Origin of the sequence: Metabacillus rhizosphaerae (genome assembly GCF_037201795.1) — a bacterium.
Taxonomy (GTDB): domain Bacteria; phylum Bacillota; class Bacilli; order Bacillales; family Bacillaceae; genus Metabacillus; species Metabacillus rhizosphaerae.
This window is the reverse complement of sequence record NZ_CP147403.1, coordinates 3,928,160-4,389,532: the sequence shown is the minus strand read 5'-3', so window position 1 is coordinate 4,389,532 and position 461,373 is coordinate 3,928,160. Positions and strand designations below refer to the sequence as shown.

The 461,373-nt window shown below is 35.2% G+C and carries 434 protein-coding genes, 4 pseudogenes and 1 other annotated feature (2 of these 439 only partly in view); of the genes and pseudogenes, 374 read left to right on the top strand and 64 right to left on the bottom strand.

Annotated features, from left to right (window positions below; genetic code table 11):
- On the top strand, positions 1 to 527 hold the 3' portion of the coding sequence (locus WCV66_RS21315; RefSeq protein ID WP_338786770.1) for a thermonuclease family protein. 175 nt of this gene lie to the left of the window's left edge; the window shows 527 of its 702 coding nt (coding positions 176-702); its start codon lies off the left edge, out of view; it ends in the stop codon at positions 525 to 527.
- 58 nt (positions 528 to 585) lie between these two features.
- Here WCV66_RS21315 and WCV66_RS21310 read toward each other — a convergent pair whose 3' ends face one another.
- Positions 586 to 1,623, bottom strand: coding sequence for an EAL domain-containing protein (locus tag WCV66_RS21310; protein ID WP_338789514.1), 1,038 nt, complete (start codon positions 1,621 to 1,623; stop codon positions 586 to 588).
- 542 nt (positions 1,624 to 2,165) lie between these two features.
- On the opposite strand from WCV66_RS21310, the gene pfkA reads away from it, so the two are divergent.
- Positions 2,166 to 3,125, top strand: a complete 960-nt coding sequence (pfkA, locus tag WCV66_RS21305) for a 6-phosphofructokinase (protein ID WP_338786769.1) — start codon at positions 2,166 to 2,168, stop codon at positions 3,123 to 3,125.
- 578 nt (positions 3,126 to 3,703) lie between these two features.
- On the opposite strand, the gene WCV66_RS21300 is transcribed toward pfkA, so the two are convergent.
- Positions 3,704 to 3,919, bottom strand: a complete 216-nt coding sequence (locus WCV66_RS21300; RefSeq protein WP_157094367.1) for a hypothetical protein — start codon at positions 3,917 to 3,919, stop codon at positions 3,704 to 3,706.
- A 258-nt stretch (positions 3,920 to 4,177) separates the two neighbouring features.
- Between WCV66_RS21300 and WCV66_RS21295 the strand changes: the two genes are divergently transcribed.
- On the top strand, positions 4,178 to 4,453 hold the full coding sequence (locus WCV66_RS21295; protein ID WP_066330927.1) for a hypothetical protein: 276 nt from the start codon (positions 4,178 to 4,180) through the stop codon (positions 4,451 to 4,453).
- Between the two features lie 190 nt (positions 4,454 to 4,643).
- The gene (locus WCV66_RS26900; protein ID WP_413789682.1) at positions 4,644 to 4,700 is read left to right on the top strand and encodes a hypothetical protein; all 57 of its coding nucleotides are present in this window, start codon (positions 4,644 to 4,646) and stop codon (positions 4,698 to 4,700) included.
- Positions 4,701 to 5,055: 355 nt separating this feature from the next.
- Here WCV66_RS26900 and WCV66_RS21290 read toward each other — a convergent pair whose 3' ends face one another.
- Positions 5,056 to 5,484, bottom strand: a complete 429-nt coding sequence (locus WCV66_RS21290) for a hypothetical protein (protein WP_066330924.1) — start codon at positions 5,482 to 5,484, stop codon at positions 5,056 to 5,058.
- A 222-nt stretch (positions 5,485 to 5,706) separates the two neighbouring features.
- Here WCV66_RS21290 and glcT point away from each other — a divergent pair, with 222 nt between their 5' ends.
- The 6 genes from glcT (at position 5,707) to splB (ending at position 12,500) form a co-directional block, all read left to right on the top strand.
- Positions 5,707 to 6,546: a glucose PTS transporter transcription antiterminator GlcT gene (gene glcT / locus WCV66_RS21285; RefSeq protein ID WP_338786768.1), complete on the top strand. Its 840-nt coding sequence runs from the start codon at positions 5,707 to 5,709 to the stop codon at positions 6,544 to 6,546.
- A 248-nt stretch (positions 6,547 to 6,794) separates the two neighbouring features.
- Positions 6,795 to 8,903 carry a glucose-specific PTS transporter subunit IIBC gene (ptsG, locus tag WCV66_RS21280; RefSeq protein ID WP_338786767.1) on the top strand — a complete coding sequence of 703 codons (2,109 nt, stop codon included), beginning with the start codon at positions 6,795 to 6,797 and terminating at the stop codon, positions 8,901 to 8,903.
- Between the two features lie 91 nt (positions 8,904 to 8,994).
- Positions 8,995 to 9,261: a phosphocarrier protein HPr gene (locus WCV66_RS21275; protein ID WP_066330906.1), complete on the top strand. Its 267-nt coding sequence runs from the start codon at positions 8,995 to 8,997 to the stop codon at positions 9,259 to 9,261.
- Positions 9,261 to 10,982, top strand: coding sequence for a phosphoenolpyruvate--protein phosphotransferase (ptsP, locus tag WCV66_RS21270; RefSeq protein ID WP_066330904.1), 1,722 nt, complete (start codon positions 9,261 to 9,263; stop codon positions 10,980 to 10,982). Before WCV66_RS21275 ends, ptsP begins: the two co-directional genes overlap by 1 nt.
- Before the next feature lie 159 nt (positions 10,983 to 11,141).
- Complete coding sequence (locus WCV66_RS21265; RefSeq protein WP_066330901.1) at positions 11,142 to 11,384, top strand: transcriptional regulator SplA domain-containing protein; 243 nt, start codon at positions 11,142 to 11,144, stop codon at positions 11,382 to 11,384.
- Positions 11,385 to 11,471: 87 nt separating this feature from the next.
- Positions 11,472 to 12,500 (top strand): spore photoproduct lyase, encoded by a 1,029-nt coding sequence (gene splB, locus WCV66_RS21260; RefSeq protein ID WP_066330897.1) that lies wholly within the window; start codon positions 11,472 to 11,474, stop codon positions 12,498 to 12,500.
- A gap of 112 nt (positions 12,501 to 12,612) precedes the next feature.
- Here splB and WCV66_RS21255 read toward each other — a convergent pair whose 3' ends face one another.
- On the bottom strand, positions 12,613 to 13,278 hold the full coding sequence (locus WCV66_RS21255) for a GNAT family N-acetyltransferase (RefSeq protein ID WP_338786766.1): 666 nt from the start codon (positions 13,276 to 13,278) through the stop codon (positions 12,613 to 12,615).
- Between the two features lie 142 nt (positions 13,279 to 13,420).
- On the opposite strand from WCV66_RS21255, the gene WCV66_RS21250 reads away from it, so the two are divergent.
- The 6 genes from WCV66_RS21250 to WCV66_RS21225 all read left to right on the top strand — a co-directional run bounded on the left by WCV66_RS21250 (position 13,421) and on the right by WCV66_RS21225 (position 22,572).
- A complete protein-coding gene (locus WCV66_RS21250) occupies positions 13,421 to 14,206 on the top strand; it encodes an SDR family oxidoreductase (protein WP_066330891.1) in 786 nt (261 codons plus the stop codon).
- A 74-nt stretch (positions 14,207 to 14,280) separates the two neighbouring features.
- Positions 14,281 to 15,150, top strand: coding sequence for an NAD(P)-dependent oxidoreductase (locus WCV66_RS21245; RefSeq protein ID WP_338786765.1), 870 nt, complete (start codon positions 14,281 to 14,283; stop codon positions 15,148 to 15,150).
- A 243-nt stretch (positions 15,151 to 15,393) separates the two neighbouring features.
- Positions 15,394 to 17,487, top strand: coding sequence for a penicillin-binding protein 2 (locus WCV66_RS21240; protein WP_338786764.1), 2,094 nt, complete (start codon positions 15,394 to 15,396; stop codon positions 17,485 to 17,487).
- Between the two features lie 247 nt (positions 17,488 to 17,734).
- A complete protein-coding gene (locus WCV66_RS21235; protein ID WP_066330880.1) occupies positions 17,735 to 17,917 on the top strand; it encodes a hypothetical protein in 183 nt (60 codons plus the stop codon).
- A gap of 467 nt (positions 17,918 to 18,384) precedes the next feature.
- Positions 18,385 to 20,001, top strand: coding sequence for a long-chain fatty acid--CoA ligase (locus WCV66_RS21230; RefSeq protein ID WP_338786763.1), 1,617 nt, complete (start codon positions 18,385 to 18,387; stop codon positions 19,999 to 20,001).
- A 768-nt stretch (positions 20,002 to 20,769) separates the two neighbouring features.
- Entirely contained in the window at positions 20,770 to 22,572 is a 1,803-nt protein-coding gene (locus WCV66_RS21225; RefSeq protein ID WP_066330868.1) for a PAS domain S-box protein, read from the top strand.
- A gap of 190 nt (positions 22,573 to 22,762) precedes the next feature.
- On the opposite strand, the gene WCV66_RS21220 is transcribed toward WCV66_RS21225, so the two are convergent.
- Entirely contained in the window at positions 22,763 to 23,911 is a 1,149-nt protein-coding gene (locus tag WCV66_RS21220; protein ID WP_338786762.1) for an aminotransferase A, read from the bottom strand.
- Between the two features lie 221 nt (positions 23,912 to 24,132).
- Here WCV66_RS21220 and corA point away from each other — a divergent pair, with 221 nt between their 5' ends.
- Complete coding sequence (gene corA, locus WCV66_RS21215; protein WP_338786761.1) at positions 24,133 to 25,101, top strand: magnesium/cobalt transporter CorA; 969 nt, start codon at positions 24,133 to 24,135, stop codon at positions 25,099 to 25,101.
- 80 nt (positions 25,102 to 25,181) lie between these two features.
- Positions 25,182 to 25,370 carry a hypothetical protein gene (locus tag WCV66_RS21210; RefSeq protein WP_066330860.1) on the top strand — a complete coding sequence of 63 codons (189 nt, stop codon included), beginning with the start codon at positions 25,182 to 25,184 and terminating at the stop codon, positions 25,368 to 25,370.
- A 190-nt stretch (positions 25,371 to 25,560) separates the two neighbouring features.
- On the opposite strand, the gene WCV66_RS21205 is transcribed toward WCV66_RS21210, so the two are convergent.
- The 6 genes from WCV66_RS21205 to WCV66_RS21180 form a co-directional block, all read right to left on the bottom strand.
- On the bottom strand, positions 25,561 to 25,752 hold the full coding sequence (locus WCV66_RS21205) for an alpha/beta-type small acid-soluble spore protein (RefSeq protein WP_066330858.1): 192 nt from the start codon (positions 25,750 to 25,752) through the stop codon (positions 25,561 to 25,563).
- Between the two features lie 205 nt (positions 25,753 to 25,957).
- Positions 25,958 to 26,089, bottom strand: a complete 132-nt coding sequence (locus WCV66_RS21200) for a hypothetical protein (protein ID WP_269748955.1) — start codon at positions 26,087 to 26,089, stop codon at positions 25,958 to 25,960.
- 254 nt (positions 26,090 to 26,343) lie between these two features.
- The gene (locus tag WCV66_RS21195) at positions 26,344 to 26,778 is read right to left on the bottom strand and encodes a hypothetical protein (RefSeq protein ID WP_066330855.1); all 435 of its coding nucleotides are present in this window, start codon (positions 26,776 to 26,778) and stop codon (positions 26,344 to 26,346) included.
- A gap of 273 nt (positions 26,779 to 27,051) precedes the next feature.
- Positions 27,052 to 28,050, bottom strand: coding sequence for a GGDEF domain-containing protein (locus WCV66_RS21190; protein WP_338786760.1), 999 nt, complete (start codon positions 28,048 to 28,050; stop codon positions 27,052 to 27,054).
- Between the two features lie 398 nt (positions 28,051 to 28,448).
- Positions 28,449 to 28,844 carry a hypothetical protein gene (locus WCV66_RS21185; RefSeq protein ID WP_066330850.1) on the bottom strand — a complete coding sequence of 132 codons (396 nt, stop codon included), beginning with the start codon at positions 28,842 to 28,844 and terminating at the stop codon, positions 28,449 to 28,451.
- A 149-nt stretch (positions 28,845 to 28,993) separates the two neighbouring features.
- Positions 28,994 to 30,280 carry an NCS2 family permease gene (locus WCV66_RS21180; RefSeq protein ID WP_338786759.1) on the bottom strand — a complete coding sequence of 429 codons (1,287 nt, stop codon included), beginning with the start codon at positions 30,278 to 30,280 and terminating at the stop codon, positions 28,994 to 28,996.
- 452 nt (positions 30,281 to 30,732) lie between these two features.
- Here WCV66_RS21180 and WCV66_RS21175 point away from each other — a divergent pair, with 452 nt between their 5' ends.
- The 3 genes from WCV66_RS21175 to WCV66_RS21165 all read left to right on the top strand — a co-directional run bounded on the left by WCV66_RS21175 (position 30,733) and on the right by WCV66_RS21165 (position 33,113).
- Positions 30,733 to 31,383 carry a glycoside hydrolase domain-containing protein gene (locus tag WCV66_RS21175; RefSeq protein ID WP_338789512.1) on the top strand — a complete coding sequence of 217 codons (651 nt, stop codon included), beginning with the start codon at positions 30,733 to 30,735 and terminating at the stop codon, positions 31,381 to 31,383.
- Positions 31,384 to 31,583: 200 nt separating this feature from the next.
- On the top strand, positions 31,584 to 32,489 hold the full coding sequence (locus WCV66_RS21170; protein WP_066330842.1) for a chemotaxis protein: 906 nt from the start codon (positions 31,584 to 31,586) through the stop codon (positions 32,487 to 32,489).
- Positions 32,490 to 32,564: 75 nt separating this feature from the next.
- Positions 32,565 to 33,113 (top strand): HD domain-containing protein, encoded by a 549-nt coding sequence (locus WCV66_RS21165; protein WP_338786758.1) that lies wholly within the window; start codon positions 32,565 to 32,567, stop codon positions 33,111 to 33,113.
- A gap of 250 nt (positions 33,114 to 33,363) precedes the next feature.
- On the opposite strand, the gene WCV66_RS21160 is transcribed toward WCV66_RS21165, so the two are convergent.
- From WCV66_RS21160 to WCV66_RS21150, 3 genes are all read right to left on the bottom strand, one after another.
- Positions 33,364 to 33,843, bottom strand: a complete 480-nt coding sequence (locus tag WCV66_RS21160; RefSeq protein WP_338786757.1) for a YkyB family protein — start codon at positions 33,841 to 33,843, stop codon at positions 33,364 to 33,366.
- Positions 33,844 to 34,200: 357 nt separating this feature from the next.
- On the bottom strand, positions 34,201 to 35,499 hold the full coding sequence (locus WCV66_RS21155) for an MFS transporter (RefSeq protein WP_066330833.1): 1,299 nt from the start codon (positions 35,497 to 35,499) through the stop codon (positions 34,201 to 34,203).
- Positions 35,500 to 35,695: 196 nt separating this feature from the next.
- Positions 35,696 to 36,190 (bottom strand): L,D-transpeptidase family protein, encoded by a 495-nt coding sequence (locus tag WCV66_RS21150; protein WP_338786756.1) that lies wholly within the window; start codon positions 36,188 to 36,190, stop codon positions 35,696 to 35,698.
- Between the two features lie 121 nt (positions 36,191 to 36,311).
- Here WCV66_RS21150 and ppx point away from each other — a divergent pair, with 121 nt between their 5' ends.
- The 5 genes from ppx (at position 36,312) to WCV66_RS21125 (ending at position 43,365) form a co-directional block, all read left to right on the top strand.
- Positions 36,312 to 37,841, top strand: a complete 1,530-nt coding sequence (gene ppx, locus WCV66_RS21145) for an exopolyphosphatase (RefSeq protein ID WP_338789511.1) — start codon at positions 36,312 to 36,314, stop codon at positions 37,839 to 37,841.
- Between the two features lie 204 nt (positions 37,842 to 38,045).
- A complete protein-coding gene (locus WCV66_RS21140) occupies positions 38,046 to 40,154 on the top strand; it encodes an RNA degradosome polyphosphate kinase (RefSeq protein ID WP_338786755.1) in 2,109 nt (702 codons plus the stop codon).
- 246 nt (positions 40,155 to 40,400) lie between these two features.
- Positions 40,401 to 40,778, top strand: a complete 378-nt coding sequence (locus WCV66_RS21135) for a CrcB family protein (RefSeq protein WP_338786754.1) — start codon at positions 40,401 to 40,403, stop codon at positions 40,776 to 40,778.
- Positions 40,778 to 41,137 (top strand): fluoride efflux transporter CrcB, encoded by a 360-nt coding sequence (gene crcB / locus WCV66_RS21130; protein WP_338786753.1) that lies wholly within the window; start codon positions 40,778 to 40,780, stop codon positions 41,135 to 41,137. The genes WCV66_RS21135 and crcB overlap by 1 nt, the downstream gene beginning before the upstream one ends.
- A gap of 134 nt (positions 41,138 to 41,271) precedes the next feature.
- Positions 41,272 to 43,365, top strand: a complete 2,094-nt coding sequence (locus WCV66_RS21125; RefSeq protein WP_338786752.1) for an EAL domain-containing protein — start codon at positions 41,272 to 41,274, stop codon at positions 43,363 to 43,365.
- Positions 43,366 to 43,520: 155 nt separating this feature from the next.
- Here the strand turns inward: WCV66_RS21125 and WCV66_RS21120 are convergent, their stop codons facing one another.
- Complete coding sequence (locus tag WCV66_RS21120) at positions 43,521 to 44,381, bottom strand: metallophosphoesterase (protein ID WP_338786751.1); 861 nt, start codon at positions 44,379 to 44,381, stop codon at positions 43,521 to 43,523.
- 406 nt (positions 44,382 to 44,787) lie between these two features.
- Between WCV66_RS21120 and fadH the strand changes: the two genes are divergently transcribed.
- The 4 genes from fadH (at position 44,788) to WCV66_RS21100 (ending at position 48,307) form a co-directional block, all read left to right on the top strand.
- Positions 44,788 to 45,552, top strand: coding sequence for a 2,4-dienoyl-CoA reductase (gene fadH / locus WCV66_RS21115; protein WP_185654077.1), 765 nt, complete (start codon positions 44,788 to 44,790; stop codon positions 45,550 to 45,552).
- 178 nt (positions 45,553 to 45,730) lie between these two features.
- Positions 45,731 to 46,948: an EAL-associated domain-containing protein gene (locus WCV66_RS21110; RefSeq protein ID WP_338786750.1), complete on the top strand. Its 1,218-nt coding sequence runs from the start codon at positions 45,731 to 45,733 to the stop codon at positions 46,946 to 46,948.
- Positions 46,949 to 47,033: 85 nt separating this feature from the next.
- Positions 47,034 to 47,273, top strand: coding sequence for a hypothetical protein (locus WCV66_RS21105; RefSeq protein WP_338786749.1), 240 nt, complete (start codon positions 47,034 to 47,036; stop codon positions 47,271 to 47,273).
- Positions 47,274 to 47,545: 272 nt separating this feature from the next.
- The gene (locus tag WCV66_RS21100) at positions 47,546 to 48,307 is read left to right on the top strand and encodes a DUF3993 domain-containing protein (RefSeq protein ID WP_338786748.1); all 762 of its coding nucleotides are present in this window, start codon (positions 47,546 to 47,548) and stop codon (positions 48,305 to 48,307) included.
- Positions 48,308 to 48,538: 231 nt separating this feature from the next.
- On the opposite strand, the gene WCV66_RS21095 is transcribed toward WCV66_RS21100, so the two are convergent.
- Together WCV66_RS21095 and WCV66_RS21090 are read right to left on the bottom strand one after the other, a co-directional pair.
- A complete protein-coding gene (locus tag WCV66_RS21095) occupies positions 48,539 to 48,781 on the bottom strand; it encodes a glutaredoxin family protein (protein WP_338786747.1) in 243 nt (80 codons plus the stop codon).
- Positions 48,782 to 48,957: 176 nt separating this feature from the next.
- Positions 48,958 to 49,233, bottom strand: a complete 276-nt coding sequence (locus WCV66_RS21090; RefSeq protein WP_066330796.1) for an MBL fold metallo-hydrolase — start codon at positions 49,231 to 49,233, stop codon at positions 48,958 to 48,960.
- A 326-nt stretch (positions 49,234 to 49,559) separates the two neighbouring features.
- Here WCV66_RS21090 and WCV66_RS21085 point away from each other — a divergent pair, with 326 nt between their 5' ends.
- From WCV66_RS21085 to WCV66_RS21065, 5 genes are all read left to right on the top strand, one after another.
- Positions 49,560 to 49,796: a YkuJ family protein gene (locus WCV66_RS21085; protein ID WP_066330793.1), complete on the top strand. Its 237-nt coding sequence runs from the start codon at positions 49,560 to 49,562 to the stop codon at positions 49,794 to 49,796.
- 442 nt (positions 49,797 to 50,238) lie between these two features.
- A complete protein-coding gene (locus tag WCV66_RS21080) occupies positions 50,239 to 50,757 on the top strand; it encodes a ribonuclease H-like YkuK family protein (RefSeq protein WP_066330787.1) in 519 nt (172 codons plus the stop codon).
- Between the two features lie 73 nt (positions 50,758 to 50,830).
- Positions 50,831 to 51,019, top strand: coding sequence for an antirepressor AbbA (gene abbA, locus WCV66_RS21075; protein WP_338786746.1), 189 nt, complete (start codon positions 50,831 to 50,833; stop codon positions 51,017 to 51,019).
- Between the two features lie 351 nt (positions 51,020 to 51,370).
- Positions 51,371 to 51,817 carry a cyclic-di-AMP-binding protein CbpB gene (gene cbpB, locus WCV66_RS21070; RefSeq protein WP_066330783.1) on the top strand — a complete coding sequence of 149 codons (447 nt, stop codon included), beginning with the start codon at positions 51,371 to 51,373 and terminating at the stop codon, positions 51,815 to 51,817.
- 158 nt (positions 51,818 to 51,975) lie between these two features.
- On the top strand, positions 51,976 to 53,490 hold the full coding sequence (locus tag WCV66_RS21065) for an MDR family MFS transporter (RefSeq protein ID WP_338786745.1): 1,515 nt from the start codon (positions 51,976 to 51,978) through the stop codon (positions 53,488 to 53,490).
- Between the two features lie 62 nt (positions 53,491 to 53,552).
- On the opposite strand, the gene WCV66_RS21060 is transcribed toward WCV66_RS21065, so the two are convergent.
- Complete coding sequence (locus tag WCV66_RS21060) at positions 53,553 to 53,921, bottom strand: VOC family protein (RefSeq protein ID WP_338786744.1); 369 nt, start codon at positions 53,919 to 53,921, stop codon at positions 53,553 to 53,555.
- Positions 53,922 to 54,062: 141 nt separating this feature from the next.
- Between WCV66_RS21060 and WCV66_RS21055 the strand changes: the two genes are divergently transcribed.
- The 4 genes from WCV66_RS21055 (at position 54,063) to WCV66_RS21040 (ending at position 57,577) form a co-directional block, all read left to right on the top strand.
- On the top strand, positions 54,063 to 54,929 hold the full coding sequence (locus WCV66_RS21055; protein WP_338786743.1) for a LysR family transcriptional regulator: 867 nt from the start codon (positions 54,063 to 54,065) through the stop codon (positions 54,927 to 54,929).
- Positions 54,930 to 55,039: 110 nt separating this feature from the next.
- Positions 55,040 to 55,750 (top strand): 2,3,4,5-tetrahydropyridine-2,6-dicarboxylate N-acetyltransferase, encoded by a 711-nt coding sequence (dapD, locus tag WCV66_RS21050; RefSeq protein ID WP_066330773.1) that lies wholly within the window; start codon positions 55,040 to 55,042, stop codon positions 55,748 to 55,750.
- A 51-nt stretch (positions 55,751 to 55,801) separates the two neighbouring features.
- Positions 55,802 to 56,932, top strand: a complete 1,131-nt coding sequence (locus WCV66_RS21045; RefSeq protein ID WP_066330763.1) for an N-acetyldiaminopimelate deacetylase — start codon at positions 55,802 to 55,804, stop codon at positions 56,930 to 56,932.
- Positions 56,933 to 57,331: 399 nt separating this feature from the next.
- The gene (locus WCV66_RS21040; RefSeq protein ID WP_066330760.1) at positions 57,332 to 57,577 is read left to right on the top strand and encodes a YkuS family protein; all 246 of its coding nucleotides are present in this window, start codon (positions 57,332 to 57,334) and stop codon (positions 57,575 to 57,577) included.
- A 79-nt stretch (positions 57,578 to 57,656) separates the two neighbouring features.
- Here WCV66_RS21040 and WCV66_RS21035 read toward each other — a convergent pair whose 3' ends face one another.
- A complete protein-coding gene (locus WCV66_RS21035) occupies positions 57,657 to 58,493 on the bottom strand; it encodes a mechanosensitive ion channel family protein (RefSeq protein ID WP_185653103.1) in 837 nt (278 codons plus the stop codon).
- 382 nt (positions 58,494 to 58,875) lie between these two features.
- Here WCV66_RS21035 and WCV66_RS21030 point away from each other — a divergent pair, with 382 nt between their 5' ends.
- The 10 genes from WCV66_RS21030 (at position 58,876) to WCV66_RS20985 (ending at position 65,405) form a co-directional block, all read left to right on the top strand.
- The gene (locus tag WCV66_RS21030; RefSeq protein ID WP_066330753.1) at positions 58,876 to 59,418 is read left to right on the top strand and encodes a peroxiredoxin; all 543 of its coding nucleotides are present in this window, start codon (positions 58,876 to 58,878) and stop codon (positions 59,416 to 59,418) included.
- A gap of 156 nt (positions 59,419 to 59,574) precedes the next feature.
- Positions 59,575 to 60,030: a TlpA family protein disulfide reductase gene (locus WCV66_RS21025; RefSeq protein ID WP_066330750.1), complete on the top strand. Its 456-nt coding sequence runs from the start codon at positions 59,575 to 59,577 to the stop codon at positions 60,028 to 60,030.
- 164 nt (positions 60,031 to 60,194) lie between these two features.
- A complete protein-coding gene (locus tag WCV66_RS21020; protein ID WP_338786742.1) occupies positions 60,195 to 60,827 on the top strand; it encodes a molybdenum cofactor guanylyltransferase in 633 nt (210 codons plus the stop codon).
- Positions 60,828 to 60,845: 18 nt separating this feature from the next.
- Positions 60,846 to 62,126, top strand: coding sequence for a gephyrin-like molybdotransferase Glp (gene glp, locus WCV66_RS21015; protein ID WP_338786741.1), 1,281 nt, complete (start codon positions 60,846 to 60,848; stop codon positions 62,124 to 62,126).
- Complete coding sequence (gene mobB / locus WCV66_RS21010; RefSeq protein ID WP_338786740.1) at positions 62,105 to 62,617, top strand: molybdopterin-guanine dinucleotide biosynthesis protein B; 513 nt, start codon at positions 62,105 to 62,107, stop codon at positions 62,615 to 62,617. Before glp ends, mobB begins: the two co-directional genes overlap by 22 nt.
- A complete protein-coding gene (locus WCV66_RS21005) occupies positions 62,610 to 63,074 on the top strand; it encodes a molybdenum cofactor biosynthesis protein MoaE (protein ID WP_338786739.1) in 465 nt (154 codons plus the stop codon). The genes mobB and WCV66_RS21005 overlap by 8 nt, the downstream gene beginning before the upstream one ends.
- Positions 63,075 to 63,077: 3 nt before the next feature.
- Complete coding sequence (gene moaD, locus WCV66_RS21000) at positions 63,078 to 63,311, top strand: molybdopterin converting factor subunit 1 (RefSeq protein ID WP_066330730.1); 234 nt, start codon at positions 63,078 to 63,080, stop codon at positions 63,309 to 63,311.
- Between the two features lie 4 nt (positions 63,312 to 63,315).
- Positions 63,316 to 64,071, top strand: a complete 756-nt coding sequence (gene modA, locus WCV66_RS20995; protein WP_338786738.1) for a molybdate ABC transporter substrate-binding protein — start codon at positions 63,316 to 63,318, stop codon at positions 64,069 to 64,071.
- A 9-nt stretch (positions 64,072 to 64,080) separates the two neighbouring features.
- Positions 64,081 to 64,746, top strand: a complete 666-nt coding sequence (gene modB, locus WCV66_RS20990) for a molybdate ABC transporter permease subunit (protein WP_066330723.1) — start codon at positions 64,081 to 64,083, stop codon at positions 64,744 to 64,746.
- 455 nt (positions 64,747 to 65,201) lie between these two features.
- The gene (locus WCV66_RS20985; RefSeq protein ID WP_066330721.1) at positions 65,202 to 65,405 is read left to right on the top strand and encodes a cold-shock protein; all 204 of its coding nucleotides are present in this window, start codon (positions 65,202 to 65,204) and stop codon (positions 65,403 to 65,405) included.
- Positions 65,406 to 65,648: 243 nt separating this feature from the next.
- Here the strand turns inward: WCV66_RS20985 and WCV66_RS20980 are convergent, their stop codons facing one another.
- Positions 65,649 to 65,828: an H-type small acid-soluble spore protein gene (locus tag WCV66_RS20980; protein WP_066330719.1), complete on the bottom strand. Its 180-nt coding sequence runs from the start codon at positions 65,826 to 65,828 to the stop codon at positions 65,649 to 65,651.
- 170 nt (positions 65,829 to 65,998) lie between these two features.
- Here WCV66_RS20980 and WCV66_RS20975 point away from each other — a divergent pair, with 170 nt between their 5' ends.
- Positions 65,999 to 67,099 (top strand): phosphatidylglycerol lysyltransferase domain-containing protein, encoded by a 1,101-nt coding sequence (locus WCV66_RS20975; protein ID WP_338789510.1) that lies wholly within the window; start codon positions 65,999 to 66,001, stop codon positions 67,097 to 67,099.
- A gap of 68 nt (positions 67,100 to 67,167) precedes the next feature.
- On the opposite strand, the gene WCV66_RS20970 is transcribed toward WCV66_RS20975, so the two are convergent.
- On the bottom strand, positions 67,168 to 67,455 hold the full coding sequence (locus WCV66_RS20970) for a DUF6509 family protein (RefSeq protein ID WP_338786737.1): 288 nt from the start codon (positions 67,453 to 67,455) through the stop codon (positions 67,168 to 67,170).
- 279 nt (positions 67,456 to 67,734) lie between these two features.
- Between WCV66_RS20970 and WCV66_RS20965 the strand changes: the two genes are divergently transcribed.
- The 6 genes from WCV66_RS20965 to WCV66_RS20940 all read left to right on the top strand — a co-directional run bounded on the left by WCV66_RS20965 (position 67,735) and on the right by WCV66_RS20940 (position 77,490).
- Positions 67,735 to 69,237: a glycine betaine uptake BCCT transporter gene (locus WCV66_RS20965; RefSeq protein WP_338786736.1), complete on the top strand. Its 1,503-nt coding sequence runs from the start codon at positions 67,735 to 67,737 to the stop codon at positions 69,235 to 69,237.
- A gap of 248 nt (positions 69,238 to 69,485) precedes the next feature.
- A complete protein-coding gene (locus WCV66_RS20960; protein ID WP_338786735.1) occupies positions 69,486 to 70,751 on the top strand; it encodes an ammonium transporter in 1,266 nt (421 codons plus the stop codon).
- A gap of 55 nt (positions 70,752 to 70,806) precedes the next feature.
- Entirely contained in the window at positions 70,807 to 71,793 is a 987-nt protein-coding gene (locus WCV66_RS20955) for a DUF294 nucleotidyltransferase-like domain-containing protein (RefSeq protein ID WP_338786734.1), read from the top strand.
- Entirely contained in the window at positions 71,793 to 72,506 is a 714-nt protein-coding gene (locus WCV66_RS20950; RefSeq protein ID WP_066330706.1) for an exonuclease domain-containing protein, read from the top strand. Before WCV66_RS20955 ends, WCV66_RS20950 begins: the two co-directional genes overlap by 1 nt.
- 243 nt (positions 72,507 to 72,749) lie before the next feature.
- The gene (locus WCV66_RS20945; RefSeq protein ID WP_338786733.1) at positions 72,750 to 76,508 is read left to right on the top strand and encodes a bifunctional 2',3'-cyclic-nucleotide 2'-phosphodiesterase/3'-nucleotidase; all 3,759 of its coding nucleotides are present in this window, start codon (positions 72,750 to 72,752) and stop codon (positions 76,506 to 76,508) included.
- 430 nt (positions 76,509 to 76,938) lie between these two features.
- Entirely contained in the window at positions 76,939 to 77,490 is a 552-nt protein-coding gene (locus WCV66_RS20940; protein WP_338786732.1) for a hypothetical protein, read from the top strand.
- 115 nt (positions 77,491 to 77,605) lie between these two features.
- Here the strand turns inward: WCV66_RS20940 and WCV66_RS20935 are convergent, their stop codons facing one another.
- On the bottom strand, positions 77,606 to 78,118 hold the full coding sequence (locus tag WCV66_RS20935; protein ID WP_338786731.1) for a CBO0543 family protein: 513 nt from the start codon (positions 78,116 to 78,118) through the stop codon (positions 77,606 to 77,608).
- 165 nt (positions 78,119 to 78,283) lie between these two features.
- Here WCV66_RS20935 and WCV66_RS20930 point away from each other — a divergent pair, with 165 nt between their 5' ends.
- From WCV66_RS20930 to WCV66_RS20795, 28 genes are all read left to right on the top strand, one after another.
- Positions 78,284 to 78,859: a GrpB family protein gene (locus tag WCV66_RS20930; protein ID WP_338786730.1), complete on the top strand. Its 576-nt coding sequence runs from the start codon at positions 78,284 to 78,286 to the stop codon at positions 78,857 to 78,859.
- 363 nt (positions 78,860 to 79,222) lie between these two features.
- Positions 79,223 to 80,977 carry an ABC transporter ATP-binding protein gene (locus WCV66_RS20925; protein ID WP_338786729.1) on the top strand — a complete coding sequence of 585 codons (1,755 nt, stop codon included), beginning with the start codon at positions 79,223 to 79,225 and terminating at the stop codon, positions 80,975 to 80,977.
- Between the two features lie 8 nt (positions 80,978 to 80,985).
- Complete coding sequence (locus tag WCV66_RS20920; protein ID WP_338786728.1) at positions 80,986 to 82,806, top strand: ABC transporter ATP-binding protein; 1,821 nt, start codon at positions 80,986 to 80,988, stop codon at positions 82,804 to 82,806.
- Between the two features lie 127 nt (positions 82,807 to 82,933).
- Positions 82,934 to 83,986 (top strand): LacI family DNA-binding transcriptional regulator, encoded by a 1,053-nt coding sequence (locus tag WCV66_RS20915; RefSeq protein WP_338786727.1) that lies wholly within the window; start codon positions 82,934 to 82,936, stop codon positions 83,984 to 83,986.
- 206 nt (positions 83,987 to 84,192) lie between these two features.
- Positions 84,193 to 86,130, top strand: coding sequence for a glycoside hydrolase family 127 protein (locus WCV66_RS20910; protein ID WP_338786726.1), 1,938 nt, complete (start codon positions 84,193 to 84,195; stop codon positions 86,128 to 86,130).
- 297 nt (positions 86,131 to 86,427) lie between these two features.
- Positions 86,428 to 87,738 (top strand): CitMHS family transporter, encoded by a 1,311-nt coding sequence (locus WCV66_RS20905; protein WP_338786725.1) that lies wholly within the window; start codon positions 86,428 to 86,430, stop codon positions 87,736 to 87,738.
- A 135-nt stretch (positions 87,739 to 87,873) separates the two neighbouring features.
- On the top strand, positions 87,874 to 89,469 hold the full coding sequence (locus WCV66_RS20900) for a sensor histidine kinase (protein WP_338786724.1): 1,596 nt from the start codon (positions 87,874 to 87,876) through the stop codon (positions 89,467 to 89,469).
- A gap of 25 nt (positions 89,470 to 89,494) precedes the next feature.
- The gene (locus tag WCV66_RS20895) at positions 89,495 to 90,169 is read left to right on the top strand and encodes a response regulator transcription factor (protein WP_338786723.1); all 675 of its coding nucleotides are present in this window, start codon (positions 89,495 to 89,497) and stop codon (positions 90,167 to 90,169) included.
- A 39-nt stretch (positions 90,170 to 90,208) separates the two neighbouring features.
- Positions 90,209 to 91,177, top strand: coding sequence for a tripartite tricarboxylate transporter substrate binding protein (locus WCV66_RS20890; RefSeq protein ID WP_338786722.1), 969 nt, complete (start codon positions 90,209 to 90,211; stop codon positions 91,175 to 91,177).
- 201 nt (positions 91,178 to 91,378) lie between these two features.
- A complete protein-coding gene (locus WCV66_RS20885; protein WP_185653109.1) occupies positions 91,379 to 91,534 on the top strand; it encodes a hypothetical protein in 156 nt (51 codons plus the stop codon).
- 148 nt (positions 91,535 to 91,682) lie between these two features.
- A complete protein-coding gene (locus WCV66_RS20880) occupies positions 91,683 to 92,807 on the top strand; it encodes an AbrB family transcriptional regulator (protein ID WP_338786721.1) in 1,125 nt (374 codons plus the stop codon).
- A 275-nt stretch (positions 92,808 to 93,082) separates the two neighbouring features.
- On the top strand, positions 93,083 to 94,528 hold the full coding sequence (locus WCV66_RS20875) for an NAD-dependent malic enzyme (RefSeq protein WP_338786720.1): 1,446 nt from the start codon (positions 93,083 to 93,085) through the stop codon (positions 94,526 to 94,528).
- Positions 94,529 to 94,768: 240 nt separating this feature from the next.
- A complete protein-coding gene (locus tag WCV66_RS20870) occupies positions 94,769 to 96,385 on the top strand; it encodes a sensor histidine kinase (protein WP_338786719.1) in 1,617 nt (538 codons plus the stop codon).
- Positions 96,375 to 97,070 carry a response regulator gene (locus WCV66_RS20865; protein WP_338786718.1) on the top strand — a complete coding sequence of 232 codons (696 nt, stop codon included), beginning with the start codon at positions 96,375 to 96,377 and terminating at the stop codon, positions 97,068 to 97,070. The genes WCV66_RS20870 and WCV66_RS20865 overlap by 11 nt, the downstream gene beginning before the upstream one ends.
- Before the next feature lie 166 nt (positions 97,071 to 97,236).
- A complete protein-coding gene (locus WCV66_RS20860; RefSeq protein WP_338786717.1) occupies positions 97,237 to 98,253 on the top strand; it encodes a tripartite tricarboxylate transporter substrate binding protein in 1,017 nt (338 codons plus the stop codon).
- Positions 98,254 to 98,310: 57 nt separating this feature from the next.
- Entirely contained in the window at positions 98,311 to 98,763 is a 453-nt protein-coding gene (locus WCV66_RS20855; protein ID WP_338786716.1) for a tripartite tricarboxylate transporter TctB family protein, read from the top strand.
- 16 nt (positions 98,764 to 98,779) lie between these two features.
- A complete protein-coding gene (locus WCV66_RS20850) occupies positions 98,780 to 100,306 on the top strand; it encodes a tripartite tricarboxylate transporter permease (RefSeq protein ID WP_066330664.1) in 1,527 nt (508 codons plus the stop codon).
- A gap of 80 nt (positions 100,307 to 100,386) precedes the next feature.
- Entirely contained in the window at positions 100,387 to 101,310 is a 924-nt protein-coding gene (locus WCV66_RS20845; protein WP_066330663.1) for an AEC family transporter, read from the top strand.
- Between the two features lie 125 nt (positions 101,311 to 101,435).
- Entirely contained in the window at positions 101,436 to 102,104 is a 669-nt protein-coding gene (locus tag WCV66_RS20840; protein ID WP_066330662.1) for a Yip1 family protein, read from the top strand.
- Positions 102,104 to 103,222, top strand: coding sequence for an efflux RND transporter periplasmic adaptor subunit (locus WCV66_RS20835; RefSeq protein WP_338786714.1), 1,119 nt, complete (start codon positions 102,104 to 102,106; stop codon positions 103,220 to 103,222). The genes WCV66_RS20840 and WCV66_RS20835 overlap by 1 nt, the downstream gene beginning before the upstream one ends.
- Complete coding sequence (locus WCV66_RS20830) at positions 103,219 to 103,899, top strand: ABC transporter ATP-binding protein (protein ID WP_338786713.1); 681 nt, start codon at positions 103,219 to 103,221, stop codon at positions 103,897 to 103,899. The genes WCV66_RS20835 and WCV66_RS20830 overlap by 4 nt, the downstream gene beginning before the upstream one ends.
- Before the next feature lie 3 nt (positions 103,900 to 103,902).
- Positions 103,903 to 105,096, top strand: coding sequence for an ABC transporter permease (locus tag WCV66_RS20825; RefSeq protein WP_338786712.1), 1,194 nt, complete (start codon positions 103,903 to 103,905; stop codon positions 105,094 to 105,096).
- Positions 105,097 to 105,389: 293 nt separating this feature from the next.
- Positions 105,390 to 106,145, top strand: coding sequence for a DeoR/GlpR family DNA-binding transcription regulator (locus tag WCV66_RS20820; protein WP_066330658.1), 756 nt, complete (start codon positions 105,390 to 105,392; stop codon positions 106,143 to 106,145).
- Positions 106,142 to 107,068, top strand: coding sequence for a 1-phosphofructokinase (gene pfkB / locus WCV66_RS20815; RefSeq protein WP_338786711.1), 927 nt, complete (start codon positions 106,142 to 106,144; stop codon positions 107,066 to 107,068). The genes WCV66_RS20820 and pfkB overlap by 4 nt, the downstream gene beginning before the upstream one ends.
- Positions 107,065 to 108,924, top strand: coding sequence for a PTS fructose transporter subunit IIABC (locus WCV66_RS20810; RefSeq protein WP_066330651.1), 1,860 nt, complete (start codon positions 107,065 to 107,067; stop codon positions 108,922 to 108,924). The genes pfkB and WCV66_RS20810 overlap by 4 nt, the downstream gene beginning before the upstream one ends.
- A 194-nt stretch (positions 108,925 to 109,118) precedes the next feature.
- Positions 109,119 to 109,544 (top strand): organic hydroperoxide resistance protein, encoded by a 426-nt coding sequence (locus tag WCV66_RS20805; RefSeq protein ID WP_066330648.1) that lies wholly within the window; start codon positions 109,119 to 109,121, stop codon positions 109,542 to 109,544.
- Between the two features lie 500 nt (positions 109,545 to 110,044).
- Positions 110,045 to 110,605: a signal peptidase I gene (lepB, locus tag WCV66_RS20800; protein WP_066330643.1), complete on the top strand. Its 561-nt coding sequence runs from the start codon at positions 110,045 to 110,047 to the stop codon at positions 110,603 to 110,605.
- A gap of 225 nt (positions 110,606 to 110,830) precedes the next feature.
- Positions 110,831 to 111,781 carry a DUF4349 domain-containing protein gene (locus WCV66_RS20795; protein ID WP_338786709.1) on the top strand — a complete coding sequence of 317 codons (951 nt, stop codon included), beginning with the start codon at positions 110,831 to 110,833 and terminating at the stop codon, positions 111,779 to 111,781.
- An 8-nt stretch (positions 111,782 to 111,789) separates the two neighbouring features.
- Here WCV66_RS20795 and WCV66_RS20790 read toward each other — a convergent pair whose 3' ends face one another.
- Positions 111,790 to 112,050 (bottom strand): hypothetical protein, encoded by a 261-nt coding sequence (locus WCV66_RS20790; protein ID WP_338786708.1) that lies wholly within the window; start codon positions 112,048 to 112,050, stop codon positions 111,790 to 111,792.
- 272 nt (positions 112,051 to 112,322) lie between these two features.
- Here WCV66_RS20790 and WCV66_RS20785 point away from each other — a divergent pair, with 272 nt between their 5' ends.
- Positions 112,323 to 112,814 carry a DinB family protein gene (locus WCV66_RS20785; protein ID WP_066330635.1) on the top strand — a complete coding sequence of 164 codons (492 nt, stop codon included), beginning with the start codon at positions 112,323 to 112,325 and terminating at the stop codon, positions 112,812 to 112,814.
- Positions 112,815 to 112,860: 46 nt separating this feature from the next.
- A complete protein-coding gene (locus tag WCV66_RS20780; RefSeq protein ID WP_338786706.1) occupies positions 112,861 to 113,790 on the top strand; it encodes an aminoglycoside phosphotransferase family protein in 930 nt (309 codons plus the stop codon).
- Between the two features lie 154 nt (positions 113,791 to 113,944).
- Here the strand turns inward: WCV66_RS20780 and WCV66_RS20775 are convergent, their stop codons facing one another.
- The gene (locus tag WCV66_RS20775; RefSeq protein ID WP_338786705.1) at positions 113,945 to 115,387 is read right to left on the bottom strand and encodes a carbon starvation protein A; all 1,443 of its coding nucleotides are present in this window, start codon (positions 115,385 to 115,387) and stop codon (positions 113,945 to 113,947) included.
- A 512-nt stretch (positions 115,388 to 115,899) separates the two neighbouring features.
- On the opposite strand from WCV66_RS20775, the gene WCV66_RS20770 reads away from it, so the two are divergent.
- On the top strand, positions 115,900 to 116,664 hold the full coding sequence (locus tag WCV66_RS20770) for a CPBP family intramembrane glutamic endopeptidase (protein WP_338789509.1): 765 nt from the start codon (positions 115,900 to 115,902) through the stop codon (positions 116,662 to 116,664).
- A 25-nt stretch (positions 116,665 to 116,689) separates the two neighbouring features.
- Here WCV66_RS20770 and WCV66_RS20765 read toward each other — a convergent pair whose 3' ends face one another.
- A complete protein-coding gene (locus tag WCV66_RS20765; RefSeq protein WP_338786704.1) occupies positions 116,690 to 117,121 on the bottom strand; it encodes a hypothetical protein in 432 nt (143 codons plus the stop codon).
- Positions 117,122 to 117,310: 189 nt separating this feature from the next.
- Between WCV66_RS20765 and WCV66_RS20760 the strand changes: the two genes are divergently transcribed.
- Both WCV66_RS20760 and WCV66_RS20755 read left to right on the top strand, forming a co-directional pair.
- Positions 117,311 to 118,930, top strand: coding sequence for an ABC-F family ATP-binding cassette domain-containing protein (locus WCV66_RS20760; RefSeq protein ID WP_066330622.1), 1,620 nt, complete (start codon positions 117,311 to 117,313; stop codon positions 118,928 to 118,930).
- A 211-nt stretch (positions 118,931 to 119,141) separates the two neighbouring features.
- The gene (locus tag WCV66_RS20755; RefSeq protein WP_066330621.1) at positions 119,142 to 119,732 is read left to right on the top strand and encodes an OmpA family protein; all 591 of its coding nucleotides are present in this window, start codon (positions 119,142 to 119,144) and stop codon (positions 119,730 to 119,732) included.
- Between the two features lie 20 nt (positions 119,733 to 119,752).
- On the opposite strand, the gene WCV66_RS20750 is transcribed toward WCV66_RS20755, so the two are convergent.
- From WCV66_RS20750 to WCV66_RS20735, 4 genes are all read right to left on the bottom strand, one after another.
- The gene (locus tag WCV66_RS20750; RefSeq protein ID WP_066330620.1) at positions 119,753 to 120,481 is read right to left on the bottom strand and encodes a LytR/AlgR family response regulator transcription factor; all 729 of its coding nucleotides are present in this window, start codon (positions 120,479 to 120,481) and stop codon (positions 119,753 to 119,755) included.
- Positions 120,482 to 122,215: a sensor histidine kinase gene (locus tag WCV66_RS20745; protein WP_338786703.1), complete on the bottom strand. Its 1,734-nt coding sequence runs from the start codon at positions 122,213 to 122,215 to the stop codon at positions 120,482 to 120,484.
- A 147-nt stretch (positions 122,216 to 122,362) separates the two neighbouring features.
- Positions 122,363 to 123,289 carry a GTP-binding protein gene (locus WCV66_RS20740; RefSeq protein ID WP_338786702.1) on the bottom strand — a complete coding sequence of 309 codons (927 nt, stop codon included), beginning with the start codon at positions 123,287 to 123,289 and terminating at the stop codon, positions 122,363 to 122,365.
- A gap of 98 nt (positions 123,290 to 123,387) precedes the next feature.
- Positions 123,388 to 124,620, bottom strand: a complete 1,233-nt coding sequence (locus WCV66_RS20735) for an aminopeptidase (protein WP_338786701.1) — start codon at positions 124,618 to 124,620, stop codon at positions 123,388 to 123,390.
- Positions 124,621 to 124,789: 169 nt separating this feature from the next.
- On the opposite strand from WCV66_RS20735, the gene WCV66_RS20730 reads away from it, so the two are divergent.
- On the top strand, positions 124,790 to 125,953 hold the full coding sequence (locus WCV66_RS20730; RefSeq protein WP_338786700.1) for an acyl-CoA dehydrogenase family protein: 1,164 nt from the start codon (positions 124,790 to 124,792) through the stop codon (positions 125,951 to 125,953).
- Between the two features lie 136 nt (positions 125,954 to 126,089).
- Here the strand turns inward: WCV66_RS20730 and WCV66_RS20725 are convergent, their stop codons facing one another.
- The 3 genes from WCV66_RS20725 to mreBH all read right to left on the bottom strand — a co-directional run bounded on the left by WCV66_RS20725 (position 126,090) and on the right by mreBH (position 127,942).
- A complete protein-coding gene (locus WCV66_RS20725) occupies positions 126,090 to 126,359 on the bottom strand; it encodes a hypothetical protein (protein WP_066330610.1) in 270 nt (89 codons plus the stop codon).
- 21 nt (positions 126,360 to 126,380) lie between these two features.
- Positions 126,381 to 126,518 carry a protein YkpC gene (locus WCV66_RS20720; RefSeq protein WP_185653115.1) on the bottom strand — a complete coding sequence of 46 codons (138 nt, stop codon included), beginning with the start codon at positions 126,516 to 126,518 and terminating at the stop codon, positions 126,381 to 126,383.
- A 416-nt stretch (positions 126,519 to 126,934) separates the two neighbouring features.
- Entirely contained in the window at positions 126,935 to 127,942 is a 1,008-nt protein-coding gene (gene mreBH, locus WCV66_RS20715) for a rod-share determining protein MreBH (protein WP_066330609.1), read from the bottom strand.
- Between the two features lie 562 nt (positions 127,943 to 128,504).
- Between mreBH and WCV66_RS20710 the strand changes: the two genes are divergently transcribed.
- The gene (locus WCV66_RS20710; RefSeq protein WP_338789506.1) at positions 128,505 to 130,847 is read left to right on the top strand and encodes an immune inhibitor A domain-containing protein; all 2,343 of its coding nucleotides are present in this window, start codon (positions 128,505 to 128,507) and stop codon (positions 130,845 to 130,847) included.
- A 215-nt stretch (positions 130,848 to 131,062) separates the two neighbouring features.
- The gene (recQ, locus tag WCV66_RS20705; RefSeq protein WP_338786698.1) at positions 131,063 to 133,201 is read left to right on the top strand and encodes a DNA helicase RecQ; all 2,139 of its coding nucleotides are present in this window, start codon (positions 131,063 to 131,065) and stop codon (positions 133,199 to 133,201) included.
- 126 nt (positions 133,202 to 133,327) lie between these two features.
- Here recQ and WCV66_RS20700 read toward each other — a convergent pair whose 3' ends face one another.
- Positions 133,328 to 134,407, bottom strand: coding sequence for an AbrB family transcriptional regulator (locus WCV66_RS20700; RefSeq protein ID WP_338786697.1), 1,080 nt, complete (start codon positions 134,405 to 134,407; stop codon positions 133,328 to 133,330).
- Between the two features lie 291 nt (positions 134,408 to 134,698).
- Between WCV66_RS20700 and WCV66_RS20695 the strand changes: the two genes are divergently transcribed.
- On the top strand, positions 134,699 to 135,361 hold the full coding sequence (locus WCV66_RS20695) for a potassium channel family protein (protein ID WP_066330605.1): 663 nt from the start codon (positions 134,699 to 134,701) through the stop codon (positions 135,359 to 135,361).
- 148 nt (positions 135,362 to 135,509) lie between these two features.
- On the opposite strand, the gene rnjA is transcribed toward WCV66_RS20695, so the two are convergent.
- A complete protein-coding gene (rnjA, locus tag WCV66_RS20690; RefSeq protein WP_066330603.1) occupies positions 135,510 to 137,177 on the bottom strand; it encodes a ribonuclease J1 in 1,668 nt (555 codons plus the stop codon).
- Between the two features lie 5 nt (positions 137,178 to 137,182).
- Entirely contained in the window at positions 137,183 to 137,392 is a 210-nt protein-coding gene (locus WCV66_RS20685; protein ID WP_066330601.1) for a DNA-dependent RNA polymerase subunit epsilon, read from the bottom strand.
- A gap of 558 nt (positions 137,393 to 137,950) precedes the next feature.
- Here WCV66_RS20685 and WCV66_RS20680 point away from each other — a divergent pair.
- The gene (locus WCV66_RS20680) at positions 137,951 to 138,868 is read left to right on the top strand and encodes a DMT family transporter (protein ID WP_338786696.1); all 918 of its coding nucleotides are present in this window, start codon (positions 137,951 to 137,953) and stop codon (positions 138,866 to 138,868) included.
- A 12-nt stretch (positions 138,869 to 138,880) separates the two neighbouring features.
- Complete coding sequence (locus WCV66_RS20675) at positions 138,881 to 139,657, top strand: Cof-type HAD-IIB family hydrolase (RefSeq protein ID WP_066330596.1); 777 nt, start codon at positions 138,881 to 138,883, stop codon at positions 139,655 to 139,657.
- A gap of 37 nt (positions 139,658 to 139,694) precedes the next feature.
- Here WCV66_RS20675 and def (WCV66_RS20670) read toward each other — a convergent pair whose 3' ends face one another.
- On the bottom strand, positions 139,695 to 140,249 hold the full coding sequence (def, locus tag WCV66_RS20670) for a peptide deformylase (RefSeq protein ID WP_066330594.1): 555 nt from the start codon (positions 140,247 to 140,249) through the stop codon (positions 139,695 to 139,697).
- Positions 140,250 to 140,555: 306 nt separating this feature from the next.
- On the opposite strand from def (WCV66_RS20670), the gene WCV66_RS20665 reads away from it, so the two are divergent.
- The 5 genes from WCV66_RS20665 to lpdA all read left to right on the top strand — a co-directional run bounded on the left by WCV66_RS20665 (position 140,556) and on the right by lpdA (position 146,831).
- Positions 140,556 to 141,233 (top strand): YkyA family protein, encoded by a 678-nt coding sequence (locus tag WCV66_RS20665; protein WP_338786694.1) that lies wholly within the window; start codon positions 140,556 to 140,558, stop codon positions 141,231 to 141,233.
- 639 nt (positions 141,234 to 141,872) lie between these two features.
- Positions 141,873 to 142,988 (top strand): pyruvate dehydrogenase (acetyl-transferring) E1 component subunit alpha, encoded by a 1,116-nt coding sequence (gene pdhA / locus WCV66_RS20660; RefSeq protein ID WP_066330592.1) that lies wholly within the window; start codon positions 141,873 to 141,875, stop codon positions 142,986 to 142,988.
- Positions 142,989 to 142,991: 3 nt separating this feature from the next.
- Positions 142,992 to 143,969, top strand: coding sequence for an alpha-ketoacid dehydrogenase subunit beta (locus WCV66_RS20655; protein WP_066330589.1), 978 nt, complete (start codon positions 142,992 to 142,994; stop codon positions 143,967 to 143,969).
- A gap of 144 nt (positions 143,970 to 144,113) precedes the next feature.
- Positions 144,114 to 145,418, top strand: coding sequence for a dihydrolipoamide acetyltransferase family protein (locus WCV66_RS20650; protein ID WP_338786693.1), 1,305 nt, complete (start codon positions 144,114 to 144,116; stop codon positions 145,416 to 145,418).
- A gap of 3 nt (positions 145,419 to 145,421) precedes the next feature.
- Positions 145,422 to 146,831, top strand: a complete 1,410-nt coding sequence (lpdA, locus tag WCV66_RS20645) for a dihydrolipoyl dehydrogenase (protein WP_066330585.1) — start codon at positions 145,422 to 145,424, stop codon at positions 146,829 to 146,831.
- Between the two features lie 128 nt (positions 146,832 to 146,959).
- Here lpdA and WCV66_RS20640 read toward each other — a convergent pair whose 3' ends face one another.
- Complete coding sequence (locus WCV66_RS20640; protein WP_338786692.1) at positions 146,960 to 147,340, bottom strand: hypothetical protein; 381 nt, start codon at positions 147,338 to 147,340, stop codon at positions 146,960 to 146,962.
- Positions 147,341 to 147,674: 334 nt separating this feature from the next.
- Here WCV66_RS20640 and WCV66_RS20635 point away from each other — a divergent pair, with 334 nt between their 5' ends.
- The gene (locus WCV66_RS20635; RefSeq protein WP_066330580.1) at positions 147,675 to 147,917 is read left to right on the top strand and encodes a hypothetical protein; all 243 of its coding nucleotides are present in this window, start codon (positions 147,675 to 147,677) and stop codon (positions 147,915 to 147,917) included.
- 394 nt (positions 147,918 to 148,311) lie between these two features.
- Here the strand turns inward: WCV66_RS20635 and WCV66_RS20630 are convergent.
- Positions 148,312 to 149,340: pseudogene (locus WCV66_RS20630) on the bottom strand (BCCT family transporter); the annotation flags it as partial.
- A 184-nt stretch (positions 149,341 to 149,524) separates the two neighbouring features.
- On the opposite strand from WCV66_RS20630, the gene WCV66_RS20625 reads away from it, so the two are divergent.
- Together WCV66_RS20625 and WCV66_RS20620 are read left to right on the top strand one after the other, a co-directional pair.
- Positions 149,525 to 150,343, top strand: coding sequence for a polysaccharide deacetylase family protein (locus WCV66_RS20625; protein ID WP_338786691.1), 819 nt, complete (start codon positions 149,525 to 149,527; stop codon positions 150,341 to 150,343).
- 274 nt (positions 150,344 to 150,617) lie between these two features.
- On the top strand, positions 150,618 to 150,758 hold the full coding sequence (locus WCV66_RS20620; protein WP_207975194.1) for a GapA-binding peptide SR1P: 141 nt from the start codon (positions 150,618 to 150,620) through the stop codon (positions 150,756 to 150,758).
- 150 nt (positions 150,759 to 150,908) lie between these two features.
- Here the strand turns inward: WCV66_RS20620 and WCV66_RS20615 are convergent, their stop codons facing one another.
- Positions 150,909 to 152,384: an aminotransferase class I/II-fold pyridoxal phosphate-dependent enzyme gene (locus WCV66_RS20615; protein WP_338786690.1), complete on the bottom strand. Its 1,476-nt coding sequence runs from the start codon at positions 152,382 to 152,384 to the stop codon at positions 150,909 to 150,911.
- A gap of 378 nt (positions 152,385 to 152,762) precedes the next feature.
- Here WCV66_RS20615 and WCV66_RS20610 point away from each other — a divergent pair, with 378 nt between their 5' ends.
- Positions 152,763 to 153,719, top strand: coding sequence for a nitronate monooxygenase family protein (locus tag WCV66_RS20610; protein WP_338786689.1), 957 nt, complete (start codon positions 152,763 to 152,765; stop codon positions 153,717 to 153,719).
- A gap of 54 nt (positions 153,720 to 153,773) precedes the next feature.
- Positions 153,774 to 154,043 carry a UPF0223 family protein gene (locus WCV66_RS20605; protein WP_338786688.1) on the top strand — a complete coding sequence of 90 codons (270 nt, stop codon included), beginning with the start codon at positions 153,774 to 153,776 and terminating at the stop codon, positions 154,041 to 154,043.
- 29 nt (positions 154,044 to 154,072) lie between these two features.
- On the opposite strand, the gene WCV66_RS20600 is transcribed toward WCV66_RS20605, so the two are convergent.
- Entirely contained in the window at positions 154,073 to 154,711 is a 639-nt protein-coding gene (locus tag WCV66_RS20600) for a DUF1054 domain-containing protein (RefSeq protein WP_338786687.1), read from the bottom strand.
- Between the two features lie 353 nt (positions 154,712 to 155,064).
- On the opposite strand from WCV66_RS20600, the gene WCV66_RS20595 reads away from it, so the two are divergent.
- The 3 genes from WCV66_RS20595 (at position 155,065) to WCV66_RS20585 (ending at position 156,657) form a co-directional block, all read left to right on the top strand.
- Positions 155,065 to 155,253, top strand: coding sequence for a hypothetical protein (locus tag WCV66_RS20595; protein WP_066330558.1), 189 nt, complete (start codon positions 155,065 to 155,067; stop codon positions 155,251 to 155,253).
- Positions 155,254 to 155,404: 151 nt separating this feature from the next.
- Positions 155,405 to 156,193: an inositol monophosphatase family protein gene (locus tag WCV66_RS20590; protein ID WP_066330551.1), complete on the top strand. Its 789-nt coding sequence runs from the start codon at positions 155,405 to 155,407 to the stop codon at positions 156,191 to 156,193.
- The gene (locus tag WCV66_RS20585) at positions 156,193 to 156,657 is read left to right on the top strand and encodes a GNAT family N-acetyltransferase (protein WP_338786686.1); all 465 of its coding nucleotides are present in this window, start codon (positions 156,193 to 156,195) and stop codon (positions 156,655 to 156,657) included. Before WCV66_RS20590 ends, WCV66_RS20585 begins: the two co-directional genes overlap by 1 nt.
- A 108-nt stretch (positions 156,658 to 156,765) precedes the next feature.
- Here the strand turns inward: WCV66_RS20585 and WCV66_RS20580 are convergent, their stop codons facing one another.
- Complete coding sequence (locus WCV66_RS20580; protein WP_066330545.1) at positions 156,766 to 156,951, bottom strand: YlaF family protein; 186 nt, start codon at positions 156,949 to 156,951, stop codon at positions 156,766 to 156,768.
- Between the two features lie 230 nt (positions 156,952 to 157,181).
- Here WCV66_RS20580 and typA point away from each other — a divergent pair, with 230 nt between their 5' ends.
- Together typA and WCV66_RS20570 are read left to right on the top strand one after the other, a co-directional pair.
- Positions 157,182 to 159,023, top strand: coding sequence for a translational GTPase TypA (typA, locus tag WCV66_RS20575; RefSeq protein ID WP_066330540.1), 1,842 nt, complete (start codon positions 157,182 to 157,184; stop codon positions 159,021 to 159,023).
- A 117-nt stretch (positions 159,024 to 159,140) separates the two neighbouring features.
- Entirely contained in the window at positions 159,141 to 159,458 is a 318-nt protein-coding gene (locus tag WCV66_RS20570) for a YlaH-like family protein (protein WP_066330534.1), read from the top strand.
- Positions 159,459 to 159,908: 450 nt separating this feature from the next.
- Here the strand turns inward: WCV66_RS20570 and WCV66_RS20565 are convergent, their stop codons facing one another.
- On the bottom strand, positions 159,909 to 160,109 hold the full coding sequence (locus tag WCV66_RS20565) for a YlaI family protein (RefSeq protein ID WP_066330531.1): 201 nt from the start codon (positions 160,107 to 160,109) through the stop codon (positions 159,909 to 159,911).
- A 298-nt stretch (positions 160,110 to 160,407) separates the two neighbouring features.
- Here WCV66_RS20565 and WCV66_RS20560 point away from each other — a divergent pair, with 298 nt between their 5' ends.
- Positions 160,408 to 160,866 (top strand): pyridoxamine 5'-phosphate oxidase family protein, encoded by a 459-nt coding sequence (locus WCV66_RS20560; RefSeq protein WP_066330528.1) that lies wholly within the window; start codon positions 160,408 to 160,410, stop codon positions 160,864 to 160,866.
- Positions 160,867 to 160,996: 130 nt separating this feature from the next.
- On the opposite strand, the gene WCV66_RS20555 is transcribed toward WCV66_RS20560, so the two are convergent.
- Positions 160,997 to 161,602, bottom strand: a complete 606-nt coding sequence (locus WCV66_RS20555; protein WP_066330524.1) for a YhcN/YlaJ family sporulation lipoprotein — start codon at positions 161,600 to 161,602, stop codon at positions 160,997 to 160,999.
- 209 nt (positions 161,603 to 161,811) lie between these two features.
- On the opposite strand from WCV66_RS20555, the gene WCV66_RS20550 reads away from it, so the two are divergent.
- Complete coding sequence (locus tag WCV66_RS20550; protein WP_066330522.1) at positions 161,812 to 163,140, top strand: PhoH family protein; 1,329 nt, start codon at positions 161,812 to 161,814, stop codon at positions 163,138 to 163,140.
- Between the two features lie 67 nt (positions 163,141 to 163,207).
- On the opposite strand, the gene WCV66_RS20545 is transcribed toward WCV66_RS20550, so the two are convergent.
- The gene (locus tag WCV66_RS20545; RefSeq protein ID WP_338786685.1) at positions 163,208 to 163,705 is read right to left on the bottom strand and encodes a peptidyl-prolyl cis-trans isomerase; all 498 of its coding nucleotides are present in this window, start codon (positions 163,703 to 163,705) and stop codon (positions 163,208 to 163,210) included.
- A 235-nt stretch (positions 163,706 to 163,940) separates the two neighbouring features.
- Between WCV66_RS20545 and WCV66_RS20540 the strand changes: the two genes are divergently transcribed.
- From WCV66_RS20540 to pyc, 3 genes are all read left to right on the top strand, one after another.
- Positions 163,941 to 164,222: a YlaN family protein gene (locus tag WCV66_RS20540; protein ID WP_066330517.1), complete on the top strand. Its 282-nt coding sequence runs from the start codon at positions 163,941 to 163,943 to the stop codon at positions 164,220 to 164,222.
- Positions 164,223 to 164,370: 148 nt separating this feature from the next.
- Positions 164,371 to 165,594, top strand: coding sequence for an FtsW/RodA/SpoVE family cell cycle protein (locus WCV66_RS20535; protein ID WP_066330515.1), 1,224 nt, complete (start codon positions 164,371 to 164,373; stop codon positions 165,592 to 165,594).
- A 90-nt stretch (positions 165,595 to 165,684) separates the two neighbouring features.
- Complete coding sequence (gene pyc / locus WCV66_RS20530; RefSeq protein ID WP_338786684.1) at positions 165,685 to 169,134, top strand: pyruvate carboxylase; 3,450 nt, start codon at positions 165,685 to 165,687, stop codon at positions 169,132 to 169,134.
- A gap of 43 nt (positions 169,135 to 169,177) precedes the next feature.
- On the opposite strand, the gene WCV66_RS20525 is transcribed toward pyc, so the two are convergent.
- Positions 169,178 to 170,128, bottom strand: a complete 951-nt coding sequence (locus WCV66_RS20525) for a heme A synthase (protein WP_338786683.1) — start codon at positions 170,126 to 170,128, stop codon at positions 169,178 to 169,180.
- Between the two features lie 583 nt (positions 170,129 to 170,711).
- On the opposite strand from WCV66_RS20525, the gene cyoE reads away from it, so the two are divergent.
- From cyoE to eis, 9 genes are all read left to right on the top strand, one after another.
- Entirely contained in the window at positions 170,712 to 171,641 is a 930-nt protein-coding gene (gene cyoE / locus WCV66_RS20520; RefSeq protein WP_066330508.1) for a heme o synthase, read from the top strand.
- Positions 171,642 to 171,743: 102 nt separating this feature from the next.
- Positions 171,744 to 172,829: a cytochrome c oxidase subunit II gene (coxB, locus tag WCV66_RS20515; RefSeq protein ID WP_066330506.1), complete on the top strand. Its 1,086-nt coding sequence runs from the start codon at positions 171,744 to 171,746 to the stop codon at positions 172,827 to 172,829.
- 32 nt (positions 172,830 to 172,861) lie between these two features.
- A complete protein-coding gene (gene ctaD / locus WCV66_RS20510) occupies positions 172,862 to 174,727 on the top strand; it encodes a cytochrome c oxidase subunit I (RefSeq protein WP_338786682.1) in 1,866 nt (621 codons plus the stop codon).
- On the top strand, positions 174,727 to 175,353 hold the full coding sequence (gene ctaE, locus WCV66_RS20505; RefSeq protein WP_066330504.1) for a cytochrome c oxidase subunit III: 627 nt from the start codon (positions 174,727 to 174,729) through the stop codon (positions 175,351 to 175,353). The genes ctaD and ctaE overlap by 1 nt, the downstream gene beginning before the upstream one ends.
- Before the next feature lie 4 nt (positions 175,354 to 175,357).
- Positions 175,358 to 175,690, top strand: coding sequence for a cytochrome c oxidase subunit IVB (gene ctaF, locus WCV66_RS20500; RefSeq protein WP_338786681.1), 333 nt, complete (start codon positions 175,358 to 175,360; stop codon positions 175,688 to 175,690).
- Between the two features lie 325 nt (positions 175,691 to 176,015).
- A complete protein-coding gene (ctaG, locus tag WCV66_RS20495) occupies positions 176,016 to 176,918 on the top strand; it encodes a cytochrome c oxidase assembly factor CtaG (protein WP_066330497.1) in 903 nt (300 codons plus the stop codon).
- Positions 176,919 to 177,022: 104 nt separating this feature from the next.
- Entirely contained in the window at positions 177,023 to 177,490 is a 468-nt protein-coding gene (locus WCV66_RS20490; protein WP_066330496.1) for a DUF420 domain-containing protein, read from the top strand.
- 150 nt (positions 177,491 to 177,640) lie between these two features.
- Positions 177,641 to 178,156 carry a GNAT family N-acetyltransferase gene (locus tag WCV66_RS20485; protein WP_066330495.1) on the top strand — a complete coding sequence of 172 codons (516 nt, stop codon included), beginning with the start codon at positions 177,641 to 177,643 and terminating at the stop codon, positions 178,154 to 178,156.
- 89 nt (positions 178,157 to 178,245) lie between these two features.
- A complete protein-coding gene (gene eis / locus WCV66_RS20480) occupies positions 178,246 to 179,421 on the top strand; it encodes an enhanced intracellular survival protein Eis (RefSeq protein ID WP_338786680.1) in 1,176 nt (391 codons plus the stop codon).
- 156 nt (positions 179,422 to 179,577) lie between these two features.
- Here eis and WCV66_RS20475 read toward each other — a convergent pair whose 3' ends face one another.
- Positions 179,578 to 179,934: a YugN family protein gene (locus WCV66_RS20475; protein ID WP_066330491.1), complete on the bottom strand. Its 357-nt coding sequence runs from the start codon at positions 179,932 to 179,934 to the stop codon at positions 179,578 to 179,580.
- Between the two features lie 296 nt (positions 179,935 to 180,230).
- Here WCV66_RS20475 and safA point away from each other — a divergent pair, with 296 nt between their 5' ends.
- The 3 genes from safA (at position 180,231) to WCV66_RS20460 (ending at position 182,826) form a co-directional block, all read left to right on the top strand.
- Positions 180,231 to 180,854, top strand: a complete 624-nt coding sequence (safA, locus tag WCV66_RS20470) for a SafA/ExsA family spore coat assembly protein (protein ID WP_338786679.1) — start codon at positions 180,231 to 180,233, stop codon at positions 180,852 to 180,854.
- Positions 180,855 to 180,872: 18 nt separating this feature from the next.
- Positions 180,873 to 181,298, top strand: coding sequence for a CBS domain-containing protein (locus tag WCV66_RS20465; RefSeq protein WP_338786678.1), 426 nt, complete (start codon positions 180,873 to 180,875; stop codon positions 181,296 to 181,298).
- A 451-nt stretch (positions 181,299 to 181,749) separates the two neighbouring features.
- Positions 181,750 to 182,826: a CAP domain-containing protein gene (locus tag WCV66_RS20460; RefSeq protein ID WP_338789505.1), complete on the top strand. Its 1,077-nt coding sequence runs from the start codon at positions 181,750 to 181,752 to the stop codon at positions 182,824 to 182,826.
- Positions 182,827 to 183,243: 417 nt separating this feature from the next.
- Here the strand turns inward: WCV66_RS20460 and WCV66_RS20455 are convergent, their stop codons facing one another.
- Positions 183,244 to 183,732 carry a hotdog fold thioesterase gene (locus WCV66_RS20455; protein ID WP_338786677.1) on the bottom strand — a complete coding sequence of 163 codons (489 nt, stop codon included), beginning with the start codon at positions 183,730 to 183,732 and terminating at the stop codon, positions 183,244 to 183,246.
- 212 nt (positions 183,733 to 183,944) lie between these two features.
- On the opposite strand from WCV66_RS20455, the gene ylbD reads away from it, so the two are divergent.
- From ylbD to WCV66_RS20430, 5 genes are all read left to right on the top strand, one after another.
- On the top strand, positions 183,945 to 184,337 hold the full coding sequence (gene ylbD / locus WCV66_RS20450) for a YlbD family protein (RefSeq protein ID WP_338786676.1): 393 nt from the start codon (positions 183,945 to 183,947) through the stop codon (positions 184,335 to 184,337).
- A gap of 61 nt (positions 184,338 to 184,398) precedes the next feature.
- Entirely contained in the window at positions 184,399 to 184,638 is a 240-nt protein-coding gene (locus tag WCV66_RS20445) for a YlbE-like family protein (RefSeq protein WP_066330477.1), read from the top strand.
- 378 nt (positions 184,639 to 185,016) lie between these two features.
- Positions 185,017 to 185,445, top strand: coding sequence for a hypothetical protein (locus WCV66_RS20440; protein WP_083964569.1), 429 nt, complete (start codon positions 185,017 to 185,019; stop codon positions 185,443 to 185,445).
- Positions 185,446 to 185,519: 74 nt separating this feature from the next.
- Positions 185,520 to 185,969 (top strand): YlbF family regulator, encoded by a 450-nt coding sequence (locus WCV66_RS20435; RefSeq protein ID WP_066330472.1) that lies wholly within the window; start codon positions 185,520 to 185,522, stop codon positions 185,967 to 185,969.
- Between the two features lie 145 nt (positions 185,970 to 186,114).
- A complete protein-coding gene (locus WCV66_RS20430; RefSeq protein ID WP_066330470.1) occupies positions 186,115 to 186,387 on the top strand; it encodes a YlbG family protein in 273 nt (90 codons plus the stop codon).
- A 269-nt stretch (positions 186,388 to 186,656) separates the two neighbouring features.
- Here WCV66_RS20430 and WCV66_RS20425 read toward each other — a convergent pair whose 3' ends face one another.
- Positions 186,657 to 187,046, bottom strand: coding sequence for a methylthioribose kinase (locus WCV66_RS20425; protein WP_338786675.1), 390 nt, complete (start codon positions 187,044 to 187,046; stop codon positions 186,657 to 186,659).
- A gap of 470 nt (positions 187,047 to 187,516) precedes the next feature.
- Here WCV66_RS20425 and rsmD point away from each other — a divergent pair, with 470 nt between their 5' ends.
- Together rsmD and coaD are read left to right on the top strand one after the other, a co-directional pair.
- Positions 187,517 to 188,086: a 16S rRNA (guanine(966)-N(2))-methyltransferase RsmD gene (gene rsmD / locus WCV66_RS20420; protein ID WP_338786674.1), complete on the top strand. Its 570-nt coding sequence runs from the start codon at positions 187,517 to 187,519 to the stop codon at positions 188,084 to 188,086.
- A 2-nt stretch (positions 188,087 to 188,088) separates the two neighbouring features.
- Positions 188,089 to 188,574, top strand: coding sequence for a pantetheine-phosphate adenylyltransferase (gene coaD, locus WCV66_RS20415; protein WP_066330463.1), 486 nt, complete (start codon positions 188,089 to 188,091; stop codon positions 188,572 to 188,574).
- Positions 188,575 to 188,615: 41 nt separating this feature from the next.
- Here the strand turns inward: coaD and ylbJ are convergent, their stop codons facing one another.
- Positions 188,616 to 189,839, bottom strand: a complete 1,224-nt coding sequence (ylbJ, locus tag WCV66_RS20410; RefSeq protein ID WP_066330462.1) for a sporulation integral membrane protein YlbJ — start codon at positions 189,837 to 189,839, stop codon at positions 188,616 to 188,618.
- A gap of 321 nt (positions 189,840 to 190,160) precedes the next feature.
- Here ylbJ and WCV66_RS20405 point away from each other — a divergent pair, with 321 nt between their 5' ends.
- A complete protein-coding gene (locus WCV66_RS20405) occupies positions 190,161 to 190,961 on the top strand; it encodes a patatin-like phospholipase family protein (RefSeq protein ID WP_066330461.1) in 801 nt (266 codons plus the stop codon).
- On the top strand, positions 190,951 to 191,976 hold the full coding sequence (locus WCV66_RS20400) for a SepM family pheromone-processing serine protease (protein WP_338786673.1): 1,026 nt from the start codon (positions 190,951 to 190,953) through the stop codon (positions 191,974 to 191,976). Before WCV66_RS20405 ends, WCV66_RS20400 begins: the two co-directional genes overlap by 11 nt.
- Positions 191,977 to 192,018: 42 nt before the next feature.
- Here WCV66_RS20400 and WCV66_RS20395 read toward each other — a convergent pair whose 3' ends face one another.
- Complete coding sequence (locus WCV66_RS20395) at positions 192,019 to 193,236, bottom strand: nucleotidyltransferase (protein ID WP_338786672.1); 1,218 nt, start codon at positions 193,234 to 193,236, stop codon at positions 192,019 to 192,021.
- A 394-nt stretch (positions 193,237 to 193,630) separates the two neighbouring features.
- Between WCV66_RS20395 and WCV66_RS20390 the strand changes: the two genes are divergently transcribed.
- The 4 genes from WCV66_RS20390 (at position 193,631) to WCV66_RS20375 (ending at position 196,152) form a co-directional block, all read left to right on the top strand.
- The gene (locus WCV66_RS20390) at positions 193,631 to 194,149 is read left to right on the top strand and encodes a YceD family protein (protein WP_066335964.1); all 519 of its coding nucleotides are present in this window, start codon (positions 193,631 to 193,633) and stop codon (positions 194,147 to 194,149) included.
- 77 nt (positions 194,150 to 194,226) lie between these two features.
- On the top strand, positions 194,227 to 194,400 hold the full coding sequence (gene rpmF / locus WCV66_RS20385) for a 50S ribosomal protein L32 (protein WP_066335963.1): 174 nt from the start codon (positions 194,227 to 194,229) through the stop codon (positions 194,398 to 194,400).
- Positions 194,401 to 194,621: 221 nt separating this feature from the next.
- A complete protein-coding gene (locus WCV66_RS20380; RefSeq protein WP_338786671.1) occupies positions 194,622 to 195,389 on the top strand; it encodes an enoyl-CoA hydratase/isomerase family protein in 768 nt (255 codons plus the stop codon).
- Between the two features lie 148 nt (positions 195,390 to 195,537).
- The gene (locus WCV66_RS20375) at positions 195,538 to 196,152 is read left to right on the top strand and encodes an RsfA family transcriptional regulator (protein WP_338786670.1); all 615 of its coding nucleotides are present in this window, start codon (positions 195,538 to 195,540) and stop codon (positions 196,150 to 196,152) included.
- Positions 196,153 to 196,281: 129 nt separating this feature from the next.
- Here the strand turns inward: WCV66_RS20375 and WCV66_RS20370 are convergent, their stop codons facing one another.
- Positions 196,282 to 196,746, bottom strand: coding sequence for an N-acetyltransferase (locus WCV66_RS20370; protein WP_066335948.1), 465 nt, complete (start codon positions 196,744 to 196,746; stop codon positions 196,282 to 196,284).
- Between the two features lie 269 nt (positions 196,747 to 197,015).
- Between WCV66_RS20370 and WCV66_RS20365 the strand changes: the two genes are divergently transcribed.
- From WCV66_RS20365 to WCV66_RS20145, 45 genes are all read left to right on the top strand, one after another.
- Positions 197,016 to 197,906: a 2-dehydropantoate 2-reductase gene (locus WCV66_RS20365; protein ID WP_066335943.1), complete on the top strand. Its 891-nt coding sequence runs from the start codon at positions 197,016 to 197,018 to the stop codon at positions 197,904 to 197,906.
- Positions 197,899 to 198,291: a DUF3397 domain-containing protein gene (locus WCV66_RS20360; RefSeq protein WP_338786669.1), complete on the top strand. Its 393-nt coding sequence runs from the start codon at positions 197,899 to 197,901 to the stop codon at positions 198,289 to 198,291. The genes WCV66_RS20365 and WCV66_RS20360 overlap by 8 nt, the downstream gene beginning before the upstream one ends.
- Before the next feature lie 114 nt (positions 198,292 to 198,405).
- On the top strand, positions 198,406 to 200,034 hold the full coding sequence (bshC, locus tag WCV66_RS20355; RefSeq protein ID WP_338786668.1) for a bacillithiol biosynthesis cysteine-adding enzyme BshC: 1,629 nt from the start codon (positions 198,406 to 198,408) through the stop codon (positions 200,032 to 200,034).
- A 124-nt stretch (positions 200,035 to 200,158) separates the two neighbouring features.
- Positions 200,159 to 200,590, top strand: a complete 432-nt coding sequence (mraZ, locus tag WCV66_RS20350) for a division/cell wall cluster transcriptional repressor MraZ (protein WP_066335924.1) — start codon at positions 200,159 to 200,161, stop codon at positions 200,588 to 200,590.
- Positions 200,591 to 200,664: 74 nt separating this feature from the next.
- Positions 200,665 to 201,603, top strand: a complete 939-nt coding sequence (gene rsmH / locus WCV66_RS20345) for a 16S rRNA (cytosine(1402)-N(4))-methyltransferase RsmH (RefSeq protein WP_066335920.1) — start codon at positions 200,665 to 200,667, stop codon at positions 201,601 to 201,603.
- A 78-nt stretch (positions 201,604 to 201,681) separates the two neighbouring features.
- Positions 201,682 to 202,050 carry a cell division protein FtsL gene (gene ftsL / locus WCV66_RS20340; RefSeq protein WP_066335916.1) on the top strand — a complete coding sequence of 123 codons (369 nt, stop codon included), beginning with the start codon at positions 201,682 to 201,684 and terminating at the stop codon, positions 202,048 to 202,050.
- Between the two features lie 113 nt (positions 202,051 to 202,163).
- Positions 202,164 to 204,353 carry a penicillin-binding protein gene (locus tag WCV66_RS20335; RefSeq protein WP_338786667.1) on the top strand — a complete coding sequence of 730 codons (2,190 nt, stop codon included), beginning with the start codon at positions 202,164 to 202,166 and terminating at the stop codon, positions 204,351 to 204,353.
- A gap of 164 nt (positions 204,354 to 204,517) precedes the next feature.
- A complete protein-coding gene (locus WCV66_RS20330) occupies positions 204,518 to 206,461 on the top strand; it encodes a stage V sporulation protein D (protein WP_338786666.1) in 1,944 nt (647 codons plus the stop codon).
- A 327-nt stretch (positions 206,462 to 206,788) separates the two neighbouring features.
- Positions 206,789 to 208,258 carry a UDP-N-acetylmuramoyl-L-alanyl-D-glutamate--2,6-diaminopimelate ligase gene (locus WCV66_RS20325; RefSeq protein ID WP_066335899.1) on the top strand — a complete coding sequence of 490 codons (1,470 nt, stop codon included), beginning with the start codon at positions 206,789 to 206,791 and terminating at the stop codon, positions 208,256 to 208,258.
- A gap of 245 nt (positions 208,259 to 208,503) precedes the next feature.
- Positions 208,504 to 209,478 (top strand): phospho-N-acetylmuramoyl-pentapeptide-transferase, encoded by a 975-nt coding sequence (gene mraY, locus WCV66_RS20320; protein ID WP_066335890.1) that lies wholly within the window; start codon positions 208,504 to 208,506, stop codon positions 209,476 to 209,478.
- Positions 209,479 to 210,834, top strand: coding sequence for a UDP-N-acetylmuramoyl-L-alanine--D-glutamate ligase (gene murD, locus WCV66_RS20315; protein ID WP_066335886.1), 1,356 nt, complete (start codon positions 209,479 to 209,481; stop codon positions 210,832 to 210,834).
- Positions 210,835 to 210,921: 87 nt separating this feature from the next.
- Positions 210,922 to 212,022 carry a stage V sporulation protein E gene (spoVE, locus tag WCV66_RS20310; RefSeq protein WP_066335881.1) on the top strand — a complete coding sequence of 367 codons (1,101 nt, stop codon included), beginning with the start codon at positions 210,922 to 210,924 and terminating at the stop codon, positions 212,020 to 212,022.
- 231 nt (positions 212,023 to 212,253) lie between these two features.
- Complete coding sequence (murG, locus tag WCV66_RS20305) at positions 212,254 to 213,348, top strand: undecaprenyldiphospho-muramoylpentapeptide beta-N-acetylglucosaminyltransferase (protein WP_338786665.1); 1,095 nt, start codon at positions 212,254 to 212,256, stop codon at positions 213,346 to 213,348.
- Positions 213,349 to 213,367: 19 nt separating this feature from the next.
- Positions 213,368 to 214,276 (top strand): UDP-N-acetylmuramate dehydrogenase, encoded by a 909-nt coding sequence (murB, locus tag WCV66_RS20300; RefSeq protein ID WP_066335872.1) that lies wholly within the window; start codon positions 213,368 to 213,370, stop codon positions 214,274 to 214,276.
- Positions 214,277 to 214,584: 308 nt separating this feature from the next.
- Positions 214,585 to 215,373 (top strand): cell division protein FtsQ/DivIB, encoded by a 789-nt coding sequence (locus tag WCV66_RS20295; protein WP_338786664.1) that lies wholly within the window; start codon positions 214,585 to 214,587, stop codon positions 215,371 to 215,373.
- Positions 215,363 to 216,067: a DUF881 domain-containing protein gene (locus WCV66_RS20290; protein WP_066335969.1), complete on the top strand. Its 705-nt coding sequence runs from the start codon at positions 215,363 to 215,365 to the stop codon at positions 216,065 to 216,067. Before WCV66_RS20295 ends, WCV66_RS20290 begins: the two co-directional genes overlap by 11 nt.
- A gap of 62 nt (positions 216,068 to 216,129) precedes the next feature.
- Positions 216,130 to 216,858, top strand: a complete 729-nt coding sequence (locus tag WCV66_RS20285) for a DUF881 domain-containing protein (RefSeq protein ID WP_338786663.1) — start codon at positions 216,130 to 216,132, stop codon at positions 216,856 to 216,858.
- Position 216,859: 1 nt separating this feature from the next.
- The gene (locus tag WCV66_RS20280; protein ID WP_066335864.1) at positions 216,860 to 217,222 is read left to right on the top strand and encodes a small basic family protein; all 363 of its coding nucleotides are present in this window, start codon (positions 216,860 to 216,862) and stop codon (positions 217,220 to 217,222) included.
- A gap of 168 nt (positions 217,223 to 217,390) precedes the next feature.
- Complete coding sequence (ftsA, locus tag WCV66_RS20275) at positions 217,391 to 218,677, top strand: cell division protein FtsA (protein WP_338786662.1); 1,287 nt, start codon at positions 217,391 to 217,393, stop codon at positions 218,675 to 218,677.
- Between the two features lie 41 nt (positions 218,678 to 218,718).
- Positions 218,719 to 219,864 carry a cell division protein FtsZ gene (ftsZ, locus tag WCV66_RS20270; protein ID WP_338786661.1) on the top strand — a complete coding sequence of 382 codons (1,146 nt, stop codon included), beginning with the start codon at positions 218,719 to 218,721 and terminating at the stop codon, positions 219,862 to 219,864.
- A gap of 429 nt (positions 219,865 to 220,293) precedes the next feature.
- Positions 220,294 to 221,226, top strand: a complete 933-nt coding sequence (gene spoIIGA / locus WCV66_RS20265; RefSeq protein WP_338786660.1) for a sigma-E processing peptidase SpoIIGA — start codon at positions 220,294 to 220,296, stop codon at positions 221,224 to 221,226.
- Between the two features lie 261 nt (positions 221,227 to 221,487).
- Positions 221,488 to 222,207, top strand: a complete 720-nt coding sequence (gene sigE / locus WCV66_RS20260; RefSeq protein WP_066335840.1) for an RNA polymerase sporulation sigma factor SigE — start codon at positions 221,488 to 221,490, stop codon at positions 222,205 to 222,207.
- 101 nt (positions 222,208 to 222,308) lie between these two features.
- Positions 222,309 to 223,130 carry an RNA polymerase sporulation sigma factor SigG gene (gene sigG / locus WCV66_RS20255; RefSeq protein ID WP_185654080.1) on the top strand — a complete coding sequence of 274 codons (822 nt, stop codon included), beginning with the start codon at positions 222,309 to 222,311 and terminating at the stop codon, positions 223,128 to 223,130.
- A gap of 299 nt (positions 223,131 to 223,429) precedes the next feature.
- Positions 223,430 to 223,687 carry a YlmC/YmxH family sporulation protein gene (locus WCV66_RS20250; RefSeq protein WP_066337972.1) on the top strand — a complete coding sequence of 86 codons (258 nt, stop codon included), beginning with the start codon at positions 223,430 to 223,432 and terminating at the stop codon, positions 223,685 to 223,687.
- A 93-nt stretch (positions 223,688 to 223,780) separates the two neighbouring features.
- Positions 223,781 to 224,602 (top strand): peptidoglycan editing factor PgeF, encoded by an 822-nt coding sequence (gene pgeF, locus WCV66_RS20245; protein WP_066337968.1) that lies wholly within the window; start codon positions 223,781 to 223,783, stop codon positions 224,600 to 224,602.
- 18 nt (positions 224,603 to 224,620) lie between these two features.
- A complete protein-coding gene (locus tag WCV66_RS20240) occupies positions 224,621 to 225,307 on the top strand; it encodes a YggS family pyridoxal phosphate-dependent enzyme (RefSeq protein ID WP_338786659.1) in 687 nt (228 codons plus the stop codon).
- 1 nt (position 225,308) lies between these two features.
- The gene (locus tag WCV66_RS20235; RefSeq protein WP_066337961.1) at positions 225,309 to 225,755 is read left to right on the top strand and encodes a cell division protein SepF; all 447 of its coding nucleotides are present in this window, start codon (positions 225,309 to 225,311) and stop codon (positions 225,753 to 225,755) included.
- Positions 225,756 to 225,762: 7 nt separating this feature from the next.
- A complete protein-coding gene (locus WCV66_RS20230; RefSeq protein ID WP_066337959.1) occupies positions 225,763 to 226,026 on the top strand; it encodes a YggT family protein in 264 nt (87 codons plus the stop codon).
- A gap of 83 nt (positions 226,027 to 226,109) precedes the next feature.
- Positions 226,110 to 226,886 carry an RNA-binding protein gene (locus WCV66_RS20225; RefSeq protein WP_338786658.1) on the top strand — a complete coding sequence of 259 codons (777 nt, stop codon included), beginning with the start codon at positions 226,110 to 226,112 and terminating at the stop codon, positions 226,884 to 226,886.
- A gap of 136 nt (positions 226,887 to 227,022) precedes the next feature.
- Positions 227,023 to 227,529 (top strand): DivIVA domain-containing protein, encoded by a 507-nt coding sequence (locus WCV66_RS20220; protein ID WP_066337955.1) that lies wholly within the window; start codon positions 227,023 to 227,025, stop codon positions 227,527 to 227,529.
- 241 nt (positions 227,530 to 227,770) lie between these two features.
- Positions 227,771 to 228,000: a binding site (T-box leader), on the top strand.
- Positions 228,001 to 228,193: 193 nt separating this feature from the next.
- Positions 228,194 to 230,956 (top strand): isoleucine--tRNA ligase, encoded by a 2,763-nt coding sequence (gene ileS / locus WCV66_RS20215; protein WP_338786657.1) that lies wholly within the window; start codon positions 228,194 to 228,196, stop codon positions 230,954 to 230,956.
- A 282-nt stretch (positions 230,957 to 231,238) separates the two neighbouring features.
- The gene (locus WCV66_RS20210; RefSeq protein ID WP_396652550.1) at positions 231,239 to 231,601 is read left to right on the top strand and encodes a TraR/DksA family transcriptional regulator; all 363 of its coding nucleotides are present in this window, start codon (positions 231,239 to 231,241) and stop codon (positions 231,599 to 231,601) included.
- Between the two features lie 189 nt (positions 231,602 to 231,790).
- Positions 231,791 to 232,258, top strand: coding sequence for a signal peptidase II (lspA, locus tag WCV66_RS20205; RefSeq protein ID WP_066337949.1), 468 nt, complete (start codon positions 231,791 to 231,793; stop codon positions 232,256 to 232,258).
- Positions 232,259 to 233,173 (top strand): RluA family pseudouridine synthase, encoded by a 915-nt coding sequence (locus WCV66_RS20200; protein WP_066337946.1) that lies wholly within the window; start codon positions 232,259 to 232,261, stop codon positions 233,171 to 233,173.
- Between the two features lie 232 nt (positions 233,174 to 233,405).
- Positions 233,406 to 233,951, top strand: coding sequence for a bifunctional pyr operon transcriptional regulator/uracil phosphoribosyltransferase PyrR (pyrR, locus tag WCV66_RS20195; RefSeq protein ID WP_066337944.1), 546 nt, complete (start codon positions 233,406 to 233,408; stop codon positions 233,949 to 233,951).
- A 227-nt stretch (positions 233,952 to 234,178) separates the two neighbouring features.
- The gene (locus WCV66_RS20190; protein ID WP_066338035.1) at positions 234,179 to 235,414 is read left to right on the top strand and encodes a solute carrier family 23 protein; all 1,236 of its coding nucleotides are present in this window, start codon (positions 234,179 to 234,181) and stop codon (positions 235,412 to 235,414) included.
- Between the two features lie 157 nt (positions 235,415 to 235,571).
- A complete protein-coding gene (locus WCV66_RS20185; protein ID WP_338786656.1) occupies positions 235,572 to 236,489 on the top strand; it encodes an aspartate carbamoyltransferase catalytic subunit in 918 nt (305 codons plus the stop codon).
- A complete protein-coding gene (locus WCV66_RS20180) occupies positions 236,473 to 237,759 on the top strand; it encodes a dihydroorotase (protein WP_338786655.1) in 1,287 nt (428 codons plus the stop codon). Before WCV66_RS20185 ends, WCV66_RS20180 begins: the two co-directional genes overlap by 17 nt.
- Complete coding sequence (locus WCV66_RS20175; protein ID WP_338786654.1) at positions 237,756 to 238,841, top strand: carbamoyl phosphate synthase small subunit; 1,086 nt, start codon at positions 237,756 to 237,758, stop codon at positions 238,839 to 238,841. Before WCV66_RS20180 ends, WCV66_RS20175 begins: the two co-directional genes overlap by 4 nt.
- Positions 238,841 to 242,053: a carbamoyl-phosphate synthase large subunit gene (gene carB, locus WCV66_RS20170; RefSeq protein ID WP_338786653.1), complete on the top strand. Its 3,213-nt coding sequence runs from the start codon at positions 238,841 to 238,843 to the stop codon at positions 242,051 to 242,053. Before WCV66_RS20175 ends, carB begins: the two co-directional genes overlap by 1 nt.
- Positions 242,053 to 242,829, top strand: a complete 777-nt coding sequence (locus WCV66_RS20165) for a dihydroorotate dehydrogenase electron transfer subunit (RefSeq protein WP_338789504.1) — start codon at positions 242,053 to 242,055, stop codon at positions 242,827 to 242,829. The genes carB and WCV66_RS20165 overlap by 1 nt, the downstream gene beginning before the upstream one ends.
- 2 nt (positions 242,830 to 242,831) lie before the next feature.
- The gene (locus WCV66_RS20160) at positions 242,832 to 243,737 is read left to right on the top strand and encodes a dihydroorotate dehydrogenase (protein ID WP_338786652.1); all 906 of its coding nucleotides are present in this window, start codon (positions 242,832 to 242,834) and stop codon (positions 243,735 to 243,737) included.
- A gap of 2 nt (positions 243,738 to 243,739) precedes the next feature.
- Positions 243,740 to 244,456 (top strand): orotidine-5'-phosphate decarboxylase, encoded by a 717-nt coding sequence (gene pyrF, locus WCV66_RS20155; RefSeq protein WP_066338033.1) that lies wholly within the window; start codon positions 243,740 to 243,742, stop codon positions 244,454 to 244,456.
- Positions 244,453 to 245,085 carry an orotate phosphoribosyltransferase gene (gene pyrE, locus WCV66_RS20150; protein WP_338786651.1) on the top strand — a complete coding sequence of 211 codons (633 nt, stop codon included), beginning with the start codon at positions 244,453 to 244,455 and terminating at the stop codon, positions 245,083 to 245,085. The genes pyrF and pyrE overlap by 4 nt, the downstream gene beginning before the upstream one ends.
- A gap of 191 nt (positions 245,086 to 245,276) precedes the next feature.
- Entirely contained in the window at positions 245,277 to 245,849 is a 573-nt protein-coding gene (locus tag WCV66_RS20145; protein WP_338786650.1) for a thioredoxin family protein, read from the top strand.
- 323 nt (positions 245,850 to 246,172) lie between these two features.
- Here the strand turns inward: WCV66_RS20145 and WCV66_RS20140 are convergent, their stop codons facing one another.
- Positions 246,173 to 246,433 (bottom strand): hypothetical protein, encoded by a 261-nt coding sequence (locus WCV66_RS20140; protein WP_338786649.1) that lies wholly within the window; start codon positions 246,431 to 246,433, stop codon positions 246,173 to 246,175.
- A 486-nt stretch (positions 246,434 to 246,919) separates the two neighbouring features.
- Here WCV66_RS20140 and WCV66_RS20135 point away from each other — a divergent pair, with 486 nt between their 5' ends.
- The 7 genes from WCV66_RS20135 (at position 246,920) to WCV66_RS20105 (ending at position 254,943) form a co-directional block, all read left to right on the top strand.
- Positions 246,920 to 247,621, top strand: coding sequence for a phosphoadenylyl-sulfate reductase (locus tag WCV66_RS20135; protein WP_066337924.1), 702 nt, complete (start codon positions 246,920 to 246,922; stop codon positions 247,619 to 247,621).
- Between the two features lie 13 nt (positions 247,622 to 247,634).
- Positions 247,635 to 248,702, top strand: a complete 1,068-nt coding sequence (locus tag WCV66_RS20130) for an inorganic phosphate transporter (RefSeq protein WP_338786647.1) — start codon at positions 247,635 to 247,637, stop codon at positions 248,700 to 248,702.
- A 57-nt stretch (positions 248,703 to 248,759) separates the two neighbouring features.
- A complete protein-coding gene (gene sat, locus WCV66_RS20125) occupies positions 248,760 to 249,899 on the top strand; it encodes a sulfate adenylyltransferase (protein WP_338786646.1) in 1,140 nt (379 codons plus the stop codon).
- Between the two features lie 13 nt (positions 249,900 to 249,912).
- Positions 249,913 to 250,518, top strand: a complete 606-nt coding sequence (gene cysC, locus WCV66_RS20120) for an adenylyl-sulfate kinase (protein ID WP_338786645.1) — start codon at positions 249,913 to 249,915, stop codon at positions 250,516 to 250,518.
- Between the two features lie 192 nt (positions 250,519 to 250,710).
- Positions 250,711 to 251,499 (top strand): sirohydrochlorin chelatase, encoded by a 789-nt coding sequence (locus tag WCV66_RS20115; protein WP_338786644.1) that lies wholly within the window; start codon positions 250,711 to 250,713, stop codon positions 251,497 to 251,499.
- Positions 251,480 to 251,980: an NAD(P)-dependent oxidoreductase gene (locus WCV66_RS20110; protein ID WP_338786643.1), complete on the top strand. Its 501-nt coding sequence runs from the start codon at positions 251,480 to 251,482 to the stop codon at positions 251,978 to 251,980. Before WCV66_RS20115 ends, WCV66_RS20110 begins: the two co-directional genes overlap by 20 nt.
- Before the next feature lie 254 nt (positions 251,981 to 252,234).
- Positions 252,235 to 254,943 carry an SH3 domain-containing protein gene (locus WCV66_RS20105; RefSeq protein ID WP_338786642.1) on the top strand — a complete coding sequence of 903 codons (2,709 nt, stop codon included), beginning with the start codon at positions 252,235 to 252,237 and terminating at the stop codon, positions 254,941 to 254,943.
- An 81-nt stretch (positions 254,944 to 255,024) separates the two neighbouring features.
- Here the strand turns inward: WCV66_RS20105 and WCV66_RS20100 are convergent, their stop codons facing one another.
- Both WCV66_RS20100 and WCV66_RS20095 read right to left on the bottom strand, forming a co-directional pair.
- The gene (locus WCV66_RS20100; protein WP_066337907.1) at positions 255,025 to 255,936 is read right to left on the bottom strand and encodes a DMT family transporter; all 912 of its coding nucleotides are present in this window, start codon (positions 255,934 to 255,936) and stop codon (positions 255,025 to 255,027) included.
- 144 nt (positions 255,937 to 256,080) lie between these two features.
- On the bottom strand, positions 256,081 to 257,796 hold the full coding sequence (locus WCV66_RS20095) for an NFACT family protein (protein WP_066337906.1): 1,716 nt from the start codon (positions 257,794 to 257,796) through the stop codon (positions 256,081 to 256,083).
- A 320-nt stretch (positions 257,797 to 258,116) separates the two neighbouring features.
- Here WCV66_RS20095 and WCV66_RS20090 point away from each other — a divergent pair, with 320 nt between their 5' ends.
- From WCV66_RS20090 to spoVM, 17 genes are all read left to right on the top strand, one after another.
- Entirely contained in the window at positions 258,117 to 260,807 is a 2,691-nt protein-coding gene (locus WCV66_RS20090) for a calcium-translocating P-type ATPase, SERCA-type (protein ID WP_338786641.1), read from the top strand.
- 153 nt (positions 260,808 to 260,960) lie between these two features.
- Entirely contained in the window at positions 260,961 to 261,836 is an 876-nt protein-coding gene (locus tag WCV66_RS20085; RefSeq protein ID WP_066337902.1) for a YicC/YloC family endoribonuclease, read from the top strand.
- Between the two features lie 74 nt (positions 261,837 to 261,910).
- On the top strand, positions 261,911 to 262,174 hold the full coding sequence (gene remA / locus WCV66_RS20080) for an extracellular matrix/biofilm regulator RemA (RefSeq protein ID WP_066337900.1): 264 nt from the start codon (positions 261,911 to 261,913) through the stop codon (positions 262,172 to 262,174).
- Between the two features lie 15 nt (positions 262,175 to 262,189).
- Positions 262,190 to 262,804, top strand: a complete 615-nt coding sequence (gene gmk / locus WCV66_RS20075; RefSeq protein WP_066338026.1) for a guanylate kinase — start codon at positions 262,190 to 262,192, stop codon at positions 262,802 to 262,804.
- 1 nt (position 262,805) lies between these two features.
- Complete coding sequence (gene rpoZ, locus WCV66_RS20070) at positions 262,806 to 263,006, top strand: DNA-directed RNA polymerase subunit omega (RefSeq protein WP_066337896.1); 201 nt, start codon at positions 262,806 to 262,808, stop codon at positions 263,004 to 263,006.
- A 221-nt stretch (positions 263,007 to 263,227) separates the two neighbouring features.
- Positions 263,228 to 264,439, top strand: coding sequence for a bifunctional phosphopantothenoylcysteine decarboxylase/phosphopantothenate--cysteine ligase CoaBC (coaBC, locus tag WCV66_RS20065; RefSeq protein WP_066337894.1), 1,212 nt, complete (start codon positions 263,228 to 263,230; stop codon positions 264,437 to 264,439).
- Positions 264,439 to 266,853: a primosomal protein N' gene (priA, locus tag WCV66_RS20060; RefSeq protein WP_338786640.1), complete on the top strand. Its 2,415-nt coding sequence runs from the start codon at positions 264,439 to 264,441 to the stop codon at positions 266,851 to 266,853. The genes coaBC and priA overlap by 1 nt, the downstream gene beginning before the upstream one ends.
- A 188-nt stretch (positions 266,854 to 267,041) precedes the next feature.
- Positions 267,042 to 267,524 (top strand): peptide deformylase, encoded by a 483-nt coding sequence (gene def / locus WCV66_RS20055; protein WP_066337888.1) that lies wholly within the window; start codon positions 267,042 to 267,044, stop codon positions 267,522 to 267,524.
- Between the two features lie 5 nt (positions 267,525 to 267,529).
- Positions 267,530 to 268,483 carry a methionyl-tRNA formyltransferase gene (gene fmt / locus WCV66_RS20050; RefSeq protein WP_338786639.1) on the top strand — a complete coding sequence of 318 codons (954 nt, stop codon included), beginning with the start codon at positions 267,530 to 267,532 and terminating at the stop codon, positions 268,481 to 268,483.
- A complete protein-coding gene (rsmB, locus tag WCV66_RS20045; RefSeq protein ID WP_338786638.1) occupies positions 268,464 to 269,813 on the top strand; it encodes a 16S rRNA (cytosine(967)-C(5))-methyltransferase RsmB in 1,350 nt (449 codons plus the stop codon). Before fmt ends, rsmB begins: the two co-directional genes overlap by 20 nt.
- A gap of 11 nt (positions 269,814 to 269,824) precedes the next feature.
- Positions 269,825 to 270,913 carry a 23S rRNA (adenine(2503)-C(2))-methyltransferase RlmN gene (rlmN, locus tag WCV66_RS20040; protein WP_066338021.1) on the top strand — a complete coding sequence of 363 codons (1,089 nt, stop codon included), beginning with the start codon at positions 269,825 to 269,827 and terminating at the stop codon, positions 270,911 to 270,913.
- 5 nt (positions 270,914 to 270,918) lie between these two features.
- On the top strand, positions 270,919 to 271,677 hold the full coding sequence (locus tag WCV66_RS20035; RefSeq protein ID WP_338789502.1) for a Stp1/IreP family PP2C-type Ser/Thr phosphatase: 759 nt from the start codon (positions 270,919 to 270,921) through the stop codon (positions 271,675 to 271,677).
- Positions 271,671 to 273,665 (top strand): Stk1 family PASTA domain-containing Ser/Thr kinase, encoded by a 1,995-nt coding sequence (gene pknB / locus WCV66_RS20030; protein WP_185653127.1) that lies wholly within the window; start codon positions 271,671 to 271,673, stop codon positions 273,663 to 273,665. The genes WCV66_RS20035 and pknB overlap by 7 nt, the downstream gene beginning before the upstream one ends.
- Positions 273,666 to 273,801: 136 nt before the next feature.
- A complete protein-coding gene (rsgA, locus tag WCV66_RS20025) occupies positions 273,802 to 274,686 on the top strand; it encodes a ribosome small subunit-dependent GTPase A (protein WP_338786637.1) in 885 nt (294 codons plus the stop codon).
- 1 nt (position 274,687) lies between these two features.
- Positions 274,688 to 275,344 (top strand): ribulose-phosphate 3-epimerase, encoded by a 657-nt coding sequence (rpe, locus tag WCV66_RS20020; protein ID WP_066337876.1) that lies wholly within the window; start codon positions 274,688 to 274,690, stop codon positions 275,342 to 275,344.
- Between the two features lie 273 nt (positions 275,345 to 275,617).
- Positions 275,618 to 276,262, top strand: a complete 645-nt coding sequence (locus WCV66_RS20015; RefSeq protein WP_066337873.1) for a thiamine diphosphokinase — start codon at positions 275,618 to 275,620, stop codon at positions 276,260 to 276,262.
- A 150-nt stretch (positions 276,263 to 276,412) separates the two neighbouring features.
- Complete coding sequence (gene spoVM, locus WCV66_RS20010) at positions 276,413 to 276,493, top strand: stage V sporulation protein SpoVM (protein ID WP_066337870.1); 81 nt, start codon at positions 276,413 to 276,415, stop codon at positions 276,491 to 276,493.
- Positions 276,494 to 276,788: 295 nt separating this feature from the next.
- On the opposite strand, the gene rpmB is transcribed toward spoVM, so the two are convergent.
- Positions 276,789 to 276,977, bottom strand: coding sequence for a 50S ribosomal protein L28 (rpmB, locus tag WCV66_RS20005; protein ID WP_066337865.1), 189 nt, complete (start codon positions 276,975 to 276,977; stop codon positions 276,789 to 276,791).
- Between the two features lie 291 nt (positions 276,978 to 277,268).
- On the opposite strand from rpmB, the gene WCV66_RS20000 reads away from it, so the two are divergent.
- From WCV66_RS20000 to WCV66_RS19290, 144 genes and pseudogenes are all read left to right on the top strand, one after another.
- Entirely contained in the window at positions 277,269 to 277,631 is a 363-nt protein-coding gene (locus tag WCV66_RS20000; protein WP_066337858.1) for an Asp23/Gls24 family envelope stress response protein, read from the top strand.
- Positions 277,632 to 277,648: 17 nt separating this feature from the next.
- A complete protein-coding gene (locus WCV66_RS19995; RefSeq protein WP_066337856.1) occupies positions 277,649 to 279,316 on the top strand; it encodes a DAK2 domain-containing protein in 1,668 nt (555 codons plus the stop codon).
- Between the two features lie 299 nt (positions 279,317 to 279,615).
- Entirely contained in the window at positions 279,616 to 281,664 is a 2,049-nt protein-coding gene (gene recG / locus WCV66_RS19990; protein ID WP_413789601.1) for an ATP-dependent DNA helicase RecG, read from the top strand.
- A gap of 222 nt (positions 281,665 to 281,886) precedes the next feature.
- Positions 281,887 to 282,459 (top strand): transcription factor FapR, encoded by a 573-nt coding sequence (gene fapR / locus WCV66_RS19985; RefSeq protein WP_066337854.1) that lies wholly within the window; start codon positions 281,887 to 281,889, stop codon positions 282,457 to 282,459.
- Between the two features lie 11 nt (positions 282,460 to 282,470).
- Positions 282,471 to 283,445 carry a phosphate acyltransferase PlsX gene (gene plsX, locus WCV66_RS19980; RefSeq protein ID WP_066337853.1) on the top strand — a complete coding sequence of 325 codons (975 nt, stop codon included), beginning with the start codon at positions 282,471 to 282,473 and terminating at the stop codon, positions 283,443 to 283,445.
- A gap of 54 nt (positions 283,446 to 283,499) precedes the next feature.
- On the top strand, positions 283,500 to 284,444 hold the full coding sequence (gene fabD / locus WCV66_RS19975; protein ID WP_338786636.1) for an ACP S-malonyltransferase: 945 nt from the start codon (positions 283,500 to 283,502) through the stop codon (positions 284,442 to 284,444).
- A complete protein-coding gene (fabG, locus tag WCV66_RS19970) occupies positions 284,444 to 285,184 on the top strand; it encodes a 3-oxoacyl-[acyl-carrier-protein] reductase (protein ID WP_338786635.1) in 741 nt (246 codons plus the stop codon). The genes fabD and fabG overlap by 1 nt, the downstream gene beginning before the upstream one ends.
- Positions 285,185 to 285,391: 207 nt before the next feature.
- Positions 285,392 to 285,625 (top strand): acyl carrier protein, encoded by a 234-nt coding sequence (gene acpP, locus WCV66_RS19965; RefSeq protein WP_066337843.1) that lies wholly within the window; start codon positions 285,392 to 285,394, stop codon positions 285,623 to 285,625.
- 294 nt (positions 285,626 to 285,919) lie between these two features.
- Positions 285,920 to 286,663, top strand: coding sequence for a ribonuclease III (gene rnc / locus WCV66_RS19960; RefSeq protein WP_066337832.1), 744 nt, complete (start codon positions 285,920 to 285,922; stop codon positions 286,661 to 286,663).
- A gap of 299 nt (positions 286,664 to 286,962) precedes the next feature.
- The gene (gene smc / locus WCV66_RS19955) at positions 286,963 to 290,529 is read left to right on the top strand and encodes a chromosome segregation protein SMC (protein WP_338786634.1); all 3,567 of its coding nucleotides are present in this window, start codon (positions 286,963 to 286,965) and stop codon (positions 290,527 to 290,529) included.
- A gap of 14 nt (positions 290,530 to 290,543) precedes the next feature.
- Entirely contained in the window at positions 290,544 to 291,539 is a 996-nt protein-coding gene (gene ftsY, locus WCV66_RS19950; RefSeq protein ID WP_338786633.1) for a signal recognition particle-docking protein FtsY, read from the top strand.
- A 200-nt stretch (positions 291,540 to 291,739) separates the two neighbouring features.
- Positions 291,740 to 292,072: a putative DNA-binding protein gene (locus WCV66_RS19945; RefSeq protein WP_157094488.1), complete on the top strand. Its 333-nt coding sequence runs from the start codon at positions 291,740 to 291,742 to the stop codon at positions 292,070 to 292,072.
- Between the two features lie 11 nt (positions 292,073 to 292,083).
- Complete coding sequence (gene ffh, locus WCV66_RS19940; protein ID WP_066337823.1) at positions 292,084 to 293,424, top strand: signal recognition particle protein; 1,341 nt, start codon at positions 292,084 to 292,086, stop codon at positions 293,422 to 293,424.
- A gap of 253 nt (positions 293,425 to 293,677) precedes the next feature.
- Entirely contained in the window at positions 293,678 to 293,950 is a 273-nt protein-coding gene (gene rpsP, locus WCV66_RS19935; protein WP_066337822.1) for a 30S ribosomal protein S16, read from the top strand.
- Positions 293,951 to 293,964: 14 nt separating this feature from the next.
- On the top strand, positions 293,965 to 294,195 hold the full coding sequence (locus tag WCV66_RS19930) for a KH domain-containing protein (RefSeq protein ID WP_185653129.1): 231 nt from the start codon (positions 293,965 to 293,967) through the stop codon (positions 294,193 to 294,195).
- A gap of 144 nt (positions 294,196 to 294,339) precedes the next feature.
- The gene (locus WCV66_RS19925) at positions 294,340 to 294,720 is read left to right on the top strand and encodes a YlqD family protein (protein ID WP_066337820.1); all 381 of its coding nucleotides are present in this window, start codon (positions 294,340 to 294,342) and stop codon (positions 294,718 to 294,720) included.
- A 5-nt stretch (positions 294,721 to 294,725) separates the two neighbouring features.
- Entirely contained in the window at positions 294,726 to 295,247 is a 522-nt protein-coding gene (gene rimM, locus WCV66_RS19920) for a ribosome maturation factor RimM (protein ID WP_338786632.1), read from the top strand.
- A complete protein-coding gene (gene trmD, locus WCV66_RS19915; protein WP_066337812.1) occupies positions 295,247 to 295,981 on the top strand; it encodes a tRNA (guanosine(37)-N1)-methyltransferase TrmD in 735 nt (244 codons plus the stop codon). The genes rimM and trmD overlap by 1 nt, the downstream gene beginning before the upstream one ends.
- Positions 295,982 to 296,135: 154 nt before the next feature.
- Entirely contained in the window at positions 296,136 to 296,480 is a 345-nt protein-coding gene (rplS, locus tag WCV66_RS19910) for a 50S ribosomal protein L19 (protein WP_066337810.1), read from the top strand.
- Between the two features lie 260 nt (positions 296,481 to 296,740).
- The gene (gene lepB, locus WCV66_RS19905; protein ID WP_066337808.1) at positions 296,741 to 297,292 is read left to right on the top strand and encodes a signal peptidase I; all 552 of its coding nucleotides are present in this window, start codon (positions 296,741 to 296,743) and stop codon (positions 297,290 to 297,292) included.
- A 21-nt stretch (positions 297,293 to 297,313) separates the two neighbouring features.
- Complete coding sequence (ylqF, locus tag WCV66_RS19900; protein ID WP_066337806.1) at positions 297,314 to 298,174, top strand: ribosome biogenesis GTPase YlqF; 861 nt, start codon at positions 297,314 to 297,316, stop codon at positions 298,172 to 298,174.
- A 90-nt stretch (positions 298,175 to 298,264) separates the two neighbouring features.
- On the top strand, positions 298,265 to 299,032 hold the full coding sequence (locus tag WCV66_RS19895; RefSeq protein WP_338789500.1) for a ribonuclease HII: 768 nt from the start codon (positions 298,265 to 298,267) through the stop codon (positions 299,030 to 299,032).
- 27 nt (positions 299,033 to 299,059) lie between these two features.
- Positions 299,060 to 300,391 (top strand): hypothetical protein, encoded by a 1,332-nt coding sequence (locus WCV66_RS19890; RefSeq protein WP_338786630.1) that lies wholly within the window; start codon positions 299,060 to 299,062, stop codon positions 300,389 to 300,391.
- Entirely contained in the window at positions 300,388 to 300,657 is a 270-nt protein-coding gene (locus WCV66_RS19885) for an EscU/YscU/HrcU family type III secretion system export apparatus switch protein (protein ID WP_066337795.1), read from the top strand. The genes WCV66_RS19890 and WCV66_RS19885 overlap by 4 nt, the downstream gene beginning before the upstream one ends.
- Positions 300,658 to 300,913: 256 nt before the next feature.
- Positions 300,914 to 302,074 carry an ADP-forming succinate--CoA ligase subunit beta gene (sucC, locus tag WCV66_RS19880; RefSeq protein WP_066337792.1) on the top strand — a complete coding sequence of 387 codons (1,161 nt, stop codon included), beginning with the start codon at positions 300,914 to 300,916 and terminating at the stop codon, positions 302,072 to 302,074.
- A gap of 18 nt (positions 302,075 to 302,092) precedes the next feature.
- Positions 302,093 to 302,995 (top strand): succinate--CoA ligase subunit alpha, encoded by a 903-nt coding sequence (gene sucD / locus WCV66_RS19875; protein ID WP_066337789.1) that lies wholly within the window; start codon positions 302,093 to 302,095, stop codon positions 302,993 to 302,995.
- A 99-nt stretch (positions 302,996 to 303,094) separates the two neighbouring features.
- Complete coding sequence (gene dprA, locus WCV66_RS19870; RefSeq protein ID WP_338786629.1) at positions 303,095 to 303,976, top strand: DNA-processing protein DprA; 882 nt, start codon at positions 303,095 to 303,097, stop codon at positions 303,974 to 303,976.
- Positions 303,977 to 304,423: 447 nt separating this feature from the next.
- Entirely contained in the window at positions 304,424 to 306,499 is a 2,076-nt protein-coding gene (topA, locus tag WCV66_RS19865; RefSeq protein WP_066337786.1) for a type I DNA topoisomerase, read from the top strand.
- A 101-nt stretch (positions 306,500 to 306,600) separates the two neighbouring features.
- The gene (gene trmFO / locus WCV66_RS19860; protein ID WP_338786628.1) at positions 306,601 to 307,911 is read left to right on the top strand and encodes an FADH(2)-oxidizing methylenetetrahydrofolate--tRNA-(uracil(54)-C(5))-methyltransferase TrmFO; all 1,311 of its coding nucleotides are present in this window, start codon (positions 306,601 to 306,603) and stop codon (positions 307,909 to 307,911) included.
- A gap of 62 nt (positions 307,912 to 307,973) precedes the next feature.
- A complete protein-coding gene (xerC, locus tag WCV66_RS19855; protein ID WP_338786627.1) occupies positions 307,974 to 308,882 on the top strand; it encodes a tyrosine recombinase XerC in 909 nt (302 codons plus the stop codon).
- 25 nt (positions 308,883 to 308,907) lie between these two features.
- A complete protein-coding gene (gene hslV / locus WCV66_RS19850; RefSeq protein ID WP_066337780.1) occupies positions 308,908 to 309,450 on the top strand; it encodes an ATP-dependent protease subunit HslV in 543 nt (180 codons plus the stop codon).
- Between the two features lie 17 nt (positions 309,451 to 309,467).
- Entirely contained in the window at positions 309,468 to 310,868 is a 1,401-nt protein-coding gene (hslU, locus tag WCV66_RS19845; protein WP_338786626.1) for an HslU--HslV peptidase ATPase subunit, read from the top strand.
- A gap of 115 nt (positions 310,869 to 310,983) precedes the next feature.
- Entirely contained in the window at positions 310,984 to 311,763 is a 780-nt protein-coding gene (codY, locus tag WCV66_RS19840; RefSeq protein WP_066337778.1) for a GTP-sensing pleiotropic transcriptional regulator CodY, read from the top strand.
- Positions 311,764 to 312,102: 339 nt separating this feature from the next.
- Positions 312,103 to 312,492, top strand: coding sequence for a flagellar basal body rod protein FlgB (gene flgB, locus WCV66_RS19835; protein ID WP_338786624.1), 390 nt, complete (start codon positions 312,103 to 312,105; stop codon positions 312,490 to 312,492).
- A 3-nt stretch (positions 312,493 to 312,495) separates the two neighbouring features.
- Positions 312,496 to 312,945, top strand: coding sequence for a flagellar basal body rod protein FlgC (gene flgC / locus WCV66_RS19830; protein ID WP_338786623.1), 450 nt, complete (start codon positions 312,496 to 312,498; stop codon positions 312,943 to 312,945).
- A 10-nt stretch (positions 312,946 to 312,955) separates the two neighbouring features.
- Positions 312,956 to 313,270, top strand: coding sequence for a flagellar hook-basal body complex protein FliE (gene fliE, locus WCV66_RS19825; protein ID WP_338786622.1), 315 nt, complete (start codon positions 312,956 to 312,958; stop codon positions 313,268 to 313,270).
- A 76-nt stretch (positions 313,271 to 313,346) separates the two neighbouring features.
- A complete protein-coding gene (gene fliF, locus WCV66_RS19820) occupies positions 313,347 to 314,951 on the top strand; it encodes a flagellar basal-body MS-ring/collar protein FliF (RefSeq protein ID WP_338786621.1) in 1,605 nt (534 codons plus the stop codon).
- A 12-nt stretch (positions 314,952 to 314,963) separates the two neighbouring features.
- On the top strand, positions 314,964 to 315,983 hold the full coding sequence (gene fliG, locus WCV66_RS19815) for a flagellar motor switch protein FliG (protein ID WP_338786619.1): 1,020 nt from the start codon (positions 314,964 to 314,966) through the stop codon (positions 315,981 to 315,983).
- Positions 315,976 to 316,737 carry a flagellar assembly protein FliH gene (gene fliH, locus WCV66_RS19810; protein WP_338786618.1) on the top strand — a complete coding sequence of 254 codons (762 nt, stop codon included), beginning with the start codon at positions 315,976 to 315,978 and terminating at the stop codon, positions 316,735 to 316,737. Before fliG ends, fliH begins: the two co-directional genes overlap by 8 nt.
- A 7-nt stretch (positions 316,738 to 316,744) precedes the next feature.
- Entirely contained in the window at positions 316,745 to 318,064 is a 1,320-nt protein-coding gene (gene fliI, locus WCV66_RS19805; protein WP_338786617.1) for a flagellar protein export ATPase FliI, read from the top strand.
- Entirely contained in the window at positions 318,064 to 318,507 is a 444-nt protein-coding gene (fliJ, locus tag WCV66_RS19800; RefSeq protein WP_066337755.1) for a flagellar export protein FliJ, read from the top strand. Before fliI ends, fliJ begins: the two co-directional genes overlap by 1 nt.
- Positions 318,508 to 318,518: 11 nt before the next feature.
- Positions 318,519 to 319,121, top strand: coding sequence for a MotE family protein (locus WCV66_RS19795; RefSeq protein ID WP_338786616.1), 603 nt, complete (start codon positions 318,519 to 318,521; stop codon positions 319,119 to 319,121).
- Positions 319,122 to 319,136: 15 nt separating this feature from the next.
- Positions 319,137 to 321,575, top strand: coding sequence for a flagellar hook-length control protein FliK (locus WCV66_RS19790; RefSeq protein WP_338786615.1), 2,439 nt, complete (start codon positions 319,137 to 319,139; stop codon positions 321,573 to 321,575).
- A gap of 12 nt (positions 321,576 to 321,587) precedes the next feature.
- Positions 321,588 to 322,010, top strand: coding sequence for a flagellar hook assembly protein FlgD (gene flgD, locus WCV66_RS19785; RefSeq protein ID WP_413789600.1), 423 nt, complete (start codon positions 321,588 to 321,590; stop codon positions 322,008 to 322,010).
- 125 nt (positions 322,011 to 322,135) lie between these two features.
- A complete protein-coding gene (locus WCV66_RS19780) occupies positions 322,136 to 323,635 on the top strand; it encodes a flagellar hook-basal body complex protein (RefSeq protein WP_338786613.1) in 1,500 nt (499 codons plus the stop codon).
- 55 nt (positions 323,636 to 323,690) lie between these two features.
- A complete protein-coding gene (locus WCV66_RS19775) occupies positions 323,691 to 323,912 on the top strand; it encodes a flagellar FlbD family protein (protein ID WP_066337739.1) in 222 nt (73 codons plus the stop codon).
- A complete protein-coding gene (gene fliL / locus WCV66_RS19770) occupies positions 323,905 to 324,330 on the top strand; it encodes a flagellar basal body-associated protein FliL (RefSeq protein WP_066337737.1) in 426 nt (141 codons plus the stop codon). Before WCV66_RS19775 ends, fliL begins: the two co-directional genes overlap by 8 nt.
- Before the next feature lie 32 nt (positions 324,331 to 324,362).
- Positions 324,363 to 325,361: a flagellar motor switch protein FliM gene (fliM, locus tag WCV66_RS19765; protein ID WP_066337735.1), complete on the top strand. Its 999-nt coding sequence runs from the start codon at positions 324,363 to 324,365 to the stop codon at positions 325,359 to 325,361.
- Positions 325,351 to 326,586 (top strand): flagellar motor switch phosphatase FliY, encoded by a 1,236-nt coding sequence (gene fliY / locus WCV66_RS19760; RefSeq protein WP_338786612.1) that lies wholly within the window; start codon positions 325,351 to 325,353, stop codon positions 326,584 to 326,586. Before fliM ends, fliY begins: the two co-directional genes overlap by 11 nt.
- A 27-nt stretch (positions 326,587 to 326,613) precedes the next feature.
- A complete protein-coding gene (locus tag WCV66_RS19755) occupies positions 326,614 to 326,976 on the top strand; it encodes a response regulator (RefSeq protein ID WP_207975049.1) in 363 nt (120 codons plus the stop codon).
- Positions 326,977 to 326,989: 13 nt separating this feature from the next.
- A complete protein-coding gene (locus tag WCV66_RS19750) occupies positions 326,990 to 327,670 on the top strand; it encodes a flagellar biosynthetic protein FliO (RefSeq protein ID WP_338786611.1) in 681 nt (226 codons plus the stop codon).
- Positions 327,663 to 328,328 carry a flagellar type III secretion system pore protein FliP gene (gene fliP, locus WCV66_RS19745; protein ID WP_066337721.1) on the top strand — a complete coding sequence of 222 codons (666 nt, stop codon included), beginning with the start codon at positions 327,663 to 327,665 and terminating at the stop codon, positions 328,326 to 328,328. Before WCV66_RS19750 ends, fliP begins: the two co-directional genes overlap by 8 nt.
- A gap of 15 nt (positions 328,329 to 328,343) precedes the next feature.
- Positions 328,344 to 328,613, top strand: coding sequence for a flagellar biosynthesis protein FliQ (gene fliQ, locus WCV66_RS19740; protein ID WP_338786610.1), 270 nt, complete (start codon positions 328,344 to 328,346; stop codon positions 328,611 to 328,613).
- 2 nt (positions 328,614 to 328,615) lie between these two features.
- Positions 328,616 to 329,407 carry a flagellar biosynthetic protein FliR gene (fliR, locus tag WCV66_RS19735; RefSeq protein WP_338786609.1) on the top strand — a complete coding sequence of 264 codons (792 nt, stop codon included), beginning with the start codon at positions 328,616 to 328,618 and terminating at the stop codon, positions 329,405 to 329,407.
- The gene (gene flhB, locus WCV66_RS19730; protein WP_066337715.1) at positions 329,394 to 330,473 is read left to right on the top strand and encodes a flagellar biosynthesis protein FlhB; all 1,080 of its coding nucleotides are present in this window, start codon (positions 329,394 to 329,396) and stop codon (positions 330,471 to 330,473) included. The genes fliR and flhB overlap by 14 nt, the downstream gene beginning before the upstream one ends.
- Before the next feature lie 98 nt (positions 330,474 to 330,571).
- Positions 330,572 to 332,605 carry a flagellar biosynthesis protein FlhA gene (gene flhA, locus WCV66_RS19725; protein ID WP_338786608.1) on the top strand — a complete coding sequence of 678 codons (2,034 nt, stop codon included), beginning with the start codon at positions 330,572 to 330,574 and terminating at the stop codon, positions 332,603 to 332,605.
- Positions 332,605 to 333,765 carry a flagellar biosynthesis protein FlhF gene (flhF, locus tag WCV66_RS19720; protein ID WP_338786607.1) on the top strand — a complete coding sequence of 387 codons (1,161 nt, stop codon included), beginning with the start codon at positions 332,605 to 332,607 and terminating at the stop codon, positions 333,763 to 333,765. Before flhA ends, flhF begins: the two co-directional genes overlap by 1 nt.
- A gap of 6 nt (positions 333,766 to 333,771) precedes the next feature.
- Positions 333,772 to 334,638 (top strand): MinD/ParA family protein, encoded by an 867-nt coding sequence (locus tag WCV66_RS19715; RefSeq protein ID WP_338786606.1) that lies wholly within the window; start codon positions 333,772 to 333,774, stop codon positions 334,636 to 334,638.
- A 6-nt stretch (positions 334,639 to 334,644) separates the two neighbouring features.
- The gene (locus WCV66_RS19710; protein ID WP_338786605.1) at positions 334,645 to 335,739 is read left to right on the top strand and encodes a chemotaxis response regulator protein-glutamate methylesterase; all 1,095 of its coding nucleotides are present in this window, start codon (positions 334,645 to 334,647) and stop codon (positions 335,737 to 335,739) included.
- Between the two features lie 13 nt (positions 335,740 to 335,752).
- Positions 335,753 to 336,482: pseudogene (locus WCV66_RS26895) on the top strand (Hpt domain-containing protein); the annotation flags it as partial.
- A 167-nt stretch (positions 336,483 to 336,649) separates the two neighbouring features.
- A pseudogene (locus tag WCV66_RS26890) lies at positions 336,650 to 337,798 on the top strand (chemotaxis protein CheA); the annotation flags it as partial.
- A 270-nt stretch (positions 337,799 to 338,068) separates the two neighbouring features.
- A complete protein-coding gene (locus tag WCV66_RS19700; RefSeq protein ID WP_338789499.1) occupies positions 338,069 to 338,518 on the top strand; it encodes a chemotaxis protein CheW in 450 nt (149 codons plus the stop codon).
- Between the two features lie 10 nt (positions 338,519 to 338,528).
- Entirely contained in the window at positions 338,529 to 339,170 is a 642-nt protein-coding gene (locus tag WCV66_RS19695) for a chemotaxis protein CheC (RefSeq protein ID WP_338786603.1), read from the top strand.
- On the top strand, positions 339,163 to 339,660 hold the full coding sequence (locus tag WCV66_RS19690) for a chemotaxis protein CheD (protein ID WP_338786602.1): 498 nt from the start codon (positions 339,163 to 339,165) through the stop codon (positions 339,658 to 339,660). Before WCV66_RS19695 ends, WCV66_RS19690 begins: the two co-directional genes overlap by 8 nt.
- 44 nt (positions 339,661 to 339,704) lie before the next feature.
- Complete coding sequence (locus WCV66_RS19685) at positions 339,705 to 340,472, top strand: FliA/WhiG family RNA polymerase sigma factor (protein WP_185653144.1); 768 nt, start codon at positions 339,705 to 339,707, stop codon at positions 340,470 to 340,472.
- A 327-nt stretch (positions 340,473 to 340,799) separates the two neighbouring features.
- Positions 340,800 to 341,330 carry a hypothetical protein gene (locus WCV66_RS19680; RefSeq protein ID WP_338786601.1) on the top strand — a complete coding sequence of 177 codons (531 nt, stop codon included), beginning with the start codon at positions 340,800 to 340,802 and terminating at the stop codon, positions 341,328 to 341,330.
- A 155-nt stretch (positions 341,331 to 341,485) separates the two neighbouring features.
- Positions 341,486 to 342,187: a 30S ribosomal protein S2 gene (gene rpsB, locus WCV66_RS19675; RefSeq protein ID WP_066337690.1), complete on the top strand. Its 702-nt coding sequence runs from the start codon at positions 341,486 to 341,488 to the stop codon at positions 342,185 to 342,187.
- A gap of 259 nt (positions 342,188 to 342,446) precedes the next feature.
- A complete protein-coding gene (gene tsf / locus WCV66_RS19670; protein ID WP_066337689.1) occupies positions 342,447 to 343,328 on the top strand; it encodes a translation elongation factor Ts in 882 nt (293 codons plus the stop codon).
- Between the two features lie 321 nt (positions 343,329 to 343,649).
- A complete protein-coding gene (gene pyrH, locus WCV66_RS19665; protein ID WP_066337684.1) occupies positions 343,650 to 344,372 on the top strand; it encodes a UMP kinase in 723 nt (240 codons plus the stop codon).
- Positions 344,373 to 344,374: 2 nt separating this feature from the next.
- Positions 344,375 to 344,932 (top strand): ribosome recycling factor, encoded by a 558-nt coding sequence (gene frr / locus WCV66_RS19660; protein ID WP_066337683.1) that lies wholly within the window; start codon positions 344,375 to 344,377, stop codon positions 344,930 to 344,932.
- Positions 344,933 to 345,057: 125 nt separating this feature from the next.
- Entirely contained in the window at positions 345,058 to 345,837 is a 780-nt protein-coding gene (locus WCV66_RS19655; RefSeq protein WP_066337682.1) for an isoprenyl transferase, read from the top strand.
- Positions 345,838 to 345,853: 16 nt separating this feature from the next.
- A pseudogene (locus WCV66_RS19650) lies at positions 345,854 to 346,668 on the top strand (phosphatidate cytidylyltransferase).
- Between the two features lie 167 nt (positions 346,669 to 346,835).
- Positions 346,836 to 347,984, top strand: a complete 1,149-nt coding sequence (dxr, locus tag WCV66_RS19645) for a 1-deoxy-D-xylulose-5-phosphate reductoisomerase (RefSeq protein WP_066337679.1) — start codon at positions 346,836 to 346,838, stop codon at positions 347,982 to 347,984.
- A gap of 19 nt (positions 347,985 to 348,003) precedes the next feature.
- Positions 348,004 to 349,263: an RIP metalloprotease RseP gene (gene rseP / locus WCV66_RS19640; RefSeq protein WP_185653147.1), complete on the top strand. Its 1,260-nt coding sequence runs from the start codon at positions 348,004 to 348,006 to the stop codon at positions 349,261 to 349,263.
- Between the two features lie 139 nt (positions 349,264 to 349,402).
- Complete coding sequence (locus tag WCV66_RS19635) at positions 349,403 to 351,106, top strand: proline--tRNA ligase (protein ID WP_066337677.1); 1,704 nt, start codon at positions 349,403 to 349,405, stop codon at positions 351,104 to 351,106.
- Between the two features lie 245 nt (positions 351,107 to 351,351).
- On the top strand, positions 351,352 to 355,665 hold the full coding sequence (locus WCV66_RS19630; protein WP_066337676.1) for a PolC-type DNA polymerase III: 4,314 nt from the start codon (positions 351,352 to 351,354) through the stop codon (positions 355,663 to 355,665).
- A 500-nt stretch (positions 355,666 to 356,165) separates the two neighbouring features.
- Positions 356,166 to 356,636 (top strand): ribosome maturation factor RimP, encoded by a 471-nt coding sequence (gene rimP / locus WCV66_RS19625; RefSeq protein ID WP_066337675.1) that lies wholly within the window; start codon positions 356,166 to 356,168, stop codon positions 356,634 to 356,636.
- 171 nt (positions 356,637 to 356,807) lie between these two features.
- Positions 356,808 to 357,938: a transcription termination factor NusA gene (gene nusA, locus WCV66_RS19620; RefSeq protein WP_066337674.1), complete on the top strand. Its 1,131-nt coding sequence runs from the start codon at positions 356,808 to 356,810 to the stop codon at positions 357,936 to 357,938.
- A 13-nt stretch (positions 357,939 to 357,951) separates the two neighbouring features.
- Positions 357,952 to 358,224 (top strand): RNase P modulator RnpM, encoded by a 273-nt coding sequence (gene rnpM / locus WCV66_RS19615; RefSeq protein WP_066337673.1) that lies wholly within the window; start codon positions 357,952 to 357,954, stop codon positions 358,222 to 358,224.
- 4 nt (positions 358,225 to 358,228) lie between these two features.
- On the top strand, positions 358,229 to 358,534 hold the full coding sequence (locus WCV66_RS19610) for a YlxQ family RNA-binding protein (RefSeq protein WP_066337670.1): 306 nt from the start codon (positions 358,229 to 358,231) through the stop codon (positions 358,532 to 358,534).
- A gap of 19 nt (positions 358,535 to 358,553) precedes the next feature.
- Positions 358,554 to 360,752 (top strand): translation initiation factor IF-2, encoded by a 2,199-nt coding sequence (infB, locus tag WCV66_RS19605; RefSeq protein ID WP_066337668.1) that lies wholly within the window; start codon positions 358,554 to 358,556, stop codon positions 360,750 to 360,752.
- Positions 360,749 to 361,027: a DUF503 domain-containing protein gene (locus tag WCV66_RS19600; protein ID WP_066337666.1), complete on the top strand. Its 279-nt coding sequence runs from the start codon at positions 360,749 to 360,751 to the stop codon at positions 361,025 to 361,027. The genes infB and WCV66_RS19600 overlap by 4 nt, the downstream gene beginning before the upstream one ends.
- Positions 361,028 to 361,042: 15 nt before the next feature.
- Positions 361,043 to 361,399, top strand: coding sequence for a 30S ribosome-binding factor RbfA (rbfA, locus tag WCV66_RS19595; RefSeq protein ID WP_066337664.1), 357 nt, complete (start codon positions 361,043 to 361,045; stop codon positions 361,397 to 361,399).
- A gap of 161 nt (positions 361,400 to 361,560) precedes the next feature.
- Positions 361,561 to 362,481, top strand: a complete 921-nt coding sequence (truB, locus tag WCV66_RS19590) for a tRNA pseudouridine(55) synthase TruB (RefSeq protein ID WP_338786600.1) — start codon at positions 361,561 to 361,563, stop codon at positions 362,479 to 362,481.
- 31 nt (positions 362,482 to 362,512) lie between these two features.
- The gene (gene ribF, locus WCV66_RS19585; protein ID WP_185653150.1) at positions 362,513 to 363,460 is read left to right on the top strand and encodes a bifunctional riboflavin kinase/FAD synthetase; all 948 of its coding nucleotides are present in this window, start codon (positions 362,513 to 362,515) and stop codon (positions 363,458 to 363,460) included.
- A gap of 123 nt (positions 363,461 to 363,583) precedes the next feature.
- Positions 363,584 to 363,853 (top strand): 30S ribosomal protein S15, encoded by a 270-nt coding sequence (rpsO, locus tag WCV66_RS19580; protein WP_066337658.1) that lies wholly within the window; start codon positions 363,584 to 363,586, stop codon positions 363,851 to 363,853.
- Positions 363,854 to 364,069: 216 nt separating this feature from the next.
- On the top strand, positions 364,070 to 366,187 hold the full coding sequence (pnp, locus tag WCV66_RS19575; RefSeq protein WP_338786599.1) for a polyribonucleotide nucleotidyltransferase: 2,118 nt from the start codon (positions 364,070 to 364,072) through the stop codon (positions 366,185 to 366,187).
- A 275-nt stretch (positions 366,188 to 366,462) separates the two neighbouring features.
- Positions 366,463 to 367,452, top strand: a complete 990-nt coding sequence (locus WCV66_RS19570) for a polysaccharide deacetylase family protein (protein ID WP_066337650.1) — start codon at positions 366,463 to 366,465, stop codon at positions 367,450 to 367,452.
- A gap of 28 nt (positions 367,453 to 367,480) precedes the next feature.
- The gene (locus WCV66_RS19565; RefSeq protein ID WP_066337648.1) at positions 367,481 to 368,719 is read left to right on the top strand and encodes a M16 family metallopeptidase; all 1,239 of its coding nucleotides are present in this window, start codon (positions 367,481 to 367,483) and stop codon (positions 368,717 to 368,719) included.
- 82 nt (positions 368,720 to 368,801) lie between these two features.
- On the top strand, positions 368,802 to 369,062 hold the full coding sequence (locus WCV66_RS19560; protein WP_066337647.1) for a YlmC/YmxH family sporulation protein: 261 nt from the start codon (positions 368,802 to 368,804) through the stop codon (positions 369,060 to 369,062).
- Between the two features lie 299 nt (positions 369,063 to 369,361).
- Positions 369,362 to 370,261: a dipicolinic acid synthetase subunit A gene (dpaA, locus tag WCV66_RS19555; RefSeq protein ID WP_338786598.1), complete on the top strand. Its 900-nt coding sequence runs from the start codon at positions 369,362 to 369,364 to the stop codon at positions 370,259 to 370,261.
- On the top strand, positions 370,261 to 370,863 hold the full coding sequence (locus tag WCV66_RS19550; RefSeq protein ID WP_066337641.1) for a dipicolinate synthase subunit B: 603 nt from the start codon (positions 370,261 to 370,263) through the stop codon (positions 370,861 to 370,863). The genes dpaA and WCV66_RS19550 overlap by 1 nt, the downstream gene beginning before the upstream one ends.
- A gap of 129 nt (positions 370,864 to 370,992) precedes the next feature.
- Positions 370,993 to 372,036: an aspartate-semialdehyde dehydrogenase gene (gene asd, locus WCV66_RS19545; protein ID WP_066337638.1), complete on the top strand. Its 1,044-nt coding sequence runs from the start codon at positions 370,993 to 370,995 to the stop codon at positions 372,034 to 372,036.
- Between the two features lie 66 nt (positions 372,037 to 372,102).
- Entirely contained in the window at positions 372,103 to 373,320 is a 1,218-nt protein-coding gene (gene dapG / locus WCV66_RS19540) for an aspartate kinase (RefSeq protein WP_338786597.1), read from the top strand.
- Positions 373,321 to 373,420: 100 nt separating this feature from the next.
- The gene (gene dapA, locus WCV66_RS19535; RefSeq protein ID WP_066337632.1) at positions 373,421 to 374,302 is read left to right on the top strand and encodes a 4-hydroxy-tetrahydrodipicolinate synthase; all 882 of its coding nucleotides are present in this window, start codon (positions 373,421 to 373,423) and stop codon (positions 374,300 to 374,302) included.
- Positions 374,303 to 374,732: 430 nt separating this feature from the next.
- Positions 374,733 to 376,394 (top strand): ribonuclease J, encoded by a 1,662-nt coding sequence (locus tag WCV66_RS19530; protein WP_338786596.1) that lies wholly within the window; start codon positions 374,733 to 374,735, stop codon positions 376,392 to 376,394.
- Between the two features lie 272 nt (positions 376,395 to 376,666).
- A complete protein-coding gene (locus tag WCV66_RS19525; RefSeq protein ID WP_066337626.1) occupies positions 376,667 to 377,410 on the top strand; it encodes a ClpP family protease in 744 nt (247 codons plus the stop codon).
- The gene (locus WCV66_RS19520; RefSeq protein ID WP_066337624.1) at positions 377,407 to 377,664 is read left to right on the top strand and encodes a YlzJ-like family protein; all 258 of its coding nucleotides are present in this window, start codon (positions 377,407 to 377,409) and stop codon (positions 377,662 to 377,664) included. Before WCV66_RS19525 ends, WCV66_RS19520 begins: the two co-directional genes overlap by 4 nt.
- A 240-nt stretch (positions 377,665 to 377,904) precedes the next feature.
- Entirely contained in the window at positions 377,905 to 380,268 is a 2,364-nt protein-coding gene (locus WCV66_RS19515) for a DNA translocase FtsK (RefSeq protein ID WP_338786595.1), read from the top strand.
- Between the two features lie 351 nt (positions 380,269 to 380,619).
- Positions 380,620 to 381,345: a GntR family transcriptional regulator gene (locus WCV66_RS19510; RefSeq protein WP_066337620.1), complete on the top strand. Its 726-nt coding sequence runs from the start codon at positions 380,620 to 380,622 to the stop codon at positions 381,343 to 381,345.
- Between the two features lie 193 nt (positions 381,346 to 381,538).
- A complete protein-coding gene (locus WCV66_RS19505) occupies positions 381,539 to 382,621 on the top strand; it encodes a BMP family protein (RefSeq protein ID WP_338786594.1) in 1,083 nt (360 codons plus the stop codon).
- Between the two features lie 276 nt (positions 382,622 to 382,897).
- On the top strand, positions 382,898 to 384,427 hold the full coding sequence (locus tag WCV66_RS19500) for an ABC transporter ATP-binding protein (protein ID WP_338786593.1): 1,530 nt from the start codon (positions 382,898 to 382,900) through the stop codon (positions 384,425 to 384,427).
- A complete protein-coding gene (locus tag WCV66_RS19495) occupies positions 384,424 to 385,470 on the top strand; it encodes an ABC transporter permease (RefSeq protein ID WP_066337609.1) in 1,047 nt (348 codons plus the stop codon). The genes WCV66_RS19500 and WCV66_RS19495 overlap by 4 nt, the downstream gene beginning before the upstream one ends.
- Before the next feature lie 6 nt (positions 385,471 to 385,476).
- Positions 385,477 to 386,430, top strand: coding sequence for an ABC transporter permease (locus WCV66_RS19490; protein WP_396652650.1), 954 nt, complete (start codon positions 385,477 to 385,479; stop codon positions 386,428 to 386,430).
- A 200-nt stretch (positions 386,431 to 386,630) separates the two neighbouring features.
- A complete protein-coding gene (locus WCV66_RS19485) occupies positions 386,631 to 387,869 on the top strand; it encodes an MFS transporter (RefSeq protein WP_338786592.1) in 1,239 nt (412 codons plus the stop codon).
- 179 nt (positions 387,870 to 388,048) lie between these two features.
- Positions 388,049 to 389,326, top strand: coding sequence for an EF-P 5-aminopentanol modification-associated protein YfmF (gene yfmF, locus WCV66_RS19480; RefSeq protein WP_338786591.1), 1,278 nt, complete (start codon positions 388,049 to 388,051; stop codon positions 389,324 to 389,326).
- A complete protein-coding gene (gene yfmH / locus WCV66_RS19475) occupies positions 389,323 to 390,609 on the top strand; it encodes an EF-P 5-aminopentanol modification-associated protein YfmH (RefSeq protein WP_066337598.1) in 1,287 nt (428 codons plus the stop codon). Before yfmF ends, yfmH begins: the two co-directional genes overlap by 4 nt.
- Positions 390,610 to 390,738: 129 nt before the next feature.
- Complete coding sequence (gene ymfI / locus WCV66_RS19470) at positions 390,739 to 391,461, top strand: elongation factor P 5-aminopentanone reductase (protein ID WP_338786590.1); 723 nt, start codon at positions 390,739 to 390,741, stop codon at positions 391,459 to 391,461.
- 168 nt (positions 391,462 to 391,629) lie between these two features.
- Positions 391,630 to 391,887 carry a DUF3243 domain-containing protein gene (locus WCV66_RS19465; protein ID WP_066337593.1) on the top strand — a complete coding sequence of 86 codons (258 nt, stop codon included), beginning with the start codon at positions 391,630 to 391,632 and terminating at the stop codon, positions 391,885 to 391,887.
- A 196-nt stretch (positions 391,888 to 392,083) separates the two neighbouring features.
- On the top strand, positions 392,084 to 392,875 hold the full coding sequence (locus WCV66_RS19460; protein ID WP_066337586.1) for a DUF3388 domain-containing protein: 792 nt from the start codon (positions 392,084 to 392,086) through the stop codon (positions 392,873 to 392,875).
- A 16-nt stretch (positions 392,876 to 392,891) separates the two neighbouring features.
- Positions 392,892 to 393,764, top strand: a complete 873-nt coding sequence (locus WCV66_RS19455; RefSeq protein ID WP_338786589.1) for a helix-turn-helix domain-containing protein — start codon at positions 392,892 to 392,894, stop codon at positions 393,762 to 393,764.
- Positions 393,765 to 394,053: 289 nt separating this feature from the next.
- Positions 394,054 to 394,632 (top strand): CDP-diacylglycerol--glycerol-3-phosphate 3-phosphatidyltransferase, encoded by a 579-nt coding sequence (gene pgsA, locus WCV66_RS19450; protein ID WP_066337582.1) that lies wholly within the window; start codon positions 394,054 to 394,056, stop codon positions 394,630 to 394,632.
- A gap of 29 nt (positions 394,633 to 394,661) precedes the next feature.
- Complete coding sequence (locus WCV66_RS19445) at positions 394,662 to 395,912, top strand: competence/damage-inducible protein A (RefSeq protein ID WP_338786588.1); 1,251 nt, start codon at positions 394,662 to 394,664, stop codon at positions 395,910 to 395,912.
- Between the two features lie 286 nt (positions 395,913 to 396,198).
- The gene (gene recA / locus WCV66_RS19440; protein WP_066337578.1) at positions 396,199 to 397,239 is read left to right on the top strand and encodes a recombinase RecA; all 1,041 of its coding nucleotides are present in this window, start codon (positions 396,199 to 396,201) and stop codon (positions 397,237 to 397,239) included.
- A 613-nt stretch (positions 397,240 to 397,852) separates the two neighbouring features.
- Positions 397,853 to 399,415, top strand: a complete 1,563-nt coding sequence (gene rny, locus WCV66_RS19435; protein WP_066337576.1) for a ribonuclease Y — start codon at positions 397,853 to 397,855, stop codon at positions 399,413 to 399,415.
- A 121-nt stretch (positions 399,416 to 399,536) separates the two neighbouring features.
- Entirely contained in the window at positions 399,537 to 400,331 is a 795-nt protein-coding gene (locus tag WCV66_RS19430) for a TIGR00282 family metallophosphoesterase (protein WP_338786587.1), read from the top strand.
- 371 nt (positions 400,332 to 400,702) lie between these two features.
- The gene (gene spoVS / locus WCV66_RS19425; protein WP_066231967.1) at positions 400,703 to 400,963 is read left to right on the top strand and encodes a stage V sporulation protein SpoVS; all 261 of its coding nucleotides are present in this window, start codon (positions 400,703 to 400,705) and stop codon (positions 400,961 to 400,963) included.
- Positions 400,964 to 401,071: 108 nt separating this feature from the next.
- Positions 401,072 to 401,995 carry a dipeptidase gene (locus WCV66_RS19420; RefSeq protein ID WP_338786586.1) on the top strand — a complete coding sequence of 308 codons (924 nt, stop codon included), beginning with the start codon at positions 401,072 to 401,074 and terminating at the stop codon, positions 401,993 to 401,995.
- A gap of 270 nt (positions 401,996 to 402,265) precedes the next feature.
- Positions 402,266 to 404,002, top strand: coding sequence for a 2-oxoacid:acceptor oxidoreductase subunit alpha (locus WCV66_RS19415; RefSeq protein ID WP_338786585.1), 1,737 nt, complete (start codon positions 402,266 to 402,268; stop codon positions 404,000 to 404,002).
- Between the two features lie 2 nt (positions 404,003 to 404,004).
- Entirely contained in the window at positions 404,005 to 404,874 is an 870-nt protein-coding gene (locus WCV66_RS19410) for a 2-oxoacid:ferredoxin oxidoreductase subunit beta (protein WP_066337563.1), read from the top strand.
- 200 nt (positions 404,875 to 405,074) lie between these two features.
- Positions 405,075 to 406,115: an L-threonine 3-dehydrogenase gene (tdh, locus tag WCV66_RS19405; RefSeq protein ID WP_338786584.1), complete on the top strand. Its 1,041-nt coding sequence runs from the start codon at positions 405,075 to 405,077 to the stop codon at positions 406,113 to 406,115.
- A gap of 50 nt (positions 406,116 to 406,165) precedes the next feature.
- The gene (locus tag WCV66_RS19400) at positions 406,166 to 407,341 is read left to right on the top strand and encodes a glycine C-acetyltransferase (protein ID WP_338786583.1); all 1,176 of its coding nucleotides are present in this window, start codon (positions 406,166 to 406,168) and stop codon (positions 407,339 to 407,341) included.
- 177 nt (positions 407,342 to 407,518) lie between these two features.
- Positions 407,519 to 408,652, top strand: coding sequence for a zinc-dependent alcohol dehydrogenase (locus WCV66_RS19395; protein ID WP_338786582.1), 1,134 nt, complete (start codon positions 407,519 to 407,521; stop codon positions 408,650 to 408,652).
- Positions 408,653 to 408,718: 66 nt separating this feature from the next.
- The gene (locus tag WCV66_RS19390; protein ID WP_338786581.1) at positions 408,719 to 409,150 is read left to right on the top strand and encodes a cell wall hydrolase; all 432 of its coding nucleotides are present in this window, start codon (positions 408,719 to 408,721) and stop codon (positions 409,148 to 409,150) included.
- A 266-nt stretch (positions 409,151 to 409,416) separates the two neighbouring features.
- Positions 409,417 to 411,576, top strand: coding sequence for a DNA topoisomerase III (locus tag WCV66_RS19385; protein ID WP_338786580.1), 2,160 nt, complete (start codon positions 409,417 to 409,419; stop codon positions 411,574 to 411,576).
- A gap of 496 nt (positions 411,577 to 412,072) precedes the next feature.
- Positions 412,073 to 412,201: a hypothetical protein gene (locus WCV66_RS19380; RefSeq protein ID WP_338786579.1), complete on the top strand. Its 129-nt coding sequence runs from the start codon at positions 412,073 to 412,075 to the stop codon at positions 412,199 to 412,201.
- A gap of 61 nt (positions 412,202 to 412,262) precedes the next feature.
- Positions 412,263 to 413,198: a tyrosine-type recombinase/integrase gene (locus WCV66_RS19375; RefSeq protein WP_338786578.1), complete on the top strand. Its 936-nt coding sequence runs from the start codon at positions 412,263 to 412,265 to the stop codon at positions 413,196 to 413,198.
- 247 nt (positions 413,199 to 413,445) lie between these two features.
- Entirely contained in the window at positions 413,446 to 413,919 is a 474-nt protein-coding gene (locus tag WCV66_RS19370; protein ID WP_338786577.1) for a hypothetical protein, read from the top strand.
- A 1,699-nt stretch (positions 413,920 to 415,618) separates the two neighbouring features.
- Positions 415,619 to 416,074 carry a replication initiator protein A gene (locus tag WCV66_RS19365; protein WP_338786576.1) on the top strand — a complete coding sequence of 152 codons (456 nt, stop codon included), beginning with the start codon at positions 415,619 to 415,621 and terminating at the stop codon, positions 416,072 to 416,074.
- Between the two features lie 15 nt (positions 416,075 to 416,089).
- Positions 416,090 to 416,353 carry a helix-turn-helix domain-containing protein gene (locus WCV66_RS19360; RefSeq protein ID WP_338786575.1) on the top strand — a complete coding sequence of 88 codons (264 nt, stop codon included), beginning with the start codon at positions 416,090 to 416,092 and terminating at the stop codon, positions 416,351 to 416,353.
- Between the two features lie 628 nt (positions 416,354 to 416,981).
- Positions 416,982 to 417,188: a hypothetical protein gene (locus tag WCV66_RS19355; RefSeq protein ID WP_338786574.1), complete on the top strand. Its 207-nt coding sequence runs from the start codon at positions 416,982 to 416,984 to the stop codon at positions 417,186 to 417,188.
- 2 nt (positions 417,189 to 417,190) lie between these two features.
- The gene (locus WCV66_RS19350; protein ID WP_338786573.1) at positions 417,191 to 417,808 is read left to right on the top strand and encodes a hypothetical protein; all 618 of its coding nucleotides are present in this window, start codon (positions 417,191 to 417,193) and stop codon (positions 417,806 to 417,808) included.
- Between the two features lie 50 nt (positions 417,809 to 417,858).
- Positions 417,859 to 418,575: a terminase small subunit gene (locus tag WCV66_RS19345; RefSeq protein WP_338786572.1), complete on the top strand. Its 717-nt coding sequence runs from the start codon at positions 417,859 to 417,861 to the stop codon at positions 418,573 to 418,575.
- Complete coding sequence (locus WCV66_RS19340) at positions 418,565 to 419,014, top strand: hypothetical protein (protein ID WP_338786571.1); 450 nt, start codon at positions 418,565 to 418,567, stop codon at positions 419,012 to 419,014. The genes WCV66_RS19345 and WCV66_RS19340 overlap by 11 nt, the downstream gene beginning before the upstream one ends.
- A gap of 12 nt (positions 419,015 to 419,026) precedes the next feature.
- Positions 419,027 to 419,278, top strand: coding sequence for a hypothetical protein (locus WCV66_RS19335; protein WP_338786570.1), 252 nt, complete (start codon positions 419,027 to 419,029; stop codon positions 419,276 to 419,278).
- Positions 419,279 to 419,431: 153 nt separating this feature from the next.
- Positions 419,432 to 421,141 carry a P-loop NTPase fold protein gene (locus WCV66_RS19330; RefSeq protein WP_338786569.1) on the top strand — a complete coding sequence of 570 codons (1,710 nt, stop codon included), beginning with the start codon at positions 419,432 to 419,434 and terminating at the stop codon, positions 421,139 to 421,141.
- A gap of 26 nt (positions 421,142 to 421,167) precedes the next feature.
- On the top strand, positions 421,168 to 422,028 hold the full coding sequence (locus WCV66_RS19325; RefSeq protein ID WP_338786568.1) for a hypothetical protein: 861 nt from the start codon (positions 421,168 to 421,170) through the stop codon (positions 422,026 to 422,028).
- A 322-nt stretch (positions 422,029 to 422,350) separates the two neighbouring features.
- Positions 422,351 to 423,877, top strand: a complete 1,527-nt coding sequence (miaB, locus tag WCV66_RS19320) for a tRNA (N6-isopentenyl adenosine(37)-C2)-methylthiotransferase MiaB (protein ID WP_338786567.1) — start codon at positions 422,351 to 422,353, stop codon at positions 423,875 to 423,877.
- Position 423,878: 1 nt separating this feature from the next.
- Positions 423,879 to 424,310: a RicAFT regulatory complex protein RicA family protein gene (locus WCV66_RS19315; protein ID WP_066337542.1), complete on the top strand. Its 432-nt coding sequence runs from the start codon at positions 423,879 to 423,881 to the stop codon at positions 424,308 to 424,310.
- A 356-nt stretch (positions 424,311 to 424,666) separates the two neighbouring features.
- Entirely contained in the window at positions 424,667 to 425,209 is a 543-nt protein-coding gene (gene cotE, locus WCV66_RS19310) for an outer spore coat protein CotE (RefSeq protein ID WP_066337541.1), read from the top strand.
- 276 nt (positions 425,210 to 425,485) lie between these two features.
- Positions 425,486 to 428,077 carry a DNA mismatch repair protein MutS gene (gene mutS, locus WCV66_RS19305; RefSeq protein WP_338786566.1) on the top strand — a complete coding sequence of 864 codons (2,592 nt, stop codon included), beginning with the start codon at positions 425,486 to 425,488 and terminating at the stop codon, positions 428,075 to 428,077.
- Positions 428,078 to 428,173: 96 nt separating this feature from the next.
- Positions 428,174 to 430,087: a DNA mismatch repair endonuclease MutL gene (mutL, locus tag WCV66_RS19300; protein WP_338786565.1), complete on the top strand. Its 1,914-nt coding sequence runs from the start codon at positions 428,174 to 428,176 to the stop codon at positions 430,085 to 430,087.
- A gap of 325 nt (positions 430,088 to 430,412) precedes the next feature.
- Positions 430,413 to 430,796, top strand: coding sequence for a DUF1259 domain-containing protein (locus WCV66_RS19295; protein WP_338786564.1), 384 nt, complete (start codon positions 430,413 to 430,415; stop codon positions 430,794 to 430,796).
- A gap of 135 nt (positions 430,797 to 430,931) precedes the next feature.
- Complete coding sequence (locus WCV66_RS19290) at positions 430,932 to 432,041, top strand: endospore germination permease (protein WP_338786563.1); 1,110 nt, start codon at positions 430,932 to 430,934, stop codon at positions 432,039 to 432,041.
- A 531-nt stretch (positions 432,042 to 432,572) separates the two neighbouring features.
- Here the strand turns inward: WCV66_RS19290 and WCV66_RS19285 are convergent.
- Positions 432,573 to 433,388 (bottom strand): class I SAM-dependent methyltransferase, encoded by an 816-nt coding sequence (locus WCV66_RS19285; protein WP_338786562.1) that lies wholly within the window; start codon positions 433,386 to 433,388, stop codon positions 432,573 to 432,575.
- Positions 433,389 to 434,118: 730 nt separating this feature from the next.
- On the opposite strand from WCV66_RS19285, the gene miaA reads away from it, so the two are divergent.
- The 4 genes from miaA (at position 434,119) to WCV66_RS19265 (ending at position 437,076) form a co-directional block, all read left to right on the top strand.
- Positions 434,119 to 435,057, top strand: a complete 939-nt coding sequence (gene miaA / locus WCV66_RS19280; protein ID WP_338786561.1) for a tRNA (adenosine(37)-N6)-dimethylallyltransferase MiaA — start codon at positions 434,119 to 434,121, stop codon at positions 435,055 to 435,057.
- 38 nt (positions 435,058 to 435,095) lie between these two features.
- Positions 435,096 to 435,320 carry an RNA chaperone Hfq gene (gene hfq / locus WCV66_RS19275; RefSeq protein WP_066337522.1) on the top strand — a complete coding sequence of 75 codons (225 nt, stop codon included), beginning with the start codon at positions 435,096 to 435,098 and terminating at the stop codon, positions 435,318 to 435,320.
- Positions 435,321 to 435,605: 285 nt separating this feature from the next.
- On the top strand, positions 435,606 to 436,574 hold the full coding sequence (spoVK, locus tag WCV66_RS19270) for a stage V sporulation protein K (RefSeq protein ID WP_066337521.1): 969 nt from the start codon (positions 435,606 to 435,608) through the stop codon (positions 436,572 to 436,574).
- A gap of 166 nt (positions 436,575 to 436,740) precedes the next feature.
- Complete coding sequence (locus WCV66_RS19265; RefSeq protein ID WP_338786560.1) at positions 436,741 to 437,076, top strand: hypothetical protein; 336 nt, start codon at positions 436,741 to 436,743, stop codon at positions 437,074 to 437,076.
- 142 nt (positions 437,077 to 437,218) lie between these two features.
- On the opposite strand, the gene WCV66_RS19260 is transcribed toward WCV66_RS19265, so the two are convergent.
- Positions 437,219 to 437,605 carry a hypothetical protein gene (locus WCV66_RS19260; protein ID WP_066337516.1) on the bottom strand — a complete coding sequence of 129 codons (387 nt, stop codon included), beginning with the start codon at positions 437,603 to 437,605 and terminating at the stop codon, positions 437,219 to 437,221.
- 325 nt (positions 437,606 to 437,930) lie between these two features.
- Between WCV66_RS19260 and WCV66_RS19255 the strand changes: the two genes are divergently transcribed.
- The gene (locus WCV66_RS19255; protein ID WP_066337513.1) at positions 437,931 to 438,269 is read left to right on the top strand and encodes a hypothetical protein; all 339 of its coding nucleotides are present in this window, start codon (positions 437,931 to 437,933) and stop codon (positions 438,267 to 438,269) included.
- Between the two features lie 215 nt (positions 438,270 to 438,484).
- On the opposite strand, the gene WCV66_RS19250 is transcribed toward WCV66_RS19255, so the two are convergent.
- Positions 438,485 to 439,108 carry a trimeric intracellular cation channel family protein gene (locus tag WCV66_RS19250; RefSeq protein WP_066338000.1) on the bottom strand — a complete coding sequence of 208 codons (624 nt, stop codon included), beginning with the start codon at positions 439,106 to 439,108 and terminating at the stop codon, positions 438,485 to 438,487.
- 266 nt (positions 439,109 to 439,374) lie between these two features.
- On the opposite strand from WCV66_RS19250, the gene hflX reads away from it, so the two are divergent.
- From hflX to glnA, 4 genes are all read left to right on the top strand, one after another.
- Positions 439,375 to 440,595, top strand: a complete 1,221-nt coding sequence (gene hflX, locus WCV66_RS19245) for a GTPase HflX (protein WP_413789681.1) — start codon at positions 439,375 to 439,377, stop codon at positions 440,593 to 440,595.
- The gene (locus WCV66_RS19240; RefSeq protein WP_338786558.1) at positions 440,588 to 441,862 is read left to right on the top strand and encodes a methionine gamma-lyase family protein; all 1,275 of its coding nucleotides are present in this window, start codon (positions 440,588 to 440,590) and stop codon (positions 441,860 to 441,862) included. The genes hflX and WCV66_RS19240 overlap by 8 nt, the downstream gene beginning before the upstream one ends.
- Before the next feature lie 105 nt (positions 441,863 to 441,967).
- Positions 441,968 to 442,372: a MerR family transcriptional regulator gene (locus tag WCV66_RS19235; protein ID WP_207974968.1), complete on the top strand. Its 405-nt coding sequence runs from the start codon at positions 441,968 to 441,970 to the stop codon at positions 442,370 to 442,372.
- 57 nt (positions 442,373 to 442,429) lie between these two features.
- Positions 442,430 to 443,764 (top strand): type I glutamate--ammonia ligase, encoded by a 1,335-nt coding sequence (gene glnA, locus WCV66_RS19230; RefSeq protein WP_066337508.1) that lies wholly within the window; start codon positions 442,430 to 442,432, stop codon positions 443,762 to 443,764.
- Between the two features lie 160 nt (positions 443,765 to 443,924).
- Here glnA and lexA read toward each other — a convergent pair whose 3' ends face one another.
- Positions 443,925 to 444,548 (bottom strand): transcriptional repressor LexA, encoded by a 624-nt coding sequence (lexA, locus tag WCV66_RS19225; RefSeq protein ID WP_066337505.1) that lies wholly within the window; start codon positions 444,546 to 444,548, stop codon positions 443,925 to 443,927.
- Between the two features lie 156 nt (positions 444,549 to 444,704).
- On the opposite strand from lexA, the gene WCV66_RS19220 reads away from it, so the two are divergent.
- From WCV66_RS19220 to WCV66_RS19200, 5 genes are all read left to right on the top strand, one after another.
- Positions 444,705 to 445,016, top strand: a complete 312-nt coding sequence (locus WCV66_RS19220; protein WP_066337500.1) for a LysM peptidoglycan-binding domain-containing protein — start codon at positions 444,705 to 444,707, stop codon at positions 445,014 to 445,016.
- Between the two features lie 72 nt (positions 445,017 to 445,088).
- Positions 445,089 to 445,745 (top strand): recombinase family protein, encoded by a 657-nt coding sequence (locus WCV66_RS19215; protein ID WP_338786557.1) that lies wholly within the window; start codon positions 445,089 to 445,091, stop codon positions 445,743 to 445,745.
- Positions 445,746 to 445,977: 232 nt separating this feature from the next.
- Entirely contained in the window at positions 445,978 to 446,208 is a 231-nt protein-coding gene (locus WCV66_RS19210; RefSeq protein WP_338786556.1) for a DUF896 domain-containing protein, read from the top strand.
- Positions 446,209 to 446,392: 184 nt separating this feature from the next.
- Positions 446,393 to 446,842: a sporulation inhibitor of replication protein SirA gene (gene sirA / locus WCV66_RS19205; protein ID WP_066337493.1), complete on the top strand. Its 450-nt coding sequence runs from the start codon at positions 446,393 to 446,395 to the stop codon at positions 446,840 to 446,842.
- 85 nt (positions 446,843 to 446,927) lie between these two features.
- Positions 446,928 to 447,146, top strand: a complete 219-nt coding sequence (locus WCV66_RS19200; RefSeq protein ID WP_066337492.1) for a YneF family protein — start codon at positions 446,928 to 446,930, stop codon at positions 447,144 to 447,146.
- Positions 447,147 to 447,349: 203 nt separating this feature from the next.
- Here WCV66_RS19200 and WCV66_RS19195 read toward each other — a convergent pair whose 3' ends face one another.
- On the bottom strand, positions 447,350 to 447,529 hold the full coding sequence (locus tag WCV66_RS19195; protein ID WP_338786555.1) for an aspartyl-phosphate phosphatase Spo0E family protein: 180 nt from the start codon (positions 447,527 to 447,529) through the stop codon (positions 447,350 to 447,352).
- Positions 447,530 to 447,770: 241 nt separating this feature from the next.
- Between WCV66_RS19195 and WCV66_RS19190 the strand changes: the two genes are divergently transcribed.
- The 3 genes from WCV66_RS19190 to WCV66_RS19180 all read left to right on the top strand — a co-directional run bounded on the left by WCV66_RS19190 (position 447,771) and on the right by WCV66_RS19180 (position 449,771).
- Positions 447,771 to 448,478 carry a cytochrome c biogenesis protein CcdA gene (locus tag WCV66_RS19190; RefSeq protein WP_338786554.1) on the top strand — a complete coding sequence of 236 codons (708 nt, stop codon included), beginning with the start codon at positions 447,771 to 447,773 and terminating at the stop codon, positions 448,476 to 448,478.
- A gap of 212 nt (positions 448,479 to 448,690) precedes the next feature.
- Positions 448,691 to 449,050 (top strand): response regulator, encoded by a 360-nt coding sequence (locus tag WCV66_RS19185; RefSeq protein ID WP_066337485.1) that lies wholly within the window; start codon positions 448,691 to 448,693, stop codon positions 449,048 to 449,050.
- Positions 449,051 to 449,321: 271 nt separating this feature from the next.
- On the top strand, positions 449,322 to 449,771 hold the full coding sequence (locus WCV66_RS19180) for a CcdC family protein (protein ID WP_413789680.1): 450 nt from the start codon (positions 449,322 to 449,324) through the stop codon (positions 449,769 to 449,771).
- Positions 449,772 to 449,889: 118 nt separating this feature from the next.
- Here the strand turns inward: WCV66_RS19180 and WCV66_RS19175 are convergent, their stop codons facing one another.
- Positions 449,890 to 450,315: a DUF2621 domain-containing protein gene (locus WCV66_RS19175; protein WP_066337477.1), complete on the bottom strand. Its 426-nt coding sequence runs from the start codon at positions 450,313 to 450,315 to the stop codon at positions 449,890 to 449,892.
- A gap of 156 nt (positions 450,316 to 450,471) precedes the next feature.
- Entirely contained in the window at positions 450,472 to 450,678 is a 207-nt protein-coding gene (locus tag WCV66_RS19170) for a hypothetical protein (RefSeq protein WP_066337474.1), read from the bottom strand.
- A gap of 607 nt (positions 450,679 to 451,285) precedes the next feature.
- Here WCV66_RS19170 and WCV66_RS19165 point away from each other — a divergent pair.
- Both WCV66_RS19165 and WCV66_RS19160 read left to right on the top strand, forming a co-directional pair.
- Positions 451,286 to 452,053: a DUF3891 family protein gene (locus WCV66_RS19165; protein ID WP_338786553.1), complete on the top strand. Its 768-nt coding sequence runs from the start codon at positions 451,286 to 451,288 to the stop codon at positions 452,051 to 452,053.
- A gap of 107 nt (positions 452,054 to 452,160) precedes the next feature.
- On the top strand, positions 452,161 to 452,913 hold the full coding sequence (locus WCV66_RS19160; RefSeq protein WP_338786551.1) for a sugar phosphate isomerase/epimerase: 753 nt from the start codon (positions 452,161 to 452,163) through the stop codon (positions 452,911 to 452,913).
- Positions 452,914 to 453,176: 263 nt separating this feature from the next.
- On the opposite strand, the gene WCV66_RS19155 is transcribed toward WCV66_RS19160, so the two are convergent.
- Positions 453,177 to 454,055 (bottom strand): AraC family transcriptional regulator, encoded by an 879-nt coding sequence (locus WCV66_RS19155; RefSeq protein WP_338786550.1) that lies wholly within the window; start codon positions 454,053 to 454,055, stop codon positions 453,177 to 453,179.
- A 237-nt stretch (positions 454,056 to 454,292) separates the two neighbouring features.
- Between WCV66_RS19155 and WCV66_RS19150 the strand changes: the two genes are divergently transcribed.
- Together WCV66_RS19150 and WCV66_RS19145 are read left to right on the top strand one after the other, a co-directional pair.
- Positions 454,293 to 455,366: a Gfo/Idh/MocA family oxidoreductase gene (locus WCV66_RS19150; protein WP_338786549.1), complete on the top strand. Its 1,074-nt coding sequence runs from the start codon at positions 454,293 to 454,295 to the stop codon at positions 455,364 to 455,366.
- A gap of 100 nt (positions 455,367 to 455,466) precedes the next feature.
- Complete coding sequence (locus WCV66_RS19145) at positions 455,467 to 456,297, top strand: sugar phosphate isomerase/epimerase family protein (RefSeq protein ID WP_066337462.1); 831 nt, start codon at positions 455,467 to 455,469, stop codon at positions 456,295 to 456,297.
- 274 nt (positions 456,298 to 456,571) lie between these two features.
- On the opposite strand, the gene WCV66_RS19140 is transcribed toward WCV66_RS19145, so the two are convergent.
- A protein-coding gene (locus tag WCV66_RS19140; protein WP_338786548.1) for a LysM peptidoglycan-binding domain-containing protein crosses the window boundary here: on the bottom strand, positions 456,572 to 461,373 show its 3' portion. The gene runs 412 nt beyond the window's last position; 4,802 of the gene's 5,214 nt are visible here — the last part of the coding sequence; the start codon falls outside the window, past its right edge; its stop codon occupies positions 456,572 to 456,574.

Here is a 461,373-nt window from a genome sequence, read left to right as displayed (position 1 = left end):
CTGAAACAGTTCATCCTACTAAACCAGTACAACCATTTGGTCCCGAGGCTAGTAGCTTTGTAAAAGAGTTGTTGAATGGAGCAAACGTTCAATTAGAGATGGATATTGGTGAACGTGATAAATACGGGAGACTGCTAGCTTATGTATATATTGACGATAAGATGGTCAATGAAATGCTTCTTGAAAAAGGTTTAGCAAGGTTAGCGTATGTTTTTGAGCCAAATACAAAATATGTTGACGATTTTTCTACTATTCAAGAGCAGGCACAGCAACAGGGAATTGGAATTTGGAGTATTGAGAATTATGCAAAAGACCAAGGCTTTGCTGAAAATGAGATTCAAGTAAATAGAACTGATGAAACAGTAAAAGCCACTGAAGGCTGCACAATTAAAGGAAATATTAATTATAAAGGGGAAAAGATATATCATACAGAAGAATCCTCTTCATATAAAGTTACTAAGCCTGAAGAAATGTTTTGCTCTGAAGCAGAAGCAATTTCAGCAGGTTATCGAGCAGTAAAAAGATAAGATGAAACGTAAAAAAAGAGGAAGACCCATCAATGATGGTGCTTCCTCTTTTAGTTGACTACACATTCAATTTTGTATTTTTAAGACCAAGAGTACTCGGTGTTTCGCTTGGTCTACCAATATAATATCCTTGACCTAAATGAACGCCTAGCAATTTTAAATAATCATATTCACCCTTGTGTTCAATCCCCTTGGCTAGGACACAAATATTTAGCTTATTAGCAATTTGAAGAATACTATTTAAAAAAGCTTGTTTATCCTCGTTTAGATGACAATCTTGAATAAACTTCTTATTAATACTTAAATAATCTGGTTGAATTTTTGATAGCTTGTCTAAAATTGAGAAGTTTAAGCCTACATCATCGAGTGCAACCTTCATTCCATAATCTTTATACTTTTTTAGGATGTTTATTAAATGATCTAAATTTACAATGTTTTCAGTTTCTGCTACTTCAAAAACAAGATCGTCTGGAGATACCTTGTATTTCATGGCAATTTGATAGGTTTGTTTGATGCAAAGCTCTGGATTAGATATTGTAGATGGTATAAAATTAATAAAGCTTTTAATCCCTTTTTGAAGTTTATTGTAGCGTCCTTGAATGGCGACCTCTTGAGCTTTCTGATCTAAAAGAGATAGCATATTTGTTTTTTTAGCTACCTCGAATAATTGACTTGGGAAAATCGATTGATCCTTTACACGAAGTAAGGACTCAAACCCTAAAATTGATTCATTTTTCAAGTTTACAATCGGTTGAAGAAAACTGATAAATTCTCCGTGTTTAATGATATCTACCGTATTTTCATGGAATGTATGTTCATAAATTGTTTTCAATGAAAATATGTCAAATGAGTCTGGAAGTACCTCTTGATGAATAGATCCTTCGTATGTAGAAATATTATCCATTTCATAGTGGATAAATGAAAGGTATTCTTTAAGATCTGCTTTCGTTTTATAAGCAATACAATAGTGGGTGGATGTTATTTGAGAAAAATATAGCTTATTTAAAACCTTTATTAATTTCATGTCATTGTTTGGAAAAATGGAAAAATATCCTTCAGGATAGATTATAAGTGGTTGAAAATTTGAATGACACATTACGTCCAACTATATCCCCTCACTCCTCGAAAAATTTGATTTTTCTAATTTTATCAAATTTTATCCAAAAGTAAAACGATTACAGATTTTGAAGGTCTTTTAAATGCAGTTAGGTTCGTGAAATCTAATTTAAAAACCGCGTCGAATAACCGTTTATTCTACATTATTTCTAAAAGTTTACAATTTTGTAACAAACTTTAAACTAAGGTGTTGTATCCGATGCAGACGTTCGCTTTCTGCTGAAGATACAGGAGAATACAGGAGATCTCCTCTGTGTATTAATGAATTTAAAGGGTGTAATAATTAGCTAATTTAATGTAGGAAAAACTTTATCTAAATTGTTTAGAAAGCTATGAACAGGAAACGATATAGTGAGATGCCTATGAGTGTGCATTTTACAATACTTTAAATTTGGGTAAAACGGAAAAGTAATTGTAGAAAATTTGATAAACAATGTGATTTCAATATACATATTTTGAACCAAAACGGTAGTGAAGGCCTATAATATCGTAACTGTTTCTAATTATTAAGGGGGCAATTTCATGAAGAAAATTGCAGTTTTAACAAGCGGAGGAGATTCACCTGGTATGAATGCTGCCATCCGTGCAGTTGTTAGGAAAGGAATATATTCTGGATTAGAAATTTATGGTGTTTATTATGGATATGCTGGTCTTATGGAAGGCAATATAAAAAAGCTTGAATTAGGTTCTGTTGGTGACATTATTCATCGTGGTGGGACGATTTTGTATTCAGCAAGATCGGAAGAATTTAAAAGGGATGAATCACAGCATAAGGCAATTAAGCAACTTAGAGCACTTGGGATTGAAGGACTTGTTGTCATTGGTGGGGATGGTTCATATCGAGGTGCTGCAAAATTAACTGAAAAGGGCTTTCCTTGTGTTGGTTTACCAGGAACGATTGATAATGATATTCCTGGGACTGATTACACAATTGGGTTTGATACTGCCTTAAATACTGTTATAGGTAGTATTGATAAAATTCGTGATACAGCAACATCACATGATCGAACATTCATTATTGAGGTTATGGGAAGACATGCTGGTGATATTGCTCTTTTTTCAGGTCTTGCAGTTGGTGCTGAAACAATATTAATTCCCGAACGACCATATGAAATTGAGGATGTTGTTCAGAGGCTTCAAAAAGGGATTAAACGTGGGAAAAAGCATTCCATTATTGTCCTAGCAGAAGGTGTAGGTTCTGCTAATGATCTCTCAAATGAATTAAAGGAAAAATACCAATTAGAAACACGAATTTCCGTGTTAGGTCATATTCAACGTGGTGGTACGCCAACAGGCTTTGATCGTGTATTGGCTTCTCGAGTAGGTGCTCGAGCAGTTGAGTTATTGGTAGAAGGAAAAGGGGGACGTGCGATCGGAATGCAAAAGCAGGAAATTGTTGACCACGATATTATACAAATTCTTAAGCAAAAAGATGCTCTACCAGAGGGTGTTTATACGTTATCACAACAATTATCGATCTAGAATTGGAAAATGGAAAGAAGCTGACTTTGATTAGTCAGCTTCTTTTAGTCGGTTCATTTAAATTATAAAACCGTCAACTAGTGAACAGTCTTACAATTGATTAGTATAACTATGTAAACATATTTTGGCATCATTAAAGCTGCAGTTTAAATGAAACGAATATGATGAGTGAAGCATTCCAATTGTTTGACGCATTTAAGATATAAGCCCTTCCTCTCTTATATCGATACGGCTCCTAGGCCGCGCCACTAAACACTGGCGTCTGCTGGTATCTTCGTGAAGTCATCATTTCGTAGCGCGCTACTTATGTAATACCCTCAATTTTATTGAGAAAACCTATAATTTTATATTCATAACTTTTCTTTACAATATGTGTTTAACGCTGAAGTGTTACTAATTGAAAATCCAGAATAACTTGTTTAATAATGAGCTGGCTAACGTTGTCTAGTTAGTCAGCTTTCAATTTTGCTTTAAGTGATAAATGATAATAGAACTCTTGAAAGAAAAGATTGGTAGGTACATTGGGGGATGTAGTAAGTAAATTATCTTATACGAAGTAATCAGTGTATTTGTCTGTTTCATGAGACTTTAATTTTTTTGCTCCAGCTTGCTGATAAAATTTGATCTAATGAAAAGCTACGAATTTGATTACGTAAATAACAATATGCGACTACTTTTTCTTTACTTATTCTCCTCACCAGAACCTTCCTTTGAGAAAACTCCCCACATTTTGATAAATAAATAATTTCAATAGGTACCTGATTTTCTAAGCTAAGATTTAGATATTGTTTCAACAATTTCACCTCCCATACAAATCTAATTTTATTATACACGAACATACATTCCTTTATGCAAAAAAACCGAAAATACGTTCGTCATTTATCAATTTAGCTAAATTTGTATGAGACAATAGGGCGATTATTCTTTCTTATTAAGTTTTAAGTTTTACCATATTTTCCATTTTGAGAACGTATGATGATAATAGGAATATACCTGGAATTAGTTAGGTATTTCACTTTCTCATGGTAAAGAGTTGAAAGGGGAGAATGAAGATGACTGAACAGGAAAAAGTAAAGTTAATACAAGAAATCTCAGAGGATATCATTCGAATTTCTGTAAAAGATCTAAAAGGTAAGAATAATAGTGACCATGAAAAGGCGGTTGAATTATTAGCAAGGGCATTATATGATTTTTCAGCATTATATTTATCACCACAGTCGCTTCATGAAGAAGCGCTGAAGGGGACTGTTGCTAAGGTGAAAATTGCTTTTAATATATTAGATCGAATGAAAAAAACAAATGTTGTCGTAACAAGAATAAACAATTAAAAAAAGTGGTTATTTGGTTGTGCGAAAGCAGGATATTTAAGTTGTCCCTTAGGCTGAAATAACCAAATAAGAACATATGTTCCATAATTCATTAAGTTTATGATACAATTAATTTGCAGTCAGCTAGATCAAACAAGCCCCTTTTGAAAGGGGGTGATGCTTGTTGACAATATATGAAAGCTTAATTGTTATGTTTAGTTTTGCTTCATTAATTGTGACGATTTTAGCTTTTTCACAAAAAAAATAGACCTTGTATAGGTCTACAAATCTTATGTGTGATTTACGACTGCAGACTGTGGATGCGGCAACATCCACGGTCAATATTACATATATTATATCATAAAGCGAAATATGATTCAGTAAAGAACTGTAAAATGAAAAAGACGGAATAATCCGCCTTTTTACAAAGATTTATTTGTTTTTCTTTTTTTGCTTTTTAGATGTCATTTCATTTGAAAATTCAGTTTCAATAGCTTGATTCTGTTGTTGTTGAAATTGTTGTTCTTTACTATCATTGCTTTTCTTCAATTTGACTCACCTCCGAAAATAACTATTTTTAACCCGCTCATAAGTGTTAGTTAAAACGTAAAAAAATATACGTGCTACTTAACATTTAATTTTTCAAAAAGTGGCAAAAAGTCATATTCAATATCAAAAAACATTGGTGTATTCTCATCATTATATAAAATAACTTTACCTTGTCCTTTTGCTGCAGGGTTATATAATAGTAAGACTTCGCTCACAATATCTTCAAACCATTTATTTTTTATTTTAAGTGATTTTGTTAAAGGAATTTTTATTAAGTAACCCTGCTTTGGTACTGGGTTTGCTTGTACAGTTACCCCAGTTATTGATTTAATTGCATTCTCCACATCCTTATCTATTTCTTCTGTACTCTCGAGCTCCTTTATAATTGTACTAGTCTCAATATCTAAAACTTTAATCGTTCCATCTGATGCAGAGATTGTTTTAATATTTAAAAATAAGCTAATACAAAAAAGAAAAAGAATGATTTTTATGCTTTTTCTCAATCTAATCACCTCGTCTTTACCATTCCCTAAAAATTCCACTTTACATGTGTAAATATTGGCTAAAAAATATGTAAATAAAAATGACAAACCTCAAAAATAAACCATTTAAATGTCAAGGGTTTTTTTCACTAATTTTTTCTACAAAAAGTGACAAATTCATTGACGTTCCTTGTTAACTTATGTACGATAAAAAAGATTCAATGAAAAGGAGCTGTGGATTTCGTGAAGGAGTCCTTTGAAATAAAAAAATCACTAAATAACAATGTTTTAATTGCCAAGCATAATTCATTCGGTGAGGTTGTTTTAATAGGTAAAGGAATTGGCTTTGGGAAAAAACAAGGCGATGTCATTGAGGATTCTGGTTATGAAAAAATGTTTGTGTTAACCAATCAAAAGGAGCAGGAACAATATAAAATGCTATTATCAGATATTGATGAGGACATGCTTGATGTCGTTCAAGATGCAATCCAATATATATCTGAACGTGTTGAGCATCCATTAAACGAACATATTCACATATCATTAACTGATCACATAACCTTTGCTTTAAAGCGTTTACAGCAAGGGATGGATTTGAAAAATCCATTCTTAATAGAAACAAAATCGCTTTATCCCTTTGAATTTCAGCTTGCTAAAGAAGTTATCGAACGAATCAATCAAAGACTAAATGTACATTTACCTGATGGTGAAATTGGGTTTATCGCATTACACATTCATAGTTCAATTACAAATAAGCCCCTATCAGAAGTCAATCAGTACTCACAATTAATTAGTAAATTAACAGATGTCATTGAGGAATCTTTAAAAATTGTAGTTGATCGAGAAAGTGTTAACTATTTAAGGCTAATTCGACATCTTCGTTATACAATTGAAAGGGTTAACTCTGGTGAATCAGTAGCAGAACCAGAAAAATTAGCTTTTTTGTTGAAAAAGGAATATCCGCTGTGCTACAATACTTCTTGGAAAATGATTAAAGTAATGCAACAGTCATTGAAAAAACCTGTTTATGATGCAGAGGTTGTTTATTTAACAATGCACTTATATCGTCTAACTAATAAATAATAAAATAAATGTAACCGATATTATTCACGTGTTACTGATTCGATCAGGCATGAGTGAACAAGAGGTGTTTTTATTTGCTATTTTGGGGAAGTATACCTATTAGCAGATAAATCTCTGTTCACCATGCCTTTTTTATTTGTTTTTAGACTCCAGTCTAGGTTGTAAACGGTTAAAGCACAAAGTGATTTTACTATTTCATTGTTTTTTTGTTGCTCTTTGTCATCAAAATATATATGGAGGTTATTAACATGTTTAAAAATGCTTTCGGCGTCCTTCAAAAAATAGGACGTGCTCTAATGTTGCCGGTTGCATTATTACCAGCTGCTGGACTATTATTGGCATTGGGTAATGCTTTACAAAATGAAACATTAACTGATCTTGCTCCATTTTTAACAAGCGATTGGGTTGTTTTGATTGCGAGTGTAATGGAAAACGCAGGTAATATCGTATTCTCAAATCTACCTGTCTTATTCGCCGTTGGGGTTGCAATTGGTCTTGCTAACGGAGATGGAGTTGCTGGTATTGCTGCTTTAATCGGTTATTTAATTATGAATGTTACGATGAGCAGTATTTTAAAAGGCTTAGGTGTAATGCCTACAGATTCGGCAGCATTAGCAGAGTTTTTAGCAAGTCATAGTGCTGCTTATGGAAATGTACTTGGTATCCCAACATTGCAAACAGGTGTTTTCGGTGGGATTATTGTAGGTGTTTTAGCATCCTATATGTACAATAAATTCTTTACAATAGAATTGCCACAATACTTAGGGTTCTTTGCCGGAAAACGATTTGTTCCAATTGCAACAGCAGCCTCAGCTGTATTACTTGGAATTCTTATGTACTTTGTATGGCCGCCAATTCAATCTGGCTTAAATGCATTCTCAACAAACTTGTTAGATGCAAATAGAACATTAGCTGCTTTTATTTTCGGTGTGATTGAACGTTCATTAATACCATTCGGTTTACATCATATTTTCTATTCGCCATTCTGGTTTGAATTTGGTTCTTATGTGAATGCTGCTGGTGATACTGTACGTGGTGACCAGACGATATTCTTTAACCAAATTAAAGATGGTGTACAAGATTTAACTGCAGGAACATTTATGACTGGTAAATTCCCATTCATGATGTTTGGATTACCTGCTGCAGCATTAGCAATTTATCATGAAGCAAAACCTGAGAATAAAAAAGTTGTTGCTGGTTTAATGGGTTCTGCAGCATTAACATCATTCTTAACAGGTATTACAGAACCACTTGAATTTTCATTCTTATTTGTGGCTCCGGTTTTATTTGGAATACATGCAGTTTTTGCTGGTTTATCATTTATGACCATGCATCTTTTAGATGTTAAAATAGGGATGACATTCTCTGGTGGATTAATTGACTTCCTATTATTTGGTGTATTAAACTCACAAACAAATTGGTGGTTAGTAATCCCAGTAGGTTTAGTTCTCGCGGTTATTTACTACTTCGGATTTCGTTTTGCGATCCGTAAATGGAATCTTGCAACACCTGGTCGTGAAGATACTGAGGTCGAAACAACTGATGCAGGCGATTCAAAACCAACAACTGCTGGTGAATTACCAGTGCAAATTTTAGAATCACTTGGTGGACAAGAAAACATCAAACATCTTGATGCATGTATTACTCGTCTACGTGTAACTGTAAATGATGCAAAAGAGGTAGATAAAAACCGCTTGAAAAAGCTTGGTGCATCTGGAGTATTAGAAGTTGGTAATAATATCCAAGCTATCTTCGGACCAAAGTCAGATAACTTGAAAACGCAAATTCAAGATGTAATGGCTGGAAAAAAACCAAGAGTAAATAAAACACATTCGCAAACTCAAGAAGTACAAGAACAAGTTGAAGATGTTGTTGCAGACGGTTTGAAAAATAATGTAGTTGAAGAAACACTTGTTTCACCTCTAACAGGGGAAATAAAGGAAATTACTGAAGTCCCTGACCAAGTATTTTCAGGGAAAATGATGGGTGATGGATTTGCAATCTTACCAACAAATGGAACGGTTGTTTCACCTGTCAACGGTAAAATTTTAAATGTGTTTCCGACAAAGCATGCAATAGGAATTCAATCAGATGGTGGAAAAGAAATCTTAATTCACTTCGGTATTGATACAGTAAATCTAAAAGGTGAAGGCTTTGAAACATTTGTTCAAGAAGGTGACATTGTAGAGCAAGGTCAAAAGTTGCTTGAAGTAGATCTTGAATATGTGAAACAAAACGCACCAACAGTTATGACTCCAATAGTTTTCACTAACCTTAAAGAAGGACAAACAATAAAACTACAAGCAAATGGTAATGTAACTGCTAAAGACGAGAACATAATCTCGATTGAACAATAAGAAATAAATACGCCACACTTGTCTTTTGATTCGTGTGGCTGATAAAATAGTATTTTGTAGAATATTGTAACTTAAAGGAGAATGATGAAAAATGGCAGAAAAAACATTTACAGTAACAGCAGAAACAGGTATTCACGCTAGACCAGCAACAGTATTAGTACAAACAGCAAGCAAATTTGATGCAGATGTTAACTTAGAATACAATGGCAAAACAGTTAACTTAAAATCAATTATGGGTGTAATGTCTTTAGGTATTCCTCAAGGCTCTCAAATTAAAATTATTTCATCTGGTGGAGATGCGGACGAAGCAATCGCAGGTATCGAACAAACACTTAAAAATGAGGGGCTTGGCGAATAATGAGTGCGAACTTAAAAGGGATAGGAGCTTCAGCGGGTATTGCGATTGCAAAAGCGTACCGCTTGGAGGAACCTGAACTAAAGATTGAAAAAAAAGAGATAACAGACAAAGAAGCTGAAAAACAGCGTTTTGAACTGGCAATCAACCAATCAAAAGCTGAGCTTGAAAAAATTAAAGAGCATGCTAACCGTGAGTTAGGTGCGGATAAAGCTGAAATTTTCGCAGCTCATTTATTAGTATTAAGTGATCCTGAGCTGCTTAATCCTGTATTAGATAAGGTAAGCACTGAAGGTGTTAATGCTGAATTTGCAATGAAAGAAACGGCTGATATGTTTGTTTCTATGTTTGAATCAATGGACAACGAGTATATGAAAGAGCGCGCAGCAGATATCCGTGACGTTACAAAACGTGTAATCGCACATTTGTTAGGTGTTCAAATTCCAAATCCTAGCATAATATCCGAGGAAGTTGTGATTATTGCAGAAGATTTAACACCTTCTGATACAGCTCAGTTAAATCGTCAATTTGTAAAAGGATTTACAACAGATATTGGCGGACGTACTTCTCATTCAGCAATTATGGCCCGCTCAATGGAAATACCAGCAGTAGTTGGTACGAAACAAGCTACATCCAGTATTGAGAATGGTGTCATGGTAATTGTCGATGGACTTGATGGAGATGTAATTATTGATCCTTCATCAGAAGTTATTGCTCAATATGAAGAGAAAAAAGCAAAATACGAAGCTCAAAAAGCAGAGTGGGCGAAGCTAGTTAACGAGCCAACTGTTACAAAAGATGGCCAACATGTAGAGCTTGCAGCGAATATTGGTACACCTGATGATGTTAAAGGTGTATTAGAAAATGGGGGAGAAGCAGTAGGTCTATACCGTACTGAGTTTCTTTACATGGGTAGGGATCAGCTTCCAACAGAGGACGAGCAATTTGATGCTTATAAAGCTGTTCTAGAAAGAATGGAAGGAAAACCTGTTGTTGTTCGTACACTAGACATCGGTGGAGACAAAGAGCTTCCATACTTAAATCTTCCAAAAGAAATGAATCCGTTCTTAGGGTTTAGAGCGATTCGTTTATGTTTAGAAGAACAAGACATTTTCCGTACACAGCTACGTGCATTATTACGTGCAAGCAGCTATGGTAATTTGAAAATCATGTTTCCGATGATTGCAACAGTTTCTGAATTTAGAGAAGCTAAAGCAATTCTATTAGAAGAAAAAGAAAAGCTAGTTGCAAATGGTGTACAAGTATCAAATTCAATCGAAATTGGTATGATGGTGGAAATTCCATCTACAGCTGTAATGGCTGATCAATTTGCCAAAGAAGTTGACTTCTTTAGTATTGGAACGAATGATTTGATTCAATACACAATGGCTGCTGACCGTATGAACGAGCGTGTTTCATACTTGTATCAACCTTACAATCCAGCGATTTTACGCCTAATTTCAATGGTTATTGATGCAGCACATAAAGAAGGAAAATGGGCTGGTATGTGTGGAGAAATGGCAGGCGATCAAATTGCCATTCCATTATTACTTGGTCTAGGACTTGATGAGTTCTCAATGAGTGCTACATCGATCCTTCCTGCACGTACACAAATTAAAGAGCTTTCTAAAGAGCAGGCTCAAAGCGTTAAAGAAAAAGTTTTAGCAATGAGCACAACAGAAGAAGTTGTTGAATTTGTTAAAGAGACATTCCATATTTCATAAAATAAAAGGACAGGCTACTAGCTTGTCTTTTTATTTTGGTTAAATGTTATTGAGTACTAACAGAGGCTAGGTGCTTTCTGATGAACTTTCCATTTTATATTATGAGCTAAGTTGGGGAACCTACCTTTAAGAATGTACATTTTAGGAGGTTGTGTTTCAATGGAAGGAAACAATTTTCAGATTGGTGAAGAGGTATATGTAATATACCGAAATCCGCATGCTGCCAATGTAGCCAATATTGAAAAAGCAGAAATCGTAGAGCATCCAAATAATCCTAAAGAGTTAGCCCTGTTTCTACACGATGCTTATCATCCTCTAGCTGATGATGATGCTGTCTTTTCAAGCTTTGATGAGGCTGAAGAGCTATACAATCAATTATTTGATTATCAACAATACGATTAACAGGAAATATTTATTTCGATTAACAAATGGAGAATAAGCAAAGGTTATCCATATAGAAGTCTTTTCTATTTAGGAGATGAGATCAAATTGATTAAACCATTTGTACCGCAATTAGTATATATCGAGCCTAGAGCTTTAGAATATCCCCGTGGTGTTGAGTTGAAGGAGAAATTTGAAAAGATGGGGCTTGAGATCAGGGAAACAACATCTCATAATCAAGTTCGAAATATTCCTGGTAATAATCATCTGCAACAATATCGCACAGCAAAGTCTACGCTTGTAGTAGGTGTTAGAAAAACATTAGAATTCGATAGCTCCAAACCTTCAGCTGAATATGCAATTCCACTCGCAACTGGTTGTATGGGTCACTGTCATTATTGCTATTTACAAACAACAATGGGAAGTAAGCCATACATACGGACATATGTAAATGTTGATGAGATCCTTAATCAGGCTCAAAGCTATATGGAAGAGCGTGCACCACAGATTACACGATTTGAAGCATCATGTACATCAGATATTGTTGGAATAGATCATTTAACACATTCGTTAAAATCAGCCATTGAATTCTTTGGTCAAACAAATATGGGAAGGTTACGTTTTGTAACGAAATTTCATCATGTCGATCATTTATTAGATGCAAACCACAATGGGAAAACAAGGTTCCGATTTAGTATCAATGCTGATTATGTAATTAAGAATTTTGAACCAGGAACCTCATCTTTGGATTTACGTATTGAGGCTGCAGTAAAAGTGGCAAAGGCGGGTTACCCTTTAGGTTTTATTGTTGCACCAATTTATATCCATGAAAACTGGCAGGAGGGCTATAAAGTATTATTTGAAAAGCTTGATGCCCAACTTCCATCTGATGTAAGAGATGATATTACCTTTGAAATGATTCAGCATCGTTTCACCAAACCAGCAAAACGAGTCATCCAAAAAAACTACCCCAAAACAAAGCTTGAATTAAATGAAGAAGAAAGACGATACAAATGGGGAAGATATGGGATTGGAAAATACATTTACCCAAAAGATCAAGAACAAGAGCTTCGTGAAACACTTGAGGATTATGTCGATCACTACTTTCCAAATGCAAAGGTTGAATATTTTACGTAAAGGCAGGAGGTGAACCTGTCTTTCTTTTATGACTACCGTGTTATCCGACAATTGCTGGGGAAAGCCCCTGAGTAGGTGCCAATACACAATTGACTTTGCTGCTACATTTCTTCTATGTAAACGGATTTTTCCATTCCATCAACATACCATAATGACAAGAGTCCTCGTCCTCCAAATAATTTTCCACAGGACAAACCGGTGTTCTACCACAATGTAATAAGAAAGACATAACAGGATCTTTTAACTTCCCAGTTAATATTGCGTCCACATACTCATTAATCGAGTGATCTTTACTAACCTTATGATAGCCTGGTACCCTTCCACCTCCTAGCAATCGTTCCAAATTTAACGAGATAACAATTTCATACATCGATTGCATTAACCACTTACCCACACCTAATTTCCGGTAAGAAGGTGCAACACAAATATCAACAACATACAAAGAATTGCCTGAAGGAAGATGATTAGTTATATACCCATTATCTGTGGCATCTTCCCACGAATGATATTGATGAACATTATGATCAAATTGAACAATCAATCCTGTCATGGAACCAATAATCCTACCGTCAATTTCAGCGCAGATGGCCCCTTCAGGAAAAAAGTTCACATGATTTTGTAACTGGTCTGTATTCCACCATAACTCTGAAGGAAATGGAGGTGGAAAGCTTTCTTTTTGAATCAAAATCAACTGTTCAAAATCAGTTTGTGTATATTGACGAAAAACAGTCTTAACAGGTATTCCACCATTAAATAAATAAAGTTCTTTCCGAAACATTTGAGTTACCTCCTAAATAAAAAAATTAAAAATAAGCAGGCATTCATTTTCTAATAAGTATTAATTTTCAGGAGACTTTATTTCATACGTTATTTAGAAAGTGATAAAATAAACGTATCTATTATATATGGGGTGGCGAAAAATGAATCTAGGTTTTCAAGGAAAAAACGCACTTGTTATTGCATCAAGCCAAGGATTAGGAAAAGCAATTGCTCAAAAGCTTGCTGCACAAGGTGTTAATGTCATGATATCCAGTCGTGATCAGGAAAAATTAAAAGCTGTAAAAAAAGAACTAGAGCTTTCTAGTAAAGGGAAAATTGAATTTTATTCGTGTAATATAAAAAGTCCAAATGAAATTAAACTACTCATCGAAACAACGGTAGACGCATTCGGTTCAATTGATTTCCTTGTTAATAATGCAGGAGGACCACCAGCTGGAACATTTGAAGAAATGACAGATGATGATTGGCAACATGCTTTTGAATTAAATCTATTAAGCTATATTAGAATTATGAGAGAAATTTTACCACATATGAAGAACAACGGTGGGAAAATTGTCAATATAGCCTCATCCTCAGTAAAAGAACCGATTCCAGGATTGATCCTGTCCAATACTTTTCGAACAGGAATTGTTGGCTTAACAAAAACACTAGCAAGCGAGTTTGCACCATATAATATCTTAATTAACACGGTTGCACCAGGTAGGATTGCTACAGAACGAGTAGCGTTTTTAGATGCCGATGCAGCAGATAGGCAAGGAATGACAAAAGAAGAAATCGAAGAAAAGATGAAGAAGACGATACCGTTAGGACGATATGGAGAGCCAAACGAATTTGCGAATTATGTAAGCTTTCTATTATCTGATGCAAATAGTTATATGACAGGACAAACCTTATTAATTGATGGTGGTATGTTGAAGTCCATATAATAAATGGGGGATGACTCGAAAAATTCTTTATTTTATGTCATAAGCCAAATATTAATAATCAGGAGGAAACTTAAATGAAACCAACAGTTGGATTTATTGGCCTAGGGGTTATGGGGAATAGTATGGCAAATCATATCTTAAAAGCAGGTTACCCTTTAACTGTCTATACAAGGACGAAAGAAAAAGCGGAAGAACTTCTCAAAGTAGGAGCAAGATGGAAGGATTCGGTGAATGAACTTTCTAAAGCTAGTGATATCATTATTACAATGATTGGCTACCCAAAGGATGTAGAAGAAGTTTATTTAGGTCAAAATGGAATTTTACAAGCTGCAAAACCAAATACATATGTAATTGATATGACGACATCACAACCAACATTAGCTAAAAAAATTTATGAACAAGCTAGAGAAAGGAAAGTATATTCACTTGATGCTCCAGTTTCAGGAGGAGATATTGGTGCAAGAGAAGCAAGACTAGCAATTATGGTTGGTGGTGATAAAGCAGCTTTTGAAACATGTTTACCATTGTTTGAAGTAATGGGAAAAAATATTGTTTATCAAGGAGAAGCGGGTTCAGGTCAGCACACAAAAATGTGTAATCAAATTGCAATCGCCTCTGGTATGATAGGTGTTTGTGAAGCGATCGCTTATGCAAAAAAATCAGGCTTAGATGCAACCAATGTACTAAAGAGTATCTCAACTGGTGCTGCAGGAAGTTGGTCACTTAGTAATTTAGCGCCTAGGATGCTTGCAGATGATTTCGAACCAGGATTTTTTGTTAAGCATTTTATAAAGGATATGGGGATTGCTTTAGAAGAATCTAATAACATGAATGTAAACACACCAGGATTAGAGCTTGCACATACGCTTTATGAACAGCTTGCTAAGTCAGGTGAAGAGAACAGTGGAACACAAGCATTACTAAAGCTATGGAAGAACGAATAAAAAATTCTAGAGCAAGAGCCTTCCATTTGAAACTAATTTAAATGGAAAACGTCTATTAATTGTGTCTAAAAGACAATGTGACCTCACATTGTCTTTTTCAATTGTAACTACGTTGTATTCACATTATTTTAATAATCTTAGGCTATAACTACACCTATGTTAGTGGTAAAATAAAGGGTGGACTAAAATGATAATATGAGCCTATTTTATAGATTCTAAAAAATTAAAAGGGAGGAACCTACTATGACAGAACAAGGCGCAAATGCATCTGAGCATCGTAAACTAAAAAAATCAAGATATGTTAGGATTAATGTATTCTTTTTCCTTGTCTTCTTACTGTTCGTTGCACTTATCGTTCGTTTAGGTGTCGTTCAAATTGTACAAGGTGAAGAATTTTCAAAGGAAGTAGCAAGAACTGAATCAGATTATGCAAGTTTACCAGCTCCTCGAGGGAAAATGTATGATCGTTACAACAGAGTAGTTGTTGACAACGAGAGTGTACCAGCTATTACATATACTGTTGACAAAACAACAAAGGCTGAAGACAAAATCGAAACTGCAAAAAAGCTTGCGGAGTATATTAATTACGAAACTGAATTTTTAGATGAAGAGCTAAAAGATCGAGATATAAAAGACTATTGGTTGGCGTCACATCCAGAAGAGTCTAAAAATCTGCTTTCAAAGAAAGAATTAGAATTAAAGCCTTCAGAAACGTATAAATTACAGGTTGATCGTGTGCCTGAAGGTGAAGTAGCAGCTATTAAGGGGAATAACAAAGAAAAAGAACTTGCCTATATTTACACACGTTTTTCCTCGGGTTATCAATATGAACCACAGGTTGTAAAATCCTTAAATTTAACGGATAAAGAAGTATCTCTAGTTGCAGAGCATTTAGAAGTACTCCCAGGTGTTGATGTAATCACTGATTGGGGAAGATCTTACCCGTATGAATCATTGCAAACGATCTTTGGTGGAATTAGTTCACCTGAACAAGGAATTCTTCAATCGCGTGAAGATTATTATACCGCAAGAGGCTATGCCCGAAACGAACGTGTAGGAACTTCCTATCTGGAATATCAATATGAAGATTACTTAAATCCGCAAAAAGCAAAGGTTGAGTATGTTTCAGATAAAAGTGGCAGCATTGTTTCTGAAGAAGTCGTTGAAGAGGGACAAAGAGGGTATGACTTAAAGCTATCATTTGATATGGAGCTGCAAATGAAGGTCGAAGAGATCGTAGAGGATGAATTACGAAAAGCAAGCTCAAGTCACTTTTTAATGGATCGAGCATTTGTTGTTATGATGGATCCTTATCAAGGTGATGTTTTAGCAATGGTTGGTAAGCAGCTTAATGATAAAAATCGAAGTGGAGAAATGCTTGACTTTGCTTATGGAGCTTTTGCTACCCAGTATGAAGCAGGTTCTACTGTTAAGGGAGCAACTGTTCTTGCTGGATATCAGTTTGGAATGCCAATTGGTAAAACATATTATGATACTCCCCTTTATTTTAAAGGAAACCCAAAACCAATTGGCTCTTACAAGCCGTTAGGACTAATGTCTGATTTAAGTGCATTAAAACTTTCATCTAACGTATATATGTTTTATGTTGCGATGCTAATTGCAGATGTAACGTATGTAAAACATGGACCAATTGACGTATCAGCAGCGGATTTCCAAAGGCTTCGAAATTATTTTGCACAATTTGGCTTAGGAGTTCACACAGGCATCGATTTACCACAAGAGTCATCAGGTTTACAAAGTGTACCTGATACTGCAGGTAAGCTATTAAATATTGCGATCGGACAATTTGATACTTATACACCTCTTCAATTGGCACAATACGTTTCAGTTATTGCAAATGGAGGGTCTCGTGTTCAACCACGAATCGTTACAAGTATCCATGCACCTGTCGAAGAAGCTGAACTTGGACCAATTGTTGTTGATAAAGTTCCAAAAGTATTAAATAAAGTGAATAATACGAAAGAAGAAATTGAACGAGTTCAACAGGGATTTAAGCTTGTCGTTACATCAGGGACAGCTTCTAGATATATTGATTATGATGTAGCTGGTAAAACGGGTACATCACAAACTAATTATTATGGACCAAAACGTCAGTACTGGGGAAAAGAAACGAATAATTTAAACTTCGTTGGATATTATCCATCAGAAAATCCTCAGGTAGCATTTAGTGTAGTTGTTCCATGGGCAAGTAATGATAGTGATGCTGTAAACAAACATATTGCCAATCGGATCGTTAAAGCTTATATAGATCTTCAAAAGAAATACGTAACAACAACTGAAATAGACATGGAAGAAAGCACAAAAGAAGAGGATTAAATGCAACATTCTTATGGACTAATGCTTAACTCTATGTGAATTTTAAAACAAAAACGGAGTCTAAATCTCATGATTTAGACTCTGTTTTTTAATAAGGGATAGTGGAAAATAGAGTAAATTCACAAATAATAACTCAATTTTAAACTAATTAAATGCTATGCATGCATATATTTCCCTACTAACTCTAGTACATAAATTCCGCTATTTTTCACAAAATAATCGTGTAAACTAAAAGGAGTGAAATAACTTGGCAAAACGTACAAAGAAAAACGATCCACAACAAAAAAATAAAAAGGGCTTTGATTCAGCCGTCATTGATTCAGAATTTAGCCATGAGCTAGGTAGTGCTGCAACAAATAAAATTCATAAAGACAAAGCGAAAAAAGAAAAGGCATCCAAAAATAACGGCGAATATAAGGGAAGTCATTAAGAGAGACCAAGTGTCTCTTTTTTCTATTACATTTGAGAAAATGAAGAGTTTGTGAGATTTATAATAAGATAATAGAAGACGACTCTACATCTGAAAAGGAACAAAGTTATGTGAACTTTCCCTAAATTAGAAAAGGGAATTAACCATTTAGAGCGAATACATACTTCTATGGTCGAATATATTTACCCAAAAGAATCTTCTTTATCAGCATTTCAACATTCAAAGAACAATGGTGGTTAAATACCTACTTTATCAAAAAGTAAGGTAGATTAGATAACTACTGTACCGGTAAATTTGAGCAGAGACACATGCTCTTGAAAAGAATGTAAACGCTTACGGTGATTGGAGAGGTTGGGATATATAGGATTTTATGAGAAATTACTAGCTAAATTCATTCAGTTTAAAATATATAGCCAATTTATTATTATTTGATTTTATTAAAATATTTTTTTGAGGAGGATCAATTAATGGAAGATATAAAGCAATGGTATTCTACTTATCCGGATCATATACCAAACGAAGTGGTAATACCTCCAATTTCCGTTCCCGAAATGCTTCAGCAAACTGTTCAAATCTATGGAAATCATGAAGCTGTTTCATTTTATAGTATTCGTTTAACATATAACGAGATTGCAAAAATGGTGTTTGCGTTTGCATCCTCTTTACAGCAATCAGGTGTTCAAAAGGGAGATCGTGTAGCTATTATGCTCCCAAACTGTCCTCAATATATTGTTTCTTACTTTGGTGCACTAACAGCTGGTGCAATCGTTACACAAATTAACCCAATGCTAGTCGAAAGGGAACTAGAGTATATTGTAAATGACTCTGATTCTGAAACGATCGTTGTATTAGATGCCCTCTATCCAAGAATAAAGGCCATTCAATTAAGGACTAATTTAAAAAATATTATTACAGTTAGCCTTCAACCTTCAGAAAAAAATCAACCTGAGGATTATACATTTGATAGATTTTTAGCAAAACAAACTGGTCAAGTGTTTCCAGTTGAATGTGAACCAGAGCATGATATTGCTGTTCTCCAGTATACAGGCGGAACAACTGGTAGATCAAAGGGGGCAATGCTTTCACATAAAAATATTGTAGCAAATGCTGTTCAATCATATGAATTTTTTAAAGATGAAATCGTATTAGGGAAGGAAAAGTGTTTAACTGTCATTCCCTTATTCCATGTTTTTGGAATGTCTAGCTGTATGAATCTCTCAATTCTCTGTGGTAATTCTATGATTATGCTACCGAGGTTTGATTTGGAAGAAGTGCTTCAAACAATCAAACGTGAGCAGCCATCACTCTTTCCGGGTGTACCAACAATGTATGTAGCAATTACAAATCACCCTAATGCGGAAGATTATGGTATTGATTCAATTCGAATTTGTAATAGTGGAAGTGCACCAATGCCAGTTGAGCTTTTAAATGAATTTGAGCGGAAAACTGGAGCGAAAATCTTGGAAGGTTATGGTCTTTCAGAAGCATCACCGACAACACACTGCAACCCTGCATTCGAGATACGAAAACCAGGTACTGTTGGCTTGGGGATGCCAAGTACTGCCTATAAAATCGTTGATGTTGGAACAGGAACACAAGAAGTTCCTATAGGTAAGCTAGGTGAACTAATCATTAAAGGACCACAAGTGATGAAAGGCTATTGGAATATGCCCGAGGAAACTGCTGTAACTCTCCGTAATGGTTGGTTATTTACAGGTGATATCGCAAGAATGGATAAAGATGGCTACTTATCGATTGTAGACCGAAAAAAAGATCTGATTATTGCCAGTGGTTATAATATTTATCCTCGAGATATTGAAGAAGTTCTTTATGAGCATCCGAGCGTACAGGAAGCAGTTGTTATTGGGGTGCCAGATCAATATCGTGGTGAGACAGTCAAGGCATTTATCGTATTAAAAGCAGGAAAAACAGCAACAAGTGATGAAATTATTCTTTACTGTCGCCAGCATTTAGCGGCCTTTAAGGTTCCGAAATACATTGATTTTAAAGAAGCACTTCCGAAAACAAATGTTGGTAAGATTTTGCGTAGAGCGTTAAGAGATGAAACGGTTAAAAAGCATTAGCTAATATATTTATATGGCTCTAAAGATACGGCCAACTCCGAAGACTAGTTGATTGATGCAAGATGGAATAGGTAAGTAACACAATTTAGAATGTCAGACCTTTTTAGAGGTTTGGCATTATTTTTACATACGGATTGATAGTGAAATTATAGTGAAATTAATGTCTCTGTTGACTATTATAAGATAGTAAATCGAAATAGAATTAATTTGGTGATCCAAAGTGAAAATCATTGAACTCTTGACTAGTAGATATTTAGTAGGAGGTATAAAGGGTTTTTCGCGTTAAATGATGATCATTCAATTGGTAGAATGGTCGTTAATTATAAAGGGATAAAGGTTTCTATATTGACAAAAGTTTATAACAACGTACACTTAATATTAACGTTAAGACTTATAAATTTAAGTTATCCTATTAAAATCTATATATTAGATAATCTTATAAACTAACGCTTTCATCTCAAGGAATGTAAAATTTTAGTCAAGAATATCCTAAAAAAGGATTTTTAATAATTGAAATTGAATAATAATATAGTAACGCAATGTTTTACATTTTTGGTAAGGGCTAAGGCTAAGCTAGTCTGGTACAAGCTTTAATCCATTTGTTTAGTCAACTCGCTAATTTTAAAGGGTAGGTACTACGTAAGTGCAACAATGTTTCGATCTTCTATCAATGGTGGCGTAAGGCGTCAGCCATCTCGTTTCACAGTTAATATGTTCTTTATTTATACTTATTCCCTAGTGAAGAGGTAATGAAAAGGAGGGGAAGCTATGGATCGTAAAGCAACAAATGTAGATACAGTAATACAGGATGTAGAAGTATATGCTGTAGTTTCATCAAACGGACGCTTCCAATATATTTCTTCAAATTCGATTGAACAAATGGGTTATCCAAATGATGATTTAGTCGGAAAATATATGAAAGATTTTATACATAATGAAGATTTGTTTTTAATTGAGAGTTATTTTTTTAATGAGCATCATTTGAACTCCTGTACATTTCGCTTTTTACATGAAGACGGAAGGTATATATGGTTTGAGGCAACTGTGGATTTTATTCGAAGTAATGTCTCTAAGCATGGGCAAGAAATTGTTCTTAAAATGAGAGCATTGAAAACTAATTTGGTTATTACTCATTCAAATGATCGTATTGAAAGTAATAGTGATCATACAATTGGTAATGTGGATGGTGATCTTTTACTAGAGGATTTACCTAGTCCATTGTATTTGTCTATTTTTGGTGAAATTTGCTATGTAAATAAGGCGTTTAAGGATCTACTTGGTGCAAGTTCTAAGGATCAACTAATTGGTAAACATACAGCTGACTTTATTGATAAAAGTTACCATGATATTGTTAAAAATCGAATTCAAAGGTTACATAATGGCGAAAAAATAGGCATTATTGAACAAATGTGGAGAAGACTTGATGGTACGGAAATTAGTGTAGAAGTAACAGCTAATCTAACAACCTTCAAAAATCAAAAAGCAGAATTAATCGTATTAACTGATATTTCTTCAAGGAGAAACTTTCAAAAAATCCTCCAGAAAAGTAGGGAACGATACCAACGATTAATCGACAATTCGATCGATACAATTGCGGTAATTCATCAAGATAAATGGGTGTTTGTGAATGAATCAGGTGTAAAGCTCTTCGAAGCTGGAGATTATCCAGAAATGCTTGGGAAAAATATTTTTGAACATTTACATCCTAATGATCATAAGCAAATGAAGGAATCATTAGAAAGTATTTTAACGGGAAAATCAGAGGTTAATGTAACAAATCAATCTTGGACAATTCTTGAGGATAAAACAATTTATACAGAAATGGTGTGTATTCCAACAACCTATTTCGGTGAACAAGCTGTTCAAGTCATTTTACGAGATATTTCAGATCGTAAAAAAACTGAAGAATTAATGCTTCGCTCTGAGAAACTTTCCATTGCTGGGCAGCTAGCAGCTGGAATTGCTCACGAAATCAGGAATCCTTTAACTGCAATTAAAGGATTTTTACAAATTATGCATCCTGAGTTGAAAAATCATAATCAATATTTTCATATTATATTTTCAGAATTAAATCGAATTGAGATGATTTTGAGTGAGCTGCTTATGCTTGCAAAGCCACAGGAAACGAAATTTAAGCAAGCTAATCTAGTAACATTACTGCAGGATGTTTCGATGCTTTTGGAAACACAGGCTAATTTGAATAGTGTTTCAATTGAACAAAAACATGATAATTCAAATATAATGATAAATTGTGATCAAAATCAACTTAAGCAAGTATTTATCAATTTATTTAAAAATGCCATTGATGCGATGCCTAAGGGTGGAAAGGTTACAGTTCACACAAAACGATATGACAAAAATGTCAGTATTATTGTCAAAGATGAAGGAGAAGGAATACCTTCTGAACTAATTGAACGTATAGGTGAGCCTTTTTTGACAACAAAAGAAAAAGGAAATGGTTTAGGGTTAATGATCACATACAAAATCATTGAGGATCATAATGGGACCATTTTTGTCGAAAGTAAACTAGGGGAAGGTAGTACGTTTACGGTTGAAATTCCATGTGGATGAACTTGAATGGTGAATTTAGTCTTTGTTTAAAGCGGTATAATATTTTTCATTTTGGTATCAAAATGAAGGAGGAGTTTGAGTGTTTCATTCCCAACTAAACTACTATGGGCAAAATAAATAGTTTAAGCGGGCTCAAACCCTTTCCTTCATACTAAAACAACGGCTTCTTCGCCGCTGTTTTAGTAAAATCTTATAAACTTTTCACATAATTTTCAATCCGGTCCATAGCTTCAATTAGTTGTTCCATAGCATATGCATAAGAAAGCCGAACATAGCCTTCTCCATATTCAGAAAACGCACTACCAGGAACTAGTGCTACTCCAGCATTCTTAACTAGTGATAGTGCAAAATCGAAGGAAGATTGATTGAATTTCTTTATAGAAGGAAACAAATAAAAAGCTCCATCTGGTTTAACAACTTCAAAACCCATCTTAACCAAACGGGTATATACATATTCTAATCGTTCTTGATATGCATCCTTCATAACTGTTGCATCATCAATACCTGTAGTAAGTGCCTCATATGCGGCTTTTTGTGAGATAGAGGTTGCACATGACACATTATATTGATGGACCTTTAATAAGTGCTTGGCAACAGCTTCAGGGGCAAATAATAAACCTATACGCCATCCAGTCATACTATGTGATTTAGAAAGTCCATTTATCACTATTGTTTGTTCTCGTAAATAGCGAGCAATCGAATGATGGTGCTTTCCATATACAAGCTCACTATAAATTTCGTCTGATAAGATAAATATGTCCTTATCTCTGACTAATTCAGCAACTTCTTGTAACTCATCCTCCTCCAACGTGACTCCTGTAGGATTTGATGGATATGGGAGCACGATACATCTAGTTTTTTCAGTTATATATGGTGCAAGTAACTCAGCCGTTAGCTTAAACTGATTAGTTGTTGTGTCCACATAAACAGGTGTCCCTCCAGCAAGCTTAATCAGCGGTTCATAACCAGGATAAACTGGGCTAGGTAATATTACTTCACTGCCTTCTTCTAATAATGTACGAAACGTACAATCGATCCCTTGGCTTGCTCCTACTGTCACGATTACTTCATTTTCAGGAGAGTATGTAAGACCATACTTTTTAAATAAGAAATGACTCGCTGCCTCGCGAAGTTGGATAAAACCAGCATTGTGAGTGTATGTAGTGAAATTTTGTTGAATGGCTTCTATTCCAGCATTTTTAACATGCACTGGAGTTTCAAAGTCAGGTTGACCTATCGTGAGAGAAATAACATCTTCATAATCTGCTACCATATTAAAGAATTTTCTAATCCCTGAGAGTTCAATTTGTTTAACACGTGAATTTACTAAGTGTTCCATCATTACCTCCATTTTTCGATGGTGCTTCTATCACCACTCGAAATTTGTCGTTATTAAATGAATATATAGGTGTTATTTTACCATCTTCTGTACAGCTATGAACACAAAAAAACAATAATCATTTTCGAATATTGCTTATTTTTTTAATCCCACGATAAGTTTAGTAAAAGTAATATGGGGGAATAGTTTTAAAGATATGGTTAAAGAGGGTAGTGAAGGTATTGATCCGTACATTAGCAATTACAGCAGACAATAAAGTTGTTTATGATTTACCTCTAAAGTCGCTAAAAAATCAGCAGATTCAGTGGTTTTGGGTAGATTTTCACGAGCCATCAAATGAAGAGGTGAAGCTTCTATCAAATTATTTTCACTTTCATCCGCTAGCTATTGAAGATTGTATAGAATATGTCCAACGACCGAAAATGGATTTTTATGATCATTATCTTTTTATTGTTGTTCATTCCATTAATCAGAAAACACTTGAAGCGGATGAGGTAGATTTATTTGTTTCAGATAATTATGTTGTGACATTTCATAAAAAGCCAATCAGAGATATAAATAACATCTGGTTCCGTGTGAAAAAGGAGAAAACTTTACAAAATAATGCAATGCAAATTATGTATCATATTATCGATCATCTCGTTGATGATTATTTTCCACCTGTCTATAAATTAGAAGATTTAATTAATCAAATTGAAGATAATACAAGTGATCGAACAATTAGTGAATTAATGGAGCAGGTTTTCGACATTCGCTCTGAGCTAAATAAACTAAGAAGAACGATAATTCCTATGCGCGATCTCTTATATCGTATCATTTCATCCTCTAGATTGAATACATTAAAAGAGAAGCAGGTTTATTTTCATGATATTTATGATCATCTATTAAAGCTTGTTGAAATGATTGATGCTAATCGGGAATTATCTGCAGATATTAGAGATAGTTATTTGTCTATTAGTTCAGATCGAATGAATCGAGTTATGATGACATTGACAGTGATGTCGTCGATTTTTTTACCTTTAACATTTATTGCAGGTGTCTATGGAATGAATTTCGACTATATGCCCGAATTGGCGGGGAAATATAGTTATTTTATTGTATTGGGTATCATGTTAGCCATTAGTGTAGCAATGATTTGGTTCTTCTACAGAATGGGCTGGTTTCGTTTTCATAAAGGGACAAAATTATAATACCGACATAAACACTTCAAACAAACGAATACATATTAGTGTAAACACTTTTTGGCCAAATGATAAAAGAGGTGAAAAAGATGATTGTTGAAAAAGGGTTGTTAACAAAAGAAGAACAAGATATTGTTGCTAAATTAGAAACAGAAATGCTTTCAGCACTAACACTTGCACATTTGAACTTTTATAAAAACGAAATAAAAATGATTATTTCTCAAGCCAAACGAAGACATCAATTCTTTCTTAACTATTCAAAAGAAGTAAATGCATGATATTACTTACTTTATATAATTAAAGAAGTGCGCTTAAAAGCAGCAAAATCTCATTTGTTTGTTTGCTTATAAGTGCACTCTTTTTATAATGGCCTCTTAAAAATTTTCATAATCGAATAACTTTGGATTTGGCTAATATACATTAGTTTTTAAAAAGGAACCTCAATATAATGAGGTTCCCTTGGGAAAATTAATGTGTATGATTCTGAAGTTGGTTTTCGGCCATCGCGATTAATCGCTTTGTCATCTCTCCACCAACAGAACCATTTGCACGAGCTGTCGTATCGGCACCCAGTTCAACCCCTAATTCATTCGCAATTTCCTGTTTCATGGAATTCAGAGCATTTTCTGCACCAGGCACTAATAATTTGTTTCTAGCCATCGTCAAACACCCCTCCTGAATGGTTTAGGAACGTTGAGCACGATAAGATGCTCTATTTTATGATGTCCGTCCGAGTATATTTTAATGAGATAGAAAAACAAAAATGTTAAGGAAATTTTAGTCATTGATTTAGATTCCTGACGATTTTTTGCCTTTAACTTTATTTTTTTATTTCCCTAATCTTACCATCACATTGTTTATATTGTTACTGGTTTCTCGGATGTGTTTTTTCTGCTTTTTTATTCGTATTTGGGGAAATTTCCTTTGCAATTTCTGGATCTGTAATAGCTTTTGCTGTTTGCAGGCCAGATTTTGTTCGTCGATTTCGTTTTGTCATCATTTTCCCTCCTTGTACAAAGTAAAGACAAACTTTATTTTGTACAAAAGTTAGTGTTTTATTTTTACAATATCTACCTAACCTATGTGAAAAAACGAAAGATGAGAGAGGAATTGGGGAAAAGGAATCATAAAAAGGAACCTAATAATGATCGGTTCCTATTGAAAATGTTTTTGTATTTTGTTTTAATTCTAGCAATGGCGCGATCCCTTGTGCAAGTGCAGAAAATGAGAAAGGGCTCTTGCGATTATTTCTTACCTACAACTGAACGAACGAATACGATCTAAATCAATGCCGAAGTATTCCCAGCGAAATTGGTTTCTGCGCCAACGCCAGCCTGCTACAGAGTTTCTGCCTACAAATGTTGGGTAGTACCAAAACGCACGGCCATTATTTAAGCGAATGTACGTAAAGCGGTAGAGACATCCACGAATTCCACCTGGATCAACCGCAAAAACACCAAATTGTCCTTGACCCTGTTCTTGAGGAATTGTACTTGGTGGTGGACCTGATGGGGGACCGCTTTGACCAGGACCTCCGCCAAATCCTCCACCTTGACCAGGAGGACCAAATGGTGGCTGACCAGGACCAAAACCACCTGGAGGGCCAACAGGTGGAAATCCTCCTTGACCACCAAATTGTGGGAATCCAGGGATTTGAATTGTAAATTGACGATGATATGGATACATTCTAAATTTCTCTCCTCTCACATGAACCTTCAAGGTTACGATATGCAGGGGGGAAGCAATAGGTGAACGTCTATTCATGAAAGTTGATTGCTAATGTCTACCCATAGAACTAAATGTCGTTAATGTAAGATCAAATGGCAGCTAGTATGAAGCGGATAAGAAAATCACCGACAGTATGATTGAGAAATTAGAAACATAAAAAAGAAAGAAAAAAGCTATTAAAGCAACTTCTTAAAGATTTTTGTAATAACTGAGTTGTCTAAAAAGCAGAAATTATGTACAACTACAATTCGTTTGTTCGATTAAATTATTATTCTTATTTTCAAAATGAATGTAGCAACTGTCATCATATGATTTACATTGTTTTTTGACATCAGAAGCTATCTTACTAATTTCATCTATTGAATTATAGGTGTGATATTCGTTTGTCACAACCGCGATAGAAAGGGTCACAAGAGGGATGTTCCCAAAATGGCCATTACGGTCTTTGGTAAATACATATTTATTTTTCCAGTCATTGTCATCATAGTACTCTTTTATACGATTTCTAAATTCTTGCATGATTGCTTGACAAGTTGGCTCGAAGTTATGATTTGGTAGAATAGCGACAAAATCATCTCCTCCGATATGACCAACAAACGAGTCCTCATGATTATTTAACAGAACATATTTACTTAGTAGATTAGAAACTTCTTTAATTAGTAAATCGCCTTTTTTGAAACCATACGTGTCATTGTATTCCTTAAAATGATCAAGATCTAAATATAAGAGAGAAAATGGCTTTGTTCCATTTTGTAAGTAATCAAGCATTTTTTCCTCGATAAGAACATTACCTGGTAGTCCAGATAAAGGATTTGTGTACATAGCCTGGTTTACTTGGATTTCAGCTAGCTTAATTAGTAGGTTTTTAATGCTAACAATTCCATGTAAACGTTCATTTTGTAAAACAACAACATAATCATAAAGATTCTTTTGGCTTCGGGCCATTGCTTTAGAACTAACTAATGTGATTGGATCAAAGAATTCAACGATCAATGGATTTGTATCCATGACTAGATTTATCGGCCTACCCATAAAGAGATCAAAGCCATATTTTGTTGAAATTTTACGATAAAATTGAGATTTCATAACCAATCCAGCAGGTTTATCATCTTCAACAACAAGTATTCCTTCAAGATCGGGATTAACTTCAAAAAGTAAGTTTACTTCAGCACTTTTGGTAGTTAATGAAACAACGGGTACCTTTTCTGAAATATCCCCTATGGTTAACATATACTCACGACTCCTATTATTTTACAGGCTTTGATTTACTCCTATTTTACTATACTGCCTACATTTAATTTGTTAAGTTAGTGTAAATTTTTAAGAGGAATATACTGTAATGCTTATTAAATATGGCTTTTTTGAATAGTTCTATATACCTAGTTGTGTTTTTTTTTTTTTTGAAAAAAGGTTCTGTTAAACTCTGTTGTTGATTTCCGCTGCATGCGGATCCAGAAGACTCCTTGGTGCTTTGCAACTGCGGGGTCTCCCTTGGACTCGCAAACCCGCAGGAGTCTCACACATTACGATACGATCAATAAGGTGCCTAAACCAACAGATAGCTTTAACACAGATCTTAGTATAAAAAAGAAGATGACGCAAAGCTTTTCCTTTGCATCATCCTCTTTTTAACGCTTAAGTGGTTCTACATCCTCTGTTTCTAAGTCAACCATATACCAAGCTTCACTTTTTTCTTGTACGCCCACAACTGAATAAACATGGATAATATAATTACCTTTTTCTAAGTGATCATATTGAACAATCATATCCTCATTTTCATGCAAGTCGAGTTTCTCTCTTACAAGCTCTTCGGCTTTAGTTGGGTGCAATGGATCGCGATCATTATCTAGATTAAATTCTTCTCTTGATTCAACTAATAAGTCATCGCTCGTCCTTGTATTGTCATTCCCAGTTTGGAGCAAGCCTTTTTCTTCGTTATTGCGTTCATTTAATGCCTCACTTTTATCAACTGTATTACAGGCAGTACAGGCTAATAGGAACATAAATATCACTAAATATTTCATCATACACCTCACAATGTAAGTACCTTCTGTAGTAAACATCATCACACTATATATTCTGTAAATAGTCGAGGTTTTTTATACAAAACACTGTGTGCGAATAAATAATCCTAAAACAAAAGACAGACCATTTTTTGGTCTGCCTTAGTAAATTAATGAAGAGCATGTAAGATGAAGTTAAGTAAAAATAACCCTGCAATAAAATAAAGAGGAGGTTTTACTTCTTTCCTTCTATTTAATAAAACCTTCAAAAATGGATAGATAATAAATCCAAATGCCATTCCATCTACAATACTATATGTAAATGGAATTAAGGCGATAATTAAAAATGATGGGAAGCTTTCACTAAAGTCAGTTAAATCAATATGCTGTATATTTTGAATCATCAAGCTCCCAATTAAGATTAATATAGGTGCTATCGCGCTATCAGGTATTACTTTAATAAAGGGTAAAAATAATAATGAACTTAAAAACAAAACCCCAGTTGTAACAGAGGTTAAGCCAGTGCGACCTCCTGCAGTAATTCCTGCTGCTGTTTCAACAGTACTTACAGTTGGGCTTGAACCAAATAAACCAGATGTAATAGTTGATAATGCATTGGCTCGTAATGAACGTTTGTACGTGTTTGGTCGATCAATCATATGAACCTGTCCAAACACAAGTCCAATATTCTCAAAAACAATAACCATTGTTAGTGAGAATGTAGCTGTCCAGAAAGTTAAATCAGCAATTCGTTCGAAAGACATAGCGGCGATTACATCTTTATACGCATGTATGGCATTTTCTGGATGTGTTACAGATTCAAATGAAAGTTGACCACAAAATCCAGCTAAAAGTGTACCAAGTAGGATGCTAATTAAGAAATTACCAGGAATCTGCCTTGCAAATAACGCAATTGTTATTAATAATGTAACTAGTGTTAATATAACAGCTGGATCACTAAAGTCACCTAATGATACGTATGTCTCTTTATTTAAAATGATAATTCCACCCTTTTGCAAGCCTATAAAAGTAAGAAATAAACCAATACCAACTGTAATGGCCTCTTTTAAGGAATGAGGGATCGATTCTGAAATAATCGAAGCTAGCTTTGTAAAAGCAATAACAGTAAATAATAAACCTGATACAAAAACAACAGCTAATCCTTCTTGCCACGATAACCCCATCCCTAAAACAATCGTATAGGTAAATAATGCGTTTACTCCCATACCTGGTACAAGGATAATTGGAGTATTTCCGTAGAACCCCATGATAAAACATCCTGCAATCGAGGTTAGCACAGTCGCGATTATTCCTGCTTCTAATGGAATACCTGCATCAGATAAGATTGCAGCATTAACGACGACAATATAAACAATAGTAAAGAAGGAAACTGTTCCTGCAAGTATTTCATTTTTAATAGTTGTTTTGTTGTCTTTAAGTTGAAAAAATTTATTCAATGTTTACCTTCCTTAAGTGTAACCCTCAGCCCAACCCGTATAATCGTACATACGATTCACAAAAAGGATTATATCAAGAGAGTTACATTTATGCATTATTTTTCTTATAAATTATAGGATCTTTTATAGCTCAATGTTGTTTTAGGCAAATTGTTGATTGCAACGAATACGTAAGATCCCGGACCGCCCACAGAATGCAAACGCATGCAGCAGAAATCAACAACCCAGTTTAACAGATCCAAATTTTTAAGATAAGTCTCTTTTTATCATGCATGAATTTTTTATTTCCATTCAGAAACTAGAGGAAAAGAGTTTGGTGATAAAAGCTCCTAACACTATTTTTTGATATTTTTTCGAAACCTAGGAATAAAAACTTTGTAACGTAGTATGTTTGAGACAACCATTTATCTCATATATATGAGTAGAGCTTAGAGAGAAAGGGTGTGAGGTCTCTGGCACGAAAGGTATGGGGAGTTGACTCGAGTAATCCGGTTGATCAAGAATTTTATGAATGTGTGAAGAATCAATTTGGTTTACCTAAATATTGGGGAAGATATTTATCTGAAAAAGTAAATGTTTCGAGTGGGCTAACTAAAGAAGAAATTATTTTTATAAGAAGTAAAGGTATTAAGATATTACCAATTTACAATGTCATCACGGAAGCTGTAGGTTATGAAGAGGCGAGAATAGCTGCAAGAAATGCAGTTTACCATGCTAGGAGATTAGGACTTCCGAAAAATATTGCATTATTTGCTAGTGTTGAGAATTTTTTTAAAGTAGATGCACCATGGATCACAGGATGGGTTGAAACGCTTTTACGTTCAGAATATCGTTCAGGTTTTTACCATGATCCTCTAAAAGGAGATTTTTCACAAGCTTATTGTCAGGCTGTCCATCAAAATAATGAAGTTGCTGTTCAAGGAATTCTTTGGAGTGCAGAACCTGAAACTGGAGCCACTTCAGAACGAAAGGCACCTAGGTATAATCCAGCGAAGCCAAACTGTAAAGCAAATGTATGGTTATGGCAATATGGGCGGAATTCAAAAAAATGTCCAATTGACACTAACCTTGCTGATGAAAGAGTATTAAATTATTTGTATTAATGGAGCTTGGATTTGTTTCCAAGCTTTATTTTCATTAAACTATATTAAATAAATACATAAAATGTGTAGTACGTTAAATACAAGTTTACATGCTAGTCATTTATTATTTAACTAACTCGACTTTAAAATTATACTTTAGTTTCAAAAATATAAGCCGATATAAACAATGCAAAAGTTGATTACATGGAAGGAAGAAAAAGATGGACCAACAAAAAGGAATTTTACTTGAAAGTGGAACGAATGAATTAGAAATTGTAGAATTTAGTATAGGTAAAAATAATTTTGGAATCAATGTAATAAAAGTAAAAGAAATCATTCAGCCTGTTAAGATAACTAAAATTCCTCATTCTCATCCTAATGTAGAAGGAATAATTGAAATCCGTGGAGAGATTTTACCTGTTGTAAATGTTGCAAACGCACTTGGGTACAGCCACAGTGATGATCCGAATAGTGATAAATTCATCATAACTGAATTTAATAAAACAAAGATTGTTTTTCATGTTCATTCAGTTACGCAAATACATCGTATTTCTTGGGATAAAATCGAAAAACCGTCAAGCATTTATCAAGGCTTAGAAAGTCAGATCACAGGGGTAGTCAAAATTCATGATGAAATGGTGTTAATGTTAGACTTTGAGAAAATCGTTGCTGATATTAATCCTGAATCTAGTATTAATGTTGAGCAAGTGAAAAAGTTAGGGACAAGAGAACGCTCTGTCAAAAAGCTTATCGTTGCTGAAGATTCACCATTATTACGAAAGCTCTTACAAGAGACATTAAACGAAGCAGGGTTCCAAAATATTGAATTCTTTGAGAACGGTAAAGATGCTTTATCATATTTACTTTCAATTATTGAATCAGGAAAGGCAATAGAAGACGAGATACAGCTAGTTATAACAGACATTGAAATGCCACAAATGGATGGTCATCATCTTACGAAACGAATAAAAGATGATCAATCGTTAATGATTCTTCCTATTATCATTTTTTCATCTCTCATAACTAATGATTTGCGCCATAAAGGTGAAGTTGTAGGGGCAAGTTCACAAATAAGTAAACCAGAAATAGGTGAACTCATAGCTAAAATTGATGAATTAATCCTATAGAGAATTCGTTATATAAATAAAATTTTTTAAGCCACTTGGGATAATGGTTCTAGTGGCTTTTTTTGGGGTGAAGGAATGATCATTACAAAAGCAAAAAAATTTGCTGAAAAGGCTCATCAAGGTCAACTGCGAAAAATAAGTGGCACTCCATATTTTACGCATCTTGAGAATGTAGCTTTAACATTATTCAATGCAGGCTTTTCAAATAATGTAGTAGCTGCAGGTTATTTACATGATATTATTGAGGATACAAAAGTAACAAAGTTGCAAATTTTGAATTTATTTGGCAACGAGGTAGTGGAGCTTGTTTTAGCAAATTCAGAAAATAAATCATTAGAATGGGAAGAGCGAAAAAACGAAACGATAGAAAAAGCCAAAACAGCATCATTGGAGATAAAAGCATTGATTGCAGCAGATAAGTTAGATAACACTTCTGATTTGTTGAAACAACATAGACTTCATGGAGACGACATTTGGAGTTATTTTAATCGTGGCTTTGATAAGCAAGCTTGGTATTACCAAAATCTTTTAGAGGCAGTATATTATGGTTTGGATAATTCAGAGGTACCAAGTTATTTTATCGATGTTAAAAGGAATATTGAAGAGTTGTTTGGAGGTTTTTGATCACTAGAAATAATACATCGTTGGAATTATAATATATCTAACTCCAACGCCTTATGCTTTTCAGGGCTGAAAAATGCGATTCCAATTTTATTACAGATAAGATGGAAAACTTTTCAACAAGTTTTCGTGTCTAGCTCCAGCGCCTAGCCCTTCGAGCATAAGCCACTCCTGAACTGAAGGTAAAGAACACCTTCAATTCAGGAGCGTCTTATGCTTTTCTAGGCTGAAAAATGCGCTTCCGCATTTCTATTCACCTATAACTTTCACCAAGTCTTTTGAACACTGGTTTTTCGTATGTACGTGTTTTTTTAGACTGGAATGAATTAGGTGGGCGTTTGTCTTCTTTCATCCCTACATAATTTTGTAAAAGGATTTTTGCCTTTGATAGTGACATATGTGTTTTGGGATTACGATATGTTTGATTCAAGGATCCTAAATGTGGAAGTTGATCGAAGTCATCTTTTGTAGGAGGCATATGAAAGAAATACTCTCCAGCTGATACTAGTACGTCAGATTGTTGTTTACTATATTTTGGATTGTTAGAAAAATGAAGTCCTTCTTTTTTCGCCTTTCCTTCATGAACAAGCTTTATCAAGGCCTTCTTTTTTAATCCATAAAGAAATTTAGGATTTGGTGCGGTTTTTGCATGACGGTTTACTACATAAATAGCACGTGCGAGGTTTTCAGTTGTTGGTTGTTTGGTTGGATCGAGTCGAATTTGATCGTCCATTGTTTCTCTCCTTTTCTGGAACACTTTCAGTTTGAGCCATTCTTACTTAAATTATACTTCGAGAATAGTAAATTGCAACAAGTAATTAGGCATGATTTGTAAAATCACTTTAAAATCTGATTTTTTATCTAATTTAAACTTCTCATGTGGGAAAATCAAGTGAGTTGGGATTCAAATTAATATGTAAAGGGCATACACATGTATGGAATATGTCTTTGAATTGGTTCGGTATTAATATGAAATAATAAACATGAACCATAAACATGAACCATAAACATATCTACCTTGTAGGTCAGTAAAATGTAGAGGGAATTTAGTGATTAAAATAAAGAAGCTGATAGTAAGACATCAGCTTCTTTAAATTGAATTAATATTAGGACCAGGTTTTGTTCGTTGATTACGTTGGACTCGTTTTTCTTTAGCTTCAAATGCATTACTTAATCTTGGTAATGTAAATGCATAGAAAAGTGAAACAAAAAGTATGATAATTGCCATTCCATAATACAAATAATCAATTGTTTCAATTATTTTAGGGAATAGAAGTGCAATTAGTCCTAAAGTAATTGACTGTGCTAGCATCATTAAAGGATCGATCCAGCCGCTTACTCTTCCCATTAATTTTGGATGGACAATTTTTGGCATCCAGCCGCCAATTGCTATATTAATTGGTCCAAGGCAAGTACCAATTACGAAGACAATAATTAAAAAGATTGTTACATTATCGGTAAACCCTAAAAAGAAAATAAGCAAGCTTGTAACAAATATTGGAAACACCATTAATTGGTATGGTTTGAATTTTGAAGCGACAAGAGTACCAATGCCACTACCAGTTAATAAACCCAATCCAAGTGATATGGCAAAAAATGATGCATACCATTCATAATTATCAGGTGTTAGTTCATATTTCATTGTAAACATTGGTAAAATTGCAAAGGCACCATTAACAATGCCGAAGATGAAAAAACCAAAAACTAAAACGGCTAACAAACGGTTTTTTATAATATAAGCTATACCAGCTTTAAAGTCACCCATAGACGATTTGAGGCTTATATCCTTCCATTCAAGTTTCCCATTTGGAAGTCTCGCGGATGTAGGGATTTTACAGGAACGAATTAATAATCCCGAGATAACGAAGCTTACAAAATCTACAGCTACTGCTCCATGAATCCCAATCGTTTTATAAATTGCTGCGCCAATTCCAACACCAAAAACCATGAATATACTAAAAAGCATTTGATTTAAACCAGCCGCTTGAGCGTATTGTTCTTTGTTTAAAATCCCTTGGACAAGACTATTTTCTGCAGGGAAAAAGAATTTTGTTACAGCACTGCGTAAAAATAATATAAGAAATACGAGCGGGACAGAGTTTAAGAACAATGCACAAAATAAAACAATTGTTAGTGCTGCTCTAATCCAGTCGCAGTTTTCTGCAACTTTTTTCCGATCAAATCGATCTGCAACAACACCAACAATAAAAAACACTAAAATGGTTGGTAATGAATACATAAGCTCAGCCATTGTTGCGTAGGAAGGTTGATGACTAAAGTGGTCAAGAAGATAAAAGGCAAATGCCATATTTCCTATTGTGGTCCCCATTTGTGAGAAAAGAGCTGCATAAAATAATCTAACGAAATTCCGGTTACGAAAAATTTTCATTTGTTTGCTCCTTACATTGCTATATCGTTTAGCTCCCGCAGTAAGACTTTAAGAAGTGTTAGGTGCCTAGCCTAAGTCCCTTAAAGTGCTTTTCGTGGTTGAACAAGGCTCTGTAGTTTGGATCAATTACTTCATTTGTCATTATAAGGGATTTTATTCAATTTGAATACGCAACTTACAAAATATTAATAAAATCTTAAGGTCTAATAAAAACTCTAGTGCCATTCGGTACCATAGATGCTAGTTCTAATACATCATTGTTATACATTCTTATACAGCCTAGTGATACTGCTTTTCCTATTGAAGCTGGGTTATTCGTTCCATGAATCCCATAATGGATTTTCGATAAACTTAGCCACATCACACCAAAAGGTCCGCCTGGATTTGGTTCCCGATTAACAATGACAAAATCTCCTACAGGTGTAGCAGTTACGATTTTACCAACAGCGATAGGATACTCCCTTACAACTTGTCCTTCTCTCTTTAGTATTAAACGTTTAGTGGAAACTGAAATGTGAATTGAATAAGGAATTGAGTCAGGATTAGGTAAGGATGGTATGTTTATTTGTTGCCCTATATAAATTATATTTGGATTGCTTATTTTATTGACTGCTATTAATTGATTTAAAGATATTCGATAATTCGCTGCAATAATAGCAAGTGATTCCCCTGCCTTAACTATATGAATCATAGAAGCCCTCCTAAAATGCTGAATTACTATGTCTAATAATGTTTAAAAAACACAGTATACCTTATGTTTGAATGTGGTATAATGTACCTTATTTTATCGAGTTAGGGTGTGAGTGTTGAAAGTGAACCAAGAAAAGTATGCAATTGTTGATATTGGCTCAAATACAATGAGGCTTGTCATTTATTTACGAGATAAAAGTGGTAGATTAAAAGAAATTCAAAATGTAAAGGCTGTTGCACGACTTCGAAATTATTTAACAGAAGCGGGTTTTTTAGAGGATAAAGGGATCGACATTTTAATAAATACATTGCATAGCTTCCAAGAAGTAACAAGACATCATCAACTAGAGGAAGTAAAATGTGTTGCAACTGCGACAATTCGCCAAGCTAAAAATCAAAACGAAGTTCTTGCAAGAGTCAAGAATGAAATAGATTTCTCAATGCAGATTTTATCTGAGTTTGAGGAGGCATACTTTGGTTACTTAGCAGTAGTCAATTCAACTCCATTTGAAAGCGGAATCACCATTGATATTGGTGGAGGAAGTACAGAACTCACTTATTTTGAGGATCGAAAATTAATAAGTTATCATAGCTTTCCTTTTGGTGCACTGTCTTTAAAGAAACAATTTGTAAAAGACGAAACGCCAACAGTGGAAGAGCTGAATTCACTTAGAGTGTTTATAATCAATCAATTTAAAACACTAGACTGGATCATGAATAAAAACCTACCGATTATTGGAATCGGTGGAAGTGCAAGAAATATGGTGCAAGTTCATCAAGAGTATACAGACTATCCACTTGCAGGTGTTCATCAATATATGATGAGTAAACAAGATGTTAACGAAATTAATCATTTTTTACAATCAATAACCTTTTCTGAGATGCAGCGTGTTGAAGGACTTTCAAAAGATCGTGCAGACATCATAATTCCAGCTATGGAAGTATTTAAGTGCTTAATGGATTGTGTGGATACAGACAAGTTTGCGCTAAGTAGAAAAGGATTAAGAGACGGAGTATTTTATGAAGAGCTAACAAAAGAATTTGGACTATCTATCTTTCCAAATGTCATTGAGGAAAGCTTTTATGAATTAGCAACAGACTATAATATTAATATAAATCATGTATTCAATGTGACAGAAAGTGCCATGAAGATCGCGCAATTATTGAACAAGGCTGGATATTCTTCAATTAACAAGGAGGATGCAAAACTTATAAAACGTGGTGTCTTTGTTTATAATCTCGGATCATACATAGATTCTGAATCTAGCAGTCAACATACTTTTTATCTATTAGCAAACAGAACAATAGATGGGTTGCTTCATAAGGAACGTTTGATCATAGCTCTTATTGCTTCTTTTACAAGTAAGGCAGCTTTCAAAAGAAACGTAACACCATATAGTCAATGGTTTACGAAGGAAGAGCTAACTAAATACCGTTTATTAGGAGCAATCATAAAATTCGCTTATAGTTTACATGCAACAAAACGAAATATCATCGATCATATTGGATTGGAAGCAAAAGGTGAAGGACTTTTATTAGAAGTTACATGCAACAAGGATTGGAAACCTGAGCATTATCAAGTAGAAAAACAGAAAAAGCATTTGGAAAAACAAATAAAAAAATCAATTACAGTGCAATTTTCAATAAATTAAATAACATACATCATCCTGAAATTAACTTATTCGTGACTTAGCATTAACAGTTAACTAAATTCGAATAAGTTCTTTTTTATATATTCGGAATATTCCTTTTTACAAAATAATAACAATAAGTTTACAATAAATTTACAATTGAAATAAAGGTAAATGATATTATGTAATTGTAGGTTATTGTCGAATAAAAGGGTGGCATAGAGAATGAAAACAATAAATAAAAATGCGGTGGAACTTAATAGTCCAATGTATTACAACAATAGAGAACTTAGCTGGCTTGCTTTTAATGAACGTGTATTAGAAGAAGCTCTTGACGAGCGAAACCCTTTGTTAGAGCGTTTGAAATTTTTGTCGATATTTAGCTCAAATCTAGATGAGTTTTTTATGGTACGTGTTGCAGGACTCAAGGATCAAGTGAAGGCTGGATTTAATAAACCTGAAAATAAAGCGGGAATGACTCCAAAACAACAATTAAATGAAATTGCTCTCAAAACTCACAATCTAGTAGAACTTCAATATGAAACATATAATAAAGTACTTTTACCAAAGCTTAATGAAGAAAATATTGAATTTCTTAAGATGGAAAACTTAACAAAGGAACAGCGGGAAAATATAGAAGATTATTTTGATGAACATATTTTTCCTGTTCTAACCCCAATGGCTGTGGATGCATATCGTCCATTTCCAATGCTGTTAAATAAAAGCTTAAATCTTGCAATTGTTATTGAAGATTATGATGAATTTGTAGAAAATCGCTTAAAAACTGCAATTGTACAGGTGCCGGCGGTTTTAGATCGATTTGTCCGACTTGAAACATCCAATAATAAAGTGCAGTTTATCCAATTAGAAGACATAATAAGTTATTTTATTTATAAATTATTTAAAGGATATAAGGTTGTTTCTGTCTCTGTTTTTCGGATTACTAGAAATGCTGATATGACGATCCATGAAGAGGGTGCACGTGATTTACTTAAAGAGATAGAAAAGGAATTGAAGAAGCGAAAATGGGGTTCTGCAGTTCGTCTTGAAATTCAACGAAATGGTTTTGATCAAAATATTTTACGATATTTAATTGAAGAACTTGAAGTCCACGAAAAAGATGTGTATGAAATTGATGGACCTTTAGACTTGACGATATTATTTGGTTTTTATAAGGAAATGGCTAGAATTAGAGAGCATTTAATATATGAAACATTAATTCCCCAACCACCTCGTGACATAGCATCTGATGAAGATATCTTTGAGAAAGTTTCTGAACAGGATGTATTTTTGCATCATCCATATGAATCATTTGAACCTGTTGTTGACTTTGTTGCTGAAGCAGCTGATGATCCAGACGTATTAGCGATAAAACAAACTCTTTATCGTGTAAGTGGTGATTCACCTGTTATTGATGCATTAAAGAGAGCAGCCGAAAAGGGCAAACAAGTAACAGTTTTAGTTGAGCTCAAAGCCCGCTTTGATGAAGAGAATAACGTTCAATGGGCTAAAGAACTTGAAAAGGCAGGGTGTCACGTTATTTATGGTATGACGTACCTGAAAACACATAGTAAAATTACACTTGTAGTCCGAAGAAAGAATAATAGAATTGAACGTTTCGTTCATTTAGGTACTGGGAATTATAATGATCAAACAGCTAAAATTTACACCGATATGGGCTTAATTACATCCAAAAGAAAGTTTGGTATTGATGCTACAAATTTCTTTAATTATTTAAGTGGATATACGGAAAAACCAGATTTTCATCATTTATCAGTTGCACCTTTTGACATTCGAAAAGACTTTATCCGTTTTATTGATGAAGAAATAAACTTTCACAAAAGATTTGCTAATGGTCGAATCGTAGCAAAAATGAATTCATTAACAGACAAAGTCATTATCATGAAACTCTATGAGGCATCAAATGCTGGTGTGAAAATCGAACTAATTATTCGTGGAACATGCTGCTTGCGCCCTGGGATTAAAGGGGTAAGTGAAAACATAAAAGTACGAAGTATTGTAGGAAGATTTTTAGAGCATAGTCGTATTTATTTCTTCCATCATAATGGTGAGGAAAAAACTTTTCTTTCATCTGCTGACATGATGACCAGAAATATGGAAAAACGAGTAGAAATATTATTTCCGATATTTGATGGTGATATTAAAATGCGTATAAATAGTATTTTAGCAAGTGCATTAGCTGACAATGTAAAAGCTAGAGAACAGGATGAAAACGGTAATTATCATTATGTGGAAAGCAATAATGAACCTGTGATTGATAGTCAATTATTATTATTTGGAAAAGCATATCAGGTCATGGATGATGAAGAATAATTGTATTACATATTTAAGCAGACTCCTTTCGGTGAAGGATGTCTGCTTCTTTTTTTTTTATCTCTTTTTTGAACCCCCCCGCGGAAAGCGAGCATCTCACTGGAATAAACCAATCCGCATTACTTGGTAAATAGCAACAATGTTTTTTATAAACAGTCTTATTAATTTTACATATTGAAAAATATCGTGACTTTGAGATAATCATAAAAGATTTATCATTGTGTTAAGGAAATGAGGAAGTTAAGAATGATGAAAAAATTGATCAATAGCTTTTATGTTGCAATTGGTGGAGCTTGCGGATCTTTATTGAGATATATCATTTCTTTTGTACATCAATTTGGGCCTTTTTCTACTTTATTTGTAAACATTTTAGGAAGTTTTTTACTCGGTTTTATAACCGCCTTTTTAATAGAACGAAAAGAAAAGGAATGGTTAAAGTTACTGCTCGGTACAGGTTTTTGTGGAGGGTTTACGACGATGTCAACTTTTTGCTTAGAATTTACTATTTTACCGGTGGAACAAGCAGCTATTTATATGTTTTGCTCCATAATATTAAGTCTTCTTTTTGCCATGCTTGGTATGAAGATTGCTACTGGTATTCTCACAAGAATGGGGTTTGAGTAATGGTTAGTGTACTTTTAGGTGGTGCTGTAGGTGCTGTCGTAAGATATTTAGCGGGGGAGTTATTGCAAACAGTAACTAAAAAAGTGAAGTTACCACTTTCAATTATTATCATTAATATAATCGGCTCACTTTTGCTTGGTTTTTGTGTAACAACATTAAACAATGATCAAATTTTATTATTTTTTGCTACAGGCTTTTGTGGGGGATTTACAACTTTTTCAACATTTAGTGTTGAGGCAGTTCAACTCATTCAAAAAAAACAATATCTATTATTTCTTTTATATATTTTATTAACGATAAGCGGAGGCATTCTAGGTATTTTTATTGGGAAACTACTTGCTACTTTATCACATTCTTAATAGAAGTTAACTCCACACCTCAATAAATCTCGTTATATTAATTCTTATGATTTGAATCTTTCTTTGTGATACTATAATAAGCATAAAATATGTTACTAAAATATAAATTGGAGAAAGACATAGGATATAGAAGGATGGACAATTTTCTTAACTTAATAAAAAAAGATTTTCATAATGATAAAAAGTTTACTGAAATTGAATCATTCATTTTTGAGATTATTCTTAAGCATATTAAAGATTTAATTTTTATTATGAAGGTAGAAAATGATGATTCGTTCACGTATTTGTTTGTGAATGATATTGGGATCCAACATGCAAAGTTTGGATCTAAGTACAGTGGGAAAACATTTTATGATCTGCAGCCAAAAGAGATTGCCGATCATCTACATGAAAAGTACTCTATTGTACGTGAGCAAAAACAGCCTTATTCTTTTCAGGATAAATTGGAAGTTGTAAAAGATACGTTTACTTACGGTGAAACGATTCTAACACCGATCTTAAATGAGAAAGAAGAAGTTGTTTATATTATAGGTGTAACAAGAGATATTACAGAGCGAATGAATGAAAAAGCTTTGCTAGTTGAAAGTCAGCAAATGTATAAATCACTTGTCGATCATAATATGGATGCGGTCTTTTCACTAGATTTAGAAGGACAAATACGATCTGTAAATCCATCAGCCATTTCTATGATGAATGTTGAAAATAGCTTAATTGGCTTAAGTATCTTTGATTTATTTCAGCATGAATTCCAAAGCGTTCTTAACAAATCATTTGACCAAACAGTTAAGGGCATAGCTTCAGAAGGAGAAACGAGCCTATTATTAGCTAAAAAAAATATGAATGTTCATTACAAAACAGTACCTATTATTACAAATGAAGAGGTAAGCGGTATCTTTTTACTTCTTAGAGATATAACAGAAAAGGCAAAGCAAGCAACTGTAATTGAGCATATGGCATATCATGATCCACTAACGGGTTTATTAAATCGAAGTGCGCTAAAAATAGATTTAAAAGAATTACTTGCTCTTAGTAAACAAAACAATCAGCCATTAGTCTTAATGTTTATGGATTTAGATCGTTTCAAAATGTTGAATGATACGCTTGGGCATAACAGTGGAGATAAGCTATTAATTGAGGTTAGTAAAAGACTTGAACAAATCAATCACCAAAATTTTAATGTGTATAGATATGGTGGTGATGAGTTCATTGTTGTATTACAGAATACTAGCCGTAATGGTGCTGAATGTGTAGCTGAGCAGATGATTCGGATGTTTAAGGAGCCCTTTTATATAAATGAAATTCTCTATTTTATTTCATTAAGTATTGGCATTAGTATTTTTCCGGATGATAGTGAAACCGAAGATGTCTTAATAACTATGGCAGACAAGGCGTTATATTATGTGAAGCAAAGGAGTCGAGCAGACTATCAGTTTTATGCACAAGAAATGGAAAATAACACAAATGAGCTACTTTTGATAGAAACAGCTCTACGGAGAGCAGTTGAGCATGATGAACTTGTTTTGTATTATCAGCCGCAAATTGAACTAGCTTCAGGTGAGATTGTAAGCTATGAGGCCTTACTAAGATGGAAACACCCTGAACTTGGGATCATGTCACCTTCAAAGTTTATTCCAATTGCTGAAGAATCAGGACTAATTATTCCAATAGGTGAATGGGTGATAGAGGAAGTTTGTAAGCAACTTTGGAAATGGAATGAAGCTGGTGTTTCGGAAACAATTGTGGCCATAAATCTATCGGCAAAACAATTCCAGCAGCCACACCTAGTGGATATGATCGAATCCTTATTTAACACTTATTCAATTACCCCCGCACATATTGAGTTTGAAATTACTGAGGGTGCATTACAAAATGCTGAGGAAGCATTAGTGATGATACAGAGACTTAAAAATTTAGGAGTCATGATTTCTGTTGATGATTTTGGTACAGGCTTTTCTTCACTCATGTATTTAAAGCAGTTCCCAATTGATTCCTTGAAAATAGATCAATCATTTATTAAAGATGTACTGAATGACAAAAAGGATGAAGCAATTGTAACGACGATTTTGCATCTTGCATATCATTTAGATCTCTCTGTTGTTGCAGAAGGTATTGAAACACAAGAACAGCTTGAGTTTCTTTCAAGGATGAAATGTCAAAAAGGGCAAGGTTATTTATTTAGCAAACCGGTCCATCCTGAAGTTTTAAATAGGGAAAATCAAAAAAGCTGACTGTGTGTCAGCTTTCTTGAACTTAATGTGGCAGACGTGAGTTTTGGATTCATATGTTCAGCTAGTTTTATTCTATCCTTAATGATGTTCGACTTTATTCAATTCAAATTTGCACTTGAATTGAATAAGATGAGTTTTTTTCTATGACTGATAAATCACTCAGAATAAAGCGTGAATTGTGATATTTCAGGAACGGAAAAAAATCTAAACGGGAGTCTTGTCGTTCCTAAGCCACGATTCACATATAGCTTCATTTCATCCACATCATACATACCCTCTGGATAAACGGAAGCATACGGAGGTGTAATAAGAGGTCCATAAAATGGAACCTGTATTTGTCCACCATGACTATGTCCAGATAACTGGAAATCCACATTGAATCTCTTAGCTTCTAATGCTGCATCTGGTTCATGCGCTAATAAGATGTTGAAGAGATCTTTGTTTAAATTGCCAAGTGTACCTTCATAACTGGGTTTCCCCAACATTAAATCATCAATACCTGCAACTCCGATTTTACTACCATCAATCATCGAAACATTTGTTACTTCGTTTTGTAAAAGGGTAAAGCCTGACATGTTAATGACATTTTTGTAAATCTCAGTTCCATAACCACCATGATCATGATTTCCATAAACTGCGTATTTTCCAAAGGGAGCATTTAATTTTCCTAGGATAGGGACTATTTTATTAATTTCTGTATATTGGTTTGGTTCATCCATCAGATCACCTGTGAAAAATAAAAGGTCAGGAGAAAGAGTGTTAATATTTTTTACAATTGTCTCTAACCTGTCTAATGTAAAGAAACTACTTAAATGAGTATCGCTAAACTGGACAATTTTAAAACCATTAAACGCATTTGGAATTTTTTTATGTATGATCGAAAATTTTGTAATATCTAATAAGGATGGTTCAATATATCGAGCATATGTATAACCGCCAGCTGCAGTAAAAATGCCAGCAAAGGAAAAGGAAAGAAGACCTTTTAAAAAAGATCTTCTTGAATATTGTTTTGTCATGATTACCAACCATTCTCCATAGTTTTATCTAAGAATTGAGTATCTCTCAATTTTGTTATTTTAGGCTCTGTTATACTTGGTTGTTGATTTACGTTTTGGAGTTCGCTTTCCACGGGCGGTTCAGGAACCTCCTCGGTGCTTTGCACTTGCATGAGTCTCACATATCCACTCCAATCAACAAAGTGCAAAAATCAATAGTGATCTTTAACAAAGCCTTATTTTATTAATATTAAGTACAACCTACTTTAAAATGTACTAGTATTGGTATAAGTATATCACGGTTTAAATTAAGACTTCTATTTAAAATCGGAACTGTCATTTAATTGACTTTTTGTTAATAGAATAAAGTGATAAAATATGGTAAAATAAAAATGAATGGTCATTCATTTAGGCAGGGGGTATTATGGTGAAGGATAAAGTCATCATTGTTACTGGTGGATCAAATGGGATGGGGAAAGGAATGGCAAAACGTTTTGCCGCTGATGGAGCAAAGGTTGTTATTCTCGGTAGAACATTAGAAAAGCTAGAAGCAGCCAAAAAAGAAATTGAGTTGTATGAAGGACAAGTATACCATTATCAACTGGATGTTCGTGATGATGAAAAAGTCTCTGAAATGATAACTTTTGTCGATGAAAAATTTGGTAGAATTGATGCTCTTGTAAATAATGCCGCTGGGAATTTTATTTGTCCAGCTGAAAATCTATCGAATAATGGGTGGAGGTCAGTCATTGATATTGTGTTAAATGGGACATTTTATTGCAGTTCTGCAGTTGGAAAGTACTGGATTGAAAAACAAATGAAGGGTGCCATTTTGAATATGGTTGCTACATACGCCTGGAATGCAGGTGCGGGAGTAATCCACTCAGCTGCTGCAAAAGCTGGTGTTTTGTCTATGACTAGAACCTTAGCAGTTGAATGGGGGAGAAAATATGGTATTAGAGTAAATGCTATAGCACCAGGGCCTATTGAGAGGACTGGTGGAGCTGAAAAATTATGGGAGTCAGAGAAAGCTGCAAAAAGAACTCTTAATAGTGTACCACTTGGACGACTTGGTACACCTGAAGAAATTGCCGCGCTTGCCGCATTTCTTTTATCAAAGGATGCTGCTTATATCAATGGAGAATGTATCACGATGGATGGTGGACAATGGTTGAATCAATTTCCTTTTTAATATACAGATAAGAAATGGGTTCGCTGCCTGTTTCTTTTTTATGGAGAAAAATGCTAAGAATTTTTGAGAAGATAAGTAGTTAATCGTTTGTGAGGAAACGTAGTTTTATCCAACTTAACATGCCTATTTTATGGTATAATCATACATACTCTATATAGATATAGGTGAGGGGATTGCAATGGATCCATTAGATGTATTGACGAATTTAGATAAGGTTATACCATATTACCAAGCAATTTTCAGTGCGGATGAACAACGAGTAATCGGCTATGAAGTGTTAGGAAGAATCGAGGATAATGGAAAAATTCACAGTTTAGGACCATTTTTTCAAGATGAAAATGTTCCAGATGAATATCGGATTGAAATTGACGACTATATAGTACATACTGCGATTGATGAATTTTTAATGTTGAGGGACCCTGAACTTCTGCTTTTTATTAATCGCGACGCAAATTTACTGATGATTGATCATGGTGAAAGCTTCCTTCAAATATTATTAGAAATGCAAGATTCTGGATTAAAACTAAAGCAAATAGTTCTTGAAATTACCGAGCATAATTTTAAAGGTGATACGGAACAATTATATCACCTTTTAACATATTACAGAACATACGGAATAAAAATTGCGATTGATAATATTGGAAAGGCAAGTAGCAACTTAGATCGAATTGGTATGCTGTCTCCGGATATTTTAAAAATTGATTTACAGCCATTAAGATTAACATCACCTTCCCAATCTTATTATGATGTACTTTATTCAATTTCAATTTTAGCGAGAAAAATTGGTGCTACCCTTTTATATGAGGATGTAGAAGTTAATTTTCAGCTACAATATGCATGGAAAAATGGTGGTAGGTATTATCAAGGGTATTTTTTAGATAAGCCAAAGAGTCATTTTATTAATCGAGATGAATGTAAAGACAGGTTGAAACAAGAATTTCAATATTATATTTCTGCTGAAAAAAAGAAGCTTGAAAGACTTTATCATTTTACAGAAAACTTCCATCAAAGAATTCATCAGCTTTTATCGAAAATAGGAAAGCAATATGACGATTATAATCAATTGCTGAAGGAACTTTCCATTCAATTAGATGATTGCTGTTTTAGAATCTATATATGTGATGAGGATGGCTTCCAGCAATCGGTGAATATTTATAAAAAAAATGGCTGGGAAATTCAACCCCAATACTATTTGAATAATTGGAGCTGGCGTCCGTATTTTTTAGCAAATATTATGAAGATGCGCTTTAATAAAAAGGGCTTTCTAAGTGATGTGTATAGTGATATTGAAAAAGGAGATTTGATCCGTACCTTTTCGTATCCATTAAACAAGGATCATTATCTTTTTATAGATTTATCCTATGAGTTTTTATATGACCAAGAGGGTTTACTTTAATATTTAGAAGAAAATCGGTAAAGTAAACCAAAAGCATATTTGCAGTTTTTTGAGTCATCCTATAAATAAAAGGGGTGACACGAAGATGAGCTATTTTACGATGGTTCTTGGTGTAATTGCTTTATTGGTTTTAGCTACAAGTTTAATCTATACATTTAGGGTAGGAAGGCTTGTTAGTGTGAGGAAATCAAATTTGGATACACAAATTAATGAGAAAATTCAAGATCATCCATATATGCGTAACCCAGTTTTTTTTGCATATGTAATCGCAGGATTAGTTTCATTAGCCTATATTTTTTATTTAGCCTATTCGATTTCTTGGTAACAGCGGACATGTCCGCTGTTTTTTGTTGCTTAAAAAGAATATTTATACAACTAATTTTTAAGAATTTGAAACAACACAGATTAGTAAATCGTCTTATTGGGTAGATAAATAATAGATAACTGGATGGAGAATTTCTGGAACCTACAAATATTGTCGCTTTTTTAGATTATTTTACGAACGGTTGCTCAGCATTTTATTGAAAATAATTGTTAAAATGAATAAAGATGAAGAAATGGTTGTCCTAAGTTGTAAATAAAGAAAGGATGAGTTCTTTGAGACAAAATCGATTGCTCTGTTGTATTGTCCTTTTTATTGGCATTTTTCCATTTTCTCAACAAACATTAGCTGAAAAACTTGAAGGATTATCTCGAGATGAGGTACTGATTTACCTCCAAAATGCATTTGATGCACAAATCTCACTAACTGAAAAAATTAGGTCAAAACAGGAAATCGAACAAATTTTATCAACTTATTTCGAGGATGAATTGATTGAAAAATATATAAATGAAAATGTTCATCCGCTAGATGGTCAATTTATCGTGTATGGAACAGACTTCCCAATCTATACAATTCCTTTTTTTACGTATGGTGTAAAAACGAAAGTAATAGAACAAGGAGATGAGCGTATCATCTATGAATTTTTCCCTGCTTCTATAGAAGGACCAGTTGGATATGATGACCATTATGAAGTAGTGAAAATGCATAAAACAAATGAAGGCTGGAAGATATATTCGATTGAAAATGAAACAAATGAACCTGTTTTGATAGAAGATCAAAAAACTCCAATTGATGACATAGTGGAGAATGATGTAATACAAACGACAAGTACAGAACATCAATTAAGAAATAAGAATACAAGCAATCAATTAAAGATATTAAATCAGTTTGATATAGAAAATACAGTAACATTTTTTAATCAGTATATTAAAGAATTAAAAAGCATATCTTTTTTTAGCTGGTATTACATGCAAACTAAAAATGTTTCAAATGAATATAAAATGATGGAGAATGATGAATTTTCTAGTTCTTTTTAAATTGCTTAACAAAAAATAAAGTCAAATAAAATAAATTTTTAAAAATAAATACTAAAAACAGTTGACATTGAAACTGATAATCATTATCATTATAAATGAGAAAGATAATCAATTAAGTTCTTGTTCATAAGGAATTTGATTAGTCATAAAACTCTCGATTTTCCCCAAACCCCTTTTAATAGAACAGAAAAAGCTTGGCTGGTCACCAAGCTTTTTTCTGCATTTTTTTCCTTATTCTCGAAGGTCTAAAAGCTCTTCAAGCTTTTTTAAATCAAAGCCTGCCACAACTTGATCATCGACAGTAATTGTAGGAGTTGAGGTTGATAGAAGCTCATTAACTAATTTATCGCGAGCATCTGTATCAACGCTGATGTCTTTCTCAATATATGAAACGTTGTGATGATTTAAAAATTGTTTCACAACTTGGCAGGGTGGACATCTTGGTTGTGAATAGACTATGACTACTTTTTTCATTAAGAACTCTCTCCCAACATCTATTTATTTGTAAATGTTATCTCAAACGCTAAGGTCCACAATAATCTTGCCTACCTTTATGAATAATTGGCTAGTCCCCCATAGCACAAACTGCTAAGTCAATAGGTAACATATCATAAAGATGAGTATCTTTTGAAATAGTTTGCTTACTGAGCTCAATAAAACATGTTAACTACTATACTGCTTTGGTTAAATCTTGCTGGACGCGTCCTATATTTTGTTTTTTTTAGAAGAACGACTAATTTAGCATTTTGACATTTTTCTAAAAGTAATCTTTCGCAACCGGCATGATCTAATTGAATATGTGTTACAATAATAAAGGCTATTTTCTCTAAGGGAATGTTGAACGCTGCTAAACCTTCTATTATATTTGATATAGAGGGATTTGCTGATGATTCAAAGAGGATATTCTGTTCTTCTAAAAAGACCATAGCTACTTGTTCAACCTTGCATTTCTAATACGAAGCAACCAATAATTGATTTTCTTTCATCAACATTATGTATGCCTTCGTTAACCTCATTAACTAGTGTATTCTTTAATGTTTTGACATAGAAGATTACATTTTACAGTTAAACAAGGATGATTGTGGGAATTCCTTTGGTAATCCCATCATACATAGTGTAAAATTGATAAGGCACAAAGTAAAGATACAGATTATTGAATCGTTGTTTAGTGGATAAAATGTATGGTAGAGTAAGACAATATTAAATATTAGGAATCAGTTATACGTTAACTCTTCCGGAAGGGGGATATCTAGTGTCACAACTATTAGGTATTATTACAAGACTACAAAATTTACAAGAAAATGCGGGTTCTGGTGAACCTTTACAACGTTTTTTCGAAGTTGAAGGAGAAAAGCGTTGCAGTGTAAAATACTTCGATAAGAGCAACACGTTCGAATTAGAGGTTTATCAAAAAGGAGATAAACCTCAATCATATCAATTTGACAATATTGATATGATCGCAATGGAAATCTTTGATCTACTTCAATAGTTGAAATTTCCATCAGTGGATTTTATTGATGATTAGTTGAACTTATCGGACATTTACTGGCAGTTTTCATAATAGAAAAACCAATTATGATCCAAACTAAGGTTAAGTAAGGAATTACTGCCAGTTAATGTGTGTTAAGGAGGCAATATGAGAAAAGAACCAACAGTTATTTGCCCGGTTTGTCAAGATCAGCAGCCACTGACCAAATCATTAACAGCACAATCTAATCAAAATGTTATCTTTACGTGCGCTCGCTGCCATGAAACGATACCAAACATTGAGACGAGTAAGGGAGAATAGTCATGCCTACAGGTATGACTATTTTTTTATGCATTAATGTTCATATTTCAGTTTGTATAAGGCATATATTTTAAAAGGAGGCTTTAGATGTTGTTGAAAGCTCATTCGGAATCCAAAGAGACTATTGACGAGGAGATGTGACATGAACGAATCATTCACCTTTTATAATGTCTCAGAAAAACAAATGTCTTTCCAAACAGTAATTGAGCGTATAAAAGGATTTATGCTTAAAGATCCACGTTCGGAGTATGTACTATCAATTGGTTCGGATTCACATGTTCATCAAAATGAGACAAAATTTATTACAGCTATACATCTTCATCGCATCGGAAAAGGAGCATGGGGCTGTTTAAAGACGTATAGTGTAAAACGCCCAATAGTTAGTGTTCGTGAAAAAATCTCAATGGAAACTGCACTAAGTCAAGAAGTGGCTTATTCATTTACTACGAAATATTTAGTTGATTTAACAGACGTCTTAATCCCATTTGCTGATGAAGGTGCCGATTTATTATTTGAAATCCATCTCGATATTGGACGTAAGGGAATAACAAAGGAATTAATTCAAGAAATGACTGGAAGAATTGAAGCAATGGGGGTTGAAGCAAAAATTAAACCTGAGTCTTATACTGCATTTAGCTATGCAAATCGTTATACAAAGTAGATTTTCACCAATGAAAATTGATGTAGAAAATAAAATATTCACGATAAATTGAATTATGCAGTAGGGGGTTAGTATGGAAACGACATTGAAAAAACTAACATCTGAAGATCAAAAATTATTAGTAGAAATTTTAATTCGTCAACAATATGCAATTGAAATTGTAAGTAGTGAATTAAATGATATTGAAGTAGGGGTTAAGAGCACAGATGAAGTAACATACAATCGCTTGGTCTCCCTTTACGAATTGCTGAGAATAAAATAAAAAGACTACATAAAGAGTGAGAAATACAAAAAATTTCTTCTAAAAAAGTTTAACAAGATACTCATAAAGGGTATCATTTTTTTATACATTCAAATTGTGATCTTAATTTTTATACATAAGAAAAAGTTCACTTTATAAAAGCATGCGGACTTGTCAAGTCTGTCTAATTAAGTCTATATTCTATACAAAAGGGACAGTTGCACGTTTGAAACTGTCCCTTTTGTATAGAATGAGTTGCTTTTTAAGGGAAATACATGCAATCTATATGTTATGATAGAATAGGATATTTCAAGACCTCTTTAAACAGTAAGCGGGCTTAGACAAAGTTTTTTAGAGAGGAAGAACAAAATGATGATACGTATAGAAACCACTGATTTTAAGGATGTAAAGGTTCAAGATTTAATGATTCCAGCGGATAAAGTTGCTCATGTTCAACTTGGCAATAATTTAGAGCATGCACTACTTGTCCTAACAAAAACAGGCTATACAGCCATCCCAGTTTTGGACCCAACCTTTAAGCTACATGGCTTAATTGGTATGAATTTAATTATGGATAATATTTTTGGACTAGAACGGATTGAATTCGAAAAGTTGGAAAATATGAAGGTTGAAGAGGTTATGAATACTGACATCCCTAGACTCTATTTAGATGACAACTTAGAAAAGGGACTTGATCTTGTTGTGAATCATTCGTTTGTATGTGTTCAAAATGAAGAAAATCTCTTTGAGGGGATATTTACAAGAAGAGCAATATTAAAACAATTAAAAAATCATAAGAATAACTTAAACAAAAGTTGATAACAAGTAAGTTTTTTAGAAACGGTGTAAATGGAAAGCAGTATTCATTGCATCGTTTTCTTTTCGAGTGCATATTATCTTTAAATTGTATTACATCTTTATACTAATACTATTGAAAAGTATTAAATTTCAAGGTTTTTTAAGGCGGTGTATTTGCAATGGGACAGGCAATGGTACATAAAGATTCAAAGGTGAGGTCAAGTAAAACCAAAAGACCATATGTACTAGCTACAGTCATGCTTGCGATGTTTATGGCAGCAATTGAAGCTACTATTGTTGCAACAGCTATGCCTGCTGTTGTTGCTGAGTTAGGAGATTTTTCATTATATAGTTGGGTATTTTCTTCTTACCTTTTGATGAATGCAGTAACAGTACTGATTTATGGTAAATTATCTGATTTATTTGGCAGAAAGCCTGTATTAACAATTGGTATCATAATTTTTTTAATAGGGTCTATTCTTTGTGGTCTTGCTTCAACTATGGAGTGGCTCATTGTCGCGCGGTTTGTCCAAGGATTTGGTGCAGGTGCAGTTATGCCAATCGCATCCACAATTGTTGGTGATATATACACAAAAGAGGAACGAGCAAAAATACAAGGATATTTATCAAGTGTTTGGGGGATTTCAGCCATTATGGGTCCAGCTATCGGAGGACTGCTTGTCGAGTTTGTTAGCTGGAGATTTGTTTTTTGGATCAACATCCCGTTAGGAATTCTTGCAATCATAGGTTTATATCTGTTTCTCCATGAGGAAATTGAAAAAAGAAAGCCACAAATTGATTATATCGGAGCGATTCTCCTTACATTATCAGTAACGTTATTTATGTTTATTCTCGTTGAAGGTGGAGTCCGATATGAATGGGTATCAATGCCAATCTTTTTATTAGGTGGTTTAGCTCTGTTTAGCTTAATTGGATTTGTTTTATATGAGCGAAAGGTAGAGGAACCAATGATGCCTTTTGAACTCTGGAGTGAACGGTCGATTTTAATTGCAAACCTTACCTCATTAACAACTGGTGTAATATTAATCGGCCTTTCAACCTTTTTACCTACTTTTGTACAAGGTGTTATGGAGGAAAAACCAATCGTAGCAGGCTTAACATTAACAACAATGTCAATTGGTTGGCCTATTGCCGCAATGATATCAGGACGATCTATCTTATCAATAGGTTTTCGAACGACCTCTATATTAGGTGGAATATCATTAATTTGCGGAAGTATTATCTTTGTCATGCTCTCAGGAAGCGATAGCCCACTTTTTGCTGCTTCTGGTTCATTTTTAATTGGGGTTGGAATGGGCTTAACCACAACAGCTTTTATTGTATCAATACAAAGTACAGTCGCTTGGAATAAAAGAGGTGTGGCAACAGCAACAAATATGTTTATGAGAAATGTCGGGAGTACAATTGGTGCAGCATTACTAGGAGGTATCTTAAACAGCAGGCTTCTTAGCTATTTATCAAGTCATGATGCTGGTGAAGAAATGAACCTGGATTCTGCAACAACCTTACTTAATAATAGCGAGCGTAGTAGTTTAAATGATGAATCAAGGCAGCTGCTCAAGCAGGGTCTTGAGTATGCATTGCATGATGTTTATTGGGTTGTTTTTAGTTTTGCACTATTAAGTTTTATACTGATTCTGTTTTTACCGAAGAAAGAAAAGGCTGATATATAAAATTAGCCTTTTTTCTTTGAGATTAAACTGTAAGGATTGATTCTCTGATGGAAGTTACATTTTTATATATATTCTAGAAATTCAATTCGATTAAAAAAAGGATCGAAGCATGAAAAACGGCTTACTCCTGGAATAGGTATTTCTTCTTTTATAGTAACATTGTTTTCTTCTAAATAGCGTCTAGTTGCTTCAATATCACTTACGATAAAGGCTGGATGACGTTTGCTTTTTGACTTTTCTATTTTTTCAACCCCAATATGGACAGATATTGTACCAGCCTTACACCAAAAACCACCATTTTTCTTTAAGTTTTCAGGCTTTTCGATTTCAGTGAATTGGAGCAGATCAAGATAAAAGTGACGTGCGATTGACTCCTCACCAATGGGGACACAAATCTGAATATGGTCTAGCCCAATGATTTCTATACTCATGAAAATCCCTCCCATTTTTGAACATTATTATTTACAAAACAAACCTTTATCCTTATCATACATTGTAAAAGGTCATAAAAAAATTAATAAAAATTATATAAAGCATATAAGTAAAACTTATTAAAAAGCAGGTGTATAGGTATGCAAACGTCCGAACTTCGTATGTTGGTCATTTTATCAGAGGAAATGAATATGAGAAAAGCGTCTGAACGTTTATTTGTTTCGCAGCCAGCTTTATCACAGCGCTTACAAACAATAGAGAAATCATGGGGATTCCAAATTTTTATTCGCTCACAAAAGGGTCTTACATTAACACCGGCGGGAGAAAAGGTTATTTCATTTGCTCGTGAGGTTGTAAATAAAGAAGAAATGCTTAGAGAACAAATTTCTGAATTAGAGGGTGAGGTACATGGAACATTAAAGCTTGCTGTTGCATCAATTATAGGTCAGCATTGGTTGCCAGAAGTACTAAAAAAATATGTTAATAAATATCCTCATGCAAAAATATCACTAATTACGGGGTGGAGTAGCGAAATTTTAAAAAGTATGTTTGAAGATCATGTTCATATTGGAATAATCAGAGGAAATCCAGAATGGAAAGGGATTAAAGAACACCTTCTCACTGACACACTATACTTAGTCGATACTGAGATTAGTAAAATAGAGGATGTTTTACATACAGAAAGGCCATTTATTCAATTTAAAAGTGACTCAACCTATTATCAAGAAATTCAAGACTGGTGGCATAATCAATTCCAAACTTCCCCAAAGCGGACAATTGTTGTTGATCAAATTGAAACGTGTAAACAAATGGCGTTCAATGGGATAGGCTATGCGATCTTACCTTCTGTAACATTAAAGGAGGATGAACAAGATGTTTTCAAAATTCCATTACTTGATGAGAATAACAAACCGATAGAACGAGATACTTGGCTACTTGGAATTGAATCGTCGTTTGAATTGAAACAGGTTAAAGCATTTTTAGACATTGTCAAAGAGCATAAATAGATATTAGGATTAATATGTTTAAAAATTCTAAAATTCATTGCTTGTCAAGTGTATGATCCTTTGATACAGTAAGGAATGATTAATATTTAGTATAAGGAGGAAACATACATATGAAAATGATGGATGCAAATGAGATTATCTCATTTATACAAAACAGTACAAAATCTACACCTGTAAAGGTTTATGTAAAAGGAAACCTAGAAGGTATTAACTTTGGAGAGTCAGCACAAACGTTTATAACAGGGAACTCTGGTGTAGTGTTTGGTGAGTGGGCTGAAATTCAAGATGCAATTGAAACGAATAAAGCAATGATCGAAGATTATGTGGTTGAAAATGATCGTCGTAATTCTGCGATTCCATTACTTGACCTTAAAAATATAAAAGCACGCATTGAGCCTGGTGCGATTATTCGTGATCAAGTTGAAATTGGGGATAATGCAGTTATTATGATGGGTGCTTCAATTAATATTGGTTCAGTAATTGGCGAAGGTACAATGATTGATATGAATGCTACTCTTGGTGGACGAGCTACAGTTGGTAAGAATTGTCACGTTGGTGCTGGATCTGTTTTAGCTGGCGTAATTGAGCCACCTTCTGCAAAACCTGTTGTAATCGAAGATGATGTAATGATTGGTGCTAACGTAGTAGTTCTTGAAGGAGTTACAGTAGGTAAAGGTGCTGTAGTAGGTGCAGGTTCAATTGTTACGAAAGATGTAGAACCTTATACAGTTGTTTATGGAGCACCGGCACGAAAAATTAAAGATATTGATGATAAAACAAAATCAAAAACAGAAATTATGCAAGAGTTAAGACAACTATAATACCAAAGGCGTGGATGGAAATCCACGCCTTCTGTATACGGCGGTGATAGTATGATAAAAGAAAAACTAGGTCAAATTCGTCGAGATCTTCATCGAATACCTGAAATTGGGTTTCAAGAATTTAAAACACAACAATATTTATTAAATGTCTTAAGCCAATTTCCTAATGAAAGAATTGAAATCAAGACGTGGAAAACAGGAATATTTGTTTTAGTGAACGGGATAAATCCAACGAAAACGATTGGGTATCGAGCTGATATTGATGGATTGCCAATTACAGAGGAAACAGACTATGATTTTCAATCAGAGCACCCTGGATACATGCATGCATGCGGACATGATTTTCACATGACTATTGCTTTAGGAATTCTATCTCACTTTGTTGAAAATCCAGTTGATGATCATGTTTTGTTTTTATTTCAGCCAGCTGAAGAAGGTCCTGGTGGTGCGGAGCCAATGCTAAATAGTGAGGTCGCCAAAGATTGGAAACCTGACATCGTTACAGCCCTTCATATATCACCAGAACTTCCTGTTGGGACTGTTGCGACTAAACCAGGTTTACTTTTCGCCAATACATCTGAATTATTTATTGACCTTAAAGGGAAAGGTGGTCATGCAGCATATCCACATACAACGAATGATATGGTTGTTGCGGCATGTTCGCTTGTCACCCAGCTCCAAACAGTTGTAGCGCGAAATGTAGACCCACTTGATAGTGCAGTCATTACAATTGGAAAAATTACGGGTGGAACCGTTCAAAATATCATTGCAGAGAATGCTAGACTAGAAGGAACAATTCGAACTCTGTCAGTACAATCAATGGATAAAGTGAAAGAGCGAATTGAAGCGCTAGTTAGAGGTGTTGAGATCGGCTACTCATGTAAAGCGACGATTGATTATGGTTCTATGTATCACCAAGTTTTTAATGAAGAGACGTTAACAATGGAATTTATGGAATTCATTTCTGCGAATACTGATTTCACTGTTCAAGAATGTAAAGAAGCAATGACTGGAGAAGATTTCGGTTATATGGTTGAGCAAATTCCTGGCTTTATGTTTTGGCTTGGCGTTGATTCTTCATACGGTCTACATCATGCAAAGTTAATGCCTGATGAAGAAGCTATACATGTAGCTGTCGAATTGATGAGTAAGTATATAACATTTAAGGCAACTCAAAAATAAAGGCTCTTTTCTAAGAGGTACTTTTAAAACAAGGCTCTTTTCTAAAAGATTGTTGTTTTTGAGCAAAACTGATTAGGGTGATTGGAACGGATATGCGAGACTCCTGTGGGAGTAGCGGGACAGATGAGACCCCGCAGGCGCTTCGCGCTGAGGAGGCTCATCGCCCGCCCCACGGAAAGCGAGCATCCTCTCGCTGCAATCAACCAACCCAATACTATTTTAAAAGCAACAAAGTTTGCAAAACAGCCTAAAACAAAAACTAATTCAGGTTGATTAGAGCGGAAATCAACCACACCGCATTACTTGGTAAATTGCAACAAAGTTTGCGAAAACAGCCATAATAAATGATGTATATATTATCCATCCATGTACACAATACATGTAGGAGGTGGATAAACAATGCCAAAAATCGGTGTAGAACAATCTTTATCTGACGTAACAGCTGCCCTGCAACAAAAAGGCTATGATGTTGTCCAATTAAACAATGAAAGTGATGCACAAGGTTGTGACTGTTGTGTAATTACTGGACAAGATGCAAATGTGATGGGTATTAGCAATGCAGTGACTGCTGGATCAGTTATTTCAGCAAGTGGCTTATCGGCTGATGAAATTTGCCAACAAGTTGAAAGCAAAATAAATCGCTAAGCTGCATAAGAAAAAGAGCACCTAGGAGTGCTCTTTTCGCTTTTTATTAGTACTTGTTAGCTAATGTCTAGTGCGTTTATTATTGACTTTTTTTCTCAACATAGACTTGATGTGGAAAGGGAATTTCTATTCCATTTGCCTCTAAAGCTTCCTTCATTGCCTTGCGAAGGTTTCGTTCAACCTCCCATTGCTTCATGTTTTCCGTTTTTGCAAGAACGCGAATGACGACATCTGATGCTCCAAGTGCTTGTACACCAAGTACATTTGGACCATCGACAATACTCGCATCAACTGCCGCAAATTTATCGCAAACAGCCTGCAAAACCGCAATTGCCTGATCAATGTCATCATCATATGATATCCCTATATCAACTAGAGCTCTCATGTTACCTCTTGAATGGTTACTTACATTTGTAATTTCCCTGTTTGGTACATAATGAAGTGTTCCATCAAAGCCTCTTATTTGTGTTGTTCGAAGACCAACCTGCTCGACAATTCCATCAAAACCAGCTATTGTGACATAGTCTTCAACATCGATTTGCTTTTCTAATAAAAGGAAAAAGCCTGTTACCACATCGCTAACTAGACCCTGTGCACCAAACCCGATCGCAAGTCCAATAACTCCAGCACCTGCTAATAAGGCTGTAGCATCATAATTAAAGACTTCAAATACCATCACAACAAACATAAAGATAAGTACATAAGACAAAATGTTCAACGATAAGCTTTGAAGTGTTAAGGCTCGACCAGCTGATATGTTATCACGCTCTTGTATACGTTGAAACATTTTTTTTACAATTCTGCTTCCTACTGCCTTTACAATTAAAAAGGCTATGATAATTCCTACTAACTTTAAAATGATAATTCCAGCATTAGTTAAAAGGTATGACCAATCTATGCCTTCAAGAAGACCCATATACAACATCCTTTCTTACTTAAGAGTTCCTTCAAAAATATCTTCAATATTTCTAAAGAAAGCCCCATTTTATATACCCTTTATCTAATAGGTTAAACATAAAATAGACAAAAATGAAGGGAATTGACTTATTATAAGTATAAGCGCAAAATCTCAAAGTAAATTAATTGAATTTAACATAGAGGATAGGGAATAATGTATTTTGTTAAAGAGAATTTTGAAAGTGTACATTTTTAAAATTACTATTATCTAATATTGACTGAAAAGGATGCTTGTCCTATAATGGTCACTGTATTAGACAAGAAAAATTTGTCTCAAGAATCAATCATTTATTCTCAATTAGAAACCCTGAAACTTGAAAAAACATTTGGAGGGATACATAATGGCAGAACGTATGGTAGGAAAACAAGCACCACGCTTTGAAATGGAAGCAGTATTTGCAAACAAAGAATTTGGTAAGGTAAGTTTAGAAGAAAACATGAAAAATGACAAATGGACAGTACTATTCTTCTATCCAATGGACTTCACATTCGTTTGTCCTACTGAAATTACTGCATTATCAGATCGTTATGACGAATTTGAGGATTTGGATGCAGAAGTAATCGGTGTATCTACAGATACAATTCACACTCATTTAGCTTGGATCAAAACAGATCGTAAAGACAATGGTTTAGGAGATTTAAAATATCCATTAGCTGCTGACACAAACCATACCGTTTCTCGCGATTATGGTGTTTTAATTGAAGAAGAAGGAATTGCCCTTCGTGGTTTATTTATTATTAATCCAGAAGGTGAATTACAATATTCAGTAGTTAATCACAATAATATCGGTCGTGACGTAGACGAAACACTTCGTGTACTTCAAGCGCTTCAAACTGGTGGACTTTGCCCAGCGAACTGGAAACCTGGACAAGCTACACTATAAAAAGTAGCATACAACAATTATTAGAAAGAGGCTGGCAAAAGAGAATGTCAGCCCCTTTTTTAAATGTATTTATTTTTAAAATCTAGCAGTAGCGCCAAGTCACCTCAAATGGTAAGACAGGGCGTTGCCGCTTTTTTGAAATATGGAGGGAAGACTATGAAATTACGTGAGCCAATGCCAGAGTTAACAGGTGCTACTGAATGGTTAAATGGTGAGGTTACAAGAGAGCAATTAATTGGAGAGAAGCCTACTCTAATTCATTTCTGGTCAATTAGCTGTCATTTATGTAAAGAAGCAATGCCGCAAGTGAACGAATTCCGTGATCAGTATAAAGATAAATTAAATGTTGTTGCTGTTCATATGCCTCGTTCTGAAGATGATTTAAATATTGATGAAATTAAAAAAGTTGCAGCTGAGCATAATATCAGTCAACCAATCTTTGTTGACAGTGAGCATAAGTTTACCGATTCATTAGAAAATCAATATGTACCCGCTTACTATGTTTTTGATAAAGAAGGAAAGCTTCGTCACTTTCAGGCTGGTGGAAGTGGAATGAAGATGCTAGAAAAGCGTGTGAATCGTGTTTTATCTGAGCTTGAAAACGCTGAATAAATAATGATGTAGTGGATGATTGAAAAAGTCGGTTGCCAATTTAAGGTAACTGGCTTTTTTGCAATACATCGCATTTGTCAGTCCGGTTCGGAACTATTGTGTAAATTGTCACATCTTCAAATGCTAATAAAAGGTAAAATAAAAGTAAAAGGGTGGATGCGAATTTGTATGAAACAGTTGGTGTGTTATTAGCGGGGGGAGAATCTTCAAGATTTGGTCAGCCTAAGGCATTTGCAAAATACAGAGGGAGATCGTTTTGGGAACATTCATATGAAGTGTTGAAAGCTGAAACAGATCAGCAATTAATCATTAGTAGAACTGATTTAGTAGACAGAATGAAAGAAACAGCAACCTGTCAGGTAATTAAGGATAATGTTGAAGTAAAAGGTAAAGGGCCTTTAGCTGGTATTTATACAGCGATGAACCATGAAAAAGCCGTATGGTATTTTATCTTATCTTGTGATGTTCCTTTAATAACGAAGCACCTAATTCGTAGCTTGCTTGACTTGAGACATCCGACTATTAAAGCAGTTATTCCCAAAGTGAACGGGAAGCTCCATCCGTTAATAGGTGTTTATCATCATTCTGTTTTTCCGTTTGTTGAAAAGCAGTTGACTAAACAAGAGTACAAAATCGTATCTCTCCTTGATAAAATCGAAGTTTTGTATGTATCTGAAAAAGAAATTGGTGTTGATAGGAATATTTTCAGTAACATTAATTCACAAGAAGATTACAAACAGCTACTAACTAATGATAAAATATCAGAATCTAAACTAATAGATCTAGATTACCAATGATAAGACCGGAGTGATTGGATGGTAGAGAAAAGAAAACCATTAGCTGTTAAGGAAGCAATTGAGAGAGTATTAAAGTATTCGGTACATGGAGAAAGTGAACATGTTGATTTGCAACAAAGTTACGGAAGGTTTTTAGCTGTTGATATTATTGCAGATCATCCTGTTCCTCCCTTTGACCGCTCACCATATGATGGATTTGCAATCCGTTCAATTGATACAAAATATGCTAGCACAGATCATCCTGTTGATTTTGAAGTCATCGACGAGATTGGCGCAGGGAGTGTTAGTGAGTTTACTATTGGGGAAATGCAAGCTGTGCGAATTATGACTGGTGCACAAATACCAAGTGGTTGTGATGCTGTTGTGATGCTAGAGTTAACCAAAGTATTTCAAAAGGCTGGTCGTGATTATATGTCTTTGAAAAGGTCCTTCAATAAAGGAGATAATATTTCTTTTAAAGGCGAGGATACACAATATGGCAATATATTAGTGAAAAAAGGGGCATATATCTCACCAGGCATTATTGCCCTGCTTGCGACCTTTGGATATGCGAAAGTAGCAGTTGTGAAAAAACCACAAATAGGAATTATTGCAACGGGTAGTGAGCTGCTAGATGTGGATGAACCACTAGTACCTGGGAAGATAAGAAATAGTAATTCATATATGATTGATGCACAAGCAAGGAGAAGTGGTGCAGAACCTGTTTATTTAGGAAAGCTTGTAGATGATCTTGAAAAATGCTATGAAGCAGTAAAAGTCGCATTGGAAAACGTTGATTTTCTAATCACTACAGGTGGTGTATCTGTAGGTGATTTTGATTATTTGCCAGAAATATATAAACGATTAGGTGCCAATGTATTATTTAATAAAGTAGCGATGCGCCCTGGCAGTGTTACAACAGTTGCTGAGGTGAACGGTAAATTATTGTTTGGTCTTTCAGGTAACCCATCAGCTTGCTTTGTTGGATTTGAGTTATTTGTTAGACCGATCATTCGAACGTTTCTAAATTCTGAACGTGCTCATCTCCAGAGAGTTACTGCTATTTTAGAAGAGGACTTTTTAAAGCCTAATCCATTTACTCGCTTTGTTAGAGGGCGGATTTCATTAACCGCTGGGAAAGTGGTCGCTTCTCCTATTGGATTAGACAAATCAAATGTTGTTACATCACTTGCTGATGCAAATGCATTTATCGTATTACCTGGTGGAACTAGGGGATATAAGACGGGGGATAATATAGATGTTTTGCTAATTGATGATCAAACAGGAAGTGAATTCTCATGGGCAGAGTCATTCAAGTAGTTGGTTATCAAAATAGTGGAAAAACAACCTTTGTTGTTGAATACATTCAAGTAGCTGACAAACGAGGTCTAAAAGTAGGCACGATTAAACATCATGGCCATCAAGGTTCAGTTAAGATTGATGATTACAAAAAAGACTCAGGGCTGCATCGTCATGCTGGTGCTCAAGTATCTGTTGTTGAAGGAAATGGTTCCTTTGTAATGACTTCTGAAAAAATGTCTTTGACACTCAAGCAGTTGGTTTTCATGTATCGTCAGTTCCAATTAGATATCATAGTTATTGAAGGGTACAAGTCAGCAGATTATCCAAAGGTTGTGCTAATAAGATCAATTGAAGATTTGTCTATCCTTTATAGTCTCGAGAATATCTGTTGTGTCATTACAAGTATTGAACTTCCTATTGATATAACAAAAAAATATAAAATCTTTAATAATACGAAAGATAGTATTGAGTGGTTATTAACAAATAAAGTAGGTGAACTCATTGAATGAGTCTTTGTTTGAGATCGTAAAAGGTCCAATTTCAATTGAAAAAATAACGAATAAGGTTATTCGAAATGAAGCAGGTGCTATTACCACCTTTGTTGGAACTGTTCGGGAATTTACATACGGAAAACGAACAATATCTTTAGAATACCAAGCATATGAAAAAATGGCTGTGAAAATGCTAGAGCAGATTGGTAATGAAATAAATGACAAGTGGAATGGAGCAAAGGTTGCCATATCCCATAGAATAGGCAAATTAGAAATCTCAGAAATTGCTGTTGTTATTGCAGTATCAACACCACATCGGAAAGATGCATATGAAGCAAACGAATATGCGATTGAACGAATTAAACAAATCGTTCCAATCTGGAAAAAAGAAGTATGGGAAGATGGAGAATCATGGATTGGTGATCAACTAGAAAAAACATACTATCCAGAAGGGAAACCAATTAAGGGGGTGTAACGAATGATTAAAGTATTATTGTTTGCTCATTTACAGGAAAAAGCAGGTCGGGATATATTACAAATCGAGGACTCATCTTTAACAGTAAAAGAATTAAAGAAAATGATGGAAACAAATTATGAGTTGGGCTCTTTAGAACACGTTATGGTTGCTGTAAATGAAGAATATGCACTTGATCAAGATACCATTCAACCAGGTGATGTTGTCGCATTGATACCCCCAGTTAGTGGTGGGTGATTGGATGAAAATAAAAAGTTATCTTCTTTGTTTTGTATGCTTTCTTTTTACCCTGGGGTGTTCTTCAACTGAAAAACCAAAAGTTGAGTTAACGATTTCAGCAGCCGCAAGTCTAAAGGACGCTTTAGAAGAAATAGAGAAACAATACGAACAACAAAATGAGGTTAATCTTCTTCTTAATCTTGCAGCATCTGGAACATTGGGGAAGCAAATCGAGCAAGGTGCACCAGTAGATGTATTTTTTTCCGCGGATGAAGAAACGTTTACAAATTTAGTGAATAAACATCTTATACCTGAAGACGAAGCTATTAATTTCTTAAAAAATGAGCTTGTATTAATAGCGCCTATAGGTTCTAAATTAACTTCTATCGAAGATGTAAAAACGGTAGATAAAATAGCGTTAGGGATCCCAGAAACGGTACCAGCTGGTAGATATGCAAAAGAAGCCTTGATAAATCTAGAGCTATGGAAACAAATTGAAAATAGTGTTATTTTTGCTAAAGATGTTCGCCAAGTTTTATCATATGTTGAAACAGGTAATGTTTCTGCAGGAGTCGTTTATAAAACAGATGCTTACATATCGGATAAGATTAAAAGAATTTCAACAATAGATTCTTCTTTACACACACCAATTGTTTATCCAATTGGTGTGATCCAAACATCGAAACATAAAAATGAAGCAATTGATTTTTATCATTTCCTACAAGATGAAAATGCAATGAGTATTTTTGAAAAATTTGGGTTTACCGTAATAGATTGAGGGGTAAAGATGAATATTGAGTTTTGGGATCCTATTTTATTATCACTTAGAATAGCAATAATCGCGAGTGTCGTTGTTATGGTCCTAGGTACTTTTATTGGGAGATTTATGGCAAAAAGCAACTTCTTTGGAAAGATGTTAATCGAGACAATTCTTATTTTACCGTTAGTTTTACCACCATCTGTTGTCGGATTCTTCTTAATTGTCATATTTGGAACAAATAGTCCGATTGGACATGTGATACAAGATCTATTTAATGGACCAATTATATTTACGTGGTGGGCGGGTGTAATTGCCTCAGTTGTCGTGGCTTTTCCACTTATGTACCAAGTGACGAAAGCGGGGTTTGAGCATGTTGATTCAGGAATAGAAGATGCTGCACGGGTAGATGGCGCAGGTGAATCATCAGTTTTCTATTACATTTCATTACCTCTAACAATAAAATATATCATTACAGGTTTTGTATTAAGTTTTACAAGGGCTTTAGGAGAATTTGGTGCAACTCTTATGTTTGCGGGCAATATTCCTGGTAAAACGCAAACCGTTTCTACTGCTATCTATGTAGCAATTGATAGTGGAAATATGAAGATGGCTTGGCTATGGGTAGGATCGATGATATTTATTTCTGCGAGTTTATTATTCTTTGTGCAAATACTAAATAAAAAAGGTTATTAGGTTACTAAAATAAATAGAACCCTCAAAAGTATTTTACAAAAAAAGTGTTTACATTGACAAGTAATGATAAATCGTATAGAATAATAGAAGTGCTTATTTTTAATGCTTCACTATTTATAGTGCTATGTGAATACTATGGTTTCTGGATGTGACCTATAAAGGTCTTTAAAAAAGTCACAGATTCGTATTTATCAATTCACACTGGCGCGGACTAGGAGCCGTAAGGACGAAAGAGAGGTAGGGCTTTCGTTGTTTTGAGGTTTTGCAATTTCAATAATTAATGATAAAAATAAATAGATTGTATGTTTATTTCAAATTACCAAATATGGAGCTATATAATTCACATATTATAGAGATTATCTACTCCTTACTTTGATATTCTCTATAATATGTGAATTTTATTTACCGAGTAAATATATAAGTAACATATTAAAAAATCTTTGGAGGTTTCTCTCATGAAAACTACAGGTACTGTAAAATGGTTTAATTCAGAAAAAGGTTTCGGATTTATCGAAGTTGCAGAAGGAAACGATGTATTCGTTCACTTCAGTGCTATCACTGGTGAAGGTTTCAAAACGTTAGAAGAAGGACAAAAAGTTGAATTCAACATCGTTGAAGGTAACCGTGGTCCTCAAGCTGAAGACGTAGTAAAATTATAATAAGCATATAAGAGGTTATCCTAATTAGTGGATAGCCTCTTTTTATTTTTAGAAAATTATAAAATTCTTGTACTGTGTATAACGCTATGACATCCAGCTCAATCGCCCAACCACTTGTGAGCTACACACCCCTTATACGCAAAGTCAACATCGAACGCTTACGCTCCTAGAGTTTCCTTTGCCGCACCTTAAAGGTACGATAAGTCTTCTATCCACCAGATACCCACTGATGGAAGTCTCGATTTATCCTTCAATCAAATGATCGACAGGTACACTCTTTTCTGCTTGAGGGTTATTAAGTGGATAAATCCTAGCAGAACCTAGTTCTTCATCAACAGATTGTATGTAAATACCTTCATTTTGGTATGTTACATTCACCATATCACCTAATTGTGAAATTTCTTTTGCTCTATTAACATTCATTTATTCTCTCCTCCTTTCACGTTACCTAAGTCTACTTTTACGATGTCCGATTTCGGTGAAACTATTCGAGGAGAACATAGAATAGGTAAGAAAAACTTATTTGTTCAATGTGATTCTTATGGTATCTTGTATAAATAGAAAGTTTTAAGGAGGATAGTTATTTGTTGAACATGCTCATTTTCTTGCTTTGTATCAGTTCTTGTTTTTACATTTTAATGGTGAATAACCGAAAACAAGGAAATGAAAAAACATTCGATGATACCTTTGCGCTCTCGTTTATAAAAAAATATGGTGGGAACACGTTGTCACATCTCTTTTTTCTGCAGGATAAACAAGTTTTTTCTGCTCAAAATGACTCTGTATTGATTTCCTATAGAAAAAGAGGTAATAAATATATTGTACTTGGTGATCCGATTGGAGATGAGGTTCAATTTGAAGCAGCTCTAGACGAATTCATTCAATTTGCTAGTGATCAAAGAGTAACTCCTGTTTTTTATCAAGCGAGCGATCGTTTTATGTCATTCTATCATGATCGCGGCTATTATTTCTTTAAAGTTGGTGAAGAAGCCAAAGTTAGTTTTGAAAACTTTTCAATCGAAGGAAAGAAGAACGCGAAGATGCGTACAACGAAAAATAAATTCAAAAGAGAGGGATATGTTTTTTCTGTTAAGTATCCTCCGTTTAGTTCAGAGCTTGTAAATGAGTTAAAAGCAGTTTCAGATGAATGGTTAGCTGATCGAAAGGAAAAAAGCTTTTCTGTTAGTTCGTTTCAGGAGGGCTATATTGCGCTTTTTCCAGTTTCGACCTTGAGAGACCAAGGAGGACGCCTTATTGCTTTTGCGACTTTACCTTCTGATTATAAAGATTCAGAGACGCTAAGTATTGATCTGATGAGGTACACGAACGATAGTCCATCCGGAGCGATGGATATGGTGTTTCTTTCTACGATTTTGTGGGCGAAGGAAAAAGGGTATGTATCTTGTAGTTTAGGGATGTCGCCATTATCGAATGTAGGAACACAAAAGGGGGCACCATGGCGAGAGAGAATGGCAAAGTACGCTTTTATAAACGGTTGTAAATTTTACAATTTTAAAGGATTACGAAGCTACAAGGCTAAATTTGCTACAGATTGGAAGCCGCGCTATCTTGTTTATAAGAAATCATTTTTATTTTTATTAGTTTTTCAATTGATATTAATTGTTAGAAAACAGCCCAAACAGAATCAAATGTCTCTCGTAAAAAAGCTTATTAATGTAAAAAAGGCAATCTAATTAAATGAGAAAAAGGCCTAACTTTATTAAGTGATTTTAATAAAGTTAGTCCTTTTCTTATGTAATCCCTACAATTGTTCAACTAGCTGCTGACAATACTGCTCAACTTCCTTTTCTTCTTCCTCTTCCAATGCAAAGTCTAAGAAACGATCAGTTGTTTTTTCGATAAAATCATATTGCGCAATTTTAGTTTTTTCGGCTTCGACTGCAAATATTAGCTTGAGTCTAATGCCATTCTCGCTATAAAGCTCATCTTCCTCATCTACATCTAATGTAAGGAAGATTTCATATCGATCTCCAGTAAGGATACTGAATGGATCTTCTAGTTTTTCAATTGTTGAATCGATGATGTTCATTTCTTAATTACCTCTTTTCTTGTTAACCTTTTGGATGCATTAAAACAAATTGCTACATATCAAAAGCATTACATCCTATTCATTGTAATTATAGCCTTTTTAGTAATGCAATCCAAATGGAATTGGGTGACTTATAAAAGAATTATTGAATAGTAGCTATAATTATGATTATTTGAAGCAAACTAAATTATCCTACCGATTATTTAATTTCACCTTAAGGTAAAAACATTAATCAATGATTACACTTTCTCGTCATTTTCACTTAAAGGAGTTTGATTCATGGAAAAAGTTTCAAAGGTATTTTGGATATCGATCGTGATGGCTACGGTATTTGTGGGTTGGGGAGTTGTTGCTCCTGATCAACTCGGAGAAATTATGGACAAAACGAAAGTCTTTTTCTTAAGTAGCTTTGGTTGGTTTTATCAGTTATCGGCAACATTCTTTTTAATCTTTGCAATCTTTTTAATCTTTAGTAAATATGGAAGAATTAGATTAGGTGCCGATGATGATAAGCCTGATTTCAATAGGACCACATGGTTTGCGATGCTGTTTAGTGCAGGAATGGGGATTGGTCTTTTGTTTTTTGGTGTATCAGAGCCTATCTCTCACTTTGCGAGTCCACCTATTGGGGAGGGGGGGACAGGAGAAGCAGCGAAGGTTGCTATGCGATATACCTATTTGCATTGGGGGTTTCATGCATGGGCGATTTACGCTGTAATTGCATTAGTGTTGGCTTATTATAAATTTAGAAAAAAACAACCAGGTTTGATGAGTGTGACGTTAACTCCGTTATTAGGGAAACGATCAACTGGGATAATCGGAACAATTATTGATGTAGTAGCTGTGTTTGCTACGATTTTTGGAGTCGCAGCATCACTTGGGTTAGGGGCTGCACAGATTAATAGCGGTCTCAGTTATATTTCTAATATTCCAAATGATTTTTCCGTACAGTTAATTATTATTGCAATTGTAACTGTACTATTTATCCTATCTGCGGGAACTGGGCTCCAAAAAGGAATTAAGTTTCTAAGTAATGCGAATTTAGTATTAGCTGTTATTCTCCTGATTTTGTTATTGTTTATTGGGCCAACACGCTTCGTGTTAGACTTATTTACAACTACACTAGGTAGTTATATTCAAAACCTTCCTAGTATGGGGTTGAGACTAGCTCCTTTTAATGATGAAAATGCTTTATGGATTCAAAACTGGACAATTTTTTATTGGGCATGGTGGATTGCGTGGGCTCCTTTTGTTGGGACGTTTATTGCACGTGTTTCTAAAGGGAGAACTGTTAGAGAATTTATGATAGCGGTTTTAATTATTCCGACGCTCGTTTGTGCTTTCTGGTTTGCGGTCTTTGGTGGGACAGGAATCTATTTTGAATTCTTTGAAGGGCTGGATGTTAGCGGGCAAAGTTTAGAGACAGTTTTGTTTTTTGTTTATCAACAACTTCCGTTAACTGGTTTGTTAATTATTGTTACATTGATGTTGATTACAACATTTTTTGTTACATCCGCAGATTCGGCAACCTTTGTTTTAGGTATGCAAACTGCACATGGGAGTCTTGATCCACCTTTATTTGTTAAGGTGACATGGGGTTTTTTCTTGTCAGCTTCTGCAGTGGTGCTAATGCTTTCTGGTGGTTTGAATACGATGCAAACTGCAATTATTGTAAGTGCGTTCCCACTAACGTTTGTTTTAATTGCAATGTCCTTCTCGATTTTAAAGGACTTTAATATAGAGATGAAAAACAATAAGAAATTGAAGATTAAATCAAAATAATTGTAAATAGTTTAAGCATCTTACATATAGGATGCTTTTTTTATGTTATAAAACCTTTTATTTAGATGATGTTGAGCGAGAAAATAAGATGATTCATAAATTTATGTTAGATTTTCTAACACGGAATTTTTAAAAACTTCTGAAAACGGGTTGACACTTTGCTGATATCGTATAAAATAGTAAATAAGAACGAGATGTTATATTTTCTTACATCTCAAGTTAAGAAACTGCACAGGGGAGGAAGTTCAATGGATACAATGTTTTTAATGAATAGTTTGTGGGTCATGCTAGGTGCAATTTTAGTAATTTTTATGTTAGGTGGATTTATTTTACTTGAGGCTGGTTCAACTCGAATGAAAAATGCTGGACACATTGCAGGGAAAACCATTTTCACTTTTGGTCTTGCTTCATTAGTATTCTGGGCTATAGGTTATGGATTTATTTTTGGTAGTAATGGAAATTTCTTAGTTGGTTTATCAGATTTCTTTTACTCAGGTTACCAAGTGGAAGATATGGGATTAGCAACATCTGTATTTTTCGTATTCCAATTAGCTTTTGCAGGTATTTCAATCACAATAGCTTTAGGTGGATTTGCAGAACGTGCTAAGCTTTCAGTTTACTTAGTCTTTACTGTTTTATTCTCTGCTCTCATTTATCCGGTCATTGCACATTGGATTTGGGGTGGCGGTTGGTTAGCGGAACATGGTAAACAGGACTTTGCTGGTTCTACAGTTGTCCATCTAACTGGTGCAATGGCGGCATTTGCAGCGACAATTCTTTTAAAACCGCGTATTGGTAAATACAATAAAGATGGTTCGGCAAATAATATTCAAGGTCATAACCAAGTGTTTACTGCTTTAGGTGTCCTAATTTTATGGATTGGTTGGTTTGGATTTAATGCAGGTAGTACTGTAGCTGTTGATGATGGATTCTTTGGATTTGTTGCTCTAAATACGAACTTAGCAGCAGGAGCAGGAGCAGTATCAGCACTTATTATTTCTTGGATGGTATTAGGTAAATCAGATATTCCAACAATGTTAAATGGAGCCTTAGCAGGATTGGTAGCAATAACGGCATCATGTGCATTTGTTGATACATGGGCAGCAGTAGTGATTGGTTTTATAGCTGGAATCCTTGTATTCTATAGTGCTAGATTCTTTGAGAAGAGAAAAATTGATGATCCAATCTATGCATTATCAGTGCATGGTGTTGCTGGTGTTTGGGGAACTTTATCAACTGGTTTCTTTGCAACACCTGAACTAGCAACTGTTGGCTTACCAGGACTATTTTATGGTGGTGGATTTACACAACTTGGCGTACAATTTATGGGAGTAGCAGCTTCTGGAGCATATGCATTTGTTGTATCGTTTGTGATATTAGCGATTGCGAAAAAACTTATGAACGGATTACGTGTTTCAGAAGAAGAAGAGATTATGGGATTAGATATAAGTGAACATGGCAGTTATGGTTATCCTGAGTTGTTTGTAGCTAAAGATCAAAATGTTGGCTCATAAGCAAGAAGCTTGGTCTAGAACGTACAACCTGATAAATGGTGAGGGAGTGTCTCTCATGCATGGTGAATTTGATTCGTATGATTCAATAAAAAAGTGGAAAGATGAACATATCCATCAATTTGAATTCGATACAAAAGGACTAAATAATTTTCATGATGAGATGATGAGGAGTGCTAGTAAATTAGCACTCTTTCATCTTGAAAAATCGTACGGTTTACCTCCATGTGAATTTTCATGGTTTGTAATGGGGAGTGGAGGCCGTGTAGAACAAGGGATTATAAGTGATCAGGATCATGGGCTAATCTACAAGGATCACAGTCAAAAAGCATGCGATTATTTTGAAAAGTTGGGTGAAGAACTTTCAAGGGGGCTACATCATATTGGATATCCATATTGTGAGGGGAAAATTATGAGTTCAAATCCCTTATGGTGTAAATCAATTTTTGATTGGAAGAAACAGCTTTTTAAGTGGATGGAAGAGAAAAGCTGGGAATCCATTCGTTATTTGCAAATTTTCTATGATTCTCGCAGTCTCATAGGTGAAAGTGATTATGTGGATGAGCTAAAACAATTTATTTTTTCTTATCAAGTAAAAAATCATCAGCTATTACAACGGTTTTTGGATAATATTCAGCATATTAAGCAATCTGTTGGTCCACTCGGTCAGATATACGTTGAGCCTAGTGGGAAATATGAAGGCTGCATTGATATAAAAAAGGCTGCATTTCTTCCATACGTAAATGCGATTAGACTTTTAGCAATAAAAGAGGGTTTGAGTGAGACATCAACGCTGAAACGAATCGATATTCTCTGTAAAAATGATACCTATTGTAAGGAACTAATTCCTTATAAACATAACTTTGAAAAGCTTCTTGAGTATAGGCTACTTTTGTTTGCGAATGCCAAATCTTATGATGATGTTCACTACTTGAATATAAGGAATTTAGCAAAATATGAACGAAAAGAAATAAAAAACATATTGAAGGGTGGTAAAAAGCTACATCAATATGTTCAAGGGATTATTGAAAAAGGGTGTTTATAATGACATTTGACCCGTTTTTTTTTATGAAAGGCATCCAAGGTAAAATTGGTGCATCTCAAGGTGGACAAAGTCAGCAGCAAGTAGCATATTTAAGGCAGTTACAGCGTGAAATGAGAGTGGAAGAAACATTAAACATTCCTCTTACTGAATTAAACGTCATTGTTTTTGATATAGAAACAACAGGTTTTTATCCAGATCAAGGAGATCAAATTATTTCAATTGGAGCCATTAAGGTAAAAGGTGAAAAGATAATTGAGAATGAGACATTCTATTCCTTAGTTAAAGCGGAAAAAAATGTATCAGAAGAGATTAGTCAATTAACTGGTCTTTATGATACACAGTTACAAAATGCTCCTCCATTATCTGAGGTTCTTTTTCAATTTTTTCAATTTACTCAAGACTATACACTTGTCGCTCATCATGCAAATCATGAAAAAATATTTTTACAGCAAGCCTCTTGGAAGTTATATCGTGCACCATTTAAGCATCGATTAGTTGACATGTCTTTTTTGTATCGTATTGCAGAACCTGATGCAAAGCTAATAACACTAGAGGAGTGCTGTGAATATAACGGAATCACAGTAAATGGTAGACATCATGCGTTAAATGATGCGAAATTAACAGCAAAACTTTGGAGTATTTATGTGAATAAGCTTCATCAAAAAGGCTGTGAAACATTAAATGATCTTTACGAACGGTATACAAAAGTATAAATAGTATAGAGGGATGATAAAAAGTGTATTAGAACACTTTTTAGTCATCCTTCTTTTCTTTTTATTAGTGTGAAAGACTCTTGTGCTTTTCGAAAATATATATCAAAATATTACACAAGCTTCCAAGAGTTTACAAAAAATGTACATAAAATTACAAGTTTCTTTACATTAAATTAGTAAAATAATTTTGTAGTAGGAAAGTATTAGGGAAATAATAAAAAAGATTCGAAAGGTGGAAATGTTTTGAGGAGAAGAATTAGGCGAATAATGAAGCGGAAATTATTCCACGGTGCTTTAGCGACAACTCTAGCAATTAGTGTATTACCATTCTCATCAATAACTAGCATTGCGAATGCTGAAGGGTCACCTGTAACAATGAAAGTGAGACTCTTGGAAACGACTGATATTCATGCACATATTATGGATTATGATTATTATGGAGACAAGTCGGTTACGAACTTTGGATTAGTTCGAACCTCTACATTATTAAAGCAGCGCCAGGCTGAAGTGGAAAATAGCATTTTAGTTGATAATGGTGATTTAATTCAAGGGAATCCATTGGGAGAATATGTGAATAATCAAGGTTTGAGTGATGGACAAGTTCACCCAATTATCTCTGCAATGAATCTATTAGATTATGATGCTGCAACTTTGGGAAACCATGAATTTAACTATGGATTAGACTTTTTAAATGAAACAATGGATGATGCTGAATACCCGGTTGTAAACGCTAATGTGTTTCATGCTGGTAATCAGGAGGACTATTATTTTAAACCATATGAAATCGTAGAAAAAGAATTCGTTGATGATAATGGTGAAACTCACACAGTTAAGGTTGGGTTTACTGGATTTGTTCCACCGCAAATTAATGTATGGGATAAAAAGCATTTAGACGGCAAAGTTGTCACTAAGGATATTGTTGAATCTGCGAAAAAGATCATTCCTGAAATGAAGGAGCAAGGAGCAGATTTAATAATTGTTATTGCACATACAGGTGTAGATTCAAGTGAGGGTATTTCTGGAGCAGAAAACGCTGTTTTTGATTTAACAAAGCAGGTTTCTGATATTGATGCAGTTGTATCTGGACACCAGCATAATCTTTTCCCAGGTGATGCAAGATTTAATGCTGTTGCAAATATTGATAATGTAAAAGGTACAGTTAATGGGGTACCAGTTGTTATGCCGAAAAACTGGGGTAGTCACTTAGGCTTGATTGATCTTGAATTAAAACGAACTGCTGTCATTGAGGGTGACGAAGAATGGGAAGTAGTAGATTCTCAGTCGAAAGCAGAGCCGATTTCAGGTGTAACTGAACAAAATCAAGAGATGGTTGCTGCAGTTAAGAATGCGCATGAATCTACTCTGGACTATGTAAGAAAAAGTGTTGGGACGACGTCAGCTCCTATTAACAGTTTCTTTTCCCTTGTACAAGATGATGCATCTATTCAAATCGTGACAGATGCCCAAAAATGGTATGCAAAAGAAAAGCTAAAGGGTACAGAATATGAAGGAATGCCGTTATTATCTGTTGGTGCACCATTTAAAGCAGGTGGGCGTAATGGGGCTGATTATTTTACGAACATCCCTCAAGGTGATTTAGCTATTAAAAATGTTGGGGATCTCTATCTTTATGATAATACCGTGCAAATCGTTAAAATAACAGGTGCTGATGTAAAAGAGTGGTTGGAAATGTCGGCTGGTCAATTTAATCAAATTGATCCTACTTCTCAAGAAGAACAAAATATAGTGAATACAGAGTTTCCGACATATAACTATGATGTCATTGATGGTGTTACATATCAAATCGATGTAACAAAGCCTGCAAAGTATAGTACAAACGGTACGGTTGTTAATAGTGACTCATCTCGTATAAAAGACTTAATGTATGATGGGAAGCCGATCGACTTAGATCAAGAATTTTTAGTCGTAACAAATAACTATCGTGCGTCTGGTGGCGGGAATTTCCCAGGTAACCTTTCATCTAAAATTATTGAGCAATATCCAGATGAAAATCGTCAGGCTGTTATGAATTATATTATGGAAAAAGGTGAGGTTAATCCTTCAGCAGATAACAACTGGTCAATTGCTCCGATCTTTGGTGATGTTAATGTAACATTTGAATCTTCACCATCTGCTAAATCGTTTGCTGATCAATCAGATAACATTAAATTTGTTGAAACTTTAGATACTGGATTTAGTAAATATGATTTGGACGTTAGTACCGATAATTGGAATCTTACCATCATGCATACAAATGACACACATGCACATTTAGATAATGTTGCCCGTCGTGTAACAGCAGTTGAGCAGGTTCGTGAGGCAACTGACAATTCAATCCTGCTTGATGCAGGTGATGTATTTTCTGGTACATTATTCTTTAATCAGTATTTAGGACAAGCGGATCTAGAGTTTATGAACATGATGAAATATGATGCTATGGTTCCTGGTAATCATGAATTTGATAAAGGGCCAAGTGTTTTTGCAGATTTTATCAAAAAAGCTGAATTTCCAATTGTAAGTGCAAATATTGATTATTCAAAGGACACAAGTATAAAGAATCTTTTTAAAGATGAAATTGGAGATCCAGGTGAAAACGGAAATATCTATCCTGCAACAATTTTAGAAGTAAATGGTCAAAAGGTGGGGGTATTCGGTTTAACGACTGAAGACACATCGATTCTTGCAAATCCAGGTAAAAACATAGTGTTTGAGAACTACATTGAAAAAGCAGAAGAAACAATTGAAATGCTTGAAAATGCTGGAATTAACAAAGTTATTGCCTTAACACATATTGGTTATAACTATGATAAGGTTTTGGCAGAAGCAGTGGAAGGTATTGATGTGATTGTTGGTGGGCACAGTCATACATTACTTGAAGAACCTATTGTTTATAATGAGGGTGCTGAGCCAACCATTATTTTATCAGCGCAAGAATATAGTTACTTCTTAGGAAATGCTGATGTAACGTTTGATAAAGATGGTGTTCTAACATCATGGGATCAAAATCTTATTGATCTGGATGCCCAAGATGAAAATGGAAATTATTTAATAGAAGAGAATAATGCAGCATCTGAACGTTTAGCACAATTAGCAGAGCCGATTGAAGAGTTGAAAAATGTAATCGTTGGTGAATCCTCGGTGTTTTTAAATGGAGAACGCGATGATGTTCGTACGAAAGAAACTAACTTAGGTAACTTGATCGCAGATGGAATGCTTTGGAGAGCACAAGAACAAAATACTGGTGCAACAATTGCAATCCAAAATGCTGGAGGAATTCGGGCTTCAATTGACCAAGGTGAAATTTCTCTAGGTGAAGTCTTAACGGTACTCCCATTTGCTAATACATTAGTAACACTAGATCTAACAGGTCAAGAAATAATTGAGGCATTAGAAAATGGTGTTAGTCAAGTTGAGGATATTGCTGGACGCTTCCCACAAGTAGCAGGCTTAAAATTTGGATATGATCCTAATAAACCAACTGGTAGCCGTGTTCACAGTGTTGAAGTCAAAACCGAATCAGGCTTTGAACAAATTAAACTAGACGAGAGTTACACAGTTGCTACAAACGCATACATTGCAGACGGTGGAGATGGATATACTTCTTTCAAGGCTGCAAAAGACGATGGTCGTATGACTGAATTGTTTATACCAGACTATGATGTTTTCCAAGAATATTTAACTGAATTAGGCATAGTTGAAACTCAAGTTGAAGGTAGAATTACAATTGGAGCAGAACCGGATGAAAACCCAGGTGAAAACCCAAATGAAGATCCAGGTGATGATACGACGAATAATGATGACAGTTTAGATGAAGATGTAATTAACTCTGATTCTGGTAACGGTTCAAATAGTAATTCTAATTCTAACTCTGGCTCATCTGGAAATTTTTTACCAAGCACAGCAACAAATATGTTTAATATGATGACAATTGGTTTTATTTTAGTTGCTTGTGGTGGTGTAATCTATTTAATTAGACGCAAGCAAAAGCAAGCACAATCTTAATTGTTACTTAAAGAAATAGGCTGAAATAGCGAAAAGTAAGAGGTTGACTCAGAAAACGTCGGACCCATCCAAATGTACTTGAATATAGTATCTTTCAAATCATCGAGAGACTATATATTATGTTTGGAGGTGTATGACTCTTTGATTTGAGTCAACGACTTACTTTTTTTTGTGGATTTATATTAGGAGTTTTTGGTATAATTTACTATTAAGGGTAGGAAAACATAGATAATAGTTAGATTCATTGATACATATTTTTATTAAAGTCTGATTTTGCAATGAAATTTGTTTTACGTATGGAGATCTAATGTCTTATATATATATTTTTACATTATCATTTTTACTTTCATGAATTATTTTCGAAAGAGAAGGGTGTATTAGAAATACTTAGGCTCCCGTGATTAGGATGACATTTAGGGAGGAAATGAACATGAAACATAAAAAATGGATTCTGTTGTCTAGCATAATATGCTTAATTTTTGTTTTTGCAGGTTGGGTGAGTTGGACGCTGTTTTCATCTGGAAATTCAGCTGAACCAATAAATTCTAATACATCCTCTAATCCTGGAACAAAAATAGAAGAAAAAAGTGAGGATTTCTCAGAAGAGATTGTAAATAAACCCGCAAAAGAGGAAATCGTAGTATTTTCAGGAAGTGACTTTGAAAACGGACATGATTTTATAGAGGTGTTTCATGATTTTTATAATACTACCTTATGTTGGGGGCGTGTTGAAACTGCAGATTATAAAGATCAACAAGAAAAGGCCTTACGTATCGTTGAAGCATTTAAAGGGATAAAAATAAAGGATAAACGATTATCCGAGGATTTTATCAGCATCGAAAATACTGCAAAACAAGTGATTGAATCAGAAGACCGTGACGCAATGATTAAACTGCACCGATTGTTCCATGACTTAGATATTTATTTTAATGGATACTCAAAAGACGACACATTTGGAGTTACTGAGTATAAAGGTATTTAGAGTTATTTGAAATAGTCTTAGAAAAGAATCTCAGAATGGAGGCCGACACTTTTAAAGAAGTCCAGCCTCTTTTTTTAGCTTTTAATTTTAACGATAAGGGTTTAATGTGCCCTAGTCATTTTATCTCATTTAGGGAAGGATGAAAAAACAACAACAAAATTAAGATGATAGGTACAGATATAATGATGGCTATTAAAGGTTTCTTACTATGTAATCTTAAGATTGGGAACATAATCATGTTAAAAAGGAGTGACCACCATTCATTCCATTCATTATCATAAACAAAATACCCCATTTTTTTAAACATTACTTCAGTAAGCCAAAAGCAGAAAATCCATAAAACTATATAAACTATACCTTTCCGGCCAGAAGGAACAAAACGAAGATAAATCATGATGATGACTGGTATGATAATAAATGAAAATAAGATTTCAATAAACGTATGCTTTAACCATACTTTGGAGGATGTATCGTAAGACCATAATGTATGATGATAAAAAATAAAATTATATAGCAGGTTACAGATAATGTAGAATTGAATTGTTGGATAAAATTCTTTCCACATTGCCCAATCTACAAAATAAATAGCAATTATGATGAAAAATGTCCCAGCTAATAATAAATACATATAAGTCCTCATTTATTTATATAGTCCTATTAATTATCTCCTGAAAATGTAACTTAATACATAAGGTGTATAAGTTACACCCATAGAATGGTTCATTATATAACGTATTAATCGCAAAGATCAGGTTTTTTAGTTTGTAAAAAATGCAAAAGTATTGGAGGAAGTATGAAAATCACATTATCTAGCTATGATCCAAAATGGCCATTAGATTTTGAACTAGAAAAAAAGGAACTATCAGGTGTTATCGGAGACTTAGATCCATTGATTGAACATATCGGAAGTACATCAATTTGTGGATTATCGGCGAAACCGATTCTCGATATCATGATCGGCATAAGAGAAGAGTCGCTGCTTGATACTGTTGCGTCAAGGATGGCCCAGGGGGCATTTGTTTATTTGCCGATTTATAATGAACAGCTACCATTTCGCAGATTTTTAATTGGATTGAAAACTGTAAATATAGAATTTCCTAGCGTTTTGACAAAGGAAAATTTTATTGAAATTCCACATGGAGCACGAAAGTCGCATATACATGTTGTACCCATTAACAGTGATTGGTGGAATGATCATCTTTTATTCCGAGATTTTTTAAGGAATTCAGTTGTTGATCGTCAATTATATGAAAAAGTCAAACAAGAGCTATCGTTAAAGAATTGGGAAAATGGAAATGAATATGCTAGTGCAAAAACAAGCTGTATTCAATCAATATTAGAAAAAGCACGTAGAGAAAAAACAAAATAACAGCATCCAAAAAAGCAACTCATAAAAAAGCGGTATTTGCATATCGATAACAGGTATGGAAAAAAATGCTTTGAGGGTTGCTTTTTTTTGGATGATAAGAAAATAAACCATTATTACCTATTGATTCACTTAAAAAAAAGCCAAAGCTAGATCATGTAGTGTACTTTTATTCTTCTCATCCTAAAGTAGTAGATCGTTCATCAAGAAGATGGAGGTGTATTCATCAAATGGTTCGATTTTTTAGAAAAATGAAATAAATAACTAGAAAATTATTTCGATTCCCGATATATTTAGAGGTATGCCACTATAAGTATAGATAATGTAAAAATCAACAAATTAGTTTCTGGGTTGGGAGGAGTATATATGGATACCTTTAAAAAGTTGAAATGCTTTTATTTGCCTTATAAAAAGTATTTCCTATGGTCATTGTTTTTTGTTTTATTTATAACAACGATTACTGTTATTTATCCAATTGTTCTACAGCTAACAATTGATGAAATTGTATTAAAAGAGCAATATGAATATATTCCATGGATTGTTGCTGGTTTTTTATCCTTAATGGCAATAAAAGGAGTGTCCGCATTTTTTCATCAGTACTTAGGGGATATGTTTGGAATTCAATCGGTCTATAGGCTACGTAATGAATTATATGAAAAATTACAGCGATTACCTTTTATGTATTATGACAATGCAAAAACGGGAGATTTAATGTCAAGGCTTACTGCAGATGTAGAGGGGTTCCGCTTTTTCTTATCATTTGGTTTCTCTGAGCTTGTTCGGTTTCTTTTATTAATCTGTGGAACATTAACTGTTATGTTTATCTACTCTGTTCCATTAACATTGGTTACGATAGCAGCCTTACCATTTTTAGCAATAGCCGTTTACCAATTTGACAAAAGAGTGCATCCTGCTTTTCGAAAAATAAGAGAGTCTTTTGGTAAATTAAATACGAATGTGCAAGAAAATATTAGTGGTATACAAACGGTTAAGGCACTTTCGCGAGAAAATTTCGAAATATCAAAATTTAATGATGCAAATGGTCATTATAAAGAAAAGAATTTGTCCACTTCATTAGTATGGGCGAAGTATTTTCCACTAATGGAGTTAATAGGTAATATTTGTGTAGTAGCTTTGTTGGCTTATGGAAGCGTTCTCGTCATGAGGGGAGGACTACAACCAGGTGAACTTGTCGCGTTTTTTAGTTTGGTTTGGTATTTGATGATGCCTATCATGCACCTTGGTTTTGTAATAAACCTGTTTTCGCAATCAAAGGCTTCTGGTGAGCGCTTACTAGAGATTCTTGAAGCAGATGAAACGATAAGAAACAAGGAGAATACTGTCACGGTTCCAGCATTAGAAGGTCATGTATCGTTTAAGAATGTTAGTCTTCGCTATCAAAAAGAAGACGCCTTAGCACTTAATAATGTGTCATTTACAGCATGCTCTGGTAAAACGATCGGGCTTATAGGAGCAACGGGATCAGGAAAAACTAGTTTAACTCAATTAATGACAAGGTTTTATACTCCGACTACTGGAGAGATTTTTATTGATGGTAGGGATATAACCGATTATCCCTTAAAAACACTACGTTCTAATGTGGGAGTTGTGTTACAGGAATCGTTTTTATTTTCATCAACGATTAGAGCAAATATTTCCTATGGCAGACCAGACTCAACAATGGAAACAATAATTGATGCAGCAAAAAGAGCTCAAGCACATGAATTTATTATGGAACTTCCTGATGGTTACGATACAATGCTTGGTGAACGAGGTATGGGTTTATCAGGAGGACAAAAGCAACGAATCGCCATTGCTCGGGCAATTTGTATGAATCCCAGCATTTTAATCTTAGATGATTCTACAAGTGCTGTTGATATGACGACAGAGTTTAATATACAAAAAGAGTTAAAAGAAGTCATGAAGGGAAGAACAACTTTCATAATTGCTCATCGAATTTCATCGTTAAAGCATGCTGACGAAATACTCGTTCTTGAAAATGGCTCAATTGTTGAAAGAGGAACACATGATGAGTTAGTGACGAAGCAAGGCTATTATAAGAGAATCTTTGATATACAATACAAGGATCAGAAGGCTGTACTTCAGTCTACTGTGGGGTAGGTGTGATCATGGGAAATCAAGATAAGAAGGTACTTATTAAGGAAAGGTTTCAATATTCGACTGATACAATCATCGAAAAGCCCTTTAACTGGAAGCAGATGTGGAGGCTTTTAAGTTATTTAAAGCCTTATTCAAAAAACGTGTTACCATTAGCTTTTCTTGCCGTTATTGTATCGGCTGTTGTACGATTAACAGCTCCTATATTAATAGGAAAATATACGCTTGACCATGCAATTAAGAATAATGATATGAATCTATTAACGATACTCGTCATAACGATTGCAGCAATGTACATTTTATCCTATATTGCAAACAGGTTTCGAATTAAGTGGATGAATTTGCTTGGACAAAATGTTATTTATGATATTAGGAGACATTTATTTACTCATGTTCAATCTCTGTCTCACCGTTTTTTTGATCAACGATCTGCAGGATCAATTTTAGTTCGCATTATGAACGATATAAACTCATTACAAGAACTGTTTACTAGTGGAGTAATTAATTTATTAATGGACTTTTTCTTGCTCATTGGGGTTGTTGTGCTATTGTTTACTTTGAGTCCAGAGCTAACACTAGCAATCTTGGTTATCGTTCCGATTATGTTTTTTATTTCGACTAGCTTAAGAAAAAAGATTCGTCGCTCGTGGCAGACAGTAAGACTAAAGCAGTCTAAGCTAAACTCTCATTTAAATGAGTCCATCCAAGGTATACGTGTTACACAATCCTTCACCCAAGAAGCAGAAAACATCGAATTCTTTGATGGAGTTAATACGGAAAATTTTCAATCATGGAGAAATGCGACTAAAAGAAATGCGATGTTTACGCCTATGGTGGAGATGACCAATGCAATTGGTACAGCAATTTTAATCTGGTACGGAGCTACGCTCATTGCAGACGGGTCATTGACGATCGGGACATTTGTTTCCTTTGCTTTTTACTTAGGAATGTTTTGGGAACCAATTTCAAGACTTGGTCAGGTGTATAATCAGCTATTAATGGGGATGGCTTCATCAGAGAGAATATTCGAATTTATCGATGAAAAACCGCTTGTCGCAGAATCAAAAAACCCAATTTTCTTGTCTGATATGAAAGGCCAAATTGAGTTTGAGTCAGTTGAATTTGCATATGATGCATCAAGAAAGGCACTTAACGATATCTCACTTACGATCGAAGCCGGGCAAACTGTAGCATTAGTTGGTCATACAGGTTCGGGAAAAACAACAATTGCAAACTTAATTAGCCGTTTTTATGATGCGACTGGTGGTGTGGTGAAAGTTGACGGGATTCCGATTAAGGACCTTTCAATTGAAGAACTGAGAGCACAGATTAGTGTTGTTCTACAGGATACATTTATTTTCTCAGGTACGATTATTGATAATATTAGATTCGGTCGTCCAACAGCTACGGACCAAGAAGTTGTTGAAGCTGCAAAAGCAGTAGGCGCAGACGATTTTATTCAAAACCTATCGAATGGATACTTAACAGAGGTTGAGGAAAGAGGGAATGTTTTATCTGTAGGTGAACGCCAGTTGATTTCATTCGCAAGGGCGTTGCTTGCTAATCCAACGATTATCATATTAGATGAAGCAACAGCGAGCATTGATACAGAGACAGAAATTAAAATCCAAAATGCGATGAAAACATTATTAAAAGGGCGCACAGCGATCATGATTGCCCATCGCCTTTCAACAATTCGGGAGGCAGATAATATTATTGTGCTCGATCATGGAAATATCATGGAACAAGGAAATCACGATGAGTTAATGGAACAAAGAGGGATTTATTATGAGCTTGTTAAAGCCCAGTTTAATATGCTTGAGGTTGGATAAGAGATGGAATTTTTCCATCTCTATTTTTTTTTTGTAGAGAGAAAATTCAGAAAACATTATTGTTTTTTTTCTTTTAGTAGTTTATGATCAAATTAACTTAAACGATTAAACAGAAGAGGCGATGTTAATGATAACAATGAAGGATATTGCTGAACGAGCAAAGGTTTCGATAGCTACTGTTTCATACGTTCTTAATGAAAGCGGAAACGTAGGGGAGGATACGAAAAAGAAAGTGTTAGAAGTTATAAAGGAATTAAATTATCGTCCGAACCTAATTGCCAAAAGCTTAAAAATGAAAAAAACAAATACAATTGGAGTTATTGTTGAAGATATAACAGTTTTCAATGCCCCTAATATAATCGATGGAATAAATGAAAATGCCGAAAAACTTGGTCTTTCCATTTTATTAACAAATATGCGTTTAGAAAAGCGAGTAAGCAATAACCAAAATGATCCAGATCTAGTGAAACAGATCATAAAAAAAATAATGGATGAATTGGTGAGTAAAAAAGTGGATGGAATCATTTATGTTGGCCTGCATCCAAGAGATGTAACTGAAAGTATTCCAGAAACAGATATTCCTATATTGTTTACATACTGTTATACAAAAAATCAAGAGCATTGCTCAATCAATTATAATGATGAGCAAGCAGCCTATGAAGCGACGAATTACTTTGTTTCAAAGGGTCATAAAAAAATAGCCTTAATTAGTGGTCATATTGACTCGATGTCTTCTCATTCAAGGTATTCAGGTTACTATAAATCAATCAAAAAACATAATCTCTTATTTAACCCTACCTATATAAAGACAGGGGATTGGCGATTTGATTCAGGATATTCCTTGACAAAAGAACTGCTTGAAACAAAAGATCTACCAACAGCAATTCTTGCGATGAATGATCAGATGGCAATAGGTGCGATCCGCGCTTGCAATGATTTAGGTTATAGAGTTCCAGATGATATTTCAATCATCGGATTTGATAATAGAGAATTTGGTGCTTACTATTCTCCTAAACTTACAACAATGAGTCTTCCCCTACGAAGAATGGGATTATTAGCTATTGAAACGATTAATCATTTAATTAGTGGAAGTCCAACGGATTGTAACAAATTAAAAACCACCTTAAGCTGTGAATTAATTGAAAGAGATTCAGTCTGCCCACCTAATGGTCTCTCATAGTATTCGTTAGATAAGGTTGAAAATTACTTAAACGTTTAAATTGATTGAAAGTAGGATTCGAGCTCAAAAAATAGTTTAAAAGATCTCGAGTTTACTTTAAATAACATGATTATGAAGAGGAGGAAGAAAACGTTTAATAAAAAACAGATTTGTAAGCGTTATCGTTTTTATTAATAAATAGATTAAATAATCGAGGAGGATTTAAAATGAAAATCGAACAAAAAGGAAAATCAAATGTTAAAATCACTGATAGCTTTTGGAAAAAACGTCTTGAGGTTATTCGCGACCATGTCATTCCTTATCAATGGGAAGCTCTAAACGATCGTATTCCTGACACAGCTCCTAGTCATGCAATTGAGAATTTCCGTCTTGTTGCTGGGGAAGTTGAAGGTGAATTTTTTGGGATGGTGTTCCAAGATAGTGATGTTGCAAAATGGATTGAAGCTGTTGCGTTTAGCTTAGAAAATGAACCGAACGAGGAGCTTGAGCAAATCGTTGATGAAGTTGTTGCTTTATTAGGAAGAGCCCAAGATGAAAACGGATACTTAAACACGTATTATCAAGTGAAAGAACCAAAAAACCGCTGGACAAATTTACGTGATAATCATGAATTATATTGTGCAGGTCATTTAATTGAAGCAGCAGTTGCTTATTATCAGGCAACTGGCAAAAGGGAATTTTTAGATATTGTGTGTCTATATGCTGACCATATTGCTTCGGTATTTGGACCTGAAGAGGATAAACTAAAAGGATACCCGGGACATCAAGAGATTGAATTAGCTCTTGTTAAATTATATGATGTGACAGCTAACGAAAACTACTTAAATTTAAGTAAATATTTCATTGATGAACGTGGAAAACAGCCACATTATTTTGATCTTGAGAAAAATGAAAGAAATGAAACCAAACCATTTTGGTTCAATGATGACTATGCCTACCATCAAGCACATAAGCCAGTGAGAGAGCAAAAAGAAGCAGTTGGTCATGCTGTTCGAGCGGTATATATGTACACAGCAATGGCAGATCTTGCATCTAAAACCAATGATGAATCCTTGAAAAAAGCGTGTGAGGCCTTATGGGATAACGTGACTCAAAAGCAAATGTATATAACAGCAGGAATTGGTTCAATGGTATTTGGTGAGGCGTTCTCATTTGATTATGACTTACCAAATGATCTTTCTTATACTGAAACATGTGCTTCTATCGGTCTTGTTTTTTGGGCAAATCGCATGCTTAATCTTGAGATAAATCGTAAATATGCTGATGTCCTAGAAACAGCTTTATATAACGGAACAATAAGTGGAATGGACTTAGATGGGAAGAAATTCTTTTATGTGAACCCATTAGAAGTTCAGCCGGACGCTAGTGAAAAACGAAACGACAAGAAGCATATTAAGCCTGTCCGTCAAAAATGGTTCGGCTGTGCTTGCTGTCCTCCAAATATTGCGAGATTAGTAGCGTCAATTGGACATTATATATACACTCAAAAAGAAAATGAACTATTCGTCCATTTATATATGGGACATGAAACACAAATCGACATAGCAGGCAATCAAATAGGTATTGTTCAAAAAACAAACTATCCTTGGGATGGTATTATATCAATCAATGTTTCTCCTAAATCTGATCAACAATTCACCATATCACTTCGTATTCCAGGCTGGTCAAAAGGAGCAGTTGTAAAAGTAAATGGAGAAATTGTCGATCATGAGCCGTTAATGAAAAATGGCTATGTCTATATTAATCGTATTTGGAGTGAAAACGATCAAGTAGAATTAGCACTCCAAATGGTCATAGAACGGATCCAGGCTAATCCACTTGTTCGCAATAATAATGGAAAAGTAGCTCTTCAACGTGGCCCTATTGTCTACTGTCTAGAGGAAGTTGATAACGGAAAAAACTTACCTAGTATCTTCCTTCCAAGAGATGCCGAATTAAAAGCAAAATTTGAAGAGGATTTACTCGAAGGAATTGTGATCATTTCAGGTCAAGCTGAACGAATAGAGGAGGCTGGTTGGGAAGATAAATTATATCGACCTGTAGAAGATCACACACGTAAGGTAGAAATTAGAGCAGTTCCTTACTATGCATGGTGTAATCGTCAACCAGGTGAAATGATTGTTTGGGTGAATGAGAAGAGATAATTTTATATTCTTATAAACTAACTGCCCTAAAGTATTGAAGGAAAAAGCGCCTAATGAGGCGTTTTTTCTATGGCCTTTTTTACTGTCCAGGCGCTTGAGCTTTTTGTTTCTATCAATAAACAAAATGAACAAAATATCTTTTATTTATTAAAAGAATAATATACTCATATTGTTTTTAAAGCATTAATATACCAAAATATTTACCCTCCTTCATACGTCATTTAAAGTAGTAATTAATATTTTAAATTATCAAATTATTACATTTTGTAAGCGTGTTCAACATAAGGAGGACTTTAAATGTTAGCATTACTAGGCTTTTTAATGGTTTTTGTGTTTATGTTTTTAATTATGACTGGGAGACTTTCGGCATTAATTGCTTTAATCGTAATACCTGTGCTATTTGCAGTAATTGGAGGTTTTGCATCAGATTTAGGACCTATGTTAATTGATGGAATTAATCAATTGGCACCTACTGGTGTAATGCTCATGTTTGCTATCTTGTATTTTGGAATAATGATTGATGCAGGTTTATTTGATCCTGTAGTAGGTGCCATTCTAAAAGCAGTAAAAGGTGATCCGCTAAAAATTATCGTAGGAACTGCTGTTTTGGCGTTAGTCGTATCATTAGATGGTGATGGAACGACAACCTATATGATTACAATTTCTGCAATGCTTCCACTCTATCAAAGGCTTGGAATGAATCCTTTGATGTTACCTTGTATCGCAATTATGGGAGTTGGTGTGACAAATCTTACTCCATGGGGTGGTCCGACTGCAAGAGCAGTTAGTGCGTTAAAATTAGATATGTCAGAAGTTTTTGTACCACTTGTTCCTGCAATGATTGGTGGGGCTATATGGGTTATTTTTGTTGCTTATTTATTCGGCTTAAAGGAGAGAAAACGAGTTGGGATTTTGGAAATGTCAAAATTACCTAAACAACAACTAATGGTAGCTTCGCAACAAGCAGCAACAGTTGAAATGCAAGAGGAAAAGCGTCCAAAACTTTTATGGGTAAATTTTGGATTAACTGTTCTCCTTTTAACTGGATTAATAATGGGTGTTATGCCATTACCAGCAGTATTTATGATCGGATTTGCAGTTGCTATTTTGATAAACTACCCTAATTTAGACGATCAGAAGGAAAGAATTAAAGCACATGCAGGTAATGTATTATCTGTTGTATCTCTAGTGTTCGCAGCAGGTGCCTTCACTGGAATCCTATCTGGTACAGAAATGGTGGATGCGATGGCAAATAGCTTAGTTTCTTTAATACCTGATGCTCTTGGTTCATATTTGCCGGTGATTACAGGTATTACGAGCATGCCGTTTACATTTTTTATGTCAAATGATGCTTATTATTTTGGGATGCTCCCAATCATCGCGGAAGCAGCAACAGCATATGGAATCGACCCTGTTGAGATAGCTCGAGCATCACTCGTAGGTCAGCCTGTTCATTTATTAAGCCCATTAGTTGCATCTACCTATTTATTGGTCGGGATGTCGAAAGTCGATTTTGGCGAGTTTCAAAAATTCACGATAAAATGGACCGTTGGAACATCACTTGTTATGTTAGCTGTCTCGATTGTTTTCGGTGTGGTCTCTATATAAATCATGGTAATGAAATTGAGGCTGACTCATAAGGGATGGAACACTTGGTCCTGAGTTAGCCTCTTTTTAAGTAAAAGGGAATGGTGTACTCTATATATTAGTATAAAAAAAAGTACAACATAAAGGATTTATACAATGTACAAATTTAAAAAGATCACACTTCAAACAAAAGTATTAGGTTTAATCAGTACATTAATTCTGTTAATTATCATACTTCTAGCAAGCATATTTGCTTATCTACAATCGGTTGATACGAGAGATCAAGTTGAACAATTAGCCTTACAATCTGCAAAAACAATTTCACTAATGCCAGAACTTAAAGTTGCGATAGAAAAAAATGACCTTGAAGCTCATTTTCGCCCGATCGCTGAGCAAGTAAAAGATCAAGTCCAAGCGGACAATATCATTATCGAAAATCGTAAGGAAATCATCTATTCCCATGCAGATCCGAGTCAGGTTGGTGAGAAAAGTTTAGACCATACAAATTATCACGCGTTAATTTTTGGAGGATCAAACAATTTTGAAGTTTATCGAGAAAGTGGTTCGATTTTAAGTGGTAAGGTACCTATTATCGGAGACTATGGAGATTACACTCGTGTTATTGGAACAGTATCAGTTGAGTTTTTGGAAAAAGATATTTATAAAAATATAGTGAGCAGAATCAAAACTATTATAACAGCATCTATGCTTGTTTTAATTTTAGGAATAATCGGTGGTATTTACCTAACAAAAAGTATTAGAAAAGATACTCTGGGACTTGAACCACATGAGATTTCGTCATTATATAGAGAAAGAAGTGCAATTCTCTTATCAATTAAAGAAGGTATTATTGCAATTGATCAAAAAGGGTTATTAACGCTGATCAATCATTCTGCAAAAATGATGTTGAATTTTTATGAAGATGACTATATAGGTCAACATATTCAAAATGTCCTGCCAAATGTGAAAATAGATGAAGTATTAAGATCTGGAAAAACCCTTCATAATATCGAGGTTACAATTAATGATAAAATGTTTATCTTTAATTTAATCCCAATCATTGAAAATAGTCAGGTTGTTGGAGTTGTGTCAAGTTTCCGTGATAAAACGGAATTAAAAAAGTTAATCGATACAATAACTGAGGTTCGCGATTATTCAGAAGGGCTTAGGGCGCAAACTCATGAATATTCAAATAAATTATACTTATTATCAGGGTACCTGCAATTAGAACGTTATCAAGATGCATTTGAATTTATTCAAAAAGAATCTACCATCCATCACCATCGGAACAGGATAATATTTAATCAAATTCATGATCCTAATGTACAAGCGATTCTGTTAGGGAAACTTGGAAAAGCCTCAGAAAAGAAAATGATTCTTGAAATCGATCCTGATAGTTATGTAGATCTCTTACCTAAACATATAGAAGTAGCAGATATTATTACAATCATCGGTAATCTAATTGATAATGCGTTTGATGCAGTTGCTCATCAGGCAGAGAAAAAAGTGACTTTTTCGATTACGAGTCTTGGAAACGATATTATTATTGAAGTAACGGATAACGGAAAAGGAGTAACTGAGGATAAAATCGACTCCTTGTTTTCTTTAGGGTTCTCGTCTAAAGGTGAAGATAGAGGCTATGGCTTATTCAATGTTAAACACATTGTTGAATCATTGGCTGGAACAATTGAAGTGACGAATGAAAAAAATGGAGGAGCTATATTTACTGTATACCTTCCCAAAAAGGTTTAGGAAAAGAAGTAAGGAGAGGAACAAAATGATTAAGGTTGTAATAGCAGAAGACGACTTTAGAATTGCCCAAGTACAGGAGCAATTTTTGCATAAGGTATCAGGGGTCAAACTAGTTGGAAAGGCTCTTAATGCAAAAGAAACAATGGGGATTCTCGCTGTAAAAGAGGTTGACTTGCTTTTATTAGATATTTATATGCCTGATGAACTAGGTACAGATTTATTACCTAAAATTAGAGAAAACCATCCATCTGTTGATATCATAATGGTGACTGCTGCAACTGAAAGAGCAATGCTAGAGACTTCGATCCGAAATGGCGTATTCAATTATTTATTAAAGCCAGTAACAATGGAGAAATTTGTTGAAACAATAGAAGACTATAAAAAGAAAAAGAAATTACTTAATAGCTTTGATGAGGTGGATCAGTCATTGATTGATCGGTATTTCGGAACCTCAAAGCAATCAGCAATAAGTCAAAAGGATCTCCCATCGGGTGTAGATCGACTGACATTACAGAAAGTTAAAGATGTTATAGCAGAACTAAATGGTGGTGTATCTATTGAGGAAATGGGTGAAAAGATGGGGGCATCCAGGACAACCGCAAGAAGGTATTTAGAATATCTCGTTTCAATAAATTTCTGTATGGCAAAGCATGATTATGGAATTGTCGGAAGACCTGAGAGAAAGTACTATCTTGTATAATAAAAAATTTCGATTTAATAAGGTAAAGAGGTATGCACAATGAAAAAAATACCATACTTTATTTTTACACTTTTTGTCATTCTTTGCATTGGTTGCTCGCAAAATGAGAAGCAGGAAACAGTAACAAAAGATGTAATGATTATTGCTCCAAGTTCCGAAGGCGGTGGTTGGGACTTAACGGCAAGAGCACTGAAAGACATATTAATGAGTGAAGAGCTTATTAATAAAAATATCCGTGTTGTCAATAAAATTGGTGCTGGTGGTGAGTTAGGGTGGAAATATGTTATGCAGCAAGAAGATAATGTTTTAGCAATGAATTCAAGTCTTCTAATAACAAACCACTTATTAGGTCAAAGTAGTATTACCTATAATGATTTTACACCGATCGCCACATTGGCTACCGAATGGGAAGTTGTGATTGTTTCAAAGGATTCAAGCATTAGCAGTGCCAAAAGCTTAATGAATAGCCTGAAAAAAACACCTTCAGCCTATAAAATTGGGGTCTCTCCTAGGTTAGGAAATGATGATCAACTCTCATTTGTATTAGCGAGCAAACAAGTTGATATACAACCAGAAGAGCTTGATTTTTATGTCTACGAAAATAGTGATCAAGTTGTCAGTGCATTAGTAAAAAACCAAATAGATGTTGCCACAATGTCTTTATCAGAGGCTAAAAAATATTATGATTCGAATCAGGTAAAACTACTCGTCATCTCGGCTGACAAAAGATTAAAAGAACTTCCAGAAATTCCAACATGGTCTGAAGAAGGCATTGAGTTAGTTTTTGAACATTGGCGCGGTATAATGGGGCCACCTAATATGACAAAGGATGAAATTGAATTTTGGGACATGACGATTGAAAAAATGGTGAGGACTGAAAAATGGAAACAAACCCTAAAAAAATACATGTGGAAGGATTTTTATAAAAATAGTAGTGAAACGTCTAAGTACCTTGAAGAACAGAGCAAGATGTATGAAGTATTAATGGGCGTAGATATGGAAAATTAGTAATCAATGAACAAAATAAACTAATTAACGTAATTGAATATAAAAAAATAATTAGTTGTATTATTTACTTCTTAATCTATTAGATTTAAGATAATGGCAAAAGTACACACTTCTACTAAAAAAGAATAGATTAAAGTATCTAGTTGTCAAACTACTGTTTCTACATCGTTACTTTTAAATTTATTAATGGGGGAACGCATAATGTGGGTAATAACGGTTTATTTAGGTGAAAGTATTAAAATGTTTGAATTTGAAGATGAGAAAGAGGCAAAAGAACTGATTCGAAAGATAAAAGGACATAAAATTCTCTCACATATTGTTTACTATAACGATCAATTTATCGAAGCTGTTAGTTAAAAGAATAGTTTATGACGAGGCTGACTTAAGATTCTGTCAAACATCTATACCATCGTATATTTAGTGATGGTAATGAGTATTTGACAGATGAGTCAGCCTCTTATTGACTTTATTAAAAGATATCATGTAAGTAAAAAGGGGGTACAGCATGACTTTTTCATCAATAACAAAGTTGACAACAAGAAGAAAACAAATTCAATTTCAATTCTATGAAACATTATTAATTGGCATAATGGGTGGTGTTTTATTTACGCTCCTACACCTCCCTTTGGCATGGATGTTAGGACCTTTAACAGTTGTATTCAGTTGGAAGCTTTTATCAAATCGCGATTTATTTTGGCCAGTTAGTTTCAGAAATGGAGGGCAGATGTTATTAGGTTATAGCATGGGGCTATCATTTACGATTGAGAGTGCTAGACAGATTGTACATCAATTACCTTCAATGGCTATTATTACGATTCTTATGGTAGGATTTGGGGTAGTCTTATCTTATTTTGTTTCTCGGATAACTGGTATCAATCATCCAAGTGCTGTGATGGGGACGACACCAGGTGGATTATCACAAATGGTTGTCTTAAGTGAAGATATTAAAGGAGCGGAGCCAACAATTGTTACGTTCATGCAAACAATTAGAATGTTAACGGTTATTTTCATCGTACCAACTCTATCGATTCATGCTTTATCAAGTGAAAGTGCTCAAAAAAAAGTATCTTCGATTGATATGAACGCGCAAATGGAAAATGGGAACTTCATTGAGTTTACTTTGATCATTTTAATTGTTTTGCTCGTTACAAGTATAGCGCTTCGCTTTAAATGTCCAACACCATGGATTATTGGGCCTCTGCTCACCTCTGCAATTTTATCAATAAGTGGATTTGAAACGCCACATCTACCATCGATTTTTACAGTAATAGCACAACTATGCCTTGGTGTTTATTTAGGCTTAGGGATAAAAGTGAATATGTTAGGTAATTGGAGAAAACTCCTCCCGCTTTCATTTATTACTGGAATATTGATAGTGGGGTTTGCTCTTGTTTTAGCGTATGGGTTACATATTTTGTACCCAATTACAATGACAACAGCCTTTTTGTGTATAGCACCAGGGGGTTTACCAGAAATGGGTGTTACAGCACATACTGTTCAAGCAGATGTATCAATGGTTGCTGCTTATCAGTTGTTTCGTGTTTTTTTTATCTTGTTTATCGTCCCGATTTTCTTGAGACGAATATTTGGTATGCATGACGATATTCAAAAAACAGTTAATACGGTATAAAGAGAGACTTCTATCAAACTTATTAATCAACATGAACAAAAAGAATTTAATACACATAAAGGTTTTAAAGCAATAAATTTTGTAAACAGTTACAAGAGATGAAAGCTGTAATAGAATAGTTGACAGGATATTAAAACGCTTCCAATTTAAATACCTAATTTATTTTTAGTGCACCCAATAAGTAACTATTGCTTTTGGTCTTTCGCTACGTACAAAAAATAGATTAGTAGTTCTAATATCCCCAATTATCTTATAAAAGCTTTTGGAGGTAACGAATGTCTCAATTAAGCAAAGCTAGCATGAATATTATCATTAGGCTGCATATTCAAAAAAATCTAGTATCGTTTAGTGATATTGCAAAGGTTATTGGAGAAACTGGCGGTGATATTATTGGGATAGATGTGATCTCGACAGGTAAAACACAAACCATTCGAGATATTACTATTACAGTTAAAAATCAGCAGCATGGTCAATTAGTGATGGATTCGATTAGTGTCCTTGAAGGAGCAAAAGTCATTTCAGTTTCAGATCGGACGTTTCTATTACATATTGGTGGGAAAATTGAAATCACACCGAAAAATCCGATAAAAAATCGAGATGATTTATCACGTGTTTATACTCCAGGTGTAGCACAGGTTTGTCATGCCATAGCTGATGAGCCAGTAAAAGCTCATTCATTAACGATTAAAAGAAATACTGTTGCTGTTATTTCAGATGGAACCGCTGTATTAGGCCTTGGTGATATCGGTCCGCTTGCTGCTATGCCTGTCATGGAAGGGAAGGCGATGCTGTTTAAACAAATGGCTGGTGTTGATGCCTTTCCTATCTGCTTAGATACGAAGGATCCTGAGGAAATCATCCGGATTACGAAAGCTATTGCACCTGCTTTTGGTGGAATAAATTTAGAGGATATTTCTTCACCAAGATGTTTTGAAATTGAGGAAAGATTGAAACAAGAGTTAGATATCCCTGTTTTTCACGATGATCAACATGGGACTGCGGTTGTTTTACTAGCAGGACTTTATAATGCCTTAAAACTTACAGGTAAGAAAATTGAATCGATTAAGGTTGTCTTAAATGGAGTAGGTGCTGCTGGTACAGCATGTGCAAAAATGTTAGTAGCAGCTGGTGTACGGAATATTATAGGTGTGGATCGTGCAGGCGCAATTCACCGGAATGAAACATATGATAATCCTAATTGGACAACATTTGCAAACATCACCAATCCTGATAATATAAGTGGATCTTTATCTGATTGTCTGATAGGAGCAGATGTATTTATTGGTGTATCAGCACCAGGGATCCTAAATGTGAGTCATTTAAAAATGATGGCAGCTGATCCTATTGTCTTTGCATTAGCAAATCCAGATCCTGAAATAAATCCCGATCTAGCAGAACCGTATGTAAGGGTAATGGCGACAGGAAGATCGGATTACCCTAATCAGATTAATAATGTCCTCTGCTTTCCAGGAATTTTCCGTGGTGCACTAGACTGCCGTGCTTCTGAAATTAATGAAGAGATGAAGATAGCTACCGCCAAAGCAATTGCAGATGTTGTTTCAAATGATGAATTAAGTGAAACGTACATTGTACCAAGTGTATTTAATCAAAAAGTTGTTGAAAAGGTCCGGGAGGCAGTTGTAAAAGCTGCATATGAAACCGGAGTAGCGCGGAAGGATTTATTAAAAGATGAGAATAGTAAGGAATTCATAACAAGTTAATAAAGCTTTATGGATAACTCTTAAGTGTCTAGTGTCTTAGATAACCATTATTACTAAATTGTAGATTTTAAATCTAATTAGTAGTAGTTGGAGATAGACATTGCTTAAGAGTTTTTTAATAAGCACGAATGACTATATTAATCAGAAAGTCAAAGACAATATAGGATTATTATTATAAAATAGTAATAATTTCGAACTAATTTTGTAAGCGATTACTTATTTTGATTTTAAGGAGATGCAATGAAAAAATTCCAAAGAGTCAAGCTTCAAGAACGGATCATTATTTTTGCAGTGAGTCTTATCATATTTATTGTTGTGCTATGCAGTTTGCTATATTATCATACTCTATCTACTACTGTTGAAAAACAATTAAGTAAAAGGGCATTACATGTGGCAACAACAATTGCTTCAATGCCTGAAATACAACATGCATTTTATATGAACGATCCGTCAGTTGTTATTCAGCCCATCGTTGAAAACATTAGGATTCAGATAGATGCTGAGTATATTGTTGTAGGAAATAAAAAAGGAATTCGCTATTCACATCCATTGTCTGAAAGAATTGGAAAGAAGATGGTAGGTGGAGATAACGAAAGAGCATTAAAGGATGGAAAATCCTATGTTTCAAAAGCAACAGGCTCATTAGGGCCTTCTTTAAGAGGGAAAGTACCTGTTATTGGGGGAAATGGAGAGATTTTAGGTGTCGTCTCTGTTGGATTTCTAATAGAAGATGTACATGATTTAATAATAGACTATGCTAAACCAGTTATTTGGATTGCAATTATTGTTTTAATTATTGGTACTATTGGATCGATCATACTTGCTAATAGCATTAAAAGAATCATGTTTGGGCTTGAACCTGATGAGATTTCAATGTTATTAAAGCAAAGAAACGCAGTTATCGAGTCTGTTAGAGAAGGAATTATGGTGATCAATAATCAGGGGAAAATTGTAATCATAAACCAAGCTGCATATGAAATCCTCTCATTAGATAGTGAAAAACAAGTTGTAGGGGAAGCTGTTTTAGATATTATTCCAAATACTTCGTTAGTAGAAGTACTTGAAACCGGTGAAGAACAATTTGATCGACAAATGGAATTAAATAACAAGCAAATTATCGCAAACCGATTGCCTGTCAAGTCGGGAAACGAAGTTATTGGTGTTGTCTCTAGCTTTCGGTTAAAATCGGATATTGACCAATTAACAGAAGAACTTTCACAGGTTAAACGCTATACTGAAGCATTGCGGGCACAAACACACGAGTTTAATAATCTCCTTTACACGATTTCGGGATTAATTCAATTGGGATCAAATGATGAAGCGCTGGAACTAATACACAAAGAAACTGAAAATCAGAAAGATTTTGTTCAATTTTTAATGAAGAAAATCAAAGATCCTTGGCTAGGTGGAATCATTTTAGGTTTTTATAATCGTGCTAAGGAATTAAAGATAACCTTTGAATTTGATAGAGAAAGTAGTATCGAAAAGTTGCCAAAACATATAGATAATAGTTACCTTGTATCGATTTTAGGTAATGTAATGATGAACGCTTTTGAAGCGATGGAGAAGCTTAAAAATCATGATAAAAAAGTAAGGTTATTTATAACTGATATCGGTAACGATCTTTTATTTGAAATTGAGGATGCAGGACCAGGAATTGAGGACCATCAGATGTCCCACATTTTTCGAAAAGGATTCTCAACGAAGGAGGGGGGAAATAGAGGGCTAGGATTATCACGAGTAACTGAATTAGTTGGTGAGATGCATGGCAGTATAGCGATTGAAAAAGGGGAATTTGGTGGTGCTTTATTCATTGTGGCCATTCCAAAGGAAGGAGTAATGTTTAATGAATATTGAAGTCATGATCGTAGAAGATGATACTAGAATAGCAGAAATAAATAGTCGATTCACGAAAAAGGTTGCAGGGTTTGAAGTTATTGCGATCGCAACAACTGGAGAGCAGGCCATTGAACTATTAGAAATAATTCAACCACAACTTGTGCTATTAGATGTATATTTACCTGATATGAAGGGAACTGAATTAATTAAGAGCATTCGTCAATCGAATCCTGAAATTGATATTATCATGATTACTGCAGCTTCTGAAGTAGACATCGTTGGTCACTCACTTAGAAGTGGAGTATCTGACTATATTGTAAAGCCAGTAACCTTTGATAGGTTTAAGAACAGTCTAGAAAACTATCAAAAAAAGCTAGAGAAATTGAATTTTAATGAAAATTTATCTCAAGATGAAATTACAAGTCTTTGGCGCAATTCTCAACAAGAAAATTCATTTGTAGTAGAAGAAGAGGCACCAAAGGGCATTGATCCATTAACATTAAATAAAATCCTCCATTACCTTCCACAAGTTAAAGAAGAAGGGATTACTTCAGAAATGCTTAGTAAAGAATCAGGTGTTAGTCGTTCGACAGCAAGGCGTTATTTAGAGTATTTAATCTCACAAAAAAAAATATATGCAGATTTAGTATATGGAAATGTAGGAAGGCCAGAAAGACGATATTTTCGTACAAAACATTTATGACGTTTATGAAAAAATTCTTGTTGTGAATTTTATGAACAAAAAGATCTATTTAGGTTTAATTGAACTTATGATGTTAAGATTTTATAAAAATAAAAATTCTGTTAACTTTAAGACAGCGCTTACAAACGCTGTCTTTTCTATTGCAATGAATTAAGGGGGCATAAAAATGAAGAGAATATCGATGTGGATCGTAGTAGGATTATTAACATTTATGTTGGCAGCATGTGGTGGAAAGCAGGAGGCAAGTGGTGGAGATGGTAACGCTTCAGATTATCCTAAAAAACCAATTACAGTCGTAGCTCCTTCTGGTGCAGGTGGGGGCTGGGATTTAACGGCTCGTTCCTTAGCAAAGATCTTAAGTGAAACGAAACTAGTTAGTGAAACAATGACTGTGGAAAACAAACCTGGTGGTGGCGGAGCTGTTTATATGGCTGAATTTGCAACACAAGAAAAAAATAACCCATATAAACTAATGGTCAGCTCACCTCCTATTTTAATAAATCATGAGAAAAAAGAAGGAAACAGTCCTTATGGATATGAGGATACAACTCCACTTGCTCAATTAACGAGGGATTATGGGGCGATCGTTGTAAAAAAAGACTCACCTTTTGCCGATTTACCGTCTGCATTAGAGGCAATAAAAGCTGATCCAACTAAAGTAACAGTTGCTGGTGGGTCTGCACCAGGTTCAATGGATCATTTAATAGCCGTATTACCAGCTTTTAAATATGGAATTGATCCAAAATCAGTGAAATATGTTTCATATGACGGTGGTGGAGAAGCAATTGCAGCACTACTTGGCGGGAATGCAGACTTAATTGCTACAGACGCATCAACAATTGGTGAATATGTTAAATCAGGAAAAGTAAGAGTATTAGCAGTTAGTTCTACAGAACGATTAACTGGAGAATTAGCAGAAGTACCTACATTTAAACAAGCAGGAATAGATGCCGATTTTACGATTTGGAGAGGCATTTTTGGACCTAAAGAAATGAATGAAGATGAATTAGTTTATTGGGAAAAAACATTGAAAGATTTATCCGAAAGTGAAGCTTGGAAAGAAGAATTAGAGACAAACGGCTGGGAAAGCGATTATAAAAATGCAACTGATTTTAAATCATTTTTAGACGATCAAAATGTAGTAGTACAAGAATTATTAACAGCATTAGGTATGGAGAAATAATAACTTGTAAAAAGGGGAGATTCTCCTCCCCGTACTTTTCATTGGAGGTGATGTGTGATGAATAAAACATTTGATCGTTATTCTAGTTTGATCTATATGATCATTGGCGTTTTTTTTATTTTAGAAAGCAGGGGAATTTCTGAAAGCGCTTATGGGAGTAATGTTGGTTCAGATATTTTTCCAACTATTTTAGGAGCTTTTTTAATACTACTAAGTCTAAGGTTGTTTTATGAGACTTTTCAATATGTCGATCAGGATAAGGGAAAGGAAACATTAGATTATAAACGGTTCCTCATTATTTTAACTTCGGCGGTAGCATATGCGTTGTTTATTGAAAGTTTAGGATTTATTCTCACAACTTTTCTCTTCTTATTAATTAGTTTTCAAGTAATGGACAGAAAAAATCTTATAAAATCTATCATTCTATCAGCATGTTTTTCAGGTGGTGTCTATTATTTATTTGTAGAGGTTTTAGAAGGGTCTTTACCAGGATTCCCAATTTGGTTTTAACGAGGAGGTGGCATAATTGGATACATTTCAATTTCTTACACATGGGTTTGCAGAGGCATTACAATGGCATAATTTATTATTCGCATTTGTTGGGGTATTGATTGGTACGGCGGTTGGCGTTCTACCTGGTATAGGTCCTATGAGTGGAGTAGCTTTATTAATTCCTGTTACAGCAACACTTACTTCAGGCCTTGATCCTGAATCTGCAGCAGCAAGCTCGATAATATTATTAGCTGGTGTGTACTATGGAGCGATGTACGGGGGCTCTACAACATCTATTTTATTAAATACACCAGGGGAATCTTCATCTGTTGTAACTGCATTAGACGGCTACCAAATGGCGAAACAAGGGAGAGCAGGTGCAGCGTTATCTATTTCAGCAATTGGTTCATTTTTTGCAGGAATCGTTGCACTAATAGGACTAACATTATTAGCAGAACCACTATCTAGCGTTGCGTTGTCATTTGGTCCAGCAGAGTATTTTTCATTAATGATTTTAGGACTATGCGCGGTTAGTGGACTTGCAGGAAAATCTAGAACAAAAGCGTTAATTATGACAGTTGTTGGACTATTAATTGCGACAATCGGTATGGATAATGTTTCTGGTGTTGCACGGTTTACTTATGAAATTCCAGTGTTATATTCGGGTATTGAGTTTTTAACAGTGGCAGTCGGTCTTTTTGCCCTTGGAGAAGTATTTAAAACTATCCTTGAAAATGAAAAGACTGATGGCACAATAGCAAGGGTCGAGCGGATCTTACCAACAAAACAGGATATGAAAGATAGCTCTGGACCTATCGTTAGGGGATCTTTATTAGGATTTTTTATTGGGATTTTACCTGGTGCAGGTGCAACACTAGCCTCTTTCTTTTCATATATTATGGAAAAGAAAATTAGTAAAAATCCAAGTAAATTTGGACAAGGGGCTATTGAAGGTGTTGCAGCACCTGAAGCAGCAAACAATGGAGCTTCTGGAGGAGCGATGATCCCATTGTTAACGTTAGGGATTCCGGGTTCTGGGACAACTGCGATCTTGATGGGTGCACTTATCATGTATAATATTCAACCAGGTCCATTATTTTTTACAGATCATCCTCAAGTTGCATGGGGATTGATTGCAAGTATGTTTATCGGAAATGTCATGCTACTTATTTTAAACTTACCTCTTGTGAAAATTTTCGCAAAAATTATCGAGACGCCGACAAAATATTTATTACCAATCATTATCGCAATCTCTATATTTGGTGTTTACGCTGTCCAATTTACTGTTTTTGATTTATTATTATTAATAGGATGTGGTGTTATCGGTTATTTCTTAACGAAGAATGACTATCCTGTAGCACCTCTTGTATTAGGATTAGTTTTAGGTCCAATGATTGAAAATAATATGAGAAGAGCGTTAACAACATCTAATGGTGATTTTATGATTTTTATAGAAAAACCAATATCACTTATCTTTATACTTATTGCCCTTTTATGGATGACAATACCGATTATTTTAAAAATGAAAGGTCGTAACGTTGTGATTAATGAAGAGGCTTAAATAGAATGATGTAGAAGAAGGCTGATATTTAATCGGTCTTTTTCTGTGTTTTTACAAATACATCAAGGAGGTGTATTCAGGTGGATACTTTATATTTAATCATATTAAATGTTATTTTACCTGTGTTTATATTAATAGGACTAGGTGCTTTTTTACATCGGAAATTTTCCTTTGATATGCATACATTATCAAAATTAAATACTTTTTTACTCTTGCCTACTTTGAGTTTTGTGAACATCTATGAAACTAGTTTGAAGGGTGAAATTCTTGTTCGGATTATTGGCTTTTTAACGATTCAAAACCTGATATTAATGCTATTAAGTGCCCTGCTTGCAAAAGTTTTCAAGTTTGATCGGAGTCTTTCAGCAACATTTAAAAATAGTGTTGTGCTTAATAATTCGGGAAACTTCGGTTTACCAGTTAGCCAGCTTGTGTTTCAGGAAAATCCTCTCGGTACATCTATTCAAGTAGTTGTGACGATCTTCCAAAACTTCATAACGTATACATACGGCCTTATGACCTCAGTTTCTGTAAATACAAAAGGACTAGGGGCAATGAAGGAATTTTTCAAAAATCCAATTATTTATGCTTTGCTCTTGGGAATGATTTTTAATGCATTAACCATCAAAATCCCCTTTTTTATATGGCGCCCAATTGACGATATTTCGAATGCATTCCTTGCTATTGCCCTTATCACACTTGGGGCTCAAAGTGCTTTCTTGAAAATAACAAAATTTTCGTTACAGCTAATTTTAAGTCTAATTGGCCGATTAGTCTTCTCTCCAATCATCGCATTTATCATTATCATCGTATTAAATTTAGAAGGTACGACAGCACAAGCACTATTCATTGCAAGTTCCTTTCCAAGCTCAAGAAACAGTGCACTTTTTGCGCTTGAATATAAAAACCATCCAGAATATGCTGCACAGTCTGTTTTATTGTCAACGTTATTTAGTAGTATTACAGTAACTGTTGTTGTTTATTTAGCAAAAATTTTATTTTAAAGGTTTACCTAAGGATGTTACCCGAGAGGATAATGTCTTTTTTTATTTAAAAATAATAATTTACGAAACTATTTCCATTCTTTTACGTATAAGTAAATGAATACATAATATGGAGGTTGATTACTATGGAACAAGAAACTATTCAAAAGAAAAAGCCGTCAATATTCGGTATGATTTTTAGTCCAGGTGTACAATTTGAGAGAATAAGAGAGAAGCCGGTTATTTGGGTTCCTTTAATTCTTTTTACAGTACTAATGACAATTGTAACAGCAATCACTGCATTAAATGTTGATTATACAGCAGTACCTGGAATGGAGATGTCCCCAGAAGAACTGGAAATGGCTAAAATCTTTGGAATTGCTGGGGCAGCAGTAGTTGGATTTTTCGTTACACCTATAACTTATCTGTTTTTTGCTTTAATTTTTTGGGCGATTGCTAAGATCGCAAAGTCGGATGCTACATTTAAGCAAATGCTCTCTTTCTCAATTTTCATTGGGTTTATTTCGATAATTGGTCAGATACTTAATCAACTGATTATCTTGGTAATTGATGGCGATCCAACAATTATGCTGACAAGTGTAAACAGCTTTGTAGGAGCAGATGGAATCTTAGGTGCAGTTCTTAGTACAATTGAAGTTTTTACAATTTGGTATTATATTCTTTTAACAATGGGTCTTGTTATAGTAGGAAAGCTATCTAAACCAGCTGCAACGATCATTACAATTGTCTTCTTTATTTTAGGGCTCATCTTTGCTGCAGTAGGTGGAGCATTTGAAGGAATGACACAATTATAATGAAGAAAAAAGTCTGGATCTCAATAGGTGTCATTCTATTAATTCTTGTATTAGTTGGAGTAAATGTTATTAAAGCCTTGAATAAAGAAAATCTCGCAGTTGAAACAGTGAGTGTTGAGGAACGTGAAATAACCGGGAATGTTATGGTTCCCGGAACTCTTTCTTTAAGTCAGGAAGACTTTGTATACTTAGATCCTGAAAATGGTGAAGTGTCAGAGATTCTTGTAAAAGCAGGGGATAAGGTAGAAGAAGGAACCCCTCTGTTACGATATGAAAATGAGCAACTGCAATTAGAAAAAGAGCAAAATGCGCTTTCAATTGAATCATCATATTTACGAATAAATCAAATAAAAGAACAAATTGATGACTTAGATGATAAAGAGGACGACTTGGAAAAACAGGTCGGCAAGAAAGAAGCAAAAAAACAGATTGATGCTGAACGAGATCAATTAGAAATTGATATAAAAGTTGCTGATATTGAAGCAAGGCAGGTTCTTCTTCAAAAAGAAACGCTTGAAAAGAAGTTAAACCTGTTAGAGGTAAAAAGTGAAATGGCTGGAATTGTGCTATCGATAGATGAGAATGCTGTTAAGGGTATAACACAAACGCCAATTTTACACATTGGAAAAACAGATGAATATGTTGTAAAAGGGTTTATTTCAGAATACGATTCATTAAAAATTGACGCAAAACAACCAGTTATACTCAGATCTGACGTTATTCCTGATAAAGAATGGAAGGGTACAGTTACAAAAGTAAGTCTATTGCCTGAACAGACTGAAAATGGAATGGGGACTGAGGATGCAGCTGTCCAATATCCAATAGAAGTATCTATTGTAGCTAAGGATATTGAAGCAAAGCCTGGATTTAAGCTGATTATGGAAATTGAAACAGAAAAACGTCATGTACAAGCAATTCCTTTAGAAGCTGTGAAGCAGGATGGTGAAGAGTATTATGTGTTTGTTTTCAAAGATGGAAAAGCTATCCGTAAAGAAGTGAAAATGGGAGTGACAAGTGAAGAATTTATGGAGCTAAAATCAGGTCTAGAAAAAGGAGAAGAGGTTATTATCAATCCTCCGGATCAGCTTCAAAATGATATGGAAGTGAGTGTAAAATGATCGAGCTTACTACTATCACGAAAAGCTACAAAGTTGGTGTTGAAACATTAGTTGTATTAAAAGATATAAACCTAACAATCCATAATGGAGAGTTTGTGGCAATAATGGGGCCTTCAGGATCGGGGAAATCAACCTTAATGAACGTGATTGGTTGTCTAGATAATCCTACATCCGGTACATATTTACTTAGTAACGAAGACATTTCTACCTACAAGGATGAGGAATTAGCAAAAGTTCGAAATCTATCAATTGGGTTTGTCTTTCAGCAATTTCAGTTATTACCTCGTTTAACAGCATTGAAAAATGTGGAGCTTCCAATGATCTATGCAGGCTTAGGAAGGAAGGAACGTGAAGAAAGAGCAAAACATGCACTTGATAAGGTTGGTTTATCTGATAGAGTAAATCATTTACCTAATGAGCTATCAGGAGGACAAAAACAACGTGTTGCCATAGCAAGATCAATCGTAAATGAACCCAAAATTATTTTAGCTGACGAGCCAACAGGTGCACTAGATAGTAAAACAAGTATTTCCATTATGGAGCAATTTACAGAGTTAAATAAGGAAGGCACAACAGTTATTCTTGTTACACATGAGCAAGAGGTAGCTGATTATGCCAAGCGAATTATAACGGTTAGGGATGGAAGCATTCTCTCCGATGAAGAGCGGGGGAGATAAGATATGAGTTTACTAGAAAATATGAAGATGGCCCTTAGCTCTGTGTTAGCTCATAAATTGAGATCGATCCTGACGATGTTAGGGATTATTATTGGAGTGGCATCAGTCATATTGGTTGTAGCCATTGGTCAGGGTGGAGAGCAATTATTAAAAACATCGATTACAGGGCCTGGCAACACAATTGAGGTTTACTATGAACCTAGTGAAGAGGAAATAATGTCAAACCCAAATGCTTATATGAACGCTGCTTTTACTCAGGAGGATGTCAATTCATTAAGCAGTATACCTGAAGTGAAAAAAGTTGTGGCTTCATCAACTGAATTTTTCCCTACACGTTACCGTGAGGAAACATTAGAAACAAGTTTGTATGGTGTTAACCAAGCTTATATAGAAGTGAATGAATTAAGGATAAAGTCAGGTAGAAATCTTATGGAAGCTGATTTTATAGGTGGTACACGTGTAGGGGTTATTAGTGATGAATTGAAGAAAGAAATGTTTGCCGAAAAAAATCCAGTAGGAGAAGTTATTTGGATCAAAGGCCAGCCAATTGAAATAGTTGGCGTGTTAGATAAGCCAACAGGTTTATTCGCCTTTGGAGCAATGGAAGTATATATACCTTGGAATACGTTTCGTGCATCCTTCGGTAAAAATGATTATAATCAAATCACTCTTCAAGCAATTAATGCAGATGTTATGAAGGAAGCCGGAGAAAAAGCAACTCAACTTTTAAATGCCTCACATAATACTGATGAGTCCTATAAGGTATTTAATATGGAAGAAATGGCAGCAGGAATTAGCCAAATTACAACGATTATGACATTAATTATCGGTTCAATAGCTGGAATTTCCCTGGTTGTTGGAGGTATTGGTGTCATGAACATCATGCTTGTATCTGTTACAGAACGAACAAGGGAGATTGGCATAAGAAAAGCATTAGGGGCAACAAAGAGACAAATTTTAACTCAATTTCTCATTGAATCCGTTACTTTAACATTAATAGGTGGAGTATTTGGTATTATTCTTGGTGCTGTTGCTGCAAATATCGTTTCAATATTTGCAGGTTGGCCACCGCTTATTTCATGGCAAGTTGTTGTTGGGGGATTATTATTCTCCATGCTAATCGGTGTTGTGTTTGGCTTGCTTCCTGCAAATAAAGCTGCTCGCTTGAGTCCGATTGAATCCTTAAGATATGAATAAAGATGGAAAGGAAATCTCCTTTTGGATCAACTAATTTTTTAGTAGTTGAATCTGAGAGGAGATTTTTTATATACAGGATATTTTTGATAAGGAAAATTGAACAATATTTTTGCTTCTATAAAAAATAGAAGTTATTAACAAGCTAAAAAGTAGGAATTAAAAGAAAAATAGTTATATATGACTGGATTTTGATAGATTTTGAAATTTTGTGATTGATTTTGACTAAAATCGACAGTATAATAAGTGTGTAAGGCAACTTGTATTCGCTTACAATCGGTAGGAGGTGATAAGTATTGTTAACTCCTGAACGTCATCGAATTATTTTGGATGTATTAAAAGATAAACAATCAGTGAAAATTCAGGAACTTGTCGATCTGACAAACTCTTCTGAATCAACGATTAGACGTGATTTAACTCAATTAGAGGAAGAAAAATATTTAAAAAGAATTCATGGTGGAGCAGCACTGCTGCAAGGTAAGCTTAGTGAACCAAATATTATTGAGAAATCAGCCAAAAACCTTCATCAAAAGAAATTAATTGCAAAAGAAGCCGCTTCATCCATTGAAGAAGGTGATTGCATTTTCTTGGATGCAGGGACAACTACTTTACAAATGGTTGAATATCTTCCAACTGAAAAGGAACTTGTCGTTGTAACAAATGGGCTTACAATTATTGAACCACTTATGAAAAAAGGATTAAAAACCTACTTAATTGGCGGTTTCTTAAAACCAATAACAGGTGCCATGATTGGTCGTGGTGCATTAACATCATTAGAACAATACCGCTTTGATAAATGTTTTTTGGGTGTAAATGGAATTCATCATGAATTAGGTTATACAACCCCAGATCCAGAGGAAGCAGCATTGAAATTGACAGCTCTTCGCTTATCACGTGAAAAATATGTATTAGCTGATCATACAAAATTTGGAGAGATTGCTTTTTCAAAAATTGCACATCTATCTGAAGCAAAAATTATAACAGGTTATGTGGATGAAGACGTACTACATCAATATGGAAAAAATACAGCAATAAAGGTCGTGAAAGAATGATTTATACCGTGACATTAAACCCATCAGTTGATTACATCGTAGAAGTTGAACAATTCGAACTAGGTTCTTTGAACCGAACAGTTGCAGATACAAAGTTTCCTGGTGGGAAAGGGATTAATGTATCACGCGTAATGAAACGATTAGCAGTCGAGTCAAACGCATTAGGTTTTATCGGAGGCTTTACAGGTAAGTTTGTTGAGGATTTTTTAAATCTTGAAAAAATTCCCAGCAATTTCGTAAAGGTTTCTGGTGATACACGAATTAATATTAAATTAAAGACTGAAGTGGAAAGTGAGATCAATGGTATAGGTCCGAATATTTCTGAGGACCAACTAACTGAATTCTTTGAAATTTTTCAAAAGATGACGAGGGAAGACATTGTCGTGTTGGCTGGAAGTATTCCTGGAACATTACCTTCATCCATTTATAAAGAGATAATTGCAGTCTGCAAAGAAAAAGAGATTAAAGTTGTGGCTGATGTTTCCGGTGATGCTCTTAAAGAGGTTATTTCTGAAAAGCCGTATCTTATTAAACCTAATCACCATGAGCTTGGAGAACTGTTCAATACAGAAATTCAATCTGTAGAAGAAGCTCTTGTTTATGGAAAGAAACTAGTAAAACAAGGTGTAAAGCATGTGATTGTTTCGCTTGCTGAAAAGGGTGCATTGCTTATCACAGAAAATAATAGCTATGTAGCAAATGTACCTAAAGGTAAGGTATTAAATTCAGTTGGCGCAGGAGATTCGGTTGTTGGCGGATTCATTAGTGCTATTTCAAAAGATTATTCTATAGAAGAAGCGTTCAAAATTGGAGTAGCAGCGGGAAGTGCAACTGCATTTTCAATGGAGCTTTGTACAAAACAAAAGATAGAAGAGTTATTACCTTATATTGAAGTTAATGAGGTAAAGGGGGAAGAAAGATGAGGATTACAGAGCTATTAACAAAAGAAACCATTAAGCTAGAACTTCTGGCAACATCAAAGGGGAATGCTGTTTCAGAGTTAGTTGATGTATTAGATAGAGCTGGTAAGCTTTCAGACAAAGCAGCTTACGAGCGTGCAGTCTTAGATCGTGAACAGCAAAGTACCACTGGGATTGGTGATGGAATTGCAATTCCACATGCCAAGACGAATGCAGTAAAGCATCCAGCAATTGTCTTCGGACGATCAAAAGCAGGTGTTGATTATGAAGCACTTGATGGTCAACCAAGTTATTTGTTTTTTATGATAGCAGCATCAGAAGGTGCTAATAATACACATTTGGAAGCTTTATCTAAACTTTCATCTATTTTGATGAAACAGGAAGTAAGAGAAAAACTATTAACTGCAAATTCGGCAGATGAAGTTTTAGCAGTTATAGATCAATATGATGTACAGGATGAAGCCGAAGAAGTAAAAGGCTCAATAGCGGGCAATATCTTAGCGGTAACTGCATGTCCAACAGGAATTGCTCATACCTATATGGCAGCAGATTCGTTAAAAGAAAAAGCAAAAGAAATGAATGTTTCTATTAAGGTTGAAACTAATGGTTCAGGCGGGGCGAAAAATGTCTTAACTGCTGCTGAAATTGAAGAAGCCACAGCGATCATTGTTGCAGCGGACAAGCAAGTAGAAATGGAACGTTTTAAAGGCAAACATGTCATTATTGTTCCAGTTGCAGAGGGAATTAGAAAACCGAAAGAATTAATAGAACGTGCGCTAAAACAAGATGCCACTATTTATCAAGGTAGTGGTGAGGGAAGAAAAGAAGATCAAAATGGAGGAAGAACAGGGTTTTATAAACATTTAATGAATGGTGTTTCAAATATGCTACCCTTTGTTGTAGGTGGTGGGATACTAATTGCGATCTCATTTATGTTTGGTATACATGCATCAGATCCAAATCACGAAACATATAATGCATTTGCTGAGGCTTTAAGCACAATTGGTGGTGGTAATGCTTTTGGACTTATGATTCCAGTATTAGCGGGTTTTATTGCTTTAAGTATTGCTGATCGCCCAGGTCTAGCGCCAGGTATGGTCGGTGGGTTTATGGCAGCGCAAGGTGGAGCAGGGTTCTTAGGTGGTTTGATTGCAGGATTTTTAGCAGGTTATATTGTAGTTCTTCTAAAGAAACTATTATCTGGTATGCCAGCATCATTGGAAGGTATAAAGCCAGTCCTTTTATATCCAGTATTAAGTATTTTTAGTGTTGGAATGATTATGTTCTTTGTTGTAAATAAACCTGTAAGTGCATTAAACGGACTAATTAGTGAATTTTTAGGTGGTTTAGGTACAGGTAATTTAGTTCTTCTTGGTTTGTTACTTGGTGGTATGATGGCAATTGATATGGGCGGTCCTATTAACAAAGCTGCCTTTACATTTGGTATTGCGATGATTGATTCGGGGAATTTTGCACCACACGCTGCTGTTATGGCAGGGGGAATGGTACCTCCATTAGGAATTGCTCTTGCAACAACATTATTCCGTAGTAAATTTACAAAACGTGAGCGTGAAGCAGGTATTACATGCTACATTATGGGGGCATCATTTATCACAGAAGGTGCAATTCCATTTGCAGCAAGTGATCCAGCTCGTGTTATTCCTTCAGTTGTGACAGGCTCAGCTGTTGCTGGTGCATTAGCAATGTTCTTTGGAAATGGTTTACGTGCACCACACGGTGGGGCATTCGTAATTCCATTAGTAGAAGGAAATCCACTTCTTTACTTATTAGCAATTGTAATTGGTGCTGTAATCACTGCAATCATGCTAGGATTACTAAAAAAACCTGTTAGTGAATAACTGAATCGTAACTATTCAAAGTTGACTAATGACAAAGCATAACGCTTCGTTATAGTCAGCTTTTTTTATGTGATAATATTTAATGGATTAGAAACTGTGGATAAGGGTAAAGTTTAATAGAATGAAGAATTAAATCTTATTGACGTGTGTACCTAAATTGAATGAAAGCAAAATATGAAGAAAGGGTTGATATCATGACAAAACCACTATTTACAGCAACAGTATCAGCAGTTGGAGGTAGAGAAGGAAGTGTAAAGTCTTCTGATGGGAACATTAATTTAGATATAGCAATGCCTGGAACTCCTAGAGCAAAGGAATTACCAGAAGCAACTAATCCTGAACAACTTTTTGCAGCTGGCTATTCTGCATGTTTTGATGGGGCATTACAACTTATGGCGAAAAAAGCCAAAGTACAATTTGAATCAGAAGTTACTGCTAATGTTAGTTTGTTGAAAGATGAAGGAGATCAAGGGTATAAATTGGCTGTTTCTTTGCAAGTGAAAGGGACAGGTATTGAAAAGGAAAAGTTGGAAGAGCTAGTCCATAAGGCACACGATTTCTGTCCTTATTCAAAAGCAACAAGAGGAAATATAGATGTTACACTTGAAATAATAGAATAAGAAGAAAGGATAACTCAAAAACCAGACCCTTCCAAAACCATTTTATAGTCTCTAGTGAAAAATAAAGATACTATATACAATTTTATATTTCATTGGTTCTGGCAATTTTGAGTTATCCTTATTTTTATGAAGTGAGACCTTAGAGAGATTATTTCTCATTATATTATACAAACTTTGAGTTTTAGGTTTATTTAATTTTCTACCATAATAAATGCTGAGACTAATAATCTATGGTGTTAGGAAAATCGTTAGTAAAAACCAATAATCTAGGAACTAAAAAATACGAAAAGAGCGACAATCCCCGATAATATGTAGACCTCTCAGTCCGTTGAAAATATACTCCATTATTTTTATTCCTGCTTTCATAAGTTATATTTCCTACTATTCATTACCCTTTTGAAGGTTAATTGCAAAAAGATAAAGGATTTTTTTATTTTTTAGCAAATAATTAGTATTAATAGGTATAATGGAAAAAGAGCAATAAAATAGGAGGCCACATCATGTCGCAAACTGAAACAGAAACGTCAAAATCAAAGATCTGGGAATGGACAAAAGCAATCATTCTTGCAGTAGGCCTTGCAATGATTATTCGTTTCTTTTTATTTGAACCATATCTCGTAGAAGGATCTTCAATGGATCCAACATTAAAGGATGGAGATCGTCTTTTTGTAAATAAGACCCTACAATTTATCGGAGAAATTGAAAAAGGGGATATTGTTATTATTGATGGGAAAGAAGAAAACATTCGTTATGTTAAAAGAATTATCGGATTACCTGGAGATAAAGTTAGTGCAGAGAATGGTAGTGTATATGTTAATGGAAAAAAGATTGAAGAGCCTTATTTAGAGAGTAACGAAGAGGATGCAGAACAAATGGGAATGCTTCTAACAAATGATTTTGAGGAGATAGTAGTCCCAGAAGGAAGTTATTTTGTCATGGGTGATAATCGCCTTAATAGCATGGATAGCCGCAATGGTCTTGGTTTGATTGAGTCAGATCGAATTTTGGGGAAATCGGAATTTATTTTTTTCCCTTTTAGTCATTTAAGTAAAATAGAATAACCATCAAAAAGTCGATCTAAAATAGGTCGGCTTTTTATTATGTAGTAAAAAGCAGGTACTATATGTATGGGGCAAAAAGATGATATTTGTTATTGAAATTGGCGTGTATTTGTTTTCCTATTTTACATATTTATGTAACATTTTATTTTGTAAAACGACTACTCTCATGAAGATAAAAGAGCCAAAGCTTTCCTAATAGTAAAAAAACGTAAAGGGTGTGTCGAGATGAAAAAGTTGCTTTTGATCGGTATAGCACTTTTAATTGCAGGGATTATTAGTGGGTGTAGTAGTTCTGGTGAAGAATCTAGACAAGCAGACAAAGCAGTAGACGAAATTGAGAATAAAAGTAGCATAGCTGAAGGAGGAGAGCAAACTACAGAATTAGCTAATGAAGAAGTCACTGAGAAGTCTGAAGAAGATGCAAATAAACCTTCGAATCAGGATTCGAGTAATTCAGATGATCGCATGGTTATTTATACGGCTAATCTTTCAATTCGAGTAAAAAGCTATCAGGAGACACTTAACCTTGTTCAACAGCAGCTTGCATCCTCAAATGGATATATCGTTGAATCAAGTTCATATTCAGTAGGTGAGGCGGATTCCCTTGAAGGAACAATTACAGTCCGAGTTCCTCAAGATAAATTTGATTCATTTTTAAAATCTGTAGAAAATGAAAGTACAAAAGTAGTCGATCGTTCGATTTCTGGTCAAGATGTAACGGAGGAATATGTAGATTTGGAATCGCGGATCACATCAAAAAAAGTCGTTGAGAAGCGATTATTGGATTTTATGGAAAAGGCGGAAAAAACCGAGGATTTATTAAAAATTTCAGCAGATTTGGCCGTTGTTCAAGAGGAGATTGAACAAATTAAAGGTAGAATGAATTACTTGAACAATAAGGTTGACTTAGCTACTGTAACGATTCATGTGGTAGAAGATAAAGTGAATATTCCAGCACTAGGCAATGATGACTTAAACACGTGGGAGAAAACAAAGGAACAATTTATGAACAGTGTAAATTTTGTCTTAAAAACATGCTCAGCAGTCATCATATTTATCATAGGTAGTCTACCGGTATTACTAGTTTTAGGTGGCCTTCTTTTCATCATGATACTGATTATAAGAAAAAGACGAAAACACAATCAAGGAAAACCACCTACAAAGCCAGAAGAGTAAACGGCATTTTATGTCACAAGTATCGTTAAAATAAGCATTGTAATAAATACTGTTCCAATTATGGAGAGGACACTTATTAAAACAGACATTTTTTTATTATCAAGATGATAGCGTGGAAGGATTTTTTTAGTAGAAAAATTGATGATAATGTAAAGAATAATGACCCCAATAATAAAAGTAAGACCATTTGAACGGAAGCCCAGAAAGGCAAAATAGGCTCCAGAACAGAAAATTAATAAACAATATTCGATTAGAGTATGTAACTTCATGTTGTATGCTCCTTTTCTAGTAGTTAGGAAATTATAATAATTTTTTGTAATATGGATAAGCGGACGCTTGGGCTTTAGTACATGTTAGCTCATTTTATCACAAAAATAGCAATTGGTTTAAATATGTTTCTTTTTAGGAAGTAAATATTCAAGAACAATATGTCCGAATATAATTGTAAGGAAATGTTAATGTTGTATAAAGGATAATTATCATTAATATCGAAATAGGTACGTATGAACCTTTAAAAAAGTTAGAAAGGAAGTAAACCTTGATGAATGCTATTAATAAAATGACAGATTTATTATTTGAAGAACTAGAACTTGCTGTTAAAACATCGATTAATCTAATACTAAAGATTGAAAATAGCCAATGGAATTATCGACCGAAGGAAAATATGAGATCTTTAGTAGAGTTGGTCCATCACTTAGTATCGATACCACTTTCAGATTTAACATGTTTAATGGAAGAAAAAAGTGAGAACGAATACAGAAAAATAGAATTGAACATAGAAGAAATAAAAGACCAAGAGAAATTAGGAACTCAAATGCAGCATAATTTTGAAAAGTTGAAGGATTATATACACGCTTTGAGTGATGAAGATTTAATGAATAAAATAACAAAACCATTTTATTTTGAACAAGGTGGTCATACACAAATAAAATGGTTAATGGAAATTGTGACCCACACGTATCATCATCGAGCACAGCTATTTAACTATTTGAAGCAGTTAGATCATGATATTAATATGTTTGATTTGTATTAACTCCATGTAAAAGCATTGCCAACTAATTTAAGTAAGGGTGACACTAGTGATATATTTGCCAGAGAAGTTTGTACAAACCATAAAATCTGTTCATAGAGAACACGGACAGAAGTGGTTGGATAACTTTAATGATTTAGTCAAGTATTGTGAAGAAAGATGGAGTATTCAAATTCAGGCACCCTATGAGTTATCATATAACTTTGTGGCTCCAGCAATCACACTGGATGGAAGCCAAGTTGTTATTAAACTAGTGGTACTAGGTGATGGAGGGTTTCAAAAAGAAATTGAAGCGCTTAAACAGTTTAATGGTAATGGCATAGCACGACTACTTGACTATGAAACAGAAAAAGGGATTATGATTTTGGAAAAGGTATTACCAGGAGAAAAGTTATCCTTGCTATCCAATGACGATGAATCAACGATTATTATGTCACAAGTTATGAAAAACTTATGGACAATTGCTCCAGTAAATTCATGTATCCCAACGATTTTTCAAAGGGAAGAGGCCTTTAAACAAATACGCAAAGAGCATAAAAACGGAATAGGTCCTCTATCAAAAGAGATGCTTATAGAAGCGGAAGAAATATTTTCTAGGTTAACAAGTACAATTAAAGACCTATATCTTCTTCATGGAGATTTTCATCATTACAATGTTTTATCTGCTAAAAGTAATACTTGGGTAGCAATTGATCCAAAGGGCTTAATTGGTGAGCGCGAATATGATGTCATTCAATTCCTCCTGAATAAATTACCTGTTGATAAAATCGCCGATGTAATAGAAAGACGGATTGATATATTAGTAGATCAATTAGATTTGAATAAAGAAAGAGTTTTACTGTGGGGTTATTGTCATTCCATTTTAAGTTTATTTTGGCATATTGAAGACTTTGGTGTACCTGATGAAACGACATTAAAAGTGATAACATCATTTAAGAAATTACATAATGAATTGTCTGTGAAAACGTTGGAATTTTAGACAAAACTTATTTAGAGATGTTATGAAATATAATTGAAACAAGTAAAGAACAGGGATATCCATGCTCTTTTACTTGTTTTTATTTATGAGTTTTAAAAATGAGTTTTCAACAAATACACAACCTCGTCTTTTTTGCTTATCGTCGCTTAAAATTTTAAGCGGCAATATTCGCATCATCATCAAGCTGTAATTTGTTTGCTCTTGCTTTAATTGCAGCCTTGTAGAACAGTGCAATAATTAATGCTGTGGCAATACTAGCGCCAATGTAAGAGATGTTCATTGGTAAGCCAAATCCAATTGCTGCATTTAAAATATATGTCGTTGTTGCCATTGTCATAAAGATTCCAGGAATCATGGCTATCCAGTAATTTTTCTTTGCGATAAATAAATACATCGCCCCAACCCATAATGCAATAACTGCTGTTGATTGGTTTGCCCAAGAGAAATATCGCCATAAAAGTGTAAAGTCAATATTAGTTAATCCATATGAAATAATGAACAATGGTACTGCAATCCATAATCGGCTCATTAGTTTTGTCTGTGAGATGTTTAAATAATCAGCAATAATCATCCGTGCACTTCTAAATGCGGTGTCACCAGATGTAATTGGTAATACGATCACTCCAAGTACTGCGAGTGTACCACCGATTGCCCCTAGCATAGCAGTAGATGCTTCACTTACGATTGCTGCAGGGCCACCATTTGCTAAAATATCTGCTAAGCCATTATAACCATCAAATAAGCTCATTGCTGCTGCAGCCCAGATCATCGCAATAATCCCTTCTGCAATCATCATTCCGTAGAAAATAAAACGCCCTTGTGACTCATTTTGTGTTGTACGAGAAATAATTGGTGTTTGTGTTGCATGGAAACCAGATAAAGCACCACAAGAAATCGTTAAAAATAATAGCGGGAAGATTGGCGCTTTGTCAGGATGCATATTTTGTAAAGTTAATTCAGGAATTGGTGCACCTGTTATAACTAATGATGCGCCAACTCCAATTGCACTGATTAATAGTAATGCACCAAAGATTGGGTATAATCGGCCAATGATTTGGTCGATTGGCAATAGTGTAGCCAAAATATAATAGATAAATATTGCTGCAATAATAACACCAAATGATACCCAGTCTGGAGTAATACCAGCCAAAAGATCGGCAGGTGCAGTTACGAAAACTGTACCTACTAAAAGTAATAATAAAATGGCGAAAGCATTCACTACGTGCTTCATAGTTTTCCCTAAAAATTTACCAGCAAGCTCTGGTAAATGGGCACCGCGGTTACGAATGGAAATCATGCCTGTTAAGTAATCATGAACTGCTCCAGCAAATATACAACCAATTACAATCCAAATAAATGCTGCAGGTCCATACAATGCCCCCATAATTGGTCCGAAAATTGGCCCAACACCAGCAATATTTAATAACTGAATTAATGAGTTTCGCTTTTTACCCATAGGTAAATAATCAACATTATCTCGTTTAGAAAAAGCTGGAGTTTGTCTAGCTTCCTTTACTCCGAAAACCTTCTCAACGAAACGGCCATAAATAAAATAACCTACAATAAGAAGTAATATTCCACCAATAAATGTATACACGAAGTAACCTCCTTAGGATTTTGAATACGCTTACATTAATCTTAACAAGAAACGATAAGCTAGGGGGCTTTTTTTGTGTAACATGTTGAAAATGGATAGTAAGATGCAGAAAATCACTTTCAAGATACAAAGATCTTGTTGAATTCTAAATCTATCATGGGGTGATCAGAAGTTATTCTTACTTTCTTGTGAAAATTGGTGTATTCTTATTGATTATAATGTTAAAATCTGTTAAAAATTACTAGGTAGGGAGTATGTAAGAATAACAGAAAGGTTTATTACCGTGGTGGTAGCATAGTAAATAAGATTAATAAAATTTTATCCTTTATTATTTTGGGGATATCAATCTATTTGTTCATTAATTTTTCTAAACTGTTAGAGGAGTGTTTTTATGAATCCTAATTTTATTTCAATTGCTAAAGGGAAAAACACGCATTGGCGATATTTTTTGGTCACTATTGGTTATTTTAGCGTTTATGTTTGTGGTGGGTACAATTGCGTATTTGATAGCAGTGCTATCAACCGCACTTATTGAACCAGATATTGTTGATTTTGAAGAGATGATGATATCTGATCCACTCGTTGATTTTTATTTATATCATATAGTTAACATCCTGACTGTTATAGGTATGTGGATTGCAGCAAGAACGATCCTTAAAAGAAAGCTAATTTCCTTTATTACACCAAATGAAAGGATAAACTGGTCGAAAATTTTTTATGGTTTTTTCATTGCTCTTTTCTTATTTGCACTTTTTGCATTGTTAGATTATATTATTTTTCCGAATGACTATGTCTTAAATGATTTTAATGGAACTCGTTTTGCTTGGCTAGTTGTCGCATCAATATTATTAGTTCCTATTCAAACGACCTCAGAAGAATTGTTCTTTAGAGGGTTTTTATTACAATGGGCTGGTAAAATAACAAAAAATCCAATTATCTTAATGCTTATTATTGGAGGCATCTTTGGGGGGTTGCACTTTGGCAACCCTGAAATGGAACATGGAGCATTTTGGGTGGCGATTGATTATTTAGCAATGGGATTTATTTGGACATATATTTCAATAAAAACGAATAGTTCAGAATACTCTATCGGTGCACATGCAGCAAATAATATGTTTTTATGTATTTTTCTTACGATGGAAGATACAGTAGTTGGTGATATTCCATCATTATTTGTTATCACAAATGTAAATGCAATGCTCTCAGCGATTACTACTGTTACAACAGGAATAATCTTTTTATTTATTGTCATGAGAAAGTATAGGAAAGAGAAATAATAGAAAAATCAATGCAACCCAATGTTTATGAAGATGGGTTGCTTTTTGATGGTCGATAAGTCAAGATATCTTTGATAATTTTAGCATGAACTTCAGCCCAAGCTTTCTCACGAAAATGGAGGATTACGCTTATTGTGAGAATGAGTAAATATATCGTTATAAATACGAAGAAAAGTACGCTTCCATTTGCAAATAAGAACTCTTGAAGCTTCTTAGAAAAAAGAAACAGAAGCCAAGGGCCAGCAGAAACAAAAACAGGAATGATGCCCATCCCATTTTTCTCTTTCAACACACGATAATAGATTTTTTCCAGTGTAGAGCTTCTTAGGCTATTATAAAACGATTGGATCTCTTCAATTTCTGTTAATTCTCTCAACTCATCTAAAGACTGATTACGCTCATAGGTATCTTTTAATTTTAAATATAATTTATGCGCATCACCGCGGGACGTAAACAATGAATAACCTCCAATCCATAAAAGACTTTACAATAAAGGGTTGAATTATACGTAGATTTTTCATATTTTAGATCTGATTGAACTTAACGGAATCTTTAAATGTATGTAAAGATGTTCTCACATAACGTATAAAAAACCGTCTTAAAGTGGTATAATTGTTTAGATGTTTAAAGTATTGGAGGATGTTTCATGATTCAAGTTACGAATATTAGCTTACGATTTGGTGATCGAAAGCTTTTTGAAGATGTTAATATTAAATTTACTCCGGGGAATTGTTACGGATTAATTGGTGCAAATGGTGCGGGGAAATCCACGTTTCTAAAAATATTATCAGGCGAAATTGAGGCACAATCAGGTGATGTAAGCATGGCACCTGGTGAGCGTTTAGCAGTCTTAAAGCAAAATCACTTTGAATATGAAGAGCATGAAGTTCTTAAAACAGTTATCATGGGACATAAACGTCTTTATGAGGTGATGCAAGAAAAAGATGCGATTTATATGAAGGCTGATTTTACTGATGAAGATGGAATGAAAGCAGCTGAATTAGAGGGAGAATTCGCAGAGTTAAATGGTTGGGAAGCTGAAAGTGAAGCAGCTATTTTATTAAAAGGTCTTGGCATATCAGAAGACCTTCATACGAAGAAAATGGCTGAATTAACTGGTGGAGAAAAGGTAAAGGTTCTTTTAGCACAAGCTTTATTTGGTGAGCCTGATGTCCTTCTATTAGACGAGCCTACAAACCATCTGGACATTCATGCAATCGGCTGGCTTGAAGAGTTTTTAATTAACTTTGAAAATACTGTTATTGTTGTATCCCATGACCGTCACTTCTTAAATAAAGTATGTACACATATTGCGGATTTAGACTTTTCTAAAATTAAAGTTTATGTTGGTAACTATGATTTCTGGTATGAATCAAGTCAATTAGCACTTAAATTAGGTTCAGAAGCGAATAAGAAAAAAGAAGAGAAGATAAAAGAGCTACAAAATTTCATCGCTAGATTTAGTGCAAATGCCTCTAAATCTAAGCAGGCAACTTCACGAAAAAAACTACTAGATAAAATTACGTTAGATGACATACAACCATCTTCACGTCGCTATCCATATGTAAACTTCACTCCAGATCGAGAAATAGGAAATGATGTCTTACGTGTTGAAGGAATTTCAAAAACAATAGATGGTGTAAAAGTTTTAGATAATGTTCATTTTATTTTAAACAAAGAAGATAAAATCGCATTAGTAGGACGTGATGAAATTGCGATCACAACACTGTTTAAAATTTTAGCAGGCGAAATGGAACCGGATAGTGGTTCATACAAATGGGGAGTAACAACAACTCAAGCCTACTTTCCAAAAGATAACAGTGAATATTTTAAGGGGTCTGAGCCAACGCTAGTAGATTGGTTACGTCAATATTCACCAAATGATCAAAGTGAGAGCTTTTTACGTGGGTTCTTAGGTCGTATGCTTTTCTCTGGTGAAGAGGTATTAAAGAAGCCAAGTGTTTTATCCGGGGGCGAGAAAGTACGTTGTATGCTTTCAAAAATGATGCTTAGTGGTTCAAACGTTCTTTTACTAGAAGAACCGACAAACCATTTAGATCTTGAATCCATCACAGCTTTAAATAATGGCTTAACTACTTACAAAGGCGCAATGATTTTTTCATCTCATGACCATCAATTTGTTCAAACGATCGCAAATCGAATTATCGAAGTAACACCTAGCGGGATCGTAGATAAACAAATGACATATGATGAGTTTTTAGAAGATGCCAATGTTCAGAAGCAAATAAAGGAATTATATGCGTAATCGCATCATTACCATGGACTAAATTAAACAAAGAGATAGCATTGATGACATTTGTCATTGGCTATCTCTTTTTAATTTCAAGAAAATTGGAAAAACGGACAATTTATTCCATTATGATGATAAAATAGACAATATGCCTAATTAAAATAAAGTAAAACTTTCTTAAGGTTAAATCTTAAAGGTAAAAGGAATTACATAGGAGTTGAATTAGGTGAAAAGGTACTCAATCGGTATTATTGCAACTGTGATAATACTTTCAGGCTGTGGAAATAAGGAAGCAACAATAACTGCTTTAGAACCTGGCAATCAAACATTGAAAAAACTAGAGCAAGGTGAACCTGTAATGAAGGGGCAAGTAGTGGAACCAAATTCTAAGGTACAGTCAACCAACATGCCTAACCTGAACATTGATTTACCAGATTGGGCAAAGGTGATTAAAGCCGAAAATGCCATCATTGTTCGATTAAGGGATGATATCATATTTAATTATGATAAAGCTGAATACTATGAAAAAGCAGAAGATATTTTAGTAGAGCTTGAGAATGTGTTTGCTACGTTACCTGGAAATAGTAAAGTGATTATCGAGGCTCATACAGATGACAAAGCAAATGACCAATTCAATCATCAGCTTACAAAGGATCGCGCAAACCGCTTATTAAAACGATTTGCAGATGTAGAGACTCTATCCCATCTTACTATTACAGCCTTAGGAGTTGGTGAAGAATTGCCGATTGTTCCCAATGATGGAAATGCTGAAAATCATCAACTTAATCGTCGTATTGACTTCGTCATTCAACCTTAGAAAGAGGTGCCATCCTCTTTCTAGATTTCCAATCTTGAACGTAGTGCTTTTACATAATTTCTGCTTACTGATAGGAATTCTTTATGTCCTTTAAGTTCTAATTGATAAGCACCATTAAACCATGGTATTAATCTAGACACATCCTGCAGGTTTACAATATAGCTTTTATGAATTCTGAAAAAACGATGATCCTTTAATCGAACCTCAAAATCTTTTAATGGTGTTTTCGTTTCAAATTCTGCAGTTTTTCCAACTATTTTAGTCACTCGATCATCTCGATATAAGTATAGAATGTCATTAGGGTCAATATAAATAATGCCTTCATCGCTTTCAACAGCTAGCTTTGATGGTGGTGTAAACTCCACTTGTGATGTTGTACTGATCAATCTTTCTTCTAATCTAGTAATCGTTTCTTTTAAGCGATCTTCCTCAAATGGCTTAAGGATATAATCGATCGCATCATAACGAAACGCATCTACAGCAAAGTTTGGAAATGCAGTTGCAAAAACAATAAGAGGAGCGTGTTTTAACTCCTTAAGTGCGATCGCTGTCTCCATCCCATTCATTTTTGGCATTTCAATGTCCAGAAACACAACATCTGGCTTCAGCTGTAATGTTTTGATTAGTGCTGTTTCACCTGATTCAGCCTCACCAACAATCTCAATTATCTCATGCAGCATTAATAAATGCTTTAATTCTTCTCGACTATATCTTTCATCATCGACAAGTAATACTGATATCTTTTTCATTTAATCTCTCCCCATTTTTAACCTGAAGGAAACGGATGTACCCTTATGTAGGATAGAGTTAATGTGTAATGTACTTTCATCTCCGAGCATTAAGAGTAAACGACGATTCACATTATACATCCCAAAGCCTGTACCACTTTTTGAATCGACTATCGTATTTAAAATATACTTTAGGCGAACTTGCTCAATTCCTTTCCCATTATCCTCTACCTTAACCTCAATAGCATTTGGTACATGTTTAATTGAGAGTTTGATTAGACAGTTTGCTTCCTTATCTTTTATCCCATGCTTGATAGCGTTTTCAACAATTGGGTGTAATGTTAACGTTGGAACCATTCGATCTAAAGCAGATTCATCAATATCATATTCAATCGTAAGTTTATCAACAAAACGTGCCTCCTCAATGGCTAAATAGGCTTTTACATGTTCAATCTCTTCTTTAAGCGTTGTCCATTTTTTCGTTGTACCTGTCAGGTTTTTACGGAAAAATTGTGATAAAGATAGAAGTAGTTTTCTTGCTAAGTCAGGATTTGTTCGTATTAATGATACGATAATATTTAATGTATTAAAAAGGAAGTGTGGGCTTATTTGGGCTTGTAGGGCTTTAATTTCTGCTTCCTTTGCTAGCTGCTTTGACTGTTCTGCTTCTGAAATCTCCAGCTGATTACTTAATAAAGAACTAAGACCGCGAATAAGTTCAATTACAAGATTAGTGATATCCTTTTCAGATTGGAAATAAAATTTTAATGTGCCTATCGTTTCATCTCTAATTTTTAATGGAGCAATAACTGCAGCACCTAAAGGGCAGTTAGGATGTTTACAGTGAATATCCTGATGCTTCGCAATTATAAGGTGCCCCTTATGAAGGACGTCTTTTGTAACCGCTGTTTGGATAACATGATTTGATTTATGATGATCATTACCCAACCCAATATGTATAAGAATTTTTTCTTGATTTGTTATAGAGATAGCTGAAGCATCTACTTCGTTATAAATAATCTTACAAACGATTTCTGCGGTTTTGGTCGTAAGTCCATTTCTTAAATAGGTTAATGTTTGTTCAGCAAGTCTTAGAGCTTTTTGGGCTTGCAGGGCACCAACTTTTGTTTCTTCAGATATTACACTTCTTATGATGAGCAAAAAGATAACAGATCCAACACCATTTGCAACAATCATTGGAACTCCGATTGCTTCTACTAGTCTAAGTGCTTGATCAAAGGGCTTAGAAACAATTAAAATAACAAGCATTTGCATTGCTTCTGCTAAAGCTCCTACAACTAAGGCTGTAGAAAGATTAAGACGTTTTTCTTTTCGATAAAAGAAGCCAGATAGAATTCCCGCCAAAATAGCGGATAAACCACAAGACAATCCTGTAAAACCTCCGAGTGAAAAGCGGTGGATACCTGCTATAAGCCCTGCACCAACACCTACTTTATAACCGCCAAGAAGTCCTGCAATGATTATGCCTATCACACGCGAATTGGCAAGTGCTTCTTCAGAATTAAGTGCATATGCCCAACGATCAAACTGCAAAGAACTTGTATCAAATGTGATACCAGAATACGTGCCAATAATACCAAACACGCCAAAAAAGATAATCGCATAATATTGTTGTTTGCGACTTATTTCATTTCGATCAATCATATGCCTGAAAAAAGGTAACCTTGTCATGAGAAAAGCGACTGTCACAATAATTCCGAGGCGTTCAAGCATTGTAAGCAACAAAACAAACATAAATGTTTTCTCCCTGTACGTATTTGATCATATTTTAGCATAAGGTAATACATATAGGACTAAAGAGTGGAAAAATTGTTATATTAATGGAAGAAGGATGGAGACAGAACATAATGAACTATACCCCATAATGCCTGTCTCTTTTATTTAATTTGTTGTTTGCTCTTCTAATGACTCAAGTTCTGCTTTTAACTTTTGATGATCTAAATTTTCCCCAATAAATACGAGTGTGTTTTTCATCTTCATTTGTTCCTTCAAATATAACGGCATACCATAGGAATATTGAAAAAGAAAATTGTCCTGTGAATGGGTAAAGGAGATATAGCCTTTTATCCGATAGATCGTATCAGGCATGTCCTTTAAAAATTGTTCAAATCTTTCTATATCGATACGTTTTGAAAATGTATGGACAATTGTACGCATATGTAATGTATCATGAACATGTGCTTGCTCATGTTGTTTTTTTGCTATTCTATTGTTAATCTGCAACTGTGATAAAGGAATATTTGCAAATTCAGTCATTAAAAGCTTTCCATTTTTGTTCAATGCCTGAATCTCTGAAACAAGGGTTGCCTTTTCAGCTTCTGAAAGTCTGTCAACTTTATTTAATAAAAGAATATCAGCATGCTGAACCTGCTCTAATAAGAGCTTTCGTAATTGGATGCTTAAACTTGAGCGGTCTTGCCATCTATTTGCATCAATTAACGTAACAATTGCTTGTACAGAAAGTTTTTCAGCAAAAAGCGGAGACATACAGGCATCAAGAACCTCAATTGGATGTGCGACTCCTGTTGTTTCAATATAAATCGCATCAAGCTCATATTCCTTTAGCATGTTATCTAACTGCACTTCAAGCTGTCCTTGGATCGTACAGCATACACATCCATTTAATAGCTCCTTTAATGGTGTTTCTTGTGGTACGGCGTTCGAATCAATTGATATTTCGCCAAGTTCATTCATAATGACTGCGATTTTTCGTTTCAGTATCTTTTCTTGAGAAAGAATGTTTTGGAGTAATGTAGTTTTGCCGGCTCCAAGAAAGCCAGATAAAATATAAAGCTCTACAGGCTTCATTTAAATTCCCTCATTTCTATTCAATAAAAAGGGGTCTGACTTAAATAGAAATTGTCTGACCCCATCAGGTTATACGATTTGAGCTAACAGATTTTTACTTAAAATGCCCATGTTCCTTTTCTAAATATCGCTTCTGTTGTTCCATCTTCTAATACGCCATCAATATCCATATCAGCTGAACCAATCATAAAGTCAACATGAGTAATACTAGAGTTTACGCCAACCTTCTCCAGTTCCTCACGTGACATTTTTTTCCCACCTTCTACACAGAAAGCATAGCCGTTTCCGATTGCTAAATGGTTTGAAGCATTTTCATCAAATAATGTGTTGTAAAAAAGGATGCCAGATTGCGAAATTGGTGAATCATGTGCAACTAATGCAATCTCTCCTAAATAATGGGATCCTTCGTCAGTTTCAACCAATTGTTTTAATACTTCTTCACCTTTTTTAGCTTTTACATCTACAATTCGTCCATTTTCAAATGTAAGTGTAAAATCGTCTATCAAATTCCCACTATAGCTAAGAGGTTTTGTACTTTGGACAACACCATTTACACCGTTACGAGATGGAACAGTGAATACCTCTTCTGTCGGCATATTTGCCATAAAGAAGTTTCCTTGCTCATTTTCGCTACCAGCACCAACCCATGTATGTGTATCATGTAGCTCAATCGTTAGATCTGTCCCAGTTGCCTTGTAATGAAGTTTTTTATATTTTTTATTATTTAAGTGATAAACTCTTTTATGTAGATTGTTGTTATGCTCTTCCCAGGCTATTACTGGGTCTTTTTGATCCACTCGAGTTGTTCTAAAGATTGCTTCCCAAAGCTTTTCAACCTGTTTATCTTCACTTTCATTGGAAAAAACCTTTGCTGCCCATTCCTTTGAAGCAGCTGCAATGACTGTCCAGCTTGCTTTATCAGCTTGTAAATAATTTCGATATTTTGTTAAAGCAATTCCAGCAGCTTTTGTTGATGCTGCAATTCGTTTTGGATCAATCCCACTTAATAGGTCAGGGTCAGATGAAATGATTGACATAAAAGCACCGTCATTTTCCGCTAGTGTTTCTAATCCTTGTGCTTTCCATTCAGGGTAATCACTTAACGCGTCCTCTGATGCAAGCTCAAAGCGTGTTCTTGTAATCATATCATCATGCCATTCTACATACACATTTCTTGCTCCAGCCTCATATGCTTTTTTGACAACAAGACGAACAAATTCTGCTACCTCAGTAGAAGCGTTTATAACTAAATTTTGATTTTGTTGAATATTAACACCGACGCGAACAGCTAGTTCTGCATATTTCTCTAAGTTTAGTTGAAAATTTGACACAACTTTAACCTCCTTATATGTATAGAATAAACCCCCCAATTAAGGGTAGTTTTATATTATTATTTTATCAAAACAATCTAGAGAAAGAAAAGATAAAGCCTTTTCATAAGCCAAATAACTTTATGTGTTGCTAGAAAATAATTACAATAGAGAGTAATGGGGTGATCACGTGAATTATTTAGACGAACAATTTATTAAAACAACAACTCAAAAGGAATTGCTAGTAAAAACAGAAGTGCTAGCAAAAGAATTTTCGTTAACGGCTGAACAATATGATCAAGAAGGTGCTTTTCCATTTAAACACTTTGATCGATTAAAGAAAGAGGGTTATTTAAAGTTAACGATTCCGAAACAATATGGGGGAGACGGTGCATCATTATATGAATTTTTACTAGTACAAGAAAAAATCGCTCAAGGTGATGCAGCTACAGCTTTGTCACTAGGATGGCATCTAAGTATAATTATGCAATTAAATGAAACTCAAACCTGGGATACCAAAACATTTGAAAAAATTTGTAAGGAAATTATTACTGATCAAAAGTTAATCAATAGTGCTGCAACAGAACCAAATTCTGGGAGTCCAGCAAGAGGTGGGAAGCCAGAAACAATAGCAAAAAAAAATGAGAATAAATGGTTGATAAACGGGAAAAAGATATTTACTTCTTTAGCACCTGCACTTGATTATTTCATCGTACCGGCAACAATTGAAGAAACAGGAGAAATCGGTGATTTTCTTATTCCGCGATCACAGATAGGTTTATCAATTGAGGAAACATGGGATACTTTAGGAATGCGTGGTACAAGAAGCGATGATTTGATATTGCACAATGTTGAAGTACCACTTGAGGCATTAGTAGAAAGAAAGCAGAAAAAGGTAAGACCTGCTGCACAAGGATGGCTTCTTCATATTCCGGCCTGTTATATCGGTATTGCGATTTCCGCTAGAAATGAGGCTGTAGAGTTCGCTAAAACTTATCAACCGACAAGTCTGCCTCATCCAATAAAGGATGTACCTGAGGTCCGTAGAAAGGTTGCTGAAATAGATCTAAAGCTTACAACAGCAAGAACGTTTATGTATTCAGTTGCTGAAAAGTGGGATATAGCACCAGATGAACGAGCACAGTTAGCTTATGATTTAGCGGTAGCGAAGTCAATTGTGACCAATACAGCTGTAGAAGTAGTTGATCTTGCAATGAGAATTGTTGGAGGACAAAGTCTATTTAGGTCAAATGCACTTCAAAGACATTATCGTGATGTGCGCGCTGGACTACACAACCCACCTTCAGATGATATTACGTTGAAAATTTTAGCAGACCGAGCATTTCGAGACTGAAAATTCTTTTTTGTAATGTATTGTTATATTTGCTTGAAGTACATACATTTTTATAATAAACAAATGGCATACAAGAATCTCACACAAGTTTAGATTCTTGTATGCTTACCTATGTAATCCAAAATTTAATGTCACACTATACACCTGATGCTATAGACATCAAATACATCACACCGCTTCCAAACATCAAGATACCAATCACATAAATATTGATGATGGCTCCGATTATTCCTTTCTTTGAAAACATAACGATAAATGAATAGGTAAACCCAAGCAAAAGAATACCTATAAAAACTGGAATTGTATATGGACCAAGCCCACCACTTATTAACAATAAAACTGCAACTGTAGGGAAACTAAACGGGATAAAATTCAATAATGTAGGTTGTTTATTACTCTGGTCCAATGTTATTACCTTCCTTTCTAGTTACTCTCCTTGGACTTGGACAATTTCATCATTGCTTGCTGGGCTCGCTGGCATATTCGCAAGGGATACACTCATACCTCCCATAATGATGACAGCTAAAGTTAAACTAATGATAATACGTCTACTAAGATCTTTCACAAATTAACCTCCCAATGTATTCATATAAAAGACGAAATGGCTGCTGAAAAAGTTTCATTGCCATATTAATCTTCAAAAAAAATTTTAAATAGCACCATAAAATCCATCACTCCATAACTAGTAAGCCAAACATAATTTATTCAAAAAAATTGGAAAAGATGCTGTTTTTTATGTAAATTTTATGTAAAGTTGATTTTTTGATAAAAAAGACTACTTGAATTTGATATCTTTTATGTGGATTTGTTTAAAGAAATTTTTTCCAGTAAGATGGGAGTTTTAAATAATAATAAAAAAGCTCATGGAGAAGAATAATTCTACATGAGCTTTTTAGATTTCTAGTTAGTTGGTGTTTTTATTAGTGAATTTTTTAGCTGGTAGCTTAAAAAAATTTTTTTATAAAAATGTGAGACTGTACTCTACTTTGCAGTTTTTAGGAGCTTACTAATAACAGTTAACGATCTACCTGTACCGATTGCAACTGATTCCAATGGATTTGGAGCAATGTGAACAGGAACAACGATTTCTTCACTAAGCCAATCCTGTATACCTTTCATTAAAGCTCCACCACCTGTTAAGATGACTCCTCGATCTACAATATCTCCACTAAGCTCAGGGGGGCAATCTTCCAGTGTGGCGCGTATTGCCTCTAAAATGTGTAATAAAGATTCTTTAATTGCATCTTGCATTTCAAAAGAGGAAACGTTAATAGTTTTTGGTAGTCCAGTCACTAAATCTCTGCCACGAATGTCCATTGTTTCCTTCTCATGTTTTACTAGCGCATAGCCAATTTCCATTTTCATTTGTTCTGCAGTTCGTTCACCAATTAAAAGGTTGTAATTTTTACGGATATATTGAATGATATCTTCGTCTAATTGATCACCGGCAATACGAATAGAATGAACAGAAACAACTCCACCAAATGAAATAATCGCAACTTCAGTTGTTCCACCACCAATATCAACAACTACATTCGCTATCGGTTCATCTACAGGTAGATCTGCACCAATCGCAGCGGCCACAGGTTCTTCAATTAAATGGACCTGTTTTGCTCCGGAGCTCTTAATCGCATCTACAATTGCTCTTCTTTCGACAGATGTAGCTCCTGATGGTGTACAAACGACAACTGTAGGTTTTCGCATTGACATGCCAAGCTTACGTGAAGCAATTTTCATTATATGTCGTAACATATCTGTCGTAATATCATAATCAGCAATGACTCCATCTTTAAGTGGTCTTACCGCGACAATTTTTCCAGGTGTTTTTCCAATCATACTTTTTGCTTCAGATCCAACCGCCAACACTTTTTTTGTTGTTGTATCAATTGCAACAACGGATGGTTCATTAAGAATAATCCCCTTATTTTTACTATAAACCAATATATTTGCAGTGCCCAAATCTATTCCGAGTTCATTATTAGCTAACATTATTTAATCAAACCTCTTTTCTACTAACTTTCTTATAGAGTTTGTAGAAGTTTGTTGTTTTTTGGGGGCTGACATCATTTTGATAAGAGACCGTCATCATATTGTCATATTGATGTCATAAAACATACAGGATTTCACAGCAGATCACATATGGATATTGTATATTTGTTTTCTGGAAAAGCTTTCTTAGTTTATTAAAAGCTTTAAAGAAAAAATGATTTAAAGTATTTAAGTGAATGAATACTTTAAATTAAAAAAGTAGATTATTAGTTGAGGATTTGACAAGAGAGAAGAGTAAATACGACAAAAATATCAATGTGTTTTATTTTGTAAGCACTTACATATACCTATTTAATGTTTAAAAAATAGGACAAACGAATGTAATTTAATTTTAAAAAATGGAATTTTCGGACTATTTATTATATTCATATAAAATTTATAATAGATTTGTAGTTGCTAATATTTTTACTAGAAAAGTAATTTGTGAAAAGGGGGACTATTTTTGCGGAAATTAAAAAGGGCTATTGAACGAAAAAACAGACGATGGAACAAAGTGTTTAAAATGACTGCAAGTTCAGTTGTGGCTGGAGGATTACTTTTCGGTACATATTTTCCGTTATCTTCAAGTGTACAAGCTGCTTCAGAAATTCCGGAATCAGCTCCAATTGATTGGAACATTGTACCTGAAGACCGACTTGGAGAAGCACTGAAGGAGCAAGGAGTTATTTCAAAAAAAGCAACAGCTTCACAAGTGAAAAAGGCAGTAAAAGATTATATTGAGAAAAAGCAGGGTGTTAAGGAGAAAGTCGATTCACATGATCACTCAACTGAAAAACTGATTGATAAAAAATCGAAGGACTTCTTACAGAAACAAAAGGAAAAATTAACAAAACAATTAAATAAAGGTCACAAAAATTATAAAAAGGGAAAACCTAATGGCTATGTAAAAGTAGATTCTGCTAAACAAGCAAAATATAATGGTAGTGTTCGCACTGATAAAGTACTAGTGTTACTAACAGAATTTAAAGATTTTAAACATAACAATGTTGTACAAGAAGACGGATATATGTATGCAAGTGATTTTAATCGTGAGCATTATCAAAAATTAATGTTTGGTGATAGAGAATTTACGCTTTTTAATGGTGAAAAGGTTAAAACATTTAAACAATTTTATGAGGAGCAATCAGGAGGAAGCTACACGGTAGATGGAACTGTTTCAGATTGGTTAACTGTCCCAGGTAATGCTCGAGAATATGGTGACGATAATCCTGCAGGTGGGCACGACAACTTAGATCCACAAGGCCCGCGTGATCTTGTAAAGGATGCTTTAAATTCAGCTGTTGAATCTGGCATCGATTTAGCTGAGTATGATCAATTTGATTTATATGATCTTGATGGTGATGGAAATCAAAATGAACCAGACGGATTAGTTGATCATTTAATGATTATCCATGCAGGTACAGGTCAGGAGGCTGGTGGTGGTAAATTAGGTAATGATGCCGTATGGTCACACCGCTGGACCTTGGATGGCGTTTATCCTGTAGAAGGGTCAACTGCTAAGGTAGACTATTGGGGTGGCAGAATGGGTGCATTTGATTATACGATTCAACCTGAAGACGGTGCTGTAGGGGTATTTGCCCATGAATTTGGACATGATTTAGGATTGCCTGATGAATATGATACACAATACTCTGGTCATGGTGAGCCTGTTGCTTCCTGGTCAATCATGAGCGGAGGTAGCTGGAATGGAAATATTGCAGGGACAGCTCCGACAAGCTTTTCACCACAAAATAAGGAGTTTTTCCAAACAACGATGGGTGGAAACTGGGCAAATATTGTAGAGGTTGATTATGATGATATCGATAAAAAAGGATTTGCCTCAGTTATTGATCAAAGTGTTACAAAATCGAAAAATCCTGGTATTGTAAAAGTGAATTTGCCAGAGAAGGATGTTCAAGGAGTATTACCTGAATTTGGCAACAAGTATTATTACAGTACAAAAGGTGATGATCTACACACAACATTAGAAACACCTGAATTTGACTTAACTAATGTAAATTCAGCTACATTTAATGCAAAAGCTTTCTATGAAGTTGAGTTTGATTATGATTATGTTTATATCAATGCTGTATCAGAAGGTGCAGAACCGATTCAACTAGACGTAATAGGTGATGAAAATACAAAAGATGGCTATGAGTCAACTTTAGGTAAGTGGGCTAATCTCACATATGATTTAAGTCAATTTGCTGGTAAAAAGGTAAAAATAGTCTTTGAATATGTAACAGACGGCGGTTTAGCTCCAGCAGGTTTTGCAATTGATGAGCTTTCAGTAACGGCTGATGAAACTGTAATCTTCACAGATAATGCAGAGGGAGAGGTTAAAGTAACATTAGATGGTTTCATCACGTCAAATGGTTACTCTAAAGCTAAAAACTACTATTACCTTGAGTGGAGAAACTACTCTGGTTCAGACAAAGCCTTAGCCTATTCACGTGGAGCTGTTTATAATACTGGATTAGTAGTTTGGTATGGTGATGAAAGCTATACAGATAACTGGGTGGGTATACATCCAGGAGCAGGTTTCTTAGGAGTTGTTGACTCACATCCAGAGGCTGTTTTCGGTACATTAAATGGACAAGCTACCGTATCTCAGAGTACACGTTACCAAGTGGCTGACGCTGCATTTTCACTAGACAAAACACCTGAATTTCTTGTTGATTCACCAACCCGTGGATTATATGAATTTTTAAGTTTAACTGGAACACGTAAATTTGATGATTCTAACTCCTATATCGACTCAGATCTTCCGGACGCTGGTCGAATTGTTCCACAATATGGATTGCAATTTGAAGTAATTGGTGAATCCCGAGATAATACCGCAGGAGCCGTTTGGATTCATAAGTAAGATAAGTAAAACTAACTCATTTGATTCTCTTTTAGAGGATATCAATGAGTTAGTTTTTTTTGACCGATCAATATGTATTTAAATTCAATTTATCCATTTTTGGTAAAATTCAAATTTGATCAATAGAGAAATGTTTCAATCTAAACATGTTATACTAGAATTAGAAAATGAAAATTGTAAGTTTACAAGAACCATCAAAAAGCTAGGGTGATTACATGTTACAGCAAGCTGAAAAACAATTAAATGATTATTTTGGGTACTCTTCTTTTAGAAAGGGTCAAGAAGAAATTATAGAAAGTGTTTTAAAAGGAAATGATACATTAGCAATCATGCCGACTGGTGGAGGGAAATCGATCTGCTATCAAATTCCAGCTTTACTTATGGATGGCATTACGATCGTTATTTCACCGTTAATCTCATTAATGAAGGATCAAGTTGATGCACTTACTAGTGTTGGTATTCCATCAACTTATATTAATAGTAGTTTATCTGTTAGTGAATTGAATGAACGAATTTCAGAAGTGAAGGACGGAGTATATAAAATTCTCTATATTGCTCCAGAGCGGATTGAAACCCAATCGTTTCGTACATTACTTTTATCGATGAATGTCTCAATAATCGCAGTTGATGAAGCTCACTGTATCTCACAATGGGGTCATGATTTCCGTCCAAGCTATCGAAGTATTAAAAAGATGATAAGTGATTTTGTTGAAAAGCCAGTCGTCATAGCATTGACAGCTACTGCAACAAAGGAAGTTACGACTGATATTTGTCAGTTATTGAATGTATCTTCTTCAAATACGTATGTAACAGGTTTTGCACGCGATAATTTAACATTTAATGTGATTAAAGGTGAAAATAAGCGGGATTATATTACGAAGTATATTAAAGCGAATCGAGATCATGCGGGTATTATCTATGCTGCTACGAGAAAAGAAGTTGATGACTTATCACAATTTTTAAAAAAGAGTGGCGTAAAAGTAGGCAAATATCATGCAGGATTAGCTGAACAAGAACGAGCTGATCAACAAGATCAATTTTTATTTGATCAGCTGAATGTGATGGTCGCGACAAATGCCTTTGGAATGGGGATCAATAAGTCAAATGTTCGATACGTGATCCATCATAACTTACCGAAAAACATAGAAGCTTATTACCAGGAGGCTGGTCGTGCAGGTCGGGATGGTGAAAAGAGCGAGTGTACCATTTTGTTCGCTGGCCAGGATATTCAGTTGCAAAAGTTTTTAATCGAGCAGACAACATTGAGTGATGAAAAAAAGGTACACGAATACCAAAAGCTACAACAAATGGTGGATCTTTGTCATACCGAAAAATGTATTCAAACGTACATTGTTGAGTATTTCGGTGAATCTACTCCATCCTCTGATTGTGGTAAATGTATGAATTGCAGGGACACTAGGTCTAAAATAGATGTGACGAATGAGGCATTAATGGTCTTTTCTTGTGTGAAACGGATGGACGAGCGATTCGGTAAGACGTTGGTTGCACAAGTATTGAAGGGCTCAAAAAATAAACGAATTTCCCAATTTGGTTTTGGCAAGCTATCAACTTATGGATTGATGAAAAGTAAAACAGAAAAACAAATCGTGGATTTTATCGATTTTCTTATTGCAGAAGGATATCTTGCCTTAACGAATTCACAATTCCCTGTTTTAGTGTTAAGTAATAAAGCAAGAACCGTAATAGTAGAAAAACAACAGGTATTTAAAAAAGAGCAAGTGACAATCGAATCTATTGAAGCAAATGATGAATTATTTGAAATGTTGAAGCAGGTAAGACGAGAATTAGCATCAAATCTTGGGGTTCCACCTTATATTATTTTTTCAGATAGTAGTTTGAAAGACATGAGCAGCAAGTGTCCGACAACAGAAGAAGATTTTTTAGAAGTAAAGGGAGTTGCGAAAACGAAACTAGAACGTTATGGAGACGACTTTATAGCAGCAATTTGTAAGTACATGAAGATTGAGAGAAAAACTCCAATAAAACATGAAAATATCATTGACACCCAAACTGTTGAAAGTGATACTTCAGCAAGTCATTTCACTAGTTATCAATTATATCGTGACGGTCAAACGATTAAAGAGATATGTAAGGAAAGAGGACTGTCTGAAATTACCGTTCAAAATCATCTAATTAGAGCTGTTAGCGAAGGTAATCCAATAGATTGGTCTCAGATCGTTACAAATGAGCAGGAGACAATCATCGTAGAAAAAGTATTTGAGCTTGGTACGGAGATGCTAAAACCACTAAAAGAAGCACTTCCAGATGATATTGACTATTTTCAAATTAAGGCAATGGTTTGTAAGCTGAAATTGGAAACTTCTTATAAATAGATTTATAAATAGAAAAGCTAGGGGATATAGTTAAACATAATTGCTAAACCCTTAGCTTTTTTATATAACATGTAACATTAAAGTTATCATGTTCAATAGAAATGTGAAATTTTTTCAGAGAAGTTTCTATGCTGAATGATTTTTCTCCCCGATTTGTCTTTCGTTAGAGACCTTTTTTAACCCATATTTTAAGATGCTAGGAACAAAACTAATAATAAATAATAATCGAATAAATTGTAAAGAGCTAACCACGGCAGGGTCTGCACCAATAGTTGAAGCTGTTAACACCATCTCGACAAGACCACCTGGTGCTAAGGATAACATTGCAGTTGCTATATCTAAATCAGTTAATAACGTGAACAGATACCCTAAACCAAAACTTGCTCCTATTAAAAGTATTGTTGTCACAAAATATAAGCCACAATACTTCCCACCTTGTTTCAAATCATTAAATGTAATCATCAAACCAAAGCCAATCCCTATTGTCAGTTGTGCAAAGACCATAAAAACATCATGGAATATAGGTAGTGAAACACCAATAATGTTCAAAATCGCAGTTGTAAGGAGTGGCCCGATAACAAAAGCGGCAGGTAGCTTAGTTCTAAATAACCAGCCTACAAAACCAGCTAAAAAGAACCATCCAAACGAAAAAATGCTTGCTTGATTTGTATTAGCATGAGTTAAATGAATGCCTGACTGAGGCTCAAACATATGAAGGATCGCAAAGGGAACGAAAAATACGACGGTTAGTAGTCTTACAGTTTGAAAGATGGTTACAAGTGATGAGTTCGCATTTAGTGATTCACTCGCCGCTACCATTTCTGTTAGTCCTCCTGGTATTGAAGCAAAGATACTTGTATTTTTATCAATATTCACAAATCTACTAATCAATAAACCATTTAATACGCTAATGATTATAAGTAAGACAGTTGTTAATAAGAAAGGTAATACATATGGTCCCACTGAAATAAAGGTTTGTTTTGTAAAAGATAGTCCAAACGAAATTCCTAAAATGATAAATGATCCATTTTTTAATAAGATTGGTTGAAGTAGACTAGTCTGACTAACGAATATTGATCTCCAAACAATAAGAAATGTCATTGGACCAAGAATCCAAGCAAGAGGAATATGACAAATACTAAATATAAGGCCACCACAAATACCTAATAGGTATGGAAACAGGATATTGTAAAGTTTTTGAAACATAGGATTCCCCCAGTAATGATCTGTCTTGTTATTTTACCATACTCCTTATCAATATCTTATTGATGTGTCTATATTAAAGTATGCAAAATATGTAGTCTGTAAAAAATTAGTTTTATTTTATTGTTTGTATATAGCAGGGCATCTGTATAAAATAAAGAAATTATGGTACGATTTTGTTAGCTTGGATTCTGCATGAAATGATTCAAATAATAATAAAATAGTCAAACAAGAAAAGCAGTTGTCTTCGGATATAAAAGGCATTATATTTTCTAGTTAGCGGAGGTAATACATATGAAAAAGGAATTTGCAGTTATTGGACTTGGTCGTTTTGGTGGTAGTATTTGTAGAGCTCTTAGTGAAGAGGGTTTAGAAGTTATGGCTATTGATATGGACGAAGATAAAGTAAATGAGTTTGCGAATGTTGCTTCACATGCTGTGGTAGGAGACACCACAGATGAAACTGTATTAAAAAGTCTTGGTATCCGCAATTTTGATCATGTAATTGTTGCAATTGGTGATAATATACAAGCAAGTATATTAACGACATTAATTCTTAAGGAATTAGGTGTTAAGGATATCACAGTAAAAGCTACGAATGATTACCATGAAAAAGTTTTATCTAAAATAGGTGCAGATCGGATTGTTCATCCTGAACGAGATATGGGGAAACGTATTGCTCACAAAATAATTTCAAACAATGTATTAGATTATTTAGAGCTTTCAGATGAGCATAGTATCGTTGAGATTGTTGCAAATGAGCGACTTCATGGAAATTCAATCATTGACCTAGATATTCGAGCAAAATATGGAATTAATATTGTCGCTATGAAAAGAAACAAAGATATTATCGTATCTCCGCAAGCAAATGAGATCATTAAGAAAAATGACATCCTGATTGTTATAGGTGCAGATACAGATATAAATCGTTTTGAAAAACGGTTATTAGGAGATTAAATGGCAGTCATTTGACTGTCTTTTTTCATAAAAATTCAACTGCCAAATTTATGAAAATACAGAATGCGAAGAAGGACTATGCTAAATAAAACAGAGTGAGAAAGACATTTTCAGTCATTCTCACTCTGTTCATGTAATATTTGTGAAATTATACTTCCATAATAATCGGTAGGATCATTGGACGGCGTTTTGTTTTTTCATATAAGAAAGGTGCTAATGTGTCTGTAATTTCATTTTTAATCTCAGACCATTGGCTAGTACGTCGTTCCATGATTTTATTTAAATGCTTAGTAATAAGCGATTGAGCATCGTTAATAAGATCTCCAGATTCACGCATATATACGAAACCACGAGAGATGATATCAGGACCTGCAGCAATTTTAAAGTCTTTCATATTAATGCTAACAACTACAATTACAAGTCCTTCTTCAGATAGTATCCTACGGTCACGTAATACGATGTTACCAATGTCACCGATTCCACTACCATCAATATAAACAGAGCCAGATGGGATTTTACCAGCGACACCAACCTCATTGTCTCCAATAGCTAATACTTCACCGTTATCCATAATAAAACAGTTTTCAGCTTCTACACCACAATCTACTGCGGTTTTAGCGTGCGTTTTTTGCATGCGATATTCACCGTGGATCGGCATGAAATATTTAGGTTTCATTAAACGGAGCATAAGCTTTTGCTCTTCTTGGCTACCGTGTCCAGAGGTGTGGATATCGCTCAAAGGACCATGGATAACTTCTGCACCAGCACGGTAAAGCTGATTAATTGTTTTACTCACGCTAAGTGTATTACCTGGTATTGGTGATGAAGAGAAAACAACATTGTCTCCTGGGATAATTTGGATTTGTCTATGTGTGCCGTTAGCAATACGAGAAAGGGCAGCCATTGGCTCACCTTGACTTCCTGTACATAAAATCGCTACTCTGTGAGCAGGCATGCGATTAATTTCATGTGCATCAACAAACGTATCTTTTGGACAGTTGATATATCCTAAATCTTGTCCAATCTGAATAGCAGCTTCCATACTTCTTCCGAATACAGCAATTTTACGACCATGAGTAACAGCTGACTCTACTACCTGTTGGAGGCGGTGAATATTGGAAGCGAATGTAGCGAAAATAATTCGACCATCAACTTTTCGGAAAATTTCATTGATGCTTTCACCGACTCGTCTTTCTGACATAGTAAAATTAGGGACTTCACTATTTGTGCTATCAGATAATAGACAAAGTACACCGTCACGACCAATTTCCGCCATTTTCGTTAAGTTTGCAGGTTCACCGACCGGTGTAAAATCAAATTTAAAGTCACCAGTATGTACAATGTTTCCTGGTGGTGTTTTCACCACAATTCCATAAGCATCAGGGATACTATGTGTTGTTCTAAAGAATGTAACGGATGTCTTTCTGAACTTAATAATGTCTTCTTCTTGGATTTCAATTAATTTTGTCTGACGTAGCAATCCGTGCTCTTCAAGTTTGTTTCTCAATAAACCTAATGCAAGCTTCCCGCCATAAATAGGAATGTTTACTTGACGAAGTAAGTATGGAATACCGCCAATATGGTCTTCATGTCCGTGCGTAATAAATAATCCTTTGATTTTATCTTCGTTTTTTTGTAAATATGTGTAATCTGGGATGACATAATCAATTCCTAGTAACTCGTCCTCAGGGAATTTAATTCCAGCGTCAATAAGGACGATCTCATCCTGGAATTGCACACCGTACGTGTTTTTACCAATTTCGCCGAGTCCGCCTAAGGCAAAAACGGCTACTTGGTCATTCTTAACAAATTTCATAACGATCAAATCTCCAATACTTTATAGTTTTCACTTTGTTTTTCATATTCTAAAAATGCTCCATCTAATAGTGAAACAAATTCGATATTATAAGGACGGTCTTTTAGTTTAGAGCGTACTTCCCCTTCAGTTGTTGCTTCAATATATAGAGTGTTTGTTCTTTCACGAACTGGCACCTCTGTAATTTTTTCTTGATAGTACACTTTGAAAATCATTTACCAAATCTCTCCTTAGCTTCCGTATGTTAGACTAACTTTTTCTATTATATGCGATATTTACGAACAAGCCAAGCCTAGAGGGGAATGTGTCGAATCTTCTTTTTATTTTTAACAACTATTATTTCGAATTTTTCCCCAAAGACTTACCGAATATCTTGGATTGAACTTAAGCAAAATCTTATTATATGTGTTTGGATAACATGTATTTCCAACTGCCAATTAGTGTAATTCGAGCACTAAGCAATGGTTTTCCGTTTCAAAAGCTCTTTCCATTGTTTTCTAATTGAATTTTTTAATCTTTTTAGCATCTTATATTAACCTCCTTTATCTATTTTTTAAAAACGCAAAGTGATTTGCTATAAAAACTGAATCGGAGGGAAACCGTCCATTATAAACTTTCATTGGTAGTATGTGCAATAAGATTGGATCATTTACATGGGGATTCGTGGAAAAATGAGTGCGAAATTATTGACAATAAATTGAAAATGAATTAGCTTGAAATTTGCACTTACTAGTTCAAATATTACGTATAACAACATCAGGAGGAAAGGATCAGTGAAAAAATTATACGGTGCTCTATTTACTTTGAGTATGATTTGGGGAACATCTTTTTTATTTATAAAACTATTAGTTAATGAATTAGGACCATGGGGAGTTGTGTTCTGGCGCTGTTTTTTTGGGACAGTTACTTTACTACTTATCTTATTTTTTTTCAAAAAACAAGATGTTTCCCATTTGCGATTAATAAATCTGCCTTGGATCCCTTTGGTTTTTGTAGCACTTTTTAATAATGTTTTGCCTTTTGGGTTAATTGCTATGAGTGAAATGAACATTTCGAGTAGTCTCGCATCTGTAATTAACGCAACTACGCCGATCTGGACAATTGTAATTGGTTCAATTTTTTTTATGGTACCTATTAGAGGGAAACAGTGGATTGGAGTTTTCGTAGGATTTATCGGTATCCTCCTATTATTAAATTTAGACTTTGTGAGCCTTATGAATGAAAATTTTGTTGGGGCGGGCACGATGCTAGCAGCAACATTTTGTTACGGATTAGGTGCTCAGCTTGCGAGAAAATATTTAATACATCTACCAGTCATTATTGTTTCTACTACAACTTTATTTATGTCGATGATTATTAGTTTTCCATTTATGTTAGTAACCAACCATACCAAAGGATATTCAGGTTTTTCAATCGAAATATTTTTATCACTAATTGGACTCGGTGTATTTGGATCTGGATTAGCTTACCTTTTTTATTATTTTATGGTGAAAGAAGGAAGCGCTGAGTTCGCTTCACTTGTAACATATATCGTACCAATCACTGCTATGGTTTGGGGATTTCTGTTGCTAGACGAACATATCTCCGCTAATATGGTAATTGGTTTACTATTTGTTTTTGCTGGGGTTTATTTAAGCTCAGCAAAAGCCAATAAAAAACGTGCTATTAATTCATCTATAGTACAAGAATAAGGAGCCTTAATTATGAACGAAAAAGTTATTTTTTTTGATATTGATGGGACAATCCTAGACCATAACAAAGAAATTCCATTATCAACTAGAGACACTATAAAAAATCTTAAAAATCATGGGCATCATGTAGCTATAGCAACTGGGCGTGCACCATTTATGTTTGAGGATTTGCGAAGGGAATTAGATATACATTCTTTCGTTAGCTTTAATGGTCAATATGTAGTGTTTGAGGACGAGGTCATTTATGAGAATCCTTTGAAAAAAGAGACGTTAGAGCATCTTTTACAATTTGCGGATAAGGAAAATCATCCACTTGTGTTTATGAGTGAAGAAAATATGATGTCTACTACAGGCGACCATCCTTTAATTGAACAAAGTATGGGAAGTTTAAAAGTTGCATCACCGAAACAAAAACGTGATTATTATCTTGATCGTAATATTTATCAAACTTTATTGTTTTGTGAAATCGGTGAGGAAGAGCGTTATAGTAATCAATATTCAGAATTAAAGCTAATTCGCTGGCATGATGTTTCAGCGGATATATTACCTGCCAATGGTTCAAAAGCTGAAGGTATTAAGCAGCTCGCTAAAAGATTAAATATACAAAGAGAGAATATATATGCATTTGGCGACGGTTTAAATGATTTAGAAATGATCGAATATGTTGGAACTGGAGTAGTTATGGGAAACGCAGTACCTTCTTTAAAGGAAGTTGCTGACTTTATTACAAAGCCAGTTGATGAGGATGGTATCCGTTATGGTGTTGAAAAATTGGGATTATTAAAATAAGAAGGGGACATACCCTTCTTATTTTTTTACTTTTTTATTAGCGTTCAATCGCAATTGCATTTTCAGGTTCTTGGAATGGGTTAGATTCATTAATGTGATCGTAAAACATGATACCATTTAAATGATCAATCTCATGTTGGAATACGACCGCTAAAAGTCCTCGTAAACGAATATCAATTTGCTCACCATCAAGGTTTGTTGCTTTTACACGAATACGAGCATAGCGGGGAACGATCCCTGGTACAGATCGATCAACAGATAAACAGCCTTCACCACTCGTTAAATAACTTTTTTCCACAGAGTGACTCATAATTTTTGGATTAAAAAGAGCATAGCTATGCTGTACACCTTTTTCGTCAACCACGTGAATTGCAATCATGCGTTTTGCAACATTTATTTGTGGTGCTGCAAGACCTATCCCTGGACGAAGTCCATATTTTTCCGAAACTTCAGGATCTTGGCTGTTTTTAACATAGTCGATCATCAAAGATAACGTTTCTTTATCCTGTTCCGATGCTGGGAGCGTAACTTCCTCTGCAACTTTTCTTAATGTAGGATGACCTTCTCTTATAATATTCTCCATTGTAATCATGATGAAACACTCCTTTTATATAGAAAGACCACTTCATTTATATGTATTATAAATAGCACATCAATTAATGATATATAAGATTATAAAGGAAGATGCTAAAAACGAAAAGAATTCGTCATTATTTTTTCTGCTCGTGGCTATTAGTGATACTAATCTTTTATTGGTCTAAATGAAAGACAAGCACATAAAATGGTATAAAGTTTTAATACTAGTATTTTTTATGCGAAAAGTTTAGATGAATGATGATTGTAAAAATCTGCTTAACCCATTATAGTAGAAAATGTCTGAACGTTAGGGGGAATATTTTTGTTTACTAATAAAAAAAGCACTTTTTTAAATGTTAGTTTGTTAGCTTTTACTCTATTAATCTTTCTTTCTGGCTGTATGGGACCTTCTCCAGAAGAAAATATTTATTCTACACTAGAAAAAGTAGTGACCCTGGAGGATACCTTTAAAGATCAACAGCAGCCCCTTTTAGAGCTAGAGAAGAAAGAATCAGATCTTTATAATGAGATCATGAACCTTGGAATGAAAGAATTCGAAAAGGTAGTGGCACTATCTAAAGAAGCACTTACTCTTATAGATGAACGTGAATCAAAAATTGAGGCTGAATATGACAGTATTATCTCCTCAAAGAAAGAGTTTGCTGCAGTAAATGAAGAAATAGAAAAAATCGATGACGAAAAGCTAAAAGAAAAAGCTAAAGATCTAAAAGCTAAAATGGAGGATCGTTACACTTCCTATGAAAGTTTATATAACACATATAAAACGTCAATTTCACTTGATAAGGAATTATATATAATGCTTCAAAAAGAGGACTTAACACTTGAAAGCCTTGAAGCGCAAATAACGAAGGTCAATGATTCATATAAGAAAGTAATGGAAGAAAATGAAAAATTCAATAAATTAACTGAGGAATATAATGAGTTAAAAATAGACTTCTATAAAAATGCTGAGTTAAATGTTGAAGAAGTGAATAGTTAGCTTTATAAAAACCCAATCCTTGTGATTGGGTTTTTTATCGTTGTGTTGAAAATTGGAACTAAATTAGAAAAATGAAATTTGAGGTAAAAACACGTTTATTGTCTGACTTTTCAAAAAGTAAAACTGTATTATAAAGCACTAATACAGTTTTGTTTTTTGTAATAATACAGCTTGAAAGAGAAGGAGAATTTAAAGGGATGTTTTTGAAGAATCTTTTTTTAAAACCTTATACAAACTAATTGACGGACTCGAAAACATTAGTGTAAACTTGTTAATGAATTAACTAAGGTTGTATTAGTTAACTATTAAAGAAAACTAATACAGAATGATCAAAACAAGTTCATTAAACCATACATAGAGAAAGTTATAGGCAATCTCATGAGTGGTGAATAGTTAAGTAGGTTTGAATTCAAAAAAATTGTGTCATTCATCATATTTTAGGGTAACCTAAAGCTGTGCATATTGGAATTCTCTTACTAATAACTAAACAAGTTCAAGCCATGAAAAGCTAATAGTCCTTGTGACGATTAAACAATGCGGATTATTATCTACCCGTACATACATCAGTTGCCTAAGGTCTACCGAGCTTATTATGTGTCCGAACAAACACTCTTAAAAAGGAAAGGAAGAGGTTATAAGATGGCTGCAAAAACAAAAAGCACTGTTGTTGACAGTAAGAAACAGTTTGAAGCTATTTCTAAGCAGTTCGAAACATTCCAAATTTTAAATGAAGAAGGTAAAGTCGTTAATGAATCGGCTATGCCAGACATTACTGATGAGCAATTAAAAGAACTTATGCGCCGAATGGTTTATACACGTATTTTGGACCAACGTTCAATTTCTTTAAACCGTCAAGGTCGTTTAGGATTCTATGCTCCAACCGCAGGTCAAGAGGCTTCTCAAATTGCTTCTCAATATGCTTTGGAAAAAGAAGATTGGATTTTACCTGGTTACCGTGATGTACCACAAATTATCTGGCATGGACTTCCTTTGTACCAAGCATTCTTGTTCTCACGTGGACATTTCCATGGAAACCAAATGCCTGAAGGTGTAAATTGCCTATCACCTCAAATCATTATCGGTGCACAATACATTCAAACAGCAGGTGTTGCTCTTGGTCTTAAGAAGAAGGGTAAACAAGCTGTTGCAATCACATATACAGGTGATGGCGGAGCTTCTCAAGGTGACTTCTATGAAGGCATTAACTTTGCTGGTGCATATAAAGCTCCTGCAATTTTCGTTGTTCAAAATAACCGCTATGCAATCTCAACACCGGTTGAAAAACAATCTGCAGCACAAACAATTGCTCAAAAAGCAGTTGCAGCAGGTATTGTAGGTGTACAAGTTGATGGTATGGATCCATTAGCAGTTTATGCAGCTGTTCGCGACGCTAGAGAACGCGCTATTAATGGTGAAGGTCCAACATTGATTGAAACATTAACATTCCGTTATGGTCCTCACACAATGGCTGGAGATGATCCAACTCGTTATCGTACAAAAGAAACAGAAAACGAGTGGGAAGCAAAAGACCCATTAGTTCGCTTCCGTCTTTACCTTGAGGCAAAAGGCATCTGGAACGAAGAGGAAGAAAATAAAACAATAGAACAAGCAAAAGAAGATATTAAAGAAGCAATTCAAAAAGCGGATAAATATCCAAAACAAAAGGTTACGGACTTGATGGAAATCATGTACGAAGAAATGCCTTATAACTTAAAAGAGCAATATGAAATTTACAAAGCAAAGGAGTCGAAATAAGCCATGGCACAAATGACAATGATACAAGCCATCACTGATGCATTACGCACAGAATTAAAAAATGATGAAAACGTCCTCGTATACGGAGAAGACGTTGGCGTTAACGGTGGCGTATTCCGTGCAACGGAAGGACTTCAAAAAGAATTCGGCGAAGATCGCGTATTTGATACTCCTCTTGCAGAGTCTGGTATTGGTGGTCTTACAGTTGGTTTTAGTTTAACTGGATTCCGTCCAGTAATGGAGATTCAATTCTTCGGTTTCGTTTACGAAGTAATGGATTCATTAAGTGGTCAATTAGCACGTATGCGCTATCGTTCTGGTGGACATTGGACAGCACCAGTAACAATTCGTTCTCCGTTTGGTGGATTCGTACATACGCCAGAACTTCACGCTGACAGCTTAGAAGGTCTTGTCGCACAACAACCAGGGTTAAAAGTGGTTATTCCTTCAACTCCTTATGATGCAAAAGGACTTTTAATTTCTGCTATTCGTGATAATGATCCAGTTGTCTTTTTAGAGCATATGAAATTATACCGCTCATTCCGTCAAGAAGTTCCTGAAGAAGAGTACACGATTGAAATTGGTAAAGCAGATGTAAAACGTGAAGGAACAGATTTATCAATCATCACTTACGGTGCAATGGTTCATGAATCACTAAAAGCTGCTGATGAATTAGAAAAAGAAGGGGTATCTGTAGAAGTTGTTGACCTTCGTACAATCAGCCCATTAGATATTGAAACGATTATTGCCTCAGTTGAAAAAACTGGCCGTGTAGTTGTTGTCCAAGAGGCACAAAAACAAGCGGGGATAGCGGCAAACGTTGTAGCTGAAATTACTGAGCGTGCAATTTTAAGCTTAGAAGCACCAGTACTTCGCGTATCAGCACCTGACACTGTTTATGCGTTTACTGAAGCTGAGAATGTTTGGTTACCAATTTACAAAGATATTATTGAGACTGCTAAAAAAGTAGTTAATTTCTAATAATAAAACGAGCGTTTTATTTTTTCTTAGAAATTAAGATACTTGATGATAGCGTGAGGAAACCTTAGACTATCGCCAAATTATTTAGGCGACTTAGCTAAGTTTTTCCCAATTATTTTTTATTCCATAAGGAGGTAGAATGTTTTGGCATTCGAATTTAAACTGCCTGATATCGGTGAAGGTATCCATGAAGGTGAAATTGTTAAATGGTTTGTTAAACCAGGTGACAAAGTTGAAGAAGATGATGTTCTAGCAGAAGTACAAAATGATAAAGCGGTTGTTGAAATCCCCTCACCTGTTAAAGGTACGGTTACTGAGGTAAACGTTGATGAAGGTACGGTTGCTACTGTTGGACAAACAATCATTACGTTCGATGCACCAGGCTATGAGGACTTGAAATTTAAAGGTGATCACGGTGATGAAGAGCCTAAAAAAGAGGAAAAAACAGAAGCACAAGTTCAAGCAACTGCTGAAGCTGGTCAAGACGTGGAAAAAGAGGAAGTTGAAATAGATCCGTCTAAACGTGTGATCGCAATGCCATCTGTACGCAAATATGCTCGTGATAAAGATATTGATATCCGTCAAGTATCTGGCAGCGGCAAAAACGGTCGTGTATTAAAAGAAGATGTAGACACGTTCGTTCAAGGCGGAGGTGTAGCAACTACCCCTGCTGCAGCTGAAGAAGCACCTGCAGCTAAAGAAGAAAAACAAGCGAAACCAGCAGCTATTGCGATTCCTGAAGGTGAATTACCAGAAACTCGTGAAAAAATGAGTCCAATCCGTAAAGCAATTGCAAAAGCAATGGTTAACTCAAAACATACAGCACCACACGTTACATTAATGGATGAAATTGATGTAACAAACCTAGTTGCTCACAGAAAACAATTTAAAAATGTTGCAGCGGAGCAAGGTATTAAGTTAACATATTTACCGTACGTAGTGAAAGCTCTTACTTCTGCACTGAAAAAGTATCCTGTTCTGAATACTTCACTTGATGATAAAACAGAAGAAGTTGTTCAAAAGCATTATTACAATATCGGTATTGCTGCCGACACTGAAAAAGGTCTGCTTGTACCTGTTGTTAAAAATGCGGAGCGTAAGTCTGTTTTTGAAATTTCGGATGAAATTAATGGACTTGCTACTAAAGCGCGTGATGGTAAGCTTGCTCCAAATGAAATGAAAGGTGCATCTTGCACGATTTCAAACATTGGATCTGCTGGTGGTCAGTGGTTCACTCCAGTAATCAACCATCCTGAAGTTGCAATTTTAGGTATTGGACGTATTGCAGAAAAACCTGTAGTTCGTGATGGAGAGATTGTAGTAGCTCCGGTTCTAGCTTTATCATTAAGCTTTGACCACAGAATGATCGATGGTGCTACTGCACAAAATGCTCTTAACCACATCAAGCGTTTACTTAATGATCCACAATTAATTTTAATGGAGGCGTAATCGATGGTAGTTGGAGATTTCCCAATTGAAACAGATACTCTTGTCATCGGAGCAGGTCCAGGCGGATACGTTGCAGCGATCCGCGCTGCTCAATTAGGACAAAAGGTAACAGTAGTTGAAAAAGGTACATTAGGAGGCGTTTGCTTAAACGTAGGCTGTATTCCTTCTAAAGCATTAATTTCTGCAGGTCACCGTTATGAAACAGCTAAGCACTCTGAAGATATGGGTATCAAAGCTGAAAACGTGACAGTTGATTTCTCAAAAGTACAAGAGTTTAAACAAGGTGTTGTGAAAAAATTAACTGGCGGTGTAGCTGGATTACTTAAAGGTAATAAAGTTGACGTTGTTTATGGTGAAGCATATTTTGTTGATAACGAAACGGTAAAAGTAATGGATGAAACATCTTCACAAACATATAAGTTTAAAAATGCGATTATCGCAACTGGTTCACGTCCAGTTGAAATTCCAGTATTCAAATACTCTAACCGTGTAATTGATTCGACTGGTGCATTAAATCTTCAAGAAATTCCTAAAAAGCTTGTTGTAATCGGTGGAGGAGTAATCGGAATTGAGCTTGGTTCTGTTTATGCTAATTTCGGTACTGAAGTAACTTTCATTGAAGCAGCTGATGACATTTTAGTAGGATTTGAGAAGCAAATGACAGCATTGGTTAAACGCGGTCTTAAGAAAAAAGGTGTTGAAATTCACACTAAAGCTTCAGCAAAAAGTGTTGAAGAAAGTGAAACAGGCGTAAAAGTAACATTTGAAGTAAAAGGTGAAGAGCAAACAATTGAAGCTGATTACTTGTTAGTTTCTGTTGGACGTCGTCCAAACACAGATGAGCTTGGTTTAGAGCAAGTTGGTGTTGAAATGACCGATAGAGGTATCATCAAAATCGACAAGCAATGCCGCACAAATATATCAAACATTTATGCGATCGGTGATATTGTTGAAGGTCCTCAATTAGCACATAAAGCTTCTTATGAAGGGAAAATTGCTGCAGAGGCAATTGCTGGAGAAAAAGCTGAAATCGATTATTTAGGTATTCCAGCTGTTGTATTCTCTGAGCCAGAGCTTGCAACTGTTGGTTATACAGAAGCAGGAGCTAAAGAAGATGGCATTGAGATAATCGCTGCTAAGTTCCCATTTGCTGCAAATGGTCGTGCATTATCACTTAATGACACGGATGGCTTCTTAAAGCTTGTAACTCGTAAAGAGGATGGATTAGTTATTGGTGCACAAATTGCTGGACCAAGTGCTTCAGATATGGTTTCTGAATTAAGTTTAGCGATTGAAGCTGGAATGACAGCTGAGGACATTGCAATGACGATTCATGCTCACCCTACGTTAGGTGAGATCACAATGGAAGCTGCAGAAGTAGCGATTGGTAGTCCAATTCATATTGTGAAGTAATGTTATTTTACTTATAAGAGGTGACTCTCAGCTGAGAGTCACCTCTTTTTTTGGAGAAAAATGAAACCCCTTTTCGTGGCAAGAAAAGGGGTGATTCTATATGGGGAAACGAAGGCATGGTCGAAATGTCAGGGTGAAAGTGCGTTAGCAATTGGTTCCATAATTTCTTCCTTTGTTAAAACAGCTCCTTCGATGTGAACAACAACTCCATCTTTATCAATAACTAAAAGCGATGGGTAAATGTCTACCTCTACCTCATACTGTTTACTATCGCTATGTTCAGAAAAAACTTTCATATTTTCAATTTCTTCAGGGAACTCCTTTTTTATATCAAGTAATGCATCATAGTAGACTGCTTCACGATCAATATTATCATCATCAGAAAAAAATAACAGCTGCTTTTCTTTTGTTAATTCTTCATCGGTAGTACCTTGTGAAAAAAGAACATTTTCACATGAAGAAAGAATAATAACTGGAATGATGAAGGCAATGAGTATTGATTTTGTCATCTTTGCCCACCTCTTTTATTTAGTATCGAATAGGTCTAATTTCGTATGTATATAAAGGAACTTAATAGCTATTAAAGTATAATCTATGTTAAATTACACCTATTTTATCATAATTATTGAAGATTCTTCCTATTGTCATCTATTTGTTACATAATTGAAAAATAAATCCTTTATCCTACATTTACTAGCAAAGAAGCGAGGTACATTGCTGAACTCTTGTAGGTAATTGGCTACACTCAACATTTCTAATTGCTGAAAGACACTTAATAGATGGAAGATTTCTATTTTTATCGCATAAGATTTATATAGGTATAGATGAGGGGGAGAAGGTGGTATGAAATTAACTGTTTATTGTTATCATCTTATTCTGTGGAGTGGTTATAGTGTTGTTGGATGGCTTTCAAAGAAGGATAGTATGATTGCAAAAGCAATATTGCTTTTAGTTTTTTTCTATTTGGCCTATTTGGTTGCTTTTACTCTGCTTAAAACAAGAAAGGGAGCAATGTTTATTTCTATTGTAAGCCTTATCTTTTTTATGCTAGGGCAACAACTATTCAACTTTGTTTTTGTATATTAGTGTTTTGGATCTTAATTAAAGGCTAACTCGCCAAACTTTGTGCTTTTTACCAAATAATGTGGTGTGGTTGATTGCTGCATCGAAGTTGCTCGTTTTCTGCGGGCGCGGGTGGCGGTGAGCCTCCTTGGCGTAAACGCTTGCATGAGAATCGCCTGTCCCTGATGGTCTAAGCAGGTATCACGCAATCTGTTCCAATCAATCTGAAGTAGTTTTTGTTTTAAATGCAACAATTTCTTAGAAAAGACTTAAAAAAAGAGTACCATATAGGTACTCAGGTAATTATATTGTAAGCTTCTTTTCCTCTTGTAATGATTTTATCAATGAAAAAACCATTAATATCATTATGACCGCAACGGTAGAGCAGCAATTACAGCTGTTGTTTGGAGTGCTTCAACCAAAGTGCTCCAAAGACAGTGGGAACAGCTAACACTCCGATTATAAACTCACGGATAGTACGTCCTCTTGAGATACGTGCAATAAATGTGCCAACAAAGGGTGCCCACGAAATCCACCAAGCCCAGTAAAAGATTGTCCAGTCTTGAACCCATGTATTATCCCTTTGAAAGGGTGTCATTTTAAAACTCATTGAAGGAAGGTTTTGTAGATAGCTTCCTAATGATGTTGTAAAAAGATCCATAATAAAATTTGTAGGACCTGCGAAAAGTAAAAATAACATTAAGGAAATAGCTAATATCACGTTAAGATTGCTTAAGTATCTAATTCCTTTATCAAGTCCAGTTTGTGCTGAAAGCATAAATAATACAGTCACAATTAAGATAATAATTAATTGTGTTATAAAATTATTTTCGATTCCTTCTATAAGATAGGAAATACCACCAGCAATTTGAGCAGCTCCAAAGCCAAGTGATGTCGCAACTCCGAAAACAGTAGCAAAAACAGCAATGAAATTAATTAAAATACCTGTTTTACCATCAACTTTGTCACCTAAAATTGGCCGTAAAATATTACTAACTACTCCGTTTTGCTCTTTTCTAAATGTAAAATAGGCTAGAGCTAAAGCAATTGTTGAGTAGATTGCCCAAGGATGTAATCCCCAGTGAAAGAAGGAATATCTAAGTGCATCGCGTCCCGATTGATCTGTAAAGCCATTACCAGTGGGTGGCGCGCTATAATGAAAGATAGGCTCAGAAACACCCCAAAACACAAGCCCGATTCCCATACCTGCACTGAATAGCATAGCAAACCATGATAAGTATGAGAACTCTGGTTCATCAGTGTCCTTTCCTAATTTAACATTACCATATTTTGAAAAAATTAAGCTGATGGCAAAAATGAGGAAAAAAGTTGCGGTTAAAAGATAGAACCAACCAAACTTTTCTATAATAAAAGCTTGTATTGCTGTTGTAACGTCACTAATGTTTCCATTAGGTAAAAACCTCTTAGGAATTAATCCCCAAATGATAAATAGTTAGGTTACAATTACTGATATAATAAATACAGGGGTCAACTTCTTCATAAATGTATAACACTCCTCCTTTAATACTTATGAAAAATTTACGTTTTTTGAGTGTACCATCACATAGGTATATAGTGATTCAATTAGACTTAATCTATTCTTAATTAATTAAATAATATGGGGGAAAGGTATGCTAAAGAAACGAAATCTAGTAACTTTACTACTTTCAGTTTTACTCCTTCTTTCAGGATGTGCTATTGAAAAGGTTAACAAAGATTCTGAAAATGAAATAAAGCTAGAAAATGTTACTGACAAAATGGAGGATACAGCAAAGTCCGTTGATGGGAAAGTAATAGATGTGGCAAAACCTGTCGAGTTGGAAACATTATACGAACTAAATGATGTAAATTGGACAGTCAATCCAATAAATGAGGATACTGAGGAACGAGTTGTTTTACTTACTATCGATGATGCACCTGATAAATATTCATTAGAAATGGCAAAAACTTTAAAAAAATTAAATGTTAAAGCGATTTTTTTTGTAAATGGACATTTTATTCAAACGGATGAAAAAAAGAAAATGTTAAAAGAAATCTATGATCTTGGTTTTCAAATTGGTAATCATACAATGACACATCGTAATTTGAAGGATTTAACCGAAGAGCAGCAATATACAGAAATTATGGAGTTGAACTCCCAAATTGAGAAAATTATTGGAGAAAAACCAAGGTTTTTTCGTGCTCCATTCGGCAGCAATACAGACTATAGTAAAAAGTTAGTAGCAAAAGAAGGTATGCTCTTAATGAACTGGACTTATGGGTATGACTGGGAAAAGGAATATATGAATAAAGATGCCTTGGTTGAGATAATGGTGAATACTTCGCTATTAACAAATGGAGCAAACCTTCTTATGCACGACAGAGAATGGACAAATGCGGCCCTTGAAGGGATTGTTAATAGGTTAAAAGAAAAAGGATATAAAATGGTTGATCCTGCTTCTATAAAGTGAATTGTTTAATGTTGTATTTGGAGTTGTTAACTCGCTCTAAATATATACTAAGAAGTGTAAGCGTTTGGTATTTAATGTACTTTTATTCCTATGGTATGTAATGAAATTTCTGATAAAGGATGCATATTCCTCTAAAAATAATAAATGTGTTATACAAATTAACACTTGACGGATCGATTGTGACATATTATTATAATAATAACAAAGGTTAAACGCTTTCAAAGATTATAAGACTTTGAGAGTGATAAAATCATGATTGAAAAGGGGTATGGAGATGGGAACAATCGTTTGTCAAAACTGCAACTCTACAATCGGTCATATTGAGGTAGAAAAAGTGACAACATTATATGGTAAATGTAATCATCATAATTGCTGCAAAGAAGATCAGAAAATAAATGTTGTCGAGGTCAAATAAGGGGTTATATATAAAGTTTTTAAGGGGGAATAAAGCACGCAACAATTTTGTTGCGTGCTTTATTTTTGTTACAAAATTATAAAATTTTTGTACGGTGGATAACACTTTGACATCCAGTTTTAGCGCCCAGTGAACTTCACAGTAACAAATTTATCGAATTGCACGGTGTTCTTTAATCACGCGAATTGTATTTAAAGTTGGATCTTCAGGTCCTTGTACTGGTAACCCTACTTCAAGATTTTTCGTAACATATGCTAAATTATCATCAGTTACAATCTCACCAGGAATAAAGATTGGGATTCCTGGTGGGTATACCATTATAAATTCAGCGATGATTCTACCTGCAGATTCGTTAAAAGGGACGATTTCAGTCTCAGCGTAAAATGCATCCCTTGGTGTTAGAGCTAATACAGGTATATCAGGCAGTAAAATACGAGCCTTAACGTCTTGATCATCCTTTTTTAATTGGAACTCACTAGAGAGCTCCTGGAGGGCTTTAATAAGGGTATCTACATCATTCTTCGTATCGCCAGGAGTAATAATACATAAAATATTATATAAGTCAGATAATTCCACTTCGATTTGGTATTTTTCACGAAGCCATTTTTCGACGTCATATCCCGTTAAACCTAGTTCATAAACTGGAATAATTAATTTTGTAGGGTCATAATCAAAGGTTGCTTTTGTTCCTAAAATTTCTTTGCCAATACAATAAATATTTTTGATTGCATTAATTTTATCACGCGTATAATTAGCTAACTCAATTGTCTTATCGATTAATTCACGTCCCTCTGTAGCTAAACGCTTCCTAGCTACGTCAAGTGATGCTAATAATAAATAAGAAGTAGATGTAGTTGTCATCATACTTAATATCGATTGTACCCGCTGAGGTGACACTAAAGAACCTCTCACATTTAACACAGAACTTTGTGTCATCGATCCGCCAAGCTTATGGACACTTGTCGCAGCCATATCTGCACCAGCCTGCATTGCGCTTAAAGGCAATTCCTCATGGAAATGAATATGGACACCATGTGCTTCATCTACCAAAACTGGAACATTGTAGGAATGAGCGATTTCAACAATTTCTTTTAGATCAGCAGAAATTCCGAAATAAGTAGGATTAATAACAAGTACACCTTTAGCATCGGGATGCTGTTCAAGAGCCTTTTCTACCGCATCATTTGTAATTCCATGTGAGATACCTAAGTTCTTATCAATTTCAGGATGTATGAAAATTGGAATTGCTCCTGAAAAAACAATCGCAGTCATAACTGATTTATGAACATTGCGAGGTACAATAATTTTATCTCCTGGTCCGCAAACAGCCATAACCATTGTCATGATCGCTCCACTTGTCCCTTGTACAGAAAAAAATGTATAATCCGCTCCAAATGCCTCTGCAGCAAGCTCTTGAGCTTTCTTGATCATCCCTTTAGGGGCATGAAGGTCATCTAATGGCCCAATATTAATTAAATCAATTGATAAAGCATTATCGCCGATAAAGCTTCTAAATTCAGGATCAATTCCCGCACCTTTCTTATGACCAGGAATATGAAATTGAATTGGATTTTTTTTTGCATGTTCAATTAAACCTGTGAACAACGGTGTTTCTTTTTGTGACAACGTTTTTCCACCTTCTTTTTTCATTAATAATTGATATATCCTACATGCTGTCTTCAGAGAAAATATGAAGAAAAGGAAACGGGATAAAGAATTGAGTAAAGGTTAATCTCTCGCAAATATATATAATGCCGTTGCCTTATTTTAGTGTTTTGAAATAATCAATTTTACCGTCAGACGAATCATGTCGAAATCTGTATATTTATAAAAACAAATGAATTATACCTTTATCAATAATGACAGTCAATAAAATAATGCTTAACTTTGCTGTATTTGCAATTGCTTTAGTTAGTCTTCGCAACCCCTAAACATTCATTCATGAAGGATTTTCTTTATTGGTCTAGAATAGAAAAGTGTATTAGAGGAGAGGGGGCTTATGAGATGGATTGGAAATCAAGAGTAACTGATATTTTAAATATCCAATATCCAATTGTACAAGGAGGTCTGGCTTATTTAGCATATTCTGAATTAGCAGCTGCTGTCTCAAATGCAGGAGGTTTAGGTCAAATTACCGCAATGTCATTAGGAGCGCCAGATGCATTAAGAGCAGAAATAAAAAAACTCCGAGAAAAAACCTCTAAGCCATTCGGTGTAAACTTTGCAATAGGTCAACATGGACGGGGGTATGAAGAGCTTGTTGAGGTGGCCATTGAAGAAAAGGTTCCGGTCATCTCAATGACGGGTGGCAATCCTGCACCAATTTTTGATATGTTAAAAGGTGTGGATGTAATGAAACTTGTCTTAGTTGCTGCAAAGCGGCAAGCTGTAAAGGCTGAAGAGCTAGGTGCAGATGCTGTAATGGTTGTCGGTCAGGAAGGTGGGGGTCACTTAGGAAGAAGCGATGTCGGGACGATGGTGTTAATTCCTCAAGTTGTAGATGCTGTATCTATACCTGTCATAGCATCTGGTGGTATTGGTGATGGACGAGGTTTAATGGCAGCACTTAGTCTTGGTGCTGAAGGAATCGAAATGGGTACACGATTTATCGCAACCAAGGAATGTGTACATGCACACCAAGTCTATAAGCAAGCACTAGTAGAATGTGATGAAAATGATACGGTCGTCATCAAAAAATCAATAGGTGCTCCAGCAAGGGCGATTGCGAATAAATGGACAGATCAAATTCTTGAAATAGAAAAAGATTCAGGTGGATATGAGGATCTTAAGAATTATATTAGTGGTGTTGCTAACAAAAGATATATTTATGATGGTAAAATAGATGAAGGTTTTGCATGGGCTGGTCAAGTAATAGGACTTATCTCAGACGTACCATCTGTAAATGACCTAATAGCAAAAATGATCATAGAAGCTGAGGCTATTCGTAGAGAATGGAAATAAGTAGTCACTATGTAGACTGCTGCTTCTAAAAAAGAGAGTGAGGAATGTAACATCATGGATTATCAATATCCGATCTCCTTGGACTGGAGTACAGAAGAAACTGTTGACGTGATTAATTTTTTTGAGTGTATAGAGAAAGCATATGAAAAAGGGATTGATCGTATACAATTAATGAATGCATATCGTAGGTTTAAAGAGATTGTTCCGAGTAAAGCTGAAGAAAAAACGATTGGTAATGAATTTGAAGAGGTAAGTGGATATTCAACCTATCGAGTTATAAAAAAAGCAAAGACATCTGAAGAACTACATATTGTAAGGATGTAGCTAATGTTATCAATAAAAAATGTCCAGGCTCATAGAGCCTGGACATTTTTTAATTCTAATGACAGTTTATACAAAGGGATTAGTGTTTGAAAGGTTTCGAGAATAACTTTAAGTAACTTATCACCGTCATTCAATATTGGGTTTTCCACATTTATGTGACGACCGATAAGAAACTCAGCTTTCTTAACGTCTCTGAACCGCTCTAGAGAACTTTTTAAGTCAATAACATTGAATGGGATAGAATCTTTTTTTGTATGATCTAATGACACACAGAAATCATCTGGAACTGAATTTTTAATAATATCCATATTGTTTAAGAAATTTAACGCTATGTTTTCTTTATTAGGTAATTCGTAAATAAAGGCAAGCCAGATAAAGAGATGGTCATCAAATAAACCAACTTGAAAATGGGGGTGTTGTTTGTAGCCACGTTTATTTGCAGCGATCGCTAACCATGTATCTTTTGGTGGATTTATCGTTCTTCTTGCATGCTTAGCAATATGTAAAAACATTTCATTTTGTAAGATAGATGATAAATCATCAGTTAATGTTTGGCCAATTATTTGAAATTTAGGCTGTATACGCTCCCGAATTGCGTCCATTCGGTCCTCTAAACCATCTATCGTAAATGTTTCAAAATCTTTACTAGTAAACCCATCAAAATTCATTGATCTAAATCCTCCTATTATTCCTACATTTCCTATTTCAAATGTTGAGCTTATATTATATACGGATAAGCACATGTTAGCACAATGATATGCTTTCGAAATACGAATAACACGTTTCGGTATAAAGTGTAGGTGGTATTAGAATAAGGTAAGCCTTTAACAAAACTCTGGCAAGTATATCGCTGTAGTTGGCCAAGAAACTAGGTAAATACACAATTTCATTCGGATAGTTCCAACTTTTTTTAGACTCACATATTATATAAAAAAACTATTAAATACCTTAAATGAATCTTTGAAATCGTTTCATGGTTACCTTGTTTAATGAAAAAAGAGAAGAAAGGGGCGGTAGAAAGATGAAACAAATTGTGAAAACGAGTGGACAAAAAATCATTAACAATCGTATTGGGGTGTTAAGGCTTGAATTGGATTACGAATTAGCCACCCTTTATGAAGCTATGCAAAATAAAGATTCAAAGAAAAAAACAGAATGTAAGCTAAAGCTAGAAAAATTACGAAAAGAGTGGATGAAGCTCCAAGCATAGCGGGAGATGAGGAAATCTACAAACGAACCTCGTTGGGTTCGTTTTTATCTGCGCAACAATAATTGATTGATCTTACTTGCTTTCCTTTAATTCAATACAGTATCCTTAACATAGCACGAGTGAATTTTTTACATAGAAATGAGGTTACTTTATGACGAATTGGAAGGACATTGATCAAAAGGCAAAACAGTGGGTAAAAGAAGCAGGGGAAAAAATTCGTAATTCCTTTGATTCCACACTTTCTATTCAATATAAGTCTAATCCTAACGATTTAGTGACGAATATGGATAAGGAAATTGAACAATTTTTAATTGGTAAAATTCAAGAAACCTACCCAGAACATCGAATATTAGGGGAAGAAGGCTATGGTGATGAAGTAACATCATTAGATGGAGTATTGTGGATTATTGATCCAATTGATGGAACAATGAACTTTGTTCACCAGCAAAGAAATTTTGCCATTTCAGTAGGTATATACGGGGATGGTATAGGATATATAGGGTTGATTTATGATGTTGTACATAATGAATTATATCATGCGTTTAAAGGGGAAGGAGCATTTATGAATGACCTCCCGTTACCGATGCTTGACAAAGTAAAGATAGAAGAAGCGATCGTAAGTGTTAATGCTACATGGTTATTAGAAAATCCAAGGATTGATCATAATCTAATGACTAAAATTGTAAAAAAGGTACGTGGGACACGTTCATATGGTTCTGCAGCCTTAGAGTGTGCCTATGTTGCCTCAGGTCGTCTTGACGCATATATGACAATGAGACTCGCTCCATGGGACTTTGCAGCTGGCTTGGTATTAATTGAAGAGGTAGGAGGGAGTATGTCAACGATTACGGGTGAGAAGCTTGATTTACTTACAAAGAATTCTTTCTTCGTCGGTGAAAAAAGTCTTCACAACTTAATATTAACGGAATACTTAATCTAGTGATTTTACTCTCTTCAAGGGCTTTAGAAAAAGATGATTATGAGTTTTTTAAAGAAATCATTTTTGAAAGCAACGAATGGCAAAGTGAGGAATGTAAAGTAGAAGATTTGCAATCATATTTATTGTCGTACAAAATGTTCAATGGTGAATGGAGAATTTGGAAATCAGGTGACAAACAGGTAGGCGTGACCTATTTAATGGAATGGTCTCCAGCAAATGAGAAACCTTGGATTGGAACCATTCTTGTTCATCCACAATTACGGATGAAAGGCTTTGGGAAAAGTATCGTAACTGAAATTGGAAGTGAACTAAGTCGAAAAGGACATAAAGCGTTATTCGTTGGTTGTCCAATTCAACAGGGTACATGGATTCAATTTTTGGGGAAGTGTGGATTTGAACAATTTAAGGTCGAGTTCGATGAATACTCATCAAAAGAGTTTATGATAGCAGTTAAGCCTTTATAATTTTTGCTTTTCTTTTTCAAAAGGAATTTTAATATAAGAAAAACGAAGGCTTTAGCTATTAATACCAAGCATAAGCCTTCGCTTTCTATATTATTAATGGTTGATGTCTTATAAAAGTCCTTTTTCGCGCATTCTTTTTTTCATGATAAAGCCTGATGCCATAACGGCATTTAATCCAATGATCGCTAGTAGAATTCCAGGTATACTCCGCTCTCCTACAGCAATTCCTATTCCTATCATACAAGCTGCAGCTAAGAAAGCTAATACGACAAAAATCCACTTACCAAGTCTCATAAAACCGACCTCTCCCAACCGAAAAGAAAAATATTTTATTATACTTCCTTTAGTTTAACTAAAATCTTAACACTTTTCTACATTGTTTATGGTATAATATCGAAGGTAATTTTGAAATTATAATGATAACAATTAGAATACTGCGAAAAGTCATACTGTATTACTTATTTAAAGTATGGAAAACCTTTTAGTAGAGCCTATTTGAATATACATTTTTAGGAGATGAAAGAGTGAAATTACGAAACGATATTCGCAACATAGCTATTATTGCCCACGTAGACCATGGTAAAACAACATTGGTTGATCAACTTTTGCACCAATCAGGAACATTCCGTACAAACGAAAATGTCGCAGAACGTGCAATGGACTCAAATGATTTAGAGCGCGAACGCGGGATTACTATTTTAGCTAAAAACACAGCAATTAATTATAAAGACACTCGTATTAACATCATGGATACACCAGGCCATGCTGACTTTGGTGGAGAGGTAGAGCGTATCATGAAAATGGTAGATGGAGTTCTACTTGTTGTAGATGCTTATGAAGGCTGTATGCCACAAACGCGTTTTGTTTTAAAGAAAGCGTTAGAGCAAAATTTAACTCCAATTGTAGTGGTAAATAAAATCGACCGTGATTTTGCACGTCCATCAGAAGTAGTTGATGAAGTGTTAGATTTATTTATTGAGCTTGATGCAAATGAAGATCAGTTGGATTTCCCAGTTGTATTTGCTTCTGCAATAAATGGAACTGCAAGTACAAGCCCAGATCCAGCAGATCAAGAGGAAAACATGGTCGCTATATTTGATTCGATTGTTGAACATATTCCAGCACCAGTCGATAATAGAGAGGAACCACTACAATTCCAAGTAGCGTTACTTGATTATAATGATTATGTTGGACGAATTGGTATCGGACGTGTATTCCGTGGAACAATGCAAGTTGGCCAGCAAGTATCCTTAATGAAAATCGATGGTTCTATTAAGAACTTCCGTGTAACAAAACTATTTGGCTTCCAAGGCTTAAGACGTGTTGAAATTGAACAAGCAGAAGCTGGGGACCTAGTCGCTGTATCTGGAATGGAAGATATTAACGTTGGTGAAACGGTTTGTCCTGTGGAACATCAAGAAGCTTTACCAATTCTTCGTATTGATGAACCAACATTACAAATGACTTTTGCTGTAAATAACAGTCCATTCGCAGGACGTGAAGGTAAATTTGTTACTTCTCGTAAAATAGAAGAACGCTTATTGTCTCAATTACAAACAGATGTAAGCTTACGTGTTGACCCAACTGCTTCTCCAGATGCTTGGATCGTTTCTGGACGTGGAGAGCTTCATCTTTCAATCTTAATTGAAAATATGCGCCGTGAAGGTTTTGAACTTCAAGTTTCTAAACCAGAGGTTATCGTAAAAGAAATTGATGGTGTAAAATGTGAGCCGGTTGAACGTGTACAAATCGATGTACCTGAAGAACATACTGGCGGAGTAATGGAATCAATCGGTGCCCGTAAAGGTGAAATGATCGATATGATCAACAATGGTAACGGTCAAGTAAGATTAATCTTTAATGTACCTGCTCGTGGATTAATAGGTTATTCAACAGAATTTATGTCTTTAACTCGTGGTTTTGGTATTATTAATCATACTTTTGATAGCTACCAACCAATGCAGAAGGGTCAGGTTGGAGGACGTCGTCAAGGTGTACTTGTTTCCATGGAAAATGGTAAATCCACAACTTATGGTATTCAAGGAGTCGAAGATCGCGGTATTATCTTCATTGAAGCTGGTGTGGATGTTTATGAAGGTATGATTGTTGGAGAACATACTCGTGAAAATGATCTAGTTGTAAATATTTGCAAAATGAAACAACAAACAAATATTCGTTCAGCTAACAAAGATCAAACGAACACGATGAAAAAACCACGTATCATGTCTTTAGAAGAAGCGCTTGAATACTTGAATGAAGATGAGTATTGTGAATTAACACCAGAATCAATCAGACTTAGAAAGAAAATTCTTGACAAAAACGAGCGTGAAAAATCAGCGAAAAAGAAAAAATTAGCAGGGATTTAAGCTTAAGAAATTATTTTTATAAAATAAAAAAGAGGGCTGATTCACTTTGATTCAGCCTCTTTCTATACATTCTAAAATCATGTATTGAGGAAAGGTACTGTGCTAGGAGGAGAAAAATTGGATGTAACAGAAAGGCTTTCGTTTTTTCCAAGCTTATACCGTGTTGTCGAATACCCAAAGGTAGGAATGTGGATGCTTTATATAACCATTCTCCTTTTATCCATCCTTGTTTTTAAGCTGGGATTTGCGAAAAAACTACCTATTTTAAAATCAGCTGTTATTTATTTGTTTTTAGCTTTGGGTTGTACAGTTCTAACCTTTTTAGGGATATTTTTACCGGTGGCAGAAGGATTGGTTGTTGCTTCGCTTATATTAATCATTTATAAGATAAGACTCTATCAATCAAAGAAACAAGAAGCAGAAGAGGTTAAATAAAACAAAGGTTCTGATTCAAATGTCAGAACCTTTGTTTTATTTGATTAAACATTAGTGGGAGAAGTAGTGCATATAGAAAATGACCTATTATCCACCATAAAATGGCTAGTCCATTACTTAAGGCTGGAGTTTCTTTTATGGAAAAAATCGTAAGTGGAAAATATAATAGAACTGTTGGGGTTGTAAAAACAAACGATAGAACGAATTGTTGCCTGAGATGAAGGTTCAACTTTTCGCAAAAGTAAAAATATACTACGCTTATAAAAATGGAAACAATTAAATGGAGTGAGAACTCTAGCGTTTCTGGTAAGTGTTTGTTATACAAAAAATCTATGTTTAACAAAAGTGTATAGACTTTTAATTCTGTAATAAATTGAATAAATTTTAAGAACAAACCTAAAACAGTTCCGCTAATCACCCCAGTTAAGAATCCTCTCCATATGGATTTGCTCACCAAGAGTCTTCAGACTTTTTGTCCTGATATAATCTGAATTTTCCTGTAGCAATTCGAGCATTTGTTTTTTCTTCAATTCTCTCATTACATGGTTTACACATATATGTATGAATCGGACGGTTCCTTAGACGTTTCGCAATTAACGTTTCATCTTCAATCGTCTCAACCTTATCACAAATAACACATTTTACTCTCATTATTCACCTCAAACAATTATTGTAGCAGCTTAATAATAGCGCTCTTTCTTACTAGTATATCACGTATTATACAAAAACAAATATGACGTTTTCAATCGCCGACTAATTTGTAGAACATATAAGCGTTTTCTCCTATTTGGACATTATACGTTAAGAAGACAAAAGTGGATAAAAATAATAAGTTAGTTGGTATCCTTTCATATTTCCATGAAAAACACACATCAAGAATGACTTATAGTTGGAACAATTTAGAAAAAAGGGTATGATATTAGTATAAAGCGGAAAGGGAGGGATTCCAATGGCAAATAAGGTTGAAACAGAATTGATTGAACCATTATTTAATGGTCTACAGAAAGAACGTTTCGTGACAATTGCAACAATAGACCATGAAACAAATTCTCCAAATGTAAGTGCGATTTCTTGGGTATATGCACCCGATAGAGATCGAATTTTCTTCGCAATTGATCAACGCTCAAGAATTGTTGAAAATATCAAACAACATCCTGCAATTGTTTTGAATATGATTGCAAACGAATCTACATATTCGATAAATGGAAATGCGCATATAAAAGAGGAAAGGCTTGAAGGTGTTCCGCTTAAACTAGCATTAATTGAATTAACAATTTCAGAAGTTCGCGATGTTATGTTTTACGGTTCTAAAATATCTTCAGAACCACTTTATGAAAAAACATATGATGAGAAAGCTGCTGCTAAGCTAGATAAGCAAGTATTAATTGCTATGAAGAATAATGCATAGAAAAGGACTGCTACTAAGCTGATGAATTCTAAAGAACAGTACTACATGTATTCAAATACATGGTCATACTTTAATTCTTATTTATTCATCAATTAGGGGGCAGTCCTTTTGTTTGTAAGACTTTTTTAACCTATTTCTTCATATGGTTGTTAGATTGATCTTGTTGTTCTTTTTCTAACAATTTTTCTTCATCATTCGATAATTGATCATTATTTTGATTAGTAGGCTGTTTTTGTTGGTTGTCAAGGATTTCATTTGGTATCTCAGGAACAACGCGTCCTACAATAGCTGCTAGCTCATCAAGTATACCGACAATAGGGCGACCTTCGCTGATTTCACGGCCCATCTCACGGAGTCTGACATTTGTATCAGCGTCAGCAATAACAACAGCACTTGCACCATATGGATCATGCATCAAGCTTTCAGCAACAGTATATTTTATCGATTCAACTTTATTTCGATCTAATTCTGAATTTACATCAATACCTATAACAGCAAATTTGCCTATAACTACTGCTGTTGCATCATTCACTTGTGGAATTTCATTGGCAAGTTCAACTAAATGCTTTGAAATTTGTTGACCAGTTTTACGATCAATATTTTCATCAACACTATTTTTAACATTAATTGGTGTACCATCATCATTTTCTTGATCTGTTTTCGGTGCACCTTGATTTACAGTACAACCGGTAAGAGCAATGGCTGTTAGTAGTAAAACAGTAAATAAATATCTCATGAAATCACTCCTTAAAAGTTAGGATCACATATATGAAGGTCCTGAATGAAGGTTTTTTCCTTGCTTTTTAACTTTATTGTCTAATAAACCTTCTATCTTTATTCATCCTTTCATATATTTTAGCAACGCTTCATTCACAGCTTGACTTTTTTTCACTACCTAATTGTTTCACTCCATAAAAAAATAGCAACGGAGTAGGAGGCGGAGGTTTGAGGAAGATTTATGTTCTAGACACAAATGTATTGTTGCAAGATCCGAATTCAATTTTTTCTTTTGAAGAAAATGAGGTAATTATTCCCGCAGTAGTATTAGAAGAGGTGGATTCAAAAAAGCGCTACATGGACGAAATAGGCCGTAATGCTAGACAAGTATCAAAACTGATTGATCAACTAAGGGAATCAGGAAAATTACATGAGAAAATTCCTTTGCCAAACGGTGGATCATTAAGGATTGAATTAAATCATCGTTCATTTCATCAGCTTCAAGAAATTTTTGTAGAAAAAACAAATGATAACCGTATTTTAGCAGTTGCCAAAAATTTATCATTAGAGGAGCAGACGAAGGAAAATGGCCGAGCTGTAATATTAGTCAGTAAAGACACTTTAGTTCGGGTTAAAGCAGATGCAATTGGGCTAATTGCAGAGGATTTTCTCAGTGACCGTGTAGTAGAAATTGATCATATTTACACAGGATTTCTTGATTTGTATATAAGTAGTGATAAATTAGATCGTTTTTATGAAAAAAATGAATTAATTCTTTCTGAGATAACAAATCATCCATTTTACCCCAATCAGTTTGTCGTTATGAAGGATGCGTTAGGCGGCTCCGCTTCAGCAATAGGCAAGGTAGATCATTCTGGGAAGAAGATTCAACGACTTGTATTTGATCATGATCATATTTGGGGAATTCGACCTCGAAATGTTCAGCAAACGATGGCATTAGAGCTATTACTACGAACCGACATACCATTAGTAACTCTTATTGGTAAAGCAGGAACCGGCAAAACATTACTGGCTCTTGCTGCGGGACTCATGCAAACAGAGGATTTAGGTACTTATAAAAAGTTACTTGTTGCAAGACCAATCGTTCCTGTAGGGAAAGATTTAGGATTTTTACCAGGTGAAAAGGAAGAAAAGCTAAGACCTTGGATGCAACCAATTTATGATAATTTAGAGTATTTATTTAATACGAAAAAACCAGGAGAGCTTGATGCTATATTAGCGGGGATGGGTTCAATCGAAGTTGAGGCACTAACGTATATTAGAGGAAGAAGTATCCCTGAACAAATTATTCTGATCGATGAAGCGCAAAACTTAACAAAGCATGAGGTTAAAACGATTTTGACCCGTGTTGGTGAGAGAAGTAAAATCGTCTTAATGGGTGACCCCGAACAAATTGATCATCCGTATTTAGATGAGTATAACAATGGGCTCACGTATGTAGTTGAAAAATTTAAGGATCAGCCAATCGCCGGACATGTGCGCTTAGTAAAAGGTGAACGATCAGGTTTGGCACAGCTTGCAGCAGATTTGCTTTAAGTGAAGGTTTAAAAAGGGGCAGAAGGTTTAGCTCTGTCTGCCCCTTTTTACAGATGATGAACCAACATTAAAGAACATTGATTTGTTTTATATGCTTTACCGGATCAGATGCATTTGAACCGTCTCCTAAATAAACGTAGATTGGTCCATCTTCCTTTAATGGCTTGCCTTGCATACTAAATCCTAATATGACTTCATTTGCTTCCTCAATCGATATTATGAAAGGTTTTTCACTAGTAACAAATTCAACTTTTAATGCATCATCTTGAATTCCTGCATTTTGAAGAAAGGGCTTTAATGGAACTCCAAATGAACCATTTAACACTCTTTGTTTTTCGTATGTACGTTCAGTTTTTAGTGTAGGAGGGTAAATTGCTCCTTCTCTAATTTCTCTTTCCCAATGCTTTGATACTGACTTCGTATATTCTTCGAGTTCATCTGTTGTTTCTTGCTCTGTGATAAAAAAAGTGGTTAAATCAACTTTTCTATCATCGAAGATCCACACACCAGGATCTAATGTTATTTCATAATCCACCTTGCCTTTTATCATGACGATTGCTTCCATTATAAACACTCCTTTACATCGCAAGTATAAGCTTTTCAAGAAAATTTGTCACACTATATGAAAAATGCACATTCTATCTGTGTTACTTGAGCTGAAATTACCTGCTTCTTATAGAAATCACAATTCATTGAAAGTAAAAGTTCATGTTTAGGCTGTTTGTCCTTGCTTTTTCAACGATTTGGATTTAATATTAATACATAGAAAAGGGTAATCGCTCGGAAACGGAGGGATTAATTTGGCGTCTGAGATTGCTGTTGATCATCGAGAAAAGGCACTTGCTATATTAAAGGCAGATGCTGACAAAATCATGAAATTGATTAAAGTCCAAATGGACAATTTAACGATGCCTCAATGTCCTCTTTATGAAGAGGTTTTAGATACACAAATGTTTGGTTTATCTAGAGAAATAGACTTTGCTGTAAGGCTAGGCTTAATTGAGGAACGTGAAGGAAAAGACCTGCTTGATTCACTTGAGCGAGAGTTGTCTGCATTACATGATGCATTTACAGCCAAATAATTAACCAAAACTCAAACTAACTTTAAGTAAGTTTGAGTTTTTTTATTTTTAACAAGTTTTTAAAGGAATTTCATTTTTCTAGGTCGAAGATATAGTAAAATAAAAGCAACATAGAATAACCCCATGATTAGATAAGGAAGAGATAATAATGGTTAAGAAAATACTAAAATCTTATGATTATTCATTAATATTAGCTGTGGTTTTATTATGCGCATTTGGACTTGTTATGGTCTATAGCTCTAGTATGATAACAGCTGTTGCTCGCTATGAGGTGGAAGCTGATTATTTTTTTCAGCGTCAAAAACTAGCTTTAATTGCTGGTGGTTTAGCCTTTATCGTGATGATGATTTTTCCATATAGAGCTTTTCTAACAAGTGGAATGTTGAAGTTAATTGTGTTTGGTTCTATTGGTTTGTTAGTCTCTTTATTTTTTATTGGTCACGTTGCAGGAAATGCACAAAGTTGGATTAAGCTAGGTGGAATGAATCTTCAGCCTGGTGAATTTGTAAAACTTAGTGTGATTATTTATTTAGCAGCAGTTTATGATAAGAAACAATCATACATAGATGAATTTGGTAGAGGGGTTTTACCACCATTGATTTTTACTGGGATCATCTGTTTTTTTGTGATTATTCAACCAGATTTTGGGACTGCTTTTATAATAGGAATGATCGCGATTTGTATGATCCTTTGCTCTGGAATGGCGATTAAAAGTATAGGCAAACTTATTTCTCTCGTTTTATTATTCGGTATTCTTATGTCACCTATAATCATGTTTAAAGCTGATCAAATTTTTAGTGAGGAACGGTTAAGTCGTTTCACTGGTTTTGCAGATCCTTTTGCTCATGAAGGTGGAGCTGGTTATCAGCTAGTAAACTCATTTTATGCCATAGGATCTGGTGGTTTAACAGGATTAGGACTCGGTCAAAGTGTACAAAAGTACGGATACCTACCTGAATCGCACACAGATTTTATCATGGCAGTAATTGCTGAGGAATTAGGAATCTTTGGTGTCATGTTTGTTCTAATTCTTCTCTCATTTATTATCTTAAAAGGATTTTCCATTGCTCGTAAATGTCAGGATCCTTTTGGTACATTACTTTCGGTCGGAATCTCAAGTATGATAGCTATTCAAGCAATGATTAACCTTGGCGGCTTAACAGGGCTTATACCTATTACTGGTGTTCCGCTTCCCTTTATTAGTTATGGAGGTTCCTCGATCCTTTTATTACTCATTTCCATGGGACTACTAGTTAATGTTTCAATGTTTACCACATATCGAGAAACGTATCAAAAGCCAACAACTCAAGAAGTCAAGCCTGCTGCAGTTATCAAGCCATTACAACAAAAAAACAACTCTTCAATGCGTTAAAGAAACAATTAAATGTGTTACGTAATTAGTGCAATATGTTATACTTTTCGATAAAGAATAACTTATTGCACTGTCAAAAGGGGGATTATTATGTCGTTAAGAAGAAAGATTAGCAAATTATTAGTTGCAAACAGAGGCGAAATTGCGATCCGTGTATTTCGCGCATGTACAGAATTACATATTCGTACAGTTGCGATTTATTCTAAAGAGGATTCTGGTTCGTATCATCGGTATAAAGCTGATGAAGCATATCTTGTAGGCGAGGGTAAGAAGCCAATCGATGCTTATTTGGATATTGAAGGTATTATCGAAATTGCAAAAAATAATAAAGTAGACGCTATCCATCCGGGTTATGGATTTTTATCTGAAAATATTCATTTCGCTAGACGCTGTGAAGAGGAAGGGATTATTTTTGTTGGACCAGAATCAAAACACTTAGACATGTTTGGTGATAAAGTAAAGGCACGTACACAAGCTGAGTTAGCGAGTATTCCAGTTATTCCTGGAAGTGATGGACCAGTTACAAACTTGGACGAAGCGATCCAATTTGGTGAAAATTTCGGTTATCCATTCATGATTAAAGCCTCTTTAGGTGGTGGTGGAAGAGGGATGCGCATCGTTCGTAGTGAATCTGGATTAAAAGAATCATATGAACGGGCTAAATCTGAAGCGAAAGCCGCTTTTGGTAATGATGAGGTATATGTCGAGAAATTCATAGAAAACCCTAAGCATATTGAAGTGCAGATTTTTGGGGACCATGAGGGAAATATTGTACACCTTTATGAAAGGGATTGCTCTGTTCAAAGACGTCATCAAAAGGTTGTTGAAGTTGCACCAAGTGTTTCTCTATCTGAGGAATTGAGAATTGAGATATGTGAAGCAGCTGTGAAATTAATGAAAAATGTTCAATATTTAAACGCAGGAACAGTTGAATTTTTAGTTTCAGGTGAGGAATACTTTTTCATAGAAGTAAACCCACGTGTTCAAGTTGAGCATACTATTACTGAAATGATAACCGGAATTGATATCGTTCAAACGCAAATTATGGTCGCTCAAGGTCATTTGCTTACTGGTAAGGAAATCGGTATCACATCTCAAGAACAAATTAAGATAAATGGTTATGCTATTCAATCACGTGTAACAACTGAAGATCCTCTTAATAATTTTATGCCAGATACAGGTAAGATTATGGCTTATCGTTCGGGTGGTGGTTTTGGCGTACGACTAGACGCTGGGAATGGCTTTCAAGGTGCAGTAATTACACCACATTATGATTCATTATTGGTTAAACTTTCAACTCAGGCACTAACATTTGAGCAAGCTGCATCTAAAATGGTCAGAAACTTAAGGGAATTCAGAATTCGTGGCATTAAAACAAATATACCGTTTTTAGAAAATGTCGTTAAGCATCAAGACTTTTTATCTGGCAAATATAATACATCATTTATTGATTCAACTCCTGAATTATTTGTCTTTCCAAAACGTAAGGATCGCGGAACTAAAATGCTTACATATATAGGGAATGTAACTGTGAATGGATTTCCGGGAATTGGGGAAAAGAAGAAGCCAGTTTTTGATAAGCCTGTTATTCCAAAGGTCAAATACACTGAGGAAATTCCTAGTGGAACAAAGCAAATATTAGATACTCATGGTGCTGATGGACTGGTCAACTGGATTAAGGATCAATCGCAAGTTTTATTAACAGACACCACTTTCCGAGACGGGCATCAATCCTTACTTGCTACACGTGTACGAACTACTGACTTAAAGCATATTGCTGAACCGACTGCACGTTTGATTCCTGATTTATTCTCCTTAGAAATGTGGGGAGGAGCTACGTTTGATGTTGCTTATCGCTTTTTAAAAGAAGATCCATGGGAGCGTCTGTTAACTATTAGAGAAAAGGCTCCTAATGTGCTGTTACAAATGCTGCTTCGTGCATCAAATGCAGTAGGATACAAAAATTATCCTGATAATGTAATTAAAGAATTTGTAGAAAAGTCTGCTTTCGCAGGCATTGATGTCTTTAGAATATTTGATAGTCTTAACTGGGTAAAAGGTATGACTTTGGCCATTGATGCTGTTCGAGATAATGGCAAAATTGCTGAAGCTGCAATTTGTTATACAGGAGATATTCTTGATTCTACTAGGCAAAAATATGACCTTACTTATTATAAGGATTTGGCAAAGGAACTTGAACAATCTGGTGCCCACATTTTAGCGATTAAAGATATGGCGGGACTATTAAAACCGCAAGCTGCATATAACTTAATCTCAACACTTAAAGAAACAGTTGATTTACCTATCCATCTTCATACTCATGACACAAGCGGAAATGGTATATTTACCTATGCAAAGGCAATCGAAGCAGGGGTAGATATTGTTGATGTGGCGGTAAGTTCGATGGCAGGTTTAACATCACAGCCAAGTGCTAATTCTCTATACCATGCACTAGAAGGAATCAAACGTCAGCCAAAGGTTGATATAAATTCACTAGAGAAGCTTTCACAATACTGGGAAGGTGTAAGAAAGTATTATGCTGATTTTGAGAGTGGTATGAATGCACCTCATTCAGAAATATATATGCATGAAATGCCAGGTGGTCAATATAGTAACCTACAGCAACAAGCTAAAGCAGTTGGGCTAGGTGACAAATGGAATGACGTTAAAGAAATGTATCGTCGTGTTAATGATCTTTTTGGAGATATTGTTAAAGTTACACCATCTTCAAAGGTTGTAGGAGATATGGCATTATTTATGGTGCAAAACAAACTGAATGAAGATGATATTTTTGAAAGAGGAGAATCATTAGATTTTCCTGATTCAGTCATTGAATTATTTGAAGGCTATTTAGGTCAACCACATGGTGGATTTCCAAAAGAGTTGCAACGGATTATATTAAAAGGTCGTTCCCCATTAACTGAACGACCAGGTGAACGACTTGAGCCTGTTAATTTCCAGGCAATGAAAGAAGATCTTTTCCATAGTTTGGGAAGACCTGTAACAAGCTTTGAGGCAATAGCAAATGCACTTTATCCAAAGGTATTTACAGAATATATTAAAACTTGTGATGCATACGGTGATATTTCGGTGTTGGATACACCTACCTTCTTATATGGTATGAGATTGGGTGAAGAAATCGAGGTTGAAATAGAACAAGGAAAAACACTGATAGTGAAACTTGTTTCAGTTGGAGAGCCTCAAGCAGATGGTACAAGAATTGTTTACTTTGAACTAAATGGACAACCTCGTGAAGTTGTCATAAAGGATGAAAGCGTCAAATCTACTGTAGTTACTAAGATAAAGGCGGATAGTGGAAATGATGAACACATCGGAGCAACAATGCCAGGAACAGTAATAAAAGTTCTTGTTGAAAAGGGTGAGAAGGTAAATAAAGGTGACCATCTCATTATTACTGAAGCAATGAAAATGGAAACAACTGTTCAAGCGCCTTTTGCGGGAACTGTAAAAGGAATTCATGTATCAAATGGCGAAGGTATTCAAACCGGTGATTTATTGATTGAAGTAGTGAAAGGTTAAATGAAAAGGGACTGACAAATAATTGTCAGTCCCTTTTCATTTATTAAAAATTAGTTTTCTCATTAGACTCATCAAGAACATCTTGATTTTCTAAATTCATTTTGTTTCTACTTACTAACAATATGAAATAGCTTAATAGCCCAAATAAACAAGAGATAATTAATGCGTGGGACAAAGCAATATAAAGATTCAATCCTGTAATAACAACAAGTGCACCTGTCGTCACTTGTAAGCATACTAGAATAAACGCAATGATCCATCCCCAATAAATGACTTTTTGATGCTTATGATGTTTTATTGCTCGCCAAGTTGCATATGCAATCCAAATGAAGATCACACCAGCGGCAAGACGATGCCCCATTTGAATCCATTCATGCAAGGTTACGGGCATACCTCCAGCACGCCTACTGCAAAGCGGCCAATCAGGACAAGCAAGACTAGCTCCTTTATGTCTCACATATGCACCTGTATAAACAACTACATAAGAGTAGAGAATAATACCAATCATGTGAAACTTCATTTGTTTATCGATAATTATCGTTTTTGCATCAAACTTTTTGTCTACTTCAAATATCAATAATGTTAAAAGTAAGACAGAAGCAAAGGAAATAAGCGATATTCCGAAATGAAGAGCGAGTACAGCATCTGACTGACCCCACTTAACTGCAGCTGCGCCAATCAATGCTTGTAGGACTAAAAAGAATGTCGAGAGTAAGCTTAAGAATTTTGTCTCTCTAACATGGCCAATCTTTCTCCATGACCAAATAGAAAGGATTAAAACTGTAATCCCAGCAAGTCCACTAACTAACCGATGGCTTAATTCTATAACAAGCTCAAATGTAATTTCACTTGGCACAAACTCGCCATGACATAAAGGCCAAGAATTTCCACATCCTGCACCTGACTCAGTCTTTGTAACAAGGGCACCGCCGATTAAGACAAATAACATAATTATTGTCGTTAAAACAGCAAACCATTTAAGAGCACGTTGCAAAATGTTCACCTACTTATATACTAAAATGATAAAAATGTAATGGTAAATACTCATCGATAGTACACAATGTAAAAGAAAAAGACAATAAATTAACTAAAAAGTTCACAAAGTTATACGATATTAAGAAAGTTACGAGCTTTATGAACAGAGATTGTAAATTTAATAAAAAATGATTTGTTAAAAAGGGTTGAATATTCAGTTGGAGTTTGCTAGAAATAAAAAGGGGATATATTACAAGTATTGTCATTAATTGAAATACAAGAAGTTTTGTTCCATATTGATTTTTATTTCTTAAGAATTACTTCTAAATTTATGATAAAATAGGAAGGCTTGGATTTAAGGAAATCAATCTTGATGTTACCCTTTCACAATTTCGACAAAATTACTTCATGAATTGTTCACAATTTCGTGTGGAATTATGATTTAATATCAAGTAGACCGTTTTTAATTTGTCGTTTTTTTAGTATCATAGTATATAGAAAATTAGCATGTTGGAACCGCCTTCATCTCCTTGCCAAATAAATAGGAAATACATGATAATAGAGTTTTAGCAGAATGATATGAAAGTTAGGAGGTACTATAATTGGCAAATACAAAAGTTTTGGATGAAGCCGCAATAAAGCATCATTCAAACGATATACACGAAACAACGCTTTGGAAAGATTTTCTTTCTTTAATAAAAGTAGGAATTGTTAATTCAAATGCAATAACAACATTTACTGGTATATGGCTAGCGCTTTATTTTAGTGATAAAGGGTTTCTAGCTAATATCGATCTTGTCTTATATACGTTAATTGGGTCTTCCTTAGTTATTGCAGGTTCATGTGCAATCAATAACTATTATGATCGTGACATCGATCACTTGATGGAACGTACCAAGGAAAGACCAACTGTAACTGGTAAAATGAATCCACTTCAGGCATTGTGGATTGGGATTTTTCTCCTAACTGTAGGGTTTGTATTTATGTTAATGACAACATTAACAGCAACAATTATTTCTTTAGTTGGAGTTGTTACATATATCTTTCTTTATACGATGTGGTCAAAACGCCTGTATACAATTAATACTGTAATAGGTAGTGTCTCTGGTGCTGTACCACCCTTAATTGGATGGGCAGCTGTTGATGCCAATTTAAGCGTGATGGCATGGGTACTATTTTTAATAATGTTTATCTGGCAACCACCACATTTTTTAGCTCTAGCAATGCGTAGAACAGAGGAATATCGTGCAGCAAACATTCCTATGCTTCCAGTTGTACATGGGTTTGACATAACAAAACGTCAAATAATGGTATGGATTGCATGCTTACTTCCATTACCATTCTATCTTTATGAATTAGGTACAGGCTTTCTGATTTTAGCATCAGCCTTAAATGTTGGATGGATTGTCATTGGGTTTAAAGGGTTTAACAATAAAGATTTAGAGATGAAATGGGCTACAAAGATGTTCGTTTACTCTATCAACTATTTAACAATCTTGTTTGTTTCAATGGTGCTTTTCACCATTGTATAATGCTGAAATTCTTTCTTAAAAAGAATTTATTTATAAAAAGAGTTCCTTAAATGAGATACTGATAGGACTTTTAAATTACTGAAAGAGGGGTTTGATTTAGCTATGAGAAAATGGCTGACAAAATGGCGTCTATTTTCATTATTCGCAGTTATGACGCTTGTCTTAGCCGGCTGTGGTGAACCGTTTCTTTCCACGCTTAAACCTGCTGGTGAGGTAGCGGATATGCAGTACGACCTTATGGTGTTAAGTACTCTTATCATGGTTGTGGTCATTGCAGTCGTAACTGTAATCTTCATTTATGTTGTCGTTAAATTCCGTAGACGTAAAGGTGAAGAAAACAACATTCCTGTTCAAGTTGAGGGGAATCATAAGCTAGAAATCATTTGGACTGTTATTCCTATTCTTTTACTTCTTGTCTTAACAATTCCGGTTGTAACTGCAACATTTAAACTTGCAGAAGTGGATGCAATTGAGGATGAGAACCGTAAGCCAGAAGACGCAATCGTAGTAAATGTACGTGCAAATCTATACTGGTGGGAATTTGAATATCCAGACTATGGTGTTGTAACTAGCCAAGACTTAGTTGTTCCAACTGATGAGAAAGTTTACTTTAACTTGATATCATCTGATGTTAAGCATTCATTCTGGATTCCTTCTATAGGCGGTAAGATGGATACTAACACTGAAAACGTAAACCAAATGTGGTTGAAATTTGATTCAGAAAGAATGGATCAAGCTGAAGCAGGAGAATATTTCTATGGTAAATGTGCTGAGCTTTGTGGTCCTTCACATGGTTTAATGGACTTTAAAGTTAAACCGATTTCAAGAGACGATTTTGACCAATGGATCTCTGACATGAAAGACTCAAATGCTGTTGCTTCAACTGATTTAGCAAAGCAAGGCGAACAATTATTCGAAGAAAAGGGATGTATCTCATGCCACGCAGTATCACCTACTGATGAGCGACCAGCAGCTGCAAGGACTGCTCCTAACTTAGCTACATTTGGAGAACGTGCACGCGTTGCAGGAATTCTTGAACATAATGAGGAAAATGTTCGTGCATGGTTAGAAGATCCTGAAAGCTTTAAGCCTGGTAACAAGATGACTGGTACTTATCCAGAATTAGCTGATGAAGAGCTAGATGCTCTTACAGAATACTTAATGGGGCTAAAAGTCTCTAGCAATTAACTATTGAGCAAAATGAAAAGGGAGGTAACACTGTGAGCACGTTAACTCAGAAAAAAGGGGTCGGTGCGGTTATATGGGACTACTTAACAACAGTGGACCATAAAAAAATCGCCATCCTTTACCTGATATCCGGTGGCTTCTTCTTCCTTGTTGGTGGATTAGAAGCAATGCTGATCCGCATTCAGCTGGCAGTTCCGAATAATGATTTTGTTAGTGCTGGTCTTTATAATGAAGTATTAACAATGCACGGAACTACGATGATATTCCTAGCTGCAATGCCTTTAATATTCGCATTAATGAATGCGGTTGTACCATTACAAATTGGTGCTCGTGACGTAGCATTTCCATTCTTAAACTCATTAGGATTTTGGTTATTCTTCTTTGGAGGAATCTTCCTAAATTTAAGTTGGTTTTTAGGTGGAGCACCTGATGCAGGTTGGACTTCTTATGCGTCATTAGCCTTAAACTCACCTGGACATGGTGTAGATTTTTATTTACTAGGATTACAGGTTTCGGGTTTAGGTACGCTTATAGCGGGGATTAACTTCCTTGCAACAATTATTAACATGCGTGCACCTGGAATGACTTACATGCGTATGCCATTATTTACATGGACTACATTTGTAGCATCAGCACTTATTTTATTTGCTTTCCCTGCATTAACTGTAGGATTAGCGTTACTTATGTTTGACCGTTTATTCGGTACAGCATTCTTTGACCCAGCATTGGGTGGTAACACAGTGATTTTTGAGCATTTATTCTGGATTTTTGGACACCCTGAAGTATATATCTTGATTTTACCTGCATTCGGTATTTTCTCAGATATTTTACCTACTTTCTCTAAGAAACGTTTGTTTGGATACTCTTCGATGGTATTCGCAACTGTATTAATTGGTTTCTTAGGATTCATGGTATGGGCTCACCATATGTTTACAACTGGTTTAGGACCGATTGCAAATGCCATTTTTGCAGTTGCAACTATGGCAATTGCTGTGCCAACTGGGATTAAAATTTTCAACTGGCTATTTACAATTTGGGGCGGTTCTGTAAAGTTCACTTCTCCAATGGTTTGGTCGGTTGCTTTTATTCCTACGTTCGTAATGGGTGGAGTAACAGGTGTAATGTTAGCGGCAGCAGCAGCTGACTATCAATATCATGATAGCTATTTCGTAGTTGCTCACTTCCACTATGTAATCGTAGGTGGGGTTGTATTCTCATTATTTGCCGGTGCTACTTATTGGTGGCCAACAATGTTTGGAAAAATGTTAAACGAAAAGCTGAATATGATCATTTTTGCTCTATTCTTCACTGGCTTCCATTTAACATTCTTTATCCAACATTTCCTAGGTCTAATGGGTATGCCTCGTCGTATTTTCACATTTTTACCTGGTCAAGGTTTAGAAACAGGTAACTTTGTTAGTACAATCGGTGCATTCTTAATGGCTGCAGGTACAATTGTTTTACTGATTAATATTGTTTATACATCTGTAAAAGGGAAAAAAGTTGGTAGAGATCCATGGGGAGAAGGTCGTACACTTGAGTGGGCGATTTCATCACCACCTCCAGAGTATAACTTTAAACAAACGCCACTTATTCGTGGTTTAGATGCACTATGGGTTGAAAAAATGGAAGGCAATAAAGAAATGACACCAGCAGAACCTCTGGGTGACATTCATATGCCGAACGGTTCAATTTTACCGTTTATCATGTCATTTGGATTATTCATCGTATCATTCGGATTACTATATCGCGAAGACTATGGCTGGGCGTTACCTGCTATTATTGTAGGGTTCATTATTACATTTGCTGCAATGTTCTTCCGTTCTGTTATCGATGATCATGGGTATCATATTCATAAAGAGGATCTACTTAATGAAGATAAAGGAGGGAAAGCATAATGGCACATGTTGAAGAGAAATTAACAGCAGAAAATTTTCCTGCGTCGCCTGAAAAAGCTACCCTCGAAGGTAAAAATAAATTTACTGGCTTTTGGTTGTTTTTAGGTGGAGAGACTGTTTTATTCGCTAGTCTCTTTGCCACTTTCTTAGCATTAAGAGAGTCAACAGCTGGAGGAGCAACTACTCAAGAACTATTTGAAATACCACTGACATTCGTTGCTACTATGTTACTTTTAACATCAAGTTTAACAAGTGTTTACGCTATGTATCATATGAAGAATTTTAACTTTGGCAAAATGCAGTTGTGGTTAGTGATCACAGTTCTTCTTGGATTAGCTTTCCTCATATTGGAGATTTATGAGTTTAATCACTATATTCATCATTATGAGTTTACAATTACTAGTAGTGCTCTTGGCTCAGCGTTCTATACATTAGTTGGAACACATGGATTACACGTTGCGTTCGGTCTATTATGGATTACAACATTAATTGTTCGTAATGCAAAACGTGGATTAAGCTTGTACAATGCTCCTAAATATTATGTAGCTAGTTTGTACTGGCATTTCATTGACGTAGTTTGGGTGTTTATCTTTACAGTTGTATACTTAATGGGAATGGTGGGATAAATTGATGGCAAATAATCAAAATTCAGCAAACCCAAGAGTAGACTTAGCCTATCGTCGTAAGAAAAATAAAGAGGAAATGAAGCATCAGGTAGTAACGTTTGCAATGATGATTTTCTTTACAATTGTTGCATTTATCGCTGTTGGTTATGAAGGAGTTGGTGAATGGTTTAAAGTTCCATTTATTATCCTTTTAGCAGTGATACAGGTTATTTTTCAGCTTTATTACTTCATGCATATGAGTCATAAAGGACATGAAACGGCAGCGTTATTTTTATACTCAGGTGTTGGTGTAGCTGCATTAACAGTATTAACATTTGTTACAATAATTTGGTGGTAATATTAATGAAAAGGAGCAATTAGCTATATGCTGATTGCTCTTTTTTGAATTCTTGGCTCTAAGCTTTTGTTCAAGTATCAGAATATATAGCTTATCTTATTAGTTTTGGTGTCTAGCTCCAGCGCCTAGACCCTCGGAGTAATAAGCCATTCAGGAATTGAAGATAAAGAACGTCTTAACGTCTTCTATTCCTGAGCAACTTATGCCTGTCGTCGCGTCTGATAAAGACACTTGTGCTTTCTTATTTGTCATAGAACGTTCATTGATACGTGATAATTGGATGTGTATAATAGTCGTGAAGGACTAGCTAAAGGAGCTGATTTGTATGAGCTTTGAAATTTTTGGATTTCGTGCATTATGGAGTCCATATTATTTGGTTGTAATGATTTTAATAATGGTATTATACTTTATGATAATTGGACCATGGCGTTCAAAATTTAAAGATCATACTCCAGTAACGACAAAACAACAAATTTTGTTTGTAACAGGTATTATTGCTTTATATGTAAGTAAAGGAAGTCCAGTTGACTTGTTGGGCCATATTATGTTTAGTGCACACATGACTCAAATGGCTATTTTATATTTGGTTGTACCACCTTTACTTATCCTAGGTATTCCAGATTGGTTATGGAAGGCAATTATTTATCGACCTTTTATTAAGCCTTTAATCAAAGTATTTACTAAGCCAATTATTGCATTGATACTTTTTAATAGTATATTTTCGATTTACCATATCCCAATGGTATTTGACTTTGTAAAAACTGATCCTTTATACCATGCAGCAATGACGACTTTTATCTTTATTACAGCGATGTTTATGTGGTTACCTTTACTAAGCACACTCCCAGATTGGAAATCGCTTACAGGAATAAAAAAAGTAGGGTATATTTTTGCTAATGGAATTTTATTGACACCTGCATGTGCTTTGATTATTTTTGCAACTGATCCTATGTATGCAACATACTCTGAACCACAAGCATGGTTAAATGCACTACAATTATGTGTTCCAGCTGATATGCTTGCCGGTCTTAATTTAACAGGTCCTGAAATGTTTAATACATTACCAACAGTCGAGGATCAACAGCTTGGTGGAGTACTCATGAAGATTATTCAAGAAATCGTTTACGGGTCAATCCTTGCTTATATCTTTTTCCAATGGGCTCGTAAGGAACGTCAAAAAGATGAGCTTGATTTGAAAAAAAACTTTTCGCCTGAACCAGTTAAATAAAATTTTGAGGGTGAGTCAAAACAATGGTCAGCCAGTTTTTATCACCCTCATTTTAATGAATAAAAACGCTACATAAACTTTTTTATTGAAGGAATGGACTAAAAATGAATACAACATTACCTATATTACCAACCATTAGTACAACGTTTATTGTGTTAAGTGCAATAACTGTAGCAATTGGTTGGTACTTAATTAAGCAACGGAAAATTGAAGCACATATGAAGGCCATGACAGTTGCGGCAATTTTTGCTTTAATCTTTTTCATAATCTATGCTTCTAGAACGATTTTTATTGGAAACACTGCTTTCGGAGGCCCTGCTGATATTGAAATATATTATACAGTTTTTCTAATTTTTCATATAACCTTAGCAACTGTGGGTGCGGTATTTGGTATCATTTCGTTGGTAACTGGGTATAAGAAAAACTTGAAGGCACATCGTAAGTTAGGTCCGATTACAAGTGTTGTTTGGTTTTTTACTGGTATTACAGGTGTTGCTGTTTATTTATTACTGTATGTTTTTTATAGTGGTGGGGAAACAACTTCAGTCATTAAAGCAATCTTAGGGTTTTAAACATATTTTCAAGGTGGTTTAGAATAAACTGTTCTAAACCACCTTTTTTTTTGTATAGGATATAAATTAAGTAAACAAAAGTTTGTGTATAGGTTCAATCGTATCTCTTATTGATGATGACCAAAAATCAAAAAGAGGGGAGAGAATGTTTTGATTGAAATTTTAACGAATCGGCTAATGATCATACCTTGTTCACTTGATATTGCCAAATCATTAGTGTTTCATCGAAAGGAGCTAGATAAACGTTCTCCAATTGAATTCCCATTTGGTTGGCCTTCTTCTTTTGTAAAGGGCTTTCTTCCTTACTATATAGAATGCTTAGAAACAAAGGAAAAGGCAAATGATTGTGGACTTTGGTTAATTATTTTGTACGAAGAGAAGAAAATAATTGGTGATATTTTATTGCTAGGTAAGCCTTCTAAGGAAGGAGAGGTAGAATTGTGTTATCATGTGGAGGATAAGTCTGTAGATGAAACCATTGCCTATGAAGCTGTAGATGCTTTCATTGATTGGTTAACGTATCAAAAATCAGTTAAAAAGGTTGTAATGGAGTGTGATGTACAACAAGATCTCTCAATTAGACTTTTTGATAAATTAGGAATGGTCTGCACGAAAAAAGATGGTCGTTTTTTAAAATGGGAAATTCAAAAAAAGGATTTGGAATAAACAACTGTTATTCAATGAAAATGTATGAGCAGAGACACAGGTGGATTGTGGGCATATTCCCCCTCTCCACCAATTAGGAGTGAAGTTCATTGATACGAGTTATTACTAATGAAGACTACGAAAACGTTTTAAAACTATCTGAATTTGCGTTTCAATATACTATATCTGAGCAAGAACTAGAGAGTACAATAAAAAAACTGGATAAGCAGTACATAATAGGTGACTTTGAAAAAGATGACCTAAAAGCAAAACTTCATATTTATTCTCTAGAAGTTAATATTAAAAATAGAGTATTTAAAATGGGAGGAGTTGCTTCGGTTGCGACATGGCCTGAAGTAAGAAGAACTCGAAAGGTTGCACAGTTAATAGAAGAGGGACTCCACTGGATGAATATGAAGGAATTTGATATCTCGTATTTGCATCCGTTTTATGTTCCTTTTTATAGAAAATTTGGTTGGGAACTAATTTGTACTGATAAAACATATACGATCCAAAAAGAAGATTTGATGTTTTTACATAGTCAAAGTGGGAATATTGTTAGAAAGTCAAAAGAAGAGGCTCTTCCTTCTTTAATGAGCCTGTATCGTTCGTTTACAGAAAACAATAATAGCATGTTAATAAGAGATAAAAGCTGGTGGACAGATGTCGTTTTAAACAAGGGAGAACATGTTGTTTTTCATGTTAATGAAGAAAATGAAGCAGATGGTTACATGATTTATTCATTAGAGAATCGTGAATTAATTGTTCATGAAGTGATTGTTTTAAATGAATCTATGAAAAAGGATTTCTGGAATTTTATATGTCAGCATGATTCAATGGTATCAACAGTTAAATGGAAATCATATGAGGGAGACCCTTTGACTTTGATTCTACCAAATCCAAGAGTTCAAACCGATATTCATCCATATTTTATGGGGAGAATTGTTAATGTACAAAGGTTTTTAGAGAAGTATCCGTTTTTTATTCAAGGGGAAAAGCCACTAATTCTTCATGTGTCAGATCCAGTCTGTAACTGGAACAATGGATCTTTCTTTCTCGAAGGTGAGGCAATTAAGGTTTTTCAAAAAGAGAAAGGTATATGCAATAATTCACCAAGGAAAGGTTTAAGAATGGATATTGGAATTTTGACAGCAGTGTTACTTGGTCATCAAGACCCGATTCAGCTTTATAAGCTAGGAACGATACAAGGAGAAGAACAACAACTAAAATTATTAATAGACATCATACCTCCTTTAGGATCATCTTTACTGTTTGATTTTTTCTAATCCAAAATATCGATTAAAATTAACCAATAATGGTAAAAATCAAAGCCTCATTTATAGAGTTTTTTGCTTTTATAGCATCACAAGCTGAAAGATAGAATGGTGTAATGAACCGAAAATATGGAAACAAAAAGCAAAGGAATTAAGTCCTTTGCTTTGTTATTGTACCTTTTGAATTTCCTCGGATACTTGTTTTAATAGACTTTTACTAGTGTTTAAAACACCAGCTGGAAAGTCTTCGCCTTCACCATATTCAACACCGTGTGGGTAATAATGTTTACCTAAAAGTGGGGTGATTAATTTAACCACTGCATGCCGACCACCAATATCACCTTCTACAGAGTAGCCTTGAACACGAAGATAGTAAACCTCGCCTTTAGCTTCGATTTTGCGGTCGTAAGTAACTCGTTCATAATCCCATTGACCTGCCAATACAAGCCCGTTCTCATCCATTATTTCATTTAAACGAGATAAATCAATTGTTACTCCTTCTAAACCTGTGCCTTCTATTCTCATATGTATGTCCCTCCTAAAGCCTTTTCACCATTTATATTATAGCTTAATTCTCTTAAAAAGATAATATCTCCATTTTTAATAATAGTATGAATGCCCTTAACTTGCAACGCTTAGTTGTAGATTAAGACAGACAAAATAAAAAAGAGTATTACAATAGATATTTCATTCTTAATAGCCAGCAAGAAACCCCTACCTCAAATAAATATGCAGTCTTATTTATTATATTAAGTTAGCAAAGTTATTTTAGAGTTAAAATTCTTTTTCTGGTAAAACTATCTGTGAAAGGAGGAGGTTATATGAAAAAGTACATACAGCGTTTTGTGCTTTTATTTTTATTAATTGGGCTATTCACGTTTCCTCAACATGCATTTGGACAAACTACTACTCATACAGTAAAAAGTGGTGATACGTTATGGATTATTGCACAACGTTACCAAGTTGGATTATCTGAGATAATCGGTGCGAACCAACAGTTTAAAAATCCCAATTTAATTTATCCAGGTCAGAAGGTTTACATCCCACAAATAAGTGGAACAAAATCAATAGAAGAACAAGTTATCTCGCTAACAAATGTTGAAAGACAAAAAGCTGGATTGCCAGCGTTAAAAAACAATTGGGAATTATCAAGAGTTGCTCGCTATAAATCAACGGATATGAGAGACCGAAATTACTTTAGTCATGATTCACCTACATATGGATCTCCTTTTACCATGATGAAAAACTTCGGAATTTCTTACAGAACAGCAGCTGAAAATATCGCTGCTGGGCAACGTACTCCTGATGAAGTAGTTAGAGCATGGATGGATAGTCCTGGTCATCGGGCAAATATTTTAAAACGTGACGTAACTGAAATAGGTGTTGGGTATGTACAAGGTGGGTCATATGGACATTATTGGACTCAGATGTTTATAGGAAGGTAATAGTAAGGAGGAAAATCGATGCAAACCGTGAAAGATATTATGACGTCAAATATTGAGTATTGTACACCATTAGATAATGTATATGAAGTAGCTGTGAAAATGAAGGATTTAAATGTAGGAGCAATTCCGATTGTAGAAGATCAAAAGTTAATCGGCATGATTACAGATCGAGATTTAGTTGTTAGAGGCATTGCAGAGAAACATCCAGGATCTAATCAAGTGACAAATGTTATGAGTGATCATATTTACTCAATTGAATCAAATGCATCTTTAGATGAGGCTGCACATAAGATGGCCAAGCATCAAGTTAGACGATTACCTGTCGTGGATAATGGAAAGCTGGTTGGAATCGTTTCATTAGGTGACCTTTCAAAAAACTATACAACAGGTGAAGAAGCTGGAGATGCCTTATCAGATATATCAGAATCATATGAAAGTAATTGAAGTTGAAATAGGCACCTTCTTTTGGGTGTCTATTTTTTTAGTTGGCTTTTTTCTAAAAGATTTTTGCTTTTAAAACAAAAACTAATTCAGGTTGATTGGAACTGATTGTGAGACTCCTGCAGACTTTTACGCTAAGGAGGCTCACCGCCTTCCCTGCGGAAAACGAGCTTCTCTCGCTGCAATAACCACACCGTATTACTTGGTAAATACCCACAAAGTTTGCGAAAACAGCCTTTTCGTTAGAAATTAATTTCGTTTTTAGAAAAGTTTTGTTAATTTGGAACTATTTTGTTCAATATGTTAGGAAATTACGGAATCATATACTATACTTTGTTTAACAGACTTTTTATCGGGAATATTAGTAATACTACTTTACATGTCAAATAAAAAGTATATCAATAAGAAGTTTTCATATAATGATAGAAAGAAGAGTAGTTAGGAGGGGCTTAAACTGCGGATTATCATTCGAACGGTTGTCATATTTTTTATTATATTTATAAGTTATACGTTATTTATCTATTTCGGACAATACACTCCCAGCGAACAGCACGAGGAAGAAAATGTCCAAATTTCAAATGAAGAATTATCAAAGGAAAAAGAAGCTGTCACAAAAGATGGAAATGCTAACCTTCCAGCTGACGGGATCTTGTCCTTAATGAATAAATCATCTGAGGAAATAACAGCTTTATTTGGTGAGCCAGATCGAATCGATCCTTCAGCATATGATTATGATTGGTGGATTTATGAACAAGCAAATGACAAGTATATGCAAATAGGAATCTTAGATCAAAAGGTTGTTACTGTGTATGGAATCGGTAGTGAGGTAAATGCCAAGCCTTTTAAAATTGGACAACCTGTTCAAGAGGTATTTAAAATCGCGCCAGTTTCGCCAAGTTTGTCACTAGAATATGTAGGAAACTCTTATCGTTTTGAGTTTTCAGAAGAAGATATGAATACGAGACCTACAGTTAAACTCGGAGATGTCTTTGTGCAATTATATATTGATAAGTTTGATGGGATATTATCAAGTATACGGGTTTTGGATCCAGAAACGTTTATTAAACAGCGCTCATATGAAGTAACATATCGTGGTGAATTAATTGAAGCTAAAGAAAACAGTGAAGAAAAATGGGAGAGAATTGAGAGTGGCTCAGAGCAACAAATATTATCGATTACAAATGTGATTCGTACAAGACATGGGATTCCATTGGTTAAATGGGACGATGTAACATCACAAGTTGCTTTTTTACACAGTGAGGATATGAAGTTAAATAATTATTTTTCCCATGAATCTCCAACTGAAGGAACCTTGGTTGATCGCCTTGCTGAATTTAATGTGAAATATGAAATGGCAGGAGAAAATATTGCTGCACAATATGTGGACGGGATTGCAGCTTCAGAAGGCTGGTTGAATAGTAAAGGTCACCGTGAAGCATTGCTAAATGAGGAATTTACGCACTTAGGTGTTGGTGTTGACGGGCTATATTATACGCAAAACTTTATAAAAAAATGGGAACAAGTGGAGTGAAGAAAAGGGTGGTTACAACAATGTAGCCATCCTTTTTGTGTTTAGGAAACCAATTACCCCAATACTTAACGAGCAGTAAATCGAAGCACAATTAAGTTTTTAAGGAGAAAGTTGGGGTGAGGGGGAAACTACTCTTAAAAATCTACGTCGATGGACAGGTTATCAAAGTCAGTCGAAGTTCACAGAATCTGGCGTTTTAAGAGTGAAAAGTTACGCAACCATTCAATGGAGAACCCCACTGAATTAAGTCTCACTTTAGCTTAAGATAGGCATGTCGTTTTTGCATATTCTAAACAAAGAAAGCAGACAATACCCTTTTTCTTTTATCGTTCAGATAGAATTTACCGAATTTCGTCTTTTTTTTACAAACATTACTCTGTTTCTTTATAAAAAATTTTCTTGTTTTAATATCCCCAATTAACTTCTATTGATAATAAAAAAGCTTGCCGTACTATGTGCGATAAGGGTTCCGTCGTCTCGGAAAACCTTTCCTTCAGTTACAACTGTTTTATTTCCCTTATGAATTGTGTTAGTCCTACATATTAATTCTTTTCCAACACCTGGTGCTACATAATTTATTTTAATTTCTGTTGTTACAGCAGTTTTGTCAGGAGGTAGTAAATGATGAACAAGTCCACCCATTGCTGAGTCAAGTAACGTTGCTGTAATACCACCATGGACAATGTTTAATGAGTTTTGAATAATAGGTGTATTTGGAATCCTTATTGTAAATTGATTGTCTTTAAACTCGCCTTCTGCATGAAGTAACGCACCGATATAAGAGCCCTTTTCATGATATTGCTTCCTTTTTAATCCACTAAGTAAAAGTTCTAGTACAAATAGATCCTCGTTATCTGCATTTTGTAATACCTCGTTTGTTAATTGTATTAACTCGTCCTTTGTCATATGGCTAACCCTCTCCTTTTGCTAGTGATAGTTTACCAAAATTTTCTTTGTTGTAGCAATTGTTTCTAAAGACTCTTTTCTATTTGTTTGTTTTAAACCTGCTTTAAGTATTTCATGAGAAAACTCCGAAATCTGCCTTTCTAAAATGGGCGAACATTATTGCTGTTTTTCAATAACATATTATAGGCAAATGTATCAATGAGGTGAAGATAATGGCATCAAAAAAACAACATCCATCTGTTCAACAATTTAAAGAATTTGTGAAAGAACATCCAAAGCTTGTACAAGAGGTAAGAAAGGGAAACAAGGAATGGCAGGAAGTATTTGAGGATTGGTATCTACTTGGTGAGAAAGATGTTGTATGGAAACAATATAAAGATGAAAATAGTGAGGAGCAATCAGAAGAAAAAAAAGCTGATTTTATGTCTCAAATGTTTTCAGCGGTAAAAAATATGGATATGAACACAGTTAACCATCATATTTCAAATATGAGTAGTACGATATCAACGATTCAAGGATTGTTTGATCAATTTGGACTATCAAAAAGTTCAGGGCAAAAATCATCAGGTAGTAATCAACAACCCTTCTCATTTAGAAAGGATTAATAGGCACGCCTAATTAATGTGTGTCAGGAAATAAAACCGAGGCACATGTAGGAGGGTTTGGATGAGAAAAGAAATTCAGGAACATATTCGCGCTAATAAAGAACGACAGACATTTATCCGAGAACAGCCACATTGGTTTCGTAAACTGTCTAGAAATCCTAATGACCTAGAGTCATTAGAAATAGAAATGATGAACTATTATCAAAAAACAATTCCTCATAAAGTACAGCAATTTTCTAATTCAGTTCAAATGGCACAAATGATGATTGCGATGTTTCAAACAATGAGACAACAGGATTAAACGGCTTTTTTAAGTCGTTTTTTCTTATGGCTCTTATCTAAGAGATTGTTGCTTTTAAAACGAAAACTGTTTTAGTCAATTAAAGTTAAAAACAAAGGCTGTTTTCGCAAACTTTGTTGCTTTTAAAATAGTATTGGGTTGGTTGATTGCAGCGAGAGGATGCTCGCTTTCCGTGGGGCGGGCGATGAGCCTTATCATCGCGAAGCGCCTGCGGGGTCTCATCTGTCCCGCTACTCCCACAGGAGTCTCGCATATCCGTTCCAATCAACCTAATCAGTTTTGTTCAAAAACAACAATCTTTTAGAAGAGAGCCAAAACAAAAGAAATATTCATGATTTTATCCTTATTTGTAAACAATACAAAAAAGGAGGCGATAAAATGAAACGGTTATTAGCTCTTGTATTCATATTAATTGGAATGACAGGTTGTGTAGAGGACAAGCCACGTCCTGAGGGAAATGTAATATTAGTCCCTCTCCATGTGACGAATGTTTCTAATGATGTAGTTGAGGTTGTAAGTCAAAGTCAACTGGCTTCCTTGAATATAAAACATTATGTACGAAATAAAGATGTATATGTAGAATGTTATATTCCTAATTTTTCTTTTAAAGAAAAGGGCGGTAATAAAGTAAGTGGAGAAGGTCATATTGAAGTATCTGTAGATGGGAAAAAGATTGATGACATGAATACTGCAGCCTTTATTGTAAAGGGATTAGACAGAGGTGTACATGAAATGATGGTGGAGGTTGTTCACAATGATTCAACAACTTATGATTTAAAAAAAATATGGACGGTTTCGATCCAATAATATATGTGACAAGGTAGATGATTTTCATTTTCTTCTATTCATGGTAAAATGAATGCTGGAGGTGCAAATACTCTATGTTTGCTACTATTGAAAGCATGTTACTACTAGATGAAGCGGAACAACTTGCAAGCTTGGTTCTCAAGTCGGTGCCGGCAGAAGAATATCGTCGTAGTTTCTATAGATTAAAAAATGACAAAGATGCTCAACAGCTCATTTCTCAATTTGCGAAAACGAAGGACTTATATGAAGATGTCCAGCGCTTTGGTAAATACCATCCGGATTATCGAAAGATATCAAAGGATATGCGTGATATAAAAAGAGAACTCGATTTAAATCAGAGTGTGTTCAATTTTAAAAAAGCAGAAAATGAACTGCAAGCATTACTTGATGAAATAAGTGTTCAAGTTGGCCAAGCCGTTTCTGTGAATATTAAAGTTCCGACAGGTAATCCCTTCTTTGACACTGGGTCAAGCTGTGGAGGAGGTTGTGGTTCTGGTGGAGGGTGTGGCTGTAAGGTGTCATAAAACGAGTTAAATACACTCGTTTTATTTTTTTTGAAAATTCCATGAAGGAATATTGTTAGAATTGAAAATTTTTGCTAGACTTTTAAAGTGGAGCGATAAATAGTTAAAGGGAAAAGTTCTTTTATATAAATAAGGGAGAATCAATATGTTTGAAAAACGTCAAGGTATAGTCGTTTGGCTTCACTCATTAAAGCATATAAAAATGCTTAGGAAATTTGGAAACGTTCACTATGTTTCAAAACGATTAAAATATGTTGTTTTATATTGCAATATGGATATGGTGGAGCAAACTGTACAAAAGCTTACTTCCTACTCGTTTGTGAAACATGCAGAACCATCCTATAAGCCTCATTTAAAACTTGAATTTGAATCTAAAGTGGATAAAGCGAAGGAATATGATTATAAGATAGGTTTATAACTTGTGAAATAAACATTTAAGAAAAGCGCAAGGCTTCTTGATCAGTTCCCAAGGGTGTAAGTGCTGGAACATAAAACCAAAACTGAGTAAGAAAAGTTATAAATTCTGATTCGATAAAAAGGGTTGTCTTCAGAAAGAATTACATGTAAATGTCTTTCTTTCCTAAAGGACAGCCCTTTTTACGTTATTGGAAACAAATAAAATCTTAATTGAACGGCAGCAATATATGAAGTACAGGACGTGCTTTTGCTATTTGTTTTTTCAGCTTCCTATTGCATTGGTGGGATATAATGATTTAACCTTAATATCCCAATCAAATGCTGATAATAAAGTTCAAGCTCATTAAACATATTTGATGGTTTAACATCAATTTGAATAATGTCTTTGTTTAAATAAGCTGAAAGAGCTTCAAATAACTCATAGCGTTTATTTTCCTTAACGTGTGGATTTGGAATCCCTTCACGACAAATATAAAGAGCCTGGAATTTCCCTTGATCAGTCGGTTGCATAATTACAACTAAGGAAGTAACCGCTTTTTCATTAACTTTTGTATGTAAGGCAATTAGCTTAGACACACGATGTTTGTTAGCTCTTGCTGTTTCAATAAGTTCATAAATATCAGAATAGCCTTCACCTAACTCAATAAATCGTTGAATCATATAACTTCCCCCTAAAATATTATATACGTCCATTTTAAACTGAATTTTCACTATAACATGAAGATGTTAAAATGAGAAGTATAGTAAAAATCATAGTTTTGTACGAAAAAAAACCCTACAGATATACTCTGTAGGGTCCTTCAAAACCTTTTCACATGTAAAAGGTTGAAGGCAAAGGGAGAGGAGAAACCGGAGGAAGAACTTATGGGGAAACGTAAGTCTTCTCCGCGGTTGGCAACAACATCAACGAATCGATGTTGTTACTACTCATTATCACCAAATGGTTTTTCCATATACATAAAAGAAAAAATTTTTTCTAAACTTCTTTCACAATGATCAGATATTGTAACATATAGAAGTGCTATGGTAGGATAAAGTGAATCTTCTACAAGTATAGAGATTTTCACATACATAGAGATCCATAGAAAATCCTTTGTAGAGATGTAAATAAAAAAGTAGTGGTGACAGATATGAGAGTAGTTTCAGGTAATTATAAAGGTAGACAATTAAAAGCAGTACCAGGGGTGACCACAAGACCTACAACTGATAAGGTAAAAGAAGCGATCTTTAATATGGTTGGTCCGTATTTTGATGGTGGAAATGCCTTGGATTTGTTTGCAGGTAGCGGAGGGTTAGGTATCGAAGCTTTGAGTCGTGGGATTGAAAGGTGTATTTTTGTTGATCGAGAAGCAAAGGCTATTCAAACGATACATAAAAATTTAGAAGCATGCCATGCAGTTGAGGCATCTGAAGTATATCGAAATGATGCTGAACGAGCAATAAAAGCAATAATTAAACGCGAACTTCGATTTGAATTAATCTTTTTAGACCCACCGTATAAGCAACAAAAGTTGAAAGCGCTTATAACCTCAATTAGTGAAAATAATTTGCTAGAAGAGGGTGGATTTATTGTTACGGAGCATGGATCAGAAGTTCAATTGCCTGTAGAGATCGACCAATTTATCCAAATAAAGTATGAAACATACGGAATGACCTCTATTACCGTATATGGATATAAAAGTAGTTTAGGGGAGGAATAAAGATGGGAAGCATAGCAGTATGTCCTGGAAGCTTCGATCCAATTACATATGGTCACTTAGATATTATTAAAAGGGGTGCAAAGGTATTTGATCAAGTGTATGTTTGTGTATTAAACAATTCCTCCAAACAACCTTTATTTTCGGTTGAAGAGCGATGTGAATTAATTAGTGAAGTAACAAAGGATATTCCAAATGTCATTGTTGAGACCTTTAAGGGATTGCTCATTGATTATGCACGCGAAAAGAAAGCTCAAACGATTTTAAGAGGACTTCGTGCTGTTTCAGATTTCGAATATGAAATGCAAATAACTTCAATGAACAGAGTTTTAGATGATAATATTGAAACATTTTTTATGATGACGAATAATCAATATTCATTTTTAAGCTCCAGCATAGTTAAAGAAGTCGCAAAATATAAAGGGGATATAGCAGAGCTGGTTCCTGAAGTGGTTGAAAAGGCATTAAAAAGTAAATTCATTGATGAGTAAAAGGTGAGGGAAGAACCCTCACCTTTTACATTGTTGAAACACTATGGCGTTTTAGTAAACACATTGCGTTTACCATATAAGTAAACATAAACACATAATGAAAGAATGGTGATAAGTGGTCCTACATGTAAAATTGTTTCCCAATAGTCAATAGCCCACTTAGGACTATGTCTCATAAAAAAGACGGGTAATTCATTAGAATGATAAGATTGTAAATTTAAATAAAGTGGTTTAAATAAAAAGAATGCAATAATCGCAGAGTAAATACCTTGCAAAATTCGCGCTATGAAAAATGGCTGAAAGCGAATATCTGTATCAGCTAATATACTTGCAACCTGTGCTTGAATGGATAAACCACCAAAAGCTAATATAAAGCTGGCAACCATTACTTTATCTAATAAATTTGCTGTAGATTCACTAACAAACTGATTACCTAAAGTGATTTCAAAGATTCCTGTAATAAGTGGTACACTTAGATCAGTAGAAATATGTAATAAAGTTAATCCTCCAGAAAAAACGATCGCAATCCATTCAGTTACATGGATTAGTGATAATATTTTGTTGAAAACAGAGAAAAGAATGATAAATCCACCAATCATAAGCAGTGTTTGGATAGAAGAGATCACAGCATCCCCAAGCATTTTTCCAAGAGGTCGAGATTCCTTTATTCTAGTTAAATGTAACTCTCTAAAGGCTAATTTTAGCGGTGGAAAAATCATGTGCTTTTTTTCAGTTTTTAGTGATGAGTCAATTCCCCCATAATATCTCATCGTGAGACCTACACATAAATTACCTAAATAGTGTGCAGCAGCTAATAATATGCCTAGGGAAGCATCATTAAAAAAGCCAACAGCTACCGCTCCGAAAATAAATAGGGGATTAGATGAGCTTGTAAAAGAGACTAATCGTTCTGCTTGTAATGCCGTTATTTGTTTTTCCTGCCGTATTCTAGCAGTAAGCTTTGCACCTGCTGGATTGCCAGATGCCATTCCCATCGCCCAAACAAAGCCACCAACACCTGGTACACGGAAGATCGGTCGCATTAGAGGCTCAAGTAATACACCAATAAACTTTACAACTCCAAAACCAATGAGTAATTCTGATACAATAAAAAAGGGGAGTAAAGATGGAAAAACAACTTCCCACCAAATTGTTAATCCTCTGATGGATGCTTCTAGCGATTCTTTAGGATTAAGGATGATTGCAATCGTTAGTCCACCTATAAAAGTAGCGAAAAAAATTGTTTTAAGTTTTGAAAGACTCAAATTGTGATGCCTCCTAAACATACGGGTCATAATAGGTATACGCACAAATGTGGATGAAGCACTTTTCCAAGTTGTTGTACAAACCTCTTTAGTTCAATATACGAGAATAGGTGCACATTTTAGACCATAAGAATGAGCTATACCATTGTTTTGAAAAATAAAAGTCCAAAGAATTGGATGAATCGGCTATTTTACTCATATCTTTATAAAAAAATATTTTTATCGTAAGGCTTTGTTAAATCTTAATGTTGTATTTTATAGGGTCAACGCAACAATCTCTTATAAAATTTGCTAATAATGAACTAAAAGGAGGGTATCTCCTTGACAAAGGAGCCAAAGATTGGACTAGCGCTTGGATCAGGTGGTGCAAGAGGGTTTGCACACTTGGGGGTATTAAAGGTATTACATGATGAAGGAATTTCTATTGATTTAATTGCTGGAAGCAGTATGGGAGCACTAGTTGGTAGCTTCTATGCTTCAGGCATAAGTATAGACAGATTGTATCAATTTGCCTTAGCTTTTAAGAGGAAGTATTACTTGGATTTTACAGTTCCAAAAATGGGTTTTATTGCAGGTAATCGTGTAAAGGAATTAATTCGCTTATTTACACATAGAAAAACATTTGCTGAATTAGATATTCCAGTAGCTGTTGTCGCTACGGATTTATATGATGGAAAAAAGGTTATATTTAAAGATGGACCTGTAGCAGATGCAGTTAGAGCTAGTATTGCTATACCAGGTATCTTTGTTCCAGAAAAAATTGATGGTAGACTATTAGTAGATGGAGGTGTTGTTGACAGAGTACCTGTTTCGGTTGTAAAGGAAATGGGGGCAGATATTGTGATCGCAGTTGATGTTTCACATGTAAAGCGAAATGAGGATATAACGTCAATATTTGATGTGATTTTGCAAAGTCTCGATATTATGCAGGATGAGCTTGTTCATCATCGGGAAATCGCATCAGATGTTATGATACGTCCTCATGTCGAACAATATAATTCTCGAGCTTTTACAAATATAAAGGAAATTATTGAGATAGGTGAGAAGGAAGCTATTCAGCATATAGAAAAAATACATAGGCTTATAGCACAGTGGAAGGAGACAAACAGTCATGAAAAGTAAAACTATATTTCGTTCTCTTATCTTGTTAGCAATGATTGTACTAATCATGACATTTATTAAGCTTCCTTATTACGTAACACAACCAGGAATGGCTTCAGAACTAGAGCCGATCGTGGAGGTTCAAAATGGATTTGAAGATGAAGAGGGAAGCTTTTCTTTAACAACTGTTCGGTTTGGAAGAGCAAATCCGTTAACTTATATGTGGGCAAAGCTACATGATTATTATTACATCCATCCTCTAGAGGAAATTAAAAGAGAAGATGAGACAGATGAAGAGTACTATAATAGACAATTACATATGATGGAAGCATCACAGGAATCAGCGATTACTATTGCTTATAAAAAAGCAAATAAACAAGTTGATTATACATTCCACGGTATATATGTTGATGGAATTGTAAAAGACATGCCTGCTGCAGATGTCCTAAAAGTGGGAGATCGAATTTATAAAGTGGACAATAAGGATTTTCAAACGGCAGAAGAATTTATCGAGTATGTTGGTAAAAAGAAAGCCGGAGATGAACTAGCAATTACCTTTGAAAGAGAAGAAAAGCAAAAACAAGCAAAAATTAAGCTGGCACCATTTACAGAGGATCCTAAAAAGGTAGGGATAGGAATTTCACTAATCACGGATCGACAAATAGAAGTAGAGCCGGATATTAAACTAAATACAAAGGAAATAGGAGGGCCTTCAGCAGGATTGATGATCTCACTTGAAATATATAACCAGCTAACAGAAAAGGATTTGACGAAAGGCTATGATATCGCAGGTACAGGAACAATTAACACAGAAGGAGAAGTTGGTCCAATCGGAGGGATATCACAAAAAATTGTTGCCGCAGACAAAGCAGGGATAGAAATTTTCTTTGCACCAAATGAAAATGACAGCCCTACATCAAATTATAAAGAGGCTATAGAAGTTGGAGAAAAGATCAAAACAGAAATGAAGATAATTCCGATTGATACATTTGATGAAGCAGTAGAATATTTAACGAAACTTAAAGAGAAAGGATGATTAATGATCATCCTTTCTCTTTTTAATTGCAGTGACTTTTATTTAGTTATTTTCTAATCTAATCGGTGGAGTGGCATATTCAGTTCTTAAGAGCTTTGAGCGAAGCGGTTCAGGAAATATCATATTATATGTAGCTGCAGCCTTTATATCTAACTCCAGCAAAGGATGTTGAAAGGTTGATAGCTTAGATATAATCGGAAGTTCAATCTGTTTTTTTATAGAGTTTAAATATCCCTGACCTTTTGAAGACATACCTAATAACCTTATATATGGTGATGTTTCGCTCTGGTCGATATAACTCATCTGTTGTTTGGTTGTTTTCGTTAATAAATGTGTGCATAACCTTTGTAGTCTAGTCCATGTATACCGTTTCGTTTTGATACGTTCCATAAAATCTTGAAAACTAACAGCAGAATGTATGTTTTTTTTGATTCTGTTTTCTAAACCTTCTTCTACTTCATAAATCGTGAGTAGATCCTCTTCACTCATGGTCATAATAGAATACTTTAGTAAGTGAAAATAATATTCCCAATTGTGTAAAAGATCTTGTTGGTCTTTGTATTTGTCCATGACTTTTACCGTTTCCTTAGGAACATAATTTGCTACCTGACCTTTGTTTGCAAATATTGCTTTTCGAATACTTGTCGCACTAGCTATGGTAGAAGAGACAAAATCTTGTTCATGGTAACCGGCTGATGACCGTTTAATTGTATAAGGTTTTATTTTCGCTTGCTGTTGATGAATTGATTTTACATAATGAAATCCAAGGATATTGTTGGGTAAAGATAAATCTAAAATTTCATGTCCGTTAGATAAGGATTGGAATGCAAGAGTTAATGCTGTAGGGTAACTCACACCAGTTTTAATATGGTGTTGGATTAACTCCTCATATTGCTTTTTGTTATGTATAAGAAATTCATTTGCAAGAAGGAAGGAAGAAATGTCTCCAGATTCACTACCAAAGCATAGTGATTGACATTGTAAGGCCTCTAGGATAGAAACGGAACCATTTGCAAACGTCTCCGCTTTTTGTGTAGCAAATGCATAAGGTAATTCAACAACCAAATCTACTCCACTATGTATAGCCATTTTCGTTCTATCCCATTTTGAGACAATAGCAGGTTCTCCTCTTTGCAGAAAGTTCCCACTCATGACAGCAATAACAATATCTGCATTTGTTTCTTTAATGGATTGTGTTAAATGATAGAAATGTCCATTATGAAAAGGATTATATTCTACGATAAGGCCTAAGGCATTCATATGATCACCACGTTCTAGAATTTTATATAGATGCTGATATCCATTATAGGTTAAACGATGATAACTATAAACACTTTGTATCTCATTATTTATTAACTCTTTTTAAGCTCACTGTTGATTTTGGCACTTTGTCGATTGGTGCATAATGCATACAGCGGAAATCAACAACCAAGTTTAATAGTGCTATTTATTTTAATAAAATTGTAGAAAGAACTTGCAAAGCAGTCATAGGATGATTAAAATAAGACATGCTAAATAAGCCGTATTTGAGTGGTACAAGATATTCGTTTTGTAAAAATGCGATAATCATGTATACTTATACTGTAAAGAAAAAATATTGACAAATATTATTGCGAAGGCTATAATTACCTTTGTTGCCTTGAGGTGATACACATTGAAATGGACAATTAGTCAACTAAATCAATTGCAAAGCAAGGGTTTGAAAATTGAAGAAGAAATCGATTTAAGTGAGCTTGTCACTAGTCATCAAGACATTCGTGATATTTCTCCTGTAAGCGTTAGTGGAAGAGCCGACATTAGCTCAAGTAAAGTAACGTTCCATTTATCAATTTCAGGTTCAATGGTTCTGCCTTGTTCTCGAACATTAGTGGATGTACAATATCCATTTTCAATTGATACAACAGAAACATTTTTATTAAAACCAGCAGACTATGATACGGAAGAGGATTTTCATCTTGCTGAGGGTGATATTGTTGATCTAACACCTATTATCAAAGAAATCCTTATATTAGAAATTCCGATCCAGGTATTCTGTGATGATGGTGCAAATGAAGAAGGAGCTGCTCCTCAATCAGGGAAAGATTGGGAAGTTATTACTGAGGAAGATCAGAATAACAAGATTGACCCTAGACTTGCTGGATTAGCAAAATTCTTCGAAAATGAAGAAAGTTAATATACTATAGCTTATAGCACAGAATGAACCGGTTTTACCGGATTCACAATGCAATGCTCTTTAAGGAGGTGGGAATAATGGCTGTACCTTTTAGAAGAACTTCTAAAACAAGAAAAAGACTACGTCGTACACATTTTAAATTACAAGTACCTGGTATGGTAGAATGCCCAAGCTGCGGTGAAAGCAAACTAGCTCACCGTGTATGTAAAGCTTGTGGAACATACAAAGGAAGAGACGTTGTAAGCAAATAATTATTTGTTACAGCTAATGAAGCGTGAGGATCAATCGATCTTCACGCTTTTATTATTGTTAATGAAAATTATAAAATTCTTGAACTGTGGGTATCATAAGCCAATTTAGAATTGAAGGCAAAGTGCGCCTTCTATTCTAATTCGTCTTATTTGCCCTAGGCTGAACGAGGCGCTTGCGCTTTTGTTCTTGTGAAAATCAGTAAATGGAGAGGAGGATATGTATGAATAAACTTGTGATGAATGAATATGAAGAAGGAATTATCGAACTTAAGCTTAATCGGCCTTTGAAGTATAATGCTGTAGACCTGGAAATGATGGATGAATTAAAAGCTAGTCTTAATTCTTTATATAAAAGAAACGATATAAAAGCAATGGTTATAACAGGAGAAGGAGAGAAGGCATTTTGTTCAGGTGGTGATGTAGAAGCCTTTCATCATTTGAAAACAAAGGACGAAGCCTACCATATGCTTTCGAAAATGGGGGAATTACTTTATCAAATTATGACATTTCCAATTCCAACCTTTGCCTTTATGAATGGAATTGCCTTAGGTGGCGGCTGTGAAATTGCTACAGCTTGTGACTTTCGCATCGCAAAACAAGGTATTTCACTTGGGTTTATTCAAGGTTCTTTAGCAATAACGACAGGGTGGGGAGGATCCACTATGTTACATGAAAAATTAGCATATGATAAGGCAATGACAATGCTTTTATCTGCAAGAACAATGCTTGCTGAGGAAGCGCATACTTTAGGGTTTATCCAAAAGATTGTTTCAGATGCAAATGCTCGAATCGAGGCATATCAATTTATACATAAGTCATTAGTTGATCACCCTAATGTACTAAGAGCATATAAAACTGTAAAAGTAAATCAGTGGATCAATACTCAATTACATGTAAGAATGATGTCTGAAATCAATAGATGTGCTGAACTATGGGAGATGGAAGACCATCTTAGTGCTGCTACTTTATTTTTAAATAGAAAGAAGTAACTTAAATAGTTTGTTTACAAAGTGTTTTTGATCTTGTCTTAGTCTCGCTTATCTAGAGTCTTTTTTAAAAGTAATAGATTGTATTTAGTCTATCTATTCTACTAGTTGCATATGTATAGAAAAAAAGTGACTATTGGAGGGATTATAGATGACTACTACGCGTCAAGATGCTTGGACTCATGATGAAGATTTATTGTTGGCTGAGGTTGTACTAAGGCACATTCGAGAAGGTGCAACACAGCTTGCTGCCTTTGAAGAGGTTGGTCGAAAGTTATCAAGAACCGCTGCTGCTTGTGGGTTTAGGTGGAATTCTCATGTTCGCAAACAATACAAAACAGGCATTGAGGTAGCGAAGAAACAAAGAAAAGAGCTTAGGACTGTTCCTCAACAAGAAGAGGAGCCACTTAAGGAGCCAATCGCTCAAGAAGAAAGCCAATCGCCTAGTGTACAATCTAAAAATGCAATTAAGGATCTCATCTCGTTTCTCCAACAATATGAAGAAACACCATCTATGCAAGAGATTCAACAAGAAAATAGACAATTAACAGGTAAAATTAAGATATTAGAAGAAGAAGTGGCCAAATTACAACATGAAAAGGAATCACTCATAAATAACTTAGAAGTAATTGAAGAAGATTACCATGCATTAATTGAAATTATGGATCGTGCAAGAAAGATGGTTATTCTTCAAGAGGATGAAAGAAATAGAAAAGTGAAATTTCAAATGGATAAAAACGGAAATTTAGAAAGAGTTGAGAAATAAAGGACTAAGCAGGGGCTGACTCTCAAGTAGAAGTCAGCCCCTTTGTCATAAAAAAGCACTTAGTATTTTGCCAATATATGCAATTTCGAAGCTGTTTACTTGTCAGAAGCTCGCAAGCACTAGGATATATTATTGTTCACTGACACCTGAAGGATACCAGACTAATGGGTTTTCTCCTTTGTCACGTTCCATTTCGTATTTAACTTGTTCAAAGTTCATTTTAGACCAAAAGTCTCCTGATTTAACTCGTGGGTTTGTTTTAATAGGTAAATTAAATGATTTTGCGTAGTCGACAAGTGCTCTTCCATAGCCTTTACCTTGGTAATTTGGTAAAACTTCCAGCTTCCATAGCTCCAAAAAGTCCTGTTGCGGGCTAAAATATTGATCGAATCTCTTGTTTACACGATAAAGACTCATTCGTGCGACTAGCTTGTCACCGTAATAAATGCCGTAGAACGGTGAGTCGCTATCATTTTCAATTATATTTGACTGCAGATCCTCAAGCATAGAAAGCTCTTGTATTCCATATTCTCTAAATTTCTTAAATTCCTCTAAGGTTTTATAATTAACTAACAATCTTTCAACTTTTAACATAGCAAATTCCCCCTTGATGCACATCAAATTATATCGTTTTGGTAAAGAATTTTTTGATTTTAATGATAATAACAATACAATTATTATAGCATGACAAATGTTGTTCATGTAGTTTTTTAGTTAACCGCTTCCAGTAAATTAATTTACAAATGGATTCAATTGCTTTTTCTAGTGGAAAAAAAGCAAAAGTGTGGTACTTTCGACGTTTCATTTGATATGATTGAGCTGATAAATGTAAAACTTAGCAAAGTAAATAGTAGGTGGGAACAATGGATATAGGAATTATTGGTGCGGGTTCATTAGGCTTGCTTTATAGTTATTATCTCAGTAAGAACCATACAGTTACCCTTTATACGAATCAAAAGCAACAGGCTGATCAGATAAATTCAAATGGTTTGTTGATGGTAAAGGATGGAATAAACACTAGGGTAATGATAAATGCTGATTCAACAAGGAATTATAAAGAAGAGCTCTTAATTGTGACTGTAAAGCAATACGATATCGCTTCTATTATTGCAGAAATAAACAATCTTACACCAAGAACGATATTGTTCCTTCAAAACGGTATGGGGCATTTACCGTATTTGTCAGCTCTATTAAAGCATCACATTATATTAGGTATCGTTGAACATGGTGCAATACGACTTGATGATCACACAGTCCAACATACTGGAGTAGGTAAGACAAAAATCGCTTATTATAATAGAGATAACAGTCAAAACTCATTGATTCAACAATTGCAAATCAATCAACAATCACTATTTCCGATTGAAATGGAAGATAACTGGAGGAAGATGCTTTCTGAAAAATTGGTTGTTAACGCTACAATAAATCCATTAACATCTGTATTAAAAGTGAGAAATGGTGTATTAATCGAAAACGATCATTTTATGAAATTGTTAAAAGTACTTTTTAATGAAGTCATACAAGTATTGGGACTGTCGAATGAAGCACTACTTTGGGAGCATGTATACAACATCTGTGAAAACACCGCACAGAATCAATCATCAATGTATAAAGATATCCAAAACGGACGTCAGACGGAAATTGATGCAATTCTAGGTTATTTAATTCAGCAAGCAACTAACACTCAAAAACCAATTCCACACATTACATTTTTATATCATGCTATTAAAGGGATTGAGATAGGTAATGATTGAAATAATGAAATGGATGATCTCATTTGCATTTGCTATACCTTTAGTTAATCTCGTTCTATTCTTTTTAATATTACGAATAGTTGTTAAGAATAAAAAGAAATCCATTTTGTGGACCTTAGACTTATCAACCCTATTCTTTATTGTATCTGTTCATTTTCATTTAATAACCATATTTGAGCAATCATTTCTAATTTATATCATTTTAGGATTATTATGTTTATCCATATTTGTTTATTATCTCGAATCCAATAGATCGAAGCCTCCTTCAATGACCATTGTTACAAAAAAGGTATGGCGGCTCTCATTTATCTTCTTTTTTATTAGTTACCTTTTTTTAACTATATACGGTATTGCAGCTGAAATTATTAAAAATGCATTTATTTAAGTGTAAAAAAATTAGGAAATTGATGGGGATTTGTAAGCAAAGTTTTTTCGTTTCAGCAACATAAGTGCTATACTCATCCTGTTATAATATTAACCTAGAAAGGAAGTTACATATATGGAGATTCTTGAACTCTCCCTGCGCTCTTCAAATCAATTTATGAATGACTTTAACGATCAGAAATTAAACAATGAAACATTCTTTGATTATAATATTCATACTAAAGAGGTTTTTCATAATAGAGTTGCGGATTTAAAAAATCGTTCCTTTCAGCGTGAAGAGATTTCAGTTTATTTGAAGCATTACGCAAAACGATTTTCAGAGAATAATGAGAAAGTATTAGAAAATATTGAGAGATTAAAACACCCTGAAAGTGTTGTTGTGATTGGTGGTCAACAAGCAGGGCTTTTAACCGGACCATTGTATACAATACATAAAATTATCTCGATTATCGTATTAGCTAAAAACCAAGAAAAGGAACTTGGGATTCCTGTTATTCCTGTTTTTTGGATTGCTGGAGAGGATCATGATTTTGCAGAAATTAATCATATATTCGCTGCTAAGGATCATGTTCCTAAGAAATTTGCGATTAAAGATTCTCCTCTTAAAAAACAATCTGTAAGTGATTTGACATTAAACCAGTCTAAGACCTTGGATTGGCTTGAACAAGTTTTTGAAGCATTTGGAGAAACAGATTATTCAAACAATTTACTAGATCAATTAATAAACTGTGTGAAACGCTCCACAACGTATGTAGAATTTTTTGAACATGTAATTATGAAGCTTTTTCGAAATGAAGGATTAGTTCTTGTTAATTCAGGGGATTCGGGTCTTCGTCAGCTGGAGAAGTGTTGTTTTCAATCAATTATCGATAACAATAGCAGTTTGTATGATGCAGTTAAAATCCAGCAGGAAGAAATGCGCTTACAAAGCTACAGTCCAATCATAGAAATGCCTGAAAATAGTGCAAATCTTTTTTATCATCATGAAGGAGAGCGTTTCCTTATAGAAAGAAAAAATAATGAAGAGTTTGTCGTACCTGGTATTGGTTTAACATTATCAAAAGCAGAATTAAACGATATCATAGAAACATATCCTCAAAAGCTGAGCAATAATGTTGTTACACGACCTATTATGCAGGAATACTTGTTTCCTACACTCGCATTTATTGCAGGGCCAGGAGAGGTTACATACTGGGCAGAATTAAAACGTGTATTTTCATGTGTAGAACTGAAGATGCCACCTGTTTTACCACGAATAATGATCACTTTACTTGAACGTTCTATTGAAAGAAATATGGCAGAAGCTGAATTGACGCTAGATGATGTTTTACATAATGGAGTAGAAAAATCAATCGAGACTTACCTAAAGTCAGTATCACCGGTTGATATGAATCCGCTTGTTGAAGAGGCCAAAAAGCAGGTTTCAGACATCCATGAAAAGCTAATAAAGTCGGCTCTAAAAATTGATAATAGCTTAGAACCGATGTTGAAAAAGAATGGTGCATTTATTCAAGAACAACTAGATTTTTTAAATCGTAGCGTAGAGAAAAGAAAACAACAGCAGCATGAGGTTCAGCTTTCGAAGTTTAAAGCGATTGAATTATCTTTGGTTCCAAATTTAAATCCACAAGAAAGAATGTGGAATGTATATTACTATTTAAATAAATTTGGACCGGATTTTGTTGGAGAATTGCTAAAATTGTCATATTCCTTTAATGATAAACATAAAATTGTCAAAATTTAAATAAAAGTTTTTTGAAAATCCTGTTATTACAGGGTTTTTTTTTTGTGTAAACAAAGGTAAAATAGGAAGTGGAGATAAGTGGGGGAAAGTGGTGAGTTGAGGGGAGAAAGTGGGGGCAACGAACATGTTTATGGGAGAATACCATCACACCATCGATTTAAAAGGCAGAATGATTGTCCCAGCTAAGTTCAGAGATGGACTAGGAGAAACGTTCGTTATCACTAGAGGCCTCGACCAATGCTTATTTGGTTACCCAATGAGTGAATGGAAGCAAATTGAAGAAAAACTTAAAGCTCTCCCGCTAACCAAAAAAGATGCTCGTGCATTCACCCGTTTTTTCTTTTCAGGTGCGACTGAATGTGAATTAGACAAACAAGGTCGTGTCAATCTCGCTACACCATTACTGCAATATGCAAAATTAGAGAAAGAGTGTGTTGTGATCGGCGTTTCAAATCGAATTGAACTATGGAGCAAGTCCAACTGGGAAAGTTATGTTGCTGAACAAGAAGATTCTTTTGAGGAAATTGCTGAAAATATGATTGATTTTGATATATAATCTTCACTTAAGCAAAAATGAGTAGCAGAGTGGACAAGCTAATAGAAAATTGATTTGAAAAGGTGGTACAACTTATGTTTGAACATACAACCGTTCTATTGAAGGAAACAGTCGACGGCTTACAAGTTAAGGAAGATGGTACATATGTTGATTGTACGTTAGGTGGTGCTGGTCACAGTAGCTATCTTCTTTCTAAATTATCGAAAGATGGGCACCTATTTGCATTTGATCAGGATGATATCGCATTAGCAAATGCTAAAGAAAAATTATCATCTTATGAAGGAAAGGTAACATTTATAAAAAGTAACTTCCGATACCTTACAGAAAAACTTGCAGAGCATGGTATTGAAAAGGTTGATGGGATTATTTTTGATTTAGGTGTCTCTTCACCACAATTGGATAATCCAGAAAGAGGATTTAGCTATCATCATGATGCTCCATTGGACATGAGAATGGACCAACAATCAGATGTATCTGCTTATGATGTTGTGAATCACTGGTCTTATGAAGATTTAGTAAGAATCTTTTTTAAATATGGTGAGGAAAAATTCTCAAAACAAATTGCGCGAAAAATTGAAGCACATCGGGAAAAAGAGCCAATTCGTACAACTGGAGAACTAGTAGAGATTATTAAAGAGGGGATACCAGCTCCGGCTCGCAGAAAAGGTGGACATCCTGCAAAACGTATTTTCCAAGCAATTAGGATTGCTGTAAACGATGAGTTGAAGGTCTTTGAGGAGGCAATTGCACAATCAATTGAATTACTTAAACCAGAAGGAAGAGTAAGTGTCATTACTTTTCACTCTTTAGAAGATCGTATTTGCAAATCAGCCTTCAAGGAAGCGGCAACTCCACCTGAGCTTCCCCGTAACATGCCGTATTTACCTGAAGGTTACGAGCCTAAAATAAATATTGTTACAAGAAAACCAATCGTTCCATCTGAAATAGAATTAGAAGAAAACAACCGAGCCAGATCAGCTAAGTTAAGGATTGCTGAAAAAATTAAAAACTGAAGCACCTTAGTCGAATATGACTTTTGAGCTGGTAAAACCCCAAATATTATTGTAGTAAAATAAAAGGAGGTTGCATGTATGAGTAATTTAGCGATGAAATTAGAACAGCAAAGACAGGAAAAACAACAGCAGCAACATATGCCTGTATCAGAACCAATTATTATTAAACGAAGAGCTTCAATAACAAATGGGGAAAAAATACTGATGATCTTAGTTGTTGGTCTTTTTATTATAGCTGCAGTAAATATTGTTACTAAAAGCTATACAGTATATCAAGCGAATATTGAAATACAGAAAACCGAAGCTAAAATAGAAGAACAAACAAAGCTAAATAGTGACCTCCACGTACAGGTTGAAGAGTTAAGTACATATGATCGAATTTGGGAAAAAGCTAAAGAGTTAGGTTTGAAATTAGATCAAAACAATGTGAAAAGTGTACAAGAATAACACAGATATAAGGGGAAAAGCTGAGTTACACTAGTTATAAACGTGTAGCCAGCTTTTTTTCATCACTCGATTGTTTCTATGTGGTAAAATAAACACACGAGTAGGAGGTCCTTATGAAGCTAACAGAGAAAAACACAAATATGAACAGAGGGGCAGCATTTCTATCTTTACTATTTGCACTGCTCTTTTTCACAATTTTTATCCGCTTTTTTTACATACAAGCAACTGGATCTGTCCATGGTGAAGCCCTTGCGGCAAAAGCAGAGGAATTATATGAAAGTCAACGAACAATTGAAGCTGAACGAGGAAAAATACTAGATAACAAAGGTGAAGTTATAGCTGAGGATAAAGCCTCGTATAAGCTTGTCGCAATTCTTGATGATAAAATGACAACTAATCCAAAAAAACCACAGCATGTTGTTGATATACAGGAAACTGCTCAAAAGCTTGCTCCTTTAATTGAAATGAAAGTTAGTAAAGTAGAAGAGATTCTTTCAAAGGATTTAGATCAAGTCGAATTTGGAGCAGCAGGTCGTGATATAAGTCATACAATGAAAGAAGAAATAGCTAAATTAGAGCTTCCTGGTATTTCGTTTATTCGGGATACACAACGTTTTTATCCTAATGGTTTATTTGCCTCTCATTTAATAGGATATGCTCAAAAACAAGAGGACACGGGCGAAACAGTAGGGATGATGGGACTTGAAAAAACCCTTGAGAAATACCTACAAGAAGAAGACGGTTATGTAAAATACGAAAAGGATCATTATAATTGGAAGTTGCCAAATAGTAATGATGAAATCATTGCTCCGACAAATGGTAAAGATGTTTATTTAACAATTGATCAAAAGATTCAAACCTTTTTAGAAGACTCTATGAATCAAGTTGTTGATGAATTCTCACCAGAGAAAATCATAGGTGTTGTTGCAGATCCAAAAACGGGAAAAATCTTGGCTATGGCTCAACGACCGAGCTTTGATCCAAATATAAGGAATATTACATCTTATACTAATGATGTGATATCCTATGCCTTTGAACCTGGTTCAACAATGAAAATTTTTACGCTTGCTGCGGCCATTGAAGAAGGCGTTTATAATGGGAATGCAATGTTCCAGTCAGGATCTTACGATGTAGAAGGACCAGATATTAATGATCATAACAGTGGGCGTGGATGGGGACCGATCACCTATAACGAAGGAGTTCAGCGCTCCTCAAACGTCGCGTTTTCTATTATTGCCGATAAGCTACTAGGAGTCGACCGCTTATATCAATATTTAAATAAGTTTGGTTTCACATCAAAAACTGGAATTGATCTTCCGAATGAAGCTACTAGCAAAATAAACTATAATATGCATCGTGATAAAGTAACAACAGCATTTGGCCAAGCATCAGCAGTTACGCCGATTCAGCAAATTCAGGCTGCTACTGCGATTGCAAATAATGGAAAAATGATGAAACCATATGCAATTGAAAAAATTGTTAACCCAGATGACGATACAGTTGTGAAAGAAACGAAACCTAAAGCTGTAGGTCAGCCTATTTCAGAAAAAACAGCAAAAGAAGTATTAGATATATTAGAAACCGTTGTTAGCTCTGAAAAGGGGACAGGAAAGTCATTTCGCATCGAAGGATATAAAGTTGCTGGAAAAACAGGAACTGCCCAAATTTATTCACCATCAGGTGGGTATTTATCAGGAAATGATAATCATGTGTTTTCATTTTTAGGAATGGCTCCAAAAGATGATCCTGAATTAATCGTTTACGTGGCAGTGCAAAAGCCGAAATTAGAAGGGAAAGCCGGTTCAGTTCCTGTCTCAATGATTTTCAATACTGTCATGAAGAATAGCTTACAGTATTTGCAAATTGATCCAACTGAAGAAATGGAGAGCGCAGATAAAAGCAAAACAGTAGAGGAAGGAATCAAGCTTCCTACACTGGTAGGAATGAAGCCTACTGATGCAGAACACCAGTTAGAGGAATTAGGGCTAGAGCCGATCATTCTTGGTAACGGACAAGAGATTATCGCTCAATACCCCGAGGTAGAAACACCTATCATCGTAAATGAGAAAGTGTTACTGCAAACTTCTGAAAATGTAAAAATGCCTAATATGACTGGTTGGTCTAAGAGAGATGTAATGAAATTGGGTAATCTGATAGATTTATCAGTTAAATCCGAAGGCTCTGGCTATGTTACTAAGCAAAGTATAAAGAAGGATAGTGTATTGAAAAAAGGGGATGTATTATCCGTAACTTTAAAGACAACTATAGTTAAGAAACAAACTGAAGAAAAAGAAGAGGACTAAATGGTGATTTTAAGGATTGGCCTACTATAAGGTCAATCCTTTTTTTTTTTTTTTAGGAGTGTTTATTAGACTTAAGACACCAGAGTTTCCTTTATTTCTATTGTTCTAACTCCTGTCGTACAAGCATATATTTGAACGAGCCTAGACAAGGGGGAGTAGAGGATATGCGTGTTTCGAATGTAACCGTTAGAAAGCGTCTTGCATTAACGTTGCTATTCGGTTTGTTAATTTTTTTAGTGATTGATATACGTCTAGGGTATGTTCAATTTTTTCTTGGATCTTCATTAACTTCTGGTGCAAAAGATCTATGGAGTAGAAATATACCGTTTGAACCTGAGCGTGGGGAAATTTTAGATCGTAACGGTGTTGAACTTGCAACAAATATGAGTGCTCCTACCATATATGTTGTCCCAAGACAAATTGAAAATCCTGCAGATACCGCTAAAAAGCTGGCAGCCGTGTTAAATATGTCGGAGGAGAAGGCATATAAACATGTCACTAAAAAAGAATCGATTGAATGGATTAATCCTGAAGGTAGAAAAATATCTCATGCAAAGGCAAATGAAGTAAGAGAGTTAAATTTAAAAGGGGTTTACATAGCTGAGGATTCCAAGCGCTACTATCCGTTTGGTAGCTATTTATCACATGTTCTTGGCTTTGCTGGGATTGATAACCAAGGTTTATTAGGTTTAGAATCCTATTATGATAAGCAGTTAAAAGGTGAAAAAGGGTATGTGAAATTTTTCTCAGATGCAAAAGGCCAAAGGATGCCAGGTGAAGCGGATGACTATACAGCACCAGTTGATGGCAACAATTTAAAGCTTACGATTGATACTCGAGTCCAAACAATTATTGAGCGTGAATTAGATAATGTGCAGGCAACGTATAATCCTGATGGCATAATAGCCATTGCAATGAATCCTAATAATGGCGAGATTTTAGCGATGTCAAGTCGGCCAGATTTTGATCCTGCTAAATTCCAGGAAGTAGATCCAACAGTATACAATCGGAATTTACCTGTTTGGAGTAATTACGAACCTGGTTCAACATTCAAAATTATTACTTTAGCGGCAGCACTTGAAGAAGAAAAGGTGAATCTTGAAAAAGACACGTTTAATGATAGTGGATCTGTTGAGGTTGATGGTGCTAGATTACGGTGTTGGAAAAGAGGGGGACATGGTCACCAAACATTCCTAGAAGTCGTTCAAAATTCCTGTAACCCTGGTTTTGTTGAACTAGGACAAAGACTTGGAGAAGAAACACTCTTTAAGTACATTAAAGACTTTGGCTTTGGGCAAAAAACAGGTATTGACTTACAGGGTGAAGGTAGAGGTATTTTGTTTAATCCGGAAAAAGTTGGACCTGTTGAGCTTGCGACAACCGCATTCGGACAAGGGGTATCTGTTACCCCGATTCAACAGGTAGCGGCTGTATCAGCAGCAGTAAATGGAGGGATATTATATACACCATATATTGCTAAGGAATGGGTGGATCCCGTAACAAATGAAGTGATTAGTAGACAAACACCGGAAGCGAAGAAACGAGTCATTTCTGAGGAAACATCGAAAGAGATTCGTTATGCACTCGAAAGTGTAGTTGCACTTGGGACAGGGAGAAATGCATATGTAGACGGTTATCGAGTTGGTGGGAAAACAGGTACAGCCCAAAAGGTTAAAGATGGAAGATATATGGAGAACAACCATATCGTTTCATTTATTGGATTTGCTCCTGCTGACGATCCACAAATTGTTATCTATGTAGCAGTTGATAATCCTAAAGGTACGATCCAATTCGGGGGTACTGTTGCTGCTCCAATTGTAGGTAATATTATGCGTGATGCATTACCAGAGCTAGGTGTAAAACCTAGAAAGGAACAAATTGAAAAGGAATATAAATGGCTGGACACAAAATTAGTCGAAATACCGAATATTATAGGGTTGACTAAACAAGAACTATCAGAGCAATTTGTTAATTTGAAGCTTGATGTAGCAGGAGAAGGAGATGTTGTTGTGCAGCAATCCCCAAATGTTGGAGTAAAAGTGAAAGAAGGTTCGACATTACGTGTTTATTTAGGTGAAAGTGAAAAGGAAATTGATGATAAAGAATAAATTGCAAGAAAGCATGACATTCGCTAGATTCTTGATGTCACGCTTTCTTTCTGTTTTTCATTTTCTTAAGCATTAATATTCTAAATAATAAAACTTCTAAATATAGACCTGCTTTTTCAAAATAAAATGAAACGAAGGATGGCTCTTTTTTTATAAGTAAGATAAAATAAGTACGGAGAACATTCTGTAAATGCTTCAATCAATCAAAAAGCTTTGGTAAATAGCTCGTTTTCTTTATAAAGTTGAATGAATGGTAACATAAGTTAATGATTCTTATCTACATTCAATTAAACGTGCATAGACCTTGTAGTGAAAGTAGGAATAATAATGAAATTAAACGAATTGCTTACATATTTACACGAACATGAAATTGTTACGAAAGAAAATCCGATGATCACATCAATTGAGATGGACTCTAGGGAAATTAAGAAGGGTAGCTTATTTATTTGTATTAACGGCTATACAGTTGATGGTCATGATTATGCCAGAAAAGCTCAAGAAAGTGGAGCGGTGGCGATTCTTGCTGAAAGACCATTGGACGATTTACAAATTCCAGTAGTTTTAGTGAAAGATTCAAAAAGAGCAATGGCTGTGTTGGCGGATATTTATTATGGTCAGCCTACACATAATATGCATCTTATTGGTGTTACTGGAACGAATGGAAAAACGACAACAACACATATAATTGAAAAAATACTTAATGAAGCAACTAAAAAAACAGGGTTAATTGGAACCATGTACATAAAAATAGCAGATGAATTAAAAAATGTAAAAAACACGACTCCGGAAAGCTTGACTCTTCAAAAAACGTTCCATGAGATGAGAGAGAAAGAGGTAACACATGCGATAATGGAGGTTTCCTCTCATGCGCTTCATTTAGGAAGAATTCACGGCTGTGATTTCAATGTTGCAGTCTTTACAAATTTAACCCAGGACCATCTAGATTATCATAAAACGATGGAATCTTATAAGTATGCTAAAGGCCTTCTCTTTGCTCAATTAGGTAATCGTTTTGATCATGAAGATGTAAAAATTGCCGTTTTAAATGCCGATGAAGAGGCATCTGAAGAATTTATAAAAATGACTGCTGCAAAAATTTTGACGTATGGAATTGAAACCTCTGCAGATGTGATGGCAAAAGAAATTAAAATGACGTCAAAAGGTACAGAATTTGACTTGTTTACACCAGTAGGTACAAAAAAAGTAACGATCAATATGGTTGGAAAATTTAGTATTTATAATGTTCTAGCAGCAGTTTCGGCTTGTTTAGCATCATCTATTGACTTAGATACAATTATCCAAGCAATTGAAGTAATGGAGGGTGTTAGAGGGCGTTTTGAACTTGTTGATGGAGGGCAAGACTTTACTGTTATCGTTGACTACGCTCATACTCCAGATAGTCTAGAAAATGTTTTACAAACGATAAAGCAATTTGTAGAAGGCAAAATCTTTTGTGTTGTTGGCTGTGGAGGAGATAGAGATAGAACGAAAAGACCGCTTATGGCTAGAATTGCTACTGAATATAGTGATGAGCCAATTTTCACTTCTGATAATCCGAGGAGTGAAGATCCATCCATGATTCTTAAAGATATGGAAGCTGGAGTTAGTGGAGAACATTATCATTTGATTTCTAATCGTGAAAAGGCAATCCACTTCGCAGTTGAACATGCTAAAAAGGGAGATGTAATCTTAATTGCAGGGAAAGGGCATGAAACATACCAAATCATTGGCAACGAAACATTCGATTTTGATGATAAAGAGATTGCGTTAAAGGCAATCAATAATCAAAATAAGTGAAAAATAGCAAAACTGGTGCTCATACCCAAGAAAACTAATCTATTTATGAAATGAAATGAATAAAATGATGTAGTTCAGGCCTCATTTCTTTCATAGAATAGGTAACAAAGGATAGAAAGAGAAGTTGATAAAATGAATGATTTTAGATTTGAGAAACATATTAAAGAAAATAGCTCATATGATATTCTCGTAAATTACCTACACGTAATTTGGGGAAAAACGAATAAAGATGGGGGGGAGCCTACATGCTAGAGCAGGTTATATTAATTACACTCGTAATGGGATTCTTAATAAGTGTACTATTATCTCCCATCATTATTCCTTTTCTTAGGAGGTTGAAGTTCGGCCAGAGTATTAGAGAAGAAGGACCTAAATCACATCAAAAGAAATCAGGAACTCCTACAATGGGTGGAGTAATGATCATATTCTCGATTATCATTACAACAATTGTGATGACAGGGAAATTTTCTCAACTAAGTGTTGAGATGTATTTATTACTGTTTGTAACTGTTGGTTACGGTTTACTAGGATTTTTAGATGATTTTATAAAGGTTGTCATGAAAAGAAACCTAGGGTTAACCTCAAGACAAAAATTACTCGGCCAGGTGATTATTGCAGTCATCTTCTATATTATCTTTACACAATATGGATTTTCAACCGAGATTGGTTTACCTGGTACCTCACTTTCATTTGATTTAGGTTGGGGCTATGTTGTACTTGTCATCTTTATGCTGGTAGGTGGATCAAATGCAGTTAACCTAACTGATGGATTAGATGGTTTATTATCAGGAACTTCTGCAGTAGCGTTTGGGGCATTTGCCGTATTAGCATGGAATCAATCTCAATATGATGTTGCGATTTTTTCAGTTGCGGTAGTTGGTGCAGTACTTGGATTTTTAGTCTTTAATGCACATCCTGCTAAGGTATTTATGGGGGATACGGGTTCACTTGCACTAGGTGGTGCAATAGTAACGATTGCAATCTTAACAAAATTAGAAATATTGCTTGTTTTAATCGGTGGCGTGTTCGTAATTGAGACATTATCGGTTATTATTCAGGTTATATCATTTAAAACAACAGGTAAAAGAGTATTCAAAATGAGCCCACTGCATCATCACTACGAATTAGTTGGATGGTCAGAATGGAGAGTAGTTGTTACGTTCTGGACAATTGGGCTTGTCTTCGCAGTGCTTGGAATCTATATCGAGGTGTGGTTGTAAGTGAAAAGGATTAGTGATTATTTACATAAAGAGGTATTAGTTATAGGGTTAGCAAAAAGCGGCTTAGCGTCCGCTAAATTATTACATCAGCTTGGTGCAAATGTAACAGTAAATGATTTGAAAGCAACTGATACAGATGCAGCGGTCGAGGAGTTAAGAGACCTTGGAATTCAGGTTGTTTGTGGGGATCATCCACTTTCATTAATAAAGGATAAGACGATTGATTTAGTCGTGAAAAACCCTGGAATACCATATTCAAACCCTTTGGTAGCTCTTGCTGTGGAAAAAAATCTCCCAGTTATTACTGAAGTGGAGTTAGCTTATAAGATATCAGAAGCTGATATTATTGCTATTACTGGTTCAAATGGAAAAACAACAACAACAACATTAATTTATGAAATGCTTAAAGAAGATCAAAAACAACCTTTAATCGCAGGGAATATTGGGACAGTTGCATGTGAAGTTGCACAAAATGCTACTAGCGACAATGTTATTGTGATGGAATTGTCATCCTTTCAACTATTAGGAACAATTGAATTTAAACCTGCTATTGCCATTATTTTAAATATCTTTGAAGCACATTTAGATTATCACGGAACGAAAGATGAGTATGTGTTTGCAAAGGGGAAAATTTATCAGAATCAATCTGGGTCTGATGTATCAATAATTAATTTAGATGATCAGGAGGTTTGTGAGCGTTCTGAAAAATCTCATGCAGAGAAACTGTTTTTCTCGACAACAAGAGAACTCGAGAGTGGTACATATATCAAGGATGAAAGTATTTGGTTTAAAAATGAACGCGTAATTTATTTAAAAGATATCGTTTTACCAGGTGTTCATAATCTAGAAAATATATTAGCTGCTGTTTCCGCCGTCAAATTAAAAGGTGTTTCAAATGAATCAATTAAAAAGGTTCTTACGTCATTTACAGGTGTAAAACACAGACTTCAATTTGTAGATACAATTGAAAGTCGCCGTTTTTATAATGATTCAAAGGCAACAAATATTCTAGCAACTAGTAAAGCACTACAGGCGTTTTCTATGCCGACTATTTTACTAGCAGGTGGTCTTGACCGCGGAAATGAATTTGATGAGCTGAAGCCTTACTTGGATAACGTGAAAGCAATGGTTCTCTTTGGGGAAACTGCACCTAAGTTAGAAAGAATAGCAAATGAAAGTGGAATAGAAGTCATCAAACGTGTCGATAATGTGGAACAAGCAGTATCTGCGGCATTTCAAATTTCCGAAGAAGAAGATGTCATACTTTTATCTCCAGCATGTGCAAGCTGGGACCAGTACAAAACTTTTGAGGAAAGAGGAGACATTTTTATTCATGCCGTGCATAAGCTTAAGTAAGGGCTTGTACAATTTTTTTAGACAATGAAAATGGCGCTTGCACTTTTCTTAATAGCCCTTAAATAAAAGGTACAGGGGTGTTCGGCGTTGACAGCAAAAAGGTCTACACCAGACTTTATATTAGTTATCCTTACGTTGCTTCTTTTAACAATCGGTCTCATTATGGTGTACAGTGCCAGTGCGGTGTGGGCGACGTATAAATTCGATGATTCTTTCTTTTTTGCTAAGCGTCAGCTTTTATTTGCCGGGGTTGGTGTCATCGCAATGTTCTTCTTAATGAATGTTGATTATTGGACATGGAGATCGTGGGCGAAAATGTTAATCATTATTTGCTTTTTTCTCTTAATTGCCGTTTTGATCCCAGGAATTGGCATGGAGCGAAATGGATCAAGAAGTTGGATAGGGGTCGGTGCATTTTCTATCCAACCTTCAGAGTTTATGAAACTGGCGATGATCGCTTTTTTAGCGAAATTTTTGTCGGAAAACCAAAAGAAAATCACTTCATTTAAAAAAGGGCTAGTGCCTTCCTTAGGACTTGTTTTTACTGCGTTTGGTATCATTATGTTGCAACCAGATTTAGGTACAGGAACAGTTATGGTCGGAACCTGTATCGTTATGATTTTCGTATCAGGGGCAAGAGTCATTCATTTTGTCTGGCTCGGACTATTAGGTGTAGCAGGATTTGTTGCACTTGTATTATCTGCTCCATATCGGATTAAACGGATTACATCATTTTTAGATCCTTGGGAAGATCCACTTGGTAGTGGTTTTCAAATCATCCAGTCTTTGTATGCAATAGGACCTGGTGGATTATTTGGTTTAGGTCTAGGGCAAAGTAGACAGAAGTTTTTCTACCTGCCAGAACCACAAACTGATTTTATCTTTGCAATATTAGCTGAAGAACTAGGGTTTATTGGAGGATCTCTCGTACTTTTACTTTTTGGCTTGCTCCTCTGGCGAGGAGTGAGAATTGCGCTCGGTGCTCCTGACTTATATGGAAGCTTTTTAGCAATCGGAATTATCACAATGGTCGCAATCCAAGTTATGATCAATGTGGGGGTTGTAACAGGGCTAATGCCAGTAACGGGGATTACGTTGCCATTCCTAAGCTATGGAGGATCATCGCTTACCTTAATGTTAATGGCGATTGGTGTTTTATTAAATGTAAGTAGGTACTCTAAATTTTAATTTCAGAAACAATCACCAAGGGTTTATCATTTATCTAAGGAACCTTCATGTATGGATTCACTTAATAATGACATAATGAGGCTGACGATAGCGAAGAGACAGACTTTAGGCTAATATCTATGCCTTTAGTTAGTATCTTCATAGTCAGCCTTAATCACGTTTCCATGTGAAAAGCATTGGCGTCAAACGATATACATACTAAAAAAATTCCATTAAAATGGGGGAGCTATCATGAAAGTAGTTGTTAGTGGTGGAGGAACAGGCGGGCATATTTATCCTGCGCTTGCATTAATAAATGAAATAAAGAAACATAATTCTAATGTTGAATTTTTATATATAGGGACTGAAAATGGGTTAGAAAAAGGCATTGTTGAGCGGTCAGAAATTGACTTTAAAGCAATTGAAATTACGGGCTTTAAACGGAGGCTTTCATTTGAAAATGTAAAAACAGTAACGCGGTTTTTAAAGGGCGTCTCAGTTAGTAAAAAATACTTAAAAGATTTTAAGCCAGATGTTGTCATTGGGACTGGAGGTTATGTATGTGGTCCTGTTGTATATGCAGCATCTAAACTGAACATCCCGACGGTTATTCACGAACAAAATAGCCTACCAGGTGTAACAAATAAATTTTTAGCACGTTATGTCAATAAAATTGCAATCTGTTTTGAAGATGCAAAAAAGTATTTTCCAGAGCATAAAGTAGTATTAACAGGTAATCCAAGAGCTTCAGAAGTTTTAGGTCAAGACCCAGAAAAAGGGAGACGATCGTTAGGTCTAAAAGACAATCTTAAAACAGTGTTAATTTTTGGAGGAAGCCGTGGGGCAAAAGCAATTAATGAAGCTGTTTTACAAATGATACCGGCACTTGCAAATAAGCCGTACCAGGTCGTTTATGTCACTGGGGAGGTCCATTATGATAAAGTAATGGAGGAAATGAGGTCATTAAAGGATTCATCAAATGTCATCATTAAACCGTTTATCCACAACATGCCAGAGGTTTTATCAGCTGTTGATTTAATTGTCTCTAGAGCGGGCGCGACCTCATTAGCAGAAATAACAGCATTAGGATTACCGAGTATATTAATTCCTAGTCCATATGTAACAGCTAACCATCAAGAAAAAAATGCTAGCTCATTAAGTGATCATGAAGCTGCAATTATGCTTCGCGAACAAGAACTAAATGGAAACTTATTACTATCGAAAATTGAAGGAATTTTACTAAACGATATGAAATTAACTGAAATGAAAAGAGCATCAAAAGAATTGGGAATACCAGATGCTGCTTCGCGAGTTTATCAAGTAATGAAGGAAATTTCAATGAAATAAACGCATTTAGGAGGTTGTTATGTCTACTTTATATCAAGATTTAATTGAAGCGAATATCGGAAAGGTCCTTGAGAATGAACCTTTAGCAAAGCATACAACGATGAAAATTGGTGGCCCTGCAGAGATTTTTATTGAACCGAGCAACAGTGAACACCTAACTAAAGCTTTCCGCATTATAAAAAAACATAATGTAAAGTGGAGAGCTATTGGCAGGGGATCAAATCTTCTTGTTGCAGACCAGGGAATTGAGGGTGTTGTAATTAAGCTTGGTTTAGGAATGGATGATTTTGAATTAAATGGAGATACCCTTACTGTTGGCGGTGGATATTCTATCATAAAACTTGCAACAATTATTAGTAAAAAAGGTTTATCAGGTTTAGAATTTTCCAGTGGAATACCAGGATCAATTGGTGGTGCCGTGTACATGAATGCTGGGGCACACGGAGCCGATATGTCAAAAATTCTTGTTAAAGCACATATTTTGTTTGAAGATGGTACGTTGGAATGGTTAACAAATGAAGAGATGAAGTTTTCCTACAGAACTTCTATTCTCCAAGAGGAAAGACCTGGAATATGCATCGGTGCGGTTTTAAAATTGCAAAAAGGGGAAAAAGAAAATATTGTCGCTGTTATGCAAAAAAATAAAGATTACAGGAGAGATACTCAGCCGTGGAATTATCCATGTGCAGGAAGTATTTTTCGAAATCCCCTACCGAATTATGCAGGTCAACTAGTGGAGGACGCTGGATTGAAAGGTTATCAAATCGGTGGTGCAAAAATCTCAGAAATGCACGGAAACTTTATCGTAAATGCAGGTGGAGCAACAGCACAAGATGTGTTAGATCTTATTGATTTTGTCAAAAAAACCATCTATGAAAAATATGAGGTATCGATGGAAACAGAAGTTGAAATAATAGGTCTTAAATAGGCACAAACCTCCCAATAATTTCATTTCCTGTGTTATAATAACCATTAAGATCCATTGGTCAATGAGTTACGTTAAAATGATATATTTTGTCGTTAAAAATGACTTTTTTATAGATAAAACAAACGGCATTTAAAATGCCGTTTGTTTTATCGTTTAACAAATATAGCGACTTTTCGTATGTTTTCGAAAAAAAATAACCAATTGTTAAGTTGTTTTTTTCCGTAATCAAAACGAGTGCTATGAAAGACAATGTCAAAAAATTGAATCAAAGATTGCCTAGAGTGTCTGCTAGGATGGGGTGAAAATGATTGGAAAAAAAAGTTGTTTCGTTAGAGGACCGCATACCAAAGTTACAGCAGCAGCGAAAACAGAAGACAAACCGTAGACTAATTTCATTTTTATCCGTGTTTTTTCTCTTGATTTTGCTTGTAATCTACTTTCAATCTCCCTTAAGTAAGGTTGCGAGTATATCTGTTAAAGGGAATAAAACGGTTGATTCGGAAAAGATCATTGAATTGAGTGGAATAACCACCTCATCTGGTTTTTGGAGTATCAATACAGGTCAAGTAACAAATGCTGTCGAGAGTCTTTTACAAATAAAAGATGTAAAGGTAGAGAAGAAATTACCTAACGATATTGTTTTAGTTATTGAAGAGCATGACAGTATTGCTTATCTTGAAAAGGAAGGTTCCTATTTACCTATTCTTGAAAATGGACAAGTATTAAAGGATAAAAAGGAGACAGCTCCTGCAGATGCTCCTGTTTTAATTGATTGGAAACGTGATGAAGATATACAGGTTATGATAAGTGAATTAAAAAAACTATCACCAGGCGTTTTTAATTCAATTTCTGAGATCCATCATACTCCTGGGAAAACCGATCCTTGGTTAGTTCGACTATATATGAATGATGGTTATGAAGTAATTGCTTCAGTTCGTACTTTTTCAAAGAAAATGGACGCATACCCTTCTATTGTTAGTCAACTTGATGAAAACAGCATAGGAGTTATTCATTTGGAAGTAGGCTCTTACTTTGAATCCTATAAACCGCTACAGACAGAGGAGGAAGCTGAAAGTGAAAATGAAACTGAGGGGTAGTTATGTTATTTTATCCCTTGTCCTTCTCGTTTTAGGGTTTTTAATTTCTTACTCATATCAGCTTACAAAAGAAAGAAATCAAAATCGAACAATATCTGCTGAACAATGGGATAAAGAGTATGAAACACGATCTTTACTTATTAACAATGAAGAAATAAATCGAGATTTACAAAAGGAATTATATGCAAAACAAGAGGAAGTTAAGCAAATTGAAGAATCATTAAAGGATCAAAAGCAGGTTTATTATAATCTTGTAGAAGATGTAGAAAAATATCGTATGTATGTGGGCGATTTACCAGTGGTTGGAAAAGGAGTGCAAGTGACGTTAGAGGATGCATCTTATATACCTGAAGGCGATAATGTTAATAATTATATCGTGCATGAGAGTCATATATTTAATGTTATTAACGAACTTTATATTTCAGGTGCAGATGCTATCTCCATTAACGGCCAAAGATTATCAAGTGATTCCTATATATATTGTAATGGACCTGTTGTAACTGTTGATGGTAATCAATTTCCCGCTCCTTTTGTTATTTCTGCAATAGGTGATCCTAATGTCTTACTCTCAGCGTTGAATATTGCTGGTGGTATTATCGATCAATTAGCTTATGATCATATTGTGGTAACAGTTGAAAAAAATGAGGAAATTAAAATGGATCCTTTATTACAAGAGCAAAAGACCCAGTCATAGGAGTATCTACATACTGTTTTAAAGAGAGAAAGAATATATGTAAAGACAGATAGGTGGATGATTTGAAGCAAACGAATTGGAAAAAGGGTATGAGTTTTTCTTTTTTAACGATGATATTTGGATTAATGCTTGCGATTCAATTTCAAACAATTAAAGAACCTATTGTACGAGATACACGTGATATGTGGCAGCTTAGGGAAGACTTAAAAAAGGAACAACAATTGCAAGTTGAACTGCTTTCAGAAATAAGAAAATATAATGAAATTATCGAAACATATGAAGCAGAAGAAAATCAAAATCCAGAAGTAGCTTTAAAAGAAACATTAAATGTATTAAAAGAAGAGGCAGGTCTAACTGAAGTTACCGGACCTGGTATTATCATTACAATTAACAGATTGTTTTCTGAAGAATTGATTGGTGAACCGTTACCAAATATCTCACCTGAACTGTTAAAACGCTTAATAAATGAATTAAATTCTTATGATGCCGAAGAAATTTCGATTCAAGGAAGGCGAGTAATTAATTCTACAGTGATAAGAGATATTAATGGACAAACGAAAATGGACAACTATAGCTTACATACATATCCAATTGAGATTAAAGTAATCTCAGAAAATGCTGATAAGCTCTATAATCGGATGAACGCTTCGACAACTGACGAAGATTTTGCGATTGATAACTTGAATCTATCCGTTTCTAACCCAATTGATAGCATGACAATACCTGCATATGAAGATACAATTCGTGTTAAAAATATGAAGCCATTAGAAATCGAAGAAGGGGGAAAATAAAATGTGGCTTCCTATATTAGGTCTTATTCTTGGTGTCTTTTTAGGATTGATATCAGAGATGCGTATTCCCCCAGAGTACTCAAATTATTTATCAATAGCTATATTAGCTGCACTTGATACATTGTTAGGTGGAATCCGAGCACATCTTCAAGATATTTACGATGAAACGGTGTTCGTTTCAGGTTTTTTCTTTAACATTATTTTAGCTGCAAGTTTAGCTTTTCTCGGTGTTCATCTTGGTGTAGACTTATACTTAGTAGCTGTCTTTGCATTTGGTGTAAGACTTTTCCAAAATATTGCGGTTATTAGAAGAATTTTGATATCAAAATGGTCTATTTCTAGAGGAAAGTTGAAAAAAAATTGAATATTTAAAAGGGAATATCAAGTATTTGACGAATAAACACTATTAAGGCAAAATCAAGAAAATATTCAAAAAATAATTTTGTTACAAACATGTAAAACTAGATTCATTGTCATGTTGTTCTTCAACGAATAGAATAGAAAGTATTGATAGATAAGGAGGTGCCTTAGAATGAACAACAATGAATTATTTGTAAGTCTTGACATCGGTACATCCAGTGTTAAAGTAATTATTGGTGAAATGACGAATGATGCTTTAAACATTATAGGTGTAGGTAATGTAAAATCAGAAGGTTTAAGAAAAGGATCTATAGTTGATATAGATGAAACCGTTCATTCTATAAAAAAAGCAGTAGAGCAAGCTGAAAGAATGGTAGGAATCTCCTTAAAGAGAGTAGTTGTAGGAGTAACAGGGAATCATGTGCATTTGCAAGATTGCCATGGAGTCGTAGCGGTCTCAAGCGAAAATCGTGAAATATCTAATGAAGATGTAAGAAGAGTAATCGAGGCAGCTCAAGTAATTTCCATTCCTCCAGAACGAGAAATAATTGATGTAATCCCAAGACAATTTATTGTTGATGGATTAGATGAAATCAATGATCCTAGAGGAATGCTAGGTGTTCGTTTGGAAATGGAAGGCACAATTATTACAGGTTCTAAAACGATATTACATAATTTGTTACGATGTGTAGAACGCGCTGGCTTAGAAATTACTGATATTTGTTTACAACCACTAGCTGCTGGTTCTGTAGCGTTGTCTAAGGATGAGAAAAATCTTGGAGTAGCTCTTATTGACATCGGTGGTGGATCTACAACCATTTCTGTGTTTGAGCAAAATCACCTTTTTGCAACGATTGTTCTTCCAATTGGTGGAGAACATATTACAAAGGACTTATCAATCGGTCTTCGTACAACAACAGATGAAGCCGAACGAATTAAAGTAAAATATGGACACGCTTTTTACGATCATGCATCTGAAGATGAAGTGTTTGAAGCTACTATTATTGGATCAGATCAAAAGCGAGACTTTAATCAATTAGAAATAGCTGATATTATTGAAGCAAGACTTGAAGAGATATATGAGTTAATTCTATATGAATTAAAAAGACTAGGTGTAAGTGAGTTACCAGGTGGGTTTGTATTAACTGGTGGAACAGTTAGAATGTCTGGAGTCCTTGAATTAGGACAAGCTGTCCTTCAAAACAGTGTAAGAATAGCTAGTCCGGATTATATTGGAGTGAGAGAACCTCAATATATGACTGGTGTAGGCTTAATACAATTTGCACATAAAAATGCTAAAATTCAAGGGAGAAAGATTGGTTCTAACGTTTCAGTGAATGCTGTTGAAGTAGCAGCTGCAAAGGAACCAACACATCAACAACGTACAACACAAAAGCAACAGCCAGAAGATAAAAAAGTAAATAAAGTAAAGAAGTTCTTTGGCTACTTCTTTGAATAGTTCACATCAATTAGTTATTTGATGGATTAGGAGGATTTCGCATGTTGGAGTTTGATACAAATATTGACGGCTTAGCTACCATCAAGGTAATCGGTGTAGGTGGCGGTGGTAATAACGCTGTTAATCGAATGATAGAGCATGGTGTTCAAGGTGTTGAGTTTATTGCTGTCAACACTGATGCACAAGCTTTAAATTTATCTAAAGCAGAAATTAAAATGCAAATCGGTTCAAAGCTTACTCGTGGATTAGGAGCAGGTGCAAATCCAGAGGTTGGTAAAAAAGCTGCTGAAGAAAGTAGAGAGCAGGTTGAAGAAGCATTACGAGGCGCGGATATGGTATTCGTTACTGCTGGAATGGGCGGAGGAACAGGAACTGGTGCTGCACCTGTAATCGCTCAAATTGCAAAGGATTTAGGTGCGCTAACAGTTGGTGTTGTTACAAGACCATTTACGTTTGAAGGTCGTAAACGTGCGATGCAAGCTGCGGGTGGAATTTCATCCATGAAGGAATCTGTTGATACACTTATTGTAATCCCTAATGACCGATTACTTGAGATCGTTGACAAAAATACACCAATGCTCGAAGCTTTCAGAGAAGCAGATAACGTATTACGTCAAGGTGTTCAAGGTATTTCAGACTTAATCGCAAAACCAGGACTTATTAATCTTGATTTCGCGGATGTCAAAACAATTATGTCTAATAGAGGTTCTGCACTAATGGGGATTGGTGTAGCTACTGGAGAAAGTCGTGCTACTGAGGCTGCTAAAAAGGCTATTTCAAGTCCATTACTTGAGACATCAATTGATGGTGCTCAAGGTGTTCTTATGAATATTACTGGTGGCAATAATTTAAGCTTATACGAGGTTCAAGAAGCAGCAGATATTGTTGCATCTGCTTCAGACCAGGAAGTTAATATGATCTTTGGATCTGTTATTAATGAAAACCTAAAGGATGAAATTATTGTAACCGTGATTGCAACTGGATTTGCGGAACAAGATGTTAACCCTTTAAAACAACAAACGCGTCAATTTGGTGGAGGGAGTAACACAGGTTCAAACCCAGCGCCAAAACGTGAGATAAAGCGTGAAGAACCACTTCATGAAACAACATCTCGTAATAATGTTCAACAATCGGATGAAGCTTTAGATATTCCTACATTTTTAAGAAATCGTAACAAACGACGATAGTCGATTATGAATAAAAAAAGAGTGCTAATTCAATGATGAATTGCACTCTTTTTTTTTATGTGATTGGCTAAGTTATCGAAAATGGCTGAATAATATAGTTTCCTTATTCTAAATTTAACTTTTTCTACTTTTGTCTCTGTTCATTCCTTACAAACGACTCGACAAAAATTCTAATAATCTATCAAAAATACTTACACTTTCTCGGCAGTAAGTGACAGACTTCATGGCTGTGACGATTTATACTAAATTCTAACAGGTCCTCTTATATGACCGAATCTAATTGGGCTTTTTGAAAGGATTAAAAGAATTGGTTTAATACTTAGTTTGGGTGTCTAATTATAGCGTCTCTCCCCTCGAGGTCATAAGCGTTATAATGTACGAGGCTAATCAAGAGAGCTTACGCTTTTAAAACAGGGAAAGGAGTAACAGATGTCTATCTATTTAGACGTTATTTGGCTCTTAAACTTTTCCTTTGATTTGTTTCTGCTTTTATTAACAGCCATTGCATTGAAAAGGAAAATATTCAAACTACGAATACTTCTATCAGCTCTTTTAGGTTCAAGCATTGTCCTTATGATGTTTTCACCATTAGCTTTTATAGCTACACATCCAATAGGGAAAATGATCATTTCAATGATGATGGTTTTACTAGCATTTGGTTTTAAACGATTTCGTTACTTTTTTCAAAGCTTGCTAACCTTTTATTTTGTCACTTTTATGGTAGGTGGCGGCATGATAGGTGCACATTATTTTTTGCAGGTAGAAATGAGTTACTTGGATGGGGTTTTAATGACAAATTCAACTGGATTCGGACACCCAATAAGCTGGTTGTTTGTACTTATAGGTTTTCCAGTTGTATGGATCTTTTCAAGAAATCGCCTTGAAGGTTTAGAGGCAAAAAAAATCCATTTCGATCAATTGGTGACTGTTACGATAAGCGTGGAATCAACTCAGTTTACATTAAATGGGTTGGTTGATAGTGGGAATCAGCTTTTTGATCCGATAACAAGAAGTCCAGTTATGATCATTGATACTTTGAAGGCTCAGAACTACATACCAAAGCCTTTGGTAAATCAAGCCATCCAAGATGATGTAATGAAATCGATGAGTGAGAGTGGCAATGAAAGTCACCCTTGGGAACATCGAGTGAGAATAATTCCATATCGAGTTGTTGGGAGTGAGCATCAATTCTTATTAGGTTTTAAACCTGATGAAGTGTGGATAGAAACGAAAAATGAAAAAATTAAGGTACATAAAACGATTGTAGGATTGAATCGAACAAAATTGTCCTCCGAAGATGAATATGAATGTATTGTCCATCCAAAGATGCTTCAAGGTCAATCTATCGAGCACGTATCTTAAAAGAACACTTTCTTCTATTTTACTCTGATTCTTTTATTTTAGAAGTTAAGAAATTATAAGTTTTTTTACTTAAGTTTGTGTCTAGTTCCACCACTATGAGCGAGGCACTTCTGCATTTCTAATGTCTAGCACCAGTGCCTAGCCCTTCGAGTCATAAGTCACTCATGAATGGAAGGTAAGGAACACCTTCTATTCATGAGCGTCTTATGCTAGTCGGGGCTTAGTCTAGGCACTTCCGCATTTCTAAGAAGGGGGAGGAAAATGAAAAAGTTAAAATTACACATTACTTACCTATGGTATAAGCTATTAATCAAGTTAGGACTCAAATCAGATGAGGTTTATTACATCGGTGGCAGCGAAGCCTTACCACCACCTCTCTCAAAGGATGAAGAGGAAGTACTTTTACAAAAGCTGCCTACTGGTGATCAGGCAGCTAGAGCGATTCTGATTGAAAGAAACTTACGCCTAGTTGTGTATATTGCTCGTAAATTTGAAAATACGGGTATTAATATCGAGGATTTAATTAGTATTGGAACAATTGGCTTAATAAAGGCTGTAAATACGTTTAATCCGGAAAAGAAAATCAAGCTTGCTACGTATGCTTCTAGGTGTATCGAAAATGAAATTCTCATGTATTTACGAAGAAATAATAAATTGCGATCAGAGGTTTCTTTTGATGAACCTTTAAATATCGATTGGGATGGAAATGAATTACTTTTATCAGATGTATTAGGAACTGAAGATGACATTATTACAAAGGACCTTGAAGCAAATGTCGATCGTAAATTATTAATGAAAGCTCTTCAACAACTTAATGATCGAGAAAAACAAATTATGGAACTTCGCTTTGGATTGCAGGGTGGTGAAGAAAAGACACAGAAAGATGTTGCTGACATGCTTGGCATCTCACAATCGTATATTTCAAGGTTAGAAAAACGGATAATAAAAAGATTACAAAAGGAATTTAATAAAATGGTTTAAAAAAAATTTTAACCTAACTTTTCCTTATTGTATCAATTAAAATTCGCATTTCTATCCTTCCTAACTCGAATAGCTTGTGCATATTTTTTCCTCTCGAGGAGATACTTAACACTGTACAGCAACTCCTGTTAGGAGGGAAAGAAGTGACAAGAAATAAAGTCGAAATTTGTGGAGTAGATACCTCAAAGCTTCCAGTCCTTAAGAACGAGAAAATGAGAGAGCTATTTAAGCAAATGCAAAGCGGAGACTTATCAGCAAGAGAAGAGCTGGTGAATGGCAACTTAAGATTGGTACTCAGTGTAATCCAGCGATTTAACAACAGAGGAGAATTTGTTGACGATTTGTTTCAAGTTGGCTGTATTGGATTAATGAAATCAATCGATAATTTTGACTTAGGCCAGAATGTCAAATTTTCAACATATGCTGTACCAATGATCATCGGAGAAATTCGTAGATATTTAAGGGACAACAATCCGATTCGTGTCTCCCGTTCACTTCGTGATATCGCTTATAAGGCTCTTCAGGTTAGAGAAAGACTTATGAGTGAGACATCAAGAGAACCAACTGCTGAGGAAATCTCAAAGGTGCTAGAGGTTCCACATGAAGAAATTGTTTTTGCGCTTGATGCCATTCAAGATCCCGTTTCATTATTTGAACCTATCTATAATGATGGGGGAGATCCAATCTTTGTGATGGACCAGCTAAGTGATGAAAAAAATCGTGATATTCAATGGATTGAAGAATTAGCTTTAAAAGAAGGAATGAGACGACTTAATAGTCGTGAAAAGCTAATTCTTAGAAAACGATTTTTTCAAGGAAAAACACAAATGGAAGTTGCCGAAGAAATCGGAATTTCTCAAGCTCAAGTTTCTAGGTTAGAAAAGGCTGCTATTAAACAAATGAATAAAAATATTCAAAACTAAGACTGCTCCTTGTGAGTGGTCTTTTTTAATAGCGTAAATTATAAAATTTTTAAACTGTGGATAAGCGCACGACATCCAGCTCCAGCGCCTAGCCCCTCTAGGGTTTAGCTAATTTAGAATTGAAGGCAAAGAACGCCTTCTATTCTAAATCATCTTATTTTCCTGAGGCTGATCAAGGCGCTTGCGCTTTTGTACTTACATCCAAATAAAAATTTTTGGATTCATTTGAATAGTTTATACTTCCTTAAACATAGATATGTAATAGGTGACGTTTTTGGGTATAAGGTAAAGGAGGCAGACTGATGTATATATCTGAATTTCAAACTAAGGATGTTGTAAACGTTTCTGACGGTAAAAAGCTAGGGAATATAGGTGACTTTGATATAAATGTGACTACAGGAAAAATACAAGCAATCATTATTAATGGTCATGGAAAAATGTTAGGTTTTTTCGGAAAAGACGAGGAATTCGTCATTCCATGGCGAAATATAGTGAAGATAGGTGAAGATGTCATTCTTGTTAGAATGAATCGACAAATTGAGAGTTCTGATGAATAATTTGTCAATCATGCTAAACGTAATGGGTAAGATGTGGTAAAATAAGTGCGAAAGATCGTTTTTTAATGTCGAAAACAAAGGGTTGAATATTAAATGACAGCAGAACCATTTCAACAAATAGACACATCCTTTTTAACACTGTCACAATGGGAAAAACTTATAGATGGTCTAACTGTTGGATTCTCAACAAAAACGGGTGGAATTAGCAGTGGGTCATTCTCCACTCTAAACCTTGGCCTTCATGTAAATGATCATCAAGAAACAGTTGTAAAAAATAGAGGGATTTTAGCTGCAAAAACTTCCTTTCCGATAAACAACTGGGTATTTGCTGAACAAACTCATTCTACACATATTGAAAAAGTATCAAAACTTGATTGTGGTAGAGGTTTAACAGCTTATGATGATGGTCTTTCAAATTGTGATGGATTCTATACAAATGAAGTAGGCGTTATGCTGTCATTATGTTTTGCAGATTGTGTCCCTCTTTTTTTTATTGCTCCCGAAAAGTCATTAATAGGTGTTGCACATGCTGGCTGGAAAGGAACAGTAAATGATATAGGGGGCTTGATGATTAGTAGATGGATTCATGATGAGGGCGTTAATCCTAAAGAAATTCGAGTAGCGATAGGGCCCTCAATAGGAGCATGCTGCTATACTGTAGATTACCGGGTAATATCAGCAATTAATAAAAATATTGTTGAGAAATATCCATTACCTTATACCTTGGTATCTGAAGGTCAATATAAATTAGATTTAAAACAGCTTAACAAATACTTACTACTTGAATCTGGAGTAAAAGAAGAAAACATAACGGTTTCACAGCAATGTACAAGCTGTGAAGAAGATGTGTTTTTCTCCCATCGTCGAGATAAAGGAAAAACAGGTCGAATGTTAAGCTTTATTGGAATAAATTAAGGAGGATTAACTCTTGAAATGAACGTGCAGGACAATTATCAAACCATTAGAAGAAATATTGACAGCATATGTGAACGTACTGGACGAAATCCGAAAGAGATTAAAGTGATTGCTGTAACAAAATATGTGAGTGTAGAGCGAGCAAAAGCGGCAATTGATGCTGGTGTTTATCATTTAGGTGAAAACCGTGAAGAAGGACTTCATCACAAATATGAAGAGATAGAAAACAAGGCGATATGGCATTTTATTGGTTCTCTCCAAACTAGAAAAGTGAAAAATATCATCGACAAGGTAGAATACATACATTCATTAGACCGTCTTTCTCTTGCTAAGGAAATTGATAAACGTGCCCAAAAGCCCATGAAGTGCTTTGTACAAGTAAATGTATCTGGAGAAGAATCAAAGCATGGTTGTTCTCCAGAAGATGTCATAAGATTTGTAACAGAGCTTGAGTCCTTAAATAATATACAAATTGTAGGATTAATGACAATGGCGCCATTTACTGACGATAGACAACTTATTAGGACATGCTTTAAACAATTAAAAAATCTCCAATTAGAAGTACAAGCTTTACAACTCCCTTTTGCACCTTGTCATGAACTATCAATGGGGATGTCAAACGATTATGAACTGGCGATTGAAGAGGGAGCTACCTTTATTCGCATAGGTACTTCACTCGTTGGAAATGAAAACGGAGGTGTTTAATGTGTCGATTAAAAATAGATTTAAGAGTTTTTTTGCATTAGATGATGAAGAGTATGAATATGTAGAAAATGAAGATCAGCAAAACGAATATGAAGAACAGCAACAGATCGCACATAAACCGCAATCACAAACACAAAAGCAAAATGTTGTTAGTTTGCAAAGTCTTCAAAAGTCCTCTAAAGTTATTTTATGTGAACCAAGAGTGTATGCGGAAGCACAAGAAATTGCAGATCAACTAAAAAATCGCCGAGCTGTTGTAGTGAATCTTCAAAGTATTCAACGAGATCAGGCAAAACGAATTGTTGATTTTCTTAGTGGAACCGTCTATGCTATCGGTGGTGATATTCAACGAATTGGTATGAATATCTTTTTATGTACACCTGATAATGTAGATGTATCAGGATCTATTTCAGAGTTAGTATCAGAAGAAGAACATCAAAGGTGGTAATCACAAGATGAATATATTATTTAATTTAATTGTTACATTGTTAACGTTTTATTCGTATGCGATTATTGTGTACATTTTATTGTCCTGGTTCCCAGGTGCAAAAGAATCTGGTTTTGGACAATTTTTAGCTAAAATATGTGATCCATATTTAGAACCCTTTCGCAAGATAATACCACCATTAGGAATGATTGATATCTCTCCAATCGTAGCAATTTTGGCTTTGAGATTTGCACAGTCTGGCGTGGCTGCACTTTTTAGAATGATTGGCTAAGGGACTTTTTGGTCCCTCTTTTTTCATACATAACATATTACATATTTTAACCATGCAATATAGTGTAACTGGAGTTGTAACCTATGGATCAAATATATCAACATTTTCGTGGTGAAGAACGACATTTTATCGATCAGGTTCTAGAATGGAAGGAAACCGTGCAAAATCAATATAGTCCAAAGCTATCAGATTTTTTAGATCCTCGAGAACAAGAAATTGTAGCTTCAGTAATTGGTGAAAATTCAGATGTAAAGGTTTCTTTTTTAGGTGGTGTAGAAGTCACTGAACGAAAAAGAGCTTTAATATACCCGGACTATTTTCTGCCAGAACAAGAGGATTTTAAGTTAACTCTTTTTGAAATACAATATGCTAGCAAATTTATCAATCTTCAGCATCGTCAGGTTCTAGGATCGCTTATGAGTCTGGGACTAAAACGTTCAAAATTTGGTGATATTCGTATTAATCAAGACATTGTGCAGCTAGTATGTGCAAGTGAGATTGCAGAATATTTAAAAGCTAACTTCCAAGAAATTGGTCGAGCTAAAATTAGTTTGAAGGAAATAGGTTTGAACAAATTAATCCCCCAAATAGAAGAGATGCAAGAGCTAATTATGACGGTATCATCACTGCGACTTGATGTTGTATGCTCAGGGATTTATAACATTTCACGGCAAAAAATCCAGCCTCTTATTACAAATGGACTTGTTAAAGTAAATTGGAAAACGGTTGATTCCGTATCATTTGAATGTCGCGATGGAGATACACTCTCCGTACGTGGATATGGTCGCAGTGAAATAACAGCTGTTGAAGGGAAAACGAAAAAAGACAAGTGGAGATTAATTGTTAATAAACAAAAATAATAAGTTTACATGACCTTATCCTTATAAAAGTAAAATATTTTTGCCTAAATAACAGGATTTTCAACAAACCTGTCGAATTATGATTTATAATGTTGACAAGGATTAACTATTTAACTACATATTGGAGGTGGCATCCGTGCCTTTAACACCGTTAGATATCCATAATAAGGAGTTTAATAAAGGATTTCGTGGATATGATGAAGACGAAGTAAATGAATTTTTAGATCAAGTAATAAAAGATTATGAAATGATCATCCGCGAAAAGAAAGAGCTTGAATCTCGCGTTATAGAACTAACTGAAAAATTAGGTCACTTTACAAATATTGAAGAGACATTGAATAAATCAATTATCATAGCTCAAGAAGCAGGAGAAGACGTTAAGAGAAATGCCCAGAAAGAATCAAAGCTAATAATTAAAGAGGCTGAGAAAAATGCGGATCGTATAATTAATGAATCATTATCGAAGTCTCGGAAAATTGCAATGGAAATTGAAGAGCTTAAAAAGCAATCAAAAGTATTTAGAACGCGATTCCAGATGTTAATTGAAGCACAGCTTGATCTATTGAAAAATGATGATTGGGATCATTTATTAGAGTATGAAGTAGAACCAATTTTTGGTGAAGCAGAAGAAACTAAAAGCTAAACTTGACTTTTTCATTTTTTTTCGCATATAATACGAAAACATAGATGTTTTTCTTATCGTTTAAGAAATTATAAAATTCTTGAACTTAGGATAAGCGCACGACATCCAGCTCCAGCGCCTAGCCCCTCGAGGTCATAAGCTAATTTAGAATTGAAGGCAAAGAACGCCTTCTATTCTAAATCATCTTATGCTTGTCGGGGCTGATCAAGGCGCTTGCGCTTTTGTTCATTAACAACCTTATAGTAAAACGGTGAAAGGGATAGTAATCCTTTACAATTCTTATATAGCGAATCGAGGATGGTGTAAGCTCGACATAAGGAAAAAGGATGAAGATCACCCTAGAGTTCCATGCTGAACATATTTGTAAGTAAGCACAGGCGAATCATTCTCGTTACGAATGCTTGAGTGGATTAGTTTTAATGAATTAATCTAATAGGGTGGTACCGCGAGATAAACCTTCTCGTCCCTTGTGGGATGAGAGGGTTTTTTGTGTTTTCAAAAGAAAGTTGTACCACAAAACAGGTAATTGGGAAATTGTCAGATTATTGTTAGTCTCTCTTCGACCTTTCACAAAAAAATAAAATTCATCCTGAAGTGAAGACACTATTACAAGGCAGCAAACTTTTTCGGAAAAAATTAACTATTAAAAGCTGGAGGAATGAAAATGGATTATAAAGATACCTTGTTAATGCCAAAGACGGAATTTCCGATGCGTGGAAACCTTCCAAACAGAGAACCACTAATGCAAGAAAAATGGGAGCAAATGAATATTTACAATAAAGTACAAGAACGAACGAAAGATCGACCACTGTTCATTTTGCATGATGGTCCTCCTTACGCAAATGGTGATATTCATATGGGGCATGCACTTAATAAAATTTTAAAGGATTTTATTGTTCGTTATAAATCAATGACAGGCTTCTGTGCTCCATATGTTCCAGGTTGGGACACTCATGGATTACCAATTGAAACTGCATTGACTAAAAATAAAAAAGTAAAAAGAAAAGAAATGTCGGTCGCTGAGTTCCGTAAGCTATGTGAAGAGTATGCTTGGGAACAAATTAATGGGCAACGTGAACAGTTTAAACGTCTTGGTGTACGTGGTGATTGGGATAACCCATATGTTACGTTAAAGCCTGAGTATGAAGCTCAGCAAATCAAAGTATTCGGTGAGATGGCTAAAAAAGGTTATATTTACAAAGGCCTTAAACCAGTTTATTGGTCACCTTCAAGTGAATCTGCTCTAGCGGAAGCTGAGATCGAATATGCCGATAAACGCTCTCCATCAATTTATGTGGCATTCCCAGTTCAAGATGGGAAAGGTGTTTTAACAAATGATGAAAAAATCATCATCTGGACGACAACACCATGGACAATTCCAGCAAATTTAGGTATTTCCGTCCACCCAGAATTAGATTATAGTGTTGTAGCTGTAGATGGTGAAAAATTCGTTGTTGCTTCAGCCCTAGTTGAATCTGTGGCAAACACTATTGGATGGGAAAATTATGAGGTTGATCGTACAATTAAAGGTGCAGCGCTTGACCGTGTGATTGCTAAACATCCTATTTATGATCGCGAGTCTCTTGTCATGCTTGGAGAACACGTAACAAGTGATGGTGGTACTGGCTGTGTTCATACTGCACCAGGTCATGGGGAAGATGACTTTATTATTGGTAGTCAATACGGCTTAGATGTTTTATGTCCTGTTGATGAAAAAGGATATATGACAAAAGAGGCTGAAGGCTTCGAAGGATTATTCTATGACGAAGCAAACAAACCAATTACTGAAAAGTTACAAGAGACTGGTTCATTATTAAAGCTGCAATTCATTACCCACTCATACCCACATGATTGGAGAACAAAAAAACCAACGATCTTCCGTGCAACTGCTCAATGGTTTGCATCAATTAAAGATTTTCGTGATGATCTATTAAAGGCTGTTAATGAAACAAAATGGGTTCCTGCATGGGGAGAAACTAGACTTTATAATATGGTACGTGATCGTGGAGACTGGTGTATTTCACGTCAACGTGCATGGGGAGTACCAATTCCAGTATTTTATGCTGAAAATGGTGAACCAATTATTACTGATGAAACAATTGAACATGTATCAAACCTTTTCCGTGATAAAGGATCAAATATTTGGTTTGAACTTGAAGCAAAAGATCTACTTCCAGTGGGCTTTACACATGAAGGAAGTCCAAATGGTACATTCACTAAAGAAAATGATATTATGGATGTTTGGTTTGATTCAGGTTCATCACATCAAGCAGTTCTTTTAGAAAGAGATGACCTTCAAAGACCAGCTGATTTATACCTTGAAGGATCTGACCAATATCGTGGTTGGTTTAACTCTTCTTTATCAACAGCTGTTGCTGTAACTGGTAAAGCACCATATAAAGGCGTATTGAGCCATGGTTTTGCGCTTGATGGTGAAGGACGAAAGATGAGTAAATCACTTGGAAATACGGTATTACCTTCAAAAGTAATGAAACAACTAGGTGGAGATATTTTACGATTATGGGTAGCATCAGTTGATTATCAAGCAGATGTAAGAGTATCTGATGCGATCTTAAAACAAGTTGCAGAGGTTTATCGTAAGATCCGTAATACTTTCCGTTTCTTACTTGGTAATTTAGCAGACTTTGATCCGGCTACAGATAAAGTCAGCCTAGAAAATCTCCGTGATGTCGACCGTTATATGCTTGTGAAGTTAAACAAGCTAACACAGCGTGTAAAAGACTCATATGACCAGTATGAATTCGCTGCAATCTATCATGCTGTTCATAATTTCTGTACAATTGAATTAAGCTCATTCTACTTAGATTTTGCTAAGGATGTACTTTATATTGAATCAAAAGAAAACCAAGAACGTCGTGCTATTCAAACTGTGCTTTATGAAACACTGTTGTCTCTTGTTAAATTAGTCACACCTATTCTTCCACATACAGCTGATGAAGTTTGGGAACATATTGACTCAGTAACAGAAGAAAGTGTTCAATTAGTTGATATGCCAGAGGTTAAAAGCTATCCACAAGCTGAAAAGCTGGAGAAAAAGTGGGATGCATTTATGGCATTACGTGATGATGTCTTAAAGGCATTAGAGGTAGCTCGTAATGAAAAAGTAATTGGGAAGTCATTAACTGCGAGTATTTCACTTTATCCTAATGCTGAAGCAAAAGAATTGCTTGAATCTGTAGAAGAAGACTTAAAACAATTATTTATTGTTTCAGGTTTTGAAATTGCTGGTGCGTATGAAGAAGCACCAGAAAATGCAGAAGGCTTTGATTCAGTAAAAATTGTCATCGCACAAGCAGAAGGTGAAACATGTGACCGTTGTTGGATTGTAACACCAGAAGTAGGCCAGGTTTCAGAACACCCAACCCTTTGCCCACGTTGTGCAGGGATTGTGAAAGAACATTATTAAAAAATAACTAGTTTTGACCGAGGGTCAGACCCCTTCAGAGCGTAGTGCTAAGTATTTTAGTCTACACTTTATAGGGGTCTGGCCCTGTCTGTTTAACAAGCCCATTTTTAATCAAAAATGTTTAAACAATAAAAACAAAGGGTAAAAAATACCCATTCACCAAAATTATTCGAAATTTTTTTAGCATGCATTTCAATCACAGGAAAATTCTTAATAGGGTGAGCATGGATTTCTCGGGATAAACTATAGATACATCATGAGAAGGATAAGGAGTTGTCCATCTTGAATCAATTTTTTGGGATCCGTTATGAATTGCAAGTGATGAGAGAAGAACTGCGAACTAGGTTGTTTGATCACAGTTTGTTTGAAATGACTTGTGATGATCATCAAGGAAAAGATACTACTTTGATGCATCATATTAAAGAGGAACTTCAAGATGTAGAACGTGCCTTAATGAAATTTGATAAAGGTATTTACGGATATTGCGAAGAAACAGGTGAAGAAATTCCTTTTGAGAAATTAAGGATACTCCCAACAGCTAGGACAAAATATGATTTTTATTTCCAGGAATTATTTGAACGTAAGTCTCTCCCACAATACGATTATACACATGAAGAAACATATATTACTGGTAGTGATTTTTAAGTCACTGTCGACGTTGGGGCTCAAATTTTCTCTGTAAGAGGAGTAGGTTTGGGCTTTTACTTTTGATAAAAAAATAGTAGCAACTAGCTAGCACTATCCAAGTAGTGCTTAAAACCTCAATATATGATACAATTCATAAGGATAAATGTCACATTTAGCAAAAAAGGAAAGAGGAGAGTTGAGGAATTCGTGTTCTATTACATAATTGCAGCAATAATAATTTTGATTGATCAAGTAACGAAATGGTTTATTGTCAAAAATATGCAGCTTGGAGAGAACATAACCGTAATCGAAAATTTTTTATATATTACATCCCATCGAAATCGGGGAGCAGCATGGGGAATTTTACAAGGACAAATGTGGTTTTTTTATATCATCACAACAATAGTGATTGTTGGTATCATCTATTATATAAAAAAACATACAAAGGAAAATAAGGTAATGGGTATAGCGCTTGGTTTAATGCTAGGTGGAGCAATTGGTAATTTCATTGACCGTTTATTCCGTAAAGAAGTTGTCGATTTTATAAATACATATATCTTTTCATATGACTTCCCAATCTTTAATGTTGCCGATTCTGCATTATGTGTGGGTGTTGTATTGTTATTTATTCATATGTTGTTTTTTGAAGGGAAACAAGAGAAGGAGCAAGCATAAATGGACATCATTGAATTACAAGTTAGTGAAGAGCATAAACATGAACGGATTGATAAATTCTTGTCAACATACAATGACGAGTGGTCGCGTTCTCAAGTTCAACTCTGGATAAAAGATGGTTCAGTTAAAGTAAATGATAAGGAAATAAAAACGAATTATAAATGTCAACTTGCTGATAAAATCGTCGTATCAATCCCAGAACCTGAACCATTAGACGTTATTGCTGAGGATATGGACCTCGATATTTATTATGAAGATCAAGATGTACTCGTTGTAAATAAGCCTAAAGGGATGGTTGTTCATCCAGCACCTGGTCATTTAAGTGGGACACTTGTAAATGGGTTAATGGCTCATTGTCAGGATCTTTCTGGTATAAATGGTGTACTTAGACCAGGAATTGTACATCGAATTGACAAGGACACCTCTGGTTTGTTAATGGTTGCAAAAAATGATATGGCACATGAATCATTGGTTGCGCAATTGGTTGAGAAGTCTGTAACAAGAAGATATAAAGCAATCGTTCATGGGAGTATTCCGCATGACCATGGAACAATCAATGCTCCAATTGGTCGTGATAAGGTTGATCGTCAAAGTATGACTGTTACAAATGTGAGCAGTAAAGATGCTGTAACACATTTTCATGTAATTGAACGCTTTGAGAACTTTACCTTTGTAGAATGTCAGCTTGAAACGGGAAGAACCCATCAAATCCGTGTTCATATGAAATATATAGGCTATCCATTAGTTGGAGATCCGAAATATGGTCCGAAAAAGACGTTGCCTATTAATGGACAGGCACTTCATGCCGGTGTGTTAGGCTTTGAACACCCGCGCACTAAAGAATACCTTGAATTTGAAGCACCTTTACCAGATGAATTTGAGCAAGTTTTAGATCAAATAAAAAATAATCGTTGACACATTTCAACATGTTTGGCATAATAGTTTTAACTTAATAAGAACCTTTAACACAGTCCCGTGAGGCTGAGAAGGAAAACGGAAATGATGACTATGGTCATATTTATGCCATTAGTCTATCTATGTCTTCGTAAACCCTCTCCCAAATCGGTGAGAGGGTTTTTCGTTTTTCAAGGTTACTTTTTAATCCATAATGAAGTTGGAGACACAAGTAACGAAAGGAGTTCGAACAATGACTCAAAAAGCAGTTGTTTTAGATGAGCAGGCAATACGCAGAGCTTTAACAAGAATAGCTCATGAAATTATTGAAAGAAATAAAGGTATTGAGGATAGCGTCTTAGTAGGTATTAAAACTAGAGGTATCCATTTAGCAAAAAGACTAGCAGAGCGTATTGAACAAATTGAAGGAAAAAAAATTGCCATTGGTGAGCTGGATATTACGCTTTATCGAGATGATCTTTCAAAAAAGACAAACAGTCAAGAGCCACTAGTAAAAGGCTCAGACATCCCTGTTGATGTTACAAATCAAAAGGTTATTCTAGTTGATGATGTTTTATATACAGGAAGAACAGTTAGAGCAGCAATGGATGCATTAGTTGATATTGGAAGACCTGCCAATATACAGTTGGCAGTTCTAGTTGATAGAGGACACCGTGAATTACCAATTCGTGCTGATTATGTAGGGAAAAACATCCCAACATCTGGCTCTGAAAAAATAGTAGTAGAGCTTCATGAAGCAGACAAAAATGATCAAGTAACAATCCATGAAAACGAATAGAACCCTTTAAAGAATAGTCCAGAGAGGCTACAAAGGGGAACAAAAAGGCTCAGGTCGCAGTATGCGAATGACGATCTTTTTGTACCTCTTTGCACCTTTTTGCAAAGAGGTTTTTTGATTTAAAAGTAAACCCTTCACACATTCTAACAACATGAAAACTCATTACGGAGGTCCTAATCGTGAAAGAAGAACAAATTATACTAGATGTAAATGATACACCTAAGCCAATGACTTGGTTAGCATTAAGCTTTCAGCATTTATTCGCGATGTTCGGAGCGACTATATTAGTACCATATCTCGTAGAATTAGATCCTGCTGTGGCACTTATCTCAAGTGGGTTAGGTACAATTGCGTTCTTACTTATTACAAAGGGAAAAGTACCTGCATATCTTGGTTCATCTTTCGCATTCATTACACCAATTATTGTTGCAAAGGCTGCAGGTGGTGTTGGAGCCGCGATGGTAGGAAGCTTCTTAGCTGGATTGGTTTACGGAATTATCGCCTTGATTATAAAAGGTACTGGTCATAAATGGATTATGAAAATACTTCCACCAGTTGTAGTAGGACCTGTTATTATCGTTATCGGTTTAGGATTAGCTGGCACTGCAGTTGGAATGGCAACGAATGATCCAACAGGTGAATATAGTTTACAGTACTTTTCAGTAGCGTTAGTAACTTTGCTAATCACAATCTTATGTTCGATCTTCTTAAAAGGATTTTTCAACTTAATACCTGTACTAATAGGGATCACAGGTGGTTACTTATACTCATTAGCAATTGGCATTATAGACTTTTCAAAAGTAACTGCTGCTGGTTGGATACAAGCTCCAAACTTTGTTATCCCATTTGTTGACTACACTCCATCAATATCATTTGAAATCATTCTATTAATGGTACCAGTGGTAGTTGTCACAATTTCTGAGCATATCGGACACCAATTGGTCTTAGGGAAAGTTGTGGGAAGAGATTATATCGAAAATCCTGGTTTACACCGTTCGATTTTAGGTGATGGGGTCGCAACAATGATCGCAGCGTTAATAGGTGGACCTCCAAATACGACATACGGTGAAAACATTGGCGTACTTGCTATTACAAGGGTTTATAGTGTGTTTATCATAGCAGGTGCCGCAGTTTTGGCTATCATCTTTGGATTCATCGGAAAAATATCTGCTTTTATTAGCACAATCCCTACACCAGTTATGGGTGGTGTATCGATACTTCTTTTCGGAATAATTGCTTCATCTGGACTTAGAATGATGATTGACAGCAAGCTTGACCTAGGTAGTAAACGAAACCTGATCATCGCATCTGTTATTCTAGTTATTGGGATTGGTGAAGCAACTTTAAAGATTGGAAACCTTGATTTACATGGAATGGCTTTAGCGGCAATCATTGGAATCATCCTAAATCTTGTTTTACCTTATGATAAAGAAGAAACAATCAATAATAATGAAATAGCATAAATTTGCTTAGATCTTTTAAAGAAAGTCCAGAGAGGCTTGGAAGGGTGTAAGGCAATGTAAGGTATACCAATACCTGAATTTGCTCTACCTTTAAACACTCTGATGGATATGAATCAGGGTGTTTTTTACTAAAAAGGATTAAAGGAGTGGTTAAGGTATGAAAAACCTTCTTACGATGAATCAGCTATCAAATGAAGAAATTTACGCGATTCTAGAAGATGCCGAGCAATACAGATTAGGAAAAGGGTGGACACCAACAAACATGGTGTTTGTCTCAAATCTTTTTTTTGAGCCTAGTACTAGAACCCGTTTCAGTTTTGAAGTCGCGGAAAAGAAATTAGGGCTTCAGGTGCTAAATTTTACTGCTGAACATTCAAGTGTTCAAAAAGGTGAAACCTTATATGATACAGTTAAAACGTTAGAATCTATCGGTGCAAATGCAGTTGTAATTAGACACCAAGAGGATCACTTTTTTGAGGATTTGATTGGTAAGGTATCGATTCCAATTATTAATGCTGGTGACGGATGTGGACACCATCCAACACAATCACTCCTAGACCTTTTAACGATTAAACAAGAATTTGGTAAATTCGAAGGGTTGACCATATCTATCCACGGGGACATTAGACATAGCCGGGTCGCACGTTCAAATGCTGAAGTATTAACAAGGCTTGGAGCAAACGTATTATTCTCTGGTCCTTCCGAGTGGCGTGACCCACTAAACACATTCGGAAAAAATGTAGGAGTAAATGAAGCAATTGCAAAATCAGATGTTGTCATGCTACTTCGAATTCAACATGAGAGACACGATGAAAAATCAAATGCAGAAAATTATTTACAAGAATATGGACTAACGAAAGATAGAGAAAAACAAATGAAAAAAGGTGCGATCATCATGCACCCTGCACCTGTTAATCGAGATGTTGAAATCGATGGTGATCTTATTGAGTGTGATCGATCAAGAATCTTTAAGCAAATGGAAAATGGTGTTTTCGCAAGAATGGCTGTTTTAAAAAGAGCTTTACAACAAATTGAGCAAAATCAGGAGGTAAACAATAATGTTATTTATTCTTAAAAATGGTTTTATTTTAGATGAGCTTGGTGAGTTGAAAAAGGCAGATGTAAAAGTAGAAAACGGAAAGATTACAGAGATCGGAGAAAATCTTCTAACAGAAGGCTACGAAGTCATTCCTGTGGATGGACAGCTAGTATCAACTGGATTCATTGATTTACATGTCCATTTAAGAGAGCCTGGTGGCGAACATAAAGAAACAATCGCCACTGGAACAAAAAGCGCGGCAAAAGGTGGATTTACAACAATTGCACCAATGCCAAACACACGACCTGTTCCAGATACGAAGGAGCAAATGGAATGGTTACAAAATCGAATTAAAGAAACAGCGGTTGTAAAGGTGCTACCATATGCTTCAATTACAACAAGACAGCTTGGTGAGGAATTAACAAACTTCTCCGCACTAAAAGAAGCAGGTGCGTTCGCATTTACAGATGATGGTGTTGGTGTTCAATCAGCTGCAAAAATGCTAGAAGCGATGAAGCAAGCTGCAGCAATTGGAGCAACAATTGTTGCGCATTGTGAAGAAAATACCCTAATCAATAAAGGTTCAGTACATGAAGGTGAGTTTTCAAAGAAACATGGTATCAATGGAATACCTTCTGTATGTGAGTCTGTACATATCGCAAGAGACATTCTTCTTGCTGAAGCTGCAGGCTGTCATTACCATGTTTGTCATATTAGTACAAAGGAATCTGTTCGTGTGGTAAGAGACGCGAAACGTGCAGGAATTAACGTAACAGCAGAAGTAACACCACATCATCTCCTATTGTGTGAAGATGATATTCCAGGATTAGATCCTAACTATAAAATGAATCCTCCTTTAAGAGGGAAAGCAGATCAGGAAGCATTGATTGAAGGCTTACTTGATGGAACAATTGATTTTATCGCAACAGATCATGCACCACATGCTGCAGAAGAAAAAGCCGAAGGGATGCAATTAGCCCCATTTGGGATTGTCGGCTTAGAAACTGCATTTCCGTTATTGTATACACATTTAGTAAAAACCAAGAAATTTTCGCTTAAACAAATCGTTGATTTCTTAACTATAAAACCTGCTCAAGCATTTGGATTATCTGGTGGAAGATTACAAGTAGGTGAGGTTGCAGATTTAACAGTGATTGATTTAGAAACAGAAGCAAAAATTGATCCAAAAGAATTTCTTTCAAAAGGAAAGAACACACCGTTTATTGACTGGGCTTGTAAAGGCTGGCCAACACTAACAATCGTAGATGGAAACATAGTTTGGAGTATAGGGGGCATCACAGTATGAAAAGACAATTAATTTTAGAAGATGGTACAGTATTTTTAGGTGAAGCATTTGGAAGTAATGAAGAAAAATTTGGAGAAGTCGTATTTAATACAGGTATGACAGGTTATCAAGAAATTCTTTCAGATCCTTCATACTGCTGGCAAATTGTAACATTAACTTATCCATTAATCGGAAACTACGGAATTAATCGAGACGATTTTGAAACAATCACTCCTTTTATTAATGGTTTTGTTGTAAAAGAATATTGTGATTTTCCTTCAAACTGGAGAAGTGAATATTCAATCGATGAATATTTTAAAATGAAAAACATTCCTGGAATTGCAGGGATTGATACTCGTAAATTAACAAGAATTATTAGAATGCATGGTACCCTGAAAGGTGCAATTTGTTCGGCAGATGCTAATCCAGAGGAAGTTATTAATAAACTAAAAGGCACTGAATTCCCAATCAACCAAGTGCAAGTTGTATCAACGAAAACTGCCTATCCAAGTCCTGGCAGAGGTCCTCGTATTGTTTTAGTCGATTATGGGATGAAGCACGGCATTCTAAGAGAATTTAATAAACGAAATTGCGATATCGTTGTTGTTCCACATTCTGTAACAGCTGAGGAAGTTTTACAGCTGAAACCTGATGGCATTATGCTTTCAAACGGTCCTGGGGATCCAAAGGATGTTCCAGAAGCAATTGAAATGATCAAAGGTATCATTGGGAAGGTTCCATTTTTCGGTATTTGCCTAGGCCATCAATTATTTGCTTTAGCTTGTGGTGCTGATACAGAAAAATTGAAGTTTGGACATCGTGGGTCAAATCATCCAGTTAAAGAACTTAGCACTGGTAAAGTTGATATCACATCCCAAAACCATAGCTATACAGTAAAAATTGATTCAATTAAAGATACAGAACTAGAAATTACACATGTAGCACTAAATGATGGAACGGTCGAGGGCTTAAAACATAAACATGCTAAAGCATTTTCAGTACAATACCATCCAGAGGCTTCACCTGGTCCAGAGGATGCGAACGGATTATTTGATCAATTTTTAAATCTGATTGAAGCTAATAAGAAAGAAGGGGTTCTATAATGCCAAAACGTACAGACATCAAAAAAATTCTTGTTATCGGTTCAGGCCCAATTGTAATTGGTCAAGCAGCAGAATTTGACTACGCGGGAACACAAGCATGTATCGCTCTTAAAGAAGAGGGCTATGAAGTTGTTCTAGTAAATTCAAATCCAGCAACAATAATGACAGATACGGAAATTGCAGATAAAGTTTATATTGAACCCCTGACTGTTGAATTTTTAAGTAACATTATTCGCAAAGAGCGCCCAGATGCACTTGTACCAACACTTGGTGGTCAAACAGGACTTAACCTTGCTGTTGAACTTGCTGAATCAGGTGTTTTAAAAGAATGTGATGTAGAGATTCTTGGAACTAAGCTTTCTGCTATCAAGCAAGCTGAGGACCGCGATCTATTCAGATCCTTAATGAATGAATTAAATGAACCAGTACCACAAAGTGATATTATTCACAATCTTGAAGAAGCTTTTGCATTTGTTAAGCAAATTGGCTATCCAGTAATCGTTAGACCAGCCTATACATTAGGGGGAACTGGCGGTGGAATCTGCGAAAATGAAGAGGAGTTAATTGAGACTGTAACTAGTGGATTAAAAAACAGTCCAGTTACACAATGTTTACTTGAGAAAAGTATTGCTGGCTTTAAAGAAATTGAATATGAAGTAATGCGCGATTCAAACGACCATGCGATTGTGGTTTGTAACATGGAAAACTTTGACCCTGTAGGCGTTCACACTGGTGATTCAATCGTTTTTGCGCCAAGTCAAACATTAAGTGACCGTGAATATCAAATGCTACGTAATGTTTCATTAAAAATCATCCGTGCGCTAAAAATTGAAGGTGGTTGTAATGTTCAGTTAGCATTAGATCCAGATAGCTTCCAATATTACATCATTGAGGTAAACCCACGTGTAAGTCGTTCATCTGCACTAGCATCGAAAGCAACAGGCTACCCAATTGCTAAGCTTGCTGCGAAAATTGCAGTAGGATTAACACTAGATGAAATGGAAAACCCTGTAACTGGAAAAACATATGCATGCTTCGAGCCAGCACTTGATTATATCGTATCAAAAATTCCGCGCTGGCCTTTTGATAAATTTGAGTCTGGAAACCGTCATTTAGGAACGCAAATGAAGGCAACTGGTGAAGTGATGGCAATCGGACGTACACTTGAAGAATCGTTTCTAAAAGCAGTTCGTTCATTAGAGTCTGATGTAGAGTACTTACGCTTAAAAGACGCGGAAACATTCTCAGATGAAATAGTTGAAAAACGGATTCGCAAAGCAGGTGATGAGCGACTATTTTATATCGCAGAAGCACTTAGAAGAGGTGTAACAAAAGAGCAAATACATGAGTGGAGTAAAATTGATTTGTTCTTCTTAATGAAAATAGAAAAAATCATCTCATTTGAGAAGATTATTAAAGAGAATCCTTATGAACTAACTACCTTACAAAAAGCAAAGGAAATGGGATTTGCGGATGCTGAAATCGCCAACCTTTGGAATTCAAATGAACGTGAAGTTTATGAGCTTCGTAAGCAAGCAAATATCATCCCTGTGTACAAAATGGTTGATACTTGTGCAGCTGAATTTGAATCTGCAACACCATATTTCTATGGTACGTTTGAAGATGAAAACGAATCAATCGTAACAGATAGAGAAAGTGTTGTTGTATTAGGCTCTGGTCCAATCCGAATTGGACAAGGTGTTGAGTTTGATTATGCAACTGTTCACTCAGTTTGGGCAATTAAAGAAGCTGGCTATGAAGCAATTATTGTAAACAACAATCCTGAAACAGTATCAACAGATTTTAGTATTTCGGATAAGCTATATTTTGAACCGTTAACTGTTGAAGATGTTATGCACATTATTGATTTAGAAAAACCAAAAGGTGTTGTCGTTCAATTCGGAGGACAAACAGCGATTAACTTAGCAAGTGAATTAGAGGCTAGAGGTGTTAAAATCCTAGGAACTTCGCTTGAAGATCTTGATCGTGCGGAAGATCGTGATAAATTTGAACAAACATTAGTGAGTTTAGGTGTCCCACAACCACTTGGTAAAACAGCAACATCTGTTGAGCAGGCAGTTAAAATAGCAAGTAATATTGGCTATCCGGTATTAGTACGTCCATCCTATGTATTAGGTGGTCGAGCAATGGAGATTGTGTACCAAGAAACAGAACTTTTACATTACATGACTAATGCGGTAAAAATAAACCCACAACACCCAGTATTAATCGATAAATATTTAACAGGTAAAGAAATTGAGGTTGATGCAATCTCTGATGGAAATACAGTACTTATTCCAGGGATCATGGAACATATTGAACGTGCTGGTGTTCACTCTGGAGATTCAATTGCAGTATATCCACCACAATCTTTATCAGAAGAAGTAAAGAATAATATCATTGATTATACAATCAAACTTGCTAAAGGTTTAAATATCATTGGATTGTTAAACATTCAATTTGTCTTATCCAAGGGAGAGGTTTACGTACTAGAAGTAAATCCTCGTTCAAGCCGTACAGTACCATTCTTAAGTAAAATTACAGGTGTACCAATGGCTAACCTTGCAACAAAGGTAATCTTAGGTGCAAAACTTGAGAAATTAGGCTATGAAACAGGACTTTATCCTGAGAGTGAAGGCGTCTATGTTAAGGCACCTGTGTTCTCATTTGCAAAGCTTCGCAACGTAGATATTACGCTTGGACCTGAAATGAAATCAACTGGTGAGGTAATGGGGAAAGACAGCACTTTAGAAAAGGCTCTTTACAAAGCTTTAGTTGCATCAGGAATTCAAATTAAAAATCATGGCTCTGTTCTTCTAACAATTGCTGATAAAGATAAAGAAGAAGGCTTGGAGATTGCAAAGAGATTCCATCAAATCGGCTATCAAATTCTTGCAACAAGCGGAACAGCAGAACATTTAAAATCATTCAATATTCCTGCAAAAGTTGTTAATAAAATTGGCGTAGAAGAGCCAAATCTACTTGATGTAATCCGTAAAGGGGAAGCACAGTTTGTCATCAACACGCTAACCAAAGGCAAGCAGCCTGCAAGAGACGGCTTTAAAATTCGTCGTGAATCAGTTGAAAACGGTATTCCATGCTTAACATCATTAGATACAGCTGTAGCTATTTTACGTGTCCTTGAGTCAATGACATTCTCTACTGACACAATGCCTAAGATTAACAAACAGCTAGAGGTGAGCTTAACGTGATCAAACAAGAGCTGATGGTCGTTACTAAACAAGAGAAAATCGCAGAACATATTTTTCAGCTAACACTTCAAGGTGAACTTGTATCAGAAATGGGGAATCCTGGTCAATTTGTTCATCTAAAGGTAACAGAGGGGTCTACACCACTCTTAAGAAGACCAATCAGTATTTCTGAAATTAATCTAGAAAAAAAGCAATTCACTATGATATACAGAGCAGAAGGGGCTGGCACACAGCTCCTTTCTAAAAAGAAAACGGAAGAGGTTGTTGATGTATTAGGTCCTTTAGGTAATGGATTTCCAATTGGCGAAATCGAAAAAGGTCAAACGGCCTTACTAGTAGGTGGCGGTATTGGTGTTCCGCCTTTACTAGAATTATCGAGACAATTGGTTGCAAAAGGTGTAAATGTTCAACATGTATTAGGGTTTCAATCAAAATCTGCTGTCTTTCTTGAAGAAGAATTTACTATGCTCGGAAAAACGATAATCACAACAGATGATGGTACTTACGGGTATCAAGGTTTTGTCACGGATGCGATTAAAGATCATAACATACAATTTGATACGATGTTTTCTTGTGGTCCAACACCAATGCTTAAAGCCCTTGAGAGGCTTCATGGACATAAACCGTTATTTTTGTCACTAGAGGAGAGAATGGGATGTGGCATTGGTGCATGTTTTGCATGTGTGTGTCACACGGGTGATGATCCAACTGGTACAAGCTATAAAAAGGTATGTAGTGATGGCCCTGTGTTTAAGGCCGGAGAGGTGGTTTTATAATCATGTTACAAGTTAACTTACCTGGGTTATCGCTTAAAAACCCGATTATGCCAGCATCCGGTTGCTTTGGCTTTGGACGTGAATATAGTAAGCTTTATGACTTAAGTCAACTTGGTTCGATAATGATTAAAGCAAGTACTCAAGAACCACGTTTTGGAAATCCAACACCACGTGTAGCTGAAACAGAAGCTGGTATGCTTAATGCGATTGGGCTTCAAAACCCAGGCGTAGAAAAAGTAGTCTCTAGTGAGCTTGTCTGGCTTGAACAATATGATGTACCAATTATTGCAAATGTTGCTGGTTCGCAAATTGAAGACTATGTCTATGTTGCGGATAAGATTAGTCAGTCAAAAAATGTTCATGCGCTTGAATTAAATATCTCATGCCCTAATGTAAAAACTGGTGGAATTGCATTCGGAACGATACCGGAAATTGCTGCTCAATTAACAAGAGCAGTAAAAGAGGTTTCAAATGTACCTGTATATGTAAAGCTTTCACCCAATGTTGCGAACATCGTTGACATGGCAAAAGCTATTGAACATGCAGGTGCCGATGGATTGACAATGATCAATACATTAATAGGTATGAGGCTTGACATAAAAACAGGTAAACCTGTTATTGCGAATAAAACAGGTGGTTTATCAGGACCTGCAATTAAACCTGTTGCAATAAGGATGATCTATGAAGTAAGCCAAGCTGTAAACATTCCAATTATCGGAATGGGTGGCGTTCAAACTGTTGATGATGTAATCGAATTTTTATATGCGGGTGCAAGTGCAGTAGCAGTAGGGACAGCTAACTTTGTGAATCCGTTTGTATGCCCAGAAATTATCAATCAACTACCTGGCAGATTAAAAGAGCTAGGTTTTGAGCATGTAACGGAATGTATCGGAAGGAGCTGGAAGTAATGATCGAAAGACCTCTAATTATTGCACTTGATTTCAAGGATCACGCAGAAGTAGATGAATTTTTGAATCATTTTCATGATGAAAAGCTTTTCGTAAAGGTAGGAATGGAGCTATTTTATCAAGAAGGCCCTGCGATTATTTCCCATATAAAGCAACGTGGACATGATATTTTCCTAGATTTAAAACTACATGATATTCCAAACACAGTAAAACAAGCGATGCGAGGCTTAGCTAAACTTGATGTTGATCTTGTGAATGTACATGCAGCAGGAGGAAAAAAAATGATGGAAGCAGCAATTGAAGGCTTAGAAGCTGGAACACCTGCAGGAAAACAGCGTCCAGCATGTATTGCTGTTACACAGCTAACAAGTACATCCCAAGCAATGGTTGAAACAGAATTGTTAATTAATGAAAAGATAGATAACGTTGTTCTTCATTATGCCAATATGGCTAAGGAGAGTGGCTTAGATGGTGTCGTTTGTTCAACACATGAGGTTGTAGCAATAAATGAAAAGCTCAGTTCGTCATTTATGACGGTTACACCTGGAATCCGTATGAGAGAGGATTCTGCTGATGATCAAACGAGAATCGCAACACCAGATCAAGCTCGTCGCCTAGGTTCCACAGCAATTGTAGTTGGAAGAAGTATTACAAAACAACAAGATCCATATAAAGCATATCTGAAAGTGAAAAATTCTTGGGAGGAAATAGAATCATGAAACAATCAATTGCAAAACATCTATTAGAAATCAAGGCAGTCTATCTCCAACCAAATGAACCTTTTACATGGTCTAGTGGAATAAAATCACCTATTTATTGTGATAATCGCCTAACATTATCATTCCCAGAAATCCGCACACAGATTGCAGAAGGCCTTGCCGGCTTAATAAAAGATCATTTTCCAGGAGTAGATGTAATTGCTGGAACTGCAACAGCTGGTATTCCACATGCTGCATGGGTAAGTGATGAATTAAACTTGCCAATGTGTTATGTGCGAAGTAAAGCAAAAGGACACGGTAAAGGTAATCAAATCGAAGGGCAAGTATCGGAAAACCAAAAGGTTGTTGTTGTTGAAGATCTTATCTCAACTGGAGGAAGTGCAATTACCGCTGTTGAGGCTCTTCGTGCGTCAGGTTGTGAAGTACTTGGGATCGTTTCGATTTTCACTTATGGTCTTGCAGTTGGAGAAGAAAAGCTTAATGATGCAAACGTAGCAGCAAAGTCATTATGTGATTATGATACATTAATTGAAGTTGCCGCTAAAGAAGGATATGTAAGTGAACAAGAGCTTAACAAGTTAAAAATGTGGAGAGAAAATCCCTCATCAGAAGCTTGGTTAGAAAATTAAAAGCATAAGAAAAAAACTGTTAGAAGGCCACTTTCTTGAGTGATAGAGGGTGGCTTTCTTTGTCTTTTGTGAATATCTCCGCTAATGCCAGCACAACTTTGTTTTTAAGCATATAATTGGATTATCTCATTTAATTTTGATAACTTTAATAAAATGAAAAGAAGTGCTAATTCTATGCTGAGGTGATGAAGATGAATTTAAATGATTGGTTTTTTAAAGGGCTTACATTTGAACAATATAAAAATCAGATGACTGTAAATAAAAATGAGTTGCTTTCTATCTATGACCGTTTTATTTTAAATGAAGATGATAATGTCCTTTTAGAGAAGATTCAAGGGAAACAACTTAGAGTAATTGTTTTGACCGAAGATTGGTGTGGTGATGCACTTGTTAATAATCCTATTTTGTTAAAAATTGCAGAAGCTTCTAATATGGAGGTGCGATTTTTACTAAGAGATCAAAATCTTGAGCTAATGGATCAATATTTGACAAATGGTACTTCTCGTGCGATTCCAATCTTTATTTTTATTGATCAAAATGGAGATGAACAAGCTGTTTGGGGACCAAGAGCACAGAAGATACAAAACTTAGTTGATCTTGAAAGAAGGGCACTACCAGCAAACGATTCACCAGACTTCAAAGATAAGCAAATGGAGATGTATAAAAAGCTCCGGAATTCTTATCTAAATGATGAGTCAATCTGGGAAACGATTTCTTATAGTATTATTACGCTACTTAAAGGTAAGGATCTTCATCATCAATAAATTTGATAAATATATAATAGGTCAAAATCGAAGAGCAGTGGATTTCACGAGATGAAATGCACTGCTTTTTATGGTGATTGATTTTTTTTAACATAACTGAAGAGGGGAAAACAATTTTATTTTTACATTGATGCCCTGTTAATCATAAAATGTTTGAATATCAGTTTAACCATTTTCCTAAGCTTGGTTATAGTTGTATTGGTCTTGATTATAATGGTTTGGGGAAATCAGATAGGCAGTTAAATTGCGTGGGTGAAGGCAATCAATTAAAGAGGATTGCCTTTTTGGAATAGAAAAAATTGCTATTTTAGTAAAGAGTGATTTTACAAACTAGAAACCATAAAAATAAACGCAGCAACCGCACCTGTCAAAAAGCATCCTTTGTAAACGAGATTAAACCATTTATCAGGAATTTTCACTTTTTCTAAAACAACGAACAACGCAAGCCCAAGTAAAGAAAAAATGTAGGCGTGTTTCGTTGATTTTATTTCATTTAAAAAGTGTCTGTTTGGTTTATACATAAACACATATGCTATACAAAAACAAAAAAGATAAAAACCAACAATTGAATATAAAATATTCAAAATGATCCCCCACATACTAGCTTCACTCCCAATTCTGTCTATTAGTACTAGTTTACGAGGTGCAAAAAGGAATATGCTTATTGCAAAACAAGTTTTACCCATGAATATCACTAATCATGTGATGCATAATCTAATAATTGTCCAAATTGTTAAGAAAAAAAAATTCTCAGTAAAATTATTAATCCGATGGATAAACTCGGGTTGACATTTAAAAGAATTGTGTTAAAATTTTGAATCAATAGGATATTTCTTATCAATAGTGGTGAAGGGAAATGGCCCAAGGAAGCCCAGCAACTTACTGATAAAAGAAGTTTATTGGTGAGCAGCTAAAATTAAGATGACTATACTAAATGATTGAAAAAATGAAACTTACATGTATAATTCATACTGAAATGGTTGGTTTTTGGTTTTAATCCCGACTATTAACGTAAGAATATACGGGTTTTAAAACCAAGTTAAATAGTATGAAAGAAAGAGGTGAATAGTATGCTAACTTTTCAGAATTGGAATGAAGTGAGCGAGGAGTTTGAAGTAGACGACACCTATAAAGGTGCTTTGAATGTATTAAAATGGGCATATGACCATTATGGAGAAGAAATTGTTTATGCTTGTAGCTTTGGAATTGAAGGTATTGTTTTAATCGATTTAATTTCAAAGGTAAAGCCTAATGCTAAAATTGTGTTCTTGGATACAGATGTTCATTTTAAAGAAACATATGAACTAATAGAGAAAGTGAAGGAGAAATATCCAACACTTAATATTGAGTTAAAAAAACCAAAGCTAACATTAGAAGAGCAAGCTAAAACATTCGGTGATAAGCTCTGGGAAACTGCTCCAAATAAATGCTGTGATATCCGAAAAATTGCTCCTTTAAATGAAACACTACAAGGTTCTACTGCATGGATATCGGGACTAAGACGTGAACAATCAGAAACGAGAAAACACGTTAATTATATAAACAAGGATGATCGCTTTCATTCAATTAAAATTTGCCCGCTTATTCATTGGTCGTGGAAGGATGTATGGAGATACGTTCATAAAAATGACTTAATTTACAATCCATTACATGACAGAGGATATCCGAGCATTGGCTGTTTTCATTGCACAAAGCCTGCTTTTGATGAAAATGATTTAAGATCTGGCAGATGGTCTGGGCAAATGAAAACAGAATGTGGCCTCCATCAATAGGGGGAAATGAACGATGTTAGAGATAATTGCAATTGTGATCAGCTTCTTTTTTGCGATGAATATAGGTGCAAGTGGCGCAGCTGCTTCAATGGGTGTCGCATATGGTTCAGGAGCGATTTTACGCCCTAGGAATGCCCTTATTTTATGTGCGATAGGCATTATATTAGGAGCAGTTATTGGCGGAGGAGAAGTTGTCAAGACGATAAGTTCAGGAATTATTCCATCGTCACTTATCTCAATAAAAATTGTTGTCATCATCCTCTTTTCAGCAACTTTTTCACTTTTTTTAGCTAATTTACTAGGTATACCTCTATCAACAAGTGAAGTAACAGTTGGTTCTGTAGTTGGTGTAGGAATTGCTAATCAAGCATTATATGAGAACAATTTGTTTTGGATTGTTTTTTATTGGGTCATCATTCCGATTATTGCTTTTGGGATCGCGTTTATTTTTATAAAAATATTACATTACTTTAAAATAACTGAAAAGTATGCTTTTCAAGGAAAGGTTATAACGTATCTTCTTATTTTCGCAGGGTTTTTCGAGGCCTTTTCAGCAGGAATGAATAATGTAGCTAATGCAGTCGGACCTCTAGTAAGTGCAGAAATCCTATCAGTTTCTAAAGGAACATTGATTGGGGGATTATTTGTTGCGTTAGGTGCACTTCTGTTAGGTCGTCGAGTACTTGAAACTAACGGTAAGAAGATTACTAGTTTTTCAAAAATTGAAGGTATTCTTATTTCTAGTACTGGTGCAACCTTGGTAACCATCGCATCGATTTTTGGAATCCCAGTACCTCTTACTCAAATTACAACATCTTCAATCTTAGGGATTGGAATCGCAAAATCAGGTACAAATGTGTTTCAGCAAAAAATTGTTAAAAACATGTTAATGGTTTGGTTGATTTCTCCACTAATATCACTTACGATGTCATATTTTTTAGTTAAGTTGTTTATTGAAGCAGATTTATATACGATTTTTGTTTTGGCTAGTCTTTTGCTTGCCACAGTTGGAGCTCTTAGTTTAATGAAGGCTAGCAAACAAGAAAGAAGTACTGTTCATGAAGAGGGTGGGGGGATTTAATTATAATCCCCATTAAATATATTGTATTTATCAGAATTTGAATTGGAGGATATTAAAATGAGCTTACTTCCACACGGAGGAAAATTAATTCAAAAATTATCTTTAGGAGCAAATGTTTCACATATTCTACAAGAGATCGAGCTTGATGCAATTTCATTGAGTGATTTAGAGTTAATTGCTATTGGTGCTTATAGCCCAATTGAAGGATTTTTAACACAAGAAGATTACGAGTCTGTTGTTGAAAATATGAAATTAAAAAACGGTCATGTGTGGAGTATTCCGATCACATTACCAGTAACTGAAGAAAAAGCGGCTACCCTTGCAATCGGTGACGAGGTTCGACTTGTTTCAGGAAATGTTACATATGGGACGATCAACGTTTCAGACATTTTCACACCTGATAAGCAAAAAGAGGCAGTAAATGTATATCGTACAAATGAGCTTGCACATCCTGGTGTTAAAAAAATGTTTGAACGCGGGAATGTCTATGTTGGAGGAGAAATCACACTTGTTCAACGTCCAGAAAAGAAATTTGCGGAATATTATTTTGATCCTAAAGAATCAAGAGCGAAATTTGCTGAATTAAACTGGAAAACGATTGTTGGCTTCCAAACTCGTAACCCAGTACACCGTGCACATGAATATATTCAGAAAACAGCACTTGAAACGGTTGACGGATTATTCTTAAATCCTCTAGTGGGAGAAACAAAATCAGATGATATTCCGGCACATATTCGCATGGAAAGCTATGAGGTTTTACTGAAAAACTATTATCCGGAAGATCGTGTACATTTAGCTGTGTTCCCAGCTGCAATGAGATATGCAGGTCCACGTGAAGCAATTTTCCATGCAATGGTGCGTAAAAACTACGGTTGCACACATTTCATTGTTGGAAGAGATCATGCTGGTGTTGGTGATTATTACGGTACGTATGAGGCACAGGAAATTTTCTCTAACTTTACTGCAGATGAATTAGGCATTACACCGTTATTTTTTGAACACAGCTTCTATTGCACAAAATGTGAAGCAATGGCTTCATCAAAAACTTGCCCACATGGTAATGAAGATCGCGTGATTTTATCTGGAACAAAGGTTCGTGCAATGCTTCGGAATGGAGAATTACCACCAAGCACGTTTAGCCGTAAAGAAGTTGTTGAAGTGTTGATTAAAGGAATGAAAGAAACAGTAAATTCATAAGGAGGTCACCCACATGGCAACGAACAACATTGTGTGGCATGACTCATCTGTCACTAAAGAAGAACGAAGAAAGAAAAATAACTATCAAAGCATGTGTATTTGGTTTACAGGTCTTTCGGGATCAGGAAAATCAACATTAGCAAATGCGCTTGCAAGACATTTATTTGAAGCTAATATTCAAACATATGTCTTGGATGGGGATAATATCAGACACGGATTAAATAAAGATTTGGGCTTTACTGATGAAGATCGTAAAGAAAACATCCGTCGTATTGGCGAAGTGTCAAAATTATTTGTTGACAGTGGTCAAATCGTGTTAACTGCTTTTATTTCACCATTTCGTGAAGATAGACAACAGGTAAGAGATATTCTTTCAGATGATGAATTTTTTGAAGTGTATGTTAAATGTTCATTAGATGAATGTGAAGTTCGCGATCCGAAGGGGTTATATAAAAAGGCGAGAAATAATGAAATAAAACATTTCACAGGAATTGATTCACCATATGAGGAACCAGAAAACCCAGCTATAATAGTAGATACGGAAACTCAAACTGTTGAAGAATCTGTGAAACAAATTGTAGATTACCTTGTCCAAAAACACTTGATTATGGTAAATTAACGTTAAGGTCACAAGATTATTCGGTAAGTATATAGACTATAAAGGTAGCAATCGGTGATTATACGATTGCTACTTTTTCACATCTGGCATTACTTCTTAATGGTTATTATTATTCACTGATGGATTAATGGATAAGATTGACTGGTGGGAGGTTACGCTAATGAAAACTACCCAAAGCGAGGCATTAACATTATGAAGCAAGCAGTATTGTATATTTGTCATGGAAGTCGTGTTCCAAAGGCTCGCGAGGAAGCATTTGCATTTATTGATAAAGTAAAACCAGAGGTACAAGCACAAATTCAAGAGGTGTGCTTTTTGGAATTAGCAGAGCCATCAATCGAGGCAGGTTTTACATCATGTGTGGATCAAGGTGCAACACATATTGCAGTAGTCCCGTTACTTCTTTTAACAGCTGCCCATGCGAAAAGTGATATTCCAGATGAGCTTGCTCATGTGAGGGCCATGTATCCTAAGGTTTTCGTTACATACGGTAGACCAATAGGTGTAGACAACAAATTAGCACATATGCTAGTTGACAAAATGATTCAAAAAGCAGATATCAAGAATTCATCAATTGCGATTCTTGTTGGTAGAGGTAGTAGTGATATGGATGTTGTTCGTGATTTAAATGAAATTTCATCTGTACTTTATGGTAAATCAAACTTAAAACAAGTTCATACTTGCTTTTTAACAGCAGCAAGTCCAAGATTTGATCAAATGATAGATGATCTTTACCATTCTAATGAACATTCGATATTTGTGATTCCTTATTTAATCTTTACAGGTTTATTAAAGAGAGAAATCGACCAAACGATTAATAAGTATGGTTGGGGAGACCGACAAATCGAGGTATGTTCATATCTTGGTCCTCACCCAATCCTACTTGAGTTATTTATAGAACGAGTAAATGAAGCAATTGACAACAAAGATTGTGAATATACTTTTACTAGAGGTTTAAGCCATGATACCACTCCACATTAATGTAAAAGATAAGAACGTACTTGTAGTTGGTGGAGGCAAGATCGCGCTTAGACGACTTCTTCTTTTTTTAGAGGAAGGAGCAAATGTCATTGTTGTTAGTCCAGAGGTAGTTGTAGAAATTAAAGATTTAAGCAATCAGAAGAAACTACTTTGGCTAGAAAAAAAGGTTGAGTTATCTGATTTAGAACATGCGTTTATAATTATTGCAGCAACAAACGTCCCAGCAATAAATGAATGGATTGCTGAAAATGCTAAAATAAATCAATTAATAAACGTTGCTAGCAATGCCGAAAAAGGGAATGTAATAGTTCCGAAATCTATAAAAAAAGGTAGATTAACCATGTCTGTTTCAACAAATGGGGCAAGTCCAGTACTTGCCAAACAAATTTGTGAACAGCTCTCATTGCAGTTTGATGATCAGTTTATAGAAGAGTTAGATCAAATGTATAAAATACGTATGAACAAAAAACGTAAAAATTAGTATAGTTTGGAGAATGGATGGACTAATCTTAGTTCATCCATTTTTTTGTATATAAACAAACTAAGAAATATAAACTGAAAGTAAATGTTGTTAATGGTAAATTCAAGAATATTTATAGTTAATATTACCTAATTGATACATATTTCGCCATTTTTATTTACAATATATGCTAAGATGATATTGACCACTTTTTTAATAGAGTTATAGAGTTTTGGATACATAATTTAGTCATATTAGATTAGTAAGGAGGAATTATGAAAAGGGCATTATTACCTACTTTTTGTTTTGCAGTATTATCAACAATTGCTTTTGAAGAAACAGTTTTTGCTGCACAAAGTGAAAGGATAGATAACGAAAGTGTGTATAAATCAACAAAATATGTAAATGTAAGCAGTGGTTTCTTAAACCTAAGAGAAAGTGCGTCGACTAGTTCAAAAGTTATTGCAACATTTATAAAGGGGACAGAGGTAACTGTTTACTCGGAGGCCAATGGCTGGTCGAAAATAGTGGCAAATGGAAAAGAAGGATATGTAAGTTCTAGATATTTAACATCGAAAAACTTAGACAAAAGCACTAGTACACTACAAACCTCTGAATCAATAACAAAATATGTAAATGTAAGCAGTGGTACGTTAAACTTGCGGAAAAGTGGGTCAACGAGTGCAGAATTGGTCACATCCCTAAAAAAGGGAACAGAAGTAACTGTTTACTCGGAAGCCAATGGCTGGTCGAAAATAGTGGCAAATGGGAAAGAAGGATATGTAAGTTCCAAATACTTAACTTCTGCAAACTCGGAAAAAAGCACAAGTTCAACACCCGAAGCAACACCAACTGCGAGATCAACAACAAAATATGTGAATGTAAGCAGCGGTTCGTTAAACTTGCGGAAGAGTGGGTCAACGAGTGCTACAATAATCACATCCTTAAAAAAGGGAACAGAAGTGATCTTTTACTCGGAAGCCAATGGCTGGTCGAAAATTAAGGCAAATGGAAAAGTCGGATATGTGAGTTCCGCTTACTTAACAAACAAAAACTCTGATACAGGATCTGGCTCAGTACATACATCTGAACCAACAATTAGGTATGTAAATGTAAATAGTGGATCGTTAAATATGAGGAAAAGTGCATCAACCAATGCTTCTATTATCTTAAAACTTACAAACGGAAAAGAAGTTAAGGTGTACTCAGAAGCAAATGGCTGGTCGAAAGTCGAAGTTTTTGGACAAATAGGCTATGTTAGTAGTCAATACCTAACTGCATCTATATCAAATAAAGATAAAGTTACTAAACCAAATTCTTCGGCTCAACAACCTACCAAGAAGTATGTCATTGTAAGTGAAAGGTCGAGCTTGAACGTAAGAAATAAAGCCTCGGTGAGTGGAACGGTTGTCACAAAATTAACAAAGGGAACAGAAGTAACAGTTTATTCTGAGGCAAATGGATGGTCGAAGATTGAAGAAAATGGACAAGAAGGGTATGTAAGTTCCGCTTATCTGACTGTAATAAAACCAAATTCCGAAACAATCGTAAAGCCTAAACAAATTGAGGAAAAGAAATTTGTTAATGTTAACCTTGGTTCCAGCTTGAATATGCGGAATAGTGCATCAACAAATTCATCAATTATCCTTAAACTTGCTCGAGGTGTCGAGATAACTGTATACTCGGAAACAAATGGCTGGTCAAAAGTTAAAGCCTACGAGAAGTATGGGTATGTAAGTTCACAATATCTCTCTACCTATAAGCCGAGTGCTGGATCAGAACTTGATGCTGTTCCGGGTGAACAATCTGATGTAAATGATACCAATGAGAACAAAATGATTTCTAAGTATGTAAATGTTATGTATGGATCAGCTTTAAACCTAAGAACAGAGGCTTCCACTAGTGGGTCTATCGTAACGAAACTTTCTCGAGGTACAATTGTTACAGTTTATTCTGAAGAAAATGATTGGGCTAGGGTTACAGTTAACGGGAAAACAGGCTATGTAAGTTCACAATATTTGTCATTGACAGAACCGTATAATCCAAGCACACCTAATGATGTTGATGCTGAAAAAATAACAAATTACTATAACATTCCTTTGAGCGAATTAACGGATATTCAAATGGCTGTTAATCCACAAACAGATAAGAAATATAATACTTATATTAGGGAAGATGCTTTAACCATAAACAATTCTACTTCTGCTACAGTTAAAGGTGCTGGATGGAATGTTCGTGGAGGTGCGGGAACTAATTTTTGGGTAGTTGGCACTGTTAGTAAAGGACAACCTTTGCAAATCTTGTCAAAAGTAAAGGGTAATGATGGATATGATTGGTACCAAGTTAGCTATAATAAATCTTGGGTAAATGCTAGTCCTGAAGATGTAACATATTACTTAGATCCCAATAATTTTCTAAGTACGCCAGTTGATTCACTTCAATATCTGAAATTATCTCTTCCGGCTAATCTTAATCCAACTGAGGTAAATGAGAAAATCCTTTCTGGAAAAGGTAGTTTGCAAGGATTAGCTTCTGCTTTTATAACAGCAGGGAAAGCGTATAATGTGAATGAAATTTATTTAATCTCACATGCATTACTAGAAACTGGTAATGGTACCTCCCAGCTTTCAACAGGAGTCCAAATAAACGGGAAAACTGTTTATAATATGTATGGAATAGGTGCATATGATGGATCTGCTCTATCAAGTGGTGCTCAGTATGCTTATAATGCTGGATGGTTTACTCCTGAAGCTGCAATTATTGGTGGATCAAAGTTTATCGCGCAGGGTTATATTAATGCAGGGCAAGATACCCTTTATAAAATGAGATGGAATCCTAGCTCTAGTGCTTCAAATGGCTATGCTTCTCATCAATATGCAACAGATATAGGCTGGGCAGCAAAGCAAGTAAAACAAATACATAATTTATATAGTTTAATAGACTCCTATAAATTAGTATTAGATGTTCCAACTTTTAAAAATTAATTATGAATGAGGGTGACTCAGGATAGGATATCCCTTAGATTGAGTCACCCTCTATTTAGTGGTCTATTGTTTTGAAATAGTTTAAATAGATTTACTAATGGTCATATTTTTAGTGGATTGTTTAGTCGTTTCCTGAACAATAAAGACCGCTAAAATAACCAACAAAATGCCAAAGTATTGCCAAATACTTAATTTTTCATTAAAAAGCAAAATACCTACAATTGTTGCTACTACAGGTTCTATAGTAGCGATAATTGATGCTCTGCTTGATTCTATGAAATTCAGCCCTTTTGTATATAAAATAAACGCAAGCATTGTTGAAAGTAATCCGAGACCTAATATGTATAGCCAGACATCTAAACTCCTGAATAATGGTAAAACAGTCCATAGACCACTAAAGGGTGTTATTGCAGCGGCTGCAAAAATAAAGGTATATACTGTAACTGTTAAAGTGTCATACTTTACTAGAGCAAATTTCCCGAAAATACTATAAAGGGCATAAAACACACCTGATCCAATACCAAGCATTACTCCATATAATGTAATAGATCCATTTAAGTTTGGTAAGATACCAATAACAAATGAACAACCTATAAAAGTAGTAATTAAAGATATAACCTTTTTAGGTGTTAGTAATTCTTTAAACAAGACCCTTGAAAAAATTGTTACAAATGCAGGTGCTGTATAGAGAAGGATGCTTGCTATTGAAATAGAGGTTTCTTGAATTGCTTGGAATAAACACCAATTGAAAAGGACAATACTAAAAATTCCTGTACCTATAAAATACTTACTATCTGAAATGTTTATTTTCAATGCTTGTGGATTCTTAATTAAGACAAAAATAAATAGAAAGAACATTGCAGACATAGCACGGATCGCGACCACTTGTGTTGGTGTAAATCCTATTTCATAAAGATAGGTTACAAAAAAACCAATCATACCCCATAAAGCTGCACCTGTAACTATATATAGATAGGCTAATTTTTTATCCATAATTCCACTCCTACATAAAAGACCTAAATTTATAAGAAAAAGTTATATTGAAAAGTTTAGTTTATAGTGTTAATAGAATGAGGATGACTTAGAAAGGGGTGATTCCTAAGTCATCCTCATTAAGAATAAATTCCAAATAGAAATTTATCCTTTCCGTAATCGGAATATCAAATCCTCACTCGGTGTTACATATACGGTTTGCTGATGATCATAAATGACATATCCTGGCTTTGACCCACTAGGCTTTTTAACATGTCTTATAGCTGTGAAATCAACAGGTACAGAGCCTGAATTTTTTGCTTTACTAAAATAGGCGGCAATATTTGCAGCTTCTAAAATCGTTTTTTCTGAAGGATCTTTACTTCTAATCACAACGTGAGAACCTGGGATATCCTTTGTGTGAAACCAAACATCATCGCGTGCAGCCAATTTATTTGTTAGGAATTCATTTTGCTTATTGTTTTTGCCAACTAAAATTTCAGTACCATCGCTTGAAACATAGTACTCTAATTGTGGTTTTTGTAGCTTTTTCTTTTTAAGTGCTTTTGATTGTCTTTGCTTTAAGTAGCCGCCTTCCATTAATTCTTCACGAATTTCTTCAATATCTCTAGGTGAAGCAGATTCTATTTGTTGTATCAATCCTTCAAAATAAACAATTTCATTTCTTGCTAGTTCAATTTGTTGTTGTACAACTTCAATTGAATTTTTTGCCTTTTGGTATTTAGAAAAATACTTTTGCGCATTTTCAGATGGAGTTTTTTGTACATTCAACGGTATGGTGATTGTCGTGTTATTTTCATCATAATAATTGACAACCTCTGCCGTTTTATCTCCTTTTTTTACAGCATATAAATTAGCTGTTAACAATTCACCGTATAACTGAAATTGATTGGCTTTTTCAGCCTGATCTAATGTCGCTTCTAATTTTTTTATTTTGGTTTCATTTTTCTTTTTTTCATTAATAATGAAACGTTCCAAATCATTACCTTGCTGCTTTACACGATCACGTTCGGATTTTCCATAATAAAAACGATCTAGCAATTCAGAGATGGTTGTAAAGATTTTGCGCTCTTTACTATCTAGGTGTGTGAGATTCATCATATAAAATACTTCTCTTTTCGCTTGATAGAAAATTTGCGGCTCAATCTGTTCATTTCTTAATTCATCTAGCATTGTTAAAAATGTTTTTGGTAAAGTTGTTCGATTAACGAGCCCTGAACGGTGGATTACCTCTTTTGCAAAAAGCGGAGATATCCCTGCAAATTGTTCGACAAGCTGTCCGTCAAGCTTACCTGAATTAAAGTCTAGCTTTTTTAGAATTGTTTCTTCATCAGCTTCAAAAGGGTTCACTTTACCTTGTCCGGGTGGCAATACATACGTATGGCCGGGAAGAACAGTTCTATGGCGGTTTACCGCTGGTGATAAATGTTTCACACTATCTAAAATCATATTGCGTTCTTTATCGACGAGTACAATGTTGCTATGTCTGCCCATAATTTCTATCATTAGCCGCTTTTCTGTTAAATCTCCAAGTTCATTTCTACTTTTTACATCAATGATAATTATTCTTTCCATATCGAGTTGTTGAATGTTTTCGATCACACCACCCTCAAGATGCTTTCTTAAAAGCATGCAAAACATCGGTGGCTCACTTGGATTTTCATAGCTCTCATTTGTTAAATGAATTCTTGCATAGCTTGGGTGGGCAGAAAGAAACAAACGGTGATTTTTTCCTCCTGATCGTATTTGGAAAATAAGATCATATTTATATGGCTGATGAATCTTTGCGATTTTTCCGTTATAAAGTGCTCTTTTTAATTCCTGTGTAATTGTGTATGTAAATAAACCATCAAACGACATGGCATAAACTCCTTCTGTCAACATGCACCTTTAGTGTATGAAATATTTATTTAGCTTACCAATCTCGAATTGTTTTTTTTAAGATTCCTGATCACTAGGTAAGTTTTCTATCTGATTATAGCATGTTTTAGGACGAGTCTGAATAAGTTGTGTTATAGCGAAACTTCCAACAAGTGGAGTGAACTTTTCCCTACAGTTGGTTAGAAAGAATTATCGGACATTTACGGGGAGTGAAAAGGAAAAGGAGCAAGACTTCTAGCGAGATATAGCCGTTAATCAAACGTAAAATTTTTTCTGTTTAAGGGGTGTGTAGGTGATTCATGAAATGGCATGAGATGAGATCAGAAGAGGTAATGAATTCAATTAATACGGATGCAGATTCAGGACTTACAAGTAAGGAGGTTCAAAAGCGCGAACAAAAATTCGGATATAATGAATTAAAAGAGGCTGATCGACCTTCCGCGATATTGGTGTTTTTAAGTCAATTTAAGGACTTTATGGTTCTAGTATTATTAGCAGCAACTCTAATTTCTGGTTTATTGGGAGAATATATTGATGCTATCGCTATTATTGCGATTGTGATCGTTAACGGAGTATTAGGATTTTTCCAAGAACGAAAAGCAGAAAAGTCATTAGAGGCTTTAAAGGAGCTTTCAGCACCTCAAGTAATGGTTTTAAGGGACGGAGATTGGATGAGGATTCTTTCTAAAGAGCTTGTCCCTGGAGATGTTGTAAAATTCACAAATGGTGATCGGATTGGCGCAGATATGCGTTTGATAGAAACAAAAAGCTTAGAGGTTGAAGAATCTGCTCTTACTGGAGAATCTCTCCCTGTGCAAAAATCTGTTCAACCTATTGTAGCTCAGGATGTTGGAATAGGCGATTTAACAAATATGGTTTTCATGGGAACATTAGTAACAAGAGGATCTGGTATTGGTATTGTTGTTGGAACTGGGATGAATACAGCAATGGGACAAATTGCAGACCTTCTGCAAAATGCAGAGACAATGGATACGCCATTGCAGCGGCGTTTGGAACAGCTGGGTAAAATACTGATCGTTGTTGCTCTTTTCTTAACGGTACTGGTTGTCGGCATCGGTGTGTTACAAGGTCATGACATTTACAATATGTTTTTAGCAGGTGTATCACTTGCGGTTGCAGCGATACCTGAAGGCCTGCCAGCAATTGTTACCGTTGCATTATCACTCGGTGTACAACGAATGATCAAGCAAAAATCAATTGTTCGTAAATTACCTGCAGTAGAAACACTGGGTTGTGCTTCAGTAATATGTTCTGATAAAACAGGAACATTAACACAAAACAAAATGACTGTAACACAAGTTTGGTCTGGTGATAAACTATGGAATGTAAGTGGTGCCGGTTATCATCCACACGGGGAATTTTTACATCAAGATAAAGTAGTTGATGTACCAAAAACAAAAACATTACAACAAATCCTAACCTTTGGTACATTGTGTAATAGTGCAGGCATTGTTGAACGAGATGGTCAATTTATTTTAGATGGTGATCCAACTGAAGGAGCTCTAATTGTGGCCGCAATGAAAGCAGGGCTGAAAAAGGAATCGTTGCTTCGGAATTTTGAAGTTGTTGAAGAGTTCCCTTTTGATTCTACACGGAAAATGATGAGTGTAGTTGTAAAAGATAAAGCAGGTAAACGCTTTGTTGTAACAAAGGGAGCACCAGATGTACTACTAGGTGTTTCAAAAAGCATTTTATGGAATGAACGACAAGAAGACCTAAGTAGTGTTTATGAAACCAAGGTGAAAAATGCAATAGAATCACTTGCATCTCAAGCTCTACGTACGATTGCAATTGCTTTTAAACCTTTGCAAGAAAGGGAAAAAGTCAATACTAGCTTTGAAGCTGAAAAGGAATTAGTCTTTATTGGCTTACAAGGGATGATTGATCCACCACGACCTGAGGTAAAACAAGCTGTTAAGGAATGTAGAGATGCGGGTATTAAGACTGTTATGATAACAGGGGACCATATCATAACGGCAGAGGCAATCGCAAAACAGCTAAATATTTTACCAACGAACGGCAAGGTGATGGAAGGGAAAGACCTATCAGCACTTACTGTTGAAGAGCTAGAGGAAATTGTAGATGATGTTTATGTGTTTGCAAGAGTCTCACCAGAACATAAATTAAAAATTGTAAAGGCACTCCAAAATAGAGGGCATATTGTTGCAATGACTGGTGACGGGGTTAATGATGCTCCAGCTATAAAAGCCGCTGATATCGGTATTTCAATGGGAATAACTGGTACAGATGTTGCAAAGGAAGCTTCTTCATTAGTTTTAGTGGATGATAATTTTGCGACCATTAAATCCGCAATAAAAGAAGGAAGAAATATTTATGAAAATATTCGAAAATTCATCCGATATCTTCTTGCTTCAAATGTTGGAGAGATTCTTGTGATGCTTTTTGCAATGTTACTTGCATTGCCATTACCATTAGTTCCAATTCAAATCCTTTGGGTGAATTTAGTAACTGATGGCTTACCTGCTATGGCATTAGGCTTGGATCAACCAGAAGGTGACTTAATGAAACGGAAGCCACGTCATCCTAAAGAAGGAGTTTTTGCTAGAGGTCTAGGCTGGAAAGTAATCTCGCGCGGCTTTTTAATTGGTATTGCCACACTTGCTGCTTTTATGATTGTGTATTATCGTAATCCTGATGATCTTGCTTACGCACAAACCATTGCATTTGCAACTCTGGTTATGGCTCAGCTTATCCATGTATTTGATTGTCGAAGTGAAAAGTCGATATTTGAACGAAATCCATTTGAGAATTTATATTTAATTGGTGCGGTCATTTCATCGGTCTTGTTATTGCTTGTTGTTATTTATTATCCACCACTTCAACCGATTTTCCATACAATTCCAATCCTGCTTAGAGATTGGTTATTAATTTTAGGATTATCTGCAATTCCAACTTTTTTACTAGCAGGATCACTTTTAACAAGAAAATCAACGAAGACTATGGTATAATCCAGAAGGGGGTGACCCACAAAGTCATCCCTTTTGCTTGTTGGATCAAGATCATGATATTTTTAAAAGAAGCATTATAGTTATTTGTATATCGATTTTACATAGACGTCTCACAACAATTAAGCTTATAGAAAGAAAGTGATGTGATCCATAGTGGTAGCAAGTATGACTGGATTTGGTCGTGCAAGTGGGCAAATTGATTCATGTCTTCTTACAGTTGAAATGAAATCAGTGAACCACAGATTTTTAGATGTTAGTCTAAAAATGCCAAAACAGTTCATGAGTAGCGAAGATAAGATAAAAAAACTTATCTCTCAATCTGTGAGTAGAGGGCGAATTGAGATTTATGTCAATTTAGAAGGTGAGTCATTAGTTGATAAATCAATTCATGTTGACTGGGAATTATTAGAGCAATTTGTGAACTCACTTCACCAAATAAAAGAACGTTTTTCTCTTAAGGATGAAGTTACCTTAAATCAAATTCTTGGACTAAGCCAGGGAATTGATATTCTTGAAGAGTCAATTTCAAGTGAGAATGTTGAAAACAAACTCCTTCTTATTGTGGAAGCTGCGATTAAACAATTAGTAGAAATGAGAAAAATAGAGGGCGATCAACTTGCTGTTGATTTAAAACAAAGGCTCGAGGATATTAGTATTTTAACGGTTGAGCTGGAAAAGTTAGCACCTTCTGTTGTTGAACAATACCGTGAACGAATTGAGAAAAGATTAGCAGAATACGTCTCAGGTAAAGTCGATGAAAATCGCATTTTAACCGAAGTTGCACTGTTTGCTGAAAAAGCTGATATCAGTGAAGAATTAACAAGAATACATAGCCATAACCATCAGTTTAGCGAGACCCTAAAAGCTAGTGGTCCGATTGGTCGTAAGCTAGACTTCCTAGTACAAGAGCTAAATAGGGAGGCAAACACAATTGGTTCGAAAGCAAATAATGGAGATATTGCAAAAAATGTTGTCGAATTAAAAAGTATTATTGAAAAATTAAAGGAACAAGTCCAAAATATTGAATAGGTTAACATACCATTGATTATAAAAGGGCTTATAAGGCAAAAATAGATTTGTCCTTTATTAGGGGGAGCATACATATGAGCATTAAACTAATCAATATCGGATTTGGCAACATCGTATCAGCCAACCGTATAATTTCGATTGTTAGTCCTGAATCAGCTCCAATCAAAAGAATCATTCAAGACGCAAGAGACAGAGGCATGCTAATAGATGCAACATATGGTCGTCGTACCAGAGCTGTTGTTATAATGGATAGTGATCATATTATTCTTTCAGCTGTACAGCCTGAAACAGTGGCTCAGAGGCTTTCAAATAAAGATGATCTATCAGATGAAGGGTAGGGAGTAGAAACGTTGATAAAAGAAAGAGGATTGTTAATCGTCCTATCGGGTCCTTCTGGTGTAGGAAAAGGCACGGTAAGAAAAGAATTATTTTCACAAGAAGACACTGCATTTGAATATTCGATTTCAATGACAACAAGAAAACCGCGAGAAGGAGAAGTTGATGGGATCGATTATTTCTTTAAATCTCGGGAAGAATTTGAGAAATTGATTTCACAAAATAAACTTCTAGAGTGGGCTGAATACGTTGGAAATTATTATGGTACACCTGTTGATTATGTAGAGAAAACATTAAGCGAGGGAAAGGATGTATTTCTTGAAATCGAAGTCCAAGGTGCACTTCAAGTCCGCAATGCGTTCCCTGAAGGATTGTTTATTTTCCTAAGCCCGCCTAGTTTAAATGAACTGAAAAACCGTATCGTTACAAGAGGAACGGAAACAGAGGAATTAATTAATAATCGTATGAAAGTGGCAAAAGAGGAAATTGTCATGATGGATGCATATGATTACGTTGTTGAAAACGAAAATGTTCTATTCGCATGTGATCGTATTAAGGCAATCGTGACTGCAGAGCATTGTAGACGCGAAAGAGTAGCACCACGATATAAAAAAATACTGGAGGTTGAATAATATGTTATACCCATCTATTGATGTACTAATGAATAAATTAGATTCAAAATATACACTTGTAACAGTTGCTGCTAAACGTGCACGTGAAATGCAGGAACTCAGTGATCAACAAATTGCAAAACCTGTTTCGTTTAAATATGTTGGAAAAGCATTAGAAGAAATTAATGCAGGCCTTCTTAATTATCAAAGACCAGAGAAATAATGCCTTAAAATAACAACCTAGGTTATAGGTTGTTATTTTTTTCAATGTAAACATTTATTGGTACAATAAATGATATAACCTCCAAAGATTTATTAATTACAATCATCAACAAAAAAACAGTTAAAATAGATTTTTAGTCTTTATAGAGTCAGTAATGCAGAAACGGTAAGCGGATCTCGTCCGCTTACCTTAAAAAAGATCTTTCAAAGTGGGTGGAGAATATGGTATCAGGGAAAAAAATATTATTATGTGTTAGCGGCGGAATTGCAGTTTACAAAGCGTGTATCCTAACTAGTAAATTAGTACAAGCTGGAGCTGAAGTAAAGGTGATTATGACCGATTCAGCGATGGAGTTTGTCTCTCCTTTAACCTTCCAAGCTCTTTCCCGTAATGATGTTTTTTATGATACGTTTGATGAGAAAAATTCAAAAGTGATTGCCCACATTGATTTGGCTGATTGGGCAGATATAGTCCTTGTTGCCCCAGCCACAGCTAACGTTATTGGAAAGCTTGCTAATGGTATTGCAGACGATATGCTGACAACAACGTTACTTGCAACAACTGCAGGCGTTTGGATAGCTCCAGCCATGAATGTACATATGTATGATCATCCAGCAGTAAAGAAAAATATCCAAACACTTTTTGACTTTGGATATCAGTTTATTGAGCCAAGTGAAGGGTTTTTAGCTTGTGGTTATGTTGGAAAGGGTAGGCTTGAAGAGCCAGAAAAAATCGTCAACTTGCTCAATCATTATTTTGAAAAAAATGCGTTAGGGAGACCGCTAAACAATGTGGAAATACTAATAACTGCAGGTCCAACTAGAGAAAAGATTGATCCAGTTCGTTATTTTACCAATCATTCTTCTGGGAAAATGGGATATGCGATCGCAGAAATGGCGGAAAAGCTTGGTGCTAATGTAACGCTAATTACAGGTCCAACCTCGCTTACCCCACCAGAATTTGTTACAACTATCCAAATAGAGTCAGCTCAAGAAATGTATGATCGCGTCATCGAGCTATACCCAAAATCGGATGTAGTGATCAAATCTGCTGCAGTAGCAGATTACCGACCAATTAACACATATGAGCAAAAACTAAAGAAACAAAATGATGACTTACATATTAAAATGGAAAGAACAACGGATATATTAAAGGAATTAGGTAAACTGAAAACACATCAACTTCTAGTAGGCTTTGCAGCTGAAACAAATAATGTTGAGGAATATGCAAAGAAAAAGCTAGCGACGAAGAATTTAGATTTAATTGTAGCTAATAATGTAACCTATGAAGGTGCAGGGTTTGGAACAGATACGAATATTGTGACGATTTATGACCGTAATCAAGTAAGTCTTGAGCTACCACTTTTGACTAAACAGGAAGTAGCAAAACATCTATTAGAAAAAGTCCATGTGCTATTAAAGGGAGCAAGATAATGAAATACGCAAGTGTTATTGTTGATGTTCCTGCTATGCAAACTGATCGAGCGTTTGATTATAAAATTCCAGAAGAGTGGCAAGAGTTAGTAACACCAGGTATGAGAGTAATTGTTCCATTTGGACCTAGAAAGATCCAAGGATTTGTGATTGAGATAAAAAATCACTCAGAGTTCAAACGCTTAAAGGCTATTTCAGAATTATTAGATTTAACTCCATGTTTGACTAGTGAGCTTATACAGCTAGGACAATGGTTAACAGAGAAAACATTATGCTTTAAAATATCTGCATTTCAAGCAATGTTACCGGCTGCAATGAAAGCAAAATATGAAAAAGCATTAGGACTTACTACAGATGATGTAACGGAATTAGTAGAACAACTACAGCCTTTTTTTAAGAACGGCAATCAAGTCGATTTAAAAGAGCTTGAACAAACTGTTTCATTAAAGATGATTCAAAAGGAAATTGAACAAGGTCATTTAGAAGTCATCTACAAAGTGAAACAAAAGGGAAATAAAAAAACGATCAAAATCATTAAACGGAATGAATCGTTATTAAGGCTTACAGAGCTTATAAAAGAACTCCCTGCGAATGCAAAAAAACAAATTGAAATCATTTCCTATTTTACGACCAATGAAATAAATGAAATAGCTTTACAGGACTTATTAATAGAAGCTAATACGTCAGATGCATCTGTTAAAGCACTTATATCTAAAGGTATTTTAAAAGAAGAGATTAAAGAAGTTTATCGTGATCCTTATCAAGATCGTCATTTTGAGAAAACTAAAAGACTAATATTAAACAATGAGCAACAGCAGGCGATAACACCACTAATAAAAACAATCAACGAAAATGTACATGACGTATTTCTTATGTACGGGGTAACAGGAAGTGGAAAGACAGAGGTTTATCTTCAGTCAATCGAAGAAGTGTTGAATAATGGTAAAGAAGCAATCGTCCTCGTGCCAGAGATCTCTCTTACCCCGCAAATGGTTCATCGTTTTAAAGGTCGCTTTGGATCAAAAGTGGCTGTCCTACATAGTGGACTTTCTACTGGTGAAAAATATGATGAATGGCGAAAAATCCAAAGAAAAGAGGTTCAACTCGTCGTTGGTGCAAGATCTGCTATTTTTGCTCCATTTGAAAATCTAGGTATGATTATTATCGATGAGGAGCATGAATCGAGTTATAAACAAGAAGAGAACCCACGTTATCACGCTCGTGATGTTGCTATATACCGTGCGAAACTTCATAAATGTCCGGTTGTGTTAGGGAGTGCAACACCAACCCTAGAATCGTTTGCACGATCTAAAAAAAATGTTTATAAGCTACTTACATTAAAGGAGCGAGTGAACAAAAGATCAATGCCTCAAGTTGACATAATCGATATGCGAGAGGAGTTAAGAAGTGGCAATCGGAGTATGTTTTCAACATCGTTAATTGAGAAATTAACCGAAAGACTAGAAAAAGGGGAACAGTCGGTTTTATTCCTTAACAGAAGGGGATATTCTTCGTTTGTTATGTGTCGAGATTGTGGTTTTGTTATCCAATGTCCACATTGTGACATTTCATTAACCTACCATAGACATGGGCAACAGCTTAAATGTCATTACTGTGGACACGAGGAACAGATGCCAAATGTATGTCCGGAATGTCAAAGTGAACATATTCGTTTTTTTGGAACAGGTACACAGAAAGTAGAAGAAGAATTAGTCAAGGTATTACCGCATTCGAGAATCATTCGTATGGATGTGGATACGACAGGGAGAAAAGGTGCGCATGAAAAGCTTTTAACAAGATTTGGTAACAAAGAAGCTGATATTTTATTGGGAACTCAAATGATTGCAAAAGGTCTTGATTTCCCAGATGTCACCCTTGTTGGTGTGTTAACAGCAGATACGATGCTTCACTTACCTGATTTTAGAGCCTCTGAAAAAACATTTCAGCTATTAACACAAGTAAGTGGTAGAGCAGGAAGACATGAGCTTCCAGGTGAGGTTATCATTCAAACTTATACTCCTGAGCATTATAGTATTCAACTGGCAAGTCAATATGATTATGACTCATTTTATAATCATGAAATGCAGCTTCGTAAAAATCATGCTTATCCACCTTATTACTATCTAGCTTTACTTACGGTCTCACATCCAGAAATAACAAAGGTTGTATCTGTGACAGAGAAAATAGTTCAATTTTTAAGAAGAAATGTTGAAAATGAAACAAAGATATTAGGACCTGTAGCTTCACCGATCCCGCGGATTAAAGATAGATATCGATACCAATGCATGGTAAAATACAAACGGGAAAAAAACTTACATGAAACATTAAGAAAAATCATTGAACACTTTCAACAAGAAATGAGTTCAAATGACTTAATGATCGCAATTGATCTAAGTCCAAATACGATGATGTGAGTTGGACTTTTGTTTTAAGAATAATAAAATTTTTATACTGTATAAGCGCTCGGTATTCAATGCCTAGCCTCTCGAGGTCATAATTCACTAATGAATTGAAGGTAAAGAATGTATTCTATTCATTAGTGTCTTATTGCCCGAGGCTGAACAAGGCAATTGCGCTTTAGTGTATGTTTGGAGGAGTCTTTTTGGCGGTTAAACCAATCGTTATGTTTCCGGCAGATGTTTTAGAAACACCTTGTGAAAAGGTAACTATTTTTGATCGGAAGCTAACAAAGCTTTTAGCAGATATGTATGATACGATGATTGAAAATGATGGTGTTGGACTAGCTGCACCACAAATAGGAATTTCACAGCAAATAGCTATTGTTGATATTGATGATCATAATGGAACAATAGAATTAATCAATCCAGTTATTGTTGAAGAACGTGGTGAACAAACTGGACCTGAGGGATGTTTAAGCTTTCCTGGTCTGTACGGTGAAGTAACGAGAGCAAACTATGTAAAGGTTAGAACATTTAATCGAAAAGGAAAAGTGAAAATCATTGAAGCTGAAGGATTTCTTGCTCGAGCGATCCAACATGAAATGGATCATCTTGAAGGTGTGTTATTCACAAAAAAGGTAGAAAAATACTTAGAAGAAAATGATTTAGAAAGTGCGGAAGGATGACACGTATGACAAAAATCGTATTTATGGGAACACCTGATTTTTCTGTGCCGATTTTACGGAGTCTTGTAAAAGAAGGCTATGATATTGTTGGTGTTGTAACCCAACCAGATCGACCAAAAGGGCGTAAAAAAACTCTTACTCCGCCACCAGTAAAAGTAGAAGCTGAGAATCATGGTATTAAAGTGTTACAGCCTGAAAAGATTCGAAATGAGATTGAGGATGTTCTTTCATTGGAGCCAGACCTTATTGTCACGGCAGCTTTTGGACAAATTTTACCAAAGGAATTATTAGAAGCGCCTAAATTTGGCTGTATAAATGTACATGCTTCACTTTTACCGGAATTAAGAGGTGGTGCACCAATTCATTATTCTATTCTTCAAGGGAAAGATAAAACAGGAATCACGATCATGTATATGGCAGAAAAACTTGATGCTGGTGATATCCTTACTCAGGTCGAGGTTAGAATTGAGGAGCGAGACACAGTTGGTTCATTACATGACAAGCTCAGCGAAGCAGGAGTAAGTCTTTTGTCTGAAACAATTCCTCAATTACTTGCAGGAAAGCTCACACCAAAAAAGCAGGATGATTCAAAAGCAACCTTCGCCTCTAATATTAAACGTGAGCAAGAAAAGATTGATTGGACCAAAACAGGGGAAGAAATCTATAACCAAATTAGAGGTCTTAATCCTTGGCCTGTTGCGTTTACAACTTATGAGAATCAACCTCTTAAGCTATGGTGGGGCGAAAAAATGCTGAGTAAAAACGATTCATCTCCCGGAACAATTATCGGAATTGATCAGGATGGTTTTGTTGTCGCAACTGGAAATAAAACAGCGATAAAAATCACTGAACTTCAACCATCTGGTAAAAAGAAAATGAGTGGAGAAGACTATTTGAGAGGGACAACAATTTCCGTAGGGAATAAATTAGGCGATGATGATGAAAAAACAACCAAATAGTGTACGAGATGTAGCAGTAGAAACCTTATTACAAGTTGAGAAAAATCAAGCATATAGTAATTTGCTTTTAAACTCAATGATAAAAAAACATAAAGTAAATGAGAAGGATATAGCATTACTCACCGAAATCGTTTACGGAACATTGCAAAGACGTGAAACACTCGACTATTTTTTAGCAGGCTTTTTAAAAAAGGCAAAAAAAATTGAGGCTTGGGTACAAATTTTATTAAGGATCTCCATTTACCAAATGGTTTATCTTGATCGAATCCCAGAAAGAGCAATCTTTTTCGAGGCAGTAGAAATTGCAAAAAAACGAGGTCATAAAGGGATTGCTGCTTTTGTGAATGGCGTGCTCAGATCTGTTCAACGAGAAGGTCTACCTACATTTGATGATATATCTGATTCTGTGGAGAGACTAGCAATTAAAACAAGTCACCCATCATGGCTAGTTGACAAATGGGTAAAACAATTTGGTTATGAAGAAACCGAAAAAATGTGTGAAGTAAATTTAATGCCACCTTCGCAAACAGCACGAGTTAATCAAACGAAAACAACTGTTGATGAGCTTTTTCATGACCTTACAAACAAAGGGATAATGGTTGAGCATGGAGATTTATCTGAGGATGCAATAAAGGGTATGAAAGGAAATTTAGCCTTAACTGAGGCGTTTTCAAAAGGACTACTTACCATCCAAGATGAAAGCTCAATGTTAGTTGCTAGAGCATTAAATCCACAAGAAGGTGAGAGGGTTTTAGATGCATGTGCAGCTCCTGGAGGAAAATCTACACATATAGCTGAACGTATGAAAGGCACAGGTACTGTTCATTCCCTTGATTTACATGAGCATAAGGTAAAGCTTATTAAACAACAAGCAGACCGATTGCAGCTAGAAAATATTATACCTGAAGCATTAGATACCAGGTTGGCCGGTAACCGCTTTGAAAAGGAGAGCTTTGATCGAATTTTAGTTGATGCTCCATGTTCTGGTTTTGGAGTTATTCGAAGAAAGCCTGATATCAAGTATACGAAAAATCAAGAAGATGTATTAAAGCTGGCCGACCTGCAACACAATATTTTACAGGCTGTTGCCCCTTTATTAAAAAGAGATGGTGTGTTAGTTTATAGTACATGCACAATTGATAAAGAAGAAAATAGCGACGTCGTTCAGACGTTTTTAGAAAGCCATCCAGAGTTCGTGCGGGATCAAGCTTCAGTAAAATATTTACCTGAAAAACTTCAGCCTATTTTTCAAAATGGGGAAGTACAGTTGCTGCCACATTACTTTGGAACAGACGGTTTTTATATAGCATGTTTACGAAAGAAGGGTTAAAATTGGAACAGATGAAAGCAACTAGGACAAAAAAAGACAGCGAAGAAAAGAAGAGTAACCCGTCTATCTACTCATTAGAACTTCATGAGTTAGAAGAATGGTTAAAGAATAATGGAGAAAAATCATTCCGAGCAAATCAAATATTTGAATGGTTATATACAAAACGTGCAACTAGTTTTGAGGACATGTCAAACCTTTCAAAAAACCTTAGAACGCTTTTGAGTGAAAACTTTACTTTAACAACACTTAATACTCTTATTCAACAAACATCAAAAGACGGAACAATTAAGTTTCTTTTTGAATTACATGATGGATATTCGATTGAAACGGTTTTAATGAGACATGAATATGGTAATTCTGTATGTGTAACAACTCAGGTAGGTTGCCGGATTGGTTGTACATTTTGTGCCTCAACATTAGGAGGATTAAAAAGAAATTTAGAAGCAGGAGAAATTGTTGCTCAAGTCGTAAAAGTACAACAGGCACTTGATGAATTTGATGAGCGAGTAAGTCATGTTGTTATAATGGGAATTGGTGAACCATTTGATAATTATGATGAGATGATGTCTTTCTTAAAAATTATTAATCATGATAAAGGCTTGAATATAGGCGCTCGCCATATTACTGTTTCAACAAGTGGAATCATTCCGAAGATCTATAAGTTTGCTGATGAAAAGTTACAAATCAATTTTGCTATATCATTACATGCTCCAAATTCGGAATTACGGACTCAACTTATGCCGATTAATAAAGCATATAAATTGCCCGATCTAATGGAGGCTGTAAAGTATTATGTAGATAAAACAGGAAGACGTGTTAGCTTCGAGTACGGACTTTTTGGTGGAGAAAATGATCAAGTTGAACATGCCGAAGAATTAGCAAAATTAGTTAAGGGTTTAAAGTGCCACATTAATTTAATTCCTGTAAACTACGTACCTGAAAGAAATTATGTACGTACACCGAAAGACCAGATTAAGTTATTTGAAGATACGCTTAAAAAGTATGGAGTTAATGTAACAGTAAGAAGAGAACAAGGCCATGATATTGATGCAGCATGTGGACAACTTCGAGCTAAGGAGCGTAAAGAGGAGACGAGGTGACCAAGGTGGATACTTTTTATTTGTCAGATAGGGGAAGAGTTAGACAACATAATGAGGATTGTGTTGGTGTTTTTGAAAACGAAGCTGGTGTGTTGGCGATTGTTGCTGATGGAATGGGAGGTCATCTGGCTGGAGATGTTGCTAGTCAAATGACCATCTCTACCTTTAAAGGATTATGGGAGCAAGCGAAGAATATTGATAGCCCTAAAGATGCTGAGGCTTGGTTTATTGAGAAGGTCTCAGAGGTAAACAAAGCTGTTTATGACCATTCTTTATCGAATCCAGAATGTCAAGGCATGGGAACAACAATTGTTGGTGTAATTATAACCCCAAGCTTCGCGACCATTGGTCATATTGGAGATAGTCGGTGTTATCTATTAAACCACAGTGGTTACAAGCAAGTGACCCAAGACCATTCACTCGTAAATGAATTGGTACGGTCAGGACAAATTTCAAAAGAAGATGCTGAACATCATCCTCGGAAAAATGTCCTTTTACGGGCATTAGGCACAGAACAAACAGTAGAACTGGATCTTTCCACGATTGAATTTGAACAAGATAATGTGCTTTTATTATGCTCTGATGGGTTGTCAAACAAAGTTTCTGATGAAGAAATGCAAGAAGAACTTTTAAAAAGTCATTCTCTTCCGGAAATTGCGAATTCGCTTGTTAAGTCAGCAAATGATAACGGTGGAGAGGATAATATTTCTCTAGTCATTATAAAAAAGACGGCAAATCTTGAATTAGGTGAAGCGCCGTGCTAATAGGTAAAAGAATTAGTGGTCGTTATAAAATTCTAGAGGTTATTGGCGGAGGTGGAATGGCAAACGTCTATCTAGCCAAGGACATGATTCTAGAAAGAGAAGTTGCAATGAAGGTATTGCGATTTGACTTTTCTAACGATGACGAATTTATTAAAAGATTTAGAAGAGAAGCACAATCTGCAACAAGCTTGGCCCATCCTAATGTAGTAAGTATATATGATGTCGGAGAAGAAGATGGGATTTACTATATTGTAATGGAGTATGTAGATGGTCAAACCTTAAAGCAATACATACAGCAGTTTGCTCCTATTCACCCGAGAAAAGCGGTTAACATAATGGTACAGATTGTATCAGCGATCCAACACGCACATGATAATCATATTATTCATCGTGACATAAAACCACATAATATATTGATTGACCATCATGGTAATGTGAAAGTAACAGATTTTGGAATTGCGATGGCACTTAGCTCAACAACAATCACACAAACCAATTCTGTACTAGGGTCTGTCCACTATTTATCACCTGAACAAGCTAGAGGTGGATTAGCAAATAACAAATCTGATATCTATTCAATTGGAATCGTATTATTTGAGTTATTAACTGGACGTTTGCCATTCGATGGTGAATCTGCTATTTCGATTGCCTTAAAGCATTTGCAATCAGAGACACCATCACCGAAAAGATGGAATCCCGATATCCCACAAAGCTTAGAAAATATTATTTTAAAAGCGACTGCAAAGGATTCTTTTCACCGCTATGATTCTGCAGAAGAAATGGAAAAAGATCTTGAAACTGCATTTGATGTAAGTCGGATATCTGAACCTCGTTTTTCAATTCCTGAGGATTTCGAAGCAACAAAAGCAATACCTATTATTACGAATGAAGATATTGAACAAAGTAAAATCGAGGATACAATTGTACATTCCACAATAGATAACCAAAAAGAAGAACCAAAAAAGAATATTAAGCAAAATAAAAAGCTAGCAAAGAAAGAAAAGAAACCAAAAAAGCAAAAAAGCAAACTTGCCATCTTTATTATTACCACTTTTATTATTTTAATCACGGCTAGTGTTGCTGCTTTTACAATAATTCCGCCTATGATGCTACCAAAGGATATCGAAGTGCCTGATGTTTCAGGGGAAACTTATGAAGATGCAGTAGATATTCTCTATGAAAATGGATTTGAAGTTGGAGAACCTGTTCTTGTCTCTGATGAGGAGATAGAAGAAGGATATGTCATCAAAACAATTCCATCAGCTTCAGAAATAACAAAAGAAGGTGCAACAATAACGATTTATGAGAGTACTGGTAAAGAAAAAGTAGTGCTTGATGATTATGTTGGGAAAAATATTGACAGGGTCAAATCAATTCTCGAAATAAAGGGTTTTACCATTGATGTGAAAGAAGAGTCAAATGAAGTGGAGAATGCAGGAACGATTCTAACTCAATCGCCTGAAATAGGGGTAGAAGTAATCCCTTCTGAGGAAACCATAGAGTTTACGGTGAGCTCTGGACCTAAGCTTGAAAAAATCGAGAATTTTGTTGGTAAAAGTAAGTCTCAAGTCGATGAATATGTAAGTTCTAATGGATTTACTTCTATAGAATCTGAGGAATATTCAAATGATATTCCCATTGGCCATCTTATTTCACAATTACCAGAAGTAGGAACAGAAGTCGTTCCTAAAGACACAACTTTGCAGCTTGTATATTCTTTGGGTCCAGAACCTGAACCGCCTAAGAAGGTAGAAAAAACCGTAGAAATTCCATATGAGCCAGAAGAAGAAGGTCAAGAGCTTGTGGTTAAAATTAGTATAGATGATGCTGAGAATTCAATTTCAGAAACCTACGAAGAATTCAAAATAATAGGTCCACAAACTAAGCGGTTGGAATTTATAATTGCTCCAGATGAAAGCGCGTTTTACCAAATTACGATCGATAATAAAGTTGTCGCCTCTGAAACAATTCCATATCCAGAGGAATAAAAGCAGAATATAGTTTTTTATTATGGAATATCACAAGAATATTAATCACAAACTTTTACTATGAATTCTTGTAATGAGCTTTAATAAATCAATAATATATTTAGAGAAACAACAATATTGTTCTAGGAGGTTATTCATGCCACAAGGGAAAATTGTGAAAGCTCTTAGTGGTTTTTACTATGTGCAAGACGGCGAAAGAATGATTCAATGTAGAGGTAGAGGTATTTTTCGGAAAAATAAGATCACCCCACTTGTAGGAGATGAAGTTGAATACCAGGCAGATAATGATCAAGAGGGTTATATACTTGAAATATTTGGCCGTAAAAATGAACTTGTCAGACCACCTATTTGTAATGTCGACCAAGCGATTCTTGTTTTTTCAGCAGTTGAACCTGATTTTAGTCCAGCGCTGCTTGATCGCTTCCTTGTACTGATTGAAGCTAATGATATTGAACCAATTCTGGTTATCAGTAAGGCAGATTTAATTCCATCTGGGGATATAAAAGAAAAAGTGCTTTCGTATGCTAAAGATTATCAAAATGCAGGGTACAAAGTGCTATTAACTTCTACTGTTGAATCTAGTGTAGAACATGACCTACAACCGATTCTAGATAATAAAATTTCAGTTTTTGCTGGACAATCTGGAGTAGGAAAATCATCGTTATTAAATGTTTTAAGACCAGATCTTGATCTAAAGACAGATGATATTTCAACACATTTAGGGAGAGGTAAGCATACGACAAGACATGTAGAATTAATTGCAGCAGGGTCTGGCTTTGTTGCAGATACACCAGGTTTTAGTTCATTAGATTTTACAGGTATTGAGGTTGAAGATTTAACCTACTGTTTTCCGGAAATGAAAGAAAGAAGTGGGAATTGTAAATTTCGTGGTTGCACACATGTAAAAGAGCCAAAATGTGCGATCAAAGAAGCGGTAGATAATGGAGAAATACCGCAATATCGATATGAACATTATTTAACCTTTGTTGAAGAAATAAAAGATAGAAAGCCGAGGTATTAGTATGATAAAAATTGCCCCATCAATCCTATCGGCAAATTTCGCGAAATTGGGTTTGGAGATTAAAGATGTAGAAAATGGTGGTGCCGACTATATTCATGTAGATGTTATGGATGGACACTTTGTACCAAATATTACGATTGGGCCTTTAATTGTGGAAGCAATTCGACCTGTTACAAAGCTTCCTTTAGACGTACACCTCATGATTGAACAACCAGACAGTTATATACATGAGTTTGTGCGTGCAGGTGCGGATATCATTACTGTACATGTTGAAGCATGTAAACATCTACATAGAACCCTTCAATTAATCAAGTCTGAGGGTATTAAGGCAGGTGTAGTGTTAAACCCACATACACCTATCGAGTCAATACAGCATGTTCTAGAGGATATTGATATGGTTTTATTAATGACAGTAAATCCTGGTTTTGGGGGACAAGCTTTTATTCCACAAGTCTTACCAAAAATTAAACAGCTTGCTACAATTATTAAAGAAAAACAGCTTCCGATCGAAATTGAAGTGGATGGCGGAATTAATGAAGAAACGGCCAAACTTTGTGTTGAAGCCGGAGCAACTGTACTTGTTGCAGGTTCGGCTATTTATAATAAGCCTGATCGCCATCAAGCAATTCAAGCCTTAAAACAGGCCATTCATTCATAAATCTGAAAAACTCATCTAAGATTCAATTTAAATCAATAAAGAGTTCTGACGCATTCCCTGTGTCAGACTTTTTTTATATCTTAAGTACTAAACTTCGGTATAAGATTCATCAGATGAGCAGAGCCAAGAAGTTGTGCTTAACAAACGATGGTTAGGAAGAAAAAGTTCAGGTGAAGCCTTTGGACTTAGCATTTTTAGCATGGTAAGTCAGGCTATCCATTAGTGAGGATAAAGTGAAATATTTAATAAAATTTTGATACATAAGGAGTTAATATGAAAACAATCGCACTTGTTGCAGGAGGACCAAAAGAAAATCTCCCTGTATTAACAGATTATCATCACGAGGGTGTTATATGGGTTGGAATTGATAGAGGGACGTTATACATACAAGAGTCAGGATTGCCCCTAACCTTTGCTTTTGGAGATTTTGACTCCATTACAAATAAAGAGAGGAATGAGTTGACAAAGGCTTTCACTAATTTGTCTATTTTTTCTGCTGAAAAAGATAAAACAGATACTGAGCTTGCATTAGAATGGGCAGTTCAACAATCACATGAACTCATACAAATTTTTGGAGCAACTGGCGGAAGAATCGACCATATGCTTGGTAATATTCAACTCCTTTTTAAAACAATAAAGTATGATTCAAAAATTGAAATAATCGATCGTCAAAATCATATCACGCTCTTCACTCCAGGAACATATACAATAAAGAAACACAAGGAGTGGAAATATATATCGTTTATTCCGATTAGTCATGAAGTGAAGGGTATTACGCTAGAAGGATTTAAATATCCATTAAATAATTGTCATATCAGCATTGGATCGACATTATGTATTAGTAATGAACTCATTCATGAACAAGGTACTTTTTCTTTTCATGACGGCATAATATTAATGATAAGAAGTCGAGATTAAGCCTTGTGGATTCAAAGAGATAAGGTCTCGCGTCATTTTTTTCCACAGACTGAATATAATGCTAAAGAACTGATTTGATTTTTATGAAACTTTGACGCTAATAGTACCTTTAAACAAGCATGTTTAATGATTTGGTTGAGGAGGGAAACAATGAGATTTTATACGATTAAGCTACCAAAGTTTTTAGGAGGAATTGTTCGAGCAATGCTCGGTTCGTTTAAAAAAGATTAAGAAAAAAGCACCGTTATTTTCGGTGCTTTTTTCTTAGCTTATGTGTTTTATATTTATTGAATATGAAACATAGCTGCAATATAGCAAACTAAGATAAGCTATCATTTCATGTTTTCTGCTTTATAGGTAGTTCAAAAAGTCCGGAAAAATAGCTATTGAATTTCTACGACAGCTTGTTACTCGACTCCTCACGAATATAAACGTTTTGGTGTTGAATATTAAGCTTTCTACTTGAAGTTCTAGGCTCTTTTTGTCTTCCTTTTTGAACACTAATTTAGAGAGAGCTTAATATGAATTAAACTCGCTCAACTTTACCTGATCTTAAAGCGCGAGCAGATACATATACTTTTTTTGGTTTACCGTTTACTAAGATGCGAACTTTTTGAAGGTTTGCGCCCCAAGTACGTTTGTTAGCGTTCATCGCGTGTGAACGTGCATTACCTGAGCGAGTTTTTCTACCAGTAACAACGCATTTACGTGCCATGTTATTCCCTCCTTACTACAAAAAAACCTAACATTTTTTACAATAGTCATGTACATAGCCATGAGATACTTTAATAATTTATCATAACTGCCTCAGGAATGCAATACTTCAACGTAAAGCTTTCAAGAATTTTTCCTTGACATAGTATTTAATGGTGTATTGTATAATACTATTGAAAAAAGGAATTGTGTTTTGTTCTTTTATTGATAAAGGCGCTTCCACTTTTCATTTGTGCATGCTTATAGTAAAATAATTATAGCCAGTGAGAGCAATTCCAAAGGGGGAACGATCATGTCCATTGAATTAAAAACGAAGTACGGACAAATTGATATATCAAACGAGGTCATTGCAACTGTTGCCGGTGGTGCAGCAATTGACTGCTATGGTATTGTTGGAATGGCATCAAAGAATCAAATAAAAGATGGTCTTACAGAAATTCTTAGAAAAGAAAACTTTAGCAGAGGCGTAATTGTACGCCAAGAAGACGAAACAATTTATATTGATATGTATATTATCGTCAGCTATGGTACAAAAATTTCTGAAGTCGCACATAACGTTCAAACTAAAGTTAAGTATACGTTAGATCAGACGGTTGGACTTGCTGTTGATTCCGTAAATATTTTTGTACAAGGTGTTCGTGTAGCGAACTCGTAGTAAGGAGGAAATTACCTGTGTCAATTACAACTTTAGATGGTAAGCGTTTTGCAGAGATGATTTTGCAAGGGGCAAACCACCTATCGAATAATGCAAAATTAGTCGATGCACTAAACGTTTTTCCAGTTCCTGATGGTGACACTGGAACGAACATGAATTTATCGATGACATCAGGGGCAAAAGAAGTCCAAAACAATACTTCAGATCATATCGGTAAGGTTGGTAGTGCTCTATCAAAAGGACTATTAATGGGTGCTAGAGGAAACTCTGGTGTTATTCTTTCGCAATTATTCAGAGGGTTCTCAAAATCAATTGAATCGAAGCAGTCGATTAACAGTTTAGAATTTGCTAATGCACTTCAGGCAGGTGTAGATACAGCATATAAAGCAGTCATGAAGCCTGTTGAAGGTACGATTTTAACTGTTGCAAAAGACGCTGCTAAAGCTGCAGTGCTAGCAGCAGAAAATGAGATTGCTATTGATAAATTAATGGAAGTAATATTAACAGAAGCGAATCAGTCATTAAAGCGTACACCTGATCTTCTTCCAGTTTTAAAAGAGGTTGGAGTAGTTGATAGCGGTGGTCAAGGGTTAGTGTTTGTATATGAAGGGTTCTTAGCTGTTTTAACAGGAGAAAAACTTTCAACTCTAAATGCATCAATGCCTTCTATGAATGAACTTGTAAACGCTGAGCATCATAAAAGTGTTCAAAGTCATATTAATACTGAAGACATTGAGTTTGGCTATTGTACAGAGTTCATGGTACGTTTTGAAGCTGATAAGACACCATTCAATGAAGAAAATTTCAGAAATGATTTAAGTCAATTTGGTGATTCATTACTCGTTATTGCTGATGATGAGCTTGCAAAAGTACATATACATGCAGAACATCCTGGTGAAGTTCTTTCATACGGTCAAAAATATGGAAACCTTATTAACATGAAAATCGAAAATATGCGACAACAACATACTAATATTGTTGGTGAAAATTCACAGGCTGCTCCTAAAGTAGAATTAAAGCAAGAAAAGCAGAAATATGGCATCGTGACAGTAACCATGGGCAAAGGTATTGCTGAGCTATTTAGAAGTATCGGAGCGAATGAAGTGATCGAAGGTGGACAAACGATGAATCCTAGTACAGAGGATATCGTACAAGCTATTAAAGACGTTCATGCTGAAACCATTATAATTCTACCAAATAACTCAAATATTGTCATGGCTGCACAACAAGCTGCCTCTGTTGTTGAAGATAATGTCATTGTCATTCCTTCTAAAACAGTACCACAAGGAATGGCTGCACTACTCGCTTTTAATCCTACTGCAGATCCTAGTGATGTAGAAAATACACTAATTGATGCCTTGAGCAATGTGAAAAGCGGTCAAATAACGTATGCAGTTCGCGATACGAATATTGATGGACTTGATATTACAAAAGGGGACTTCATGGGGATTTTGAATGGTAAAATAACCATTACAGATCGTGATCAACTAGCTGCTTCGAAGAAACTACTTTCAGAAATGATTTCTGCAGAGGATGAGATTTTAACGATTATCCAAGGTGAGGATGCAAACGATGAAGAAGTAGAGAAACTAATTCAATTTGTTGAGGAACAGTTCGAGGACATTGAAGTTGAAACGCATAAAGGTGAACAACCTTTATATTCTTATATTTTCTCAGTTGAATAAAATCACACATAGAAACTCGGCATTTGCCGAGTTTTTTTGAGTGTGAAATAAATGAAGAATTCCTCTGTTACAAACTTCTAATAATCAATTTTCCAAGATGAAAACTCAATAATTTATACTGAACTTTTATCAAAATATAAGTTCAGACTTTTTAATTCGTAAGCTTGTACAGCTTGAAGAGAAATCTGTTAAACTAATCTTATTACGTATGCTGCAAGAAAAGAACTAGCACAAGGAGGTTAGCCGCGAGTCCTAAAGGTCAACAGCTAAAGACCATAATAGGGAATCGCAAAATAAATGTGAAGAAAAGACTAGCAGAACCTATTTCATCAATTAAAGGTGTTGGTGATGAAACAGAAGACCTTTTAAACGATATAGGTATATATACAATTGATGATCTTATAGAATATTTTCCATATAGATATGATGATAACAGCTTAAAAGACCTTGCGGATGTTAAACATGACGAAAGAGTAACCGTGGAGGGGAAGGTTCATAGTGAACCACTACTTTCTTATTTTGGTAAAAAGCGTTCACGCCTTACATTCCGTATATTAGTTGGTCGATACTTACTCTCCGCAGTTTGTTTCAATCGTCCTTATTTTAAAAATAAGCTAACGATCGATTCAACAGTGACCGTTATAGGGAAGTGGGACAAACATCGGCAAACCATTACCGTTCAAGAACTTACATTTGGACCTAAGCAAGTGCTCAATGGAATTGAACCAGTGTATTCTGTAAAAGGTAAGCTTACAATTAAAGGGATGCGGAAATTTATTTCTCTTGCGTTAAACGAATTTTTAGATGAAATAGAGGAAATCATTCCAACTGAGCTCTTACAAAAATATAAGCTTCAAACAAGAAAGGAAGCTTTACGTTCGATTCATCTACCAGATGGAAAGGAAGAATTAAAGCAGGCAAGAAGGCGTTTTGTGTATGAAGAATTTCTCTTATTTCAGTTGAAAATGCAAACATTACGCAAGGTGCAAAGAGAACAATCACAGGGAATAGCCCATGAATTTCCTGAAGAAAGTCTTGAAAACTTTATTAAAGCATTACCTTTTCCTCTTACAAACGCTCAAGCACGTGTGATTAATGAAATTATTACAGATATGAAGTCACCATTTAGAATGAACAGATTACTTCAAGGAGATGTTGGATCAGGAAAAACGGTAGTTGCAGCAATTGGAGTATATGCTGCTATTTTATCTGGTTATCAAGCCGCTCTAATGGTCCCAACGGAGATATTAGCTGAACAGCATGCAGAGTCTTTATCTAACTTGTTTGAATCATTTGATGTGAATGTCGCTCTGTTAACAAGCTCTGTTAAAGGTAAGAAACGTCGCGAGCTTTTAGAAAAGGTGAAAAATAATGAGATTCAGCTTTTAATTGGAACGCATGCTCTGATTCAAGATGAAATTCATTTTCACAAGCTTGGCTTAGTTATTACAGATGAACAACATCGATTTGGAGTTGAGCAAAGACGGATGCTCCGTGAAAAGGGAGTCAATACAGATGTATTATTTATGACAGCTACCCCGATTCCTCGAACACTAGCGATTACTGCGTTTGGAGAAATGGATGTCTCTATTATAGATGAGTTGCCTGCAGGGAGAAAAACAATTGAAACATATTGGGTAAAGCCAACAATGCTTGAGAGAATTTTGGCTTTTATTGAAAAAGAAATATCTAAGGGGCGTCAAGCTTATGTGATCTGTCCTTTGATCGAGGAATCTGACAAGCTTGATGTACAAAATGCATTGGATGTTCATAGTATGCTCACCTCTTATTATAAAGGTCGTTATCAGGTAGGTATAATGCATGGTAGACTATCATCTGATGAAAAAGATACTGTAATGCGAAGCTTTAGTCAAAACCAGGTAAATATATTAGTCTCAACAACTGTTGTTGAGGTTGGTGTAAATGTCCCGAATGCAACAACAATGGTTATATATGATGCAGAGCGTTTTGGCTTGTCACAGCTTCATCAGCTTCGTGGTCGTGTGGGAAGAGGAAGTGAACAGTCATATTGTATTTTACTAGCAGATCCGAAATCAGAAGCAGGTAAAGAAAGAATGAAGATTATGACAGATACGAATGACGGCTTTGTTTTATCTGAAAGAGATTTAGAGTTGAGGGGTCCAGGAGATTTCTTCGGTAAAAAGCAAAGTGGTATGCCGATTTTCAAGGTTGCTGACATGGTCCATGATTATCGTGCATTAGAAGTTGCAAGACAAGATGCTGTAGAATTAGTTCGTTCAAAATCTTTTTGGGTAGAAGATAGATATGAGGGGTTAAGAATGTACTTAATTCAATCTGGTATTCTAAATGGGGAGAAGTTAGATTAATAGTTAAATGGTATTGAAATAGTGATCTCTAGCTCCAGCGCCTGGAGCGAAGACCTATATGCTACTCATGAATTGAAGGAAAGAGCACCTTCATTTCATGAGTGTCTTATGCTTTTCAGGGCTAACCAAGGCGCTTTCGCTTTTCTGCTTGCATTCTATTTTTTTTATCTATATACTACTATTAGTACCTAGTCTTAATAGTTCGGACGGTGTCATAGTGATATGAGAAAAAATAAAAAAGAGAGACAGCAATTATTGCAGGAAACTATAGGTGATACACCTTTTATAACTGATGAGGAATTAGCTGATAAGTTCCAAGTGAGCATTCAAACAATTCGTCTTGACCGCTTAGAATTATCAATTCCAGAATTAAGAGAACGTATAAAACATGTTGCAGAAAAGAAACTAGACGATGAAGTGAAATCGTTACATATAGAAGAAATTATCGGAGAAATAATTGATCTTCAGTTAGATGAGTCAGCAATTTCTATGTTAGAAATAAAAAAAGAGCATGTTTTTAGTAGGAATCAAATTGCTCGTGGTCATCATTTATTTGCACAAGCAAATTCATTAGCAGTAGCTGTTATTAATGATGAGTTGGCGCTTACTGCAACTGCAAGTATTCGGTTTACTCGACAAGTAATGGAAAATGAACGGGTAATTGCAAAAGCAAAGGTTGTAATGGGCGAATCTGAAAAAGGACGTACGACTGTCGAAGTAAACAGCTATGTCGGAAATGAATTAGTGTTTTCAGGTGAATTTGACATGTATCGCTCAAATCCAGCACAAAGGTAGGTAGCATAAATATGAAGTTAGCGATCGACGCAATGGGTGGAGATAATGCCCCACAGGCTGTAGTAGAAGGTGTTATAAAAGCCATTTCTGCTTTTTCAGACTTAGAGGTGACACTCATTGGTCATGAAGATAAAATTAAACCTTATTTAACAGATCAGACGAGAATTACAGTTATACATACAGATGAAGTAATTGAAGGTACAGATGAGCCAGTACGTGCGGTTAGAAGGAAAAAGAATGCTTCTATGGTACTAATGGCTAATGAAGTGAAGGAAGGACGAGCAGATGGTTGTATATCTGCTGGTAATACTGGTGCATTGATGACTGCAGGTCTATTTATTGTAGGTAGAATTGAAGGAATTGAACGACCAGCACTATCACCAACTTTACCAACATTGGATGGAAAAGGCTTTTTATTTTTAGACGTCGGTGCAAATGTGGACGCAAAACCAGAACACTTGCTTCAATATGCAATCATGGGCTCAATCTATGTAGAAAAGGTGCGTGGAATTAAGAATCCACGTATCGGCCTATTAAATGTAGGAACGGAAGATAAAAAGGGAAATGAATTAACGAAACAAGCTTTCGAGCTTTTAAAAAGAACGCAGTTAAATTTCGTTGGAAATGTTGAATCGAGAGACTTGATGAATTCTATCGCAGATGTTGTTGTAACGGATGGCTTTACCGGAAATATAGCTCTAAAGACAATTGAAGGTACCGCATTATCTGTGTTTTCAATGATGAAGTCTGCTTTGACAAGTAATTTGAAGTCGAAATTAGCTGCAGGGATATTAAAGCCTGAGCTTCGAGGAATAAAGCAGAAAATGGATTACTCTGAATATGGTGGAGCCGCACTTTTTGGCTTGAAGGCACCCGTTATTAAAGCGCACGGTTCATCTGATGCTAATGCCATTTACAATGCGATACGTCAAACACGTGAAATGGTTTCGAACAATGTTTCTGATACAATCCATTCTTCACTTTAAGGTGATGTAGAGTAAGAATTAGAAGAAAATCAGAAAGAAAAGAGGGACAGAGATATGACAAAACTAGCATTTTTATTTCCTGGACAAGGTTCACAAGCTGTTGGTATGGGGAAAGATCTCTTTGAATGCGTACTAGAATCAAAACGTATTTTTGAAGCAGCAGATAACCGCTTAGATGAAAAGTTAACAGAGCTTATTTTTGAAGGTCCACAGGATACATTGACATTAACCTATAATGCACAGCCTGCATTGTTAACAACAAGCATTGCGATATTGGAGCATTTTAAACAGCACGGAATAACTGCAGACTTTGTTGCCGGACACAGTCTTGGAGAATACACAGCACTTGTAGCAGCAGGCGTTTTAAGCTTTGAGGATGCTGTTTATGCAGTAAAAAAACGCGGTGAGTTTATGGATGAAGCTGTACCTGCAGGTCAAGGGGCAATGGCTGCAATTTTAGGTATGTCTGCAGAGGAGCTTGAGAGTGTTACTTCTGAAGTTACAAATACAGGACATTCTGTACAATTAGCTAATTTAAACTGTCCTGGACAAATTGTGATTTCAGGTACAGCTGAAGGGGTCGAACAAGCTTCTGCAATCGCAAAAGAAAAAGGGGCGAAACGTGCGATTCCATTAGTAGTTAGTGGTCCATTTCATTCAGAGCTTATGAAACCAGCAGCAAATCAATTACAGGAAGTTCTTTCAGGATTAGGCTTTCAAGATGCAACAATTCCAGTCATAGCAAATGTAACGGCGAACCCAGTTGAGAGCCAAGAAGAAATTAAGGATTTACTTGTGAAACAGTTATACTCTCCTGTAAGATGGGAAGAATCTGTAAAAACAATGATTGAAAACGGCGTAACCACATTTATTGAAATTGGGCCAGGCAAAGTTTTGTCAGGATTAGTGAAAAAAATAGATCGATCTGCTATTGTTTATTCCATATCAGATCTAGAAACAATTAATACAACAGTTGAGAAGCTTAAGGGGGAGTTATAATGCTAGAGAACAAAGTAGCATTAGTTACAGGTGCGTCACGTGGAATTGGAAAAGCTATTGCGCTTGAATTAGCTAAAAATGGTGCAAGTGTTGCTGTCAATTATGCTGGTAGTGAAGCAAAAGCAAATGAAGTTGTAGATGAGATTAAAGCAAATGGTGGAAACGCATTTGCTATTAAAGCAGATGTATCAAATACTGAGGATGTACAAAATATGATCAAAGAAGTTATTAGTCAATTTGGTCAATTAGATATCCTAGTGAATAATGCAGGAATTACTCGAGATAATTTACTAATGAGAATGAAAGATGCTGAATGGGACGATGTTATTAATACGAACCTAAAAGGTGTATTCCTTTGTACAAAAGGTGTTACTCGTCAGATGATGAAGCAACGAAGCGGTCGCATTATTAATATAACTTCTGTTGTTGGAGTAAGCGGTAATGCAGGACAAGCAAATTACGTTGCTGCAAAAGCTGGTGTCATTGGTCTAACGAAAACAACAGCAAAAGAGCTTGCATCTAGAAATATTACTGTAAATGCAGTTGCACCTGGCTTTATCACAACAGATATGACAGATGAGCTATCAGAAGAGATGAAAGCGGAAATGCTAAAACAAATTCCTTTAGCGAAATTAGGAGAACCTAGTGATATCGCAAATATTGTTACCTTCCTTGCTTCGGAAAAAAGCAAATATATTACTGGTCAAACCATGCATGTTAATGGCGGAATGGTAATGTAACTACTGGTTCTGTCTAGCACCAGCGCTTAGCCCCTCTAGGGTCTAGTGACTCAATAATTAAAGGTAAAGAACACCTTCAATTATTGAGCGACTTATACTAATCGGAGCTGAACAAGGCGTTTTTCGCATTTCTTTAAAAAATGCTAGTTTGAAACCTAGTTTTTCTATTGAAAATCACTTATAATACTTGAGGGGAGGTGAAGGAAAATGGCAGAAGTATTAGAACGTGTAACAAAGATTATCGTTGACCGTTTAGGTGTTGATGAGGCTGAAGTAAAATTAGAGTCTTCATTCAAAGATGATCTTGGAGCAGATTCCCTTGATGTAGTTGAGCTTGTTATGGAACTTGAAGATGAGTTCGATATGGAGATTTCTGACGAAGATGCAGAAAAGATCGGTACAGTGGGTGACGCTGTTAACTACATAAATAGCTTACAGTAATGTTTGCTTAAAAGTCCCGTATTTTTACGGGGCTTTACCCCTTTTATAAGGGTAAATTTTATGATTAGAGAAATAGATAAATTTCGGACGGAGTACACTTTATTTGCTCCTGCGCCTTTTTTCCAAAAACACAAGATGTGTGTGTAAGTGGAGTTACCGCGATGACTTCGTGAATGTAACGGCTTTTTAGGTCATAAGCCCCTCCCTAATTGAAGGTATTAATTCCTTTTATTATGGAGTGACTTATTTTCTTAAGCCAAAAAATGCGCGCTTCCGTTTTAAATGGAGGACCCTATGCCAAGACATATTAACTACAAAGAGAAAAGAACCTTTGCAAAAAAGGTAGAGGAATTCAAAAAATTTCAAGAGCGTATAGGCCATTCATTCAAGAATGAAAAGCTTTTATATCAAGCTTTTACACATTCATCATATGTGAATGAACATCGCAAGAAGCCTTATGAAGATAATGAGAGGCTTGAATTTTTAGGAGATGCTGTTTTAGAGCTAACGATCTCACAGTACCTTTATAAAAAGTATCCGATGATGAGTGAAGGGGAGTTAACGAAACTACGTGCGGCAATTGTTTGTGAGCCTTCCTTAGTTGCATTCGCTAATAACCTTTCTTTTGGTAGTTTAGTGCTACTAGGAAAGGGTGAAGAAATGACCGGGGGGCGTGCTCGTCCTGCGTTACTTGCAGATGTATTTGAGGCATTTATTGGAGCTTTATATTTAGATCAGGGCTTGGAGGCTGTTGTACAATTTTTAGATCAGTTTGTTATTCCAAAGATTGACGAAGGTGCTTTTTCGCATGTGATGGATTTTAAAAGTCAACTGCAAGAGTTTGTTCAAAGGGACACAAAAGGTATTTTAGAATATAAAATTCTTCAAGAAAAAGGACCAGCACATAATCGGGAATTTGTATCAACTGTATCATTAAATGGTGAAGTTTTTGGAACTGGGAGTGGCAGATCTAAGAAAGAAGCGGAACAGCATGCTGCACAGGAAGCACTATCAAGGCTCCAACAAATTAATAATTAACTTTTAATAGGACAGACTCATTTGATAATGTCATGTACTTCACATTTTTATTAAATCATTTCATTTAAGTTAAATTGATTTATGGTGATAAACATGACATACGTGAGTCGTCCTTTTTTCATGTCATTAAAAGTTATCGACCTTTATCCGACATATTGTGATAAAATATGAAAGGATTTGTCATGTTTTAGGCATGACTAATAATTAAAATGTTTATTGATCATAACATCGATAGAGTGATTTTTCTAGCAGGTTAAAATCACATACTAAATAGAAAAAATAGTAAGGAGGAAATCACAATGTTCCTCAAACGATTGGATATTGTTGGATTCAAGTCCTTTGCTGAAAGAGTAACAGTTGACTTTGTCAAAGGTGTTACAGCAGTAGTTGGACCAAATGGAAGTGGCAAGAGTAATATTACTGATGGTATTAGATGGGTGTTGGGAGAGCAATCAGCTAAGTCTCTTCGGGGTGCAAAAATGGAGGATATCATTTTTGCTGGAAGTGATTCTAGGAAGAGTTTGAATATTGCTGAAGTGACATTAACGCTAGATAATGAAGATCATTTTCTTCCAATTGATTATCACGAGGTGAGTGTTACACGCAGAGTGTATCGTTCAGGAGAAAGTGAGTTTTTTATTAATAAGCAAAGCTGTCGCCTAAAGGATATAATAGATTTATTTATGGACTCTGGTCTTGGGAAGGAAGCTTTTTCAATTATTAGCCAGGGTAAAGTTGAAGAAATCCTAAGCAGTAAATCTGAAGAGCGCAGAAGCATTTTTGAAGAAGCTGCAGGTGTTTTAAAATATAAATCACGTAAAAAGAAGGCTGAATATAAATTAGCCGAAACACAGGAAAACCTAAATCGTGTTCATGACATTTTACATGAGTTAGAGGGTCAGGTTGAACCATTAAAAATACAAGCATCTATTGCAAAGGATTTCTTGCAAAAGAAAGAAGAACTCGAACAAATTGAAGTAGCACTTACGGTTTATGAAATTGAAGAACTTCATCAAAAATACGAAGCGCTTGCTAAATCAGTTGATGAGGGGAAAGATCGTGAACTCAAGCTTTCAGCAAACATGCAAAAAAGAGAAGCAGAAGTTGAGCGTATGCGCGATCATTTAACCGCATTAGATGATTCAGTTAATGACCTACAACAGGTTTTACTCTTGGCAAGTGAAGAGTTAGAAAAGTTAGAAGGAAGAAAAGAAGTTTTAAAAGAGCGAAAGAAAAATGCCCATCAAAATAAGGCTCAATTAGAAAAATCAATTGAAGAATTAACTGAGCGACTTGTAGGGTTGAAGAAGGAAAAACAAGAGCAGGAAGCGTTCTTACAAACCTCTAAAAAAGAGCTAAATACCATTCAAGATCAATTAGTAGCAAAACAACAGCTGATGACATCTTATGATCAAAATATTGAAGAATTAATTGAAGGCTTAAAAAGTGAATACTTTGAACTTTTAAATGAGCAGGCTACTGCACGTAATGAAATACATTATTTAGACGAGCAGCTAAGTCAACAAGAGCGGAAAAATACTAGACTGCTAGACTCGAATAAACGATATATAACAGAACGCGAAGATATTATTGAGAGAAAAACCAAAATCGAAGCGAAATATGCGCTAATTGAAAGCCAGTTATCTCATCAAATAAAGAGTTTTCGGGATGCGCAAACAAAACTTGAAAACGTAAAAAATGCGTATCAAAAGAAAGAATCGACTTTATATCAAGCTTATCAGATACTCCAGCAAACTCGCTCAAGAAAAGAAGTCTTAGAATCAATGCAGGAGGACTATGCTGGATTCTTCCAAGGTGTAAAAGAGATTTTAAAAGCAAAGGATAAGTTAGAAGGAATTCATGGAGCGGTTGCTGAATTAATTTCAACTGACAAAACCTACGAATCAGCAATTGAAATTGCCTTAAGTAGTTCGATGCAACATGTGGTTGTTGAAGATGAATCCTCAGCGAGGAAGGCGATTCAATTTTTAAAACAAAATTCTTTTGGTCGAGCTACATTTTTACCTCTAACAGTCATTAAGGAACGTTCAATTGGCTCACATGATCTTAAAGCAATTCAGTCTCATCAAGCATTTGTTGGTGTTGCGACAGATTTAGTGAAGTATCAACCACAATTCAAATCTATTATTGGCAATCTTCTCGGAACGGTTATTGTCACCTCAGACCTAAAGGGTGCAAACGAGATCGCGAAACTAATGAATTATCGTTACCGACTTGTTACACTTCAAGGTGATGTAGTGAATCCTGGTGGATCAATGACAGGTGGCGCTGTAAAACAAAAGAATAACTCCTTATTAAGTCGTGGACGTGAATTGGAAACAATTAATGCAAAATTAGCCGATATGGAAGAGAAGACAGCTTCGCTTGAACAAGATGTAAAGGCAACAAAGGAAGCTATTAAAAAACAAGAAGATATTCTCGAAGAGTTACGCTCTAATGGTGAAAAGCTACGTTTAGAAGAGCAAATGATCAGAAGTGAAATAAGGGAAATTGAATTAAATGAAAAGAATGTTAACGATCATTTAAAATTATATGATGCTGAAAGAGAATCATTTGAATCTGAAAAAGATAAGTTTTCAGCACGGAAAAGTGAGCTTAGTAATAAACTGCAGTCAATTTCTTTGAAACTTGAAAAGCTAGATAAAGAGATCGAGAAAATGTCCGAGAAAAAGGTATCCCAGCAAACCTCAAAAGACGAATTACATGATGAGTTGACCGAAATTAAAGTCATTCTAGCAAGCAAACGTCAGGTTTATGAAAATCAGAAAGAAAAGGTAGAACGAATAAACCAAGACTTGGAACAATCACAGGAAAAGTATGATGAAGCAACTGAAGATTATTCCTTGCTTTCAAATGAAATGAATTCAAGTTCATCTGGTGAGGAAAAGCTAGAGGAAGCTGCGAGAAATAAGCTCCAGGATAAAAATAAAACGATTGAATTAATCGCAAGTAGACGTGAGGAGCGCCTCCAATTACATGAAAAGCTTGAGTATGAAGATCGTGAACTGAAGGAGTTAAAGCGTCAGGATAAACAGCTTCAAGATAGTCTAAAGGATGAAGAGGTAAAATTAAATCGCTTAGATGTTGAATTAGATAATCGTCTTAACCATCTTCGAGAAGAATATTTGTTAACCTTTGAAGGTGCAAAAGAAAAATATACCCTTGATATGGATATAAATGAAGCAAGAAAACGTGTGAAGTTGATCAAGCTTGCAATTGATGAGTTAGGAACGGTAAACTTAGGAGCGATTGATGAGTATGAACGAGTATTTGAACGTTTCACGTTCCTATCTGAGCAACGAAATGATTTGACAGAAGCAAAAGACACTCTTTACGAAGTTATAGGTGAAATGGACGAGGAAATGAAGAGAAGATTTGAGCAAACCTTTAATGCGATTCGTGCTCATTTTGAATCTGTTTTTCAGGCGTTATTTGGTGGTGGACGTGCTGAATTAAAGTTAACGGATCCGAATGATATATTGAATACAGGTGTTGATATTGTTGCACAACCTCCAGGTAAAAAGCTGCAAAATCTTGGGTTGCTTTCTGGTGGGGAACGTGCTCTAACAGCAATAGCATTATTGTTCTCAATTTTGAAAGTACGACCAGTACCTTTTTGTGTACTTGATGAAGTGGAGGCAGCACTTGATGAAGCAAATGTTCATCGTTTTGCACAATACCTGAAAAAGTTCAGTCATGAAACACAATTTATCGTGATTACCCACCGTAAAGGAACAATGGAAGAAGCTGATGTCCTGTACGGGGTAACGATGCAGGAATCAGGTGTTTCTAAACTCGTATCTGTAAGACTTGAAGAATCAAAAGAACTCGTACAATCTAGCTGAAAGGATGAACAAGCATGAGCTTTTTTAAAAAATTAAAGGATAAAATCACAAAACAAACAGATTCTGTAACAGAAAAGTTTAAAGAAGGCTTAACGAAAACAAGAGATTCATTTGCAGGTAAAATGAATGATCTTGTTGCAAAATACCGTAAAGTTGATGAGGAGTTCTTTGAGGAGCTTGAAGAGCTTTTAATCAGCGCAGATGTCGGTGTAACGACAGTTATGGATCTCATTGACGAATTGAAATTGGAAGTTAAACGTCAAAATATTCAGGATACGAAAGAGGTACAAGCGGTAATCTCCGAAAAGCTTGTAGAAATTTATCAAGGTGATCAAGATGGGGATGATAATGAACTAAATCTTCAAAAAGATCGCTTAAATGTCGTGCTATTTGTTGGTGTTAATGGTGTTGGTAAAACGACAACAATTGGAAAATTAGCTCACAAGCTTAAAAGTGAAGGGAATTCTGTTCTTTTAGCAGCAGGAGATACGTTTAGAGCGGGTGCAATTGAGCAGTTAGAGGTATGGGGAGAACGAGTTGGTGTAGATGTAATTAAGCAATCTGAAGGTTCTGATCCTGCAGCCGTAATGTACGATGCTGTTCAGGCTGCAAAGGCAAGAAAAGTAGATGTCCTTTTATGTGATACAGCAGGAAGGCTGCAAAATAAAGTGAACCTTATGAAGGAACTAGAAAAAGTAAAGCGTGTCATTGAAAAGGAGATCCCTGGAGCTCCACATGAGGTACTGCTCGTTTTGGATGCAACAACAGGGCAAAATGCAATGACACAAGCAAAGCAGTTTTCACAAGCAACAAATGTATCTGGTATCGTGTTAACAAAGTTAGACGGTACTGCAAAGGGTGGTATTGTATTAGCTATTAAAGGTGAGCTGGATATACCTGTGAAATTTGTAGGTCTTGGAGAGAAGATGGATGATCTTCAAGAATTTAATACAGAACAATATGTATATGGTCTTTTCTCTGGAATTATTGAAGAGCAAGAAGAACATTAAAAGTTTTTTAAAATAGAACGAGCTAACTTTTACTTTGAGAAAAGGTAAAAGTTAGCTCGTTTTTATGTTGCCACAGTACTTACAGATAGAATTATTCTTTAAAATCCGTAGTTTCATCCTGTAATACTTGACAAGGATCGGCTGCAAATGTAGACTATTAACATGTAAAGGTAATTCACTTAACAAAGGGGTGAAACGGCATAATGCTTGAAAAAACGACAAGACTTAATTATCTGTTTGATTTTTATCAATCATTATTAACTCCTAAACAAAAAAGCTATATGTCGTTATATTATTTAGATGATTTCTCCCTTGGTGAAATTGCGGAAGAATATAATGTTAGTAGACAAGCTGTTTACGATAACATTAAACGTACTGAAGCAATGCTGGAGCAATACGAAGAAAAGCTATTATTATTTCAAAAATTTCAAAAGCGTCAAGAGCTAATGACAAAACTTCGTGAATTCTCTGCTAAGACAGACAGAAATGCGGAAATTGGTTCATTGCTTAATGAACTTGAGAAATTAGATTAGGAGGCGGCATTATGGCATTTGAAGGATTGGCCGACCGACTGCAAAATACGATGGCAAAAATTCGCGGAAAAGGGAAGGTTTCTGAAGCTGATGTAAAAGAAATGATGAGAGAGGTTCGCCTCGCTCTTTTAGAAGCCGATGTAAACTTCAAAGTTGTTAAAGACTTTATTAAGCGCGTAAGTGAACGTGCTGTTGGTCAAGAGGTAATGAAAAGCTTAACACCTGGCCAACAGGTTATTAAAGTTGTAAAAGAGGAACTAACTGAATTAATGGGTGGAGAGCAAAGTAAAATTGCTGTTTCCAATCGCCCTCCAACAGTCATTATGATGGTTGGTTTACAAGGTGCTGGTAAAACAACGACAACTGGAAAGCTTGCAAACCTTTTACGTAAAAAGTTCAACCGTAAGCCATTGCTTGTTGCAGCAGATATTTACCGTCCTGCCGCAATTAAACAATTGCAAACATTAGGTAAGCAATTGGACATGCCTGTTTTTTCTATGGGCGATCAAGTTAGTCCTGTTGAAATTGCAACGAAAGCACTTGAACATGCTAAGAATGAACATCATGATTATGTTATCATCGATACAGCAGGTCGCTTACACATTGATGAAAATCTCATGGAAGAGCTAGAACAGGTAAAATCCATCGCTAAGCCGGATGAAATCTTCCTTGTTGTTGATGCAATGACAGGTCAAGATGCAGTAAACGTCGCAAAAAGCTTTAATGAACAACTTGGATTAACAGGTGTTGTACTAACAAAGCTTGATGGTGACACACGTGGTGGGGCTGCATTATCGATTCGCTCTGTTACAGATACACCAATTAAGTTTGTTGGTCTTGGTGAGAAATTGGATGCATTAGAAGCATTTCATCCAGAACGTATGGCATCAAGGATACTTGGTATGGGGGATGTACTAACCCTTATTGAAAAGGCTCAGACAAATGTTGATGCCGAAAAGGCAAAAGAGCTTGAGCAAAAAATGCGTACGATGTCATTTACGTTTGATGATTTTCTCGAGCAGTTGGGTCAAGTTCGTAACATGGGTCCTCTTGAAGATCTAATTGGTATGCTTCCAGGAGCAAACAAGGTTAAAGGACTCAAAAATCTTCAGGTTGATGAAAAACAGATAAGTCATGTAGAAGCCATAATTAAATCCATGACAAAGGCTGAAAAGATCAATCCTGAAATCATGAATGCTTCACGTAAAAAACGAATTGCAAAAGGTAGCGGAACATCTGTTCAAGAGATCAACCGTCTATTAAAGCAATTTGAAGATATGAAAAAAATGATGAAGCAAATGACTAGTATGTCAAAAGGTAAGAAAAAAGGGATGAAATTCCCATTTATGTAAATTTAAAAGTGCAGGCGCCTTGGTCAGGCCCGACAAGCATAAGACGCACATGAATATAAGGCGTTCTTTGCCTTCAATTCATGTGCGCTTATGACCTCGAGGGGAAAGGTTCTGGAGCTAGAGACTAAAACTAAATACAAAAATCTACTTTTTTTAAAGGAAATTTCTTCTGACAAGAAAAAAACCTTTACATCATAAAAGTTATTTGATAATATACTATCTTGTTGAAATATTTTCGGAGGTGCTTTATAAAATGGCAGTAAAAATTCGTTTAAAACGTATGGGATCAAAAAGATCACCTTTTTATCGTATTGTAGTAGCAGATTCTCGTTCACCACGTGATGGACGTTACATCGAAGTAGTTGGAACATACAATCCAGTTGTGCAACCAGCAGAAGTTAAAATCAACGAAGAATTAGCAATGAAATGGATGCAAGATGGTGCTAAACCATCTGATACAGTACGTAACTTGTTCTCAAAACAAGGCATTATGGAAAAATTCCATAACGCAAAATTAAGCAAGTAATGAATGCAAATGAGATGAAAGAGTTAATCGAAGCTATTGTTAAGCCGCTTGTTGACTCACCAGAGCATGTTGAAATAACAGAACTGGTAACTGAGAACCAAATTACGTATCGCCTTTCTGTTCATAAAGAAGACGTTGGTAAAGTAATTGGAAAACAAGGCCGTATAGCAAAAGCAATTCGAACTGTTGTTTATGCAGCAGGATCAAATTCATCTAAAAGAATTCAACTTGAAATTAATGACTGAAAAAGGGTGAGGATCGATCCTCCCCTTTTTTTGTACATTAGAATATATTTTTTAGTTCCAGTGTCAAGCACCGAAGTACATACATGCAAAACCGGAGCTTGCGCATTTCTAATAGTATTAAGCTCAAGTAGGGGAGGAATAATAATGGATATACTCCACCGTGTTACTGTAAAACAAATCTTGACTGAAACAAGTAAGCAAGCATTAATTGAGCAGTTTACAAATAAGAAAAAACTACTAGAGCAAGAGTGTGATCAATTATATTTTCAATATAAAAAGGTTGAAAAAACTAGCAATCAGCTTGCAACACAATTTTTAAAAGAGATCGATAAAAGACGTGAAAAAATAAAACTAGTTGAATTTCAACTTCAACAAGTACATACTTTACCCCTTGGTAGTGAGCTTAAGGAAAAAGAAGTGGAAGCAATTATTGAAGTAAATGTTGGTGACAATTGGAATGAACTAATGAAAGAAAGAACAATTGTCATAAAAGATGGAATTGTAGATCAAATACGCCTGAGGTGATGAAAATGGCTGAAAAATGGTTTAATGTTGGAAAAATCGTAAACACGCATGGAGTTAAAGGTGAGGTTCGTGTTATATCAAAAACAGATTTCGCTGATGAAAGATATGAGCCTGGCAATAAATTATACATATTTAAAGATGGCTCCAATGATCCGATAGAGGTTGTTGTAGATAACCACCGGGTACATAAAAACTTTGACTTACTGACATTTAAAGGAATGAATTCCATTCAAGATGTAGAGCAATTTAAAGGTTCTTTACTAAAAGTAGACGAAAATCAGTTGTCAGAACTAGATGAAGGCGAATTCTATTTTCATGAAATCATTGGTTGCCACATGTATACGGATCAAGGAGAGGAAATCGGGAAAATCCATGAGATTTTAGCAACAGGTGCTAATGACGTATGGATAGTGAAAAGAAATGGTGATAAAGACCTCCTCGTTCCTTACATCAAAGATATTGTTAAGGAAATTAATATTGAAGAAAAGAAAGTAATCATTACTCCAATGGAAGGGTTACTAGACTGATGAAAATTGATTTTATGACACTTTTTCCAGAGATGTTTGACGGTGTATTGAATGAATCGATTTTAAAAAAAGCACAGGAAAAAGAAGCTGTTCAGTTTCGGATTATTAATTTTCGTGATTATTCTTCAAATAAACATAATAATGTTGATGATTATCCTTATGGTGGTGGAGCAGGGATGGTTTTGCAGCCACAGCCCATATTTGATGCTGTAGAGGATATTGAAAGGCAAACAGATGCAAAACCTAAAGTGATCCTTGTATGCCCTCAAGGAGAGCGTTTTACGCAAGCTAAGGCTGAACAATTAGCAACCGAAGAACATCTCCTTTTTATATGTGGTCATTATGAAGGGTATGATGAACGGATTAGAGAGCATCTTGTAACAGATGAAATTTCAATTGGAGACTTCGTCTTAACAGGTGGTGAGCTTGCATCCATGGTAATTGCTGATAGTGTTGTTCGACTCCTTCCAGGAGTATTAGGAAATGAGGATTCACCAGTTTTAGATTCATATAGTTCAGGTCTACTTGAACATCCACATTATACGAGACCTGCAGATTTTAGAGGAATGAAGGTTCCTGAGGTCCTGCTGTCTGGTAATCATAAGCGTATTGAGGAATGGCGTGAGCAGGAGTCTCTCCGAAGAACATTCACCAGAAGACCAGATCTATTAGAAACTTATCCTCTTACAGAGAAGCAAAAATCTTTGATTAAACAATGGGAAAATGAAAAGTAGCTATTGCAGGCATAACGTCTATATGGTATGATAAATCTCGTGACTTGCTGACTAGAGCTTACTATGTAATCTTTTTTTCTGTAGAGTCTTAAAACGATGTTCCGCTGCAATACGAAATGTTGGAATGAGCATCTGTTGGAAGGAGTTGAAAACGATGCAAAAACTAATTGAAGATATCACAAAAGAACAATTAAAAACTGATCTACCTGCATTCCGTCCTGGTGACACAGTACGTGTACACGTAAAAGTTATCGAGGGTACTCGTGAACGTGTTCAGGTGTATGAAGGTGTTGTGATTAAGCGTCGTGGTGGTGGAATTAGTGAAACATTTACAGTACGTAAGATTTCTTACGGTGTAGGTGTTGAGCGTACTTTCCCTGTACACACACCAAAGATCGCGAAGTTAGAAGTTATCCGTCGCGGTAAAGTTCGCCGTGCGAAACTTTATTACCTACGTCAATTACGTGGTAAAGCTGCGCGTATCAAAGAAATTCGATAAGATAGCTTAGCAATGCTAAGTCTCTAATATATGGGTCAGCACTTAGTACTGTCCGTATAGGTGAAAAGGAGCTTGTTTTTATAACAAGCTCCTTTTTCATCTAAGTTCTTTTGTGAAAAATTATTGCCTTAAAACGACTCCAAGAAATTTCAAGTGAATACGACTTAATAAATAAGTGAAATCGGTAGATTGACTTACCTTGTAATAGGGAATAGTAATAAGTAAAAGTGTTGATAATGATTGCTAGAGTAGGTGAAATAATGACAAAAAAGAAAAACGAACTGTTAGAATGGATTAAGGCATTGGCGATAGCAGTACTATTAGCAGCCGTCATACGTTATTTCTTTTTTGCTCCAATAGTAGTTGATGGATATTCTATGATGCCAACCTTACATACACAGGATAGGATGATTGTGAATAAGTTCTCATATAAAATCGGTGAACCTAAACGTTTTGATATTGTTGTATTTCATGCAACGATTGACAAAGATTATATTAAAAGAGTAATCGGTTTGCCGGGAGATCATGTTGAGTATGAGAATGATACTCTTTATATAAATGGAGAAGCGTTTGAAGAACCATACCTTGAAGAATATAAAAATCAACTAATAGATGGACCATTAACCGAGCCCTTTGATCTCGAAAGTATCATTGGACAATCAACGGTACCAGAAGGCCATATCTTTGTTATGGGTGATAATAGAAGACAAAGTAAGGATAGCAGACACATTGGTACAGTTCCGATTGAAGAAGTTATGGGAAAAACCAGTTTGGTATACTGGCCCATCTCAGGTTTTAGAATCGCTGAGTAACGGAAAAAGAAGGTGCTTTTTATGACTATACAATGGTTTCCAGGACATATGGCAAAAGCTAGAAGACAAGTAACAGAAAAGCTTAAATTAATTGATATTGTTTTTGAACTTGTTGATGCTAGAATACCAATGTCTTCACGAAATCCTATGATCGATGAAATTGTGTCATCAAAGCCTCGTATTGTATTATTAAATAAGGCAGATAAGGCTGATGATGCCATAACCAAGCAATGGCTGGAGTTTTTCAAAGAAAAAGGTATACATGCCCTTGCAATCGATGCACAAACAGGAACTGGATTAAAACAAATTACCGCTTTATCAAAGGTATTGTTAAAAGAGAAATTTGATAAAATGGCTGCAAAAGGAATAAAACCTAGAGCTATACGAGCGTTAATTATCGGAATTCCAAATGTAGGGAAATCAACATTAATAAATAGACTGGCAAAGAAAAATATTACCAAAACAGCCGACAGGCCTGGTGTAACAACTGCTCAGCAGTGGGTAAAGGTTGGACAAGAACTTGAGCTCTTGGATACTCCAGGAATACTCTGGCCAAAATTTGAAGATCAGCTAGTAGGTTTTAAGCTTGCAACAACTGGTGCTATTAAAGATGCAATCCTAAATCTGCAAGAGGTAACAGTTTTTGCATTAAATTTTCTAAAAGAACACTATCCTAATCGGCTAATTGGTCGCTTTCATTTGGATGAGTTACCGGATGAGATTGTGCCCCTTTTTGATGAAATCGGTAAAAAGCGTGGGTGTATTATGCCTGGAGGTTATATTGATTATGATAAAACCTCTGAACTTGTTCTTAGAGAAATCCGTGCTGATAAATTAGGAAGATTATCTTTTGAAACACCAAAACAATTTACTGAACAATAACATATTTAAAGGGCTCGCAATTTTGCGGGTCTTTATTTATTTTAAATTGGACCGATATAATTGGTAGAGGAAAAGTGTAAGGAGCTAATAATTATGCAATTAACAACGAAGGAAATACAAGATAGATTATCTGAAATCAAAAGTGATAAGGATCCTTTTCTAAAAGAGTGTAAAACTGATTCAAGAAAAGGCGTACAACAGCTTGTGCAAAAATGGATGAAAAAGTATGAACAAGATAAGATTCTTCAGCAGCAGTTCTATAGCATGCTTAGCTATGAAAGAAGTGCACATAACAATGGTTTTCATTTGATAGCAGGTATTGATGAAGTGGGGAGAGGCCCACTTGCTGGGCCTGTGGTAGCAGCAGCGGTCATCTTAAAAGAAGAGTGTTACATGCCTGGATTAAACGATTCTAAGAAGCTATCGGCACCAATGAGAGAGAAGTTTTTCAATCTTATTAAAGAAAATGCGCAAGCGATTGGAATTGGTATCGTCGCACCAGAGGTTATTGATCAAATAAATATATATGAAGCTACAAAATTAGCTATGAAGAATGCGATCAAAGAGCTAGAAATCCAGCCGAATTTTTTATTACTTGATGCAATGAAATTAGAATTACCAATTTCACAGGAATCCATTATTAAGGGTGATACAAAAAGTGTATCAATTGCAGCAAGCTCAGTTATCGCTAAGGTTACTCGTGATCGCATCATGCTTGATATAGCAAAGCAATTCCCTGAATATAGTTTTGATCAACATATGGGATATGGCACAAAGTACCATTTGGAAGCATTGCAAAAATATGGTGTTACAGTACATCATCGTAAAAGCTTTGCACCTGTAAAAGAATTACTATAATCATATTAACAAGGAAGGAGCGTATCAATGGAGCGTGCATCTGTCATGGGCAATCTCTTGAAACAAGCTGTCTCTCAACTTAGCCAGCCTCAAGGGCAGCTGATATTAAAAGAGAATCAGGTCGTATTGGGACATGTACTCAAGCTCATTCCTGACCAAAAAGCACAAATCCAGGTAGGGCATTCAAAACTGGTAGCTCATCTTGATACACCAATTCATCCATTGGAAAAATATTGGTTTACAGTAAAGGGTTCAGATCAGTTAGGGATAAAATTAAAAATAGTCAAACAAGTTGAGATAGATAAAAATTCCCAGCTTGCTACTGCGAAAGATTTATTAAGCTTATTTCAGCAACAACATACAAAGAATAATATGTTGCTAGCGAATGAACTAATAAGACTCAACATACCAATAACGAAACAACAGCTTATTACTGCTAATGAAATTATTAAAAATACACATAAGGCTCAAATACCTGAAACAATAAACACGGTAATCTCAGCTTTAAAAAAACAATATCCGTTATCAGAAGTAATAGTTAGATCGATTATTGAATCTCAAAAAAGTGAACCGTTAGCTCAACAAATTGACAAGCTCTTTCAAACACTTCAACAAGAAAACATTCAAACGAAATCTATCAAACAGCTAACAGAATTAATCAAGGGAGTAATGCAAGTTTCAATTGGTAATCCTGATAATGATTTACAATTAGTTTCAAAGGATATCGTACAAAACGTTCTTTTAGCAACTGAAAAAAACTTAGGTCTCATGGATGAAACTAAATTATGGCACCAGTTAAATAGTGAGAGAGATAAAATGAATGAAACGCTTTCCCTTAAAAATATGTTAATTTCTGCTAGTAAAGAAGTTGCAATTCCAGGGTTGAAAGACCAAATTGATCAACTCATCCATCGTTTAAATGGTCAATCATTACTATATCAAGATAATGGTCCGACCCAACAAATTATAACTCAAATTCCACTCTTCTTTAACAATTCGCAGACAGATTTGACGATTAAATGGAATGGGAAAAAACAAGCGGACGGTACGATAGACCCAGCGTTTTGTCGAATTATATTTTATTTGCAACTTCCTAGACTTAATGAATCGATGATCGATGTTCAAATCCAAAATCGCGTCATGAATATTACTGTCAGAAATAACAGTAAGGCACTAGAAAAACTTGTCACACTTTATAGTAATGAATTAAAAGAACATTTAAGTAATATTGATTATTATGTAACCTCAGTTAAAGTTACGCCTTTTGAGAAGAAAGCTGAATTTCAAGGAAATTCTATCAAGCAAGTAAATATACAAACTCCCCAATCCTCATACACTGGAGTTGATATTAAAATATGATTAGTAGCAGGGAAATAAAACAAGCAATTGCCTTAAGATATGATAACGAAAAAGAAATTGCGCCAAAAGTTATAGCAAAAGGAAAAGGACTAGTTGCGAAAGAAATTATTAAAGCTGCAAACAAACAAGAAATCCACATACAAGAAGACCCGGCATTGATCGAATTACTATCAAAACTTGAAATCCATCAGCAAATCCCTGAAGAGCTATACGAGGCAGTTGCAGAAATTTTTGCATTTCTATATAAACTTGACAAAGAAATATAAAATTTTCGTTTTTGGGGACAGTCCCTAAGTGAGTAAACACTTTGTAAACCATGATATTTGTTCGGTGAAAGCTAATCTTATATAGAATTTGGGGACTGTCCCCAAATTCTATAAATTCTTCTATCTTAATAAAATAAAAATTAATTTTACTAAAGGAATATACAATTTTGTGTGGAATGGTAGACAAGGTGAAAACTATTATATAAAATGAAAGCGCAGTATATTTTTTCTTGTAAATAGGTTAGGAGGATGGCAAATGAATATCCATGAGTACCAAGGGAAAGAACTCCTTCGAAAATACGGGGTTTCTGTACCAAATGGACGAGTGGCTTTTTCTGTGGATGAAGCAGTTGAAGCTGCAAAAGAACTTGGAACAGATGTAGTGGTAGTTAAAGCTCAAATCCATGCAGGTGGACGCGGTAAAGCTGGCGGGGTAAAAGTTGCTAAAAACCTTGATGAAGCTCGTACATATGCTGAAGAAATTCTTGGAAAAACATTAGTAACACACCAAACAGGTCCTGAAGGTAAAGAGGTTAAACGCCTACTTATTGAAGAAGGCTGTGATATTAAGAAGGAATATTACGTAGGTCTAGTATTAGACCGTGCTACATCACGTGTTGTTCTTATGGCCTCTGAAGAAGGCGGAACAGAGATTGAGGAAGTAGCAGAGAAAACTCCTGAAAAAATCTTTAAAGAAGTGATTGATCCTGCTGTAGGATTACAAGGCTATCAAGCTAGAAGAATCGCTTTTAACATTAACATTAAGAAAGAATTAGTTGGACAAGCTGTGAAATTCATGATGGGCTTATACCAAGCATTTGTTGAAAAGGATTGTTCAATTGCAGAAATTAATCCTTTAGTTGTTACTGGTGATGGAAAAGTTATGGCACTTGATGCGAAATTAAACTTTGATTCAAATGCACTATATCGCCACAAAGATATCGTAGAATATCGTGATCTTGAAGAAGAAGATGCAAAAGAAATTGAAGCATCTAAATATGACTTAAGCTATATTTCTTTAGACGGTAACATTGGATGTATGGTAAATGGTGCTGGTCTTGCAATGTCTACTATGGATATTATTAAGTTTTATGGCGGAGATCCGGCAAACTTCCTTGATGTTGGGGGCGGTGCAACTGCAGAAAAAGTAACAGAAGCATTTAAAATTATTCTATCTGATGAAAATGTTAAAGGTATTTTCGTTAACATCTTTGGTGGAATTATGAAATGTGATGTTATTGCAGAAGGTGTTGTAGAAGCAACAAAACAAGTAGGTTTAGAGATTCCACTTGTTGTACGTCTAGAAGGTACAAACGTAGATTTAGGAAAGAAAATTTTAAATGAGTCTGGTTTAAATATTACTTCTGCAGAATCTATGGCTGACGGCGCACAAAAAATCGTTTCATTAGTAGGGTAAGAAAGGCAGGGGACAATCATGAGTGTATTTATTAATAAAGATACGAAAGTTATCGTACAAGGTATCACTGGTTCAACAGCACTTTTCCATACAAAGCAAATGCTAGAATATGGTACAAATATTGTTGGTGGTGTAACACCTGGTAAAGGTGGAACTGAGGCGAGCGGTGTACCAGTTTTCAATACAGTTCAAGAAGCTGTTCAAAAAACTGGTGCTAATGCATCTGTAATTTATGTACCTGCTCCTTTCGCTGCTGATGCAATTATGGAAGGTGTAGACGCAGAATTAGATTTAGTTATCTGTATTACAGAGCATATTCCAGTACTGGATATGGTAAAGGTTAAACGTTATATGGAAGGCAAGAATACTCGCCTTGTAGGACCTAACTGCCCAGGTGTTATTACACCAGATGAATGTAAAATTGGTATTATGCCAGGTTATATTCATAAAAAAGGTCATGTAGGTGTTGTATCTCGATCAGGAACGCTTACATATGAAGCAGTTCATCAACTATCACAAGCTGGTATTGGGCAATCTACTGCTGTGGGTATTGGTGGAGACCCAGTTAATGGGACAAACTTTATTGATGTTCTTAAAGCTTTCAACGAAGATGAGGATACATATGCTGTCATCATGATCGGTGAAATCGGTGGTACTGCTGAAGAGGAAGCTGCAGAATGGGTTAAAGCAAATATGACTAAACCAGTTGTTGGCTTTATCGGTGGTCAAACAGCACCTCCAGGAAAGCGTATGGGCCATGCTGGTGCAATTATTTCAGGTGGTAAAGGTACTGCCGAAGAAAAAATCAAAACAATGAACGAATGCGGTATTAAAGTGGCTGAAACACCATCTGTTATGGGTGAAACACTTATTTCAGTACTTGAAGAGCAAGGTTTGTTAGAGAAATGTAAAACACATTAATTACATGTCAAAGAAGGGACAGGTTTTTGCCTGTTCCTTTTCATGGTGTTTAAAATTTCATAATTTGCTAGTTCAGAAAAGTAATAGTAGGAGGAGAACATGGACATTGTTACTAAAAGATTATTTCTATTATCACATTGTAAAGGTGTAAGTAATCAACTTCTTTATAAACTCTATAAAATTGACCCAACATTAAATATCTTTTACTCGCTTAATGATGATGAATGGACTTTTTATTTAAATGTGAAGAAAGATAAGGTTCATGCTATCAAGAAAGAATATAATTTAATAGATTTTGACTCACTTTATGAAAAATACATTGAGCACAATATATCTTTTGTTTCTTTATATGATGAAAAATATCCGCATTTGTTGAAAGAAATTTCCGACCCACCGCCAATAATGTATTATAAGGGGGATATTAGCTTAGCACAGCGTCGACATTTAATAAGTGTAGTTGGTACGAGGTATCCAACTGATTACGGTAAAAAAGCTCTAGAGCACCTTTTAAAGCCGCTTATTATTGATAATTGGGTAATTGTAAGTGGCATGGCTAAAGGAATTGATACATTAGGTCATGAAACAGCCCTACATAATGGTGGGAAAACGATTGCGGTTATTGCAGGTGGTTTATTTCATATCTATCCAAAACAAAATATACCATTAGCTAATGTACTTATGTCATCACATCTTATCCTCTCAGAACATCCCCCATTTACACCACCTCAAAAATGGCATTTTCCGATGAGAAACCGAATAATAAGTGGGTTATCAGAAGGGACAATTATTATTCAAGCAAAAAATAGAAGTGGTTCATTAATAACAGCATACCAAGCTCTTGAACAAAATCGCGAGGTATTTGCTGTACCTGGTTCCATATTTGATGAATGTAGTTCTGGTACTAATGAACTAATACAAAGCGGGGCAAAATTGGTTCAAAATGCATCACATATTATTGAAGAATTGCCAATCAATCATTAACGTTTTTGATTCAAAAGTATCAGTATTAAAAAGATAACTATGTACAAAATTTACAATATTAGTGAAAATATTCATGTTCTTTCTTATTAAATTGGTATATGATAAGGTTAATTTCTTTATTAGTGTTTGACAAATAGCATGGGAATATTTAATAATAGTGGAGATTTATATAGTGGAACTTCAGTCTCATGGGGTTTTTCCAATAGCAGTAAATGGATAGTTGGACATAACAGAATTTTACTAGTAGCATTCTTAATAGATTCTGATAACTACGCTTATATTGGAGTAAGGGCCAAACTAACAATTATAATCAAAAAATGAATAAGAAGGTCTCTTCTTTCTAAATGTGACCTAAGCGAAACATTCACATTCAAATAATCTTTCAATAAATTTAAGAACATAAAAGAAATATTAAAGAGAGAATACCTCTTAAGGAGGACAAAATGCATGTCGGACTATTTAGTCATTGTTGAATCACCTGCAAAAGCAAAAACGATTGAACGTTATTTAGGGAAAAAATATAAAGTAAAAGCATCAATGGGACATGTGAGGGATCTACCTAAAAGTCAAATTGGTGTTGATGTTGAACATAACTTTGAACCAAAGTATATTACAATTAGAGGTAAGGGTTCTGTTTTAAAGGAATTAAAGACTGCTGCTAAAAAGGCAAAAAAAGTTTACCTCGCAGCTGACCCGGATCGCGAAGGGGAAGCGATTGCATGGCATTTGGCACATAGCCTTGATGTTGATATACACTCTGACTGTCGTGTAGTATTTAATGAAATTACCAAGGATGCAATACAGGAGTCATTTAAACATCCCCGTTCAATTAACATGGATCTCGTCGATGCACAACAAGCTAGACGTGTCCTTGACAGACTTGTTGGCTATAAAATTAGCCCTATCCTGTGGAAAAAAGTAAAAAAAGGTCTAAGTGCTGGTCGAGTACAGTCTGTTGCTCTTCGGTTAATCATTGATCGAGAAAAAGAAATCAAAGACTTCATCCCAGAAGAGTACTGGTCAATTGATGGTCAGTTTTTAAAGGGACAAAAGGAATTTGATGCAGCTTTTTATGGTGTTAATGGAAAGAAAAAAGAGTTATCATCAGAGGAAGATGTTAAAGCAGTATTTCAAAATATTGAAGGAAACAAATTTACTGTCGATAAAGTAACAAAAAAAGAACGAAAGAGAAACCCTGCAGTACCTTTTATCACCTCAACTTTACAACAGGAGGCTGCACGTAAATTAAACTTTAGAGCAAGGAAAACAATGATGATTGCTCAGCAGCTTTACGAAGGTATTGATTTAGGTAAGGATGGTACAGTTGGATTAATCACCTATATGAGAACAGATTCAACAAGAATAGCTGAAACTGCTCAAGCAGAGGCAGCTCAATATATAGAAAATAAGTATGGAAAAGAATATCTTGGTACACAAACAAAAACTGCTAAGAAAAATTCGAATGCTCAAGATGCTCATGAAGCGATTCGTCCAACCTCAACTTTACGTGATCCTGCGTCACTGAAAGAGTTTTTGAGCAGAGATCAACTTAGATTATATAAGCTCATTTGGGAACGTTTTGTTTCAAGTCAAATGGCATCGGCTATATTGGATACAATGAGTGTTGATTTAACAAATAATGGTGTAATGTTCAGAGCAACTGGGTCTAAAATTAAGTTTCCTGGATTTATGAAAGTATATGTCGAAGGAAATGATGATCAAATCGAAGAAAAAGATCGATTACTGCCTGACTTAAAAGAGGGAGATGAGGTCTTTTCAAAAGATGTTGAACCTGCACAGCATTTTACCCAGCCACCTCCACGCTATACAGAGGCACGCTTAGTAAAAACATTAGAAGAATTAGGGATTGGTCGTCCTTCAACATATGCTCCAACATTAGATACAATTCAAAAGCGCGGCTATGTGGGACTTGATAATAAACGGTTTATTCCAACAGAGCTTGGTGAAATCGTACTAGAGCTTATCAGGGAGTTTTTTCCGGAAATTATCAATGTTGAGTTCACTGCAAATATGGAAAATAGTCTAGATGAAGTAGAAGATGGAAATATTCAGTGGATAAAAATACTTGATGATTTTTATAAAGATTTTTCTCCAAGATTAGAAAAAGCAGAAAATGAAATGGAAAAAATCGAAATTAAAGATGAACCTGCTGGGGTAGATTGCGAAGAGTGTGGTCATCATATGGTTTATAAAATGGGTAGATTTGGAAAGTTTATGGCTTGTTCAAATTTCCCTGATTGCCGTAATACTAAACCGATTGTTAAAGAAATAGGTGTTAAATGCCCTAATTGTGAAGAGGGTACGATAGTAGAACGAAAATCGAAAAAGCGCAGAATTTTTTACGGATGTAATCAATATCCAGAATGTGAATTCCTTTCTTGGGATAAACCAATTGCAAGAAGTTGTCCAAAATGTAACAATATGCTTGTTGAGAAAAAGCTGAAAAAGGGCATCCAAGTACAATGTATGGAATGTGATTATAAAGAGGAACAGCAAAAGTAGGTGAGCAGCTTTTAAGCTCACCTCTTTATAATTATTGAAAAAGAATTTATAGCTCAAGGAATTTATAAGGAATTTCTTATTTGATGGAGGGTAATTCAATAATGAACCAAGATGTAGTAGTAAATGTAATAGGTGCGGGATTAGCCGGTAGTGAAGCTGCTTGGCAATTAGCGAAAAGAGGTATTCCAGTTCGTTTATACGAAATGAGACCAGTTAAACAAACACCAGCACATCATACAGACAAGTTTGCAGAATTAGTTTGTAGTAACTCATTAAGAGCAAACACGTTAACTAATGCTGTTGGTGTATTAAAAGAAGAAATGAGAATTCTTGACTCAGTTATTATAAAAGCAGCTGATGAATGTGCTGTTCCTGCAGGAGGGGCTTTAGCGGTAGACCGACATGAGTTTGCTGCTAAAGTAACGGAGCTAGTTAAAGGACATCCAAATGTTACCGTTGTAACTGAAGAAGTTGGAGAAATTCTTAGTGGTCCAACAATTATTGCAACTGGTCCACTTACTTCAAAAAATCTTTCTGATCAACTTAAATCACTAACTGGTGAGGAATATTTATATTTCTATGATGCAGCCGCACCAATTATTGAAAAAGAAAGCATTGATATGGAAAAAGTATATTTAAAATCCCGATACGATAAAGGGGAAGCTGCTTATTTAAATTGCCCGATGACAGAGGAAGAATTCGATCGTTTTTATGAGGCATTAATCTCTGCAGAAACAGTTCCATTAAAAGAGTTTGAAAAAGAAATCTTCTTTGAAGGATGTATGCCAATTGAAGTAATGGCTAAAAGAGGTAGAAAAACTATGTTATTCGGTCCGTTAAAGCCGGTTGGTTTAGAAGATCCTAAAACAGGGAAAAGGCCCTTTGCTGTTATTCAACTCCGTCAAGATGATGCAGCGGGTACATTATATAATATAGTAGGTTTTCAAACACACCTTAAGTGGGGACCGCAAAAAGAAGTACTTTCATTAATTCCGGGTCTTGAAAATGCAGAAATTGTTCGTTACGGTGTTATGCATCGTAATACCTTCATCAACTCTCCTAGGCTTTTAAAAGCAACTTATCAATATAAAGATCGTGAAGATTTATTTTTCGCAGGGCAAATGACAGGTGTTGAAGGGTATGTTGAATCTGCTGCATCAGGGTTAGTAGCTGGTTTAAATGCTGCCCACTTTGTTTTAGGTAAAGATCTAGTCGAATTTCCAAATGAAACAGCGATCGGTAGTATGGCAAAATATATTACAACTACAAATGCTGATAATTTTCAACCAATGAATGCAAATTTTGGCATCTTTGCAGACTTACCTGTGCGTATCAAAAGTAAAAAAGAGCGAAATGAAATGCATGCAAATCGTGCCTTGGAAACAATTCAAAAAATTTCGAAAAATTTATAGAAATAATTTGCAAGGGCTACTAAAGTTGTGATAACATTTAGTAGCCCTTGTGAGGTGTTATGATGGAAAATGTTAAGATTTATTTAAATTTTTTCATAGAATATTTACAAATTGAGAAAAATTATTCACAATATACTATTGTGAATTATGCCACTGATATAGAGGACTTTTTTTCCTTTATGAAAGAACAAGCGATCCTACATCTAGAAGAAATTACATATAATGATACACGTTTATTTTTAACGCAGTTACATAATAGAAACTATTCTAGAAAAACAATTTCAAGAAAAGTATCCTCCTTAAGAAGCTTTTTTAAGTTTCTTGTTAGAGAAGAAAAACTTAGTGAAAATCCTTTTTCGTTAGTGTCATTACCGAAACGAGAACAGAAAATCCCCCAATTTCTTTATGAAGAAGAAATTGAAAATCTGTTTTCGATCTCAGATTGTACCACTCCATTAGGGCAAAGAAACCAGGCGCTAATAGAGGTTCTTTATGGAACTGGGATTCGTGTAAGTGAGTGTTGTAATATACGGTTAACAGATATTGACTTATATATTGGAACCGTACTTGTTCATGGGAAGGGTGGCAAGCAAAGATATGTTCCATTTGGCAGCTATGCCCAGGATTCGATTGAGCACTATTTAAGCCAAGGAAGAAAATTGTTAATAAGCAGATTAAAAGAACCTGATCAACATTCATATTTATTTGTCAATCATCGAGGTAGCCCTTTGACAGATCGTGGAGTGAGACACATATTAAATGAATTGATAAAAAAAGCATCCTCCACACTTCATATACACCCTCATATGTTTAGACATACATTTGCTACACATATGCTAAATGAAGGTGCTGATATGAGGAGTGTTCAAGAGCTATTAGGCCATGCACATTTGTCTTCTACTCAAGTGTACACCCATGTTACGAAAGAGCATTTAAAGAGGATTTACATGTCCCATCATCCACGAGCTTAAAAGCCAGATTATAGGAGGTAAAAAAATGTCTCAATTTCATGCGACAACAATATTTGCTATTCAGCATAATGGTGAGGCAGCAATGGCTGGTGATGGTCAAGTCACATTTGGCAATGCTGTTGTGATGAAGCATACTGCAAAGAAAGTTCGGAAAATATTTAATGGAAAAGTGATTGCAGGGTTCGCGGGTTCTGTTGCAGATGCGTTTACTTTGTTTGAGCTTTTTGAAAGCAGACTTGAAGAATATAATGGTAATTTACAACGTGCAGCTGTTGAATTAGCAAAAGAGTGGCGTAGTGATAAGGTGTTAAGAAGACTTGAAGCAATGCTTATCGTCATGAATGCAGAACACATTTTACTTGTTTCTGGTACAGGCGAAGTGATTGAACCTGATGACGGCATTTTAGCGATCGGTTCAGGTGGTAATTATGCTTTATCTGCTGGTCGAGCTTTAAAGCGTTACGCAGGTGAGAACTTAACTGCCAAGGATATTGCAAAAGGTTCATTGACTATTGCAGGTGAGATTTGTGTATATACCAATCAAAATATTATTGTCGAAGAGCTTTAATAAGGGAGGTAAATGGGTTGAATAAAGAACTAACACCAAAAGAAATTGTTGAACGATTAGATCAATATATTATAGGGCAAAAGGATGCAAAAAAGGCGGTAGCAGTTGCACTACGAAATCGCTATCGAAGAAGCTTATTAACCGAAAAGCTACGTGAAGAGGTAGTTCCTAAAAATATTTTAATGATCGGACCTACAGGTGTTGGAAAAACAGAAATTGCGAGAAGAATTGCAAAGCTTGCCCGAGCACCTTTTATTAAAGTTGAGGCGACAAAATTTACTGAAGTTGGTTATGTAGGTAGAGATGTTGAATCGATGGTACGTGATTTAGTTGAGACGGCAGTTCGTTTAGTGAAGGAAGAAAAAATTTCTGATGTAAAAGGTCTTGCAGAAGAGAATGCAAATAAGCGTTTAGTAGAGCTGCTTGTACCTGGAAAAAAGAAGCAATCTACTGCAAAAAACCCATTGGAAATGTTATTTGGCGGTGCCAGTAACCAAATAAACGAGCAAGAGGATAGTTCTGAAGAAACGTCGATTCAAGAAAAACGCCGTCGGATCGCACATCAATTAGCTCTAGGGGAATTAGAGGATCACTATGTGACGATCGAGGTTGAAGAGCAACAAGCATCGATGTTTGATATGCTTCAAGGCTCTGGTATGGAGCAAATGGGTATGAATATGCAGGATGCTTTAGGAAGCTTTATGCCAAAGAAAAAGAAAAAAAGAAAGCTTACTGTAAGAGAAGCAAGAAAAGTCGTTACGAATGAAGAAGCAAGTAAATTAATTGATATGGATGAAGTGACACAGGAAGCAGTCATTCGAGCTGAGCAAAGTGGAATCATCTTTATCGATGAGATTGATAAAATAGCTGGGAAATCGAAAGGTGGTTCATCTGCTGATGTTTCAAGAGAAGGGGTTCAACGCGACATCCTTCCAATTGTAGAAGGTTCCACAGTGGTAACCAAATATGGATCTGTAAAAACAGATCATGTCCTATTTGTTGCTGCTGGTGCTTTTCATATTGCGAAGCCATCAGATCTAATACCTGAACTGCAAGGTAGATTTCCTATTCGTGTAGAACTTACTAAGCTAAGTATTGATGATTTTGTTAAAATTTTAGTAGAACCTGATAATGCACTTTTAAAACAATATCAAGCATTAATTGAAACTGAAGGTATACAATTAGAATTTTCTGACGATGCTATACGTAAAATAGCAGAAGTTGCATTTGAAGTGAATCAGGATACAGATAATATCGGTGCGAGAAGATTACATACCATTCTTGAACGTCTACTAGAAGATTTATCTTTTGAAGCGCCTGATATAAATTTAGAAAAGATTGTTATTACACCTCAATATGTTGAAGACAAATTAGGTAAAATTTCAAAAAACAAAGATTTAAGTCAATTTATACTATAGGATCAATAATAATTTCTTATGTTGATTCTACTAGAAGGACGAAGCATTTTGCTAACAGATAGTAAATTCCGAACCTTCCAAATAACAATTTAATATGCTACAGGAGGAACCAATTATGGCTCTATTACAAAAAACGCGCAAGATTAATGCGATGCTCCAAAGAGCAGCTGGAAAACCAGTAAACTTTAAAGAAATGGCAGAAACGTTAAGTGACGTGATCAAGGCAAATATTTTCGTTGTTAGCCGAAGAGGTAAACTACTAGGTTTTGCGGTAAATCAACAAATTGAAAACGATCGTATGAAAAAAATGCTTGAAGATCGTCAATTTCCTGAAGAATATACAAACAATCTTTTTAACATTACTGAAACATCTTCTAACATTGATGTTGAAAGTGAATATACCGCATTTCCGGTAGAAAATCGTGAATTATTCCAAAATGGTTTAACAACAATTGTGCCAATTATTGGCGGTGGTGAGCGTCTTGGTACACTTATTTTAGCAAGAGTACAAGAGCAATTTGAAGATGAAGATTTAATTCTTGCGGAGTACGGTGCTACAGTTGTAGGTATGGAAATTCTTCGTGAAAAATCCGAAGAAATCGAAGAAGAAGCAAGAAGTAAAGCTGTTGTACAAATGGCAATTAGTTCATTATCTTATAGTGAATTAGAAGCAATTGAACATATATTCGAAGAATTAAACGGCAAAGAAGGTCTTTTAGTTGCAAGTAAAATTGCAGATCGAGTTGGGATTACACGGTCAGTCATTGTAAATGCACTTCGCAAACTTGAAAGTGCTGGTGTGATCGAATCACGCTCATTAGGTATGAAAGGAACATATATCAAGGTATTAAATGATAAGTTCCTATTGGAATTGGAAAAGTTAAAAACTAATTAATCAAAAAAGCACTTCAAGTTTAAACTTGAGGTGCTTTTTTGATGTTCGAAAAATGGAAAAATATTATACCTGCCTTGTTGTAGATTAATGTGTTATTTTGATATAAGCGATGAAATGAAAAATTCTACTTAATAAGAATCTTATCTTAATTTTTGAATCATCAGTTTTATGTAGTTTTTATAGGTACATAGTCCTTATTTTGGAATTGATAGAAAATCCGACTTTTTTTTACAGTAGCTTAATAGACTTTAAGCCTATTATTTCATACAATTAAAATATCAATTAACAAAATTCGACACTATACGATACGTGTGAATTTTTATTTTTGTGGGGGTAACCATGAAATTATTTTCTAATACAATAAATAACCTTGAACAAGCACTAAGTCAATCAACTACGAAACAAAGAGTTATCTCAAATAATATAGCAAATGTAGATACTCCGAACTATAAGGCTCAAGATGTTCGTTTTAATAATGCTCTTAGTAATGAAATGCAAAAGTTACAAGCAAATAAAACTAACAATAAACATTTTGTTTTTGGTTCTACTTCATCAGGTTATCAAATCACTAATAGAGCGAATACCAACTACCAACACAATGGAAACAATGTAGATATTGATAAAGAAATGACGGAAATGGCAAAAAATCAAATTCATTATAACGCGTTAATCGACCGTTTAAGTAGTAAATTTTCTTCATTAAAAACAGTAATTAAAGGTGGAAATTAAAGCATGTCAATCTTTCAATCAATTAATACGTCGGCATCTGCTCTGACAGCACAACGAGTTAGAATGGATGTTATATCATCTAATATGGCTAATATGGATACGACTAGAGGAGAGATGGTTGATGGGGAATGGCAACCATACCGTAGGAAAATGGTTGTAACTCAGCCACAAGGTAATCAATTCTCATCCTTTTTAAACAAGGCTATGGGCTCATCCTCGACAGTGGATGGTGTAAAAGTAACAGAAATTGTCGAAGATGACACACCATTTGAACTTATCTATGATCCTGACCATCCTGATGCAAATGATGAAGGATATGTAGCTATGCCAAACGTTGACCCATTAAAGGAAATGGTAGACCTTATTAGTAGTACTAGGTCATATGAAGCGAATGTGACTGCAATGAATGCAACAAAAGAGATGTTAATGAAAGCATTAGAAATTGGAAAATAGGGTGGATTAAATGATAAACAAGGTAAATCCTTTTCAACTAACTACACAACCAACTCAAATACAACTAAAAACTAATTCTTTAATGGATAATACGAGTACAAGTAAAACTAGCTTTGCTGATTCATTAAAACAAGCGATAAATCAAGTGAATCAATCACAAATTGAGTCAGATAAAATGACAGAGGCGCTTGCTACTGGTAAAAATGTTGAATTACATGATGTGATGATAACAGCTCAAAAAGCTAGCGTTTCGATGACCCTTGCAGTTGAGGTTCGCAATAAAGCGATTGAAGCTTATCAAGAAATGATGAGAATGCAAGTATAGTAATTGTTCTTACGTTTAAGGACGGTTATCGGTAACTACAAAAAGAATATGTCATCATAACCGGGGGACTATATGAATGAACGAAAAGTTAAAAAATACGACAAATAAACTAAATGGGATATGGCAGCAAAGAAGTAAAGTGCAGAAAACCTTAATCATTACTGGTGCACTTTTATTTTTTGTGTTCGCAGGTTTATTAACATTTTTTGTGTCAAAGCCTAATTTAGTTCCTTTATATTCAAATCTTTCACCAGCAGAGACTGGACAAATAAAAGAAACTCTGGATTCCAAAGGTATTCAATCTGAAATTTCAAATAATGGTGCTACTATTTTGGTGCCAAAAGAGCAAGTTGATATATTAATGGTTGAGCTTGCTGCTGAAGGAGTTCCAGATTCAGGTACAATTGATTACTCCTATTTTGGTCAGGATTCTGGTTTTGGAATGACTGATAAAGAATTTGATGTCATAAAGTTAAAGGCGACACAGACTGAGCTTGCCAATTTAATGATGGGGATTGAGGGTGTTAATGATGCAAATGTCATGATTAACCTCCCAGCAGAATCTGTATTTGTTGGTGAGCAGCAAGAAGGTTCATCAGCTTCGGTAGTTCTTAATTTAAAACCTGGTGCCAGTTTAGATCAAGAAAAAGTAAATGCACTTTTTCATTTAGTGTCAAAAAGTGTTCCAAACCTTACTACAGATAACATTGTCATAATGGATCAAAACTTTAATTACTATGATCTTAATAATGGTGAAAATTCTACAGCAGGAACTAGCTATGCATCTCAGCAGGAAATCAAGTCGCAAATTGAACAGGATATTCAGCGTGATGTCCAAAAAATGCTTGGTACGATGATTGGACAGGATAAGGTTGTTGTTTCTGTTACTACTGATATCGACTTTACTCAAGAAAATCGAGAAGAAAACATTATTACTCCTGTAGGAGAAGATAGCGATGAAGGAATTGCAGTAAGTGTTGAACGAATTACAGAGGCTTACACAGGTAACGGAGCTGCGGCTGCTGGTGGAGTTAATGGAACTGGTGAAACTGATGTTCCTGGCTATGAAGCTACAACCGAAACCACAGGTGACGGAGATTATGAACGAATTGAAGAGAGAATAAATAATGAAGTAAACCGTATAAATAAACAAATTGTTGAAAGCCCATTTAAAATTCGTGACTTAGGAATTCAAGTTATGGTAGAGCCACCTGATCCAGAAGATCCTCTTTCATTCACAGCAGAGCGAGAAGAAGATATTCAACAAATTCTCTCAACTGTTATCCGAACATCAATTAATAAAGATTCTACCGAAGAACCATTAACAGACGAACAAATTGCCGAAAAAGTGGTTGTTTCTGTCCAACCGTTTGATGGTAAACAACAATTTGCTGAAACAGAAGCAACACAAGTCATACCAATGTGGATGTACATTGTTGCTGGTGGTTTATTATTGGCAATTGTTATTTTAGTAATTTTGTTAGTTAGAAAGAAAAAACAAGATGATATAGAGTTAGACGATGAAGAGGATTATACGATTGATGAGACGATTAGAGTACAAGATATAAATAATGAAGTCGAAACAGAAGGTACTGTTCGTAAAAAACAGCTCGAAAAAATGGCTAAAGAAAAGCCTGAAGATTTTGCTAAGCTTTTACGTACATGGATTACAGAGGAATAGGGGGGTAAGTTTATGGCAAGAAAAGACAATTCTAATACACTAAATGGCAAGCAAAAAGCTGCTATCCTCTTAATCTCATTAGGTCCTGAAGTCTCAGCATCAATATATAAACATTTGTCTGAGGAAGAAATTGAGAAATTAACGTTAGAAATATCCGGTGTTCGAAAAGTTGAGGCAAATAAGAAGGAAGAAATTATTGAAGAATTTCATGATATTGCAATGGCTCAGGACTATATCTCTCAGGGTGGTATAGCATTCGCAAAGCAAATTCTTGAAAAGGCTTTAGGTGGTGAAAAAGCAACTAGTATTATTCAACGATTAACATCGTCATTACAAGTTAGACCTTTTGATTTTGCAAGAAAAGCAGATCCAGGACAAATTTTGAACTTTATCCAAAATGAGCATCCACAAACAATTGCACTTGTTTTATCCTATCTTGAGCCAGCCCAGTCAGGTCAAATATTATCTGAGTTGCCACAAGAGCTGCAAGCTGATGTAGCAAGGAGAATAGCTGTTATGGATCGAACTTCTCCTGAGATTATTAATGAAGTAGAGCAAATTCTAGAACGGAAGCTTTCATCTACAGTCACACAAGATTTTACCCAAACGGGTGGAATTGAAGCAGTAGTAGAAGTGTTAAATGGAGTTGATCGTTCTACAGAAAGAACAATTCTTGACTCACTTGAAATTCAAGATCCAGTACTTGCGGAAGAAATTAAAAAGAGAATGTTTGTCTTTGAGGACATCGTAACACTTGATAATCGTGCAATCCAACGAGTCATCAGAGATGTTGAAAATGAAGATTTAATGCTTTCGCTTAAAGTTGCAAGTGAGGAAGTTAGAGATGTTGTCTTTAAAAACATGTCGAAACGAATGGTTGATACTTTTAAAGAAGAAATGGAATACATGGGACCCGTTAGGCTGCGCGATGTAGAAGAGGCTCAATCTAGAATCGTTGGCGTAATTAGAAGATTAGAAGAAGCTGGTGAGATTGTCATCGCTCGTGGTGGAGGAGATGATATTATTGTCTAGGTTGATTAAAGTGCAATACTATAAAAATGACAATGATAAACAACCAATAGCTGTACAAGGGCTAGAAGTACTGCTAAACGAAAAATATAAACACATAAATGACCCAGAGACAGATATGCACGCTTCATATATTATTCAAACTGCTAAAGAAGAGGCAGAGCAATTAATTCAATCAGCTCAAGCTGAAAAAACAAGGTTACAACAACAAATAGAAAATGACCGGAGAGCTTGGGAACAAGAGCATGAACAGCTATATGAGCAAGTAAGACAAGAAGGTTATGCTGAAGGTTTAGAACTAGGTAGACAAGAGGCTTTAAGGCAATATCAAGGTTATATTGAAGATTCACAGAGGATCGTTGACATGGCGAAAAAAGACTATGATGAAACGATTCAATCGGCAGAGGATACGATTTTATCTTTATCAATTAAACTGGCCGAAAAGATAATTGCAGCAAAATTAGCTGAATCACCTGACAAATTTTTACCGCTTATCCAACAAGGTTTAAATGAAGTAAAAGAATATGAAAATATAAAAATACATGTTCATCCATCATATTATGAACTTTTGTTAAGTCATAAGGATGAATTGAAATTATTAGTGACAAATGACACTGACATAAGTATATATGCTAGTGCAGAGTTAAATGTAGATGACTGTTATATTGAATCTGCTTTTGGACGGATTGACGTTAGTATTGATACTCAATTAAAGCAATTAAAAAATCAGTTATTACAATTACTGGATGAAGGGTGATCCTCAATTGAAAGCATTGGACTTGATTCATACAATTGATTCACTAGATTCCTATAAACGCTATGGTAAAGTAAAAAGAGTAGTTGGACTTATGATTGAATCAAGAGGTCCAGAAAGCTCAATTGGAGATCTGTGCTATATCTACACAGGATCAAACAAAAAATCAAAGATTCCAGCTGAGGTAGTAGGTTTTAAGGATGAAAATGTACTGCTAATGCCATATTTACAAGTAACAGATATCTCACCTGGTAGTATTGTAGAAGCAACAGAAGATCCATTAAAAATTAAGGTTGGTACAGGATTAATCGGTAAAGTAATTGACGCCTTTGGACAACCTATGGATGACTCAATTTTACCTAAAGGCTTAACATATGTACCTACCGATCAATCACCGCCAAATCCAATGAAACGGCCGCCAATTCATGAAAAGATAGAAGTTGGTGTGCGAGTAATAGATAGCTTATTAACAGTAGGTAAGGGGCAACGTGTTGGTATTTTTGCAGGTAGTGGTGTTGGGAAAAGTACCTTGATGGGGATGATTGCCCGCAATACGAACGCAGATATAAATGTAATTGCTCTTATCGGAGAACGTGGTCGTGAAGTCCGAGAATTCATAGATCGAGATTTAGGTCCCGTAGGATTGAAAAGATCTGTCGTGATTGTAGCTACTTCAGATCAGCCAGCCCTAATGAGACTAAAAGCAGCATATACTGCAACTGCTGTAGCAGAATATTTTCGTGATAAAGGGTTAAATGTCATGTTTATGATGGACTCGGTAACACGAGTTGCCATGGCACAACGTGAAATCGGACTAGCTATTGGTGAACCACCGACCACAAAAGGATATACACCTTCAGTTTTTGCCATTCTTCCGAAGCTTTTAGAACGAACAGGGACAAATGAGCATGGGTCAATTACCGCATTTTATACAGTCCTGGTTGATGGAGATGATTTGAATGAACCCATTTCAGATACTGTCCGTGGAATTCTTGATGGGCATATTGTTTTAGATCGTCAGCTTGCAAATAAAGGCCAATTTCCTGCAATAAACGTGTTAAAAAGTATAAGTCGTGTTATGAACCATATTGCTGATCAAGACCATCGATCTTCAGCAACAAAACTCAGGGATCACCTATCAACCTATTTGAACTCAGAAGACTTAATCAATATTGGAGCCTATAAAAGAGGGTCTTCACGTGAAATTGATGACGCAATAAAATTTTATCCGAAAATCATTTCCTACTTAAAACAAAATGTAGAAGACAAAGTTACGATTGAGCAGAGTATTTATTCGCTTATTCAGTTAATGGAAAAAGGTGAATTTTAATGACTTACCAATTTCGATTTCAAAAAGTTATGGATATAAAAGAAGATGAAAAGGAGAAATCGTTAGCAGAATACAATCAATCGGTTAATGATTTTGAAAATGTAGCTCAAAAACTTTACGATTCACTAAAACAAAAAGAAGTGTTGGAAGAGAATACTCTTTCTAGACTCAATCAAGGAATGCAAGTTCAAGAAATAAGGCACTATCAACAATTTGTTAATAATTTGGAAAAGACAATATCGCACTATCAAAAACTTGTGGTTATGACTCGAAGTCGGATGAATGAAAAGCAAGTAAAGCTTATGAAGCACAATATCGAAGTTAAAAAGTATGAAAAGCTAAAAGAAAAACAACAAGAAGATTACCAAATAGGTATTAAGTATATTGAAAACAAGTATATGGATGATCTCTCAATTCAGACATATATGTATCGAGGAAATTAGGTGGAAGATCGATGGAAAATAAGAAACAAGAATATGGTAAATTCCAATGGTTTTTCTTCGTTATTTTAATTCCGACTATCTTCACAGCTACGTTAGTCCTAGTAATCTTGTCAGTTGCTGGATTTGATGTCTTGGGCAAAACAAAGACACTCTTAGCAGGAGTACCAGTGGTTGAAAAATTGTTTAATGATGATAAACAGGAAACAACAACTGATGCAGAAGTAGCTGTGAAGGAAGCTACACAACAAAAGGATGAGAAAGAAAAACTCGAGAAGACAATCCAAGAACAATCATCAATAATTGGTGCATTAGAAAATGATGTAACGATTAAAGAAAAGGAAATTCAAAATTTAAATCAAGAAATAAACTCTCTAGAATCTCAAATTGAAGACATAAATAATGCTAAATCAGAAAACAAGTCGAAGGATATTGCAAAGCTGTACGATAGTATGACAAGTAAAAAAGCAGCTGAAATCATTCCTAATTTAAATGAGGCAGATGCAATGCTTATTCTTACATCTTTAGATGACAAACAGGTAGCAGATATATTAACAAAAATGACTGTTGATGATGCAGTAAAATATACAAATCTATTAGCATCAACAACTGAATAGAAGGGTGGTGAATTAGTGAAAATCGCTCCACTATTACAAATGATGAATCAAAATGTAAGTTCATTCAGAACAATTCATAATTTAGGTGGTTCGAGGTTTAGTGAGTTTTTAGTTGGTGATCAAGGAATAAAACAACTACCTAATATTGGTCAAAATAAAGCATCTACTGAAGATGTTTCCTTGCAACAAATTACTGATGAATTGAAGGCTATCATAGGTGGGGGTTCACTTGATCATGTAAGCAAAAATACTAGCTTTCACGAAAATGACCATCCCATTGATACTAAATCATCAACTGTGTCACTGCTTGAAAATCAAATAATAAGTAATTTTAATGATGCTGAATCTGTAAAAGAATTGATTGAGCAAGTTATACCTTCACCAACTGCAGTGGGAATCCTAACGTTAGTAAAAGCGATTGAAGAATTACCTAAAGATGAAAAAGTGGATTTTTCACCATTTTTATCTAAGTTAAATGATGTGTTAGACCAAGAGTATTCTAGTTATCATAATGCTAATTCCTTTTCATTATTAAGCATGACGCAAGCAATTGATCAGATGAATGAAAATGACAAATCCTTAATCGAAGGAGAAATATTATTAATTAAGTGGACATCAGATGATGATTCAACAAGGTTACAAACCATTGATAAATTAATCGAGATAAATAATAAATTAACCGAAACAAATATCATGCCAATACAAGAACCACAGATGAAAAAAGAAATTATTAATGATATTTTAACTGTGCCCTCTGATGATGAGATTAAGCGTAATTTACGTACTATTTTTGAACAAGTAGATTTAACAACGGTAAAATCGATCGTTAACAAAACTGTAGAAAATCTTTTTGCTTCAGAAGCTCCAGCTAGTCAGTTAAATCAATCAGTTAATTATGATGATAGGTTTGGAGAGATAAGGTTTTTTTCTGAAGAATTGATTGTCAAAGAAGACAAACAACTTGAAAGAAACAAGTTGAATTTATCATCTGAAAGCATTAATCAGGCTTCAAATATAGAATCACAACATGAAAGAGTTATTGATCAAATCGTTCCATTAGATTCAATTAAAACAATTGAGGAAGTATTCCAACTAGTACAATCAAGTCTATATTTGCTCTCTGATCAAGTTGGACTTGATATTAATGATATAGAAAAAGAAATTACTAGTATGATAAATCAGTATTCCCTCAGTAAAAGTATAGACCATAATTCAGTTAATCTGGTTAGCCTAGTTAATCCAAATAATGCAGTAAATCCTGAGAATGCGGTTAATCCGGTTAACCCAGAAATTCCAGTAATTATTACCCAAAATGAAATTAAACAAACTGAACATAACACTCCATTAATTAATCAAATACTCACAATTGCTACAACTGCAGATCAAGTAGCAAATAAATTCACAGTTGATATTAACACCGTTTTATCTGAAATTGACAATTTACAAAAATCAAATATCGGTTTAACTAGACCGATTATTCAAGCAAGTATACATTCTAATAGAACACAGGATCATGACAATGTTACAAATGAATTGATTCGACCAATTACGCCGCTAATAAAGGGAGTACAAGCTTTTGTGAACGGTATCGAATTATCAACACAGTTTTCAATTGATATGAATGAATTATACTCAAAAGTTGAAAAAAGTATTCAAACACTATTTTCCGATAATATACAGATAGGAAAAAAAGGAACTATTTTTGAAGAAATTCCTGTTCTATACGATAGATTAATAACCAAACTCTCAAAACAGGACGGGAAATTCTTCAGAGAAATCACTGACGGAATGTCAAGTAATATTCAAGAGTTAAATAGTAAAATAAATGTCCAGGCCGAGCGAATGAATCCATCGATAAGTAGAAGTGATACTACAAGACTACAAACGATAGATTTAACCTTTTCACAACTTCAACCCCAAGAAGTAGCAAAGGCGATTGAAGTACGAGAAGAAACGTTTACAATTCATTTAGACAAACTTATCGCTAAACCAAATATTTTATCTGGAGAAAACCAAAAGTCTGAAGCCACAACGCGGCAGGAATTTACAAATCAATTATTGAATGCGTTTAAAACAAGCAAATTTTCACAACTTCCAAATGGAGCAAATCGTTTAGTAATCAAATTAAATCCTGAACACCTGGGATCGCTTACTGTTAGGCTTGTACAAAAAAATGGTGAGATGGTTGCAAGGATCATCACATCAACTGAGTCTGCCAAGGACCTACTTGATCATAGTATTCATCAATTAAAGCAAGCCTTACCATCGATACAAATAGAGATCGAAAGGTTTGAAGTGATTTCAGAACAAGTTGTAAAAACATATAAGGATCAAAATCAAGAACAAGAAGAAAAACATGAAAAAGATTTCGAGAATTCTAGGCGTGAAGAAGAACCTGAGACTGAACAAAGCTTTATAGAATCATTAAAAGAAGCATTAAATACAACTGTGTAAGGAGGATAAATGATGACTTCAATAGATCCTAGTTTACTAATTTCAAATAAGCATAGTACAACTAGCACAGGTAATTCGAGTCTTGGGAAGGATGAATTTTTAAAAATATTGATGTCCCAGTTACAAAATCAAGATCCACTTAATCCTATGGAAGATAAAGAATTTATCGCTCAGATGGCTCAATTCTCAACACTTGAACAAACAACAAATATGTCAACTATGTTAGAAAAGTTCATAAAAACCCAAACACAAAGTGACTCTATTTTAAAATATTCTGAAATGATTGGAAAACAAGTTGAATGGAAGGCCACTGAAGAAACTGGTAACGGCATTGTTAAATCGATTAAACAAAGTGATACAGGGATCATATTAGAGCTTGATAATGGTGAAGAAATTACAAACGATTCTATTACAAAAATTAGTAAGGCTGAGTAACAATTTAACTTACTGCAATTGAACATAACTATTCAGCCACGGGATCAATAATGAATCATTACTAAGGCTTGCATTTTAGAATGTCTAAAGCAACTAAATATAATTATTAAGGGAGAGAATAATTAATGTTACGTTCATTATATTCAGGAATAAGCGGAATGAAGAATTTTCAAACGAAATTAGATGTCATTGGGAACAACATTGCTAACGTTAATACGTATGGTTTTAAGAAATCACGTGTTACATTTGCTGACCTAGTTAACCAACAAATTTCAGGTGCATCTGCAGCAACTCAAACTTCAGCAGGAACAAACCCACAACAAATCGGGCTTGGATCAAAAATTAGTTCAATTGATACAATTCATACTTCTGGTTCTACACAGACAACCTCTAGAACGTTAGACGTAGCTTTAGCTGGAGATGGATTTTTACCTGTCGCGACCTTGACTGATTTAAGTAAAATCAATATTGATCAAGGAAATCAAATTGGTAATAACTTAATAATTGGTGCCATCGATGGTGCTGTTGATATGAATTATACTAGAGCAGGCAATTTATATTTAGATGATCGTGGTTATTTAGTATCAGCTGAAGGAATGTATGTGATTGGTGAAGCAGGAGAGAAAACTGTTCCTTCAACTCCAGCAATTCAAAAATCACAAGATGCTCTTAATGCTATTAATAATTTCAGCACACCGTACAGCAATATGACGACCTCTCTCGAAGATCTTTCTAAGCAAGCAAACGATCTGTTGAATGCTTATCAAGAATATAGTGATGCATATAGTAACTACACTAAAAATGAAACTGGTACAGGTGGCCCTTTATATAATGCTATGGTAAGCGCAAATGGTGCTTTAAATACAATTATTGCTCAATATACTAATGCACAAACTAATTTCAACACAGTTGCTACTGCTTTTAATACCAATGTTGGAAATTTAAATGGTGGAGTTACTACGTTTAATGGAGCACAACCGGTTGGTACAATCGTAAAAGAATTTAATACAACGATTGCTCAATTAACTGGTACATTTACAGCACCTGGAGCTAATAATCCAGTGCCAGATGCAACGTTAACCAATTTAAACGACACAATTGCTGATTTAAACAACTACATGATCGACTTAGAAAAAATAGGTCAATCTGTCGTTAACTTTGAGGAAGTTGCATCAAGTTTGCAAGATCCAACTTTCACAAATAAGCTAAGTGGTGAAGCTGGGTTAATCCAAATTCCTTTAAATGCTCAAAGCTTTAGTATTGGGCCAGATGGTACAGTTACATTTGTAAATGAAAATGGAGAATTAAATCTTGCTGGCCAAATCCGTGTGGCTATGTTCACAAATTCAGGTGGTCTAGAAAAAATTGGTGGAAACTTATTTAAACAAACAGCTAACTCAGGTTCAATTGACAAAGATAATAATGGTATTCAACTTGAAGAGTTAACAGTAGCTGGTAAAGATGGAGCAGCATCAATTATTGCTGGTGCACTTGAAATGTCCAACGTTGATCTCTCTGAAGAATTCACAGAAATGATTGTTGCGCAGCGTGGCTTCCAATCTAATACGAAAATCATTACTACTTCAGATGAAATCTTACAAGAATTAATGGGCTTAAAACGTTAATTAAGGGGGAATGAGGCGGATTTAATGTCACATTTCTAAGTCTTCCTCACATATTATGATTCAGTTAACAAGGTTAAATGGAAAACCATTTTCACTAAACGCATTATTTATTGAAGTAATTGAATCATTTCCTGATACAACGATTACTTTAACAAATGGGCATAAATATGTTGTGAAAGAGCCAGAACAAGAGGTTTCTCAGAAAATAACTTCTTTTTATAGAGATATAAATGTTCTGTCGTTAAGAAAAGGCTCGGAGGTCTTGGACGATGAATAAGAAGCTTATAAGTATTATGCTTGTCATTATCGTTTCTATTACATTAATCGGTGTAACAGCACTTGTTGTCGTTATGAAATTTCAAGGTAATGAAGAGCATAAAGAACCTTCAATTGAAGAGGTAGTGGAAGCATCCGTGGATATCCCGGAAATCACCACAAATTTATCCAGTGGTAATATAGTACGTCTGTCATTTAAAATTGAAACTGATTCTAAAAAGGCAAAAGAAGAATTGGAACAAAGAGAGTTTCAAATCCGTGATATTATCATATCGGAACTAGCAAATATGACCGCAGATCAGCTTGAGGGAAAAGAAGGAATGGACAAGCTAAAAGAAACAGTTAAACAAAAAGCAAATGGATTAATGCAAAAGGGCAAGGTCAATAAGGTTTATACCACTTCCTATATCCTTCAGTAGTTTCAAACATATAATCCTAGGAGGTGAAAACTTTGGCAGGAGATATTTTATCACAAAGTGAAATTGACGCCTTACTCTCAGCCATTTCCACTGGTGAGATGGATGCAGATGAATTAAAGAAGGAAGAATCCACCAGAAAAGTTAAAGTATATGATTTTAAAAGAGCATTACGTTTTTCAAAGGATCAAATCAGAAGCTTAACACGTATCCATGATAATTTTGCTAGATTGTTAACGACTTATTTTTCAGCTCAATTAAGAACTTATATTCAAATAACAGTTGGATCAGTCGATCAATTACCCTATGAGGAGTTTATCCGCTCAATCCCTAAAATGACTGTGCTAAATGTTTTTGAAGTTCAGCCACTTGTTGGTCGTATCCTTATGGAAGTTAATCCTAATATAGCATACGCTATGATGGATCGGGTTATGGGGGGGCTTGGCTCAGGAATTAATAAAATTGAAAATTTAACAGAAATTGAAACAAAAATCATTTCAAATATTTTTGAAAAATCATTAGAAAATTATCAAGAAGCATGGGATTCTGTCATTGATATTGAGCCAATGATGTCGGAATTTGAAGTCAATCCTCAATTTTTACAAATGGTATCACCAAATGAAACAGTTGTCGTGATTTCATTAAACATTCAGGTTGGTGAAACAAGTGGAATGATCAATTTATGTATTCCACATGTTGTCCTTGAACCGATCATTCCAAGACTTTCAGCTCATTATTGGATGCAATCAGATAGAAAAGAGCCTAAACCAAATGAAATAGAAGCTCTTAAGAGGCAAATACAATTAGCTGATTTAATAGTGTCTGCAGAGCTAGGGGCTTCTGAAATATCTGTTCAGGATTTTCTCCATTTACAGATTGGTGATGTCATTCAATTAAATAGTTCGATCGACAAACCATTGGTGGTTAAAATAGGTGATAAGCCAAAGTATACGGCACAACCAGGGAAATTGAACAAAAAAATAGCGGTTCAGATTATTGACCACTTATTGAGAGGTGACGAAGATGGTGAGTGACGGTATGTTATCTCAGGATGAAATAGATGCTCTATTAAAGGGAAATAGTTCTGAAGATGATCAAACACCTGTAAAGAACGAAGGGGCAATTATATTAAAAACTGAGGATTATTTTAATGCAATGGAAGAGGATGCGATAGGGGAAATTGGAAATATCTCTTTCGGTAGTTCTGCAACTGCATTATCAACACTACTTCAGCAAAAAGTAGAAATTACAACACCGAGTGTTTCAATTGTTCAAAAAAGCAAGTTAGGTGACCAATTCGAGCATCCGTATGTAGCAATCGAAGTGAATTATACTGAGGGTTTTTCTGGTAGTAATTTATTAGTAATTAAGCAAAGTGATGCTGCAATCATTGCGGATTTAATGATTGGCGGAGACGGTCTAAATCCTGATGAAATGCTTGGTGAAATTCAGGTAAGTGCAGTTCAGGAAGCGATGAATCAAATGATGGGTTCGGCTGCTACATCAATGTCTACAATTTTTAACAAGAAGGTCGATATATCACCACCGAGAGTAGAACTGCTCGCTGCAAACGATACTGATGAATCTCAGGCAATTCCAGATGAAGCTTTATTTGTTCAAGTTTCGTTTAGACTTAAAATTGGAATGTTAATTGACTCTAACATCATGCAATTATTACCATTATATTTTGCTAAGGATTTAATCGAGCAATTAATTAATCCAGTACAAGAGGTTGCAGCTACAGCTGAAGCAGTTAAAGAGGTTCAACAGCCATCACCTGTTATGAATGATATACCTGTACAATATGCTCAAGCTCAGTACAATCAAATGCAAATGCAACAACAAATGCACCATCCAAATCAATACATGGAACAGCCTAGTCAGCAAATGTACAATACACCACAACCACAATATACACAATCGACACAACAACCAGCAGTTAATGTAAAACCAGCAGATTTCACTTCTTTTGAACCAATGCAATATCAGCAGCAAGAAATTCAAAATTTAGATATGCTACTCGATATTCCTCTACAAGTTACGGTAGAATTAGGTAGGACAAAGCGTTCAGTGAAAGAAATTTTGGAATTATCATCAGGCTCAATTATTGAACTCGATAAGTTAGCTGGTGAACCTGTTGATATTTTAGTAAACAGTAAAATTGTTGCTAAAGGGGAAGTAGTAGTTATTGATGAAAATTTTGGAGTTCGTGTAACTGATATTATCAGCCAAACTGAACGGCTAAATAAACTAAAATAATATAACGTATTAGGAGCGGAGAACAATATGGCACATAAAATTATGATTGTAGACGATGCAGCATTTATGAGAATGATGATTAAAGACATACTAACGAAAAATGGGTATGAAGTTGTTGCAGAAGCAGCAGATGGAGCTCAAGCTGTTGAAAAATATAAAGAACATCAACCAGACCTAGTTACTATGGATATTACAATGCCTGAGATGGATGGTATTGCAGCTTTAAAAGCTATTAAAGAAATTAATGCTAATGCAAAAGTTATTATGTGTTCTGCAATGGGACAACAAGCGATGGTTATCGATGCGATCCAAGCAGGAGCAAAAGACTTTATTGTTAAACCATTCCAAGCAGACCGTGTTTTAGAGGCTATTGGTAAAACATTAAGCTAAAGGTGGAGTGAAATTGCTTCATAGAATTTATTGGTTATTGATGTTAGTAGCACTTATCATTTTTACTCCGCAAGCGTCGATAAGTGCACTTGCGGAGGAAAAAGTAAATGAAAGTGTGTATGAAAATATAAAAGATGAGAATAACGGGCCTACTGATAACACTTCGATTGAAAAAAATCAAGAAGAGCCGGTTGTTCAGGAGGATGCGCTCTCAGTTTCAGCCTTTGATTTTATTAAAATGTTTCTTGCCCTAGCATTTGTTCTTTTTTTGGTTTACTTCTTGTTAAAATTTGTCACCAAACGCAACCGGATGTTTCAACAAGGTCAGTCAATTGTCAATCTAGGAGGTACAAGCCTAGGGCAAAGTAAATCAATTCAAATGGTCAAGGTTGGAAATCGCTTATTCGTGTTAGGTGTGGGTGAATCGATTTCATTACTTAAAGAAATAGACGATGAACAAGAAAGAAATCAATTAATTGAGGATTTTGAGCGAAAGCAGGAACAGATCGTTGAACCTAAGGATTTAATCCAAAAGGTGACAACTATACTTAATGACAACTTAAAAAGAAATCGGGCAAAAGAGAAGGAAACAACATTTTCAACTTCATTTAAAGACCAGTTAGAAAAGGTAAAGAACGAGCGAACGAAACAGCTTGAGGATGTTAAAAGAAAGGGTTTAAACAAGCATGAATGAATTTATGGAATTTTTTAATAATAGTGATGCAGAAAGTGTCAGTACATCTGTAAAACTATTACTATTATTAACTGTCTTGTCAATTGCCCCGAGTATTTTAATCTTAATGACATGTTTTACACGAATTATTATTGTTCTGTCGTTTGTTCGGACATCTCTGGCAACGCAACAAATGCCACCAAATCAAATTTTGATTGGCATTGCCTTATTCTTAACCTTTTTCATCATGGCACCGACTTTTTCAGAAGTGAATGAACAAGCTTTAACACCTCTTTTTAATGAGGAAATTCAATTAGAAGAAGCATATGAGCGAGCAGCATTACCGTTTAAGGAATTTATGAGTAAGCACACAAGACAAAAAGACCTAGCACTTTTTCTGAATTATGCAGGTATTGAAAGTCCTGAATCAGTCGAAGATATTCCATTAACAGCTCTTGTCCCTGCGTTTGCGATAAGTGAAATTAAAACAGCTTTTCAAATAGGATTTATGATATTCATTCCTTTTTTAGTCATTGATATGGTCGTTGCAAGTATTCTCATGTCCATGGGGATGATGATGTTACCGCCAGTTATGATTTCTCTACCATTTAAGATTTTATTATTTGTGTTAGTAGATGGTTGGTATTTAATTATTAAGTCTTTGTTACAAAGTTTTTAGAATGGGTGAGAACGAATGAGTTCAGAGTTTGTAATTTCTTTAGCAGAAAAAGCGGTGTTTACAACTTTAATCATATGTGGGCCTGTATTATTATTAGCACTTGTAATTGGTTTAGTAGTCAGTATATTTCAAGCTACTACTCAAATTCAAGAACAAACACTTGCGTTTATTCCGAAAATTGTTGCAGTGTTATTAGGATTAATTTTTTTTGGTCCGTGGATGCTTTCTACACTTGTTTCCTATGCTCAAGATATATTCGGTAATTTAAATAGGTTTGTGGGGTAAAAATGGTTACAATTCTTGAAAATTATCCAGCATTTCTTCTAGTATTTATGAGGATAACAGCTTTTTTTGTTACTTTACCTCTATTTTCTTATCGAAATATCCCTAATACACATAAAATTGGTTTTTCTTTTTTTTTAGCATATATTATGTTCATTTCCTTAGAACCACCAGCAATTGAGATAGATAGCCAATATTTTATTCTTATTTTAAAGGAAGCACTTTTCGGGCTAATCATTGGCTTTTGTGCTTACTTTATCCTTGCAGCTGTTCAAATTGCAGGAAGTTTTATTGATTTTCAAATGGGCTTTGCTATCGCAAATGTTATTGACCCACAAACTGGTGCACAAAGTCCCCTTATAGGACAATTTCTCTATACATTGTCACTATTGCTTATGATTAGTCTGAATGCTCATCACCTATTATTAGATGGAGTATTTTATAGTTATCAGTTTGTTCCGATCGATCAACTTTTTTTACCATTGGGTGAAGAAAATATTATTGAATTCATTGTTCAAACATTTAATTCCATGTTTATCATTGCGTTTCAAATGTCGATTCCTGTTGTAGGCTCATTGTTTTTAGTTGACATAGCACTTGGTATTGTTGCAAGAACGGTTCCTCAACTAAATATATTTGTTGTAGGATTGCCATTAAAGATTGGAGTAAGCTTTATCATGCTTATTCTTGTAATGGGTGCATTATTTTTGTTAATGCAACAGCTTTTTGAAACGATGACATATACAATCCGAGGACTCATGGAATTGCTTGGAGGAGTAGGCAATGAACCTTCTTAAATTAGATTTACAGTTTTTTTCGGGAGAGAAAACAGAAAAAGCTACGCCTAGAAAAAAACAGGATGCAAGAAAAAAAGGTCAAGTTGCTAAAAGTGCGGATGTAAATACTGCATTATCACTATTAACTGTTTTTTTATCGTTTCTATTCATAGGCGCTTTTATGAGAGACCGAATTTTACTCATGATAAAAGGTGTTTTTCAAGATTACTTACTTTTAGATTTAACAGATGAAAACGTGTATGATTTTTTTTTAACAATGGCTTTTCAAGCTGCAATGATTCTTGCTCCGATTATGGGAATCGCATTAGTAGCAGGTGTACTTGGTAATTACCTTCAAGTTGGTTTTTTATTTTCGACAGAAGCTATTCAAATGAAATTAAATAAATTGGATCCCATTCAAGGCTTCAAACGAATTTATTCAATGCGTGCAATTGTGGAGCTATTAAAGTCACTGTTGAAAATCTCATTTGTTGGATTAGTTACATTTGCTGTTATATGGTTCGATATGGAAAATGTTTTACGGCTATCGCAAATGACTGTGGAACAATCTTTTCAATTTATTGCTTCCTTAACTGTGAAAATGGGTTTATTTGCATCTGCAGCCCTGCTGTTATTGGCGTTAATGGATTATCTTTATCAGCGATATGATTATGAAAAAAACCTTAAAATGTCAAAGCAGGATATAAAGGATGAATATAAAAAATCAGAAGGTGACCCATTAATTAAATCGAAAATTAAGCAAAGGCAACGTGAAATGGCAATGCGAAGAATGATGCAGGATGTACCAACTGCAGATGTTGTCATTACGAATCCAACACATTATGCCATTGCTTTAAAATATGACGAATCAAAAATGGATGCTCCATATGTTGTTGCGATGGGGGTTGATCTTGTCGCGCAAAAAATTAAAGCAATTGCGAAAGAGAATGAAATAATGATGGTTGAAAATAGACCTCTTGCACGAGCACTGTACGATCAAGTTGAAATAGGCCAAGCTGTACCGGAGGAATTCTTCCAAGCTGTCGCAGAAATCATAGCCTATGTTTATCAAGCGAAATCAATGTAAAAGAGTAACGTTAAATTAGTGTAAGTTTATATTGGATAAAATATGTATTATGCACGAAAGCTAAAGATAGAATTGACTGGTTTTAAGGAGAGAAAAAAATGTCTGCAAGAGATTTATCTGTATTACTTAGTGTTATCTTAATCATAGCAATGCTTATCATCCCGTTTCCAGGCTGGTTGTTAAGCTTTTTAATTATCATAAATATATCTCTTGCGTTGTTAGTCATCCTTACGTCAATGAATATGAACGAACCATTACAATTTTCCATCTTCCCTTCATTAATATTACTCTTAACCTTATTTCGTTTAGGGTTAAATGTTTCAACAACTCGCGCTATTTTAGCTGAAGGTGATGCGGGAAAGGTTGTCGAAACATTTGGTACTTTTGTAACTGGTGGAAACATCCTTGTAGGAATGGTTGTTTTTATTATTTTAATTGTCATCCAATTTGTTGTAATAACAAAAGGATCTGAGCGTGTCTCTGAAGTTGCAGCGCGTTTTACCCTTGATGCAATGCCAGGTAAGCAAATGAGTATTGATGCAGACTTAAACGCTGGTATGATCTCCGAGCAACAAGCCAGAGAACGTCGAGAGAAAGTTGCAAATGAAGCAGATTTCTATGGAGCGATGGATGGTGCGAGTAAATTTGTAAAAGGGGATGCTATTGCTGGAATCATCATGGTCTTGATCAACATGCTATTTGGAATTATTATTGGCATGATGCAAAAAGGGATGGCGATTGGTGAAGCAGCATCGCATTACACAATGCTGACAGTTGGAGATGGGATTGTCAGCCAAATACCTGCATTATTAATTTCAACTGCTACTGGAATCGTTGTAACTAGAGCAGCATCAGAAGGTAACTTAGGTAGTGATATTACAGCACAATTGTTTGCATATCCAAAAATGCTTTATGTAGCTTCTGGGACTATACTATTATTAGGTATTTTTACACCAATAGGTCTTTTACTAACCTTACCAATTGCTGGATTACTAGGTTTTGGAGGGTACATGATTTCAAGATCAAAAGAATCACAAGTTCCCGATGAAGAAGAAATTGAACAGGAAATTGAAATGGATGAAATGAAAAGTCCGGAAAGTGTTGTAAATCTGTTAAATATTGATCCGATTGAATTTGAATTTGGTTACGGCTTAATCCCTCTTGCAGATACAAATCAAGGTGGGGACCTTCTCGATCGTGTTGTAATGATAAGAAGGCAGTTGGCAATCGAATTTGGAATTGTTTTACCGGTTGTTAGAATTCGTGATAATATCCAGCTTCAACCAAATGAATACTGTTTGAAAATAAAAGGAAATGAAGTAGCTAAAGGTGAGATTCTACTTGATCATTATTTAGCGATGGCTCCAGGAATTGAGGATGATTCAATCGATGGTATTGATACTGTCGAGCCTTCATTTGGGCTACCTGCTAAATGGATTACAGAAGAAATAAAGGATACAGCTGAAATGTACGGTTATACGGTTGTTGATCCACCTTCAGTCGTTTCAACACATATCACTGAAGTTATTAAACAACATGCACATGAATTGCTCGGAAGACAAGAAACAAAACAATTGGTTGATCATTTAAAAGAAACCTATCCAATATTAGTAGAAGAAGTAACGCCGACACCACTAGGAATAGGCGATATTCAAAAAGTACTTGCAAAGCTTTTAAGAGAAAAGGTTTCTATTAGGAATCTACCAATTATTTTTGAAACAATTGCCGATTTTGGGAAGATAACTTCTGATACAGAGCTATTAGGTGAGTATGTAAGACAGGCTCTTGCAAAACAAATTACTAGTCAATATACAGATCAAGATCAACAATTAAAGGTAGTTACCTTGTCAGGAAAAATTGAGAAAATAATTGCCGATGGTGTACAACAAACAGAACATGGAAATTACTTATCATTAAGTCCTGACGTTTCTCAATCGATTATTGAGGCAATAGCTAAAGAGATAGAAATGCTTTCGCTTCAGCAGCAAACACCAATACTATTATGTTCACCTGCAGTAAGAATGTATGTTAGACAACTCACAGATCGGTATTTTCCTCAGGTGCCTATTTTATCCTATAATGAATTAGAAGCAAATGTCGAAGTACAGAGTGTTGGGGTGGTGAATGTCTAATGAAGGTAAAGAAATTTATTGCACCTTCAATGCAAGAAGCAATGAAAAAAATCCGTTCTGAGATGGGAAACGAGGCTGTTATTTTAAATTCGAAAGTCAGTCATACAGGTGGATTTTTAGGGCTCTTTGCAAAGAAACAGATTGAAGTGATTGCAGCCATAGACCCAGAAGAAACAGACCGAAAAAAAATGGGAGAAACGCGAACTAATACACAAGATAAAAACAACGCTTTTCCTAAATCACAAAATAAAACTGTAATGCACAATGAACACGTTTCTACATCAATTAATGTCAACAATAATCAGGGTGTTTTAAAAGAATTAAAGGAATTAAAAGGCTTACTAAATTCAATCTCTACTAATGAAAGAAGTGACTTTTATCCAGAGCCACTGAAAGTAATCTTAAAACAATTGACAAAACAAGAGATAAATTCATCAATTCGAGGTCAGGTTATGTCAGAGCTTTTAAATTATTGGTATCTTGGTAATGGAAGCTTGACCATTGAACAATTAAGAGAAAAAGAAACAGAAATCTTCCTTAATGAGTTAAAGGAGCTTGAATTTGGTGGGATGTCCTATCAAAAGAAATATATTAATGTAATTGGACCAACTGGTGTTGGGAAAACAACAACTCTCGCAAAGCTTGCTGCACATTGTGTATTACAGAAAAAGAAAAAGGTCGCTTTTATCACGACAGATACATATAGAATAGCAGCTATTGACCAGTTAAAAACTTATGCAAAAATTTTAAACGTTCCAATTGAAGTTTGTTATAGTGTTAATGATTTTAAAGAAGCAAAAACAAAACTTGATAAATATGATTTTATTTTTATCGATACTGCTGGTAGGAATTTCTTAGAATCCCAGTATGTGAAAGATCTTCAAACAATTATTGATTTTAATGATGAGATGGAAACCTTTCTCGTGTTAGCTGCAACGGCTAAACCATCAGACATGATTGCGGTATACGAGCAATTTTCAGTCCTTCCAATTAATAGGCTTATTTTCACAAAGCTCGATGAAACTTCGACCAGAGGATCATTGTTTGAGGTCATGGTAAAAACGAATAAAGGTATTGCCTATACTACACATGGTCAAACTGTCCCCGATGATATCGAAGTAGCAACAAGAGAACGTATAGTCGAACAGATATTGAGGTAGAGTGATATGGAGAATGATCAAGCAAAAAGCTTAAGAGAGCGATTAAAGACATTGAGAATGCAAGCGAAATCAATCGCGGTTATGAGTGGTAAAGGTGGAGTTGGAAAATCTAACTTTTCCTTGAATTTCTCTTTAGCCTTACAAAAAGCTCAAAAAAGAGTTTTATTATTTGATTTAGATATTGGTATGGGGAATATTGATATTCTTGTTGGTGAAAGCTCTAGACTTACAATCGTTGACTTTTTTAATAAAAATGTTTCACTATCTGACATTATATCAACAGGTCCAAATAATCTTGATTATATTTCAGGTGGAACTGGTTTAGGTACAATTTTTAGACTAAGTGAAGAGAAATTTCAACGTTTTATTCAAGAGCTTGAGCGTTTATTTAATGCATATGATTTTGTTATTTTTGATATGGGAGCTGGGATTTCCGAAGACAGTTTAAGGTTCATACTCTGTGTTGATGAAATAATCGTTATTACAACGCCAGAACCAACGTCAATGACTGATGCTTATGCTGCTATAAAGCATATTTGTGTAAATCATGAAACGATGTCATTTTCAATCGTTGTTAATCGTGCATATAATCGTAAAATTGGCGATTCTACCTTTAATAGATTAGCACAAACAATGAAACAGTTTTTAAAACGCGAAGCCACACTGTTAGGTACTATTCCTGATGATTCAACCATCATGAAAGCAGTTATTGATCAAAAACCATTCTTAATGTATCAGCCAAATTGCCATGCAAGTAAAGCTATATTCAAAATTGCTAACGACTTTATATATAGACAGTCATCATCAATTGATGAAAAAGATGCTAAACCTTTTATTGCAAAATTAAAATATTTCTTCATGAAAGGCAGGTAAACTTGGGTGAGAAAGATACGTGTACTTGTAGTTGACGATTCTGCCTTCATGAGAAAAATAATTACTGATTTTCTAAATGAAGAAGAAAAGATTGAAGTCATTGGAACTGCTAGAAACGGACAAGATGCTATAAAGAAGGTCGAGTTATTAAATCCCGATGTGGTCACAATGGATATCGAAATGCCCATAATGGACGGAATTGAAGGATTGAAAGTTATTATGGATCAATTTCCAAGACCAGTTATTATGCTATCAAGCACAACAACTCAGGGTGCTGAAAATACAATAAAATCATTGCAATATGGTGCAATTGATTTTATTGCAAAACCTTCAGGAGCAATCTCATTAGACTTATACAAAGTTAAAGAAGAAATAATTGAAAAAGTTATACTCGCGAAGTCAGCAAATGTTCATAAATTGTCAAAAGAAGTAAATCGAAAAAATATTCACCTAAAGGAAATGGGATATAGTAAAATAGACTCAAATAGAGACAAAAGTCCTATAATCATCGACAGAAATAGCCTTAATAAGAAAATTGTCTGTATTGGTACCTCTACTGGAGGACCAAGAGCGTTGCAACAAGTATTATCAAAGATACCAGCAGACATTGATGCACCAATTCTCATTGTCCAGCACATGCCTCCTGGATTTACTCAATCTCTAGCTAATCGCTTAGACTCAATTTCATTCATCACTGTAAAGGAAGCCGAAAATGGTGAACACTTACAAAATGGAATTGCTTATATTGCACCAGGTGGCTCTCATTTAAAGGTAATGAAATCTGGAGGCTATTTAACAATTAAAATTGATCAATCAGATATAAGAAATGGACATCGTCCCTCTGTTGATGTGATGTTTGAATCAATAAGTAAGCTACAGGATTACCGTAAAATTTCTGTCATTATGACTGGAATGGGATCTGATGGTACCGAAGGGTTAAGAAAGCTTAAATTAACAGGTGTTGTTAATGCCATAGTAGAATCTGAGCAGACATCTGTAGTGTATGGTATGCCTAGATCAGCACTTAGTACAAACCTTGTTGATAAAGTTGAACACCTGGAAAATATAGCTGCTGCTATTATGGATTTTATACGAAACTAAGGGGTGTTACTCTATGGATATGAATCAATATTTAGAAGTTTTTATTGAAGAAAGCAAAGAGCATTTACAAGCATGTAATGAAAAATTACTAGATTTAGAGAAGAATCCGAATGACTTAGCTATTGTTAATGACATTTTTCGATCCGCTCATACTCTTAAAGGAATGAGTGCAACTATGGGCTATGAAGACCTCGCTAGCTTAACCCACCAAATGGAAAACGTTCTTGATGCCATAAGAAATGAAATGCTTTCAGTAACACCAGCCTTGTTTGATGCCGTTTTTGCCTCTGTTGATGCACTTGAAGAAATGGTTTATTCCATTACGGAAGGTGGAGATGGAAAAAAGGATGTATCAGCTATTGTTGCCATGTTAAAATCCATTGAAAATGGTGACGAAGGTAGCCACGATCATAATAGCCAGCAACATACTAACAATGATTCTAGTAATCATACAATACAGGAATATGATGATTTTGAATACACTGTCATTCAGCAATCGAAAGAGCAAGGGTTTTCTGCATATGAATTGTCGATTTCTCTACGTGAGGATTGCTTATTAAAAGCAGCAAGAGTATTTATGGTTTTCGAAATTTTAGAACAAATTGGTGAAGTGATCAAGTCTGTACCTACTGTAGAACTTTTAGAAGATGAAAAGTTCGATTCACAATTCACTGTGGCAATTGTCTCTAAAGATACAAGCGATGATATTCAAAATAAAGTGATGAAAGTGTCTGAAATTGAAGCGGTTAAGATCCATATTTTAGACCCTTCAAATATGACTAACTCGCAATCTAATTTAAGACCTGCTGATTTAGCTGGTAATGATAGCTCGATGAAAAATGAAGAGAGCCTACAGATACTAGAACAAGAAACTAGTGTAAAAACTGCAAAAAAACAAGTTGCAGCAACGAGCACGAAAACAATTCGAGTAAACATCGAACGTTTAGATATACTTATGAATCTATTTGAAGAGCTTGTAATTGACCGTGGGAGATTAGAACAAATTTCAAAGGATTTAAACAATAACGAACTGGATGAAACAGTTGAAAGAATGTCAAGAATCTCAGGTGATCTGCAAAATATCATTTTAAACATGAGAATGGTTCCAGTTGAGACAGTATTTAACCGTTTCCCTCGTATGATTCGTCAACTTGCAAAGGATTTAAATAAAAAAATAAACTTAGAGATTATTGGTGCTGAAACTGAATTAGATCGAACAGTCATTGATGAAATAGGTGATCCACTTGTTCATCTTTTACGAAATGCAATTGATCATGGTATTGAGATGCCAGATGGTCGAGTGAAAAAAGGGAAAACAGAAGAAGGAAATGTAATTTTAAGAGCTTACCATAGTGGAAATCATGTGTTCATAGAAATCGAAGATGATGGTGCAGGAATAAATCGTGATCGAGTTCTAAAAAAGGCCATTGACAGAGATGTTATCACTGAACAAACTGCATCAACCTTGACTGACAAACAGGTTTATGAGCTTATTTTTTCTTCTGGTTTTTCCACTGCCGATCAAATCTCTGATATATCAGGACGTGGAGTAGGTCTGGATGTTGTTAAAAGTACAATTGAATCACTTGGTGGCTCTGTATCAATTAATGCTGAGGAAGGAAAAGGATCCTTATTCTCAATTCAGCTTCCACTTACTTTATCAATAATCTCAGTGATGCTTGTGGAATTACAAAATGAAAAATATGCAATCCCACTATCTTCTATAATTGAAACGGCAGTTATTAAAAAGGAAGAAATTCTACAAGCACATAATCAAAAGGTCATTGATTATCGCGGGAAAATTGTTCCATTAGTATTCTTGAGCGAGATATTTGAAGTACCAGTGGAAAATTCGAATGAAGATTTTGTTTCCTTAATAATTGTACGAAAAGGTGATAAAATGGCTGCGTTAGTAGTGGATTCGTTCATCGGCCAACAGGAAATCGTTCTAAAATCACTCGGGAATTATTTGAATTCAGTTTTTGCTATCACAGGTGCAACCATTTTAGGTGACGGACAAGTAGCTCTAATTATTGATTGTAATTCTTTAATAAAATAGAGGATTGTATGTGTCTAGCCTATAAAGAAAAGGCTCTGTTAAAGTTCACTGTTGATTTTTGCACTTTGTTGATTTGAGAGGAAAGCGAACGCCTTTAGAAATCAAAAACCTAGTTTAACAGAAAAAGTAAAAAATCCATTTTTATCTAAGGCTTAAGCTACTAATGAATGGAAGAGAAGAACACCTTCTATCTATTATTTTCTTATGCTTGTCAGGGCTAACTAAGCATTCCGCATTACTAAGAAAGGGGTCTTTCCATTGAGTGAATACATGTCAGAAGATGTAAAAGTCATTGTGTTTCAACTACAGGATGAGGAATATGGAATTCCTGTTCAACAAGTTAAATCGATTGAAAAGGTTCAACATATTACACGTGTACCTAGAACAGCACCTTATATAAGAGGTGTTATTAATTTAAGAGGTGTTGTCACGCCAATAATTGACTTACGTAAACGTCTCGGTCTAGAAAAACTTTCAACGAATGAGGGTACAAGAATAATCATTGTTTCTAAGGACGACACGGAGGTAGGCTTTATAGTCGATGCAGCAAATGATGTAATTGATATTCATTCAGAAATTATTGAACCAGCACCTGAAGTAGTAGGAGCAGTTCATTCAGACTATATTCAAGGTGTAGCAAAATTAGAAAAAAGATTAATTGTCATGATTAATTTAGAAGAAATATTAAAGATTGAAAATCAGCCTTCATTGCTAGTTTAGGAGCATACAGATGGATTTTTTAAAAAGTATTTCTTTTAAGCATTTAGACGTTTTAAAAGAGGTAGGTAATATTGGAGCTGGTCACTCTGCTACCGCCCTTTCTAAGCTTTTAAATAAAAAAATTGATATGGCGGTTCCAAATGTTAAAGTTGTTTCTTTTAATGAGTTAACAGAATGGTTAGGAGGACCTGAAGTCTTTATTGCCAGTGTTTTTTTACGAATTGAAGGGGATATTCCCGGTTCTCTATTTTTTGTACTTAGCATTGAACAAGCTGAACGCTTTGTAAAGCAATTAATTGATGATGCTAATTTTTCACTTAGACAATCAACTTATGATGAAATTGGGCTATCTGCATTTCAGGAGCTTGGAAATATAGTAACAGGATCATATCTTTCATCATTATCTGACCTCACTGATTTACACCTCTATCCTTCTGTGCCTGCTTTATCATTCGATATGTTTGGAGCAGTAATAAGTCATGGATTGATTGAATTATCCCAAGTGAGTGATTATGCGATTATTATTGACACAGTAATAAAAGAAGAAGATCAGCAAGAAGTTGACACTGTTAAAGGCCACTTTTTTCTATTACCAGATCCAACCTCATTTAAAAAGCTCTTTGAAGCATTAGGTGTAACAGATGATGATTAAACCTAAGGAAACAATAAAAGTAGGGATTGCTGATCTTAATGTAGTTAAGTCACCTAATCACATTAGAACCTCAGGACTAGGTTCTTGTGTCGGTTTGATATTATTTGACAAGGTAAACGAAGTAGCTGGTTTGGCACATATCATGCTTCCGGACTCTTCTCTCGCAAATAAAGGCTCTATGAACCATGCTAAATACGCTGATACTGCAATACCACAGTTATTGGATAGATTAGCAGAATCAGGAGCTAGGGTTAGATTACTACAAGCTAAAATGGCTGGCGGTGCTCAGATGTTTCAATTTCAATCGTCTAATGACATGATGAGAATTGGTCCGAGAAATGTAGAAGCAATTAAACAACAGCTAAAAAAGTATAACATCAATCTAATAAGTGAGGATGTTGGCGGTAATAGTGGTAGAACAATCGAATTTGACCCGAAAACATGTGAATTGATGATAAGAACAGTAAATCAAGGTACAAAAGTGATTTGAATAATAGAGGTGTGTTTACAATTCATTGGTAAGGGGGGGTCAAAATGGCTCAATTAACAATAAATGAGGAACAAGTGATATGGCAAAAATGGATAGATGTACGTGACACAAATGCTGGCAATGTTCTCATAAAAAGATACATGCCCCTTGTTTCTTATCACGTACAGAGGATTTCTGTGGGGCTTCCTAAAAGTGTAAGTAAGGATGATTTAATGAGTTTAGGCTTATTTGGCCTATACGATGCATTAGAAAAGTTTGATCCAAATCGAGATTTGAAATTTGATACGTATGCATCTTTCCGAGTAAGGGGAGCAATTATTGATGGATTAAGAAAAGAGGATTGGTTACCACGTAGTTCTAGAGAAAAAGCAAAACGTGTTGAAGCAACTATTGAGAAATTAGAGCAAAAGCATCTAAGAAACGTTTCTTCGAAAGAGATTGCAAATGAGTTAGGACTTTCTGAAGGTGAAGTCGTCAGTGTCATAAATGAAGGTTTTTTTGCGAATGTCCTTTCAATCGATGATCAGCTTTTTGATCAAGATGATGGGGAAGGCATCGGGTTTACGATTAAAGATGAACATCAGCACACACCTGAAGATAAAATTCTAAAAGATGAATTAATTGGACAATTATCTGAAGTGATTACCCAGCTAAGTGAGAAAGAACAGCTTGTGATTAGCTTTTTTTACAAAGAAGAATTAACCTTAACTGAAATTGGACAAGTTATGAACTTATCAACTTCAAGAATTTCACAAATTCATTCAAAAGCTTTATTTAAATTAAGAAAAATATTGGAAAATGTGATTCATTAACATTAGTCGGGTGAGAGTGAATGTGAGCCTTAGAAATATTGAAATGTACTGGCCTTCCACGTACGCATGATACAGGAAAGCTACAGGAGCAACTAAATCAAAGAAGCCAGCTTGCTCAAGACTAGCTGGCTAATTCATTTCAAAAATAATCTGACATAAAAAGATCACAAGTGCAAGAAAATAGTGATAGTGAGAAATTACACCTAAAAAAGGAAAGTTCTGAGCAACATCAACAGCACAATCCAGAAAAAAAGAAAAAACAAGATGAGAATCCTGATCATCCCTATAAAGGGAAAAATCGATTTTTTTGGTTAAGAAAGGATGTCTATGACTACAATATTACTATTGATAAGTTTACTACTCCATGTAGTAGCTTTTTATTTTATCATCGTTTTATATACAAAATATTCAACGATTAAAGATCTTTCAAATTCTCAAAGGGCTATCCTTGATGAAACGGAAACTTCAATGACAAGCTTTTTAATTGAGATGAAAGAAGAGAATGAGAGACTGATCCAGCATTTAAAACAAGAATCTGCACATATTACTAACCATGGAAAAGAGTTAGAAGCAAAGACAAAAGAGAGCAATCATCCCACAGCCAACTCCACGATGATTCACACGAATGAGAAAGTACCGGAAGAACCTCGAGAGAGTGAACTACCTGACTACTTATCTGAGCTTAATGAAATCGAAGATATTGTTGAAATCAGTCAACCAGTACAAAAAAAAGATCTTCCTTTTGAAATTCAAGCTATAAATCTATATGAAAACGGTCATACTGTTGAACAGATTGCTAAAAAATTAAGTAAGGGAAAGACCGAAATAGAGCTTCTTCTTAAATTTCGTCAAAAGTAGTCAATATATCCTTGATTGTCATATTTCAATATGGTATATTAATTTTTGGTGTTATTACACACGTTTATAGATTTAAGCATTGGTGCTGTTAGTAACAGTTATGCTTAAAGATGATATAAGCGGAGGAGAACAAAACCATTAGGAGGAACAAACACATGTCAGTTATTTCTATGAAGCAATTGCTTGAAGCTGGTGTTCACTTCGGTCACCAAACACGCCGTTGGAACCCAAAAATGAAACGTTACATTTTTACTGAGCGTAACGGTATCTACATTATCGACCTTCAAAAGACAGTTAAAAAGGTTGAAGAAGCTTACAAATTCGTTAAGGAACTTGGAGCTGAAGGTGGTACAATCCTATTCGTTGGTACAAAAAAACAAGCACAGGACTCTGTTAAAGAAGAAGCAGAACGTTCTGGAATGTACTTTGTTAACCAACGTTGGTTAGGTGGTACGTTAACAAACTTTGAAACAATCCAAAAGCGTATCAAACGTTTAAAAGATATTCAAAGAATGCAGGAAGATGGAACTTTTGAAGTCCTTCCTAAAAAAGAAGTTGTTCAACTTAACAAAGAGCTTGAGCGTCTTGAAAAATTCCTAGGTGGAATTAAAGACATGAAGCAATTACCAGATGCATTATTTATTATTGATCCTCGTAAAGAGCGTATCGCAGTAGCGGAAGCTCGTAAATTAAACATCCCGATCGTTGGTATCGTTGATACAAACTGTGATCCAGATGAAATTGATTACGTAATCCCTGCAAATGATGATGCAATTCGCGCTGTTAAGCTTCTTACTGCAAAAATTGCAGATGCAATTTTAGAATCTAAACAAGGTGAAGAAACAACACCTGCTTAATGTGCAAAAGGTGATAAGGGGAATTGACCTTTTATCACCTTTTTTTAAGCAAGTTACATAAAGTACAAATGCAAAAAGCGCCTTGAACAGGCTCGGGAAAATATGACGTCAATTATAGAAGGCGTTTTTCGCCTTCAATTATTGGGTGGCTGTAGACCCAAGTGGGGCTAGGCGATGGAGCTGTATGTCGAAACTTTATCTTAAGAACAAGATAATTCTTAAACTATAATAACAATTGACCTTAAGGAGGAATACCGTTATGGCAGTAACTGCACAAATGGTAAAAGAACTACGTGAAAAAACTGGCGCTGGAATGATGGATTGTAAAAAGGCGTTAACTGAAACAAACGGAGATATGGATCAAGCGATTGATTACCTACGTGAAAAAGGTATCGCAAAAGCAGCTAAAAAAGCTGACCGTATTGCAGCAGAAGGATCTACATTAGTAAAAGTTAACGGTAATGAGGCAGTTATTTTAGAAGTTAACTCTGAAACTGACTTCGTAGCGAAAAACGAAGGATTTAAAGAGTTAATCAATGGATTAGCTGATTTCTTATTAACGAAAAAACCAGCTGATGTTGATGCTGCATTAGCAGAAACAATGGACAATGGTACAAATGTTGGAGATTATATTAACTCAGCAATTGCAAAAATTGGTGAAAAAATCACTCTTCGTCGTTTTACAATTGTATCTAAAACTGATAACGATGCATTTGGTGCTTACTTACACATGGGAGGACGTATTGGTGTTCTTACATTATTAGAAGGTACTACTAATGAAGATGCTGCTAAGGATGTAGCAATGCATATCGCTGCAGTTAATCCTAAGTATGTTTCTCGCGATCAAGTTTCTGCTGAAGAAGCTGAACATGAGCGTAAAATTTTAACAGAACAAGCTCTTAACGAAGGCAAGCCTGAAAATATCGTAGCTAAAATGGTTGAAGGCCGTTTAGGTAAATACTTTGAGGATATTTGCTTACTTGATCAGAGCTTTGTTAAAGATCCAGATCAAAAAGTTAAACAATTTGTTGAGTCAAAAGGCGGTTCTGTAAAAACATTTATCCGTTATGAAGTTGGAGAAGGTATCGAAAAGCGTCAAGACAACTTTGCTGAAGAAGTAATGAGTCAAGTTAAAAAATAATTTTTGCTATCTAGCACTTGTTCTAATTGCTTAGAATATAAGTGTAAATGATCAAAAAATGGAAGAGGGAACACAGGCTGTGTTCCCTTCTTTTGGAGATATATATAGGCAGTAGCCGATTTGCGCTTTTCTAGATAACAAAAATGTATAAGTTTTTTTATACTTAGTTTTCGTGTCTAGCTCCAGCGCCTAGCTCCTCGAGTCATAAGCCACACAGGAATTGAAGGTAAAGAACACCTTCTATTCCTGTGCGTCTTATGCATTTCGGAGCTAAACAAGGCGCTTGCGCTTTTCTTATAAGGAACAGAGTTGGAGGTAAATATGAGTAATCCTAAATATCAACGTATTGTACTAAAATTAAGTGGTGAAGCATTAGCAGGTGAAAATGGTTTTGGTATTAACCCTACTGTGATCCAATCAATTGCAAAACAAGTGAAGGAAATTGCAGAGCTAGATGTTGAAGTAGCTGTTGTTGTTGGTGGTGGCAACATTTGGCGTGGTAAAATCGGTAGTGAAATGGGAATGGACCGAGCAACTGCTGATTACATGGGAATGCTTGCTACAGTAATGAATTCTCTAGCATTACAAGATAGTCTTGAAACACAAGGGATTCAGACACGTGTTCAAACTTCTATAGAAATGAGACAAGTTGCAGAACCATACATAAGAAGAAAAGCGATTCGACATTTAGAGAAAAAACGCGTCGTGATTTTTGCAGCTGGAACTGGTAACCCATACTTCTCTACTGATACAACAGCTGCTTTACGTGCTGCTGAAATCGAAGCAGACGTTATCTTAATGGCTAAAAATAATGTTGATGGTGTTTACAACGCTGATCCTAGAATTGATAAAAATGCTGTGAAATATGAAACATTATCTTATTTAGACGTACTAAAAGAAGGTCTTGCGGTAATGGATTCAACTGCATCATCTTTATGTATGGATAACGATATACCGTTAATTGTCTTCTCGATAATGGAAGAAGGTAACATTAAACGTGCCGTAACTGGTGAAAATATTGGAACAATTGTTAGGGGGAAATAACCTTGGCTAAACAAGTATTAGCGAATACTAAAGATAAAATGGAAAAAGCTGTGTCAGCTTTAAGTCGAGAACTAGCATCTGTAAGAGCTGGTAGAGCAAGCGCAAACTTATTAGATAAAATCTCTATGGATTATTATGGTGCTCCAACTCCAGTTAACCAACTTGCTTCTATTAGTGTACCTGAAGCTCGTCTCCTTGTTATTCAACCATATGACAAGACTGTTATAGGTGATATCGAAAAAGCAATTCTTAAGTCTGACTTAGGTTTAACTCCTTCAAATGATGGCTCGGTTATTCGTTTGTCTATTCCTGCTTTAACAGAAGAAAGACGAAAAGAGCTAGTGAAATTAGTTAAGAAATATGCAGAAGAAGCAAAGGTTGCTGTTCGTAATATTAGACGTGATGGTAATGATGACCTGAAAAAGCTAGAAAAAAATGGTGATATCACTGAGGACGAATTAAGAAGTAATACTGAGAATGTCCAAAAATTAACCGATGACTATATTGTAAAAGTTGATCAGGTTGCAAAAGATAAAGAAAAAGAAATCATGGAAGTTTAATGAGAAAATAGGTACAATAGAAAAGTGAAAAACCCTCTAATGTTTACAGGGGGTTTTTTTGTTAATACTGTTAACGTCATCATGGTAAAAAGAGATCATGAATTATTGGGTGATGGAGGAATCACATGCTCAACTTATTAAAAAAGTGGAAAGCTAGTTCCCAAGCCACAAATGAACAATCGATAGCTAAAGTGGATATAGAAAAGGGAGAAATTCCTAAACATATTGCGATTATCATGGATGGAAATGGTAGATGGGCAAAAAAACGTGCACTTCCACGGATTGCGGGTCATCATGAAGGAATGAAAGTTGTACGAAAGATTACCAAACAAGCAAATGCCCTTGGTGTTAAAGTACTTACACTATATGCATTTTCAACTGAGAATTGGAAAAGACCTAAAACAGAAGTAGACTATTTAATGAAGCTTCCTGAAGAATTTTTAAATACTTACTTACCAGAACTGATTGAGGAAAATGTGCAAGTCCGTATTATGGGTGATAAAAATAGGCTTCCTGCACACACATTAAGAGCTGTAGAAAAAGCGATGAGTGATACTGAGAATAACAAAGGGCTTATTCTGAATTTTGCATTAAACTACGGAAGTCGAGCAGAAATCATATCTGCTGTCCAAAAAATTTCCCAAGATGTTAAAGAAGGACGAATTGAAGAAACATCAATAAACGAAAGCCTATTTTCTGATTATTTAATGACGCAATCATTACATGACCCTGACTTATTAATACGTACAAGTGGCGAAATAAGACTTAGTAATTTTATGCTATGGCAGTTAGCTTACACAGAATTTTGGTTTACTGATGTGCTATGGCCAGATTTTAACGAACAAAACTTACTTCAAGCTATTTACACATATCAACAAAGAGGGCGCAGATTTGGCGGCGTATAAAAGGTGATGAAATACAATGAAACAACGAATACTAACTGCAGTACTAGCTGCAGCTGTTTTTCTTCCATTTGTCATTTACGGGGAGCTCCCGTTTACAATATTTGTTTATTTATTAGCATCAATTGCATTATATGAGCTTTTAAAAATGAAAAACATTTCATTAGCTAGTATTCCGGGACTAGTTAGCTTATTAATTTTATGGGTTCTATTGATTCCAAATTCTTATATAAAAATACTAGACAGTTTTTCAAAGGCTGAATTTGCTTTATTGGCATTGCTGTTGTTATTAACCTATACTGTTGTAACGAAAAATAAATTTACTTTTGACGATGTAGGCTTCGTTGTCATTGCGATTTTTTACTTAGGGATTGGTTTTTACTTTCTAATTGAAACAAGAAACCTTTCACCAGGTGGTCTAGAATTAGTTTTTTATTTCTAATTGCAAGAAACCTTAATGGTCTATTGATATGGGTAACTGATTCAGGTGCTTATTTTATTGGGCGTGCAATGGGAAAAAACAAGCTTTGGCCTGAAATTAGTCCTAATAAAACAATTGAAGGTGCAGTAGGCGGTGTTTTATTTGCAGTTATTTTTGCATGGATCTATCATTATTTTACAGGGGTTCTTGATAACTACATCATCGTCACATTTATGACCATCTTCTTATCTGTTTTTGGACAAATAGGTGATCTTGTTGAATCTGCTTTAAAACGACAATATCAGGTAAAAGACTCAGGTACAATCCTACCGGGTCATGGTGGAATACTAGATCGTTTTGATAGCTTATTATTCGTTTTACCAATTTTACATTTCTTAAGGTTACTATTTTGAAAAACATTTTTGCCTAAATTATATGTCTAGCTCTAGCGCCATGGCTTTCGACACCATTGAACGTTTAAATCACAGTAAATGTTGTGTTAGCTAACTCGAGGGTCAGTCTATAACGAGATTAGACAGGGCGCTCTAGAGCATTTCTTAATTTGATTGGAAGTGACTTCGTGAAAAAGATTAGTTTGTTAGGAGCTACAGGTTCAATTGGAATACAAACTTTAGAGGTTATTGAATCACACCCTGAAGAGTTTAAGCTTGTAGCGATGTCTTTCGGAAGGAATTATAAATCCGGAAGCGACATTATAAAGAAATTCAAGCCAGAATTTGTTGCAGTTAAAGATAAAGAAACATATGAACATCTTAAGCGGGAGTTTTCAAGTCAAGATGTTAAATTAGGATATGGTGAAGAGGCCCTTATTGAAGCTGCAATTTATGATGGAGTAGAGTGTCTAGTCAATGCTGTAGTTGGAAGTGTAGGGTTAATACCAACTTTAAAAGCCATTGAAAATAACATAACAATTGCACTAGCTAATAAGGAGACTCTTGTCACTGCGGGACATTTAGTGACAGAGCATGCAAAAAAATACAATGTTAATATTTTACCAGTAGATAGTGAGCACTCTGCGATTTTTCAATGTTTGCAGGGTGAGAGTGTCAAATCGATAGACCGCTTGATCATAACTGCATCTGGAGGAAGTTTCCGTGATCGAAAAAGGGAAGACCTTGTAAATGTAACGGTGGACCAAGCATTAAATCACCCCAATTGGTCTATGGGTGCAAAGATAACGATAGATTCAGCTACTATGATGAATAAAGGCTTAGAAGTAATTGAAGCACACTGGTTATTCAATTTGCATTATGACAAAATTGATGTCTTATTACATAAAGAAAGTATTATTCATTCTTTAGTTGAGTTTCACGATCGAAGTATCATTGCTCAACTAGGGACACCTGATATGAGAGTTCCCATTCAATATGCATTAACATATCCGGAGAGATTACCTTTAAAAGAAGCGAAAAGGTTAGAACTTTGGGAAATTGGAAAATTACATTTTGAAAAAGCGGATTTTACCAGGTTCCGATGCTTACAATATGCGTTTGATTCAGGTAAAATAGGTGGTACGATGCCTACGGTTTTAAATGCTGCAAATGAAGTAGCTGTTGAGGCATTTTTAAGTGGAAAGATTACGTTTCTTCAAATCGAGGAATTTATTGAAAGATCGTTGGATAAGCATGAGAGCATCGCAAACCCTAGTTTGGAGCAGATTCAAGAAGTTGATCAACTAACAAGAAATTTTGTACAAACTTTAATCTAGATAAAGGTGGTCATACAAGGTGAATACAGTGATAGCGTTTGTCCTCATTTTTGGTGCTCTTGTCTTTTTTCATGAGCTTGGACATTTACTTCTAGCTAATCGTGCTGGGATATTATGCCGTGAATTTGCAATTGGTTTTGGACCGAAAATCTTGTCTTTTAAAAAAAATGAAACGGTTTATACAATCCGCTTATTACCTATAGGTGGTTTTGTAAGAATGGCTGGCGAGGATCCTGAAGTGATTGAGGTAAAGCCTGGCCATAACGTAGGATTACTTTTTAATAAAGAAAATAAAGTCGAAAAAATCATTTTAAATAATAAAGAAAAATATCCACAGGCACGAATTATTGAGGTGGAGAACGCAGATCTTGAACATAGTATGTTTATTTCTGGCTATGAGTTTGGAGAAGAAGAGTATATAAAAAGATTCGATGTTAGTGAAACATCTTATTTTATTGTTGATGGTCAAGAAATCCAAATTGCTCCATATAATCGTCAATTCCAATCGAAGAAAGTTGGCCAGCGAATTGCAGCAATTTTTGCAGGACCATTAATGAATTTCCTGCTTGCATTTGTCATTTTGTTTTCATTAGGATTATTGCAAGGTGCTCCTGTTGATGATCCCAAATTAGGTATATTAACTGATGACGGTTCTGCAAAAGAAGCCGGTTTACTTGAAGGTGATGTCATTCAGTCAATTGAAGGACAATCTACTTCATCTTGGGAGGAAGTAGTAAATATTATTCAAGAAAACCCTGATAAGGAATTAACCTTTGAAGTTGAACGCGGTGGAGAAATCCTTTCATTTGAAGTAGTACCTGAAGCAACGAAAGTCGGGGAAGAGACAATAGGACGTATTGGTGCCTATAATCCCGTAGATAAATCGTTTAGTAGCTCTATAAAATATGGATTTATTGAAACATACACATGGACAAAAGAAATATTAATTGGTTTTGGGAAGCTAGTAACAGGTCAATTTTCTATTGATATGCTCTCAGGACCAGTTGGTATTTACGATATGACAGATCAGGTTGCTGAATCTGGTACATTGAACTTGTTAAGATGGGCAGCACTTTTAAGTATAAACTTAGGAATAGTCAACTTATTGCCTCTTCCAGCTCTTGATGGTGGACGTTTATTATTCTTATTTATTGAGGCGTTGAGAGGGAAACCAATTGATCGACAAAAAGAAGGGGTCGTTCATTTTATTGGTTTTTCGTTATTAATGCTATTGATGCTTGTAGTTACATGGAATGACATTCAACGTTTATTCTTATAAGAATATACTATTGAAATTGGAATAGGTTATTCACCGATCTCATTTTTTAAAGATTTAGCAAATTTATGGGGAAATTTGAATGATAATATAGTAACCTAAAAAGGTGAAACTAGTTTAATTAAAAATAGAGGTGCTCGTAATGAAACAAAGTATGACGTTTATTCCTACTCTTAGAGAAGTTCCTGCTGATGCTGAAGTAAAAAGTCATCAGCTTATGCTACGGGCTGGATTTACAAGACAAAATACAAGTGGTGTTTATAGCTACTTACCATTGGCACATAAAGTATTAAAGAAAATCGAACAGATTGTTCGCGAAGAAATGAACAATGCTGGGGCATCTGAATTATTAATGCCAGCCCTGCAACAGGCTGAGCTTTGGCAGGAATCTGGACGCTGGTATTCATATGGTCCTGAACTAATGAGATTAAAAGATCGACATAATCGTGAATTTGCTTTAGGTGCAACACACGAAGAGATGATTACGAGCTTAGTTCGAGATGAAATTAAATCTTATAAGCGACTTCCGCTTTCCTTATATCAAATTCAGACAAAGTTTCGTGATGAAAAACGACCTCGTTTTGGTGTTTTGCGTGGTCGCGAATTTATCATGAAGGACGCATATTCTTTCCATGCCACACATGAAAGTTTGGATGAAGTCTATGTTAAAATGTTTACTGCTTATCAAAATATATTTTCTCGTTGCGGCCTAGACTTTAGGGCTGTTATTGCAGATTCAGGGGCTATGGGTGGCACTGATACACATGAATTCATGGTGTTATCTGATATCGGCGAAGATACAATTGCATACTCTGATACCTCTCAATATGCTGCAAATATTGAGATGGCACCTGTTAATGCAACTTATGAAAAAAGTACCGAGGAACAAAAAGAATTAGTGAAAATTGAAACACCTGATCAAAAAACAATTGAAGAAATTTCAACATTTTTAAATGTTTCTAAGGAATCATGCATTAAATCCGTTCTTTTCAATGTTGATGATAAATTTGTTTTAGTCTTAGTTCGTGGCGATCATGAGGTAAATGACATTAAGGTGAAAAATCTATTTGGCGCTTCAGTAGTAGATTTAGCAACAGCAGAAGAGACAATAAAAGCTTTAAATTGTGTTCCAGGCTTTATAGGACCTATTAATGTCTCTGAAGATGTTGAAGTTGTAGCAGATCATGCAATATCTTCAGTGGTTAATGGAGTTTGTGGTGCAAATCAAGCGCAATACCATTTCCAAGGAGTGAACATTGAGCGTGATGCTAAGATCACTCGATTTGCTGATCTACGCTTTATCCAAGAAGGGGACAAATCACCAGATGGTGAAGGTACTATTAGATTTGCCAAAGGGATTGAAGTTGGTCACGTGTTTAAACTAGGCACTAGATATAGTGAGTCAATGAATGCAACGTTCTTAGATGAAAACGGCCGCACGCAGCCAATGATTATGGGTTGCTATGGTATAGGTGTTTCAAGAACATTAGCTGCTATTATTGAGCAGCATCATGACGAAAATGGGATCGTGTGGCCTGGATCAGTTGCACCATTCCAAATCCATGTTATACCAGTAAACATTAAAAATGATTCACAAAAGGATTTAGCTGAAAAACTATACACTCAATTTACTCAGAATGGATATGAGGTTCTATTTGATGACCGCGCTGAGCGAGTAGGAGTAAAATTTGCCGATTCAGACCTTATTGGATTACCTGTACGTGTAACTGTTGGTAAGAGAGCAGATGAGGGTATAGTAGAAGTTAAAATTCGTAAGACAGGTGAATCATTTGAAGTATCAGTGGATGAACTTCATGAAAAGATGAAGCAAATACTTGGAAACTAAAAAAGGTTACAGCAAGGAATAAACCATGATAAAATAATACAAGAGCAATAACGAGAAGAGGCTGACTCGAAAGTAATAGACAAGCTCCTTTATATACTTAATTGTATATAAAGGAATAAGTCTATAAATGAGGCAGCCTCTTCAGTTGTGATAAAACTAATTTTATTGTACTTTGAAATGTTAAATAAAAATTTAAACAACTATATAATAGAATTAATAAGTAAGAGGGAGAAAGGGGATAGTATATGGACATGCAAATCAACCAAATTGAGCGATTTCAACTCCTGCTCCAACAAATAAATTTAACAGAAGATGCGGTTGTCGTTCACTTTAAGAACGGTTCAATTGCCAAGTTGACCGTGCATAAACAAACGAAAAAGTGGCATTTTCATTTTCAATTCGAAAAAATTCTGCCTTTTGATGTGTATCAATTGTTTCAGACTAAGCTTGCAAAGGCGTTTTCTCATATTGCAGATGTTACATTTTCGATTGAAACGAAAGAACAAAATTTTGACGAAAAACTTGTTCAGGATTATTGGTCAATCTGTATTCAGCAAATGGACGGAATCTCGCCTCCAATGCTCGCACTATTAAATGAGCAAAAACCAACTGTTCAGGGGATAAAGGTCATTGTTAAAACCAAAAATGATACCGAGGCAATGACAATAAAACGAAAATATGCATCTCTCATTCAAGAAAGCTTTCAGGAACTGGGATTTCCTACCTTTCAATTAGATACAACTGTAGCAGTCTCACAAGAGGAAATTTTAAAATTCCAAGAACAAAAGCTACAAGAAGATAAAGAGAAAGGACTAAAGGCACTAACTGACATGGTTAATGCTGAGAAGGAAGAGGCTAGTCAAGCTGAATATACTGGACCTTTAACAATTGGTTATACGATCAAAAATGATGAAGAAATTCGTACCCTTGCTTCGATTGAAGATGAAGAGAGAAGAACCGCTATTCAGGGGTATGTGTTTGATGCAGAAACAAAGGAACTTAGAAGTGGAAGAACACTTCTGACCTTTAAAATTACTGACTACACAAGCTCCATCCTTGTTAAAATGTTTGCTAGAGATAAAGAGGATGCCGTTTTAGTACAGGCTGTTAAAAAAGGAATGTGGTTAAAAGTACGCGGTAGCATCCAAAATGACACATTCGTACGAGATCTTGTAATGATTGCAAATGACATTAATGAAATTACACCTCAAGAGAGACGAGATCAATCTCCAGAAGATGAGAAGAGGGTGGAACTTCATCTTCATTCACCAATGAGTCAAATGGATGCAGTAACGTCTGTAAGTAAGTATATTGAGCAAGCTAAGAAATGGGGACATAAGGCAATTGCATTAACAGATCATGCTGTCGCACAATCTTTTCCAGAAGCATATTCAGCTGGCAAAAAGAATGGAGTCAAGGTTTTATACGGTGTCGAAATAAATCTTGTAAATGATGGGGTTCCTATTGCTTATAATGATGATAATCGCTTTTTACCTGATGAAACATATGTTGTATTTGACGTTGAGACGACTGGTTTATCAGCTGTTTACGATACAATCATTGAGTTGGCTGCAGTAAAGGTTCGTGGAGGAGAAATTATCGACCGTTTTGAGTCCTTCGCAAATCCTCATCATCCATTATCAGCAATCACAATTGATTTAACAGGCATTACAGACGATATGGTAAAAGATGCCCCTAATGTTGATGAAGTATTACGGAAATTTAAGGATTGGATCGGAAATGATATTCTCGTTGCACATAATGCTAGCTTTGATATGGGTTTTTTAAATGTAGGGTATAAAAAACTTCTTGGTGAAGAAAAGGCTAAAAACCCTGTTATCGATACGTTAGAACTCGGACGTTTCCTATATCCTGAATTTAAAAATCATCGACTTAACACACTTTGTAAAAAGTTTGATATCGAATTAACTCAGCATCACCGAGCAATTTATGATGCCGAAGCAACAGGCTATTTGCTTGTTAAGATGCTAAAGGATGCAGCGGAGAAGGGCATCGAAAATCACAATCAATTTAACGACAATATGGGTAAAGGTAATGCATACCAACGTTCAAGACCATATCATGCTATTATACTTGCACAAAATGAAACTGGGTTGAAAAATTTATTCAAACTAGTTTCCATTTCACATATGAATTACTTTTACAGAGTTCCACGAATTCCACGTTCACAACTCAATAAATATCGAGAAGGTCTTATTGTCGGATCCGCATGTGATAAAGGTGAGGTTTTTGAAGGTATGATGCAAAAATCTCCCGAAGAGGTAGAAGAAATTGCAGCATATTATGATTATTTAGAGGTACACCCTTTAGAGGTTTACAATCACCTTATTGCATTAGATTATATTAAGGATGAAACGTCTTTAAAAGAAATTGTTACCAATATTGTAAAGCTCGGTGAAAAGCTAGAAAAGCCTGTAGTAGCAACTGGGAATGCGCATTATTTAAATCCTGTTGAAAAGGTCTACCGGAAAATATTGATTAGCTCTCAAGGTGGGGCAAACCCATTAAATCGTCATGAATTACCAAATGTTCATTTCCGAACTACGGATGAAATGATGAACTGCTTCTCTTTCCTTGGTAAAGAGAAAGCTAAAGAGATTGTTATAGATAACACAAATAAGATTGCTGATATGATCGACGAAATTAAGCCAATAAAGGATGATCTTTATACACCTAAGATTGAAGGTGCAGATGAAGAGATCCGCGCAATGAGCTATTCTAGAGCGAGAAGTATATATGGAGAAAATCTTCCGGAACTAGTTGAGGCTCGACTAGAAAAAGAACTTAAGAGTATTATTGGCCATGGGTTTGCGGTTATTTATCTTATCTCACATAAACTCGTTAAAAAATCACTTGATGATGGTTACCTAGTAGGTTCACGTGGGTCTGTTGGTTCCTCATTTGTCGCAACAATGACAGAAATAACAGAGGTAAACCCGCTGCCACCTCATTATGTGTGTCCTGATTGTCAGCATTCAGAGTTTTTTAATGATGGATCAGTCGGTTCTGGTTTTGATTTACCTAACAAAGAGTGTTCGAATTGTGGTGCTCAATATCAAAAAGATGGACATGATATTCCTTTTGAAACATTCCTAGGCTTTAAAGGGGACAAAGTTCCCGATATTGATTTGAACTTCTCAGGCGAATATCAGCCTACAGCCCATAACTATACTAAAGTTCTTTTTGGTGAAGACAATGTGTATCGTGCTGGTACAATCGGGACAGTAGCAGAAAAAACTGCTTATGGATATGTAAAAGGATATGCAAATGATCATAACCTCATTTATAGAGGTGCTGAGGTTGACCGTCTTGTTCAAGGATGTACCGGAGTAAAACGAACAACAGGACAGCATCCAGGTGGAATAATTGTTGTACCTGATTATATGGATATCTTTGATTTTTCGCCGATTCAATTCCCTGCAGATGCAACAGGTTCTGAATGGCGTACAACCCATTTTGATTTCCATTCCATTCATGATAACCTATTAAAACTAGATATTCTTGGACACGATGATCCAACTGTAATCCGTATGCTACAGGATTTAAGCGGTATTGATCCAAAAACTATTCCGACAGATGATCCAGAGGTAATGAAGATTTTTAGTGGAACCGAGTCTTTAGGCGTGACTGAAGAACAAATAATGTGTAAAACAGGGACATTAGGGATTCCTGAGTTTGGAACAAGATTTGTTCGCCAAATGCTTGAAGATACAAAACCAACTACGTTCTCTGAGCTTGTCCAAATTTCTGGTCTATCACATGGGACAGATGTATGGCTTGGGAATGCTCAAGAGTTAATTCATAATAAAATATGTACGTTAAGTGAGGTTATTGGCTGTCGTGATGACATCATGGTATATCTTATCTATCAAGGATTAGAGCCTTCATTCGCCTTCAAGATTATGGAGTCTGTTCGTAAAGGAAAAGGTTTAACAGATGAAATGGAAGAAGAAATGAAAAAACAGGAAGTGCCAGCTTGGTATATTGATTCTTGCTTAAAAATCAAGTACATGTTCCCAAAAGCCCATGCTGCGGCTTACGTGTTAATGGCTGTACGTATTGCGTATTTTAAAGTTCATCATGCTCTACTATATTATGCTGCATATTTCACAGTTCGTGCCGATGATTTTGATATTGACACAATGGTAAAAGGTTCTACACCAATTCGAGCTAAAATTGATGAAATTAATCTAAAAGGGTTAGATGCTTCTCCAAAAGAGAAAAACCTACTAACTGTATTAGAACTAGCACTAGAAATGTGTGAAAGAGGATATTCCTTCCAAAAGGTTGACCTTTATCGTTCTAGTGCAACAGATTTTATTATTGATGGGAATACACTAATTCCCCCGTTCAACTCCATTCCTGGACTTGGAACAAACGCAGCGTTAAATATTGTAAAAGCTAGAGAAGACGGAGAATTTCTATCAAAAGAAGATCTCCAGCAACGAGGTAAAGTCTCAAAAACAATCATTGAATATTTAAACACTCATGGCTGTCTTGATGAACTACCGGATCAAAACCAACTATCACTATTTTAAAGGACATTAAAACACTAAGTCTTAAGCGGGGGCTACCCCCCACTAATTGAAATGAAACACTAACTAGAAGATTATAGTGCATTAACAACGTTGCTCTAAGTAGGGTCAAACTCCTACAAAGACTTGTTCAAATAACTTATATATTCTCCTAGGGATCTGACCCTGGGGGAATTAAGGTATATTTGCAATAAAAATACGGTTATGTTATGATTTTAATGGAAATGCTAACGATAAGCAGAGGAAAAGAGTGGGGAAACCCACTCTTTCGTATTGTTATCGTCCTCGTCACTCGGATAGTATAGTACATACCATTCCCTGCTCAAAAGGCAGGGTTTTTCAGCAACTTAAAGGTGTCAAATTGCTGTTTAGGATAAGGATGCTAGTTTTTGGACTAAAGAATCATGTCTAGCTTCAGCGCCTAGCCTTCAAGTCAATAATCACCAAAGGTATGTGATTATCGTTGCCCAAGGCATGCGCTTTTCTTAGCAAGGAGGAAGAGAATGAGCAAAAAAGTAACGGAAATCGTGGAACAATTAGTGACACCAATTTTAAACGATATGAAATTAGAATTGGTCGATATTGAATACGTGAAGGAAGGTTCTAATTGGTTTCTTCGATTATTTATTGATTCTGAAAAAGGCATTGATATTGAAGAATGTGGTGTAGTTAGTGAACGATTAAGCGAGCAGCTTGACGAATTAGATCCCATTCAACATAACTACTTCTTAGAAGTTTCATCGCCAGGTGCTGAGAGACCATTAAAAAAAGAAGAAGATTTAAAGAAAGCAATTGGTAAACAGGTCCATATTAAAACATATGAACCAATAAATGGAGAAAAGTTATTTGAAGGTGTCTTAACTGATTTTGACGGTCAAACGGTTACTGTAACTGTAACAATTAAGACTAGGAAAAAACAGGTTGAAATCCCTTATGATAAAGTGGCAAAAGCTAGATTAGCCGTAACATTTTAACTAGCATCGACTGCAGTATCTCCAGCAGATTTGTGAGTATTTATCCACTTACAAGTCCAAGCATTCTCCTCATTACTTCTTAAGTGTACTAAGCTTGTACCTTAACTGTAGAAGGTGGATTTAGCAAAACAATATGCATTTAGCTTATTTTTTAAGGGGGAAGCCGTTAAAATGAGTAGTGAACTATTAGATGCCTTAACAATTTTAGAAAAGGAAAAGGGCATCAGCAAGGAAATTATCATTGAAGCAATTGAAGCTGCATTAATTTCTGCTTATAAACGAAACTTTAACCAAGCACAAAATGTTCGCGTTGATTTAAATCGTGAAACAGGGACAATGAAGGTTTATGCAAGAAAAGATGTTGTTGATGAGGTATATGATCCGCGTCTTGAAATATCTCTTAGTGAAGCACGAGGAATCAATCCAAATTATGTGCTGAACGATGTGATTGAGATGGAAGTTACTCCAAAGGATTTCGGTCGTATTGCAGCACAAACAGCTAAACAAGTCGTAACTCAGCGTGTTCGTGAAGCTGAGCGTGGTGTAATTTATAGCGAGTTTATTGATCGAGAAGAAGATATTATGACAGGTATTGTTCAGCGTATCGACTCTAAATTCATTTATGTAAGCTTAGGTAAAATAGAAGCTCTTTTACCTGTTAGTGAGCAAATGCCAAATGAAACTTATAAACCACATGACCGTATAAAGGTATTTATTACAAAGGTTGAAAAAACGACGAAGGGCCCACAAATTTTTGTGTCTAGAACACATCCGGGACTTTTAAAGAGATTGTTTGAAATCGAAGTTCCAGAAATCTATGATGGTACTGTTGAAATTAAATCTGTTTCTAGGGAAGCTGGAGATCGTTCAAAAATCTCTGTACATTCCGAGAATCCTGAAGTAGATCCGGTTGGATCATGTGTTGGGCCTAAAGGGCAACGAGTACAAGCAATTGTCAACGAATTAAAAGGAGAAAAAATTGACATTGTAAAATGGTCGCAAGATCCTATTGAATTTGTCGCTAACGCACTTAGTCCTTCTAAAGTAGTTGAGGTACTTGTAAATGAAGAAGAAAAAGCTACTACAGTTATTGTTCCTGATTATCAATTATCATTAGCAATTGGTAAACGTGGACAAAATGCTCGTTTAGCAGCTAAGCTTACTGGTTGGAAAATAGATATTAAAAGTGAAACAGATGCCGAAAAAGCTGGAATTTATCCACTTCAAAAGTCTGAATCCGACGTTGATGTTGATGACGAACCACTTTTAACTAGTATTCATGAACCTGAGCTTAGTGAATAAGAGGTGAAATCACATGAACAATCGCAAAATTCCTTTACGTAAATGTGTTGCAACAGGTGAAATGAAAACCAAAAAAGAATTAGTCCGAGTTGTCCGATCAAAGGAAGGCGATGTTTCTGTCGACCTAACCGGAAAAAAAAATGGACGTGGAGCTTATATCACACTTGATAAAGAGTGTATTCTTTTAGCGAAAAAGAAAAATATTCTTGCTAATCATTTAAAGACAAAAATTGATGAAACTGTATACGAAGAGTTACTTCAATTGGCTGAGAAGGAGAAACAATAAATACATGAATCAGCAGCAACGATGGACGTCCTTATTGGGCTTAGCAAATCGAGCACGAAAAGTTATATCAGGGGAGGAACTTGTTGTTAAAGAAGTGAGACAACAACGCGCTAAACTTGTTCTTCTTTCACAAGATGCATCCGCTAATACAATGAAGAAGGTAACAGATAAATGTAAATTTTATCAGGTCCCCTTAAAAACCGTTGAGGATCGCTACCAGTTAGGTCAAGCAATTGGTAAAGATGCGAGAGTCGTTGTAGCGATAAATGATGCTGGCTTTGCTGCAAAGTTAAAAACCTTGCTCGATTAATATTCTTGGGGGTGAACGTATGACAAAAATGCGAGTTTATGAATATGCAAAACAAACAAATGTATCAAGTAAAGACATTATTTCTACGTTACAAGAGATGAATGTTGAAGTTAATAATCATATGTCAACAATTGAAGATAATGTCATAGTTAAGCTTGATCAAAAATTTAAAGCAAAAAGTCAAGAAAATACAAATAACGAATCAACTAAGAAACCGGGGAAACAAGTGAATAATTCTAATACAAGTCCTAACAATTCAAATGTAAAAACAACTAGTGGTGGAGAGAAATCTGCTAACAATAAATCGCTTAAGCAAGCTCCAACTAACAATAACCGAGATAACAAAAAGCCAAATCAATCTAATAATAAACCCTTTAATCAAAATAAAGGTAAGAAAAACAACAACAATAAGAAAAATAAAGGTAACTTCCAACAACCTGTTCAACCAAAGCCTAAAAAGGAACTACCTAGTAAAATTACCTTCACAGATAGTTTATCTGTAGGAGAATTAGCTTCAAAGCTTGGTAAAGAGCCTTCGGAAATTATTAAAAAGCTTCTTTTACTCGGAACAATGGCAACAATTAATCAAGAGCTTGATAAAGACTCAATTGAATTAATTGCTGGTGAATATGGTGTTGAAGTGGAAGAAGAAATTGTATTTGAAAAAACAGAATTCGAGAAGTATGAAGAAGAGGACCGTGATGAAGATTTACAAATCCGCCCTGCTGTTGTAACAATCATGGGTCACGTTGACCATGGTAAAACAACCCTTCTTGACTCCATTCGAAATACGAAAGTAACTGAAGGTGAAGCTGGGGGTATCACTCAGCATATTGGTGCATATCAGATTGTTTCTAATGATCAAAAGATTACCTTCCTTGATACACCAGGTCATGCTGCTTTTACAACTATGCGTGCTCGTGGTGCGCAAGTAACAGATATTACCATTTTAGTAGTAGCCGCAGATGATGGTGTTATGCCGCAAACAATTGAAGCTATTAACCATGCTAAAGCAGCTGAAGTACCAATCATTGTTGCTGTAAACAAAGTTGATAAACCGACAGCAAATCCTGATCGTGTTATGCAAGAATTGACAGAACATGGTCTAGTACCAGAGGCTTGGGGTGGGGATACTATTTTTGTACCAGTTTCTGCTTTAACTGGTCAAGGACTTGATGATCTACTTGAAATGATTATCCTTGTAACTGAAGTAGAGGAATTAAAAGCTAACCCAAGCAGACGTGCTACAGGTACGGTAATTGAAGCACAATTAGATAAGGGTAGAGGCTCTGTTGCAACATTACTTGTTCAAAACGGAACTCTTCGCGTTGGTGATCCAATTGTAGTAGGTAATACATTTGGTCGTGTACGTGCAATGGTTAATGACATCGGTCGCCGTGTGAAAGAGGCAGCACCATCTACTCCTGTTGAAATCACAGGTTTAAATGACGTACCTTTAGCTGGAGATCAGTTCATGGTATTTGAAGATGAGAAACAAGCTCGTCAGGTTGGGGAAGCAAGAGCTCAGAAGCAGCTTGATGCACAACGTAGCGAAGGTTCTAAGTTGAGCTTAGATGATTTATTTGAGCAAATTAAACAAGGTGAGATCAAAGACATTAATTTAATTGTAAAAGCTGACGTTCAAGGGTCTGCGGAAGCATTAGCAGCAGCATTGCATAAAATTGATGTTGAAGGTGTTCGTGTTAAGATCATCCATACAGGTGTAGGTGCAATTACTGAATCTGATATCATTCTAGCAGCTGCTTCTAAAGCAATCGTAATTGGGTTTAACGTTAGACCTGATAATGGTGCTAAGAAAACAGCAGATGTTGAAGAAGTTGACATTCGTCTACATCGTATTATTTATAAAGTTATTGAAGAAATTGAATTAGCAATGAAAGGTATGCTTGACCCTGAATTCGAAGAAAAAGTAATTGGTCAAGTTGAAATAAGACAAACCTTCAAGGTTTCCAAAATTGGTACGATCGCAGGAGGATATGTTACTGAAGGTAAAATCACTCGTGATAGTGGTATTAGACTAATCCGCGATGGTATTGTTGTATTTGAAGGTGAAATTGATACCTTAAAACGCTTCAAGGACGATGTAAAGGAAGTTGCTCGTAACTACGAATGTGGAATCACAATTAAAAACTTCAATGATATAAAAGAAGGCGACATTATTGAAGCATATGTGATGGAGGAAATTGAACGTAAATGATCGGTTATATAGATTGTGAATGCATCATTTATGATTCACAGTCATTAAAAGATAAAAGAGCTGTTTTACAACGAGTGCTTACAAGAATAAAGCAAAAGTATAATGTTTCAATTTCAGAAATTGAATTTCAGGACACGTGGCAACGTACGAAGTTTGGTATTGTTGCCATAAGTTCCTCTAAGGTGCAAACTGAAAGGGAATTGCATAATGTTTTGCAATTTATTGATTCCTTTCCTGAAATTGAACGAACAGTAACTTCGTTTGAATGGTTTTAATGAAGAGGTGAAGGCATGAGCTTAAGAGCAAACCGTGTCGGTGAACAGATGAAAAAAGAACTTGGCGATATTATTGGTCGAAAAATAAAAGACCCTCGCATCGGCTTTGTAACAGTAACAGATGTAAGTGTATCAGGAGACCTACAAATTGCTAAAGTATTTATCTCTGTTTTAGGTGATGAAGAACAAAGACAAAACACGCTAAAAGGCTTAGCGAAGGCAAAAGGGTTTATCCGTTCAGAAATAGGCCAACGAATCCGCCTAAGAAAAACTCCTGAAATTCAATTCGAATTTGATGAATCAATAAGTTATGGAAATCGGATTGAAACACTTATTCATGAGTTGAATGTTCAAAATAAAGAGGAGGATTAACTCCTTTATTTAAGGGATAGACACCTTCGTCTATCCCTTTTCTTGTAGCGACACAATTTATGATAGGTATCAGTCTTATAATAAATCAGGAAAGTGAAATGCAAATTATTTTACATAGTAACATCATTTCACATTTTAAATAATTGCAGGGAGGTATTTAAATGGAAGGTGTACTTTTGCTAAATAAGCCTGTTGGGATGACATCCCATGACTGTGTAGCCAAAATGCGAAGGCTCGCAAAAACAAAAAAGGTTGGACATACAGGTACACTAGACCCTGATGTAACAGGAGTATTGCCATTATGTCTTGGAAGAGCAACTAAAATTGTAGAATATCTAACAGCTTCATCGAAAACGTATGAAGCAGAGGTAACAATTGGTTTTTCCACTACAACTGAAGATTCATCAGGTGAAGAAGTAGCAAGAAAAAAAGTGAATTCTAAAATTACTCAAGATGAAGTTGAACATGTTTTAAATTCAATGCTTGGTTCGATTGAACAAATTCCCCCAATGTACTCAGCGGTAAAAGTGAAAGGGAAGAAGCTTTACGAATATGCAAGAGCTGGTATAGAGGTTGAAAGGCCAGCTCGAGTTATTACAATTGATGATTTAGTTCTTCTTGGAGACGTAATAAACGATAATGATTTAACTAAATTTCGCTTCCGTGTTACCTGTTCAAAAGGTACATATGTCCGAACTTTAGCTGTAATGATTGGAGAAAAACTTGGCTACCCAGCCCATATGTCCCATCTTATTCGTACAAAGTCAGGAGAATTTGAATTGGCAAATTGTTTGACTTTTGAAGAAATTGAAGCAGCAATTGAATGTGGAACACTTGAGGATTCTTTACTGTCAATTGGTGAAGCGTTAAAAGATTTGCCGAATCTAATTATCCATGATACGCTAGCAGAGAAAGTGAAAAATGGTGCAGTGCTTGAGTTACCTTCAGAGTATCAAGATCTTGAAGCTGGGTCTCCAATTGCAGTTTATAGTGAAGATGGACGTTGCCTAGCTATTTATGCTAAACATCCTACTAAACAACATCTTATGAAGCCTACGAAGGTGCTGTATAATGAAATTTAACATGTTATAAGTGAGAAAAGGTGAAGTGACCGTGAAACTAATTAAGCTGTCTCAACCACATAATTTTATGAAGCAAGACCTTGATGAAATGGTTTTAGCATTGGGTTATTTTGATGGAGTTCATATTGGACATCAGAAAGTTATTCTGAAAGCAAAAGAGATTGCTAAAAATCTTGGGATTAAGAGCGCAGTGATGACATTTAATCCACATCCTCTTGTGGTTCTTCGTAATCAGGAAGGAATTGACTATATTACACCCCTTGATGAGAAGATCCGCTTGATTGAGGAATTAAATGTAGACCTGTTATTTGTTGTGGAATTTACAAAGGATTTTGCAGCTTTATTGCCACAACAGTTTGTGGATGACTATATCATAAACTTGAATGTTAAGCATGCAGTTGCGGGCTTTGACTTTACATATGGACATTTAGGAAAAGGGACTATGGAAACTTTGCCGTTCCATTCTAGAGAACAATTTTTTCATACTACTGTAGAAAAACAAACAGATCATGATCGAAAGATTAGTTCTACATTAATCCGTGAAGTGATAAGAAGCGGTGACGTAACATATGCTAATAAACTGCTAGGTAGACCACATAGTGTTACAGGCACTGTTGTTCATGGTGATAAAAGAGGGAGAACGATCGGATTTCCAACAGCTAATGTCGAGGTGTCTGATGTCTATTTATTGCCACCAACAGGAGTTTATGCCGTTTCAATCATTGTAAATGGTCAAGAATATGAAGGGGTATGTAACATAGGTTACAAGCCTACCTTTAATAAAGAGAAATCTGCCAAACCAAGTATTGAAGTTCATATTTTTGATTTTCAAAATGAAATTTACGAAGAAAAAGTCTCAGTTTCATGGTTTAAACGTATAAGAAGTGAACAAAAGTTTCATAATGTAGATGAATTAATCTCACAAATTGCGAACGATAAAGTTGCCGCACTACAATACTTTGGAAAAAAAACAGTTTAGCTCTTGCAAAATCATTAGAAAAATAGTATTCTAATTGATGTAACTTAAAACCATTGCTTGGCAAATCGATTCACCAACGGTTGCTCGGTAATTGGGGTTTTGTAAATTAAGGAGGTGAAAAGGATGGCTATCACACAAGAACGTAAAAACGAACTAATCGCTACTTTTAAAACACATGAATCTGATACTGGATCTCCAGAGGTTCAAATTGCTATCCTTACTGAGGACATCAATAACTTGAACGATCACTTACGTGTTCACAAAAAAGACCACCATTCACGTCGCGGTCTATTAAAAATGGTAGGTAAACGTCGTAACTTACTAACTTACCTACGTAATAAAGACGTAACTCGTTATCGTGAGTTAATCAACAAGCTTGGTTTACGTCGATAATTACTTCAAAAGCGGGATTATTCCCGCTTTTTTAGTGTATTTAAATAAAGAGCCTGTATAAGAAAAACTTAAGCATTGTCAATAGTACTTGGCGATGAATCAAGATTTTCTAATTAACCTATTTACATACAATAACAACATTGATATGTTGAATATAAATGGTTCATACTAATACATAATATTAAAACTAACTAGTAAGAGAGGAGTTTTACATATATGGGACAAGCAAAGCAAAAGTTTTCCATAGACTGGGCTGGTAGAAACCTAACAGTTGAAATTGGTCAATTAGCCAAACAAGCAAACGGTGCCGTATTAATTCGTTACGGTGATACTGCAGTATTAAGTACAGCAACTGCTTCAAAGGAACCGAAGCCACTTGATTTCTTTCCGTTAACTGTAAACTATGAAGAGCGACTATATGCAGTAGGGAAAATTCCTGGTGGATTTATAAAAAGAGAGGGTCGTCCAAGTGAAAAAGCAATTTTGGCAAGTCGGTTAATCGATCGTCCAATAAGACCATTATTCGCTGACGGCTTTAGAAATGAAGTACAAGTTATTAGCATTGTTATGAGTGTTGATCAAAATTGTTCTTCTGAAATGGCAGCAATGTTTGGGTCATCACTAGCACTTTGTGTTTCGGATATCCCATTCGAAGGACCGATCGCTGGTGTAACAGTAGGTCGAATTAATAATGAGTTTGTCATTAATCCAACTGTTGAACAAGCTGAACAAAGCGATATTCATTTAGTCGTTGCAGGCACAAAAGATGCAATTAATATGGTTGAAGCTGGTGCAGAAGAGGTACCAGAAGAAATTATGTTAGAGGCAATTATGTTTGGACATGATGAAATAAAACGTCTAATTGCCTTCCAAGAAGAAGTTGCTGCAGCCGTTGGTAAAGAGAAAACAGAAATTGAACTTTTTGAATTAGATTCTGAGCTAGAAAAAGAAATTCGTGACTTATCAGAAACCGACTTATTACAAGCTATTCAAGTTCAAGAAAAACATGCTAGAGAAGCTGCTATTACAGAAGTGAAAAATGCTGTAATTGCTAAGTTCGAAGAAAAAGAAGCAGATGATCGCACAATTAAGCAGGTTAAACAAATTCTTTCTAAACTAGTAAAGGCTGAAGTTCGTCGCCTAATTACTGAAGAAAAAGTAAGACCTGATGGCCGTGGTGTTGATGAAATCAGACCACTTTCATCTGAAGTGAATTTATTATCAAGAACACATGGTTCAGGCTTGTTTACACGTGGACAAACTCAAGCATTAAGTATTTGTACGCTCGGTGCACTTGGGGATGTACAAATATTAGACGGTCTTGGTATCGAAGAATCAAAACGATTCATGCATCATTATAATTTCCCACAGTTTAGTGTTGGAGAAACAGGACCAATGAGAGGACCAGGACGACGTGAAATCGGTCATGGCGCTTTAGGTGAAAGAGCATTAGAACCAATTATTCCATCTGAAAAGGATTTTCCATATACTATTCGTCTTGTTTCAGAAGTTCTAGAGTCAAATGGATCAACATCACAAGCAAGTATTTGTGCAAGTACTTTAGCAATGATGGATGCAGGTGTTCCAATTAAAGCTCCAGTAGCTGGTATCGCAATGGGTCTAGTGAAATCTGGAGAGCACTATACAGTATTAACAGATATCCAAGGTATGGAAGATGCATTAGGTGATATGGACTTCAAAGTAGCAGGGACTGAAAAAGGTGTAACTGCCTTACAAATGGATATTAAAATTGAAGGACTTTCTCGTGAAATCCTAGAAGAAGCGTTGCAACAAGCGAAAAAGGGTCGTATGGAGATCCTAAAATCAATGCTTGCTACCATCTCAACACCAAAGCAAGAGCTTTCACAATATGCACCTAAAATCTTAACGATGGCAATAAATCCAGATAAGATTAGAGACGTTATTGGACCGAGCGGAAAACAAATCAATAAAATTATTGAAGAAACTGGCGTTAAGATCGACATTGAACAAGATGGAACTGTATTTATTTCATCTGTAAACGAGGAAATGAATCAAAAAGCGAAGAAAATTATTGAAGATCTTGTACGTGAAGTGGTCGTTGGTCAAATGTATCTTGGTAAAGTTAAGCGCATTGAAAAATTCGGTGCTTTTGTTGAAATTTTCAGTGGAAAAGATGGCTTAGTTCATATTTCTGAACTTGCTGAAGAACGTGTCGGTAGGGTAGAGGATGTTCTCTCCCTTGGAGATGAAATTTTAGTTAAAGTAACTGAAATTGATAAGCAAGGTCGTGTAAACTTATCACGTAAAGCTGTATTAAAAGAACAAAAAGAAAAAGAAGAGCAAGAAGGATAATAGTGGAGGCCGGGGTAACCGGGCTTCTTTTTAGGTTGTGAAAGGATGTTAGGAAGAGCGGTTGCAAATCGTTGGATTTATTAACATAAAGTCGATTCTTTTTAAAAAGGGTCTGTTTTCTTAGTGCCCTTAGAATTATTATGCTTAGGAATAAGTTTTTGTGTCTAGCTCCAGCTGCAGGTGACATCGGCTCGAGTCATAAGCAGGCACCTTTCGCTTTCTAGTTCTACCTTGTCCTCTTTTTACATATTTTTTAGTAAAAAGGGGGATACATAATGAAAAGGAAAATTATTCATCTCGTTGGATTTCTTATAATCTTAACGGTTGGCATAGGGTTTATCGAAAATCCATATACATCTTCTTATGTTGATCAAATAAAATATGCTAGCATCACCGTTTCAAAGCATCAGGACAATTTATATGATGAGATTTCAGCTAAATCCCATGAATATAACGTTCCTGCTCAAAATGCAGAAATACATAAAGTTTGGAAGGCAACACCAGGCTATAATGGATTAGCCGTTGATGTTGAAGAATCATATAAGAAAATGAAGGATAAGGGAGTATTTGATGAAAAGCTCCTCGTGTACCGTCAAGTCGAACCGACTGTTCATTTAGCAGATTTACCTGCAGCGCCGATTTATCGAGGACATCCTGATAAACCTATGGTTTCCTTTCTAATTAATGTTGCTTGGGGAAATGAGTATATTCCTGATATGCTAGAAACACTAAATAAATACCATGTGAAAGCAACCTTCTTCTTAGAAGGTAGATGGGTCAAAGAAAATCCTGAAATGGCTAAGATGATAGTTGATGCAGGTCATGAGGTTGGAAATCATTCATATACACATCCGGATATGAAACAGTTGTCTTCATCGTCTATTAGAGAGCAATTAACAAAAACAAATGAGGTCATTAAGTCAGTTACAGACGTAACGCCAACTTGGTTTGCACCACCAAGTGGAAGTTTTAGGGATGAGGTTGTAAAAATTGCTGACGAAATGAATATGGAAACAGTTATGTGGAGTGTCGATACAATTGATTGGCAGCGTCCTGAACCGCATGTGCTCGTTCAGCGGGTCATGGGTAAAGTTCATAATGGCGCTTTAATCTTAATGCACCCAACCTCTTCAACTTCTGATAGTCTTGAAACACTAATTTTATCAGTCAAGCAAAAAGGATATTCGTTCGGCTCTATTTCAATGATGGTTGATGAAGAAAGACTATCAACAAATGATATGAATAACAAAAAGATGAGTGATTAATTGTAGCATCTATGAAGGAGGAGCAAGTTTGATAAAAAAATATACTTGTCAAAATGGGGTAAGAATCGTATTAGAAAACATACCAACTGTACGATCAGTTGCAATTGGGGTATGGATTGGCACTGGATCACGTAATGAAAATCTACAAAATAATGGTGTTTCCCACTTTTTAGAGCATATGTTTTTTAAAGGAACGAAAACGAGATCTGCACGTGAAATAGCAGAATCCTTTGATAGTATAGGTGGGCAAGTTAATGCATTTACATCAAAGGAGTATACATGCTATTATGCTAAGGTTTTAGATGACCATGCCGGGTATGCACTTGATGTATTAGCAGATATGTTCTTTCATTCAACATTTGATGAGGAAGAACTAAAAAAAGAAAAGAATGTAGTATATGAAGAAATAAAAATGTATGAAGATACACCAGATGACATCGTTCATGATGTATTAAGTCGTGCTACATATGGAGATCATCCACTTGGTTACCCAATTTTAGGTACTGAAGAAACGTTAGCAACCTTTAATGGAGATACTTTACGTCAATACATGAATGATTATTATACTCCTGATAAAGTTGTAATCTCTGTTGCTGGTAATGTATCAGAGGAATTTATAAAAGATGTTGATAAACTTTTTGGTTCGTACGAAACGAGTTCAACTAAAGGTGAGGTTGAAAAACCAGGCTTTATGGATCAAAAGCTAGCAAGGAAAAAGGATACTGAACAAGCACATCTTTGTATCGGGTTTAATGGATTAGAGGTAGGTCATGATAATATTTATAGTTTAATCGTATTAAATAATATATTAGGTGGAAGTATGAGCAGCCGTTTGTTTCAAGATGTAAGGGAGCAAAAAGGACTTGCCTACTCGGTCTTTTCTTATCATTCTTCATATGAGGATAATGGCTTACTAACGATCTACGGCGGTACAGGAAGCAGCCAATTAAACCTGTTATTTGAAACGATTCAAGATACGTTAGCAACATTGAAAGCAGAAGGTATTACCGCAAAAGAATTAGCAAATAGCAAAGAGCAAATGAAAGGAAGCTTAATGCTAAGCCTCGAAAGCACAAATAGTAGAATGAGTAGGAATGGTAAAAATGAACTTATGCTTGGACGTCATCGAACACTTGATTCAATCATTGAAAAGGTAAATGAAGTTAGTGAAGAAAGCGTCAATACTCTAGCAAACCAATTGTTTACAGATACGTATTCAGTTGCCCTCATCAGTCCAGACGGACAGCTACCTGAAAAACTGAAATAATTTGAAATGCCTACAATTCATGAAAATTGTAGGCATTTTTTTATGGTATAGTCCGATAAGATAATAGAAAGGGGGAATGAACATGAGATTAAGTGAGTTAAGTGGAAAAGAAATCGTCGATGTTAAACGGGCAGAGCGGTTAGGAGTGCTTGGTCAAACAGATCTTGAAATTAATGAACAGACAGGTCAAATCACTACTTTAATTATCCCTTCCTTAAAGTGGTTTGGTCTAAGAAAACAAGGTCAAGAAATTCGTGTACCTTGGCAGCATATTAAAAAGATCGGGACAGATATGATTATTCTTGATATTCCTGATGAACAGATTGAAAAAATAGAATCATGAAAGTATTCGATTGGCATATGCCAATCGTTTTTTTTTTTTTTTTTTATCTAATTCCACCATGTGGGTAAGTGGAAATAAGAATACATCAAGGTAAAACGAATACTCTTTGAAAGGTAAAATACTTATCACACAGGAACATTCCGGTTTCCGATTCCTAAAATACTAAGCTTCCACTTTCAAAATTCTTCTTGTTTAATCACCCATACTACATTCCCTACATAGTATGTTGAAGTAAGTTATCCTAGAAAATCAATGAATTTATAACAGATAACATGCCGAAAAGAAGGTGAAAAATCAACATGTTAACGGGATTAAACGTAGCTGTTATCGGTGGCGATGCTAGGCAGCTTGAAGTTATCCGTAAATTAACTGAACTCGATGCAAAGCTTTTTCTCATCGGTTTTGACCAATTAGACCATGGCTTTACTGGTGCTACAAAAGCAAAGATAGATGAGGTTCAATTTGAAGAAATAGATGCAATTATTTTGCCCATCCCTGGTACCACACAAGAGGGGATTATTGATACTGTGTTTTCGAATGAAGAAGTTAAATTAACAGAGGAATTACTATCAAAAACTCCAGCACATTGTGTTATATATTCAGGAATTACAAATTCTTACTTAGATAATATTGTTCAATCTACCAATCGAACATTGGTTCAACTTTTTGAGCGGGATGATGTTGCTATTTATAATTCGATTCCAACAGTCGAAGGTACGATCATGATGGTCATTCAGCACACTGATATCACAATCCATGGCTCGAAAATTGCTGTCCTAGGCCTTGGAAGAGTAGGAATGAGTGTTGCCAGAACATTCGCAGCATTAGGAGCAAAAGTGAAGGTAGGAGCAAGAGATACTGCACATTTAGCCAGAATTACTGAGATGGGACTTACACCATTTTCATTAGAAAACCTTCAAAAAGAGGTTGATGACATTGATGTATGTATTAATACAATTCCACATTTAGTTATAACTGCAAGGGTCATCTCAAATATGCCTGCACACACTCTAATCGTTGATTTGGCATCAAAACCGGGGGGAACTGATTTTCGCTATGCTGAAAAACGGGGAATTAAAGCTCTTTTGGCACCAGGGTTACCTGGCATTGTTGCCCCTAAAACAGCAGGCCAAATTGTAGCTAACGTTCTTACACAGCTTTTGAATGATTTATTAATAGAAGGAAAGGGGTCTTCTTGATGAAGTTATCTGGAAAACGTATTGGATTTGGAATTACCGGATCACATTGCACATATGAAGAGGTATATCCACAAATTAAGTCATTATTAGATGAAGGTGCAGATGTAATTGCTGTTGTATCATATACAGTTAAAAATACAACAACACGTTTTGGAGTTGCTGGAGAATGGGTAGAAAAAATAGAAAAACTGACAGGTAATAAAGTAATTGATTCGATTGTAGCAGCAGAACCATTGGGTCCGAAGCTCCCACTTGATTGTATGGTAATTGCACCATTAACAGGTAATTCAATGAGTAAGTTTGCGAATGCATTAACTGACTCTCCAGTTCTTATGGCTGCCAAAGCAACATTAAGAACACATCGTCCTGTTGTAGTTGGGATTTCAACTAATGATGCACTTGGGTTAAATGGTGTAAATCTAATGCGTTTAATGGCTACTAAAGATATTTATTTTATTCCTTTTGGTCAAGATGCTCCTGATAAGAAACCTAACTCAATGGTTGCTAGAATGGAATCATTACTTGAAACAGTTCTATCTGCACTAGAAGGAAAACAATTTCAACCTGTTGTTGTCGAAAAGTTTCGCGATTTAGAAAAATAATTTAAAAATTCAATAAAACAAAAATAAATTTTTGAATCCATTCGACAATTAATGTGATAGAATAATACGTAAAAGATTTGAAGCTATTTTACATGTTTGTTTAAAATAGCTGGAAGGAGCTAGTGTTTAATGGAAGCAAAAGGTTATCATGTAGCAGTAGTCGGTGCAACAGGAGCGGTGGGGCAGCAAATGCTTCATACGCTGGAGGAACGTAATTTTCCAATTTCTAAATTAACTTTGCTTTCTTCTGAGCGTTCAGCAGGTACTAAAGTTACGTTCAGAGACGAAGAATATATTGTTCAAGTCGCAACTCCTGAAAGCTTTGAAGGAGTTCAAATTGCATTGTTCAGTGCTGGTGGAAGTGTATCTAAACAATTTGCACCAGAAGCGGTAAAACGTGGAGCAATCGTTGTTGACAATACAAGTGCATACAGAATGGATGAAAATGTTCCACTTGTAGTACCTGAAGTTAATGAAGAGGCTCTTAAAGATCATAATGGGATTATTGCAAACCCAAACTGTTCTACGATTCAAATGGTTGTTGCACTTGAACCAATCCGCAAGCAATATGGCTTAAATAAAGTGATTGTGTCAACATATCAAGCAGTATCTGGAGCAGGTGCAGCAGCAATTAGTGAATTAAAAGAACAATCTAAAGCCATCCTAAATGGTGAAGAATACACACCTGAAATTCTTCCTGTAAAAGGTGATGAACAACACTATCAAATTGCATTTAATGCAATTCCACAAATTGATAAATTCCAAGATAATGGCTTTACATTTGAGGAAATGAAAATGATTAACGAAACGAAGAAAATTATGACTATGCCTGAATTACACGTAGCAGCTACTTGTGTTCGCTTACCTGTTGAGACTGGACATTCAGAATCTGTATACGTTGAAATTGATCAACATGATGTAACAGCAGAGCAAGTTAAAGAACTATTAAAAGAATCTGATGGTGTGACACTTCAAGATGATCCATCAAGACAAATTTATCCAATGCCAGCACATTGTGTAGGAAAGAATGATGTGTTTGTAGGTCGAATTCGTAAAGATTTGGACCGTGTTAATGGATTCCATATGTGGATTGTTTCTGATAACCTATTAAAAGGAGCAGCTTGGAACTCTGTTCAAATCGCTGAGAGCCTTGTAAAATTACAATTAGTTTAATCATTATTAGGAAGAGAGCATGGTTAACCAGCTCTCTTCTCTCACGTCTATAGTTGAGGTGTTACAATGAAAATTATCGTTCAAAAATTTGGTGGAACGTCTGTTAAAGATACACACGGTCGAGACATGGCCTTAAACCATATAAAAGAAGCAATGTCAGAAGGCTATAAGGTTGTTGTTGTCGTCTCTGCTATGGGTAGAAATGGTGATCCTTATGCAACAGATACGCTGCTTGGTTTGCTGTATGGCGGAATTGAGTCGATTTCGAATCGGGAACAGGATATGCTCTTGTCTTGTGGTGAAATGATTTCTTCAATTGTATTTTCGAGTATGTTAAACGAGAATGATATTAAAGCTACAGCGCTAAATGGATCACAAGCAGGTTTTGTTACAAATGATGAACATACAAATGCGAAAATTCTTGAAATGAAGTGTGAGCGATTGCTTGAGACATTCGAAACTCATGATGTTGTAGTTGTGGCAGGTTTTCAAGGTGCTTCATCGACAAATGGAGATATTACGACGATCGGTAGAGGTGGAAGTGATACTTCTGCAGCCGCACTAGGTGCAGCATTAGATGCTGAATTTGTTGATATCTTTACAGATGTTGAGGGTGTCATGACTGCAGATCCACGAATTGTAGAAAATGCAAAACCTCTTTCAATTGTAACATATACGGAAATTGTTAATCTTGCATATCAAGGTGCTAAGGTTATCCATCCCCGTGCAGTTGAAATTGCAATGCAATCAGAAGTACCTATACGTGTTCGATCGACATATTCACAATCCTCGGGAACACTCGTTACATCAAATCACTCTAGAAAAAGAGGTAGCGATGTCCATGAACGACTTATAACCGGAATCGCTCATGTCTCTAATGTCACTCAAATAAAAGTGACTGCAAAAGAAGGACAATATGATGTACAAACTGAAGTTTTCAAAGCAATGGCAAAGGACGGTATAAGTGTTGACTTTTTTAATATAACTCCAAAAGGTGTTATTTACACTGTTACTGATAAGGTTACCGATCGTGCAATTGAAATTTTAGTGAGTCTCGGTTATGAACCAATTATTAATAGACATTGTGCAAAAGTATCAACAGTAGGTGCAGGAATTATGGGTGTTCCAGGTGTGACAGCAAAAATAGTGACAGCACTTTCCGAAAAGGGAATCCAAATCCTCCAATCAGCTGATAGTCACACGACGATTTGGGTCTTAGTAAAGGAAGAAGATATGATAAAATCGGTAAATGCTTTACACGAAGCATTTGATCTATCAAAGTAAGAAAACTTAAAGCCCATGAACATTCTTGGGCAACTAGCTGCTATTTTTAGCAGTAAACTAAGTTTATTTTTAGAAGGCAACAAGAGGAGTGAGAGTGAGAATGAGTCATTTTGGTAAACTTTCAACAGCAATGGTAACTCCGTTTGATAAAAATGGAAATATTGACTTTCAAAAAACATCTAAATTAATTGATTACTTAATCAACCATGGATCTGATTCATTGGTTGTAACAGGTACAACTGGCGAATCTCCTACTCTAAGCAATGAAGAGAAAATTGCGCTAATTAAACACACTGTTAAAGAAGTAAATGGAAGAGTTCCTGTAGTAGCTGGGACTGGTAGTAATAATACTGCTGCTTCAATTAAACTAACAAAGCTCGCAGAAGAATCTGGTGTTGATGCAATTATGCTCGTAGTTCCATATTATAATAAACCTAGCCAAGAAGGACTTTATCAACACTTTAAAGCTATTGCAGAATCAACGAATCTCCCGATCATGCTTTATAATATTCCAGGCAGAAGTGTAGTTAATATGTCCGTAGAAACAACTGTGAGACTGTCAGAACTGCCTAATATTGTTGCGGTTAAAGAAGCTAGTGGTAATTTAGATGCGATGTCAGAAATTATTTCTAAGACAAAAGAAGATTTCGTCTTATACTCAGGTGATGATACTTTAACATTACCAGTTCTTTCAATTGGTGGTACTGGAGTAGTATCTGTTGCTTCTCATATTTTTGGAAATGAGATTCAATCTATGATATCAGCATTTGTTAGTGGTGATTATATTTCAGCTGCAAATCAACATCGTAAATTATTGCCCGTTGTTAAACAATTATTCGCAGTTCCTAACCCAGGACCTGTAAAAACGGCTTTACAAGTTAGAGGCTTAGATGTTGGTTCTGTACGCTTACCATTAATCCCTTTAACAGGTGATGAACGTAGTAAGCTAATGGAAGTAATCGATAACTATATTAACGAATAATTTAATTGCTTTTCCAAGTTGATTCCTTTTCGTAGAGGCTGGGACATAACTAAATTGACCATTCTTAAAGCCGAATAACTTTTAATTTAATTAAGCGATATAAATAAAAAACCCAAACTATTACGAAACTCTAAATTAGAATTTCGCATGATAGTTCGGGTTTTTCTTTGGCTGAAATACTTTTGTCCCAGCCTCTATTTATTTCTTATGCAACTATAATAATTTCATTCAAAGTCTTGGCCACTTATGATCTAAAGGTGAAGAACACCATCTATTTATGAGGACTTACTAGAGTAGACGTTACGATATTACGTATTAAACATTAGAAAACTATACGGAGAAAATTTCCTTGTGTTCCATTTCTTTCATCATGTATAATGTTTCTAAGTGACGTTGAACGGGTACTTCAGTGGGGAGGATTTATTAAATCATGGAAAAGACAGAAAATATTAAATTAATCGCTTTAGGCGGCGTAGGTGAAGTCGGGAAAAATATGTTTGTAGTTGAAATTAACTCTGATCTATTTGTCGTTGATGCAGGGTTAATGTATCCAGAAGGTGAAATGTTAGGTATTGATATGGTTATACCTGATATTACGTATTTAAAGGAAAATAAAGAGCGTGTAAAAGGAATTTTTCTAACACATGGTCATGATGAGAATATCGGTGGGATTTCCTATCTCCTAAATAATATTAGTGTGCCTATATATGGTACAAAGCTTACATTGGCATTCGTCAGTGAAAAACTAAAAGAAAATCGTATGAAACAAACGGTTTTGGTAAAGGAAATTGATAACCAAACAGTTTTGCGGTTTTCAAGTACTGAAATTTCGTTCTTTAGAACAAATCATAGTATTCCAGATTCAGTGGGCATAAGTTTTTCTACTTCGATGGGATCAATTGTCTTTACAGGAGACTTTAAATTTGATCAAACACCTGTTGGTGATAGTCAAATGGACATTGGTAAAATCGCTAAGATCGGTGATGAAGGCGTTTTATGCTTATTATCTGATAGTATCAATGCAGAAAAGCCTGGTTATTCTGGTTCAGAAGCCATTATTGGAAATGAAATATCTGATGTCATGTATAATGCAGAAGGAAGAGTAATTGTTGCAGTAATTGTTTCTAACCTATATAGGATTCAACATGTAATTAATGCTGCAGTAAAAAATAACCGTAAGCTAGCTATTGTAGGGAAAAATATGAAGAATACCCTAAATTTAGCTATCAATCTAGGTTATATTGATGTTGACGAAGAGTTCATCATTTCTGTAAACGAAATAGACAAGCATCCCAAAAATGAAGTTGCCATTTTAACAACAAGTAATCATGGAGATCCACTAGCTGTTTTATCTAGAATGGCTAAACAATCTCATAAGCAAGTAAATGTAAAAGAAGGAGATACCATCCTTGTAGCAGCTACTCCAATTCCTGGTCAAGAGTTAATTTTCTCTAAAACAATTGATTTATTATTTAGAGCAGGTGCAAATGTTGTATTTGGTCAAAAGCAAATACATGTTTCTGGTCATGGTCACCAAGAAGAGTTAAAAATGATGCTTAACTTAACAAAGCCAGAGTTTTTTATTCCAATTCATGGTGAATATAAAATGCAAAAAGCTCATGCAAAATTAGCGAAACAAGTAGGCTTGGATGAGGAGAACATCTTTCTAATAGAAAAAGGAGATGTTGTTGAGTTTAAAGGGGATCAAGTACATACAGGTGCTAAAGTATCATCTGGAAATATATTAATCGATGGGCTAGGAATAGGTGATGTAGGAAACATCGTGCTTCGCGATCGTCGATTATTATCTCAGGATGGGATTTTAATTGTTGTGGTGACTCTTGATAAACAGAAAAAACAAATCATATCAGGTCCAGAGATTATAACAAGAGGCTTCGTTTATGTCCGAGAATCAGAGGAGTTAATTGGAAAAGCAACTGAGCTTGTTTCTGATATAGTAGATCGTAGTATGAGGGAATATGCCATTGAATGGTCTGCTATAAAGCTAAGTATAAGAGAAGCACTTAATCAATTCTTATATGAGAAAACGAGAAGAAGACCAATGATTTTACCTATTATTATGGAGATTTAATGAAGAATCAATGTACATTATTATTAATAGATTGAAAACGCTTGTAGGACAAAGATGATTAATATACTGTAAATTAGTTCGAGACTGACACATCAATTAATTGTCAGTCTCTTTTCAATGTAAAGGAAATAATAAAATTCTTTGTATTGTTAACTATGCATCGACATCCAGCTCAAACGATTTGTTTTGAATCGTCCATTTTTTATCATTCGCATGAAATAAACAAGGTTGTAAATACTACAAACAGAATGAAAAAGAAAGGATGATGAAGCATGACGAATCATGATCATTACATACAGGGGAACGATCATAATGAAGGAGAGAAGCAAGAGGGAAAAGAGAGTTCAATTGTTGAAAAGATACAACAATTGGGCCAAACAAATGTGCCACAGATGGGACAAGATTCTAAAATCCATTGTTTAACAATTGTTGGACAAATTGAAGGCCATATCCAACTTCCACCTCAAAATAAAACAACTAAATATGAACATGTCATCCCGCAGATCGTTGCAATTGAACAAAATCCTAATATAGAAGGATTATTAGTTATTTTAAATACTGTTGGTGGTGACGTGGAAGCAGGTTTAGCTATTGCTGAGATGCTTGCCACGATATCAAAACCAACTGTCTCCATAGTATTAGGTGGAGGTCATTCGATTGGTGTCCCAATCGCTGTTTCATGTGATCATTCCTTTATCGTAGAAACTGCAACAATGACAATCCACCCTGTCAGGTTAACAGGATTAGTTATTGGAGTACCACAAACTTTTGAATATTTAGATAAGATGCAGGATCGAGTCATCAATTTTGTAACGAAGCACTCAAATATTACTGAAGAGAAGTTTAAGGAGCTAATGTTTTCAAAAGGGAATTTAACAAGAGATATTGGGACAAATGTTGTTGGGAAAGATGCAGTAGAATACGGGTTAATTGATGAAGTCGGTGGAGTTGGTCAAGCGATTCAAAAGCTGAATAGTTTTCTTGATAAATCTGATGACAAGCAGGTGCTTCAATGATCTACTATACAATGATGCCAGAAGAACTTATGTTCCCAACCATGGAAGATGAGTATAAAAAGCAATCTGTCATTCACATGAACGGTGTTCAATTATTAGTCCAAGAAACAGCTAACGCTCAATATGAAATTGTTCGAATACTTAGTAGTGATCCACGTCATTTTTTAGATAATCAGTATTGTCCTGGGCAAAAAATTACTATGGCCATTTCTACCCCTGAGGAGAAATATGGTATAATAGGAGAGCAAAGATAAGGCAGCCAGTTTCGGCTGCTTTCTTCATTGTTAAGGAAATTATAAAATTCTTGAACTGTGGATAAGCGCTTCGACATCCAGTTCCAACGCCTAGTGCCTCTAGGGTCTAGCCAATCTAGAATTGAAGGCAAAGAGCGCCTTCTATCCAAATCGTCTTATGCTTGTCGTGGCTGAACGAGGCGCTTGTGCTTTTGTTCTTTATTAAAAGAAAAACATTAACTATACATAGGTGATCATTTTATGGCAAAACGAAAAAGAAAACAAAGAAAAACGAAAGAAGATTGGAAGACGACGTTAAAATATGAGCTTGCAGGATTAATTATTTTAGCAATTGCACTAATAGCTATTTCAAAACTTGGATTTGTCGGTACGACATTCGTTCATTTATTTCGCTTTTTCAGCGGAGAATGGTATATGCTGTTTTTAATTGGAATTGTCCTTTTCTCACTCTGTTTAATTTGGAAGCGACAAATCCCAAGGTTATTTAGTCGGCAAATGATCGGAATATATTGTGTAACAGCTTCTTTATTATTACTAAGTCATGTTACACTTTTCAAAATGCTTTCACATAATGGCACTTTTGCATCACCAAGTGTTCTCGCAAACACACTTGAACTGTTTTGGATGGATGTTAGAGGTGAGGGAAGCACTGTTGATTTAGGTGGAGGAATGCTAGGAGCACTTTTTTTTGCTGCTTCCTATTATCTATTTGCTGAAGCAGGTTCAAGAATTATTGCAGTTGTCCTAATTGTTATTGGGGTTATATTAATTACTGGTAGATCATTACAAGCAACATTGGCTAAGGTATTAATGCCGATTGGAAGATTTATTAAAAATCAGGCTATAGGCTTTAAAGATGATATGAAAAGTCTTCCTTCTTCAATGAAAAAGAAGCGTGAGAAGCAAAAACAAAATAAAAAGGACAAGGAAGAAGAGAAGACTAGAGAAAAAGAAATGGAATCATTTGATGATGAAGAGGTTCTGCAACCAATCATTTCAAGTTTTTCTGATCGTGAGGAACCACCAGAAATGGTCGTTCATATGATGGACACTCAACAACAAATAAATCCAGCCAATGAATCAACTCAAAAACAAAAAAATACATCAACAACAGAGTTACCAACACAAGAGCAAGACGCTCTTCAGCCAATAACATTTGTAGAGGTAGAGAACAAAGATTATGAATTACCGCCAATCGATTTATTAAAAGCACCTAAGCAAAACGCTCAAAATGCAGATAAGAAAAATATTTACGAAAATGCTAGGAAGCTTGAAAAAACATTTCAAAGTTTTGGTGTCAAAGCTAAAGTGACTCAGGTACATTTAGGACCAGCTGTTACGAAATATGAGGTATACCCCGATGCAGGTGTTAAGGTTAGTAAAATTGTCAATTTAAGTGATGATTTAGCTTTAGCTCTTGCTGCAAAGGATATTCGGATAGAGGCCCCTATTCCAGGAAAATCTGCTGTAGGTATCGAAGTTCCAAATTCAGAAATAGCAATGGTTTCACTTAGAGAGGTATTAGAGTCGAAATCGAATGATCGACCAGATGCAAAACTACTAATCGGTTTGGGAAGAGATATTTCTGGTGATGCTGTATTAGCTGAACTTAATAAAATGCCTCACTTATTAGTTGCAGGTTCAACAGGTAGTGGAAAAAGTGTCTGTATTAATGGAATCATCACTAGTATCTTAATGCGTGCAAAGCCACATGAAGTCAAGCTGATGATGATCGATCCGAAAATGGTAGAGCTTAATGTATATAATGGCGTCCCGCATTTGCTCGCCCCTGTCGTAACAGATCCAAAAAAAGCGTCTCAAGCCTTAAAAAAAGTAGTCAATGAAATGGAAAGACGATATGAGCTGTTTTCACATACTGGAACGAGAAATATTGAGGGTTATAATGAGATAATCAGAAGAAATAACCGAGTTGAAGAAGCAAAGCAACCTGAAATCCCCTATATTGTTGTTATTGTTGATGAGTTGGCAGATTTAATGATGGTTGCATCATCTGATGTAGAGGATTCAATAACTAGGCTTTCACAAATGGCTCGTGCGGCAGGTATCCATTTAATTATTGCTACACAACGTCCGTCAGTTGATGTTATTACAGGAGTAATTAAAGCCAATATTCCTTCACGAATCGCCTTCAGTGTTTCATCACAAACAGATTCCAGAACAATACTTGATATGGGGGGCGCTGAAAAGTTATTAGGTAGAGGAGATATGCTCTTTTTACCTGTCGGTGCATCAAAACCTGTTCGTGTACAAGGTGCATTTTTATCGGATGATGAAGTTGAACAAACCGTTGATTTTGTTATTGCTCAACAGAAGGCACAATATCAAGAAGAGATGATTCCAACCGAAGTAGTTGAAACAACAAGTGAAGTACAAGATGATTTGTACGAGGAAGCCGTACAGCTTGTAGTTGATATGCAAACAGCATCTGTGTCAATGCTACAACGACGATTTCGTGTTGGTTATACGAGAGCGGCTCGATTAATTGATGCTATGGAAGAAAGAGGAGTAGTAGGTCCATACGAAGGAAGCAAGCCCCGTGAAGTCCTGCTTTCAAAAGAAAGACATGAAGAACTAACCTCATAATGAATAAGACTATACAGTGTATGAAATGAAAATCATTTTGTATGCTGTTTTTTTGTCTTTATAAGTAACTAATAAATGAAATTCATTAGAAATCACTACTTTGCTACTTGTAGTTCCAATAATAATCGGACTCAATACATTTAAAAATTTACATATTTGAGAATAATAAATTATAAAAAATAAAAATAAAGTTAGCAGACTAATTTTATTTTTCTACTTATTTCGACAAAAATATATAGTTTCTATTTATTTCTAAGGTAAAACATGATATAGTATTTTCGATTAGAGATAGGTGTATAACATCAGATGTCTGATCTCTTGTACATAGCGGAAAAGGTTGGGGGCGGACTAATGACCATAAAATCTGACAATCGTCACTTGTATTTACAAGTTATTGATAAAATTAAAGAAGATATTGAAAATGGCACTTATAAGGAAAAAGAAAAATTACCATCTGAATTTGAACTTTCTAAAGGTTTAGGAGTCAGTAGAGCTACCTTAAGAGAAGCACTCCGTATACTTGAGGAAGAAAACGTTATCATAAGAAGACATGGTGTTGGTACATTCGTAAACTCCAAACCACGATTCACTTCAGGTATAGAACAATTAAATAGTGTTACAGCTATGATTGAAAATGCAAATCTTACACCAGGCACTATATTTCTTTCATCCTCGATTACTGGTGCTACAGATGATGATGTGAAAAGGTTTAAATGTGACAAGGAAGAGGAAATCTTCTTACTAGAAAGAGTACGTACAGCAAATGGTGAGCCGGTAGTCTATTGTTTGGATAAAATTCCGACAAATATTTTACCTGAAACTTTTGATCATGAGCAGGAATCCTTATTTAAATTATTGGAAGAAAAAGCTAATATATATATTAGCTATGCTGTTACTCATATCGATCCCATTGGATACCATGAGAAAATTTCTCCAATCTTAGAGTGTGATCCTGAAACCTCTTTGCTATTGTTAAAACAGATGCACTTCGATAACCAAGACCGACCGGTTTTATACTCATTAAATTATTTTAGAGCTGACCACTTTAGTTTTCATGTTGTAAGAAAACGATTATAGGTAAATGATAATAAAAAGTTTTCCTATCGTTCATACATATGCTTGTCATTAAATCTACACCAGTTAATGCTTAACCCTTGTCTGTTATTTATAATGAAAGTAAGTGTAATTTGGACTTTAAGGAGGTGATCGTACCGAGAAGTCTGTTTTTGTAAAGTGCTATATTAAAATTATTATTTAGGGGGCAATAAAAATGAAGAAAAAACATGGACTTGCATTATCTCTAGTGCTTGCAGCAGGAACGCTTTTAGCTGGCTGTGGCGGTGGGACTGATAAAAATGAAGATGCTGGTGGAGAAGGCGGCGGTGAAAGTTCAAAAGATAACTTCACAGTGGCAATGGTAACAGATGTTGGAGGAGTAGACGATAAATCCTTCAACCAATCAGCTTGGGAAGGTATCCAAGAATTCGGGAAAGAGAACAACCTTGAAAAAGGTGATGGTTTTGATTACTTACAGTCAACTAGTGATGCAGATTATGCAACAAATTTAAATACCCTGGCTCGTAAAGACTTTGATTTAATTTATGGAATTGGTTACCAATTACAAGGGGCGGTAGATGAAATCGCACAGCAACAAAAGGATGCACATTTTGCTATAGTTGATAGTGTTGTTGAACAACCCAACGTTGCAAGTATTACGTTTAAAGAGCATCAAGGTTCATTCTTGGTTGGTGTGGTTGCAGGATTAACAACAAAAACGAATAAAGTTGGATTTGTAGGTGGTATGGAATCTGATTTAATTAAAAAGTTTGAAGTTGGTTTTGTTGAAGGCGTAAAAGCTGTAAACCCTGAAGCAAAAGTTGATATTCAATATGCAGGTGCCTTCGATGCCGCGGATAAAGGTAAAGCGATTGCTTCAAGCATGTACGGTGCTGGTGCAGACATTATTTATCATGCTGCTGGTGGTACTGGTAACGGTGTATTCTCTGAGGCTATTGACTTGAAAGTTGAAGATCCAGACCGTGAGCTTTGGGTTATCGGGGTTGATAAGGACCAATATGAAGAAGGAAATGGTAAAACAAAAGATGGGGAAGAGTTTAACGTAACACTTACTTCTATGGTAAAACGTGTTGACGTTGCTGTTAAAGATCTTGCTGAAAAAGGTGCAGCTGGTGAGTTCCCAGGCGGAGAAATTTTAGAATATGGCATTGAAGAGGAAGCAATTGGTATTGCTCCTGCTCCACATGATGAACATCTAACAGATGATGTAAAAGCAAAAGTGAAAGAATACCAAGAGAAAATCTTAAATGGTGAAATTGAAGTACCTACAAAATAAGGATAAATAATAAGGGGCTGACTTAATGATAAAGGTCAGACCCTCTAGCTAAAAAGAGTATTGGACAATTCGTCTTATACTCCATTTGTTAGAGTGGTCTGTGCTATTTAAAAGTCACCCCTTTATTCCTGAAAATCAATAAATGCAAATCTTCTAACTATTTGGAGGACTTGCATTTGGTGATTTTCATACCAGCTAGCTTTTATCAATAGAGCATTAAGTTACAAAATGAATAATAAAAAACTTCATGTTGTTCAGGGAAAAGGAGTGAACAAGTTGGAATATGTAATTGAGATGCTAAATATTCGCAAAGAATTTCCTGGAATAGTTGCAAACGATAACATAACCTTACAAGTTAAAAAAGGAGAAATTCATGCGTTATTAGGTGAAAATGGAGCAGGAAAGTCAACATTGATGAACGTTCTATTTGGACTTTATCAACCGGAAAAAGGGGAAATTAGAGTTAAAGGAAAAAAGGTTGATATTACAAATCCAAACATCGCAAATGATTTAGGAATTGGGATGGTTCATCAGCATTTTATGCTCGTTGATACGTTTACAGTTACAGAAAATATCATCTTAGGTAATGAACCGAAAAAAGGTACTTCTATAAACTTAAAAGAAGCAGAAAAACAAGTAAAAGAAATATCAGAGAAATACGGTCTTAAAGTTGATCCTACAGCTAAAATTTCAGATATTTCAGTAGGTATGCAGCAACGAGTAGAAATTTTAAAAACATTATATCGCGGTGCAGAAATTTTAATTTTTGACGAACCGACAGCAGTTTTAACACCTCAAGAAATTAAAGAATTAATTCAGATTTTAAAAACTTTAATTAATGAAGGGAAATCGATCATATTAATTACACATAAATTAAAGGAGATTATGGAAGTTTGTGATCGAGTTACAGTCATTCGAAAAGGAGAAGGGATTGGAACAGTAAATGTAGTTGATACAAATCCAAATGAACTAGCTTCATTAATGGTAGGGCGGGAGGTTTCATTTACTACAGAAAAAATTCCTGCTTCTCCAAAAGAAGATGTATTAACAATTGAAAATTTAGTTGTTAAAGATAATCGTCAAGTTCCGATGGTTAATTCTTTAAGTTTATCAATCCGTGCTGGTGAAATAGTTGGAGTTGCTGGTGTAGATGGCAATGGTCAAACTGAATTAATTGAAGCGATTACAGGGTTAAGAAAAGTGAATTCTGGGACAGTTAAAATAAATAATAAAAACATTACAAATATGCATCCAAGGAAAATTACAGAAACAGGCATTGGTCATATCCCACAGGATAGACATAAACATGGCCTTGTACTAGATTTCCCTGTTGGAGAGAACATGGTGTTACAAACATATTACCGACAACCTTTTTCAAAGAGAGGTGTCTTAAATTTCAAAGCAATTTATGATAAAGCTTCCCAATTAATAACTGAATTTGACGTAAGAACACCAAGCTCTACAACTTTAGCGAGGGCTTTATCAGGTGGAAATCAGCAAAAGGCAATAATCGGACGTGAAGTTGATAGAAACCCTGATTTATTAATTGCAGCCCAGCCTACACGTGGATTAGATGTTGGAGCAATTGAATTCATTCATAGCCGGTTAATAGAACAACGTGATAACGGAAAAGCTGTCCTTCTTATTTCATTTGAATTAGATGAAATTATGAATGTTAGTGATCGAATTGCAGTTATCTACGAGGGTAAAATAGTTGATATCGTTGATCCTAAGGAAACTACTGAACAGGAGTTAGGATTACTAATGGCTGGTAGTAAGCGTCAGAAGGAAGGTGAGCTATCATGAATTTAAATCGTTATATGAATTTGCTAATTCCAATTATCGCCATTATATTAGGTTTAGTTTGCGGTGCAATCATTATGTTAGTTAGTGGTTACGATCCGATTGCTGGATATAGTGCATTATGGTATGGGATCTTCGGAGAATCTTATTATATAGGTGAAACTGTTAGACAGGTAACACCTTATATTTTAACAGGTTTAGCGGTAGCATTTGCCTTTCGTACAGGTCTTTTTAACATTGGTGTTGAAGGGCAAGTTATAGTCGGTTGGCTTGCTGCGGTTTGGGTTGGTATTGCATTTGAATTACCAATGATTATTCACCTTCCACTTGCCATTATCGTTGCTGGATTAGCAGGTGCACTATGGGGATTTATTCCTGGTTTTTTGAAAGCCCGATTTAAAGTACACGAAGTTATCGTTACAATTATGATGAATTATGTTGCATTACATGTAACAAACGCATTAATTAGAGATGTTATTACTGATAATGCTGATAAAACGGAAAAAGTATTTCCATCTGCATCATTACGTTCTGAATTTTTTGAGAATATAACTGATTTTTCACGTATGCACTATGGAATTTTTATTGCAATTATTGCAGCATTTTTGATGTGGTTTTTACTTGAGAAAACAACAAAAGGTTATGAACTTCGTGCTGTAGGATTTAATCATGATGCAGCACATTATTCTGGTATGAATGTAAATAAAAACATTATTTTATCTATGGTTATTTCTGGTGCGTTTGCAGGTGTAGCTGGTGCAATGGAAGGTTTAGGAACGTTTGAATACGTTTCAGTTAAGGGTGGCTTTACTGGAATAGGATTTGATGGAATTGCTGTAGCCCTCATTGGAGGAAACACGGCAATTGGAATCATATTAGCTGCTGTATTATTTGGTGGTCTGAAAATTGGAGCATTAAACATGCCTTCAGAAGCGGGCGTACCGAATGAACTTGTTGAAATTGTTATTGCGCTTATTATCTTCTTCGTAGCATCGAGCTACTTTATCCGCTGGATCTTACTTCGTTTTAAAAAGGAGGGGAAATAAGTGAGCATTTTACAGGCTTTAGAAATTATCATTCCAACAGCTTTATTTGTGGCAGCTCCACTTATTTTCACTGCACTTGGTGGAGTTCTTAGTGAACGTGCAGGTGTTGTTAACATTGGTCTTGAAGGCTTAATGATTATTGGTGCGTTTGTAGGTATTGTTTTTAATCTTAATTTTGTAGATGTATTTGGTAGTGCTACCCCTTGGTTAGCTATTTTAGCGGCAATGGTTGCAGCAGCTATTTTCTCCCTGCTTCACGCAGTCGCTTCGATTACTTTTAAAGCAGATCAGGTAGTAAGTGGTGTAGCGATTAACTTTTTAGCATTAGGTTTAACTTTATTCTTAGTGAAAAATATTTATGAAAAAGGGCAAACTGATCGAATAAGTATGAGCTTTAATAAAATGGACGTACCAATCTTAAGTGACATTCCTATAATTGGAAAAATATTTTTCTCAGGAGGATATATTACCTCTTATATTGCAATTCTAGCAGCAGTGATTGTATGGTATGTTGTATATAAAACACCATTTGGACTTCGACTTCGTTCTGTTGGAGAACATCCAATGGCAGCAGATACAATGGGAATAAATGTAACGAAAATGAGGTATATCGGGGTCATGCTTAGTGGAGCATTTGCTGGAATCGGCGGAGCGGTGTATGCCACGATTATTTCAAGAGATTTTGGTCATGCAACAATAAGTGGTCAAGGATTTATGGCGCTTGCAGCGGTTATTTTTGGTAAATGGCATCCATTAGGTGCAATGGGGGCCGCACTATTTTTTGGTCTTGCCCAAGGATTAAGTATAATTGGAGGAACCATTCCATTTTTAAAAGATATTCCAACGGTTTACTTACTCATATTACCTTATGTTTTGACTATTCTTGCGCTAACAGGATTTATTGGACGTGCCGATGCACCTAAAGCATCTGGAACCCCATATGAAAAAGGAAAACGTTAATAGTAGTATCAAAAAAGCTTCCTCACTATATGTTGGGAAGCTTTTTTGCTTATAGAATTAATATTCTAACAAGAAAAAATATAAAAAAACGTATTAATAAATTTCCATTTGTTAGTTACTACTTAATCCTAGTATATGTTCGCAGATAACTACACAAAATGTAATTGAATAAAAAATAATGTAGACAAGGTGAAGCAAAGATGGAATCACGAAAGAAGCTCGATTTGTTAGCATTATCATCTGTTCCGCTTGTAATGACATTAGGAAATTCAATGTTAATTCCTGTACTTCCTTTAATCTCTAAAAAATTAAATATCGGATCTTTTCAAGTTTCTTTAATTATAACCGTGTATTCAATTGTGGCGATTATTTTAATACCGATTGCAGGATATTTATCTGACCGTTTTGGTAGGAAAATGGTCATGGTACCATGTTTAATTATTGCAGGTCTAGGTGGAGCAGTTTCTGGTTGGGCTTCTTGGCAAATGGAAGATCCTTTTATGTTTATACTGATAGGGAGGGTATTACAGGGGATTGGCTCTTCTGGTGCCGCACCCGTGGTGATACCGTTAGTAGGTGATATGTTTAAGGATGATGAACAAGTTAGTGCGGGATTAGGATTAACTGAAACAGCTAATACAGCAGGAAAGGTGTTAAGTCCAATAATCGGAGCTGTATTAGCTTCATTTTTATGGTTTTTGCCTTTTTGGTTTATTCCTTTTTTTAGTTTGATTAGTGTATTACTAGTCTTCTTTTTAGTAAAAGTTCCTAAGAAAAAGAAAACTGAGAAACAGTCATTTAAGGAATTTGCTCATTGTATAAAAGATATTTTTAAAGAAAATGGAAAATGGCTTTCTGCAGTTTTTGCGGTAGGTTGTATTATTATGTTTGTCTTGTTTGGAGTTTTATTCTATTTATCGGATATGCTTGAAAAGCGATATAACATAGATGGTATTCAAAAAGGGTTAGTATTAGCCATTCCGTTATTAGCGCTTTCGATTAGTTCATATGTCGCGGGGAAAAAAATTGGTGAGAGCAAACAGCTGATGAAAATGGTCATTGTCATCGGGATGGGAATTGTAACTATATCCTTTATTGCATTAAGGGTACAACATTCCTTTCTATATTTAGTTGCCTTTTTAGTCATTACTGGCGTTGGCATTGGAATCACACTGCCAAGTCTTGATGCGATCATTACAGAGGGAATTGAAAAAGAACATCGAGGAACAATTACCTCAATATACAGTTCAATGAGGTTTATAGGAGTTGCAGCAGGTCCACCTGCATACGCATATTTTATGACGATATCAGAACACCTCATCTATTATATATCTGGTGGAGTTAGTTTTTTGGCGGTAATGATTGTTATGCTATTTATTAAGCCTAAAAATAACCCACAAAAGGATTCGGATTCAAAGCGAATGCCTAAGCTTGCTTAATGCTGATATAAGGGCTTTACTACCTTATATCAGCCTGTTTATATACCTTTGTATATAGATGTATGTTTATAGAAAGAATAAGATGGAGAAAAAAGTGTATTATTTCCTTTATTATCCTCGTATTGATATAATTACAAGCAAATACTTACAAAAGCTAATTGACATAAAGGAGGGTTTTCATGTCGTTTATTAATGAACAGCTTGTTAATGTAAACGGGTTGTCCTTGCATACTGTTTCAACGAGTAAATTTAAAACCAATACTATCGTTTTAAAACTACTCGCCCCATTAAATGAACAGGATGTTACATATCGTGCATTGCTTCCGTATGTTCTTCAAAGAGGTACGAAGAGTTTTCCAACAAGTACGAGTTTAAGGCAGCATTTAGATGAACTATATGGTGCAACACTACATGTTGATCTTGCTAAAAAGGGTGAAAATCATATCATTTCATTCCGGATGGAACTTGCTAATGAAAAATTCTTGTCTAATCCTGCACCTTTATTAGAAAAAGGGATTAAGCTATTATCAGAAATTTTGTTAGACCCGTTTGTTGATGGTGAGGCATTTAAAGATGAAATTGTGACACAGGAAAAACGAACATTAAAGCAACGCATACAATCTGTATATGATGACAAAATGAGATATTCAAATTTACGTCTTGTGCAGGAAATGTGTAAAGGTGAACCATATGCACTACATGTTAATGGTGATATTGATGATATAGAACAAATATCTCCACAAACCTTATTCGATTATTATCAAAAGGCAATAAGTTCCGATAAAATTGATCTGTATGTAGTTGGTGATTTAGATCAGCAAGAGGTGGAAGGTTATGTAAAGCGGTATTTTCCATTACAAAATAACCATCAGCCAGTTAATGAAGCATTTAAGAAACAAGAAGTAGAAGAAAATGAAGTTATTGAGGAACAAGATGTAAAACAAGGAAAATTAAATATTGGCTATCGTACAAATAGTACGTATCGTGATGATGACTATTATGCTTTACAGGTCTTTAATGGAATTTACGGTGGTTTTTCTCATTCGAAGCTATTTATTAATGTCCGTGAAAAAGCAAGTTTAGCTTATTATGCGGCATCAAGAGTAGAGAGTCATAAAGGTTTATTAATGGTTATGTCCGGCATAGAGGTTCAGAATTACGATCAAGCTGTCACAATCATTCGGGAGCAAATGGCTGCGATGAAAAGTGGAGATTTTACTGATCAGGAATTTGAGCAAACTAAGGCAGTCATCCGAAATCAGCTATTAGAAACAATTGATACTGCATATGGCTTAGTTGAGATTGTCTATCATAACGTTATTGCACAAAAAAATCGCTCATTTGACGAATACCTACAAGGGATTGAAAAAGTTTCAAAAGAAGATGTTGTGAGAGTTGCTGATAAGGTAGAGTTAGATACAATTTACTTCTTAAAAGGAATGGGGGGAAATGCATGACAAATCCTATTCGTTTTGAGCAACTGCAGGAAGAGCTATATTATGAAAAGATGGATAATGGTCTAGATGTCTATGTATTACCTAAAAAGGGTTTTAACAAGACATTTGCTACATTTACAACAAAATATGGGTCAATTGATAATCGCTTTGTTCCTTTGAATAAGGAAGAGATGAATACTGTTCCAGATGGAATCGCCCATTTTCTTGAACATAAGCTTTTCGAGAAAGAAGATGGAGATGTGTTTCAGCAATTCAGTAAACAAGGGGCGTCTGCAAATGCGTTTACTTCGTTTACAAGAACAGCATATTTGTTCTCAAGCACAAGCAATGTTGAACAAAATCTTGAAACATTAATTGATTTTGTGCAAACTCCATATTTTTCAGAGCAAACTGTTGAAAAGGAAAAGGGTATTATTGGTCAGGAAATCAATATGTATGATGATAATCCGGATTGGCGTTTATATTTTGGTTTAATTCAAAACCTTTATCAACATCATCCAGTAAGAATAGATATTGCAGGTACAATTGATTCTATTGCTAAAATTACAAAAGATTCCTTGTATGAGTGTTATAATACGTTTTACCACCCAAGCAATATGTTGCTATTTGTGGTTGGTGCTGTAGAACCAGAAGAAATATTAAAACAAGTGAGAGATAATCAACAGAAAAAGGAATTCACAGCACAATCTGAAATCAAAAGAGAATTTCCAAATGAACCCAATGAAGTTTATCAAAAGCTTGATCAATTAAAAATGAATGTCCAAGGGTCCAAATGTTTAGTTGGATTAAAAGCAAAAAATCCTAATCGCTCTGGAAAAGATTTATTAAAATATGAGCTCTCTATGAATATTATTTTGGATATGTTATTTAGTAAAAGTTCAAAGTACTATGAGAATCTCTATAGTGAAGGTCTTATTGACGATACATTTAGTTATGACTATACAGAAGAAACAGGTTTCGGTTTTGCTATGATCGGTGGAGATACAGAAGATCCTGATAAACTTGCAGAGCAAATCAAATATATTTTATTAAAAGCAAAAGCTGAAGGTGTTGATTTTACAACTTTTGATGCCGCAAAAAACAAAAAAATTGGAGCATTTTTAAGAGCAATTAACTCTCCTGAATATATCGCAAATCAGTTTACGCGTTATGCCTTTAATGATATGAACCTTTTTGATGTCGTACCAACACTCGAATCGCTATCACAGGACGATATTACATCAGTACTCAAAGAAGCAGTGGAAGAAGAATTATTCACAGTTTGTCAGGTTGTACCAAAGTAAAGATATTTTTAAAAGAACGACTTATAAGGGTCTGTCCCCTTCAAACTCACTAGTCTATCGTATTTTTTCACCTTTAAATACTATAGATTGTGTTAAGGGGTCTGACCCTTTTGTTTGAGGAGAGAAACAATGGATAAATATGCATTAATCACCGGGGCTAGTGGTGGAATTGGTATGGCAATTGCGAAAAAACTTATAGAGGATGGTTATCATTTATTTGTTCATTATCATCAAAATGAACAAGCTATTCAGGAGCTAATCCAAACTAATGCCCAATATAAACGGATGATCCTACCGATACAAGCAGATTTAACAAAGCAAACGGGCGTACAAGATCTTATCAATCAAATGGAGAAGCCAATTGATTTGCTCGTATTAAATAGTGGCAAGAGTTTTTATGGTTTAATTACTGATATGAATGATGATAATATTGAACAAATGATCAATTTACATATTACAAGTCCATTTCGTTTAACACAAAAGCTTATTCCTTCAATGGTAAGTAAGCGCGAGGGAAACATCATAGTGATTTCATCCATTTGGGGAATAGTAGGAGCATCTTGTGAGGTATTGTATTCGATGGTTAAAGGTGGGCAAAATTCATTTGTAAAAGCTCTTGCGAAAGAGCTTGCCCCAAGTCAAATTCGAGTAAATGCCATTGCACCAGGTGCTATTAACACTCAAATGCTCTCGGATTTTACTGAAGAGGAACTAAATGATCTTAAAAATGAAATTCCGATTGGTCGTTTAGGTGATCCTGATGAAATTGCTCATGCGGTATCTTTTTTAGCGTCAACAAATGCCTCATATATTACTGGTCAGGTTTTATCGGTGGATGGTGGCTGGTATTGATTAAGTGCATTATTCAATTTACTATGTTAGAACGGTTATCGAGTCCATTTTTTGATATTGACGAAATATTGTTTTCTATTGCATATATTTTTTCTAAATAATATGGAATAAAAAATGAAGACCAAAGGAACACTAAATTTGTAACAATTAAAAAAAGGGGGTACTCCTATGTCTGTTTTAGAAAATTGGGATGAGTGGAAAAATTTCCTTGGTGACCGTTTACATCATGCTCAAAACGAAGGAATGAATGATCAGGTTATTAATAACCTAGCATTTGAAGTTGGTGACTACTTAGCTAAGCAAGTAGATCCAAAAAACACTCAAGAAAGAGTATTATCAGATCTTTGGAGTGTTGCTTCTGATCAAGAAAAACAGGCAATTGCAAGTATGATGGTAAAGCTTGTTCAAAATAACGGTTCGCACTAAAAAAGAGAGGAGATATCCTCTCTTTTTCAATATCATTTTTTATAGAAACCTTTTGGTTTGTTTTACATAGACCTTTTTTGGATAAAGTATGATTAGGATGCTTGTTCTTTTTATTATTTGTCAAGTAATTGTTCTTTCTTCTTTTGGATAAATCATATATTATAGGTTATAGTGATTGTTTAAAGGGGGACTTACATTGCCATTTGAATGGTATTTAGAATATGAAATTCAAAAAAATCGTCCCGGGCTCCTTGGTGATGTTTCATCTTTATTAGGGATGTTATCAATTAACATTATCACTATTAATGGTGTAGATGATTCCCGTCGAGGTTTGTTATTGAAATGTGAAAGTAATGACCAAGTACGAAGACTCGAATCTATCCTAAAAACTATGGATCATATAACTGTTACCAAGTTAAGAGTCCCAAAGCTTCGAGACCGATTAGCAGTTCGCCATGGACGATACATACAGCGAGATGCAGACGATAAAAAAACCTTTCGATTTGTACGAGATGAACTTGGACTATTAGTTGATTTTATGGCAGAATTATATAAACAGGATGGTCATAAATTAATTGGAATCCGTGGAATGCCGAGGGTGGGCAAAACAGAATCTATAGTTGCATCTAGCGTTTGCGCAAATAAAAAATGGTTATTTGTTTCATCTACTTTGCTCAAGCAAACAATTCGCAGTCAGTTGATTGCTGATGAATATAGTGAAGACAACGTATTTATTATTGATGGGATCGTTTCAACGAGAAGAGGTTCTGAACAACATCTTCAGTTAGTTAGAGAAATTATGAGACTTTCTGCAACAAAAGTAGTGGAACATCCTGATATTTTTGTGCAAAACACAGAATATACATTGGATGACTTTGATTATATAATAGAAATTCGCAATGATCCTGATGAGGAAATTACCTATAAAGATGTTGAAGAACCACAAATGCTGTTTGATTCTTCAAGTCTTTCAGGCTTTGACTTTTAAATATGGGGTGTTACGGTTGAGTGAATTAGGAGATCGACTGAAACAAGCAAGAGAAGAAAAGAATATTAGCTTGGACGACCTTCAAGCAATGACGAAAATTCAAAAGCGCTATTTACTTGGTATTGAAGAAGGCAACTATTCCATGATACCTGGTAAATTTTATGTACGTGCGTTTATTAAGCAATATGCTGAAGCAGTGAATTTAGATCCAGATATGATCTTTGAAGAATTTAAAAACGAGGTTCCAAGTACATATAATGATGATTTACCTGAACAGCTATCACGAGTAAAAACACATAAAGAACTTCCTAAATCTGCGTCTAAATTTCTCGATCTGCTTCCTAAATTATTAATTGTGATAGTTATTGTTATTATTGCAATTGTCTTCTGGCTATGGAGACAAAATGCAACTGAAAGTAATCAAGGTGGCGATACTACTGTTGAAAACGAGAACGAATATACAAACAATATTGAAAATACTACATCCACTGATGAGGAAAACGAATCGGTAGAAAAAGAACAAGAGGATGCGACAGCAGAGGAAGAAACTAAATCAGAACCTGAAGCACCAGTTCAAACACTTTCTGTAAAAGAAGTAAAAGGTAATACAACAACATATGAACTTACTGGTGCAGATAAATTTGAATTAGAGGTAATTGCTAAAAGTAGAACATGGGTAGGTATTAAAAATGGAAAAGGTAAAAGTTTCTTTGGTGCTGAAATTGCACAAGGGGAATCCCACGTATCTGACTTTACAGCTGAATCAGAAATCACAGTAAGGGTTGGGAATGTTCCTGGTACTGATCTAAAAGTTAATGGTGAGTTGTTAAAATTTGAAGATACGAAGACAACACCTCAAAACATTACGATTATTTATAGTAAAGAATAGGGATTGACTCATGTTAATGTGTCAGACACCCCATCCGTCCTCATGTCGGATGAGGTGTCAGGCTTTTATTTTGAGTCGTTCCCTTTTACTATTGATTAATTTTTAGGCTCTGTTAAAGCTCACTGTTGATTTTGGCACTTAGTTCATTGGGAGCGGATATGTGAGACTCCTGCAGGTACAAAGCACCGAGAAGGTTCCCAGACCGCCCGCAGAAAGTGAACGCATGCAGCGGAAATCAACACCTAAGTTTAGCAGAGCCAATTTTAAAAAAACACGGAGGAAATCAAACATGAATTTACCTAATAAAATAACGATCTCGAGAATATTACTAATTCCAGTTTTCATGGTGATTATGCTTGCACCATTCAATTGGGGAGAGTTAACTTTTGGTTCTGAAACGATTTTAGTTACACATTTTGTTGGTGCACTTATATTTATTATTGCATCAACAACAGATTGGATTGACGGTTATTATGCTCGAAAGCTTAACCAGGTTACCAATCTCGGGAAATTTTTAGATCCTTTGGCAGATAAACTACTTGTTTCTGCGGCATTAATTATCCTAGTAGAACTTAAACTTGCACCTTCTTGGATGGTCATTCTCATCATTAGTCGTGAGTTTGCAGTAACAGGTCTGAGACTTGTATTAGCAGGTGAAGGTGAGGTTGTTGCAGCGAACATGTTAGGGAAAATTAAAACTTGGACACAGATTATAGCCATCTCAGCTCTATTACTTCATAACCTGCCTTTTGAATTTATAAATCTTCCATTTGGAATGATAGCCTTATGGGTTGCGACCTTTTTTACAGTAATATCAGGCTGGGACTATTTTAATAAAAACAAGCAGGCCTTTATTAACTCCAAGTGACCTTTAACCCCCTACAGGAGGAATACAAAATGAATATACGTACAGAAATAATTGCTGTTGGCTCTGAATTACTGCTTGGGCAAATTGTAAACAGCAATGCTCAATTTTTATCTAAAGAACTTGCTGAACTTGGGATGAATGTTTATTATCATACTGTAGTTGGTGACAATCCTACCCGACTTGAGCAAGCAATTAAAATTGCTAAGGAACGATCAAACATTATTATTTTCACTGGAGGGCTTGGGCCTACAAAGGATGATTTAACGAAAGAAACCATCTCTAAATCACTTGGTAAGGAACTTATATTTGATCAGGCTGCGTTAGAAAGCATTGAACAATACTTTGTTCAAACTAAACGAATCATGTCTGAAAATAATAAAAAGCAAGCACTTGTACTAGATGGCTCATACATATTGAAGAATGATTATGGGATGGCACCTGGGATGGCTTTAGAAGTTGATCATACTATCTATATGCTTTTACCTGGTCCTCCGAGTGAAATGAAACCAATGTTCCAAAACTATGGTCGAGAATATTTTCAAAATCAACTTGGTTTTCAGGAAAAGATTATTTCTCGTGTGTTAAGATTCTTTGGTATAGGTGAATCCCAGCTTGAGACAGACATACAAGACATCATTGATGAACAGATAAACCCAACCGTTGCCCCCTTAGCATCTGAAGGTGAAGTAACGTTACGATTAACCGCAAAGCATGTAGACGAAGAAGTTGCGAATCAACTATTAAACGAACTTGAACAAAAAATTCATGCACGTGTTGGAGAATATTTATACGGTTATGAACAAACAACACTTGCTCAAGAACTTAAAACACTGTTAATAGATAAACAGAAAACAATATCTGCAGCAGAAAGTTTAACAGGTGGAATGTTTTCTGAACAACTAACAGCCTTAGAGGGTTCATCACAATTTTTAAAAGGTAGTATTATTTGCTATTCAAATGAGATGAAGGCACAAATACTAAATGTCTCAAAGCAAACACTTGATGAATATGGGGCTGTCAGTGAGCAATGTGCAAAGGAAATGGCAGAGCAAGTACGCAAGATATCAAATAGTGATATCGGTATTAGCTTTACAGGTGTTGCAGGTCCAGAGCCACATGAGGGACAACCTGTAGGTACAGTATTTATCGGTATTTCTATGAAGGATAGTGAAACAAAAATTTATCCGTTTCATTTTGCAGGTTCAAGAAAAGGAATTCGTGTGAGAACGGTAAAGTATGGATTTCATCATTTAGTCAAACTTTTATCGGAAATAGAATGATATAATAATCTCTCGTAAACTTCTTAAATGATTACTTACTTGAGAGAATGAAATAGGATCTGATTTTCAGATCCTATTTCTTTATGAGAACTGACTGTTTAATAAATAGATAAAATTAGATTTTATTGCTTCATATTAGTCTTAATTTCAAAAAACTCTCTAAAGAAAAGTGAAAATTAAGAACGTTTTTCAAAAGAAAACAATCGAATAAATGTTCGATTTTTACTTGGCAAACGATAAAAAAAGCGTTATATTATATATAGATTCATTTAAAGGAGGAAATTTTGTGAGCGATCGTCAAGCTGCCTTAGATATGGCGTTAAAACAAATAGAGAAGCAATTCGGTAAAGGTTCCATTATGAAATTAGGGGAACAAACAGATAGAAAGATTTTAACATCTCCAAGTGGTTCACTAGCTCTTGATGCGGCATTAGGAGTAGGTGGATATCCTCGTGGTAGAATTATAGAGATATACGGTCCTGAAAGCTCTGGTAAAACGACTGTAGCGCTTCATGCTATTGCTGAAGTACAGCAACAAGGTGGACAAGCAGCATTTATCGATGCAGAGCACGCACTTGATCCTGTCTATGCACAAAAGCTAGGTGTTAATATAGATGAACTATTATTATCTCAACCTGACACAGGAGAGCAGGCACTTGAAATTGCTGAAGCGCTTGTTCGAAGTGGCGCTATTGATATACTAGTTATTGACTCAGTTGCTGCATTAGTGCCTAAAGCTGAAATTGAAGGTGAGATGGGTGATTCACACGTTGGTCTTCAAGCACGTTTAATGTCACAAGCATTACGAAAACTGTCAGGTGCTATTAATAAATCAAAAACAATCGCGATTTTTATAAACCAAATTCGCGAAAAAATTGGTGTTATGTTTGGTAATCCAGAAACAACACCAGGCGGACGTGCTTTAAAATTCTATTCATCAGTTCGTCTAGAGGTTCGTCGCGCAGAAACACTTAAACAAGGAAACGATATGGTCGGAAACAAGACGAAAATCAAAATTGTGAAAAACAAAGTTGCTCCACCATTCAAAGTGGCTGAAGTGGACATCATGTACGGTGAAGGGATCTCTAAAGAGGGAGAAATTATCGATTTAGGATCTGATATTGATATTGTTCAAAAAAGTGGTTCTTGGTATTCATATAATGAAGAGCGTTTAGGACAAGGTCGTGAAAATGCGAAGCAATTCCTAAAAGAAAACCCAGCTCTTCGTTTAGAAATTCAAGAAAAAATCCGTAAGCATTATGGATTGGATGAAGATGTCATTGCTCCGGATGAGAGTCAAGAGGAATTAGATTTATTAGAGGATTAATTTAAAAAGGGCAACTTGCCCTTTTTTTGTATGCTCTTTTCAGGTATGGATGAAAAACATAAACATTGCGAAAATTTCTTTTTTATTCAACCCATAAGAGCATATTAGAATCTAGAGAAAAGTCTTTATATGAAAATAGTATTTTTACTCGTCATACAATACTATAGATAAGAAAATGACTAAAGATAACTTGAATGCGTATAGAAAGGTATCATATTTGGATATAATCATTATAATTAATTTTATCTAAAAACAATATATTATGACACAATTCTACAAAATTCACTCTTGTTTTCTCAATTTCAAAAAGGAAAATCAATCTTACTAATTGTTTAAGTGGCTACAATCGTTAGAACGACGGGCTTGACAAGAAAATTTCACACATTTACAATTAGGATGTATATTTTACAATTTTGTAGAATGATGATTGAAGCATTTTGAAAGCAAAAATGTTGGTACTTGATTTTGTCTTCCTAAAAAAATATTGATAAGACGCAAAGTTCAACATGAAAACAAAGCTTTGTGCTGTATGTTGACAACTTAAAATTGAACAATGTACATGCCGACACTTTAATCTAGAAAAAACAAGTTCATAGCAAGAGGAGGTGTAATGATGGACATAGTATCAATAATCATCTCCATTTTGCTTGGCCTAATCGTCGGTGCAGTTGTTGGCTATTTTGTTCGTAAATCCATTGCCGAAGCGAAAATTGCTGGTGCAAATCATGCTGCAGAGCAGATTCTTGAAGATGCAAAGCGTGATGCAGAAGCAACGAAAAAAGAAGCACTTCTTGAAGCAAAGGACGAAATTCACAAGTTGCGAACAGATGCAGAGCAGGAAGTTCGTGAGAGACGAAATGAGCTTCAGAAACAAGAAAATCGCTTATTACAAAAGGAAGAGAATCTTGACCGTAAGGACGAGTCTTTAGATAAACGTGAAGTTATGCTAGAGAAAAAAGAAGATTCTCTGAATGAAAGACAACAGCATATTGAAGAGATGGAAAGCAAAGTGGACGAGATGGTGCGTAAACAGCAAACAGAGCTTGAGCGCATATCTAGCCTTACACGAGATGAAGCAAAGTCGATCATTCTTGAAAAGGTTGAAAAAGAACTTACACATGATACCGCTATAATGATTAAAGATAGCGAAAGTCGTGCCAAGGAAGAAGCTGACAAGAAGGCAAAAGAAATCCTGTCGCTTGCTATTCAACGATGTGCAGCAGATCATGTAGCCGAAACTACAGTATCTGTTGTCAATCTTCCAAATGATGAAATGAAGGGTCGTATTATTGGACGTGAGGGACGTAATATCCGTACTTTAGAAACATTAACGGGTATAGATCTTATCATTGACGATACGCCTGAAGCAGTAATTTTATCAGGGTTTGATCCAATCCGTAGGGAAACTGCAAGAATAGCGTTAGATAAGCTTGTTCAGGACGGTCGTATTCACCCTGCACGTATCGAAGAGATGGTTGAGAAGTCTCGACGTGAAGTTGATGAATACATTCGAGAAATCGGAGAACAAACGACATTTGAGGTTGGTGTACATGGACTTCATCCTGATCTAATAAAAATTCTTGGTCGTTTGAAATTCAGAACAAGTTATGGTCAAAACGTGTTGAAGCACTCTACTGAGGTATCATTCTTAGCAGGCCTAATGGCTGCCGAACTTGGTGAAGATGTGTTATTAGCTAAACGAGCAGGGCTCCTGCATGATATTGGTAAAGCAATTGATCATGAGGTGGAAGGAAGTCACGTTGAAATTGGTGTTGAGCTTGCAACAAAGTATAAAGAGCATCCTGTTGTGATAAACAGTATTGCTTCACACCATGGTGACACAGAGCCAACTTCAATCATTGCTGTTATTGTTGCAGCAGCAGATGCATTATCAGCGGCAAGACCTGGTGCACGTAGTGAAACGCTTGAAAATTACATTCGTCGCCTAGAGAAGCTCGAGGAAATCTCTGAATCATATGAAGGTGTTGAAAAGTCGTTTGCGATCCAAGCAGGTCGAGAAGTACGTATTATGGTTAAGCCTGATAGTATTGACGATCTACAAGCTCATCGCTTGGCAAGAGACATCAGAAAAAGAATTGAAGAAGAACTCGACTATCCTGGTCACATTAAAGTAACTGTTATCCGTGAAACAAGAGCAGTTGAATATGCAAAATAAAGTGGTGCAGAAATGCGCCACTTTATTTTTTATGAAGTTTGTGTAAAACTAAGAAAGACTTTTTGCAAATTAGCGTTTTGATGATAAAAATAAAGATTACTTAAATAGAGGGGCTTCAATTATGAAAATATTGTTTGTTGGTGATGTATTTGGTTCACCAGGTCGAGATATGATTAAAGAATATTTACCTAAGCTAAAAACAAAATATAAACCACATGTTGTAATTATTAATGGAGAAAATGCTGCACATGGTAAAGGGATTACAGAAAAGATCTATCAGCAATTTATTGAATGTGGAGCACATGTTATTACGATGGGAAATCATACTTGGGATAATCGTGAAATATTTGAGTTTATAGACCATGCTAAAAAGATGATCCGTCCTGCTAACTTTCCAGAGGGAAATCCAGGGAAAGGCATGATCTTTGTAACAATTGGTGGAAAAGAAGTAGCGGTTATTAATTTACAAGGGAGAGCATTTTTGCCGCCATCTGATTGTCCGTTTAAAAAGGCTGATGAGCTTGTTGCAGAAGCTAAAAAACGTACACCAATAATATTTGTTGATTTTCATGGAGAAGCAACAAGTGAGAAGCAAGCGATGGGATGGTATTTAGATGGGAAAGTTTCAGCTGTCGTTGGTACACATACACATGTCCAAACAGCAGATGAACGTATTTTAGATAAAGGGACAGCTTACATAACGGATGTCGGAATGACAGGCCCTTACGATGGGATATTAGGTGTAAATCGAGATATGATTCTGAAAAGGTTTTTAACAAGTTTACCTGTACGTCACGATGTAGCTGAAGGACGTACGCAGTTAAGTGCAGTTGTTGTTGATATCGATGATAAGACAGGGAATGCAAAAAAAATTGAAAGAGTTCTCATTAACGACGATCATATGTTTTTTGAATAAGGCTATCTTCTAAAAGATTGTTTCTTTAAAAATGAAATCAACCACACCGCACTACTTGGTAAATAGCAACTAAGATTGCGAAAAAAGCCTTGAATAAAAATAGGTTAAAGGATATAAAGGAAAAATACCAAATAATGGATTTTTTATGGCGAGAGGAATTATAAATCGCTTACGCTATTAGGTGAAGGATTTTTCAGAATAATGTGCGAACAAGCAGGAATACTTTCCATTTCTAGTGAATATAGTATCAATGGATGATGAACTAACACTGTTTAGAAGGCAAATGAGGGGATGGTCTTTTAAACAAGATATGCCAATGATTGTTCTAATGAACACTCAAGGATTCATTGAAAATTAAGGGGGAACTAGAAATGGAAATATTAAAAGTTTCAGCAAAGTCTAATCCTAATTCTGTCGCTGGTGCATTAGCTGGGGTTTTAAGAGAAAGAGGAAATGCCGAAATTCAAGCTATTGGGGCTGGTGCACTCAATCAAGCTGTAAAAGCTGTCGCGATAGCAAGAGGCTTTGTAGCTCCGAGTGGTGTTGATTTAATATGTATTCCTGCTTTTACTGATATTCAAATAGATGGAGAAGAACGAACGGCAATTAAATTAATTGTCGAGCCAAGGTAACGTAAGGTTTACAAGTTTGGGGGATATATCCAATTGGGGTTTGACTCGTAACATTGAGTCAGACCCTTGTTTTGTTAAAGACTTGTTTTTAAAGGGGAGAAATGATTGATGAGACTGTTTGATGCACACTGTGATATGCTGTACAAGCTTTGGAAAGATCCGAAAATTAATGTTTTTGAAGACGAAAGCTTGCATGTCTCAATTGCAAAACTTAAAGCAATGAATAAGACAATCCAATGCTTTGCAATCTTTGTTCCAGAGGATGTTCCATTTAATAACCGATTATCGGTCGCTCATTCACAAATCAATATTTTTTATCAAAAGGTGCTAAAAAGATATCCAGAAATAAAATTAATAAAAACTAAATCTGATATCGACAGCCTTTCTGAAAATGATATAGGCGCTATTTTAACACTCGAAGGCTGTGATGCAATAGGAGATCAGATTGAACAATTAGAAATTCTTTATCAATTAGGGGTTCGTTCTGTTGGCTTAACTTGGAATTATGCAAATCTCGTAGCTGATGGCGCAAATGAGAAACGTAATGGTGGACTTACAAACTTTGGTAGGAAAGTGATTAACTATTTGAATAGACAAAGAATGTGGACAGATTTATCTCACACAAGTGAAAGAAGTTTTTGGGAGTCTTTAGAAATAGCTGACTACCCAATTGCTTCACATTCCAATGTTCATAGGCTTTGCCCACATGTACGTAATTTAAAAGATGAACAAATCGTTGCCTTGTTTAAAAAAAATGGAATGATAGGAGTAACGTTTGTCCCATTCTTTACAACCAATACTCCACAGCCAACCATTTCAGATGTCCTAAAACATGTAGATTATCTTTGTGCTTTAGGAGGAGAAAATAATATAGGATTTGGTTCAGACTTTGATGGGATTGATGAAACGATAATTGGTCTAGAAGATTACTCATGCTATTACAACTTTATCAATCAGTTACTCAACTATTATCCTCAAAAAATGGTAAATAAGCTGGTCTATCAAAACTTTATCGACAACATTTCATATTAAATAAATAGGAATGATAAGCTGCTGAAACAAGACTTTATTTTTCTTGTTATTTTGAGTCAAACACTTGTTTTTTTCTAAAGTAGGGTCTACAATTGTAAAAGTTTAGTGTAATTCCAATCAAATAACTCAGTTTAATTGAAAAGACAATATGTCAAATTTTCGTAGACTCTAAAGAAGTAGTAATGAAAATGGACAAGATTATGGTACACTGATAATTATATTTAAAAACATATAAATTAAAATATTGTATTTTTTGAGGGGTGTAAATACATGATAAGTCAACTTTCCTGGAAAGTTGGAGGACAGCAAGGAGAAGGTATTGAAAGTACTGGTGAAGTATTCTCTATTGCATTAAACCGACTAGGCTATTATTTATACGGATATCGTCACTTTTCGTCACGAATTAAAGGTGGACACACGAACAATAAAATTCGTGTAAGTACAACACAGGTTCGTTCAATTTCAGACGATCTTGATATATTAGTAGCTTTTGATCAAGAAACAATCGATGTAAATTTTCATGAGTTACGAGCTGGCGGGATTGTCCTAGCGGATTCAAAATTCAATCCAACCATTTCAGATGAAGCAAATGTTACGCTTTATTCAGTTCCATTTACAGTAATTGCTACTGAATTAGGTACATCATTAATGAAAAATATGGTTGCAATTGGAGCAACAAGTGCAATTCTTGATATAGATCCGAGTGGATACCGTGATGTAGTTAATGACACATATGGCCGCAAAGGTGAAAAGATTGTTGAGAAAAATATGCAAGCAATTGAAAAAGGTGCAGAGTATTTAAAAAATGAGCTTGGATTTGATCGCCAAGATATGTATCTTGAAAAAGCAGATGGCAATAAGCGTATGTTTATGATTGGGAATGATGCGATCGCATTAGGTGCATTAGCTGGAGGGTCACGCTTCATGGCTGCTTATCCAATTACACCTGCTTCAGAAATTATGGAATATTTAATTGAAAAACTTCCAAAATTCGGTGGAGCGGTTATTCAAACCGAAGATGAAATTGCAGCTTGTACAATGGCAATTGGTGCAAACTATGCAGGCGCACGTACCTTTACTGCATCAGCAGGTCCTGGCTTATCGTTAATGATGGAAGCAATTGGTCTATCAGGTATAACAGAACAACCTCTTGTTATTGTTGATACACAACGTGGTGGCCCAAGTACAGGATTACCAACAAAGCAAGAACAATCTGATTTAATGGCAATGATTTATGGTACACATGGGGAAATTCCTAAAGTTGTAATGGCTCCAAGTACAGTTCAAGAGGCATTCTACGATACAATCGAAGCATTCAATATTGCCGAAGAATATCAATGTCCTGTCATTTTGTTAACTGACTTACAACTATCATTAGGAAAACAAACCGTTGAACCGTTAGATTATAGCAACATCGAAATTCGTCGTGGCAAGCTTCAAACAGAAGAATTACCAGAAATTGAAAATAAAGGATACTTCAAACGCTTTGAAGTAACAAAAGACGGAGTATCACCACGTGTTATTCCAGGTATGAAAAACGGAATCCACCATGTTACAGGTGTAGAGCATGATGAAACTGGTAAGCCATCTGAGTCTGCAGGAAATCGTATTGATCAGATGGATAAACGATTAAGAAAGTTAAATAGCATGCAGTTCAAAAATCCAGTTCATAAAAATATCCAACATGAAAATCCAGATGTCCTACTTGTTGGTTTTATTTCAACAAGAGGAACAATCGAAGAAGCAATCGTGCGCTTAGAAGCAGAAGGTGTTAAGGTAAATCATGCTCAAATTCGCCTTATCCATCCTTTCCCGACTGAGGAAATGCTCCCATTAGTAGAATCTGCAAAAAAAGTCATTGTTGTTGAAAACAATGCAACTGGTCAGCTAGCAAGTCTTTTAAAGATGAATGTTGGTCATGCTAACAAAATTTCATCATTATTAAAATATGACGGTAATCCATTCCTACCTCATGAAATTCATACGAGAAGCAAGGAGTTGATCTAAAGATGGCAACAACGTTTAAAGATTTCAGAAACAACGTAAAACCAAACTGGTGTCCTGGTTGTGGTGACTTCTCTGTACAAGCTGCGATCCAGCGTGCTGCAGCAAATGTAGGTCTACAGCCAGATAATCTTGCTGTTGTGTCAGGTATCGGATGTTCTGGTCGGATATCTGGGTACATTAATTCGTATGGTTTTCACGGTATTCATGGTCGTTCATTACCAATTGCACAAGGTGTGAAAATGGCAAACCGAGACTTAACAGTTATCGCATCTGGTGGTGATGGAGACGGCTTTGCGATTGGTATGGGTCACACCATTCATGCTATCCGTCGTAACATTGACATCACGTATATTGTGATGGATAACCAAATATATGGATTAACAAAAGGTCAAACATCACCACGTAGTGATGCAGGCTTTGTTACAAAAAGTACACCTAAGGGCTCGATTGAATCTGCCTTATCTGTAATGGAAATGGCATTGACAGCTGGTGCGACATTTGTTGCTCAAAGTTTTTCAACTGACCTTAAGGATTTAACAGCATTAATTGAAGCAGGTATTAACCATAAAGGATTCTCACTAATTAACGTTTTTAGCCCTTGTGTAACGTATAACAAGGTCAACACGTATGATTGGTTTAAAGAGAATTTAACAAAGTTAGCTAATGTAGAAGGTTATGATCCTAATAATAAAGAATTAGCAATGCAAACATTAATGAAGCATAAAGGCTTGGTTACAGGATTAATTTATCAAAATACAGAGCAAAAATCTTATCAGGAACTGATTAATGGTTATAGCGAAACACCATTATCAGAAGCTGAATTAGCGATTGATGAAGAAGAATTTAATAAACTAGTTTCAGAATTTATGTAATAGTTGTTAGCGAAGGACTGATGGGAATTCATCAGTCTTTTTTGTATGTTCAGAATTTAAATATTAAGGAAATTCGTTAAAAGAAAAAATTATTTTGTTTGCAATCAATTGTCCGTTTGCAGTAGACATCCTTATTTACATTTTATAATAACGTGTTAAACTATTAATATGTAAGGGTTTTCAACAAAGGGGTGTTCATCTTGAACGGAAAAATGAAGGCGGTTGTTAAACATCATCGAGGATATGGTGCCCAAATACAAACAGTTGAGATTCCTCAAATAAATGAGGATGAGGTTTTAATTAAAGTGAAAGCAACATCAATTTGCGGGACTGATGTTCATATTTATAAGTGGGATGAATGGTCTGAGAGCAGAGTGAATCCACCATATGTTTTCGGGCATGAGTTTTCTGGAGAGGTGGTAGAAAAAGGCTCAAAGGTAAAGAATGTTGATTATGGTGATTCTGTATCAGCTGAAACTCATATTGTATGTGGAAAATGCTCACAATGTCTAACAGGAAAAGCGCATATATGTAAGTATACAAAAATTATTGGTGTTGATACACAAGGGTGCTTCGCAGAATATGTTGCCCTACCAGCAGCTAATCTTTGGAAAAATCCAAAAGAGATGTTATATGACGTTGCAGCTATCCAAGAACCGATGGGTAATGCTGTACACACTGTTTTATCAGGTGATGTCATCGGTAAAACGGTAGCAATTATCGGTTGTGGACCAATAGGATTGATGGCAGTTGGTGTGGCGAAAGCAGCAGGCGCAGCACAGGTCATTGCCCTTGATATAAATAATTATCGCTTAAATTTAGCGAAGCAAATAGGGGCAACAAGTGTTATCAATTCAAAAAATGAAGAGCCACTTCAAGCTGTTAAGCAGTTAACAAATGGAGATGGTGTTGACGTAGTTTGTGAAATGTCAGGACATCCAATTGCCATGAATCAGGGCTTTAGAATGGTCACTAATGGTGGCAGGGTGTCAATTTTGAGTTTACCAGTACGACCAGTTGAACTAGATGTGACAAATGACATTGTATTTAAAGGAATAACCGTGAAAGGGATAACAGGTAGAAAAATGTTTGAAACATGGCAGCAAGTATCTGCACTACTTCACTCGGGGCAAGTTGATGTAAAACCAATCATCACACATCATTTTTCACTTGAAGAATTTGAAAAAGGTTTTGAACTAATGATCGAAGGTAACTGTGGTAAGGTTGTATTATATCCTTAAAGGATCAAAACTTTGTTTATATTTTTACTAGTTTAATAGGAGGAATGAAAATGAAAGGCTTTGACTATTTGCAAGCTGAACTTAATGAAATGAAAAAACAGGGAACATTTCGAACGTTAATTCCATTAGAAAGTGATCAAGGTGCAAAGGTTGTCATCGATGGCAGGGAAGTCATTCAGCTTTCATCAAACAACTATTTAGGGCTAACTTCACATCCACGTTTACAAAAGGCTGCAATAGAAGCGATTGAGAAATTTGGTGCTGGTACTGGTTCTGTTCGGACAATTGCTGGAACATTAACAATGCATAAGGAATTAGAAGAAAAACTCGCGAAATTCAAGCATACTGAAGCGGCACTAGTGTTTCAGTCAGGCTTTACAACAAACCAAGGAGTCCTTTCTGCCATCTTAACAAATGAAGACGTTGTCATTTCTGATGCCTTTAACCATGCATCTATTATCGATGGAATTCGATTAACAAAAGCTGAAAGAAAAGTATATAACCATGTTGATATGAAAGATCTTGAAAGAGCACTTAAGGAATCAAATAACTTCAGAGTTCGGGTAATCGTGACTGATGGGGTGTTTTCAATGGATGGAAATATCGCACCGCTACCTGAAATCGTAGAATTAGCAGAAAAGTATGATGCGTTAGTGATGGTCGATGATGCACATGCTTCAGGGGTTTTAGGAGAAAATGGTCGTGGAACTGTTAATCACTTCGGTTTAGACGGACGTGTTCACATTCAAGTAGGGACATTAAGTAAAGCGATAGGTGTTTTAGGAGGTTATGTAGCAAGTTCGAAGACGCTTATTGACTACCTGATTCATAAAGGTCGACCGTTTTTATTTAGTACATCACATCCACCAGCTGTGACAGCAGCTTGTAGCGAGGCAATTAATGTGCTATTAGAAGAGTCTGAACTGATTGAACGGTTATGGGATAATACAAAGTTTTTTAAAATAGGACTAGAGCAACTAGGTTTTAACACAGGGAAAAGTGAAACACCAATCACTCCAGTCATAATTGGAGATGAAGCACTTTCACATCAATTTTCAGATAAATTACTAACATATGGAGTATTTGCACAAGGGATTGCATTTCCAACTGTTGCTAAAGGACTTGCACGTGTGAGAACAATAGTCACCGCAGAACATACAAAAGAAGAGCTTCAAGCTGCTTTAGACATTTTTGTGAAGGCAGGTAAAGAATTAAAGATAATTTAAAAAGATATTACTTTGACAGTACTGATACTTTTAGTGCTGTTATTTTTACGTATAAAAGCTGCTTTCAAAAAGAAAACTAATTATTCATTTTTTAGTCGTGCTATAAACATGAATTGCAACCAGCTTAGTAGGGGCATACTTATAAGAATTAAACCAGTTTTTGATTGGAGTGTACCTATGAAAGCTGTTACTTATCAAGGTCCTAATAATGTAAAAGTAAAAGAAGTTGAAGATGCAAAGTTGGAAAAAAAGGATGATGTAATTGTCAAAATTACTTCAACAGCAATTTGTGGATCTGATTTACATTTATATCAAGGAAATATGCCATTACCTGAAGGTTATATAATTGGTCACGAGCCAATGGGGATTGTCGAAGAAGTAGGTCCAAATGTTACGAAGGTAAAAAAAGGCGACCGTGTTGTCGTGCCTTTTAATGTTTCATGTGGGGAATGTATTTATTGTCAGCATGATATGACAAGTCAATGTGATAATTCTAATCCACATTATGATTCCGGTGGATATTTTGGCTATACGGAAAAGTTTGGCAATCATCCTGGTGGACAAGCCGAGTATTTAAAGGTTCCTTTTGGGAATTTTACTCCTTTTCTCATTCCTGAAACTTGTGAATTGGAGGATGAATCACTTTTATTTTTATCAGATGTTCTGCCTACTGCATACTGGAGTATTGAGCATGGCGGAGTGAAAAAGGGTGATACTGTTATCGTTTTAGGGTGTGGACCAGTTGGTTTGATGACACAGAAATTTGCCTGGATGAAAGGGGCAAAACGTGTGATTGCCATCGACCACTTAGAATATCGACTTAATCATGCAAAAAAGATGAACAGCGTTGAAGTGTTCGACTTTACTGAATATCCTGATATGGGTGAACATTTAAAAGAGATTACTCATGGTGGAGCAGATGTTGTAATTGATTGTGTAGGAATGGATGGTAAGAAATCACCGCTTGAATTTATTGAACAAAAATTAAAGCTACAGGGTGGAACACTCGGACCGATTCAAATTTCAACAAAAGCCGTAAGGAAATATGGGACTGTACAAATCACAGGTGTTTATGGTGCGAATTATAACAATTTTCCACTAGGTGCATTTTTCACTAGAAACATCACTTTAAAAATGGGCCAGGCTCCAGTTATTCCAATTATGCCAAAGTTATTTGACATGATCATGAATAAAGAATTTGACCCTAAGGAAATTATCACTCACAAAATTGCTCTAGATGAAGCAGACCATGCTTATAAACTATTTAATGACCATCAGGATAATTGTATTAAGGTTATTTTAAAACCTTAACATTTAACACTCGGACGATCACTCCACACATATAATTACAAATAATACAAAAAGGGAGTGGGTTCGTTGGCTGTTGTAAAAGCAACTGAAGCTGATGTGAAATTGTTAGCTCGCTTAATGAGAGCAGAAGCAGAAGGTGATGGGCAATTAGGGATGCTAATGGTCGGAAATGTAGGCGTCAACAGAACACGATCTGGGTGCTTAGACTTTAAAGAAATAAATACGATTAGAAGAATGGTTTTTCAACGTCCAGGTGGGTTCGAAGCGACGATAAAAGGATATTTTTATCAAGGTGCAAGAGAACTTGATATAAGACTCGCCCGTAGAGTTATTAATGGCGAACGTTTCCACCCAGCAAGTTACTCATTATGGTTTTTTAAACCATCAGGTGCCTGTCCAGCTCAATGGTATAACCAATGGAACTCAGTAAGGTTCAAGGCTCACTGCTTTTACAAACCAACAGAATCCTCATGTCCGGACGTATATAATACTTTTTAAATTCTTTATGAAAAGCATCACATAGTTTTGTGGTGCTTTTTCTTGTCTTAATAGGTAAAATGGGGAAAGGTGTATTTCATCAGAATTTATTTCATGGAAATAATTGTATATAAAACATATGATATTTCAATAGGAATTAAATGAAGTCATGTTTTCTACTATTAAACTTTGTTTTCTTACATTTTTCATCTAAAGAAAAATACTGTAAACTAAAAGTAGATTCCAGGGAAAATAGAATGAATTAAAGTGTATGGGTGATTAAAACAATGAAGGTAATAATTGCAGAAAAACCCGATCAAGCTTCAACCCTGTGTGCGCAATTTCAGAGAGTGAAAAGAGATGGCTATTTCGAAGTGAAGCCGAATGAACTCTTTCCAAATGGTGCCTATTGTACGTGGGCAATTGGCCATTTAACTCAATTAAGTGCACCTGAAGCTTATAAGTCGGAGTGGAAAAAATGGTCATTAACGATGTTGCCGATCATTCCTGAAAAGTTTAAATATGAAGTTACAAAGTCAAAAGCAAAACAATTTAATATTGTCAAACAACTTTTAAAAAATCCAGCAGTTAATGAAATTATCCACGCTGGAGATGCTGGTCGTGAAGGTGAGCTTATCATACGTAATATCATTCACCTATCAGGTATAAGGAAGCCTTTAAAAAGATTATGGATTTCATCACTAACTCCTGCTTCTATCTATGAAGGATTTCGCCAATTACTTGATGATGAAAAAACGAAAAAACTATATTTTGAAGCTTATTCTCGTGCTTGTGCAGATTGGTTAGTAGGGATGAATGCTTCTAGGGTGTATTCGCTTTTATTAAAAGAAAAAGGGATCAATGACGTTTTTTCAGCTGGTAGAGTTCAAACACCAACACTCGCATTAATCGTTAAAAGAGAAAAGGAAATTGATGCATTTAAGTCTGAGCCATTTTGGGAAATTGTTGCAACGTTCCAAATAAACGGGAAGAAATATCAAGGGAAATGGCAAAAGGATCAACAAACAAGAATAATGGATGTTGAGCTTGCAAACAGAATGGCCGCATTTTGTAAAGATAAGCCAGCTGAAATAAAAGAACTAATAACCGAGCGCAAGGAATATCAGCCACCGCTTCTTTTCAACTTGTCATCACTTCAAGCAACAGCAAATAAGGCATTTAAATTTTCACCAAAAAAGACGTTAGACATCGTTCAATCACTCTATCAAAAAGGAATTGTTTCTTATCCTCGTAGTGATTCAGCCTATGTAACAAAAGGGGAAGCAGAGCTGTTTCCTGAAATTTTAAAGAAATTAAGTGCCTTTGATGACTTTAAGGATTTGTTTCCGTTACCAAAGCCTTCGATCATAAATAATTCTCGATACGTAAATGAAAAAAAGGTAACAGATCACTATGCAATCATCCCAACTGAACAGGTAAAGGATCCAAAAAGATTATCTGCTGACGAACAAAAAATGTATGACATGATTGTTAGAAGGTTAATTGCCGCGCACTATGAAAGTGCGATTTTTGATTACTCAACATTAACTACCCTTGTTGATGGCCGTGCAGAATTTATTACCAAGGGAAAACAACAAATTCAAGAAGGCTGGCGCAAAGTCATATTTCAAGCTGACAAAGAAAAAGATCAACTACTCCCTAATGTTTCGAAAGGTAATTCTGGACATGTTCATAAGGTTGAAGCAAAGGAAGGAAAAACTCAGCCGCCAAAGCGATATACGGAAGGCCAGTTAATAACTTTAATGAAAACGGCAGGGAAATATTTAGATAATGATGAATTAGAAAAGGTCTTAAGCAAAGTAGAAGGGTTAGGTACCGAAGCGACGAGAGCAGGTATTATCACAATGCTGAAGGACCGAAAGTACATTGATATTAAAAAGAACCAAGTGTATGCGACAGATAAAGGAAAAGTGCTAATTGCAGCAATTGGTGATCACATTTTAGCTTCACCAGAAATGACAGCAAAATGGGAGCAACGCCTTTCAGAAATAGGTGAAGGACAAGCATCACCATCTTTATTTATGGAACAAACAAAAAAGCTGTCTACAAAAATAGTATCTGACGCAATAACAGTTGCACCTAATTGGAGCTTCGAAGGATTAAAAGTAGACTCAATCCAGCGAACATCTTCCCGATACACAATAGGCAAAAAGGTTGGAAAATGTAAGCTGTGTGATGGTGATATAGTCGATAAAGGTGAATTTTATGGATGTGCAAACTACAAAACAATCAAATGTACCTTCACTATTTCGAAAAAAATATTAGGGAAAAAAATCTCTCAGACTAATATTCAAAAGCTATTAAATGAAGGTAACTCTAACTTAATTAAGGGATTTAAAAAGGGAGAAAAAACGTTTGATGCGAAATTAGAGTGGAAAGAAGGCAAAATTCAATTTCTTTTTGAAGGAAGTCCATCCAAAAACTAGATTCGCATTTTATTGAAAAATCATGTACAATTTTCAACAGTATGGTTAAATAATTGTGTTATACACCAATAAGCGATATACTATTAAGTTGTATGTTTCTATAATATTATTTAAATAAAGGCTCGCCTCTATTCTAAGAGGTTGTTGCTTTTAAAACAAAAACTATATTAGGTTTATTGGAACGGATTGCGAGACTCCTGCTTATAGTAGCGGGACAGGTGAGGCTCATACAGGCGTTTACGTGCTTAAGGCTTACCGCTCGCCCCGCGGAAAGCGAGCATCTTTTGCTCCAATCAACCACATCGAATTACTTGGTAAATAGCAACAAAGTTTGGCGAGTCAACCTAAATAAATGAGATAAAAGATCAATACAACGTTTAAATGACCTTAGTTTATGTCCAATAAGTTTCACTTTAAGGATATTAAATTAATTGTTACAAAGTTAGAAACTTACTAACAAGTTTTTAAAAGGGTAGTTTGAAAGGAGAATCACACGATGAATGAACAGCAACGTAAGGAAAGTACTCAAGTAACTCCAACGGACAAAAAATCCGAAAAGGACTACCCCTACGCTTCGCTTTCATTCAGCCTTACAGCCCCAAGGCTTCAAGTCACTTTCCGCTAAGTTGAAATTATGAGTTTGCCGTAATCTTTGCTAATACTAAAAAGGCGAGGGATTACAGTAAATGAACCTATCACTAGAAGACTACATTACGGAAATCGAAATCCAAAATTATAGCAAGTCAACCGTCAAAAACAAGAAAGCCATTTTAATACAGTTTGAAAGATGGTTGTGGGAATCCTTTCAGATTGAACTAGAGGATGCTACCACAAGACATATTAAACGATGGATAAAATATCTTCTCGACAAAGGTATTAAAGCTAACACCATTAACACTAAACTAAAGACCTTAAATAACTTCTATAAGTTTTGTATCAAAGAAAAGATACTGAAGGATAACCCTTTAGACGATATAGAACTACTGAAGGAAGAAAAGGTAATGATTAAGCCATTTAGCATTGAGGACATTCAGAAGATGATTGACTTCTATTGTGGGAGTAATTTCATGGATGTTAGAAACAGAACTATCTTAACCTGCTTATTTGAAACTGGTATCCGTTCTGCTGAGTTATCAGGACTTCTATTAACGGATGTATTCGATGATGCCCTATTGATTAGGGGTAAAGGTAACAAGCAACGATTAGTACCTGTAAGCCTTCATTTAAAGCGTCAGCTAATGAAGTATAGAAGGGTTAGAGAGAAGTACCTAAAAGGTGAAGAATGTCCCTTCCTGTTCGTCTGTACACGTACCAAAGGTGGAGGGTTAAAGAAGGAAGTTTCCTCTATCGGTAGAATGGGTCATGATGCTGTACTTAACGTTGTTAAACGGTCAGGGAAAGTCTGTGGGGTAGATGTGAAGCTTTTGGTACATAGTTGTAGGAGAAGCTATGCACAAATATCCTTAGGGCATACAGACCTTTATACGGTTAGTCGTTTACTAGGTCATACCCAACTAGCTACAACAGAGAAGTATATCCAATCCATTGAAGATAAGACTGTACTGGAACGGGGTAGAAATGCTTCACCATTATCCACTCTTAGAGGAAAGAAATATTCGTAAATGTTAAAGCCTACCAATTATCGGTAGGTTCTTTTTTACTCTATTATGAGAACGTACTGGATGCCCTGTATTAGCTTTAAATAACCTATCAGGTATCTTCTCCTATTAGATAATAAAATAGATGCTTAGAACGGCTATATTCATATTTATTTGACTAACGGGGCAGGATAGTTGAACAAGACAAAGGGTGGACTATTTCTGGATTAATTGTTAAAAAATACATATCATAAACTTTGGAGGTGGTAAAATGAAAAACTCAAAATTATTTTATATAGCTTTGCTGATTGTACCTTGGCTAACAATACCATTCTTAGGGCGAAATGCATTTAAAAAATACCTACCAGCAGCAATATTTATAACTACATTCACAAAAGCTTTAGACTTATTCGGTGAAAAGAAAAAATGGTGGCGAATTTATAAAGGTATACCACCTTTGGATAGTGCGAACTTTTTTAATTTTGGTCCATATCTTATTGCAAGCCTTTGGATATTAAAATTTACTTTTGGTAAATTCCCATTATATTTAATTTCAAATCTAATTCTTCACATTTGTTTTATTTATCTAGGAGGATTAAAATTTTTAAAACATTATAAAATTGCTTCCTTAGAAAAATTAACAAAACTTCAATACTTAACAATCCACTTTTTAAGGGGATTAATTCTTTATGGTTTTCAATATATAAATAATTTTAGTAATACAAAAAAGCATTCTAACAAGTAATCAAATTAAATTTATTGCAAATGATGGGGATTTTTCTAAAAATAAAACACTGTTCCTAGTGTTTATATAGCATATTATGAAGAAATTCACTTAAGCTAACGGGGGCGTTTCTACAATAAGGTGGAGACGCATTTTCTTTATAAAGGATTCTAGACTAAACGGTTAATCTATTTTGTTTCGCCAATTTATATTGAGAAAAAATAAAAAATGAATGCCCCAAGTTTATTTTAAAAATGTATTAGATATTAATACCCTCCATCCAAATCTTGGTAATTTTAAAGCACCCCTGCCACCTACCAGTTATTACCAAAATTGGTTAATCATACCGTAATGGTGATAAATAGAAATAATGTTATTATATTACAGTTTATATCAATTGGATGTATATGGTAACAATGTTAGGATATGACAATATGTAAAAGTATGGAATATATGGAAGTGTTTGGATTACTAGAATATTACGGTATTTAATTACCACATACTGGGTATTAGTAGTAGTATGCCTTTATGCTTTTAGTTGGTACAAATATCCAACCATATTGGAACATATATTCTTTTATGGTAAGGGGTGGGGGTATGGGGTCTACTATAATTTTAATTATATTTATACATAAAAATGTATATTTCATTCATTATCCCCATAAATAAACATAGTGTACCTAGGATATTACAAATAATCTCCTGTGGATTACAGTAAATATCACTCCATTTATTTCCATAAGGTATGTATACCTAATGTATGAAAGTAACATCCTGATTCCATAAACTTCTTGTTGACCTGACGGTAAATCCATGCATTATTGACAAACGGAATTTCTGTAAATTTTCTTTGATTTCCACCAATTTACTATTGACATATTAGCCCCGTAACGATACCTACAATCAACAACTTCCATCATCTTCCATTACTCACAATCGCTGCTATTACAATGTTTCTCTTAATTAGAATGACTATAATGTAGTATGTCTATCATATCGGTTTGGATACTAAATATATCGTTAATCCTAACCTGCTATGTTTCTTCCAGTGGATGATATAAATTACCTTGGGGTAAACATTCTTTACCCTTGTAGTCAATTTTCTTTACCCTTGAGGTAAACATTCTTTACCCGAATAAGACTTAATTAATAAGACTTAAAGAATAAGACTTAATATATTAAAAGACTGTCCTAACGGACTATGTTACTTATTAAAAGATAATATCTTATAAAAGAATATACCGTATAGATACTAATAGATTATGAGAACGGTAAGGCACTTATATAAAAGATTATGATTAAAAGAAAAGTCCTGCGATGGGCTTTTTTATTTGTCTCCTAAACTATTTCTAATCCAAGGGGTGCATATCTGATGGTATCACTTTATTAATAAGTATAGGGATTAGGATACAAAATGTCCCATTATCAGACAGTTGACTTGTTTAACTAATATGGGAACTTTTAAAGTATCTGTCCCATTATCAGACGGTACACTCGATTAACTAATATATGGGGGTTAAAAAGAACCTAATAGAAATTATTTTCCATTCTAAGGATACAAATATGACCTCTCACCTCGTTATATAAGTATGAGGGTTAGAAAAGACCTAAATAAAATTATTTCCAAACAATGGGTACAAATCTGACAGTACCACTTGTTAATTAAGTATGAGGGTTAAATAAATCCTTATAACTCAACTTTAGAAAAGGATGATGTCAAATGGATAACACACTATCCATCTCGCAACAACAGTTTGTTAAACTGCCAAAAGTATTCAAAGGGCATAAAGTCTATAAGGGGATAACCGATTCTAGTATATTACTTTACTCATATGGATTAGATACCTTGCAAATATCAAAACAAAATGACTGGTACGACCATACAAGGAATGAATATTATATTCTCTATTCCATTGAAAAGATTATGGAAGATATGAATTGTAGTAAACCAACAGCTATCAAGCTACGAAAAGAACTTGAAAAATATGGACTATGGGAAATGGTTAGTCAGGGTGCTAACAGACCTACCATAATTTTTATCAATGAACTTATACCAAGCCAAGAACCTAAGAAGAAGCTTAAATATAACGTTAAACCAAGAAAAGAACCTAAACCAATAGAAACTGGTAATGTTACCGTCAATGGAGAAGAAGTAGATTATAAGGAAATATTTTAATTAGGAGTGATACTGATGAACGTAATTAATATCAGTAATGGACAAGCAAAAACATTATCGACAATCATGGCTTTACAACGTCAAGGAATGGTTTGCCCGTTATATGCAGAACTAGCAGAACTCACTGGATACAACGTCAGAAACGTTAGAAAGCAGATTAGCGACCTTGTAGCAAAAGGTATCTTGATTAAGTACCCAATGAAGTTAGACAATGGCAGGAATGCACCGAATGCTTATGCTTTGAATAAAGATTTACGGTTAGCTTGGGAAGAAAAATAATTGCCTTTGGACAGTTGAGAAATTGCCCTGCTTCACAGAAATACCTCGCTTTAGAAGTCATTAGGACACCTCACTTTCCTAGTGGCTTCCATAAGCTGTGGTATCAGCAAATAAGGTCAATTAGACCGAATGGAAGGGGAAAGTAACACCTCTCTTTTCCTAGTATTCTTGAATGTACTCATTCTGTGGAATCTTTGTTTAATTGATTTTTCATCCAATGTGTAAACTTTGTATTCGGATGGGTTGCCTTTGTGTGTGGGTAATCCTTCCAACCTTTTTTAATCCTAATACGATTAAGAAAGCTTTTATAATATGGGAGAAAAGCAAGAGAAGAAATACTGGTAACCAATCCAAGAAGAAACAATCTTGTAAATGTATCCCACCGACCAAACTTTATCTTTCAAGTAAGTCATTGTTTTACAGCCTGCTAACATTCGATGAGGGTTGAGGTATCAGGTCTTGAGTTGAGTTCCCTTGAGAAAGGAACTTGTAAAACAAACATCTTACCTAAAGATGACATACACTTTACCCGTTACAACATGGATTGTAATGGCTTATCCCCTATCACTTCGGTGGTGGGGGAAATAGTTTTTATAATCGACAAAAATAGAAGGAGTTGGGAAGTGATATGGAAACTAATAAATTGTTAGAAGATACGGTAACTATTTTGTCAATGGAAAATGAGAAATTAAAGAGGAAATATTTCTTTGCTACTAAGGAAAATTATCAGTTGAAACGGGATTTAAAAGAAGCAGATGTAGAACTTGAAAAATTGGAACTTGAATACAAACGACTAACAAAAATGCTATCAAGATTAGATAAGGGGAGAATTTAACAATGGGTAAACAAGCATTTATTAAGAAGCAGATGGAAAAACAATTAAGTGAGTTATACGACAAAAAAGTAAGTGAGGTTCGTAACCTTGAAGGACAAAAGCAGATTTTACGAGATGCGATTGGTAAAGTAATTGGTGGAGATTTTAACCACAGAAATAATACATTCTTCCATTCGGTGGATGGTACTTTACTAAGGGTTAACACTGGTGAAGATTCCTCGGTAAATGTGGAGATTGTACGTAGTTTCAATGACTTAGAATTAAAAGAACGTACCGCTTTAAGTGTTCAAAATCCACATGCTTACAAGCTACTAAAAGCCGATTTGGTAGAAGTAAATGGTACTCAAAAGGTTAAGGATTTACTTGTATCAGATGGTGCTAAATATCAGGAATTTCTATTCCAGTTGGAAAAACCTGCTGATAGACCTTCATTAGAGGGGTTGTCAATGGAAGATTCTTCTAGGGTACTTCGTGAACATGAGGAAGCAAAAACTAACTATCAAGAAAAAGTGAATGCCTACAATTCGGACAAGGAAGCATATTTTAAGGGTGACATTAACCGTCAAATGATGGAACTAGATGACAAAATAAAGGAAATCAAAACAGAAATAGGGGAGTAGTTAAAGCTACTTCTCTTTTTTATTTATCCAAATACTAGGAGGTTAACAAAATGACAACTAAACCAGTAAACTTTATTAAGCAAACCTTGAAAAATGGAAAAGCCTTCCGAATCAAAAGAACTTCTATTCTAGCCTTAGAAGAAAAGGGAAATTATACAGTTGTCTATTTTCAAAGTGGTCAAGTACATGTATTGGAAACTGTATTCGATATTGAAGGAATGATATTTTTAATCAAGCAAAGGGGAGAATATAACATGGAAAAACGTACCAAAAGTAAATTAGATGGATTGACCGATAAACAAAGGGCATTCTGTATTTCATATGCAGGAACGGGAGTTATTAAGAAAGCCAGTGAACAAGTAGGAATACATGTTAAAACGGGTGAAAAGTATATGAAGAATGAACTGGTAAAAGCTTACATTCAAGAACTGTCAACTGTTAATGTAGAGGTTATGAGTGGACTTCAAATGCAGGAAGAGTTAACCAAGATGATACTTAACGGTAAGGATGAAGTAATAAACTTCCAAACTGGTGAAGTGGTAAAGGTTGCCACGCCAAACAGGGATAAAATAAAGGCTATTGAATTACTAGCTAAAATGAGTGGTCAATTACTTCCTGATAACCTTCATATACATGTATCGGAGAAACCACAGGAAATTATTGACTTGGAAAAGAAATGGGATGCAATCAACCGAAAGGAAGTTTATGCACCTAGCGAAGAAGACTTAGAGGAAATATTTGGAATTGGTGAAGACAGTGGAGAATAATGTTAGTAGTATCCTAGTGGAAGAAGATGGAACTATTGTTATTGATGTACATGGGGAAATTTGGAATGGAGAAGATGAAGTAACCAGCGGTATGTTCATTGGAAAATTTAAACATGCAGAACTACATGCAGTAAATGCCAATTATCACCGCATGAAGACAAAGGAAAATCTTGCCTATGGGTTACACTCCAATCACTACCAAACTATGAAACTTCCAAAAGAATCCAATTGGGTAAAGGCAATAGAAAAGTATCCAATAGGAAAAGTTATCCAAATTAAAAAGGTTAAGTTTGAAATCTTTAAAGTTGAAGTCAATTTACCAGTGGAAGCCTTTGGAAAAGGTGAGGACATTACCGAAATGGAAGATTTTTATATTGATGTATATTTCAGGCTAGAAGGAACGAAAGTAGACCCGTCACTTATCCAAACTATCTTATAAGGAGGAATAAAAATGACAGAATTTATTAACTCATTTAAAGGTTTAGAAAACGAAAGACTATCCTTTATACGTGATAACTATGGAACGGTTCATTTAGTGAATAATATAGTTAGTCGTGCATGGTTGAAAAAACATCATCCTGATTTTATCCAAGTACAATCTTATATAAGTAAGATGTTACAACCACACATACCTATTATTATGTGTACCGAACTTAACCTAACAGGAAACGAAATAAATGATTTAACCTTAGAAGACTTTTAGGGGATAGCTGTAACGGGTTATCTCCTTTTTTTGTACACAATTGGAACGGTATATTAGTACAACTAAATTTATGATATTATTTTATAAGGAATTACTTTCCATTTTTAATGGTTTTATGTGTGTCTATAGTGACTTTTATTTTGGAGGCTGTTTATGAAAGCAAATGAAATAGTTACAGTATTAAATCATTTTAAGGATTCAAGTTATCAAAGGGTATTTATAGACGGAACTTGGGGAATTGGGAAGACAAAATATGTTTTAGATTTTAAGAATGCACATTCCGATGCATGTTATGTATCCTTATTTGGAAAAAAAGATATAGAAAGCATTATTCAAGAAATATATTTTCAGATTGTTAATAGTGTACCAAACGGTAAATTTAAAAAATACTCTAGAAAGGTAAGAGAAATATTTAATAATGTCAACATCGAATTTCATGGATTGACTATTTCAGTTCCTCTTATAGAAAAATTGCATTCAACCTTGTATAAAGAGTTAGGTAAGAAAGGTACATATATAATTATATTTGATGATTTAGAAAGAAAACATCATGACCTAGATATAAAGGAAATATTAGGATTGATAGATAGTCTTGCTAAAATAGAAAATATAAAAACGGTTCTAATTGCAGCTACAGACCAGCTTGAAGAAGATGAAGAAACTTTTAAAAATTATAAGGAAAAAGCCATTGATAGGACTTATACAATAGAGGAATACGCAGATGAAGCACCTTTAAAAATCCTGGGTGAAGAGATATGGAAAGTCATAGGTATTATCGCTGAAGAATTTGAATTTAATAACTTGAGGACATTTGAAAAAACCAGTCTGTTTATTAAAGAGGTTATAGAAATTCTGGGTGAAGAAGTTTTTACTGATAAGTTTACAAGAGATGACGTTTACCGAATGTGTTTTGCAACTGTATTCTTTAATATTGAACATAAAGGCGAGATGAAATTATTAGATACTGATAAACCTAATAGTGAATTACGGAACGCTTTTTATTTAACCGATGAAAGTGGAGTAATTGAATATTTATATAATTACATTCTTAAGAACTCCTTGGATAATGTCATGTGTAAAAGTGTTTTTCATCATATAAGAAAATGGTATGAAACGGGTACGTATACTAAAGAAATTATAATTAATTTAATTGAATCTATTAATAGCTATAAAGAGAAGCCAAAAAGCTTCTATTCATCAGAAGAGGAAATACTTGATATTATTGAAAATACTAGAGAATACATTAGAAATCTAAACGGGACTGAACCACTGGATGATATTATATCCAAATTAAACACTGCATTAGCTTGGTGTGAAGTGTTATCCGATGATTTTGGAATTAGTGTTGAAGAAATAGTAAAATTGGTAGATGAAAATATACCTAATAAAATCGATTTAACAAAGAGTAGTTATCAAAATGGTATTGATTTATGGGACTATCATATTGAAAGTGAAGAAGCAAGAAAAGTAGTCAAGTCTATTAGCGAAGCTTTAAAGGTTGAATATTATAATCTATTGGTAAATCAAATAAGAGATTGTTTTATTCAAAAATCATACAACGAGTATCTATATTTAATACAACTTCAAGACTCAATAATTTCAATTAAAGATAACCCAATTAGAGATATTGTAGTAAAAAGCATAAGGGATAACCAATTCTTTTTTCCTATCCCTTCAGGGAGAATTACCGAAGAACATTGGTACTGGTGTCGTAGAATCAATGTATTGATTAGAGATATTGAAGAACATTGGGGAATAGAAAATTATTATGATGATTTTAAGTCTTATATTTACGGATTAGAAATCAATAAACAAGACAATATACTTCAACATAGATTAAGACACCTTTTTGAGAAAAATTAAGAATCAGTAGAGGGGTATGAATTAATTTGGGGAAACGTAATGGTAAATCTAATAACCAAAATATCGAAAAAAGAGAATTACACTTTCATTTATATTTACGTCCTAGTTTAAAAGAAGACTATATTCGCATTTTCGATGTATTAGCAGATAACCATGCCCGTATATATAAAGCTGTATATGAACGGTTAAAGACTAATACCGAGGTTGTTGCAAATGAATTTAAAGAAGAAGCCGAACGTATGCTAAATGGCAGTTTCCATCCCGAATACTCGGACTATGGAGATTTTATGGAGTCAGTAAGGGATTATGTGCTTGACAGACTTGACGAACAATTCCTTATGCACTATCAGTTTGAACTAATGTCATTAAGTAACCTATATCAGGTATTTGAACAACAATTAAGGCAATGGCTATTTAACGAAATGACTCATAATGAAAATGAATATATTAATCAAGTTAAATTTTACCTTGAAAATGATAAAGGTGAAGATGTCTATGGTGAGTTTTACAGTAATTTCGGGAAACTCACTAATTTACTTAGAGAATTAAAGTTAACATTTGAGACTTGGTTCGGTGAGGAACTTATTGTAGAAACAGACACATGGAAAACTATTCGGGAATGTAATTTGTTGTCAAATACATATAAGCATGGCAGTGGTCTTTCTGCTAAAAAATTAAATACTCTTTATCCCCAATACTTTGAAAAAGTAAATAAAACTCGTCTTATGGATTTGTACCGTACAACTAACTTAGAACGGGTATTGGATGTTAACAATATATCCTTTGAAAAATATTGCAATGCTATGAAAGAATTTTGGGAAAACATGAGGGAACATCAATATGGTAGTAAGATGGAGAATATAGACATTTCTTCGGAAAAAGAATAATTCATGGATAATTAATAGAAAAACCGTTTAAAGAAAAACTTACTATTGGCTTCCTCTTTTGGGGAAGTCTTTTTTTATAATCAAATAGGCAATAAATGAATACTTGAAACGACTTCATAGAAAGGGGATTGTGAAAATGGTTGATTTACATAACCCTTGAGAGGGGAAACGGTAATATTCATTGGGATTTCCGCAAACAGGAAATGAAATCAACTTGAGTTTGCCATAATCCTGCCTTATACTTATAGGGTTGAAGATTACGTAAAAAAACTCATTAACTTACGGAAAAATCTCAATAATAGCAAGGAGTTGACTTAATAATATGAATGAGAAGCAAAGAATAGATAATACTCAAGTAACTCCTTCGGACAAAAAATCCGAAAAGGACTACAGCCAGTATTTCCAAGCAGTGTATATGCCTCCTTCATTAAAGGAAGCGAAAAAGCGCGGGAAAGAAGAAGTAAAGTATGATGGCTTCTCGATTCCAGAAGAATTTCGAGGAATGGGACATGGTAAGAAGTTTTATATTCGCACATACGGATGTCAAATGAATGAACATGATACTGAGGTAATGGCTGGTATTTTCATGGCACTAGGCTATGAACCAACAGATGGTGTTGAAGATGCGAATGTAATCCTGTTAAACACTTGTGCAATTCGTGAAAACGCAGAAAACAAAGTGTTCGGAGAACTTGGTCACTTTAAAACATTAAAAAAGAAAAGACCGGATTTATTATTAGGGGTTTGTGGTTGTATGTCACAGGAAGAATCTGTTGTAAACCGTATTTTAAAGGTTCATCCGTTTGTTGACATGATTTTTGGTACACATAATATCCACCGTTTGCCTAACATTCTAAATGAAGCATATCTTTCTAAAGAAATGGTTGTAGAAGTATGGTCTAAAGAAGGGGACGTAATAGAAAACCTTCCAAAAGTCCGTAAAGGGAATATTAAGGCATGGGTAAACATTATGTATGGTTGTGATAAATTCTGTACGTACTGTATCGTACCATACACACGTGGTAAAGAGCGTAGCCGTCGTCCTGAAGAAATTATCCAAGAGGTCCGTCATCTAGCTGCACAGGGCTATAAAGAAGTAACCCTTCTTGGGCAAAACGTTAATGCTTACGGTAAGGATTTTGAAGACATTAATTATGGTTTAGGCGATCTAATGGATGAAATTTCTAAAATTGATATTCCTAGACTTCGCTTTACTACAAGCCATCCGCGTGATTTTGATGATCACTTAATCGAAGTTTTAGCAAAGGGTGGAAATCTGTTAGATCATATTCACTTACCAGTACAATCTGGAAGCACGGATATTCTGAAAATAATGGCACGTAAATATAGTCGTGAACATTATTTAGAACTAGTTCGTAAAATTAAGGAAGCAATGCCAAATGCATCCCTTACAACGGATATCATTGTAGGCTTCCCAAATGAAACAGATGAGCAATTTGAAGAAACGTTATCTCTATACCGTGAAGTAGAATTTGATAGTGCCTATACGTTTATCTATTCACCTCGTGAAGGTACTCCGGCTGCTAAAATGCAGGATAATGTACCTGATGAAGTTAAAAAGGAACGTCTTCAACGTTTAAATGCTCTTGTAAATGAAATATCTGCAAAGAAATTAAAAGAATACGAAGGCAAGATTGTAAATGTTCTTGTTGAAGGCGAAAGTAAAAAGAACCCTGATGTTTTAGCAGGTTACACGGAAAAAAGTAAGCTAGTAAACTTCAGAGCACCTAAATCTGTTATTGGGCAAATTATAAAGGTGAAAATTACGAAAGCAAAAACATGGACGCTTGATGGAGAAATGATAGAAGAAGCGGTTGAGGTGAAATAAGATGACATTATATACAAAAGACGATATTGTAGCAAAAGCTCGTGAGTTAGCGCAAATGATTTCTGAATCAAATGAGGTTGATTTCTTTAAACGTGCTGAGGCACAAATCAACGAAAATCAAAAAGTACGGGAAATGATTGCAAGTATTAAAAGTCTTCAAAAACAAGCTGTTAACTTTCAACATTATGGGAAACATGAAGCATTGAAACAAGTTGAAGCAAAAATTGATAAAATTCAAAATGAATTGGATGAAATTCCAATTATTCAAGAATTCCAAGAATCACAAATAGAAGTAAATGACTTACTTCAATTAGTTTCACATACAATTTCAAACAAAGTTACGAATGAAATTATTACGTCAACAGGTGGAGATCTTTTAGCAGGAGAAACAGGATCTAAAGTTAAAAATTCATCTGGTGGTAGCTGTTCATAAAAATGCATATGATACAAAGTAAGAGAGGTGGGTTAACCCATCTCTCTTTACTTTGTATTTTTTTAGTTGTTTTCTATTATTGCTCAATCTATATGCAATTGTGGTTCTTTCTCACACCTTAATAGCTTGCAAGTAAGTTTTATTTTTCTTTCCAAAAAAGATTAGGCTTAAGTATTTTTAGATAATCATGCACCTTTTTTCTTTTTTAGGCACATATTTATCACCCTCAGCATACAATGAACTATAGGTTTCATGTATTGGCGTAACATGTCATCATTTCAGTCAATTATTTTGGCACAATCATTACTAGCCTAGCATAGGATTAAAAGAAGATTCATTGAGGAGGGTATGCTCGAATGTCTGAATACAGAGAAATAATTACAAAAGCAGTTGTTGCGAAAGGACGCAAATTTTCACAATGTACACATACGATTTCACCATCGCAAAAACCTGCGAGCATTTTAGGTGGCTGGATTATTAACCATAATTATGATGCTCAAAAGAATGGTAAAACAGTTGAAGTAGAGGGTACTTACGATATTAACGTTTGGTATTCTTACAATGAAAACACAAAAACAGAGGTTGTAACCGAACGCGTAGAATATGTAGATGTTATAAAGTTAAGATATAAAGATGATAACTTTATTGATGATGAGCATGAAGTAATCTGTAAAGTATTACAACAACCAAACTGCTTAGAAGTAACGATTTCACCAAATGGAAACAAAATAATCGTTCAAGCAGAACGTGAGCATCTGGCAGAAGTAATTGGGGAAACGAAAGTGTGTGTACATGTAAATCCCCATGGCTGTGATGATGACGAAGAGTGGGAAGAAGAGCTAGATGATGAATTTGAAGATTTAAATCCAGAATTTCTAGTTGGAGATGTAGAGGAATAACTAGGAGGAATTGTCCTCCTAGTTTTCTTTATATCCTCAAAATCTATATTCAGTTGTTTTGTCGGACAAGTCTTTATGATGCACTATCTTGGTTGTTTAATCCCCATTGCTATTTTCACTGTCCTCCAGATAGCTCTTTCCACGTACACCGCATTATTAAAGAAGTTTCGCGAGATTCCTATGTTTCCCTTTTGTTAAAATCACAAGAATATGTCGATATATGTTATAATAAACAGTGATTTTTAAAGAACGTTATGGTGATATTGGAGGATAAACATGGCTACTTACACGCCGATGATACAGCAATATTTAAAGGTTAAGGCAGACTATCAAGATGCCTTTTTATTTTTTCGTTTAGGTGATTTTTATGAAATGTTTTTCCAGGATGCGATTCAAGCTTCACAGGAACTAGAAATTACTTTAACAAGTCGCGATGGTGGGGGAGAAGAGCGGATCCCAATGTGTGGAGTTCCATATCATGCTGCACCTTCGTATATTGAACAGTTAATCTTAAAAGGTCATAAAGTTGCAATCTGTGAGCAAACAGAGGATCCTAAGCAAGCAAAAGGTGTTGTGAGAAGAGAGGTTGTTCAGCTTATTACACCTGGTACGGTGATGGATGGAAAAGGGCTTCATGATAAAGAAAACAACTATATAGCCTCTATTACAGCCTTTGATACACAGATTGGACTGGCGCTAAGTGATTTAACAACTGGTGAAAATCTTGTAGCCATTTGCTCGAACTTTGATGAGCTATTAAACGAAATCTATTCAGTAGGAGCAAAGGAAGTTGTCATCTCAAGAGACTTTCCTGATGAATGGAAAAAACAACTGATTGATCGCTGTCAAGCAACATTATCGTATGAAGCAGAGACAACAATTTCTTCTGATTTTGAAGGGATTCTTGGGGAATTACATGATGAGCGACTTACCTGCACATTTGGAAGACTGTTAACCTATCTACAACGTACGCAAAAGCGTAGTCTTGATCATCTACAAAAGGTGAAGGTTTATTATCTACAAGATTCAATGAAAATTGACCTTTATTCAAAACGGAACTTAGAGTTAACCGAAACAATACGTTCCAAAGGGAAAAAAGGATCATTACTTTGGCTCCTGGATGAAACGAAAACAGCAATGGGCGGAAGATTACTTAAACAGTGGGTGGATAAGCCTCTTGTTGATCGCACAAAAATTGAAGCTCGGCTTACTATGGTTGAAACATTTATTGCAAACTACTTTGAACGCGAAGATTTGAGAACTTTACTTAAAGAGATATATGACTTAGAAAGGCTAGCGGGCAGAGTCGCTTTTGGAAATGTGAATGCTCGAGATTTAGTTCAATTAAAAAAGTCACTCCAACAGGTTCCAGCTATTGAAGAGCTATGCAGGTCCTTACAAAACGATGTCTATCTATCAGAACGCTTAGATTCTTGTGAGGACTTAAGCAATCTATTAGAGGAAGCTATAGTTGAAAACCCTCCTCTTTCTATTAAGGAAGGGAATATTATGAAGGACGGCTTTCATACTCAGCTTGACCAATACCGTGATGCAAGTCGGAACGGAAAAACATGGATTGCTCAACTCGAGCAACAAGAGCGTCAAAAAACAGGAATTAAATCACTGAAAATCGGCTATAATCGAGTGTTTGGCTATTATATTGAAGTAACGAGAGCAAATCTTCATTTATTACAGGAAGGTATGTATGAGCGCAAGCAGACCTTAACAAATGCTGAACGCTTTATTACTCCTGAATTAAAGGAAAAAGAGACGCTAATATTAGAAGCGGAAGAAAAGATTGTTGAACTTGAGTACCAGTTATTTGTTGATTTACGAGAACAGGTGAAACAATATATTCCTAGATTACAGGTGTTAGCGAAGCGATTAAGTGAGTTAGATGTCCTTCAATGTTTTGCGACAGTTAGTGAAAACCGTCATTATTGTAAGCCAATATTTTCAAAAACAACTGAGCTCTTCATAAAGGACGGACGCCATCCAGTTGTCGAAAAAGTGATGGATTCACAGGAATATGTGCCAAATGATTGTTATTTAAATGAAGATCGTCAAATGCTACTTATTACTGGTCCAAATATGTCAGGGAAAAGCACATATATGCGTCAAGTTGCCTTAACAGCAATATTAGCGCAAATTGGTTGTTATGTTCCTGCTTCAGAGGCAGTACTACCAATTTTTGATCAAATATTCACTAGAATTGGTGCTGCAGATGATTTAATTTCTGGACAAAGTACATTTATGGTGGAAATGCTTGAAGCTAAAAATGCAATCGCAAATGCTACTTCACAAAGTTTAATCCTTTTCGATGAAATTGGAAGAGGAACATCAACTTATGACGGAATGGCACTTGCCCAAGCTATTATTGAACATATACATGAACAAATTGGGGCAAAAACATTATTTTCAACGCACTATCATGAGTTAACGATCCTTGATGGGCAATTAAGCTCATTAAATAATATCCATGTTAAAGCAATTGAAGAGAATGGCAAAGTAGTATTCCTTCACAAAATTGAAGAAGGTCCCGCTGATAAAAGCTATGGTATTCATGTAGCCGAATTAGCTGACCTTCCCAAATCGTTAATAAAGCGAGCTAAGGAAATTTTATCAGAATTAGAAGCAGACAAATTATTGACAGAAACAGTTGAAAAGAAAACGGTTGTGAAAGAAGATCTGTTGACTGACTCGCAACTTTCTTTATTTGCTGAAGAAAATCCAGTACCCAAAAAAGCTCCTACTCTATCAAAAAAAGAACAAGCTGTCATAGAACTATTAAAGTCTATGAATCTGTTAGAAATGACACCACTCGATGCAATGAATGAATTGTATCAACTACAGAAAAAAATAAAATAAAGTCCCACATCTGACCTCATACCTCTTGATGGTTAAATGAACAGACTTTGTATAAAAAGTTATGAAACTAACAAAATGAAAAGGGCGGTGAGATTCTTGGGAAAGATTATTCGCCTCGATGACCAGCTATCAAATAAAATTGCCGCAGGTGAGGTTGTTGAACGACCAGCTTCGGTTGTAAAAGAACTATTAGAGAATGCGATTGATGCTAATAGCACGATTGTAGAAATTGAGATTGAAGAAGCGGGCTTAGGTAAAATAAGAATTCTTGATAATGGTGATGGAATTGAACAAGATGATTGCCTAAATGCTTTTCATCGTCATGCCACAAGTAAGATTAAAGATGAAAATGACCTCTTTCGAATTAGAACATTGGGGTTTAGAGGTGAGGCTTTACCTAGTATCGCCTCTGTATCAATGCTTGATATGAAAACGAGCACTGGTAGTGGTGCAGGAACAAACCTCGTTTTAACCGGTGGGAAAATGGAGAAACATGAATCAACCGCAAGCCGAAAAGGCACGGACATTACGGTTAGAAATTTATTTTTTAATACACCAGCACGCTTGAAATATATGAAAACCGTTCATACAGAGTTAGGTAACATCACAGACATTGTGAATCGTATAGCCCTTGCTCATCCACATGTATCAATTCGTCTCGTTCATAATGGCAAAAAGCTCTTACACACAAATGGAAATGGTGATGTACGACAAGTATTGGCCGCGATTTATGGTATGTCGATTGCTAAAAAAATGAAAAAGATATCGTTAGAGTCACTTGATTTCGAAGTAAATGGTTATGTGGCACTTCCAGAAATAACAAGAGCATCTCGAAACTATATCTCGACCATTATTAATGGGCGTTTTATTAAAAACTACCCACTAGTAAAAGCCATTCAACAAGGCTATCACACATTGTTACCGATTGGTCGTTTTCCAATTGTTTTTTTAGAAATAAGAATGGATCCAATCCTTGTTGATGTCAATGTTCATCCATCAAAGCTAGAGGTTAGATTAAGTAAAGAAGCTGAACTAAATGAACTAATAACTAAAGGGATTCGCGATGTATTTAGACAGCAACAGCTCATTCCATCTGTTGAAACACCTAAGGCACAAAGAGTAAAAACAACCGATGAACAGCAACATTTTACTTTTGATCACTCATCAGAAATTTCATCTCAACAACAAAAATCGATTAATCCTTTTCATCATCCGACTGTTGTAAAAGAAAATCCATTTGAAACAATAGCTCAAATACCTGTAACTAGTGAGGTGAAGGCTACAGAAAATGAAATGGAAGTGGATCCTTTCGAAGTAGAACAAGAAGAATCGTCACAACAATGGGAACAACCGTTTGGAGATGAAGAATTAGTCGAGGATGAATCATCTAGTAAAGAAGAGGTAAAAGAAACTATTTCCTTAAGTGAGCGGGTTCCACCATTGTATCCAATCGGACAAATGCACGGAACCTACATTTTAGCCCAAAATGAATGTGGCCTCTTTATCATTGATCAACACGCTGCCCAAGAACGAATTAAATATGAATTTTATCGTGAAAAGGTTGGAGAAATTCATTCAGAGGTTCAAGAGCTATTAGTACCATTAACTTTTGAATATTCAAATGATGAAACAATGATCATCGAAGCACACATTGACACTCTCGCCAAGGTTGGTATTTTCCTAGAACCATTTGGTCGAAATAGCTACATTGTCAGATCACACCCACAATGGTTCCCAAGGGGCGATGAAGCGACAACAATTGAAGAGATTATTCAACAAGTACTTGAAGAGAAAAAAATTGATATTAAAAAACTTCGCGAAGAGGCAGCCATTATGATGAGCTGTAAAGCTTCGATTAAGGCAAACCATCATTTACGTAACGATGAAATCTTTGCTTTACTTGAGACATTAAGAAAAACGTCTGATCCATTTACTTGTCCGCATGGACGACCGATTATTGTTCATTACTCAACTTATGAGATGGAGAAGATGTTTAAACGAGTTATGTAATAGGACAAATTTTCGCAGTAGTGTGTATAAGTGTGTTTTGATATTTAGAGAAAAAGAAGAATAATTTCTTAAGTCGACATTAATTTGTTGGCTTTTTTCTTGTTTATTTTATGTCGAAATTGAAAGTATGAGTGTTAAAAAGTGCTGATAAACCCTTATATATCAGTATTTGTGTCAATGCGATGTATGAGGAGAAGTTTCCGCATTAATTGTTATAAGATTACGTTAGTTTACCAGTATCATATTTTCTAACCAAATAGGTCCATGTCCATTTCAGACCTAAACTAAAATTCATAACCTAATAGTAACAGGAGGGAATGAATTTATGGCGATTAATGATGAATCGGTTTGTCAACAGTTTGCAGGAATTATCGGTGGCCAAGAGGGATTCGCCGGTGGAAAATGCGTAGCAACAATAAATCGAGATGATATAAATGCTACAATCTTGGGAAAGCGTTTTAGAGTAACAACTTCTTTCTCATACGAATCAAGAGATAATTCTGGAAGAGCCTTGTGTCTAGGCAGGATAGCACTCTTGGAAAAAGAAGTAGGTGGATTTGTTGCTGCAATTCTTAATCAAGGAATAAAAGTTTCGTCGGTACACAACGAGTGGTTGTTTGATAATCCGAATTTGATTTACGTTAATATTGAAGACATTGATGATCCACTAATTTTTGCAAGAAAGGTCAGAAGAGCGTTAAGAAACTAACTGAGGTCTTTAGTTGTAAAGTGGAGAAAAGAGTGATGTTCAAAATAGCAAATTCCTTATTGCTTAAAGTTTGCATAACGTGTTAAAGCCTGGAAATAATAAGCAAGAATGAAATATCGTTCTAGGGAGACCATTATGCAACAACAAAAAATAAGTGCACTTCAACTCTTTTATGTCATAGTGGGATTCGAAATTGGAACCGCGATCATTTTGGCAATAGGGGCTGGAGCAAAGCAGGATGCATGGTTGGCAATTCTGATTAGTATGTTAAGTGGTCTGATTCTAATAGGTGTTTTTACACAATTATCACTTTATTATCCGAATGATACATTATTTTCAATGCTACCAAAAATCATTGGAAAGTACCTTTCTTATCCAATTATATTAATTTATATTTTTTACTTTATCTATTTAGCAGCAACGGTTTGTCGTGATTTCGGGGATTTAATTTCTTCTACATTGTTAGTTGAAACCCCAACATTCGTAGTGATTAGTAGCTTTATGGTGTTAGTGATCTATTGTCTTCGTGGTGGAGTTGTGACATTTGTAAGAATGGGAGAAATGGTATTTCCACTATACATTATATCTTTGATTATTCTTTGGATATTATTATTAAGTGTGGAAGATTTTAATCTAAATAATCTTACTCCTATAATGGGGAATGGATTAAGGCCAATTTTGAAAGAGGTATATCCTGGTATTATAAACTTTCCTTTTGGAGAAACGATTATCATTATGATGTTTATTCCTTATTTAAATAACAAACAAATAATTAGAAAGCTAGGGATGACTGTAATTTTAGTCGGTGGGTTAATACTTACAATTAATACAATTTTGGTTTTATCTGTCTTAGGTCCGGAAATTTATGGTGAAAAATCTTTCCCTTTAATAATAGCTACTAAAATGGTTTCTATTGCAGATTTCCTTGAACGATTTGATGCATTGGTTATTTTAATGATGGTATCAGGGGTATTTTTTAAAGTTGGCGGTTGTATATTTGGCGCTGCTGTTGCAATCTCCCAATTAGTTAAGTTAAATCATACTAAATCGGTAATACTCGGTTTGGGAACCATTATTTCTCCATTATCATTATTAATTGCAACGAATTTTGTTGAATATTTGAAAATTGCCTATAGTTATTTTATTCCCTATCTTTTCGTGCCACTACAAATAATCGTACCAATAATACTGCTATGTATTGCATTTATCCGTAAAAAATTAAACCTTGGTAATTCGTCTACCTGAAGTTCAATTTATTATTGAAGATTATGTTGATAAAGGGATTGGCATGTTTATAGAAGAAAAATCCAACGATGAAACAGAACGAATTTTCGTAAATTTGGATTAATTAAACGAGTTATGTAATAAAACCAGTATTTATATTTTAAAAATCTAAGGGGATGACTCAAAAGGGTCTGACCCCACACAACAATACCGATATATAGCACTTTCATTTTCATTAAGGGCTATATATTTTATTTGTGGGGTCTGACCTTTTGGTTTTGAGTCAGCCTCTTTTTTGATTTTACAAAATTATAAGTTCGAGTTATTTGGATAACACTTTAACATCTAACTTCTGCGCTAGAGCAGAAGTGAACTTCAAACTCATCCTTACGCTAAGTTTACATCGAATCTCTTACGATCTTTATGTTTCCTTTGCCGCAAATTAACGGCCAGTAAATGATAACTTGCCCATAAAGGTCCGATAAGTCTCACTTTATCTCATACTTAGGGCTCCAGACCATACGTACCTAAACAGGCGTTTGTTCTTTTGTATTATTTAACCGCCAATCTCATCCGATAGCTAAATAGTACGTCACAACTTTCACCTGCAAATGACTCCTTCACTTGATCTTTAAAATCATTAACTGCTTCATGCAAGTCATCGGCACCTAGTTGTATCGCAGTTTGTAATCCTCCATTGCTAAAAGCAATATTTGCATATCGTGTTGCATCACATTTTTCCCAATGATGGAAGACAATTTCCTTTGAAAAACGAAATAGGTTTGACTCACGAATTTTCTGTAGATGCTCAGACTTTTTCCATCTGTAAGGTTGTTCGTCCTTTTCAGTCAACTGCATTAATTTCTTATTGACGAGCGATATCAGTTGTTTGTATTGTTCCTCGATTAACCAGTCAAAGGTAGGTGGCCAGTCACAATCGTATGCAGCGAATACTCCTCCACCACGAAGGACACGGGAAAATTCTTGTAATGTACTGTGTGGATCCATCCAATGAAAGGATTGCGAGCATGTCACGACGTCAACAGATTCTGTTGGTAAATCTAATTGATGTGAAAATCCTTTTATAAATTGTATGTTCGACGGCTCATCAAACTCTTGCAATTTTGCAAGTGCCACATTTCTCATGTCATTATTTGGCTCGAACCCAATAATGGAGTTAGCTTCATGTACCCATAAAAATGTAGAAAGACCAGTGCCACAGCCCACATCTATAACAGTTTTAGGTTGTCTTCGTAAGTATTTTTTAACGATCTCTATAATATCTTGAGGTGGTATAGGACGATTTTTATCATATAGTGTCCCAAATCCCTGAAATCGCTTCACATTATTTCGTATATGTTCATTCACTAAACCATCAACCCTATCTAATATTTTCTTTTTAGAAACTAAAATTCAATAACGGTGGAGTATCGTTAATATATTCTTTATTCATCTCTCTAAACCTTCTCAAACTGACTGGTTTGTAAATGCTTCCTTTCTTTGGAGAACCAAATACGAATTATTGAATACTATAACAAAAAGGGAAAGGAACATCCTTATGCTTATACTACTGATTTATATGATGATTGGCGTAGTGTATTCAGTCTATAAAGTCAATGAGTTAAAGCGTCATGAGGTCGTCCTGATTAGTTTATTCTGGCCATTAGACTTGTTATTAAAATACATCAAGCTAGTTGACCATGTGAAAAAACAAAATAAGAGAATATAGGTTACCACTGTAATGGATTCCGATACTAAGCACTAAAAGTAAATCAAATAATGCTTAAAACGTGAAGTCACATAGGACTTCACGTTTTAACTTTTTTATTAAATCAACACTACAAATTAAGATGTTTATTTGTAATGATAGTTTCATAATATTATTATGTAAACAGTTTAGTTGGAAATTATTATTAATTCGATTTGGATGATATTTCTTCTATTAGTCAAAAATAGTAATCATTTCATTAAAAGGAATCATTTTACATGCAAAATGTTTACAATTATATTAAAAAGGGAACAATAATCTGGTGTTCAAGTAGTTCACATGATAAGATGATGAACGTAGAATCTATCTGGTGTGAAAGAGTGATTGTTTGTGGAGAAAAGGAAACTCGTCGTCATCATTGGTCCAACAGCAGTTGGAAAAACAAAACTAAGCATTGATTTAGCTCATCGCCTTAATGGTGAAGTTATTAGTGGTGATTCAATGCAAATTTATAAGAATATGGATATCGGGACAGCAAAGATCAAAGTAGATGAAATGGATGGTATACACCATCATTTAATTGATATAAAAAATCCTGATGAAGATTATTCTGTAGCTGAATTTCAGGCGACTGTCCGTCCTTTAATTGAAGAAATTTCAAATAAAGGGAAAACACCAATGATTGTTGGAGGTACAGGCTTATATATACAATCTGTTTTATATGATTATCAATTTACAGAAAACCCTACAGATCCTGAATTTAGGTCAAGGCTTGAAAAGGAGCTAGTGGAAAAGGGTGAAATAGCGCTTCATAAAATACTTGAAGAAATCGATCCTGAAGCAGCAAGTAAAATTCACCCAAATAATAGTAGAAGGGTGATTCGTGCCCTTGAGATTTATCACTGTACAAACAAAACTATGTCTGAATACATAAGAAGTCAAGAACAGGAACTGCTTTATGATGTAGCATTAATTGGGTTAACCATGGATCGAGAAGTGTTGTATGATCGTATTAATCAACGAGTTGATCTTATGATTAACCAAGGCTTAATTGAAGAAGTAAAGCAACTTTATAATCTAGGTATCCGTAATACTCAAGCGATCCAAGCGATTGGTTATAAGGAGTTATATGACTATTTTGATGGAAAAATAACCTACACTGATGTGATACAATTGCTGAAGCAAAATTCTAGAAGATATGCAAAACGTCAGTTGACCTGGTTTCGAAACAAGATGGATGTCAAATGGTTTGACATGACCCCACCAATCAAGCATGATAAAATGGTTGATGAAATTTTTACATATATTGCAGGAAAGCTTCAAGATTAATCGAATTAAAAGGTATAGAGAAAAGAGGAGGACGAAACATGAAACAATCTATCAACATTCAAGATCAAGTTCTTAATCAATTACGTAAGGATGGTACTTTTGTAACTGTATTTTTACTAAATGGATTTCAATTAAGAGGCCTAGTTAAGGGCTTTGATAACTTTACAGTTCTTTTAGAAACAGAAGGTAAACAACAACTTATTTATAAACATGCAATCTCTACTTTTTCACCACAAAAAAATATACAATTAGTGCTTGAATAAAAAATAGGAATGGAGCTGATGGTTAGTATCGTCAGCTCCATTCCAATTTCCCCTACATACTCATTACTAATACTTCGAAGTATCAATACTCCTAAAAAAGTTTCTACTATGGTGGTAAATTTCTAATAAATGAATATAAATAAAGGAATGAATATTTCTTGGGAAAGCGCAAAAAACAACATCCTTCATACATTTTCATCACGCTTGTCGAAGATTGAAAGCACATTATAGTTTATTAGTAAAAAGCCTAAGGATAAACAGTTTCAGATTGTGAGGTGAACATCTTTGGAACATGATCGAGCAGTTACTTATAAAACCAATGGACAGATTAATATCATATTAAATAATCAATCTAAAGACAAAATCGATGATAAAGTAAGCTCATCCTCCTATGACTTGAAAATCCCAAAAGTAGAAGGGAAGCATACAATTTTAAAAGAAATAGAAGCCGAAATGAGTTCCCTTGTAGGAATGAATGAAATGAAACGAATGATAAAAGAAATATATGCTTGGATTTTTATCAATAAAAAGCGTGAGGAACAAGGTTTAAAGGCTGGAAAACAAGCCCTCCATATGATGTTTAAGGGGAATCCAGGAACTGGTAAAACAACGGTAGCAAGGTTAGTTGGGAAGTTGTTTTTTCAAATGAATGTCTTGTCAAAAGGGCATCTAATTGAAGCTGAAAGAGCTGATCTTGTAGGAGAATATATTGGTCATACGGCACAAAAAACTCGTGATCTTATAAAAAAAGCACTAGGTGGAATCTTATTTATTGATGAAGCCTATTCACTTGCTAGAGGTGGGGAAAAAGATTTTGGCAAAGAAGCTATTGATACATTAGTAAAACATATGGAGGATAAACAACATGATTTTGTATTAATACTTGCAGGGTATCCAAGAGAAATGGAAAACTTTTTATCTCTAAATCCCGGACTATTGTCAAGGTTTCCACTAGTTGTAGATTTTCCTGATTATTCAGTTGATGATCTAATGGAAATTTCTGACCGGATGATGTCTGAGCGGGAATATCGCTTTAATGATGAGGCAGTAATAAAACTTAGGGAACATTTAATGTCTGTTAAAACGATGACACCTCCAGCAAAATTTAGTAATGGCCGATATGTTAGAAATATCATAGAGAAATCAATACGTTCTCAAGCAATGCGCTTATTACTTACAGATAAATATAACCGTGAGGACCTTCTAACAATTAAGGGCCAAGATTTAGTGTTAACAGATGAAAAGGCAAATTAACGAAGTCTGTAATGGAAAAAAGGTGATTGGCTCAACAAAAGAGACAATCACCTTTTTCTGTTTATCAGAAAACATTTTAAATTTTTCTAATTCTCATCATTTGCCGTTCTTTTTTTGACTCTTACGTCATACATGATATATCAGATTTAATTTTTTGGAGGTAAAAATGAAAGGAAAACTAATCACTTTCTTAATTCTACTTAGCGTGCTACTTGTACTTGGTGTTTACTTTTGGAAACCATCTGAAAAACTAGAAACAAATCAACCAATGAAAGATGAGGAAATGCAAGATTCATATAAAACCTTTACCTATGTTATTACTGAAATAAGTGGAAATGACTATTATGGTCAATCTCTTGATGGGACAACTAAAATTTACTTTAATCGTAAAAATGTGAAGTTCCCAATTGAAGATAACATTCAAGTGAAGGATAAAATATTGGCATATGTGGAATCTGAAAATCATATTGGTGGACTTGTGAAGATCGAGAAACTTGAATAAATGAGGATAAGGGTATAACTCAAGTGATATAAATGAGTTATACCCTTTTTTAGAATAAATATTTACTTTTAAAGGTTTTTGATCTTTTCAACAACACGAAAGCCTAATAAATGAGTTGGTTTTAAGGTACCTTGCGTGCTTTTTACCTTTCATCTGGCGGATATCTACGATAAGGTGTTATTTCTTCGGATATTTGATTATCTGATGAATTATCTATATGTTCTGAGTAATCTTGTGGATTATCTAAGTTGGTTATTTCTTCGTTTTGTGATGTTTCATTATTCCCATAATTGGAATTATTAGTAGGATTATTTTTATTTGTAGGAACATGTTCAGTTGGTGTTTTTGCATTGAAAAATCCCTTACCACTCTCAGGGTTTGAAATAACTCCTAAAGCAACCAATATACCTAATAATGCAGTAACATATGTGTCCCAACGCGTTAAATCAATCTGATACCCTAGATCATTAATGACCATATATAAAACAGATGCAATTGACACCCATAACCCATAATTTTTCCATTTCACGAATCATTCACACCTTTCAAAAAGATCGTTCATTATAACTTATTCTTCTCGTATAAAACCGTGAGGCTATATTTAATATAGACATAAATATAACTATAACTTGTTTTTAACCCAACAATTCTGTGTAGAAACAATGTAATAACAAAGATTTGTATACATTTCTTTATTTTTTATAGATTGAAATGAAAAAATATATAGAGTCATATATAAATAGCATTAAACTCATACTATTCATTCGAAAAAAGCTATAGAAATCAATATTGATAACGCTTTCAATATTTTTGTGACGATGATAAAATACAAAGTATAAGAGGGAGTGATCAGGATGAGTGATAACAAATTATTTTTAGAAGAGCTTAAATATCTTGTTGAAAATGAATTGTCACTTAACGAATATGTTATTGATCAATTACAGGAAGAGTTTGGTAAAAGCCCGTTTCTCATAACACAGCTTTATCAAATTTTAGCAAATAATCAAAAAATCCTACCGTTTTTTAATGATATAGAAGCAACAATATATGATTATATAGTGGATAAAGAAATGTCCCAAGAAAAAACATATTATGGAGCAACAATGTACGTAGCGGATATGTTTGATACAACTCAGACATATATTAAATGTAAAGTAAACCAATCAAGACATTCTCTTCAAAAAATTAGCTAATGTCACTAGAAACATGACACAGTGGTGCGTGTTTCTTTTTTTCTATTAAAAAGTAATGAGGCAGACATTATGCATTTAATTGTAAAATCAAAAAGAATGTATTTTAACACCAATTAAGTTTACATAATGTTATTATTTGTAACTATAAACAAAAAGAACAACTAATAAGTTGTTCTTCTCCTAATTCTTAGATTATTAGTATTATAGGCATATTTCTATAATGATTGTTCTTTTGATAATGTTTGTAAACTGCGATTTGGTAATTTCCAATTATACGTATAGGAAAATACACGGAGAACAACGATTCCAATGAATAAAATATATAATTCAATAGGTTGTTTGACAACTTCAAAACCGATTAGAAGCCCTGCAATTATCGCCCAAAATGCATAGATCTCTGCTCGAAGCACTAATGGTTTACGACCTGCTAGTAAATCTCTAACAATCCCTCCGCCACTTCCGGTTAGGACAGCTGCAACAACAACTGCACTTGTTGGATGACCCATGTTCACCGCATAAAGTGCTCCCTGAATGGCAAAGGCAGAAAGACCGATGGCATCAGTAAAGTTACCCCATTTATGCCAATGCTTTAATAAACTATGTGGAAAAAGAAATACAGTTGTCATTGCAAAAAGGGCAATTTGAAAGAGTACCCCTTGTTCCCATAATGCAGTGACCGGAACTCCAATTAAAAGGTTTCGAATTGCACCGCCACCAAATGCTGTGACAATACCTAGTATATATATCCCTAAAATATCATACTCCTCTTCCATTGCTACAATTGCTCCGCTTATTGCAAAAGCAATCGTCCCGATAATACTTAATACTTCCCATGTCATATCTCTTGAATCCTCCATGTCCGATCTCTTGTAGTTGAACTTGATTTTAAAGCTCAAATATGGAAAGGTCAATGATTTTTTCATGAATAAGTATACAAAAAGATAAAGAAGTTATTTTCTGTATATAATAAAGAAATAATTAGTGAAATATCAAAATGTTTGATATGATTAGATTGCTAAAACAGCGTAAGGGAAGGGTTTTATTGAATAATACAATTGATGTTTTAAAAGAAAAAGTCATTTTAGTTGGTTGTCAGCTTCAAACAATGCTGGATGATCATTTTCAATATTCCATGGAAGAACTAGCTTCATTAACAAAGACCGCAAATGGTGAAGTGTTAATTAATATCATACAAAAACGTGACAGACCACACCCAGCTACATACATAGGAAAAGGAAAAGTTGAAGAATTAGAAAATCTAGTTGATGAGCTTGAGCCAGATATAGTTATCTTTAATGATGAGTTGTCACCGAGCCAACTAAGAAATTTATCATCTAATTTAGATGTGAGAATCATTGACCGTACACAACTTATCTTAGATATTTTTGCACAGCGAGCTAAATCTAAGGAAGGTAAGTTACAGGTTGAATTAGCGCAACTTCAATACTTGTTACCAAGACTTGCTGGACAGGGGATTGCACTCTCACGTCAAGGTGCGGGAATTGGGACGAGGGGACCTGGTGAGACACAACTTGAAACAGATCGTCGACATATACGTAATCGAATCCATGAAATCAAACAACAGCTTGCAACAGTTGTTAGTCACCGAAATAGATATAGAGAACGACGAAAAAAAAATCAAGCTTTTCAAATTGCTCTTGTAGGCTATACAAATGCGGGAAAATCCACAATATTTAATCGTTTGACAACAGCAGGAAGCTTTGAAGAGGATTTATTATTTGCAACACTTGATCCAATGACTCGCAAGGTGGTATTACCATCTAATTATCAAGCTCTTATTACAGATACAGTTGGGTTTATTCAAGATCTGCCAACAACGCTAGTAGCTGCCTTTCGTTCTACATTAGAAGAAGTGAAGGAAGCAAATTTGATTTTACATGTTGTGGATAGCTCAAATGAGGATTATGCAAACCATGAACAAACCGTTTATAAACTTCTTGAGCAGTTAGACGTAACAGATATCCCAATTCTAACTGTTTACAATAAAAAGGATCAAGCACCAAGCTCATTTGTACCATCACCGAATGAAGAGTATATCCAAATTACCGCATTTTCAAAAGAGGATTTGGTTACCCTGATGGATCAAGTAGAGAGTTTTGCAAAGGATGTAATGAATCAATATAGTGTGAAAATACCTGCAAACGAAGGAAGGTTACTATCTCAATTAAAAACAGAATCATTGATTAAAAAGTTAATTTTTAATGAACAGGATGAACTGTATGAAATTGAAGGATTCGTACTCCCAACTCATTCAATAAATGGACAGCTAGAGAAGTATAATGGAGAGGGTAAGAATAATGTTTAATTATTTAAAACATGGTGCAGAACTTGCACCAATGGTAGCTAAGGTAGAAGAAAAGATAAAGGAAGTTCATGAGTCGATTGAGAGACAAAGTGAAGCAAACCAATTTCGTGTCCTTCAAAGTTTTCAAAAGCACCGTGTTAGTGATTCTCATTTCATTCCGACTACAGGTTATGGTTATGATGACATAGGTAGAGACACATTGGAAGAAATATATGCAGATGTATTCGGTGGAGAAGCAGGTTTGGTAAGACCACAAATCATATCTGGTACTCATGCGATCTCAATAGCATTATTTGGTGTGTTAAGACCAGGGGATGAACTTGTATATATTACTGGTAAACCCTATGATACGCTTGAAGAAATTGTAGGGATTAGAGGAAGTGGAGTAGGCTCATTAAAGGAGTTTCAGATTGGATATAAAACCGTTGATCTCCGCGAAAATGGGGAAATTGATTTCGATGCTGTTAAGAATGCGATTACGTACAAGACAAAAATGATCGGTATTCAACGCTCAAAAGGCTATGCAACACGTCCTTCATTTACACTTGCTGAAATAGAAGAAATGATATCTTTTGTAAAATCTTTGAAAGAAGATGTTGTCATTTTTGTCGATAATTGCTATGGTGAGTTTGTAGAAGAACTTGAACCATGCCACGTAGGTGCAGATTTAATGGCGGGATCATTAATAAAAAATCCAGGTGGAGGAATCGCAAAAACAGGTGGATATATTGTAGGTAAAAAATCACTTGTGGAAGCATGCTCTTATCGGATGACATCACCTGGCATTGGTGCAGAAGCAGGTGCTTCCCTTTACAGCTTACAAGAAATGTATCAAGGATTCTTTTTAGCACCACATGTTGTAGGACAAGCTCTTAAAGGTGCTGTTTTCACATCTTCCTTCTTAGAAGAACTTGGGTTGCAGACGAATCCATCCTGGAATAGTACGAGAACAGATCTAATTCAATCTGTTCAATTCAATGATGCTAAGCTAATGGTTGCTTTTTGCCAGGCAATTCAATATGCTTCACCAATTAATTCACATGTGACACCATATCCGAACTATATGCCTGGTTACGAGGATGATGTAATCATGGCTGCGGGAACATTCATCCAAGGTGCTAGTATTGAACTATCTGCAGACGGACCAATAAGAGCTCCGTTTGTTGCATATGTTCAAGGAGGACTCACATATTCCCATGTAAAAATAGCGATTTGTTCAGCTATCGATTCTTTACTAGATCAAGAGCTGCTCACGATAAATAGTTAACTAGTAATTTATATTTGAAAATGATGTTATAATTTCTCACATATTATTGACACATAATATAACATGAATTATAATAAAAATAGTTAAACAAAAGGAGCGAATAACATGAGTGATAATATTCGACGCTCAATGCCCCTATTTCCGATTGGAATTGTTATGCAGTTAACAGATCTTTCTGCAAGACAAATCCGATATTATGAAGAGAATGAATTGATTTTTCCCGCTAGAACCGAGAGCAATCGAAGACTTTTCTCTTTTAATGATGTTGATAAGTTATTGGAGATTCGTAACTTAATTGAGCAAGGTGTAAATTTAGCAGGAATTAAACAAATTTTCTCCAGAAATGATAGCGCGCATAAAGAAGCTCAACTGGAACAACCTAAAACTGTTGAGAAGCCAGACATAAGTGATGCGGAATTGCGCAAGCTACTGAAATCCGAACTAATGCAAGCGGGTCGCTTTAATCGACCAACATTAAGACATGGCGACATGTCAAGGTTTTTTCATTAATTATGAGTAATTCCAATTAATTATAAAAATTCTTTGCCTGTAGAGAGGAGATTTTCAATGTCTAAATATTCAAGAGAAGATATTGTAAGTTTAGTAAAAGAAAATAATGTAAAATACATCCGTTTACAATTTACGGATATTCTTGGAACGATAAAAAACGTTGAAATCCCAGTTAGTCAGCTTGACAAAGCATTAGACAACAAAATGATGTTTGATGGATCTTCAATTGAAGGTTTTGTACGTATTGAAGAATCTGATATGTATTTATATCCAGATCTAGATACTTTCGTTATCTTCCCTTGGACTGCTGAAAAAGGCCAAGTTGCTCGTTTTATTTGCGACATTTACAATCCAGATGGAACCCCATTCGCTGGTGACCCACGTAACAATTTACGTCGTCTATTAGCTGAAATGGAAGAGCTTGGATTCACAGACTTCAATCTAGGACCTGAGCCAGAATTCTTCTTATTCAAACTAGATGAAAAAGGTGAACCAACTCTAGAATTAAATGACAATGGTGGTTATTTCGATTTAGCACCAACTGACTTAGGTGAAAACTGCCGTCGTGACATTGTTCTAGAACTAGAAGAAATGGGCTTTGAAATTGAAGCTTCTCATCATGAGGTTGCACCTGGACAGCATGAAATTGATTTTAAATATGCTGGAGCAATCAAAGCATGTGATGATATTCAAACATTTAAATTAGTTGTTAAAACAATTGCTCGTAAACATGGACTACACGCTACATTTATGCCAAAACCATTATTCGGTGTAAACGGATCTGGTATGCACATGAACTTATCATTATTCCGCAATGGTGAAAATGCATTCTTAGATACTAGCGCTGACCTACAATTAAGTGATACAGCTAGACAATTTATTGCAGGTATTATTAAACACGCATCAGCGTTTACTGCAGTAACAAATCCAACTGTAAACTCATACAAACGCCTAGTACCAGGTTATGAAGCACCATGTTATGTTGCTTGGTCTGCACAAAACAGAAGTCCATTAATTCGTATTCCAGCATCCCGTGGATTAAGCACACGTGTAGAAGTACGTAGTGTTGACCCTGCTGCAAACCCATACTTGGCAATGAGTGTTCTTTTAGCTGCTGGACTTGACGGTATTAAAAATAGTCTTGAAGCACCAAAACCAATTGATCGTAACATTTATGTTATGTCTAAAGAAGAGCGTATTGAAAATGGGATCGTTGATTTACCAGCAACTCTTGCTCAAGCATTAGATTTACTAAAAGCTGACAGCACAATGAAACACGCGTTAGGCGAGCACTTATTTGAGCATTTCATCGAAGCTAAAGAAATTGAGTGGGATATGTTCCGTACACAAGTACACCCATGGGAAAGAGAACAATACATGTCAATGTATTAATAATAAGACCCCTTAACACAATTTGTGCTAAGGGGTTTTTGATTAAACTTCAGGTCAAATAAATACTTGTTTTTAGTAGTTTATTAAATGAATAACTTGCAGATAAAAACGATGTAATTATCTTAGAGTATATGAAAAAAGCTTGCCGATTGGCAAGCTTTTAATGGATCGTCCGATAAACCCCAATTACTTTTCCTAAAATACTAACATTGCGTAAAATAATAGGCTCCATAGTAGAGTTTTCTGGCTGTAAGCGAATATAATCCTTTTCTTTAAAGAATCGTTTACAGGTTGCTTCATCTTCTTCAGTCATTGCCACAACAATATCACCATTATTAGCAGTCTGCTGCTGTCTTACAATGACCATGTCTCCATCTAGGATACCAGCTTCTATCATACTTTCCCCCATTATTTCTAGCATAAAAACATGTTCCTCGTCATTTACATACCGATCAGGGAGTGGGAAATATTCTTCAACATTCTCAATTGCTGTAATCGGTAAACCCGCCGTTACCTTACCAATCACCGGCACGTTTACAACTTTACTTCTTGGAATATGAAGTGTTTCTTCCTCTTCCAAGATTTCTATTGCTCTTGGTTTAGTTGGATCACGACGAATCAATCCTTTTGATTCTAATCTAGCTAAGTGACCATGAACAGTAGAGCTGGATGCAAGGCCAACTGCTTCGCCTATTTCTCTTACAGACGGCGGATAGCCTTTCTTTTGTACTTCATCTTTTATAAAACTTAATATATCTTGTTGTCTTTTTGATAGTTTCGTCATCCTTTGTGACACCTCGGATTCCTGTAATATATGTTTATTATAGCATCATTTACCTATTAATACAAACATAAGTTCGAGGAAACAGTTGACTAGAATATTTGTTCGTATTATACTGAAAATATAAATACGAACAAATATTCTTATGAGGTGGTAAAATTGAAAAAAGAAACAATATTTTATATTCTATCTTTCTTTGCTGTGGTATTAGCTGTTACAGGGGCTATTTCATATACTGGTACAAATGAAAATTTAGAAAAATTTCATCAAGTAGAAATTGAAGAAGGGGATAGCTTATGGAGTATTGCTGAACAATTCCATGAAAATGCTAACATAACAAAGCAAGATTTTGTAATATGGGTGCAAGATAAAAATAAAATGAATTCAAGTGTAGTTAAACCAGGTGATTTAGTTTTTGTACCAGTAGAGAAAGAACAAATATACCAATTTGAACAGATTGCTAGTGAATAGAAAGTATATCTAGTTACTGGATTTTTCTTATACATAGAAATGATACAATTTTATTAGCTAGGGTGATCCGAAATGAAGGCCATCATTTATTGTAGAGTTAGTACAAATAAAGAGACTCAAGATACCTCAATTGAGAGGCAAAAAGAGGAATTAGTAAAGCTTGCTGAAATACATAACATAGATGTAGTAAAGATAATTGAAGAACGGCATAGCGGATATGACATCGATCGAGATGGAATAATAGAGGCACTTGCTCTTATAAAAGATAAACAAGCGGGCTTGCTTCTTGTACAGGATGATACCCGCTTAGGACGCGGACATGCTAAAATTGCTATTTTACATGAAATAAGAAAATTAAATGCAAAGGTATTTACTCTTAATGAACAAGGGGAGCCGGAATTATCTGAAAGTGATATCATGGTATTAAATATACTTGCAGCGGTTGAAGAATTTCAACGAAAACTCGTAAATTATAAGATTAAAAGAGGAATGAATCGAGCAATCGCAAAAGGATATAGACCACAAGATAATTTATCTAATTTAGATAAGGGTGGAGGTCGTGAAAAAATTGATGTACCAATTGAGGAAATAATTAAATTACGTAGTAAGAAACTCACTTTTCATGAGATTGCTGCTACACTAAGAGGTGTAGGCTATGATGTTAGTAAAGCTACTGTTCATAGAAGATATAAAGAATATATTGATAGTGAAACGATCGATCATAACTAGCAAATAGTAATTAATTATATGATTTTTCTGCTTTAGGTTGCATAGGAGTTGTCAATTCTGTCTTCTTTTAGTAATATGACATGTAAGTTAATCACGATTTTACATTGTTAATGTAAAACCACTAGTTGATTTGGATTGTAAAATTAACATTGGACTATTTGTGGATGATTTACCTAGGAAGATCGAGTTGGTTGACTAATATACATGAAAGCCCAAAGGAGAATGAAATAATATGTTACCTAAAGATAAAATTGATCGAATAAATGCATTATCAAAAAAATCAAAATCAGAAGGCTTATCAGCAAAAGAACAAGAAGAACAGCAATCTCTACGTCAACAATATTTACAAGCTTTTCGCTCGTCAATGAAAAATACTTTAAAAGGTGTAACAGTTGTTGATCCAAATGGAAATGATGTAACACCACAAAAATTAAAAGATGAGAAGAAGTTTAATCTTCATTAGAAGAATAGATCTTAATGATTTATTCTTTTTTTATTTAAAATATTTCACATTTTTTTCTTTTCAATATAAATAAAAAAATGTTAAGCTCTTCGACAAAAATAGTGGCTTCTTTCTCCGTCTTAAGACAATTCTTGCTTTGATGATCTTTTATAATAATAGAAATAGATGATAGAGGAGGAGTGAAATGGTGAGACACTATTATATTTATTTAATAGAAGAAGAATTTGCTAGTCACTACTTTGGTCGGGAGTCAAAAATTTATCACCTGTTTCAGGATTTTCACTGGACAACAGTTCGCTCAAATCATGTAGCTACACTTGAAAGACAAATTAATTATATTACTAAGCCCATTCCTTCATTATTTATACATCAACTACTTGGTACTCACTTAGCAAATCGTCCTGATTATCAAAATATTCACCATATACATAAGATCGAACTTAAGGCTAATCGAGGGAATGCTACATTAATCGTAAAAGACCGTCATTTAGAGCTTTCCTCTGATGGAAGCTATGAGGCAGAAACGATTTTCTTTGAAGTTCTAAGGAAATTTGATCCTTGTTTTTTAGCGATGGATTTACAAGGTGAAAGATATGGTTGGTTAAATCCGATAAAAGAAAGAAATTTTGGTTAAAAGTGAAGAAATTATAGTACAAATGTTGTATAATATCGTAGGGTTTAGTACACTGTAAGATAGACAACACGAAGGAGGAAAAATAATGGAATTATGGGTTGTTATTCTAGTAGGCATTCTAGCACTACTTGCTGGAGTTGCACTAGGATTTTTCATTGCGCGTAAATACATGATGACTTACCTAAAGAAAAATCCACCAATCAATGAACAAATGTTAAAAATGATGATGATGCAAATGGGTATGAAACCTTCCCAAAAGAAAATCAATCAAATGTTGAAAGCGATGAATGGCCAAATGAAATAAAATCCCGATATTCGGGCTTTTATTTTATATTATGCTGACATTTTTATATAAATGTTTTGATAGATAAACTTTTAGTCGATAAAAATCGGTAATCATTCATTCAAAAACAATAGCACGCGAAAAAGCGTGCTTTTTATTTGGATTTGATTTAGTTGTTATTGTTGATTAATTGCTTTTTGGATATAAAATACGAGTAGCGGACCTCAGGAATAATAGACACGATTTTTTTGTGTAAGGTCATCTTTAATATACTGATTTAATAAAATATCTAACTCTTGGCTATATTGTATTGATATTGTTGAATTTATCCCGTTTTTTAGGACAATGTCAATAAGCTCGGCTCGTTTCTTTTCAATTAGTTTAAGCATTTCATGTTTAGACACGAGAACTTGTCCTTTCTAATCATGTTTTTTTATTATTTAAGAATTATACTCTTTTTTTGAATGGTTTCAGGTGGAGATGCAAAAAACTACATTGAATTTATTATAAGGGTATAATTGGAGAACGAAAAGAAGAAATTGTAAATTGTTATTGAATTGACATAAAAATGTCACGATCCTACCTATAAAGAAAGGTTAAATTTGCTAGAATAGAGAAGACATTCTCGTGTAGGAGGAGAGTAAAATGGCAGATATAAACATTTTTTTAGCATTCGGAGCAGGATTTTTATCATTTATTTCTCCTTGCTGTTTACCACTTTATCCAGCGTTTTTATCTTATATAACAGGCGTTTCTGTTGGGGAGCTAAAAACGGAAAATGCATTATTACAAAAGAGAAGTTTAGTACATACGATATTCTTTTTAATCGGTTTTTCTTCTATTTTTATAGCCTTAGGGTTTGGTACATCTTTAGTAGGAGAGATCTTTCATAATTATCAAGATCTAATTCGTCAAATAGGTGCCATATTAATAATCATATTTGGGTTAGTTATTGTTGGTGTTTTTACTCCTGAATTTCTAATGAAAGAGCGAAGGTTTGCATTTAAAAATCGTCCTGCAGGGTACTTAGGCTCATCCCTAATCGGAATGGCTTTTGCAGCAGGCTGGACTCCATGTACAGGGCCTATTCTATCTGCAGTTATTTGGTTAGCTGCAACAAATCCTAGCTCGGCAATGATCTATATGATAGCCTATATAGGAGGGTTTGCGGTACCGTTCTTAGTTTTATCATTCTTCATCGGAAAGCTTGGATGGGTTAAAAAGTATAATTTGAAAATAATGAAAATAGGTGGTTATTTGATGATAGTAATGGGTATATTACTATTCTTTGATCTAATGACATCGATTATCATTTTATTAACTCAATTATTTGGAGGCTTTACAGGATTTTAGTCCTTGGTAATTTGTTGAAAAAGCATTTTTTTGAGTCGAATTTACTATATCATTTTAAATTTTTTGATATAATGAGTGTATGAATGATGTTGCTTTAAAAGAAAACAAATTTCAAAAGAGGTTAGCAAAATGTCAAATTGCAATCGCCTTCACCACTATCGAAGCTCCAATATTAACAGGCTTTCTTTATCATTTTTTGGGAGGAACTAGGCATGGCTAGAATTTTAATTGTTGATGATGCCAAGTTTATGAGAATGACGTTATCAAATATATTAATAAAAGCGAATCATGAGGTTGTCGGAGAAGCTGAAAATGGGGTAGAAGCTATTGAACTTTTTGTAAAAGAAAAGCCAGATTTAGTTACTTTGGATATTACGATGCCAGAAAAGAATGGAATTGAAGCACTTAAAGAGATCAAACAAGATTATCCTCAAGCTAAGATTATTATGTGTTCAGCTATGGGTCAACAAAAAATGGTTGTAGAAGCTATAGAAGCAGGAGCAAAAGATTTTATTGTTAAGCCCTTTGATGAAAATCGCGTTATAGAAGCGGTTAACCGTGTACTAGGTTAAATAGACGTGAAACCATTTATGATTCTTCTTAAATGGTTTTTTGTATTATTAAGGTATTAAAACTCCAAAATTTTCGCCTTTAGGCTTGGTGTTCAGCAATTAAGGTGGAAACACTTTATTTTAGTATTTAAATAAGTAATTTAAACAGGATCATTAAAATGAAAGTTTATGTAGGTAAATATGGTAAATTCGTTTATACTAAGACTATTAGCCGTCTAGTAAAGGATTGATTTATTTGGTCACAATTATTTCATCATTTTTTGCAATTTGTATGGCTCTGTTTGTTTTATTCATTCGAATAAAATCAGCTAAAAAGCCTGCAACTGCAAAAAAAATTATTTTGCCACCGATATTTATGAGTACAGGTGCTTTGATGTTTATTCATCCAATGTTCCGCGTAACAGCCGCTGAGTTTTTTGAGGCTTTACTTGTTGGTATGATCTTTTCGATTCTTTTAATTAAAACATCGAATTTTGAAATTAGAGAGGATAACATTTATCTTAAACGATCAAAAGCTTTTGCTTTTATTTTGATTGGGTTGTTACTCATTCGTATAATCATGAAATCATATTTAAGTAATACAATTGATGTTGGAGAATTAAGTGGCATGTTTTGGATTCTTGCATTCGGGATGATTGTTCCTTGGAGAATCGCGATGTTCTTTTCTTTTAGAAGGGTGAAAAATCAGCTAGATTCTTCCTCTAATATACCAACAATTTAAATAAGACACCTGTAATTATCATTAAATGCACTTGTGCTTTATTCATGAATACTCAGATATGGTAGTGTATATTAAAATCTTTTAAATAAAAAACCGAAACGATTTTCGTTTCGGTTTTTTAAAAAAGTGCTTTATAAGCTGAAAAATCAATTTGTTTTTCATTCAACCTTTTTATCAAAAATTTATGATCGCGTTTTGGGGTAGCCAAAATATAACCGCGAATGACCAAATCTAATGTTATGCTTTGAGCATTTTCCTTTAAAGCAAGTTGACCGATCTTACCAGCAATTTTTGCTCGTGCTACATCACGAAAAAGCTCTGGGACAGGTTCAACAAGATCTTCTAATAGATCCTTTTCATTTTGTTCCCACAGGTGTTTCGTTTTCTCAAGATAATAATCCTGCCAGTCTAAATCTGATTTCCCATCTTCTTTTGGCATTCTTTGAAGAAATTTTCGAAACATGAAAAATCCACCTATAGCAAACATTGAGATAAGAAAAACAACCCAAAATAAGATAAACCACAAAAACCAACCTTCTAACATTTTGTTCACCTCTTGCAAAATACAAACTTTCCCATATTAACAGGCAGTTAGATCCCGTTCTAAGTGAAAATGAGTAGAAGTAGGTGCTAAACTGCCTGTATTGTACGATAAATCATTTCATATTACTATTATACACATGCAATGTAGTGTGTAAAACTATTCTTGGTGTCCAAACGCATGGTGTTCTTTTGCTAAGAGGAGCAAAGCTTTTTTGACTGCTTCGACTTTTTTACGATCAAAAGCCGAACTCATTAAATCATTTAACTCAGCTTGAACATGAAACATTGAATGTTTATAGTGTATATCAACTCGAATTGTCCCAACATCTGTTGGTAGATAAACAAATTCATATGTACGTACCATCGTAGCTCCTCCTAGATATAACAATAATGGTATTAAATAAACTTTTTTGCATTTAAACGATTACACGCCCAATTAAAGTGTTATGTATGTAATTTCATTTACGAATGGGCAGTTCCAATTAACCATTTTGCAAAAAAAAGGATATCCTATATAAATAATAGCAGATTAAGCATAGATTATCACTCATTTATCGTATAAAAAAAGTGCCTGATTAAAAAATCAGACACTAGTCCCTTCCGATCCGTACATGGTTAAGTGTCCCGCAACAAGCGAATGTTTCGGAAGGGACATTATTAATTTATACAATATCACGCTTTTTTATGCGCGTAAAGTACCAAATAATAGAAAAATTTCACTTGGGTTTTATAATGATCATAAAGCCCATCCACTTTCTTATATCGATCCATGTAATAACCTCTATCTAAAAAGAGGAGCTGATTTAATTCATTTGGAAACTTTGTCTTTAATAAAATTCATCTTGAAATAGATAAACAATTTTATCATCGGTAAGGTAAAACCTACATTAAATATATAAAGGGATTTTTTCTTCTACATAGAATGATCTAGTAAATATATTTCTATTAAGAAATTAAGGTGAGGTGTTACGATGATCGTTTATGAGGACAAAACTTCATTTGTCATGACTGAACAACATGAGCATGCATTATTATCAGAGGGTTTTGCACAACACTGGAAACAGGAACATTTTCTTGGGATTGATAAAAGAGATTCGGTTTTATATGCAATAGCTCAGCATGATCGTGCATGGATTGATGTTGATGAGTCACCTTTATGGAACGATGAAGCGCAAGTACCTTTTACCTTTGTCGATTTTCCGATCTCCTTAAAGCTGCATTTTTATAAAAAAGGAATCGATGAGATTGAAGAGAAAAATCTATACGCAGCTTTACTTTGTAGTATTCACTATACTCAATTTTTTAAAGAATTAACAAACGATAAAAGAATTATCTTATTTGTAAATAAGGAGATTTCAAGACAAAAGCGCCTTTTAAATAAGTTAAACCTCTATGAAACTGATAAAAATCTAGTTTTTCACTATAACTTGCTAAAATTTTGTGACAATATCTCACTTTTTGTATGTATGCAGGAAGCTGGTGCAATGGGTGATAAAGTGCATAATTGGTTTGAAAATGGTCTTACTCAACCATTTTCGTTCTTTAAAGAATTTGCTTTTCATGCTGTGTGGAAGAGCCAAAAGGAAATAATGGTAAATCCGTTTCCTTTTACTGAAGAGTTTAAGCTTTCTATTCCTTTAAGACACGTTCCTAAAGATCTTGTTAAACAGCAGGGGATTCTAAAAGCATTTCACGATGCACCAATCCAAAATAGAACTGTTAAAATTATATCAAAATAAGCTTCGAAATTGATTGATAAAACGTTTTCAATTAAAATGATGAGAATTTAGGATTTATTTGGTATGATTACTATGAAACTACTTTAAATGAGGAAGGAAGTACATAAATGAACAATTCGATCGCTGTACAATTATACACATTACATGCAGAATGTGAAAAAGATTTTTATGGAACATTAGAAAGAGTAGCTGGATTAGGTTTTAATGGTGTTGAATTAGCAGGGTATTGGGGAAAAGAAGCGGAAGATTTGAAGGCAACTCTTGATCGACTAGGCCTTAAAGCAGTTAGCAGCCACGTTCCACTAGAAAGAATGGAAGAAAACTTAGAAGCTGAACTAGAATATTTAAAAGCAATCAACTGCAATAATATCGTTTGTCCATATTTAGTAGAAGATAGACGTGGAGATTATTCACAATTAGCTAAAAGCTTAAACGAGATTGGAAAAAGAAGTCAGCAGGAAGGGATTTCATTAAGTTATCATAATCATGATTTTGAACTTGAAAAAGGTGATAGTGTTTCGCATCTTGAACAACTTTTTGCTGATACAAATTCAGAGTATGTTAAAGCTGAATTGGATGTATACTGGTTAACTCTTGCTGGTGAAGATCCATTAGAATGGATGGAAAAATACACTGGGCGTATGCCACTAATTCATTTGAAAGATATGACAACAGATAGCGATAGAACCTTTGCTGAATTAGGTACTGGTGGAGTAGATATCGAGGGTGTTCTTAAAAAGAGTAAGGAAACACAAATCCAATGGTATGTTGTCGAACAAGATAAATGTAATCGTTCTCCTTTTGAAAGTATTGAAATAAGTATCAACTATTTAAAAACTACATTATCTAAAATCGGATAAAAATAAGAAGAATAACAAGGGACTGTCCCCTCGAAAAATACCAATACATGTAGCAATTAATTAAGTCAAGGCTATATATTCGGTAAGGGGTCAGACCCTTTTTTATCGTTTACGAAATAATAAAATTCTTTAACTGTGGATAAGGGTACGACATCCAGCTCCAGCGTCTAGCTAATTTAGAATAGAAGGCAAAGAACGCCTTCTATTCTAAATCAGCTTATTTGCCTGAGGCTGACCAAGACGCTTGCGCTTTTGTTCTATGGTTATAGATCCAATTTTATTTCCTGTCTGTTATGTATTTTACGGTAAGCAGTTGGTGTTACCTTCTTTTGTTCCCTAAATACACGAGAAAAGGTTTGAAAGGATCGATATCCGACTTCCAAAGCAATTTCTGTGACAGGAATTGTCGTGGATGTTAATAGACTACAAGCATGTCGAATTCGTACTTCATGTATGAAATGAACGAAATTAAGTCCAACATGTTCTTTAAATAATTCACTTAAGTACGGGATACTGACATGAAATTGTTTTGCTATATTCGATAGAGTTATATCCTCATCATAATGAAGATGGATGTACTGAATAATGTCCCATATGATGCCTTTTTTTGTTGCTCGTTTTTTGATAAAAGCAGACGAGTGATTTACCTGACGATTTCGTTCAAATAAAACTAATACCTCAGCCATTTTTGCTTTTAAAACAACTTCTTTATATGATTTATTACTCCTGTATTCGTCAAGCATTTCATATAAATGCTGTTTCATTTTAAAAAAATGCTCCTCATTTAGTTTTAAATATGGTTCAAGTTCCAATTCCCCAGAATCAGTTAATAAACTATGAAGACCAAGATCGTGGATGAGACCAAGATCAAAAATACAGTTAACTAATAATAAGGGTGTTTCTTTTTCAGCCACAATCTCATGTATTTGATAGGGGAGGATGAATGTAAACGTTCCAGGTTCCATTTTATGTTTCCTTCCATTGATAATTTCAAATCCGTTTCCTCCAATAACCAACGAAAATTCAAGGTAATCGTGGCGATGAGAAGGGAAAGTGGACTCGATTTCGTTAATGGAAAGATGAAACGGGAATGTTGTATCCATATTAGGATATGAAGATAGATACATAGGGAATATTGTCAATGCTTCCTTGTCCTCCTTAACAGAAAAAATGAGATAAATAGATGAAAAATTGATCAGCTTTTTTCCTCTATTTATCTTATCATAAATGTAAGCGTTATAATAAGCTCTTTACTTAAAAGGGGTTTAATGGGTTTGCAATTGGCGTTTAGTTGCAAAAAAGATGGATATATATAAATCGATCACTATTATAAGCATGGAAAGCAAAAATACATTTAAATATAACAAGGAGGAATACAAATGGAAACGAGTAAAATAAGATTAGGGATGATAGGTGCAGGAGCAATTGGGAGTGTTCACTTAAATACTTTTGGAAAACTAACGGATGAGGTCATCATTCAAGGCATTACTGATGTTTATTTACCACTAGCAGAAAAGCGCGCCGAGGAATATGGAATAAACACAGTGTTCAATAGCGCAGAAGAATTAATCCATGATCCACAAATAGATGCAGTCATTATTGGTGTACCAAACAAGTGGCATGCCCCATTAGCTATTCAAGCGTTAAAGTCAGGGAAGCATGTACTTGTTGAAAAGCCAATGGGAATTAATAGTGAAGCTGCTAAGGAAATCGTAAGAGCACAACGAGAATTTGGAAAAGTTGTCATGGTAGGTCATCAAATGAGATGGCAGTGGCAATTTCAACAAATAAAAGAACAAGTTGAAAAGGGATCACTAGGTAAAATTTATAATGCCAAGACTGGTTGGTTCCGTAGAAAAGGAATTCCTGGATGGGGTAGCTGGTTTACACAGAAGTCTGAAGCTGGTGGCGGGCCATTGATTGATATCGGGGTTCATATGCTAGATATAGCTCTTTATTTAATGGGAAATCCGAAGCCAGTATCCGTTTATGGTTCAACATATGCTGAATTCGGTCCAAAGAAAAAAGGAATTGGTTCTTGGGGAACGCCATATTGGAACGGCCAATATGATGTCGAGGACTTGGCAACTGCATTGATTAAAATGGAGGATGGTTCTACATTATCACTAGAAGTTAGCTGGGCCGTTCATATGGATACAAGTAATGAACCTTTTATTCACTTGATGGGCTCAGAGGGTGGTGCATCACTAAGTGGTAATCATGCAAAAATCTTAACAGAACAATTTGACCGTGCTATTGATATTGATCTTACACCACCTGTAAGTGAACAAGATGATCGTGTCCAATTAAGTAGACATTTTATTGAATGTATTCGTGAAGGAAAACAACCAATCACATCTGCAATGTCAGGATTAACTAATAACCTTATCCTGGACGCCATCTATGAATCTTCGATAACTGGTCGTGAAGTTGTGTTAGATTGGAATATTTAATTTTTCGTTGCGGTTATCCAAAATAGGATACCTTTTCTTCTTAATTTGGAAGACCGATTTTGATTAAAGGTTATTTACTAACGAAAGGGTGTATTGGAAGATGTTAAGAGGTATAACAAAAGCGGGGTTAGGGCAAATAAAAGATGATAAACGGTTTATTGAATTAGCAGCTGAATTTGGTTTTCAATCTGTTGATCTTGATGCGAAAAGTTTCATCGATGAATATGGTTTGGCTGGAGCGAAGGATATCTTACAAGAAAATGGGATTGAAATAGGTGCAATTGGTCTTCCAGTTGAATGGCGTCAAACAACTGATATCTTTTCTGAAGGATTAGGAGATTTAGTGGCTACTGCAAAAGCAGCTGCTGAACTAGGATGTAAACGCTGCTGTACGTATATTTTGCCTTCAACTGACCTTAAAGCCGCAAGACTGATGAGTCTTGCAGTAAAACGATTAAGAATTTGCTCTGATGTTTTAAGTGCGTATGGGATAAGATTGGGTTTAGAGTATGTCGGACCACATCATTTAAGAAAAACCTGGAAAAATCCATTTATTTGGTCACAAGATGAGACTTTAGAGTTAATAGATGCAATTGGGTTATCTAATGTTGGCCTCTTGCTTGATTCATATCATTGGTACACGACAGGATTAACAAGTAAGGATCTTGTAAAATTAAAAGAAAATCAAATTGTCCATGTACATATTAACGATGCTTACAATCTGCCTACTGAGAAACTAAAAGATAATGATCGCTTATATACAGGGGAAGGAGTTATTGATTTATCCTTATTTCTGCAAAGCATTAAACAAACTGGTTACTCCGGGCCAGTTGCTCAAGAAGTCCTTACACCGAGTATGCCAACACAGCCAGTTGAAGAGCTTTTTAGAAGGTCAAAGTTAGGTTTTGATAAGGTATTTAGTCAAATCTAATAAAAATATCGCAGTGCAGGAAAAGTCCCACTGCGATATTTTCAATATTTGCATCTTCTCGAGTAACTACTCCAAGAGCTAAACTACTTGATGCTAAACCTAATACAGCCATGTTTCTTGGTTTTGAAGGTATTTTTATACAATTTCTATATTTTAAGTCTTTTTATGAGCAGTCTCTATGAAATGGTTCTATTTACGGTTTTATGAGAGGCGTGGTCAAAAATGACGACGCCTATTCGAAATGATCTTTTCTTTGAAAAATACAAATTAATTACTAATGAGTTATTTTTAAAGTTTGCCCTACATAGATGGTGTCAGTTGTTAAATTATTTGTTTCTTTTATCAGCGTAACAGTTGTGTTAAATCGATTAGCAATAACTGATAATGAATCACCAGAGACTACTGTATAGGTTGTTATCTCTGGATCCTTTGGTGGAGTCACATTCTCTGTAGAGATAGTGGTAGTGCTTATATTTAAAACCTGCCCTACATAAATAGAATCCGATATTAAGTTGTTTTGTTCTTTAATTGACGTAACAGTAGTGTTATAACGCTTAGCAATAACCGATAGTGAATCACCAGAAACAACGGTATAAGACATAGTTGAGGTCTCTGGTTCAGTTACTGTTATATTATTTTCATCAGAAGGTATTTTTAAAGTTTGTCCTATCAGTACTGTATCTGTATTTAAATTGTTTATGTTTCTAAGGATAGTTACTGTCGTATTATTTTTGTTCGCAATTGACCATAAACTATCACCTGAAACTACAGTGTAAAGTTTGTAGTCTTTTCCTTCGTCTTTATCAACATTTTTAAATTCAGGAGAGGTGACAGGCACAATAGTAGGTAGTGAGGTTGTGTAACTATTCCATACCTCGGGATTTTCTTGTCCTATACTCCAGTTACCAACTCCACGTAGGTTATACTGATTTACTAATGAAAGTTTATGTCGAATAGATTCTTCGTTTTCATACCAAATTGTATACGTACCAGGAGAAAGTGAGCTACCACTCACAAATGTAATAGGGTCACCTTCGTTAATAGTAATCGTTGCTTTTGGCGTTTTACTTATTTCATCAAACGTTACCGATCCATTATATTTTTGGATCATTTCCTCAACCTTAGAATTCGAAATGCCAAATCCTCCGTATGAAACTCCTTCAATCCAATAACGTCCAAAATGTGCAACACCAACGACAATCTTATCACTTGCCACACCATGATCAAGTGCATATTGAATAGATTTTTCTACCCATGAGTAACTAGCTACAGAACCTGCCTCCCCGCCAGTATAGCTTTCGTCGTAACTCATAATCATTAAATAGTCAGCATATTTGGCTAATTCCGTATAATCATAGGAACCATGCCAGCCCGAGGACCATCCATTAGGATTCGCAGCAACAGCAACAGATACTTCTTTAGAAACTGGAATTTTTTCCCTTAACAACCGAACAAATTCTGTATAATTTTCACGATCTATCTCTGTTACATTCTCAATGTCGACATTTACACCATCTAAATTGTAGTGCTCAATCGCATCAGCAATTTGCTGTGCAGCTTGCTCTTTATTTTCTAGCATTGCACGACCAATATTACGATCCCAATGGTTACTTAAAAATGGAACAACTCGTTTACCTTGCTGGTGCATCATAGTAATAAAATGAGGGTCTACTTGATAGGTGAGCTTTAATGATCCATCTGAATTTATATCAAAGTAACTTGGAGACACGATATTTACTGAATTTGCTGTTTGATTTATCATGTTAATGTATTCATTTGTATTTCCAAAATACATATATCCAAGGTTAATCACTTCACTTGCTGAAATAGGCAAGCGTAATTGTTGATTAGTTTGAATCGCTTCGCTTGTTAATTGGTTAAGAGACATTAAGGCCTCAACAGTTGTGTTATAACGTTTAGCAATCGAAACTAACGAATCGCCAGCTGCAACCTTATAAGTGTAAAGGCCTACAGATGTTATTTCACTCGTGTTTCCAGCTAAATCTGTTTGAGAGACTGAAGCAGTTATCTCACCAAATGTGTTCAGCACATCTAGATCTAGGTGCATAAATGTTGAATAATAACCCTTAGAATCAGCAGAGGATGACTTTGTTAATAGCTCATTCCCATTAGCATCAAAAATGGTAATTTCAATTGTCGCATTTGGCTCAGCTAACCCAATCATTGTATAAATAGATTGAAGGTTTTCATATTTGAAACCATTTTTTGAAATAATTGGATTTTCTACTGTCGTATCCTTTTCAAGCGATGTGGCTTGAACAATACCTGTGTTTCCAGCAAGATCTATTTGAGTGATTTCAAAAGAGATTGGACCATCTTTTAAACTTGATAAATCGAGTTGTGTGTTAAAACTACCATTAATCACTTTCGTTGATTTTGTTATCGCCTTCGTTCCATCTGTTACAACCATTTTGATTAGTGAACCTTCTTCAACACTAGAGCCAGTTATGTCATATTGCTTCATATTTTGTGAATTCACAAAGGGTGGAACTGTTAAAATCGCTTTAGTAGGTGCAGTTGTATCCTTCTTAATGGTGATGGGCTCTGGAGTTCCGCTATTTCCAGCTGCATCCCTTGTCAAAAATGAAACAGTGATATTTCCATCCATTAATGTACTAACATCAAATGGTATTTCAAAAGAACCATCTTGGTTAGTTGTCAAAGACTTTATTACATTTGTTTTCTCATCTGAAAGAGTAATTTCAAGCGTAATGTTTGGTTCTGCCGAGCCAGCAACTTTATAGGAGTTAGCATTACCACTAAAAATAGTATTAAGTTGATCAACCTCTAGATTTGTTGGAGCGGTTGTATCCTTTATTAATGTTTTTGAGATGGAAGGACTAATGTTCCCTGCAAAATCATTTTGCGTAATTTTGAATGTTACATCTCCATCATTAAAAGTGGTGAGGTCAATTGGAATTCTGTAGCTACCAGTCTCATCAGCAGTTCCGCTTACTTGAATCGACTGCCCATCGTTATTAGAGATGATTACATTTATTTGGGCATTTCCTTCAGCAGATCCCGTAAGGAGGTAAGAGCTTTGATTTTCACTATTAATAAAAAAATTATTATTAAATATAGGGACTAAGGGAATATCAGTATCTTTTAACAGCTTATTAACTAGGGTATCACTATGATTACCAGACAAATCTATTCCTTGGGCAGTTATTGTTAGTTGACCGTCACTAAGAGAACGTAAATCAACATTTGCTTGAAATTCACCATTGTCATTAGCTGTTACACTAGTATTAATTTTAGAATTATTTTCATCTGTTACAGTAATTTTGACTGTAGCGTCACGCTCAGCAACACCAAAAATTGTGTATTCGTGTGCATTTACATTTGTAACGTGTTTTTTATTATCGATCATAGGTTCAGATGCAAATGTATCCTTAGCAATTATTCCTGTATTTTTCTCGCTTTTGTTACCAAAGCGGTCGATAGCGGTAGCAGTAATCGTAATTTTCCCATCATTAAGTGAAGTTAAATCCAAATTTGCTTTATAGTCACCTTCTTTAGTGCTTGTCACACTAGCTTCAACCTCAGAAACTCCATCTGTAGCTTTTATCATAACGGAAGCGTTTTCTTCACTTTTTCCTCTAATTGCAACTGTCCCAACAGAATCTCTATTTATCGAAGGAGGCAGTTCCATTGTTGGTTGATTAATAGAAGAATCCTTTATTACAGTGATTTTCGATGCTTGACTTTCATTTTCCAAAGAATCTTTTGCATTGGCTGTAATGAAGATTTCACCATCATTTAAACGAGTTAAATCAACAATGGCTCGGAATTCTCCGCGTTCATTTGTTACGCTTTGAGTAGTAATCTCTAAATTTTCTCCATCTGATATGACGATTGTTACGATAGAGCCTGGATCTGCTGTACCTATAATAGGGTAAGTACCAGATGATGACTTATTAATCGTTGTACTCGAGATGGTAGGGGCTGTTGAAACAGTATCTTTTTTAACAATTAACTTTGATCCTGAACTTTGATTTCCTGCAGCATCTGTTGCCGAAGCTGTAATGGTAATATTTCCATCCTGTAACATCGATACATCAACAACCTGTTGGAATTTCCCGTTAGCATCAGCTTTTACCTCGAAGTTATTTGGTTCATTCTTTCCGTCTGAAATGGAAACTTTTACATTTGCATTAGTTTCTGTTGCTCCTGATATATTCAACCGTGCATGGTTTGAACTAGTAATCTGATTGGCTGTAGTTAAAACAGGAATAGAAGGAGCCAAATTATCTGCAGGTTTCACAGGAACTGTCTGAGCTGTAGGTATTTTGAGTGTTTGACCAATAAAGATAATGTCTGTTGTTAGACTATTGGTTGACTTAATAGCGTCTACGGTTGTGTTTAAACGTTTTGCGATAACAGATAAAGAATCCCCTGCGATAACGGTATAAGTTGTTGTTATTTCTTTAATTGGTTCTGTTGGGGTCTCGTTTTCTACAGCTGTTTTTGGAATGGTTAACATTTGTCCGACATAAATAACGGTTGTTGTTAAGTTGTTTTGAGACTGAATTGCAGCGACAGTCGTAGAAAACTTTTTCGCTATTAATGATAATGAATCCCCTGAAACAACCGTATATGTAGTTAGAGCATCTGTTTTTGGTGTCTCAGGAGTTAGTTCTATTTCTGGATATTTAACTGTTGGTGGTGCTTCTTCTGTTGTATCAGGCTGTTGATTTTGCGGAACTTTTAATATTTGGCCAACATATATAATATCAGTCGTTAAAAGGTTTAAAGTCCGAATGGTATCGACTGTTGTACTGTATTTTTTTGCAATTAATGACAATGAATCACCAGAAACAACTGTGTACGTCCCATTATTATCTTCAACTGTTGGATGGTCAACAGGTGTTTCTTCAATAGGATTAGTGGCTGTAGGTATTTTTAGCTTTTGACCAATATTAATTGTATTACTTGTAAGTTGATTAAATGTTCCTATTGCCGCAGTTGACGTATTAAAACGTTTAGCGATAACAGAAAGGCTATCACCTGAAACAACAGTATAAGTGAAGAAAGGTAGATTTAACTTTTGTCCAA

Coding starts and splice junctions, on each gene's coding strand:
- WCV66_RS21310 (WP_338789514.1), bottom strand. CDS start 1,623: ATGTGTCATTCAAATTTTCAACCACTTATAATCTATCCTGAAGGATAT.
- pfkA (WP_338786769.1), top strand. CDS start 2,166: ATGAAGAAAATTGCAGTTTTAACAAGCGGAGGAGATTCACCTGGTATG.
- WCV66_RS21295 (WP_066330927.1), top strand. CDS start 4,178: ATGACTGAACAGGAAAAAGTAAAGTTAATACAAGAAATCTCAGAGGAT.
- ptsG (WP_338786767.1), top strand. CDS start 6,795: ATGTTTAAAAATGCTTTCGGCGTCCTTCAAAAAATAGGACGTGCTCTA.
- WCV66_RS21275 (WP_066330906.1), top strand. CDS start 8,995: ATGGCAGAAAAAACATTTACAGTAACAGCAGAAACAGGTATTCACGCT.
- ptsP (WP_066330904.1), top strand. CDS start 9,261: ATGAGTGCGAACTTAAAAGGGATAGGAGCTTCAGCGGGTATTGCGATT.
- WCV66_RS21265 (WP_066330901.1), top strand. CDS start 11,142: ATGGAAGGAAACAATTTTCAGATTGGTGAAGAGGTATATGTAATATAC.
- WCV66_RS21255 (WP_338786766.1), bottom strand. CDS start 13,278: ATGTTTCGGAAAGAACTTTATTTATTTAATGGTGGAATACCTGTTAAG.
- WCV66_RS21250 (WP_066330891.1), top strand. CDS start 13,421: ATGAATCTAGGTTTTCAAGGAAAAAACGCACTTGTTATTGCATCAAGC.
- WCV66_RS21245 (WP_338786765.1), top strand. CDS start 14,281: ATGAAACCAACAGTTGGATTTATTGGCCTAGGGGTTATGGGGAATAGT.
- WCV66_RS21240 (WP_338786764.1), top strand. CDS start 15,394: ATGACAGAACAAGGCGCAAATGCATCTGAGCATCGTAAACTAAAAAAA.
- WCV66_RS21230 (WP_338786763.1), top strand. CDS start 18,385: ATGGAAGATATAAAGCAATGGTATTCTACTTATCCGGATCATATACCA.
- WCV66_RS21225 (WP_066330868.1), top strand. CDS start 20,770: ATGGATCGTAAAGCAACAAATGTAGATACAGTAATACAGGATGTAGAA.
- WCV66_RS21220 (WP_338786762.1), bottom strand. CDS start 23,911: ATGGAACACTTAGTAAATTCACGTGTTAAACAAATTGAACTCTCAGGG.
- WCV66_RS21210 (WP_066330860.1), top strand. CDS start 25,182: ATGATTGTTGAAAAAGGGTTGTTAACAAAAGAAGAACAAGATATTGTT.
- WCV66_RS21205 (WP_066330858.1), bottom strand. CDS start 25,752: ATGGCTAGAAACAAATTATTAGTGCCTGGTGCAGAAAATGCTCTGAAT.
- WCV66_RS21200 (WP_269748955.1), bottom strand. CDS start 26,089: ATGACAAAACGAAATCGACGAACAAAATCTGGCCTGCAAACAGCAAAA.
- WCV66_RS21195 (WP_066330855.1), bottom strand. CDS start 26,778: ATGTATCCATATCATCGTCAATTTACAATTCAAATCCCTGGATTCCCA.
- WCV66_RS21190 (WP_338786760.1), bottom strand. CDS start 28,050: ATGTTAACCATAGGGGATATTTCAGAAAAGGTACCCGTTGTTTCATTA.
- WCV66_RS21185 (WP_066330850.1), bottom strand. CDS start 28,844: ATGAAATATTTAGTGATATTTATGTTCCTATTAGCCTGTACTGCCTGT.
- WCV66_RS21170 (WP_066330842.1), top strand. CDS start 31,584: ATGGACCAACAAAAAGGAATTTTACTTGAAAGTGGAACGAATGAATTA.
- WCV66_RS21165 (WP_338786758.1), top strand. CDS start 32,565: ATGATCATTACAAAAGCAAAAAAATTTGCTGAAAAGGCTCATCAAGGT.
- WCV66_RS21160 (WP_338786757.1), bottom strand. CDS start 33,843: ATGGACGATCAAATTCGACTCGATCCAACCAAACAACCAACAACTGAA.
- WCV66_RS21155 (WP_066330833.1), bottom strand. CDS start 35,499: ATGAAAATTTTTCGTAACCGGAATTTCGTTAGATTATTTTATGCAGCT.
- WCV66_RS21150 (WP_338786756.1), bottom strand. CDS start 36,190: ATGATTCATATAGTTAAGGCAGGGGAATCACTTGCTATTATTGCAGCG.
- WCV66_RS21140 (WP_338786755.1), top strand. CDS start 38,046: ATGAAAACAATAAATAAAAATGCGGTGGAACTTAATAGTCCAATGTAT.
- WCV66_RS21135 (WP_338786754.1), top strand. CDS start 40,401: ATGATGAAAAAATTGATCAATAGCTTTTATGTTGCAATTGGTGGAGCT.
- crcB (WP_338786753.1), top strand. CDS start 40,778: ATGGTTAGTGTACTTTTAGGTGGTGCTGTAGGTGCTGTCGTAAGATAT.
- WCV66_RS21125 (WP_338786752.1), top strand. CDS start 41,272: ATGGACAATTTTCTTAACTTAATAAAAAAAGATTTTCATAATGATAAA.
- WCV66_RS21120 (WP_338786751.1), bottom strand. CDS start 44,381: ATGACAAAACAATATTCAAGAAGATCTTTTTTAAAAGGTCTTCTTTCC.
- WCV66_RS21110 (WP_338786750.1), top strand. CDS start 45,731: ATGGATCCATTAGATGTATTGACGAATTTAGATAAGGTTATACCATAT.
- WCV66_RS21105 (WP_338786749.1), top strand. CDS start 47,034: ATGAGCTATTTTACGATGGTTCTTGGTGTAATTGCTTTATTGGTTTTA.
- WCV66_RS21095 (WP_338786747.1), bottom strand. CDS start 48,781: ATGAAAAAAGTAGTCATAGTCTATTCACAACCAAGATGTCCACCCTGC.
- WCV66_RS21090 (WP_066330796.1), bottom strand. CDS start 49,233: ATGGTCTTTTTAGAAGAACAGAATATCCTCTTTGAATCATCAGCAAAT.
- WCV66_RS21080 (WP_066330787.1), top strand. CDS start 50,239: ATGAACGAATCATTCACCTTTTATAATGTCTCAGAAAAACAAATGTCT.
- abbA (WP_338786746.1), top strand. CDS start 50,831: ATGGAAACGACATTGAAAAAACTAACATCTGAAGATCAAAAATTATTA.
- cbpB (WP_066330783.1), top strand. CDS start 51,371: ATGATACGTATAGAAACCACTGATTTTAAGGATGTAAAGGTTCAAGAT.
- WCV66_RS21065 (WP_338786745.1), top strand. CDS start 51,976: ATGGGACAGGCAATGGTACATAAAGATTCAAAGGTGAGGTCAAGTAAA.
- WCV66_RS21060 (WP_338786744.1), bottom strand. CDS start 53,921: ATGAGTATAGAAATCATTGGGCTAGACCATATTCAGATTTGTGTCCCC.
- WCV66_RS21055 (WP_338786743.1), top strand. CDS start 54,063: ATGCAAACGTCCGAACTTCGTATGTTGGTCATTTTATCAGAGGAAATG.
- dapD (WP_066330773.1), top strand. CDS start 55,040: ATGAAAATGATGGATGCAAATGAGATTATCTCATTTATACAAAACAGT.
- WCV66_RS21045 (WP_066330763.1), top strand. CDS start 55,802: ATGATAAAAGAAAAACTAGGTCAAATTCGTCGAGATCTTCATCGAATA.
- WCV66_RS21040 (WP_066330760.1), top strand. CDS start 57,332: ATGCCAAAAATCGGTGTAGAACAATCTTTATCTGACGTAACAGCTGCC.
- WCV66_RS21035 (WP_185653103.1), bottom strand. CDS start 58,493: ATGGGTCTTCTTGAAGGCATAGATTGGTCATACCTTTTAACTAATGCT.
- WCV66_RS21030 (WP_066330753.1), top strand. CDS start 58,876: ATGGCAGAACGTATGGTAGGAAAACAAGCACCACGCTTTGAAATGGAA.
- WCV66_RS21025 (WP_066330750.1), top strand. CDS start 59,575: ATGAAATTACGTGAGCCAATGCCAGAGTTAACAGGTGCTACTGAATGG.
- glp (WP_338786741.1), top strand. CDS start 60,846: ATGGTAGAGAAAAGAAAACCATTAGCTGTTAAGGAAGCAATTGAGAGA.
- mobB (WP_338786740.1), top strand. CDS start 62,105: ATGGGCAGAGTCATTCAAGTAGTTGGTTATCAAAATAGTGGAAAAACA.
- moaD (WP_066330730.1), top strand. CDS start 63,078: ATGATTAAAGTATTATTGTTTGCTCATTTACAGGAAAAAGCAGGTCGG.
- modA (WP_338786738.1), top strand. CDS start 63,316: ATGAAAATAAAAAGTTATCTTCTTTGTTTTGTATGCTTTCTTTTTACC.
- modB (WP_066330723.1), top strand. CDS start 64,081: ATGAATATTGAGTTTTGGGATCCTATTTTATTATCACTTAGAATAGCA.
- WCV66_RS20985 (WP_066330721.1), top strand. CDS start 65,202: ATGAAAACTACAGGTACTGTAAAATGGTTTAATTCAGAAAAAGGTTTC.
- WCV66_RS20980 (WP_066330719.1), bottom strand. CDS start 65,828: ATGAATGTTAATAGAGCAAAAGAAATTTCACAATTAGGTGATATGGTG.
- WCV66_RS20975 (WP_338789510.1), top strand. CDS start 65,999: ATGCTCATTTTCTTGCTTTGTATCAGTTCTTGTTTTTACATTTTAATG.
- WCV66_RS20970 (WP_338786737.1), bottom strand. CDS start 67,455: ATGAACATCATCGATTCAACAATTGAAAAACTAGAAGATCCATTCAGT.
- WCV66_RS20965 (WP_338786736.1), top strand. CDS start 67,735: ATGGAAAAAGTTTCAAAGGTATTTTGGATATCGATCGTGATGGCTACG.
- WCV66_RS20960 (WP_338786735.1), top strand. CDS start 69,486: ATGGATACAATGTTTTTAATGAATAGTTTGTGGGTCATGCTAGGTGCA.
- WCV66_RS20955 (WP_338786734.1), top strand. CDS start 70,807: ATGCATGGTGAATTTGATTCGTATGATTCAATAAAAAAGTGGAAAGAT.
- WCV66_RS20950 (WP_066330706.1), top strand. CDS start 71,793: ATGACATTTGACCCGTTTTTTTTTATGAAAGGCATCCAAGGTAAAATT.
- WCV66_RS20940 (WP_338786732.1), top strand. CDS start 76,939: ATGAAACATAAAAAATGGATTCTGTTGTCTAGCATAATATGCTTAATT.
- WCV66_RS20935 (WP_338786731.1), bottom strand. CDS start 78,118: ATGTATTTATTATTAGCTGGGACATTTTTCATCATAATTGCTATTTAT.
- WCV66_RS20930 (WP_338786730.1), top strand. CDS start 78,284: ATGAAAATCACATTATCTAGCTATGATCCAAAATGGCCATTAGATTTT.
- WCV66_RS20925 (WP_338786729.1), top strand. CDS start 79,223: ATGGATACCTTTAAAAAGTTGAAATGCTTTTATTTGCCTTATAAAAAG.
- WCV66_RS20920 (WP_338786728.1), top strand. CDS start 80,986: ATGGGAAATCAAGATAAGAAGGTACTTATTAAGGAAAGGTTTCAATAT.
- WCV66_RS20915 (WP_338786727.1), top strand. CDS start 82,934: ATGATAACAATGAAGGATATTGCTGAACGAGCAAAGGTTTCGATAGCT.
- WCV66_RS20910 (WP_338786726.1), top strand. CDS start 84,193: ATGAAAATCGAACAAAAAGGAAAATCAAATGTTAAAATCACTGATAGC.
- WCV66_RS20905 (WP_338786725.1), top strand. CDS start 86,428: ATGTTAGCATTACTAGGCTTTTTAATGGTTTTTGTGTTTATGTTTTTA.
- WCV66_RS20900 (WP_338786724.1), top strand. CDS start 87,874: ATGTACAAATTTAAAAAGATCACACTTCAAACAAAAGTATTAGGTTTA.
- WCV66_RS20895 (WP_338786723.1), top strand. CDS start 89,495: ATGATTAAGGTTGTAATAGCAGAAGACGACTTTAGAATTGCCCAAGTA.
- WCV66_RS20890 (WP_338786722.1), top strand. CDS start 90,209: ATGAAAAAAATACCATACTTTATTTTTACACTTTTTGTCATTCTTTGC.
- WCV66_RS20885 (WP_185653109.1), top strand. CDS start 91,379: ATGTGGGTAATAACGGTTTATTTAGGTGAAAGTATTAAAATGTTTGAA.
- WCV66_RS20880 (WP_338786721.1), top strand. CDS start 91,683: ATGACTTTTTCATCAATAACAAAGTTGACAACAAGAAGAAAACAAATT.
- WCV66_RS20875 (WP_338786720.1), top strand. CDS start 93,083: ATGTCTCAATTAAGCAAAGCTAGCATGAATATTATCATTAGGCTGCAT.
- WCV66_RS20870 (WP_338786719.1), top strand. CDS start 94,769: ATGAAAAAATTCCAAAGAGTCAAGCTTCAAGAACGGATCATTATTTTT.
- WCV66_RS20865 (WP_338786718.1), top strand. CDS start 96,375: ATGAATATTGAAGTCATGATCGTAGAAGATGATACTAGAATAGCAGAA.
- WCV66_RS20860 (WP_338786717.1), top strand. CDS start 97,237: ATGAAGAGAATATCGATGTGGATCGTAGTAGGATTATTAACATTTATG.
- WCV66_RS20855 (WP_338786716.1), top strand. CDS start 98,311: ATGAATAAAACATTTGATCGTTATTCTAGTTTGATCTATATGATCATT.
- WCV66_RS20840 (WP_066330662.1), top strand. CDS start 101,436: ATGGAACAAGAAACTATTCAAAAGAAAAAGCCGTCAATATTCGGTATG.
- WCV66_RS20835 (WP_338786714.1), top strand. CDS start 102,104: ATGAAGAAAAAAGTCTGGATCTCAATAGGTGTCATTCTATTAATTCTT.
- WCV66_RS20830 (WP_338786713.1), top strand. CDS start 103,219: ATGATCGAGCTTACTACTATCACGAAAAGCTACAAAGTTGGTGTTGAA.
- WCV66_RS20825 (WP_338786712.1), top strand. CDS start 103,903: ATGAGTTTACTAGAAAATATGAAGATGGCCCTTAGCTCTGTGTTAGCT.
- pfkB (WP_338786711.1), top strand. CDS start 106,142: ATGATTTATACCGTGACATTAAACCCATCAGTTGATTACATCGTAGAA.
- WCV66_RS20810 (WP_066330651.1), top strand. CDS start 107,065: ATGAGGATTACAGAGCTATTAACAAAAGAAACCATTAAGCTAGAACTT.
- WCV66_RS20805 (WP_066330648.1), top strand. CDS start 109,119: ATGACAAAACCACTATTTACAGCAACAGTATCAGCAGTTGGAGGTAGA.
- lepB (WP_066330643.1), top strand. CDS start 110,045: ATGTCGCAAACTGAAACAGAAACGTCAAAATCAAAGATCTGGGAATGG.
- WCV66_RS20795 (WP_338786709.1), top strand. CDS start 110,831: ATGAAAAAGTTGCTTTTGATCGGTATAGCACTTTTAATTGCAGGGATT.
- WCV66_RS20790 (WP_338786708.1), bottom strand. CDS start 112,050: ATGAAGTTACATACTCTAATCGAATATTGTTTATTAATTTTCTGTTCT.
- WCV66_RS20785 (WP_066330635.1), top strand. CDS start 112,323: ATGAATGCTATTAATAAAATGACAGATTTATTATTTGAAGAACTAGAA.
- WCV66_RS20760 (WP_066330622.1), top strand. CDS start 117,311: ATGATTCAAGTTACGAATATTAGCTTACGATTTGGTGATCGAAAGCTT.
- WCV66_RS20750 (WP_066330620.1), bottom strand. CDS start 120,481: ATGAAAAAGATATCAGTATTACTTGTCGATGATGAAAGATATAGTCGA.
- WCV66_RS20745 (WP_338786703.1), bottom strand. CDS start 122,215: ATGTTTGTTTTGTTGCTTACAATGCTTGAACGCCTCGGAATTATTGTG.
- WCV66_RS20740 (WP_338786702.1), bottom strand. CDS start 123,289: ATGAAGCCTGTAGAGCTTTATATTTTATCTGGCTTTCTTGGAGCCGGC.
- mreBH (WP_066330609.1), bottom strand. CDS start 127,942: ATGTTAGCTAATAATGAACTCGGAATAGATTTGGGCACTGCAAATATA.
- WCV66_RS20710 (WP_338789506.1), top strand. CDS start 128,505: ATGACTGCAAGTTCAGTTGTGGCTGGAGGATTACTTTTCGGTACATAT.
- recQ (WP_338786698.1), top strand. CDS start 131,063: ATGTTACAGCAAGCTGAAAAACAATTAAATGATTATTTTGGGTACTCT.
- WCV66_RS20700 (WP_338786697.1), bottom strand. CDS start 134,407: ATGTTTCAAAAACTTTACAATATCCTGTTTCCATACCTATTAGGTATT.
- WCV66_RS20695 (WP_066330605.1), top strand. CDS start 134,699: ATGAAAAAGGAATTTGCAGTTATTGGACTTGGTCGTTTTGGTGGTAGT.
- rnjA (WP_066330603.1), bottom strand. CDS start 137,177: ATGAAATTTGTTAAGAATGACCAAGTAGCCGTTTTTGCCTTAGGCGGA.
- WCV66_RS20685 (WP_066330601.1), bottom strand. CDS start 137,392: ATGATTTTCAAAGTGTACTATCAAGAAAAAATTACAGAGGTGCCAGTT.
- WCV66_RS20675 (WP_066330596.1), top strand. CDS start 138,881: ATGAACGAAAAAGTTATTTTTTTTGATATTGATGGGACAATCCTAGAC.
- def (WP_066330594.1), bottom strand. CDS start 140,249: ATGATTACAATGGAGAATATTATAAGAGAAGGTCATCCTACATTAAGA.
- pdhA (WP_066330592.1), top strand. CDS start 141,873: ATGGCTGCAAAAACAAAAAGCACTGTTGTTGACAGTAAGAAACAGTTT.
- WCV66_RS20655 (WP_066330589.1), top strand. CDS start 142,992: ATGGCACAAATGACAATGATACAAGCCATCACTGATGCATTACGCACA.
- lpdA (WP_066330585.1), top strand. CDS start 145,422: ATGGTAGTTGGAGATTTCCCAATTGAAACAGATACTCTTGTCATCGGA.
- WCV66_RS20640 (WP_338786692.1), bottom strand. CDS start 147,340: ATGACAAAATCAATACTCATTGCCTTCATCATTCCAGTTATTATTCTT.
- WCV66_RS20635 (WP_066330580.1), top strand. CDS start 147,675: ATGAAATTAACTGTTTATTGTTATCATCTTATTCTGTGGAGTGGTTAT.
- WCV66_RS20625 (WP_338786691.1), top strand. CDS start 149,525: ATGCTAAAGAAACGAAATCTAGTAACTTTACTACTTTCAGTTTTACTC.
- WCV66_RS20620 (WP_207975194.1), top strand. CDS start 150,618: ATGGGAACAATCGTTTGTCAAAACTGCAACTCTACAATCGGTCATATT.
- WCV66_RS20610 (WP_338786689.1), top strand. CDS start 152,763: ATGGATTGGAAATCAAGAGTAACTGATATTTTAAATATCCAATATCCA.
- WCV66_RS20605 (WP_338786688.1), top strand. CDS start 153,774: ATGGATTATCAATATCCGATCTCCTTGGACTGGAGTACAGAAGAAACT.
- WCV66_RS20600 (WP_338786687.1), bottom strand. CDS start 154,711: ATGAATTTTGATGGGTTTACTAGTAAAGATTTTGAAACATTTACGATA.
- WCV66_RS20595 (WP_066330558.1), top strand. CDS start 155,065: ATGAAACAAATTGTGAAAACGAGTGGACAAAAAATCATTAACAATCGT.
- WCV66_RS20590 (WP_066330551.1), top strand. CDS start 155,405: ATGACGAATTGGAAGGACATTGATCAAAAGGCAAAACAGTGGGTAAAA.
- WCV66_RS20580 (WP_066330545.1), bottom strand. CDS start 156,951: ATGAGACTTGGTAAGTGGATTTTTGTCGTATTAGCTTTCTTAGCTGCA.
- WCV66_RS20565 (WP_066330531.1), bottom strand. CDS start 160,109: ATGAGAGTAAAATGTGTTATTTGTGATAAGGTTGAGACGATTGAAGAT.
- WCV66_RS20560 (WP_066330528.1), top strand. CDS start 160,408: ATGGCAAATAAGGTTGAAACAGAATTGATTGAACCATTATTTAATGGT.
- WCV66_RS20555 (WP_066330524.1), bottom strand. CDS start 161,602: ATGAGATATTTATTTACTGTTTTACTACTAACAGCCATTGCTCTTACC.
- WCV66_RS20545 (WP_338786685.1), bottom strand. CDS start 163,705: ATGGAAGCAATCGTCATGATAAAAGGCAAGGTGGATTATGAAATAACA.
- WCV66_RS20535 (WP_066330515.1), top strand. CDS start 164,371: ATGGTTAAGAAAATACTAAAATCTTATGATTATTCATTAATATTAGCT.
- pyc (WP_338786684.1), top strand. CDS start 165,685: ATGTCGTTAAGAAGAAAGATTAGCAAATTATTAGTTGCAAACAGAGGC.
- coxB (WP_066330506.1), top strand. CDS start 171,744: ATGAGAAAATGGCTGACAAAATGGCGTCTATTTTCATTATTCGCAGTT.
- ctaE (WP_066330504.1), top strand. CDS start 174,727: ATGGCACATGTTGAAGAGAAATTAACAGCAGAAAATTTTCCTGCGTCG.
- ctaF (WP_338786681.1), top strand. CDS start 175,358: ATGGCAAATAATCAAAATTCAGCAAACCCAAGAGTAGACTTAGCCTAT.
- ctaG (WP_066330497.1), top strand. CDS start 176,016: ATGAGCTTTGAAATTTTTGGATTTCGTGCATTATGGAGTCCATATTAT.
- WCV66_RS20490 (WP_066330496.1), top strand. CDS start 177,023: ATGAATACAACATTACCTATATTACCAACCATTAGTACAACGTTTATT.
- WCV66_RS20475 (WP_066330491.1), bottom strand. CDS start 179,934: ATGAGAATAGAAGGCACAGGTTTAGAAGGAGTAACAATTGATTTATCT.
- safA (WP_338786679.1), top strand. CDS start 180,231: ATGAAAAAGTACATACAGCGTTTTGTGCTTTTATTTTTATTAATTGGG.
- WCV66_RS20465 (WP_338786678.1), top strand. CDS start 180,873: ATGCAAACCGTGAAAGATATTATGACGTCAAATATTGAGTATTGTACA.
- WCV66_RS20455 (WP_338786677.1), bottom strand. CDS start 183,732: ATGACAAAGGACGAGTTAATACAATTAACAAACGAGGTATTACAAAAT.
- ylbD (WP_338786676.1), top strand. CDS start 183,945: ATGGCATCAAAAAAACAACATCCATCTGTTCAACAATTTAAAGAATTT.
- WCV66_RS20445 (WP_066330477.1), top strand. CDS start 184,399: ATGAGAAAAGAAATTCAGGAACATATTCGCGCTAATAAAGAACGACAG.
- WCV66_RS20440 (WP_083964569.1), top strand. CDS start 185,017: ATGAAACGGTTATTAGCTCTTGTATTCATATTAATTGGAATGACAGGT.
- WCV66_RS20435 (WP_066330472.1), top strand. CDS start 185,520: ATGTTTGCTACTATTGAAAGCATGTTACTACTAGATGAAGCGGAACAA.
- WCV66_RS20430 (WP_066330470.1), top strand. CDS start 186,115: ATGTTTGAAAAACGTCAAGGTATAGTCGTTTGGCTTCACTCATTAAAG.
- WCV66_RS20425 (WP_338786675.1), bottom strand. CDS start 187,046: ATGATTCAACGATTTATTGAGTTAGGTGAAGGCTATTCTGATATTTAT.
- rsmD (WP_338786674.1), top strand. CDS start 187,517: ATGAGAGTAGTTTCAGGTAATTATAAAGGTAGACAATTAAAAGCAGTA.
- coaD (WP_066330463.1), top strand. CDS start 188,089: ATGGGAAGCATAGCAGTATGTCCTGGAAGCTTCGATCCAATTACATAT.
- WCV66_RS20400 (WP_338786673.1), top strand. CDS start 190,951: ATGAAAAGTAAAACTATATTTCGTTCTCTTATCTTGTTAGCAATGATT.
- WCV66_RS20395 (WP_338786672.1), bottom strand. CDS start 193,236: ATGAATGCCTTAGGCCTTATCGTAGAATATAATCCTTTTCATAATGGA.
- rpmF (WP_066335963.1), top strand. CDS start 194,227: ATGGCTGTACCTTTTAGAAGAACTTCTAAAACAAGAAAAAGACTACGT.
- WCV66_RS20380 (WP_338786671.1), top strand. CDS start 194,622: ATGAATAAACTTGTGATGAATGAATATGAAGAAGGAATTATCGAACTT.
- WCV66_RS20375 (WP_338786670.1), top strand. CDS start 195,538: ATGACTACTACGCGTCAAGATGCTTGGACTCATGATGAAGATTTATTG.
- WCV66_RS20370 (WP_066335948.1), bottom strand. CDS start 196,746: ATGTTAAAAGTTGAAAGATTGTTAGTTAATTATAAAACCTTAGAGGAA.
- WCV66_RS20365 (WP_066335943.1), top strand. CDS start 197,016: ATGGATATAGGAATTATTGGTGCGGGTTCATTAGGCTTGCTTTATAGT.
- WCV66_RS20360 (WP_338786669.1), top strand. CDS start 197,899: ATGATTGAAATAATGAAATGGATGATCTCATTTGCATTTGCTATACCT.
- bshC (WP_338786668.1), top strand. CDS start 198,406: ATGGAGATTCTTGAACTCTCCCTGCGCTCTTCAAATCAATTTATGAAT.
- mraZ (WP_066335924.1), top strand. CDS start 200,159: ATGTTTATGGGAGAATACCATCACACCATCGATTTAAAAGGCAGAATG.
- rsmH (WP_066335920.1), top strand. CDS start 200,665: ATGTTTGAACATACAACCGTTCTATTGAAGGAAACAGTCGACGGCTTA.
- ftsL (WP_066335916.1), top strand. CDS start 201,682: ATGAGTAATTTAGCGATGAAATTAGAACAGCAAAGACAGGAAAAACAA.
- WCV66_RS20335 (WP_338786667.1), top strand. CDS start 202,164: ATGAAGCTAACAGAGAAAAACACAAATATGAACAGAGGGGCAGCATTT.
- WCV66_RS20330 (WP_338786666.1), top strand. CDS start 204,518: ATGCGTGTTTCGAATGTAACCGTTAGAAAGCGTCTTGCATTAACGTTG.
- WCV66_RS20325 (WP_066335899.1), top strand. CDS start 206,789: ATGAAATTAAACGAATTGCTTACATATTTACACGAACATGAAATTGTT.
- mraY (WP_066335890.1), top strand. CDS start 208,504: ATGCTAGAGCAGGTTATATTAATTACACTCGTAATGGGATTCTTAATA.
- murG (WP_338786665.1), top strand. CDS start 212,254: ATGAAAGTAGTTGTTAGTGGTGGAGGAACAGGCGGGCATATTTATCCT.
- murB (WP_066335872.1), top strand. CDS start 213,368: ATGTCTACTTTATATCAAGATTTAATTGAAGCGAATATCGGAAAGGTC.
- WCV66_RS20280 (WP_066335864.1), top strand. CDS start 216,860: ATGTGGCTTCCTATATTAGGTCTTATTCTTGGTGTCTTTTTAGGATTG.
- ftsA (WP_338786662.1), top strand. CDS start 217,391: ATGAACAACAATGAATTATTTGTAAGTCTTGACATCGGTACATCCAGT.
- ftsZ (WP_338786661.1), top strand. CDS start 218,719: ATGTTGGAGTTTGATACAAATATTGACGGCTTAGCTACCATCAAGGTA.
- spoIIGA (WP_338786660.1), top strand. CDS start 220,294: ATGTCTATCTATTTAGACGTTATTTGGCTCTTAAACTTTTCCTTTGAT.
- sigE (WP_066335840.1), top strand. CDS start 221,488: ATGAAAAAGTTAAAATTACACATTACTTACCTATGGTATAAGCTATTA.
- pgeF (WP_066337968.1), top strand. CDS start 223,781: ATGACAGCAGAACCATTTCAACAAATAGACACATCCTTTTTAACACTG.
- WCV66_RS20240 (WP_338786659.1), top strand. CDS start 224,621: ATGAACGTGCAGGACAATTATCAAACCATTAGAAGAAATATTGACAGC.
- WCV66_RS20230 (WP_066337959.1), top strand. CDS start 225,763: ATGAATATATTATTTAATTTAATTGTTACATTGTTAACGTTTTATTCG.
- WCV66_RS20225 (WP_338786658.1), top strand. CDS start 226,110: ATGGATCAAATATATCAACATTTTCGTGGTGAAGAACGACATTTTATC.
- ileS (WP_338786657.1), top strand. CDS start 228,194: ATGGATTATAAAGATACCTTGTTAATGCCAAAGACGGAATTTCCGATG.
- WCV66_RS20200 (WP_066337946.1), top strand. CDS start 232,259: ATGGACATCATTGAATTACAAGTTAGTGAAGAGCATAAACATGAACGG.
- pyrR (WP_066337944.1), top strand. CDS start 233,406: ATGACTCAAAAAGCAGTTGTTTTAGATGAGCAGGCAATACGCAGAGCT.
- WCV66_RS20190 (WP_066338035.1), top strand. CDS start 234,179: ATGACTTGGTTAGCATTAAGCTTTCAGCATTTATTCGCGATGTTCGGA.
- WCV66_RS20185 (WP_338786656.1), top strand. CDS start 235,572: ATGAAAAACCTTCTTACGATGAATCAGCTATCAAATGAAGAAATTTAC.
- WCV66_RS20180 (WP_338786655.1), top strand. CDS start 236,473: ATGTTATTTATTCTTAAAAATGGTTTTATTTTAGATGAGCTTGGTGAG.
- WCV66_RS20175 (WP_338786654.1), top strand. CDS start 237,756: ATGAAAAGACAATTAATTTTAGAAGATGGTACAGTATTTTTAGGTGAA.
- carB (WP_338786653.1), top strand. CDS start 238,841: ATGCCAAAACGTACAGACATCAAAAAAATTCTTGTTATCGGTTCAGGC.
- WCV66_RS20160 (WP_338786652.1), top strand. CDS start 242,832: ATGTTACAAGTTAACTTACCTGGGTTATCGCTTAAAAACCCGATTATG.
- pyrE (WP_338786651.1), top strand. CDS start 244,453: ATGAAACAATCAATTGCAAAACATCTATTAGAAATCAAGGCAGTCTAT.
- WCV66_RS20145 (WP_338786650.1), top strand. CDS start 245,277: ATGAATTTAAATGATTGGTTTTTTAAAGGGCTTACATTTGAACAATAT.
- WCV66_RS20135 (WP_066337924.1), top strand. CDS start 246,920: ATGCTAACTTTTCAGAATTGGAATGAAGTGAGCGAGGAGTTTGAAGTA.
- WCV66_RS20130 (WP_338786647.1), top strand. CDS start 247,635: ATGTTAGAGATAATTGCAATTGTGATCAGCTTCTTTTTTGCGATGAAT.
- sat (WP_338786646.1), top strand. CDS start 248,760: ATGAGCTTACTTCCACACGGAGGAAAATTAATTCAAAAATTATCTTTA.
- cysC (WP_338786645.1), top strand. CDS start 249,913: ATGGCAACGAACAACATTGTGTGGCATGACTCATCTGTCACTAAAGAA.
- WCV66_RS20115 (WP_338786644.1), top strand. CDS start 250,711: ATGAAGCAAGCAGTATTGTATATTTGTCATGGAAGTCGTGTTCCAAAG.
- WCV66_RS20110 (WP_338786643.1), top strand. CDS start 251,480: ATGATACCACTCCACATTAATGTAAAAGATAAGAACGTACTTGTAGTT.
- WCV66_RS20105 (WP_338786642.1), top strand. CDS start 252,235: ATGAAAAGGGCATTATTACCTACTTTTTGTTTTGCAGTATTATCAACA.
- WCV66_RS20100 (WP_066337907.1), bottom strand. CDS start 255,936: ATGGATAAAAAATTAGCCTATCTATATATAGTTACAGGTGCAGCTTTA.
- WCV66_RS20095 (WP_066337906.1), bottom strand. CDS start 257,796: ATGTCGTTTGATGGTTTATTTACATACACAATTACACAGGAATTAAAA.
- WCV66_RS20090 (WP_338786641.1), top strand. CDS start 258,117: ATGAAATGGCATGAGATGAGATCAGAAGAGGTAATGAATTCAATTAAT.
- remA (WP_066337900.1), top strand. CDS start 261,911: ATGAGCATTAAACTAATCAATATCGGATTTGGCAACATCGTATCAGCC.
- rpoZ (WP_066337896.1), top strand. CDS start 262,806: ATGTTATACCCATCTATTGATGTACTAATGAATAAATTAGATTCAAAA.
- coaBC (WP_066337894.1), top strand. CDS start 263,228: ATGGTATCAGGGAAAAAAATATTATTATGTGTTAGCGGCGGAATTGCA.
- priA (WP_338786640.1), top strand. CDS start 264,439: ATGAAATACGCAAGTGTTATTGTTGATGTTCCTGCTATGCAAACTGAT.
- fmt (WP_338786639.1), top strand. CDS start 267,530: ATGACAAAAATCGTATTTATGGGAACACCTGATTTTTCTGTGCCGATT.
- rsmB (WP_338786638.1), top strand. CDS start 268,464: ATGAAAAAACAACCAAATAGTGTACGAGATGTAGCAGTAGAAACCTTA.
- rlmN (WP_066338021.1), top strand. CDS start 269,825: ATGAAAGCAACTAGGACAAAAAAAGACAGCGAAGAAAAGAAGAGTAAC.
- rsgA (WP_338786637.1), top strand. CDS start 273,802: ATGCCACAAGGGAAAATTGTGAAAGCTCTTAGTGGTTTTTACTATGTG.
- rpe (WP_066337876.1), top strand. CDS start 274,688: ATGATAAAAATTGCCCCATCAATCCTATCGGCAAATTTCGCGAAATTG.
- WCV66_RS20015 (WP_066337873.1), top strand. CDS start 275,618: ATGAAAACAATCGCACTTGTTGCAGGAGGACCAAAAGAAAATCTCCCT.
- spoVM (WP_066337870.1), top strand. CDS start 276,413: ATGAGATTTTATACGATTAAGCTACCAAAGTTTTTAGGAGGAATTGTT.
- rpmB (WP_066337865.1), bottom strand. CDS start 276,977: ATGGCACGTAAATGCGTTGTTACTGGTAGAAAAACTCGCTCAGGTAAT.
- WCV66_RS20000 (WP_066337858.1), top strand. CDS start 277,269: ATGTCCATTGAATTAAAAACGAAGTACGGACAAATTGATATATCAAAC.
- fapR (WP_066337854.1), top strand. CDS start 281,887: ATGAGAAAAAATAAAAAAGAGAGACAGCAATTATTGCAGGAAACTATA.
- plsX (WP_066337853.1), top strand. CDS start 282,471: ATGAAGTTAGCGATCGACGCAATGGGTGGAGATAATGCCCCACAGGCT.
- fabD (WP_338786636.1), top strand. CDS start 283,500: ATGACAAAACTAGCATTTTTATTTCCTGGACAAGGTTCACAAGCTGTT.
- fabG (WP_338786635.1), top strand. CDS start 284,444: ATGCTAGAGAACAAAGTAGCATTAGTTACAGGTGCGTCACGTGGAATT.
- acpP (WP_066337843.1), top strand. CDS start 285,392: ATGGCAGAAGTATTAGAACGTGTAACAAAGATTATCGTTGACCGTTTA.
- rnc (WP_066337832.1), top strand. CDS start 285,920: ATGCCAAGACATATTAACTACAAAGAGAAAAGAACCTTTGCAAAAAAG.
- smc (WP_338786634.1), top strand. CDS start 286,963: ATGTTCCTCAAACGATTGGATATTGTTGGATTCAAGTCCTTTGCTGAA.
- ftsY (WP_338786633.1), top strand. CDS start 290,544: ATGAGCTTTTTTAAAAAATTAAAGGATAAAATCACAAAACAAACAGAT.
- ffh (WP_066337823.1), top strand. CDS start 292,084: ATGGCATTTGAAGGATTGGCCGACCGACTGCAAAATACGATGGCAAAA.
- rpsP (WP_066337822.1), top strand. CDS start 293,678: ATGGCAGTAAAAATTCGTTTAAAACGTATGGGATCAAAAAGATCACCT.
- WCV66_RS19930 (WP_185653129.1), top strand. CDS start 293,965: ATGAAAGAGTTAATCGAAGCTATTGTTAAGCCGCTTGTTGACTCACCA.
- WCV66_RS19925 (WP_066337820.1), top strand. CDS start 294,340: ATGGATATACTCCACCGTGTTACTGTAAAACAAATCTTGACTGAAACA.
- rimM (WP_338786632.1), top strand. CDS start 294,726: ATGGCTGAAAAATGGTTTAATGTTGGAAAAATCGTAAACACGCATGGA.
- trmD (WP_066337812.1), top strand. CDS start 295,247: ATGAAAATTGATTTTATGACACTTTTTCCAGAGATGTTTGACGGTGTA.
- rplS (WP_066337810.1), top strand. CDS start 296,136: ATGCAAAAACTAATTGAAGATATCACAAAAGAACAATTAAAAACTGAT.
- lepB (WP_066337808.1), top strand. CDS start 296,741: ATGACAAAAAAGAAAAACGAACTGTTAGAATGGATTAAGGCATTGGCG.
- ylqF (WP_066337806.1), top strand. CDS start 297,314: ATGACTATACAATGGTTTCCAGGACATATGGCAAAAGCTAGAAGACAA.
- WCV66_RS19890 (WP_338786630.1), top strand. CDS start 299,060: ATGGAGCGTGCATCTGTCATGGGCAATCTCTTGAAACAAGCTGTCTCT.
- WCV66_RS19885 (WP_066337795.1), top strand. CDS start 300,388: ATGATTAGTAGCAGGGAAATAAAACAAGCAATTGCCTTAAGATATGAT.
- sucC (WP_066337792.1), top strand. CDS start 300,914: ATGAATATCCATGAGTACCAAGGGAAAGAACTCCTTCGAAAATACGGG.
- sucD (WP_066337789.1), top strand. CDS start 302,093: ATGAGTGTATTTATTAATAAAGATACGAAAGTTATCGTACAAGGTATC.
- dprA (WP_338786629.1), top strand. CDS start 303,095: ATGGACATTGTTACTAAAAGATTATTTCTATTATCACATTGTAAAGGT.
- topA (WP_066337786.1), top strand. CDS start 304,424: ATGTCGGACTATTTAGTCATTGTTGAATCACCTGCAAAAGCAAAAACG.
- trmFO (WP_338786628.1), top strand. CDS start 306,601: ATGAACCAAGATGTAGTAGTAAATGTAATAGGTGCGGGATTAGCCGGT.
- xerC (WP_338786627.1), top strand. CDS start 307,974: ATGGAAAATGTTAAGATTTATTTAAATTTTTTCATAGAATATTTACAA.
- hslV (WP_066337780.1), top strand. CDS start 308,908: ATGTCTCAATTTCATGCGACAACAATATTTGCTATTCAGCATAATGGT.
- codY (WP_066337778.1), top strand. CDS start 310,984: ATGGCTCTATTACAAAAAACGCGCAAGATTAATGCGATGCTCCAAAGA.
- flgB (WP_338786624.1), top strand. CDS start 312,103: ATGAAATTATTTTCTAATACAATAAATAACCTTGAACAAGCACTAAGT.
- flgC (WP_338786623.1), top strand. CDS start 312,496: ATGTCAATCTTTCAATCAATTAATACGTCGGCATCTGCTCTGACAGCA.
- fliE (WP_338786622.1), top strand. CDS start 312,956: ATGATAAACAAGGTAAATCCTTTTCAACTAACTACACAACCAACTCAA.
- fliF (WP_338786621.1), top strand. CDS start 313,347: ATGAACGAAAAGTTAAAAAATACGACAAATAAACTAAATGGGATATGG.
- fliG (WP_338786619.1), top strand. CDS start 314,964: ATGGCAAGAAAAGACAATTCTAATACACTAAATGGCAAGCAAAAAGCT.
- fliJ (WP_066337755.1), top strand. CDS start 318,064: ATGACTTACCAATTTCGATTTCAAAAAGTTATGGATATAAAAGAAGAT.
- WCV66_RS19795 (WP_338786616.1), top strand. CDS start 318,519: ATGGAAAATAAGAAACAAGAATATGGTAAATTCCAATGGTTTTTCTTC.
- flgD (WP_413789600.1), top strand. CDS start 321,588: ATGACTTCAATAGATCCTAGTTTACTAATTTCAAATAAGCATAGTACA.
- WCV66_RS19780 (WP_338786613.1), top strand. CDS start 322,136: ATGTTACGTTCATTATATTCAGGAATAAGCGGAATGAAGAATTTTCAA.
- WCV66_RS19775 (WP_066337739.1), top strand. CDS start 323,691: ATGATTCAGTTAACAAGGTTAAATGGAAAACCATTTTCACTAAACGCA.
- fliL (WP_066337737.1), top strand. CDS start 323,905: ATGAATAAGAAGCTTATAAGTATTATGCTTGTCATTATCGTTTCTATT.
- fliY (WP_338786612.1), top strand. CDS start 325,351: ATGGTGAGTGACGGTATGTTATCTCAGGATGAAATAGATGCTCTATTA.
- WCV66_RS19755 (WP_207975049.1), top strand. CDS start 326,614: ATGGCACATAAAATTATGATTGTAGACGATGCAGCATTTATGAGAATG.
- fliP (WP_066337721.1), top strand. CDS start 327,663: ATGAATGAATTTATGGAATTTTTTAATAATAGTGATGCAGAAAGTGTC.
- fliQ (WP_338786610.1), top strand. CDS start 328,344: ATGAGTTCAGAGTTTGTAATTTCTTTAGCAGAAAAAGCGGTGTTTACA.
- fliR (WP_338786609.1), top strand. CDS start 328,616: ATGGTTACAATTCTTGAAAATTATCCAGCATTTCTTCTAGTATTTATG.
- flhB (WP_066337715.1), top strand. CDS start 329,394: ATGAACCTTCTTAAATTAGATTTACAGTTTTTTTCGGGAGAGAAAACA.
- flhA (WP_338786608.1), top strand. CDS start 330,572: ATGTCTGCAAGAGATTTATCTGTATTACTTAGTGTTATCTTAATCATA.
- flhF (WP_338786607.1), top strand. CDS start 332,605: ATGAAGGTAAAGAAATTTATTGCACCTTCAATGCAAGAAGCAATGAAA.
- WCV66_RS19715 (WP_338786606.1), top strand. CDS start 333,772: ATGGAGAATGATCAAGCAAAAAGCTTAAGAGAGCGATTAAAGACATTG.
- WCV66_RS19700 (WP_338789499.1), top strand. CDS start 338,069: ATGTCAGAAGATGTAAAAGTCATTGTGTTTCAACTACAGGATGAGGAA.
- WCV66_RS19695 (WP_338786603.1), top strand. CDS start 338,529: ATGGATTTTTTAAAAAGTATTTCTTTTAAGCATTTAGACGTTTTAAAA.
- WCV66_RS19690 (WP_338786602.1), top strand. CDS start 339,163: ATGATTAAACCTAAGGAAACAATAAAAGTAGGGATTGCTGATCTTAAT.
- WCV66_RS19685 (WP_185653144.1), top strand. CDS start 339,705: ATGGCTCAATTAACAATAAATGAGGAACAAGTGATATGGCAAAAATGG.
- WCV66_RS19680 (WP_338786601.1), top strand. CDS start 340,800: ATGACTACAATATTACTATTGATAAGTTTACTACTCCATGTAGTAGCT.
- rpsB (WP_066337690.1), top strand. CDS start 341,486: ATGTCAGTTATTTCTATGAAGCAATTGCTTGAAGCTGGTGTTCACTTC.
- tsf (WP_066337689.1), top strand. CDS start 342,447: ATGGCAGTAACTGCACAAATGGTAAAAGAACTACGTGAAAAAACTGGC.
- pyrH (WP_066337684.1), top strand. CDS start 343,650: ATGAGTAATCCTAAATATCAACGTATTGTACTAAAATTAAGTGGTGAA.
- WCV66_RS19655 (WP_066337682.1), top strand. CDS start 345,058: ATGCTCAACTTATTAAAAAAGTGGAAAGCTAGTTCCCAAGCCACAAAT.
- WCV66_RS19635 (WP_066337677.1), top strand. CDS start 349,403: ATGAAACAAAGTATGACGTTTATTCCTACTCTTAGAGAAGTTCCTGCT.
- WCV66_RS19630 (WP_066337676.1), top strand. CDS start 351,352: ATGGACATGCAAATCAACCAAATTGAGCGATTTCAACTCCTGCTCCAA.
- rimP (WP_066337675.1), top strand. CDS start 356,166: ATGAGCAAAAAAGTAACGGAAATCGTGGAACAATTAGTGACACCAATT.
- nusA (WP_066337674.1), top strand. CDS start 356,808: ATGAGTAGTGAACTATTAGATGCCTTAACAATTTTAGAAAAGGAAAAG.
- rnpM (WP_066337673.1), top strand. CDS start 357,952: ATGAACAATCGCAAAATTCCTTTACGTAAATGTGTTGCAACAGGTGAA.
- WCV66_RS19610 (WP_066337670.1), top strand. CDS start 358,229: ATGAATCAGCAGCAACGATGGACGTCCTTATTGGGCTTAGCAAATCGA.
- infB (WP_066337668.1), top strand. CDS start 358,554: ATGACAAAAATGCGAGTTTATGAATATGCAAAACAAACAAATGTATCA.
- WCV66_RS19600 (WP_066337666.1), top strand. CDS start 360,749: ATGATCGGTTATATAGATTGTGAATGCATCATTTATGATTCACAGTCA.
- rbfA (WP_066337664.1), top strand. CDS start 361,043: ATGAGCTTAAGAGCAAACCGTGTCGGTGAACAGATGAAAAAAGAACTT.
- truB (WP_338786600.1), top strand. CDS start 361,561: ATGGAAGGTGTACTTTTGCTAAATAAGCCTGTTGGGATGACATCCCAT.
- rpsO (WP_066337658.1), top strand. CDS start 363,584: ATGGCTATCACACAAGAACGTAAAAACGAACTAATCGCTACTTTTAAA.
- pnp (WP_338786599.1), top strand. CDS start 364,070: ATGGGACAAGCAAAGCAAAAGTTTTCCATAGACTGGGCTGGTAGAAAC.
- WCV66_RS19570 (WP_066337650.1), top strand. CDS start 366,463: ATGAAAAGGAAAATTATTCATCTCGTTGGATTTCTTATAATCTTAACG.
- WCV66_RS19560 (WP_066337647.1), top strand. CDS start 368,802: ATGAGATTAAGTGAGTTAAGTGGAAAAGAAATCGTCGATGTTAAACGG.
- dpaA (WP_338786598.1), top strand. CDS start 369,362: ATGTTAACGGGATTAAACGTAGCTGTTATCGGTGGCGATGCTAGGCAG.
- WCV66_RS19550 (WP_066337641.1), top strand. CDS start 370,261: ATGAAGTTATCTGGAAAACGTATTGGATTTGGAATTACCGGATCACAT.
- asd (WP_066337638.1), top strand. CDS start 370,993: ATGGAAGCAAAAGGTTATCATGTAGCAGTAGTCGGTGCAACAGGAGCG.
- dapG (WP_338786597.1), top strand. CDS start 372,103: ATGAAAATTATCGTTCAAAAATTTGGTGGAACGTCTGTTAAAGATACA.
- dapA (WP_066337632.1), top strand. CDS start 373,421: ATGAGTCATTTTGGTAAACTTTCAACAGCAATGGTAACTCCGTTTGAT.
- WCV66_RS19530 (WP_338786596.1), top strand. CDS start 374,733: ATGGAAAAGACAGAAAATATTAAATTAATCGCTTTAGGCGGCGTAGGT.
- WCV66_RS19525 (WP_066337626.1), top strand. CDS start 376,667: ATGACGAATCATGATCATTACATACAGGGGAACGATCATAATGAAGGA.
- WCV66_RS19520 (WP_066337624.1), top strand. CDS start 377,407: ATGATCTACTATACAATGATGCCAGAAGAACTTATGTTCCCAACCATG.
- WCV66_RS19515 (WP_338786595.1), top strand. CDS start 377,905: ATGGCAAAACGAAAAAGAAAACAAAGAAAAACGAAAGAAGATTGGAAG.
- WCV66_RS19510 (WP_066337620.1), top strand. CDS start 380,620: ATGACCATAAAATCTGACAATCGTCACTTGTATTTACAAGTTATTGAT.
- WCV66_RS19505 (WP_338786594.1), top strand. CDS start 381,539: ATGAAGAAAAAACATGGACTTGCATTATCTCTAGTGCTTGCAGCAGGA.
- WCV66_RS19495 (WP_066337609.1), top strand. CDS start 384,424: ATGAATTTAAATCGTTATATGAATTTGCTAATTCCAATTATCGCCATT.
- WCV66_RS19485 (WP_338786592.1), top strand. CDS start 386,631: ATGGAATCACGAAAGAAGCTCGATTTGTTAGCATTATCATCTGTTCCG.
- yfmF (WP_338786591.1), top strand. CDS start 388,049: ATGTCGTTTATTAATGAACAGCTTGTTAATGTAAACGGGTTGTCCTTG.
- yfmH (WP_066337598.1), top strand. CDS start 389,323: ATGACAAATCCTATTCGTTTTGAGCAACTGCAGGAAGAGCTATATTAT.
- ymfI (WP_338786590.1), top strand. CDS start 390,739: ATGGATAAATATGCATTAATCACCGGGGCTAGTGGTGGAATTGGTATG.
- WCV66_RS19465 (WP_066337593.1), top strand. CDS start 391,630: ATGTCTGTTTTAGAAAATTGGGATGAGTGGAAAAATTTCCTTGGTGAC.
- pgsA (WP_066337582.1), top strand. CDS start 394,054: ATGAATTTACCTAATAAAATAACGATCTCGAGAATATTACTAATTCCA.
- WCV66_RS19445 (WP_338786588.1), top strand. CDS start 394,662: ATGAATATACGTACAGAAATAATTGCTGTTGGCTCTGAATTACTGCTT.
- rny (WP_066337576.1), top strand. CDS start 397,853: ATGGACATAGTATCAATAATCATCTCCATTTTGCTTGGCCTAATCGTC.
- WCV66_RS19430 (WP_338786587.1), top strand. CDS start 399,537: ATGAAAATATTGTTTGTTGGTGATGTATTTGGTTCACCAGGTCGAGAT.
- spoVS (WP_066231967.1), top strand. CDS start 400,703: ATGGAAATATTAAAAGTTTCAGCAAAGTCTAATCCTAATTCTGTCGCT.
- WCV66_RS19420 (WP_338786586.1), top strand. CDS start 401,072: ATGAGACTGTTTGATGCACACTGTGATATGCTGTACAAGCTTTGGAAA.
- WCV66_RS19415 (WP_338786585.1), top strand. CDS start 402,266: ATGATAAGTCAACTTTCCTGGAAAGTTGGAGGACAGCAAGGAGAAGGT.
- WCV66_RS19410 (WP_066337563.1), top strand. CDS start 404,005: ATGGCAACAACGTTTAAAGATTTCAGAAACAACGTAAAACCAAACTGG.
- WCV66_RS19400 (WP_338786583.1), top strand. CDS start 406,166: ATGAAAGGCTTTGACTATTTGCAAGCTGAACTTAATGAAATGAAAAAA.
- WCV66_RS19395 (WP_338786582.1), top strand. CDS start 407,519: ATGAAAGCTGTTACTTATCAAGGTCCTAATAATGTAAAAGTAAAAGAA.
- WCV66_RS19385 (WP_338786580.1), top strand. CDS start 409,417: ATGAAGGTAATAATTGCAGAAAAACCCGATCAAGCTTCAACCCTGTGT.
- WCV66_RS19380 (WP_338786579.1), top strand. CDS start 412,073: ATGAATGAACAGCAACGTAAGGAAAGTACTCAAGTAACTCCAACGGAC.
- WCV66_RS19375 (WP_338786578.1), top strand. CDS start 412,263: ATGAACCTATCACTAGAAGACTACATTACGGAAATCGAAATCCAAAAT.
- WCV66_RS19370 (WP_338786577.1), top strand. CDS start 413,446: ATGAAAAACTCAAAATTATTTTATATAGCTTTGCTGATTGTACCTTGG.
- WCV66_RS19365 (WP_338786576.1), top strand. CDS start 415,619: ATGGATAACACACTATCCATCTCGCAACAACAGTTTGTTAAACTGCCA.
- WCV66_RS19360 (WP_338786575.1), top strand. CDS start 416,090: ATGAACGTAATTAATATCAGTAATGGACAAGCAAAAACATTATCGACA.
- WCV66_RS19355 (WP_338786574.1), top strand. CDS start 416,982: ATGGAAACTAATAAATTGTTAGAAGATACGGTAACTATTTTGTCAATG.
- WCV66_RS19350 (WP_338786573.1), top strand. CDS start 417,191: ATGGGTAAACAAGCATTTATTAAGAAGCAGATGGAAAAACAATTAAGT.
- WCV66_RS19345 (WP_338786572.1), top strand. CDS start 417,859: ATGACAACTAAACCAGTAAACTTTATTAAGCAAACCTTGAAAAATGGA.
- WCV66_RS19335 (WP_338786570.1), top strand. CDS start 419,027: ATGACAGAATTTATTAACTCATTTAAAGGTTTAGAAAACGAAAGACTA.
- WCV66_RS19330 (WP_338786569.1), top strand. CDS start 419,432: ATGAAAGCAAATGAAATAGTTACAGTATTAAATCATTTTAAGGATTCA.
- miaB (WP_338786567.1), top strand. CDS start 422,351: ATGAATGAGAAGCAAAGAATAGATAATACTCAAGTAACTCCTTCGGAC.
- WCV66_RS19315 (WP_066337542.1), top strand. CDS start 423,879: ATGACATTATATACAAAAGACGATATTGTAGCAAAAGCTCGTGAGTTA.
- cotE (WP_066337541.1), top strand. CDS start 424,667: ATGTCTGAATACAGAGAAATAATTACAAAAGCAGTTGTTGCGAAAGGA.
- mutS (WP_338786566.1), top strand. CDS start 425,486: ATGGCTACTTACACGCCGATGATACAGCAATATTTAAAGGTTAAGGCA.
- WCV66_RS19295 (WP_338786564.1), top strand. CDS start 430,413: ATGGCGATTAATGATGAATCGGTTTGTCAACAGTTTGCAGGAATTATC.
- WCV66_RS19290 (WP_338786563.1), top strand. CDS start 430,932: ATGCAACAACAAAAAATAAGTGCACTTCAACTCTTTTATGTCATAGTG.
- hfq (WP_066337522.1), top strand. CDS start 435,096: ATGAAACAATCTATCAACATTCAAGATCAAGTTCTTAATCAATTACGT.
- WCV66_RS19265 (WP_338786560.1), top strand. CDS start 436,741: ATGAAAGGAAAACTAATCACTTTCTTAATTCTACTTAGCGTGCTACTT.
- WCV66_RS19255 (WP_066337513.1), top strand. CDS start 437,931: ATGAGTGATAACAAATTATTTTTAGAAGAGCTTAAATATCTTGTTGAA.
- WCV66_RS19250 (WP_066338000.1), bottom strand. CDS start 439,108: ATGACATGGGAAGTATTAAGTATTATCGGGACGATTGCTTTTGCAATA.
- hflX (WP_413789681.1), top strand. CDS start 439,375: ATGCTGGATGATCATTTTCAATATTCCATGGAAGAACTAGCTTCATTA.
- WCV66_RS19240 (WP_338786558.1), top strand. CDS start 440,588: ATGTTTAATTATTTAAAACATGGTGCAGAACTTGCACCAATGGTAGCT.
- WCV66_RS19235 (WP_207974968.1), top strand. CDS start 441,968: ATGAGTGATAATATTCGACGCTCAATGCCCCTATTTCCGATTGGAATT.
- glnA (WP_066337508.1), top strand. CDS start 442,430: ATGTCTAAATATTCAAGAGAAGATATTGTAAGTTTAGTAAAAGAAAAT.
- lexA (WP_066337505.1), bottom strand. CDS start 444,548: ATGACGAAACTATCAAAAAGACAACAAGATATATTAAGTTTTATAAAA.
- WCV66_RS19215 (WP_338786557.1), top strand. CDS start 445,089: ATGAAGGCCATCATTTATTGTAGAGTTAGTACAAATAAAGAGACTCAA.
- WCV66_RS19210 (WP_338786556.1), top strand. CDS start 445,978: ATGTTACCTAAAGATAAAATTGATCGAATAAATGCATTATCAAAAAAA.
- sirA (WP_066337493.1), top strand. CDS start 446,393: ATGGTGAGACACTATTATATTTATTTAATAGAAGAAGAATTTGCTAGT.
- WCV66_RS19200 (WP_066337492.1), top strand. CDS start 446,928: ATGGAATTATGGGTTGTTATTCTAGTAGGCATTCTAGCACTACTTGCT.
- WCV66_RS19190 (WP_338786554.1), top strand. CDS start 447,771: ATGGCAGATATAAACATTTTTTTAGCATTCGGAGCAGGATTTTTATCA.
- WCV66_RS19185 (WP_066337485.1), top strand. CDS start 448,691: ATGGCTAGAATTTTAATTGTTGATGATGCCAAGTTTATGAGAATGACG.
- WCV66_RS19180 (WP_413789680.1), top strand. CDS start 449,322: ATGGCTCTGTTTGTTTTATTCATTCGAATAAAATCAGCTAAAAAGCCT.
- WCV66_RS19175 (WP_066337477.1), bottom strand. CDS start 450,315: ATGTTAGAAGGTTGGTTTTTGTGGTTTATCTTATTTTGGGTTGTTTTT.
- WCV66_RS19170 (WP_066337474.1), bottom strand. CDS start 450,678: ATGGTACGTACATATGAATTTGTTTATCTACCAACAGATGTTGGGACA.
- WCV66_RS19165 (WP_338786553.1), top strand. CDS start 451,286: ATGATCGTTTATGAGGACAAAACTTCATTTGTCATGACTGAACAACAT.
- WCV66_RS19160 (WP_338786551.1), top strand. CDS start 452,161: ATGAACAATTCGATCGCTGTACAATTATACACATTACATGCAGAATGT.
- WCV66_RS19150 (WP_338786549.1), top strand. CDS start 454,293: ATGGAAACGAGTAAAATAAGATTAGGGATGATAGGTGCAGGAGCAATT.
- WCV66_RS19145 (WP_066337462.1), top strand. CDS start 455,467: ATGTTAAGAGGTATAACAAAAGCGGGGTTAGGGCAAATAAAAGATGAT.